Annotated in this window: 392 protein-coding genes, 5 tRNA genes, 4 pseudogenes and 1 riboswitch (2 of these 402 running past the window's edge); of the genes and pseudogenes, 217 read left to right on the top strand and 184 right to left on the bottom strand. The window is 59.9% G+C overall.

The genetic code is table 11. From position 1 onward, the window contains the following. The 4 genes in view from P3G59_RS00975 to P3G59_RS00990 are tightly spaced (at most 20 nt apart) and all read left to right on the top strand, a layout consistent with a single transcriptional unit that may run on beyond the window. A protein-coding gene (locus P3G59_RS00975; RefSeq protein WP_277760100.1) for a VWA domain-containing protein crosses the window boundary here: on the top strand, window positions 1–639 show its 3' end. Its footprint begins 1,041 nt before the window's first position; 639 of the gene's 1,680 nt are visible here — the last part of the coding sequence; its start codon lies off the left edge, out of view; its stop codon occupies window positions 637–639. Then, window positions 640–1,251, top strand: coding sequence for an RNA polymerase sigma factor (locus P3G59_RS00980; protein ID WP_277760101.1), 612 nt, complete (start codon window positions 640–642; stop codon window positions 1,249–1,251). Next, window positions 1,248–1,835 (top strand): hypothetical protein, encoded by a 588-nt coding sequence (locus P3G59_RS00985; protein WP_277760102.1) that lies wholly within the window; start codon window positions 1,248–1,250, stop codon window positions 1,833–1,835. The genes P3G59_RS00980 and P3G59_RS00985 overlap by 4 nt, the downstream gene beginning before the upstream one ends. 20 nt (window positions 1,836–1,855) lie before the next feature. After that, window positions 1,856–2,122 carry a hypothetical protein gene (locus P3G59_RS00990; RefSeq protein WP_277760103.1) on the top strand — a complete coding sequence of 89 codons (267 nt, stop codon included), beginning with the start codon at window positions 1,856–1,858 and terminating at the stop codon, window positions 2,120–2,122. A gap of 77 nt (window positions 2,123–2,199) precedes the next feature. On the opposite strand, the gene P3G59_RS00995 is transcribed toward P3G59_RS00990, so the two are convergent. Next, a tRNA-Arg gene (locus tag P3G59_RS00995) sits at window positions 2,200–2,276 on the bottom strand. A 442-nt stretch (window positions 2,277–2,718) separates the two neighbouring features. Here P3G59_RS00995 and gabD point away from each other — a divergent pair. The 3 genes from gabD to P3G59_RS01010 all read left to right on the top strand — a co-directional run bounded on the left by gabD (window position 2,719) and on the right by P3G59_RS01010 (window position 6,973). Then, window positions 2,719–4,161 (top strand): NADP-dependent succinate-semialdehyde dehydrogenase, encoded by a 1,443-nt coding sequence (gene gabD / locus P3G59_RS01000; RefSeq protein WP_093440380.1) that lies wholly within the window; start codon window positions 2,719–2,721, stop codon window positions 4,159–4,161. Between the two features lie 185 nt (window positions 4,162–4,346). Further along, the gene (gene gabT / locus P3G59_RS01005; RefSeq protein ID WP_007917687.1) at window positions 4,347–5,624 is read left to right on the top strand and encodes a 4-aminobutyrate--2-oxoglutarate transaminase; all 1,278 of its coding nucleotides are present in this window, start codon (window positions 4,347–4,349) and stop codon (window positions 5,622–5,624) included. Between the two features lie 137 nt (window positions 5,625–5,761). Then, window positions 5,762–6,973, top strand: a complete 1,212-nt coding sequence (locus tag P3G59_RS01010; protein WP_277760104.1) for a response regulator — start codon at window positions 5,762–5,764, stop codon at window positions 6,971–6,973. Window positions 6,974–7,108: 135 nt separating this feature from the next. On the opposite strand, the gene P3G59_RS01015 is transcribed toward P3G59_RS01010, so the two are convergent. Together P3G59_RS01015 and desA are read right to left on the bottom strand one after the other, a co-directional pair. Then, window positions 7,109–8,098, bottom strand: a complete 990-nt coding sequence (locus P3G59_RS01015) for a sensor domain-containing diguanylate cyclase (RefSeq protein ID WP_277760105.1) — start codon at window positions 8,096–8,098, stop codon at window positions 7,109–7,111. A gap of 234 nt (window positions 8,099–8,332) precedes the next feature. Next, window positions 8,333–9,517 carry a delta-9 fatty acid desaturase DesA gene (desA, locus tag P3G59_RS01020; protein WP_277760106.1) on the bottom strand — a complete coding sequence of 395 codons (1,185 nt, stop codon included), beginning with the start codon at window positions 9,515–9,517 and terminating at the stop codon, window positions 8,333–8,335. A gap of 146 nt (window positions 9,518–9,663) precedes the next feature. Between desA and dibA the strand changes: the two genes are divergently transcribed. The 6 genes from dibA to P3G59_RS01050 all read left to right on the top strand — a co-directional run bounded on the left by dibA (window position 9,664) and on the right by P3G59_RS01050 (window position 16,029). Next, window positions 9,664–11,583: a phosphodiesterase DibA gene (dibA, locus tag P3G59_RS01025; protein WP_277760107.1), complete on the top strand. Its 1,920-nt coding sequence runs from the start codon at window positions 9,664–9,666 to the stop codon at window positions 11,581–11,583. A 237-nt stretch (window positions 11,584–11,820) separates the two neighbouring features. After that, entirely contained in the window at window positions 11,821–12,003 is a 183-nt protein-coding gene (oscA, locus tag P3G59_RS01030) for a sulfur starvation response protein OscA (RefSeq protein ID WP_007917682.1), read from the top strand. 160 nt (window positions 12,004–12,163) lie between these two features. Then, complete coding sequence (locus P3G59_RS01035) at window positions 12,164–13,177, top strand: sulfate ABC transporter substrate-binding protein (RefSeq protein WP_277760108.1); 1,014 nt, start codon at window positions 12,164–12,166, stop codon at window positions 13,175–13,177. A gap of 154 nt (window positions 13,178–13,331) precedes the next feature. Next, window positions 13,332–14,150, top strand: coding sequence for a sulfate ABC transporter permease subunit CysT (gene cysT, locus P3G59_RS01040; RefSeq protein ID WP_277760109.1), 819 nt, complete (start codon window positions 13,332–13,334; stop codon window positions 14,148–14,150). A gap of 13 nt (window positions 14,151–14,163) precedes the next feature. Further along, window positions 14,164–15,036 (top strand): sulfate ABC transporter permease subunit CysW, encoded by an 873-nt coding sequence (gene cysW, locus P3G59_RS01045; RefSeq protein WP_277760110.1) that lies wholly within the window; start codon window positions 14,164–14,166, stop codon window positions 15,034–15,036. A 3-nt stretch (window positions 15,037–15,039) separates the two neighbouring features. Beyond that, window positions 15,040–16,029 carry a sulfate ABC transporter ATP-binding protein gene (locus tag P3G59_RS01050; RefSeq protein ID WP_122747893.1) on the top strand — a complete coding sequence of 330 codons (990 nt, stop codon included), beginning with the start codon at window positions 15,040–15,042 and terminating at the stop codon, window positions 16,027–16,029. 146 nt (window positions 16,030–16,175) lie between these two features. On the opposite strand, the gene P3G59_RS01055 is transcribed toward P3G59_RS01050, so the two are convergent. Next, the gene (locus P3G59_RS01055) at window positions 16,176–16,703 is read right to left on the bottom strand and encodes an Mpo1-like protein (protein WP_277760111.1); all 528 of its coding nucleotides are present in this window, start codon (window positions 16,701–16,703) and stop codon (window positions 16,176–16,178) included. A gap of 84 nt (window positions 16,704–16,787) precedes the next feature. On the opposite strand from P3G59_RS01055, the gene P3G59_RS01060 reads away from it, so the two are divergent. Further along, window positions 16,788–17,465, top strand: coding sequence for a Crp/Fnr family transcriptional regulator (locus P3G59_RS01060; protein ID WP_277760112.1), 678 nt, complete (start codon window positions 16,788–16,790; stop codon window positions 17,463–17,465). 20 nt (window positions 17,466–17,485) lie between these two features. Here P3G59_RS01060 and P3G59_RS01065 read toward each other — a convergent pair. The 3 genes and pseudogenes from P3G59_RS01065 to P3G59_RS01075 all read right to left on the bottom strand — a co-directional run. Beyond that, window positions 17,486–17,593: pseudogene (locus tag P3G59_RS01065) on the bottom strand (metal ABC transporter ATP-binding protein); the annotation flags it as partial. Next, complete coding sequence (gene uraH, locus P3G59_RS01070) at window positions 17,590–18,000, bottom strand: hydroxyisourate hydrolase (RefSeq protein ID WP_008080038.1); 411 nt, start codon at window positions 17,998–18,000, stop codon at window positions 17,590–17,592. The gene uraH and the pseudogene P3G59_RS01065, both read right to left, overlap by 4 nt. Before the next feature lie 12 nt (window positions 18,001–18,012). Further along, the gene (locus P3G59_RS01075; RefSeq protein WP_277760113.1) at window positions 18,013–18,498 is read right to left on the bottom strand and encodes a heme-binding protein; all 486 of its coding nucleotides are present in this window, start codon (window positions 18,496–18,498) and stop codon (window positions 18,013–18,015) included. 135 nt (window positions 18,499–18,633) lie between these two features. Between P3G59_RS01075 and P3G59_RS01080 the strand changes: the two genes are divergently transcribed. Together P3G59_RS01080 and P3G59_RS01085 are read left to right on the top strand one after the other, a co-directional pair. Continuing rightward, window positions 18,634–19,314, top strand: coding sequence for a heavy metal response regulator transcription factor (locus tag P3G59_RS01080; protein ID WP_277760114.1), 681 nt, complete (start codon window positions 18,634–18,636; stop codon window positions 19,312–19,314). Further along, the gene (locus tag P3G59_RS01085; RefSeq protein ID WP_277760115.1) at window positions 19,304–20,689 is read left to right on the top strand and encodes a heavy metal sensor histidine kinase; all 1,386 of its coding nucleotides are present in this window, start codon (window positions 19,304–19,306) and stop codon (window positions 20,687–20,689) included. Before P3G59_RS01080 ends, P3G59_RS01085 begins: the two co-directional genes overlap by 11 nt. 40 nt (window positions 20,690–20,729) lie before the next feature. Here P3G59_RS01085 and P3G59_RS01090 read toward each other — a convergent pair whose 3' ends face one another. Continuing rightward, complete coding sequence (locus tag P3G59_RS01090; protein WP_277760116.1) at window positions 20,730–21,734, bottom strand: AraC family transcriptional regulator ligand-binding domain-containing protein; 1,005 nt, start codon at window positions 21,732–21,734, stop codon at window positions 20,730–20,732. A gap of 100 nt (window positions 21,735–21,834) precedes the next feature. Here P3G59_RS01090 and P3G59_RS01095 point away from each other — a divergent pair, with 100 nt between their 5' ends. After that, on the top strand, window positions 21,835–22,905 hold the full coding sequence (locus tag P3G59_RS01095; RefSeq protein WP_277760117.1) for a fatty acid desaturase: 1,071 nt from the start codon (window positions 21,835–21,837) through the stop codon (window positions 22,903–22,905). A gap of 214 nt (window positions 22,906–23,119) precedes the next feature. On the opposite strand, the gene P3G59_RS01100 is transcribed toward P3G59_RS01095, so the two are convergent. From P3G59_RS01100 to P3G59_RS01110, 3 genes are read right to left on the bottom strand one after another with little or no spacing between them, the layout of a single operon-like run. Continuing rightward, window positions 23,120–24,730: an arylsulfatase gene (locus P3G59_RS01100; protein ID WP_277760118.1), complete on the bottom strand. Its 1,611-nt coding sequence runs from the start codon at window positions 24,728–24,730 to the stop codon at window positions 23,120–23,122. Between the two features lie 14 nt (window positions 24,731–24,744). Next, entirely contained in the window at window positions 24,745–25,560 is an 816-nt protein-coding gene (locus P3G59_RS01105; protein WP_277760119.1) for an ABC transporter ATP-binding protein, read from the bottom strand. Beyond that, on the bottom strand, window positions 25,557–27,155 hold the full coding sequence (locus tag P3G59_RS01110; RefSeq protein WP_277760120.1) for an ABC transporter permease: 1,599 nt from the start codon (window positions 27,153–27,155) through the stop codon (window positions 25,557–25,559). The genes P3G59_RS01105 and P3G59_RS01110 overlap by 4 nt, the downstream gene beginning before the upstream one ends. Before the next feature lie 381 nt (window positions 27,156–27,536). On the opposite strand from P3G59_RS01110, the gene P3G59_RS01115 reads away from it, so the two are divergent. Next, entirely contained in the window at window positions 27,537–28,550 is a 1,014-nt protein-coding gene (locus tag P3G59_RS01115) for an ABC transporter substrate-binding protein (protein ID WP_277760121.1), read from the top strand. Window positions 28,551–28,667: 117 nt separating this feature from the next. Here P3G59_RS01115 and P3G59_RS01120 read toward each other — a convergent pair whose 3' ends face one another. Further along, complete coding sequence (locus P3G59_RS01120; RefSeq protein WP_277760122.1) at window positions 28,668–29,588, bottom strand: LysR family transcriptional regulator; 921 nt, start codon at window positions 29,586–29,588, stop codon at window positions 28,668–28,670. Window positions 29,589–29,769: 181 nt separating this feature from the next. Here P3G59_RS01120 and P3G59_RS01125 point away from each other — a divergent pair, with 181 nt between their 5' ends. After that, window positions 29,770–30,678, top strand: coding sequence for a TauD/TfdA family dioxygenase (locus tag P3G59_RS01125; RefSeq protein WP_277760123.1), 909 nt, complete (start codon window positions 29,770–29,772; stop codon window positions 30,676–30,678). Window positions 30,679–30,890: 212 nt separating this feature from the next. On the opposite strand, the gene P3G59_RS01130 is transcribed toward P3G59_RS01125, so the two are convergent. Further along, window positions 30,891–32,507, bottom strand: coding sequence for an alkaline phosphatase family protein (locus P3G59_RS01130; RefSeq protein WP_277760124.1), 1,617 nt, complete (start codon window positions 32,505–32,507; stop codon window positions 30,891–30,893). Window positions 32,508–32,697: 190 nt separating this feature from the next. After that, a complete protein-coding gene (locus tag P3G59_RS01135; RefSeq protein WP_277760125.1) occupies window positions 32,698–33,642 on the bottom strand; it encodes a LysR family transcriptional regulator in 945 nt (314 codons plus the stop codon). Between the two features lie 165 nt (window positions 33,643–33,807). On the opposite strand from P3G59_RS01135, the gene P3G59_RS01140 reads away from it, so the two are divergent. Beyond that, window positions 33,808–36,168 (top strand): TonB-dependent receptor, encoded by a 2,361-nt coding sequence (locus P3G59_RS01140; RefSeq protein ID WP_277760126.1) that lies wholly within the window; start codon window positions 33,808–33,810, stop codon window positions 36,166–36,168. Window positions 36,169–36,191: 23 nt separating this feature from the next. Next, on the top strand, window positions 36,192–37,535 hold the full coding sequence (locus P3G59_RS01145; RefSeq protein WP_277760127.1) for an aryl-sulfate sulfotransferase: 1,344 nt from the start codon (window positions 36,192–36,194) through the stop codon (window positions 37,533–37,535). Between the two features lie 205 nt (window positions 37,536–37,740). Here P3G59_RS01145 and P3G59_RS01150 read toward each other — a convergent pair whose 3' ends face one another. Further along, window positions 37,741–38,055 (bottom strand): hypothetical protein, encoded by a 315-nt coding sequence (locus tag P3G59_RS01150; RefSeq protein ID WP_016985138.1) that lies wholly within the window; start codon window positions 38,053–38,055, stop codon window positions 37,741–37,743. A 354-nt stretch (window positions 38,056–38,409) separates the two neighbouring features. Between P3G59_RS01150 and P3G59_RS01155 the strand changes: the two genes are divergently transcribed. The 10 genes from P3G59_RS01155 (at window position 38,410) to P3G59_RS01200 (ending at window position 46,937) form a co-directional block, all read left to right on the top strand. Further along, window positions 38,410–39,219: an energy transducer TonB gene (locus P3G59_RS01155; protein WP_277760128.1), complete on the top strand. Its 810-nt coding sequence runs from the start codon at window positions 38,410–38,412 to the stop codon at window positions 39,217–39,219. A gap of 45 nt (window positions 39,220–39,264) precedes the next feature. Beyond that, window positions 39,265–39,990, top strand: coding sequence for a MotA/TolQ/ExbB proton channel family protein (locus P3G59_RS01160; protein WP_277760129.1), 726 nt, complete (start codon window positions 39,265–39,267; stop codon window positions 39,988–39,990). A gap of 1 nt (window position 39,991) precedes the next feature. Continuing rightward, window positions 39,992–40,393, top strand: coding sequence for a biopolymer transporter ExbD (locus tag P3G59_RS01165; RefSeq protein ID WP_003220570.1), 402 nt, complete (start codon window positions 39,992–39,994; stop codon window positions 40,391–40,393). A 383-nt stretch (window positions 40,394–40,776) separates the two neighbouring features. Further along, entirely contained in the window at window positions 40,777–41,358 is a 582-nt protein-coding gene (locus P3G59_RS01170; RefSeq protein WP_277760130.1) for an alpha/beta hydrolase, read from the top strand. Between the two features lie 53 nt (window positions 41,359–41,411). Then, window positions 41,412–42,344, top strand: coding sequence for a sigma 54-interacting transcriptional regulator (locus tag P3G59_RS01175; protein WP_277760131.1), 933 nt, complete (start codon window positions 41,412–41,414; stop codon window positions 42,342–42,344). Window positions 42,345–42,510: 166 nt separating this feature from the next. Further along, window positions 42,511–43,308 carry a MetQ/NlpA family ABC transporter substrate-binding protein gene (locus P3G59_RS01180; protein ID WP_277760132.1) on the top strand — a complete coding sequence of 266 codons (798 nt, stop codon included), beginning with the start codon at window positions 42,511–42,513 and terminating at the stop codon, window positions 43,306–43,308. 675 nt (window positions 43,309–43,983) lie between these two features. Next, complete coding sequence (locus P3G59_RS01185; protein WP_277760133.1) at window positions 43,984–44,649, top strand: amino acid ABC transporter permease; 666 nt, start codon at window positions 43,984–43,986, stop codon at window positions 44,647–44,649. Then, window positions 44,630–45,289 (top strand): amino acid ABC transporter permease, encoded by a 660-nt coding sequence (locus P3G59_RS01190; protein ID WP_277760134.1) that lies wholly within the window; start codon window positions 44,630–44,632, stop codon window positions 45,287–45,289. The genes P3G59_RS01185 and P3G59_RS01190 overlap by 20 nt, the downstream gene beginning before the upstream one ends. Then, complete coding sequence (locus P3G59_RS01195; protein WP_102899624.1) at window positions 45,286–46,068, top strand: amino acid ABC transporter ATP-binding protein; 783 nt, start codon at window positions 45,286–45,288, stop codon at window positions 46,066–46,068. Before P3G59_RS01190 ends, P3G59_RS01195 begins: the two co-directional genes overlap by 4 nt. Next, complete coding sequence (locus P3G59_RS01200) at window positions 46,065–46,937, top strand: transporter substrate-binding domain-containing protein (protein ID WP_277760135.1); 873 nt, start codon at window positions 46,065–46,067, stop codon at window positions 46,935–46,937. Before P3G59_RS01195 ends, P3G59_RS01200 begins: the two co-directional genes overlap by 4 nt. A gap of 122 nt (window positions 46,938–47,059) precedes the next feature. Here the strand turns inward: P3G59_RS01200 and P3G59_RS01205 are convergent, their stop codons facing one another. Continuing rightward, complete coding sequence (locus P3G59_RS01205; protein ID WP_277760137.1) at window positions 47,060–48,256, bottom strand: AAA family ATPase; 1,197 nt, start codon at window positions 48,254–48,256, stop codon at window positions 47,060–47,062. Window positions 48,257–48,457: 201 nt separating this feature from the next. Here P3G59_RS01205 and P3G59_RS01210 point away from each other — a divergent pair, with 201 nt between their 5' ends. From P3G59_RS01210 to P3G59_RS01225, 4 genes are all read left to right on the top strand, one after another. Further along, complete coding sequence (locus P3G59_RS01210; protein ID WP_277760138.1) at window positions 48,458–49,561, top strand: efflux RND transporter periplasmic adaptor subunit; 1,104 nt, start codon at window positions 48,458–48,460, stop codon at window positions 49,559–49,561. After that, a complete protein-coding gene (locus P3G59_RS01215; protein WP_277760139.1) occupies window positions 49,558–50,622 on the top strand; it encodes an efflux RND transporter periplasmic adaptor subunit in 1,065 nt (354 codons plus the stop codon). Before P3G59_RS01210 ends, P3G59_RS01215 begins: the two co-directional genes overlap by 4 nt. Continuing rightward, window positions 50,619–53,684 carry an efflux RND transporter permease subunit gene (locus tag P3G59_RS01220; RefSeq protein WP_277760140.1) on the top strand — a complete coding sequence of 1,022 codons (3,066 nt, stop codon included), beginning with the start codon at window positions 50,619–50,621 and terminating at the stop codon, window positions 53,682–53,684. Before P3G59_RS01215 ends, P3G59_RS01220 begins: the two co-directional genes overlap by 4 nt. Window positions 53,685–53,774: 90 nt before the next feature. Continuing rightward, window positions 53,775–56,027: a glycoside hydrolase gene (locus P3G59_RS01225; protein WP_277760141.1), complete on the top strand. Its 2,253-nt coding sequence runs from the start codon at window positions 53,775–53,777 to the stop codon at window positions 56,025–56,027. Between the two features lies 1 nt (window position 56,028). Here P3G59_RS01225 and P3G59_RS01230 read toward each other — a convergent pair whose 3' ends face one another. Then, window positions 56,029–56,655 (bottom strand): class I SAM-dependent methyltransferase, encoded by a 627-nt coding sequence (locus tag P3G59_RS01230; protein WP_277760142.1) that lies wholly within the window; start codon window positions 56,653–56,655, stop codon window positions 56,029–56,031. 233 nt (window positions 56,656–56,888) lie between these two features. Between P3G59_RS01230 and P3G59_RS01235 the strand changes: the two genes are divergently transcribed. Continuing rightward, the gene (locus tag P3G59_RS01235) at window positions 56,889–58,301 is read left to right on the top strand and encodes a hypothetical protein (RefSeq protein ID WP_277760143.1); all 1,413 of its coding nucleotides are present in this window, start codon (window positions 56,889–56,891) and stop codon (window positions 58,299–58,301) included. An 85-nt stretch (window positions 58,302–58,386) separates the two neighbouring features. On the opposite strand, the gene P3G59_RS01240 is transcribed toward P3G59_RS01235, so the two are convergent. The 11 genes from P3G59_RS01240 to P3G59_RS01290 form a co-directional block, all read right to left on the bottom strand. Then, window positions 58,387–59,031 (bottom strand): methionine ABC transporter permease, encoded by a 645-nt coding sequence (locus P3G59_RS01240; RefSeq protein ID WP_277760144.1) that lies wholly within the window; start codon window positions 59,029–59,031, stop codon window positions 58,387–58,389. Then, window positions 59,021–60,142, bottom strand: a complete 1,122-nt coding sequence (locus P3G59_RS01245) for an ATP-binding cassette domain-containing protein (protein WP_277760145.1) — start codon at window positions 60,140–60,142, stop codon at window positions 59,021–59,023. The genes P3G59_RS01240 and P3G59_RS01245 overlap by 11 nt, the downstream gene beginning before the upstream one ends. Window positions 60,143–60,144: 2 nt before the next feature. Further along, the gene (locus tag P3G59_RS01250; RefSeq protein ID WP_277760146.1) at window positions 60,145–60,954 is read right to left on the bottom strand and encodes a MetQ/NlpA family ABC transporter substrate-binding protein; all 810 of its coding nucleotides are present in this window, start codon (window positions 60,952–60,954) and stop codon (window positions 60,145–60,147) included. Window positions 60,955–61,115: 161 nt separating this feature from the next. Further along, window positions 61,116–62,474, bottom strand: coding sequence for an LLM class flavin-dependent oxidoreductase (locus P3G59_RS01255; RefSeq protein ID WP_277760147.1), 1,359 nt, complete (start codon window positions 62,472–62,474; stop codon window positions 61,116–61,118). Beyond that, window positions 62,474–63,667, bottom strand: coding sequence for an SfnB family sulfur acquisition oxidoreductase (locus P3G59_RS01260; protein ID WP_277760148.1), 1,194 nt, complete (start codon window positions 63,665–63,667; stop codon window positions 62,474–62,476). The genes P3G59_RS01255 and P3G59_RS01260 overlap by 1 nt, the downstream gene beginning before the upstream one ends. A gap of 23 nt (window positions 63,668–63,690) precedes the next feature. Further along, on the bottom strand, window positions 63,691–64,932 hold the full coding sequence (locus tag P3G59_RS01265; RefSeq protein ID WP_277760149.1) for an SfnB family sulfur acquisition oxidoreductase: 1,242 nt from the start codon (window positions 64,930–64,932) through the stop codon (window positions 63,691–63,693). Between the two features lie 268 nt (window positions 64,933–65,200). Then, window positions 65,201–65,965 (bottom strand): hypothetical protein, encoded by a 765-nt coding sequence (locus P3G59_RS01270; protein ID WP_277760150.1) that lies wholly within the window; start codon window positions 65,963–65,965, stop codon window positions 65,201–65,203. Window positions 65,966–66,437: 472 nt separating this feature from the next. Further along, window positions 66,438–67,187: an L-cystine ABC transporter ATP-binding protein TcyN gene (tcyN, locus tag P3G59_RS01275; protein WP_277760151.1), complete on the bottom strand. Its 750-nt coding sequence runs from the start codon at window positions 67,185–67,187 to the stop codon at window positions 66,438–66,440. A 2-nt stretch (window positions 67,188–67,189) separates the two neighbouring features. Further along, window positions 67,190–67,855: a cystine ABC transporter permease gene (gene tcyL / locus P3G59_RS01280; RefSeq protein ID WP_007918741.1), complete on the bottom strand. Its 666-nt coding sequence runs from the start codon at window positions 67,853–67,855 to the stop codon at window positions 67,190–67,192. Next, a complete protein-coding gene (gene tcyJ, locus P3G59_RS01285; protein WP_277760152.1) occupies window positions 67,855–68,655 on the bottom strand; it encodes a cystine ABC transporter substrate-binding protein in 801 nt (266 codons plus the stop codon). Before tcyJ ends, tcyL begins: the two co-directional genes overlap by 1 nt. Before the next feature lie 318 nt (window positions 68,656–68,973). Next, on the bottom strand, window positions 68,974–69,966 hold the full coding sequence (locus P3G59_RS01290; protein ID WP_277760153.1) for a D-cysteine desulfhydrase: 993 nt from the start codon (window positions 69,964–69,966) through the stop codon (window positions 68,974–68,976). Between the two features lie 190 nt (window positions 69,967–70,156). On the opposite strand from P3G59_RS01290, the gene epsC reads away from it, so the two are divergent. Together epsC and betT are read left to right on the top strand one after the other, a co-directional pair. After that, complete coding sequence (epsC, locus tag P3G59_RS01295; RefSeq protein ID WP_277760154.1) at window positions 70,157–71,083, top strand: serine O-acetyltransferase EpsC; 927 nt, start codon at window positions 70,157–70,159, stop codon at window positions 71,081–71,083. Window positions 71,084–71,550: 467 nt separating this feature from the next. After that, the gene (gene betT / locus P3G59_RS01300) at window positions 71,551–73,512 is read left to right on the top strand and encodes a choline transporter BetT (protein WP_277762103.1); all 1,962 of its coding nucleotides are present in this window, start codon (window positions 71,551–71,553) and stop codon (window positions 73,510–73,512) included. 24 nt (window positions 73,513–73,536) lie between these two features. Here betT and P3G59_RS01305 read toward each other — a convergent pair whose 3' ends face one another. Beyond that, window positions 73,537–73,797, bottom strand: a complete 261-nt coding sequence (locus P3G59_RS01305) for a hypothetical protein (RefSeq protein ID WP_034151866.1) — start codon at window positions 73,795–73,797, stop codon at window positions 73,537–73,539. 343 nt (window positions 73,798–74,140) lie between these two features. On the opposite strand from P3G59_RS01305, the gene P3G59_RS01310 reads away from it, so the two are divergent. Next, window positions 74,141–74,542: a type II toxin-antitoxin system HicB family antitoxin gene (locus P3G59_RS01310; protein WP_242489225.1), complete on the top strand. Its 402-nt coding sequence runs from the start codon at window positions 74,141–74,143 to the stop codon at window positions 74,540–74,542. Window positions 74,543–74,547: 5 nt separating this feature from the next. Here the strand turns inward: P3G59_RS01310 and P3G59_RS01315 are convergent, their stop codons facing one another. Beyond that, entirely contained in the window at window positions 74,548–75,585 is a 1,038-nt protein-coding gene (locus P3G59_RS01315; RefSeq protein WP_277760155.1) for a LacI family DNA-binding transcriptional regulator, read from the bottom strand. A gap of 205 nt (window positions 75,586–75,790) precedes the next feature. Here P3G59_RS01315 and P3G59_RS01320 point away from each other — a divergent pair, with 205 nt between their 5' ends. From P3G59_RS01320 to mgrA, 3 genes are read left to right on the top strand one after another with little or no spacing between them, the layout of a single operon-like run. Next, window positions 75,791–78,016, top strand: coding sequence for a TonB-dependent receptor (locus tag P3G59_RS01320; protein WP_277760156.1), 2,226 nt, complete (start codon window positions 75,791–75,793; stop codon window positions 78,014–78,016). Window positions 78,017–78,018: 2 nt separating this feature from the next. Then, window positions 78,019–79,338 carry an LLM class flavin-dependent oxidoreductase gene (locus tag P3G59_RS01325; protein WP_277760157.1) on the top strand — a complete coding sequence of 440 codons (1,320 nt, stop codon included), beginning with the start codon at window positions 78,019–78,021 and terminating at the stop codon, window positions 79,336–79,338. Window positions 79,339–79,378: 40 nt separating this feature from the next. Then, window positions 79,379–80,416 (top strand): L-glyceraldehyde 3-phosphate reductase, encoded by a 1,038-nt coding sequence (gene mgrA / locus P3G59_RS01330; RefSeq protein WP_277760158.1) that lies wholly within the window; start codon window positions 79,379–79,381, stop codon window positions 80,414–80,416. 209 nt (window positions 80,417–80,625) lie between these two features. Here mgrA and tauD read toward each other — a convergent pair whose 3' ends face one another. The 7 genes from tauD to P3G59_RS01365 all read right to left on the bottom strand — a co-directional run bounded on the left by tauD (window position 80,626) and on the right by P3G59_RS01365 (window position 89,483). Next, window positions 80,626–81,468 carry a taurine dioxygenase gene (gene tauD / locus P3G59_RS01335; RefSeq protein WP_277760159.1) on the bottom strand — a complete coding sequence of 281 codons (843 nt, stop codon included), beginning with the start codon at window positions 81,466–81,468 and terminating at the stop codon, window positions 80,626–80,628. A gap of 166 nt (window positions 81,469–81,634) precedes the next feature. Next, entirely contained in the window at window positions 81,635–82,474 is an 840-nt protein-coding gene (gene tauC / locus P3G59_RS01340) for a taurine ABC transporter permease TauC (RefSeq protein WP_277760160.1), read from the bottom strand. Continuing rightward, entirely contained in the window at window positions 82,471–83,265 is a 795-nt protein-coding gene (gene tauB / locus P3G59_RS01345) for a taurine ABC transporter ATP-binding subunit (protein ID WP_277760161.1), read from the bottom strand. Before tauB ends, tauC begins: the two co-directional genes overlap by 4 nt. 16 nt (window positions 83,266–83,281) lie before the next feature. Continuing rightward, window positions 83,282–84,259, bottom strand: a complete 978-nt coding sequence (gene tauA / locus P3G59_RS01350) for a taurine ABC transporter substrate-binding protein (RefSeq protein WP_277760162.1) — start codon at window positions 84,257–84,259, stop codon at window positions 83,282–83,284. A 662-nt stretch (window positions 84,260–84,921) separates the two neighbouring features. Beyond that, the gene (gene gshA / locus P3G59_RS01355) at window positions 84,922–86,505 is read right to left on the bottom strand and encodes a glutamate--cysteine ligase (protein WP_277760163.1); all 1,584 of its coding nucleotides are present in this window, start codon (window positions 86,503–86,505) and stop codon (window positions 84,922–84,924) included. Between the two features lie 270 nt (window positions 86,506–86,775). Further along, window positions 86,776–87,159 (bottom strand): PaaI family thioesterase, encoded by a 384-nt coding sequence (locus P3G59_RS01360; RefSeq protein WP_053116527.1) that lies wholly within the window; start codon window positions 87,157–87,159, stop codon window positions 86,776–86,778. Then, on the bottom strand, window positions 87,159–89,483 hold the full coding sequence (locus P3G59_RS01365) for a Tex family protein (protein ID WP_277760164.1): 2,325 nt from the start codon (window positions 89,481–89,483) through the stop codon (window positions 87,159–87,161). The genes P3G59_RS01360 and P3G59_RS01365 overlap by 1 nt, the downstream gene beginning before the upstream one ends. 358 nt (window positions 89,484–89,841) lie before the next feature. On the opposite strand from P3G59_RS01365, the gene ompR reads away from it, so the two are divergent. Together ompR and P3G59_RS01375 are read left to right on the top strand one after the other, a co-directional pair. Continuing rightward, window positions 89,842–90,582: a two-component system response regulator OmpR gene (ompR, locus tag P3G59_RS01370; RefSeq protein ID WP_007917928.1), complete on the top strand. Its 741-nt coding sequence runs from the start codon at window positions 89,842–89,844 to the stop codon at window positions 90,580–90,582. A 113-nt stretch (window positions 90,583–90,695) separates the two neighbouring features. After that, window positions 90,696–92,009 carry an ATP-binding protein gene (locus tag P3G59_RS01375; protein WP_007917930.1) on the top strand — a complete coding sequence of 438 codons (1,314 nt, stop codon included), beginning with the start codon at window positions 90,696–90,698 and terminating at the stop codon, window positions 92,007–92,009. Window positions 92,010–92,226: 217 nt separating this feature from the next. Here the strand turns inward: P3G59_RS01375 and rimK are convergent, their stop codons facing one another. Then, window positions 92,227–93,132, bottom strand: a complete 906-nt coding sequence (gene rimK, locus P3G59_RS01380; protein ID WP_007949201.1) for a 30S ribosomal protein S6--L-glutamate ligase — start codon at window positions 93,130–93,132, stop codon at window positions 92,227–92,229. Further along, window positions 93,129–93,590 (bottom strand): ATP-dependent zinc protease, encoded by a 462-nt coding sequence (locus P3G59_RS01385; RefSeq protein ID WP_171057267.1) that lies wholly within the window; start codon window positions 93,588–93,590, stop codon window positions 93,129–93,131. Before P3G59_RS01385 ends, rimK begins: the two co-directional genes overlap by 4 nt. 236 nt (window positions 93,591–93,826) lie before the next feature. On the opposite strand from P3G59_RS01385, the gene P3G59_RS01390 reads away from it, so the two are divergent. Continuing rightward, window positions 93,827–94,234, top strand: a complete 408-nt coding sequence (locus P3G59_RS01390) for a S4 domain-containing protein (protein WP_277760165.1) — start codon at window positions 93,827–93,829, stop codon at window positions 94,232–94,234. 121 nt (window positions 94,235–94,355) lie between these two features. Here P3G59_RS01390 and P3G59_RS01395 read toward each other — a convergent pair whose 3' ends face one another. Next, window positions 94,356–95,156, bottom strand: a complete 801-nt coding sequence (locus tag P3G59_RS01395; RefSeq protein WP_277760166.1) for a phosphatase PAP2 family protein — start codon at window positions 95,154–95,156, stop codon at window positions 94,356–94,358. A gap of 105 nt (window positions 95,157–95,261) precedes the next feature. On the opposite strand from P3G59_RS01395, the gene hslO reads away from it, so the two are divergent. The 3 genes and pseudogenes from hslO (at window position 95,262) to P3G59_RS01410 (ending at window position 99,250) form a co-directional block, all read left to right on the top strand. Beyond that, entirely contained in the window at window positions 95,262–96,164 is a 903-nt protein-coding gene (gene hslO, locus P3G59_RS01400; protein ID WP_277760167.1) for an Hsp33 family molecular chaperone HslO, read from the top strand. A gap of 181 nt (window positions 96,165–96,345) precedes the next feature. Next, on the top strand, window positions 96,346–97,887 hold the full coding sequence (locus P3G59_RS01405) for a phosphoenolpyruvate carboxykinase (protein WP_025110978.1): 1,542 nt from the start codon (window positions 96,346–96,348) through the stop codon (window positions 97,885–97,887). Between the two features lie 109 nt (window positions 97,888–97,996). Continuing rightward, window positions 97,997–99,250, top strand: a pseudogene (locus tag P3G59_RS01410) (IS3 family transposase). A gap of 325 nt (window positions 99,251–99,575) precedes the next feature. Here the strand turns inward: P3G59_RS01410 and P3G59_RS01415 are convergent. The 3 genes from P3G59_RS01415 to P3G59_RS01425 all read right to left on the bottom strand — a co-directional run bounded on the left by P3G59_RS01415 (window position 99,576) and on the right by P3G59_RS01425 (window position 101,269). Beyond that, complete coding sequence (locus P3G59_RS01415) at window positions 99,576–100,121, bottom strand: PBECR2 nuclease fold domain-containing protein (protein WP_277760168.1); 546 nt, start codon at window positions 100,119–100,121, stop codon at window positions 99,576–99,578. A 184-nt stretch (window positions 100,122–100,305) separates the two neighbouring features. Next, window positions 100,306–100,605 (bottom strand): hypothetical protein, encoded by a 300-nt coding sequence (locus tag P3G59_RS01420; RefSeq protein ID WP_277760169.1) that lies wholly within the window; start codon window positions 100,603–100,605, stop codon window positions 100,306–100,308. 439 nt (window positions 100,606–101,044) lie between these two features. Next, a complete protein-coding gene (locus P3G59_RS01425) occupies window positions 101,045–101,269 on the bottom strand; it encodes a hypothetical protein (protein WP_277762104.1) in 225 nt (74 codons plus the stop codon). 344 nt (window positions 101,270–101,613) lie between these two features. On the opposite strand from P3G59_RS01425, the gene P3G59_RS01430 reads away from it, so the two are divergent. The 4 genes from P3G59_RS01430 to P3G59_RS01445 all read left to right on the top strand — a co-directional run bounded on the left by P3G59_RS01430 (window position 101,614) and on the right by P3G59_RS01445 (window position 106,342). Next, complete coding sequence (locus P3G59_RS01430; RefSeq protein ID WP_277760170.1) at window positions 101,614–102,117, top strand: polysaccharide deacetylase; 504 nt, start codon at window positions 101,614–101,616, stop codon at window positions 102,115–102,117. Window positions 102,118–102,299: 182 nt separating this feature from the next. Next, entirely contained in the window at window positions 102,300–104,228 is a 1,929-nt protein-coding gene (locus P3G59_RS01435) for a RecQ family ATP-dependent DNA helicase (protein ID WP_277760171.1), read from the top strand. A gap of 224 nt (window positions 104,229–104,452) precedes the next feature. After that, the gene (locus P3G59_RS01440; RefSeq protein ID WP_277760172.1) at window positions 104,453–105,679 is read left to right on the top strand and encodes a 3-hydroxyacyl-CoA dehydrogenase; all 1,227 of its coding nucleotides are present in this window, start codon (window positions 104,453–104,455) and stop codon (window positions 105,677–105,679) included. A gap of 237 nt (window positions 105,680–105,916) precedes the next feature. Further along, window positions 105,917–106,342 carry a thioesterase family protein gene (locus P3G59_RS01445; protein ID WP_093429993.1) on the top strand — a complete coding sequence of 142 codons (426 nt, stop codon included), beginning with the start codon at window positions 105,917–105,919 and terminating at the stop codon, window positions 106,340–106,342. A gap of 53 nt (window positions 106,343–106,395) precedes the next feature. Here P3G59_RS01445 and P3G59_RS01450 read toward each other — a convergent pair whose 3' ends face one another. The 4 genes from P3G59_RS01450 to P3G59_RS01465 all read right to left on the bottom strand — a co-directional run bounded on the left by P3G59_RS01450 (window position 106,396) and on the right by P3G59_RS01465 (window position 111,404). Continuing rightward, a complete protein-coding gene (locus P3G59_RS01450) occupies window positions 106,396–106,893 on the bottom strand; it encodes a glycine zipper domain-containing protein (RefSeq protein WP_277760173.1) in 498 nt (165 codons plus the stop codon). Window positions 106,894–107,239: 346 nt separating this feature from the next. Continuing rightward, a complete protein-coding gene (locus P3G59_RS01455) occupies window positions 107,240–109,588 on the bottom strand; it encodes an FdhF/YdeP family oxidoreductase (RefSeq protein WP_277760174.1) in 2,349 nt (782 codons plus the stop codon). Then, window positions 109,585–110,424 carry a formate dehydrogenase accessory sulfurtransferase FdhD gene (gene fdhD, locus P3G59_RS01460; protein ID WP_277760175.1) on the bottom strand — a complete coding sequence of 280 codons (840 nt, stop codon included), beginning with the start codon at window positions 110,422–110,424 and terminating at the stop codon, window positions 109,585–109,587. The genes P3G59_RS01455 and fdhD overlap by 4 nt, the downstream gene beginning before the upstream one ends. Before the next feature lie 92 nt (window positions 110,425–110,516). Next, entirely contained in the window at window positions 110,517–111,404 is an 888-nt protein-coding gene (locus P3G59_RS01465; protein WP_277760176.1) for a LysR family transcriptional regulator, read from the bottom strand. Between the two features lie 140 nt (window positions 111,405–111,544). Here P3G59_RS01465 and lysM point away from each other — a divergent pair, with 140 nt between their 5' ends. After that, window positions 111,545–111,985, top strand: a complete 441-nt coding sequence (gene lysM, locus P3G59_RS01470; protein ID WP_064388966.1) for a peptidoglycan-binding protein LysM — start codon at window positions 111,545–111,547, stop codon at window positions 111,983–111,985. Window positions 111,986–112,081: 96 nt separating this feature from the next. Here lysM and yrfG read toward each other — a convergent pair whose 3' ends face one another. Next, window positions 112,082–112,744, bottom strand: coding sequence for a GMP/IMP nucleotidase (yrfG, locus tag P3G59_RS01475; protein ID WP_277760177.1), 663 nt, complete (start codon window positions 112,742–112,744; stop codon window positions 112,082–112,084). Between the two features lie 88 nt (window positions 112,745–112,832). Here yrfG and nudE point away from each other — a divergent pair, with 88 nt between their 5' ends. Beyond that, window positions 112,833–113,399: an ADP compounds hydrolase NudE gene (gene nudE / locus P3G59_RS01480; RefSeq protein ID WP_077570256.1), complete on the top strand. Its 567-nt coding sequence runs from the start codon at window positions 112,833–112,835 to the stop codon at window positions 113,397–113,399. A gap of 11 nt (window positions 113,400–113,410) precedes the next feature. Continuing rightward, complete coding sequence (gene cysQ, locus P3G59_RS01485; RefSeq protein ID WP_277760178.1) at window positions 113,411–114,238, top strand: 3'(2'),5'-bisphosphate nucleotidase CysQ; 828 nt, start codon at window positions 113,411–113,413, stop codon at window positions 114,236–114,238. A 219-nt stretch (window positions 114,239–114,457) separates the two neighbouring features. Here the strand turns inward: cysQ and P3G59_RS01490 are convergent, their stop codons facing one another. The 4 genes from P3G59_RS01490 to rfbC are packed head-to-tail and all read right to left on the bottom strand — an operon-like array spanning window position 114,458 to window position 118,688. Continuing rightward, complete coding sequence (locus P3G59_RS01490) at window positions 114,458–114,913, bottom strand: YiiD C-terminal domain-containing protein (RefSeq protein ID WP_277760179.1); 456 nt, start codon at window positions 114,911–114,913, stop codon at window positions 114,458–114,460. After that, window positions 114,910–116,295 carry a sigma-54 dependent transcriptional regulator gene (locus P3G59_RS01495; RefSeq protein ID WP_277760180.1) on the bottom strand — a complete coding sequence of 462 codons (1,386 nt, stop codon included), beginning with the start codon at window positions 116,293–116,295 and terminating at the stop codon, window positions 114,910–114,912. The genes P3G59_RS01490 and P3G59_RS01495 overlap by 4 nt, the downstream gene beginning before the upstream one ends. Continuing rightward, window positions 116,292–118,100 carry an ATP-binding protein gene (locus tag P3G59_RS01500; protein WP_277760181.1) on the bottom strand — a complete coding sequence of 603 codons (1,809 nt, stop codon included), beginning with the start codon at window positions 118,098–118,100 and terminating at the stop codon, window positions 116,292–116,294. Before P3G59_RS01500 ends, P3G59_RS01495 begins: the two co-directional genes overlap by 4 nt. A gap of 42 nt (window positions 118,101–118,142) precedes the next feature. Continuing rightward, a complete protein-coding gene (rfbC, locus tag P3G59_RS01505; protein ID WP_277760182.1) occupies window positions 118,143–118,688 on the bottom strand; it encodes a dTDP-4-dehydrorhamnose 3,5-epimerase in 546 nt (181 codons plus the stop codon). 165 nt (window positions 118,689–118,853) lie between these two features. On the opposite strand from rfbC, the gene P3G59_RS01510 reads away from it, so the two are divergent. From P3G59_RS01510 to P3G59_RS01525, 4 genes are all read left to right on the top strand, one after another. Next, window positions 118,854–121,766, top strand: coding sequence for an aminotransferase (locus P3G59_RS01510; protein WP_277760183.1), 2,913 nt, complete (start codon window positions 118,854–118,856; stop codon window positions 121,764–121,766). Window positions 121,767–122,049: 283 nt separating this feature from the next. Then, window positions 122,050–122,928, top strand: a complete 879-nt coding sequence (gene aguB, locus P3G59_RS01515; protein WP_034151905.1) for an N-carbamoylputrescine amidase — start codon at window positions 122,050–122,052, stop codon at window positions 122,926–122,928. Window positions 122,929–122,933: 5 nt separating this feature from the next. After that, window positions 122,934–124,040, top strand: coding sequence for an agmatine deiminase (gene aguA / locus P3G59_RS01520; protein ID WP_277760184.1), 1,107 nt, complete (start codon window positions 122,934–122,936; stop codon window positions 124,038–124,040). A gap of 246 nt (window positions 124,041–124,286) precedes the next feature. Further along, window positions 124,287–124,499, top strand: a complete 213-nt coding sequence (locus P3G59_RS01525) for a hypothetical protein (protein ID WP_034151907.1) — start codon at window positions 124,287–124,289, stop codon at window positions 124,497–124,499. 151 nt (window positions 124,500–124,650) lie between these two features. Here P3G59_RS01525 and P3G59_RS01530 read toward each other — a convergent pair whose 3' ends face one another. Next, on the bottom strand, window positions 124,651–126,744 hold the full coding sequence (locus tag P3G59_RS01530) for a TonB-dependent siderophore receptor (RefSeq protein WP_277760185.1): 2,094 nt from the start codon (window positions 126,742–126,744) through the stop codon (window positions 124,651–124,653). Between the two features lie 257 nt (window positions 126,745–127,001). Between P3G59_RS01530 and P3G59_RS01535 the strand changes: the two genes are divergently transcribed. The 6 genes from P3G59_RS01535 to P3G59_RS01560 all read left to right on the top strand — a co-directional run bounded on the left by P3G59_RS01535 (window position 127,002) and on the right by P3G59_RS01560 (window position 131,699). Continuing rightward, window positions 127,002–127,670, top strand: coding sequence for a DsbA family protein (locus P3G59_RS01535; protein WP_277760186.1), 669 nt, complete (start codon window positions 127,002–127,004; stop codon window positions 127,668–127,670). A 297-nt stretch (window positions 127,671–127,967) separates the two neighbouring features. Beyond that, the gene (locus P3G59_RS01540; RefSeq protein WP_277760187.1) at window positions 127,968–129,254 is read left to right on the top strand and encodes an OprD family porin; all 1,287 of its coding nucleotides are present in this window, start codon (window positions 127,968–127,970) and stop codon (window positions 129,252–129,254) included. A gap of 232 nt (window positions 129,255–129,486) precedes the next feature. Further along, a complete protein-coding gene (locus P3G59_RS01545) occupies window positions 129,487–130,233 on the top strand; it encodes a 2OG-Fe dioxygenase family protein (RefSeq protein WP_034151909.1) in 747 nt (248 codons plus the stop codon). Between the two features lie 79 nt (window positions 130,234–130,312). Continuing rightward, window positions 130,313–130,690, top strand: coding sequence for a GNAT family N-acetyltransferase (locus P3G59_RS01550; RefSeq protein WP_093107005.1), 378 nt, complete (start codon window positions 130,313–130,315; stop codon window positions 130,688–130,690). Then, window positions 130,687–131,403, top strand: coding sequence for an AzlC family ABC transporter permease (locus tag P3G59_RS01555; protein WP_007909125.1), 717 nt, complete (start codon window positions 130,687–130,689; stop codon window positions 131,401–131,403). The genes P3G59_RS01550 and P3G59_RS01555 overlap by 4 nt, the downstream gene beginning before the upstream one ends. Next, a complete protein-coding gene (locus P3G59_RS01560; protein WP_277760188.1) occupies window positions 131,382–131,699 on the top strand; it encodes an AzlD domain-containing protein in 318 nt (105 codons plus the stop codon). Before P3G59_RS01555 ends, P3G59_RS01560 begins: the two co-directional genes overlap by 22 nt. Here P3G59_RS01560 and P3G59_RS01565 read toward each other — a convergent pair. Next, window positions 131,616–132,542, bottom strand: a complete 927-nt coding sequence (locus P3G59_RS01565) for a LysR family transcriptional regulator (protein ID WP_277760189.1) — start codon at window positions 132,540–132,542, stop codon at window positions 131,616–131,618. The two genes, P3G59_RS01560 and P3G59_RS01565, sit on opposite strands and share 84 nt — an antisense overlap. A gap of 333 nt (window positions 132,543–132,875) precedes the next feature. Here P3G59_RS01565 and P3G59_RS01570 point away from each other — a divergent pair, with 333 nt between their 5' ends. Both P3G59_RS01570 and P3G59_RS01575 read left to right on the top strand, forming a co-directional pair. Beyond that, window positions 132,876–133,286, top strand: coding sequence for an MbcA/ParS/Xre antitoxin family protein (locus P3G59_RS01570; protein WP_007961687.1), 411 nt, complete (start codon window positions 132,876–132,878; stop codon window positions 133,284–133,286). Next, on the top strand, window positions 133,283–133,963 hold the full coding sequence (locus P3G59_RS01575; RefSeq protein WP_277760190.1) for an RES family NAD+ phosphorylase: 681 nt from the start codon (window positions 133,283–133,285) through the stop codon (window positions 133,961–133,963). Before P3G59_RS01570 ends, P3G59_RS01575 begins: the two co-directional genes overlap by 4 nt. Window positions 133,964–134,012: 49 nt before the next feature. On the opposite strand, the gene P3G59_RS01580 is transcribed toward P3G59_RS01575, so the two are convergent. Continuing rightward, the gene (locus tag P3G59_RS01580) at window positions 134,013–134,288 is read right to left on the bottom strand and encodes a DUF3077 domain-containing protein (protein ID WP_047290839.1); all 276 of its coding nucleotides are present in this window, start codon (window positions 134,286–134,288) and stop codon (window positions 134,013–134,015) included. A gap of 583 nt (window positions 134,289–134,871) precedes the next feature. On the opposite strand from P3G59_RS01580, the gene P3G59_RS01585 reads away from it, so the two are divergent. Then, window positions 134,872–135,105 (top strand): hypothetical protein, encoded by a 234-nt coding sequence (locus P3G59_RS01585; protein WP_277760191.1) that lies wholly within the window; start codon window positions 134,872–134,874, stop codon window positions 135,103–135,105. A 64-nt stretch (window positions 135,106–135,169) separates the two neighbouring features. Here the strand turns inward: P3G59_RS01585 and P3G59_RS01590 are convergent, their stop codons facing one another. The 7 genes from P3G59_RS01590 to P3G59_RS01620 all read right to left on the bottom strand — a co-directional run bounded on the left by P3G59_RS01590 (window position 135,170) and on the right by P3G59_RS01620 (window position 141,155). Further along, the gene (locus P3G59_RS01590) at window positions 135,170–136,159 is read right to left on the bottom strand and encodes an Abi family protein (protein ID WP_277760192.1); all 990 of its coding nucleotides are present in this window, start codon (window positions 136,157–136,159) and stop codon (window positions 135,170–135,172) included. 279 nt (window positions 136,160–136,438) lie between these two features. Beyond that, window positions 136,439–136,514: transfer RNA gene (locus tag P3G59_RS01595), tRNA-Thr, on the bottom strand. A 428-nt stretch (window positions 136,515–136,942) separates the two neighbouring features. Further along, a complete protein-coding gene (locus P3G59_RS01600; protein WP_277760193.1) occupies window positions 136,943–138,178 on the bottom strand; it encodes a methyltransferase in 1,236 nt (411 codons plus the stop codon). Continuing rightward, complete coding sequence (locus tag P3G59_RS01605) at window positions 138,159–138,848, bottom strand: ABC transporter permease (RefSeq protein WP_277760194.1); 690 nt, start codon at window positions 138,846–138,848, stop codon at window positions 138,159–138,161. The genes P3G59_RS01600 and P3G59_RS01605 overlap by 20 nt, the downstream gene beginning before the upstream one ends. Then, entirely contained in the window at window positions 138,848–139,540 is a 693-nt protein-coding gene (locus P3G59_RS01610; protein WP_277760195.1) for an ABC transporter permease, read from the bottom strand. The genes P3G59_RS01605 and P3G59_RS01610 overlap by 1 nt, the downstream gene beginning before the upstream one ends. A gap of 78 nt (window positions 139,541–139,618) precedes the next feature. Next, on the bottom strand, window positions 139,619–140,368 hold the full coding sequence (locus P3G59_RS01615) for an ABC transporter substrate-binding protein (protein WP_277760196.1): 750 nt from the start codon (window positions 140,366–140,368) through the stop codon (window positions 139,619–139,621). Window positions 140,369–140,381: 13 nt separating this feature from the next. After that, complete coding sequence (locus P3G59_RS01620) at window positions 140,382–141,155, bottom strand: ABC transporter ATP-binding protein (RefSeq protein WP_277760197.1); 774 nt, start codon at window positions 141,153–141,155, stop codon at window positions 140,382–140,384. A gap of 552 nt (window positions 141,156–141,707) precedes the next feature. Between P3G59_RS01620 and gabP the strand changes: the two genes are divergently transcribed. After that, on the top strand, window positions 141,708–143,099 hold the full coding sequence (gene gabP / locus P3G59_RS01625) for a GABA permease (RefSeq protein ID WP_277760198.1): 1,392 nt from the start codon (window positions 141,708–141,710) through the stop codon (window positions 143,097–143,099). A 69-nt stretch (window positions 143,100–143,168) separates the two neighbouring features. Here gabP and P3G59_RS01630 read toward each other — a convergent pair whose 3' ends face one another. The 3 genes from P3G59_RS01630 to P3G59_RS01640 are packed head-to-tail and all read right to left on the bottom strand — an operon-like array spanning window position 143,169 to window position 145,021. Continuing rightward, window positions 143,169–143,621, bottom strand: a complete 453-nt coding sequence (locus P3G59_RS01630) for a hypothetical protein (protein ID WP_277760199.1) — start codon at window positions 143,619–143,621, stop codon at window positions 143,169–143,171. A 6-nt stretch (window positions 143,622–143,627) separates the two neighbouring features. Next, complete coding sequence (locus tag P3G59_RS01635) at window positions 143,628–144,041, bottom strand: hypothetical protein (RefSeq protein WP_008080543.1); 414 nt, start codon at window positions 144,039–144,041, stop codon at window positions 143,628–143,630. Window positions 144,042–144,070: 29 nt separating this feature from the next. Beyond that, window positions 144,071–145,021: an alpha/beta fold hydrolase gene (locus tag P3G59_RS01640; RefSeq protein WP_277760200.1), complete on the bottom strand. Its 951-nt coding sequence runs from the start codon at window positions 145,019–145,021 to the stop codon at window positions 144,071–144,073. Between the two features lie 265 nt (window positions 145,022–145,286). On the opposite strand from P3G59_RS01640, the gene P3G59_RS01645 reads away from it, so the two are divergent. Both P3G59_RS01645 and P3G59_RS01650 read left to right on the top strand, forming a co-directional pair. Next, window positions 145,287–145,736 (top strand): carboxypeptidase regulatory-like domain-containing protein, encoded by a 450-nt coding sequence (locus P3G59_RS01645; protein WP_277760201.1) that lies wholly within the window; start codon window positions 145,287–145,289, stop codon window positions 145,734–145,736. Window positions 145,737–145,812: 76 nt separating this feature from the next. Continuing rightward, window positions 145,813–146,103 carry a YceK/YidQ family lipoprotein gene (locus P3G59_RS01650; RefSeq protein WP_277760202.1) on the top strand — a complete coding sequence of 97 codons (291 nt, stop codon included), beginning with the start codon at window positions 145,813–145,815 and terminating at the stop codon, window positions 146,101–146,103. Here P3G59_RS01650 and P3G59_RS01655 read toward each other — a convergent pair. From P3G59_RS01655 to P3G59_RS01695, 9 genes are all read right to left on the bottom strand, one after another. Then, the gene (locus tag P3G59_RS01655; RefSeq protein ID WP_277760203.1) at window positions 146,100–146,453 is read right to left on the bottom strand and encodes a hypothetical protein; all 354 of its coding nucleotides are present in this window, start codon (window positions 146,451–146,453) and stop codon (window positions 146,100–146,102) included. The two genes, P3G59_RS01650 and P3G59_RS01655, sit on opposite strands and share 4 nt — an antisense overlap. Continuing rightward, a complete protein-coding gene (locus P3G59_RS01660) occupies window positions 146,450–147,331 on the bottom strand; it encodes an alpha/beta hydrolase (RefSeq protein WP_277760204.1) in 882 nt (293 codons plus the stop codon). Before P3G59_RS01660 ends, P3G59_RS01655 begins: the two co-directional genes overlap by 4 nt. Next, window positions 147,328–148,119: a TSUP family transporter gene (locus P3G59_RS01665; protein WP_007909181.1), complete on the bottom strand. Its 792-nt coding sequence runs from the start codon at window positions 148,117–148,119 to the stop codon at window positions 147,328–147,330. The genes P3G59_RS01660 and P3G59_RS01665 overlap by 4 nt, the downstream gene beginning before the upstream one ends. A gap of 75 nt (window positions 148,120–148,194) precedes the next feature. Further along, a complete protein-coding gene (locus tag P3G59_RS01670) occupies window positions 148,195–149,274 on the bottom strand; it encodes a hypothetical protein (protein WP_277760205.1) in 1,080 nt (359 codons plus the stop codon). Window positions 149,275–149,853: 579 nt separating this feature from the next. Beyond that, window positions 149,854–149,929: transfer RNA gene (locus P3G59_RS01675), tRNA-Phe, on the bottom strand. A gap of 104 nt (window positions 149,930–150,033) precedes the next feature. Continuing rightward, on the bottom strand, window positions 150,034–150,306 hold the full coding sequence (locus tag P3G59_RS01680; protein ID WP_141127218.1) for an oxidative damage protection protein: 273 nt from the start codon (window positions 150,304–150,306) through the stop codon (window positions 150,034–150,036). Beyond that, complete coding sequence (mutY, locus tag P3G59_RS01685; protein ID WP_277760206.1) at window positions 150,303–151,370, bottom strand: A/G-specific adenine glycosylase; 1,068 nt, start codon at window positions 151,368–151,370, stop codon at window positions 150,303–150,305. The genes P3G59_RS01680 and mutY overlap by 4 nt, the downstream gene beginning before the upstream one ends. Then, window positions 151,367–153,592 carry an AsmA family protein gene (locus P3G59_RS01690; protein ID WP_277760207.1) on the bottom strand — a complete coding sequence of 742 codons (2,226 nt, stop codon included), beginning with the start codon at window positions 153,590–153,592 and terminating at the stop codon, window positions 151,367–151,369. Before P3G59_RS01690 ends, mutY begins: the two co-directional genes overlap by 4 nt. A 78-nt stretch (window positions 153,593–153,670) precedes the next feature. Further along, the gene (locus tag P3G59_RS01695) at window positions 153,671–154,075 is read right to left on the bottom strand and encodes an acetyl-CoA sensor PanZ family protein (RefSeq protein WP_277760208.1); all 405 of its coding nucleotides are present in this window, start codon (window positions 154,073–154,075) and stop codon (window positions 153,671–153,673) included. Between the two features lie 223 nt (window positions 154,076–154,298). Here P3G59_RS01695 and P3G59_RS01700 point away from each other — a divergent pair, with 223 nt between their 5' ends. The 7 genes from P3G59_RS01700 (at window position 154,299) to P3G59_RS01730 (ending at window position 160,165) form a co-directional block, all read left to right on the top strand. Then, the gene (locus P3G59_RS01700) at window positions 154,299–155,963 is read left to right on the top strand and encodes an OFA family MFS transporter (RefSeq protein ID WP_277760209.1); all 1,665 of its coding nucleotides are present in this window, start codon (window positions 154,299–154,301) and stop codon (window positions 155,961–155,963) included. A gap of 261 nt (window positions 155,964–156,224) precedes the next feature. Next, the gene (gene hisB, locus P3G59_RS01705; RefSeq protein ID WP_007909204.1) at window positions 156,225–156,818 is read left to right on the top strand and encodes an imidazoleglycerol-phosphate dehydratase HisB; all 594 of its coding nucleotides are present in this window, start codon (window positions 156,225–156,227) and stop codon (window positions 156,816–156,818) included. After that, on the top strand, window positions 156,818–157,456 hold the full coding sequence (gene hisH / locus P3G59_RS01710; protein ID WP_007909206.1) for an imidazole glycerol phosphate synthase subunit HisH: 639 nt from the start codon (window positions 156,818–156,820) through the stop codon (window positions 157,454–157,456). The genes hisB and hisH overlap by 1 nt, the downstream gene beginning before the upstream one ends. Further along, window positions 157,457–157,717 carry a DUF2164 domain-containing protein gene (locus P3G59_RS01715; protein ID WP_122609200.1) on the top strand — a complete coding sequence of 87 codons (261 nt, stop codon included), beginning with the start codon at window positions 157,457–157,459 and terminating at the stop codon, window positions 157,715–157,717. A gap of 101 nt (window positions 157,718–157,818) precedes the next feature. Then, a complete protein-coding gene (gene hisA, locus P3G59_RS01720; protein ID WP_064363356.1) occupies window positions 157,819–158,556 on the top strand; it encodes a 1-(5-phosphoribosyl)-5-[(5-phosphoribosylamino)methylideneamino]imidazole-4-carboxamide isomerase in 738 nt (245 codons plus the stop codon). Window positions 158,557–158,565: 9 nt separating this feature from the next. Continuing rightward, window positions 158,566–159,336, top strand: a complete 771-nt coding sequence (gene hisF / locus P3G59_RS01725; protein WP_007897430.1) for an imidazole glycerol phosphate synthase subunit HisF — start codon at window positions 158,566–158,568, stop codon at window positions 159,334–159,336. A gap of 73 nt (window positions 159,337–159,409) precedes the next feature. After that, window positions 159,410–160,165, top strand: coding sequence for an ABC transporter substrate-binding protein (locus tag P3G59_RS01730; RefSeq protein WP_277760210.1), 756 nt, complete (start codon window positions 159,410–159,412; stop codon window positions 160,163–160,165). On the opposite strand, the gene P3G59_RS01735 is transcribed toward P3G59_RS01730, so the two are convergent. The 5 genes from P3G59_RS01735 to gpmI all read right to left on the bottom strand — a co-directional run bounded on the left by P3G59_RS01735 (window position 160,146) and on the right by gpmI (window position 166,806). Beyond that, window positions 160,146–161,513, bottom strand: a complete 1,368-nt coding sequence (locus tag P3G59_RS01735) for a Vps62-related protein (protein ID WP_277760211.1) — start codon at window positions 161,511–161,513, stop codon at window positions 160,146–160,148. The genes P3G59_RS01730 and P3G59_RS01735 overlap by 20 nt on opposite strands. 116 nt (window positions 161,514–161,629) lie before the next feature. Beyond that, the gene (locus tag P3G59_RS01740; RefSeq protein ID WP_277760212.1) at window positions 161,630–162,406 is read right to left on the bottom strand and encodes a divergent polysaccharide deacetylase family protein; all 777 of its coding nucleotides are present in this window, start codon (window positions 162,404–162,406) and stop codon (window positions 161,630–161,632) included. Between the two features lie 2 nt (window positions 162,407–162,408). Continuing rightward, entirely contained in the window at window positions 162,409–163,728 is a 1,320-nt protein-coding gene (locus P3G59_RS01745; RefSeq protein ID WP_277760213.1) for a S41 family peptidase, read from the bottom strand. A 31-nt stretch (window positions 163,729–163,759) separates the two neighbouring features. Then, the gene (locus P3G59_RS01750; RefSeq protein WP_277760214.1) at window positions 163,760–165,046 is read right to left on the bottom strand and encodes a murein hydrolase activator EnvC; all 1,287 of its coding nucleotides are present in this window, start codon (window positions 165,044–165,046) and stop codon (window positions 163,760–163,762) included. Window positions 165,047–165,276: 230 nt separating this feature from the next. Further along, a complete protein-coding gene (gpmI, locus tag P3G59_RS01755; RefSeq protein WP_277760215.1) occupies window positions 165,277–166,806 on the bottom strand; it encodes a 2,3-bisphosphoglycerate-independent phosphoglycerate mutase in 1,530 nt (509 codons plus the stop codon). A gap of 153 nt (window positions 166,807–166,959) precedes the next feature. Between gpmI and P3G59_RS01760 the strand changes: the two genes are divergently transcribed. Genes P3G59_RS01760 through secB form a run of 3 tightly spaced genes read left to right on the top strand, consistent with a single transcriptional unit; the run spans window position 166,960 to window position 168,171 of the window. Continuing rightward, the gene (locus tag P3G59_RS01760; RefSeq protein WP_038359969.1) at window positions 166,960–167,373 is read left to right on the top strand and encodes a rhodanese-like domain-containing protein; all 414 of its coding nucleotides are present in this window, start codon (window positions 166,960–166,962) and stop codon (window positions 167,371–167,373) included. Between the two features lies 1 nt (window position 167,374). Beyond that, window positions 167,375–167,629, top strand: coding sequence for a glutaredoxin 3 (gene grxC / locus P3G59_RS01765; protein ID WP_008080561.1), 255 nt, complete (start codon window positions 167,375–167,377; stop codon window positions 167,627–167,629). Window positions 167,630–167,685: 56 nt separating this feature from the next. Then, complete coding sequence (gene secB, locus P3G59_RS01770) at window positions 167,686–168,171, top strand: protein-export chaperone SecB (RefSeq protein WP_007909233.1); 486 nt, start codon at window positions 167,686–167,688, stop codon at window positions 168,169–168,171. Between the two features lie 164 nt (window positions 168,172–168,335). On the opposite strand, the gene P3G59_RS01775 is transcribed toward secB, so the two are convergent. Further along, window positions 168,336–168,791, bottom strand: coding sequence for a tRNA (cytidine(34)-2'-O)-methyltransferase (locus P3G59_RS01775; RefSeq protein ID WP_277760216.1), 456 nt, complete (start codon window positions 168,789–168,791; stop codon window positions 168,336–168,338). Here P3G59_RS01775 and P3G59_RS01780 point away from each other — a divergent pair. Together P3G59_RS01780 and P3G59_RS01785 are read left to right on the top strand one after the other, a co-directional pair. Further along, complete coding sequence (locus P3G59_RS01780; protein ID WP_277760217.1) at window positions 168,790–169,230, top strand: hypothetical protein; 441 nt, start codon at window positions 168,790–168,792, stop codon at window positions 169,228–169,230. The genes P3G59_RS01775 and P3G59_RS01780 overlap by 2 nt on opposite strands. Window positions 169,231–169,419: 189 nt before the next feature. After that, complete coding sequence (locus tag P3G59_RS01785) at window positions 169,420–171,438, top strand: leucine-rich repeat domain-containing protein (RefSeq protein ID WP_277760218.1); 2,019 nt, start codon at window positions 169,420–169,422, stop codon at window positions 171,436–171,438. 636 nt (window positions 171,439–172,074) lie between these two features. Here P3G59_RS01785 and ntrC read toward each other — a convergent pair. From ntrC to glnA, 5 genes are all read right to left on the bottom strand, one after another. Further along, window positions 172,075–173,511 carry a nitrogen regulation protein NR(I) gene (gene ntrC / locus P3G59_RS01790; protein WP_007909238.1) on the bottom strand — a complete coding sequence of 479 codons (1,437 nt, stop codon included), beginning with the start codon at window positions 173,509–173,511 and terminating at the stop codon, window positions 172,075–172,077. Continuing rightward, a complete protein-coding gene (gene glnL, locus P3G59_RS01795) occupies window positions 173,508–174,593 on the bottom strand; it encodes a nitrogen regulation protein NR(II) (RefSeq protein WP_064117045.1) in 1,086 nt (361 codons plus the stop codon). The genes ntrC and glnL overlap by 4 nt, the downstream gene beginning before the upstream one ends. A gap of 231 nt (window positions 174,594–174,824) precedes the next feature. Next, entirely contained in the window at window positions 174,825–175,448 is a 624-nt protein-coding gene (locus tag P3G59_RS01800) for a DUF4124 domain-containing protein (protein ID WP_277760219.1), read from the bottom strand. Further along, entirely contained in the window at window positions 175,445–175,957 is a 513-nt protein-coding gene (locus P3G59_RS01805; protein ID WP_277760220.1) for a DUF4124 domain-containing protein, read from the bottom strand. Before P3G59_RS01805 ends, P3G59_RS01800 begins: the two co-directional genes overlap by 4 nt. Window positions 175,958–176,265: 308 nt before the next feature. After that, window positions 176,266–177,672, bottom strand: a complete 1,407-nt coding sequence (gene glnA, locus P3G59_RS01810; protein ID WP_007909254.1) for a type I glutamate--ammonia ligase — start codon at window positions 177,670–177,672, stop codon at window positions 176,266–176,268. Between the two features lie 329 nt (window positions 177,673–178,001). Between glnA and thiI the strand changes: the two genes are divergently transcribed. Both thiI and typA read left to right on the top strand, forming a co-directional pair. Beyond that, window positions 178,002–179,456, top strand: coding sequence for a tRNA uracil 4-sulfurtransferase ThiI (thiI, locus tag P3G59_RS01815; protein ID WP_277760221.1), 1,455 nt, complete (start codon window positions 178,002–178,004; stop codon window positions 179,454–179,456). Window positions 179,457–179,595: 139 nt separating this feature from the next. Next, the gene (gene typA / locus P3G59_RS01820) at window positions 179,596–181,416 is read left to right on the top strand and encodes a translational GTPase TypA (RefSeq protein WP_277760222.1); all 1,821 of its coding nucleotides are present in this window, start codon (window positions 179,596–179,598) and stop codon (window positions 181,414–181,416) included. Between the two features lie 278 nt (window positions 181,417–181,694). On the opposite strand, the gene P3G59_RS01825 is transcribed toward typA, so the two are convergent. Then, window positions 181,695–182,132, bottom strand: a complete 438-nt coding sequence (locus P3G59_RS01825; protein WP_007909261.1) for a YkgJ family cysteine cluster protein — start codon at window positions 182,130–182,132, stop codon at window positions 181,695–181,697. A 260-nt stretch (window positions 182,133–182,392) separates the two neighbouring features. Between P3G59_RS01825 and P3G59_RS01830 the strand changes: the two genes are divergently transcribed. The 4 genes from P3G59_RS01830 (at window position 182,393) to P3G59_RS01845 (ending at window position 191,308) form a co-directional block, all read left to right on the top strand. Then, the gene (locus tag P3G59_RS01830) at window positions 182,393–184,843 is read left to right on the top strand and encodes a glycogen/starch/alpha-glucan phosphorylase (protein ID WP_277760223.1); all 2,451 of its coding nucleotides are present in this window, start codon (window positions 182,393–182,395) and stop codon (window positions 184,841–184,843) included. A 167-nt stretch (window positions 184,844–185,010) separates the two neighbouring features. Further along, a complete protein-coding gene (locus P3G59_RS01835; RefSeq protein ID WP_277760224.1) occupies window positions 185,011–188,595 on the top strand; it encodes a DUF2339 domain-containing protein in 3,585 nt (1,194 codons plus the stop codon). After that, complete coding sequence (locus P3G59_RS01840) at window positions 188,592–189,956, top strand: DUF3999 domain-containing protein (protein WP_277760225.1); 1,365 nt, start codon at window positions 188,592–188,594, stop codon at window positions 189,954–189,956. The genes P3G59_RS01835 and P3G59_RS01840 overlap by 4 nt, the downstream gene beginning before the upstream one ends. Window positions 189,957–190,297: 341 nt before the next feature. After that, window positions 190,298–191,308, top strand: a complete 1,011-nt coding sequence (locus tag P3G59_RS01845) for a class 1 fructose-bisphosphatase (protein ID WP_007909265.1) — start codon at window positions 190,298–190,300, stop codon at window positions 191,306–191,308. 105 nt (window positions 191,309–191,413) lie between these two features. Here the strand turns inward: P3G59_RS01845 and P3G59_RS01850 are convergent, their stop codons facing one another. From P3G59_RS01850 to P3G59_RS01860, 3 genes are all read right to left on the bottom strand, one after another. Continuing rightward, a complete protein-coding gene (locus P3G59_RS01850) occupies window positions 191,414–191,746 on the bottom strand; it encodes a type II toxin-antitoxin system RelE/ParE family toxin (protein ID WP_277760226.1) in 333 nt (110 codons plus the stop codon). Continuing rightward, a complete protein-coding gene (locus P3G59_RS01855) occupies window positions 191,743–192,015 on the bottom strand; it encodes a type II toxin-antitoxin system Phd/YefM family antitoxin (RefSeq protein ID WP_277760227.1) in 273 nt (90 codons plus the stop codon). The genes P3G59_RS01850 and P3G59_RS01855 overlap by 4 nt, the downstream gene beginning before the upstream one ends. Before the next feature lie 119 nt (window positions 192,016–192,134). After that, the gene (locus P3G59_RS01860) at window positions 192,135–194,027 is read right to left on the bottom strand and encodes a methyl-accepting chemotaxis protein (RefSeq protein ID WP_277760228.1); all 1,893 of its coding nucleotides are present in this window, start codon (window positions 194,025–194,027) and stop codon (window positions 192,135–192,137) included. Window positions 194,028–194,308: 281 nt separating this feature from the next. Between P3G59_RS01860 and P3G59_RS01865 the strand changes: the two genes are divergently transcribed. Next, on the top strand, window positions 194,309–194,563 hold the full coding sequence (locus P3G59_RS01865) for a hypothetical protein (protein WP_003220802.1): 255 nt from the start codon (window positions 194,309–194,311) through the stop codon (window positions 194,561–194,563). A 30-nt stretch (window positions 194,564–194,593) separates the two neighbouring features. Further along, window positions 194,594–195,163: a lipocalin family protein gene (locus P3G59_RS01870; protein ID WP_277760229.1), complete on the top strand. Its 570-nt coding sequence runs from the start codon at window positions 194,594–194,596 to the stop codon at window positions 195,161–195,163. A 121-nt stretch (window positions 195,164–195,284) separates the two neighbouring features. On the opposite strand, the gene P3G59_RS01875 is transcribed toward P3G59_RS01870, so the two are convergent. Continuing rightward, entirely contained in the window at window positions 195,285–196,649 is a 1,365-nt protein-coding gene (locus P3G59_RS01875; RefSeq protein WP_277760230.1) for a formimidoylglutamate deiminase, read from the bottom strand. Between the two features lie 146 nt (window positions 196,650–196,795). On the opposite strand from P3G59_RS01875, the gene hutC reads away from it, so the two are divergent. The 18 genes from hutC (at window position 196,796) to P3G59_RS01965 (ending at window position 219,463) form a co-directional block, all read left to right on the top strand. Beyond that, complete coding sequence (hutC, locus tag P3G59_RS01880) at window positions 196,796–197,506, top strand: histidine utilization repressor (RefSeq protein ID WP_162130175.1); 711 nt, start codon at window positions 196,796–196,798, stop codon at window positions 197,504–197,506. Then, window positions 197,503–198,075: a HutD family protein gene (locus P3G59_RS01885; RefSeq protein WP_277760231.1), complete on the top strand. Its 573-nt coding sequence runs from the start codon at window positions 197,503–197,505 to the stop codon at window positions 198,073–198,075. The genes hutC and P3G59_RS01885 overlap by 4 nt, the downstream gene beginning before the upstream one ends. 449 nt (window positions 198,076–198,524) lie before the next feature. After that, window positions 198,525–200,207 carry a urocanate hydratase gene (gene hutU / locus P3G59_RS01890; RefSeq protein WP_277760232.1) on the top strand — a complete coding sequence of 561 codons (1,683 nt, stop codon included), beginning with the start codon at window positions 198,525–198,527 and terminating at the stop codon, window positions 200,205–200,207. 138 nt (window positions 200,208–200,345) lie between these two features. Further along, window positions 200,346–201,818, top strand: a complete 1,473-nt coding sequence (locus P3G59_RS01895) for a cytosine permease (RefSeq protein WP_277760233.1) — start codon at window positions 200,346–200,348, stop codon at window positions 201,816–201,818. A 70-nt stretch (window positions 201,819–201,888) separates the two neighbouring features. After that, window positions 201,889–202,857 carry an ABC transporter substrate-binding protein gene (locus P3G59_RS01900; RefSeq protein ID WP_277760234.1) on the top strand — a complete coding sequence of 323 codons (969 nt, stop codon included), beginning with the start codon at window positions 201,889–201,891 and terminating at the stop codon, window positions 202,855–202,857. 70 nt (window positions 202,858–202,927) lie between these two features. Further along, window positions 202,928–203,779, top strand: a complete 852-nt coding sequence (locus tag P3G59_RS01905) for a proline/glycine betaine ABC transporter permease (RefSeq protein WP_007949591.1) — start codon at window positions 202,928–202,930, stop codon at window positions 203,777–203,779. After that, window positions 203,776–204,606 carry a glycine betaine/L-proline ABC transporter ATP-binding protein gene (locus tag P3G59_RS01910; protein ID WP_007909304.1) on the top strand — a complete coding sequence of 277 codons (831 nt, stop codon included), beginning with the start codon at window positions 203,776–203,778 and terminating at the stop codon, window positions 204,604–204,606. The genes P3G59_RS01905 and P3G59_RS01910 overlap by 4 nt, the downstream gene beginning before the upstream one ends. Window positions 204,607–204,741: 135 nt before the next feature. Beyond that, on the top strand, window positions 204,742–206,265 hold the full coding sequence (gene hutH / locus P3G59_RS01915) for a histidine ammonia-lyase (protein ID WP_277760235.1): 1,524 nt from the start codon (window positions 204,742–204,744) through the stop codon (window positions 206,263–206,265). A 129-nt stretch (window positions 206,266–206,394) separates the two neighbouring features. Continuing rightward, on the top strand, window positions 206,395–207,927 hold the full coding sequence (gene hutH, locus P3G59_RS01920) for a histidine ammonia-lyase (RefSeq protein ID WP_277760236.1): 1,533 nt from the start codon (window positions 206,395–206,397) through the stop codon (window positions 207,925–207,927). 247 nt (window positions 207,928–208,174) lie between these two features. Next, window positions 208,175–209,380, top strand: coding sequence for an imidazolonepropionase (gene hutI, locus P3G59_RS01925; RefSeq protein WP_277760237.1), 1,206 nt, complete (start codon window positions 208,175–208,177; stop codon window positions 209,378–209,380). A gap of 10 nt (window positions 209,381–209,390) precedes the next feature. Then, the gene (hutG, locus tag P3G59_RS01930) at window positions 209,391–210,194 is read left to right on the top strand and encodes an N-formylglutamate deformylase (RefSeq protein ID WP_277760238.1); all 804 of its coding nucleotides are present in this window, start codon (window positions 209,391–209,393) and stop codon (window positions 210,192–210,194) included. Window positions 210,195–210,435: 241 nt separating this feature from the next. After that, window positions 210,436–211,407, top strand: coding sequence for a prolyl aminopeptidase (pip, locus tag P3G59_RS01935; RefSeq protein ID WP_064117068.1), 972 nt, complete (start codon window positions 210,436–210,438; stop codon window positions 211,405–211,407). Further along, window positions 211,404–211,841, top strand: a complete 438-nt coding sequence (gene dtd, locus P3G59_RS01940) for a D-aminoacyl-tRNA deacylase (RefSeq protein WP_277760239.1) — start codon at window positions 211,404–211,406, stop codon at window positions 211,839–211,841. Before pip ends, dtd begins: the two co-directional genes overlap by 4 nt. Window positions 211,842–212,147: 306 nt before the next feature. Beyond that, the gene (locus tag P3G59_RS01945) at window positions 212,148–213,929 is read left to right on the top strand and encodes a glucan biosynthesis protein G (protein ID WP_277760240.1); all 1,782 of its coding nucleotides are present in this window, start codon (window positions 212,148–212,150) and stop codon (window positions 213,927–213,929) included. Then, window positions 213,922–216,492 carry a glucans biosynthesis glucosyltransferase MdoH gene (gene mdoH, locus P3G59_RS01950; protein WP_277760241.1) on the top strand — a complete coding sequence of 857 codons (2,571 nt, stop codon included), beginning with the start codon at window positions 213,922–213,924 and terminating at the stop codon, window positions 216,490–216,492. The genes P3G59_RS01945 and mdoH overlap by 8 nt, the downstream gene beginning before the upstream one ends. A 358-nt stretch (window positions 216,493–216,850) precedes the next feature. Beyond that, a complete protein-coding gene (locus tag P3G59_RS01955; protein WP_007909335.1) occupies window positions 216,851–217,648 on the top strand; it encodes a transporter substrate-binding domain-containing protein in 798 nt (265 codons plus the stop codon). A gap of 128 nt (window positions 217,649–217,776) precedes the next feature. Next, the gene (locus P3G59_RS01960) at window positions 217,777–218,736 is read left to right on the top strand and encodes an amino acid ABC transporter permease (protein WP_277760242.1); all 960 of its coding nucleotides are present in this window, start codon (window positions 217,777–217,779) and stop codon (window positions 218,734–218,736) included. After that, window positions 218,729–219,463 carry an amino acid ABC transporter ATP-binding protein gene (locus P3G59_RS01965; RefSeq protein WP_095120739.1) on the top strand — a complete coding sequence of 245 codons (735 nt, stop codon included), beginning with the start codon at window positions 218,729–218,731 and terminating at the stop codon, window positions 219,461–219,463. Before P3G59_RS01960 ends, P3G59_RS01965 begins: the two co-directional genes overlap by 8 nt. 127 nt (window positions 219,464–219,590) lie before the next feature. Here the strand turns inward: P3G59_RS01965 and P3G59_RS01970 are convergent, their stop codons facing one another. The 10 genes from P3G59_RS01970 to ubiE form a co-directional block, all read right to left on the bottom strand. Beyond that, window positions 219,591–221,507: a methyl-accepting chemotaxis protein gene (locus P3G59_RS01970; protein ID WP_277760243.1), complete on the bottom strand. Its 1,917-nt coding sequence runs from the start codon at window positions 221,505–221,507 to the stop codon at window positions 219,591–219,593. A 218-nt stretch (window positions 221,508–221,725) separates the two neighbouring features. Next, the gene (locus P3G59_RS01975; protein WP_277760244.1) at window positions 221,726–222,433 is read right to left on the bottom strand and encodes a 16S rRNA (uracil(1498)-N(3))-methyltransferase; all 708 of its coding nucleotides are present in this window, start codon (window positions 222,431–222,433) and stop codon (window positions 221,726–221,728) included. Further along, entirely contained in the window at window positions 222,430–223,218 is a 789-nt protein-coding gene (tatC, locus tag P3G59_RS01980) for a twin-arginine translocase subunit TatC (RefSeq protein WP_277760245.1), read from the bottom strand. The genes P3G59_RS01975 and tatC overlap by 4 nt, the downstream gene beginning before the upstream one ends. Continuing rightward, the gene (tatB, locus tag P3G59_RS01985; RefSeq protein ID WP_277760246.1) at window positions 223,215–223,682 is read right to left on the bottom strand and encodes a Sec-independent protein translocase protein TatB; all 468 of its coding nucleotides are present in this window, start codon (window positions 223,680–223,682) and stop codon (window positions 223,215–223,217) included. Before tatB ends, tatC begins: the two co-directional genes overlap by 4 nt. Before the next feature lie 10 nt (window positions 223,683–223,692). Then, on the bottom strand, window positions 223,693–223,974 hold the full coding sequence (locus tag P3G59_RS01990) for a twin-arginine translocase TatA/TatE family subunit (protein WP_003220847.1): 282 nt from the start codon (window positions 223,972–223,974) through the stop codon (window positions 223,693–223,695). Between the two features lie 25 nt (window positions 223,975–223,999). Next, the gene (locus P3G59_RS01995) at window positions 224,000–224,332 is read right to left on the bottom strand and encodes a phosphoribosyl-ATP diphosphatase (RefSeq protein ID WP_007909355.1); all 333 of its coding nucleotides are present in this window, start codon (window positions 224,330–224,332) and stop codon (window positions 224,000–224,002) included. Next, window positions 224,325–224,726, bottom strand: coding sequence for a phosphoribosyl-AMP cyclohydrolase (gene hisI / locus P3G59_RS02000; RefSeq protein WP_277760247.1), 402 nt, complete (start codon window positions 224,724–224,726; stop codon window positions 224,325–224,327). The genes P3G59_RS01995 and hisI overlap by 8 nt, the downstream gene beginning before the upstream one ends. An 81-nt stretch (window positions 224,727–224,807) precedes the next feature. Continuing rightward, window positions 224,808–226,412: a ubiquinone biosynthesis regulatory protein kinase UbiB gene (gene ubiB / locus P3G59_RS02005; protein WP_277760248.1), complete on the bottom strand. Its 1,605-nt coding sequence runs from the start codon at window positions 226,410–226,412 to the stop codon at window positions 224,808–224,810. After that, on the bottom strand, window positions 226,409–227,032 hold the full coding sequence (locus P3G59_RS02010) for an SCP2 domain-containing protein (RefSeq protein WP_003220855.1): 624 nt from the start codon (window positions 227,030–227,032) through the stop codon (window positions 226,409–226,411). The genes ubiB and P3G59_RS02010 overlap by 4 nt, the downstream gene beginning before the upstream one ends. Beyond that, complete coding sequence (ubiE, locus tag P3G59_RS02015) at window positions 227,032–227,802, bottom strand: bifunctional demethylmenaquinone methyltransferase/2-methoxy-6-polyprenyl-1,4-benzoquinol methylase UbiE (RefSeq protein WP_277760249.1); 771 nt, start codon at window positions 227,800–227,802, stop codon at window positions 227,032–227,034. Before ubiE ends, P3G59_RS02010 begins: the two co-directional genes overlap by 1 nt. Before the next feature lie 154 nt (window positions 227,803–227,956). Here ubiE and P3G59_RS02020 point away from each other — a divergent pair, with 154 nt between their 5' ends. The 3 genes from P3G59_RS02020 to P3G59_RS02030 all read left to right on the top strand — a co-directional run bounded on the left by P3G59_RS02020 (window position 227,957) and on the right by P3G59_RS02030 (window position 229,752). Further along, window positions 227,957–228,232, top strand: a complete 276-nt coding sequence (locus P3G59_RS02020) for a polyhydroxyalkanoic acid system family protein (protein ID WP_277760250.1) — start codon at window positions 227,957–227,959, stop codon at window positions 228,230–228,232. 202 nt (window positions 228,233–228,434) lie between these two features. Then, window positions 228,435–228,857: a phasin family protein gene (locus tag P3G59_RS02025; RefSeq protein WP_277760251.1), complete on the top strand. Its 423-nt coding sequence runs from the start codon at window positions 228,435–228,437 to the stop codon at window positions 228,855–228,857. A gap of 10 nt (window positions 228,858–228,867) precedes the next feature. Continuing rightward, complete coding sequence (locus P3G59_RS02030) at window positions 228,868–229,752, top strand: phasin family protein (RefSeq protein ID WP_277760252.1); 885 nt, start codon at window positions 228,868–228,870, stop codon at window positions 229,750–229,752. Window positions 229,753–230,021: 269 nt separating this feature from the next. On the opposite strand, the gene P3G59_RS02035 is transcribed toward P3G59_RS02030, so the two are convergent. The 9 genes from P3G59_RS02035 to argS all read right to left on the bottom strand — a co-directional run bounded on the left by P3G59_RS02035 (window position 230,022) and on the right by argS (window position 240,544). Further along, complete coding sequence (locus P3G59_RS02035; RefSeq protein WP_277760253.1) at window positions 230,022–230,642, bottom strand: TetR/AcrR family transcriptional regulator; 621 nt, start codon at window positions 230,640–230,642, stop codon at window positions 230,022–230,024. A gap of 30 nt (window positions 230,643–230,672) precedes the next feature. After that, window positions 230,673–232,355, bottom strand: coding sequence for a class II poly(R)-hydroxyalkanoic acid synthase (gene phaC, locus P3G59_RS02040; RefSeq protein ID WP_277760254.1), 1,683 nt, complete (start codon window positions 232,353–232,355; stop codon window positions 230,673–230,675). Between the two features lie 139 nt (window positions 232,356–232,494). Next, on the bottom strand, window positions 232,495–233,349 hold the full coding sequence (gene phaZ / locus P3G59_RS02045) for a poly(3-hydroxyalkanoate) depolymerase (protein ID WP_007909378.1): 855 nt from the start codon (window positions 233,347–233,349) through the stop codon (window positions 232,495–232,497). A gap of 142 nt (window positions 233,350–233,491) precedes the next feature. Further along, entirely contained in the window at window positions 233,492–235,171 is a 1,680-nt protein-coding gene (gene phaC / locus P3G59_RS02050; RefSeq protein ID WP_277760255.1) for a class II poly(R)-hydroxyalkanoic acid synthase, read from the bottom strand. A 258-nt stretch (window positions 235,172–235,429) separates the two neighbouring features. Beyond that, window positions 235,430–235,807 carry a DUF971 domain-containing protein gene (locus P3G59_RS02055; protein ID WP_277760256.1) on the bottom strand — a complete coding sequence of 126 codons (378 nt, stop codon included), beginning with the start codon at window positions 235,805–235,807 and terminating at the stop codon, window positions 235,430–235,432. 126 nt (window positions 235,808–235,933) lie between these two features. Continuing rightward, on the bottom strand, window positions 235,934–237,271 hold the full coding sequence (gene hslU, locus P3G59_RS02060) for an ATP-dependent protease ATPase subunit HslU (protein WP_277760257.1): 1,338 nt from the start codon (window positions 237,269–237,271) through the stop codon (window positions 235,934–235,936). Window positions 237,272–237,326: 55 nt separating this feature from the next. Continuing rightward, window positions 237,327–237,857 carry an ATP-dependent protease subunit HslV gene (hslV, locus tag P3G59_RS02065; RefSeq protein WP_003186641.1) on the bottom strand — a complete coding sequence of 177 codons (531 nt, stop codon included), beginning with the start codon at window positions 237,855–237,857 and terminating at the stop codon, window positions 237,327–237,329. 232 nt (window positions 237,858–238,089) lie between these two features. Next, the gene (locus P3G59_RS02070) at window positions 238,090–238,806 is read right to left on the bottom strand and encodes an SPOR domain-containing protein (RefSeq protein ID WP_007909385.1); all 717 of its coding nucleotides are present in this window, start codon (window positions 238,804–238,806) and stop codon (window positions 238,090–238,092) included. Window position 238,807: 1 nt separating this feature from the next. After that, complete coding sequence (argS, locus tag P3G59_RS02075) at window positions 238,808–240,544, bottom strand: arginine--tRNA ligase (RefSeq protein ID WP_277760258.1); 1,737 nt, start codon at window positions 240,542–240,544, stop codon at window positions 238,808–238,810. Between argS and P3G59_RS02080 the strand changes: the two genes are divergently transcribed. Then, window positions 240,543–240,665 (top strand): hypothetical protein, encoded by a 123-nt coding sequence (locus tag P3G59_RS02080; RefSeq protein ID WP_256579857.1) that lies wholly within the window; start codon window positions 240,543–240,545, stop codon window positions 240,663–240,665. The genes argS and P3G59_RS02080 overlap by 2 nt on opposite strands. A 93-nt stretch (window positions 240,666–240,758) precedes the next feature. On the opposite strand, the gene P3G59_RS02085 is transcribed toward P3G59_RS02080, so the two are convergent. Continuing rightward, a complete protein-coding gene (locus P3G59_RS02085) occupies window positions 240,759–242,978 on the bottom strand; it encodes a primosomal protein N' (protein WP_277760259.1) in 2,220 nt (739 codons plus the stop codon). Between the two features lie 289 nt (window positions 242,979–243,267). On the opposite strand from P3G59_RS02085, the gene rpmE reads away from it, so the two are divergent. The 3 genes from rpmE (at window position 243,268) to P3G59_RS02100 (ending at window position 245,763) form a co-directional block, all read left to right on the top strand. Next, window positions 243,268–243,495 (top strand): 50S ribosomal protein L31, encoded by a 228-nt coding sequence (gene rpmE / locus P3G59_RS02090; RefSeq protein ID WP_007909403.1) that lies wholly within the window; start codon window positions 243,268–243,270, stop codon window positions 243,493–243,495. A gap of 14 nt (window positions 243,496–243,509) precedes the next feature. Further along, complete coding sequence (locus P3G59_RS02095) at window positions 243,510–244,310, top strand: thermonuclease family protein (protein WP_277760260.1); 801 nt, start codon at window positions 243,510–243,512, stop codon at window positions 244,308–244,310. Between the two features lie 184 nt (window positions 244,311–244,494). Next, window positions 244,495–245,763, top strand: a complete 1,269-nt coding sequence (locus tag P3G59_RS02100) for a malic enzyme-like NAD(P)-binding protein (RefSeq protein ID WP_038360054.1) — start codon at window positions 244,495–244,497, stop codon at window positions 245,761–245,763. 318 nt (window positions 245,764–246,081) lie between these two features. Here the strand turns inward: P3G59_RS02100 and P3G59_RS02105 are convergent, their stop codons facing one another. Next, the gene (locus P3G59_RS02105; protein WP_277760261.1) at window positions 246,082–248,529 is read right to left on the bottom strand and encodes a penicillin-binding protein 1A; all 2,448 of its coding nucleotides are present in this window, start codon (window positions 248,527–248,529) and stop codon (window positions 246,082–246,084) included. Window positions 248,530–248,745: 216 nt separating this feature from the next. On the opposite strand from P3G59_RS02105, the gene P3G59_RS02110 reads away from it, so the two are divergent. The 11 genes from P3G59_RS02110 to hemE all read left to right on the top strand — a co-directional run bounded on the left by P3G59_RS02110 (window position 248,746) and on the right by hemE (window position 264,560). After that, entirely contained in the window at window positions 248,746–249,810 is a 1,065-nt protein-coding gene (locus P3G59_RS02110; protein WP_277760262.1) for a pilus assembly protein PilM, read from the top strand. Continuing rightward, window positions 249,810–250,376: a PilN domain-containing protein gene (locus P3G59_RS02115; protein WP_277760263.1), complete on the top strand. Its 567-nt coding sequence runs from the start codon at window positions 249,810–249,812 to the stop codon at window positions 250,374–250,376. The genes P3G59_RS02110 and P3G59_RS02115 overlap by 1 nt, the downstream gene beginning before the upstream one ends. Beyond that, complete coding sequence (gene pilO / locus P3G59_RS02120; RefSeq protein ID WP_277760264.1) at window positions 250,373–250,996, top strand: type 4a pilus biogenesis protein PilO; 624 nt, start codon at window positions 250,373–250,375, stop codon at window positions 250,994–250,996. The genes P3G59_RS02115 and pilO overlap by 4 nt, the downstream gene beginning before the upstream one ends. Continuing rightward, the gene (locus P3G59_RS02125; protein ID WP_277760265.1) at window positions 250,993–251,520 is read left to right on the top strand and encodes a pilus assembly protein PilP; all 528 of its coding nucleotides are present in this window, start codon (window positions 250,993–250,995) and stop codon (window positions 251,518–251,520) included. The genes pilO and P3G59_RS02125 overlap by 4 nt, the downstream gene beginning before the upstream one ends. A 13-nt stretch (window positions 251,521–251,533) precedes the next feature. After that, the gene (gene pilQ / locus P3G59_RS02130; RefSeq protein ID WP_277760266.1) at window positions 251,534–253,615 is read left to right on the top strand and encodes a type IV pilus secretin PilQ; all 2,082 of its coding nucleotides are present in this window, start codon (window positions 251,534–251,536) and stop codon (window positions 253,613–253,615) included. 4 nt (window positions 253,616–253,619) lie between these two features. Next, complete coding sequence (aroK, locus tag P3G59_RS02135) at window positions 253,620–254,138, top strand: shikimate kinase AroK (RefSeq protein WP_277760267.1); 519 nt, start codon at window positions 253,620–253,622, stop codon at window positions 254,136–254,138. A 150-nt stretch (window positions 254,139–254,288) separates the two neighbouring features. Continuing rightward, window positions 254,289–255,389 (top strand): 3-dehydroquinate synthase, encoded by a 1,101-nt coding sequence (aroB, locus tag P3G59_RS02140; protein ID WP_277760268.1) that lies wholly within the window; start codon window positions 254,289–254,291, stop codon window positions 255,387–255,389. Window positions 255,390–255,399: 10 nt separating this feature from the next. Beyond that, a complete protein-coding gene (locus P3G59_RS02145; RefSeq protein ID WP_277760269.1) occupies window positions 255,400–256,992 on the top strand; it encodes an AAA family ATPase in 1,593 nt (530 codons plus the stop codon). A 350-nt stretch (window positions 256,993–257,342) separates the two neighbouring features. Beyond that, window positions 257,343–261,788: a glutamate synthase large subunit gene (gltB, locus tag P3G59_RS02150; RefSeq protein WP_277760270.1), complete on the top strand. Its 4,446-nt coding sequence runs from the start codon at window positions 257,343–257,345 to the stop codon at window positions 261,786–261,788. Window positions 261,789–261,821: 33 nt separating this feature from the next. Next, window positions 261,822–263,240, top strand: coding sequence for an FAD-dependent oxidoreductase (locus P3G59_RS02155; protein ID WP_007909438.1), 1,419 nt, complete (start codon window positions 261,822–261,824; stop codon window positions 263,238–263,240). Between the two features lie 252 nt (window positions 263,241–263,492). Beyond that, window positions 263,493–264,560: a uroporphyrinogen decarboxylase gene (gene hemE, locus P3G59_RS02160; RefSeq protein ID WP_277760271.1), complete on the top strand. Its 1,068-nt coding sequence runs from the start codon at window positions 263,493–263,495 to the stop codon at window positions 264,558–264,560. A 132-nt stretch (window positions 264,561–264,692) separates the two neighbouring features. On the opposite strand, the gene P3G59_RS02165 is transcribed toward hemE, so the two are convergent. After that, complete coding sequence (locus tag P3G59_RS02165) at window positions 264,693–265,967, bottom strand: MFS transporter (RefSeq protein WP_277760272.1); 1,275 nt, start codon at window positions 265,965–265,967, stop codon at window positions 264,693–264,695. Between the two features lie 118 nt (window positions 265,968–266,085). On the opposite strand from P3G59_RS02165, the gene P3G59_RS02170 reads away from it, so the two are divergent. Next, entirely contained in the window at window positions 266,086–266,982 is an 897-nt protein-coding gene (locus tag P3G59_RS02170) for a LysR family transcriptional regulator (RefSeq protein WP_277760273.1), read from the top strand. Between the two features lie 86 nt (window positions 266,983–267,068). On the opposite strand, the gene P3G59_RS02175 is transcribed toward P3G59_RS02170, so the two are convergent. Beyond that, window positions 267,069–267,506: an excinuclease gene (locus P3G59_RS02175; protein ID WP_277760274.1), complete on the bottom strand. Its 438-nt coding sequence runs from the start codon at window positions 267,504–267,506 to the stop codon at window positions 267,069–267,071. Between the two features lie 215 nt (window positions 267,507–267,721). On the opposite strand from P3G59_RS02175, the gene P3G59_RS02180 reads away from it, so the two are divergent. Then, complete coding sequence (locus P3G59_RS02180; protein WP_277760275.1) at window positions 267,722–268,105, top strand: type II toxin-antitoxin system PemK/MazF family toxin; 384 nt, start codon at window positions 267,722–267,724, stop codon at window positions 268,103–268,105. A gap of 213 nt (window positions 268,106–268,318) precedes the next feature. Here the strand turns inward: P3G59_RS02180 and P3G59_RS02185 are convergent, their stop codons facing one another. From P3G59_RS02185 to P3G59_RS02285, 21 genes are all read right to left on the bottom strand, one after another. Further along, window positions 268,319–269,122, bottom strand: a complete 804-nt coding sequence (locus P3G59_RS02185) for a hypothetical protein (protein ID WP_277760276.1) — start codon at window positions 269,120–269,122, stop codon at window positions 268,319–268,321. 25 nt (window positions 269,123–269,147) lie between these two features. Beyond that, the gene (locus P3G59_RS02190; protein ID WP_277760277.1) at window positions 269,148–270,374 is read right to left on the bottom strand and encodes a beta-ketoacyl-ACP synthase; all 1,227 of its coding nucleotides are present in this window, start codon (window positions 270,372–270,374) and stop codon (window positions 269,148–269,150) included. Further along, window positions 270,374–271,102 (bottom strand): 3-oxoacyl-ACP reductase FabG, encoded by a 729-nt coding sequence (gene fabG, locus P3G59_RS02195; protein WP_277760278.1) that lies wholly within the window; start codon window positions 271,100–271,102, stop codon window positions 270,374–270,376. The genes P3G59_RS02190 and fabG overlap by 1 nt, the downstream gene beginning before the upstream one ends. Continuing rightward, complete coding sequence (locus P3G59_RS02200) at window positions 271,095–271,559, bottom strand: hotdog family protein (RefSeq protein WP_277760279.1); 465 nt, start codon at window positions 271,557–271,559, stop codon at window positions 271,095–271,097. Before P3G59_RS02200 ends, fabG begins: the two co-directional genes overlap by 8 nt. Beyond that, a complete protein-coding gene (locus P3G59_RS02205; protein WP_277760280.1) occupies window positions 271,556–272,752 on the bottom strand; it encodes a beta-ketoacyl-[acyl-carrier-protein] synthase family protein in 1,197 nt (398 codons plus the stop codon). The genes P3G59_RS02200 and P3G59_RS02205 overlap by 4 nt, the downstream gene beginning before the upstream one ends. After that, window positions 272,749–273,231, bottom strand: coding sequence for a DUF3261 domain-containing protein (locus tag P3G59_RS02210; protein WP_347276966.1), 483 nt, complete (start codon window positions 273,229–273,231; stop codon window positions 272,749–272,751). The genes P3G59_RS02205 and P3G59_RS02210 overlap by 4 nt, the downstream gene beginning before the upstream one ends. Before the next feature lie 113 nt (window positions 273,232–273,344). Further along, on the bottom strand, window positions 273,345–274,070 hold the full coding sequence (locus tag P3G59_RS02215) for a class I SAM-dependent methyltransferase (RefSeq protein WP_277760282.1): 726 nt from the start codon (window positions 274,068–274,070) through the stop codon (window positions 273,345–273,347). Beyond that, a complete protein-coding gene (locus P3G59_RS02220; protein WP_277760283.1) occupies window positions 274,067–275,314 on the bottom strand; it encodes an NAD(P)/FAD-dependent oxidoreductase in 1,248 nt (415 codons plus the stop codon). The genes P3G59_RS02215 and P3G59_RS02220 overlap by 4 nt, the downstream gene beginning before the upstream one ends. After that, a complete protein-coding gene (locus P3G59_RS02225; protein ID WP_277760284.1) occupies window positions 275,301–276,464 on the bottom strand; it encodes a sodium:proton antiporter in 1,164 nt (387 codons plus the stop codon). Before P3G59_RS02225 ends, P3G59_RS02220 begins: the two co-directional genes overlap by 14 nt. Next, window positions 276,461–278,800, bottom strand: a complete 2,340-nt coding sequence (locus P3G59_RS02230; RefSeq protein ID WP_277760285.1) for an MMPL family transporter — start codon at window positions 278,798–278,800, stop codon at window positions 276,461–276,463. The genes P3G59_RS02225 and P3G59_RS02230 overlap by 4 nt, the downstream gene beginning before the upstream one ends. Next, complete coding sequence (locus tag P3G59_RS02235) at window positions 278,784–279,386, bottom strand: outer membrane lipoprotein carrier protein LolA (RefSeq protein WP_277760286.1); 603 nt, start codon at window positions 279,384–279,386, stop codon at window positions 278,784–278,786. Before P3G59_RS02235 ends, P3G59_RS02230 begins: the two co-directional genes overlap by 17 nt. Then, the gene (locus P3G59_RS02240; RefSeq protein ID WP_277760287.1) at window positions 279,383–279,808 is read right to left on the bottom strand and encodes an acyl-CoA thioesterase; all 426 of its coding nucleotides are present in this window, start codon (window positions 279,806–279,808) and stop codon (window positions 279,383–279,385) included. The genes P3G59_RS02235 and P3G59_RS02240 overlap by 4 nt, the downstream gene beginning before the upstream one ends. Continuing rightward, window positions 279,801–281,345, bottom strand: coding sequence for an aromatic amino acid ammonia-lyase (locus P3G59_RS02245; protein ID WP_277760288.1), 1,545 nt, complete (start codon window positions 281,343–281,345; stop codon window positions 279,801–279,803). The genes P3G59_RS02240 and P3G59_RS02245 overlap by 8 nt, the downstream gene beginning before the upstream one ends. Further along, a complete protein-coding gene (locus tag P3G59_RS02250; RefSeq protein WP_277760289.1) occupies window positions 281,326–282,273 on the bottom strand; it encodes a glycosyl transferase in 948 nt (315 codons plus the stop codon). The genes P3G59_RS02245 and P3G59_RS02250 overlap by 20 nt, the downstream gene beginning before the upstream one ends. Next, the gene (locus tag P3G59_RS02255; protein WP_277760290.1) at window positions 282,270–283,004 is read right to left on the bottom strand and encodes a glycosyltransferase family 2 protein; all 735 of its coding nucleotides are present in this window, start codon (window positions 283,002–283,004) and stop codon (window positions 282,270–282,272) included. The genes P3G59_RS02250 and P3G59_RS02255 overlap by 4 nt, the downstream gene beginning before the upstream one ends. Window positions 283,005–283,063: 59 nt before the next feature. Further along, a complete protein-coding gene (locus tag P3G59_RS02260) occupies window positions 283,064–284,743 on the bottom strand; it encodes an acyl-CoA synthetase family protein (RefSeq protein ID WP_277760291.1) in 1,680 nt (559 codons plus the stop codon). After that, the gene (locus P3G59_RS02265) at window positions 284,740–285,285 is read right to left on the bottom strand and encodes a hypothetical protein (protein WP_277760292.1); all 546 of its coding nucleotides are present in this window, start codon (window positions 285,283–285,285) and stop codon (window positions 284,740–284,742) included. The genes P3G59_RS02260 and P3G59_RS02265 overlap by 4 nt, the downstream gene beginning before the upstream one ends. Continuing rightward, window positions 285,282–285,536: an acyl carrier protein gene (locus P3G59_RS02270; RefSeq protein WP_007909503.1), complete on the bottom strand. Its 255-nt coding sequence runs from the start codon at window positions 285,534–285,536 to the stop codon at window positions 285,282–285,284. Before P3G59_RS02270 ends, P3G59_RS02265 begins: the two co-directional genes overlap by 4 nt. A gap of 9 nt (window positions 285,537–285,545) precedes the next feature. Further along, window positions 285,546–285,806, bottom strand: a complete 261-nt coding sequence (locus P3G59_RS02275) for a phosphopantetheine-binding protein (protein WP_016983882.1) — start codon at window positions 285,804–285,806, stop codon at window positions 285,546–285,548. Continuing rightward, on the bottom strand, window positions 285,787–286,596 hold the full coding sequence (locus P3G59_RS02280; RefSeq protein WP_277760293.1) for a lysophospholipid acyltransferase family protein: 810 nt from the start codon (window positions 286,594–286,596) through the stop codon (window positions 285,787–285,789). Before P3G59_RS02280 ends, P3G59_RS02275 begins: the two co-directional genes overlap by 20 nt. Beyond that, window positions 286,572–287,297, bottom strand: coding sequence for a beta-ketoacyl synthase chain length factor (locus P3G59_RS02285; protein WP_277760294.1), 726 nt, complete (start codon window positions 287,295–287,297; stop codon window positions 286,572–286,574). The genes P3G59_RS02280 and P3G59_RS02285 overlap by 25 nt, the downstream gene beginning before the upstream one ends. A 356-nt stretch (window positions 287,298–287,653) precedes the next feature. Here P3G59_RS02285 and P3G59_RS02290 point away from each other — a divergent pair, with 356 nt between their 5' ends. Beyond that, a complete protein-coding gene (locus P3G59_RS02290) occupies window positions 287,654–288,424 on the top strand; it encodes a ParA family protein (RefSeq protein ID WP_024011296.1) in 771 nt (256 codons plus the stop codon). 129 nt (window positions 288,425–288,553) lie between these two features. On the opposite strand, the gene trxC is transcribed toward P3G59_RS02290, so the two are convergent. The 5 genes from trxC to P3G59_RS02315 form a co-directional block, all read right to left on the bottom strand. Next, entirely contained in the window at window positions 288,554–288,988 is a 435-nt protein-coding gene (gene trxC / locus P3G59_RS02295) for a thioredoxin TrxC (RefSeq protein WP_277760295.1), read from the bottom strand. A gap of 80 nt (window positions 288,989–289,068) precedes the next feature. Next, window positions 289,069–290,532: a protein adenylyltransferase SelO gene (selO, locus tag P3G59_RS02300; RefSeq protein WP_277760296.1), complete on the bottom strand. Its 1,464-nt coding sequence runs from the start codon at window positions 290,530–290,532 to the stop codon at window positions 289,069–289,071. Between the two features lie 48 nt (window positions 290,533–290,580). Continuing rightward, the gene (mscK, locus tag P3G59_RS02305; protein ID WP_277760297.1) at window positions 290,581–293,934 is read right to left on the bottom strand and encodes a mechanosensitive channel MscK; all 3,354 of its coding nucleotides are present in this window, start codon (window positions 293,932–293,934) and stop codon (window positions 290,581–290,583) included. Window positions 293,935–293,968: 34 nt separating this feature from the next. After that, window positions 293,969–295,711 carry a potassium/proton antiporter gene (locus tag P3G59_RS02310; protein WP_277760298.1) on the bottom strand — a complete coding sequence of 581 codons (1,743 nt, stop codon included), beginning with the start codon at window positions 295,709–295,711 and terminating at the stop codon, window positions 293,969–293,971. Between the two features lie 362 nt (window positions 295,712–296,073). Further along, window positions 296,074–297,699, bottom strand: a complete 1,626-nt coding sequence (locus P3G59_RS02315) for a methyl-accepting chemotaxis protein (RefSeq protein ID WP_277760299.1) — start codon at window positions 297,697–297,699, stop codon at window positions 296,074–296,076. 279 nt (window positions 297,700–297,978) lie between these two features. Between P3G59_RS02315 and P3G59_RS02320 the strand changes: the two genes are divergently transcribed. From P3G59_RS02320 to P3G59_RS02335, 4 genes and pseudogenes are all read left to right on the top strand, one after another. Continuing rightward, a complete protein-coding gene (locus P3G59_RS02320) occupies window positions 297,979–298,209 on the top strand; it encodes a hypothetical protein (RefSeq protein ID WP_095187399.1) in 231 nt (76 codons plus the stop codon). Then, window positions 298,206–298,508, top strand: coding sequence for a cell division protein ZapA (locus P3G59_RS02325; protein ID WP_277760300.1), 303 nt, complete (start codon window positions 298,206–298,208; stop codon window positions 298,506–298,508). Before P3G59_RS02320 ends, P3G59_RS02325 begins: the two co-directional genes overlap by 4 nt. Window positions 298,509–298,607: 99 nt before the next feature. Continuing rightward, the gene (locus P3G59_RS02330; RefSeq protein WP_277760301.1) at window positions 298,608–300,545 is read left to right on the top strand and encodes a methyl-accepting chemotaxis protein; all 1,938 of its coding nucleotides are present in this window, start codon (window positions 298,608–298,610) and stop codon (window positions 300,543–300,545) included. Between the two features lie 263 nt (window positions 300,546–300,808). After that, window positions 300,809–302,021, top strand: a pseudogene (locus tag P3G59_RS02335) (IS481 family transposase). 10 nt (window positions 302,022–302,031) lie between these two features. Here the strand turns inward: P3G59_RS02335 and P3G59_RS02340 are convergent. Next, window positions 302,032–303,834 (bottom strand): acyl-CoA dehydrogenase, encoded by a 1,803-nt coding sequence (locus P3G59_RS02340; RefSeq protein WP_277760302.1) that lies wholly within the window; start codon window positions 303,832–303,834, stop codon window positions 302,032–302,034. Window positions 303,835–304,098: 264 nt separating this feature from the next. Then, the gene (putA, locus tag P3G59_RS02345; protein WP_277760303.1) at window positions 304,099–308,052 is read right to left on the bottom strand and encodes a trifunctional transcriptional regulator/proline dehydrogenase/L-glutamate gamma-semialdehyde dehydrogenase; all 3,954 of its coding nucleotides are present in this window, start codon (window positions 308,050–308,052) and stop codon (window positions 304,099–304,101) included. Window positions 308,053–308,509: 457 nt separating this feature from the next. On the opposite strand from putA, the gene putP reads away from it, so the two are divergent. Continuing rightward, a complete protein-coding gene (gene putP / locus P3G59_RS02350) occupies window positions 308,510–309,994 on the top strand; it encodes a sodium/proline symporter PutP (RefSeq protein WP_277760304.1) in 1,485 nt (494 codons plus the stop codon). A gap of 100 nt (window positions 309,995–310,094) precedes the next feature. On the opposite strand, the pseudogene P3G59_RS02355 reads toward putP, so the two are convergent. Then, window positions 310,095–310,181, bottom strand: a pseudogene (locus P3G59_RS02355) (metal ABC transporter ATP-binding protein); the annotation flags it as partial. Window positions 310,182–310,347: 166 nt separating this feature from the next. Between P3G59_RS02355 and P3G59_RS02360 the strand changes: the two are divergent. The 3 genes from P3G59_RS02360 (at window position 310,348) to P3G59_RS02370 (ending at window position 313,721) form a co-directional block, all read left to right on the top strand. Further along, window positions 310,348–312,363 carry a type VI secretion system tip protein VgrG gene (locus P3G59_RS02360; protein WP_277760305.1) on the top strand — a complete coding sequence of 672 codons (2,016 nt, stop codon included), beginning with the start codon at window positions 310,348–310,350 and terminating at the stop codon, window positions 312,361–312,363. After that, window positions 312,353–313,066 (top strand): DUF4123 domain-containing protein, encoded by a 714-nt coding sequence (locus P3G59_RS02365; protein ID WP_277760306.1) that lies wholly within the window; start codon window positions 312,353–312,355, stop codon window positions 313,064–313,066. Before P3G59_RS02360 ends, P3G59_RS02365 begins: the two co-directional genes overlap by 11 nt. Before the next feature lie 334 nt (window positions 313,067–313,400). Next, a complete protein-coding gene (locus tag P3G59_RS02370; RefSeq protein ID WP_277760307.1) occupies window positions 313,401–313,721 on the top strand; it encodes a hypothetical protein in 321 nt (106 codons plus the stop codon). A gap of 108 nt (window positions 313,722–313,829) precedes the next feature. Here the strand turns inward: P3G59_RS02370 and P3G59_RS02375 are convergent, their stop codons facing one another. After that, window positions 313,830–314,243 (bottom strand): hypothetical protein, encoded by a 414-nt coding sequence (locus P3G59_RS02375; protein ID WP_277760308.1) that lies wholly within the window; start codon window positions 314,241–314,243, stop codon window positions 313,830–313,832. An 800-nt stretch (window positions 314,244–315,043) separates the two neighbouring features. On the opposite strand from P3G59_RS02375, the gene rlmJ reads away from it, so the two are divergent. Then, window positions 315,044–315,883 (top strand): 23S rRNA (adenine(2030)-N(6))-methyltransferase RlmJ, encoded by an 840-nt coding sequence (rlmJ, locus tag P3G59_RS02380; protein ID WP_277760309.1) that lies wholly within the window; start codon window positions 315,044–315,046, stop codon window positions 315,881–315,883. Between the two features lie 124 nt (window positions 315,884–316,007). Here rlmJ and msrA read toward each other — a convergent pair whose 3' ends face one another. From msrA to aceE, 5 genes are all read right to left on the bottom strand, one after another. Next, on the bottom strand, window positions 316,008–316,673 hold the full coding sequence (msrA, locus tag P3G59_RS02385) for a peptide-methionine (S)-S-oxide reductase MsrA (RefSeq protein WP_277760310.1): 666 nt from the start codon (window positions 316,671–316,673) through the stop codon (window positions 316,008–316,010). Window positions 316,674–316,865: 192 nt separating this feature from the next. Then, complete coding sequence (locus P3G59_RS02390) at window positions 316,866–319,562, bottom strand: GGDEF and EAL domain-containing protein (protein WP_277760311.1); 2,697 nt, start codon at window positions 319,560–319,562, stop codon at window positions 316,866–316,868. A 252-nt stretch (window positions 319,563–319,814) separates the two neighbouring features. Continuing rightward, the gene (locus P3G59_RS02395) at window positions 319,815–321,212 is read right to left on the bottom strand and encodes an alkaline phosphatase D family protein (protein ID WP_277760312.1); all 1,398 of its coding nucleotides are present in this window, start codon (window positions 321,210–321,212) and stop codon (window positions 319,815–319,817) included. 278 nt (window positions 321,213–321,490) lie between these two features. Next, window positions 321,491–323,458 (bottom strand): dihydrolipoyllysine-residue acetyltransferase, encoded by a 1,968-nt coding sequence (aceF, locus tag P3G59_RS02400; protein ID WP_277760313.1) that lies wholly within the window; start codon window positions 323,456–323,458, stop codon window positions 321,491–321,493. 11 nt (window positions 323,459–323,469) lie between these two features. Then, window positions 323,470–326,115, bottom strand: coding sequence for a pyruvate dehydrogenase (acetyl-transferring), homodimeric type (gene aceE, locus P3G59_RS02405; protein ID WP_123448340.1), 2,646 nt, complete (start codon window positions 326,113–326,115; stop codon window positions 323,470–323,472). A 384-nt stretch (window positions 326,116–326,499) separates the two neighbouring features. On the opposite strand from aceE, the gene glnE reads away from it, so the two are divergent. The 12 genes from glnE (at window position 326,500) to P3G59_RS02465 (ending at window position 341,505) form a co-directional block, all read left to right on the top strand. Further along, window positions 326,500–329,439 (top strand): bifunctional [glutamate--ammonia ligase]-adenylyl-L-tyrosine phosphorylase/[glutamate--ammonia-ligase] adenylyltransferase, encoded by a 2,940-nt coding sequence (gene glnE / locus P3G59_RS02410; RefSeq protein ID WP_277760314.1) that lies wholly within the window; start codon window positions 326,500–326,502, stop codon window positions 329,437–329,439. 306 nt (window positions 329,440–329,745) lie between these two features. Continuing rightward, window positions 329,746–330,780, top strand: coding sequence for a lipopolysaccharide heptosyltransferase II (gene waaF / locus P3G59_RS02415; RefSeq protein ID WP_277760315.1), 1,035 nt, complete (start codon window positions 329,746–329,748; stop codon window positions 330,778–330,780). Between the two features lies 1 nt (window position 330,781). Continuing rightward, on the top strand, window positions 330,782–331,843 hold the full coding sequence (gene waaC, locus P3G59_RS02420) for a lipopolysaccharide heptosyltransferase I (RefSeq protein ID WP_277760316.1): 1,062 nt from the start codon (window positions 330,782–330,784) through the stop codon (window positions 331,841–331,843). Beyond that, on the top strand, window positions 331,843–332,964 hold the full coding sequence (locus tag P3G59_RS02425; RefSeq protein WP_277760317.1) for a glycosyltransferase family 4 protein: 1,122 nt from the start codon (window positions 331,843–331,845) through the stop codon (window positions 332,962–332,964). Before waaC ends, P3G59_RS02425 begins: the two co-directional genes overlap by 1 nt. After that, window positions 332,964–333,770, top strand: coding sequence for a lipopolysaccharide core heptose(I) kinase RfaP (rfaP, locus tag P3G59_RS02430; protein ID WP_277760318.1), 807 nt, complete (start codon window positions 332,964–332,966; stop codon window positions 333,768–333,770). Before P3G59_RS02425 ends, rfaP begins: the two co-directional genes overlap by 1 nt. Further along, window positions 333,770–334,504, top strand: a complete 735-nt coding sequence (locus tag P3G59_RS02435) for a lipopolysaccharide kinase InaA family protein (protein WP_277760319.1) — start codon at window positions 333,770–333,772, stop codon at window positions 334,502–334,504. Before rfaP ends, P3G59_RS02435 begins: the two co-directional genes overlap by 1 nt. After that, window positions 334,501–335,253, top strand: a complete 753-nt coding sequence (locus tag P3G59_RS02440) for a lipopolysaccharide kinase InaA family protein (RefSeq protein WP_277760320.1) — start codon at window positions 334,501–334,503, stop codon at window positions 335,251–335,253. The genes P3G59_RS02435 and P3G59_RS02440 overlap by 4 nt, the downstream gene beginning before the upstream one ends. Continuing rightward, entirely contained in the window at window positions 335,253–336,704 is a 1,452-nt protein-coding gene (locus P3G59_RS02445; protein WP_277760321.1) for a lipopolysaccharide kinase InaA family protein, read from the top strand. Before P3G59_RS02440 ends, P3G59_RS02445 begins: the two co-directional genes overlap by 1 nt. Before the next feature lie 124 nt (window positions 336,705–336,828). Next, window positions 336,829–337,164, top strand: a complete 336-nt coding sequence (locus P3G59_RS02450) for a YceK/YidQ family lipoprotein (RefSeq protein WP_277760322.1) — start codon at window positions 336,829–336,831, stop codon at window positions 337,162–337,164. Between the two features lie 171 nt (window positions 337,165–337,335). Continuing rightward, window positions 337,336–339,090: a carbamoyltransferase gene (locus tag P3G59_RS02455; protein WP_277760323.1), complete on the top strand. Its 1,755-nt coding sequence runs from the start codon at window positions 337,336–337,338 to the stop codon at window positions 339,088–339,090. Next, window positions 339,083–339,991 (top strand): glycosyltransferase family A protein, encoded by a 909-nt coding sequence (locus P3G59_RS02460; protein ID WP_277760324.1) that lies wholly within the window; start codon window positions 339,083–339,085, stop codon window positions 339,989–339,991. The genes P3G59_RS02455 and P3G59_RS02460 overlap by 8 nt, the downstream gene beginning before the upstream one ends. Window positions 339,992–340,065: 74 nt before the next feature. Beyond that, window positions 340,066–341,505, top strand: a complete 1,440-nt coding sequence (locus P3G59_RS02465; protein WP_277760325.1) for a hypothetical protein — start codon at window positions 340,066–340,068, stop codon at window positions 341,503–341,505. Between the two features lie 3 nt (window positions 341,506–341,508). On the opposite strand, the gene P3G59_RS02470 is transcribed toward P3G59_RS02465, so the two are convergent. After that, the gene (locus P3G59_RS02470) at window positions 341,509–342,162 is read right to left on the bottom strand and encodes a toluene tolerance protein (protein ID WP_277760326.1); all 654 of its coding nucleotides are present in this window, start codon (window positions 342,160–342,162) and stop codon (window positions 341,509–341,511) included. Between the two features lie 125 nt (window positions 342,163–342,287). Here P3G59_RS02470 and msbA point away from each other — a divergent pair, with 125 nt between their 5' ends. From msbA to P3G59_RS02505, 7 genes are all read left to right on the top strand, one after another. Beyond that, entirely contained in the window at window positions 342,288–344,114 is a 1,827-nt protein-coding gene (gene msbA, locus P3G59_RS02475) for a lipid A export permease/ATP-binding protein MsbA (protein WP_277760327.1), read from the top strand. Then, window positions 344,108–345,004 carry a GNAT family N-acetyltransferase gene (locus P3G59_RS02480; RefSeq protein WP_277760328.1) on the top strand — a complete coding sequence of 299 codons (897 nt, stop codon included), beginning with the start codon at window positions 344,108–344,110 and terminating at the stop codon, window positions 345,002–345,004. Before msbA ends, P3G59_RS02480 begins: the two co-directional genes overlap by 7 nt. Window positions 345,005–345,008: 4 nt before the next feature. Further along, a complete protein-coding gene (locus P3G59_RS02485) occupies window positions 345,009–346,409 on the top strand; it encodes a PIG-L family deacetylase (protein WP_277760329.1) in 1,401 nt (466 codons plus the stop codon). 64 nt (window positions 346,410–346,473) lie between these two features. Then, complete coding sequence (gene hldE / locus P3G59_RS02490; protein WP_007915721.1) at window positions 346,474–347,895, top strand: bifunctional D-glycero-beta-D-manno-heptose-7-phosphate kinase/D-glycero-beta-D-manno-heptose 1-phosphate adenylyltransferase HldE; 1,422 nt, start codon at window positions 346,474–346,476, stop codon at window positions 347,893–347,895. Window positions 347,896–348,025: 130 nt separating this feature from the next. Continuing rightward, entirely contained in the window at window positions 348,026–349,000 is a 975-nt protein-coding gene (locus P3G59_RS02495) for a glycosyltransferase (protein WP_277760330.1), read from the top strand. Next, window positions 349,001–349,708, top strand: a complete 708-nt coding sequence (locus tag P3G59_RS02500) for a hypothetical protein (protein ID WP_277760331.1) — start codon at window positions 349,001–349,003, stop codon at window positions 349,706–349,708. It begins immediately after the preceding gene. Window positions 349,709–349,766: 58 nt separating this feature from the next. Beyond that, entirely contained in the window at window positions 349,767–350,567 is an 801-nt protein-coding gene (locus P3G59_RS02505) for a hypothetical protein (protein WP_277760332.1), read from the top strand. 4 nt (window positions 350,568–350,571) lie between these two features. Here the strand turns inward: P3G59_RS02505 and P3G59_RS02510 are convergent, their stop codons facing one another. The 4 genes from P3G59_RS02510 to P3G59_RS02525 form a co-directional block, all read right to left on the bottom strand. Continuing rightward, window positions 350,572–351,534, bottom strand: coding sequence for a metal ABC transporter ATPase (locus tag P3G59_RS02510; RefSeq protein ID WP_277760333.1), 963 nt, complete (start codon window positions 351,532–351,534; stop codon window positions 350,572–350,574). 31 nt (window positions 351,535–351,565) lie between these two features. Then, window positions 351,566–352,378 (bottom strand): aldo/keto reductase, encoded by an 813-nt coding sequence (locus P3G59_RS02515; RefSeq protein ID WP_277760334.1) that lies wholly within the window; start codon window positions 352,376–352,378, stop codon window positions 351,566–351,568. Next, on the bottom strand, window positions 352,375–353,550 hold the full coding sequence (locus tag P3G59_RS02520) for an FAD-dependent oxidoreductase (RefSeq protein ID WP_277760335.1): 1,176 nt from the start codon (window positions 353,548–353,550) through the stop codon (window positions 352,375–352,377). Before P3G59_RS02520 ends, P3G59_RS02515 begins: the two co-directional genes overlap by 4 nt. A gap of 116 nt (window positions 353,551–353,666) precedes the next feature. Then, window positions 353,667–353,999, bottom strand: a complete 333-nt coding sequence (locus tag P3G59_RS02525; protein WP_277760336.1) for an SMR family transporter — start codon at window positions 353,997–353,999, stop codon at window positions 353,667–353,669. Between the two features lie 108 nt (window positions 354,000–354,107). On the opposite strand from P3G59_RS02525, the gene P3G59_RS02530 reads away from it, so the two are divergent. Beyond that, window positions 354,108–355,004: a LysR family transcriptional regulator gene (locus P3G59_RS02530; protein ID WP_277760337.1), complete on the top strand. Its 897-nt coding sequence runs from the start codon at window positions 354,108–354,110 to the stop codon at window positions 355,002–355,004. A gap of 11 nt (window positions 355,005–355,015) precedes the next feature. Then, window positions 355,016–356,290 (top strand): lipid IV(A) 3-deoxy-D-manno-octulosonic acid transferase, encoded by a 1,275-nt coding sequence (gene waaA / locus P3G59_RS02535; RefSeq protein WP_277760338.1) that lies wholly within the window; start codon window positions 355,016–355,018, stop codon window positions 356,288–356,290. A gap of 82 nt (window positions 356,291–356,372) precedes the next feature. On the opposite strand, the gene P3G59_RS02540 is transcribed toward waaA, so the two are convergent. Beyond that, window positions 356,373–357,806 carry a TolC family outer membrane protein gene (locus tag P3G59_RS02540; protein WP_277760339.1) on the bottom strand — a complete coding sequence of 478 codons (1,434 nt, stop codon included), beginning with the start codon at window positions 357,804–357,806 and terminating at the stop codon, window positions 356,373–356,375. A 206-nt stretch (window positions 357,807–358,012) separates the two neighbouring features. Further along, a riboswitch (TPP riboswitch) is annotated at window positions 358,013–358,118 on the top strand. A 146-nt stretch (window positions 358,119–358,264) separates the two neighbouring features. Between P3G59_RS02540 and thiC the strand changes: the two genes are divergently transcribed. After that, complete coding sequence (gene thiC / locus P3G59_RS02545) at window positions 358,265–360,154, top strand: phosphomethylpyrimidine synthase ThiC (protein ID WP_277760340.1); 1,890 nt, start codon at window positions 358,265–358,267, stop codon at window positions 360,152–360,154. 111 nt (window positions 360,155–360,265) lie between these two features. Continuing rightward, window positions 360,266–361,558 carry a putative hydroxymethylpyrimidine transporter CytX gene (gene cytX / locus P3G59_RS02550; protein ID WP_108224379.1) on the top strand — a complete coding sequence of 431 codons (1,293 nt, stop codon included), beginning with the start codon at window positions 360,266–360,268 and terminating at the stop codon, window positions 361,556–361,558. Here cytX and P3G59_RS02555 read toward each other — a convergent pair. Beyond that, on the bottom strand, window positions 361,527–362,273 hold the full coding sequence (locus P3G59_RS02555) for an RsiV family protein (protein WP_277760341.1): 747 nt from the start codon (window positions 362,271–362,273) through the stop codon (window positions 361,527–361,529). The two genes, cytX and P3G59_RS02555, sit on opposite strands and share 32 nt — an antisense overlap. Before the next feature lie 225 nt (window positions 362,274–362,498). Between P3G59_RS02555 and P3G59_RS02560 the strand changes: the two genes are divergently transcribed. The 9 genes from P3G59_RS02560 to P3G59_RS02600 all read left to right on the top strand — a co-directional run bounded on the left by P3G59_RS02560 (window position 362,499) and on the right by P3G59_RS02600 (window position 371,990). After that, window positions 362,499–363,116 (top strand): NUDIX domain-containing protein, encoded by a 618-nt coding sequence (locus P3G59_RS02560; protein ID WP_277760342.1) that lies wholly within the window; start codon window positions 362,499–362,501, stop codon window positions 363,114–363,116. Further along, entirely contained in the window at window positions 363,107–363,559 is a 453-nt protein-coding gene (locus P3G59_RS02565) for a DUF1249 domain-containing protein (protein WP_095113480.1), read from the top strand. Before P3G59_RS02560 ends, P3G59_RS02565 begins: the two co-directional genes overlap by 10 nt. Window positions 363,560–363,657: 98 nt before the next feature. Further along, the gene (cpdA, locus tag P3G59_RS02570; RefSeq protein ID WP_277760343.1) at window positions 363,658–364,473 is read left to right on the top strand and encodes a 3',5'-cyclic-AMP phosphodiesterase; all 816 of its coding nucleotides are present in this window, start codon (window positions 363,658–363,660) and stop codon (window positions 364,471–364,473) included. Between the two features lie 289 nt (window positions 364,474–364,762). Next, the gene (locus P3G59_RS02575) at window positions 364,763–365,371 is read left to right on the top strand and encodes a YqiA/YcfP family alpha/beta fold hydrolase (RefSeq protein WP_277760344.1); all 609 of its coding nucleotides are present in this window, start codon (window positions 364,763–364,765) and stop codon (window positions 365,369–365,371) included. Between the two features lie 41 nt (window positions 365,372–365,412). Then, window positions 365,413–367,320 (top strand): DNA topoisomerase IV subunit B, encoded by a 1,908-nt coding sequence (parE, locus tag P3G59_RS02580; RefSeq protein ID WP_277760345.1) that lies wholly within the window; start codon window positions 365,413–365,415, stop codon window positions 367,318–367,320. Further along, window positions 367,320–368,309 (top strand): esterase-like activity of phytase family protein, encoded by a 990-nt coding sequence (locus P3G59_RS02585; protein ID WP_277760346.1) that lies wholly within the window; start codon window positions 367,320–367,322, stop codon window positions 368,307–368,309. The genes parE and P3G59_RS02585 overlap by 1 nt, the downstream gene beginning before the upstream one ends. After that, window positions 368,306–368,830 carry a TIGR02281 family clan AA aspartic protease gene (locus tag P3G59_RS02590; protein ID WP_007915776.1) on the top strand — a complete coding sequence of 175 codons (525 nt, stop codon included), beginning with the start codon at window positions 368,306–368,308 and terminating at the stop codon, window positions 368,828–368,830. The genes P3G59_RS02585 and P3G59_RS02590 overlap by 4 nt, the downstream gene beginning before the upstream one ends. A gap of 7 nt (window positions 368,831–368,837) precedes the next feature. Next, window positions 368,838–371,102 carry a DNA topoisomerase IV subunit A gene (gene parC, locus P3G59_RS02595; protein ID WP_277760347.1) on the top strand — a complete coding sequence of 755 codons (2,265 nt, stop codon included), beginning with the start codon at window positions 368,838–368,840 and terminating at the stop codon, window positions 371,100–371,102. A 177-nt stretch (window positions 371,103–371,279) separates the two neighbouring features. After that, window positions 371,280–371,990: an ABC-type transport auxiliary lipoprotein family protein gene (locus tag P3G59_RS02600; protein ID WP_277760348.1), complete on the top strand. Its 711-nt coding sequence runs from the start codon at window positions 371,280–371,282 to the stop codon at window positions 371,988–371,990. 339 nt (window positions 371,991–372,329) lie between these two features. On the opposite strand, the gene P3G59_RS02605 is transcribed toward P3G59_RS02600, so the two are convergent. After that, window positions 372,330–373,835 carry an AhpA/YtjB family protein gene (locus P3G59_RS02605; protein ID WP_277760349.1) on the bottom strand — a complete coding sequence of 502 codons (1,506 nt, stop codon included), beginning with the start codon at window positions 373,833–373,835 and terminating at the stop codon, window positions 372,330–372,332. A 134-nt stretch (window positions 373,836–373,969) separates the two neighbouring features. Here P3G59_RS02605 and serB point away from each other — a divergent pair, with 134 nt between their 5' ends. Next, window positions 373,970–375,184 (top strand): phosphoserine phosphatase SerB, encoded by a 1,215-nt coding sequence (serB, locus tag P3G59_RS02610; protein WP_008079219.1) that lies wholly within the window; start codon window positions 373,970–373,972, stop codon window positions 375,182–375,184. Between the two features lie 90 nt (window positions 375,185–375,274). Here the strand turns inward: serB and P3G59_RS02615 are convergent, their stop codons facing one another. After that, window positions 375,275–377,029 carry a molecular chaperone gene (locus tag P3G59_RS02615; RefSeq protein WP_277760350.1) on the bottom strand — a complete coding sequence of 585 codons (1,755 nt, stop codon included), beginning with the start codon at window positions 377,027–377,029 and terminating at the stop codon, window positions 375,275–375,277. Between the two features lie 220 nt (window positions 377,030–377,249). On the opposite strand from P3G59_RS02615, the gene P3G59_RS02620 reads away from it, so the two are divergent. Further along, window positions 377,250–377,651 carry a lectin OAA gene (locus P3G59_RS02620; RefSeq protein WP_277760351.1) on the top strand — a complete coding sequence of 134 codons (402 nt, stop codon included), beginning with the start codon at window positions 377,250–377,252 and terminating at the stop codon, window positions 377,649–377,651. Between the two features lie 68 nt (window positions 377,652–377,719). Here the strand turns inward: P3G59_RS02620 and asd are convergent, their stop codons facing one another. From asd to P3G59_RS02635, 3 genes are read right to left on the bottom strand one after another with little or no spacing between them, the layout of a single operon-like run. After that, window positions 377,720–378,580, bottom strand: coding sequence for an archaetidylserine decarboxylase (asd, locus tag P3G59_RS02625; protein ID WP_277760352.1), 861 nt, complete (start codon window positions 378,578–378,580; stop codon window positions 377,720–377,722). Between the two features lie 18 nt (window positions 378,581–378,598). Beyond that, entirely contained in the window at window positions 378,599–379,414 is an 816-nt protein-coding gene (gene rhdA, locus P3G59_RS02630) for a thiosulfate sulfurtransferase (RefSeq protein ID WP_277760353.1), read from the bottom strand. A 42-nt stretch (window positions 379,415–379,456) separates the two neighbouring features. Further along, window positions 379,457–380,995 (bottom strand): HDOD domain-containing protein, encoded by a 1,539-nt coding sequence (locus tag P3G59_RS02635; RefSeq protein WP_277760354.1) that lies wholly within the window; start codon window positions 380,993–380,995, stop codon window positions 379,457–379,459. Between the two features lie 166 nt (window positions 380,996–381,161). Here P3G59_RS02635 and motA point away from each other — a divergent pair, with 166 nt between their 5' ends. Further along, window positions 381,162–382,013, top strand: coding sequence for a flagellar motor stator protein MotA (gene motA / locus P3G59_RS02640; protein ID WP_007952169.1), 852 nt, complete (start codon window positions 381,162–381,164; stop codon window positions 382,011–382,013). A 3-nt stretch (window positions 382,014–382,016) separates the two neighbouring features. Further along, the gene (motB, locus tag P3G59_RS02645; RefSeq protein ID WP_277760355.1) at window positions 382,017–383,084 is read left to right on the top strand and encodes a flagellar motor protein MotB; all 1,068 of its coding nucleotides are present in this window, start codon (window positions 382,017–382,019) and stop codon (window positions 383,082–383,084) included. Window positions 383,085–383,132: 48 nt separating this feature from the next. Here motB and rsgA read toward each other — a convergent pair whose 3' ends face one another. After that, a complete protein-coding gene (gene rsgA / locus P3G59_RS02650; protein WP_277760356.1) occupies window positions 383,133–384,164 on the bottom strand; it encodes a small ribosomal subunit biogenesis GTPase RsgA in 1,032 nt (343 codons plus the stop codon). A 107-nt stretch (window positions 384,165–384,271) separates the two neighbouring features. Between rsgA and orn the strand changes: the two genes are divergently transcribed. Both orn and P3G59_RS02660 read left to right on the top strand, forming a co-directional pair. Next, the gene (gene orn, locus P3G59_RS02655) at window positions 384,272–384,814 is read left to right on the top strand and encodes an oligoribonuclease (protein WP_277760357.1); all 543 of its coding nucleotides are present in this window, start codon (window positions 384,272–384,274) and stop codon (window positions 384,812–384,814) included. An 87-nt stretch (window positions 384,815–384,901) separates the two neighbouring features. After that, window positions 384,902–385,513, top strand: a complete 612-nt coding sequence (locus tag P3G59_RS02660; protein ID WP_064585699.1) for a trimeric intracellular cation channel family protein — start codon at window positions 384,902–384,904, stop codon at window positions 385,511–385,513. 104 nt (window positions 385,514–385,617) lie between these two features. Here P3G59_RS02660 and queG read toward each other — a convergent pair whose 3' ends face one another. Beyond that, entirely contained in the window at window positions 385,618–386,682 is a 1,065-nt protein-coding gene (gene queG, locus P3G59_RS02665) for a tRNA epoxyqueuosine(34) reductase QueG (protein WP_277760358.1), read from the bottom strand. Between the two features lie 63 nt (window positions 386,683–386,745). Here queG and P3G59_RS02670 point away from each other — a divergent pair, with 63 nt between their 5' ends. From P3G59_RS02670 to P3G59_RS02725, 12 genes are all read left to right on the top strand, one after another. Continuing rightward, window positions 386,746–388,245 (top strand): NAD(P)H-hydrate dehydratase, encoded by a 1,500-nt coding sequence (locus P3G59_RS02670; protein WP_277760359.1) that lies wholly within the window; start codon window positions 386,746–386,748, stop codon window positions 388,243–388,245. Then, window positions 388,233–388,703: a tRNA (adenosine(37)-N6)-threonylcarbamoyltransferase complex ATPase subunit type 1 TsaE gene (gene tsaE / locus P3G59_RS02675; protein WP_016985707.1), complete on the top strand. Its 471-nt coding sequence runs from the start codon at window positions 388,233–388,235 to the stop codon at window positions 388,701–388,703. Before P3G59_RS02670 ends, tsaE begins: the two co-directional genes overlap by 13 nt. Continuing rightward, window positions 388,704–390,134 carry an N-acetylmuramoyl-L-alanine amidase gene (locus P3G59_RS02680; RefSeq protein ID WP_277760360.1) on the top strand — a complete coding sequence of 477 codons (1,431 nt, stop codon included), beginning with the start codon at window positions 388,704–388,706 and terminating at the stop codon, window positions 390,132–390,134. It abuts the gene before it with no gap. 8 nt (window positions 390,135–390,142) lie between these two features. Further along, complete coding sequence (gene mutL, locus P3G59_RS02685) at window positions 390,143–392,044, top strand: DNA mismatch repair endonuclease MutL (RefSeq protein WP_277762105.1); 1,902 nt, start codon at window positions 390,143–390,145, stop codon at window positions 392,042–392,044. Next, entirely contained in the window at window positions 392,044–393,015 is a 972-nt protein-coding gene (miaA, locus tag P3G59_RS02690) for a tRNA (adenosine(37)-N6)-dimethylallyltransferase MiaA (protein ID WP_277760361.1), read from the top strand. Before mutL ends, miaA begins: the two co-directional genes overlap by 1 nt. Before the next feature lie 95 nt (window positions 393,016–393,110). Next, on the top strand, window positions 393,111–393,371 hold the full coding sequence (gene hfq, locus P3G59_RS02695) for an RNA chaperone Hfq (protein WP_007902656.1): 261 nt from the start codon (window positions 393,111–393,113) through the stop codon (window positions 393,369–393,371). A gap of 12 nt (window positions 393,372–393,383) precedes the next feature. Then, window positions 393,384–394,685, top strand: coding sequence for a ribosome rescue GTPase HflX (gene hflX / locus P3G59_RS02700; RefSeq protein WP_007915827.1), 1,302 nt, complete (start codon window positions 393,384–393,386; stop codon window positions 394,683–394,685). A gap of 96 nt (window positions 394,686–394,781) precedes the next feature. Further along, window positions 394,782–395,954: an FtsH protease activity modulator HflK gene (hflK, locus tag P3G59_RS02705; RefSeq protein ID WP_277760362.1), complete on the top strand. Its 1,173-nt coding sequence runs from the start codon at window positions 394,782–394,784 to the stop codon at window positions 395,952–395,954. Beyond that, entirely contained in the window at window positions 395,954–396,823 is an 870-nt protein-coding gene (gene hflC, locus P3G59_RS02710; protein WP_007950723.1) for a protease modulator HflC, read from the top strand. The genes hflK and hflC overlap by 1 nt, the downstream gene beginning before the upstream one ends. A 310-nt stretch (window positions 396,824–397,133) precedes the next feature. Continuing rightward, a complete protein-coding gene (locus tag P3G59_RS02715; protein WP_007915833.1) occupies window positions 397,134–398,321 on the top strand; it encodes an ATP phosphoribosyltransferase regulatory subunit in 1,188 nt (395 codons plus the stop codon). A 54-nt stretch (window positions 398,322–398,375) separates the two neighbouring features. Beyond that, window positions 398,376–399,665, top strand: coding sequence for an adenylosuccinate synthase (locus tag P3G59_RS02720; protein WP_007915835.1), 1,290 nt, complete (start codon window positions 398,376–398,378; stop codon window positions 399,663–399,665). Window positions 399,666–399,805: 140 nt separating this feature from the next. Next, the gene (locus tag P3G59_RS02725; RefSeq protein WP_277760363.1) at window positions 399,806–401,740 is read left to right on the top strand and encodes a methyl-accepting chemotaxis protein; all 1,935 of its coding nucleotides are present in this window, start codon (window positions 399,806–399,808) and stop codon (window positions 401,738–401,740) included. Between the two features lie 80 nt (window positions 401,741–401,820). Here P3G59_RS02725 and P3G59_RS02730 read toward each other — a convergent pair whose 3' ends face one another. The 4 genes from P3G59_RS02730 to P3G59_RS02745 all read right to left on the bottom strand — a co-directional run bounded on the left by P3G59_RS02730 (window position 401,821) and on the right by P3G59_RS02745 (window position 405,061). Continuing rightward, a complete protein-coding gene (locus P3G59_RS02730; protein ID WP_277760364.1) occupies window positions 401,821–403,386 on the bottom strand; it encodes an iron ABC transporter permease in 1,566 nt (521 codons plus the stop codon). After that, window positions 403,386–404,396 (bottom strand): extracellular solute-binding protein, encoded by a 1,011-nt coding sequence (locus P3G59_RS02735; RefSeq protein ID WP_277760365.1) that lies wholly within the window; start codon window positions 404,394–404,396, stop codon window positions 403,386–403,388. Before P3G59_RS02735 ends, P3G59_RS02730 begins: the two co-directional genes overlap by 1 nt. A gap of 311 nt (window positions 404,397–404,707) precedes the next feature. Continuing rightward, window positions 404,708–404,794: transfer RNA gene (locus P3G59_RS02740), tRNA-Leu, on the bottom strand. 180 nt (window positions 404,795–404,974) lie between these two features. Continuing rightward, window positions 404,975–405,061, bottom strand: a tRNA-Leu gene (locus tag P3G59_RS02745). Window positions 405,062–405,287: 226 nt separating this feature from the next. Between P3G59_RS02745 and rnr the strand changes: the two genes are divergently transcribed. Together rnr and rlmB are read left to right on the top strand one after the other, a co-directional pair. Continuing rightward, window positions 405,288–407,918 carry a ribonuclease R gene (gene rnr, locus P3G59_RS02750; protein WP_277760366.1) on the top strand — a complete coding sequence of 877 codons (2,631 nt, stop codon included), beginning with the start codon at window positions 405,288–405,290 and terminating at the stop codon, window positions 407,916–407,918. Beyond that, complete coding sequence (rlmB, locus tag P3G59_RS02755; protein ID WP_277760367.1) at window positions 407,915–408,679, top strand: 23S rRNA (guanosine(2251)-2'-O)-methyltransferase RlmB; 765 nt, start codon at window positions 407,915–407,917, stop codon at window positions 408,677–408,679. The genes rnr and rlmB overlap by 4 nt, the downstream gene beginning before the upstream one ends. Here the strand turns inward: rlmB and P3G59_RS02760 are convergent. Beyond that, window positions 408,640–408,909 (bottom strand): hypothetical protein, encoded by a 270-nt coding sequence (locus P3G59_RS02760; protein WP_277760368.1) that lies wholly within the window; start codon window positions 408,907–408,909, stop codon window positions 408,640–408,642. The two genes, rlmB and P3G59_RS02760, sit on opposite strands and share 40 nt — an antisense overlap. Before the next feature lie 64 nt (window positions 408,910–408,973). On the opposite strand from P3G59_RS02760, the gene rpsF reads away from it, so the two are divergent. The 5 genes from rpsF (at window position 408,974) to dnaB (ending at window position 412,565) form a co-directional block, all read left to right on the top strand. Then, a complete protein-coding gene (gene rpsF, locus P3G59_RS02765) occupies window positions 408,974–409,393 on the top strand; it encodes a 30S ribosomal protein S6 (protein WP_007915844.1) in 420 nt (139 codons plus the stop codon). A 29-nt stretch (window positions 409,394–409,422) separates the two neighbouring features. Then, window positions 409,423–409,653, top strand: a complete 231-nt coding sequence (rpsR, locus tag P3G59_RS02770; RefSeq protein WP_002551829.1) for a 30S ribosomal protein S18 — start codon at window positions 409,423–409,425, stop codon at window positions 409,651–409,653. A gap of 36 nt (window positions 409,654–409,689) precedes the next feature. Next, entirely contained in the window at window positions 409,690–410,583 is an 894-nt protein-coding gene (locus P3G59_RS02775) for a hypothetical protein (RefSeq protein ID WP_277760369.1), read from the top strand. An 18-nt stretch (window positions 410,584–410,601) separates the two neighbouring features. Continuing rightward, entirely contained in the window at window positions 410,602–411,048 is a 447-nt protein-coding gene (gene rplI, locus P3G59_RS02780) for a 50S ribosomal protein L9 (protein ID WP_008078307.1), read from the top strand. 119 nt (window positions 411,049–411,167) lie between these two features. Then, window positions 411,168–412,565, top strand: coding sequence for a replicative DNA helicase (gene dnaB / locus P3G59_RS02785; protein WP_277760370.1), 1,398 nt, complete (start codon window positions 411,168–411,170; stop codon window positions 412,563–412,565). 61 nt (window positions 412,566–412,626) lie between these two features. On the opposite strand, the gene P3G59_RS02790 is transcribed toward dnaB, so the two are convergent. After that, the gene (locus P3G59_RS02790; protein ID WP_277760371.1) at window positions 412,627–417,279 is read right to left on the bottom strand and encodes an NEL-type E3 ubiquitin ligase domain-containing protein; all 4,653 of its coding nucleotides are present in this window, start codon (window positions 417,277–417,279) and stop codon (window positions 412,627–412,629) included. Between the two features lie 131 nt (window positions 417,280–417,410). Then, window positions 417,411–420,011: a hypothetical protein gene (locus P3G59_RS02795; RefSeq protein WP_277760372.1), complete on the bottom strand. Its 2,601-nt coding sequence runs from the start codon at window positions 420,009–420,011 to the stop codon at window positions 417,411–417,413. A gap of 223 nt (window positions 420,012–420,234) precedes the next feature. On the opposite strand from P3G59_RS02795, the gene P3G59_RS02800 reads away from it, so the two are divergent. The 4 genes from P3G59_RS02800 (at window position 420,235) to P3G59_RS02815 (ending at window position 429,709) form a co-directional block, all read left to right on the top strand. Next, on the top strand, window positions 420,235–422,547 hold the full coding sequence (locus P3G59_RS02800) for a YgiQ family radical SAM protein (protein ID WP_277760373.1): 2,313 nt from the start codon (window positions 420,235–420,237) through the stop codon (window positions 422,545–422,547). Between the two features lie 421 nt (window positions 422,548–422,968). Continuing rightward, window positions 422,969–426,244, top strand: a complete 3,276-nt coding sequence (locus P3G59_RS02805) for a transglutaminase family protein (protein WP_277760374.1) — start codon at window positions 422,969–422,971, stop codon at window positions 426,242–426,244. A gap of 88 nt (window positions 426,245–426,332) precedes the next feature. Then, window positions 426,333–428,819: a circularly permuted type 2 ATP-grasp protein gene (locus P3G59_RS02810; RefSeq protein ID WP_277760375.1), complete on the top strand. Its 2,487-nt coding sequence runs from the start codon at window positions 426,333–426,335 to the stop codon at window positions 428,817–428,819. Then, window positions 428,819–429,709: a transglutaminase family protein gene (locus tag P3G59_RS02815; protein WP_277760376.1), complete on the top strand. Its 891-nt coding sequence runs from the start codon at window positions 428,819–428,821 to the stop codon at window positions 429,707–429,709. The genes P3G59_RS02810 and P3G59_RS02815 overlap by 1 nt, the downstream gene beginning before the upstream one ends. Window positions 429,710–429,918: 209 nt before the next feature. On the opposite strand, the gene P3G59_RS02820 is transcribed toward P3G59_RS02815, so the two are convergent. Together P3G59_RS02820 and P3G59_RS02825 are read right to left on the bottom strand one after the other, a co-directional pair. Next, window positions 429,919–430,107, bottom strand: coding sequence for a hypothetical protein (locus P3G59_RS02820; protein WP_095121840.1), 189 nt, complete (start codon window positions 430,105–430,107; stop codon window positions 429,919–429,921). Window positions 430,108–430,174: 67 nt separating this feature from the next. Next, window positions 430,175–430,762: a TIGR00730 family Rossman fold protein gene (locus P3G59_RS02825; RefSeq protein ID WP_277760377.1), complete on the bottom strand. Its 588-nt coding sequence runs from the start codon at window positions 430,760–430,762 to the stop codon at window positions 430,175–430,177. Window positions 430,763–431,102: 340 nt separating this feature from the next. On the opposite strand from P3G59_RS02825, the gene azu reads away from it, so the two are divergent. Continuing rightward, a complete protein-coding gene (azu, locus tag P3G59_RS02830) occupies window positions 431,103–431,549 on the top strand; it encodes an azurin (protein ID WP_277760378.1) in 447 nt (148 codons plus the stop codon). Between the two features lie 147 nt (window positions 431,550–431,696). Here the strand turns inward: azu and nadE are convergent, their stop codons facing one another. From nadE to P3G59_RS02845, 3 genes are all read right to left on the bottom strand, one after another. Then, window positions 431,697–432,524, bottom strand: coding sequence for an ammonia-dependent NAD(+) synthetase (nadE, locus tag P3G59_RS02835; RefSeq protein ID WP_277760379.1), 828 nt, complete (start codon window positions 432,522–432,524; stop codon window positions 431,697–431,699). Window positions 432,525–432,528: 4 nt separating this feature from the next. Then, window positions 432,529–433,752 carry a nicotinate phosphoribosyltransferase gene (gene pncB, locus P3G59_RS02840; protein WP_277760380.1) on the bottom strand — a complete coding sequence of 408 codons (1,224 nt, stop codon included), beginning with the start codon at window positions 433,750–433,752 and terminating at the stop codon, window positions 432,529–432,531. Between the two features lie 198 nt (window positions 433,753–433,950). Next, on the bottom strand, window positions 433,951–434,847 hold the full coding sequence (locus P3G59_RS02845) for a LysR substrate-binding domain-containing protein (RefSeq protein WP_277760381.1): 897 nt from the start codon (window positions 434,845–434,847) through the stop codon (window positions 433,951–433,953). Between the two features lie 163 nt (window positions 434,848–435,010). Here P3G59_RS02845 and P3G59_RS02850 point away from each other — a divergent pair, with 163 nt between their 5' ends. From P3G59_RS02850 to P3G59_RS02890, 9 genes are all read left to right on the top strand, one after another. Continuing rightward, on the top strand, window positions 435,011–436,501 hold the full coding sequence (locus tag P3G59_RS02850; RefSeq protein WP_099757852.1) for an aldehyde dehydrogenase family protein: 1,491 nt from the start codon (window positions 435,011–435,013) through the stop codon (window positions 436,499–436,501). A gap of 155 nt (window positions 436,502–436,656) precedes the next feature. Then, window positions 436,657–437,940, top strand: coding sequence for an FAD-binding oxidoreductase (locus P3G59_RS02855; RefSeq protein ID WP_277760382.1), 1,284 nt, complete (start codon window positions 436,657–436,659; stop codon window positions 437,938–437,940). Between the two features lie 368 nt (window positions 437,941–438,308). Next, window positions 438,309–439,442: an ABC transporter substrate-binding protein gene (locus tag P3G59_RS02860; protein ID WP_064117213.1), complete on the top strand. Its 1,134-nt coding sequence runs from the start codon at window positions 438,309–438,311 to the stop codon at window positions 439,440–439,442. A gap of 239 nt (window positions 439,443–439,681) precedes the next feature. Next, window positions 439,682–440,596: a branched-chain amino acid ABC transporter permease gene (locus tag P3G59_RS02865; protein ID WP_008078282.1), complete on the top strand. Its 915-nt coding sequence runs from the start codon at window positions 439,682–439,684 to the stop codon at window positions 440,594–440,596. 3 nt (window positions 440,597–440,599) lie between these two features. After that, window positions 440,600–441,901: a high-affinity branched-chain amino acid ABC transporter permease LivM gene (gene livM, locus P3G59_RS02870; RefSeq protein ID WP_277760383.1), complete on the top strand. Its 1,302-nt coding sequence runs from the start codon at window positions 440,600–440,602 to the stop codon at window positions 441,899–441,901. Then, window positions 441,898–442,770, top strand: a complete 873-nt coding sequence (locus P3G59_RS02875; RefSeq protein ID WP_034151617.1) for an ATP-binding cassette domain-containing protein — start codon at window positions 441,898–441,900, stop codon at window positions 442,768–442,770. Before livM ends, P3G59_RS02875 begins: the two co-directional genes overlap by 4 nt. Beyond that, window positions 442,767–443,483 carry an ABC transporter ATP-binding protein gene (locus P3G59_RS02880; protein ID WP_277760384.1) on the top strand — a complete coding sequence of 239 codons (717 nt, stop codon included), beginning with the start codon at window positions 442,767–442,769 and terminating at the stop codon, window positions 443,481–443,483. Before P3G59_RS02875 ends, P3G59_RS02880 begins: the two co-directional genes overlap by 4 nt. Window positions 443,484–444,323: 840 nt before the next feature. After that, the gene (locus tag P3G59_RS02885) at window positions 444,324–445,088 is read left to right on the top strand and encodes an SDR family oxidoreductase (RefSeq protein ID WP_277760385.1); all 765 of its coding nucleotides are present in this window, start codon (window positions 444,324–444,326) and stop codon (window positions 445,086–445,088) included. 175 nt (window positions 445,089–445,263) lie between these two features. Next, complete coding sequence (locus P3G59_RS02890) at window positions 445,264–446,169, top strand: cation diffusion facilitator family transporter (RefSeq protein ID WP_277760386.1); 906 nt, start codon at window positions 445,264–445,266, stop codon at window positions 446,167–446,169. A 123-nt stretch (window positions 446,170–446,292) separates the two neighbouring features. Here P3G59_RS02890 and P3G59_RS02895 read toward each other — a convergent pair whose 3' ends face one another. From P3G59_RS02895 to P3G59_RS02925, 7 genes are all read right to left on the bottom strand, one after another. After that, a complete protein-coding gene (locus P3G59_RS02895) occupies window positions 446,293–447,426 on the bottom strand; it encodes an AGE family epimerase/isomerase (RefSeq protein WP_277760387.1) in 1,134 nt (377 codons plus the stop codon). A gap of 181 nt (window positions 447,427–447,607) precedes the next feature. Beyond that, window positions 447,608–448,180, bottom strand: a complete 573-nt coding sequence (locus P3G59_RS02900; protein ID WP_277760388.1) for a HupE/UreJ family protein — start codon at window positions 448,178–448,180, stop codon at window positions 447,608–447,610. 27 nt (window positions 448,181–448,207) lie between these two features. Continuing rightward, complete coding sequence (ureG, locus tag P3G59_RS02905) at window positions 448,208–448,822, bottom strand: urease accessory protein UreG (RefSeq protein ID WP_077570691.1); 615 nt, start codon at window positions 448,820–448,822, stop codon at window positions 448,208–448,210. Window positions 448,823–448,833: 11 nt separating this feature from the next. Then, window positions 448,834–449,508: an urease accessory protein UreF gene (locus tag P3G59_RS02910; protein ID WP_277760389.1), complete on the bottom strand. Its 675-nt coding sequence runs from the start codon at window positions 449,506–449,508 to the stop codon at window positions 448,834–448,836. Next, window positions 449,505–450,005: an urease accessory protein UreE gene (ureE, locus tag P3G59_RS02915; RefSeq protein WP_008087160.1), complete on the bottom strand. Its 501-nt coding sequence runs from the start codon at window positions 450,003–450,005 to the stop codon at window positions 449,505–449,507. The genes P3G59_RS02910 and ureE overlap by 4 nt, the downstream gene beginning before the upstream one ends. 302 nt (window positions 450,006–450,307) lie before the next feature. Continuing rightward, entirely contained in the window at window positions 450,308–450,940 is a 633-nt protein-coding gene (locus P3G59_RS02920) for a TetR family transcriptional regulator (protein ID WP_277760390.1), read from the bottom strand. Window positions 450,941–451,094: 154 nt separating this feature from the next. After that, the gene (locus tag P3G59_RS02925; RefSeq protein WP_277760391.1) at window positions 451,095–451,562 is read right to left on the bottom strand and encodes a hypothetical protein; all 468 of its coding nucleotides are present in this window, start codon (window positions 451,560–451,562) and stop codon (window positions 451,095–451,097) included. A 385-nt stretch (window positions 451,563–451,947) separates the two neighbouring features. Between P3G59_RS02925 and P3G59_RS02930 the strand changes: the two genes are divergently transcribed. Further along, entirely contained in the window at window positions 451,948–454,023 is a 2,076-nt protein-coding gene (locus P3G59_RS02930; RefSeq protein ID WP_277760392.1) for an AsmA family protein, read from the top strand. Between the two features lie 215 nt (window positions 454,024–454,238). Here the strand turns inward: P3G59_RS02930 and P3G59_RS02935 are convergent, their stop codons facing one another. Both P3G59_RS02935 and P3G59_RS02940 read right to left on the bottom strand, forming a co-directional pair. Further along, window positions 454,239–454,772: a ferritin-like domain-containing protein gene (locus P3G59_RS02935; RefSeq protein WP_093430205.1), complete on the bottom strand. Its 534-nt coding sequence runs from the start codon at window positions 454,770–454,772 to the stop codon at window positions 454,239–454,241. Between the two features lie 98 nt (window positions 454,773–454,870). Continuing rightward, the gene (locus P3G59_RS02940) at window positions 454,871–455,818 is read right to left on the bottom strand and encodes a LysR substrate-binding domain-containing protein (RefSeq protein ID WP_277760393.1); all 948 of its coding nucleotides are present in this window, start codon (window positions 455,816–455,818) and stop codon (window positions 454,871–454,873) included. 109 nt (window positions 455,819–455,927) lie between these two features. Between P3G59_RS02940 and P3G59_RS02945 the strand changes: the two genes are divergently transcribed. The 3 genes from P3G59_RS02945 to P3G59_RS02955 all read left to right on the top strand — a co-directional run bounded on the left by P3G59_RS02945 (window position 455,928) and on the right by P3G59_RS02955 (window position 457,842). Beyond that, window positions 455,928–456,566: an NAD(P)H-dependent oxidoreductase gene (locus P3G59_RS02945; RefSeq protein WP_277760394.1), complete on the top strand. Its 639-nt coding sequence runs from the start codon at window positions 455,928–455,930 to the stop codon at window positions 456,564–456,566. Next, window positions 456,567–456,872, top strand: coding sequence for a multidrug efflux SMR transporter (locus tag P3G59_RS02950; protein ID WP_277760395.1), 306 nt, complete (start codon window positions 456,567–456,569; stop codon window positions 456,870–456,872). Window positions 456,873–456,963: 91 nt separating this feature from the next. Further along, window positions 456,964–457,842, top strand: a complete 879-nt coding sequence (locus P3G59_RS02955) for a triacylglycerol lipase (protein ID WP_277760396.1) — start codon at window positions 456,964–456,966, stop codon at window positions 457,840–457,842. A gap of 100 nt (window positions 457,843–457,942) precedes the next feature. On the opposite strand, the gene P3G59_RS02960 is transcribed toward P3G59_RS02955, so the two are convergent. Then, window positions 457,943–458,830, bottom strand: a complete 888-nt coding sequence (locus P3G59_RS02960; RefSeq protein WP_277760397.1) for a DMT family transporter — start codon at window positions 458,828–458,830, stop codon at window positions 457,943–457,945. A 96-nt stretch (window positions 458,831–458,926) separates the two neighbouring features. On the opposite strand from P3G59_RS02960, the gene P3G59_RS02965 reads away from it, so the two are divergent. The 3 genes from P3G59_RS02965 to P3G59_RS02975 all read left to right on the top strand — a co-directional run. Then, the gene (locus P3G59_RS02965; RefSeq protein WP_277760398.1) at window positions 458,927–459,721 is read left to right on the top strand and encodes a helix-turn-helix transcriptional regulator; all 795 of its coding nucleotides are present in this window, start codon (window positions 458,927–458,929) and stop codon (window positions 459,719–459,721) included. A gap of 63 nt (window positions 459,722–459,784) precedes the next feature. Further along, complete coding sequence (locus P3G59_RS02970) at window positions 459,785–460,090, top strand: PsiF family protein (protein WP_007950613.1); 306 nt, start codon at window positions 459,785–459,787, stop codon at window positions 460,088–460,090. Window positions 460,091–460,397: 307 nt separating this feature from the next. Further along, window positions 460,398–461,373: the 5' portion of an AI-2E family transporter gene (locus tag P3G59_RS02975; RefSeq protein WP_201230346.1), read on the top strand. The gene runs 38 nt beyond the window's last position; 976 of the gene's 1,014 nt are visible here — the first part of the coding sequence; the start codon lies at window positions 460,398–460,400; its stop codon lies off the right edge, out of view.

A 461,373-nucleotide genomic window follows, 5' to 3' on the forward strand; every position in this document is an offset into this window, starting at 1 on the left:
GCCTACATCGATAATCTGCGCGAGGCGCGCAAAGTGCTGGTGGATCAGTTGAGTTCGACGCTTGCCGTGGTGGCAAAAAACGTCAAATTGCAGGTGGAATTCAACCCGGCACAGGTCAGCGAATATCGTCTGCTTGGCTATGAAAACCGCGCGTTGAAGCGTGAGGATTTCAGCAATGACAAGGTCGATGCCGGCGAAATCGGCGCAGGACACACGGTGACCGCGCTGTACGAAATTGTTCCGGCAGGTGAGATGGGCTGGCTGGAGCCACTGCGTTACGCTAAGTCGGAGCCGGTTGTGTCCGGGAAGAGCGGAGAATTGGCGATGCTGCGAGTGCGTTATCAACAGCCTCAAGGTGGCAAAAGTGTGCTGATCGAGCGGCCGATCGCCAATCAGGTCGCACCTGCCAGCGAAGACCTGCGCTTTGCCGCCGCCGTTGCCGCGTTTTCTCAACAACTCAAGGACGGTCACTATACCGGCGACTTCAGCCTGAAAGACACTGAAGCTCTAGCCCGCAGCGCTCGTGGCGATGATCGCTTCGGCCTGCGTAACGAGTTCGTGCAACTGGTCGAGTTGGCGCAGAGCCTGCGCAGCTCAACCGCAGCGAACGTACAGCCCACTGAGCGACGGATTGAATAAGTGAGTCGTCTGAAAGGCTTCATCAGTCAGCTGTTTGCATCGGCAGACAGCTCAACCGCCAGTAGCGATGAATCGTTGCTGGCGCGTTATCGCGAGGGCGACGGCGCCGCGTTCGAGATCTTGTACGCGCGCCATCGCCAAGGCCTGTACCGGTTTTTGCTCGGCTTGAGCGGCAAACCGGAACTGGCCGACGAGATGTTTCAGGAGACCTGGCTGAGCCTGATCCGCAGCAGCAGTCAGCCACAAGGCCGGGCGACATTTCGTACGTGGCTGTTCCAGATTGCCCGCAATCGCCTGATCGATCACTGGCGCAAACACGGCGCCCGGCAACCGCTGCATGATAGCTATGACGAGCAACATCACGCGATCAGCGCTGAAACGCACGATCCCGAACAACTGCTCACGCTCAGCCGTGACACCCAGCGCCTGGAAACCGCCCTGCAAACCCTGCCCGCCGACCAGCGTGAAGTGTTCCTGCTGCGTGCCCACGGCGACCTCGACCTGGCGCAAATCGCCAGCCTCACCGAAGCACCGCTGGAAACCGTCAAAAGCCGCTTGCGCTACGCCCAGCAAAAACTGCGTCGGCTGCTGGCCGAGGAGGTACTGACATGAACGACGCCCGCCAGACACCCGAAGAACAAATGCTCAAGCACTACCGCGAGCAACAGCACGGCGAACCGCCGGCGCATCTCGATGCTTTCATTCTCACGGCAGCTCATCGCGCAGCGCCAACGATGCCAAGCCTGTGGCAACGCTGGCTCGACACCTGCCGCAAACCGCGCTGGCAAGTCGCGTTCGCCAGCCTCGTTGGCGTCGCCCTGATGTTGTCGCTGGTACAACGTGCGCCCGAACCGCAGGCGCAATTTGACTCCGTCCCGGCCGCCAAACCCGCGGCTCCAGTGGCCCGCAAACAAGCAACGGAAGCATTCGCCGCCCCCGCGGGCACTTTCTCCGGCGCCCCGCCGAGGGTGGACATGACCGCGCCGATGCAGAGCGAAGCCATCAATGTCGACGAAGCCAAACTCAGCAAACGCGCCGCCGCCCCGGCCAACGGCCTCGACGAACAACTGCGCGAAGTCCTGCGCCTGCGTGAAACCGGTCAATCACAAGCCGCCGACAGCCTGTTCAACAACCTGCACAAACGCTACCCGAACGCTGATCTCGACGCGCGACTCGAACAGTTGCAGAAAAAATGACCGCCTGATCCCCCAGCCATTTGGCATTGCCCCGCAAAAGCGCGCAATATCAGGACATTGCCAAGCCGCTGGAGGACAACGTGGCATCGAAAATTGACCGCATCGCCCAACTCCTCAATTGCCCAGAGAAGGGCGAAGAGATGCGGCGCGCGATTACTGAAGCACGTAAGGAGTTTCTGCTGAATCAGCCGGAAGAAGATGTCGTTGATGAAGACGAGGTTTTTGAGGAGGTTGAGGAAGAAGGGGACGACGATGATTACGATGAGTTTGACTGGACGACGGAGTAGCGTCGTTCCGACGTCTGTTCATCGAACACAAAAAAGCCCCGGACCATCACAGTCCGGGGCTTTCTCGTTTAAATCAATGGCGCACCAGGCGGGATTCGAACCCACGACCCCTGCCTTCGGAGGGCAGTACTCTATCCAGCTGAGCTACTGGTGCAGCGGGCGACATCATACCTAGGTCGGCTCGGGGCGTCCATGCTGGGTTTCGGCGCGGATTGTCAGCGCGCGTGTCGGTTGAAACCGCTGCATTCCATAAAGCGGTAACGTCCTGCAAAACCCTCGCTTGGCGCTTTGGCGAGGTTGATCTAAGGTTTTCCTGCGGCGGGGACTTTTGGCTCGTTGATCTGAAAAATTCCACAAACACGCCGTTTTTGTTCTTTTTTTCGAACGACCTATTGTCCTTTACCCCCTTTGATCCTACGATCCGTTTGAGATTTCAAACGCTCGTTGACCGGGCGTTGAAGCGCCGGTGTTTCGAATCGTGCACTGTTGATGCGCCACACCCGGTCACTGATTTCCCTGACGGCAGCCTTGCGAGGCGCCTTTCTACAATCATAATTTGCTCCGCGCAGGCCGCGGTGCTGTTAAGGAAAGCCGACATGCAGCTTAAAGACACCCTGTTGTTCCGCCAGCAAGCCTTCATTGATGGCGCTTGGGTCGATGCGGACAACGGTCAGACGATCAAGGTCAATAACCCGGCCACCGGTGAAATCCTCGGTACCGTGCCGAAAATGGGCGCCGCCGAAACCCGCCGTGCCATCGAAGCCGCTGACAAGGCGCTGCCGGCCTGGCGTGCACTGACCGCCAAAGAGCGTGCCGGCAAGCTGCGTCGCTGGTTCGAACTGATGATCGAGAACCAGGACGACCTCGCGCGCCTGATGACCCTCGAGCAGGGCAAGCCGCTGGCCGAAGCCAAGGGCGAAATCGTTTACGCCGCTTCGTTCATCGAGTGGTTCGCCGAAGAAGCCAAGCGCATCTACGGTGACGTGATTCCAGGTCACCAGCCAGACAAGCGTCTGATCGTGATCAAACAGCCAATCGGCGTGACCGCCGCGATCACCCCGTGGAACTTCCCGGCCGCGATGATCACCCGAAAAGCCGGCCCGGCCCTGGCCGCCGGTTGCACCATGGTGCTCAAGCCGGCTTCGCAAACGCCGTTTTCCGCTTTCGCCCTGGCCGAACTGGCTCAGCGTGCCGGTATTCCTGCGGGCGTGTTCAGCGTGGTGTCCGGCAGCGCCGGCGACATCGGCAGCGAGCTGACCAGCAACCCGATCGTGCGCAAGCTGTCCTTCACCGGTTCGACCGAAATCGGTCGTCAGCTGATGTCGGAATGCGCCAAGGACATCAAGAAAGTCTCGCTGGAACTGGGCGGCAACGCGCCGTTCATCGTGTTCGACGACGCGGACCTGGATAAGGCCGTCGAAGGCGCGATCATTTCCAAGTACCGCAACAACGGCCAGACCTGCGTCTGCGCCAACCGCCTGTACATTCAGGATTCGGTCTACGACGCGTTCGCCGAGAAACTGAAAGTGGCGGTGGCCAAACTGAAGATCGGCAACGGTCTGGAAGACGGCACTACCACCGGCCCGCTGATCGACGAAAAAGCCGTGGCGAAGGTGCAAGAACACATCGCTGACGCCGTGGCCAAAGGCGCCACCGTACTGGCGGGCGGTAAGCCAATGGAAGGCAACTTCTTCGAGCCGACCATCCTCACTAACGTGCCGAAAAATGCTGCTGTGGCCAAGGAAGAAACCTTCGGGCCGCTGGCGCCGCTGTTCCGCTTCAAAGACGAAGCCGAAGTGATCGCGATGTCCAACGACACCGAGTTCGGTCTGGCCTCGTACTTCTATGCTCGCGACCTGGGTCGGGTGTTCCGTGTGGCAGAAGCCCTGGAATACGGCATGGTCGGCGTCAACACCGGGCTGATCTCCAACGAAGTCGCGCCGTTCGGCGGCATCAAGGCCTCGGGCCTGGGCCGCGAAGGCTCCAAGTACGGCATCGAAGATTATCTGGAAATCAAATACCTCTGCCTGGGCATCTAAGCCGGGAAAGGGATCGCTGCAAACGCAAAGGGCACGAGAGCGCTGTCCCTTTGCGTCGTTTCAAACCGGAATTTTCTCTGCGGCCAGGAACGCCGTGGCAGTCGATCATCGCATGCTGCCACCGTCGATTTCTCCCGCTTAATCCTTGAACCACGCCGCCCGATGAGCGGCGAATGAGGACTGTAATGAGCAAGACTAACGCTGAACTGATGGCCCGTCGTACCGCAGCTGTTCCACGTGGTGTTGGCCAGATTCACCCGATCTTCGCCGAATCGGCCAAGAACGCTACCGTGACTGACGTTGAAGGTCGTGAGTTCATCGACTTCGCCGGCGGCATCGCTGTACTGAACACCGGCCATGTGCACCCGAAAATCATCGCTGCCGTGACCGAACAGCTGAACAAGCTGACGCACACCTGCTTTCAGGTGCTGGCTTACGAGCCGTACGTTGAGCTGTGCGAAAAAATCAACGCCAAGGTTCCAGGTGATTTCGCCAAGAAAACCCTGCTGGTCACCACCGGTTCCGAAGCCGTGGAAAACGCCGTGAAAATCGCCCGTGCCGCCACTGGCCGCGCTGGTGTGATCGCCTTCACCGGCGCCTACCACGGTCGCACCATGATGACTCTGGGCCTGACCGGTAAAGTCGTGCCTTACTCGGCCGGCATGGGCCTGATGCCAGGCGGCATCTTCCGCGCGCTGTACCCGAACGAACTGCACGGCGTGAGCATCGACGACTCGATCGCTTCCATCGAACGTATCTTCAAGAACGACGCCGAGCCGAAAGACATCGCCGCTATCATCATCGAGCCTGTACAGGGTGAAGGTGGTTTCTACGTCGCGCCGAAGGAATTCATGAAGCGTCTGCGCGCGCTGTGCGACCAGCACGGCATCCTGCTGATCGCTGACGAAGTACAGACCGGCGCTGGCCGTACCGGTACGTTCTTCGCCATGGAACAGATGGGCGTTGCTGCCGACCTGACTACCTTCGCCAAATCCATCGCTGGCGGCTTCCCGCTCGCCGGTGTGTGCGGCAAGGCCGAATACATGGACGCCATCGCTCCAGGCGGCCTGGGCGGTACCTACGCCGGCAGCCCGATCGCTTGCGCCGCTGCGCTGGCAGTGATGGAAGTGTTCGAAGAAGAACAACTGCTGGATCGCTGCAAGGCTGTCGGCGAGCGTCTGGTAACCGGCCTGAAGGCCATCCAGGCCAAGTACCCGGTGATCGGTGAAGTCCGTGCCCTGGGCGCAATGATCGCGGTCGAACTGTTCGAAAACGGCGACAGCCACAAGCCAAACGCGGCTGCTGTAGCATCGGTTGTGGCCAAGGCGCGCGACAAGGGTCTGATCCTGCTGTCCTGCGGCACCTACGGCAACGTTCTGCGCGTACTGGTTCCGCTGACCTCGCCGGACGAGCAACTGGACAAAGGTCTGGCGATCATCGAAGAGTGCTTCTCCGAGCTTTGATCACCCCGTGTGACCTGATCGACAAAAAACCCGCTTCGGCGGGTTTTTTTACGCCCTTTGAAACACATCGGGCGCTTTAGCGCTGTATCGAAAGGCCAGCATTGGCTAAGGTTCAGGCATTGCAAGGGAGCGCGTGCATGACTGCCGTTGAATTACCCGCTGTACCGCGAGTGCTGATTGCCGAGGCCGATCCGTGGTCTCGCGATTTGCTCAAACAAGTGTTGCTGAACGTGCGTTGCGATGCGCGGCTGGATCTGTGTGCCGATGGCCAGCAAGCCATGTCGATGCTTAGCGAAGTGCCGTATGACCTGGCTATCGTCGATTGGGAGCTGCCGGGAGTCGATGGATTGAATGTGCTGCGCAGCGTGCGTCAGCGCAAACGCAATCCGCCGCTGCCGTTCATTCTGATGAGCAGCCGCAACGACAGCGCCAGTGTGCGCGAAGCGATTCCGCTGGCGCCAACGGCGTATCTGACCAAACCACTGAACATGGAAAGCCTCACCGAACGTTTGCAGGGCTTGTTGCTCAATGCCGGCGAAGAGGTGTTCTGTGAGGTGCCGGCATTGGCACCGGGCATGACCTTGTCGGTGTTTCTCGAGCGGCGTCGGGAGCAGGCTGACGGTGCGCCGCTGATGACCGATGTGCAGGTGGCGGTGAAACGCAGCCTCAATCCCAATGGCCTCGATCTGAAGCTGCTGGAAGATGAGATCAAAACCGATCCACAAATCACTGCGGTGTTGATCGCTGCAGCCAACAGCGCCGCACAGCACCATGGCGCACCGGTGCAGACATTGGCTCAAGCCCTGCATCGCCTGGGCACCGGGCAGAGCATGAACCTGATTCTGGGGTTGGCGCTCAAGCGCAGTGCCAGGCTCAGTGATCCGTGCCTGGCGGATTACGCCGAGCGCTACTGGGGGCTGTCGCTGCACACCGCTGAATACGCGCGCACCCTGGCGCGCCTGCTCGATCTGGATCAGGAACGCTGTTACTGCGCGGGTATGCTCCATCGCCTGGGTGATCTGGCGTTGCTGCGTTGTTTGCAGGAGTGGCAGCAGGCCGGCGGTGCGCTGGATGAGCTGGAGGAGGTCGGCGAGGCGTTGGCTGAGTTTGGTGCGGCTTATGGTTCGGCGTTGCGTACCCGCTGGCGATTGCCGCTGGAGCTGCGTGAGCTGATTGCGTCGGTGTACCAGCTCGGCGGCGGGGTGTATTCGCGTGAGGCGCTGGTGATGAACATGGCGGCGCAGATGGCCCATCTGACTGAGCATGAAGGCGTTGAGGAGCTGGCTAAGAGCCGCACGGCGCGTTTGCTGAAGATCGGCTTGCCGGAATTGATGCGGATGCGTAAATAACCGGCGTACACAAACCCCTGTAGGAGTGAGCCTGCTCGCGATAGCCATCTGTCAGTTAATCAATTTGTCACTGACATACCGCTATCGCGAGCAGGCTCACTCCTACAATGGATATCTGTGTCGCTGAGATATGGTTCAGGCAGAAATGATGCGGTTCTTGCCCTGTCGCTTGGCCTCGTACATCGCCGCATCCGCACGGGCGAACAGGCTGTCGAGGCTTTCGTCCTCATCGGTGAGGCTGGTCAGCCCCTGGCTGACGGTAATGCCGAACGTCTGGCCGTCATGGCTGAAGCTCAAACGATGAATCTCCTGCTGCAGCCGCTCGGCCACTTGCATGGCCATGTCCGGTGCGCAGCCTGGAAACACCGCCGCGAACTCTTCCCCACCAATCCGTCCGAACAGATCCCCTCGACGCAACGACCCGCGCCCGCACTCGGCAATCCGCTGCAGCACGTTGTCGCCTTCCGGGTGACCGTAGGTGTCGTTGATCATCTTGAAATCATCGATGTCCAGCAGCAGAAAGGCCATTGGCGAACCCTGCAGGCGTGCCTCTTCGAACTCGCGGTTGGCGCATTCGAAAAAGTGGCGGCGATTGCTGCTTTGGGTCAGCACGTCGGTGGTTGCCAAACGGTGCAACTCGGTTTCCATCTGCTTCTTGTCGGTGATGTCCTCGGCGATGCCGACGATGATCACCGGTTGCCCCGGCTCGTCCTGACGGTTGATGAAGCACTTATCGCTGAGCCAGCGCACCTGACCGTCGGCGGCGATGATCCGGTATTCGCGATCTTCCACCGCGCCTCTGTGCAGGACTTCGGCGAGGCTGCGTTCGGCGTATTCCAGATCGTCGGGGTAGATGCTGTCGCGCCATTGGTTGTAGTCGGCGAGCAGCAGGCCGGCGGAGCGGCCGAAAATCCGTTCATAGGCGGGGCTGACATACAGCACCTGACGGGTTTCCCAGTTGAAGGCCCAGAGCACGGCGTTGACGCTGACCAATAAGGAGCTGAACAGCTGTTCGCGTTCGCTCAAACGGGCGACTTCGCCTTGGGCATGCATCAACGCCATGAGCGTTTGCGCGGCCTCGGGCCACTGCGGTAAGGATGAGTCTTTTTGGTTGTTATTGACCATCGGCACAGATCTCAAAGGCGTGCCGCAATTCGACAACGGCCACAGTACAGCCCGCCGGAATGGCGAAGTGTCTTTGAGATAGGGGATTTTTAGCGAAGTTCCCAGCGGGTGCGGGGTTCCGCCGGGCGGCTGCCAATGGTCAACCTGTAGGAGCTGCCGCAGGCTGCGATCTTTTGACTTTGTTTTAAAAAGAAAAGAGCAAAAGATCGCAGCCTGCGGCAGCTCCTACAAGGGTCAGGCGGCTGCAGGGCGCAGCGAGTAGGTTTTCAACTGGTCGGCGAACTCACGCAGGGAATGGATACCGCTGGCCTCGGCCTCGTGAATCCACTCTTTAATGGCGGCGAGCATGTCGTGGCCATTTGCGCTGGTCTTGACCCAGATCTGCTGCAGGGCCAGGCGTTTTTCGTAAATTACCTTCAGCGCCTGGCTGTGCTCGAGCATGGTCTGGATGCGCAAGTGGTGGCGATCTTCGAGCAGGCTGGTTTCCCGCGACAGCAGGCGTTTGGCCCGGTGGAACTGGTGGCGTACCGAATGATCGACCTTGGCCAGCTCTTGTTTGACCAGCGGGCCGATCACCAATTTGCGGTATTGAGCCATGATCTGGAAACGGTTGTTGAGGATGGCCATGGCGGTGTCCATGTCCAGATTGCCCTTGCCTTCGACACGGTGGGCGATCGGTGCGACACGCTGAACCTTGGCCAGGCGCAGGAAGCTGAAGACTTTGATCCACGCCCAGCCGAGGTCGAACTCCCACTTCTTGACCGACAGCTTGGCCGAGTTAGGGTAGGTGTGATGGTTGTTGTGCAGTTCTTCACCGCCGATCAGGATGCCCCATGGCACCAGATTGGTCGCTGCGTCGCGGCATTCGAAGTTGCGATAGCCGACGGCATGGCCCAGACCGTTGATGACGCCGGCAGCCCACACCGGGATCCACATCATCTGGATCGCCCAGATGGTGATGCCGATGGTGCCGAACAGCAGCAGGTCGATGACGCCCATGATTGCCACACCCAGCAGCGGGTAACGGCTGTAGAGATTACGCTCGATCCAGTCTTCCGGGCAGTTCTTGCCGTAGATGCGCAGGGTTTCCGGGTTCTGCGCTTCGGCACGATACAGCTCGGCGCCGGTGCGCAGCACGGTGGAAAGGCCTTTGATGACCGGGCTGTGCGGGTCGTCCTCGGTTTCGCACTTGGCGTGGTGTTTACGGTGGATGGCAGTCCACTCGCGGGTGTTCTGCGCCGTGGTCAGCCACAGCCAGAAACGGAAAAAGTGCTTCAGGCCGGCATTCAGCTCAAGCGAGCGATGGGCCGAGTAGCGATGCAGATAGACCGTGACGGCAACAATCGTCACGTGGGTCATCAGCAGGGTGACTGCGACCAGAGACCAGGCCGACAAGCCAAGAAAACCTTCGTACCACATAGGCTATAGGGCCCTCGATAAAGATAAAAACAGCCGTTGCATTATCACCAAGCACACAGATAAAACCAGTCGCCCTTTCAGATAAGAGTCGCTGGATGTTTCTTGACCTATAATTCCAACCTTTTTGTAGGGACATGGACAGCTGAATGCCTGCCACTTACCGCGATGCTTTGCGTGCAGCGCTGCTCTATCTCGTGCTTGCCGCTGCCTGGCTGCAAGGTACTGATCATTTATTAAACAATTTCTTCGATAACTCCGTCGATCTTGCCCGATGGCAACTGATCAACGGTTACGTCTTCGCGGCGTTCAGCGCCGGGCTGATTTTCCTGGCGCGGGCGCGATTGTGGGAGTTCCTCGGGATTGGCGCGCGTTTGCGTGAGCGCCACGTCGACCGCGAACGCCTGCGCCAGGCGGCAGCGGTGTTCGATTGCACCCGCGAAGGGGTGCTGGTGACCAACCATCACGGCCTGATCGTTCACGTCAATCGTGCGTTCATCGAGATCACCGGTTATCAGCGTGAAGAAGTCATTGGGCAACAGCCGAGCCTGTTCAAATCCGGCCATCATCCGCCAGGGTTCTATCAGGCGATGTTCGCCACCCTTGAGTCGCAGGGCGAATGGAGCGGCGAAATCTGGAATCGCCGAAAAAGCGGCGAGATTTATCCACAGTGGCAGACCATTCGGGTTATTCACGATGATCAGGGCCGGCTCAGCCATTACGTCGCGGTGTTTTCCGACATCAGCGCGATCAAGGATTCCGAGCATGAACTCAAACACCTCGCGCACCACGATCCGCTGACGGATCTGCCCAATCGGCTGCTGTTCAGCGATCGCGCCGAACAGGCACTGGCCTCGGCGCAAAACCACAAGCGCGGCTGTGCACTACTGATGCTGGATCTCGATCACTTCAAAATGATCAATGACAGCCTCGGGTATAACATCGGCGATCGCTTGCTCAAGGCTGTGGCAGCGCGTTTGCAGGCGCTGTTCGGTCCCGGTATTACACTGGCGCGTCTCGGTGGCGATGAGTTCGCCGTACTGGCGGAAAGTTGTCCACAGCCGGTGCAAGCGGCGGCGCTGGCGCAACGCATTCTCGACGCGCTCAAGGAGCCGTTCTGCATTGATGGTCATGAACTGTTCATCAACGCCAGTATCGGTATCAGCCTGTTCCCCAGCGACGCGTTGAGTGCCGATCAACTCCTGCGCAATGCCGATGCGGCGCTGTTCAAGGCCAAGAGCTGCGGTCGCAACGGTTACGCCTTGTACACCGAAGAACTCACCGCCCACGCCCAGCAACGGGTCGAAATCGCTTTCGAACTGCGCCGGGCGCTGGAGCAACAGGAATTACGGGTCTACTACCAACCCGTACATGACTTGAAGACCAGTCGCCTGATCGGTGTTGAAGCCTTGGTGCGCTGGCAGCATCCGCTACGGGGTCTGGTGTCTCCGGCCGAGTTCATTCCGATCGCTGAGCGCACCGGGTTGATCGCCGAGATCGACGCGTGGGTGATGCAGCAGGCGTGCCGGCAGATGTGCCAGTGGCAACAGGCCGGAATCGTGCTGTCATTTGTCGCGGTGAACGTGTCGTCGCGTTTGTTCGCCCGGCGTGAGCTTTACCAACAGGTCGCGCAGGTCCTGCATGACACCGGGCTGGATCCGGCGTATCTGGAGCTGGAAGTGACGGAAAGCGCGGTGATGGACGATCCGGAAGTGGCACTGGAGCAAATGCACCGATTGCGCGAGTTGGGCATTCGCCTGGCCATCGATGACTTTGGTACAGGCTATTCATCGTTGTTGCGGCTCAAGCGCTTGCCGGTGCAGAAACTGAAAATCGATCAGGGTTTCGTTGCCGGCTTGCCTTGGGATGAGGATGACGCGGCGATTGTCCGGGTAATCATCGCGCTCGCCCGGAGCATGGGCATGCAGGTGCATGCCGAGGGTATCGAACAGGTTGAGCAGGCGGCTTTTCTGTTGGGACAGGAATGTGATTTGGGGCAGGGCTACTGGTTTGGGCGGCCGGTTCCGGCGATGGAGATTGATTGGACGAGGGCACCGTTGATTGGCTGAGGCGGGGTCAAATTTGTTCCTGCGCGCAGCAAAGGCACGCTCCGCGTCGCCCCAAAATCGCGGCGCAGAGCGCCGCCGGCTGCATTCCCACGCAGAGCGTGGGAACGATCAGTTTTTCAGTTATATAAACATTCTTAAATAGTCTTTTTAAGAATATCCGCGCCTCTCTTATATTGCTCCTACGCCGAACGCAGTGCCGCCCACTGCCAGGCAAATCCCATTTAAAGGAGCAGCACCATGAGCGCATCCCTTCGCAGCGTTGACGGTCAGGACGAAAGCACCATCTTGCGTGAAATCCAGAGCGCCCTGCGCGATCTGCGTTTCGGCGCGGTGGAGATCACTGTGCACAACGCGCAAGTCGTGCAGATCGAACGCAAAGAGAAATTCCGTTTGCAGCAACCGGGCAAACAACCGGGCTGAGTTGAAGATCAAAAGATCGCAGCCTGCGGCAGCTCCTGCGGGGGATTGATGTAGGAGCTGCCGAAGGTTCGGGCCGCGATCGGACGATCTTTCGCCGGCACACCCGATTCCAGATATTCATAAGAAAAAGCCACCACCAAGAATTCCAGGAGCTTTCACCATGTCGTCGATTCGCCGTTACGCTTTGGCCGCCCTGGCCAGCGCAGTGTTTGCCGGTTCCGCGGTTGCCAAGGATTACGAACTGCTCAACGTGTCGTACGACCCGACACGCGAGCTGTATCAGGACTACAACGCTGAATTCATCAAGTTCTGGCAGAAAGATCACGCTGGCGACACTGTGAAAATCCAGCAATCCCACGGTGGTTCGGGCAAACAGGGCCGCGCGGTGATCGACGGTCTGCGCGCCGACGTCGTGACCCTGGCCCTGGCTGGTGACATCGACGAAATCGCCAAGCTCGGCAAGACCCTGCCCGCCGATTGGCAGAAGCGTCTGCCGGAAGCGAGCACGCCGTACACCTCGACCATCGTCTTCCTGGTGCGCAAGGGCAACCCGAAAGGCATCAAGGACTGGGGCGACCTGGTCAAGAACGACGTCTCGGTGATCACCCCGAACCCGAAAACCTCCGGCGGTGCCCGCTGGAACTTCCTCGCCGCGTGGGCCTATGGCCTGAAAGCCAACGGCGGCAGCGAAGAAAAAGCCAAGGAATATGTACAAACCCTGTTCAAGCATGTGCCAGTGCTGGACACCGGGGCGCGCGGTTCGACCATCACCTTCGTCAACAACGGTCAGGGTGACGTGTTGCTGGCCTGGGAGAACGAAGCGTTCCTGGCACTGAAAGAAGATGGCGGCGCCGACAAGTTCGACATCGTCGTACCTTCGCTGTCGATCCTTGCCGAGCCGCCAGTGGCCGTGGTCGACAAGAATGCCGAGAAAAAAGGTAATGAGCAGATCGCCGAAGCTTATCTCAAGCACCTGTACAGCCCGGCCGGTCAGGAGATCGCAGCGAAGAACTTCTACCGCCCGCGTGACAAGGACGTGGCTGCCAAGTACGCCCAGCAGTTCCCGAAACTGGACCTGGTGACCATCGACAAGGACTTCGGCGGCTGGAAAACCGCGCAGCCGAAATTCTTCAACGACGGTGGCGTGTTCGACCAGATTTATCAGGCGCAGTAATCTGACTCAAAGCGAGCCTGATGCTCAGGCACAAAACATGTGGGAGCGAGCCTGCTCGCGAAGGCGGTATTTCAGCGACAGGGATGTTGACTGATACTCCCTCTTCGCGAGCAGGCTCGCTCCCACACTGATGCGTTTTTAACCAAGGACTTTTATGTCGCGTCGTATCTCCCCCGTCATACCCGGCTTCGGGCTGACGCTGGGCTACACCTTGGTGTACCTCAGCCTGATTGTGCTTATCCCGCTGGCGGCGATGTTCGTCCACGCCGCCCAACTCACCTGGGATCAGTTCTGGGCGATCATTTCCGCGCCACGGGTGCTGGCGGCTTTGAAGCTGAGCTTCGGCACCGCGCTGTGTGCCGCGATCATCAACGGCATCATCGGCACGCTGCTGGCCTGGGTGCTGGTGCGCTACAGCTTCCCGGGGCGCAAGGTCATCGATGCGATGATCGACCTGCCGTTCGCCCTGCCGACGGCGGTGGCCGGTATCGCGCTGACGGCGCTGTACACACCGACCGGCCTGGTCGGGCAATTCGCCGCTGACCTCGGTTTCAAAATCGCCTATACCCCGCTGGGGATCACCTTGGCGCTGACCTTCGTCACGCTGCCGTTCGTGGTGCGCACCGTGCAGCCGGTACTGGCCGACATTCCCCGTGAAGTCGAAGAAGCCGCCGCGTGTCTCGGTGCGAAACCGTTGCAGGTGTTCCGCCACATCCTCGTTCCCGCCTTGCTGCCCGCCTGGCTGACCGGTTTTGCCCTGGCGTTCGCGCGGGGCGTCGGCGAGTACGGTTCGGTGATCTTCATCGCCGGCAACATGCCGATGAAAACCGAGATCCTGCCGCTGCTGATCATGGTCAAGCTCGACCAATACGATTACACCGGCGCGACTGCCATCGGCGTGTTGATGCTGGTGGTTTCCTTTGTCCTGTTGCTGCTGATCAACTTGCTGCAGCGGCGCATCGAAACCCCATAAGGAGGCGCGAACAATGTCCCAATCGTCTATTGCGGCCGCCTCTTCGGCCAACGCTGCACGCCGTGGCAGCGCCACTTCGCGCAGAATCCTGATCGGCCTTGGCTGGCTGATCTTTTTCCTGTTTCTGCTGCTGCCGTTGTTCATCGTGGTATCGCAGGGTTTGAAGAATGGCCTCGGTGCATTCTTCACCGCGATCTTTGAACCGGATGCGCTTTCAGCATTGAAACTCACCGTGTTCGCCGTGCTGATTTCGGTACCGCTCAACCTGGTGTTCGGCGTCAGCGCCGCGTGGTGCGTGAGCAAGTACTCGTTCCGTGGCAAGAGCATGCTGGTGACGCTGATCGACCTGCCGTTCTCGGTATCGCCGGTGATCGCCGGCCTGGTCTACGTGCTGATGTTTGGTGCCCAGGGCCTGTTCGGTCCGTGGCTGCAGGATCACGACATCCAGATCGTCTTCGCCCTGCCGGGCATCGTGCTGGCGACGATCTTCGTCACCGTGCCGTTCGTGGCCCGTGAGCTGATCCCGCTGATGCAGGAACAAGGCACGCAGGAAGAGGAAGCCGCGCGCCTGCTAGGCGCCAACGGCTGGCAGATGTTCTGGCATGTCACCGTGCCGAACATCAAGTGGGGCCTGATCTATGGCGTGGTGCTGTGTACCGCGCGGGCCATGGGTGAATTCGGTGCGGTGTCGGTGGTGTCCGGGCACATTCGCGGGGTGACCAACACCTTGCCGCTGCACGTCGAGATCCTCTACAACGAATACAACCACGTGGCCGCGTTCGCCGTGGCGAGCCTGTTGCTGATCCTGGCGCTCTTCATCCTGCTGGCCAAGCAGTGGAGCGAAAACCGTATCAACCGCCTGCGCGCCAGCGCCGCGGAGGAATAATTCATGTCGATCGAAGTGCGTAACGTCAGCAAGAATTTCAATGCGTTCAAGGCGCTGGACAACATCAGCCTGGACATCCACAGCGGTGAACTGGTCGCGCTGCTCGGCCCGTCAGGCTGCGGCAAGACCACGCTATTGCGGATTATCGCCGGTCTGGAAACCCCCGATCAGGGCAACATCGTGTTCCACGGCGAAGACGTCTCCGGTCACGACGTGCGTGATCGCAACGTCGGTTTTGTGTTCCAGCACTACGCGTTGTTCCGCCACATGACCGTGTTCGACAACGTCGCGTTCGGCCTGCGCATGAAACCGAAAAACCAGCGCCCGAGCGAAAGCCAGATCGCGACCAAGGTGCATGAACTGCTGAACATGGTGCAGCTGGATTGGCTGTCGGATCGTTATCCGGAGCAGTTGTCTGGTGGTCAGCGTCAACGTATCGCTCTGGCCCGTGCTTTGGCGGTGGAGCCAAAGGTTTTGCTGCTGGATGAGCCGTTCGGCGCCCTCGACGCCAAGGTGCGTAAAGAGCTGCGCCGTTGGCTGGCGCGCCTGCACGAAGACATCAACCTGACCTCGGTGTTCGTGACCCACGACCAGGAAGAAGCGATGGAAGTCGCTGACCGCATCGTGGTGATGAACAAGGGTGTGATCGAACAGATCGGCTCACCGGGCGACGTCTACGAGAACCCGGCCAGCGATTTTGTTTATCACTTCCTCGGCGATTCGAACCGCTTGCTGTTGAGCGATGACAATCACGTGCTGTTTCGCCCGCATGAAGTGTCGTTGTCCAGACACGAACTGGAAGATCACCATGCGGCTGAGGTGCGTGATATCCGGCCGTTGGGCGCGACCACGCGGGTGACGTTGAAGGTGGAAGGGCAGACGGATCTGATCGAGGCCGAAGTGGTCAAGGATCACGACAGCCTGATCGGCTTGGCCAAGGGTGAAACCCTGTTCTTCAAGCCGAAGGTCTGGCAGAAAGTCGCCAACCTTTAACTGATCATTCCCACGCTCTGCGTGGGAATGCATCCCGTGACGCTCCGGGTCACAGTGGACGCAGAGCGTCCAAGGCGGCGTTCCCACGCAGAGCGTGGGAACGAGCGGATGTAGGAGCTGCCGCAGGCTGCGACCTTTTAAGCGGCCTAAGCCGCCGCTTTGCGATTCGGATTGACCCGCACCACCCCCGCCCGCGCCTCGATCTGTTCTTTCAACTCATGCCGCATGCCGAGCATGAACGCCAGTTCGGCCACGACAAACAACGGCCCGACAATCAGCCCCGACACATCATCGACGAACGCCGGTTTGCGCCCCTCATAGTGATGACCGACAAACTGGATCACCCAGCCGACCACAAACATCGCCAGACCACTGCTCAACCAGACCAGGGTGCTTTGCTGTGCCAGCACATGCCCGGCCCATACAGATAAGCCCATCAGCACGGTCATCAGCACGCCCAACTTGATTTCCAGACGCAGATAAAACCACGCTGAGAGCAGCGCCACGATAACGGCTGGAGATATCCACAAGCCGCCCAGCGACCATTGCGGACGCGACAACAAAACTGCCACGGCCACCACAATCAGCGGAATGCCGATAAAGTGGCTGGCGATGTTGCGCGGATCGCGGTGGTAAGCGGCGTATTGACTGAGATGGTCGACGAGGCTTTTCATTGTTGTTCCTCCAGTAGGGTTGATCGCATCATCCCTCGGGATCAGGGTTCGCTCTGTCAGGCAGGCGACAATCCAGGAGTGTTTATGCAAATACGTTCGCGGCTGATGAGTGGCCAGTGGTTCAGTCATCTGCCGGTGTCCTTTCAGGATAGCCTGCTGGCGGCGGCCCGGGAGCGACGGCTGACGGCGGGGCAGCGCTTGTTTCAGCGCGGCGATGCGCCATGCGGCTTGTACGCGGTGCTCGATGGCGCGGTGCGCATCGGTGCGGTGAGCGAGCAGGGCAAAGAGGCGTTGTTGAGTCTGGTCGAGGCGCCGCACTGGTTCGGCGAAATCTGCCTGTTCGATGGCCAGCCGCGTACGCATGACGCTTACGCCGTCGGTCCGTGCACCTTACTCAATATCCCGCAGGCGGCGTTGCTGAAACTGCTCGATGAGCAGCCGGTGTATTGGCGGCATCTGGCGCTGCTGATGAGCCACAAACTGCGCCTGACGTTTATCAATCTGGAACAACTGAGCCTGCTGCCGGCCCCGGCGCGTCTGGCCCATCGTTTGCTGATGATCGCCGAAGGCTACGGCGAACTCAACGCGCCACGCCGAGTGCTGCAGTTGCCACAGGAGCAGTTGGCATCGATGCTGGCGCTGTCGCGGCAGACCACCAACCAGATTCTCAAGGATTTGCAGGGGCAGGGGATTATCGGCCTCGGATACGGCGAGATCGAAATCCTCGACGCCGCACGATTGCGCGCCCTGGCCACGATCTGATGAGCAACCGAGATCCCATGTGGGAGCGAGCTTGCTCGCGAAAGCGGTGGGTCATTCAACTGAGATTTTGACTGAACCGACGCCTTCGCGAGCAAGCTCGCTCCCACATTTGATCGTGTTGATTTCAGGAACCGCGATAGGTCGAGAAGCCGTACGGGCTGAGCAGCAGCGGGATGTGGTAATGCTGATCGGTCTGCTTCACTTCAAAAATCACCGGAATCTCCGGGAAGAACGTGTCGTGCTTGACCTTCTTGAAGTACTCGCCGGTTTTGAACACCACGCGGTATTCACCCGCTTCAAAAGGCTGCTTGGCCGGGAACAGTTCGGCAATCCGCCCTTGTTCATTGGTCGTGCCCTGAGCCAAAGGCTGCCAGTTCTCCCCGACATGTTTTTCCAGCGTCACGTTAATGCCTGGCGATGGCAGGCCGTTTTCCAGATTGAGCACGTGCACGCTCAATGGATTGCCAGCGGCCAGCGCCAGGCTTGAGAAAGCACTCAGGCCGAGCGCGGCGAAAGTCATGCGCAAAGTATTCATCGATGCATCTCCTTATTGGGAACGGATAGTGGCCAGGCCGGTTTTTTCGGCAGCCTTGATTGCACAGTTTTCGTCTTGCTCACCGCCGCCGGAGCCGGCCACGCCCATCGCACCGACCAGTTCATCAGCAGCGAACAGCGGAATCCCGCCGCCAAGTAGCAGCAATTCGTCGAGAGTGTTGAGGTTGGCGGTTTCCGGATTGCTGCGAGCGCGTTCGGCGAACAACCGGGTCGCGGTTTTGGTCGATAGCGCGGTGTACGCCTTGCGCTGGCTGGCGGCGGTGTTGTGTGGGCCGACGCCATCGCCGCGCAGGGTCACCAGCAGATTGCCGCCCCGGTCGAGCACCGACACCGTGCCGGTGCAATTGGCCATTGCCGTGTCGGCGAGCAGACGTGCAGTTTCAAGATCAAGGTCGGCATGGCGCGGCAGTTCTGTGCCTGCGAACACGCTGGCGCTGAGGCCAAAGGCCAGGCTGGCTACAAGGTATTTGACGGTCATGGACAGGCTCCAAAAGCGAAGGTCGTCACCTTAATCGCCGGTCTTCGTCAGAACCTCGTCAGTCTGATTACAAGTTTGTAATGGGCAACGCCGCCGAAGACGCCTAGCCTGTGTGCCTATCAATCGAGGTGTGCCATGCGTTTGCTGGTCGTAGAAGATGAAGCCAAAACCGCGAATTTCCTCGCCAAAGGCCTGGGCGAGTCGGGTTTTGCCGTAGACGTGGCGCTCAATGGCCTCGATGGGCGCTACTTTATCGAGCAACAGGAATATGACCTGATCATCCTCGATGTGATGCTGCCCGGCCTCAACGGTTGGCAATTGCTGCAGCTGATTCGCCAGCGCGGCGCCACGCCGGTGCTGTTCCTCACCGCCAAGGACGCCATTGAAGACCGCGTGCGCGGTCTCGAACTGGGCGCCGACGATTACTTGCTCAAACCCTTCGCTTTCGCCGAACTGCTCGCGCGCGTGCGCACCTTGCTGCGACGCGGGCCGATGCGCGAAGCTGAGTCGTACAACATCGCCGATCTGGAAATCGACGTCCTGCGCCGCCGCGTCAGCCGTGGTGGCCAGCGCATCGCGCTGACCAACAAAGAATTCGCCCTGCTGCACTTGCTCGCCAGCCGTCAGGGCGAAGTGCTGTCGCGCACGCTGATCGCCTCGCAGGTGTGGAACCTGAATTTCGACAGCGACACCAACATGGTCGAAGTCGCGGTACGCCGCTTGCGCGCGAAAGTCGATGACCCGTACATGCCGAAACTGATCCACACCGTGCGCGGCGTCGGTTATCAACTGGAAGCCCCTGACGATGCGCTCTAGGTCGATCGCCTGGCGCCTGGCGCTGGCGTTCGCACTGGTCTGCGCTTTGGTGCTGAGCGCGATTGGCGTGTTTCTCTACCGCTCGCTCGCCTCGGAAATCGCCTACCGCGACGACCTCGCCTTGCTCGGTCGGCTGGAGCAAGTGCGCGCGTTGCTCGCCGACAGCGACAGCCTCGACGCTTTGCAGGCACGGCCACGGCTGTATCAGAACATGCTCGGCAATCTCGACAGCCTGTTGCTGGTGCGTCGCGCCGATGGCTCCAGTGTGATTGCGATCAACCCGCGTCAGCGCGATCTGCCAACCCTCAACGCAATCCCCGGCGAACAAACGCCGCAGCGCCGTGACGTGCTGACGTGGCAAGCGCCGGATGGCGCCGAACTGGCGCTGTTATCCGGCGCGGCGCAAGGGCCGAACGGCGAGCCGCTGACGGTCATCGCCGGCAAGGTGCTGAGCGAGCGTGAGCAGATGCTCGGCAGCTATCGCCTGCGCTTGTACATGTCAGTTGGGCTGGGTGCGCTGCTCGCTTTTGCCCTGGGCTTGCTGTTACTGCGCCGGGGCCTGCAACCGTTGCGTCAGTTGAGCGAAGCGGTACGCGGCATCGATCTGCGCAGCCTCGATCAACGCCTGCCCGCCACCGGCACGCCCGCCGAACTGCTAGAGCCGGTGCAGGCGCTCAACGGCATGCTCGCGCGGCTGGACGACAGCGTGCAGCGTCTGTCGCAGTTCTCCGCCGACCTTGCCCATGAGATCCGCACGCCGCTGCACACTTTGTTGGCGAGTAACGGACAGGCGCTGAATCATCCGCGCAGTATCGAGGAATATCAGGAAGTGCTGGCCTCGAACATGGAAGAGTTCGAGCGACTCAAACGCATGGCGGAAAACCTGATGTTCCTTGCCCGCGCCGAGCAGGCCGAGCGCGCGCTCAATCTGCAAACACTGGATTTGCACTGCGTTGGCAGTGAACTGTGCGATTACTTTGAAGCCTTGGCCGATGACCGCGATCTGCGGCTGGACAATCAACTGCATGGCGAACTGCGTGCCGATCAGCAACTGCTGCAACGTGCCCTCGGCAATCTGCTGGCCAATGCCGTGCGCCACGCTGATTCCGAAACCGTGATCAGTTTGCATCGTCGCGACGAGGCGGGTTGGTGCTGGTTGCAGGTGCACAACCACGGCCCGGCGATTGCACCCGAGCATTTGGGCAAACTGTTTGATCGTTTCTATCGCGTCGATCCTTCCCGGGCGGAGCCGGGGGATTCGGGTGGGTTGGGGTTGGCGATCGTGCAGTCGATCATGCAGTTGCATGGGGGGCAGGTGCGGGTGAGTAGTGATGCTGACGGCACCGTTTTTGAACTGGGTTTTGCGTTGAATTAAAGGGCGCTATCGCGAGCAGATCAGACAAGCTGATTCTGTATCAGCGCAACCCATCGCGAAACTGCCCCGGCGTCATCCCCGTCCAGCGCTTGAACGCGCGGCTGAAACTGCTGGTGTCGGCAAAACCGAGCAAATAACTCACCTCACTCAACGAACACTGCGGATCGCGCAGGTGCAGCAACGCCAGATTCTCGCGGCTTTCGTTGAGCAATGTGTCAAAGCGGCAACCCTCATCTGCCAAATGCCGCTGCAAACTGCGCAAACTCAAGTGCAACGCCTGGGCAATCCGTTCTGCACTGGGCTCACCTTCCGGCAATTGTTCTTCAATCGCGTCGCGCACCTTGCGCTCCCAGGTCAGCGGTTTGAGCTGGGCCATCGTGCGTTTGAGCACCGCTTCGTTGTGTTCGGCGAGTTCCGGGTTGGCGTCGTCGAGGTGGCTGTCGAAGTCGGCGAGGGCGAATTCCAGGCGATCCTCGCTACAGCCGAAATGCACCGGGGCGCGGAAGACTTTGTGCCATTGGTGCGCATCGCTCGGTTCCGGGCGGCGCAGGTAAACGGCCAGCGGCGCGTAATCACGGCCGAGGCGATTGCGGCAGGTGCGCACGTAGATCGCGGTGAAGGCATCGATAGCTTCGAAGGCCGGCGCCGGATTGCCTGACGGAATTTTCAGGCGGAATTGATAGCGGTCGTCGCCACGACTCAGCTCCAGTTCCAGCGCGTCGCTGACCACCGGGTGATAGCGCACGATACGTTCGAACACCTCGCGCAAACTGCCGCTGGCGACCAGCGCGTAACCGAGGGCATGGAACGTGGTCGGGCTGACGAACCGCGACACGCGCAGACCAATCGCCGGGTCGCCGCTGACCTGTACGGCGATTTCCCACAGGCGCGTCGTGCCGGACAGCGGATAGCGCGCGTTGGGGTCGTCCATCAAATGGGGGTCGAGCCCGGCCTGCTGGCACAAGGCAATGCTGTCCAGCCCCAGCGCATCGAGTTGTTTGCGCAAGGCACGGGTCCAGCTGGCGAGGGAGGTCGGTTCCTTCATGCTGATTGGCGCTTCCGGTCAACAGGTTGGCGTTCTCGGCTACCGCAATTGAAGCGTTGGCGAGGCACGATGCGAACATCATAAACCCGAGGATGGAAGCATGGACGGTACTTCTGCAAGTCCCCCACGACACAATGCGGCCCAGCGATCAGCGCATATTCGCGAAGTAGTGCTGGCCAAAGGCGTCGAGCTGCGCGAGCGCTACCCGATTCTCAAGCATCAGGATGCGCTGGGCGCGGTGATTCTGGCCTTTGCCCTGATCGGGATGATCGGTTCGGCGACGCTGTATATCAGCGGCCATATGGCGTGGTGGGTGTGCCTGTTGCTCAATGCGTTTTTCGCGTCGCTGACCCATGAGCTGGAACACGACCTGATCCACAGCATGTACTTCCGCAAGCAGCGCGTGCCACACAACCTGATGATGGGCCTGGTGTGGCTGGCGCGGCCAAGCACGATCAACCCGTGGATTCGCCGGCATTTGCACCTCAATCACCACAAGGTCTCCGGCACTGAAACCGACATGGAAGAACGCGCGATCACCAACGGTGAGCCGTGGGGTTTTGCGCGCTTGCTGATGGTTGGCGACAACGTGATGTCGGCGTTCATCCGCATGCTGCGGGCCAAGACCTGGGCGCACAAGTTCAGCATCATCAAGCGCACGCTGAAGGTCTACGCGCCGCTGGCGCTGGTGCATTGGGGCGCGTGGTATGTGTTTCTCGGTTTTCATGCGGCCAACGGCATCGCTTACCTGATGGGCTCGCCGATTGAATGGTCAGCGACCACATTGTCGGTGATTCAGGTGATCGATATCGCCGCCGTGGTGATCATCGGCCCGAACGTGTTGCGCACCTTTTGCCTGCACTTCATCAGCTCGAACATGCATTACTACGGCGATGTCGAGCCGGGCAATGTGCTGCAGCAGTGCCAGGTGTTGAACCCTTGGTGGTTGTGGCCGTTGCAGGCGTTCTGCTTCAACTTTGGCAGCAGCCACGGGATTCATCATTTTGTCGTGAAGGAACCGTTTTACATTCGCCAGATGACCGTGCCGGTGGCGCATAAGGTGATGCGCGAGATGGGGGTTCGGTTTAATGATTTCGGCACGTTTGGGCGGGCGAACCGCTTTGTTCGTCGGGATGAAATCGCGGTTTCTGGTGAGGCGGTGGAGGCCTGACAAACTGCCCTCACCCTAACCCTCCCGAAACGTCGGACCGCCCATAGGGAGAGGGGACCGATTGGGGGATATTGGGGGAACTACGCCGACCTGAACGTTTTTCGTCGAATCCATAATCGACCCGATTTTTCAGGTCGATGTTGACGAAAGACACCTCGGTCAGTCCCCTCTCCCTTTGGGAGAGGGTTAGGGTGAGGGGCTTTTGATCTTGCCCTCAATCCGGCTGAAACGGCGACTCACTCAAAATCACCCCGGTCTCCTCGACATACTGCTGCCAATGCCCGATCAACGCGGCGAGCTTGTCCGGCTGACTCACCGCCAGATCATGAATCTCCCCCGGATCATTGCTCAAATCGTAGAGCTGCCAGGTCGCCGGCCCCACCGGCCCGGGGATCCACACAGCCTTCCACGACCCCTGCCGGATCGCCCGGCGCCCGAACAATTCCCACCCTGTCACCGTATGCTCGTCATGCACCTGCGCGGTCTCGCCAGACAAGAACCCCAACCACGATTTGCCACGCAACGGCGCTACCGGTTTACCGTGCCATAACTTGCCCGGATGGCGTACGCCAGCCAGATCGAGAATGGTCGGCGTGACGTCCATCACCGTGCCGAAGCCATGACTGATCTGCCCTTTGAGCGCCAATTGCGGATAGTGCAACAGCGCCGGCACGCGAATCCCGCCCTCGGTGGTGAACGCCTTGAACAGCCGTGACGGCGCGGTCGCCACTTGCGCCCAGTTCGGCCCGTACCAGACGTAGGAGTTGGCCCGGCCAATGTTGTCGAGGCTGTTGTCGTAATGCTGGCTGAGGTACGTCACCAGTTCCGGACCGAATTTGGGGAACGCTTCCAGCAGCGCGCCTTCGGCACCGTTGTCGGACATGAACAGGATGAACGTATTGTCGAGCTGCCCTTGCTGGCGCAGGTAATCGACGACCCGGCCGATGTTCCAGTCCATGCGCTCGACCATCGCCGCGTAGACCTCCATCGCCCGCGCGGAAATCTGTTTTTGTTCATCGCTCAACGCGTCCCACTGCTGGGTCAACTGAATCAGTGGATGCGGCTCGACGTCCGGTTCGATCAGGCCGAGGGCTTTGAGTTTTTCCAGGCGCTCGAGGCGCAATACTTCCGGACCCGCGTCGTATCGACCCCGGTATTTCTCGACGATGTCAGCGGGCGCCTGCAATGGCCAGTGCGGCGCGGAGAACGGTAGATAAGCGAAGAACGGCCGGGTCTGGTCACGCTCCTTGAGGTATTGCAGCAGCTTGTCGCCAAAGGCATCGGAGGAATAAAAATCCTTCGGCAATTGATCGAGAAACGTATCGTCTTCGATGTACAGCGCCGGGGTGGATTTCAGCAGGCCGGGGGTTTGCTCATCGTAGGTCGGCTCGAAACCGTAGTGGTTGGCCGCGCCGGGCAGCAGCGAAAACGAGCGCTCGAAACCTCGGGCATGGGGCGCCAGTTCGGCCTTCAAACCGAGGTGCCATTTACCACTCATCAACGTTTGATAACCGGCCTCGCGCAACAGCTCCGGCAGCGCCACCACGCGATCGTTGAGGTAGCCTTCATAACCCGGTTTGCCGATCAGATCCGGGGTCAGTGTTTCGGCCATGGTGCCGATGCCGGCGATGTGGTGGTCGGTGCCGGTCAGCAACATCGAGCGGGTCGGCGAGCAGGTCGGTGCAGTATGAAAATCGGTCAGGCGCAGGCCGTTGTTGGCCAGGGCATCGAGATGCGGTGTGGCGATTTCGCCGCCGAATGCACCGATGTCGGAGAAGCCCAGGTCGTCGGCCAGAATCACCAGAAAATTGGGACGTTGCGGCATCGCAAAACTCCTGTTCAGCAGGCAATGAACGTCAGCGGCAGATCACGGATCTGCACCGGTACGCTCGGTTGGTAATGGTCGTCACTGGTCAGCTCGTGCAGCAGCTCTTCACGCAACTGATGGAAGTCGAAACTGCTGCGCTGGCGCGGGTGCGGCAGGGCGATGTCGACCACTTGCTTGATTCGTCCCGGACGCGGCTCCATCACCACCACGCGGTCGGCGAGGAAGATTGCTTCTTCAACGTCATGGGTGACGAGGATCGTGGTGATTTTTGCCCGGTCGCGGATCGCCAGCAGCTCGTCCTGCATCTGCTGGCGGGTCAGTGCATCGAGCGCGCCGAAGGGTTCGTCGAGCAGCAGAATGCGCGGGCTGGCGACGAGGCCGCGCGCTATCGCCACACGCTGGGCCATGCCGCCGGAGAGCTGGTGCGGATAGGCGCGAGTGAAGTCGCGCAGGCCGACCAGATCGATGAAATCGTTGACCCGCTGTTGCTTTTGCGCAGCGCTCAGCGGCTCGTTGACCAGGCCCAGGCCGATGTTGTCGGCGACGGTCAGCCACGGGAATAAACGGTGTTCCTGAAAGACAATGCCGCGCTCGCCGCCGATGCCGCTGACGGCTTTGCCGTCCACGGTAATCTGCCCGCGAAACTGCGTATCGAGGCCGACCAGCAAGCGCAATAACGTCGATTTGCCGCAGCCGCTGGAACCGACAATGGCGACGAATTCGCCTTCGGCAATGTCCAGGTTGAATTCGCGAATCGCCTCCAGTTCGAAACCGTCGACGTCAAAGGATTTGCCTACATGGTTGAAGCTGACAATCGGTGCGTTCATGCGTGTCTCCAGCGGGTGGCGCGAATTTCCAGGCGTTGGCCAATGAGGTTGAGCAGGGCGCCGGTGAGGCCGACGAAAAGCATGCCGGCCATGATCAGGTCCATGCGCAGCAGTTGTTGTGCGCCGATCATCTGGCTGCCGATGCCGCCGTTGGACGGCATGAAATATTCAGCGCCGATGGTGCCGAGCCAGGCGTAGATCAGGCTCAGGCGCAGACCGGCGAAAATTCCCGGAGCGGCGCCCGGCAGCACCAGCCGGCGCAAACGCTGCCCGAGGCTCAGGCGCAGGACTTGTGCGGCTTCGTTGAGTTGTGGCGAAAGATTGGCGACGCTGCGTTGCGTCGCGATAAACAGTGGGAAGAACGCGGCAAGGGCGACAAATACCCACTTGGCCAATTCGCCGAGACCGAACCACGCGGTGAGCAGCGGCACCCAGGCGAAGATGGCGATCTGGCGGAGGGCGGCGAGGGTCGGGCCGAGCACGCGTTCGCTGGTGCGCGACAAGCCCAGCAGCAAGCCGAGGGCAAAACCGAGGCCGCCGCCCAACAGTAAACCGGCTAGGGTGCGGCCCAGGCTCAGGGCCATACCGCTGACCAACGTACCGTCGAGCACGCCGTCCCAGGCAGTGATCAACACGGCCAACGGGCTGACCAGAATGTTGTTGTCGACCCACTGCTGCTCGTTCGCCAATTGCCACACCGCCAGCAAACTCAGTGGCAGCAGCCACGGTTGCAGGCGCTGCCAGCCTTCATGACGCGGGCCGCGACGAATTTCGGCGGTAGCCGGATGCGGCCAGTGCACCAGTTTGCGGTCCAGCAGACCGATGCCGCGATCCATCGCCACACCGATCAAACCGATGACCACGATGCACACGAAGACGATATCGAGCATGAACAACTGCCGCGCCCAGACCATCAGGTAACCGATGCCTTCGCTGGAGGCGAGCAGCTCGACCGCCAGCAGCGATGTCCACCCAGCCGCCAGTGCCAGGCGTACGCCGGCCATGAACGCAGGAAGGGCGGCGGGTAATACCAGGCGACGGATCAGAAGGTGTGGCGGCAGACGTAGCACGGCGGCAGCCTCGCGCAGTTTTGGCTGTGCATCGCGTACGCCGACGAGGGTGTGCAGGGTCACCGGGACGACGATGGCTTTGATCAGCACCACCAGTTTCAGCACTTCGCCGATGCCGAAAAACACCATGAACAACGGAATCCACGCCAGCGTCGGCACCTGCGACAGACCGGCGAAAGTCGGGAAGACCAGACGTTCGAGACGGCGGCTGAAACCCAGCGCCGCACCGAGCACCGCACCGGCGGAAATCCCTGCGAGCAAGCCCCAGAACAAGCGTTGCAGGCTGATCCACAAGTGACTCCACAACTCGCCATGCGCCAGTTCGACGGCGCTGTTCCACACCAGCGACGGCGCGGGCAGGATCTGTTCGCTCATCCACTCGTTGCGTGCGGTCAGCCACCACAGGGTGAACAGGCTGAGGGGCAGCAGCCATGGCAACAGGCGCTGGTTCAGGCTTGTCCAGGTACGGCGGCTTTTCAGCGGCGGCGCGGGGAGTGGCAGACTGAGCAAGGATTGGCGGGCCATGGGTGACCTCCGTTGTCGGGTTGGCTCAAGATCAAAAGATCGCAGCCTTCGGCAGCTCCTGCTCGGAATTGCGTGGACCCAGTAGGAGCTGCCGAAGGCTGCGATCTTTAGCGGTATTAGCAACAAACAAAAGGTTATAAGTGATTGTGTAAAATGTATTTTTAGAGATAAGCAGCGCCATTTAAGGCTTCCAGCCCACGCGCATCCAATGCATTCGAAGAATATTTTCGATGCTGTTTATGCATACGCCGCTGCAAGCCCCGTCGCTGCTCGCTTAGCTTAAAAAGCTATAAAAATGTGCATTTATAGTATTTAAGCGAAGGTATGCATTCGGCCTACTTTCGGCTCCTCAACGCCCGTCGTGATCAAGGAGCTGCACCCATGAACCTCCCCTTCAAACGTGTTTTCAGTCTGTTTGCCGTTCCTGTGCTGGCGGGTCTGCTGGCGGTCACCGCCCAGGCCGATGAACTCAAGGAAATCAGGATCGCCGTGCCTGACCTGAGCGCGGGTACTCAGCACAGTGGCGGCGGTGTGGTCGATGTGTTGCGTGATCAGCAGATTTTTGAAAAAGCCTTCGCCGATCAGGGCATCAAGATTCAGTGGAATTTCTTCAAAGGTGCCGGGCCGGTGATCAATGAGGCGTTTGCCAACGGTCAAGTCGATCTGGCGTATCTGGGCGATCTGGCGGCGATCATCGGCAAGTCCAATGGCCTCGATACGCGCTTGCTCAGCGCCAGTGCGCGTGGGGTGAAGCAGTATCTGGGCGTGGTGCCGGGCTCCGGGATCAAGACCCTGCAGGATTTGAAGGGCAAGCGCGTGGCGATCTTTCGCGGCACTGCGACGCAACTGTCATTCGATGCAGCGCTGGCCAGTCAGGGTCTGAGCGAGAAGGATTTGAAGGTGATCAACCTCGACTTCACCGGCGCGACCGCCGCACTGGCGGCCAAACAGATCGATGCGTCGTGGGGCAGTTCCGGTTTGGCGGCGTTGCAGACCAAGGGGTTGGCCGAGTTGCCTTTGAACACCAAAGATCTGGGTGGCGCCGGCAGCGTGCAGTCGGTATTGGTCGGCACGGGCAAGTTTGTCGATGCACACCCGGAGGCGGTGGCGAAATTGCTCAAGGCGCAGCAACAGGCGGTGGAGTGGCTGACCGAGGACAGTAACAAGGCGGCCTACGTGCAGTTGGTCTCGGGGTTGGCGAGTTATCCACCGGTGATCCTCACCGAGGACCTCAAGGATCAGAAATTGAGCGAAGTGTTCCCGTCGACGCTGGATCCGGTGTTCCTGGGTAGCTTGCAAGACAAGGTTGATCTGGCGGCGCAGCAGAAGCTGATTCGCAAGCCGTTCAAGGTCAATGATTGGGTCGCGCCTGAGTTGGCAGCGGCCAAGCTCTAACGCACGCCGATCGTTCCCACGCTCTGCGTGGGAACGCCTCAATAAACGCTCCGCGTCCGCTTTGGGACGCCGAGCGTCCCGGGCTGCATTCCCACGCAGAGCGTGGGAACGATCCTCTTAAACGGCGACGCTGATTTCCTGCTTATCCACAGCCACCAGCGTCTCGATCATCGCCCTCGCCGCCGGGGACAAGCGAAACCCGGTACGACTGACAATCCCGCACCGCGCATTCATGCTCTCGAGGTTCTGCGGCAGATTGCGCCAGTGCAACAGCGCCAGTGAACCTTGGGCAATGTCCTCGTAGAACGCCTCCTCGGTACCGATACCAATGGCATTCGATTGCAGTACCACTTTGACCAGCGCCGGAAAATGCTCGGTCTCGATGGTTGGGGAAAAATCGATCCTGCCGCTCAGATTCGCCAGCAATTTGCGAATGCCCGGCGGTATCAGCGTGGTCGCCAGCGGGTAGTCGAACATGTCGTTGGTCGACAGGCTTTCCTTGGCTAGCAGCGGATGCCCCGGCCGGCAGAAAAACACCCCGCGTTTGGGCGTCAGCGCCTGGGTCTGGAAGTTCGGATCCGACTCGAAATGACGAATGTCGGCGATAAAGAATTCGATCTCTTCACGGCTCAGTGCGCGGCTGAGTTTTTCCCAGTTATCCACCTGAAAACAGGTGCGTACTTTCGGGTGCGCATTGATGAATTGCGCCACAGCATCGGGCACCAGTTTCACCGCCGGCGCCGGGCCGCAACCGAAGTGCACTTCACCGGCATCGAGCTTGGTCATCTGCGTCACTTCGGCACTGAGCAACGCCGCGCCCTGCACCAGGCTCAGGGCGTGCTGCAGCACCACCTGACCTTCAGGCGTGGGGCGCAAATCCTTGTTGCCGCGATCTACCAGCACGCAGCCGAACTCTTGCTCCAACCCTTGAATACTGCGGCTGAACGCCGGTTGAGTGATGCCCATTGCGTCTGCCGCACGGACAAAACTGCGGTGCTCGTTGAGGGCGATGAAGTAACGCAACTGGCGAAGATCCATATGCTTTTCCGGCATCCTAAAAATAGCTCGAAGGCATTTGCGACGAGGGTTGCTAGAGGTTTTAAATGCAAGCTCTTATTCCGTCAACGAAGCATGTGAATATCTATTAGATGTAAATGGAATATAGATAGAGCGTTGTTTCGCTGCCGTCCAACCGTAAACAGTCGATGAGGGTCTACCCATGAGCAATGCCGCACTCGCAGTAAAACCCGCTGTCCACGCGCTGGAAATCCATCCGGTGGCCGGTCGTATCGGCGCCGAGATCCGTGGCGTGCATTTGTCCGGTGAACTCGACGCCGCCACCGTCGAAGCCATTCAACAGGCGCTGGTTCAGTACAAAGTCGTGTTCTTTCGCGAGCAGACTCAGCTTGACGACCAGCGTCAGGAAGCGTTTGCCCATTTGCTCGGCGAACCGGTGGCGCACCCGACCGTGCCGTCACGCGAAGGCACGCGTTATCTGCTCGAACTGGACGGCGCTGAAGGTCAGCGCGCCAACTCCTGGCACACCGACGTGACCTTCGTCGACGCCTACCCGAAAGCCTCGATCCTGCGCTCGGTGGTGGCCCCGGCCTTCGGTGGCGACACGCTGTGGGCGAATACCGCGACGGCGTACAACGGCTTGCCGACCGAATTGCGAGAACTGGCCGACAAACTGGTCGCCGTGCACAGCAACGAATACGACTACGCCAGCGCGAAACCGGACGTCTCGGCAGAGAAGCTCGAACGCTATCGCAAGGTCTTCACCTCCACCGTTTACGAGACCGAGCACCCGGTGGTGCGCGTGCACCCGATCAGCGGCGAGAAGAGCTTGCTGCTGGGGCATTTCGTCAAACGCATCAAGGGCTATTCGCAGGCGGATTCGGCGCACCTGTTCGGGCTGTTGCAGAGCCATGTGATCCGCCAGGAAAACACCGTGCGCTGGCGCTGGAAGGCCGGTGATGTGGCGATCTGGGATAACCGCTCGACGCAGCATTACGCGATTGATGACTACGGGACTCAGGATCGGGTGGTGCGTCGGGTGACGTTGAAGGGTGAGGTGCCGGTTGGGGTTTCGGGGCAGCGTAGTCAGACCATCAAGGGTCGTGAGTAAGATCAAAAGCTACCCTCATCGGAACGCCGCCCGCCCAGCCCTCTCCCGGAGGGAGAGGGGGCCGCCGGAGGTGTCTTGCGTCATACATCGACCTGAAAGATTGAGGCGATTATGGATTCGGTGCTGCTCTTCCAGGTCGGCGTGTTTCTTCAATATCCCAAGGTAAGTCCCCTCTCCCTCTGGGAGAGGGTTAGGGTGAGGGGCTCTTCCCGCTACCAAACACCAATCTGAACAACCTTCTCACTCTCCGGCTCACCATAGCGAAACCGCTGCCCCCGCAAATCAATCTCCTGATGACTGATCGTGGTCCGCCGCTTCAACCCGCGCACCCACTCGAACAAATACCCCGCATGCTCCTCACGCACCGCCGCGAATTCCGGGTCATCCCCCAAATCACGCAGCTCCTGCGGATCATTCAGCAGATCAAACAACTGCGGCCCAAAGCCGTCGTACGCCAGGTATTTCCAGCGCTCGCTGCGCACCATGGTCATGCGGCAACGATCGATCGGCTGGCCTAAACGCTCCCGCGCCGGTGCCTGGAAGGCGTAGTCGTATTCGCTGATCGCATAGCGGCGCCAGCCCGGATTTTCTCCGTGCAGAAGCGGGATCAACGAACGCCCTTCAAGCCGATGCTCTGCACCCGGTAGTCCCAGTGCCTGAAGAAACGTTGGTAGCGCATCGATGGTTTCTGTCAGTCGATCATCGACGGTTCCCCGGGTGACATCTGCCGCCGCCCGAGGATCGCGCACGATCAACGGTACGCCCACCGCCTGCTCCAGCAAAAATTCCTTCTCACCCAGCCAGTGATCACCCAGAAAGTCCCCGTGATCGCTGGTGAACACGATCAACGTGTCATCCCAGCGGCCGTTGCTCTGCAAAAGATCGAACAGCCGCCCGAGCTGATCATCCACTTGCTTGATCAGGCCCATGTACGTAGGGATTACAGTCAATCGTACTGAGTCGCGGGAGAAGTTGAGGCTTTCCTCGTGCTGGCGAAAAGCAGTGTATACGGGGTGTTTACTGGCTTCGGAGGGCGTCGCGCGGACCGCTTCGAGAATCGATTTCGTACTGTACAAGGCGTGGTACGGCGCTGGTACGATGTAGGGCCAGTGCGGTTTGATAAAGGAAAGGTGTAAACACCACGATTTCTCGCCTTGCTCGGTGATGAAGTCGATGGCTCGATTTGTAGTGTAGACAGTCTCTGAGTGCTGCTCGGGAATTCGTGCTGGCAAATTCGAATGACGCATTTTCCAGCCGCTGAGGATTTCGCCGTTTTCGCCTTCGGCGGCGTTGGCCCAGTCGTGCCAGGGGTTTTTGCCGTCGAAACCGTGTTCGCGCAGGTAATGGGTATAGGGCGCGGATTCGCGTTTGTCGTCGAACAGCGGATCGTCGGGATAGATGCCGTCGTGGCGCATGTACGGTTCGAAGCCGACTTCGTTGAACACTTCGGCCTGTTCGCTTTCCGGGTTGATTGCCAGGCGCTGTAGCGCGTCGACATTTGCTGTGGCGTGGGTCTTGCCTACCAGGGCGGTGCGAATGCCGTGAGGACGCAGGTAATCGCCGATGGTCAGTTCTTCCAGCGGCAACGGCACGGCATTCCACGCCACCTGATGGCTGCTGACGTAGCGCCCGGTATAAGCCGACATCCGCGAGGGGCCGCAGATCGTGCCTTGGGTGTAGGCGCGGCTGAAGCGCACGCCGGCCGCAGCCAAGCGATCGATGTTTGGTGTGTGCAGATGCGGATGGCCGTAGCAGGACAGGTAATCGCGGCGCAGTTGATCGCACATGATGTACAGCACGTTGCGCACGGGGTTTGGCGGGGTGGGCATGGGGTTCACCGGTCAGAGGGACAGGCGAGGGTTTTCGCTTTCGCTGGGGGTGTTCGGCAAGTGCATTTGGGGAATGGGTTTTATGCAGGAAATGCATCGGTGCCTGCGCCGGCCCCTTCGCGAGCAAGCTCGCTCCCAGATTTAGACTGCGTTCCCCTGTGGGAGCGAGCTTGCTCGCGAAGAGGTCCGATCAGACGGCGAGATTCTGCAGCGAGCAAGTCTCCTCATCCTGCTGATCAATCGCTTTGATCTGCTCAATCATCGCCTCCGCCAACGGCGACAACCGATACCCCGCGCGGCTGACAATCCCATAACGCGTGTACAGCTCCTCCAGATCATCCGCCAACCCTTCAATCCGCAAACACACCAACTCCCCCTTGGCCTGATGCAGTGCATCCGAATACGCCCCGACAATCCCGATCGCCTCTGAACGCAGCACCACACTGAGCAAACTCGAGCTGTTTTCACACTCCACATTCGGCGTGAAATCCGGCCGCCCACTCAGGTCGACGATGACCTTGCGCAGGTTCGGCGGACGAATACTCACCGCTAGCGGATAGCTCATCAATTGCTCGGCGCTAACCCGATCAAGCCCGGCCAATGGATGCCCCGCGCGGCAACAAAAATGCCATTTACGCGGCCGCAACCGGTGTGTCAGGTAGTCCGGATCGGCTTCAAAGTGCCGAGTATCAGCGACAAAGAATTCAAACTCTTCGCTCAATAAGCGTTTGCTCAGACTCTGCCAGTCATCGACCTGAAACTGCACCCGTGCCTTGGGGTAGCGACCGATAAAACTGCCGATGGCACGAGGAATCAAACCCGCCGCCGGCGCCGGCCCACAACCGAAGCGCAATTCCCCGGCCTCCAGCCCGTTGAACTGGCTGATCTCGTTGGCCATCTGCTGCGCGCCACTGACCAGTCGCCGTGCGTGTTCGAGCAGCACCAGGCCCTGTTTGGTCGGCGGTAATTCCTTGCGTCCGCGATCAACCAACTGACAGCCGACGCTGTGTTCCAGCGCCTGAATGCTGCGGCTGAACGCCGACTGCGACAGGTTCACCGCCTGCGCGCCGGCGACGAAGCTGCGTTGTTCAGCCAAGGCAATGAAGTGACGAAGTTGGCGCAAGTCGATATGCATTTTTCACATAAAAAATATCCGGGAAATGCATTGGATATGCATTACGTCGACTCCTTATAAAGGCAATCTCTTATGCAGTAAATATTTGTAAATCCATAAATAAATAACTTAAAAGAATATGCAGCGCTGAAGATGTCTGTGTGTTTTTTGACCAGGAGCCGCGCCATGAGTCCGTTGAACCTTGCGTCACCCTTAACGCCACGACGGCTCAAACGCCTGCCTCTGGCCCTGTTGCTGGCAGGGAGCGCGAGCTGGACTCACGGTTACGCCGCTGAGTCTGAAACCCCGGCGCCGGTGCCGGCCGGCAAGCCTGCCGCCAACAGTTCGCAATTGGAAACCGTGACCGTCACCACCCGCCGTCGCGAAGAAAGTTCGCAAGACGTGCCGACGCCCATGAGTGTGGTCAGCGGACAGAATCTGGAAACACAGCGGGTCTACCGCATTCAGGATTTGCAGCAACTGGTGCCCAGCGTCAACGTCGCCTACATGCATGCACGGCAGTCCAGCGTGTCGATCCGTGGCCTCGGGAATAACCCGGCCAGCGATGGCCTGGAAGGCAGCGTCGGCTTGTACATCGACAACGTCTACCTGGGCCGTCCGGGGATGGCGGTGTTTGACTTGATGGACATCGAACAACTCGAAGTCTTGCGTGGGCCGCAGGGCACGCTGTTCGGCAAAAACACCACCGCCGGGGTGATCAACATCAGCACTCGCGCGCCGACCTTTACACCCGAACGCAGCATCGAAACCTCGGTTGGCGAGGATGGTTACTTCCAGACCAAGGGCACGATTTCCGGGCCGCTCAACGATCAACTGGCCGGACGCTTTTCGGCTTATCGCACCCGAAGCGACGGCGACATCAAGAACGAATACGACGGCCATGATTTGAATGGCGGCTCACGCGATGGCTTCCGCGCGCAACTGCTGTTCAAGCCCAATGAAGATTTCAATCTGCGCTGGATCGGTGACTACAACGAGGAGGATTCCAGCGCCGGCACCCGCGTGCTCTACAGCACTGGGCCGACCATCAATGGCGTCAATCTCTACCAATCCCGCGCCAACGCAGCCGGCGCAACATTGGTCAACGGTTCGCACCGCAAGGTCAATCTGGACAACGACCAGCACGTCACCGTGCATCAGGGCGGCACCTCGGTCGAAGCGAACTGGACGCTGCCGAGCGATTTCACGCTGACCTCGATCAGCTCCTATCGCTTCTGGAATTTCACCCCGCGCAACGACGACGGTCTCAACGTGCCGGCGAGTTACAACGCCGGGGTGTCGGTGGAAGACAAACAGTACTCGCAGGAATTTCGCCTGGCCTCGCCCAAGGGCGAGTTTTTCGATTACGTCGTTGGCGCCTACTACTTCGGCAACAATCTGGACAACAAATCCTTCGCCTATTACGGCCCGCAAGCCGACATCTGGAACGGCACGCCGGCCGGTGCGCTGGCCAACGTCACCAGCGTCGGCAACGGCCACATCAAGACCGACAGCTTTGCGCTGTTCGCCCAAGGCACCTGGCATCTCAGCGAACGTCTGGACTTCACCGCCGGAGTGCGCGGTACCTATGAAGAAAAAAGCGCCTGGGTCACGCGTAATGCGCCGGTCGGCGGTGCGACCGTCGCCGGTGCTGCCGCAACGGCGCGGCGCGGGCGTGCCGGTGCTTATGATTCCGGCGATTTGAATCAGTACAGCTCCAGTCCGTCCGGACTGCTCAACCTCAGTTACCGCATCACCGATGATGTTCTGGGCTACGCCACGTTGTCCCACGGCGAGAAATCCGGCGGGGTTAACCTTGCGGTCGGTTCCGCTCCGGTGGCCGGCGCCGATTCACTGCTGATCGGCACCGAGCGTGCGAACAACGCCGAACTCGGCTTCAAGAGCACGTTGTGGGACCACCGCCTGCAACTCAACGCCAACGTGTTCTGGACTCAGGTCAACGCTTACCAGACCAACGCCTATGACGCCGAAAATCGCGTGCAATACCTGACCAACGCCGGTTCCGTGCGTTCGCGCGGGGTCGAGTTCGAAAGCACGGTAATCCCGTTGCGCGGGCTGACCCTGAACATCAACGGCTCCTACAACGACGTCAGCTATCTCTCGTACAAAGATGCCCCGTGCCCGCCGGAAGTCAGTCAGGCGCCGGGCGCTCCGGCCTCTTGCGACCTCAGCGGGCATCAGGTGGTCGGCGCCTCGAAATGGATCGGCAACGCCAACGGCGAATACAAATGGAATCTGGATAACGGCTTCGAACCTTACGTCACCGCCAGCTATGCCTTCCGCTCGAAAGCGGTGGGCACGGTCGAGGATTCCGACTACGGGCAGATCCCGAGTTATGCGGTGGTCAACTTCTCCACCGGCCTGCGCGGCGACTTCAACCAGGGCCAGTGGGACGTGTCGCTGTGGCTGAAAAACGCTTTCGACAAAACCTACTACACGACCCTGTGGACGGGCGGCAACGGCGGCTATGAAGGCTTGCTCGGCACACCGCGGACCCTCGGCGTCACCGGTCGCTACGACTTCTGATTCGTCACTCAAGGAGCTGCATCATGTTGCGTATCAAAACGGCTTTGCCGGTGTTGCTGTCCGGCGCAGTGCTCAGTGCCGGCGCCTTCGCCGCGCCGAGTGTTTACCCGACCGGCGTCACCCGTTATGACCCGAACAAGGCATTCAACCAATACGTGATTTTCAGCGGCGCCGACAAACAGACGCACCTGATCGACATGAATGGTAACGAGGTGAAAACCTGGTCGCAGGCGGGTTTTCCCTCCGCAATCATCGACCCGCAACTGGTCGGCGGTGAACGCGGGCATGTGCTGCTGCAACTGAGTGAAAAGGACCCCGGCAAACTTGGATCGGCCGGCAATGGTCTGGGCAATCAGAGCGTCGGTGAGCTGGACTGGAATGGCAAAGTCGTCTGGCAGTGGGGCGACAAGGCCCCCGGTGGCGCGGCGCAGCAGCACCATGATCAGCGCCGTTTGAGCAACGGCAACACTGTGGTGCTGGCGAACAAGGTGCACAAGGTCAAAGGCTTCAAAGTGCCCGAGGTGATCGACGATGCGATCTATGAAGTCAGCCCCGACGGCGCGGTGAAATGGCAGTGGCTGGCGTCGGAGCATCTGAGTGAATTCGGCTTCACCGCCGAGCAGTTGAAACTGGTGCGTGCCAGCGAAAATCCGGACTACCTGCACATCAATAACCTCAGCCTGGTCGGGCCGAACAAGTGGTTCGATGCCGGTGACAAACGCTTCAATCCGGACAACCTGCTGATCGATTCACGCAACGCCAATTTCATCGCGATCATCGATAAGAACAGCGGCAAAGTGGTTTGGCGCCTTGGCCCGAATCTGCCGCTGATCAACCCGAAAACCGCGCAGAAACTGCCGCGTCCTGTGGATCAGTTTGTCGGTCAGCATGATGCACACATCATTCCGGCCGGATTGCCCGGAGCTGGCAACTTGCTGGTGTTCGATAACCAGGGTTCGGCGGGTTATCCGAACGTCACCCTCGGGCTGATTTCCGGTTCGCGGGTATTGGAAATCGACCCGGTGAAAAACGAAATCGTCTGGCAGTACAGCGCGGCGAATTCGAAGCAGCCGGGCTGGGCGTTCTATAGTTCGTTCATCAGCAGCGCGCGGCGTTTGCCCAATGGCAACACGCTGATCGATGAGGGCATGAACGGACGGTTTTTCCAAGTGACGACCAACGGTGAAAACGTCTGGGAATACGTCAGCCCCTATCTCGGCAAAGCGCCGGGCAGCGATGCGCTCAGCAACTGGGTGTATCGGGCGCTGCCTGTGAGTTATGACTGGGTGCCAGCGGGTACGCCGCGCTCGGAGACTGCGGTCAATGCACCGGTTGTTGGCGTGCAGCAAACCAACGCCAGTCGTTAGTTGAATTGGAATTAAGGCTCGAACGAACGGCAAAGTTATGGGCGGGTTGAATGTTGCTTATTGCAATTTTGTTAGTAAGCGACGTGGACAATGATTGAATGTCGTCAAGCGATAACAACGGGATAAAAAAGCCGCCACGCCTTTATCGAGCGTAGCGGCTTTTTTGTAGCATCGAGAAAATCGCTGCTGCGATACCGGCGTTTTATTAATTCCCGGTAATTAATACACACGTTTGCGCTTTGCAGCCTTTTGCGTGACTAAGCGTCACAAATTTGATTGCCGCCTCGGGTGTCGATGTAGCGACTGTCACAGCTGACTCTTTGTAGTCCTTGGTCTGAATACGTTCGCCCGGCAACACAACTTTGCGCCACTCGTTTTGAAATACATAAAGGGGGAAGCTGGTTTTGTTGCTGATCTCCAGTTGCGCAGGCAGTGTGATCTTCGTCGCGGCCGACGCCACCGATAAGGGCGCTAGTAGTAGCGCCATGTAAATCATTGTCCGTTTGGTTAATTGCATCATTACTCTTCCTGAGTCGATTTTAAAATGCGCTGACATCTAATGCGCCCACGGCATGTCAATCAACTCGATTGTTGTAAGCAGGAATGTATGGCTGCCCCATACCTTCAGCGAATACTTTTAATGCTTGAAAAGCATGGCGTTTCGGACGCTCGGCTGCGGCCCTTGATTGGCGTGGCTTTGCGAGAAATGATCGATTCTTATATATCCTAATGATCTATTCATAACTTAAAAGATTACTTTCGGAGATAAGCGTCAAGCCCAATGATTCACCCATCGATCCGCCGTGGGGGATTCAACAAACGGTTGATCGGCAGTTTTTGTAGAGAACGCAAAAAGACCGCAGGGAGTGAATCAATGGGCAATGTCCAGACCGCCGCCAGCGCAGAGGAATTGCTGTGGCGTCAGACGCCGGGTGGCGAGTTGGTCGATCTCGGCCGGCCGCATCGTGTGCCGTTGGCGCAGCTGCGTTTGCAGCGTGCGCCCAAGGGCATTCTGAGTCGGCGTGAAACTATTCTGCTTGGCGTGCTCGCGTTAGTGGTGCATGGCGCGGTGATCTACTGGATCAGCCAGAAGCCGACGCCGGTGCTGCCGATCGTGCCACCGGAAATTCCGCCGATGACCATCGAGTTCTCGCGCCCGGCACCGCCAGCGCCACCGGTTGTCGTGCCGCCGCCACCTGCGCCTGTGGTTGAGCCGCCGCCACCGGTGGAAGACGAGCTGGCGGTAAAACCGCCGCCGCCAAAACCGGTTCCGAAACCGAAACCGGTGGTTAAACAGGCACCCAAACCAGCACCGAAAGCGGTCGAGCAACCACCGGCGCCGCCACAACCGGCAGCCCCGGTTGCAGCGCCAGCGCCACCTGCTCCTCCCGCGCCGGCACCGGTCACCCCGGCATCAGCGAATGCTGCGTACCTGAAAAACCCGGCACCGGAATACCCGTCGCTGGCTCAGCGTCGCGGTTGGGAAGGCACGGTGTTGTTACGGGTGCACGTGTTGGCCAGCGGCAAACCCGGCGAGATTCAGATTGCAAAAAGCAGTGGTCGGCAACAGCTCGACGACGCGGCACTGAACGCCGTGAAACGTTGGAGTTTCGTCCCGGCCAAGCAGGGTAATGTCGCCCAGGACGGCTGGGTCAGCGTGCCCATCGATTTCAAGATTCATTAAACCGAAACCAAATTCGCGCGAAATGTTTACACGAGGGAATACATCATGACGTTACTGGCATCTCCACTGGAATCCATCGAAAGCGCGGTGATCTGGCTGCTGGTGGTTTTTTCCGTCGCCACCTGGGGGCTGGCATTGCTCAAGGCTGTGCAGTTCGGTCGTCTGAAGGCGCAGGATCGCCGTTTTCATAAACGTTTCTGGGCGGCGTCGAGTCTGGATTCAGCCGCTGAATTGAGCGAGACCCAACCCGGCGCTGCGGCCCGGGTGGCACAGGCCGGCTACGCGGCGATTCAGGTGGGCGAGGCGCCACAGGCCAATGATTTGAGCCAGGCGATCAACCATCAGGATCGACTGGAGCGCGCCCTGCGTCAGCAAATTGTCCGCGAACGCCGTTCGCTGGAAACAGGCCTGGCAGTGGTCGCCAGTATCGGCAGTACGTCGCCGTTCATTGGTTTGTTCGGCACGGTATGGGGAATCATGGAGGCGTTGAAAGGAATCAGCGCGGCTGGCTCGGCGAGCCTGGAAACGGTGGCCGGTCCGATCGGTGCAGCACTGGTCGCCACGGGTGTGGGGATCGCCGTCGCGGTGCCGGCGGTGCTGGTTTACAACTACTTTTTGCGTCGGTTGAAACTGACCGCGGCGGATCTGGATGACTTTGCCCACGACTTCTACAGCCTGGCGCAGAAGAGCTCCTTCCGCGTGTTGATTCACCCGAGTGCGCACAAGGTTGCAGCGCAGGGCAACGCGACAAAAGTGAAGGAGGCGTCCTGATATGGCCTTCTCCACGCAAGACAGTGACGAGGTGCTCAGCGAGATCAACGTGACACCGCTGGTGGACGTGATGCTGGTGCTGCTGGTGGTGTTTATCGTCACCGCGCCGCTGCTGACCAACGCGATCCCGATCAACCTGCCGAAGACCGAAGCGGTGGCGCCGGTTGAGCAGAAGGATCCGCTGGTGGTGAGCATCGACGGCGCCGGCAAGCTGTTTATCAATAAGGACGAGATTCAGCCGGACTTGCTGGAATTCAACCTTAAGTCGGCCAAAGCCAAGGACCCGGAAGTGCGCGTGCAATTGCAGGCGGATGACGGGGTGAACTACGGCGAAGTGGCGCGAGCGATGGCTTCGATCGAGCGGGCGGGGATTACCAAATTGTCGGTGATAACTGCGCGGTAACAGGATTTACGTTTTTCCGGGGCCGTCTCCTTGGCAGGGTGCGGCCCTTTTTTTATTTCTGGCATATGGAAAAGCCCCTCACCCTAGCCCTCCCGAAACGTCGGACCGCCCAGAGGGAGAGGGGACTGATAGGGTTGTTCTCACGAATTACGCCGACCTGAAAATACCCGGTCGAACTCCAAATCTGAAAACCACATAGATCGGCTCCCTTTTCCCCCTCGCCCCCTTGGGGGAGAGGGCTGGGGTGAGGGGGAAAAGATTTCAAGCCATGCACAAATCGCATATTCATTTCAGGTCTTAATAAATAGCTTCTTATTCCTTAACGAATATAAATCCCCTCCCTATACTCGTTCAGGAACAGACACGACGCAGGAGAGCTCCCCATGCGCAACGAATCAATCCGCTACCTGATTGTGCCGGGCTGGCAAGGATCGCCAGAAGATCATTGGCAAACCCACTGGCAGAACAGCCTGCCAAACAGTGCACGGGTCGAGCAGGCCGATTGGCTGACGCCGCGCCGGGAAGACTGGGTCGCGGCGCTGGCCGAGGCGATTGCCGCCGACAGCACGCCCGTTATCCTGATCGCCCATAGCCTCGGCTGCGTCACGGTTGCCCATTGGGCGGCCACTGCGCCGCTGCAATACCTGCGTCAGGTCCGCGGCGCCTTGCTGGTCGCGCCAGCGGATGTCGAGCGTCCGGCCTGCGCGCCCGCCCTGCGCAACTTTGCACCGATTCCAACGGATCTGCTGCCGTTCCCGAGCCAGGTGGTCAGCTCCGATAACGATGCTGCCGTCAGTGCGCCGCGAGCGCTCGAACTGGCGCGCAACTGGGGCGCCGAGGCGGGGATTCTCGCCGGTGCCGGGCACATCAACGTCAAATCCGGGCATCAGCGCTGGGAGCAGGGTTTTGCCTATCTCTATCGCCTGCAAAACCGCATGGAACACCACGCCCGCCGCCGCGCCTGATTTTATTTCTTTCAACGCCCCCGTCTCCCGGCGGTTTTGGGCGGGAGTCTGCCATGAGTTTCGAAACGTTCGGTCAGCCGTTGCTGACCTTTCCCGATGCAGAAAAAAGCCCCCTGAGCATTCGCGCCAAAGCGCTGGTGTTTGTCGATCCGCGCTCGCGTCAGTTGCGCGAAGAGCTTGAGCAATTGGCACCACGATCGGTCTCGGTGTTGATCCGCGGCGAGACCGGTACCGGCAAGGAACTGCTCGCCCGGCACATCCATCGCGCCAGTGATCGCAGTGGTCTGTTCGTCTCTGTCAATTGCGGCGCCATCAGCCCGACCTACGCCGATGCAGAACTGTTCGGCTATGCCGCCGGCACCTACAGCGGTTCGGCGAGCAGTCGCGCCGGATGGTTCGGTTCGGCCAATGGCGGCACCTTGTACCTGGATGAAATCGGCGACTTGCCGCTGCCGATCCAGATCAAACTGCTGGCGGCGCTGGAAAACCACGAAGTCACCCGTGTCGGTGCGCCTCAGCCGAGCCCGGTGGATGTGCGCCTGGTCGCGGCGACCAGCATCGATCTGGCGCAAGCAGTGGACGCGGGGAAATTCCACGAGCGGCTCTATCACTACTTGAGCGAAGGGCAACTGGAGCTGCCCGCCTTGCGCGCGCGCATCGGCGACATTCTTTCGCTGGCCGAATATTTCCTCGGCATTTATAGCCAGCGCCTCGACTTGCCCGTGCCGCTGATCAGCGAAGCCGCGCAACATGTGCTCGAACAACACAGCTGGCCGGGCAACACCCGCGAGCTGGAAAACGTCATTCACTTTGCCTTGCTGGTGAGTACCGGCGACGAGATTCTCCCGGAGCACCTGAATCTGCCTGAGGTGTCTGGGCCGCAGCTGCAGATCGAACGGCTGGTTGCACAAATCAACATCGGCGGCAGCGTAGATGAGCGTAAGGCATTGAAAGATTTGCTGATTCGGTTGAGTGAGGGTTTGTAACCGTTCTGTTCAACATGAACAAAATGGAATATGAAGCTGAATAAACGTTATTGTCCGGGAATAAAAAATCCCGGTATTGTCCGCCTCACGCCAGCGATATCACTTCACTGGCACACGTATTAATGCCGTCGTCGATGACGACCGTGATTTTCGATAAGGACACTGCATGAAAAAGGTTCTGTTGTTTACCGCATTGGCGGCTGCTCTGACTGCTTCCCTGGCCAATGCTGGCGAAAAACTGGTGGTTGCCGCAACGCCGGTACCGCACGCTGAAATTCTCGAGCTGATCAAACCGACCCTGGCCAAAGAAGGCGTGGATCTGGAAATCAAGGTGTTCACCGACTACGTTCAGCCGAACGTACAAGTGGGCGAGAAGCGTCTGGACGCCAACTACTTCCAGACCAAGCCGTACCTGGACAGCTTCAACGCCGGCAAATACAAGGACGACAAGTCCAAGTACCTGGTGACCGTGCAGGGCGTGCACGTTGAACCGTTCGGTGGCTACTCGAGCAAGTACAAGACCCTGGCTGAACTGCCGGACGGCGCCACCATCGCCATCCCGAACGAAGGCAGCAACAGCGGTCGTGCGCTGATCCTGCTGCAGAAGGCGGGCCTGATCGAATTGAAAGACCCGAAAAACGCTGTGGCAACGCCGAAAGACATCGCCAAGAACCCGCACAACTTCAAGTTCAAGGAACTGGAATCGGCCCTGCTGCCACGCGTTCTGAAGGAAGTTGATCTGGACATGATCAACACCAACTACGCGCTGGAAGCCAAGTTGAACCCGACCAAGGACGCCCTGCTGATCGAAGGTGCTGACTCGCCGTACGTGAACTTCCTGGTGGCCCGTGAGGACAACAAGAACAGCGACGCCATCAAGAAACTGGCCGCTGCCCTGACCAGCCCGGAAGTCAAAGCGTTCATCGAGAAGAAGTACAACGGCGCGGTATTGCCGGCGTTCTGATCTGACGCTTGAACCACCCCCTTCAAGGTGTGAAAACGCCGATGGCCAGTGATGGTCATCGGCGTTTTTGTGTGTGCGTTGGAAAAGCCCCTCACCCTAACCCTCCCGAAACGTCGGACCGCCCAAAGGGAGAGCGGACTTATAGGGGGATGCTGTAGAGGTACGCCGACGTGATATGGCTGTAGCGAATCCATAATCGACTAGGTCTGTCAGGTCGACGCATAACGCGATACTACTCGGTCAGCCCCCTCTCCCTAAGGTCGGTCCGACGTTTCGGGAGGGCTGGGGTGAGGGGCTTTTGATTTACGCTGTGGCTTTCAACGCCCGCCTCAACGCCACCAGCAATTTCAAAATCTCCTGCGGATCCAGCCGCTGCGGCACTTTTACGTCCATGTTCTCTTCCTTGTTATGGGTTTGGCCGGGGGAGTCTGGCCAAAAGCTGTTCATCCTTGGAGGGCTTTCGTGAAAAAAAGATCCGTCCTACAGCGCAAAGGAAAATAGCCTTCTTATTCCTTCCCGGCAAACCCACAGGATAGTTTTTTGGGTGATATCAATATGCTTTAAAGGTATTTAAATTCTTGTTTTTATACCTATAAAGTCGGTGCTTGCCGGACAGCCATCCGCTGTCCATGGACTGCACCACCGTCGCTTACCGAGCGGCGTCCAGGACGTTTCATGACTTTTGATTACGCATTTATCCTCAGCACCTTGCCGGCGTTTCTCAAAGCCGTGGGCGTGACGCTGCAGGTCGGATTCATCGCCATCGGCACCTCGCTGTTGGTGGCGCTGCTCAACGCGACGATTCTGGTGTTTCGCACGCCGTACCTGCAAAAACTGGTCGGCCTGTATGTGGAACTGGCGCGCAACACACCGCTGCTGATCCAGTTGTTCTTCGTTTACTTCGCTTTGCCGACGCTGGGGATCAAAGTCTCCGGCTTCACCGCCGCGATTATCACCATGACCTTCCTCGGCGGCGCCTACCTCACCGAAGTGCTGCGCGCCGGCGTCGATGCCGTGCCGCAGGCGCAACTGGAGTCGGGGCGCTCCATCGGCCTCTCTCACGGCCAACTATTGCGCTATGTGATCCTGCCGCAAGCGGGGATCCTCAGCCTGCCGTCGCTGTTCGCCAATTTCATTTTCCTGCTCAAGGAAACCACCGTGGTCTCGGCGGTGGCGGTGCCGGAAATTCTCTACACGACCAAAAGCTACATCGCGCTTTATTACAAAACCTACGAAATGCTCGCCGTGCTGACGCTGATCTGCGTGCTGTTGTTCTTGCCGTTGTCGCTGCTGCTCAGCCGTCTGGAAAGGAGGCTCCAGCATGGCCAGTTCGGGTCTTGAGTTGCTCTGGGTGTCGTTGCCGCAATTGGCCAGGGGCGCCGGGCAAACCTTGTCGATCTCGTTTCTGAGCATCGCCATCAGCACCGTCGGTGGCGTGCTCTACGGCGTGTTGCGCACGCTCAGTGTGACGTGGCTGAACGCGATCCTGCGGGTCTATCTGGAACTGTTCCGGGCGATCCCGGTGCTGGTCTGGCTGTACCTGCTGTTCTTCGGCCTGCCGATTTTCTTTGGTCTGAGCCCGCCGAGTTTCTGGTGCGCGGTGCTGGTGCTGTCGTTGTGGGGCGCCAGCGAAGTTGGCGAAGTGGCGCGCGGTGCACTGCATTCGTTGCCGCGCGGGCAGCGTGAAGCGGGGCTGTCGATCGGTCTGAACGCCGCGCAACTCTACGGTTACGTGCTGTTGCCGCAAGCGCTTAAACGCATGACGCCGCCGACCATCAATGTCTACACGCGGATCATCAAGACCAGCTCACTGGCGGTGCTGATCGGTGTGGTTGACGTGATCAAGGTCGGCCAGCAGATCATCGAGCGCACCTACGAATCGGTGCTGATCTACGGCGCGTTGTTCCTGTTTTTCTTTTTCATCTGCTACCCGCTTTCGGCCGCCTCGCGCGTGCTGGAGCGGCGCTGGACGCAAGCATGAGCGCATTGATCGAGTTTCACGGTTTCAACAAATTCTATGGCGAACAGCAGGTGCTTAACGGCATCGACCTGCAGGTGCAGAGCGGCGAAGTGATCGTCATACTCGGCCCCAGCGGTTGCGGCAAAAGCACTTTGCTGCGGTGCCTCAACGGTCTGGAAGAGGCCCACAGCGGCAGCCTGAAATTTCTCGGACGTGAGCTGCTGGACAAGGCCACCGACTGGCGCGAGATCCGTCAGCAGATCGGCATGGTGTTCCAGAGTTATCACCTGTTCCCGCACATGAGCGTGCTCGACAACCTGCTGCTCGGTCCGCTCAAAGTGCAGAAGCGCCAGCGCCGCGAAGCGCAGCAGCAAGCCGAAGCGTTGCTCGAACGCGTTGGCCTGGCGGACAAGCGCGATGCCTTCCCGCGTCAGCTCTCCGGTGGCCAGCAACAACGCATCGCTATCGTCCGCTCGCTGTGCATGAACCCGCGCGTGATGCTCTTCGATGAAGTCACCGCCGCCCTCGATCCGGAGATGGTCAAGGAAGTCTTGCAGGTCATTCAGGGCCTGGCCCGCGAAGGCATGACTCTGCTGATCGTCACCCACGAAATGGCCTTCGCCCGCGCGGTGGCCGACCGCATCGTGTTCATGGATGCCGGGCGCATCCTTGAACAGAACCCGCCCGAGATTTTCTTTACGAACCCGCAAACCGCACGCGCGCAGCAGTTTCTGGAGAAGTTCTCCTTCGTTGCAACACTGCCAAAAACGAATCCGACAAAGGAACTGGAACTGTTATGAAAACTGCCGCTTTTTTACTGCCCTTGCTCAGCCTTGCACTGCTTGCCGGTTGCAGCAAAACCGAAGAACCGCCAAAGCCGAAGGTTGCCAGCGAAAGCACCGCGCCGGCCGGTTATCTGGACAAGATCAAGGCCCGCGACAAACTGATCGTTGGCGTCTTTACGGATAAACCGCCATTCGGTTTTGTCGACGAAGCCGGGCGCTACGTCGGCTTCGACACCGACATCGGTCGACGTTTCGCCAAGGATCTGCTCGGCGATGAAAACAAGGTCGAGTTCGTGGCCGTCGAGCCGGCGAGCCGTATTCCGTTCCTGCAAAGCGACAAGGTCGACCTGATCCTTGCCAACATGACCGTGACCCCGGAGCGCAAGGAAGCGGTGGAATTCACCAACCCGAACCTCAAGGTTGCAGTGCAGGCGCTGGTGCCGCAGAGCAGCGCGGTGAAAAACCTTGATGACCTGGCGACCCGCACCACCATCGTCACTACCGGCACCACTGCCGATATTTGGCTGACCAAGAATCACCCGGACTGGAAACTGCTGAAATTCGAGAAAAACTCCGAGTCGCTGCAAGCCCTGGCCAATGGTCGTGGCGATGCTTATGCACAGGACAACCTGGTGCTGTTCAGCTGGGCCAAGCAGAACCCGGGCTATCGCGTGCTGGATGACAAATTGGGTGCAGAAGCACCGATTGCTCCGGCGGTGAAGAAGGGCAATATCGAGCTGCGTGACTGGGTGAATACCGAGCTGACCAAGCTGGGTGAGGAAAAGTATCTGCTCAAGCTGTATGACCAATACGTGCGCAAAGAGCTGAGCGATGACACCAAGCCTGAGAGCGTGATTGTTGAAGGCGGCAAGTGGCAGGGGTGATTGCCTGAACTGATCGTTCCCATGCTCCGCGTGGGAATGCCTCTGGGGACGCTCCGCGTCCAGTGACGCGGAGCGTCACGGGCTGCATTCCCACGCAGAGCGTGGGAACGATCAGTGGGCCGTCAGTCAGGCCAGTTCCACGCCGGCTCATCCAGCACCCGCTGCCCGACAATTCCGGTCTGCCCGAGGGTTTTCTCCAGCACGATGCAATTGCACTCCGGGTCTTCCTGCAACGCCGAAATCAACCGCCGCGCATGGGACACCACCCACACCTGACAGTCCTCCGAGGCCCGAATGATCAACCGCGCCAATGCCGGCAAAAGATCCGGGTGCAGGCTGGTTTCCGGTTCGTTGAGCACCATCAACGAGGGCGGCCGAGGCGTCAGCAAAGCTGCAATCAGCAGCAGATAACGCAACGTGCCGTCCGACAACTCGGCGGCGGACAGCGGTCGCAGCAACCCTTCCTGATAAAACTCGATAGCAAAGCGTCCACCGGCCAATGGCTCGATGTTCAGTCGCGCGCCGGGAAACGCATCGCTGACCGCCGTCTGCAAAGCCTCGGGATTGCCAATTTCAATGATGGTCTGCAAGGCCGCCGCCAGATCGCGACCATCGTGATGCAGCACCGGCGTGCGCGTGCCCAGTTGCGGCTGGCGCACTGGTGCATCGGCATCGCTGCGAAAGTGATCGTAGAAGCGCCAGCGGCGAATGAACTCGCGCATCTGGAAGACTTCCGGCGAATTGCGCAGGCTGCCGACCTGATCGAACAGGCTGTCGAAATTCGGTGTGTGTTGCGCCAGCACATCCCAGCTGCGCTCGGCGCGTGCGCGGATCATCGGACCGTCACGATCCACCAGCAGGCTGGCGGGACGGTAAAGTGCGCCGGCCCAGATGCATTCGCGCTTGATCTGCGGGTCGAGGCTGAAGCGCGAAGGGATCGGCCGCGAATGCTCGGGTAGCATGAAGTGCCCGTTGGAATCGGGCAGGCCGAGGCTGATCGAATAGCTGAAATCTTCCCCGGCAAACCCCAGGCGCAAACGCTTCACGCCTTGGCGCACGGTCGGCTCGATGGCTACTTCGCCGTTGCGCATGCGCCGGCTGATGGTCTCCGGCCCGGCCCAGAACGTCGAATCCAGCCCGCCCTCGCGGGCCAGCGCATTGACCACGCCGCCCTGCGCGGTCTCGGCCAGCAGGCGCAAGGCACGGTAGAGGTTGGACTTGCCACTGCCGTTGGGGCCGGTGATCAGGTTCAGCCGACCCAGCGGGATCACCAATTTATTGATCGAGCGGTAATTGGCCACCGCGAGGGTCTTGAGCATGAAATTCCTTCTCTTGAGGCGACCATTGTAGGAGCTGCCGCAGGCTGCGATCTTTTGATCTTGAGCTTTAAAAGCAAAGATCGCAGCCTGCGGCAGCTCCTACAGGGGAAATGTGCTGGTTCGCGCGAGCGAACGTTGAACCCTGTTCTAAGCTCACAGTCGTATCGTCACTTGCACGTTCGTACACAGGAAGGAGTCTGCATGGCGAGTCCCGGTTTGAAAACAGCGGTCGTGCTGAGTCTGCTCACTTTGGTGACCGCTTGCGGCGAGAAAAAAGCCCCCTCGGAGTACCTGCCACGGGTTTTTGTACAAGAGGTCAAACCCGCGGACTACGCGGCAGCCGTGACCCTCACCGGTGACGTGCAGGCGCGCGTGCAGACTGAGTTGTCGTTTCGCGTTGGCGGCAAGATCATCCAGCGTATGGTCGATGTCGGTGATCGCGTGACCGCCAGACAAGTACTGGCCAAACTCGACCCCAAGGATTTGCAGACCAACGTCGACTCCGCCCAGGCCCAAGTCGTCGCCGAACAGGCGCGGGTCACGCAGACTGCGGCGGCGTTCGTGCGCCAGCAAAAACTGTTGCCCAAGGGTTACACCAGTCAGAGCGAATATGATTCCGCGCAGGCGGCGTTGCGCAGCAGCCAGAGCGCGTTGAGCGCGGCGCAGGCGCAACTGGCCAATGCCAAGGATCAACTGAGTTACACCTCGTTGATTGCCGACGCCCCCGGGATCATCACCGAGCGCCAGGCCGAGGTCGGCCAAGTGGTGCAGGCCACGGCGCCGATGTTCAAACTGGCCCGTGACGGTGACCGCGACGCAGTCTTCAACGTGTACGAATCGCTGCTGGCCGAGCGGCCTACGGATAACAAAATCACCGTCAGCCTGCTCGACAATCCCAATATCAAAACCACCGGCACCGTGCGAGAAGTCACCCCGGCGGTGTCGGCGCAGTCCGGCACCGTGCAAGTCAAAGTCACCCTCGACAAACTGCCGCCGGGCATGCAGCTCGGCTCGGTGGTCAGCGCCACCGCCAAAGGCAGCGGCAAATCGGCGGTCGAGCTGCCATGGTCGGCGCTGACCAAAAACGTCAGCGACCCGGCCGTGTGGATGGTCGATGAGCAGGGGCTGGCGCAATTGCACAGCGTTACGGTCGGCCGTTACCTGACCGGCAAAGTGATCATCAGCGAAGGCCTCAAGGGCGGCGAAAAAGTCATCGTCGCTGGCGGGCAGTTATTGCACCCGGGCATGAAAGTCGAGATTGCCGAAAACACCTACAAAGACCTGCAACCGGGAGCTCAGCCATGAAGCCTCTATGGCTGTTAGCCGTTGCAGTGTCGTTGGTCGCGTGCTCGAAGAAAGAACCGCCGCTCGAGCCTGTGCGCCCTGTGCTGTCGATCAAGGTTCAGGCGCTGAACGAGGAAACCCTCGGGCGTTTCGCCGGCAGCATTCAGGCGCGCTACGAGAGCAACACCGGCTTCCGTGTCGGCGGGCGCATCGCCAGTCGTAACGTCGATGTCGGTACCGAGGTCGATAAAGGCACGTTGCTCGCCACCCTCGACCCTTCCGACCAGCAGAACCAATTACGCTCGGCCCAAGGCGATCTGGCCAAGGTTCAGGCGCAACTGATCAATGCCCAGGCCAATGCCCGGCGTCAGCAGGCCCTGTTTGATCGCGGGGTCGGCGCGCAGGCGCAACTGGACATCGCCACCACGGATCTGAAAACCACCCAGGCCTCGCTGGAGCAGGCGCGGGCGGCGGTCAACCAGAGCAAGGATCAACTTGGCTATACCGAGCTGCGCTCTGACCACAAAGCCGTGGTCACCGCGTGGAATGCCGAAGCCGGGCAAGTGGTCACCGCCGGCCAGCAGGTGGTGACGCTGGCACAACCGGACATCAAGGAAGCGGTGATCGATCTGCCCGACACCCTCGTTGACCAGATCCCCCGTGACGTGGTGTTTCTGGTCGCTGCGCAACTCGATCCGAGCATCAACACCACGGCGGTCATCCGCGAAATCGAACCGCAGGCACAAAGCGCGACGCGCACCCGGCGTGCGCGCCTGACCCTGGCGGATACGCCGCCGGGGTTTCGCCTCGGCACGGCGATCAGCGTGACCCTCAGTTCGGCGATCAAGCCACGGCTCGAATTGCCCGCGACAGCGTTGCAAGAGGTCGATGGCAAAACGCGGATCTGGGTGATCGACACCCCAAGCAAAACCGTCAACCCGCGCGACGTCAACGTCGTCAGCCGCAGCGACAGCACGGTGGTGCTGGCCGGAGGCGTGAAAAATGGCGAGCGCGTGGTCAGTGCCGGCGTCAACAGCCTCAAACCCGGACAATCCGTGAAACTTGACGAGGACAGTCAATGAAAGGCTCTTTCAACCTCTCCGAATGGGCCCTCAAGCATCAGTCGTTCGTCTGGTATCTGATGTTCGTTGCCCTGCTGATGGGCGTCTTTTCCTATTTCAATCTGGGCCGTGAAGAAGACCCGTCATTCACCATCAAGACCATGGTGATCCAGAGCAAATGGCCGGGCGCGACCCAGGAAGAAACCCTCAAGCAGGTCACCGACCGCATCGAGAAAAAACTCGAAGAACTCGACTCGCTCGACTACGTGAAAAGCTACACGCGCCCAGGCGAGTCGACGGTGTACGTGTACCTGCGCGACACCACCAGTGCCAAGGACATCCCGCAAATCTGGTATCAGGTGCGCAAGAAGATCGATGACATTCGTGGGCAGTTTCCCCAGGGGATTCAAGGGCCGGGATTCAACGATGAGTTCGGTGACGTCTACGGCTCGGTGTATGCGTTTACTGCCGACGGCCTGACCATGCGCCAGTTGCGCGATTACGTGGAACAGGCGCGGGCCGAGATCCGCAATGTGCCCGGTCTGGGCAAGATCGAGATGGTCGGCCAGCAGGACGAAGTGATTTACCTGAACTTCTCCACGCGCAAACTGGCGGCGCTGGGCATTGATCAGCGCCAAGTGGTGCAGAGCCTGCAATCGCAGAACGCGGTGACGCCGGCCGGGGTGATCGAGGCCGGGCCGGAGCGCATTTCCGTGCGCACCTCCGGGCAGTTCGCTTCGGAGAAGGATCTGGCCGAGGTCAATCTCAAACTCAATGACCGCTTCTATCGTCTGGCCGATATCGCCGACATCAGCCGTGGTTACGTCGACCCGGCCACCCCGGAGTTCCGCTTCGACGGCAAACCGGCCATCGGTCTGGCGATTGCCATGCAAAAGGGCGGCAACGTTCAGGAGTTCGGTAAAGCCCTGCATGCGCGTATCGACCAGCTCACCGCCGATCTGCCGGTAGGCGTCGGCGTGCACACGGTGTCCGATCAGGCCGTGGTGGTGGAAGAGGCCGTTGGCGGCTTCACCAGTGCCTTGTTCGAAGCGGTGATCATCGTCCTGGTGGTGAGCTTCATCAGCCTTGGCGTGCGCGCCGGTCTGGTGGTGGCGTGCTCGATTCCGCTGGTGCTGGCGATGGTGTTTGTGTTCATGGAATACAGCGGCATCACCATGCAGCGGATTTCCCTGGGTGCGCTGATCATCGCCCTCGGCCTGTTGGTCGACGACGCGATGATCACCGTGGAAATGATGGTCACGCGCCTGGAAATGGGCGAGACCCGGGAGCAGGCGGCGACGTTCGCCTACACCTCGACGGCGTTCCCGATGCTCACCGGTACGCTGGTGACCGTGGCCGGTTTCGTCCCTATCGGCCTCAACGCCAGTTCTGCCGGTGAGTACACCTTCACCCTGTTCGCGGTGATTGCGGTGGCGATGCTGGTGTCGTGGGTGGTGGCGGTGTTCTTTGCGCCGGTGATCGGCGTGCACATTCTCAGCGCCAACGTGAAACCCCATGCCGCCGAGCCCGGCCGCGTCGGTCGTGCGTTCAACCATGGTTTGTTGTGGTCGATGCGCAACCGCTGGTGGGCGATCGGCATTACGGTTGTGTGCTTTGTGCTGGCGGTGTTTTGCATGCGTTTTGTGCAGAACCAGTTCTTCCCGTCCTCGGATCGCCCGGAAATTCTGGTCGACCTCAACCTGCCGCAAAACGCCTCTATCGATGAAACCCGCAAGGCCGTCGACAAGCTTGAAGAATCGCTCAAGGGTGACCCGGACATCGTGCGCTGGAGCACTTACATCGGTCAGGGCGCGATCCGTTTCTACCTGCCTCTCGACCAACAATTGCAGAATCCGTACTACGCGCAACTGGTCATCGTCAGCAAAGACTTCGAGGCCCGCGAAGCGTTGAGCCAGCGTCTGCGTGAGCGTTTGCACAAAGATTTCGTCGGCATCGGCAGTTACGTGCAGGCGCTGGAAATGGGCCCGCCGGTGGGGCGCCCGATCCAGTACCGGGTCAGCGGCAAGGACATCGATCAGGTGCGCAAGCACGCCATCGACCTCGCCACCGAACTGGACAAGAACCCGCACATCGGCGAGATCATTTACGACTGGAACGAGCCGGGCAAAGTCCTGCGCATCGACATCGCCCAGGACAAGGCGCGCCAGCTCGGGCTGTCGTCCGAAGACGTGGCGAACCTGATGAACAGCATTGTCAGCGGCTCGCCGTTGACCCAGGTCGATGACGATATCTATCTGATCAACGTCGTCGGTCGCGCAGTGGATTCCGAACGCGGTACGCCGGAAACCCTGCAAAACCTGCAAATCGTCACGCCCGGCGGTACGTCGATTCCGCTGCTGGCGTTCGCTACCGTGCGTTATGAACTGGAGCAACCGCTGGTGTGGCGTCGCGACCGCTTGCCGACCATCACCATCAAGGCCTCGGTGCGCGACGAGATCCAGCCGACCGACCTGGTGAAACTGTTGAAGCCGTCCATCGATGCGTTCGCCGAAAAACTGCCGGTCGGCTACAAAGTCGCCACCGGCGGTACGGTCGAGGAGAGCGGCAAAGCCCAAGGGCCGATTGCCAAGGTGCTGCCGTTGATGTTGTTTCTGATGGCGACGTTCCTGATGATCCAGCTGCACAGTGTGCAGAAGATGTTCCTGGTGGCCAGTGTCGCGCCGCTGGGCCTGATCGGCGTGGTGCTGGCGCTGGTGCCGACCGGGACGCCGATGGGCTTCGTGGCGATCCTCGGGATTCTGGCGCTGATCGGCATCATCATCCGCAACTCGGTGATCCTCGTGACGCAGATCGATGAGTTCGAGCAGAAGGGCTACGCGCCGTGGGACGCGGTGGTGGAAGCCACCGAGCATCGACGCCGACCGATTCTGCTGACCGCCGCGGCAGCCAGCATGGGCATGATCCCGATTGCTCGCGAAGTGTTCTGGGGCCCGATGGCCTACGCGATGATCGGTGGGATCGTGATCGCGACGTTGCTGACGCTGCTGTTTCTGCCGGCGCTGTATGTGGCCTGGTACAAGATTCGCGAGCCGAAGAAAGACTCATCGTCAGCGAGCCACTGATTGCTCCCGTTACACCTTTGGGAACGGTCTGACTTACAACCCCGGTCGATTGCGTTACCGTCCTTCCTCCGTTTGGAGGAGGGACGCCCGATGTCGACTGTCGCTTGCTGGCTGCGCCAACTGCTGCTGATACTCGGCCTGGGCCTGTCGCCCTCTTCGCTGGCCGAGACATTTTTGCAGAATGCGCTGTGGCGGGTGCAGATCGACCCTGCGACCCTCGCAGTGCAAGTCACCGCGGCCAACGGCGCGACCGTGCAGGCCTCGGCAGGTGCTGCAGCACACAAGGTCAGTCACCTGATTCAGCGTGGCAGCCATCTCGAGTGGCAATGGGACGATGGCGCCTGGCGTCTCAGTGTTGATCTCGATCAGCGTGATCTGTCCTTCTCGATCAGCGCCCGTGAACCCGGCGAGCTTGAGTTCTTGCACCAGCCTGGCAGTGCCATGGGCAAAGGCCTGATCTGGCCCATGGCCGAAGGGCATTACGTGCCGCGTGGCGATCCGGTCTGGCGGGCGTTTCTGTTGCATCAGGGGCCGCTCAACAGCACCCAGGATCTGAGCCTGCCGCTGTGGGGTGTCGAGCACGACGGGTTCAGTCTCAACTGGTTGCTGAGCAATCCCTACAACAATCAACTGCTGTTCAGCGCTGATGGCGACACGCTGGCGTTGTCGGCGCGGCATCGATTTACCTCACTCACGCCTTCGACGCCGCTGACGTTCAGCCTGTTTCTGGGGGAAGCCGAACCGTTGGCGGGCGCCAAACGCTACCGGCAATGGCTGATCGATAAGGGCCGTTACGAAACCCTTGCCGGCAAGCTCGAGAAAACTCCGCAGGCCGCCAGGCTGCTGGGCGCCAGCCATGTCTACCTGTGGGGCAACGATCTGCTGGGGCAAAAAGACGTGCAAAACTGGCCGGCGCTGCTCGGCAAGTTGCGCGGCCAGAGCGCTCTGGTCAGTGCGCTGCGTGCTGGCATGGATCGTGAAGCCTCACAACTGTTGGCCAGCGAAACAGCGCTCAATCGCTACCAGCAAAGCGTTTTGTTGCGTGGCCTCAACCGTGCGCTGAACACTCAGGCGCGTAAAACCTGGCAAGCGCGCGCCGTGCCGGACGTACAGGCATTGGTCAACGGTTACGCAGCGCTGCGCAGGGAACTGGCTGAGCAGTTCGCCGGCGCCTTGACTGCCGACCCCGAGCGCTGGGGAGGCAGCTTGTCGCTCGACACGATTGAGCGCTTGCAGAACGCCGGGTTGTCACGCTTGTGGCTGGGGCTCGGTGAAGGCTGGGAGGGTGGACTCTGGCACCCGGAGGCGGGTCGCGCGGGCGTGAAGGCGGGGTATCTGCTCGCGCCATATGACTCTTACGAAACAGCGCTGAGCCGGGACGAGAACCCGGACTGGACCACCGCGCATCTGGGCGACAGGGCCTACGTCGAGTGCGCCATCGTGCTGGAAAACGGTGTGATGAAGAGTGGTTTTCAGCAGTCGGGACACTACACCGACCCACGTTGCGTACGTCCGTTGCTGGAAGAGCGGGTCAAGGCCATCAGCACCGCCAGCGGTTTCAACAGCTGGTTTCTCGATGCCTACGCCACGGGCATGTTGTTCGACAGCTATCGTCCCGCCCGACCGATGACCCAGGCGCAAAATGCCGAGGGTAATGTGGCGGCGTCACGCTGGATCAACGAAGTGCTGCAACTGCCCAGCGGCTCTGAAGACGGCAACGCTACGACGGCGCAAGGCGTGCTGTTCGCCCATGGCATGCAGACGCCCGTCATCGGCTGGGGCGACGTTGATATGAGCAAAAACGTAGATTCCGAATACTTCGTCGGCAAATGGTATCCGCCCGAGCAGCCGGCCGTGTTCTTCAAGCCTGTGCCGATGAAAGAGCCGTACCGGCGAATTCACTTTGATCCGGCCAGCCGTTTACCGTTGTACCAGGCGGTGTTTCACGGATCGCTGATCACCACCCATCACTGGCTGTACGACAGTCTCAAACTGAGCAATGTACGGGCGCAGAACGAACTGACTCAGTTGCTCTACAACGTGCCGCCGCTCTATCACCTGAGTGCGGCGACACTGGCGCAACGCCTGCCGTTGATTGCGCGTCAGGATGCGTTCTTCCGCCCGCTGCATGAGCGCCTGGCCACTCAGGCACTGACCGGTTTCAAGTGGCTGAGCGAGGATCGACGGGTGCAGCAGACGTCCTTTGCAGACGGCACCCGGCTGCTGGCCAATTTCGATCAGGCTGCGCGTGCAGTGCTCGGCCAGACGTTGCCCGGTGAGAGCATCACGGTACTGACGCCCGACGGGTCCGTCAGCCACTACCGGGTGCAAGCTTCGCCCTGACTCAGGCCTTGCGCCATACGCTGGCCAGCCAGGGCTGCTGCTCGCGGGGCAACCCTGCCGGGCGGAAGTAATGTTCCAGCTCGACAAACCCGGCGCGGGTGAGCAAACCGCGCCACGCCTCGAGATCGTGATACGAGCCATACCGCGGCCCGTTCCAGCCTTCGAGGTTATCCCCGCGCGGATTGGAGCTGAACAACACGCCGCCCGGTTTCAGCGTGTCGCGCAATTGCTGTAACACCCGTGGCAACTCCTGCAATGGCACATGAAACAGTACGGCGTTGGCGAAGATTCCGTCGAAGCGTTCGGCCGGCAACGCCAGTTTCAGGAAATCCTGGCACCACACCTCACAACCACTGTCCTCGCGCGCCATGCGCGCAAATTTTTCCGAGCCGTCGAGGCCGACCGCGCTGTGGCCCATGCGCGTGAACGTCTGCAGATCCCGTCCCGGCCCGCAGCCGAAATCAAGAATGGCGAAAGGCGCGTCGCCTCGAATGTGCCGCAACAGTGCGTCGATGTTCTGGCTGACATCGTGATCGCGCGTGCCTTCACGGAAGTCCTCGGCCACCGAGTTGTAGTGGCCGAGGGTGGTCGCGGTGATCTGTTCGAGGTCGCTGGGGGTCTGCTTCATGATCGCTTCGTGGCTGAAAGGAAGATCGGCTGACTATAAGCGCTTTCGAGCTTTGAAAGATCGCGCCTGGGGCAGTTCCAGTTGGGGGAAGCACAAAACTTCAACGCACGTGCAATACATATGTACCGCACCTCGCTGTGCGCTCCGCGCTGTAATGACGCCTGCGCGATAGACGACTATGGCGCGGTCTGCCCTGTTTTTTTTCGGGGGATTCACTCAAAAAAAGGATTTTCATGAGTATTGTCAGCAAACCTGGCGCCACCTCGCCGACTCAGCGCAATTCGGTGGATGCAACGCCAACCCGTAAAAGATCCGGCCATATGCCGTCCGGCGACGTGACGCCGCTGAAGATTTTCCGCCCCGACACGGATCCGGCGGCGGCCAGGGAGTCCCTTGCGCATGCTGATCCACCACCCCCCGCAATCACGACGACCGTGTTGCAATCCGCGCAGGTCTGGCCCATCCAGCCAATGGACAGATCCCTTGCGCGCTACAGCTTGAGAGCGCCGGCCAACCTGCCCGCAGCCAATGCTCTGGGCCTCAGGGTGTTCAAGAACCGAAACTATGTCGATATCGCGCCCGGCGAGATTGTTCTGGTTCGGGAAACCGGCACGGCCGGTGAGTACCGGGCGGCGCTGGTGTCTGAATCGGCGGCTTTGGGGCCGGTGCTTTTTTACGACGCGCGAAGCAAGAGCTGGACACTCGACCGGCCGCAGCCTCTGCCCGCGCCGGGCAAAGTCATTGATATCGACATTGATCAGCTCATTCGCGATGTCAGAAAGGAACATGCCGAAAAGCACCGGGTGCATACCGGTCACGAGGATTCGTTGGAGTACACCGCGGCGCAGGAGGGCACCCTGGTTGCGCGCGGTTTGACGCAGTTTCCGCCGGAACAGGCCGCAATCATTCGCTCGGAGTTGCAAGCGGTCGAAAAGATTTTCTCTGATGCGGGACATGCCATTGGCCAGAAGTACCAAGACTCCGACGCGGTTTATGAAAGTTTCTTTGGCGTTGATCACCACGCTGTTACGCAGCGATTCGCCGATTCAGTCGCTCGAGGCCAAGCCCTGTCCAGTGAGTATCAAGGGACCTGGGGAGGCGGGAAATTCGTTGGGGTTGATGCAGACAGCAACAGCGCGGCGTGGATGTACAAAAGAGATTTTCATGGCCGCTTCTTCATCAATCGCAAGTACATGCAGCGCGGGGTTTTGAGCATTTCGCTGGGCCATGAAATGTTGCACACCAACAGAATTGACCGGTTCCAGACCATTGGGCCGAACGCGGCGGATTATTTCTATCTGGACAGCCGACTGGGCCGTTTGCTGGATTGGGATTCGCTGGCTGATTACGACGTACCGGAGCGCGGTGTTTCTGAAGCAATCATGCGCGGCGGTTTGACGGTCGAGTATTTGAACGCCTTTACGAATGACCACGATAACTTCCTGTTCGGTGTCAGTGATTACCTCGGCATCGGCGATGATCTGCAGCTTCAGACGGCGGTTGATCTGTTCAATGCCAACCCGTCACTGCGAGCGAACCTGGCTGTCAACAACGCCGACAGCCTTGTTTACGCGGCAAAAAGCATGCAAGCGCTGCATCGCAGCAAAACAGAATACGCGTGGCTCGACAGCCTGATTGAGGATTGAGGCGGACGGCCCCGAACGAAAAGAATCGTAGCCTGGGCAATTTCCATACAGAAGCTCCCGCAGGCTGCGCTCCTTTGATTTGGCGTCAGCGTTTGTTCAAACCCCGCGCCAACCGATCGCCACCCAACTGAATGAGCGCCACCAACGCCACCAGCAACACAATCACGGTCAGCATGATCTGGCTGTCAAAACGTTGATAGCCGTAGCGATAAGCGATGTCGCCCAACCCGCCGGCACCAATCGCCCCGGCCATGGCCGAGGAGTTGATCATCGTCACCAGGGTGATGGTGAAGCCGCCGACAATGCCCGGCAACGCCTCCGGCAGCAGCACATGCCAGACAATGTGCCAACGCCGGCACCCCATGGCCTGCGCGGCTTCGATCAGGCCATGATCGACCTCGCGCAAACTGACCTCGGCAATCCGCGCAAAGAACGGCGTTGCAGCGATGGTCAACGGCACCACCGCCGCCCACACGCCGTAGGTGGTGCCGACAATCAACCGGGTGAACGGAATCAGCGCGACCATCAGAATCAGAAACGGGATCGAGCGGAACAGGTTCACGAACGCGCCCAGCGCACGGTTCAGCACCGGCGCCTCATAGATCCCGCCCTTGTCGCTGGTGACCAGAATCACTGCCATGGGAATCCCCACCAGCAACGCGATCAACGACGACACACCGACCATCAGAAACGTGTCGATAAAACCCTGCAACAAGCGATCAAACCACATAACCCAAGACCTCCACTCGTTGTGCCCACGGCGTGGCGCGGTCGCGCAATTGCTCGGCACTCAACGCGGAACCACTGACGGCGAGCAGCAATTGCCCCAGCGCATGGCCCTGAATCCGTTCCACGCCACCCTGGAGCAATTTCACTCGGCCACCGAGGGCGGCAAACAGCGCCGCCAGATCCGGCTCGTCACTGGCACTGCCTGTGAATTGCAAGCGCAGCACCACGGCGGCGTCGGAGGAGGGCGGTTGCGCGTGCAGGCGGCTGTGCAATTCTTCCGGCAACGCGTGCTGCAGGGGCGCGAGCAAGGTTTGGCTGACCTCATGCTGCGGGTTGCCGAACACTTCCCACACCGGGCCTTGCTCGACGATTTGCCCGTGTTCGAGCACCACCACGCGGTCGCAGATTTCCCGGATCACGGCCATCTCGTGAGTGATCAAAACGATGGTCAGGCCCAGACGCTGGTTGATCTCGCGCAGCAGGCCGAGGATCGACTGAGTGGTTTCTGGATCGAGCGCCGAGGTGGCCTCATCGCACAGCAGAATATCCGGGTCATGCACCAAGGCGCGGGCGATGCCGACGCGCTGTTTCTGTCCGCCGGAAAGCTGCGCCGGATAAGCCTTGTGCTTGGCTTGCAGGCCAACCAGTTCGAGCAGTTCGCGCACCTTTTGCTCGCGCTGATCTTTCGGTACACCGGCGACTTTCAGCGGCAGTTCGACGTTCTGCCAAACGGTCTTGGCCGACATCAGATTGAAGTGCTGAAAAATCATGCCGATGCGCCGGCGCAGGGCGACAAGACGGTCTTCATCGAACTCGCCGATATCGACCTGATCGATCAGCACCCGCCCCGACGTCGGTTGCTCCAGACGATTGATGGTGCGGATCAGCGACGACTTGCCGGCGCCGCTGCGGCCGATAATGCCGAACACTTCGCCGCGCTGGATCGCCAGATCGATGCCCTGCAAAGCCGCGACCGGGCCTTGGCGGCCGTGGTAGGTTTTGCCCAGGCCGATAAAACGTACATGGGCGCGATTCAGCTCGGGATGCAGCTCGGTTTTTTCAGCGGTGTGTGGCTCTGGAATTTCCAGTCGCCGTTGGATCGCGGCTGTCATGCTCAGCTTTCCCAACCGGCTTGATAGAGCTTGCCGTGGGCCTTATCCAATGCGGCGCGAACGACCGGCGAATGCTGGTAGATGTCGACGAATTTGATCAGGCGCGGGTCGCTTTTGCTTTTCGGCTGGATGACGAACTGGATCACGTATTCCTTGTGGTCGAGGCCGTCAAACAGCAGTGCGGAACCGGCATCGAAAGTCTTCGCCAGACGAATGTAGGCCGGGTAGCCCTGCACCAGATCGGCGTCGTCATAGGCGCGCACCAGTTGCACGGCTTCAACCTGGAGGATTTTGATTTTCTTCGGGTTGGCGACGATATCGTCTTCGGTAGCCTTGTAGCCAACGCCCGGTTTGAGCGTGATCAGACCAGCCTTGGCCAGCAGCTGCAAACCACGGCCACTGTTGATCGGGTCGTTGGCGATGGCGACGCTGGCGCCTTCTGGCAGCTCATCGAAGCTTTTGTATTTTTTCGAGTAGAGGCCGACGTTGTTGATGATCCCCGGGGCGAACGGCACCAGATCAAATCCCGAGGCGGCCTTGGCGTTTTCCAGGAACGGGATGTGCTGGAAGTAGTTCACGTCGATGTCGCTGGCGGCGAGGCTGACGTTCGGCGCGATCCAGTCGGTGAACTCCACCAGCTCGACTTTCAGGCCTTGTCTGGAGGCCTCTTCGACGGCAGCTTCCAGCGGGATGGCGAAGGCGGCGGTGGTGCCGATTTTCAGTGGCGCGTCGGCAGCGAAGACTGCCGAGCTGAACAGGCCGAGGGCCAGGGCCAGTGCTTTGACTGGGTGGGACAGGTGTTTTTTGGTCATGGTGGTTTTTCCAGTCAGTGCATTGATTTTCGGTGTCTACCATTGATCGTTCCCATGCTCCGCGTGGGAATGCCGCAATGGACGCTCTGCGTCCGCTGTTGGGACGCGGAACGTCCCGGCTGCATTCCCACGCAGAGCGTGGGAACGATCAGTAAAAAGGATTAGTGGCGATAGTGGGCGCCGGTGTGTTGCTCCGGTAGCTGCGCCTCACCGTGAAACAACTTCTCGCGCAAGCTGCCGGTGTCATACGCAGTCTTGTACGACCCGCGCCGCTGCAGCTCCGGAATCACCAGTTCAATGAAATCGACATAGCTTTCCGGCGTAACGATCCGAGTCAGGTTGAACCCGTCGAGGCCGGTTTCGGCGATCCACGATTCCAGCTCATCCGCCACTTGCTCCGGCGAGCCGACCACCGTGATGTAACGACCACCAAGGGCGTGCTGATCGAGCAATTTGCGCCGGGTCCAGTCGTTGTTCTGCAGGTTTTTGGTCGCCGATTGAATCGCGTTGCTCTTCACGTACTGGATCGGTTCGTCGATCTCGTACTGCGAAAAATCGATGCCGGTCGACGCGGAAAAATGCGCGACGCCGGCCTCGGCGCTGGCGTAGCTGAGATACTCGGCGTGCTTGGCCCAGGCGGCTTGTTCAGTTGCGCCGACAATCACGTTAAGGCCCATGAATACTTTGATGTCCTTAGGATTGCGCCCCGCTTCAACGGCGCTGGCCCGCACTTTGTCGACCTGAACCTTGGTCGATGGCTTGTTCTGACCGCTGATGAACACGCACTCGGCATGGCGCCCGGCGAAGAGCAAACCGCGATCGGAACTGCCCGCCTGAAACAGCACTGGCGTGCGCTGCGGCGACGGTTCGCAAAGGTGATAACCCTCGACCTGATAGAACTCGCCCTTGTGCTCGACCTTGTGCACTTTCTCCGGCTGCGCATAGATGCGCTGCTCACGGTCGTTGAGCACCGCGCCGTTCTCCCAACTGCCTTCCCAGAGTTTGTAGAGCACCTCCAGGTACTCGTCGGCCTGATCGTAGCGACGGTCATGTTCGACCTGTTCGCTCAGACCCATGGCTTTCGCCGCGCTGTCGAGATAGCCGGTGACAATGTTCCAGCCCACGCGACCACGGCTTAAATGATCGAGCGTCGACATGCGGCGGGCGAACAGATACGGCGGCTCGTAAGTGAGGTTGGCGGTGAGGCCGAAGCCGAGGTTTTTGGTCACGGCTGCCATGGCTGAAACCAGCAGCAACGGGTCGTTGACCGGCAACTGGATCGACTCCTTCAGCGGCACGTCGACCGAGTTCTGGTAGACGTCGTACACGCCGACGATGTCGGCGATGAACAAGCCGTCGAATAGCCCGCGTTCCAGCAATTGCGCCAGTTCCGTCCAGTATTCGAGGGTGTTGTAGCGCGTCGAGGTGTCGCGTGGATGCGTCCACAAGCCGTGGTTGATGTGGCCGATGCAGTTCATGTTGAACGCGTTGAGCAGGATCTTCTTTTTCGCCGCGCTCATCAGATCGTCCCTCGCAGTGGAGGGTTTTCATCGTTGAGGTAGTAGTTGCCCACCGCGTGATATTTCCAGCGCACCGGGTCGTGCAGGGTGTGCACGCGGGCGTTGCGCCAATGGCGGTCGAGGCCGTGTTCGATCAGGGTCGCCTGACTGCCAGCCAGTTCGAACAGCGTGCTGCCGGCGGCCAAAGAGATTTCAGTGCTGATCGCGCGTGCTTCGGCGACGGCAATCGAAGCGGCGGCGACGGTTTCTTCGCTGGTCTCGGCTTGCGCGGCGTCGAGGAATTCGCCAGCACGTTCAAGCAAGGCCTCCGTGGCGTGCAGACGAATGCTCAAGTGGCCGAAGCTTTTCAGGGTCAGTGGATCTTCGGTGGCTTTGTCGTTGCCGGAATCGATCCATGGGCGGGTTTTGCTGCGCACAAAATGCAGCGCGTCTTCATAAGCGGCGCGAGCAATACCGGTGTCGATGGCGGCGTGAAGGATCTGCGCCAACGGGCCGACCGTGGTCGGGCGTTCGAAGGCACTTTGAAACGGCAGCACGTCTTCGGCGGCAACGAATACGTCTTCGAACACCACCGAACCACTGCCCGTGGTGCGCTGGCCGAAACCGCTCCAATCGTCGATCACCGTCAGGCCTTTGCTGTCACGCGGGACGAACGCCAGTTGCTGTACGCCGTTTTCATCGACAACCGAAGTTGGAATGCGCTGCGCGTAGATCGCACCGGTTGAATAGAACTTGCGGCCGTTGATGCGATAACCATCGCCGTCGCGCTTGAGGCTGGTGACGCGGTCGTGGGCGGTCTTCGTGCCCAGTTCTGCCAAGGCATTACCAAAGCGTTGGCCGGCGAGCACTTCGGCGTACAACCGTTGTTTCTGCTGGTGACTGCCGTTAACCCGCAGGACTTCCAGCGCATAAAAGTGGTTCTGCGGAATCTGCCCCAGCGAGCCGTCCGCCTGAGCGATCAGGGCGATGACTTTGGCCAGGGTTACGTTGGACACGCCAGCGCCGCCGTATTCCTTCGGCACGCTGATGCCCCACAGGCCCGAGCGGGAAAACACGTCGAGTTCCGGCAGTGGCAGGCGACGTTCGCGGTCGCGGATGGCGCTGTCGCGTTTGAAATCTTCGGCCAGGTCGCTGGCGACGATCAGGGCTTGCTCATCGCTGGTGATGACCGCGACGTGATGGGATAGCGTCATGTTTTTCTCCAGATGTCTGGTCGTCAGATCCAGGAATGGCGAGCCGGTAAAGTGCCGTTGAGGCGATAGGCGCCGACCGCGTGATATTTCCAGCGCACCGGGTCGTGCAACGTGTGCACCCGAGCATTGCGCCAGTGGCGGTCGAGGTTGAATTCGGCGAGGGTCGCGCGGCTGCCGGCCAGTTCGAAGAGCTTCTCGCTGGCGAGTAAAGAAATTTCGGTGGTCAGCACTTTCGCTTCGGCCACGGCGATAGAAGCGCGGGCGGCGGACTCTGCAGTGAGCGGCGCGGCGTGCACCTGATCAAGTACTTTGCCGGCCTTGCGCAGCAGGGCTTCGGCGGCATGCAGTTCGATTTTCAATTTGCCGATGTCGGCGATCACGTAGAGATCATCGCTGGCGCGATCAACCTTGGCATCGATCCATGGCCGTGCACGGGTTTTGACGAACTCGATGGCGTCGTCGATAGCACCACGGGCAATGCCGGCGTCGATGGCCGCTTGAATCAGCTGCGACACGGCGCCTTGGGTGTTTGGGGTTTCGTTGATCTTCCAGTTGTCGACGACCAGGCTCGACTCGACACGTACGTTGTTCAGCAGAATCGTGCCGCTGGCGGTGGTGCGCTGACCGAAGCCTGACCAGTCATCAACGATGCGCAGGCCCGGCGTGCCACGACGGACGAAGGCCAGGACCTGCTTGCCATCATCGTTGAGAGCCTTGACCGCGACCCAGTGCGCAAACAGCGCGCCGGTGGAATAGAATTTCTGGCCATTGATCAGGTAATCGTCGCCTTCGGCGGTGATCCGCGCTTTCAATTCCAGGGTGTTTTTGGTGCCGCGCTCCGGGCCGGCATTGCCGATGCGCCAGCCTTCCAGGACGCTCTGGAACAGCTGCTTTTTCTGCGCTTCGGTGGCGCTGCCGAGCACCAGATTGATGATGCCGAACTGGTTTTGCGGGATCTGTCCCAGCGCCGGATCGGCGGCGGAAATGATCGCGAATACTTCGGCCAATGTGACGAACGAAACCTGCGGACCACCGTATTCACGCGGGATGGCAATGCTGCCCAGACCGCTGCGGGTGAATTGCTCGATTTCTGACCACGGCAACTTGCGCTGGCGGTCGCGTCTGGCAGCCTGCACGCGGGCGACTTGCGCCAGTTCATGGGCGGCCTTGATGGCTTGGGCGTCGTTGCGCAAGACCTGCGCGGGCAACAACAGTGGGGCGATGTCCAGATCCGACTGGACGTTTGCGTCTGCCAGACTGGACATCAGTGCCGCTCCTTGGCTGCACGCAATGCCCTGGCGATCTGCACTGGGGTGATTGTGTTCCGGACCATACTACCTACCTCACATCTCATGAAAAACGCCGCAAAAGTGCGGCGAACGAAAGAATGTCCGGTGGTCCGGTTCATATACCCTAAGCGTGTATAAATATTAAATAAACTAACTTTTAGGAATATGTATAGAAGGGGTGATGGTCGGGTTGGTTAAGAATTTTCGGATAAGGGGGCCGGGGCCCCTTCACCGCTGAAAACGATCAATCTTTACGCGATTCGGCAGCCATGAGTTTTGGCTTGAGGGGCACTTTCAGATAAGGGTTTGCACAACCGATCTTCAGCGTTCTTGGCGGCGCCCAGCGCGAGTTGTTGCCGACCCGATCGAGAATGCAATACGTCACGTCCAGCCGCAGATCTTCGCCTGCTTCATCAATCACCGAGGGAGGTACCCAGACTTGTATGGGCAGCCCGATGTCCGCGGCGGTGATTGGTGCCAGGTCCATGCGTACATCGCCCCAGCGTAAGGTTATGGCGTCGTCCTCGGCCATGTTCTGGTAAGGCTCGATGGTCAGCGGTACGCCGCGTTTGATCTGGTTTGGATTAACACCCTGACGGCGAATGACCTCGGGGATGGTCACAGGGGCCAGTTGCTGGTTTTCATCTGCGCTCAGCGCTGAAGGTTGTCCGCCGGGGCAGTCCAGTTTGACCTGCACCCGCGTCACCGCCGATAACGCCGGCCCCTGACCGACCTGCATCACCCGGTAGTGAATGCGCGTCGTGCCGTTGGCGATAAAGCTTTCCGGCACCCGCAGGCTGATTGCCGTGCCGACGTCATCCGCTGTCAGCATCCTGGAGGCGACATAGCATTTGTTCCAGAACAGTTCGATCAGGTCTCCGCTATCCATGTCGGGATAGGGTGGCACCTCGACCACCAGATGGGCGGCGGCGGCCAGATTGATGCCGGTTTTGTGCGCTGGCGCCACGGTCGGCGCTGCCAGTTCGGGGGTATGCGAAGTGCGGGTCATCGATTTCTCTCCTTGAAGCCTTGCAGCGAAGTCCGTTTCTGGAAGAACAAAAGGCGTGAATAAACCGGCAATAAAAACTTTGAACTTTTATTCAAGTTGAATACGGGTTGGTTGAACTAAGTGATGCCGGTTGTCGACTAGATAAGAGTGTGCGCGATGGGGTGTCAATAGACGATGTTAGTTAATCCGTGAATTACGAATTAATCAGAAGTTTCCTACGCTATCGTGGCCAAATGCCTAGGTGGTCAGGAGAAACAAGCCACGGAGTTCAGGGCTTTCTGCCGGTTTTTGCGCAAGTTTATTCAGGCGCTGGCGTGCGGAGGTCGAGCGGCGTCAAGGGGGGTATATCTGTTGCAAGACGTATGCGTGCAATGCTTCGGATATATTTTGAATGCGAGGGGTGTGGGGGCTTATGAAGTTTGCTGGAGGTAACTTCCTTCCATGGAAGTTGCCGGTGGTGCGGTAAAAGTTCTCAGGCGTGATTAAGAAACTTGCTGAGAAACTGTTTAGTGCGTTCTTCTTTCGGATTGGCAAACAATGCTTTGGCGTCGCCTTGTTCAACGATCACGCCTTTGTCGAAAAACACCACACGGTTGGCCACGTCGCGAGCAAAACCCATTTCGTGGGTGACGATCACCATGGTGCGTTTCTCTTCAGCCAGGCCACGAATGGTCGCCAGCACTTCGCCGACCAGTTCCGGGTCGAGAGCCGAAGTCGGTTCGTCGAACAGGATCACTTCCGGTTCCATCGCCAGCGCCCGGGCAATCGCCACGCGCTGTTGCTGACCGCCGGAGAGGCGACGAGGATAAGCATCTTCCTTGCCGGCGAGACCCACCTTGGCCATGAGTTTTTTGCCCAGGACAATGGCAGCGTCGCGCGGCATCTTCTTGACCACGATCGGGCCTTCGATGACGTTTTCCAAAGCGGTGCGATGGGGGAACAGGTTGAAGTTCTGGAACACGAAGCCCACGTGCTGGCGCAGGTTGCGCACCAGGTTTTGCTGCTGGTTCAGCGGGCGGCTGGTATCGATCTCGATATCGCCGACCTTGATCCGGCCGCTGGTGGGTTGTTCAAGGAAATTCAGGCAACGCAAAAATGTCGTTTTCCCCGAACCGCTGGGGCCGATGATCGCGACGACTTCGCCTTCCTTGACCTCGAGGTCGATGCCGTTGAGCACGACCTGACCCTTGAATTGCTTGGTCAGTTTTTCCACGACAATCATCGTCAGGACTCCTGGTCGTGCCGATTGACCCGCTCTTCCAACTTGTTCTGAAAGTGCGAAAGCACTGTGGCCAGAATCCAGTAGATCAGCGCGGCGGCAAGATACATGGTGAAGACTTCAAAAGTCCGGGCGGTAATCAATTGCGCCTGACGGAACAGCTCCGGCACCTGAATGGTGGCGGCCAGTGCCGTGTCCTTGACCAGCGAAATGAAGCTGTTGCCCAGCGGCGGCAACGCCGTGCGCATCGCCTGCGGGAGGATGGCCCGGCGCAGGGTTTGCGCGCGGGTCATGCCGATGCTCGCGGCGGCTTCCCACTGGCCACGTTCGATCGAACCGATCGCGGCGCGCAGAATTTCACAGGCGTAAGCGGCCATGTTCAGCGAGAAGCCGATCAGCGCCGCTGGCAGCGGATCCAGTTCGAGACCCAATTGCGGCAAGCCGTAATAGATCACGAACAGCTGCACCAGCAACGGCGTGCCGCGAAAGAACGACACGTAGATGCGCGCCAGCCAGCTCACCGATTTGAAGCGCGACAGGCGCATCAACGCCAGGCCGAAGCCCAGCAGCAAGCCGAAGAACATCCCGCCGAGGCTGAGGACTACCGTGTAGTACGCGCCCTTGAGCAAAAAGGGCGCGGAGTCCAGTGCGAGTTGAAAAGCCTCTTCCATTATTTGGTGACGTCAGCGTTGAAGTATTTCGTCGACAGCTTCGCCAGGGTGCCGTCGGCACGCAGTTCGTCGAGGGCCTTGTTCACGGCGGCCAGCAGTTCCGGTTCGCCTTTGCGCAGGGCAACACCGGCTTCCTGACGCGAGAACGCCTCACCGGCAGCGACGGTTTTCGGCGCTTTCTTGGCGTATTCGAGGGCGGCCAGACGGTCGATCAGGATGGCGTCGGTGCGACCATTGTTGAGGTCGGCGAACTTGGTCGGATCATCATCGTAGGTACGCACGTCAGCGCCCGGCACGTTGGCGCGGACCCATTGTTCGTAGTTGGTGCCCAGGCCTACGCCGACTTTCTTGCCGGACAGATCAGCGGCGGTCTTGATGTTCAGCGCGGCTTCTTTGCTCTTCAGCACCAGCGCCTGAATCCCGGAAACGGTGTACGGTTCGGAGAAGTCATACTTCTTTTTGCGCTCTTCGGAGATGGTCACCTGATTGACCACGACGTCCAGACGCTTGGATTCCAGCGCGGCGAGGATGCCGTCCCACTTGGTTGGCTGAATCTTGGCTTTGACGCCGAGTTTTTGCGCCAGCGCTTCAGAGAGTTCGACTTCGAAACCAGTCAGTTTGCCGTCGGCATCAACGAAGCTGAATGGAGGGTAAGTGCCTTCCAGGCCGACGTTGATAACGCCTTTGTCCTTGATCTGTTGCAGCTGCTCACCGGCTACTGCCTGGCTGATCAGACCGGCGCTCAGCGCCAGGCCCAGCGAACCCACCAGCAGATTGCGACGTAGTGCGGAAAAATTCATGACAAGCCCCTGTGTTTTCTTATGGAAGACGCTTAAGGAAAGTTGGCGAATTTGTGATTCGTGCGCCTGCGTTATCGTGCCCTAAAGCAGCTTATGCGTCTTGCGCGAAATTCGCCTGCGGCGAGACTATAAGATGTCTGCGTTAGACTTGAAAATACTTAATAATAGAAATGTTATTCTTTATTGGAATATAAGGATCGTTCCCACGCTCTGCGTGGGAATGCCTCCAGGGACGCTCCGCGTTCCAGCGTTCCAGCGTTCGAGCGGACGCGGAGCGTCCACGGCTGCATTCCCATGCAGAGCGTGGGAACGATCTCGCTACAGGAAATCCTTGTAGGCAAACAACGCCGGCGCGCCGCCGGTGTGCAGGAAGATGATCGGGCCTTCATCAAAGCGCTGACGACCAATGCCATCGAGCAACCCCGCCATCGCCTTGCCGGTGTATACCGGATCGAGCAACAGCGCTTCCTGACTCGCCAGCAACTTCACCGCCGCCAACGTTCCGGCGTTCGGCTCGCCATAACGCGGGCCGAAATATTCGTCCCACAACTCAACCTTGAAACTCGCTGGCAGCTCGACGCCGAGCAGCTGCGCCGTGCGTTCGGCGAGGCCCTGAACCTTCGGCCGCTGATCTTCTTCACTGCGCGAAACGGTCACGCCAATCACCGGCAATTGCGGCAACACTTCGCTCAACGCCAATGCCAGGCCACTGTGCGTCCCGGCGCTGCCCGAGGCCAACACCACGGCGGCGAAATCCAGCCCGGTGTCCTTGATCTGCTCGGCCAGTTCCAGCCCTGCGCGCACGTAACCCAACGCACCGAGCGCATTTGAGCCTCCGATCGGCACCAGATACGGCTTCTTGCCATTGCTGCGCAGACGCACGGCGAGGGCCGCCAGTTGTTCGTCAGCGTTGTCGAGGTTGGCGACGAGTTCGACCTTGGTGTCGAACAGATCCAGCAGCAAACGGTTGCCGTTGCCGGTGTAATTGCTGTCGTCGGTGCCCAGTGGGTTTTCCAGCAACGCCACACAGCCGAGACCGAGTTTGGCGGCCAGTGCAGCGGTCTGGCGAACGTGGTTCGATTGCAAGGCGCCTGCGGTGATCAGTGTGTCGGCGCCTTGCGCGAGAGCGTCGGCAGCGAGGTATTCGAGCTTGCGCAGCTTGTTGCCGCCCATGGCCAGTGGCGTCAGGTCATCGCGCTTGATGTACACCTCGCGGCCGAGCCAGGCGCAGAGGCGTTCGAGTTTTTCCAGCGGCGTCGGGTGGCCGAGCAGGTCGAGGCGGTTAAAGCGATCCAGCTGTTGTTTGATCATGAGTCCGTACTGGCGGAAGAAGATGAAGCGACTATAGGCACGCGCTTTTGCAGGGGCAACCGCGAATCGCTTATAGCCAAATGACCTGAGCCCAGCACTATCGGTTCTTAATTCGCCTTCGCGAGCATGCCGTAAAGTAGTCGCCGTTGACGCGGCCAGACAGTCCGGCCGCCCGTGAGGAGTCTTTACCGTGAGCGAGCGTTCCAGCCATTGGCAATTGCAGACCATCGTCAGTCAACTGCGCAGCGCGCGGGATCAGTGGCGGGCACAGAACGGCCGGGCGTCCGGCGAGCAGGGTGGGCGCGAGTTGCCATCGCGGGCGGCGATGGCGGAGATTCTCGAAGCACTGTGTGGGGCGTTGTTCCCGATGCGGCTGGGGCCGGTGGATCTGCGTGAAGAGAGTGAAGATTTCTACGTCGGCCACACCCTCGATGTGGCGTTGAATGCGCTGTTGGCGCAGACCCGACTGGAACTGCGTTACGTTGCCCGACACAGCGCGCAGGCCGACACTGAAGTCGAGGCCCGCGCCATTCAGATCGTGCAGGATTTTGCCTTGGCTTTACCGGGCCTGCGCGCGCTGCTCGACACCGATGTGCTGGCGGCCTATCACGGTGATCCGGCGGCGCGCAGCGTCGATGAAGTGCTGCTGTGCTATCCGGGGATTCTGGCGGTGATTCACCATCGTCTGGCGCACCATTTGTATCGTGCCGGGCTGCCGCTGCTGGCGCGGATCAGCGCGGAAATCGCCCACTCGGCGACCGGCATCGATATCCATCCGGGGGCGCAGATCGGTCGTAGCTTCTTTATCGATCACGGCACGGGTGTGGTGATCGGCGAGACCGCGATCATTGGTGAGCGCGTGCGGATTTATCAGGCAGTGACGTTGGGCGCCAAACGCTTCCCGGCAGATGAGGACGGGCAGTTGCAGAAAGGTCATCCGCGTCATCCGATTGTTGAGGATGATGTGGTGATTTACGCCGGGGCGACGATTCTCGGGCGTATCACCATTGGCAAAGGCTCGACCATTGGCGGCAATGTCTGGCTGACGCGCAGCGTGCCGGCCGGGTGCAATTTGACTCAGGCGAATTTGCAGCATGATGACGGCACGCAGAAATAGAGCTTTAGAAGCTTGACCCTCATCGGAACGCCGCCCGCCCAGCCCTCTCCCAGAGGGAGAGGGGGCCGATGAAGGTGTCTTGAGTCAAACATCGACCTGAAACACCAAGTCGATTATGGATTCGGTACAGCAGGATCACGTCGGCGTATCTCCCCAATATCCCCCAATCAGTCCCCTCTCCCTTTGGGAGAGGGCTAGGGTGAGGGCTATTGAACGAATACCCTCAAACCCGCGTCATACCCCTCCTTGAGCTAGCGTAGGAAAACTACCGCCTGGCCGTACGATTAGTCCTTGCGACCCCATCCATGTTTAACTTGAACGTTCATTCAAGTTAAACCGGTGGTTCGCTGCCCGCTCACAACAGGAGGCTTGCCTTTGCTGAGTCCGATCATTTCAGCCACGATTCAACCCCTTGAGGTGCACGTTTCATGAGTGCATCGTCCACCCCCGCCAGCGGTCTGGTACGCATGAATCCGCCGGTGTTCTACTTCGCCGCGACGGTCATTCTGCTGTTTGGTCTCGTTGTCATCGCCATGCCAGAACAGGCCGGCGCCTGGTTGCTGGAAGCGCAAAACTGGGCGGCCAACACGGTCGGCTGGTACTACATGCTCGCGATGACTCTGTATCTGGTCTTCGTGGTGGTCACCGCCTTATCCGGCTACGGCAAGATAAAACTCGGTGCCGACCACGACGAGCCCGAATTCAGTTACCTGTCCTGGGCCGGCATGCTATTCGCCGCCGGGATCAGCATTACGCTGTTCTTCTTCTGCGTTTCTGAACCGCTGACCCATATGCTCCAGCCGCCGCAAGGCGAGGCGGGCACTGCGGATGCGGCGCGTCAGGCCATGCAGATTCTGTTTCTGCACTGGGGCCTGCATGGTTGGGGCGTGTTCGCCTTCGTCGGTATGGCGCTGGCCTATTTCGCTTACCGCCACAACCTGCCGCTGGCCCTGCGCTCGGCGCTGTACCCGCTGATCGGCAAGCGCATCAACGGCCCCATCGGTTACGCGGTGGACGGCTTCGGCATCATCGCCACCGTGTTCGGTCTGGGGGCCGACATGGGTTTTGGGGTGCTTCACCTCAACTCGGGTCTCGATTACCTGTTCGGCATCGCGCACACCCAGTGGATTCAGGTCGGCCTGATCACGCTGATGATGGGCGCGGCGATCATCGTTGCCGTCTCCGGTGTGGATAAAGGCGTGCGCGTGATGTCCGACATCAACATGCTGCTGGCCTGTGCGTTGCTGTTGTTCGTGTTGTTCGCCGGGCCCACCCAGCACCTGCTCAACACCTTGATCCAGAACCTTGGCGACTACCTCGGCGCCTTGCCGATGAAGAGTTTCGACCTTTACGCCTACGACAAACCGAGCGACTGGCTCGGCGGCTGGACGGTGTTTTACTGGGCCTGGTGGATCGCATGGTCGCCGTTCGTGGGCCTGTTCATCGCGCGGATTTCCCGTGGCCGGACCATCCGTGAATTCGTCTTCGGCGTGCTGCTGATTCCGCTCGGTTTCACCCTCGCGTGGATGTCGATCTTCGGCAACAGCGCAATCGATCAGGTGCTCAACCACGGCATGAGCGCGCTGGGCATGTCGGCCCTCGACAACCCGTCGATGAGTATTTACCTGCTGCTGGAAACCTACCCATGGAGCAAAACCGTCATCGCCGTGACGGTGTTTATCAGCTTCGTGTTCTTCGTCACCTCTGCCGATTCCGGCACAGTGGTGCTCTCGACCCTGTCGGCCAAGGGCGGTAGCCCGGACGAAGACGGGCCGAAATGGTTGCGGGTGTTCTGGGGCGCGATGACGGCGCTGATCACCAGCGCGCTGTTGTTCTCCGGCAGCATCGATGCACTGAAATCGGCGGTGGTACTGACCTCGTTACCGTTCTCGCTGATTCTGTTGCTGATGATGTGGGGCCTGCACAAGGCGTTCTATCTGGAGTCGCAGAAGCAGATCGCGCAACTGCATTCGCTGGCGCCGGTGTCCGGAGCGCGACGTGGCACGGGTGGCTGGCGTCAGCGCCTGAGCCAGGCCGTGCACTTCCCGTCGCGAGACGAGGTGTACCGCTTCATGGACACCACCGTGCGCCCGGCGATCGAAGAAGTGACGGCGGTGTTCGTCGAAAAAGGCCTGAACGTGGTGACTCAGCCGGATCCGTCCCATGACAACGTCAGCCTGGAAATCGGCCATGGCGAGCAGCATCCGTTCATCTATCAAGTGCAGATGCGCGGCTACTTCACGCCGTCGTTTGCGCGTGGCGGGATGGGCTCGAAGCAGCTCAACAATCGTCGCTACTACCGCGCCGAAGTGCATTTGAGCGAGGGCAGTCAGGACTACGATCTGGTCGGCTACACCAAAGAGCAGATCATCAACGACATCCTCGACCAGTACGAACGGCATATGCAGTTCCTGCATCTGGTGCGTTGATTGGCAGTTGAGCGCCGGGACGTATTACGACTCGGCGCTCAGCACCATAAACAACACCATCGCCGCCATCGGCACGCCGAACACGGCACTGCCAATCGCTATTTCCGAACCCAGCGGTTGGCCGGCATGCACCACACCCACCGCGCCATTAATGACCGTCAATGCCAGCCACAGGGCGGCGAAGCCGTAGGCCATGGTCTGGCGGCTGAAGCCGATGCGCTCGCCGATGTAGAGCATCAGGGCGAGCAGGACCAGGCCGAAGAAAATGATGATGGCGGTGTGCATGGCGGGTTCTGCCTGGTGAAGGATTGCCTGAAGGATCGCTTTCGCGAGCAGGCTCGCTCCCACAATGGATCTCGGCTGGACATAAATTTTATGTACACAGGAAATCCCTGTGGGAGCGAGCCTGCTCGCGATACGGCCAACTCGGTGTCATTTAAAGCATAGCCAATCCAGCCAACTGCTCTGTAGCTGACCGTTGATTACCTTATGGCTGGCGTGTGACAGCGAGGCGTATAGCAGGGCTCACTCTCGATTACGATCAATTTCAAGATGTGTCGTTTGAATTATTGGCTGAGAGTTACACCTATAGTTGCCAACACTAAATGCCTTGATGAAAGGATTTCATATGAAATTCCCGGTCGTTCTGCACAAGGATGCCGACTCAGACTACGGAGTGATTATCCCGGATGTCCCGGGCTGCTTCTCCGCAGGTGCTACCGTCGCAGATGCTTTTGAAAACACTCAGGAAGCGTTGGCGCTTCACTATGAGGGGTTGGTCGCCGACGGGGCGCCGTTGCCTCAAGTACGGGACATTGATGCGCATCTTGATAACCCGGATTACGCCGGAGGAATCTGGGGTGTGGTCGATTTTGATATCACCCCTTATTTCGGCAAGTCAGTGCGTTTTAACGCCACGCTGCCTGAACAGTTGCTTGAGCGTATTGACCAGACAGTCCGACGTGACCAGCGCTATCGATCCCGCTCCGGTTTTCTCGCGGCGGCTGCCTTGCGCGAATTGTCGGTATAGCGACGTCAGGTGCTCTCGCGCTCGATGACTTTGCACTGCAGCAGATTCAAGCGCTGTACATCGACGGTCGGCAGCACGCCAAGGCTTTCCAGCACCCGTGTCGCGGCCAGTACACCGATCTCCAGCGCCGGTGGTTTGATCGTGCTCAGGCTCGGCAGGAGCATCTCGGCGAACGGGTAGTCGCCGAAGCCAAGCACGGCGCAGTCTTCGGGGATTTTCAAACCGGCGCGTTGCCCGGCGAGCAGGCCGCCGGCGGCGAGGTTGTCGTTGGCGAAGATGATCGCGTCGGGGCGCGGTGAGGCGTGCATCAGGGCGTCCATCGCCTGTTTTCCGGCCTCGAATGGCGCGCGATCGGCGTCGGGTGCGAACACCCAGGGTTCTAATCCAGATTCGCGCAGAGTCGCCGTGTAACCGTCGCGCCGCTCCAGTGCGCTGAGGTCACCCGGGGCACTGTTCTGCACGAAGGCGATACGTTGGTAGCCCTTTTCGAGTAGATATCTGGCGGCTGTTACACCCACTTCAAAATGCGAAAAACCAATCTGCATCGGCTCCCGCTCCGGCTGGTAATCCCACGTCTCGATCACCGGCACATCCGCCTCGGCAATCATCTTTTCCGTGCCCGTACTGTGGAAGTGACTGGTCAGCACCAGCGCCGCTGGCGACCAGCCAAGAAACGCGCGCACGGCGTTTTCTTCCTGCTCGGTACTGAAGTAGCTCGACGCCAGCAACAGCTGATAGCCATGGCGGCTGAGCGTGTCGCTGAAGCCTTGAATCGTGTTGGCGAAGATCGGCCCGGAGATGTTCGGGATCACCATGCCGACGATTTTCCCCCGAGACGAAGCCAGTCCGCCGGCCACCAGATTCGGCACGTAACCCAACTCCGCCACCACCGTCGCAATCCGCTCGCGGCGCTCGGGCGAAACCTGCTCGGGTTGATTGAAGTAGCGCGACACGGTAATCGCCGAAACCCCGGCCTCACGTGCCACGGCATTCAGGGTCACGCGTCCGGCGCCACGGCGTTTGCGGGGTTTTTCTTCGGTCATGGTTTGATCCCTGTTAAAAACCAAATCGCATATAAAAGTAATTTTTCAGTATTGGACGCTCTATGGGTGGCTTGCCAATACTGTCGATGGTAGCGCTAACAAAGCGCGCTGTCTGCTACTCGCTCGAGCGAATGCCCAAGACACCGATTCAGGCGCTGTCGTCGCAGAACGGCAGCGGTTAAGGGCCAATTTCGAGCGGGCAAACATGCACAACATTCCTGGGGCGAGACAAACACTGGCGCAGTCGATTCGCGCCGCCGGCTGGTTATTCACGGGGTTGGCGGCGTTGCCGTTGCCCAACGCATTCGCTGCCGAGAGCAGTGATCAGGAGCCGACTCTCAAATCCGTGACCGTCACTGCCACGCGCCGCGAAGAGTCGCTGCAAAAAGTGCCGGTGGCGGTCTCGGTGATCGACGGCGAACAGCTTGAGCGCGATAACCGCAACGGCGTGGCGAGCATCGTCCAGCAGGTGCCATCGCTGAACTTCCGCACTGGCGCTTCGAACAAGGACACCTCGTTGTTCGTGCGCGGCGTCGGTACGATTTCCACCTCGCCGGGCGTCGAGCCGACCGTGGCGACGGTGATCGATGGCGTGGTCTACGCGCGCCCCGGCCAATCCACTCTCGACTTGCTGGATCTGGAGCGCGTCGAGGTTTTACGCGGCCCGCAGGGCACGCTGTTCGGCAAGAACGCCTCGGCCGGCGTGCTCAACATCACCAGCAAGGCACCCACCGCCGAGACCCATGGCTACATCGATCAGTCGTACTACAGCGGCAACGAAAGCCGCAGCCGTTTCGGCATTGGCGGCAGCCTGATTCCGGACACGCTCAAAGGCTCGATCAGCACGCTGTTCGGCACCTACGACGGCAACGTCGACAACAAACACAACGGTCAGGAGGTCAACGGCTACAACCACCGCGGTGTACGCGGCAAACTCGAATTCACCCCGAATGACGACGTCACCTTCACCCTGATCGCCGATTACATGCAGTCCCACGACGACGGCCCCAACGGCGTGGTCAGCAAGTCGTTGACCCCGGCCTTTGCCAACGCGCTGAGCCCGGTCGATGCGAGCAGCCACAACCGCGACATCAACACCGACACCCGCAGCCACGTCGAGGACACCAACAAAGGCCTGTCCGGCCAGCTCGACTGGCAATTGGGCGATTACACCCTGACGTCGATCACCGCATGGCGCGGCTGGGACAACACTCAGTATCAGGACGGCGACCGTCTCGGCACGGTGACAGCAGCGTTCCCCGGCACGGCGGATAAAGGTGATCTGGCCTTCGATCAATATTCGCAAGAGCTGCGCCTGGCGTCTCCAAAGGGTGAATTCCTTGAATACGTCAGCGGCCTGTTCTACATGCACGGCAAGGACGACGAAACCTATCAGCGCACATTGACCACGACCACGCGCACCGACCGTGGCGTCGCCAATTACAGCACCACCAGCAACAGTTACGCAGTGTTTGGCGAAAGCACGCTGAATTTCACCTCGGACTTTCGCGGTATCGCCGGCCTGCGCTACACCCACGATGATCTGGAATACGATCACCGCCGCGTTTCGACTTCGGCGACCACCGTCAGCGGCATTCAGCCGGCCACCAGCAGCTCAGGTTCTGTCGACGAAGACGGCTGGTCCGGCCGCCTCGGTGTGCAGTACGACTTGAGCGATGCCGTCACTACGTATCTGACCTACTCGCGCGGCTACAAAGGCCCGGCCTACAACGTGTTCTTCAACATGCAGCCGCGTGATACCGAAGCGCTGAAACCGGAAACCTCCAACACTTGGGAAGCGGGGATCAAAGCGACGAGCTGGAACAATCGCCTGACCACTAATCTCGCGGTGTTTCACAGCGATTACGACAACTATCAGGCGAACTTCTTTGACACCGTCGCCGGTCAGGTCGTAACGCGCCTGATCAACGCCGGCAGCGTCAGCACCGAAGGCGTCGAACTCGACTACGCCTTGCAGGCGACCCAACAATTGAAGCTGTCCGGCGCACTGGCCTACACCCGCGCCCGCATCGACGAATTCGCCTGCCCGGCGGGCGCGGCGGCGTCGTGCAACGTCAACGGCAAACCGCTGCCGTTCAGTCCGGACTGGAAAAGCTACGTGCGCGCCGACTACACCATCCCGCTGGATAACGGCCTGGATATCGAACTCGGCACCGACTACAGCTGGCAAAGCGAAGTGCAGTACGACATCAGCCAGAACGTCGACACCAAACAGGGCGCGTACGGCATCTGGAACGCCAGCGTGGCTTTGGCTGATTACAACAATGGCTGGCGCGTCGCGCTGCTGGGCAAGAACCTCACCGACAAGTCCTATTCGCCATTGCTCGCCAGCGGCGGCAACTACATCTACCGCGCCGTGCCACGGGATGACGAGCGCTACTTCGGCGTGCAACTGCGCAAGGATTTCTGACGATGGGCAGACAGTTGAAACTCGGCGCGTTTCTCATGGCCACCGGGCACCATGTGGCAGCGTGGCGTCATCCTGATGTGCCGGCCAATGCGGGTCTGGATTTCGCTCATTACAAGCGGTTGGCGCAGATTGCCGAAGCGGCGAAATTCGACGCGCTGTTTGTCGCTGACAGTGTCGCTGCGCCGACCCAGAACATCGCCAGTCGCATGGCGCGCTCCGATCACTTTGAACCGCTGACGTTGCTCTCGGCGCTGAGTGCAGTGACCGAGCACATCGGTCTGATTGCCACGGCGACCACCAGTTACAACGAGCCGTATCACGTGGCGCGTAAATTCGCTTCGCTCGATCATCTGTCGGGTGGGCGCGCGGGGTGGAATCTGGTGACCTCGGACAATGCTGCCGAGGCGCTTAATTTCGGTCGTGACGAACATATCGGCCATGCCGAACGCTACAGCCGAGCGCGCGAATTTCATCAGGTAGTCACCGGGCTTTGGGACAGTTGGGAGGACGATGCGTTTGCGCGCGACAAGGCCAGTGGGGCGTATTACGACCCTTCGAAACTGCATGTGCTGGATCACGTCGGTGAACACTTCAGGGTCAAAGGTCCGCTGAACGTTGCGCGTTCGCCGCAGGGGCAACCGGTGATTGTCCAGGCCGGATCTTCCGAAACCGGTCGCGAACTGGCGGCGCAAACGGCTGAAGTGGTGTTCACCGCGCAAACTTCATTGGCCAGCGCCCAAGCGTTTTACGCTGACCTGAAAGGACGCTTGCCCAAGTTCGCACGCAGCGCTGATTCTCTGAAAATCATGCCCGGCGTTTTCGTGGTTGTCGGCGATACAGAAGCCCAGGCGCAGGAAAAATATGAAACGTTTCAGCAATTAGTCGAACCCGAGGTTGGCGTGGCCTTGCTTGGGCGTATGCTGGGCAACTTCGATTTGTCGAAGTACCCGCTGGACGGGCCGTTACCGGAGTTGCCGCTGACCGAAAGCGGTCAGCAGAGCCGGCAAAAATTGCTCACTGAGCTGGCAGGGCGGGAGAACCTGAGCCTCGCCGGACTCGGACGCAAGATTGCTGGCGGACGTGGGCATTACAGCCTGGTCGGTACGCCCGAGCAGATCGCTGATCGCTTGCAGGAATGGTTCGAACAGGGCGCGGCGGATGGCTTCAACGTGCTGGTGCCGCACTTGCCGGGCGGGCTCGAGGATTTCGCTAATGGCGTGGTCCCGGAACTGCAACGGCGTGGGTTGTTCAGAACTGAATACGAAGGCCGGACATTGCGCCAGAACCTGGGTCTCGCCCGACCCGACAACCGATTTGTGTAACACGCTCGACACCCATTCAAGACAGACAAGAGAGGATTCGATGACTTACACCGCTGCCGAAAACCGCTACGACTCCATCCCTTACCGCCGCGTCGGCCACAGCGGTCTGGTGCTGCCGGCGCTGTCGCTGGGCCTGTGGCACAACTTTGGCGACAGCACGCCGATCGACACCCAGCGCGCCTTGCTGCGCACCGCGTTCGATCTGGGAATCAATCACTTCGACCTGGCCAACAACTATGGCCCGCCGTACGGCAGCGCCGAGATCAATTTCGGCCGCCTGCTGCGTGAAGACTTCAAGCAGTACCGTGACGAACTGATCATCTCCAGCAAGGCCGGCTGGGATATGTGGCCCGGCCCATACGGCCAGGGCGGTGGTTCGCGCAAATACGTGCTGGCCAGCCTAGACCAGAGCCTGCAACGCCTCGGTCTGGACTATGTGGATATCTTCTATTCGCACCGCTTCGACCCGGACACCCCACTGGAAGAAACCGCCAGCGCCCTCGCCACAGCCGTGCAGCAGGGCAAGGCGTTGTACATCGGTATCTCGTCGTACTCGGGGGGGAAAACCCGCGAGATCGCGGCGCTGTTGAAAGAGTGGAAAGTGCCGCTGCTGATTCATCAGCCGGCGTACAACCTGCTCAATCGCTGGGTGGAAAAAGATCTGCTGGATACCACCGATGAACTGGGTACTGGCGTAATTGCCTTCACGCCGCTGGCGCAAGGCCTGCTCACTGACAAATACCTCAACGGTGTGCCGGCGGATGCACGGGTCAATCGTCCGGGCGGTGGTTCGCTGCAGGCTTCGCACCTGTCCGACGCCAACATCGCTCACGTGCGCGCATTGAACGAGATCGCCAAACGTCGAGGTCAGAGTCTTGCGCAATTGGCGCTGGCGTGGACGCTGCGCGATCCACGGGTGACTTCTGCGCTGATTGGTGCGAGCCGGCCGGAGCAGATTATCGAAAACGTCGGGGCGTTGAAGAATCTGAGTTTCAGTGCTGAAGAGTTGGCGGAGATTGACCGGTTTGCCCAAGAGGGCGGGATCAATCTTTGGGAGAAGCCTTCGACGGCGGAGTGATGAAGATTGGGTTGGGTCAGCAAGATCCAACCCCCTCACCCCAGCCCTCTCCCCCAAGGGGGCGAGGGGAAAGGGAGCCGATCTTCACGCTTTTCAAAACTTAAGTTCAACCAGATATTTCAGGTCGATGTAGTTGGTACAAACACCTCGGTCAGTCCCCTCTCCCTCTGGGAGAGGGTTAGGGTGAGGGGCTTTTGCTTTTAAAAGGACTAGCGGAAGAACGGCACATCCCCCAACACCGTAGCCCGCTGCATCACCCGCCGCGCAGGCCGGTAATCATCCACCGCGTAATGCTGGGTCACGCGGTTATCCCAGAACGCAATATCGTCCTGCTGCCAACGCCAGCGAATGGTGAATTCCGGCCGCGTTGCATGAGCAAACAGAAACTTCAGAATCGCCTCGCTCTCGGTTTCCGACAGCTCATTGATCTTCGACGTGAAGCCTTCGTTGACGAACAATGAACGCCGCCCGCTCACCGGATGGGTACGAATCACCGGGTGCGACAGCGGTGGATTCTTGCGCCGCGCCTCTTCCCACTGCGCCAGGGCTTCAGGCGTATTGCCGTAGCGTTCCAGCGGAAACGAGCGAGTGAAATCGTGGGTGGCGGTCAATCCTTCGAGCAAACCTTTCATCGGCGCCGACAGCGCTTCGTACGCAGCAATGCCGCTGGCCCACAAGGTGTCGCCACCAAATTCCGGCAACAGCTTTGCACTGAGTACGGCGCCCATCGCCGGGGTCGGCAGGAAGGTCACGTCGGTGTGCCAGATCGCATTGTCACGCACGTCGGTGACGGCGGTGTCGAGGATCAGCACTTCTGGTTGTTCGGGCACGTTCGGGTAGATCGGGTGAATGTGCAGGTCACCAAAGTACGCAGCAAAACGCGCCTGTTGCGGTGGTTCGATCGGCTGGTTACGGAAGAACAACACCTGATATTTGAGCAGCGCCTGCTCGATGGCGTCGCGGTGTTCCAGGCTCAGTGGCTGGCTGATGTCGACGCCGCTGATCTGTGCGCCGAGGGCCGAGCTTAATGGGGTGATGTTGAGGCTGCTCATGGTCTTTCTCTTCAATTCCGGATAACCACCTCACTGTAGGAGCTGCCGAAGGCTCGGGCCGCGATCGGACGATCTTTTGATCTTGTTTTTAAGAAGATCAAGATCAAAAGATCGTCCGATCGCGGCCCGAGCCTTCGGCAGCTCCTACAGGGGGATTCAAAAAGTTTTAGTGGGCCTGGCCGTGCCATGGCACCAGTTTGCGCTGCAGGGCGCGCAAGCCCATTTCCATGGCGAAGGCGATCAGGGCGATGACCAGAATCCCCAGCACCACCACATCGGTGACCAGGAACTGCGCGGCCGACTGCACCATGAAACCCAAGCCACTGGTGGCGGCGATCAATTCAGCCGCGACCAGCGTCGACCAACCGACCCCCAGACCAATGCGCACGCCAGTCAAAATGTCCGGCAGGGCGCTCGGCAAAATCACATGACGAATCAGCTGCAAACGCGTCGCACCCAACGACTGCGCCGCACGCAATTTCGCCGGATCAACGGTGCGCACGCCGGTGGCGGTAGCGATGGCAATCGGCGCAAAAATCGCCAGATAAATCAGCAGCACTTTCGACAACTCGCCGATGCCGCACCAGATCACGATCAGCGGCAGATAGGCCAGCGGAGGAATCGGCCGATAGAACTCGATCAGCGGATCGAGCACACCACGGGCGATGCGGTTGGCACCGATAGCAATGCCCACTGGCACAGCGGTCAAAATTGCACAACCGAGGCCCAGACCGATGCGGCTCAGGCTTGCGCCGAGGTGCTGCCACAACGTCGAATCCATGTAGCCGGTGGTCGCCAGCAACCAGCCCTTTTGCAGCACGGCGGACGGTGGCGGCAGGAACAGCGGTTCAATCAATCCAGTGGCCGTTACGGCCCACCAGATGGCCAACAAAGCAAACAGCGTCAGCAGGCTGATCCAGCGCGTACTGAGGCTGCGACGCAGCGGAATCGCCACCGAAGCGCTGACCGGTTTTACGGCCGCCGAAGAAACGTCGTAACTGCTCATGCGCGCTCCTGCCGTTGCCCGGCGCTGCGTTGCGAGAACACTTTGCTCAGCACGTGTTCGCGGGTTTCGATAAAACCCGGATCGGATTTGATCGCACGGGCGGATTCGCCAGCGGCGTAACGCTGACCGAAATCCAGATGCAGACGCTCAACGATCTGCCCCGGATTCGGCGCGAGCAGAATCAGGTCAGTGGCGAGGAACACCGCCTCTTCAATGTCGTGGGTAATCAGGAAAACCGGCTTGGCGGTGCGCTGCCAGACTTGCAGCAACAGCTCCTGCATCTGTTCGCGAGTGAAGGCGTCGAGGGCGCCGAAGGGTTCGTCCATCAGCAACACACGCGGGTCAGCGGCGAGGGCGCGGGCGAGGCCGACGCGCTGTTTCTGGCCACCGGACAGTTGCCAGATGCGGCGGCTTTCGAACCCGGAAAGATCGACCAGCGCGAGCATTTCACGGGCGATCTTTTCGCGTTTGTCCCTGGCGACACCGGCCAGCTCCAGACCGAATGCAACGTTGGCCAGCACGTCCTGCCAAGGCAGCAACGCGTCGTCCTGGAACACCACGCCACGTTCGGCGCTCGGGCCTTTGACGGGCACGCCGTCGAGGGTGATGCGCCCGGCGCTCGGTTCGACGAAACCGGCAATCAGGTTCAACAGCGAAGTCTTGCCACTGCCGGACGGGCCGAGGGCGACCAGCAATTGCTGAGGCCCCAGGGTCAGAGAAATATCCGCCAGCACCGGTGTCGGGCTGCCCGGGTACTGTGCGCTGATGCGCTCCAGTTGTAGCAAGGCCATCGCGGTTAACTCCCGATCAGTTGGTGATGTACTTGGCGCTGACGTACGGCGCGTAGTCCGGCAGAACGGCTTCGACCTTGCCTTGCTCCTTGAGGAACGCGGCGGTGTCGGTGATGGCTTTGGTGGTCGGCGCGCCGAGGGTGACGACCTGATCAGCGGCCAGCGGGTAGACGTTGCCTTGCAGCAGCAGCGGAATATCGCTGGCCTTGGCGCCGGAGAGTTTCACCAGTTTGTCGACGTTGGATTGGTCGGCGAGCCAGGCTTTCGGGTCTTTGCGGTAATCGGCGTAGGCGTCGAGCGTGACCTTGGCGAACGCGGTGACGATTTCCGGGTGCTTCTCGGCGAAGTCTTTGCGCACGATCCACGCATCGAAGGTTGGTGCGCCGAACTTGGCCAGCTCGCCGGAAGTGATCAGCACTTTGCCGTTTTCCTTGGCCACACCGAGTGCCGGATCCCAAACGTACGTGGCGTCGATATCACCGCGTTTCCACGCGGCGATGATCGCTGGCGGCGCAAGGTTGAGCACGGTGACTTTTGACGGGTCGATGTTCCAGTGCTTCAACGCGGCCAGCAGGCTGTAGTGACCGGTGGACACAAACGGCACGGCGACTTTCTTGCCGATCAGATCCTGCGGGGACTTGATGCCGGAACCGTCGCGGGCGACCAGGGCTTCGGCAGCGCCGATCTGGGTCGCGATGAGGAAGGTTTCGACCGGAACTTTGCGGGTGATCGCAGCGGTCAGCGGGCTCGAACCGAGGTAGCCAATCTGCACGTCACCGGACGCGATGGCGGCGATGATGTCGGCGCCGTTGTCGAACTTGCGCCAGGCGATATCGGCTTTGGTGGCTTTTTCGTAAGCGCCGTCGGCCTGGGCGACTTTCGCCGGGTCAACGGTGGTTTGGTAGGCGACGGTGAGGTCGGCGGCCTGCGCCAGGAAGCTTGCAGCGGCCAACGAGGCCACGGCCAGCAGGCGAAGCGGGAAATTCAGTTTCATTGAACAGCTCCATATCAGGCGACCGAACGTCGGCGTGAAAGGAGACTAAATGATCTAAGAATCAGTAAATAAATAACTTTTTCGAATGAGCTTATGAGCGGAAAAATCTAAGGAGGGGGTCAGATCGTTCCTACACTCTGCGTGGGAATGCAGCCGGTGACGCTCCGCGTCACCTGGACGCGGAGCGTCCCTTGAGGCGTTACCACGCGGAGCGTGGGAACGATCAGAATTGTGGATATTTCGGATCTTGCGTTCGACATTAGATCCTTGCCCCCTCACCCCAGCCCTCTCCCCCAAGGGGGCGAGGGGGGAAAGGGGGCCGATCTCTGTGCTTTTCAAGGCCTGAGTTCGGCGCGGTATTTCAGGTCGGCGTATTTCGCAGCAACAACTCGGTCAGTCGCCTCTCCCCCAGGGGGGCGAGGGGAAAGGGGGCCGATCTCTGTGCTTTTCAAGGCCTGAGTTCGGCGCGGTATTTCAGGTCGGCGTATTTCGCAGCAACAACTCGGTCAGTCGCCTCTCCCCCAGGGGGGCGAGGGGAAAGGGGGCCGATCTCTGTGCTGTTCAAGGCCAGAGTTCGGCGCGGTATTTCAGGTCGGCGTATTTCGCATCAACAACTCGGTCAGTCCCCTCTCCCTCTGGGAGAGGGCTAGGGTGAGGGGCTTTTAGTTACTGATCGCCAGAATACTCGCCTGATACGACCCGACAAACACGTCGAAATCACCGACTTCGTTCTGCTCCAGCTCAGCCTGCGCTGCCAGAGAAGTACGCGCCAACTCTTCAAACTTCGCCTGCTCATCCGCCGCCAACGGCTCACTACGGAAAAACTCGGCATGCGCCTGGCTCTGACGCAGCGAGAACTGCGCAAAGCTTTCCTTGTGCTCAGCCATCGCCGCCAGCACCTGCGCCGAAGGCGTCAGCGATGGGTCTCTAACCTTTGCCAACTGAGCATCCAGCGCCTTGCTGTGCGCGTCGCCGCCATGGCTTTGATCCAGCAACGCCGCCAGCGGGGAGATTTGCTCCAGCAGTTCTGCTGCCCAAGTCTTCATCTCGACCGGTTGACCGTCACGCTGCAATTGCAGGCCCGGACGACGACCTTCTTTAACCACGCTGAGGAAGTTCGATGTGGCATTGCCGCACGATGTGTTGGTCAGCAACGGACTGTCGTTCAGCGCGCAATACAGCAGGAACGCGTCGAGGAAACGCGACTCGGTCAGGTCGATGCCCATCGGCAGGAACGGGTTGATGTCCAGGCAACGCACTTCAACGTACTGAATACCCCGCGCCACCAGCGCCTGAATCGGCCGCTCGCCAGTGTAGGTCACACGTTTCGGGCGGATGTTGGAGTAGTACTCGTTTTCGATCTGCAGGATGTTGGTGTTGAGTTGCACCCACTCACCATCCTGGTGCGTGCCGACTTCAACGTACGGCGCGTACGGCGTGGCCACGGCTTTGCGCAGGCTGTCGGTGTAGCTCGACAGATCGTTGTAGCACGGCGTCAGGCCGGCCTGGGCGTTGCTCTGGTAACCGAGGTCGCTCATGCGCAGGCTGGTCGCGTACGGCAAATACAAGGTGTCCGGATCGAGTTGTTCCAGCTGATGCGAACGACCACGGAGGAAACCGGCGTCCAGCGCAGGTGACGCCCCGAACAGGTACATCAGCAGCCAGCTGTAGCGACGGAAATTACGGATCAGCGCGATGTAGGAGACCGACTGGAAATCGCGATCCGTGCCAACAAAACCTTCAGTCTGGCGCAGCAGCGGCCAGAGCTTTTCCGGCAGCGAGAAGTTGTAGTGAATCCCGGCAATGCACTGCATGGTCTTGCCGTACCGCAGGGCCAGGCCCTTGCGATAGACGTACTTGAGCTGACCGATGTTGGAGGTGCCGTAATAGGCGATCGGAATGTCTTCCTCGGCCGGCAACGGGCACGGCATCGATGGACTCCACAGGTACTCGCTGCCGAGTTTGCTGTAGGCAAAACGGTGAATCTTGTCCAGGCTCGCCAGTGTGTCGGCAGGATCCGGCAGGGCAGGCGTGATGAATTCCAGCAGCGACTCGGAGTAGTCGGTGGTGATTTGTTCGTTGGTCAGCGCGGAACCCAAGGCTTCGGGGTGCGGCGTTTGCGCCAGGCGACCTTCGCTGGTCACGCGCAGGCATTCACGTTCGATACCGTGCAGGCACTGCTCGAGCAGAGAGAGGTTAGCGCGCTCGCCGAGCAGAGCCAGGCGGCGGTTGAGAAGTTCGCTCAATTTGGATTCCTTCACGCGTCAGTCGCCCCAATATGGGGGTGGGCAGGACGGTCTACAAGGGTGAAGTTGAAACTGGCGTTTTCGCCTGGTTTTGTAGCGGCAGGCCATTTGCCGGTCAGTCAGAAACTGCACAATCCCTGTGGGAGCGAGCTTGCTCGCGAAGAGGGTTTATCAGCCAACATTTCGGTTGCCTGACACACCGCCTTCGCGAGCAAGCTCGCTCCCACAAGGTTCGTTGCGCCGAAATTAACTCAAATTGATGACCACAAGCTACAGGACAGCGAACGTGCCTTGCGCTTTTGCGACCAGTTTGTCGCCCTGCATCACGTCGGCTTCGACCACCAGAGTGCGGCGGCCCGGGTGGATGACCCGCGCCGTGCACATCACCTCGCCATCGGAAACGGCGCGGATATAGTTGATCTTGCACTCGATGGTCGCGCTCTGCTGATCGAAGCCATGAGTGCTGGAACAGGCCAGCCCCATGGCGATGTCGACCAGACTGAACAGCGCGCCACCGTGCAATTTGCCGCCGCGATTGCGCAGTTCGGGTTCCAGCACCAGGGCGACTTGCGCCACCCCGGTTTCCAGGCTGTGCAGGCGGCAGCCCAACAGCTTGAAAAACGCGCTCTCGACGAGCCCGGCCGGAATCTCCATCAGCGTTTCTTCAATTGCTTGGCGTTGGCGAACAGCGAGGCCATCGCATTGTTCACCGGCGCAGCGGTGGCGGTTTCCTTGCGTGGCGCGTTGTTCGACGGCTGGCGTTGCGCCGAGCCCGGACGCGAGCCACGGGCACCGTCGATTTTCTCGCCCGGGGTGTCGCCCATGCGCATCGACAGACCAACGCGTTTACGCGGGATGTCGACTTCCATGACCTTCACTTTCACCACGTCGCCGGCCTTCACCGCTTCGCGCGGATCCTTGATGAACTTCTCCGACAGTGCCGAAATGTGCACCAGACCGTCCTGATGCACGCCGATGTCGACGAAGGCACCGAACGCGGTCACGTTGGTCACCACGCCTTCGAGAATCATCCCCAGTTGCAGATCCTTGAGGTCTTCGACGCCTTCCTGGAACTCGGCAGTCTTGAACTCCGGACGCGGGTCGCGGCCCGGTTTTTCCAGCTCTTGCAGAATGTCAGTGACGGTTGGCAGACCGAAAGTCTCGTCGGTGAATTTCTTCGGATCCAGACGCTTGAGGAAACTCGCATCACCGATCAGCGAACGAATATCGCGGTCGGTTTCAGCGGCAATGCGCTGTACCAGCGGATAGGCTTCCGGGTGAACTGCCGAGGAATCCAGCGGGTTGTCGCCGTTCATGACGCGCAAGAAACCGGCCGCCTGTTCGAAGGTTTTTTCGCCCAGACGCGCGACCTTCTTCAGTGCTGCACGGGTTTTGAACGCGCCGTGCTCGTCGCGGTGAGCGACGATATTTTGCGCCAGCGTGGCGTTGAGGCCGGAGATCCGGGCCAGCAGCGCTACCGAAGCGGTGTTCACGTCAACGCCGACGGCGTTCACGCAATCCTCGACCACAGCATCCAGACCACGCGCCAGTTTCAACTGCGACACGTCGTGTTGGTATTGGCCGACACCGATGGATTTCGGATCGATTTTCACCAGCTCAGCCAGTGGATCCTGCAGGCGACGGGCGATGGACACGGCGCCACGGATCGACACGTCCAGATCCGGGAACTCCTTGGCCGCCAGTTCCGACGCCGAGTACACCGATGCACCCGCTTCGGAAACCATGACCTTGGTCATCTTCATCGCTGGGTATTTTTTGATCAGCTCGATTGCCAGTTTGTCGGTCTCACGGCTGGCGGTGCCGTTGCCGATAGCGATCAGGTCAACCGAGTGCTTGGCGCACAGGGCCGCCAGAATGGCGATGGTCTGATCCCATTTGTTGTGCGGCACGTGTGGGTAAACCGTGGCGTGATCCAGCAGTTTGCCAGTCGAGTCGACCACGGCCACTTTGCAACCGGTACGCAGGCCCGGGTCGAGACCCAGAGTCGCGCGCGGGCCGGCCGGGGCGGCCAATAGCAGGTCGTGCAGGTTGTGCGCAAAAACGTTGATCGCTTCGGTTTCGGCGCCGTCACGCAGTTCGCCGAGCAGGTCGGTTTCCAGATGCGTGTAGAGCTTGACCTTCCACGTCCAGCGCACCACCTCGCCGAGCCATTTGTCGGCCGGGCGGTTCTGGTTCTGGATGTTGAATTGCTGGCCGATCATGCCTTCGCACGGGTGCATGGTGCCCGGCAGCTCGTCGCCGACTTTCAGCGCAGAGCTGAGGATGCCTTCGTTGCGGCCACGGAAAATCGCCAGTGCGCGGTGCGACGGCATGCTTTTCAGTGGTTCGTCGTGTTCGAAGTAGTCGCGGAATTTGGCGCCTTCTTCTTCCTTGCCAGCGATGACGCGGGCACTGAGGGTCGCTTCCTGCTTGAGATAGTTACGCAGTTTTTCCAGCAGGCTGGCGTCTTCGGCGAAGCGTTCCATCAGGATGTACTTGGCGCCTTCCAGCGCTGCCTTCACATCGGCCACGCCTTTTTCGGCATCGACGAAACGTGCAGCTTCGGATTCCGGGGTCAGATTCGGGTCGTTGAACAGACCGTCCGCCAGGTCGCCGAGGCCGGCTTCCAGGGCGATCTGGCCCTTGGTGCGGCGCTTTTGCTTGTACGGCAGGTACAAGTCTTCGAGGCGGGTTTTGGTGTCGGCGAGTTTGATGTCGCGTTCGAGTGCAGGGGTGAGTTTGCCTTGCTCTTCGATGCTGGCGAGGATGCTGATGCGCCGTTCGTCGAGTTCTCGCAGGTAGCGCAGACGTTCTTCCAGATGACGCAACTGGGTGTCATCAAGGCTGCCGGTGACTTCTTTCCGGTAACGGGCGATGAAGGGAACGGTAGAGCCTTCATCGAGTAGCGCGACGGCCGCTTCGACCTGTTGTGGGCGTACACCGAGTTCCTCGGCAATGCGGCTGTTGATGCTGTCCATAAAACCACCTGACATATTGTGAAAGCAGGCTCGCAGGCACGGAAACAAAGGCCCGGAGTCTGGTTGAGCGGCTAGAAAATTGCCGCTGCCTGGGTCAAAAGGCAGCCCGTTGACCCGTGAAATCGAACAATTACTGCGCCGGGCAGGAAAAAAAGCCTGCCACCTGCGGTAACGATTCAGACGTTGCCTGGCACAAAACGCCGCGCATTATAACCAGCGTTCTGTCATTCGGGGGCGTTGCAGTCTGTAGGCATAAACCCCGGTTTTCTGGCAGTGAAGGAAAAATCTGCTAACAATGCACACGGTGCGTATAACGGCAGCTACGCCATAATGCGCGCCGAGCTAAAAGGAGCATCCAATGAGCAGCACTGCACAAACTGCTGAAGGCGAAAAAATTCTCATCGTTGACGACGATCCAGGGCTGAGCAGCCTGCTGGAACGTTTTTTCGTCAGCAAGGGCTACCGTGCCCGTACCGTACCGAACACCGAGCAGATGGATCGTCTGCTGTCGCGTGAAGTCTTCAATCTGGTCGTCCTCGACCTGATGCTGCCCGGCGAAGACGGTCTGACCGCTTGCCGCCGCCTGCGTGGCGCGAACAACCAGATTCCGATCATCATGCTCACCGCCAAGGGCGATGAGTTGAGCCGCATCAAGGGCCTGGAACTGGGCGCCGACGATTATCTGGCCAAGCCGTTCAACCCGGATGAGCTGATGGCCCGCGTCAAAGCCGTATTGCGTCGCCAGGCCACACCGGTACCAGGCGCACCGGGCAGTGAAGACGAAAACGTCACGTTCGGTGATTACGTATTGTCGCTGGCCACTCGCGAACTGAAACGCGGCGACGAAGTGCACATGCTCACCACCGGTGAGTTTGCGGTACTCAAGGCTCTGGTGATGAACGCGCGTCAGCCGCTGACTCGCGACAAATTGATGAACCTGGCCCGTGGTCGCGAGTGGGATGCCCTTGAGCGTTCCATCGATGTGCAGATTTCCCGTCTGCGCCGCATGATCGAGCCGGATCCGTCGAAGCCGCGCTACATCCAGACCGTCTGGGGCGTGGGCTACGTGTTTGTACCGGATGGCGCCGCCACCAAGTGATCGGCGATTTGTAGGAGCGGGTCTGCAGGTTTTGGTCGAACGGCCATGCCCGCAGACTCGCAATCCGCAATATGCGAGCATTGCTCGCTCCTGCAAGTGTGTAGCGGTTATAGATGAAAACCCCTGTCTGGTTCCCCCAAAGTTTTTTCTCCCGCACCCTCTGGCTGGTGCTCATCGTCGTGCTGTTTTCCAAGGCGCTGACCCTGGTTTATCTGTTGATGAACGAGGACGTGCTGGTGGATCGCCAATACAGCCACGGCGTCGCCCTGACGCTGCGAGCCTATTGGGCTGCCGATGAAGAAAACCGCGCGAAGATCGCTGATGCCGCCACCCTGATTCGGGTCGTGGGCGCCGGTGTGCCGGAAGGCGAACAGCACTGGCCGTACAGCGAAATCTACCAGCGGCAGATGCAGGCGGAGCTGGGTGCCGACACCGAAGTGCGCTTGCGCATGCATTCACCGCCAGCGTTGTGGGTGCGCGCACCGAGCCTGGGTGACGGCTGGTTGAAGGTGCCGTTGTATCCGCACCCGCTGCGCGGCCAGAAAATATGGAACGTGCTTGGCTGGTTCCTGGCGATTGGTTTGTTGTCGACGGCGTCTGCATGGATTTTCGTCAGCCAGCTCAATCAACCCTTGAAGCGTCTGGTCTATGCCGCCCGGCAGCTTGGTCAGGGTCGCAGCGTACGTCTGCCGATCAGCGATACGCCGAGCGAGATGACCGAGGTGTATCGCGCCTTCAACCAGATGGCCGAAGACGTCGAACAGGCCGGGCGCGAGCGCGAGTTGATGCTGGCCGGTGTGTCCCATGATTTGCGCACGCCGCTGACCCGGCTGCGGCTGTCGCTGGAGTTGATGGGCGATCGCAATGACCTGACCGATGACATGGTGCGCGACATCGAAGACATGGACGCGATTCTCGACCAGTTCCTCGCGTTCATCCGCGACGGTCGTGACGAGTCGGTGGAAGAAGTGGATTTGACCGATCTGGTGCGCGAGGTTGCGGCCCCGTACAACCAGAATGAAGAGAAAGTGCGTTTGCGTCTGGAGCCGATCCAGCCGTTTCCGCTGCGTCGGGTGTCGATGAAGCGCTTGCTGAACAACCTGATCGGTAACGCCTTGAACCATGCCGGCGGTCACGTTGAAGTCGCAGCTTACGTGTCCGGTGACGTCAGTGCGCCGTATGTGGTGCTGAGCGTGATGGACCGGGGCGCGGGGATTGATCCTTCGGAACTGGAGGCGATCTTCAACCCGTTTACCCGGGGGGATCGTGCCCGGGGCGGGAAGGGCACCGGGTTGGGGTTGGCGATTGTGAAGCGGATTGCTTCGATGCATGGCGGCAATGTTGAGCTGCGCAACCGGTCCGGTGGAGGCCTGGAAGCGCGTGTCAGGTTGCCGCTGGGGCTGATGCTTCCTCGGGATGCGGTGTAGATCAAAGACATCCTCGCCCCAGCCCTCCCGAAACGTCGGACCGCCCGGAGGAAGAGGGGGCAGACCGAGGTGTCTGGCGTTAGACATCGACCTGCAAAATCAGGTCGATTATGGATTCAGCGATGCTCGTTCAAGTCGGTGTACTTCTTCAATATCCCCCAATCAGTCCCCTCTCCCTTTGGGAGAGGGTTAGGGTGAGGGGCTCTTGCTCTTCGCTTTAGCCTTTCCCCTTGGTCCGGGTCATGTTCGGCCCGCCGTTCTTCTCAAGATGCTCGATGATGATCCCCGCCACGTTCTTGCCGGTGGTGGTCTCGATACCTTCCAGCCCCGGCGACGAGTTTACTTCCATCACCAGCGGCCCGTGATTGGAGCGCAGGATATCCACACCCGCCACCGCTAGGCCCATGACCTTCGCTGCACGCAACGCGGTCATGCGTTCTTCCGGGGTGATCTTGATCAGGCTGGCGCTGCCGCCGCGATGCAGATTGGAGCGGAATTCGCCCGGCTTGGCCTGACGCTTCATCGCCGCGATCACTTTGTCGCCGACCACGAAGCAACGAATATCCGCACCGCCGGCTTCCTTGATGTATTCCTGGACCATGATGTTCTGCTTCAGGCCCATGAAGGCTTCGATCACCGACTCTGCCGCCGTGGCGGTTTCGCACAGCACCACCCCGATGCCTTGGGTGCCCTCCAGAACTTTGATCACCAGCGGGGCGCCGTTGACCATGTCGATCAGGTCAGGAATATCGTCCGGCGAGTGGGCAAATCCGGTGACCGGCAAGCCGATACCGCGACGTGACAGCAGTTGCAGCGAACGCAGCTTGTCGCGCGAACGGGCGATGGCCACCGACTCGTTGAGCGGAAATACCCCCATCATTTCGAACTGGCGCAACACCGCGCAGCCGTAGAACGTCACCGATGCACCGATCCGCGGGATCACCGCATCGAAGCCTTCCAGCGGTTTGCCGCGATAGTGGATCTGCGGCTTGTGGCTGGCGATGTTCATGTAGGCGCGCAGGGTGTCGATCACTACCATTTCATGCCCGCGCTCGGTTCCGGCTTCGACCAGACGGCGGGTGGAATACAGACGCGGGTTCCGCGACAGCACAGCGATCTTCATGCAACACCTGTGGAGGAGGTAGATACCGGGAACACCGGCTTGTCTTGTACGTACTTGATGCCCGGATTGACCACCAACTGGCCATCGATCAGGGCTTTGGATCCGAGCAACAGGCGATAGCGCATGGACTTGCGGCAGGCGAGCGTGAACTCGACCGGCCAGACCCGATCACCGAGGGCCAGGGTGGTGCTGATGACGTAGCGCACCTGCGCATGGCCGTTGGAGCTTTTGATGGTTTTGCGTGTTACCAGGGGGGCTTCGCAGCGGCGGTGGCGCAACTGCACCACCGTGCCCAGGTGCGCAGTGAATCGCACCCACTTCTCGCCGTCGCGTTCGAACGGCTCGATGTCGGTGGCATGCAGGCTGGAGGTGCTGGCGCCGGTGTCGATTTTTGCTCGCAGGCCCGCAACTCCCAAATCCGGGAGCGCCACCCACTCGCGCAGACCGACAACGGTCAAATGGTCAAATGTCTTCAAAAAAATGCTCAACCGTGACAACCGCTTCGGCCCGCACGAGGCCGGATTCGCGGTATTCACGCAGAATAAGGGTTAAAAGGCGACAGATTTCTACAGCCCGGATTTCCGGCCCCTGAAGCAGGCGCCGAAACGCGCGCATTGTAATCCGGGACGCGGTCATTCATGACATGAGTGAAACGGTAGTACAGTTCATCAATATTTCAGAATGAGGAAATGCCATGGCACAAAAAAGCGAAGAGGACGACAAGGTCCGTCTCGACAAGTGGCTGTGGGCCGCGCGGTTCTACAAAACCCGCGCGCTGGCCAAAGCGGCGATCGAAAGTGGCAAGGTGCATTGTCGCGGCGAGCGCTGCAAGCCTGGCAAAGAGCCACGCATCGGCGATGAGTTCGAGATTCGTACCGGGTTTGAGGTGCGTACGGTGAAGGTCGAAGCATTGTCGATTGTGCGACGCGGCGCACCCGAAGCGCAGACGTTGTATGCGGAGACCGAGGCGAGTATTGCCAAACGTGAAGCGGCTGCGGTGATGCGCAAGGCGGGGGCGTTGGGCGTGAGCACCGATGGCAAACCGAGCAAGAAGCAGCGGCGGGATTTGTTCAAGTTTCGCGGCAGCAGCAACGACGAGTAAGCGCGTTGTTGATGCAGGCCTCTTCGCGAGCAGGCTCGCTCCCACAGGAGATTGCATTCCAATGTGGAAGCGAGCCTGCTCGCGAATCGAGGGCGCAGCCCTCGCCGAAGACAGTTCGGTATCAGGCGCTACGCACCACACTCATCCGCGAAACCAGTGGCAACTTGCCCAGCAACGCGAAGATCGGCGCCGTCACCTTCAGCCAGAAGTTCGAGGCGTGATACGCAAACGGCGTGTAGTAACCCCAGCCCAACGCCCATACCGCCAGCAATACGCCACCGATGTAATCGTCCTGACCCCAATGCGCACCGGCGACCAGGCGCGGCAGCATGAACAACAGCGCCAGGCCCCAGATCGTCACAAACTGGCCGGCCGTACGGCTGAACACGCCCATGAACAGCGCCCAGATCAACAACACTGAAGCGTGGTCACCGGGAAAGCTCTGGCTCGAGCGATCCTTCACTTCCCAGGTTTTTTCCAGATTCGGGAAGTAATCGCTGATGTGCACGGCACCCTCAAGCATCATCGACGGGCTGCTGTGCTGCCAATCCATATGGTCGGCGAACTTGGAAAACAGCGCGCGAATCACCACCATCAACAGCAGGATCGAAAGAAAACCGAAAAAAGCCCGGCGCACGTCAATCGCCTTGAACACCCAGTCGCCCTTGATCAGCAGCGTCAGCAGGATCAAGCCAACGACGATGTCGAACGGACGCATACTTGCAATTGCCCAGATGTGGAGCCATATCGGGTTGCTGGCCAGCGGTGCATTGAGTGAGCGAAACAGCCACTCGTCGAAAATCACACACAGCGAGTTGCCCGTAGGCCATAACCAGAAAGCCAGTAGCGCTAATGGCACTATGTTGCATAGAACCAGCCGGCCGAGGCTCCACCTTGATTGGAACAAACCCGGATTGTTCATAAAATGCCTCCCATGGCAGAGCAGTCGGCACCAAAAAGAGTGCCAAGAAGCGCAAATTTTCACGTCTTGTAACCATTTTGTCACCACATTCAGATACCCAAAATTATGACCGACCTACCGGATACCGATTTCACCCAACGTTTCATCTTTGATGACAGCGACACACGCGGCGAACTGGTTGCTCTTGAGCGCAGCTACGCCGAAGTCCTCGCCAAGCACCCGTACCCGGAACCGGTTGCGCAATTGCTGGGCGAACTGATGGCGGCCGCGTCGTTGCTGGTGGGCACCTTGAAGTTCGACGGCTTGCTGATTCTGCAGGCGCGTTCCGAAGGTCCGATCCCGATGCTGATGATCGAGTGCTCCAGCGAGCGCGAAATCCGTGGTCTGGCGCGTTATCACGCTGACCAGATTGCCGCGGACGCTACCCTCGCCGATCTGATGCCCAATGGCGTGCTGGCGTTGACCGTCGACCCGACTGTCGGCCAGCGCTATCAGGGCATCGTCGATCTCGACGGAGAAACCCTGTCCGATTGCTTCACCAACTATTTCGTCATGTCGCAACAGGTCGGCACCCGCTTCAAGCTGTTTGCCGACGGTCGTCGCGCTCGTGGCCTGCTGCTGCAGCAACTACCGGCAGACCGTCTGAAAGACGAAGAAGATCGCGCCGCCAGCTGGCAGCACATCACCGCGCTGGCCACTACCCTGACCGCCGATGAATTGCTCAGCCTGGACAACGAAACCGTACTGCATCGCCTCTACCACGAAGAGCAGGTTCGTCTGTTCGATGTGCAGAAACTGCGCTTCCGTTGCAGCTGCTCGCGGGAACGCTCCGGCAATGCGTTGGTCAGTCTCGGTCTGGAAGATGCGCAGCAATTGGTGGTCGAGCACGGTGGCAACATCGAGGTCGATTGCCAGTTCTGTAACGAGCGCTACCTGTTCGATGCCACGGATGTTGCTCAATTGTTCGCTGGCGCAGGCGTCGACACGCCGTCAGATACCCGGCACTAAAACGGTTCAGCGCAGGTAAATTCACTGCGTAACGACGGAATATCGCCGTTACGACGGGAGGACCCTACTCTTTTTGGGCTTTTCTGGCATAATCCGGCCCACTTTTTTCGCGGTAGTAGTGCACGACTTTCTACTACAAAACGTTTGGAGCACACTCGGCCACTGGCCGACGGGGAACCTCATGACGCAAGCCAATAACGCCGTGTACACCGATCTGAGTGTTGATGATCTGGTAAAAGAAGCCCTGAACCGCGGTGAGGGCGAGCTTGCCGATACCGGCGCTCTGGTTGTTCGCACTGGTCACCGCACCGGTCGTTCGCCTGTTGACCGTTTCATCGTTGAAGAGCCTTCCACCCAGGCCGCTATCGCCTGGGGCCCGATCAACCGCAAGTTCCCGGCCGACAAGTTCGATGCGCTGTGGGCTCGCGTAGAAGCCTTCAACAACGCGCAAGAGCACTTTGTGTCCCACGTGCATGTAGGCGCGGCGGAAGATCACTACCTGGCCGTGAAAATGACCACCCAGACTGCCTGGCAGAATCTGTTCGGTCGTTGCCTGTTCATCAACCCGGCCCAGTACAACCCGGCCGGTCGTGAAGAGTGGCAAGTACTTAACGTGGCCAACTTCGAGTGCGTGCCTGAGCGTGACGGCACCAACTCCGACGGTTGCGTGATCCTCAACTTCGCGCAGAAGAAAGTGCTGATCGCCGGCATGCGTTACGCCGGTGAAATGAAGAAAGCCATGTTCTCCGTGCAGAACTTCCTGCTGCCGGCCGCTGACGTGCTGCCAATGCACTGCGCTGCCAACATCGGCGAAGAAGGCGACGTGACCCTGTTCTTCGGTCTGTCGGGCACCGGTAAAACCACCCTGTCGGCCGACGAAAGCCGTTACCTGATCGGTGACGACGAACACGGCTGGGGCGAAGGCGTTGTCTTCAACATCGAAGGCGGCTGCTACGCCAAGTGCATCGACTTGTCCGAGAAGAACGAGCCGGTCATCTGGAAAGCCATCAAGCACGGCGCGGTGCTGGAAAACGTCGTGATCGACGACGCCAAGCACGCCGACTACGCCGATGTCAGCCTGACCCAGAACAGCCGCGCCGCGTACCCGCTGGAGCACGTTGCCAAACGTTCCGAGAAGAACCTCGGTGGCGAGCCAAACGCGGTGATCTTCCTGACCTGCGACCTGACCGGCGTACTGCCGCCCGTGTCGATCCTCAACGAAGAACAAGCGGCCTACCACTTCCTGTCCGGCTACACCGCACTGGTGGGCTCGACTGAAATGGGTTCGGGCAGCGGCATCAAGTCGACCTTCTCCACCTGCTTCGGCGCACCGTTCTTCCCGCGTCCGGCGGGCGAATACGCAGAACTGCTGATCAAGCGCATCCGCGGCTTCGGCTCCAAGGTTTACCTGGTCAACACCGGCTGGACCGGCGGCGGCTACGGCGTCGGCAAACGCTTCAACATCCCGACCACCCGCGCAGTGATCGCCGCGATCCAGAGCGGCGCACTGATCGGTGCGGCCACCGAGCACCTCGACACCATCAACCTCGACGTGCCACTGGCCGTACCGGGCGTTGAAACCAACCTGCTCAACCCACGCAACACCTGGGCTGACAAGGCTGCGTACGACGAGGCTGCGAAAGCACTGGCCGGTCTGTTCATCGAGAACTTCAAGAAGTTCGAAGTGAGCGACGCGATCAAGGCTGCGGGGCCTAAGTTGTAAGATTGGTTTGTTGTGAATGAAAAAGCCGCCCCTAGGGGCGGCTTTTTTGTGGGTAATGTCTCGTCCTGGATAAGGTTTACACCTTCTGGCTTTTTATCAGGAAGGTGCAATGGATACGGGCGCAAAACGTAGTCAGCGCGATTACACGCTGACTTTTAAATTGTCGGTTGTCGACCAAGTAGAAAAAGGCGAGTTGAGTTATAAAGAGGCTCAACGGCGTTATGGGATTCAGGGTCGATCGACGGTGTTGGTCTGGTTACGCAAGCATGGTCGACAAGATTGGAGCCAAGGCGCCTCCATTCGTACGCAGAGGACTCGACCGATGGACGAGCCAACTTTGCCTTTGACCCCCGAGCAGAGAATCAAAGAGCTTGAGGAGCAACTGGCACTAGCAAATCAGAAAGCCAAATTCTTTGAAGATGTGGTTGATGTCTTGAAGAATGACTACGGCGTATCCATTGTAAAAAAGCGGCCCGGCAAGTCGTTGCGCAAACCCAAACCCTGAGTGTCAGCAGGGCTTGCCAGTTTATGGGGATCAGTCGCCAAGCCTTTTACAAGCGTGATCGCGTCTATCGGGCGCGAGTCGATCAAGATCAGAAACTCATCAAGTTTGTGCAGGCAATCCGAGTGCGCCAACCCTGCATTGGCGCACGCAAGCTCCAGTCATTGATGCACGCGGAGCGTGAGAAACCTGAGTTGCATGTTGGCCGGGATCGCTTGTTTGAAGTGCTGCGCGAGCACCGGCAGTTGGTTCGCAGGAAACGGGCCTATCACAAGACGACCGACAGCCATCATCACTTTCGCTGCCATCCCAATCTGCTAAAGCCAGGTCCGCAGCAAGTCGTTGCAACCGGTCCGGAACAGGTCTGGGTGGCCGATATTACTTACCTGTCCACCCAGCGTGACGATCCGGTCTACCTGAGCCTGGTCACAGATGCCTTCTCAAGAAAAATTGTCGGTTATCACGTGCATGGCAGCCTGCATGCCGACTCGGTGGCCCAAGCCTTACGCATGGCGTTAAAGGCACGTCGAACACGTCAGAAACTGGTCCATCACTCGGATCGAGGAGTCCAGTACTGCTCGGCGCTGTATCAAAAGCTCCACGCCAAGCATGGCATCACGTGTTCGATGACGGATGGCTACGACTGCTACCAAAACGCCTTGGCAGAGCGGGTCAACGGCATCTTGAAAACAGAACTATTACTCCACCGGCCGACAGACTTGGCGCAAGCGGAGCAAATGGTGCGACAAGCGATCCTGATCTACAACCAGGAACGCCCGCACCTGTCCTTAAAATACAAAACGCCCGATGCGGTGCATCGGGCGTTGGGGTGAAACAGGTGTAAACCTATTTCAGGACTAGACATAACTTATCCTGAGGCAAAGGGTTGACTGCCATTATTCCCGCAGAAAAGGACATAAACTGCCAGAATACTTCCACTTATGCGCGGTGTATTTCCGCAATGGTACTCCCGATGCCTCAGCATTCAAGAGCATGAGCTCCTTGTAAAGTCAGTTCATTCATCATTCTGCATTGACGATGTGAGCAAAGACGAATAGCCTTGTTTCCGAGCGCGAAACCAGTTGCCTCCCAGCGGCAATAACTGGCGTAGGAACCCCGTCGATGGTTGGGACATCAGCGTAGGGTGAGACCTCCACACCCCTGCTTGAGGGTGTGTATATGAATATCAAGCTTCAAGTTCGAGGGCTACTGTCACCAGTAGCCCTTTTTCTTTGCCTTCAAAAAGTGAGTAGCGCTTGTACAACAAATCGCCATGGCGATGCTTGTTGAGCGATTTAGCGTCTGTGTGCATGTAGTTCCAGAGTACTTGGCCATGGACGATCACAACACTCACTAACATTTGCCTTTTTGACTCATACGCGCCGATGAAAGCCAATCGGTCAGTACCGTCGGTAAAGGCGACTTTCCATATTTCCAGCGGGCCTGTGAGCGTATCCAGGGCAAGCCTCACATAACGTTCCCGGGCATCCGTACGCTTTTCAACGATGTGATAAATACTGCTGCGCAGGATCGATACTTCGCCCAAAGGTGTCCCTACTGACAGGGACAGGATTGAAGGGTGATTAAATCCAAGGTGCTGGGCGGTAACTTCAATGGCGTCTTCATGGGATGTCGCAGCGATGACCTCCTCTATTGCCTGAGTACGCAGTTCGCGTGCGAGGGTGCGCAGGTCTGGTAATTTGCTTTCTACCCATGTGGGTTGCCCCTTCACTTCAGAAATCTTGGGTCGTAACGTGTCCGTGCTCAAATGTGCTGCTCAGATGTGTACGTTGGCTAGGCCACTGCAAGAGGAATTCCCTTCCGGATCTACTGCTCACGGCTCTTCCGATGTTTTTGCCTTTCGTTTTATTCAATCGCTCTCAGGGAATGCTTGAGAGCGATTCGATCCCTTGGCTTCAGGCCGGAGCTTTCCAATTGAGCATTCGCTGTTGCGCAACCTGCAGCAGGTCACAGCCATCCTGCGTCAGCAGATAGAGGGCGTGGGTGATGTGGGGGATGTCTTCGACGTCGGCTTGTTTGAAGTTGAGGCAGTAGAGGGTACGTAGCAGGTCGCTTGAAGCGCGCAGGCGCTGGACGGCGCATTCGAGGATGTCTTGCGGGTTGGCCTCGGTGTCGATGAGCAGAGGCTTGGTGTCGGTGAGGTTGGATTCGAGTGGGCGGTAGCGCTCGGTAGTGAATTGGTTCCATGTCTTCATTTTTTGATCCTCATATGCTTCAGGTGAAGCCACCACATCGTGACCAAGCGACAGGAGGCGACTGTGTTCGGGTTGGTCAACCGGTGAGGATCGTGCACATACCCGGCACACCCGAAGGTGTCCCAAACACAGTCACCATAAACTGCAGGCAAATGAGTGCCGGCAGCATACAGCGCATGCGTATACACGATCCAATCGGGTGACCAAGCCCGAGCCGCTGAATTGGCAGCGACAGCCACGACTATAGGTTCGCGCCCTCAAGTCGCGATAGGCGACAAAGAGTCTGGATGCGTAGGATCGGGACGAAGATTTCATCAGACATTCCCACCATTTTTTCATCGCTTTTAAACGTATCTGTTTATGCGTTAAAAAATTCAGCTGCCTCGTCGTCAGCGCTGTTGCGTAAAGCGCTCTGCTGTTTGCAGGCATCTAATCGGGCTCAGTTGTACGCCGATTGCGCTGGCCTCTGCTTGGCCACTTCAAGCAAGTCGCAACCATCCTGAACCAGTAAATAAAGCGCGTTAACGATGTTGGGAATGTCTTTCACATCAGCCTGTTTGAAACATAAGCAGTAGAGCGTTTCCAGCAAATCCCCGGCTGCGCGTAAACGCTGATCGGCGGCATTGATCAGGTCAGTCTGGCTGGAGTGGCTGTCGATAAGCAGTACCGGGTTTTCGCTGTAGGGGGGCGATAGCGGTTGATCATGGTGAGGCGTGTCCTGTTCGAAGGCGCTGGGGCGTGCCGGCGCAGTGTTTGCAGCCGCGCCGGCCACTATAGAAGGGCGTTTCTCTGTGGGACAAGACAGCCGTAATGGACAGCATTTGTAGGGGTTTTTCCGTGTTTTGAGGAAATGCCCTACGTGTTTTCGCAGCTTTTTCAGGCCAAAACCCTTAGGCGTAATAATTCCTACGTGATTGTCAGGCGATTCGCGGTAAACCGCTGTATCGTGCGCGCCAGAATCTGTAGGGCGTTTCCAAACGTCTGACACGCGCTTAAAGGGAATTAGGAATGCACTGGCTACGAATGGCCGCGATTTTATTGCTAGGGCTGAGCACCTGCCGTTTAACGATGGCCACTGACGTTGGCAATGCATGGGTGCTGGATCGTCTTGATCGCACTGATTGGCCGGAGGCGATCATCAGCCAGGCGAGCATGGACACGGCGTCGCGCGGTGAAGTCTTGATGTTCGCCAAAGCCCTGTTGGCCAGCGAAGCGCTGGATGAGGAAGGGCTTGAGCAGCGACTTGGTGTGCCCCACGTGCAACTGAAGTCGATTCGCCACGTTCGTGACGGGCTCTGGGAGGGGTTGTTGAGCACCTATCGCAACGCCAGTCAGAACTGTGATGAACAGCTGTTCTGCCCGCGTGTGCGCAGCGTCGCTGACCTGCGTCAGTTGGCGGCGGCGTTCACCGGCGACATCAGCCCCGCCCATGCGCTGTGGGCGAGCAAAAGCCAAAACATCCATGAGCAGATGCTGAATGAGCAACTGCGGGTGGCGGTGTTGCGCCCCTGATTTTTTAAGCTTGGTGGTGTGGCGGCTGGCCTCTTCGCGAGCAGGCTCGCTCCCACAGAGTCCCCCGGTGTTTGTGGCATCCGCTGTATCATTCCGAATCGATTTGGCCCCGACCTTTTCTCGACTCGCTGCGATCGCCCGCTAGGCTGTTGGCATGGCAGCAGTCAATGGAGTGACAGCGAATGCACAACACCCTGGAACAGGTTTTTGGTTTTCCACAGTTTCGACCCGGGCAAGAAACCGCGATCATCGCGGTGCTGGCCGGGCGCTCGGCGGCGGCGATTTTTCCCACCGGTTCCGGCAAGTCGATTTGTTATCAATTGCCGGCGCTGATGCTGCCGCACCTGACGTTGGTGGTCTCGCCGTTGCTGGCGTTGATGCAGGATCAACTGGCCTTTCTGCAACGTCACGGTATCTCGGCGGGCAGCATCGATTCGGCGCAGAGCCGCGATGATGCCAATGACGTGATGGCTCGCGCCCGTTCGGGTGAATTGAAGATTCTGATGATCTCGGTGGAGCGCTTGAAAAACGAGCGTTTTCGCAACTTTTTGCAGCAGGTACCGATCTCGTTACTAGTGGTCGACGAGGCGCACTGCATTTCGGAGTGGGGCCATAACTTCCGTCCCGATTATCTCAAGCTGCCGGACTACCAGCGCCAGTTCAATATCCCGCAGACCTTGCTGCTGACGGCGACGGCAACGCTGAAAGTCATCGCCGACATGCAGGCAAAATTTGCTATCGCCGCCGCCGATGTGGTGACCACCGGTTTCTATCGGCCCAACCTCAATCTGCTGGTGGAACCGGTACGCGGTCAGGACAAGCGGCGGCGTCTGGTGGAATGGATGGCCGCGCGGCCGGGGCAGCCGAGCATCGTCTACGTGACGCTGCAGAAAACCGCCGAGCACATCGCCGAACACCTTGAGCGCAATGGCATTCAGGCCGAGGCTTATCACGCTGGCCTGGCCCACGACAAACGCGAGGCGATTCAGAAACGCTTCATGGCCGGGCAGTCCAATTGCATCGTCGCGACGATCGCTTTCGGCATGGGCATCGACAAGAGCGACATCCGCAATGTGGTGCACTTCGACCTGCCAAAATCCATCGAAAACTACAGCCAGGAAATCGGTCGCGCAGGGCGTGACGGGCAGCCCTCGGACTGTCTGGTTCTGGCCAATCGTGACAGCCTCAACGTGCTGGAAAACTTCGTCTACGGTGATACGCCGGAGCGCGACGGCATTCGCTATGTACTCGATGAACTGAAGGCCTCGGCACCGGAAGGGCAGTGGGAGTTTCTGCTCGGGCCGCTGGCGGATCAGAGCAACATTCGCGCACTGCCGCTGAAGACATTGCTGGTGCAACTGGAACTGCGCGGCTTGATCGCGCCGCGCTACGCCTACTACGCCGAATACCGATTCAAATACCTGCTGGAACCCGAAGCGCTGCTTGAGCGCTTCGAAGGTGAACGCAGGGATTTCGTCGCTGCGATCATTCAGACCTCCGCGCGCGCGCGCACCTGGGCCACGGTGAATTTCGAGGCGATGTACTCGCAGTATTCGGCCGAGCGCAATCGAGTGGTGAAGGCGCTGGATTACTTTCAGGAAAAGGGCTGGGTCGAACTGGAAAGCAAGCAGATGACCGAGGTCTACAGCCTGCTGGATAGCGACTTTGACAGCGATGCCCTGAGCGCTGAGCTGCATGAGTATTTCACCCGGCATGAGCAGGCCGAAGTGGCGCGCATCCACGCGATGCTTGAAGTGTTCGCCAGCGAGCGCTGCCTGGGCTATCGCCTGGCCGAGTATTTCGGTGATCACAATGCGCCTGAGCAGTGCGGGCATTGCTCGGTGTGTCATGGCCAGGTTGCGCGGTTGCCGGCACCGCCGGAATTGCCAGTGCTTGTGGATAAAAATTTTGCGGCGTTGTGCGGCGATTTTATCCACAGGCATGAGCAGCACACCGGGATGATTCCAACGGCGGAGCGGCTGACGCGGTTTTTGTGCGGGATCAGCGTGCCGTTGTTCACCAAGCTCAAGGCGCGAGCGATTCCCGGGTTTGCGGCATTGGAAGAATATCCCTACGCCGAAGTCCGCAGCTGGATTCAAGAACACCTCTGAACCCTGTAGGAGCTGGCGCAGGCTGCGACCTTGTGACCCTGGTTTTTCAAGATCCAAAGCAAGATCAAAAGATCTCAGCCTGCGGCAGCTCCTACAGTTGCGGTATTCATTACGAGGGTTAAATCCATCCGCTGAATGTCGATCATCACGGTAATAAACTTCAAAAACCGTAGCGGGCTGACTATGGTTGAGGTCTGTCTTTGGATCGCCAACAAGAGAACAACATGAGCCAGACATCCTTCGATATTCAGCAGGCTGCGGTTATCGGTGCGGGCACCATGGGCCGGGGCATTGTCATGTGTCTGGCGAATGCCGGCGTGAACGTGCAGTGGGTGGATAACAATCCACAGATGCTTGAACAGGCCCTCGCCACCGTGGCCGAGACTTATGCTCACAACGTGCGGCAAGGCCGGATTGATCAGGCCGAGGCGGATGCACGTATCGCCCGGGTCAGTGCGGCGGCGGATTACGCGGCGATTCGCAACGTCGATCTGGTGATCGAAGCGGTGTACGAAAATCTTGAGCTGAAGCAAAAGATCTTCCGTGAGCTGGATGGCTTGCTCAAGCCTGAGGCATTGTTGGCGAGTAATACGTCAGCGCTGGACATTGATGCGATTGCTGCGGCGACGAGGCGTCCGGAGCAAGTGCTGGGTCTGCATTTTTTCAGCCCGGCGCACATCATGAAATTGCTGGAAATCGTTCGCGGTGCGCAGACTTCCGCGGTGGTGCTGGAAGCGGCGCTGGCGCTGGGCAAACGCATGGGCAAGGTCAGTGTGGTGTCGGGCAACTGCCACGGCTTTATCGGCAATCGCATGTTGCATCCGTATGTACTGGAGGCGCGCAAGATGTTGCTTGAAGGCGCTTATCCACAGCAGGTCGACGCGGCGCTGCAAGGTTTCGGTTTTGCCATGGGGCCGTTCCGCATGTACGACGTGGTCGGCATCGATCTGGAGTGGCGTGCGCGCGAATTGGCTGGCGAGGGTCAGGATGCGCCCGAGGTTCAGGTGGACAACCGCTTGTGCGAGATGGGCCGGTTTGGCCAGAAGTCCGGCAACGGTTATTACCATTACGAGCCGGGCAGTCGTCAGGCTGAGCACGATCCTGAGGTGGATACGCTGGTATTGCAGGTCAGCGAAGGGTTGGGCTTCCAGCGCCGCGAGATTGGTCCGGAGGAGATTCTGGAGCGCTGTCTGCTGGCACTGGTTAACGAAGGCGCGAAGATTTTGCAGGAGGGTATTGCCGAGTCTGCGCATGACATCGATCTGGTCTATCTGAATGGCTACGGCTTCCCGGCGGACAAGGGTGGGCCGATGGCCTGGGCGGATCAGCAGGGGCTGGCGGATATTCATCAGCGCTTGATGGCGCTGGAGACGCGGCAAGGCGATCAGTGGAAACCGGCTCGGTTAATTGGTGAGTTGGCGGCGCAGGAGAAGGGGTTTGCTCCGGTTTGAGGTTACAGCGAAAATCGATGTCCCCTCACCCCAGCCCTCTCCCACAGGAGAGGGGGCCGATTGGGGGATATTGGAGAAGTACATCGACTTGTACGAATTTTACTGAATCCATAATCGCTGCCGATCTTTCAGGTCGATGTATAACGCAACACACCTCGGTCAGTTCCCTCTCCCTCCGGGAGAGGACTAGGGTGAGGGCAAGCGGCCTCACTGAAAAACAGGAGAATCAGCCCAACCATGTCCACCCCTCAACGCACCGACTACCCTCACTTCCAGCCCATCACCACACGCTGGCACGACAACGACGCCTACGGTCACGTCAACAACGTCACCTACTACAGCTTCTTCGACACGGCGGTGAACACCTACCTGATTCAGGTCGGTGGTCTGGATATCCATGACGGCGAGGTGGTGGGGTTTGTGGTCAGTTCGGCGTGTGATTACTTCGCCTCGATCGCCTTTCCGGATCTGATCGAGATCGGTCTGCGGGTCGGCAAGTTGGGCAACAGTTCGGTGCAGTACGAATTGGCGGTGTTCAAGGTGGGTGAAAGCGAGGCCTGTGCGGCCGGGCGCTTCGTTCACGTATTCGTCGATAGGGCGAGTAATCAGCCAGTGCCGATTCCTGCCGAACTGCGGCAGGCACTGGAATACCTGGTGGTGTAAACGGCAAAAAAAATCGCAGCCCTCGGGCTGCGATTTTTGTTCAAGCCTTCGCCTCAACGATGGCGATAGTACTTGTGGTGCTTGCGGTGGCCATAGGCATGACCGCGACCACGGTGGTCGTCGCGGTAGTAGCGCCGATCATCATGACGACGGTCGTAACGACGACGGTCGTAACGACGATCGTCGTCATCGCTCTTGTTGCCCATGTAGTTACCCAGCGCGCCACCAGCGCCGCCGCCTGCTGCGGAGCCGATCAGGCTGCCGGTGGTGCCGCCCATGCTGCGGCCGACTACGTTACCGCCGGCTGCGCCCAGCGCACCACCGATGGCGGCTTCGCCACGGCTGCGTTTGTCGGCGCCGACCGCACTACCACCCGCGCCGCCCAGGGCCGCGCCGATGGTGGAACCTGTATTGCCGCCTAAAGACTGACCGACGACCGAGCCAAGAACCCCGCCCAATGCGCCGCCCACACCTGCTTCGGTGGTGCCGCCAGCAGACGCAAAGCCACTGACCAGGCCAAGGGACAACAAGAGAATCGAGGAGAACTTCATAGAGGAGCCTCAAAGGGATGACGGCGCCGATCCTGAGGCTGTGTAACAAGCGTGACAATCGAAATCCGACGAATAACACGACTTGTATACAATTGTGCAAGTTGCTGTTTTTTCAGCGGAACTTAACCGTTTTTTGCCGGTCTTTAGCTACTTCGGACAGGCCGCTTTTGTGAAAAAGCGGCCTTTTTTGTGGGCGTTTGAAAAGTGTTGAGTGCAGAGAAATCCGCTGAGTCGTCTACCGCTATCGCGAGCAGGCTCACTCCCACAGCGACCGCGTTTCTACAGATAGGACACGGTCAATTGTAGGAGTGAGCCTGCTCGCGATAGCAATAGTCCAGTCACCGCATCAAGCAGACTTGGCCATGATCAACCCAGTCTCACTCGCCGCCTCCAACCGAATCGCAATGAACTTCGACGTCGGCGTATGGCTGCCATCCCCGGTGCTTTCCAGCGGCACCAGCGGATTCACTTCCGGGTAATAAGCTGCCGCTTGTCCCGCCGGAATATCAAACGCCAGCAGCGTGAAGCCTTTAACGCGACGCTCGCGACCATCGTCCCATATCGAAACAATGTCTGCCTTCTGCCCCGGACGGAAGCCCAGGCGAATGATGTCGGCCTCGTTGGCGAACAGCACATCACGCTGGCCTTTGACCCCGCGATAACGGTCGTCGAGACCATAAATCGTGGTGTTGTACTGATCATGGGAGCGCATCGATTGCAGGATCAGGTCCGGCAGTTGCCCGGTGGCGCGGGTGCGTTCGTGCACCAAATCTTTGGGCAGCATGTTCGCGCGGAAATTGGCGCGGCCCGACGGCGTGTTCCACTTGCGCGCGCCAGCGCTGTTGCCGAGGTAGAAGCCGCCCGGGTTCTTGATCTTCTCGTTGAACTCCTTGAAGTTCGGGATGGTGTCGGCGATCAGTTCGCGGATGCGCCCGTAATCGGCCACCAGCCAGTTCCAGTCCACCGGTTTGCTGCCCAGTGTGGCGGCGGCGATGCCGGCGATGATCGATGGCTCCGAACGCATCTGGTTCGACAGCGGCTGCAACTGCCCGTTGGAGGCGTGGACCATGCTGAAGGAGTCTTCCACGGTGACCGCCTGCGGGCCTTCGGTCTGGATGTCGATGTCGGTCCGACCGAGGCACGGCAGGATCAGCGCATCTTTACCGTGCGCCAGGTGGCTGCGGTTGAGTTTGGTGCTGATCTGCACGGTCAGGTCGCAATTGCTCAGGGCTTCGAAGGTGCGTGGGCTGTCCGGTGTCGCCTGGGCGAAGTTACCGCCCAGACCGATAAAGACTTTGGCGCGACCCTCGGCCATCGCATGGATCGCCTCGACCACGTTGTGGCCGTTGTGACGCGGCACTTTGAACTGGAAGCGTCGCTCCAGCGAGTCAAGGAACGCCACCGGCGGACGCTCGTTGATACCCATCGTGCGGTCGCCCTGCACATTACTGTGGCCGCGCACCGGGCACAGGCCCGCGCCCGGCTTGCCGATGTTGCCGCGCAGCAGCATCAGGTTGGCGATTTCCTGGATGGTCGGCACCGAATGGCGATGCTGGGTGATGCCCATCGCCCAGCACATGATCACGTTCTTGCCTTTGGCGTACATGCGCGCGGCTTGCTCGATTTCGACGAGGGTCAGGCCGGATTGCTCGACGATCTGTTCCCACGGCGTGTCGTCGACGACCCCGAGGTACTCCAGCACGTTGGCGCTGTGGGCGTTGAGGAAGTCGTGATCGAACACGGCAGGTTCGCCCGCCTTCTGCGCATCGCGCTCCCACTGCAGAAGGAACTTGGCCATGCCGCGCAGCAGCGCCATGTCACCGCCGAGTGCCGGGCGGAAATACGCGGTGTTGGTCGGCTTGTCGCCGTTGGTGAGCATTTCGATCGGGTGCTGCGGATGCTGGAAACGCTCCAGACCACGTTCCTTCAACGGGTTGATGCACACCACCTGAGCGCCGCGTTTCACCGCTTCACGCAGGGGTTCGAGCATGCGTGGGTGGTTGGTGCCCGGGTTCTGGCCCCAGACGAAAATCGCATCGGCGTGCTCGAAGTCGTCAAAGGTCACGGTGCCTTTGCCGACGCCGACACTTTGCGCCAACGCTACGCCGCTGGCCTCGTGGCACATGTTCGAGCAGTCAGGGAAGTTATTGGTGCCGTAGGCGCGCACGAACAGCTGATACAGATAGGCCGCCTCGTTGCTGGCGCGACCCGAGGTGTAGAACTCGGCCAGATCCGGGCTCGGCAGGCTTTGCAGGTGCTTGGCGATCAGGGTGTAGGCGTCGTCCCAACTGATCGGCTTGTAACGATCGGTTTCGGCGTCGTAAGCCATCGGCTCGGTCAGACGGCCCTGATACTCCAGCCAGTAATCGCTCTGCTCCAGCAGCGAAGTGACGCTGTGCTTGGCGAAGAACCTGGCATCGACACGGCGCTTGGTTGCTTCCCAGTTCACCGCTTTGGCGCCGTTCTCGCAGAACTTGACCATGCCGCTTTCCGGCGAGTCGCCCCACGCACAACCCGGGCAGTCGAAGCCGCCGTTCTGGTTGGTCTTGAGCATCATGCGCAGGTTTTTCAGTGCGTTGTCGCTGGTCAACCAGGCCTGGGCCACACTGATCAGGGCACCCCAGCCGCCGGCGGCACCTTTGTAAGGCTTGTAGCGCGGGACAGGTTTCTGGTCGGCTTGATGATGTTGGCTCACGCTTGATTCTCCATCGCGGGGCTGTACACCCGCGGCGCACTTTTCTGCGGCAGGTGGATGAGATTGAGGTTGTGTCGACGGGCCCATTGCACGGCAAGGCCCGTGGGTGCGGACAGGCTGACCAAAGTCTGGATACCGGCGCGCAAGACTTTCTGGATCAGTTCGAGGCTGCAACGGCTGGTGACAATCGCCAGGCCGCCTTCTGTGGATATCTTTTGCCGGATCAGTCCGCCGATCAGCTTGTCGAGGGCGTTGTGCCGGCCGATGTCTTCGCGACCGAGCAGCAATTCGCCGCTGGCGTTCATGAACACCGCCGCGTGCACCGCACCGCAGTACTGGCCCAAAGGTTGAAATGCACTGATGCGCTGACGCAGACCGTCGAGCCATTCAATCGGCGGCAACGGCGCACCGGGCAGGACTTGCAGATCAGGTAACGCCTGCTCCACCGCTTCAACCCCGCACAATCCGCAACCGCTGGTGCCGGCCATTTGCCGGCGCTGCTGCTTGAGGTTCCAGAACGCGCGATTGGCGATGGTCACTTGCGCGTATTGCGCAGACCCGGCGCCTGTCAGTTGCAGGTCATAGATGTCGGTGGCATCGATGATGATGCCGCTGCCGAGGCTGAAGCCGACGATGAAATCTTCAAGGTCGGTCGGTGTCACCAGCATCACCGCTTGGCTGATGCCGTTATAGGCGATCGCCAACGCGACTTCCTCGGCCAGCGCGGTGCTGGCCGATTCCTTACGGGGTAAATCGCTGTAACTGTAGGTCTGGCTGGCGGCTGGCGCGGGCGTTTCGAGTGCAGGCGCCGCGCAGGCCGGGCGCTTGGCGTTCATGGCATCACCGACGGATTGATCAACGTTAAGACTAGGCGCGGCAAGTTGTCGCGTCTAATCGCTACTGTCGATCTATTGATAGATGCCGTCGATCAAGAGGCTGTTGGTGATTCTCGATACAGTGAGAAACAGGCTTCCGCCAGCGCGGAGCGTGGGGCGCCGCGACGCATGATCAGGCCCAGCGGGGCAACGGTCCGGGCGTCCTCGATTGGTTGCAGGCGCAGGTGATCGGTGAGTTTTTCCAGGCCACCGTCCAGCGGCATGATCGCGCAGCAAAAACCGCCGTGCACAGCTTGTAACAATTGATGCACGGCGTCGGTTTGCAGCAACGCTTGCGGGGTCAGGCCACGGCTGTGGAAGTTATGGTCGATGGACTGGCGAAAATGCATGCCGCTGGTGAGCATGCCCAACGGCAGTTCGATCAGCGATTGCCAGCTCAATGGGGCCTCGCCGAAGGTGAAGGTGCGCTGGTCGTAGAGCAGGCCCATGCGGGTTTCGTTGAAGGTCAGTGATTCGAAGCGTTCGTGGTCCAGACGATCAAGATAGGACACGCCGAGGTCTATGCGGTTGTTTGCCAGGTGTTCGAGGATCTGTTCGGAACTCAGCGCCGACATTTCGAAACGCAGATCCGGGTGTGCGGCATGCAGGCGTTGCATCAACGGCAGCGGATCGAAACTCGACAACGGCACCACGCCCAGTCGCAGCGTGCCGATCAGGTTGCCACGACACGCTGCCGCTTCCGCGTGCAAACCGTCATAGGCCGCCATCACCGAACGTGCCCAGGCCAGCACGCGCTCGCCCGGTGCGGTGAAGCCTTCGAAGCGCTGCCCTCGGTTGACCAGTGGCAGGTCGAGTTCTTCTTCGAGGCTGCGCAGACGCATCGACAGGGTGGGCTGGGTGATGTGGCAGCGCGCGGCGGCCTGGCCGAAGTGGCGGGTTTCGTCGAGGGCGATGAGGAATTTCAGTTGCTTGATGTCCATCTTCGCTCCGAAGCTTTGTTGGCGGGGTGGGCGATTCTACCGCTTGGGCAGAGACAGGGTCATTGGTCGGCTTGGAACCGGGTTTGTCCGGGGTGGTCTAGGCTTGGACGACTGAACCTTTATTCCATGGAGAGAACACGATGAGCCTTTTAAGTTTTGTGAAAGAAGCCGGTGAAAAGCTGCTCGATCTGCTGACCCCGGGCAATGCCAATGCCAGTGAGCAGTTGAAGGAACACATCAGCAAGGTCGGTCTGGGCAATCCGAATGTGCAGGCGACGGTGGATGGCGACAAAGTGACCGTCACCGGTGAAGTCGCGAGTCAGGAAGAGAAAGAGAAGATTCTGTTGGCAGTGGGCAACATTGCCGGCGTTGGCAGCGTGGATGATCAAATCACCGTGAGCGGGCCAGTTGTCACTGCCGCGCAATTTGTCGTGGTCAAGTCGGGTGACACCCTCAGCGCGATTTCACTGCGTGTGTACGGCGATGCCAACAAGTATCAGAAAATTTTCGACGCCAACAAGCCGATGCTCAAGGATGTGAACAAAATCTATCCAGGCCAGACACTGCGTATCCCTGAATAACCCGCAAGCCCTGTAGGGGCTGCCGCAGGCTGCGATCTTTTGATCTTTAAACTGCAAGATCAAAAGATCGCAGCCTGCGGCAGCTCCTACAGGGGATCAGAGGTTGGCGATCAGATTGCGGTAATCCTCGACGGCGGCAAACTCAGCTGTGTCCTTCGGCCCCTTGCGGCTGTCCGGCTCTTTCACCGCCAGCAAATGCGCCACACCAAAATCCCGCGCACTGCGCAGAATCGGCAAGGTATCGTCGATAAACAGACTGCGCGCCGGATCAAAGCCGATGTCCGCCTGCAAGGCATCCCAGAACTGCGGATTTTCCTTGGGATAACCGTAATCATGCGAGCTGATCAGCCGCTCGAAATAGGGCGCCAGTTCGACGCGTTCGAGCTTCAGCGACAGTGAGTCGCGGTGCGCGTTGGTGATCATGATCACCCGCTTGCCGGCGCGTTTGATCGCTTCCAGAAAGGTATCGGCATCCGGCCGCAAGGCAATCAGATGCGCAGTTTCCTGCTTCAATTCACGCACCGATAACTTCAGCTCGGCACTCCAGAAGTCCAGGCAATACCACTGCAACTGGCCGGCGTGGCGCTCGAACAGCGGCTGCAATTCCATCTCGGCCATGGCGCGGCTGACCCCGTGCAGTTCGGCGTAACGCTGGGGCAGGTGTTCCAGCCAGAAGTGATTGTCGAAGTGCAGATCCAGCAGCGTGCCGTCCATGTCCAGCAGAACGGTATCGATGTCGGACCACGGTAATGAAGGCATGGCAACGTCTCGAACGGTAGAAAGATATCCGACATAAACAATCGGGAAAGCCACGTTATAGTAGCGCGTTCACGCCAAGGAGCTTTGCATGCGCCAGAAACCCACCGTACTTGCCCGCGAGATCGTCGCCACCAGCCGTCTGTTTTGCGTCGAAGAACTCAAGCTGCGCTTTTCCAACGGCGTGGAACGCACTTACGAGCGTCTGGTCGGCAAAGGTGCGGGCTACGGCGCGGTGATGATCGTGGCGATGCTGGATGCTGAACACGCAGTGCTGGTCGAGGAATATTGCGGCGGTACCGATGAGTACGAACTGTCCTTGCCTAAAGGTTTGATCGAACCGGGCGAAGACGTATTGGCGGCAGCCGAGCGTGAACTCAAGGAAGAAGCCGGATTTGGCGCGCGACAACTGGAGCATCTGACCGAGCTGTCGCTGTCGCCCGGTTACATGAGCCAGAAGATTCAGGTCGTTCTGGCTACCGATTTGTACGAAGAACGGCTGGAGGGCGACGAGCCCGAGCCGATGCGCGTCGATAAGGTGAACCTGCGCGAATTGTCGTCGCTGGCGCTCAATCCGCAGTTTTCCGAGGGCCGCGCATTGGCAGCGCTGTACCTGACCCGTGACTTGCTGACCCAGCGCGGGTTCTTTCCAGCATGAGTGAGAGATCGATGAAGTTTGCCCACCCGTTGATGGCGCCGGTCGTAGAGCTGGCATTGCAGGCCGGCGAGGCGATTTTGCCGTTCTGGCGCGTTGGCGTTGAAGTCACCGCCAAGTCCGATGACTCGCCTGTGACGGCTGCGGATCTGGCCGCGCACCATCTGATCCTTGCCGGGCTGACGGCACTGGATCCGGACATTCCGGTGTTATCCGAAGAGGACGCCAACATCCCCCAAAGCGTGCGCGCCGGCTGGCAGCGCTGGTGGCTGGTGGATCCGCTGGACGGCACCAAAGAGTTCATCAGCGGCAGTGAAGAATTTACTGTCAATATCGCGCTCATCGAAAACGGTCGGGTGGTGTTTGGCGTGGTATCGATGCCGACCAACGGTCGTTATTACGTTGGCGGTGCCGGGCTTGGCGCTTGGCGTTGCGACAAGCGCGGCACGCCGGTTGCGATTCAGGTGCGCAATGTACCGGGGCCGGGCGAGGCGTTTACCGTGGTGGCCAGCCGTCGTCATTCGAGTCCCGAGCAGGAACGTTTGCTCGCCGGGTTGAGTGCGAGTCTGGGCGAGTTGCAATTGGCCAATATTGGCAGCTCGCTGAAATTCTGCCTGCTGGCTGAAGGCGCGGCGGATTGCTATCCGCGACTGGCGCCGACTTCGCAGTGGGACACGGCGGCGGCGCAGGGCGTGCTGGAAGGGGCGGGCGGTGAGGTGCTGGATTTACGCGGTGAAGCGTTCTGCTATCCGGCGCGGGAGTCGCTACTGAACGAGTTCTTTTTGGCGTTGCCGGCGAAGGCGGCCTGGCGTTCCAGATTGTTGGAGTTGGCCCGGGGTTAAGTGGGCTGATCGGCAATCGCCCTCACCCCAGCCCTCTACCCCAGGAGAGGGAGCCGATCGTGGGAGGTTGGAGAGTAGCGCCGACCTGGTCGAGCTTTGCTGAATCCATAATCGCTGCGATCTTTCAGGTCGATGTACAACGCAAGACACCTCGATCAGTCCCCTCTCCCTCTGGGAGAGGGTTAGGCGGGCGGCGTTCCGATGAGGGGCTCTTGATCTTCAACGGTGCAAAACGTACTGCCCGGTAAATGTCACGGCGTCTTCTTCGCTGCCCTGATTGACGATCTGCGTATTCAAAGCCAACCGCGCCCGCCCGTAACGCCGATACATCGCCAGAAACTTCTTCCACACCGCCGCATCCGGCGCCGGGCAAATCGCCACGGCATCTCCGGTGACGGGAAGCGGGTAACTGATCTGCCCCTCCTGAATCACAATGTGCCCGTCGGTGATGCCTTCTTCCTTCAAGCGCAAATGCAGCCAGCCCCACCCGGCCAGCACCGCGCCACAGTAAAGGCTGCCGCCGAACATGGTGCTCTTGTGATTGACGTTCGGCTCGAGTGGCAGATGCAGACTCAGTTGCTGTTCATGCCAGTCGAGCACCTTTAGGCCCATGTCTCGGGTCAGCGGGATGTCGTGATGCAAAACCGACTCAAGATAGGCGCTGTGGCTGATCATTCGTTCTCGTCCCCATGGCTGCTGTCGCCAAAATTGAGACCATGCTTGCGCAACTTGTCATGCAAGGTCTTGCGCGGAATACCCAAGGCTTCGGCGAGGCTGCGCACCGAACTGTGGGAGCGCGTCAGTTCGGCCGCGATCAACGACTTTTCAAAGTTTTCCACTTGCTCGCTGAGACCACCATTGATGACCTCGACCGTGGTGTTGCCGCTGCCTTCGGCCCCAGCGTTATCCAGCGCCAGTTCCAGGCCGAGGGCGAAACGTTCGGCGGCATTCTGCAGTTCGCGCACGTTGCCCGGCCAGGTGTGGCGCAGCAGCAAGGCACGTTGTGCCGGTTGCAATTCATGCGGCGGCAAACCATGGCGGGCGCTGGCTTCATCGGCGTAATGCTGGAACAGCACCAACGCATCTTCGCCACGTTCACGCAGTGGCGGAATGCGCAGTGGTGCGACATTGAGGCGGTAATACAAGTCGGCACGGAAGCGGCCTTGATCGGCGGCCTGACGCAGGTCTTCCTTGGTTGCGGCGATAACGCGGATGTCCAGCGGGATCAATTGATTGCCGCCCAGGCGCTCCACCACGCGCTCCTGCAGCATGCGCAACAACTTGACCTGCACGTCCATGCTCATGCTTTCGATTTCATCGAGAAACAGCGTGCCGCCATTGGCGAATTCGAACTTGCCGATCCGGCGCTTCTGCGCGCCGGTGAATGCGCCGGGTTCATGGCCGAACAGTTCGCTTTCCACCACCGACTCGGCCAGCGCGCCGGCGTTGATCGCCACGAACGGACCGTTACGGCGGCTCGACAAATCGTGCAGCGCGCGGGCGACGACTTCCTTGCCAGCGCCGGTTTCGCCGAGGATCAGCACGTCAGCCTTGGTCGCTGCAAGCGCGCCGATCTGTTCGCGCAGACGCAGCATCGGCGTCGAATGGCCAACCAGTCGCGCGCTCAGTTCATTTCGGTCGCTGAGGGCCAGGCGCAGACTGCGGTTGTCCAGCACCAGGCGACGCAGGGCGAGGGCGCGACGCACGCTGTCGAGCAGCGCATCGCTGGCGAAAGGTTTTTCGAGAAAGTCATAAGCGCCGGCACGCATGGCCTGCACCGCCAGCGGTACGTCGCCATGGCCGGTGATCAGCAGCACCGGCAGTTCCGGATCCTGCGCGTGCAATTCGCTGAGCAATTCCAGACCGTCCATACCCGGCATGCGAATGTCGCTCACCACCACGCCCGGCCAGTCACGTTCCAGCTGTGCCGCCAGCCCCTTGGCTTCGGACAGCGACAAGATTTTCAGACCGGCCAGATCCAGTGTCTGGCCGAGGGCCTGACGCAGGTGTGGATCGTCGTCGATCAACACCACCTGAATGCGATTGTCGATGGTCATGCACTTCGATCCTCGGACGGTTGCAGGCTGACCCCGGGTGCACCGGCGCGCAGCCGCAGGGTAATCAAGGCGCCACCTTGCTTGTGGTTGGCGAACGACAGTTCACCCCCGAAGGCGCGCATCAGCGTTTCACAAATGGCTAGCCCCAGCCCCAGACCCTGAGTGCGGGTCTTGGTGGTGTAAAAGGGCTCGCTGGCGCGGCCGAGGGCTTCCATGCAGAACCCCGGGCCGTTGTCGCGAATGTACAGATTGACGCCCTCGGTGGTGGATTCGGCACTCAGCCACAGTTTGCGCGGCGGGCCTTTTTCGGTGAGCGCGTCGAGGGCGTTGGCCAGCAGATTGCCGAGCACCTGGCGCAGGCGCGTTTCCCCGGCCTCGACCCACAGGGTGGCGGCCGGCAGATCGCGAATCAGCTCAACCTCCATGCTGCGGCGCCGTTTGGCGAGCAAGGCCAGCGCATCGTCGAGCGCCGGTTGCAGGGCAACGCTTTCCGGCGCGTGGCGATCGCGGCGGGCAAAAGCGCGCAGGTGGGCAATGATCGAGGCCATGCGCCCGGTCAGTTCGCTGATCAGTTTGAGGTTGCCGCGAGCGTCGTCGGTGCGCTGATGATCGAGCAGCACTTCGGCGTTTTCCGCGTAGCTGCGGATCGCTGCCAACGGCTGATTGAGTTCGTGGCTGATGCTCGCTGACATCGTCCCCAGCGCCGACAGTTTGCCGGCCTGGACCAGGTCATCCTGGGCACGCACCAGTTCCTGTTGGGCCTGTTCACGCTCCAGCACTTCTTCCTTCAAACGCCGGTTGAGGCCTTCGAGGTCGCTGGTGCGTTCCGCCACGCGGCCCTCCAGTTCGCGGCGTGCCTTGGCCTCGAACGCGATGCGCTCCAGATAATGCCGGCGACGCTGCATCAGCAGGCCGAGCAACAGCATGACCACCAGCAGCGTGGCGCCGCCGATGGCGACGACGGTACGCACCGGGCGATCAATCAGCGTACGCGGGGCAAGGATACTCACGCTCCAGCCGGTTTCGGCGATGTCGTGGGTCTGGATCAGCCACGCGCTGGGGCTGAGGTTCAATGGCCGCGGTTCACGGGTCGGGTAGGGCTGGATGGCGGTGATCGCTGAGCGTTCACTGTCGTTCAAATCGCGGGTCGAACGAAAGCGCCATTCCGGGCGCGAGGTGAGGATGACCACGCCATTGTGGTCGGTCACCAGCAGTTGTTCCGGGGTTTTGCCCCACAGGCTTTCGGTGTGGTCGAGGTCGACCTTGATCACCAGCACGCCGATGATTTTTTCGCCGTCGCGCACGGCGGCCGCGAAGAAGTAACCGCGCTTGGCAGACGTCGTGCCGAGGCCGAAGAAGCGTCCGAGGCGTCCGGCCATGGCTTCGCTGAAATACGGCCGGAACGAGAAATTGCGGCCGACAAAACTGTCGTGCTTGTCCCAGTTCGACGCTGCCAGGGTCTGGCCGCTGGTGTCCATCAGGTACATGACTTCGGCGCCGGTCTGCGCGGCAATGTTCTTCAGCAGGCGATTGGCATTGCCTTGGGTGACGCCGTCGTCCGGCGCGCCGAGTACCGCACGCAGCGCTGGCAGGTCGCCGAGGATTTGCGGCAACACTTCGTAGCGGTGCAGCGTGCCTAGCAGGTTGGCGACGTAGAGGTCGAGGGTCTGGCGGTTCTGCCCGGCCAGTTCGCTGCGGTAATAGCGCTCGGCGAGATGCTCCAGCGGCCACAGCAGCGGCGCCAGACACAGGGCCAGCAGGGCGAGGCTGCGCCAGCGGGGTCTGCGGGGAAGGGTTGGTTTCATGAGCCGGATGCGCCTGTAGGGACAGGCGCATTATGCCCGGCCTCAGGCGAAGACGTCAGCGTCCTTGAGCAGCGCGGCAGCCTGATCCTTGGCGGATAGCTTCGGCGCTTCGTCCAGTTGCCAGTCGATGCCCAGAGCGGGGTCATCCCAGCGAATGCTGCGCTCGGACGATGGATCGTAGTAGTTGGTGGTCTTGTAGAGGAATTCAGCGAACTCGCTCAGCACCACGAAGCCATGGGCAAAACCTTCCGGCACCCACAGTTGACGATGATTTTCGGCCGACAGACGCACCGCCACCGATTTACCGAAGTGCGGCGAGCTGCGGCGGATGTCCACGGCCACATCAAGTACTTCACCGACGGTCACGCGGACCAGTTTGCCTTGGGTATTTTCCAGTTGGTAATGCAGACCGCGTAACACGCCTTTTTGCGAGCGCGAGTGGTTGTCCTGAACGAATTGCGTGTCCAGACCGGTAGCGTCCTGAAACGCTTTGGCATTGAAGCTCTCGTAGAAAAAACCGCGCTCGTCACCAAACACCTTCGGTTCGATGATCAGGACACCGGGCAGGTCGGTGGTGATTACATTCATGGGGATTTCCATAGGCCAGTGTTAATGGCCGACATTCTTGCGCAAACGGCCGAAGGGCGCGAGTGCCGGAAGACAAATAGCCCGGACGCCTTTACGCGGAGGGGGTTGCGGATCCAGCCAAGCAATGGCGATATAGGCGCCTAATAAAATTTCAGGGGTCGTTTCATGCCGCTCGCCACGTTGATTCATCGCGCCAGTTTGCCCAGCCCGCAGGTGTCTGCCGAGCAGGCCCGGCAATGGCTGGCGGAGCATTACGGCCTCAGCGGCACGTTGCAGGCCCTTGGCAGTCAGCAGGATCTGAATTTTCGCGTCGACAGTCCGCGCGGGCGGTTCGTGTTGAAAATCTGCCGAGGCGATTACGCCCTGGTGGAACTGCAGGCTCAGCACGCCGGCCTCAAGTTTCTGGCCGAGCACTCGGCGGTGACGGTGCCGCGGGTGATAGCGGCCAATAGTGGCGAAGATCTGCTGTCACTGGAGGTCGGCGGCGAAGCCGTCCATGTACGCCTGCTGGATTACATCGAGGGCCAGCCGCTCACGCATCTCGATCATTTGGGGCGCGATGTGGTGGCGGGGTTTGGCCGGCTCTGCGGTGAGATGGACTTGGCGCTGGCCGGGTTCGACCATCCTGGCCTTGAGCGCACGTTGCAGTGGGATGCTCGCCACGCCAGCGCACTGATCAGCCATCTGCTGCCGGTGATCAAGGACGAGCGGCAACGCACATTGATCGCCGATGCCGCCGCTCAGGCCGAGCGCCGCTTGCAGCCGTTGCTGGCCAGGCTGCCCGTGCAGGCGATTCACATGGACATCACCGATGACAACGCTGTCTGGGCGCGCGATGCCCGGCGTCACTGGCAGTTGCAGGGCGTGATCGACTTTGGCGATCTGGTGCGTACGTGGCGCATCACCGATCTGTCGGTGACGTGTGCGGCGTTGCTGCATCACGCTGATGGTGATCCGTTTGTCATCTTGCCGGCGGTTCAGGCTTACCACGCGGTCAACCCGTTGCAACACGAAGAGTTGCAAGCGCTGTGGCCATTGATTGTCGCGCGCGCGGCGGTGCTGGTGCTCAGTGGCGAGCAGCAGGTCAGCATCGACCCGGCGAATACTTACAGCCGTGACAACCTTAGCCATGAGTGGGAAATATTCCGCGTGGCGACATCGGTGCCTCAGGCGTTGATGGAGGCGGCGATTCTGGCGGCGGTGGGACAGGCTTTGCCGGCGATTGAGAGTGAAGGTTTTGCGCCATTGTTGCCCGGTCTGGTCGGACGCGAATTTGCGCTGATCGATCTTGGCGTGCTCAGTCCGCATTTCGACGCTGGCAATTGGGAGCAGGAGGGTATCGATCAGCGACTGCTGACTGAAGCGGCTGCGGCGCATGGTTTGGCGGCGAGCCGTTATGGTCAGTACCGTTTGTCGCGCACTCGTCCCGACAGTGCCGCTGAACCGGACACCTTCCCGCTGCACGTGGAATTGCGCGTGCCCGATGGCACCGCCGTGGAGGCGCCGTTCGCTGGTGTCGTGCATCAGGCGGCAGACGGTGTGCTGCAACTGGATGGCCCGCAACTCAGCGTGCGGCTGTGGGGCGTGACACCTTCGCTGCACAGCGGTGCGGCGCTGGTCAAGGGGCAGGTGCTGGGCGCGGTCAGTGGCCCGTTGCGGGTGCAGTTGTGTCGGGGCGCGCAGCTCAATGCGCCGTTGTTTTGCACCCCGGCGCATGCAGCGGCTTGGCAGGCGCTGTGCCCATCGCCGGCCGCATTGTTAGGGCTGGCCTGCAATGCCGAGCCTGAGCTGGACGCGAAAACGTTGCTCGAACGCCGCGACGCCAGTTTCGCCCGCACCCAGAAACACTACTACGTCGATCCGCCACGCATCGAACGCGGCTGGCGTAATCACTTGATCGACATGCAGGGCCGCTCCTATCTGGACATGCTCAACAACGTTGCGGTGCTCGGTCATGGTCACCCGCGCATGGCGGCGGTCGCGGCGCGTCAGTGGTCGCTGCTCAACACCAACTCGCGCTTCAACTATGCGGCGGTGGCGGAGTTTTCCGAGCGCTTGCTGAAACTGGCGCCGGAAGGCATGGATCGGGTGTTTCTGGTCAACAGCGGCAGCGAGGCCAACGACCTGGCGATCCGTCTGGCGTGGGCCTACAGCGGCGGCCGCGACATGATCAGTGTGCTTGAGGCGTATCACGGCTGGACGGTCGGCGCCGATGCGGTATCGACCTCGATCGCCGACAACCCGAAAGCCCTGGAAAGCCGCCCGGACTGGGTGCATCCGGTGCCTGCGCCAAACACTTATCGCGGTGAATTCCGTGGCCTCGATTCGGCGCCGGATTACGTGCGCAGCGTTGAGCATCACCTGGCGAAGCTCGCCGAGCAGAAGCGCCAACTGGCCGGGTTTATCTGCGAGCCGGTGTATGGCAATGCCGGCGGCATCTCGCTGCCGCCGGGGTATCTGCAGCAGGTGTATAAGCGGGTGCGCGCGCAGGGCGGGGTGTGCATCGCCGACGAAGTGCAGGTCGGTTACGGGCGCATGGGCCACTTCTTCTGGGGTTTTGAAGAGCAGGGCGTGGTGCCGGACATCATTTGCATGGCCAAGGGCATGGGTAACGGCCAGCCGCTGGGGGCGGTGATCACTCGCCGGGAAATTGCCGAGGCGCTGGAGGCCGAGGGCTACTTCTTCTCGTCGGCGGGCGGCAGTCCGGTGAGCTGCCAGATCGGCATGGCGGTGCTCGATGTGATGGAAGAAGAAAAGCTCTGGGAGAACGCGCAAGTGGTCGGTGGCCACTTCAAGGCGCGGCTCGAAGCGCTGATCGATAAACATCCGCTGGTGGGCGCGGTGCACGGTTCCGGGTTTTATCTGGGGCTTGAGTTGATCCGCAATCGCGAAACGCTGGAGCCGGCGACCGAGGAGACCACTTTACTGTGCGATCGCTTGCGCGAGTTGGGGATTTTCATGCAGCCGACCGGGGATGACCTGAACATTCTCAAGATCAAACCGCCGATGGTGACGTCGCGCCAGAGTGTGGATTTCTTTGTCGACATGCTCGATCGGGTGCTCACCGAGGGCCTCTGACACTGATCCCGTGTAGGAGCTGCCGAAGGCTGCGATCTTTTGATCTGGCTTTTCAAGCGCAAAATCAAAAGATCGCAGCCTTCGGCAGCTCCTACATAAAGCAGATTTATATCGGTTATTTTTCAGTAACTTTTAGATGGAAGGTTAATTTGTAACTTCTAAAGCCGATATTTATCGGCTATAAAGTCGCCATTGCTCCGGCATGGCGATCTCATGTCCGGTGCGCGCGTTTTTCTTTTCGGCCGAATTTCCGGCCGTCAAAGCAACTGCCCGGAGATGATTCATGAGCCGTATCGTTACCGTCGCCGCCACTCAGATGGCCTGTTCGTGGGATCTGGAAGCCAACCTCGAAATCGCTGAAAGGCTGGTGCGCGAAGCCGCCGCCAAAGGCGCGCAGATCATCCTGATCCAGGAGCTGTTCGAGGCGCCGTACTTCTGCCAGAAGCCGAACCCGGACTACCTGCAACTGGCGACGACCGTGGAAGAAAACGTCGCCATCAAGCATTTCCAGAAAATCGCCAAAGAGCTGCAAGTCGTGCTGCCCATCAGCTTCTACGAACTGGCCGGCCGCGCACGCTTCAACAGCATCGCGATCATCGACGCCGACGGCAGCAACCTCGGGATTTATCGTAAAAGCCACATCCCGGATGGCCCGGGCTACCACGAGAAGTATTACTTCAACCCGGGCGACACCGGTTTCAAGGTGTGGAACACCCGCTACGCAAAAATCGGCGTGGGCATCTGCTGGGATCAGTGGTTCCCGGAAGCCGCGCGCAGCATGGCGCTGCAGGGTGCGGAAATTCTGTTTTACCCAACCGCGATCGGCAGCGAGCCGCACGACAAGACCATTTCGTCGCGCGATCACTGGCAGCGTGTGCAGCAGGGCCATGCCGGCGCCAACCTGATGCCGCTGATCGCCAGCAACCGCATCGGCAACGAAGAACAGGACGGCTACGACATCACGTTCTACGGCTCTTCCTTCATCGCCAACCAGTTCGGCGAAAAAGTGCAGGAGCTGAATAAAACCGAAGAAGGTATTCTTGTGCACACTTTCAACCTCGACGAGCTCGAACACATTCGCAGCGCGTGGGGTTCATTCCGTGACCGCCGTCCGAACCTGTACGGCGCGTTGAAAACCCTCGACGGTTCCCTGGAGTCCTGATCCCGATGACCACCTTGAAAAGTACCCCGCGCGCCGACGGCTTCTACATGCCGGCCGAGTGGGCTCCCCAAACTCAGACCTGGATGATCTGGCCAGAGCGCCCGGACAACTGGCGTCTTGGCGGCAAACCGGCGCAAGCCGCACACGCAGCAGTGGCCAAGGCCATCGCACGTTTCGAGCCGGTGACCGTGGCCGTGTCCGCCGGCCAATACGAAAACGCCCGCGCGCGTCTCGACGTGCCGAATATCCGCGTGGTCGAGATGTCCAGCGATGACGCCTGGGTGCGCGACAGCGGCCCGACTTTCGTCATCAACAACAGCGGCGAAGTGCGCGGTGTGAACTGGGATTTCAATGCCTGGGGCGGCTTCGACGGCGGTCTCTATTCGCCGTGGAATCGCGATTCGCAAGTCGGCGGCAAGATCCTCGAAATCGAGCGCAGTCCGCGCTATCGCACTGAAGGTTTTGTGCTGGAGGGTGGTTCGATTCACGTCGACGGCGAAGGTACGTTGATCACCACCGAAGAATGCCTGCTCAATCGCAATCGCAACCCGCACTTGGGCCGCGAAGAAATCGAAGCGGTGCTCAGCGCCAATCTGTCTGTGGATAAGATCATCTGGCTGCCGGACGGTTTGTTCAACGACGAAACCGACGGCCATGTGGATAACTTCTGCTGCTACGTGCGTCCGGGCGAAGTGTTGCTGGCGTGGACTGATGACCCGCAGGATCCGAACTACCCGCGCTGCCAGGCCGCGATGAACGTGCTGCAAAGCAGCACTGACGCAAAGGGCCGCCCATTCACGGTGCACAAGATGCCGATTCCGGGGCCGCTGTTCGCCACCGAAGAAGAGTGCGCCGGTGTTGATCCGGTGGACGGTACGCAGGAGCGTAATCCGTCCGTGCGTCTGGCCGGTTCCTACGTGAACTTCCTCATCGTCAATGGCGGCATCATCGCGCCGAGCTTCGACGATCCGATGGACGCGCCGGCAAAAGAGATTCTGCAGAAGCTGTTCCCGCAGCACGAAGTGGTGATGGTGCCGGGCCGCGAACTGTTACTGGGGGGCGGCAATATCCACTGCCTTACCCAACAGCAACCCGCACCGCACAAAGAGTGAGTTGAGTCGTAACAGCTTGAGTTGATTAATAAATCAGCCGGGCAATGATTAGCTCGCTACGCATGCACAGAAGCCCGCAGCCCGGTTGGATTGCGGGCTTCTTTGTATCCACTTGTCGACAACTCAGAAACATTGGCATAGCTCTTGTATTCATCACCCGTGCACTAGGGAGGGGGGAGAACTTCAACAGTTCTGTCATAAACCTTGGATAACGTAGCCGCTCACGAACGGGGAGAGAGCGCTGAAATGAACGCCGAAGTGAACGTAGTCAGCGAGCGGACGTTGCATCCCATGGCCGTTAACGGCGAATCGCTCCAGATTGTCGCGCACTGGTTGAAGTCCAATGGAACGCGTCAGATCAGGGAACCTGATCCGCGCCGGATGATGATCGAGCGTTACCCCGCTGACCTGTTCAGCGAGGCCGAACTGGACGCGTTGTGGGCTGTGATGGAAGGATAAGAAGAACAACAAGGATTGGTTCAAAGCGCTGCCGGGATGGCGGCGCTTTTTTATGCACGAAAGAAAAGATCGCAGCCTGCGGCAGCTCCTACAGGGAATCACACATTCCAATGTAGGAGCTGCCGCAGGCTGCGATCTTTTGATCTTGCCGTTAGAAGGAATAGGTGCCGGTCATCACGACGCTACGTGGCGCACCCGGTTGAATTTGATACTGGCTGGTCGCCGACGCGTAGTACTCGCGATCGGTGATGTTGTTCAGCGCCGTGCGCAAATCCCAATCCTTGAAACGGTAACCGACCAGCGCATCCCAACGGCCATAACCTGGCAACACCGTAGTGTTGGCGTTATCGGCGTAGCGCTGCCCCACCAGGGTCAGCCCGGTTTCACCGTACCAGCCCATTTCCGGTTTCCAGGTCAGAAACAGGCTGCCGTTATGCCTGGCGACGTTGTTGATGCGTTTGCCTTCCAGGCCGTTGTTGTCCTTCTCGATTTTCGCGTCCTGCATACCGATGCCACCACGCATGTACCAGTTGCCGACAATGTTGCCAGTGGCCGTCAACTCGATCCCGCGCGAACGTTGCAGGCCGGACATCACGGTCAGGGTCGGGTCGTTTGGATCGGTGGTACGGCGGTTGTAGAGTTCCAGGTCATAGATCGCCAGCGTGGTGCTGAGGCGATCGTCGAACCAGTCGCTCTTCACGCCGATCTCTTTTTGCTTGGTCAGCTCGGGACTGAGGTCGTTGGTGTTGCCGGCTGCGCCTGGAGTGATGCCGATCAAGCCGCCGCCCACTGGCGAAAACGTTTTGGACCATGAAGCGTAGAACGAATGGTTCTGCAGCGGCGTCCAGACCAGGCCCACGCGCGGGCTGGTGCTGTGGCTGTCACGGTCTTCGGAGAGGTTGCGCAGCTTGTTGGTCGACTCGATATCGAAGGTGTCGTAACGCAGACCGGCCAGCACTTGCCATTGCTCGTTCAGGCGCAGTTGATCCTGTACGTACACCGCGCGGCTTTCGACTTCGGTGTGGCTGCTGCTCGAGACCTGCATGCTGCCGGTGTGGCGCAGATCGCGATTGGGGTTGTACAGGTCGAGCGACGGCACCGGCTGTGCCCCCGGGGTTCTGCCCGTGGCGGCGTTGTACAGCGTCGGATCGCGGCGCTGACTGCCGATCTCGATGCCGGTCAGCAGACGATGTTCAAGGCCGAAGGTATCGAATCCGCCTTCCAGTTCAACGTTGTTATAGACGTTGCGAGTGGTCAGATCCTGCTGCCAGTGCTGGCGCGTGACCTTGTTGGTCGCCGGCGTGTAACCGGTGAGGTAGGTGTTGTCGAAATCGCTGTCGAGCTTGAACACGCCGAGGGTCTGGCGCAGTTGCCAGTTGTCATTGATTTCGTAAGTGAGTTTCGAGCGCAGCGATTGCGACTTGTCATCGATGAAGTCGTGATCGTTGCCGTAGGTCGTGTCCCGGCCGACATCCGCCGGACGCCCGTTGACGCCGGGGATGCCGCGATCCGGGGTGCGGTTGTAGCGGCTGTATTCGTATTGCACCAACCAGTTCAGGTCCGGCGTCAGTTGCCAGCTCATCGACGGTGCGAACAACTGGCGATTGCCGCTGACGCCATCACGGAAGCTGTTTTCATCCATGTTGCCCATGTTCAGGCGCAGGCTGATGTTTTCGCTCGGGTCAGTGCTGAGGTCGGCGTAAAGACTACGCAAATCTTCGCTGCCACCCTGGGCTTCAATGGTCGAGCGACGGCCGAACTCTGGCAGTTTGCTCACGCGGTTGACGATCCCGCCCTGACTGCCGCGACCGTACAGCACAGCGGCCGGGCCTTTGAGCACTTCGACGCGTTCGATGTTGTGCAGGTCGCGCTTGTATTGGCTGTCGTCGCGGATGCCGTCGAGATAGAAATCGTTACTGGCATCGAAGCCGCGAATGCGCAGGCTGTCGAAGCGAGTGTCGGCGCTGCTGCTGACGTTGGGCATGCCGCTCAAGGTGTCGCCGATATCGTTGGTGCCGTAGTTGGCGACGTTCGACGTTTTGATCGAATCAATGGCCTGCGGCACATAACGCACGGGCGTTGAGGTGCGGGTCGCGGTGCTGCTGAGCTTTACCCGTGGGTCATCGGCTTGCGCTTCGGCGCTGATCGCGGTGGCAGGTAATTCGGTCGCTGAGTAGGCAAAACCGCTGGACAGAAAAGCAGATAGCCCAAGGGTGACGGGCGTAAGACGGAACGGGGCAGGCATTGAACAGCGCATCCGAAAGGGTGGAAGAATTCGATCGCGCGAATGGTAATGCTTTGCATTTACTTCCGTTAATTATTCCTTATAAGTTCCCTTGTCTGATTGTTTCAATTTGTGTCCGTATCGACACAATCTGACCGATCGATCCATTCGACCGATTCACGAAACAGACTGAATGCCAATCCGGCGTTTTTCCGCAAGGGGTCGAGGACTAATCTGCCGCCATCGATTTTCCTGATTTTCTGCCGGAGTTTTCCCCCATGATTCTTCATTACATCTACGACCCTTTGTGTGGCTGGTGTTATGGCGCCAAGCCGCTGGTTGAAGCCGCACAACAGGTGCTGCCGGTGATCGCCCATGCTGGGGGCATGATGAGTGGCGCCAACCGCCAACCTGTTTCGCCGCAACTGCGCGATTACGTTATGCCCCACGATCGCCGCATTGCCGAGTACACCGGTCAGCCTTTTGGCGAGGCCTACTTCGAAGGGTTGCTGCGTGATCACTCGGCGGTGTTCGATTCAACGCCACCGATTGCTGCGGTCATGGCGGCCGAAGCCATCGACCGAGGCGGTTTGCGCATGCTGGGGCGGTTGCAGACGGCGCACTATGTGGAAGGGCGGCGCATTGCCGATTCAGCCGTGCTGTTGGAACTGGCGATGCAGATGGGCTATGCGCAGGAGGATTTCCACGTTGCGCTGGAGTCCGTTGATTGCGAGGGGCACATAAAGGCCAGCCGCCAGTTTCTGGCTCGATTGGCCGGTCAGGGCTTTCCAACAATGGCTCTGGAGCAGAACGGCAAATTCCAGTTGATCGACATCAGTCCCTCGCTGGGCAAGCCGCAGGCATTTGCCGATTGGTTGAAACAGGCAATCGTCCGCGATGAGCCAGGCGAAGTCTCTGCACTGTGTGCGATCGACGGCTGTGCGTGATACGCACGGGATTCACTGGCTGCGTGCATTTCCCAGCAAGCAGCCAGCGCAAAATTTACGTTTCTTAGACGATTTTTACCTATTTAAAGACGATTCTTGAAATTGACACATTGTTCAGGGCGCGGCTACGATTCGGCCCAACGCCTGTGGCCAACCGCCATGACTCAAAATAAGGAGCAGGCCCGCCATGACATTGTCGTGGGCGGGCCTTTTTGTTTCGGGGTGAATAATAGAGTGCAAAAGCGCCGTTTCCGCCGTTCGACACAGCGCGTTTCAACCCGTAATAAGGAAAACAAAATGTTGAACAAGCGAATCAGTCTGATCGCACTGGGGATGTTGAGTGCTACTCAGGCCATGGCTAACGACCAAGCCGAGTCCAAGGGTTTTGTAGAAGACAGCAGCCTCAAAGTGCTGCTGCGCAATGCCTACATCAATCGTGATTACAAAAACGGTAACGACGACAAATCCGAGTGGGGCCAAGCAGCCATCGGTACGTTCTCGTCCGGTTTCACCCAAGGCACCATCGGTGTCGGTGTTGACGCGTTCGGTCTGTACGCACTGAACCTGGAGCGCAGCGAAGATCGCAGCGGTGCCGGCGGCATCGACTTCTTCAAGCGTGGTGACAGCAATAAGCCAGCCAACGACCTGTCCAAGGGTGGCGCGGCAGTCAAATTCCGCCTGTCGAGCACCACGCTGACCTACGGTGATCAGATGCCGGCCCTGCCGGTGCTGAACTACGATAACTCGCGCCTGCTGCCAGAAAGCTACACCGGTACTTTGATCACTTCCAAAGAGATCAAAGGCCTGGAACTGAACGCCGGTCGTTTCACCGCGGAATCGCGCAAGAGCGCTGAAGGCCGTGACAGTGGTGGTCTGAAGTCGATCAATGTACTGGGCGGTAGCTACCAGTTCACCGAACACTTCAAGGGCGCGCTGTACGCATCCGACGTTGAAGACGTGCTGAAGAAGCAATACGTGAACGCCAACTATGTGTTGCCGTTCAACAAGGATCAGTCGCTGACCCTGGACTTCAACGGCTACCGCACCAAGCTGGACAACTCTTATGTCCGCGAAAGCGGTGCTACCGGTGACGACAACAAGATCTGGAGCCTGGCAGCGACGTTCGCCACTGGCCCGCACTCGTTTACCGTGGCGCATCAGCGTTCCACTGGCGACAGCAACCTGGGCTATGCCTACGGTGGCTACCAGAAAGAACAGGGTCGTGTCGGCGACGGTGGCAACACCATCTACCTGGCCAACTCCTACTGGTCCGACTTCAACGCCGAAGACGAACGCAGCTGGCAGCTGGGCTACGGCCTGGATTTCGGCGCCTTCGGTGTACCGGGTCTGAGCTACAACTTCGCTTACGTGCGTGGCGACAACATCACCACCTCCACCAGCGAAGGCGGCACCGAGCGCGAGATCTTCAACCAGTTCAAATACGTCGTGCAGTCTGGCCCGGCCAAAGATCTGAGCGTGAAATTGCGCAGCTCGATCCTGCGTGTTTCGCAGAAATCCAGCGAGTACAACGTCAGCGGTAACGAACTGCGTGTGTTCGTGGATTACCCGATCAACATCTTCTGATGCCTGATCAAGTGTAAGAAACATGAGAAAAACCCCGACTGGTTCGGGGTTTTTTTTCGACGGTTTTTCGATGAAAACCGGAAAAAACCCGTGTTTCTGTCATGTAAAAGTTGTTTTCAGGTCGCTGCAAATGCCGTTTCAAACAGGGCTTTAAATGCCTGAAATTCTTTCTCATGGACGCAAATTCTCCACCTAATAGATTAGGCCGCTCAACGCAGCGGAGAATTTGGTAATGATCGTTTTGAACAGAGAAGTGGGCGAATCGCTACGGCGCGACAAATATGTCAACGTCCAGGGTGGTGACTTCAATCTCTACGGTCATTTTGCCGACTTCGTCAGACTGACCAAAAGTTGGGAAAACATGGAGCCTGACAGTTACTACGGTCAGGCCGAAGCCGGCATGCGTTACCGTCGTTACAGCGACTTCGAGTACAACCCCAAGACTCGCGAACTGAAGCAACTCGAGCATCGCGCCTACGTGCAGTCGAAAGAGAACAACGCCTATGTCGGCGGCCTGGTACGGCACTTCCAGGACTTCTCCGATGAAGTGATTACTTCGCCGGTGATGCGCAGCCTGATCGACACCGATTTCGAAGTGTACAAAAGCGTGCTGCCGGAAGAGCTGCACGATGAAATCTGGCAGTGCCAGATCCATCAGATCCGCATCGAGATCAAACCCGGCAAACAACTGGAAATTACTCCGGAAGGCATTCACTGCGATGGCTATCCGTTCAGCGGCGTGCACTTCTGGGGCCGCAACAACGTTGAGGGGGCGGAGAGTCGTCTGTACGACATCCACGAGCATCAACTGGCGTCGACCACTTACCAGGAGATTCTCGACACTACTTACTTCCTCGACCGTGACATGCGCCACTACGTGACGCCTGCGCGCAACACGCACACCCATGCCATGGCGTACCGGCAGATTCTGGCGATTTCCTTCTCGCGGCCCGGGACCGCTTTCGACATTGTTCGCTAATCAGATCACCCCAATCGACGGCGTCGAGTGCTCGACGCCGGTGGTGCTGCGACGCGCCACGGCCAAGGATGCGCAGCGCATGGAGCGCTTCTTCCGGCAGTTCGACGAAGTGTCCTTCTGCGAATGGCAGGACGCCAAGTGCCTGCGCGGCGTGCTGATCCAGAAAACCACCACGGCCTATCTCGCCTTCGACATCGCCGGCGAAATCGTCGGCGCGGTGTTGGGCGGCATGCTCGGCAGTCGCGGCACCATCAATCATCTGGCCGTCAGCCCGCGCTATCGCAGCCAGGGCGTCGGTCAACGGCTGGTTGAAGCGGCGTCTTCCGATATGAAACGGGTCGGTGTGTTGCGGATGTTTCTGTTCGTCGACGATGCTAACCTCGCGGGCAAGCGTTTTTGGGCTGCCCAGGGTTTTTGCGAACCTCATGGCGAACGGACATTTGAGAGGGATCTATGAATGAAACGTCCGGCAGTGCGCCGCTGATGGCTGCCCATCAGCCATCGCGCACGTTTGCCGAAGCCAGCCCGGTCGTCGCCGGCTACTTCACGGTGTCATTCGTGTTCGGGCTGATGGCGGTCAACGCCGGGCTACCGATGTGGCTGCCGGTGGCGATGTGCTTGTTTGTGTATGCGGGTGCTTCGCAATTCGCCGCGCTGGCGCTGATCTCCAGCGGCGCGTCGCTGACCACCATTGTGCTGACCACGTTCCTGATCAACGCGCGGCACATGCTGATGTCGGTGTACATGGCCAAGGCCCTGCGTGCGCTCGGTTTGAGTCGCATGGAGCGCTGGGCTTACGCCGGTGGCCTGACTGACGAATCCTTCGCTTTCCACAGTGTGAAACTCGGTACCGGCGCGCCGGTCAACGTGCGCTATCTGATCGGCTTCAACCTGTTCTGTCACACCTCGTGGGTGCTCGGCGGTTTGCTCGGCGCGGTCTGCGCGCAATATGCCGCGCACCTGATCAAATATCAGCTCGACTACGCACTGACGGCGATGATGCTCTACGTGCTGGTGTCGCTGTGCAACACCCGCAACAAACTCATCGCGGCCGCCGCTGCCGTGCTGTGCATGGGCGCGCTGAGCCTGGTCGGCAGCTCGCCGTTCAATGTATTCATCGCCACGTTTGTGGGCTGCGGAGTGGGTGTATGCCTGACCAAACGTTCCTGATCCTGGCGGTGGCGCTGATGATGGCCGTGACCTTCCTGCCACGCGCGCTGCCACTGCAAGTCAACACCGAGCACTGGCCGCCGTTTATTGCGCGGGCGCTAGAGTACCTGCCGGTGGCGATCGTCGCTGCGATCAGCCTGACACCCTTGTTGATCAAGGATCAGCACATACAGCTCGATCGCCCGGAATTTTATGCCGCGATTCCGACGTTATTATGTGCGTATTTCAGCAAAAACCTCTTTCTCAGTGTGGCGGTTGGGACGGCTGCGTACATTGCGCTCGGCTCGTTCATGTAGTGGCAGATCAACCACGTCGTTGAGGGCCTGGCCCGACAGGTTCGGGTTGTTCACCGCCAGACGCACTTCGAGGAAATCCTCGAAACCGGGGAAAATCGTCAGGCCGTTCTTCTGCGCGGCCTCGCGAGAGACCATACCGACCGCGTCCATCTGTGTGATCAGCGACAGCGTCAGGGTTTCGCTGCAGGAGTAGACCATGCGCTGACCGTTCTCGTGATTACCCAGCCCGGCATCGAGAAAACGCAGGAAGCTGTGGGAATACGGACAATCTTCCGCAGGGCGCACCTGAAACTTGTTGCCCAGTAACGTCAGTGGATCGTTTTCCTGCCCGCAATGAGCACCGACCACCTGCACCTGCACCTCCGGCAGGACAATACTCGGCAAACCGGGACGCTGTGGCCCGATCAGCACCGCGAGGTCAAAGTCCTCATTCTTCAGCTTGCTGAGGTTTTCCATCGACTCGGCGTAGCTGAATTCCATCTGATAATCGGGAAACACCTCGATCAGGCGTCCGATCATTCGCCGGTTGAAGTCAGACGACAACGTGTTGTTCAACGCGACCTTCAATGTGCGCTGGCCCGGCACCTTGAGCGCCTCGACCTTTTCTTCCATCTGTCGCGTGGCAATCAGCACTTTGTCCATGTAGGGCGTCAGCTCGGTGCCTTGCGGCGTCAGCGTCAGACCCTTGTTGGAACGACGAAACAAGCGGAAACCGAACTGCTCTTCGACCTTGTTCAACTGCGCGGCCAAGGCCTGCACAGTCAGGCACGAATGCTCGGCTGCGGCCGACAACGAGCCGGTCTGCACGATGCGCATGAGGTTGCGTAAGGTTCTGCTATCCATGGGTAATGCCCTCTGAAGTGGGCTGGGTATTGTTGTTTACGAGACTGCCGGTCAGGCGCCATATGCTGGCTATATTCCTGTACCTGAGCATAGTTGTCGCGGGTTTAGTAGCGAATTGATGTCCCCGCCGATGGCTGGAGGCTGACACAGGATCGGGGTTTTTGGTGACTTGGGGGTGATGGGGGTCAAAAAATACGCACGGGAAATAACAATTTTCGGCGTTTTTAACATTCTTGTCTGGGGAACGATCCTGTTCGCTAGCGGATTAACAGAAAACAAATATCCGTATCTGTACTAGGCTTGCAAGCATGTCACTCAGCAATGGAGGCGGCCATGCCTACCTCATCCCCAGCCCTCACCCCGCGTGAGCAACTCGACGTCCCCGAAGCCGGGCGCGTTGCGTTGAAGTTCTTCTTCAACCTCATGGAACGCTGGGGCTGCAACGCCGAGCAGCAGCGCACTTTGCTGGGTGGCGTCGGCAACACCACGTTCTACAAGTACAAACACCTGCCGCCGAACATTCGTCTGCCACACGACACGCTGGAGCGTATCTCGTACCTGATGGGCATTCACAAGGCGTTGAGCATCATCTTCAGCAACAGTCGCGAGCGCGCCTACACGTGGGTCAGCAGTCCAAACACCGCTGCGCCATTCAATGGCCGAACGGCGCTGGATTACATGCTGGCGGGGAGGGTGGTCGACATCGCCGACGTGCGCCGCTACCTCGACGGGGTGCGCGGTTGAAAGCTCCGCCGCTGGCCGAGCCGCAATGGCCCAAGGCCTACCGGATCGTCAACAGCAGCTTCCCGCCGATTGCGCTGTTCGAGGATGTGCTTGACCCCGAAGACTTGGAAGTCGCCTACGCGCTGGAAGCGCTGACCAATGATCGCCTGATCGAACAGGCCGGCGTCCTCGCCCGGGTGCGTCCCGAAGATCGACTCTCCGGCCCCGGTTCCACCCCGGTGATGGCGGCGTTCACCCACATTGGCAAAAGCAGCCGCTTCACCGATGGCACCTTCGGCGTCTACTACGCCGCCAGCAGCCAGGCCGCCGCCATCGCCGAAACCTGCTATCACCAGGAACGTTTCCTCGCCGCCACCAATGAAGGGGATCTTGAGTTGACCATGCGTACCTACGTCAATCGCGTGGTTAGGCCGCTGCACGATGTTCGTCACGACTTTCCGGATTTGCATCAACCCGATCCAGATGCCTATGGCCCGTCCCAGGTGTTTGCCCGACAACTGCGCGAGTCTGAGTCCTGGGGCCTGCTTTACAACAGCGTCCGCCTGCCGGGCCATGAATGCGTTGCCGCGTTTCGCCCGCCAGCGGTGTCAATTCCGAAGCAGGGCAAGCATCTGCGCTATGTGTGGAGTGCGAGCCAGTGCAGGATTTCGTATGTGTTTGAGATTAGTCAGGTGTGAATCGCAAAAAGCCCTCGCATCAACGAGGGCTTCATGTGGGTGATTACATCTACGGCTTGTCCGGCGGCGCATCCATCACTTTCACGACATCATCGATCAACGCCTTGCTTAACTCCTGCAGATACTGGGAGGCGTAAGCGTGAAGGTCAGGATCGCGAGAGACTGTGGAATCTGCAGTCAGTAGCTTCGAGATGTGAAGCAAGTGTGAGGCGTGCGAGAGGGCGGCGATCACTGGAACACCACGATTGGTGCGGAACAGCGCTTGATTGGCCTGGAAGGAAAAGTGCGTGAGGCCTGGGGTTTTCAAATCGAGGTAGTGGGTCATTTCGCTTCACCTGCCGTGGTTAAGGAAGTGGAGTGAGGTGACTGGTGCCACTGCGAGGCGGATTACGGATGGATCATTGGCATTCATTTGCGAACTCCCTGTATCAAATGAGAGCCGCCATTTTCGTTCTCAGGCGAAAGGGTGGCAGCTATGCGCAGGCTGAGAAACCGGAGATACAGGAACCCGGCAGACCCGAAGGTCTCCCACGCACAGCCGCCATTACACGTGAATGCGGGCACAAAAAGGCGCCGGCATTCGTGGGGTGGGGCGCTGGTGCGCCTGCATCTTACGCGGGTTCTCAGGCCCGGTCGCTGAATTGGCAGCGACGAGCTGAACGGTAGCTTTGCGAGGGGCGAATGAGCAACGGTGGCTAATGGTAGCTTCTCGTTACAACAGATTTCACAGCGCTTAACGCCATGCATACCGTCGATCTTTACCCATAAGCGTTTATGGTTTTTTTATACGGCGTAGCCGTATGGTGCGCTTTTTGAAGGCTCGATTCGGTTGTACATTGCTTACATCAAGGCAAGGCTCGATAGCTTGCCTGTAACCTTTCTTAATAAATTGAAAGAAGAAATCAGCGATGGTCGATGAACTGGAGCAATTCCAGCAGGACTTGCTGGAATCTGTATGTCAGATGAAGGCCGGAAAGGCCGCGCGCTTAAGACAGGTGCCGCTCTCTATGGCAGCGGAAGCACGTGCCAAAGTGGGCGTTTCTCAAAGTGCGTTAAGGCTCGAGACATTCAGAGTTCTGCGGTTTTGTCTGAAATTATCCACCGTTGGCAATCTGTGGTTTACGCACCATATTTTGGCTTAGGCAAGCGTTTGCTCCTGACATTTCCCCGGGTGCAATGGCAAAAAAACAAGACTTCTGGCTTCCCTTACTCCAAACACCATTGCGATTGCCGTTTCCAGTCATCTGGAAATCCCATGAGTTTCAAATCACCCGGCTCCCTCTGGTCCATCATTTCAGCCAATTGAAATTTCCAATGGCTATCTGGACTGATCAAATCGGTTAGATACGCCAGCATCGTCAGAACTATATATAGCCGCTGCTTGGGCTGAGGCCGGTCATCAGGCGCATTCCGGATGACCCATTCTTTAGGTAAGGATGGTCGAATCGAGAGCTCTCGGTTCCATAGTCGTGAGTGGTGAGCGCAGCAGTTTCGAATGAAGGTCAGAGTGTGGAGCCAAGAGGCCAGTACTTCGAAGGGGAGATTGAATCTGCTCGCGATCGCTTTCTTGTCGACGCTTTTGCCTATGGCATTGAACAGGGTGGACACCGTTCCAAGGCTAAGTTCTTCCAGAACGGCCCACGCGGGCGGCAACTCGGGATGGGAATAGGTTGATCCGTAGAATCGAAAATAGTTATCGCGCATGCGATTTTCAATTCGCTGCTGCTGGACCTGATCTGCTCTGCTGCTCTTTTTTATACGGTCAATCTCACGTCCAAGTTTGTTGCGCTCCTTGCTCAGTTGATCGCGCAGGGGCCGCAATAAATCAGAATGTGAATATGACGAGGAGAAGATTGACGCCTCAGCTATCCAGTCAGGCCCGTACTTAGGGCACATGTGATTGCTGATAGTCGCTCGTATGGCGACTTCGACACGTTCGATAGCATCCATGGTAATGCGTCGCAACGAACAGTCGAAACGATAGATGTCGACGACTGCTTTTAGAGTGCTACCAGGCTTGAAGGTGTGTTCAGGGTTTGTTTCCTGGAAAGGGCGCATGTAGGGGCTCAGGCGAAACAGCGTGACCACTTCTAGGAAGCGCATGGCGCGGTCGTCGTTTGCGACTTGCAGGCCTCGTTGCTTTAGCAGTTCCAATTGCTGTTCTACGCTGAGAGCCGGCTTGTCGAATGGCCTCATGTAGTTTTCTCCGGGCAAAAAAAACCCGCACGATTTGAGCTTGCTGACTGGGTCAACCTAGGCTTGGCGGGTGTGTTGGGGTGCATTATAGGTAGGTGTAAGAGCCCGTCAATGTTGGGCTGATGTGAATTTGTAACGAGTCGAGGCGCGCGGGCAGAGTATGGTCTGCTGATTGAGAAGGCGTTGTTGGTTTTGTCGCAGCATTGCGGAAGCTCCTAGGGAGCTCCAAACGCTAGAAACAACAAAGCCCCTACATTTCTGCAGGGGCTTCGTTTTGTATGGTGCCGGCACCAGGAGTCGAACCCGGGACCTACTGATTACAAGTCAGTTGCTCTACCAACTGAGCTATACCGGCGTGTGGGCGACGATTATAGCGATTGGGAAGATCCTGTAAACCCCTGAATTCAGACTATTTTTGCATCGCGGCAAATTAGTCCCGGCGCAATGCGATAGGCAGCCCATATACCTCACGCGCAATAGCGAATTTGTGCACGACGTGCCGTAGAGTTTTGGGTTCCGCGAGGCCGCAATTATTCGCTCGGAGTGCCCATTATTCGGCGGTTATGTCGTTTTGATTGGCAGCTTATGCACAACTGAGAGGCGCGAGGAGTGGCTTAGGCGAGGTTTTGTGAACCCATTCTCATTTTGTTCGCAAATATCTGTTTTACAGGTTTTTTATTTATATAAACAAAAAATGACCAGTGTCGTTAAGGCGACGAAACAGGCGCAGATATTGGATCCACGGCAAATCCATCAACAGAGTTATCCACAGGCTGTAAGGTTTTAAGCGCGTTCGGCGAGCAACAGTAAATTACGCGGTGTAAGCGGAGTGTCGCAGAAGGTGCCGAGGCGTACGACGTAGCCCTGTTCGACGAGGAAAAGTGCCCGATCCAGATTCAGCCAAAGCTCCAGTGGTCGGCGGAACAATCCGCGAAGCAATTCCAGGTTGCGAACTTCGGCCAACCGTTGCCAACCGGCTGCTTCGAGTGCAGACCAATCTGGTGAGCCGATTGTGGATAACTCTTTCAGCGCAGCCAGATCGCAACAGTATTCAGCGAAGGGTTTTTCCAGCCAGGCGCTGGGCAGGGAGGGCGTTGGCAAGTATTCGTCGACGCCGCGCACTTGCCGTTGCAGCAGGTCAAAAGCCAGGCGACGGGCCATCGAGGTGTCGCGCTGGCGTCGGACGCGTGCACCAGCGGTGACGGTTTCGCTCATCGGCAGTGCCAGATCGTCCAGCGAGAGCTGTAGGAGTGATCTCGTTCCGGCCGAGGACAATGGCTGATATTCATTGCGACTGATGCGGTTGTAGCAGCAAGGCGCGATCGCCATTTGCTGGCATCCGGCAGCGCTGGCCAGTTGCATCAAGCGCACATGCAGATCGCCACAGGCGTGAAGGGCGACGGGCGTTTGTGTCGCGCTCAACACGGCAGAGGCGTTCTCTGCCAGTACATCCTGTTCCACGTGTACAGCGCGCAAGTGATGACGCTGACTCAACGCCTCACCGCTGGCGACCAAGAGAGGGTCGTATTCAACGCAAGTCAGTTGCTGCCCCGAGCCCAGCAAGCGCCGACCCAAGTGCCCTTTGCCCGAACACCAATCCAGCCAATGCGTCGGCTGAGTGGCAAAGGCCAAGCGACTGGCAAATGCCTCGATCTGCTGCCACTTGCGTCCCGGTACATCGACATTCAATCGATGCTCCGCAGCTTGCAGCGTATGCCCCGGCAACTCGCCAACCGCGCTCAGCTCAGCCGACAGCGCCGCCAATGAAGCAAACGGCTCCGGCGCACCAGCAAGATCAGCAGGTTGGTTATGAGCGTTTTCCGCCTCTTCCAGCGACCGCCCGCGTAGCCATAAGGCCAATTCCGGGTAGGACGCTTCCCAGGGAAGCTGCAGATGAGTGAACGGTCGGGGCTTCCACAACGCCTGATGCGTTGTCAGAAAAGTATCCAGCGCGGTGAAGCGGGCGAGTAAGTCCTCGCCCGTCAGCACGCAGGAAATATCAACGCCCTTGGCAGGCATCGACGCGCAACCATCGCTCCAGCTGTTTGAATGCCTGCACGAGAACAAACGACATCAGCAGGTAAATGACGCCTGCGGTGAAGAACATATCCACTGTCAGGTAGTTGCGGGCAATGATCGTACGGGTAATGCCGGTGAGTTCGAGCAAGGTCACCGTGCTCGCCAGAGAGCTGGCCTTGAGCATCAGAATGACTTCGTTGCTGTAGGCCGGCAGAGCGATGCGTGCGGCGCGCGGCAGGATGATATAGAACAATGCCTTGGCCTTGGACATGCCCAGTGCGCGTGCGGCTTCGATCTCGCCCGGCGGGATGGCTTGAATGGCGCCACGCAGGATCTCGGCGATATAAGCGGCGGTATGCAGGGTCATCGTGGCGACGGCGCACCAGAATGGATCTCGCAAGTACTGCCACATGAAACTGTCGCGTACGGCGTCGAACTGAGCCAGGCCGTAGTAGACCAGGAACAGTTGCACGAGCAGCGGAGTGCCCCGAAAGAAAAAGATGTAAGCGTAAGGAAATGCGCGAACAAACCAGAGCTTGGAGGAGCGCGCGATACCCAGAGGGATCGCCAGCAACAAACCGAGAATAACGGCGATGCCTACCAGTTCGAGTGTCAGGACGGCGCCCTGAAAGAACTTCGGCAGCCACTTATAGATGACTTCCCATTCCATTACGTCGTCCTCACGAAGCCACGAGCGGCGCGTTTTTCCAGGAAGTGCATGGTAGCCATCGCCAGTATGGTCAGGCCCAGATACATGACGGCTGCGACCAGATAGAAGGTGAATGGATGTTTGGCGAAGGTCACCGCGTTCTGCGCATTTCGCATGATTTCTTCCAGGCCGATCACCGACACCAGCGCGGTGTCTTTCATCAGGATCATGAACAGGTTGCCAAGGCCTGGCAGGGCGATACGCCACATCTGCGGCATGATCAAGCGGGTGAAGATCCGCCATTTCGACAGGCCCAGGGCCTGGCCGGCCTCACGGTGACCTTTCGGAATGGCCAGGATGGCGCCACGAAAGACTTCCGTGGCATAGGCGCCAAAGCACAGTCCGAGGGCGGTTACGCCGGCCACAAAGGGGCTTAGCGCCAGGTCTGGATTGCCAAAGTATTCGCCAATGGCATTCATCGTCTTGACGGTGCCGAGGTAGATCAGCAGAACCCAAAGCAGTTCCGGCACACCACGTACGATGGTCGAGTAGGTTTCGCCAAGCCATTGCAGCGGCTTGTACGGGGAAGTCTTGGCCAAGGCGCCGAGCAGGCCGAGCACCAGTCCCAGGCACAGGGCGGTGAGCGCCAGTTGGACGGTCATCAGCGCGCCGGCAGCGAGGGCCGGGCCGAATCCGTAGAGGTCGATAATCATGGAGTTCTGTTCAAATTGCGGCAGGCAAAGTCGGGAGCCGGCGCCGTCGAATCACGGCGCCAGTCCCACAGGTCAGGATCAGTAGATGCTGAACGGGAAGTACTTGTCGTTGATCTTCTTGTAGGTACCGTCGGCGACGATTTCCTTCAGAGCAGCGTTCAACTTCTCACGCAGTGGGTCACCTTTACGCACAGCGATGCCGATCTTGTCGCTTTCCACGACCGGGTCACCTTTGAACTCGTAGTTCTTGCCGGCGTCGGTTTTCAGCCAGTCATAGTTGGCGTATTTGTCGGCGAGGATCGCGTCGACACGACCGGAGGTCAGGTCGAGGTAGGCGTTTTCCTGAGTGTCATAGAGTTTGACGTTGAGATCGCTGCCGTAGGTGTCATCCAGCCAGGTACCGGCCAGGGTCGCACGCTGTGTCCCGATGGTCTTGCCTTTCAGCGAGTCCTTGTCCGTTTTGAAGTCGACGTTTTTCGGTGCGATGAACTGCAGCTTGTTCGAGTAGTAAGGGTCGGTGAAGTCGACCGCGCCTTTGCGCTCGTCGGTGATCGACAGCGAGGAGATCAGGAAGTCGAACTTCTTCGCGTTCAGGGCCGGAATGATGCCGTCCCAGTCGGAAGTGACCACGGTGCATTCGACTTTCATCTTCGCGCACAGGGCGTCGCCGATGTCTTTGTCGAAGCCGACCACGTTGCCGCTGGCGTCTTTATTGTTGAACGGCGGGTAAGCGGCTTCGATGCCCATCTTCAGGGTCTCGGCCATGGCACCGGCGCTGAACGCGAGGGTGACGGCGGCGGCCAGGAAGACCTTTTTAAAATTCTGCATGCATGTTGCTCCGTTAGCGGTTGCTGGACATGAATTGTTTGCAGCGCGCCGAAAGCGGGTTTTCGAACACCTGCTGAGGCGATCCTTGCTCTTCTATAAGGCCCTGATGAAGGAACACCACTTCGCTGGAGACCTGACGGGCGAAACCCATTTCGTGGGTCACGAGCAGCATGGTGCGGCCTTCTTCGGCCAGTGCGCGGATGACACTAAGTACTTCCTGAACCATTTCCGGGTCAAGCGCCGAGGTGGGCTCGTCGAACAGGATCACCTTCGGTTGCATCGCCAGCGTGCGGGCAATCGCCGCGCGCTGTTGCTGACCGCCGGACAATTGCGCCGGGTACGCGTGGCGCTTGTCGGCGATGCCGACCTTGGCCAGCAACGCTTCGGCGACTTCGATGGCTTCGGCCTTGCTCTGGCCGAGCACGCGACGCGGCGCCTCGATGATGTTGTCGAGGATGCTCATGTGCGGCCACAGATTAAAGTTTTGAAACACAAAACCAATCTCGGAGCGCAGGCGGTTGATCTGTTTGCCGTCGGCGGCAATCAGTTCGCCATTTTTGGCGGCCTTGAGCTTGAGTTCTTCACCGGCCACCAGGATCTGGCCCTGGTGCGGGTTTTCCAGCAGGTTGATGCAACGCAGGAACGTGGACTTGCCGGAACCGGAGGAACCGAGGATCGAGATCACATCGCCGTCGCGGGCGGTCAGCGAGATGCCTTTGAGCACCTCAAGCTGTCCGTAGCGTTTGTGCAAGTTGCGGATTTCAAGCGCGGGCGTGGCCTCAGCCATGTGCGTTCCTCATATATGTTGCGCTCCAGCTGTTGGATGGCCGTCCTGGCGAGGCGGCCAAGCTAGCATAGCGTTTCAATGGCAGCCAACAGCGCTACGAGCGGTTAACGGGTGGCATGTGGCAGGTTGTCGCATCGGCACAGCAGACTGTCGCCCCATCAACAACCGAACGGGTGTCTGATCGTGCAAACCCGTGGGTGTCGCGTAAAAAAAGGCGCGATGTTGCCAGCTTTGGCGGGGTGTTGGAAGCGCTATCCGGCCGAACGTTCCTGAATCGCCCTTTTATTGTGCATCCCACACTTTTTCAGTGTGTTTCTGGTGCGTGAACTCGTCTTGAAAGTGAGTCGCAGGGTAACGCTCTGGCGAATAGCCATTAATCTCAATGACTTGCGATGACTGTCCGGTCGCGCGGAAAACCGCAGCCCAGAAGACTTTGAAACATTTTGGCGCATTTATTGCGTGCAGAATCCGGAACGCCCCGTTGGTTTCTTTTTACGAGAAGGAAAACCAGACGGGCCGGACGCAATCGCTTTCCTTGCAAAGGTAGTTTCGATGAGCAGTACCCCAAGCTCCAATGGCCTCGAACAGGGGCTCAAACCGCGTCATGTGACCATGTTGTCGATCGCCGGTGTTATCGGCGCCGGTCTGTTCGTTGGCTCCGGCCACGCCATCGCTGCTGCCGGCCCTGCCGTGCTGCTGGCTTATGCTGCCGCCGGTACCCTGGTGGTATTGGTGATGCGCATGCTCGGCGAAATGGCTGTTGCCTCGCCGGATACCGGTTCGTTCTCGACTTACGCCGACCGTGCCATCGGGCACTGGGCCGGTTTCACCATCGGCTGGCTGTACTGGTGGTTCTGGGTGTTGGTGATTCCACTGGAAGCCAACGCCGCCGCCACCATCCTCCACGCATGGTTCCCGGGTGTCGGCATCTGGGCGTTCGCGCTGATCATCACCATGCTGCTGACCGTGACCAACCTGTTCAGTGTGAAGAATTACGGCGAGTTCGAATTCTGGTTTGCCCTGATCAAAGTGCTGGCGATCATCGGCTTCATCATCCTCGGTCTGGCAGCGATCTTCGGCTTCCTGCCGAACAGCCAGGTCAGCGGTGTGTCGCATCTGTTCGACAGCGGCGGCTTCCTGCCAAACGGCATGGGCGCGGTACTTGGCGCGATCCTGACCACCATGTTCTCCTTCATGGGTACCGAGATTGTGACCATCGCGGCCGCGGAATCGAAGAACCCGGGCAAACAAATCTCCAAGGCCACCAACTCGGTGATCTGGCGGATCGGTTTGTTCTACCTCGTGTCGATCTTCATCGTTGTGGCACTTGTGCCATGGAACGATCCTACGCTGGCCAACCTCGGTTCCTACCAGACTGTGCTTGAGCGTATGGGCATCCCGAACGCCAAGATGATCGTCGACATTGTGGTTCTGGTCGCGGTGACCAGTTGCCTGAACTCGGCGCTGTACACCTCGTCGCGCATGCTCTTCTCCCTCGGCAAGCGCGGTGACGCACCGGCCATGTCGACCCGCACCAACAAAAGCGGCACGCCTTACTGGGCGGTGATGCTGTCCACTGGCGCGGCATTCCTCTGCACCTTCGCCAACTACGTGGCCCCGGCTGCAGTGTTCGAATTCCTGCTGGCCAGCTCCGGTGCGATCGCACTGTTGGTGTATCTGGTGATCGCGTTTTCGCAACTGCGTATGCGTAAACAACGCATGGCACGCGGCGAGAAAATCGTCTTCAGCATGTGGCTGTTCCCGGGCCTGACCTACGCGGTGATCATCTTCATCGTCGCAGCCCTGACCATCATGCTGTTCCAGGAAGCGCATCGCGTGGAAATCCTCGCGACGGGCCTGCTGAGCCTGATGGTAGTGGCTGCCGGTCTGTTGGTGGCGCGCCGTCGCAAGCTGGAAAAACGTGGCGCGGTGGTGTTGAACTGATCCGTAACGCGTAATGCAAAACGGCCGCTGTCAGTGATGACTAGCGGCCGTTTTTGTTGGTGAGCGGGTTTATTCGCTCTTTTCTTCTTCGGTATTCACCGACTTGCCGTAAGTATCCAGCGCAATCCCGAAATCGGTGATGAACTGCGGCTCGCTCAGCCAGGCCTGGGCTTCTTCGATCGTTACGCCATCGGCCCACATGCGGTAGTCGATCAGCATGTCGGCGGCCAGGTGAGTGGCGGCCATGCCTTCGTTGTCGGCATTTTCCATGTCCAGCAGATCTGGATGATCAACGATGATGAACGCCAGTTCGCGCAGCAGGGTCAGCAGCATGTCGTTGCGGCTGATGGCTTCGGCGTCGCGCATTTTGCTGAACATCGCCAAGGTGTAGTCCGGGATCGGCTCGGCGAGGTGGCCGAGGTCTTCGTCCTGGTCCAGCGGCTTGCGGCCGACCATGCGGATTTGCTTGGCTTTGGCCTTGGCGCGTTTGGCGCGTTTCTGTTGCTTGTTCAGGGATGCCATGGGAACTCAGTTCTTCTGTTGGGTTTGTGCGGCGATCGCGTCGGACGCCGCTACATAGTCAGCCTGGAAGGCCGGGGATTCGATCCACGCCAGCGCGCCGGCCTCGTCGGTTTCCTGTGACCACTGGCGATACTCGATCAGCGCGGCGAGGATGAAATCCATCGCGCCTTCTTCGCCTTCCTGCTCATAGACCAGTTCCAGCAACGGGTCTTCGAGGAACGCGGTACACAGGGCTTGCTGGCTGATCTTCTCGGCGTCGATCATTTTTTTGAACAGCTCGGTCAGGTCCACCGATTCGAAGTCGATGCGGTCATCGTTGGGGTCCAGCTCGACCGGCGCTTCAGCGCGTTTGGTGCGGTTCTGCTTGGCCTTGGCTTTGGCCCGGGTGGCGCGTTTTTGCTGCTTGTTGGCGGAGGCCATGATGTGTTCCGTCGTGCGTTGAGAGGGGCTCAGCTGCGCGGGACTTGCCGCCCGGGTGTGTCGGGGGCCAGTGCGCCGGTTTGCAGCCAGGTCAGAGCGATGGGCCATAGTGTGGCTTGGTATGCGCTGCGAAAAAAGGCGAAATGTCCGACTTGTTGTTCGCCGATGTCCCGCGGCTCGATGCGCAGGTGGGTTTTTTTAGCGTTGTCGAAGTAGGCGAGCAGGCGTTCGATCGCCGCAATTGTGCCGTAAGGGTCGTCGCTGATGCTGATGGCCAAGGTCTGCGCGCGAACATCGGCGAAGGGCAGGGCGCCCTTATTTTTCATCAGCGCGCGACCGCTGGGGCGCTGTTCGTAACGCGCGGTAGGCGTGCTCCAGTCACGCACAACGCCTTTCGGCGTATCCTCCAGCCAACCGAGTCGCTTGCCGGGGAAGAAGCCGCAGAACAGCGTCAGCGACGGCATCACCACATGCCATTTGCCGAACATGCGCCAGCGGTGCTCGGTTGCATAATCGCGCCAGTAGGCGAACTGCGCGCCCACGGTGACCAGCCGTCGGATAACCCGCCCGGACTCGCCCAGCCCCGCCGCGCAACCGCCAAAACTGTGGCCGACCACGTCGATCGGCTGGCGAGGAAACTCACGTTGCGCGCGTTTGAGCATCGCTTCGAAATCCAATGCGCCCCAATCTGTCCACGAAGCATCCAAACCTTTGATCGACACGGAACGCGATTCGCCGATGCCGCGGTAATCGTAAGTCATCACGTCGAAATCGTTGGCGAACAGGTAAGCAGCGAAGCGCGAGTAGTGGCGGCAGCGAACAGATGTAGCAGCATTGATGATGACGACTGGGCGCTTGGCTTCGGGCAGGGAATGGCGCCAAGTAAAACCGCCCAGTACAAAGCCGTCGGCGGCTGACTCTTTGAAGGGAGCGCTGCCGATGGCTATGTCTGGCGAAAACGCGGTGCTGCATGAGTTCATGTGACTTGGCCTTGGCGAGCGAGGACGGGTCGAGAATGAACTCCAGAGAGGGGCCAACGCAATCATTTGGAACGTAGTGCGTTCCGAATCACTTAGTGAGGGCCATTTCAATATTCGTGACGCACTGCGTCACGAATTGGATAAATCACGACGCAGTCTCTTTCGCACCCACGTCAAGTTCAAATCATTCTAAAACGCGACCCTCCTTTGCCAAATCCAATAAAGAGTAATGGTTGGGTTCTACACGAACCCGGGAGTCGTGATCATGAAACGCGTTATTTCATTCATGCTGCCCATCGCCGCAGTCGTCGCATTGTTGTTTCCGGTGATGTTGCAGGCAGCCAGTCTTGAGCCCATCGACAGTGCGGGCGTGCAAGTTCAGCAGCAACAACAGAACGGCGTCGCTTATCTGGCCGGCGGGATCGGTGAGGATGAGGCCAAGGCTATTCAACAAAGCAGCGGTTACAACCTGCACATGACGTTCGCTGTAGGCGCGCAAGACGAGTACACCGCTGACGTCGACGTGATGATTCAAAAGTCGCCAGGGCAAACCGTACTGACGCTTAATAAAACCGGTCCACTGGTGTACGTACAACTTCCACCTGGCAAGTACACGGTGGTGGCTACTCGCAACGGCGAAACACGGCACGACGTGACAGATGTCGGCAGTGGCACGGCGCGCAATCTGGTGTTCCACTGGAATGACGCGGGATAGCGATGGATGTGATTGCAAGGCCGAGGCGCGGGTACAATCCCGCGCCTCATATTGTGTGATGTAAGGAAACGCGGGTTTGAAAGGGATTTTGCGTGCTGTTTGGGTCATCGGCCTGGTCTTGCAGTTGAGCGGCTGCGGAACGTTTATCGGGCGTTTGAATGACGGTTTGTCCGATGCTCAGTATTACCGAGGGGTTGATGGCAACCTTCATCTGTTGGGTGTGCGAGGGGGCGGCAGCGATGGCATGCCGGCGGCGATCGTCTGTTACATGATGATTGTCTGCCCGCTCATCACCGTCGTATCCCTGCCAGTGGACGCCGCTCTGGACACGGTTCTGCTGCCTGTCGATTACATCAATACGCTTTAGGTTTTCTTTGCGCGGCGTTTGCGCTTCGGTGTGCTCAAGGGCTCTTGTACCTTGCGATAAATCCACAGCCCGAACACGCCTGCCGCCAGTAGAAACACTGTGCCGACGCTCTGCCAGACAAACTCGAACCAAAACCGCCGAGGTTGCAGGGCCAGGGTGTAAGTGCTGCGCGGGCCACGATTGTTGGTGGTGATCGAGCCGCTGATCCAGCTGTCGATCAGCATCCAGATCGATGCGCCGATGGCGAAGGCAATCAGCACGGCAACGAGAACAGTCAGCCAGTAAGTCACCCGACTTGGCCGATAGGGCGGCGGATGGGGCAGAGGGACGCGGGTTTTCCTTTGATTCATGACGCTTGGGACCTGTTTCCGGCATTGATGAACTGCGCTATCTCCCTCGCCAATTGCACTGCGCGCGGCGGGTTTTCCCGGAGCCACGTTGATACCGCGTGGTCGCACCCCGGCAGCACGATTTTTCTGAATTGATTGGGGGCCAGACTCTTTTCAATGGCCTCGATGACCTCATAGGGAATGGCGCTATTGATCAAGCGCTCGCCCATTTGCTGCGTTCCGGCAGAGGTACCGGGAATCCCGCCAAACGCGGTTGATCGAAGGCCATCATATTCGCCGATCACCAGCAAGACCTTCCCGTCGAACGTGCGCAGGAAATCCAGCGATGGCGAATCGAGAAAACCGTTAGGCACCGAAATCGCGCTCTTGAAGGGTGACCCAAACGGTTGCTGCCAGGCCGCTTCCGCATACAGGGCAGGACAGAACAGCACGATGTGCCTGACTGAAGCGCGATGCGCTTGCGCTACCTTGAGCGCCAGTGCGCCCCCGAGGCTATGACCGATCACTGTGCTGAGTTCGGCGCCAAGATGATCGGCAAACTGTAAGGCCTCCTGAAGGTTCTGTGCCAGTGAAGTGTCTTCAAGGGCAACATCAGCGCCGGGACTGTGGCCGGAAAGATTGAAACTGAGGCTGGCAATGCCCAGCGCCTGCAACGGGTGCAGAATGGCGCTGAGTCGCGAATAGTCAGAGCGGGCGCCGTGAATGGCCAGCACCTGCGGCGTTGAAGTTTCTGCGGCGGAACCGGTTAATACGCGACCTTCCAGTTGGTAGCCGACGAAGGTTTGCGCAAAGAAAAACTCAGGGCCGGTTGGCGCCTCATCGAACTGCAACCGAGACTGAAGTCGAGACGCGCCGGTCAGCGCCAACCGATTGATCACAAGGCTGCCAGGGTGTGGAGGACTGCAACCCGCAATGGATTGGTCTCTACGCTCAACAGCTTGATCGCCAAGGCGCAGCAGACCACGATCAACATCGGTTTGATCAAGCGTGGGCCGACCCGGACAGCCGCTCTAGCGCCCAGTTGTGCGCCGAGGAAGGCTGCCAGTGCCATGGCAATCGCAATCGGCCAGATGATCACGCCTTTGGTGATGAAAACTGACAACGAACCCAGATTGCACGACGCGTTGGCCAGTTTGGTGAAGCTCATGGCCCGCATCATTCCAAGCCCGCAAAGCAGCACGAAACCGACGATAAAGAATGAACCTACACCCGGACCGAAGATACCGTCGTAAAAGCCCAGGATTGGCGCCACGGTGAACGAGAAGAGCAGAATGCCGATTCTCTTGCGACGATCTTCATTGGCCAGTTTCGGCGAGAGCGCAAAGTAGATCGCCACCAGAATAAGCATGACGGGCACGCACACTTCCAGATAGCGCTTATCAATAGAGCTGACCAACAGTGCCCCGCTGGCGCCACCCAGGAATGCGCAGATAACCAGGAAGCGCCCCTCGCGCCATTCAATCATGCCCTTGCGGGCAAAAGTGACCGTGGCCGAAATAGTGGCCGACGCGGCCTGAAACTTGTTTGTGGCAATCGCACTGATCGGGTCGACACCGGCCAGAAACAAGGCCGGCAAAGTAATCAAACCGCCACCTCCGGCAATCGCATCAAAAAAACCGGCGCAAAAAGCCACGAGCGCCAACATGCCAATTACATCCCAAGCCATTACATTTTCCCTTTTATAGTTATTGGCCAGCCATTTACATGACTGGCCATTCAACAGCTTTGCGTGCAGCGAACATCAGCCCTGTATCAATAGTGGATCGTCTGAAATGACAATCGGGGACGAGAACTTCGACAGGCCGAAGATGCGCACCAATACACGTCGATTGTCTTTGATGACATCACGACAGTGCAGGGCCCGGACGTTATTGATCACCATGGCCGATTCTTGCGTCAGTGTGTATTGAACCGGTGTTGCTTTACCCACGCTTTGACAAAGCGCGGAGTAAGCCTCTTTGACAAAGTCCGAGGCGTTGTCGTTGACCGAAAAACGGTACGAGTTGAATCGCGCGGCGAATCCGACGTTGTCATCGAACTCCAGAATCGAAACATTACGGCCATCCTCGCCCTTGCCACTGACGAAGGAGTCGCTGCGGGTGAACTGGAAGCTGCCTGTCGTCAGTGCGAGGCAGCCAGTGACGCCGATTTCGTCCAGCAGAGGTGGCAACGGAATGACCGAGGTCGGTTCCAGGCCTGGATTCCACAGCGCCGACAGGATCAACGACGATGGCGACGGCGAATGCCCGTCTTGCGCGTTCACAGCGCACCAGTACGGCGCTTCGGTGTGCGGGCCGAGCGCGAGACCGGAGTGGGAGCTGAGCTCTTTGATTTCCGGTTCATCATTGATTTTGGTCAGGCCGCCGCCCTTGAAGTTGGCGACGAGCCGGACCAGTTTGCCTTCGTTGTCCATGTCGTAGGCAAAGGCGCTGTTATCCACCAGCTTCAACAGAATCTGATTACGTGCTGCCAGACAAAGTACGTCGTGACGATGCTCCAGAGCGTTCAGGTCCGGCAGTTCATCCGGAGGGCTGGTGGCGCTGACTTTTTGCATGCCCTCAAAAATCAGCAGGGAAACCAGGCCGTCGGAGTAAGCACCGAGCAGTTCGCATTGATCCTTGGAAAACGAAAACTTCAACTCGGTCGCTGCCAGCGAGGCTTTGGACTTTGCGCCTGCGGCTTGTGGCCCGCCCATGGCTGCCAGTTCTTCAGAGAAGGTGTGCAGCAGCTTCGCTTGTTGCGTATCAAAACTGAAAGTTCTGACTTCCTGTTCAACTAAAGACTCAACGGTTTTATAAGTGTGTTGTAAGGCTTCGGTCATTGTTTACATCCCTGTCGTATCGGCTCCCTTTGTATTTTTTTGTGGGAGCTGTTGGCTGTTTCGATGATGCAATGCGTGCCGAGCGCACGCACAGATCCGGACGTGGGCGAGTTGATACAGGTCTGGTTTTTTCGGGAGGGCACAGGGCGCTGTGACGCGACAGTTCAAACAAATGTTGAATGCCGGGTCCGTGTTTGCTGTCGCTTGCCTGACAGTTGAAACAACAGCAGATGACCTGCGCTGAGGTCTTGTCCTCCATGACAACTTTATGAGGGGGCTTGGTTCTGCGAGCGATCCTGCTCGCAGACGCAACTCTCCTGCTGCCAGCAATAACCTCGGTAGTCTCGAGGGTTCCAGGGCGCGGAGTGCGTTATTTGGGTAATGCGTTAAATGCCGGTCATCAGGACTGAAGTACTCGGCGATTATTTTCGGCAGTCAGCAACAACCTGCCGAAAAAGCTGACGGAGCCTAACATCAAAATAATGGCTAACAAAAGCACTGGAAGAGGAGGTGGGGGTGGCTTATCAAATCGCAGGCATAAAAAAACCCTGAATCTTGCGATTCAGGGTTTTCGGTATTTGGTGCCCAGAGACGGAATCGAACCGCCGACACGGGGATTTTCAATCCCCTGCTCTACCGACTGAGCTATCTGGGCAACGGGGCGCATTAAAAGGGTTTTTCGGATTTACGTCAACGACTTTTTTAAAATTTCTTAAATTAATTCCGTCGCTTACGATCCGACCCCCGATTTTGCGGGGTTTACTCTGCAGGCGGAACGTAGCCTTCGGCCTGGGCGTATTCCTCGCCGGAGAAGTACTTGTCCATTTCGCCCTGAAGAAATTTGCGATCTTCGGCGTTCATCATGTTCAGACGCTTTTCGTTGATCAGCAGCGTCTGGTGTTTCTGCCAGTCGGCCCAGGCCTTGGCGGAGACGTGGTCGAAAATATCCTGCCCTTTGGCGCCCGGGTACGGTGGGCGCTCAAGGCCAGGCAGTTCTTCTTTGTACTTGCGGCACATTACGGTGCGGGTCATGGCGACTCTCCTGCATTCAAGACGGCGGCCGCGCGTTCGAGCAAGGTTTTGACCGGGGCGGCGAGGCCCAGGCGCGGCGGGGTGGCGAGGTTATACCAGAGCCAGTCGGCCTCGGCCACGTGATGGGCGGCCTCCTGTACCTGAACCAGCCAGGGTTCGATGGACAGCTGGAAATGGCTGAACGTGTGGACAAGGCTCGGCAGCGCCTGCTGCTCGCCCATGGTCAGCGAGTGCTGAGCGGCGAGATGTTGCAGGTCGTCGAGGTCATCGAGCTCTGGCAGGCTCCACAGGCCGCCCCACAAACCGCTCGAGGGGCGACGGTAAAGCAGAATCGCGCCTTCGCCGTTGGCGAGCATCGGCATCAGCGTGCGCTTCTGCGGGATGGCTTTGCGCGGCTTGGGAATCGGGTAGCGGGTTTCGAGGCCGAGCATGTGCGCTTCGCAACCACGCTCCAGCGGGCACAGCAGGCAACTCGGCTTGCTGCGCGTGCAGAGTGTAGCGCCGAGATCCATCATCGCCTGGGTGTAGGCGTTGACCCGATCGTGCGGCGTAAAGCGCTCGGCGTTGGCCCAGAGCTGTTTGGCGACTTTCGGCTCGCCGGGGTAACCCTCTTGCGCAGTAAAGCGCGCCAGCACGCGTTTGACGTTGCCGTCGAGGATCGGCGCGCGCAGGCCCATGCTGATGCTGGCAATGGCGCCGGCGGTGGACAGGCCAATGCCCGGCAAGTCCGTAAGCTTTTCGACGTCACGCGGAAACTCGCCGCCGTACTGGCTGACGACGATCTTCGCGGTTTTCTGCAAATTGCGCGCACGGGTGTAGTAACCGAGGCCCGTCCACAGGTGCAGCACTTCGTCTTCCGGCGCTTCGGCCAGCGCTTCGACGGTTGGCAGCGCGGCCATGAAACGGTCGAAGTAATTGAGCACGGTGCTGACCTGGGTCTGCTGCAACATGATCTCTGACACCCACACCCGATACGGGTTGATGTCCTGCTGCCAAGGTAAATCGTGGCGGCCGTGGCGGTCGAACCAATCCAGCACCGCCGTGGAAAACTGCTCCGCTCTCATCGCTTGAACAGCCCCTTCAATGCGTTTTTCAGTTCCGGGCTGACTTTGTCACCCAGTTTTTCGTCGATCTTTTCGCTGAGCTTGTCGCCGGCCAGTTTGGTCGCGACCTGACCGAGGCGATCATTGTCGACGCGGCAAGCCTTGGCGCCCAATTCCAGTGGGCCACGGCAGCGCAGCGGCCACTCGATGCCGACGAATTTTTCGCCGACCTGGCAGGCCGGATCCGGCATGGCGCTGGTGTCGCCTTCGACGATGATGCCGACGCGATAGTCCATGCCGAGCACACGCAGGTCGATATCGCCGTTACCGTTGACGGTCATGCCGGGGATGCGCACTTTCAGGTCCGGATTGCTGGCGACGCCGTTGCGCAAGGTCAGGTTGCCCTTGAGTTCCTGGAATGGCGTGTCCTTGCCGCGTGGCTCGCCGCTGAGGGTTTTGCGGTTGAGCGTGGCGATGCCTTTGCACAGTTGCTGCTCAAGGTTGGCGTTGAGCAGCACGCCGTTGTTGATCACAAAACTGGCGTTGCCGTTGAGCGTGTCGATCAGCGCCTGCTGGCTGTTGCCGCTGCCGGTCACGTTACTGGTGAGGGTCACCAGGCCTTTGACGGGCGGGTTCTTGCCTTGGCTTTCGAGGATTTTTTCTACAGGCACGCGATTGAGCCTGGTCTGCAGGTTCAGCACAGGCGCGCTTGGGCGTACATCGAGGGTGCCGTTGGCAGCGAAGCCGCCGTTGTACAACTCGCCGCTCAGGTTGGTCAGGGTCAGCAGGCCGCCCTGGCCGGTGGCTTTCAGTGCAGCGTTCTGGATCGGCAGTTTGTCGAGGGTCAACTGGCCGAAAGTCAGGTCGGCATCGACGTCGAGTTTGGCCAGGCGTTCAACCGGCAACAGACGCTCGGTACTCCAGGCGGTTTTGCTGGGTTTGTCCGGCAGCGGCGTGGAACCGGCACCGGCCATGGCATCGGCTTCGGTGCTGGCGACTTCGGCCTGCCGCACTTGCGTGGCGCTGTTGGCTTGCGCCGATTTCGGTGGCAGGTAGCGGTCGACGTTGAAGGTGTCGGCCTTGAGGATCGCCCGCAACGATTGCTTGGCGAAGTCTTCGACGGCGATGCGGCCACTGAAGCTGCTGTCGTCGAGTTTCAGATTTATGTTGTCGAAGGCGATGCTGGTTGGCGTGGCCTCCACGCGGCTGACCAACTCGACTTTGCTCAGGCTGCCTTCGGCCATGGCCGGGAGTTTATGGCCGATGCTGTCGACAAACTTCGCCAGATCGAACTGGGCGATGGAGAGGCCGCCAGTGATCTGCGGAGTTTTGTCGAGGTCGTTGGCTTTCAGTTCACCCAAAGCGCGCAGCTGATTGGCGGAGATCTTGATGCCGGTCCATTCGGCGACGTTCGCGGCTTTATCCAGCAACAATTGACCTTGTGCAGCGAAGGTCAAGGTCTTGCCTTGCAGCGGATCGCCAGCCAGTTCGCCGGAGAGCTTCATATCCTCGAACTTGTAGCGTTGCAGGGCGCGCTCGATGCGCAACTCGCCAGTGAGTTCGGTGCGCACGCGCAGAACCGGCTGGTTGGTGCCGAGGAAGGCAGTGGCTTTCACCGGGATATTGGTCGAGTCGTGAACGGGACCTGTGCTCAGCTGGATACTCTCGGCACTGAACTGCTTGCCGGTCTTCTCGTCGTTGTACTCAACGCGGGCGTTGTTGACGGTCAGGCTATCGATGTCGAGGCGGATCGGCTGCGGTGGTTTTTCCACGGCGGCAGTGGTTTCGCTGGCCGGTTGGCCTGCAGTAGCTGCTGGCGGCGTCGCTCCGGCCGGGGCGGGCACCTTGCCGATGTCTTCCCAGTTGCCGTGGCCGTCCTTGTCGCGGTTCAGGCGCAGGTTCAGGCCTTCGACGCGCACATCGCTCATTTGCACTTCACGGCGCAGCAGCGGCAGCACGCGCACGGACAGACCGAGCATCTGCAAGTCGGCAAACGGTTCGGCAGGTTTGACCAGGGTGGCGACGCTGGCTTCGTGCAATTCCAGGCCAAGCCACGGGAACAGGCTCCAGCCGATATCGCCATTGAGCGTCAGCTCGATGTGGGCCTTGTCGCGGGCTATCTGGCGGATCTCGTCTTTGTAGTCGTTGGGATCGAAGAGGTGGGTCAGGGCAAAACCTGCCGCCACAATGATCAGCAACAACCCGAGAAGTACCAGACCCAGGATTTTGCCGAACGCTTTCATGGGCGAGTCCTTGTAATTAGTCGAATTCGTAATTTAGCCGGGGAGTATAGCGCTGCAACTACCCGGTTCGCTGTGGCGTCATGTTGCCAGGACCTCCAGCGGTACCTGCAACCTGGTGGCCAGTGCCTGAGCCTCAAGATGCTCCGCAGGGGCCAGCAGACGCAGTTCGGCCCCCGCTTGCGACGCCATTTTCTGCGCTTGGTTCACCAGCCGTTCGGCTACTCCACGGCGACGGGTAACTTTTCGTACGCATAAATGGGACAAGTACCAAATGTCGTGGTGCCTTTGCACAAGTGCGGCCCCGAGCAGGCGATCGTTGAAGCGTCCGGCAATCAAAGTCCCGTCCGCGAGGGCGCGTTCGATCAGTTCGGCCTCCCCGGAAAATGGCGCGAACAGCCATTCTGGCGCATCGCGATAGATCTTCTGCAAATCCTGCTGATCATGATAACTGGCGTCTTTCAGGGCTTGGACAATGATCGGCATGGCGCTTTCCTGAGTGATACGAGAACGGATGACATAAAAAAGGTGATATCAGTTTGGTTTTTCTGTCACGTGCAAATGGTAACCTTCGCCCGTTCGTCCGTCCTTCTGCGACTTAACGTCGCGCCTTCAAGGAGCTTCACCTTAAAAAACGGTCATGCCTGCGTGCATAAGGCCGAGGGTGAACAGTGGCTGGCGAACCATACTAATAATTGGGGGATACACAATGAGCACGAGCATCACGGCGGACGGTCTCAAAGCCGATCAGGCCGCGTTCCTGTCCAAGGAACGCATCATCGCCAAGCCCGGTTTCAACCGCTGGCTGGTACCACCGGCCGCTCTGGCCATCCACCTGTGCATCGGCATGGCCTACGGCTTCTCGGTGTTCTGGTTGCCGCTGTCCAAGGCGCTGGGCGTTACCGCTCCGGTGGCTTGCGCACCGGACATGAGCTTCATCGCACAAGTGTTTTCGTCGCAATGTGACTGGCCGATCTCGATGCTCGGCTGGATCTACACGCTGTTCTTCATCTTCCTCGGCTGCTCGGCAGCGATCTGGGGTGGCTGGCTGGAACACGCCGGACCACGCAAGGCCGGTGTGGTATCGGCACTGTGCTGGTGCGGCGGTCTGCTGATCTCGGCGCTGGGTATTTATACCCACCAGATCTGGCTGATGTGGATCGGCTCCGGCGTGATCGGTGGTATCGGTCTCGGCCTGGGTTATATCTCGCCGGTCTCGACCCTGATCAAGTGGTTCCCGGACAAGCGCGGCATGGCCACCGGCATGGCAATCATGGGCTTCGGTGGCGGCGCGATGGTCGGTGCACCCTTGGCGACTGCGCTGATGAGCCACTTCGCTTCGCCGACCGGTGTTGGCGTCTGGCAGAGCTTTGTCGCCATGGCCGCGATCTACTTCGTGTTCATGATCGGTGGCGCTCTGGCCTACCGCGTGCCGCCAACCGGCTGGAAGCCTGAAGGCTGGACCGCTCCGGCGAAGAAAGCCGCGAACGCGATGATCACCCACCGTCATGTGCACGTGAATGTGGCGTGGAAAACCCCGCAATTCCGTCTGGTCTGGCTGGTGCTGTGCCTGAACGTCTCCGCCGGTATCGGCATCCTCGGCATGGCTTCGCCACTGCTGCAGGAAGTGTTCGGCGGCAAACTGCTGGGTGTTGATGTGCCGTTCGGTCAGCTCGACGCCGGGCAACTGGCTTCGATCGCCGCGATCGCTGCCGGCTTCACCGGTCTGCTGAGCCTGTTCAACATCGGTGGTCGCTTCTTCTGGGCTTCGTTCTCGGACTACCTGGGTCGCAAAAACACCTACTTCGTGTTCTTCGCCCTGGGTTTCGCGCTGTACGCGCTGATCCCGAACATGGGTCATCTGGGCAACGTTGCGCTGTTCGTAGCTGCGTTCTGCATCATCCTGTCGATGTACGGCGGTGGTTTTGCGACTGTTCCGGCTTATCTGGCTGACCTGTTCGGTACGCAAATGGTCGGCGCGATCCATGGTCGTCTGTTGACCGCCTGGGCTGCCGCTGGCGTGCTCGGCCCGGTGCTGGTGAACTACCTGCGTGAATACCAGCTGAGCATCGGCGTTGAACGCGCTGCCGCTTACGACATCACCTTGTACATCCTCGCCGGCCTGCTGGTGCTGGGTTTCCTGTGCAATCTGATGGTGCGTCCGGTGGCCGACAAGTACTTCATGTCCGACGCTGAACTGGCTGCCGAACAGGCGCTGGGCCACGACAAAGGTGCTGACGCCAGCACCGTTCTGGAGTGGAAAGCCGCGCCGGGCAGCAAGCCGCTGGCAATCGCCGCGTGGTTGGCGGTGGGCATTCCGTTGGCGTGGGGTGTGTGGGTGACCCTGCAGAAGACGGCGGTACTGTTTCACTAAGTAAAACGTAGTACCCCTGTAGGAGTGAGCCTGCTCGCGATAGCGGTCTGACAGTCACAGAAATGTTGACTGTGAGGCCCTCATCGCGAGCAGGCTCACTCCTACAGCTGTTTTGGGGGCCTGTAATGGCTTGTATGGACATGTCTACCCGCGACAGCCGGGCATTCTATCCGTCAGTCATCTCACCTCTCGTGTTTCTGTTTGCTTCCTGCGTGCCTATAATGGCTGCCTTTTTCGCCCAATGATTTTGCGGAGCTGGTGATGGCCGAACGTAAGGCGTCTGTCGAGCGCGACACTCTGGAAACCCAGATCAAAGCCTCGATCAACCTTGATGGCACCGGAAAGGCCCGATTCGATATCGGTGTTCCTTTTCTTGAGCACATGCTGGATCAGATCGCCCGTCACGGGTTGATCGACCTGGATATTGAATGCAAGGGCGATCTGCATATCGACGACCACCATACGGTGGAAGACGTCGGTATCACCCTCGGCCAGGCGTTTGCCAAAGCCATCGGCGATAAAAAAGGCATCCGTCGCTACGGCCACGCCTACGTGCCGCTCGATGAAGCGCTGTCGCGCGTCGTCATCGACTTCTCCGGTCGCCCAGGCCTGCAGATGCACGTGCCGTACACCCGCGCCACCGTCGGCGGTTTCGACGTTGACCTGTTCCAGGAATTCTTCCAGGGCTTCGTCAACCACGCGCTGGTCAGCCTGCACATCGACAACCTGCGTGGCACCAACACGCACCACCAGATCGAAACCGTGTTCAAGGCTTTCGGCCGCGCACTGCGCATGGCCGTCGAGCTGGACGAGCGCATGGCCGGGCAAATGCCATCGACCAAAGGCGTTCTGTAATGCAGACGGTTGCAGTAATCGATTACGGCATGGGCAACCTGCACTCGGTAGCCAAGGCTCTGGAGCACGTCGGCGCCGGTAAAGTGCTGATCACCAGCGATGCTGCGGTGATTCGCGAAGCTGACCGCGTGGTGTTCCCCGGTGTTGGCGCGATTCGCGATTGCATGGCGGAAATCCGTCGCCTCGGCTTCGATTCGCTGGTACGTGAAGTCAGCCAGGATCGTCCGTTTCTCGGTATCTGTGTCGGCATGCAAGCCTTGCTCGACACCAGCGAAGAGAACGACGGCGTCGACTGCATCGGCCTGTTCCCGGGCGCGGTGAAGTTTTTCGGCAAAGATTTGCATGAAGACGGCGAGCACCTGAAAGTCCCGCACATGGGCTGGAACGAGGTGAAGCAGAAGGTCAGCCACCCGCTGTGGCATGACATTCCGGACATGGCGCGTTTCTACTTCGTGCACAGCTACTACATTGCCGCCGCCAACGCGCGGCAGGTGGTGGGCGGCGGTCACTACGGTGTCGATTTCGCTGCAGCGCTAGCTGATGGCTCGCGTTTCGCCGTGCAGTTCCACCCGGAGAAAAGCCATACCCATGGCCTGCAATTGCTGCAGAACTTCGCCGCGTGGGACGGTCGCTGGTAAATGGCTGCCAAGAAATCCAGACCGCCGATCCTGACCCTCACTCCTGAACAGGAGAACGAGGCCAATCGCAAGATTCAGCGGTTCATGGAAGACCGTTTCGAACTGGACCTGGGTTCGTTCGAAGCGGCGGAAATTCTTGAGCTGTTTACTCGCGAAATTGCTCCGCACTATTACAACAGGGCGATTTTCGATGTGCAGACCCACCTCAAAGAGCGGTTTGAAAGCATCGAAAGCGACCTGTGGGCGCTCGAAAAAAATTAGGAGCAGCTGCAAGCCGCAAGCTTCAAGCTGCAAGAATTGGTACACCGCATGCTCGCAGCTTGTCGCTTGCAGCTTGCCGCTCTTTTGACGAAGGAAAAAGCATGCTGATTATTCCCGCTATCGATCTTAAAGACGGTGCCTGCGTACGTCTGCGCCAGGGCCGCATGGAAGATTCCACAGTGTTCTCCGATGACCCGGTGAGCATGGCTGCCAAGTGGGTGGAGGGCGGCTGCCGCCGTCTGCATCTGGTCGACCTGAACGGCGCTTTCGAAGGCCAACCGGTCAATGGCGAAGTGGTGACTGCCATCGCCAAGCGTTACCCGACCCTGCCGATCCAGATCGGCGGCGGCATTCGTTCGCTGGAAACCATCGAGCACTACGTCAAAGCTGGCGTGAGCTACGTGATCATCGGCACCAAAGCCGTTAAAGATCCTGCATTCGTCGCTGAAGCGTGCCGTGCGTTCCCGGGCAAAATCATCGTTGGCCTCGACGCCAAGGACGGTTTCGTCGCCACCGATGGCTGGGCTGAAATCAGCACTGTGCAGGTGATTGATCTGGCCAGGCAATTCGAAGCCGATGGTGTGTCTTCGATCGTTTATACCGACATCGCCAAAGACGGCATGATGCAGGGCTGCAACGTACCGTTCACCGCTGCGCTGGCCGCTGCGACGAAGATTCCGGTGATCGCTTCCGGTGGTATCCACAATCTGGGTGACATCAAGTCGCTGCTCGACGCCAAGGCACCGGGCATCATCGGCGCCATCACTGGCCGGGCGATTTACGAAGGCACCCTCGACGTCGCCGAAGCGCAAGCTTTCTGCGATTCGTACCAAGGCTGAGGACTGACCATGGCGCTGGCCAAACGCATCATCCCTTGCCTGGACGTGGACAACGGCCGGGTCGTCAAAGGTGTGAAGTTCGAAAACATCCGCGATGCCGGCGACCCGGTGGAAATTGCCCGTCGTTATGACGAGCAGGGTGCCGACGAGATTACCTTTCTCGACATCACCGCCAGCGTCGATGGCCGCGACACCACGCTGCATACCGTCGAGCGCATGGCCAGTCAGGTGTTCATCCCGCTGACCGTCGGCGGTGGCGTGCGCACCGTGCAGGACATTCGCAATTTGCTGAATGCCGGCGCGGACAAGGTCTCGATCAACACCGCAGCGGTGTTCAACCCGGAGTTTGTCGGCGAAGCCGCGCAGCATTTCGGCTCGCAGTGCATCGTTGTCGCCATCGACGCGAAGAAAGTTTCCGGCCCGGGCGAAACCCCACGTTGGGAAATCTTCACCCACGGCGGGCGCAAGCCGACCGGCCTCGACGCGGTCGAGTGGGCGAAGAAAATGGAAGGCCTCGGCGCTGGCGAGATCCTGCTGACCAGCATGGATCAGGACGGCATGAAAAACGGTTTCGACCTTGGCGTGACCCGCGCGATCAGCGATGCGCTGGGCATTCCGGTAATCGCATCCGGCGGTGTCGGCAACCTGCAGCACTTGGCCGACGGCATCCTCGAGGGCCACGCCAGCGCAGTGCTGGCGGCGAGTATTTTTCACTTCGGTGAATACACCGTGCAGGAAGCCAAGGCGTATATGGCTCATCGCGGGATTGTGATGCGCTAAACGGTACAGGCCAGTGGACAGCATGGCGTCCCCAAGGCACTCTTGGGCACGCCATGGATTCCGGTAGCCCGACATGATCAAACGCCTGCTTCTTGTTCTCGCCAGTGCCTCTGTGTTGCTGCTCAACACTGCCCGGGCCGAAACCGGTCCTGATACCGATCTGGTGCTGCTCACCGAAAACTTCCCGCCGTACAACATGGCGAAGAATGGCAAAAACTTCGCCCAAGGCGAGAACATCAACGGTATCGCCACTGACATCGTCCGTGAAATGTTCCAGCGTGCTGGCATCACTTACAGCCTGACTCTGCGTTTCCCTTGGGAGCGGGTGTACAAACTGGCGCTGGAAAATCCCGGTTACGGCGCGTTCGTGATGGCGCGTTTGCCGGATCGCGAAAAGCTCTTCAAGTGGGTCGGCCCGATCGGCCCTGACGACTGGATCCTGTTGGCCAAGGCTGACAGCAAGATCACCCTCGAAACCCTTGAGGACGCGCGCAAGTACAAGATCGGTGCGTACAAGGGCGATGCGATTGCCGAGACACTGGCCAAGCAGGGCCTGAAGCCAGTGGTCGTGCTGCGTGATCAGGACAACGCGAAGAAACTGGTCAGCGGTCAGATCGACCTGTGGGCAACTGGTGACCCTGCCGGCCGTTATCTGGCACGGCAGGATGGTGTTACCGGCCTCAAGACTGTGCTGCGCTTCAACAGCGCAGAACTGTATCTGGCCCTGAACAAGGACGTCTCCGACGAAGTCGTCGCCAGGCTTCAGGCCGCGCTCGATCAACTGCGCAAAGAAGGTGTGGTTGACGACATCATGGCGCGGTATCTGTAGCGCTTGGTGGTTCTGTCTGTACCTGTGCCGTATTGGCTGTCGTGATATCTATCGGGCTTTGCGCTGGTGGGGCTGTCTCCTCTGTGGGGAGGATTGCCGCACTGGGCGTCGGTGCCGTGTATTCACTGAAGTGCAGGGTGTTGGCATCCGTGTAACTGACGCTGTCGGTTACGGGCGAGCCGTCAGCGCGTAGCAGGGCGAATTCACTCTGCATCAGATACACCGCCATCCAGCTTTCTGCCGCGGTCACGGCTGCGATTTCAATGGGCGCCGTATTTAGCCACTCGTTGGAGTGGACGTCGCTTTGTGTGAAATCACTATTCAAACGCGCCGAAAACAGGAAAGGGCGGGCTACGTTGCTTTGCCATTGAGCACCGAACTCGACCGACGTAAGCGCGGTGAACGAGCGCAGGCGTTCTGGGGTTTGCGCCCGGGGCGCGGTCCAGCGAAATGTCTTCTTGTCGGCACTGCTGTTATGACAATGGCCGACAAGTTGGTAGTAGTCCGTTCGTTGCAGACGATAGAAAGGTGAATTGCGCGGTTGTTCTCGCGGGGACAGGCTTGGGTCTTTCACCGCGAACCAAGGCAACTGGACGGTCTGAGTGACTCTCTCGCACATTTGCTCAAACGGTGGAGTGACCCCGTCTAACACTGGCGCGGAGGGACGAGACTTGCCTTCGAGCGGTATCTGGGTACGCAGGGAATAGACGAGAAAATCGCTGGGCCTGGAGTAGCCTCCAATACCCACAAAAGTGCCGGGAGCCAGATTGATTTCATCCGACTGCGCCGAGGGCGGAACGGCGCTCCAGGTGCTGACGCTTTGTCGCGCGCCGCTGCCCCTGTCGCTCCACACCGGAACACTGAGGCCAGAGGCGATGACAAGATCGGCGCGGACACAGCGAACAGCGTTGGATGAGGGCTTTTCATGGCCGTTGGAGCAGACCGATCCCAATGCCACGTAGCCTTCAGGAGGAATGGGACGCCAGATCGCTCCATCTTTCTTCGATCTCGATCCGGAATCCTTCCAGATCAACTCGTAGTCGTCTGGGCGACGCAATGCTTTGCCTTTGGCGGGATCGGCACTGGGACCTTCAGCCTCGCAAACCACGGCCACTACATGGCGGCCGGTGATTTCGTCGTAGTCATCATTGACCACATCGCCCAATGGAAAATAACCCGGCAGCACGTCGGCTGTGGGAGTGGGGCGCCAGAAGGCAGCCGGTTTTGCGCGCGAACCGAGGGTATCCCAGATGCGCAGAAACTCCGTCGTGAAGTTGATCAGCAGGTTGTCGCGCCGGATGGGCGCCAATTGCCCGATTGGCAGTGTTGTGTCTTCATGAGTAGTCATTGTGTTTCCTGATAGTTGAAAGCGGCTCGGTGAGTCGCGACCTGTTGCAGGTCTCACTATCCGGATAGGACTCAGGCGTCTGGCGGTAACTATGTATTTACAGTCGTAGCAGGGTGTTACCGGTAAACGCCGTCCTTGCCATGGCCAGCCATGGCGCGATTGCTGCGCACGCTGATCATTTGCTTGATATCGATCCAGTCGATGCCTTGGGCCTTGAGTTTGGGCAATTCGCGCTCCAGCACCGCCAGCGTCTGCGGGTAGGGGTGGCCGATCATCACCGCCGAACCTTGCTTGCGGGCCAGGCTGATCGCGGTCTGCAACTGAGTGAAGATGGCTGCCTCGGTACGCTCGTCATCGAGAAATACATCCCGCGACACACTGGCCAGATCGATCTTCTGCGCCTGCTGCGCGGCGACGGTTTGCGCGCTGGTGCGGCTGTCGACGAAGAACTTGTGCCGGCGTTGCAGCTCAGCCATCAACCACGCCATCGCCAGCGGTTGCGCGGTCATGCGGCTGCCCATGTGGTTGTTGATGCCGGCGGTATAAGGCACCTTTTGGAACGCCGCGTTCAGGCGTTTTTCCAGCTCTTCGATGGGCAGTTCGGGGTGCCAGGCGTAAGGCCCTGTGGCCGGGTCCATCGGCATGTGCAGAATGACGATTTTGCCGGCGCGATGGGCTTCGCGGGCAAACTCGGTGGCGTGCGGGGTATCCGGCATGATTGCTGTGGTCACCGGGCCAGGCAGGGCCAGCACGCGGCGATCCCGGGGCAGGTTTTGCCCCAGGTCGTCGATGATCAGTGTCAGGTAGGCTTTGTGCGGCGTTGAGCTGGCAGGCTCTGCATGAGCAGCACCCGCCAGACAGCACAACAGAACGAAGACGAAACGCAGCGACATCCTCAACGGCCGGACGTGATGCTCAGCCCTTTGAGCAGGCTCAGGGCCTGGGCCAGTTGGTAATCGTCATCCTGCGGCATCGCTTTGGCCTTCGCGCCGGAACCGGTCGGTTTGTCGGCGCCGCCGTTGCCATTGCCCAGGTGACCTTGCAGGTCGGCTTCCTTGAAGTAGTCGCCATCGGCCTCGTTGGTGATCTTGGCCTTGCGCACTTCGATGTCCGGAACAATGCCTTGCGCCTGAATCGAACGGCCATTCGGCGTGAAGTACAGTGCCGTGGTGATTTTCAGCGCGCGGTCGTTGTTCAGCGGCAGCACGGTTTGTACCGAGCCTTTGCCGAAACTGGTGGTGCCCATGACCACGGCGCGTTTCTGATCCTGCAGGGCGCCGGCGACGATTTCCGACGCCGAGGCGCTGCCACCGTTGATCAGCACGACCATCGGCACCGCTTCGCTTTCGTCTTTGCCGGTGGCCGAGAAGCGCAGTTCGGAGTTGGCGATCCGGCCTTTGGTGTAGACGATCAGGCCTTTGGTGATGAAGTGGTCGACCACTTCCACCGCCGCCTGCAATACGCCGCCCGGGTTGTTGCGCAGGTCGAGAATGATGCCGTTGAGTTTCTTGCCGTTGTCCTTGCGCAGCTTGGCCAGGGCCTTGGAGACCTCTTCGCCGGTCTTGACCTGGAACTGGGTGATGCGGATATACGCATAGCCGGTTTCCAGCAATTGCGCCTTGACGCTTTTCACCTGAATCACCGCGCGGGCGAGGGTCACGTCGAACGGCGTGCCACCATCGCGTACCAGCGTCAGCGTGATTTTCTGGCCGATCTTGCCGCGCATTTTGTCGACAGCTTCGGTCATGGTCTGGCCGCGCGTTGGCTGGCCGTTGATCTTGACGATGAAGTCGCCGGCCTGGATGCCGGCCTTCGACGCCGGAGTGTCGTCGATTGGCGAGACGACTTTGATGAAACCGTCTTCGGCGCCGACTTCGATGCCCAGACCGCCGAATTCACCGCTGGTGCTTTCCTGCAGCTCGGTGAAATCTTCCGGGCCGAGGTAGGCCGAGTGCGGATCAAGGTTGCTGAGCATGCCCTTGATTGCGTTTTCGAGCAGGGTCTTGTCGTCCACCGGCTCGACGTAAGCGGCTTTGATCCGGTCCATGACCTCGGCAAAGGTGCGCAACTCTTCCAGCGGCAGTGGCGCCTTGGAGGTCGCGGCAGTGCCTGCCGGAGCGACGGCCGGGGCCGGTTGAGCGGCGAACGCCAAAGGCGCGCCGATCACCAGGGCGATCGTCAGGGCCAGCGAGGTAAGGCGGGACAAATGCAGCATGTCGAACGAACTCCTTAATAAGGCGGGGCGCTTATCCTTGCGCACGGCACCATTGTGCTGGATCACTCGGGTGACCCTGCTGACGAATTGCGAAATACAGCGCTGGTGTGTCCTGGCCGCCACTGTTACCGACAGTGGAGATGGACTCACCGGCTTTAACCACGTCACCGGCCGACTTGAGCAGTGTCTGGTTGTGACCGTAAAGACTCAGAAAACCGTTGCCGTGATCGAGGATCACCAGCAGCCCGGCGCCGCGCAGCCAGTCGGCGAACACCACGCGACCACCGTGTACGGCATGCACCTGGCTACCGGCGGAGGCGCTGATCATCACACCGTCCCACTTGGTGCGGGCGTCGTCGCCACGGGTTTCGCCGAAGCGTGCCAATAGTCGACCATCAACCGGCCAAGGAAGTTTTCCCCGGGTTGCAGCAAAAGGACCACCAAAGGTCTCACCGCTGCTGGAGACCAGCGCGCCGGGAGTGGATCTGGCGGGTTTTCGTGGGGCGTCGCTGTTTTCAGCCTGCGCCTCACGCAAGCGCTTTTTTTCCGCTTCCTGCTGGGCGATCAGCGCTTTCTGCCGCGCTTCTTCTGCCTCACGGGCCTGGCGGGCCAGGGTTTCTTCAATGGTTTTAAGGACTTTAGACAGGTCTGCCTGATCCTGCTCACGCGCGGCGAGTTTCTGATCGCGGGCCTTCACGTCGTCGTTGAGCTTGGCGAGGACTTGCTGGCGTTCCTTGCGAACATTTTCCAGTTCGTCGCGCTGGGTATCGAGGCTGCTTTTCTGTACCAGCAATTGGGCCTGCTGGGCGGCAATGTCCTTTTCGACATTGGCCAGCTGGCGCAGGGTTTCGTTGAAGTTTTTCAGCTGTTCCAGGCGGGCCTGGCTCAGGTAATCGTAATAGGTGAGGGTGCGGGCGAATTTCTCGGGATTCTGCTGGTTGAGCAGCAGCTTGAGGTATTCCTGTCGACCGTTCTGATAGGCCGCACGGGCCTGAATGGCGATCAGTCGCTGCTGTTCAGTGCGCGCGCTCTGAAGTTTTTTTTTCTCTGCATCGAGTCGCTGTAGCTCGGATTCGCTTTTCTGCAGTTCTTTCTGCAGCGCGTCGACCTGCTTCTGCAGCTTGCCCAGCTCGGTTTCAGTGCCCTTGAGCTCTTTCTGTACGCCGGACTTTTCTTCCTGGACTTTGCTCAGCAGCTTCTTCAGCTCGGCAATGTCCTGACGCGTGGCGTCCAACTGCTGTTGGGTTTGCGCGCGCTCGTCAGCGAAGGCCGGTTGGAGCAGGCAGGTCAGAGCGAGGGCGATCAGGACGCGGAGCATAGAGGCGGGCGGCACCAGGGTAAGGGACGGCCTAGTATGCCCGCCCGAGGCTGCAAAAAAAACGCCCAATTGGGGCTGTGTGATAACTGGCCTGAAAAACACCGCAAACCATTGTAGGAGTGAGCCTGCTCGCGATGGCTTACTGACATTCAACAGGGTAGTTGACTGTCAGATGGCTATCGCGAGCAGGCTTACTTCTACAGGGTATTGCGGTGTTCTGGCGATTCGGGTCAGACCAGAATCGAAGTACCGGTCATTTCCGCCGGTTTTTCCAGACCCAGCAGCTTCAACATGGTCGGCGCCACATCCGCCAGCACCCCGCCTTCACGCACTTTCAGGTCACGCTTGCCGACATAAATGAACGGCACCGGTTCAGTGGTGTGCGCGGTATGTGCCTGGCCAGTGGATTCATCGGCCATTTGCTCGACGTTGCCGTGGTCAGCGGTGATCAGCGCTTCGCCACCAACCTTCTCCAGTGCATCGACAATGCGACCGACGCAGGTATCGAGGCATTCCACTGCCTTCACGGCCGCGTCGAACACGCCGCTGTGGCCGACCATGTCGCCGTTGGCGTAGTTGACCACGATCACGTCGTAACGCTGGTTCTCGATAGCCTCGACGATGCGATCGGTCACCTCTGGCGCGCTCATTTCCGGCTGCAAGTCGTAAGTGGCGACTTTCGGCGACGGGATCAGGATGCGCTCTTCGCCCGGGAACGGTTCTTCACGACCGCCGGAGAAGAAAAAGGTCACGTGCGCGTATTTCTCGGTTTCAGCGATGCGCAGCTGGGTTTTGCCGTTCTTCGCCAGGTAATCGCCGAGGACGTTTTCCAGGCTGCCCGGAGCGAACGCCGATGGCGCAGGAATACTGGCGGCGTATTGGGTCAACATGACAAAACCGGCCAGTTGCGGCTGGCGTGCGCGCTCGAAGTCCTTGAAGTCGTCCTCGACGAACACGCGAGTCAGCTCGCGGGCGCGGTCGGCGCGGAAGTTCATGAACACCACCGCATCACCGTCTTCGACTTTCACCGGCTCACCGATGGACGTGGCTTTGACGAATTCGTCGCTCTCGCCACGGGCATAAGCGGCTTCAAGGCCTTCCTGCGCCGTTGCGGCGTTAAATTCGCTGCTGCCATCGACGATCAGGTTGTACGCCTGAGCCACGCGGTCCCAGCGGTTGTCACGGTCCATGGCGAAGTAGCGGCCGATGATGCTGGCGATGCGGCCCTTGCCGAGTGCCTGGAACGTCGCGTCGAGCAGTTCGATCGACGATGCCGCGCTTTTTGGCGGGGTGTCGCGGCCGTCAAGGAAAGCGTGCAGGTAGATTTTTTCGGCGCCGCGCTTGAAGGCCAGTTCGGCCATGGCGATCAGGTGATCCTGGTGGCTATGCACGCCGCCATCGGAGAGCAGACCCATGAAGTGCACGGCTTTGCCAGCGGCCACGGCTTTATCCACAGCGGCGCAGATGGTCGGGTTCTCGAAGAACTCGCCGTCGCGGATCGATTTGGTCACACGCGTGAAGTCCTGATACACCACGCGGCCGGCGCCAAGGTTCATGTGGCCGACTTCGGAGTTGCCCATCTGGCCGTCCGGCAGGCCGACATCCATGCCACTGCCAGAGATCAAGCCGTTGGGCACGGTGGCCCACAGGCGATCAAGGACAGGCTTCTTCGCCGCAAAAACGGCATTGGATTCAGGGCTGTCGCTGTGACCGAAGCCGTCGAGAATCATCAGGACCAAAGGTTTAGGCGTAGTCGTCATGGAATCCACTCGTGGCTAATAAAGAAGAGGGCGATGGAAAAGGGAGTTGGAGTTTAAAGCTAAGTTCCGACCGCGTCACCGCCGGACGGGGTTTGGCCGACCATAGTGGCTGTGTATACTGGCCGACATTTTAACGCCCTGGAACCTCCTTCGATGGTTGCTCACCTGATTGAATTTGCCACTAACCACTACATTCTTGTCGGTATCTTCGTCGTACTGCTGGCTCTGCTGCTGGCGCACACGATGCAGGGCGGCGGTAAAAGCCTGAGCACCGGCGAGCTGACCGCGCTGGTCAATAAAGATGCAGGCGTGGTGGTGGACATCCGTCCGGCCAAGGATTTCGCAGCCGGCCACATCGTTGGCGCGATCAACATTCCCCAGGACAAACTGGCTGCGCGTATCGCCGAGCTGGAAAAACACAAGGCCAAGACCATCATTCTGGTCGACGCCCTGGGCCAGACCGCCGGTACCCACGCCCGCGAACTGATGAAATCCGGCTTCACCGCCGCCAAGCTGTCCGGCGGGATTTCCAGCTGGAAAGGCGACAACCTGCCGCTGGTGAAGTGATATGAGCGAAGTCATCGTCTACTCCAGCGATTACTGCCCTTACTGCTCGCGCGCCAAGTACCTGCTCGAGAACAAAGGCGTGGCCTTCAAAGAGATCAAGGTCGATGGCAAGCCGCAGGTGCGCGCCGAAATGGCCCAGAAAGCGGGGCGCACGTCCGTGCCGCAGATCTGGATAGGCAGCAAGCACATCGGCGGTTGTGACGATTTGTATGCCCTGGAGCGCGCCGGCAAGCTCGACGCGCTGCTCAAGGCCTGAACGGCTGCACCCACGTACAGCACTCCCTAAAGAACCAAGATCAGAAAGGATCTGAGATGACTGACCAACAGAACACTGCAGCCAGCGAAGAAGAAACCGCACCGCAATTCTCCTTGCAGCGCATCTACGTACGCGACCTGTCCTTCGAAGCCCCGAAAAGCCCGGCGATCTTCCGCCAGCAGTGGGATCCGGCGGTCGCTCTGGACCTGAACACTCGTCAGAAAGCGCTGGAAGGTGATTTCTACGAAGTCGTGCTGACCCTGTCCGTCACCGTGAAAAACGGTGAAGAAGTCGCCTTCATCGCTGAAGTGCAACAGGCCGGTATCTTCCTGATCAAAAACCTGGATGCGGCTTCGATGAGCCACACCCTGGGTGCGTTCTGCCCGAACATCCTGTTCCCGTACGCGCGCGAAACCCTTGACAGCCTGGTGACCCGTGGTTCGTTCCCGGCACTGATGCTGGCTCCGGTGAACTTCGACGCCCTGTACGCGCAAGAGCTGCAGCGCATGCAGGAAAGCGGCGAGACGCCAACCGTTCAGTAAACGGTCTGAGCTACAACGAAAAAAGCGCCGTAAAGGCGCTTTTTTCTTGGCTGATCGTTCCCACGCTCTGCGTGGGAATGCAGCCCGTGACGCTCCGCGTCGCTGGACGCGGAGCGTCCCCAGAGGCATTCCCACACGGAGCGTGGGAACGATCAGGTGCGTAGTTATTTAAAGTCGTTCTGTCGCCAGGCTTCGTACACGGCGACCGCGACGGTGTTGGACAGGTTCAGGCTGCGGCAGCCTTCACGCATTGGCAGGCGCAGGCGTTGTTCCGGCGGCAGGGCGTCGAGCACCTCTGCCGGCAGGCCACGGCTTTCCGGGCCGAAAATGAACGCGTCACCGGGCACGAACGCGGCATCATGAAACGGCCGCGAGCCTTTGGTGGTGAACGCGAACAAGCGTGGGTTGCCCAGGCTTTCCAGGCAACTGGCGAGGTCCGCGTGTCGCTGTAGCGTGGCATATTCGTGGTAGTCGAGACCGGCGCGGCGCAGGCGCTTGTCGTCCATCTCGAAGCCCAGCGGTTCGATCAAATGCAGGTGGCAGCCGCTGTTGGCGCACAGCCTGATAACGTTGCCGGTATTCGGCGGAATTTCTGGTTGAAAAAGGATGACGTGAAACATGCACGGCTCCGAAGGTAAAGATGAGCGGCATTCTACGCCGCCTGTGGACAACCGTTCGAAACTATTCCCGCGGGTGATCGGTTCGCTGGCGATTGTCGGCGTGATGGTTGGCTTGATGATCGGCCGCCTGACCACGCCGGATCCGAGTGTGCTGCAGCAAGTCGAATTGACTGACGGCGGTCTGGTGGTCTGGTTCAACAACGAACCAAAGCTGCACGGCGAGGTGGTCGACGGTGCGGTGGCGCTGTTGTTTCAGGCTGAGGGCAAGTCACAGAAAGGCCAGCTCAAGCTCAACGGCAAGGACGTGAACTGGCGCACGCGAGTGAGCGATGGTGGTTTGTTGCTGACGGTATTGGCAGCGCGGCCCTTGCAGGGTGACTGGGCCGGCAGCGAGGTCGATGACCGCTGGCGGCTGGAGATCCGCTTGCAGATGAACTGATTGGAAGCTCTTTTTTCCACTACGCCGTCCCACATTTTTTGGCGTTGTTTCCTACTGCAACGGTCCGCCTTTCCGCTGTTCCCCCCCTCCTCAGCACGCTAAATTCCGTCCCTCAAAGTCGGCAGGATGCCGACGCCTGTCGTCCCCCGCGCAACTGCCTTGGGGCGACTTTCTCAAGGATGGAAAAACATGCCAGTAAAACCACCTACCGGTGGCAGTTCCCGTGTGAAAGTGGACGCTTCCACCAGTCCGACCCGACCGGCAGACGTGGACATTTCGCTTCCCGGTTCATCGGGCCGCAGAGGTGCCGGTTCAAGTATTTTTTCCGATAATCTGCAGTCGCGAGCCGGGGTTTCCGGTACTACAGACATTGATGCTGTTCATCCTGCTCCAGCTCCGGCCCTCGTCGTTCGAGCGATTTCCGTCGAAATCCAGCCTTTCGTACCCACGCAATCGCTGAACGACTATATAACTTCCCCCCAAAGGTTACTTCCTGCCGTCAACAGTGAAGGTTTGCGGATGATCAACGGGCGTCCATACGCTGATCTTTCGGAAGGCGGAGCTGAGCTTGTGCTTGTTGCAAGGGATCCAACGGGATTATATCGGGCGCGACGGCCAAGCCTGTTGGAGGCTGAAGGCCCGGTGCTGCTGCGCAATCCCGACAGCGGCCTTTGGTACGAGCGCGAGATCGTTGAGCCAACCACCAGAGCGCAGGTCAAAAAGTACCTTCCGCAAGCGACCGATGAGGACGCAGATGCGTTTATCACCCGGTTCGATGACAAGGATGTGGCAGATATGGAGCTCAAGCAGATTCAGCTTGGACTTCCTCAACTGGACTCCGCTCGCTTCAGCACTCCGTACCATCAAAACATCTCACATGACGGTCAGAGAGAAAGCGCGTTTGCCACATGGCGCACGCTAAGCCAATTTTATCAGTGGCACAGCCAACCTGATCAGCGGGTCTATAACAATGGGCGACTAGTGGGTTTCAAGCTGGATATCAATCTCACGCAGTGGCCAGTTGATAGGTTGCTGACTTTAAAATTCAAGTCAGTCGTTTCTCTTACTCTGAGAGGTAATGCACCGCTGAACCCAGAGGTGTTTTTTGCGCAATTTCCCGACATTGAAAGTCTGACGGTAACAAGCCAGGTCGTCACCAGAAGATCCACCGGGGCCTTTCAATATGAGCGGGTTTACTCAAGATTCGATATGGGTTCGCGCTTTGTCGAGCAATTAGCCAAGCTCCCCCGTTTACGCGAACTGAACCTGCAGGATTGTGACTTACATGATGATTTTTCGCTGAGGGACATGACCGGACTGCAGGTGTTGAGGCTTGGTAAAGTATACGCGGCAAGGCTGAATATTTATCCCGACGAGTTGCGCGCTCGGTTGTCTCTTCAACACCAGAGCGTTGAGTGGCTAACTTATCCTGACATCTCCGGGATGACCGAGTTGCGCGTGTTGGACCTGACAGGAGCCGGATTACACCGAATCCCTTTCGGGCTTAATGCCGGCAACGGGCCGTCGAGGCTGGAGGTATTGAGACTTGGCGACAACGCGCTTTCTGTTGGATCTTCACTTAAAGCAATGACTGCGTTGCAGGAGCTGGATCTTTCCAACACGGGGTTAGAAAGATTTCCGGAGGGCATCACCAATGAGATTCCCGGGAAAGTGTTGAATCTGGCGAACAATCGAATTACCTCGATCCCGGAATCCATCGAACTTAGAACGGGCTTCAATCTCAGCGGCAATCCCATCACCGACCCGGCTTCCCTGCGGCGTCTGATACATGCGCGCGTGTGGACAGGCAACGACATTTGGCTGGGAGCAGAAAGTACTGACCACTCGGTAGACCTGTGGCTGCGAAATCTGCCGTCAAATGTGTCGGCAAAGGAAGTCACTACGAGAAGGGAGCTGTGGGATGGCTTAAGCGTTGCTGACAACGACATATTGGACGGGATGCGGAAACTGACGCGTACGCCCGAATTTCATGTCGAGTATCCACTTGTGCAGGGGCGTGTCTGGCGGTTTCTCAGTCAATACGGCGAGGCAGACAGTCATGAGCGGAGTCGGCTGAGAGCGATTGTCAGAGATGAGCCGAGTCCCGGAAAAATGCTCGACAGGCTGGAAGCACTTATACAGGGGCAGGACCTGGGGCAGCAAAACCAGCCTCCGCATCATTTGCCCAAGCGACCGCGGCTGGAATAACGCTGAAATGGCGGGGATGTAAAAGCGGGAATCCCTGACCTGCCTGTATCAGGGTTCCCAAAACGGGGTGGACTTCGCGTGACGCGTCGGTCCGGTGTAAAGAGGGAACCCCCGGCCTGCCTGTACCAAGGATCCCAAAAGGGTGGGCGCATCGCGTTGTGCTGTGCGCCCGGTGTAAAGAGGGGAATCCCCGGCCTGCCTGTACCAAGGTCCCCGAAACGGGTGGTGAGTCGCATCACCTGTAAAGGTTATTGCAGGGGGCGTGCCAGGTTTTCATTTGTTGAAACAAAAAAGCTGATCAGAAACACGAAAGCCCCGGAATTCGGGGCTTTCGTGTTTTTGTATCGTCGGTTTTTCAGCGTTTTCAGAGGGGAGAGAGGCGATATGGCTGTGCGCGATCACGGGTCATTGTGCATTGATGCGGTGCACGCTGGCCCCTCACCCTAACCCTCTCCCATAGGGAGAGGGGACTGACCGAGTTGCCCGGTCAAATGACATCGACCTGAAATATCCCGCCGAACTCAGGTCTTGAAAATCACACAAATCGGCTCCCTTTCCCACTCTCCCCTTGGGGGAGAGGGCTGGGGTGAGGGGGATGGATCCTGAGTACACAACAACCCTAAAGCGAACAAACCGTTAACCCTCATCCCCCTCATCATCATCCCCACCATCGACCTTCATCCCCAATTCCTTGATCTTGCGCGTCAGGGTATTACGCCCCCAACCCAGCAAAACCGCCGCATCACGCCGACGTCCGGCCGTGTGCTTCAGCGCCGTCTCGATCATGATCCGCTCGAATGCCGGCACCGCACTGTCGAGCAGGCTCGACTGGCCACGCGCCAACGCCTGATCCGCCCACTGACGCAGCGCTTGTTCCCAGTTGGTCACCGGCGCCGAGTCTTGCGGCAGGTTCAGCAGTTCTGGCGGCAGGTCGCTGATGTGCACTTCGCGCCCGGACGCCATGACCGTGATCCAGCGGCACGTATTCTCCAACTGACGCACGTTGCCGCCCCACGGCAGGTTCTTCAGGTATTCCTCGGTCTCGCTCTTCAGCAGTTTCGGCTCGACCGCCAGCTCCTGCGCGGCGCGGCTGAGGAAGTGCTTGGCCAGGGTCGGGATGTCTTCGCGACGATCCGACAGGCGCGGAATATGGATGCGGATCACGTTGAGGCGATGGAACAAGTCCTCACGGAATTTGCCGGCGTGCACCAGGGTTTCCAGATTCTGGTGCGTCGCCGCGATGATGCGCACATCGACTTTGACCGGCACATGCCCGCCGACGCGATAGAACTCGCCATCGGCCAGAACCCGCAACAAACGGGTTTGCGTGTCCGCCGGCATGTCACCGATTTCATCGAGGAACAGTGTGCCGCCATCAGCCTGCTCAAAGCGGCCGCGACGCAGATTGGCGGCGCCGGTGAAGGCGCCTTTCTCATGGCCGAACAGCTCGGACTCCATCAGATCCTTGGGGATCGCCGCCATGTTCAGCGCAATGAACGGCGAAGCCGCGCGCGGGCTGTGGCGGTGCAGGGCGTGGGCGACCAGTTCTTTACCGGTGCCGGATTCGCCGTTGATCAGCACGGTAATGTTGGAGTGGCTCAAGCGGCCGATGGCGCGAAACACTTCCTGCATCGCCGGCGCTTCGCCGATGATTTCCGGGGTGCGGGTCAACGCCGGAACGACCTCCAGGCCTTGCTGTTCTTGCGCGTGTTGATTGGCGCGCTTGACCAGCGACACGGCTTCATCAACGTCGAACGGCTTCGGCAAATACTCGAACGCGCCGCCCTGATACGAGGCGACAGCGCTGTCCAGATCGGAGTGAGCGGTCATGATAATGACCGGCAACCGTGGGTGCTGCTCGCGAATCCGTGCCAACAAATCCAGACCGCTGGCACCGGGCATGCGAATGTCGGAAATGATCACGTCCGGCTGCTGACGGGCCAGGCGACTCATCACACCATCGGCGCTGTCGAAACTCTGGGTGGTCATGCCTTCCTGCTGCAAGGCTTTTTCCAGAACCCAACGGATAGAACGGTCGTCATCGACGATCCACACGGTTTCACTACGGCTCATGTCGATGTGGCTCCTTGTTCCAGTGGCAGAAAGATCGAAAAGGTGGTGTGGCCTGGATGGCTGTCACACTCGATCAGGCCCTGGTGCTGGCTGATGATGTTCTGGGTGATGGCCAGGCCGAGTCCAGTACCGTCCGGACGACCGCTGACCATGGGAAAGAAAATGGTTTCCTGCAGTTCCGCAGGGATGCCCGGGCCGTTGTCGATGATCTCGATCTTGGTCACCAGACGATGGCGGATGTGGCCGATGGTGAACTGGCGCATGGCGCGGGTGCGCAGGCTGATGCGGCCCAGGCGCAGCTCGTTCTGGCTGCTGATTGCCTGCATCGCGTTGCGCACGATGTTCAACACCGCCTGAATCATTTGCTCGCGGTCGATCAACACATCGGGAATGCTCGGGTCGTAATCGCGCACCAAGGTGATGCAGCCCTGGCTTTCTGCTTCGACCAGTTGGCAGACGCGCTCGAGCACTTCGTGGACGTTGCACATCGCCAGCGACGGCAGCTTGTTCGAGCCGAGCATGCGGTCGACCAGATTGCGCAGGCGATCGGCCTCTTCAATGATCACGTTGGTGTAATCGCGCAGGCTGTCTTCCGGCAGTTCGCGGGCCAGCAATTGCGCTGCGCCCCGGATGCCGCCGAGCGGATTCTTGATCTCGTGGGCGAGACCGCGCACCAGCATCTTGCTGGTTTCCTGCTTGGACAGTTGAGCTTCTTCCTTGGTGATCCGCAGCAAGCGGTCACGTGGATGAACCTCGAGCAGGAGCATGGTCGCGCCGTTGCTGAGAATCGGCGTCACCGCGTAATCCACGGTCAACGTCTGGCCGGTGAGGGCGGTGAGCATTGCTTCGCGTTTGGTAAACGGATGCGCCTGTTCCACCGCCTGGCGCAGGGAATTCAGCGCCTCGGTGGATTCGGTGAACAGCTCGCTGATGAACTGCCCATGGCTGCGCTGCCCGCTGATGGCGAGCAGCATCTCCGCCGCCGGGTTCATGTACTCAAGGCGCAATTCGGCATCAAGCAGGATGGTGGCGGTGGTCAGGTTGTCGAGCAGCAAACGATGAATTGCGTCACTTATAGTCATCAGAGCCTCTTTTGGGGGCGGAGCGTGCGCAAGAAGCAGGCGTCGTTAAACGGAAAATGCAAAAACCAAACCAAGGCTCCGAAAAGAAGCGTTCATCCCCTGAAACGGGCGTTTGACGCCCGGTTGCGCAGCAGACTGCCAGAGCTTGCGGGTACTTTCGAACCAAAATGGGTTGGAATATGAGTACGGTGCAGTCTGTTGCACCAATATAGTGCGCAAAGCTGAACGGCGTTAGAAGAAACGCAAGAAGGGGTTTTTCGGCTCAGGTGGTTTGTCTTTCAGAGGGCATTCCGGACGGACGCCGTAATCGTCCTTGGTGCAGGGTTTGACCTGGCGCTTTTGCGCGAGGGAGATACGCAGCATGTGGAACGGCTGATTGGCAGTGCGTTCGACAGTTCGTCCTTCGGCATCGAGGATTTCCACGGACAGGTTGTGGCTGCCACGGTCGATGTTGCTCAGTGGGAAGACCGGTGTCAGGCCGGGTTCTCCTGTGGCCTGACCATCGAGCAACAGCCGATAGCGATGACCCTGTTGCAGGCCCGGTTCGCTGGTGACGCTGACGATGATTTCGCCGGCGCTGCTGCGAATCGTCGCATCGGGTTCAGGCACCAGAATGCGCAGCATGTCGTAGTGGAACAGCGGCTGCTCCGGGGATTTTTTTGCCGTGCTGACCGGAGCTGCGACGGTGGGGTTGGCGGACATGCGATTGCTGGTGGCAATCGGCACCCGCTTGGCATTGCTGCGCGGTTGGTCGGTGTAGACGCGGTTGCCTTGGGCATCGATGTACGTGAAAACCTCGGCAGAGGCTTGCAGCGTTGTCAGTGCCAACGCAGCGATCAGCCACGTGCGGATCATGGCTTGTGCACTCGTTGCACGGTGAACGCCACGGGCGGGCTCTGCTGGATGATGGTCTGGCCGTCGATCACCTGGACGGCGAGACGATGTTCGCCGCGATCAATATTCACCAACTGCAGGATCGGCACGTTGCTCGGTTGGCCGTAGGGTTCGTCATCCAGGACCAGCCTCAATTGATGCGGCGGCTGCAAGCGCGGCTTGATCAGCACATTGACGGTGAAGGTGCCGTTGTTGGCGCGCAGGGCTTCTTCGGTGGGCAGGCCGGCGAGTTCCAGAATGTCATAGGCGTTGCGCGCAGGCTCACGGTTGTCGGCTTCAGGTGTTGGCGGTGCGCTGGGTGTTTGCGGCTCGACCCTGTTAAGCGGCGGCAACTCCAGCGGCTGCGCCTGCACGCCATCGGGCGAATGATCGCTGTAGACCGTATTGCCGTTGCCATCGGTGTACTTGTAGATCTGCGCGGCGGCGGGCAGGGCGATCAACAACAGGATGTAGAGAAGGGTGCGACTCATGAAAATCGACCGGGATTGAAAGCGATGGGGTGCAGCATAGGCCAGACGCGGCGGTTGGCCCAACCCGGTAAACATCTGGTAACGCCATCACCCTAACCCTCTCCCAGAGGGAGAGGGGATTGACCGGGTTGCTCTGACAAATTTTATCGACCTGAAATTGCCATGTGAACTCAGGTTCTGAAAAGCATGGAGATCAGTCCCCTCTCCCTCTGGGAGAGGGCTAGGGTGAGGGGCTTTTGATCTGCAATAAAAAAGGCCTCCCGAAGGAGGCCTCTTTCACTCACGCCGCATAGCGCAGCGCTACCGGATCAGCAGCTGTAGTACAGCTCATATTCCAGTGGGTGTACGAAGGTGCGAACCTTGATTTCTTCTTCCGATTTCAGCGCGATGTAAGCGTCGATGAAGTCGTCGGAGAATACGCCGCCCTTGGTCAGGAACGCGCGGCCCTTGTCCAGCTCTTCCAGGGCTTCTTTCAGGCTGCCGCAAACTTGCGGGATCTCTTTCGCCTCTTCAGGCGGCAGGTCATACAGGTTTTTGTCAGCCGCGTCGCCTGGGTGGATCTTGTTCTGGATACCGTCCAGGCCGGCCATCAGCAGTGCTGCGAAGGCCAGGTACGGGTTGGCAGCCGGATCCGGGAAGCGTGCTTCGATACGGCGGGCTTTCGGGCTCGACACGTAAGGAATACGGATCGAAGCGGAACGGTTGCGAGCCGAGTAGGCCAGCATCACCGGCGCTTCGAAGCCTGGTACCAGACGCTTGTAGGAGTTGGTCGCCGGGTTGGTGAAGCCGTTCAGGGCCTTACCGTGTTTGATGATGCCGCCGATAAAGTACAGAGCGGTATCGGACAGGCCGGCATAGCCTTCACCTGCGAAGGTGTTCTTGCCGTCTTTCCAGATCGACATGTGTACGTGCATGCCCGAACCGTTGTCGCCGTACAGTGGCTTCGGCATGAAGGTCGCGGTGCGGCCGTAAGCGTCAGCAACGTTGTGGACAACGTACTTCAGGGTTTGGGTTTCGTCGGCTTTCTTCACCAGGGTGTTGAACTTGACGCCGATTTCGTTCTGGCCGGCAGTTGCCACTTCGTGGTGGTGAACTTCGACGGTCAGGCCCATTTCTTCCAGTGCGTTGCACATGGAGGTACGGATTTCGTGGTCGTGGTCGAACGGTGGAACCGGGAAGTAGCCGCCTTTGACGCCTGGACGGTGACCTTTGTTGCCGCCTTCGATGTCCTGGTCGGACATCCACGAACCTTGCTCGGAGTAGATTTTGAACATCGAGCCGGAGATGTCCGACTTGAATTTCACCGAGTCAAAGATGAAGAACTCAGGCTCTGGACCGGCGAACACGGTGTCACCGATACCGGTGGCTTTCAGGTGTTCTTCGGCACGCTTGGCGATCGCACGTGGGTCGCGGTCGTAGCCTTGCATGCTCGAAGGTTCAATGATGTCGCACACCAGGATCAGGGTGGCGTCTTCGGTGAACGGGTCGAGAACGGCAGTTTCGTCAACCGGCATCAGGATCATGTCGGAGGCTTCGATGCCTTTCCAGCCAGCGATGGAGGAACCGTCGAACATTTTGCCGACTTCGAAGAAGTCTTCATCCAGCGCATCGCGAGCCGGCATGGTCACGTGGTGCTGAGTGCCTTTGGTGTCCGTGAAGCGCAGATCAATCCACTTGACGTCATGATCTTTGATGAGTTGAACCGTCTTCGACATATGTCCTCCGGGTGGCTTCGGGCTTAGTAATGGATGCCCTTAGAATTTGGGTGATGCCGGCGCGAATACTCTGCCAAGGCAACCTGCCTCACAAGGCAGCAAATTGCATGCCAGTGCCCCAGCATGGGTTTTTTGCCCCAATTTCACGCTTATTAAGGTGTAAAGCGCCTGAATGCGGAAAATCTCGCCCTCTAATGTAGCGCCTTGAATCAAAAATGACCCGTTTTGGTGCGCACAAAACCTTCTGCACATTAACTGGTTAAACCTTGAGCAATTTCCGCTATAATCCGCGCCCCCCTTTTTCGGCTGGCCGTTCGCGCGCTGTTTTCATGAAACTAATCGTAAAAGTCTTCCCCGAGATCACCATCAAAAGCCGACCTGTCCGGACGAAGTTCATCCGCCAGTTGGCCAAGAACATCCGCACCGTGCTCCGCGACCTGGACCCGGCCGTGGTGGTGAACGGCGTGTGGGACAATCTCGAGCTGGAAACCCGCGTTACCGACCCCAAAGCCTTGAAAGAGATGGGTGAGCGCCTGACCTGCATGCCGGGCATCGCGCACTTTCTGCAGATCGACGAGTACCCGCTGGGCGACTTTGACGACATCACCGAGAAGTGCAAACAGCACTACGGCGATGCGCTGGCCGGAAAGATTTTCTCGGTACGTTGCAAGCGCGCCGGCAAGCACACCTTCAGCTCGATGGACGTCGAAAAATACGTCGGCAGCAAGCTGCGCCGTGAGTGCGGTGCTGCCGGTATCGACCTGAAAGCGCCGGAAATCGAAGTTCGCATCGAAGTTCGCGACAAACGGTTGTTTGTTATCCACAGCCAGCACAACGGCATCGGCGGCTACCCGCTCGGCGCCCTCGAGCAGACGCTGGTATTGATGTCCGGCGGCTTTGACTCGACCGTTGCGGCCTACCAGATCATTCGTCGCGGCCTGATGACGCACTTCTGCTTCTTCAATCTGGGCGGTCGTGCCCATGAATTGGGCGTGATGGAAGTCGCGCATTTCATCTGGAAGAAGTACGGCAGCTCGCAACGCGTGCTATTTGTCAGTGTTCCGTTCGAAGAAGTGCTGGGCGAAATTCTCGGCAAAGTCGATAACAGTCATATGGGCGTCGTATTGAAGCGTATGATGTTGCGCGCGGCCTCCAACATCGCCGACCGCCTGCAGATCGAGGCGCTGGTCACTGGCGAGGCGATCTCCCAGGTGTCGAGCCAGACGCTGCCGAACCTGTCGGTGATCGACTGTGTGACCGACAAACTGGTCCTGCGTCCGCTGATCGTGGCGCACAAGCAGGACATCATCGACACGGCCAACGAGATCGGCACTGCCGATTTCGCCCGGCACATGCCGGAATACTGCGGCGTTATCTCGGTCAATCCGAAAACCGCCGCCAAACGCGGTCGCGTTGAACACGAAGAGAAAGAATTCGACATGGCAGTCCTCGAGCGTGCGCTCGAAAACGCCAAACTGGTGCCGATCGATCGGGTGATCGACGAATTGGGCCAGGACGTACAGATTGAAGAAGTCAGCGAAGCACTGGCCGGCCAGATCGTGATCGACATCCGTCACCCGGATGCCGCCGAGGATGAGCCGCTGGAACTCGCTGGCGTAGAAGTACAGACGATGCCGTTCTACGCAGTGAACGCTCGTTTCAAGGAGCTGGATCCGACTCGCCAGTACCTGCTGTATTGCGACAAAGGCGTGATGAGTCGCCTGCATGCTCACCATTTGCTCAGTGAGGGGCATGCCAATGTGCGCGTTTATCGACCGAGCTAAGTGCCCGGGGCTGTTTGCCTGTGGCCTGCGTCACCGGCCCCCCGACACCGCCGTCAAGCTGTAACGGCCATGCCGGACACTACTGCTAATCGCTGCCAAGACTTGTCAGCAAACCGAATCCTCTGATCGAGATACACAAGTGATCGAAAATCTACGCAACATCGCCATCATCGCCCACGTTGACCATGGTAAAACCACCCTGGTAGACAAACTCCTGCGTCAATCCGGCACTCTGGAGCGCAACGAGCTCAACGACGAGCGCGTGATGGACTCCAACGACCAGGAAAAAGAGCGCGGTATTACCATTCTGGCGAAAAACACCGCCATCAACTGGAACGGCTACCACATCAACATCGTGGACACCCCGGGCCACGCCGACTTCGGCGGCGAAGTTGAACGCGTAATGTCGATGGTTGACTCCGTTCTGCTGCTGGTTGACGCTCAAGACGGCCCTATGCCGCAAACCCGTTTCGTGACCAAGAAGGCTTTCGAAGCCGGCCTGCGTCCAATCGTGGTGATCAACAAGGTTGACCGTCCAGGCGCGCGTCCGGACTGGGTTCTGGACCAGATCTTCGACCTGTTCGACAACCTCGGTGCGACCGAAGAACAACTGGACTTCCAGGTTGTTTACGCCTCGGCCCTGAACGGCATTGCCGGTCTGGATCACACCGACATGGCTGAAGACATGACCCCGCTGTACCAAGCGGTAGTCGACCACGTTCCGCCTCCGGCCGTTGACCGTGACGGTCCGTTCCAGATGCAGATCTCCGCTCTGGACTACAACAGCTTCCTGGGTGTTATCGGTGTTGGCCGTATCGCTCGTGGTCGCGTCAAGCCGAACACCCCGGTTGTCGCTATCAGCGCCGACGGCAAGCGCCGCAACGGTCGTATCCTGAAGCTGATGGGTCACCACGGTCTGCACCGCATTGACGTTGAAGAAGCAGCGGCCGGCGACATCGTCTGCATCAGCGGCTTCGACGAGCTGTTCATCTCCGACACTCTGTGCGATATCAACACCGTCGAGGCGATGAAGCCGCTGACCGTTGACGAGCCAACCGTTTCCATGACCTTCCAGGTAAACGACTCGCCATTCTGCGGTAAAGAAGGCAAGTTCGTGACCTCGCGTAACATCAAGGATCGTCTGGACAAAGAGCTGCTGTACAACGTTGCACTGCGCGTTGAAGAAGGCGACTCGGCTGACAAGTTCAAGGTATCCGGCCGTGGTGAGCTGCACCTCTCGGTACTGATCGAAACCATGCGTCGCGAAGGCTTCGAGCTGGCCCTGGGCCGTCCTGAAGTGATCATCCGTGAAGTTGACGGCGTGAAGCAGGAACCGTTCGAAAACGTCACCATCGACATCCCTGAAGAATCGCAGGGCAAGGTCATGGAAGAGATGGGTCTGCGTAAGGGCGACCTGAGCAACATGGTGCCGGATGGCAAGGGCCGTGTTCGTCTGGAATACAACATCCCTGCTCGCGGTCTGATCGGTTTCCGTAACCAGTTCCTGACCCTGACCAACGGTGCTGGCATCCTGACCTCGATCTTCGACCGTTACGCTCCAGTGAAGTCGGGCCACATGTCCGGCCGTCAGAACGGCGTTCTGGTTTCGGTTGAAACCGGCAAGGCACTGACTTACTCGCTGGAAACCCTGCAGGCTCGTGGCAAGCTGTTCGTAGAACACGGCCAGGAGATCTACAACGGTCAAATCGTTGGTCAGAACAGCCGCGACAACGACCTGGGTGTAAACCCAACCAAAGGCAAGAAGCTCGACAACATGCGTGCTTCGGGTAAAGACGAAACCATCGCTCTGGTACCACCTGTTCGCTTCACTCTGGAACAGGCTCTGGAATACATCCAGGAAGACGAGCTGTGCGAAGTTACTCCTAAGTCCATCCGTCTTCGCAAGAAGATCCTGGACGAAAGCGAGCGTACCCGCGCTGCCAAGAAAGCCAAGGCGTAATTTAGCCCGAGCTTGAAAAAACGCCCCCGGTCGCGAGACCGGGGGCGTTTTTGTTTGTCTGGGGGAAAGCAGGTTGAGTCTTGAGGATCAAGAGCCCCTCACCCTAGCCCTCTCCCGGAGGGAGAGGGGACTGATCGAGTTGTTCTTTGGCTTTGCATCGACCTGAGTAATCGAGTCGACCTCAGGTTTGGAAGCGACAGAGATCGGCTCCCTCTCCCTCGGGAGAGGGCTGGGGTGAGGGGCTGGGATTTAACGGCTACCGAAGAACTCAGCGTCGTTCAGAAGCGCTCAATCGCGCGGAAATTCTGCTCGCGCACGACTTCCTTCGGCTTGTAGGCGCAATACCCCGGCCGCGGGCCGATCTTCGGGTGATTGCGGCAGGTATCCGGGCGCTTGTCATAAATGGTGCACAGGCGGCTCTTACGATCCAGGTAGTAGCAATCGTTGTTGCTCATGCGCTGGAGGGTGAAGATCCCCGACTTCTGATTGAAGCGCTCAACCAGGCCTTCCTTTTGCAGGCGCTTGGCGATGTTCTTCGGCGGATCGCCCAGCTCGAATTCGTCGACCACCCCGATGCGTACCAGATCCTTGATCTTCACCTCAACCGGCAGCGTGCAGCAGCTGGACACGCAGGAACCGCACATCGGGGCTGAATATTTCGCCCATGTATCGAGACGATCGATCTCGGCGGCGGCAATCAGGTTGGGCTTCATCATCGGGAGTTACCAGGTGTGTATGCATCAGGGCGCGCGATCATACCGGGACTGGTGGATTTTTGAACAACCTTTCGCCAGATTTTTTCTGCGTGCAGGCACATTGCCGGACAATTCGGCACGGCCCCTGCATTCATTAGCTCACTCGACAAGGTAATGCCGGGCTATCTCACAGTCTCGGGAAAAACTGCCGAACCAGAGCCGCTACCGTCGGTCAGACCGTCTAGGCTCAGACAATTCCCCGCTCGCTCGAGGTCCTATCGATGACTCAAGAACCACTAGTTCGCGAAGCAGAGGTGGCCGCATTCCGCGATGCCGTCCTGACCAAGCTCACCTATGCAGTGGGCAAAGACCCCGATCACGCGTTCGACCATGACTGGTTCGAAGCCATCGCCCTGGCAGCGCGTGATCACATGGTCGAACACTGGATGGACCACACCCGGCAGATCTATCGCAAAGGCCAGAAGCGGGTGTATTACCTCTCGCTGGAATTTCTTATCGGCCGCTTGCTCTACGACAGCCTGAGCAACCTTGGCCTGCTCGACGTTGCCCGTGAAGCGTTGACTGAGCTCGGTGTCGACCTGGAACGCATCCGTTTGCTGGAACCCGACGCGGCGCTTGGCAACGGCGGCCTCGGTCGTCTGGCCGCGTGCTTCATGGAAAGCATGTCGACCCTCGGCATCGCTGGCCACGGTTATGGCATTCGTTACGAGCACGGGTTGTTCCGCCAGGCCATCGTCGATGGCTGGCAGCAGGAGCAGACCGAACACTGGCTGGATTTCGGCAACCCATGGGAATTCGAACGGCCAGAAGTCGTCTACTCCATCGGCTTCGGCGGCAGCGTTGAAACCGTCACCGACGTCTCCGGCAAGTCCAAGCAAGTCTGGTCGCCGGCCGAAACCGTCCGCGCGATTGCTTACGACACGCCGGTGGTCGGCTGGCGCGGAGCGAGCGTCAACACCTTGCGGCTGTGGCGTGCACGGGCCATGGAAGATTTGCACCTTGAGCGTTTCAACGCCGGTGACCACCTCGGTGCCGTCGCCGAAGTGGCCCGTGCGGAGAGCATCTCCCGCGTGCTCTACCCGGCGGACAGCACTGAAGCAGGGCAAGAGCTGCGCCTGCGTCAGGAGTACTTCTTCGTCGCGGCCTCCTTGCAGGATCTGCTGCGTCGTCACCGCAACATGCACACCTCGGTGCTGACCTTGGGCGATCACGCGGCGATCCAGCTCAACGATACGCACCCTTCGATTGCCGTCGCCGAGCTGATGCGTCAACTCGTCGACGTCTACGACGTCGCGTGGGATGCCGCGTGGCAAGTGACTGTCGACACGCTGTCGTACACCAACCACACGCTGTTGCCGGAAGCGCTGGAGACCTGGCCGGTGGGTCTGATGGAACGCATGCTGCCACGGCACATGCAGATCATTTACCTGATCAATGCCCAGCACATCGATTCGCTGCGCGCCAAAGGCATTCACGATTTCGACGTGCTGCGTGCGGTGTCGCTGATCGAAGAAGACAACGGTCGTCGGGTACGCATGGGCAACCTCGCGTTCCTCGGTTCGCACAGCGTCAACGGCGTGTCCGGACTGCATACGCAGTTGATGCGCAAAACCGTGTTCGCCGAACTGCACAAGCTCTACCCGGAGCGGATCAACAATAAAACCAACGGCATCACCTTTCGCCGCTGGTTGTATCAGGCCAACTCCGAACTGACCTCGATGCTGGTCGATGCGCTGGGGCCGGATTTGCTGGATAACCCTGAAGAGCGACTGCTCGATCTCGAACCGTTCGCGGAAAAAAACGCGTTCCGCAAAGCCTTCGCCGAGCAACGTCTGCATAGCAAAAAAGCGCTGGCCTATCTGATTCACGAACGCTTGGGCATTGCGGTCAACCCGGCGGCGATGTTCGACGTGCAGGTCAAACGCATCCACGAATACAAACGCCAGTTGCTCAACCTGATGCACACCGTGGCGCTGTATCAAGCGATTCGCGCCGAGCCTGAAGTCGATTGGGTACCGCGAGTGAAGATCTTCGCCGGTAAAGCGGCGGCGAGTTATCACCAGGCCAAGCTGATCATCAAGCTGACCAACGACATCGCCCGCGTTGTGAACAACGACCCGACCGTGCGCGGCCTGCTGAAAGTGGTGTTTCTGCCCAACTACAACGTCAGCCTGGCAGAGAGCATCATTCCGGCGGCGGACTTGTCCGAGCAGATTTCCACTGCAGGCTTCGAGGCGTCAGGCACCAGTAACATGAAGTTCGGCCTCAACGGCGCGCTGACCATTGGCACGCTGGACGGCGCCAACGTGGAAATGTGCGAGCGCATCGGCGCCGAGCACATGTTTATTTTCGGCCTCAGCGCGCAGCAGGTGGAGGCGCGCAAACAGAACCACGAGTTCAGCGCGTTGCCGGACATTGCCGCGTCGCATCGCTTGAACGATGTGCTGCAAGCGATCCGCAGCGGGGTGTTCTCGCCGGACGATACTTCGCGCTATACCGGGTTGATCGACTCGCTGGTGGATTACGACCGCTTCCTGGTCTGTGCCGACTTCGATTCGTACTGGGAAGCGCAGAAACGCGTTGAAGCGCATTGGCACGACGCCAATAGCTGGTGGCGTTCAGCGGTGCTCAATACGGCGCGGATGGGCTGGTTCTCCTCAGACCGGACGATTCGCGAGTACGCCACGGATATCTGGAAAGCACTGGAGTAACTTTCAGTTCGGCTCGATATAATCGCGCGCCGGAAAAGATCGCAGCCTTCGGCAGCTCCTGCACAGGTGTTCGCATAACCCTGTAGGCGCTGCCGCAGGCTGCGATCTTTTTGGGTCAGGCTGCGCTAATCTTCCCGGATTGGCCTTTGCGCTTAGGGATATCGACCATGCAATGGATGTTCATGTTGATCGGGCTGGTGCTCGGCTGGCTGCTCGACGAGTCGTTCAGTGATGCGCTGTTGGGCGCGTTGCTGGGGCTGGTGATCGGGCAGACGCTGCGCATTGCGCGGCTTGGCTCGCAAGCGGCAGAGCAACAGCAGCAACTTGAGCAGGCGAAGGTCGCTTTGCAGGGTGTCGAGCAGCGGCTGTTTCTGCTGGAAGGCGCGCCCGTTCGTGCCGCGCCGCCACCGAGTGCAGCGCCTGTTGCCGAGCCAGTCGCAGAACCCGTCAAAACCGTCGAAGAAGCCCCCGCACCAGAGTTGGTCTGGGAGCTGCCAGCCGAACTCGAACCGATTTCCACTGCCGCCAGCGAAACCAGTCAACCGCTGCCCGCTGATGTGTGGCGCCTCGACGCCGTCACGCCCGAACCAGCAAAACCTGCCGAGCCCCGTGGCCCGAACCTGATCGAACGCGGCATCAGTGCTGCGCGTAACTGGCTGTTCGGCGGCAACACCGTGCTGCGCGTTGGCGTGGTGTTGTTGTTCTTCGGTCTGGCGTTCCTGCTGCGCTACGCCACCGAAGGCATGGTCGTGCCGATTGAGTTGCGTTACGCCGGTGTCGCGGCGGCCGCGTTGGCCTTGCTCGCGCTGGGCTGGTGGCTGCGGCGGCGCAACAGCAATTACGCGTTGATGCTGCAAGGCACCGGGATCGCGGTGCTGTACCTGACGGTGTTTGCGGCGATGCGTCTGCACCCGTTGCTCGATCCGTCCGCCGCGTTGGGATTGCTGGTCGCGGTGACGGTGTTCTCGGCGATTCTGGCGATCACTCAGGATGCTTTGGGGCTGGCGGCTGCGGCGGCATTGGGCGGTTTCGCCGCGCCGATCCTGACCTCGACCGGCGCCGGCAACCACGTCGCGCTGTTCAGTTATTTCGCACTGCTCAACGCCGGCATTCTCGCCATCGCCTGGTTCAAGGCCTGGCGTCTGCTGAACCTGATCGGCTTCGTCGGCACCTTCGGTATCGGTTTCGCCTGGGGCCTGCGCTCTTATGCGCCGGAGCTGTTGTGGAGCACCGAGCCATTCCTGATTCTGTTCTTTCTGATGTACCTCGCCATCGGTCTGTTGTTCGCTCGGCGCAAGTTGCTCGACATGCCAGATGCGCCGGCAGAGGGTGACCGTGATGCGTTACTGCACTGGTCTGCGCGCAAGGGCGATTACGTCGACGGCACGATGCTGTTCGGTCCGCCGATTATTGGCTTCGGTTTGCAGTTCGCGCTGGTACAGCATCTGGAATTTGCCGCAGCGTTCAGTGCGCTGGCACTAGGCATGATCTATATGGCGCTGGCCAAGGTATTGATGGGCGGCCGCGCGGTGCTGCTGGGTGAAACCTGTCTGGCGCTCGGAGTGATTTTCGCCAGTCTGGCCATTCCGCTGGGGCTGGATGCGCGCTGGACCTCGGCGGCATGGGCGGTGGAAGGGGCGGGGATTTTCTGGCTCGGTTTGCGTCAGCAGCGGCCGTTCGCCCGGGCGTTTGCCTTGTTGCTACAACTCGGCTCCGCTTTGGCGTTCCTCAGTCAGTTGCAGGTTGGCGAAAGCACTCTGCTCGACGGTGCTCCACTGGGCGCGCTGATGCTTGGCGTTGCCCTGCTGTTCAGCTTCTATCAATTGCGCAGGGCCGCACCGGATCAGGCCTCGCCTTGGGAGCGACAAGGTTTGCCGGTGTTGGCGTCTCTGGGCCTGACCTTCCTCTATCTGCTGGCGCCGTTGTTCTTCTTCGTCCAGACCACGGCAATCAGTTGGGCGCTGGCCGGGCTGGTGACATTGTTTGTCGGTCTGCGGATTCAGTCGCGCACGTTCCTGTTCAGCGCGTTTGCCGTGCAGTTGCTCGGCGGCGCGTTGTTCCTGTTGCGTCTGCGAGGTGCCGGCGAGGATTCGGCGGCGGTGTTCAACGCCGGTTGGAGTGGCTTGCTCAGTGCTTCGCTGATCGGTCTTGCCTTGATCGGCGGCATGCTGTTGGCGGCCCGCGATGAAATGGTGCGCGGTGATGTACGTCTGCTGCGCGGTTTGTCGGTGGTGCTGTTGGCCGGTCTGGTGCTGATCAATCTGGCGGTGTTGTTTGTCCTGCCATGGCAGACCGCGAGCGCGGTGTGGGCGGCCAGCGGTTTGCTGATTATCTGGTTGAGCCTGTACCTCAAGCAGCGCGTGAGTTTTGTTTTCGGTTTGTTGTTGCAGGTGATCGGTGGCGCGGCGTTTTTGCTGGCCGGTCCGGAGTTGCTCGGGCCGCTGTCCAGCGAAGGTTTGAAACCGTTGGCCCATGGCGGATTCTGGACGCCGCTGGTGCTGGGGCTGGCGGCGATGATCGGTGCCTGGCGTCTGCAACTGGGTAATCATGCCGCGGCATTCGATGCGTTGAGTTTGCAGCGCTTGTCCGAGGTATTGCTGGTGTGGGGCGCGGGTTGGTGGGCGCTGGCGTGGGTGAGTGAAGTGCTGCGGTTTGCGCCGATTCACCTGCAGGGCACCTTGTTGCTGCTGGTTGCCGCTGTGAGCGTGGCGCTGTGGACGCTGTTGTCGCTGCGCTTGAAATGGCCGGCGTTGGGCCTGCTCTGTACGTTGTTGATTCCGGCGTCCGCTCTTGTGCTGCTCGGCGCCTGGCATTCGCGTTATCACCCGGCGGCGGATTTCGGCTGGCTGGCGTGGGCGGCGGTGTTCGCCGTGCACTTCTTCAGCCTGCGGCGCCTGGCGCCGATGTTGCCTGCGCGCGCCTTGAGCACGGTGCATGTGCTCGGCTGTTGGTTGCTGATTGGCGTGTTGGCGCTGGAATTGCGTTACGGGCTGCTGCTGTTGTCCGAGCAATACAACGCCTGGCGTTGGCTGGGTTGGGCGATTCTGCCGAGCGTTTATCTGCTGCTGGCAGCGGCCCCGCGCTCCTGGCCGTGGCCGGTCGCAGCGTTTGCCCGCGAATACCGTTTGTACGCCGCTGCACCGCTGGCGGTGCTGATGCTCGCGTGGTTCTGGCTGGCCAATGGCGTCAGCGATGGCAACGCCGAACCGTTGCCGTATGTGCCGCTGCTTAACCCGCTGGAACTGGGTCTGTTGTTGGCTTTGTTTGGTGTTTACGTGTGGTCGCGCAGTGCGGTTTCGCAGCTGTCGATTCGTCAGGATTATGCCGAATACGCCACGCAACTGATCGCCGGGGTATCGCTGTTCGCCTTCTGCACCGCGCTGGTGACCCGCGCCGCGCACCATTGGGCCGGGATTCCGTTCGAGCTCGATCAACTGCTCGCCTCGATGCTGGTGCAAGCCGGTTTGTCGATCGTCTGGACGCTGATGGCGCTCGGATTGATGATCGGCGGGCATCTTCGCCATCGTCGCGAAGTGTGGTTGATCGGCGCGGCGCTGATTGCGCTGGTGGTGGCCAAACTGATTTTTGTCGAACTGAGCAACCGTGGCGGCCTCGCCCGGATCGTCTCGTTTATCGGCGTTGGCGTGTTGCTGCTGGTGGTTGGTTATTTCGCACCGCTACCGCCCAAACGCGTCGAAGCTGAGCCGGCGGCGGACAAACCGGCCCCGGACACCGAAGGAGTTGCATCTTGAGCCGCATGCTGAATCTGAGTTGGTTGGCGTTGGGCGTGGTGATGGCGGCCGGCGCTCAGGAAAAACCGGCTGACTTCGCCACGCAGGTGCCGCTGTCGGTCAGCGGCAACGGCCCGTGGTACCGCCTCGAATTGCCGTTGAACGTGCAATTGCAGGCGCGCCAGACCGATCTCAGTGATCTGCGTGTGTTCAATGCCGCCGGCGAACCGCAGGCTTACGCCTTGGCACGCGAATCGGCACAGACCCGCGACGACGGTCAGTTGCACGAGGTGAAGTGGTTCCCGCTGTACAACGCCGCCGACGCCAGCGAACGCGCGCCGAACGTGCGCGTGCAAGCGACCACCAACGGCACGCTGGTCGAAGTGCAACCGTCCAGCCAGTTGGAGGCGGGTGAAGAAGTGCTGCGTGGCTGGCTGCTGGATGCCAGCGCGATCAAGGCGCCGTTGCAGCAGTTGATCCTCGACTGGACCAGTGAGCGCGACGGCTTCCAGCGTTTCAGCATTGAGGCCAGCGATGACTTGCAGCACTGGCAGCCGTGGGGCGAAGGTCAGGTCGCACGACTGACTTTTTCCGATGAGCGTATCGAACAGCACGAGGTGACGTTGCCGGGGCAATCGGCGCGTTATGTGCGGTTGTTGTGGGAGTCGCCGAATTCGGCACCGACCCTGACCTCGGCGCAACTGAAAAGCAGCGATCCGCGCAACGTGCCGCTGCCGTTGGTCTGGTCGCAGGCATTAACCGGCAATAGCAGCAAGGCCGGAGAATACACCTGGCAATTGCCGATGGGGCTGAATGTTGAGCGGGTGCAGGTTGATCTGAAGCAGCCGAACAGCCTCGCGCCGGTGACGCTGGCCGGTCGTCGTGAAAGCAGTTTGCCGTGGCAGACCCTGAGCAGCGGCTTGCTCTATCGCCTGACCCAGAATGGTCAGGATGTTGTGCAGAACGAATTGCAGCTCTACGGACAGACTGTGCAGCAGTTGAAACTGAGCGTGGATGAGCGCGGCGGTGGGTTGGGTGAACAGGCGCCGAGTCTGAAATATGCGGTGCGGGCGACGCAGGTGATCTTCCTCGCACGCGGGGAGGGGCCGTACAGTCTGGCGCTGGGCAATCCAAATGTGAAAACGGCGAATCTGCCGTTGACGACGCTGATTCCGGATTTCAAAGCGCAGAAACTGGCGGCGCTGGGCAAGGCGTCGGTTCAGGGTGAGGCGGTTGTTACGCAGACTTCTACGGCTACTACGGCGGCGGTGGCCGAAACCAACTGGAAGAAGATTGGCTTGTGGGCAGTGTTGTTGCTGAGTGTGGTTTTCCTTGGGGCGATGGCGGCGAGTCTGCTGCGCAAGCCACCGACCAATTCCTGAGCATGGCTGGCGCTGCGCGCCATTCGCGAGCAGGCTCGCTCCCACAGTGGATCTTCAATGGACGCCAATTCAGCGGTCACCCCGATTCCCTGTGGGAGCGAGCCTGCTCGCGAAAGCGGCGTGTCAGCCAATACATATTCCGAACTGATCAATTAACCCCCAGCCACACCCGTCCGATTTCGGACTACGCTAAACCCGCTACCTGAACTCTCCCCCGACAATCACGTCTCATGCAGGCAATTACACCCCAACGCACGTTACCGGGCGTCTTCGCTCGCTACGTTTTCAGACTCCCTGTAAACTGCGCGGGTTTTTAGCCCCCCATTCCACCGGAGCCGTCCATGTCCCGCGTTACCCTGAGTCGCTATTTGATTGAGCAGACCCGCAGCAATAACACTCCTGCCGATCTGCGTTTCCTGATCGAAGTGGTCGCGCGTGCCTGCAAAGAAATCAGCCACGCCGTTTCCAAAGGCGCCCTGGGTGGTGTGCTGGGCAGCATGGGCACTGAAAACGTCCAGGGCGAAGTGCAGAAGAAGCTCGACGTGATCTCCAACGAGATCCTGCTCGAAGCCAACGAATGGGGCGGTCACCTGGCCGGCATGGCGTCCGAAGAAATGGACAATGCCTACCAGATCCCGGGCAAATACCCGAAAGGCGCGTACCTGCTGGTATTCGACCCACTGGACGGTTCGTCGAACATCGACATCAACGCCCCGGTCGGCACCATCTTCTCGGTACTGCGTTGCCCGAACGAATACCTGAGCCAGAACGAGCCGCTGAACGAGAAAGCGTTCCTGCAGCCAGGCACCCAGCAGGTTGCCGCCGGTTACGCGATCTACGGCCCGCAAACCATGCTGGTACTGACCTTGGGCGACGGCGTCAAAGGTTTCACCCTGGACCGCGAAATGGGCAGCTTCGTGCTGACCCACGAAGACATCACCATTCCTGAATCGACCCAGGAATTCGCCATCAACATGTCCAACCAGCGTCACTGGGAAGCCCCGGTACAACGCTACGTCGGCGAGCTGCTGGCCGGTGAAGAAGGTCCGTTGAAGAAAAACTACAACATGCGTTGGGTTGCGGCGATGGTTGCCGATGTACACCGCATCCTGACCCGTGGCGGTCTGTTCATGTACCCGCGCGACAGCCGTGAGCCTTCCAAGCCAGGCAAACTGCGTCTGATGTACGAAGCCAACCCGATGTCGTTCCTGGTGGAACAAGCGGGCGGCGCGTCCACCGACGGTCACCAGCGCATCCTCGACATCCAGCCGGAAGGCCTGCACCAGCGTGTAGCGGTGTTCCTCGGCTCGAAAGAAGAAGTCGCACGCGCTACGGCCTACCACAAGGAATAAACCATGACCGCGCCCTGGCAGCCGTTGGCGATCTAGTGAACGCGTCAGGGTTTCAGATGTGAAAGCAAAACCCCGAAGCGCGTGAGCGTTTCGGGGTTTTTTATTTCACGGGTTGCCTTGAAGCAATCGCTTCATCAACAGAGTCGGCAGGTTTTTGCGCGTGTCAGCAATGATATGGACGTAGACAGTCTGCTCTCGAACTTCATAAATAATGCGATTCAAGCCTGAGACGATTTGTCGATACTGACCAAGGTTCAGCCTTTCTATTTCTTCCGGAATGGAGCCTGAATAGGGCTGAGATGCCAGGCCACGAATAGCGACCTTCAGACTGGCATAGGTGCTATGCCAGGTTTGGGATGAGAACTGTTTAATGAGGTAGGTACGAAGATCTTTGAGGTCTGTTTCGGCGGATTGCAGAATGACGATCTTCAAACTCATTGAGGGTCGATCCTGTCCAGCTCTGCGAAAACGTCTTCGGCATCCCGGAACTTGCCTTCCTCGATCTCTCGATTGCCCATGGCCAGAAGCTTGAGCAGGGCCATGGTGTCTTCTTGCTCTTCAAAGCTTTTGACGTCCATGACGACGAGCTTCGCTTCGCCGTTTTGAGTGATGACCAAAGGTTCACGGCTTTCGGTGATTGTTTTGACGATTTCGGCTGCGTGACTTTTCAAATAACTGATGGGCTTGATCTGGGATGAAAGCTTCATTAGTCGAACCTTCAAAAATTGAATAGGACCGAGTTTAGTCTTAATTCAGTCCTGCGTCAGGCCGAGGTGACAAACGCGTGCCGTCGTCGCTAGATCAGGCGACGACGGCACCGAGCGCTTTAAATCCTGAAACTACCCACCAACTGCTTCAACCGCGCCGCCTGCTGCTCCAGATCCGAGCACGCCCGCAACGTCGCCTGCAAGTTCTCCACACCTTCCTGATTCAGCGTGTTGATCTCGTTGATATCGACATTGATCGACTCGACCACAGCGGTCTGCTCTTCGGTTGCGGTGGCCACCGACTGGTTCATCCCGTCGATCTCGCCGATACGCTGAGTCACGCTGCCCAGACGCTCACCGGCCTGGTTGGCAATGCCGACGCTGCTTTCGCTCTCGCGCTGGCTCTCGGTCATGATGCTGACCGCCTGACGTGCGCCGACTTGTAGCTCTTCGATCATTTTCTGCACTTGCTGCGCCGAATCCTGGGTGCGGTGCGCCAAGTTGCGCACTTCATCGGCAACCACAGCGAAACCACGCCCGGCCTCACCGGCACGCGCCGCTTCGATCGCGGCGTTGAGCGCGAGCAGGTTGGTCTGCTGGGAAATGCTGGTGATCACTTCGAGAATCTGGCCGATGTTCACCGTGTTGCTGTTCAGGGTTTCGATGTTGCCGCACGAATCGCTGATCTTCGCCGACAGCTGCTGCATGGCCTGGATGGTTTTATCCACCACCTGCTGACCGTCGACCGCGAGGCTGCGTGCATCGCTCGAATGCTGCGAGGCGAGGGCGGCGTTCTGGGCGATTTCCTGCGCGGCGGCGCCGAGCTGGTTGATCGCGGCGGCGACGCTGTTGGTGCGGGTGGCTTGCTGATCCGAGTTGTACATCGACGAATTCGACGCTGCGACCACGCGCAGGGCAACTTCGTTGACCTGGCCGGTGGCCGAAGACACTTCACGGATCGAGGTGTGGATACGCTCGACGAAGCGGTTGAACGAAGTGCCCAGCGCGCCGAATTCGTCGTTGCCGTGAATCACCAGACGTTTGGTCAGATCGCCTTCACCTTCGGCGATGTCGTGCATCGCGCGGCCCATGGTCAGCAACGGTTGCATCAGCACGCGGATCAGCATGCCGAGCAGGGCGATGATGATCACCACGGCAATGATCATGGCGATCAGCGCCGAGGTGCGGAATTCGCTGAGCATCGAGAACGCAGTGTCTTTATCGAGCACCAGCGCCACGTACCAGTCGGCCGATGGTACACCGTTGACGTGGGTGAAGGAGATCAACTGCGTCTTGCCGTTGAACTCGACTTCTTTCAGGCCCGGGCTGACTTTCGGCGCGCCGTTCGGGTAGGCCTCGGCGAGGGTCTTGAGTACCAGTTTGCTGTCCGGGTGGATCAGGATCTTGCCGTCGGCACTGACGATGAACGCGTGGCCATGGCCGCCGAAGTTCAGCGAGTTGATGATCGCGCTGACGCTGGTCAGGTCGATGTCGGCGCCGGCAACGCCGAGCATCTGGCCCTGACGCTGCACCGGGGTGGCGACGGTGATCACCAGTTTGCCCGAGGAGGCGGCGATGTACGGTTCGGTGACGATGGTCTGCTGCGCGCTGTTGGCCGCCTTGTACCAGCCGCGTGCGCGTGGATCGTAATCCGGTGCGCGGTTGCCGGCCGGCACCGAGAACATCACGCCGTCGGCGCCACCGAAGTAGCTGAGCTGGAAATTGCCGGTGTAGGCGGGCAGGTCGATGATGCGTTTCAGGCTGGCTGGCGCGTTGCCGTCGACCGCCACTTGCTGCGACAGCGATTGCAGCAATTGAATGCGGCTCTCCAGCCAGGTCTGGATGTTGCTGGTGGTCAGGCTGCCCAGTTCCTGCATCGAGGCTTCGGTGCTGCTGCTCAGGGCTTCGCGCTGTCGATAGTCGTTGAACAAAATGAAACAGGCGAACGCAACGGCCACCACGAGGGCGGCAGCCAACAAAATCTTGTGGCTGAATTTCATGTTTCTGGTCATCGAATGAGCTACCGCGAAGGGGCTGGTCAAGAAAGGGCGGCAATTTGCCACACTCGGGGGCTTTGCGCTGCTCTTATTTCGACCGCGGCGCGCCAAAGATTAGGCGTGTTTTGTGAAATGCGACGAAATGCTCAATAGCCCTACAAAGTGTCTGATTTATCGACAAAAGCCGGACGGGCGGGCTAATAAATAGCCGTCCGGCCACGGAACCAGATGAGGGTTTTCTCTTCTAAGCTTCTGGTTGGCACCATGCCATCCCCCCTCGTTCCAGGAGTTACACCATGTCGCTGCGATCTATCGCCCTTCTGACGTTTTGCGTGCTGCTGGCCGCATGCAGCAAGGTCAATCAGGAAAACTATTCGAAGCTCTCGGCCGGTATGGCCAAGGCCGAAGTCGAAACCCTGCTCGGCAAACCGACTGATTGCTCGGGCGCGCTCGGCATGTCCAGTTGCACCTGGGGCGACAAGAACAGCTTTATCAGCGTGCAGTACGCCGGTGACAAAGTGCTGATGTTTTCCGGCCAAGGCCTGAAGTAAACCGGGGCTTCGCGCCCACGGAGAAGAAAAATGAAGCGGTTATTGCTGATCCTTTTTGCCGGCCTGGTACTGGCCGGCTGCGCCACTTCCGGCGTCGACCCGTTGGCGCCGAAAACTGTCAACAGCGTCAATCTCAAGCGTTATCAGGGCACCTGGTACGAGCTGGCACGCTTGCCGATGTACTTCCAGCGCAATTGCGCGCAGTCCGAAGCCCATTACACCCTCAAGCCTGATGGCAATGTCGCGGTGCTCAATCGCTGCCTGACACCGCAGTGGCAGTGGGAAGAGGTCAAGGGCACGGCTTATCCACAGGTACCGGGCAAGACCGATAAGCTTTGGGTCGAATTCGATACCTGGTTCTCACGCCTGATTCCGGGTGTGGCGAAAGGCGAATACTGGGTGCTGTACGTCAGCGATGACTACAAGACCGCCATCGTCGGCGACCCGAGTCGCAAGTACATGTGGTTGCTGTCGCGCACGCCGACCGTTAACGGTGTGGTGCGTGAAGAGCTGCTGAGCAAGGCGCGTCAGCAGGGCTATGACACCACGCGATTGATCTGGCGGGCGTCGGATCGGCAGATGGCCAAGACTTCGAATTAAACATCGCCGCAAAATCGAAATGTGGGAGCGAGCCTGCTCGCGAAGAGGGCGTGTCAGTTAACGAAAATGTTGGCTGATACACCGCTTTCGCGAGCAGGCTCGCTCCCACATTGGTTATGCGTCAGCCCAGAAGTTCGCGCAGGACTTGGGTGAAGGCGCGATTGCTTTCTTCTTCTCCCGTATGCCGCCCATCGCGCACCACCCACTGGCCATTGACCAGCACATCGCGCACCTGACGATCGCCACCGGCAAATAGCCAGCGATTCAAAATCCCGTCACCGCTGGCTGTCGCCAGATACGGATCGTTGCCATCGAGCACAATCCAGTCGGCCCGCTTGCCGACTTCCAGCGCACCAATCGGCTGCCCCAACGCCTGAGCGCCACCGTCCAGCGCCGCGTCGTACAGCGTGCGGCCAACCATCGGCTGATCCGCGCCATACAAACGGTTACGTCGCTGATCGCGCAGACGCTGACCGTATTCCAGCCAACGCAATTCTTCCACCACGCTGAGCGAGACATGGCTGTCGGAACCGATGCCCATGCGCCCGCCCTGTGCGAGGAAATCCACCGCCGGGAAAATCCCGTCGCCAAGGTTCGCTTCAGTGGTCAGGCACAGGCCGGCGATGGCGCGACTCTTGGCCATCAACGTGACTTCTTCCGGGTTGGCGTGGGTGGCGTGGACCAGGCACCAGCGCTGATCGACCTCGGCATTTTCGTATAGCCATTGCAGCGGCCGCCGACCGCTCCAGCTCAGGCAGTCGTCGACTTCTTTTTGCTGTTCGGCGATGTGGATGTGAATCGGGCATTGTTTGTCGCTGGCCGCCAAGACTTCGCTGATCTGCTGCGGGGTCACCGCGCGCAACGAGTGGAAGCACAGGCCCAGTGATTGCGCCTTTTGCTGCGCCAACATTGGCTGCAAGCGTGACTGCAGATTCAGGTAGTTTTCGGTGCTGTTGATAAAGCGACGCTGGCCATCGTTGGGCGTCTGGCCGCCAAAACCGGAGTGGCTGTAGAGCACTGGCAGCAGGGTCAGACCGATGCCGCTGTCGCTCGCGGCCTGACTGATGCGCAACGCCAGTTCAGCCGGATCGGCGTAGGGCTGACCATTGTTGTCGTGGTGCACGTAGTGAAATTCAGCGACCGAGGTGTAACCGGCCTTGAGCATTTCGATGTACAGCTGACGGGCAATGACGCCGAGCTGATCCGGGCTGATTTTTCCGACGAGCCGATACATCAGATCGCGCCACGTCCAGAAACTGTCGTTCGGATTGCCGGCCACTTCAGCCAGACCTGCCATCGCTCGCTGGAAGGCATGGGAGTGCAAATTGGGCATGCCCGGCAGCAGCGGGCCGCGTAGCCGTTCAGCGCCATCTGCGATGGAATCGGCCTGGATTCGGGTCAGCACGCCCTCGGCGCTGACCTCAAGACGTACATTGTTGGCCCATCCGTTAGGCAGCAGCGCGCGTTCGGCAAAGAAGGCGGACATGGTTCAGCACCCCATCGTGTGTTATTTGTATATACATATACAGACGTTTGCCTGCCCGGTAAACTCCGGCAAGCTAGCCACTTTCATCCAAAGAACAGGGATCAACCGTGCCGACTCCGCCTCCAGTCTCCCCGTTGGCCGCGAACATGGGCGACAGTCCGGCGCCCTTGTACGCCCGCGTCAAACAGATGATCACTCAGCAGATCGACAGCGGAAACTGGCCGCCGCACTACCGCGTGCCGTCCGAGAGCGAGCTGGTCAACCAACTCGGTTTCAGCCGCATGACCATCAACCGCGCCTTGCGCGAGATGACCGCTGACGGTCTGTTGGTGCGCATGCAAGGTGTCGGCACGTTTGTCGCCGAACCGAAGAGCCAATCGGCGCTGTTCGAAGTGCATAACATCGCCGACGAAATTGCCTCCCGTGGCCATCGCCACACCTGCCAGGTGATCACCCTCGAAGAAGAGGCCGCCGGTTCCGAACGTGCGCTGGCGCTGGACATGCGCGAAGGGCAGAAGGTGTTCCACTCGCTGATCGTGCATTACGAAAACGACATTCCGGTGCAAATAGAAGACCGTTTCGTCAACGCGCTGGTCGCCCCGGAATACCTCAAGCAGGACTTCACTCTGCAGACGCCTTACGCCTATCTCAACCAGGTCGCGCCGCTGACTGAAGGCGAGCACGTGGTTGAAGCAATCCTCGCCGAATCGTCCGAGTGCAAGTTGCTGCAGATTGAAAAGGGCGAGCCTTGCTTGCTGATTCGTCGCCGCACGTGGTCGGGGCGTCAGCCGGTGACCGCTGCTCGTCTGATCCATCCCGGTTCTCGTCATCGTCTGGAAGGACGCTTTCATAAATGAGCAGTGAAGTGAAGGTTTTACGCGCTGAAGGTTATCCGCGCATGCCGTGGAAAAACGGCGGCGGCAGCACCGAGGAAATCACCCGTGATGCGGGTGCCGGTCTGGATGGTTTTGGCTGGCGTCTGTCGATTGCCGACATCGCCGAGTCGGGCGGTTTTTCAACCTTCGCCGGATACCAGCGGGTGATCACCGTGTTGCAGGGCGACGGCATGACCCTGTGTGTGGACGGTGACGATACTCGGCCATTGTTACCGCTCGACCCGTTTGCTTTCAGCGGCGAAAGTCAGGTGTCCTGCACACTGCTCGGTGGCGCGATTCGCGATTTCAACCTGATCTACGCGCCGCAGCGTTACAGCGCAAGGTTGCAGTGGCTGGACGGTGAACAGCAGTTCTTCAGCTCGGCGGGGACGGTGCTGGTGTTCAGTGTCAGTGAGCTGCTGCAAGTGCAGGTCGGTGACGCCGTTTCGCAACTCGGTCGCCATGATTGTCTGCAACTGGACGGTAACGCCGGACTGGTTGAAGTTTCCACCAATGCCGCTTGCTGTGTCATTGAGCTGACGGCGCGCTGATTCAAAAATCTTAAAAGATCGCAGCCTTCGGCAGCTCCTACAGGGTGTACATCAATCCCACTGTAGGAGTTGCCGAAGGCTGCGATCTTTTGCTTTTGAGATGTTCCCAACCCACGCACCAACTTGTTACCGAACGCCCCAGCGTGGCGCAAAACCACGCTTTCGTAACAACCCCCAACCCCCTCCATCAATACCCTCGAATTATTTCATCAACGCCAGAACCCTTGATTCAGGCGCTCTCCAACCCTGTCCGCGATTTTTCTTGAACACCCCTTCAGCAAGTTGGCCGCTTGATTGCATATGCTTGTATGTACAAGTAAAGACGTATGCGTATGAGTCGCTTGAGACTCTCCGCAGCGTCCACTGATTCGCTTGTCGCGCATCGAAGCGCACAGGCTGCTTGCCCACTGCCAGGGTTGGTTTGAATTGATCGCTGAGGAGTCTTTTTCGTGACTGACAATAAGCCTACAAAGTTTCGCAACGTTGAGATCCGCGCTGCCCGCGGCAACAAGCTGACCGCCAAGAGCTGGCTGACCGAAGCGCCTTTGCGCATGCTGATGAACAACCTCGATCCGGAAGTCGCCGAGAACCCGAAAGAGCTGGTGGTCTACGGTGGTATCGGTCGCGCCGCGCGTAACTGGGAGTGCTACGACAAAATCGTCGAGAGCCTGACCAACCTGAACGACGACGAGACCCTGCTGGTGCAATCCGGCAAGCCGGTCGGCGTGTTCAAGACCCACGCCAACGCCCCGCGTGTGCTGATCGCCAACTCCAACCTGGTGCCGCACTGGGCGAGCTGGGAGCACTTCAACGAACTCGACGCCAAAGGCCTGGCCATGTACGGCCAGATGACCGCCGGCAGCTGGATCTACATCGGCAGCCAGGGCATCGTTCAAGGCACCTACGAAACCTTCGTTGAAGCCGGTCGCCAGCACTACAACGACAACCTCAGCGGCAAGTGGGTATTGACCGCCGGTCTCGGTGGCATGGGCGGCGCACAACCTCTGGCGGCAACGCTGGCTGGCGCGTGCTCGCTGAACATCGAATGCCAACAAGTCAGCATCGATTTCCGCCTGAAAAGCCGTTACGTCGACGAGCAAGCCAAAGACCTCGACGACGCGCTGGCGCGCATCGACAAATACACCAAAGAAGGCAAAGCGATTTCCATCGCGCTGCTGGGTAACGCCGCAGAAATCCTTCCGGAACTGGTCAAGCGCGGCGTACGCCCGGACATGGTCACCGACCAGACCAGCGCCCACGACCCGCTTAACGGTTACCTGCCGGCCGGCTGGACCTGGGACGAATACCGCGCTCGCGCCAAGACCGAACCCGCCGCTGTGATCAAAGCCGCCAAGCAGTCGATGGCTGTGCACGTCAAAGCCATGCTGGAGTTCCAGAAGCAAGGCATTCCGACCTTTGACTACGGCAACAACATCCGTCAGATGGCCCAGGAAGAAGGTGTCGAAAACGCGTTCGACTTCCCGGGTTTCGTACCGGCCTATATCCGTCCGCTGTTCTGCCGTGGCATCGGCCCGTTCCGTTGGGCGGCGCTGTCGGGTGATCCGCAAGACATCTACAAAACCGACGCCAAGGTCAAAGAGCTGATCCCGGACGACGCGCACCTGCACAACTGGCTGGATATGGCCCGCGAGCGCATCAGCTTCCAGGGGCTGCCGGCGCGTATCTGCTGGGTTGGCCTGGGCCTGCGCGCCAAGCTCGGTCTGGCGTTCAACGAAATGGTGCGCAGCGGCGAGTTGTCGGCGCCGATCGTGATCGGTCGTGATCACCTCGACTCCGGCTCGGTTGCCAGTCCGAACCGCGAAACCGAATCGATGCAGGATGGTTCCGACGCTGTGTCCGACTGGCCGCTGCTCAACGCTCTGCTCAACACCGCGAGCGGCGCGACCTGGGTTTCCCTGCACCACGGCGGCGGCGTCGGTATGGGCTTCTCGCAGCACTCGGGCATGGTGATTGTCTGCGACGGCACTGACGAAGCGGCCGAGCGCATTGCGCGCGTGCTGCACAACGACCCGGCGACCGGCGTCATGCGTCATGCCGATGCCGGTTACCAGATCGCCATCGACTGCGCCAAGGAACAGGGCCTGAACCTGCCGATGATTACCGGCAAATAAACGCACAACCCTGTAGGAGCTGCCGCAGGCTGCGATCTTTTGATGTTGGTTTTTTAAGATCAAAAGATCGCAGCCTGCGCAAGCTCCTACAGAGATCCAACCAACTCACAACGAATAACAATCCACAGAGGTTGAATCATGGCTGTTAACACCGATCGTGCAGGTAACAAACCGTTGATCGAAAGGCGTTCGATCGACTACATCCCGGAAGCGGAAAGACACGGTCGTCTGTTTAGCCAGTTCACCCTGTGGATGGGTGCCAACCTGCAAATCACCGCAATTGTCACCGGGGCCTTGGCCGTGGTGCTGGGCGGTGATGTGTTCTGGTCGCTGATCGGCCTGTTGATCGGTCAATTGCTCGGCGGTGGCGTAATGGCTCTGCATGCTGCCCAAGGGCCTAAGCTCGGTCTGCCGCAGATGATCTCCAGTCGCGTGCAGTTTGGCGTTTATGGTGCGGCGATTCCGATTGTGCTGGTGTGCCTGATGTACCTGGGTTTCACCGCAACGGGCACGGTGCTTTCCGGCCAGGCGCTGGGCCAGTTGTTTGGCGTTAGCGATACCGTGGGTATCCTGCTGTTCGCCAGTGTCATTGTTGTGGTCACGGTGCTCGGTTATCGGGTGATCCACTGGATCGGCCGTGTCGCCAGCGTCATTGGCGTGATCGCTTTCGTTTATCTGTTCAGCCGTCTGATCAGTCAGGTAGACGTTGGTGCACTGTTGCAAATCCGTCACTTCAGCTGGAGCAGTTTCCTGCTCGCGGTATCGCTTGCCGCGTCGTGGCAGATCGCTTTCGGCCCTTACGTGGCTGACTATTCCCGTTACCTGCCGAGCAAGACCTCGGCGGTAAAAACCTTCTTCGCCGCCGGTGCCGGCTCTGTGGTTGGCGCACAAGTGGCGATGATCCTCGGCGTGTTCGCCGCGGCTTCCTCCAACGGCCAGTTCGCCGGTCACGAAGTCGCCTACATCGTCGGTCTGGGCGGCGCCGGTGCCACCGCTGCGCTGCTGTACTTCAGCATCGCGTTCGGCAAGGTGACCATCTCGACACTGAACTCCTACGGCAGCTTCATGTGCATCGCGACCATCATCAGTGGTTTCAAAGGCCACCTGACCGTCACCCGCATGCAGCGTCTGGTGTTTGTGCTGGTCATCGTTGGCGCGGCGACCCTGATCGCACTGCTCGGTCAGCACTCGTTCCTCGGTGCGTTCAAGTCTTTCATCCTGTTCCTGCTCGCGTTCTTCACACCGTGGAGCGCGATCAACCTGGTCGACTACTACTGCATCACCCGTGAGCGCTATGACGTGCCGGCGCTGGCCGATCCGAACGGTCGCTACGGTCGCTGGAACCTGCTCGGCATCAGCGTCTATGTGTTCGGCGTGCTGGTGCAGTTGCCGTTCATCTCCACCAAGTTCTATACCGGCCCGCTGGTGGCTGCCCTCGGTGATGTCGATATCTCCTGGATCATCGGCCTCGTGCTGCCGGCTGCCGTCTATTACGTGTGCGCAAAAAAATGGCACAGCGCGGTACCCGATCAACTGATTCTGCCGGTCGAGCAGAACAGCCATGCACAACCTGAAAAAAGCGGGGCCAGTCGCGTAGCGGCGCAGGCCTGATTGGACGTGGACAGGGCTGGATGCCTCTTGACTGCCGTAAGCCCAATTCATGATTAGGAGCGTCACGACAATGAAATCGAACAAGACCCTGCTGACCACACTGCTTTCCATGGGCCTGCTCGCCAGTGCCGGTGCCGTTCAGGCCGCCGGTTGGTGCGAATCGGGCAAACCGGTGAAATTTGCCGGGCTGAACTGGGAAAGCGGCATGCTGCTGACCGACGTCCTGCAAGTGGTGCTGGAGAAAGGCTACGACTGCAAAACCGACAGCCTGCCGGGCAACTCCATCACCATGGAAAACGCCCTGAGCAGCAACGATATTCAGGTGTTCGCCGAAGAGTGGGTCGGCCGTAGCGAGGTCTGGAACAAGGCCGAGAAGGCCGGCAAGGTCGTCGGCGTCGGCGCACCCGTGGTGGGCGCGGTGGAAGGCTGGTACGTGCCGCGCTACGTGATCGAAGGCGACGCCAAGCGCAAGCTCGAGCCGAAAGCGCCAGACCTGAAAAACATCGCTGACCTGGGCAAATACGCCGCTGTGTTCAAGGACGCCGAAGAGCCATCCAAGGGGCGTTTCTACAACTGCCCGGCCGGCTGGACCTGCGAGCTCGATAACAGCGAAATGCTGAAAAGCTACGGCCTGGAAAGCAGCTACACCAACTTCCGTCCGGGCACAGGCCCGGCGCTGGATGCGGCGGTGCTGTCGAGCTACAAGCGTGGTGAGCCGATCCTGTTCTACTACTGGTCGCCAACCCCGCTGATGGGGCAGGTCGATCTGGTCAAACTCGAAGAAAAACCGGGCGTCGACAAGTCTGTGAGCATCAAAGTCGGCCTGTCCAAGACCTTCCACGACGAGGCCCCGGAACTGGTCGCCGTGCTGGAAAAGGTCAACCTGCCGATCGACCTGTTGAACCAGAACCTGGGCCGCATGGCCAAGGAACGTATCGAGTCGCCAAAACTGGCGAAAATCTTCCTCAAGGAACATCCTGAGGTCTGGCACGCATGGGTGAGCGACGACGCAGCCAGGAAAATCGACGCGGCCTTGTAGGTTGAGTTTTGCCGACTGCTGGCAACAGCAGTCGGACGCTTGATCGCAACCCCTTGATTGAGAGTCTCTTATGTTTCCCGAAAGCTTTACCTTTTCCATCGCCGACTGGGTCAACGGTTGGGTCGATTCGCTGGTCACCAACTACGGTGATGTGTTCCGCCACATCTCTGACACCCTGCTCTGGGCCATCGTCAATCTCGAAGGTTTGCTGCGTGCGGCGCCGTGGTGGTTGATGCTGGCGATCGTCGGTGTGGTCGCCTGGCATGCCACGCGCAAAGTCGTGACCACGGCGGTCATCGTCGGTCTGCTGTTCCTCGTTGGCGCTGTCGGCCTGTGGGACAAACTCATGCAAACCCTGGCGCTGATGATGGTCGCGACGATCATTTCGGTGCTGATCGGCATCCCGCTGGGGATTCTCTCGGCGCGCAGCAATCGCCTGCGTTCGGTGCTGATGCCGCTGCTCGACATCATGCAAACCATGCCAAGTTTCGTGTACCTGATCCCGGTGCTGATGCTGTTCGGTCTGGGCAAGGTGCCGGCGATTTTCGCTACCGTTATCTATGCCGCGCCACCGCTGATTCGCCTGACCGATCTGGGCATTCGCCAGGTCGACGGCGAAGTGATGGAAGCGATCAACGCTTTCGGCGCCAACCGCTGGCAGCAACTGTTTGGCGTGCAACTGCCGCTGGCCCTGCCAAGCATCATGGCCGGGATCAACCAGACCACCATGATGGCCCTGTCGATGGTGGTGATCGCCTCGATGATCGGTGCCCGGGGCCTGGGTGAAGATGTGCTGGTGGGGATTCAGACCCTCAACGTCGGACGCGGTCTTGAGGCCGGTCTGGCGATCGTGATTCTCGCAGTGGTCATCGACCGCATTACTCAGGCGTACGGTCGGCCACGGCATGAGGTGAGCAAATGAGCAACGCAACCGTAAGCAAGATCGAAGTCAAAAACGTCTTCAAGATTTTCGGCAACCGCGCCAAGGATGCCTTGGCCATGGTCGGCCAGGGCAAGACCAAGGATCAGGTGCTGAGCGAAACCGGTTGCGTGGTCGGCGTTAACGACCTGTCGCTGAGCATCGGCACCGGCGAGATCTTCGTGATCATGGGCCTGTCCGGCTCGGGCAAATCGACGCTGGTACGTCACTTCAATCGCCTGATCGACCCGACCAGCGGCGCGATCCTGGTCGACGGCGTCGACATCCTGCAGTACGACATGGACGCCCTGCGCGAATTTCGCCGGCACAAGATCAGCATGGTGTTCCAGAGCTTCGGCCTGTTGCCGCACAAGACTGTGCTCGACAACGTCGCTTACGGCCTGAAAGTGCGTGGCGAGAGCAAGCAAATGTGCTCGGAACGCGCGCTGCACTGGATCAACACCGTGGGCCTGAAGGGCTACGAAAACAAATACCCGCACCAGCTCTCCGGCGGCATGCGCCAGCGTGTCGGCCTGGCCCGCGCCCTGGCGGCGGACACCGACATCATCCTGATGGATGAAGCCTTCAGCGCCCTCGATCCGCTGATCCGCGCCGAGATGCAGGACCAGTTGCTCGAGCTGCAGAAGACTCTGCACAAGACCATCGTCTTCATCACCCACGACCTCGATGAGGCCGTGCGTATTGGTAACCGCATTGCGATTCTCAAGGACGGCCGCCTGATTCAGGTCGGCACGCCAAGAGAGATCCTGCATTCGCCGGCCGATGAGTATGTCGACCGCTTCGTGCAGCGGCGGGCGGCGGTGGTTTAGGTAGATTTGTGCTGGTTGGGCTGGCCTCTTCGCGAGCAGGCTCGCTCCCACAGGGGGTACGCATTCCAAATGTGGGAGCGAGCCTGCTCGCGAAGGCGGCGGTAAAGCTGCATCAATGTTCGGATGAGGTTGAAGATGTCCCAGGCTGAAAAAATCGTTATCACAGGCGCCCCTCTGCGTTGGCAGGATGTGGTCGCTGTCGCCCGTCACGGCGCGCCTCTGGAACTGTCCAGCGACACCTGGGCGCGCATCGAAAACGCGCAAGGCATCGTCCAGCGCATCGTCGAAAGCGGCGAACGCGCCTATGGCGTCAACACCGGTCTGGGCGGTCTGTCCAACGTCTCGCTGCAAGACGAACAACTCAGCCAGCTGTCGCGCAACACCTTGCTCAGCCATGCCTGCGGCGTTGGCCCGGTGCTTGCCGACGAGCAGACCCGCGCGATCATCTGCGCGGCGATCCACAACTACAGCCACGGCAAATCCGGCATTCATCGCCGGGTCGTCGAAGCGCTGCTGGCGCTGCTCAATCGCGGCATCACCCCGCAAGTGCCGTCGCAGGGTTCGGTGGGCTACCTGACCCACATGGCGCACATCGGCATCACGCTGCTCGGTGTCGGCAATGTCAGCTATCGCGGGCAGATCACCTCTGCGCAACAGGCGCTGGCCGAAGAAGGTCTGCAACCGGTGCAACTCGGCGCGAAGGACGGCTTGTGCCTGGTCAACGGCACGCCGTGCATGACCGGTCTCAGCTGTCTGGCGATTGCCGATGCCACGCGACTGGTGCAATGGGCGGATGTCATTGGCGCCATGAGTTTCGAAGCGCAGCGCGGCCAGATCGATGCCTTCGACGCTGAAATCATCGCGTTGAAACCGCACCCCGGCATGCAACAGGTCGGCATCAATTTGCGCGCGCTGCTCGATGGCAGTGAAGTGATCGCGTCGAGCAAAGGCATTCGCACTCAGGATGCGCTGAGCATCCGTTCGATTCCGCAGGTGCACGGTGCCGCGCGGGATCAACTGGAGCATGCGATCAAACAAGTCGAGGCCGAGCTCAACGGTTGCACCGATAACCCGCTGCTGCTCGGCACACCGGACCACTTCCGGGTGATGTCGCAAGCCAACCCGCACGGCCAATCGGTGGCGATGGCGGCGGATTTGCTGGCGATTGCCATGGCCGAAATCGGCTCGATTGCCGAGCGTCGCCTCGATCGTCTGGTCAACCCGCACGTCAGCGGTCTGCCGGCGTTTCTGGTGGCCAATCCCGGGGTCAACTCGGGGATGATGATCGTCCAGTACGTCGCTGCGTCGCTGTGTGCGGAAAACCGCCAGTTGGCGCAACCGGCGGTGCTCGACAACTACATCACCTCGGGCCTGCAGGAAGACCACCTGAGCATGGGCACCAACGCCGCGCTGAAGCTGCATCGCGCTTTGGAAAACTGCACGCAGATCCTCGCCATCGAGTATCTGCTGGCGGCGCAGGCGTTTGAATTTCTCAAGGCGCAGCGCTTCGGCGCGGGCACCGATGTCGCCTGGCGACTGCTGCGCGAAAAAGTCCCGGCCTACGATCAGGATCGCTGGCTGGCGCCGGATATCGCCGCCGCTGCGAGCGTGTTGAAAGCGCCGAATCTGCCACACAACGTTTTACCGAATTTGCACTAACAACGACCCATACCAGCGTGCCAAGGCGCGGATCGTCCAAAAGACGAGAGGCGACGGATAACGGAATGCTCCGGAGCGACTGGTAGTTTCTCTTTATTCAAGAGACGAACTCACAAAAGGAGCACATTAATGACTGCGCTGAACCTGATTCCCGGCCAACTGAGCCTGGCCCAACTGCGTGACGTCTACCAGAACCCGGTCAAGCTGACTCTCGACAACAGCGCCTCGGCACAGATCGAAGCCAGCGTCGCTTGCGTTGAGCAGATCCTCGCCGAGAACCGTACCGCGTACGGCATCAACACCGGTTTCGGCCTGCTGGCCTCGACCCGAATCGCCAGTGAAGACCTGGAAAACCTCCAGCGTTCGCTGGTGCTGTCCCATGCCGCCGGTGTTGGCCAGCCGATCAGCGATGAGCTGGTGCGGTTGATCATGGTGCTCAAGGTCAACAGCCTCAGCCGTGGTTTTTCCGGCATTCGTCGCGTGGTCATCGATGCGCTGATTGCACTGATCAATGCTGAGGTTTATCCGCACATTCCGCTGAAAGGTTCGGTCGGCGCGTCGGGCGACCTCGCGCCGCTGGCGCACATGTCGCTGGTGCTGCTGGGCGAGGGCAAGGCGCGTTACAAGGGCGAGTGGATGGAAGCCACTGAAGCGCTGAAAGTCGCCGGTCTGACGCCGCTGACACTGGCGGCGAAAGAAGGTCTGGCGCTGCTCAACGGGACACAGGTGTCCACCGCGTTCGCGCTGCGTGGCCTGTTTGAAGGCGAAGACCTGTTTGCCGGTGCCTTGGCGCTGGGCGGTCTGACGGTTGAAGCGGTATTGGGTTCGCGTTCGCCATTCGACGCACGTATTCATGCCGCACGTGGTCAGAAAGGTCAGATCGACGCCGCCGCTGCTTACCGCGATCTGCTCGGTGAGCGCAGCGAAGTCTCTGACTCGCATCAGAACTGCGAAAAGGTCCAGGATCCGTACTCCTTGCGCTGCCAGCCGCAAGTCATGGGCGCCTGCCTGACCCAGTTTCGTCAGGCGGCTGAAGTGCTGGCCGTCGAAGCCAACGCAGTTTCCGATAACCCATTGGTCTTCGCCGCAGAAGGTGACGTGATTTCCGGCGGTAACTTTCATGCCGAACCGGTGGCCATGGCCGCCGACAACATGGCGCTGGCCATTGCAGAGATCGGCTCGCTGAGCGAACGCCGCATCTCGCTGATGATGGACAAGCACATGTCGCAGCTGCCGCCGTTCCTCGTCGCCAATGGCGGGGTGAACTCCGGTTTCATGATCGCTCAGGTGACCGCTGCTGCTTTGGCTAGCGAAAACAAAGCGCTGTCGCATCCACATTCGGTGGACAGCCTGCCGACCTCGGCCAACCAGGAAGACCACGTGTCGATGGCCCCGGCGGCCGGCAAGCGTCTGTGGGAAATGGCCGAAAACACCCGCGGGATTCTTGCGGTGGAATGGCTGGCGGCGGTGCAGGGCCTGGATCTGCGCAACGGTCTGAAGACCTCGGCGAAGCTGGAGCTGGCGCGGGCGATTTTGCGTAAGGAAGTGCCGTTTTACGAGAAAGACCGCTTCTTTGCGCCGGACATCAATGCAGCGACTGAGCTGTTGGCTTCGCGGTGCCTGACTGAGCTGGTTTCGGCGAAGTTGCTGCCTAGTTTGTAAGTGGGTTTTCAGGGGGATGTTTGTAGTTGCTGAAATCGATCCCCCTCACCCCAGCCCTCTCCCCCAAGGGGGGAGAGGGGGAAGGGAGCCGATCTTCATGTTTTTCAGAACCTGAGTTCGGCTCAGGAATTTCAGGTCGGTGGACCTCGACAGAACAACACGGTCAGTCCCCTCTCCCTCCGGGAGAGGGCTAGGGTGAGGGGCTTTTCAGGGCCACCCACCAAACCAACCCCAACGGAGGCCAACAGTGAAAACCCTCTGGCAACACTGCCACGTCGCAACCATGGCGCAGGGCGTCTACTCGATCATCGAAGACGCGGCCATCGTGACGTCCGGTGCGCTCATCGAGTGGATCGGCCCGCGCAATCAATTGCCCTCCGGCGAATACCCGGCGGTCAATGACCTGCAAGGCGCCTGGGTCACTCCCGGCCTGATCGATTGCCACACCCACACGGTGTTCGGCGGCAACCGCAGTGGCGAGTTTGAAAAACGCCTGCAAGGCGTCAGCTATGCAGAGATTGCGGCATCCGGTGGCGGCATCGCTAGCACCGTACGTGCCACTCGCGAGGCCACTGAAGACGAGCTGTTCGCCAGTGCCGCCAAACGCCTGAAAAGCCTGATGCGCGACGGCGTAACCACGGTCGAAATGAAGTCCGGTTACGGCCTCGATCTGACCAATGAACGCAAAATCCTCCGGGTCATCCGCCGTTTGGCCAAAGAACTGCCGATCAGCGTGCGCAGCACCTGTCTGGCCGCCCATGCGTTGCCGCCGGAATACAAGGATCGCGCCGACGATTACATCCATCTGATCTGCACAGAGATGCTTCCCGCGCTGGCTGCCGAAGGGCTGGTCGACGCCGTGGATGCGTTCTGCGAATACCTGGCGTTCTCGCCAGAGCAAGTCGAGCGCGTATTTATCGCCGCGCAAGAACTCGGTCTGCCGGTGAAGCTACACGCTGAACAACTGTCGTCGCTGCACGGCTCCAGCCTCGCTGCGCGCTACAAGGCGTTGTCCGCCGACCACCTGGAATTCATGGACGAGGCCGACGCCATCGCCATGGCCGAGTCCGACACCGTCGCGGTGCTGCTGCCGGGTGCGTTCTACTTCCTGCGTGAGACCCAGTTGCCGCCGATGGATGCCCTGCGCAAGCACAAGGTGAAAATCGCCATCGCCAGCGACCTCAACCCCGGCACCTCGCCGGCGCTGTCGTTGCGCCTGATGCTGAACATGGCCTGCACCTGCTTCCGCATGACCCCGGAAGAAGCTCTGGCCGGCGCGACCATTCACGCTGCACAAGCGCTGGGCATGGCCGCCACCCACGGTTCGCTGGAAGTCGGCAAGGTCGCGGATTTCGTTGCCTGGCACATTGATCGTCCGGCGGATCTGGCCTATTGGCTGGGTGGTGATCTGGACAAACGCGTCGTGCGTCACGGCGTCGAATCAAATCTGTAGGAGGGCGGTTGTGGATAAGGTTCTGAACTTCAAACAAGGTCGCGTGCCGTTGTTGATCAGCATGCCGCATGCCGGGGTGCGGTTGACCCCTGCGGTCGAGGCTGGACTGATCCCGGACGCGAAAAGCCTGCCGGACACTGACTGGCATATTCCGCAGCTGTACGACTTCGCTGAAGAGCTGGGCGCCAGCACCTTGGCCGCCGAGTATTCGCGATTCGTCATTGACCTCAATCGGCCGTCCGATGACAAACCGCTGTACGCCGGCGCCACCACCGGGCTCTACCCGGCAACGCTGTTCGATGGCATCCCTTTGTTCAAAGAAGGGCTGGAGCCGTCCAAGGATGAGCGCGCAACTTATCTGGAGCAGATCTGGACGCCGTATCACCGCACCTTGCAGGAAGAGTTGGCGCGGCTGAAGGCAGAATTCGGCTATGCATTGCTGTTCGATGCGCATTCGATCCGCTCGATCATCCCGCACCTGTTCGACGGCAAGTTGCCGGACTTCAACCTCGGCACCTTCAACGGCGCCAGTTGCGATCCACAACTGGCCACGCAACTCGAAGCGATCTGCGCGCGTCACGGCGATTACAGCCATGTGCTCAACGGGCGCTTCAAGGGCGGCCATATCACCCGTCATTACGGCCACCCGGCCCAGAACATCCACGCCGTGCAACTGGAACTCGGCCAGTGCACCTACATGGAAGAGTTTGAGCCGTTCCGCTATCGCGCCGACCTCGCCGAGCCGACGCAAGTGGTGCTCAAAGAATTGCTGCAAGGCTATCTGGCCTGGGGTGAAAAACACTACGGCGGCTGATCCCCCCTGTAGGAGCTGCCGAAGGCTGCGATCTTGATCGTTCCCACGCTCCACGTGGGAATGCAGCCCGTGACGCTCCGCGTCACTGGACGCGGAGCGTCCCAAGAGGCATTCCCACGCAGAGCGTGGGAACGATCAGGCCCCGGAGCATGCTCATTGACGTAAATCGGGTTTATGATGCCCAACGGCAGAATAATAGAAGTCCCCCCAGGGATGACCTCGACCCCTTACGGAGCGCGCAATGCAGACTTTGTTTCCGCAGATCAAACCTCACGCCCGGCACGATCTGGCTGTCGATGACACCCATACGCTGTACGTCGACGAAAGCGGTTCACCGGAGGGTTTGCCGGTTGTGTTCATTCATGGCGGCCCCGGCGCCGGTTGCGACGCGCAAAGTCGTCGCTATTTCGATCCGAACCTGTATCGCATTGTCACCTTCGACCAGCGCGGTTGCGGGCGCTCCACGCCGCACGCCAGCCTGGAAAACAACACCACCTGGGATCTGGTCGCCGACCTTGAGCGCATCCGCAAACACCTGGGCATCGACAAATGGGTGCTGTTCGGCGGCTCGTGGGGTTCGACCCTGGCGCTGGCCTACGCGCAAACCCACCCTGAGCGTGTTCACGGTCTGATCCTGCGCGGGATCTTTCTCTGCCGTCCGCAGGAAATCGAGTGGTTCTATCAGGCCGGCGCCAGCCGTCTGTTCCCCGATTACTGGCAGGACTACATCGCACCGATCCCGCTGGACGAGCGCGATGACCTGCTCAGTGCGTTCCACAAACGCCTGACCGGCAACGACCAGATTGCGCAGATGCACGCCGCCAAAGCCTGGTCGACCTGGGAGGGGCGCACCGCGACCCTGCGGCCGAACCCGCTGGTGGTCGATCGCTTCTCCGAGCCGCAGCGCGCGTTGTCGATTGCGCGGATCGAATGCCATTACTTCACCAATAACGCCTTCCTTGAGCCGAACCAGCTGATTCGCGACATGGGCAAGATCGCCCATCTGCCGGGCGTGATCATTCATGGTCGCTACGACGTGATCTGCCCGCTCGATAACGCTTGGGAATTGCATCAGGCCTGGCCGAACAGCGAGCTGCAGGTAATTCGCGATGCTGGCCATGCTGCTTCCGAGCCGGGCATCACCGATGCACTGGTGCGCGCAGCGAGCAACATGGCCCGGCGCCTGCTCGATCTGCCGCCCGAAGAAGCATGAAGGGGCTTTTACAGCGCGTACGCGGTGCGCGAGTTGAAGTGGCAGGCGAAGTAGTCGGCGCGGTAGATCACGGTTTGTTGGTGCTGGTAGCGGTCGAACCCGACGACTCGCGTACCAGCGCCGACAAACTTCTGCATAAGCTGCTTAACTATCGGGTATTCAGTGACGCGGAGGGCAAGATGAACTTGTCCCTCGCCGATGTTGGCGGTGGGTTGCTGCTGGTCTCTCAGTTCACCCTGGCCGCCGACACCAAGAGCGGGTTGCGCCCAAGCTTTTCCACCGCGGCGCCACCGGCTCTTGGCGAGGAGTTGTTCGACTATCTATTAGGCAAAGCGAAACAGGTGCATGGCACTGTGGCATCAGGTAGATTCGGCGCCGATATGCAGGTGCATTTGGTCAACGATGGCCCGGTTACCTTTTTGTTACAGACCTGAAAGCGCCAGAAACACCTTTTTAGGAAATTTCGACTGTTTTTAGGGTGTTTTCGCGATAAATACTTTGTTACCCCTGATGCGTTGTCACGCGGGCTACTAGATAATCGCGCGCTATGGGGATCAGCGTTCGCTGGTCCATTATTGACTTAGGTAGAGACTTGTCTGGATCCGCATGGGGAATCATTTTGCCCTGGCGGAGTCGGAACAATGCTCGCCAACCTGGCATATAGATAGCTGGCCGTTGGTTTTTTGATCTGTTTTCGGCGAGGGTTGCTCGTGATTGTTAGTCCCTGTAATGCAGCAAAAATGTCTGCCAAACGCATGCGAAGTGCCCTGGTAGCGGGTTCGGCGCTCCTGTGCCTGCTCAGCGCCGGTCAGCTTTGGGCGTTCAATCTTGACGATGTATCGACCAAGGCCAAAGAGCTGGCCGGGCAGAAATTCGAAGCCCCGCGCAGCAACCTGCCGAACGAATTCCGCGACATGAAGTTCGCGGACTATCAGAAAATCCGCTTCCTCACCGAAAAGGCTGAGTGGGCTGATCAGAAGACCCCGTTCAAGCTGTCCTTCTATCACCAGGGTATGCACTTCGATACACCGGTGAAAATCAACGAAATCACGGCGAACACCGTCGAAGAGATCAAATACGATCCTTCCCGTTTCGATTTCGGCGATCTGAAATTCGATCCCAAGGCCACCGAACAACTGGGTTATGCCGGTTTCCGTGTGCTGTACCCGATCAACAAGGCTGACAAGCAAGACGAAATCATGACCATGCTCGGCGCGAGTTACTTCCGCGTCGTCGGCAAGGGCCACACCTACGGCCTGTCGGCCCGTGGTCTGGCGATCGATACCGCGCTGCCGTCGGGCGAAGAATTCCCGCGTTTCCGCGAGTTCTGGATTCAACAGCCGAAGCCGGGCGACAAGCATCTGGTGATCTTCGCCCTGCTGGATTCGCCGCGGGCTACCGGTGCCTACCGTCTGATCCTGCGTCCGGGCAGCGACACCATTGTTGACGTCAAGGCGCAGGTGTTCCTGCGTGACAAGGTCGGCAAACTGGGCATCGCGCCGCTGACCAGCATGTTCCTGTTCGGCGCCAACCAGCCGTCGAAAGTCCTCAACTATCGTCGTGAACTGCACGACTCCAGTGGTCTGTCGATCCATGCTGGTAACGGCGAGTGGATCTGGCGTCCGCTGAACAACCCGAAACACCTGGCCGTGAGCAACTTCAGCGTCGAAAACCCGCGTGGTTTCGGTCTGCTGCAACGTGGCCGCGACTTCAGCCACTACGAAGACCTCGACGACCGCTACGACAAGCGCCCAAGTGCCTGGATCGAGCCGAAGGGCGAGTGGGGCAAGGGCACTGTTGATCTGGTGGAAATTCCGACCGCCGACGAAACCAACGACAACATCGTTGCGTTCTGGAGCCCGGAAACCATGCCGGAACCAGGCAAGCCGCTGGACTTCGCCTACCGCCTGCACTGGACCATGGACGAAGCGGCGATTCACGCGCCGGACAGCGCCTGGGTTTCGCAGACCCTGCGTTCGACCGGTGACGTCAAGCAATCGAACCTGATTCGTCAGCCGGACGGCAGCGTGGCCTATCTGGTCGATTTCGAAGGTCCATCGCTGGCCGCGCTGACGCCGGATGCCGACGTGCGCAGTCAGGTCAGTGTCGGCGACAACGCCGAGCTGGTTGAGAACAGCGTGCGTTACAACCCGGAAACCAAAGGCTGGCGCTTGACCCTGCGGATGAAGATCAAGGACGCGAGCAAGTCGACCGAGATGCGTGCCGCACTGGTTCAGCCTGTGGTCACTGCTGATCTGGCGAAATCGGTGCCGGCGTCCAACTCGTCCGTTGCCAAGGCCGACAAGGTTGCCGCCAAGCAACAAGAGAAACTCGACAAGGAAGCCAAGGCCGCCGAGGCCAAACAGGCCGACGCCAAGCCAGCCGCAGATGCCAAGGACAAGGCCAACAAAGACGCCAAGCAGCCAGCGGCTGCGGACGCGGCCCCAGCCACACCGGAATCGGCACCGACTGAAGAAGTCCTGACCGAGACCTGGAGCTATCAGTTGCCTGCCGATGAGTAACTCTCAAGTACAGCCGGAGACTCTGTCCGAGTATCTGGCGCATCTGCCGATGACCGACGAGCAGCGCGCGGAACTCGCGGGCTGCAAGTCGTTCAGCGAGCTGCATGAACGCCTGTCGTCTTCAACGTTTGACGCACCTGCCGAGGCCGCCCAGGCCTCGGTGGGCAAGCGCCTGATCCTGAGCACTGCCGAACAACTGGAAGAAGCGGAAATGCTGGTGCTCGATGCCAGCGGTCGCGTCAGCCTCAAGGCGACGCCGCCGATCCGTCGGACCAAAGTCGTGCCGGAGCCATGGCGCACCAATATTCTGGTGCGTGGCTGGCGCCGGCTGACCGGCCGCACCAACCCGCCGCAGCCGCCGAAGGACGAGAACGTCCTGCCGGCCGCGCGCTGGCGCACTGTCGGTTCGATCCGACGCTACATTCTGTTGCTGCTGATGCTCGGCCAGACCATTGTCGCCGGCTGGTACATGAAAGGCATCATGCCGTATCAGGGCTGGTCGTTCGTCGATCTCGACGAAGTCCTGCATCAACCGCTGCTGCAGACCGCCACGCAAGTGCTGCCGTATGCGCTGCAAACCAGCATCCTGATTCTGTTCGGGATTCTGTTCTGCTGGGTATCGGCCGGTTTCTGGACGGCGCTGATGGGCTTCCTCGAGTTGCTCACCGGTCACGATAAATACCGTATCTCCGGCAAAAGTGCCGGCAACGAGCCGATTGCCAAAGATGCCCGTACCGCGCTGGTGATGCCGATCTGCAACGAAGACGTACCGCGTGTATTCGCCGGTCTGCGGGCGACGTTCGAATCGGTCGCTGCCACCGGTGATCTGGATCGTTTCGATTTCTTCGTTCTCAGCGACAGTAACGACACCGATATCTGTGTCGCCGAGCAACAGGCCTGGCTGGATGTCTGCCGCGAAGCCAAAGGTTTCGGCAAGATCTTCTACCGTCGCCGTCGCCGTCGTGTGAAGCGCAAGAGCGGCAACCTCGACGACTTCTGCCGTCGTTGGGGCGGTGACTACAAGTACATGGTCGTGCTCGACGCCGACTCGGTCATGAGCGGCGAGTGCCTGACCAGTCTGGTGCGCTTGATGGAAGCCACGCCGGACGCCGGGATCATCCAGACCGCGCCGCGTGCGTCGGGCATGGACACCCTTTATGCGCGGATGCAGCAGTTTGCGACCCGCGTGTACGGCCCGCTGTTTACCGCCGGCCTGCACTTCTGGCAGTTGGGTGAATCCCACTACTGGGGTCACAACGCGATCATCCGCATGAAGCCTTTTATCGACCACTGCGCCCTGGCGCCGTTGCCGGGTAAAGGTGCGTTCTCCGGTGCGATCCTGTCTCACGACTTCGTTGAAGCCGCGCTGATGCGCCGTGCCGGTTGGGGCGTGTGGATTGCCTACGACCTGCCGGGCAGCTACGAAGAATTGCCGCCGAACCTGCTCGACGAACTCAAGCGTGACCGTCGCTGGTGCCACGGCAACCTGATGAACTTCCGTCTGTTCCTGGTCAAGGGCATGCACCCGGTGCACCGTGCGGTATTCCTCACCGGCGTGATGTCGTACCTGTCCGCGCCGTTGTGGTTCTTCTTCCTGGTGTTGTCGACCGCGCTGCTGGCGGTGAACACGCTGATGGAGCCGCAGTACTTCCTCGAACCGCGTCAGCTCTATCCGCTGTGGCCACAATGGCACCCGGACAAGGCGATCGCGCTGTTCTCGACAACCATCGTGCTGCTGTTCCTGCCGAAACTGTTGAGCATCATCCTGATCTGGGCCAAGGGCGCGAAAGAGTTCGGCGGCAAGTTCAAGGTGACCCTGTCGATGCTGCTGGAGATGCTGTTCTCCATGCTGCTGGCGCCGGTGCGGATGATTTTCCACACCCGGTTCGTACTGGCCGCGTTCCTTGGCTGGGCCGCGACGTGGAACTCGCCGCAACGTGACGACGACTCGACGCCCTGGAGCGAAGCGGTCAAACGCCACGGCCCGCAAACCCTGTTGGGGTTCTGCTGGGCGCTGCTGGTGATCTGGCTGAACCCGAGTTTCCTCTGGTGGCTGGTGCCGATCGTCGGTTCGCTGATGCTGTCGATTCCGGTGTCAGTGATCTCCAGCCGTGTCGGTCTGGGCCTGAAGTCCCGTGACGAGAGCCTGTTCCTCATCCCTGAGGAATACAATCCGCCGCAGGCGCTGCTGGCGACCGATCAGTACACCCACGAAAATCGTTACCATGCGTTGAACGACGGCTTCGTCCGCGCGGTGGTTGATCCTCAGCAGAACGCTTTGGCGTGCTCGCTGGCGACCTCCCGTCACGGTCAGGCCGAGCCGATCGAATGGTTGCGTCAGGAACGTGTACGTCATGCGCTCAAGGTTGGGCCTGCCGGGCTGAACAACCATGATCGCCTGCAACTGCTGAGCGATCCGGTAGCGCTGGCGCGTCTGCATGAGCAGGTCTGGGCCGAAGGTCACGCCGAGTGGCTGGATGCCTGGCGCGCGTCGGTGAAAGCCGATCCCCATGCGCCGTTGCTGCCGTTGCAACCGGTGACTTTGCAGGCTCAGCCGGCCTGATAAAGAAACCCCGCGATGTTGCGGGGTTTTTTTTGCCGGCTGAAAAGCCCCTCACCCTAACCCTCTCCCAGAGGGAGAGGGGACTGACCAAGTTGGATGTGCGAGTTACGCCGACCTGAGATATCGAGTCGAACTCGAGTTTTGAGCATTCCCCGATCTGCTCCCTTCCCCCTCGCCCCCTTGGGGGAGAGGGCTGGGGTGAGGGGGAGCGATCTTGATTGTTAAACAAATCGTCCATTAAACCTTGTGCAAAAAAACGAGTGCGTTAGCATCCGTCCCCGAATTGGCGCGCCCGGGCTTTTTGCCCATTTCTGTCGGTTTTTCGCGCCGCACACGCAATGGTTTTGGGGACTTGAAGATGAAGAAGTATCTGTCGATGCTGCTGGTCGGCGTCACGGCACTGGTTGCGGTCAACGCGGCGCAGGCTGGCGCGATCGATGACGCGGTCAAGCGCGGCACGTTGAAAGTCGGCATGGATCCGACCTACATGCCGTTCGAAATGACTAACAAGCGTGGCGAAATCATCGGTTTCGAAGTCGACATCCTCAAAGCCATGTCCAAGGCCATGGGCGTCAAGCTGGAACTGGTTTCCACCGGTTACGACGGCATCATCCCGGCGCTGATGACCGACAAGTTCGACATGATCGGCAGCGGCATGACCCTGACTCAGGAGCGCAACCTGCGCCTGAACTTCAGCGAACCGTTCATCGTGGTTGGCCAGACCCTGCTGATCCGCAAGGAGCTGGAAGGCACCATCAAGTCCTACAAAGACCTGAACACCGCCGACTACCGCATCACCTCCAAGCTCGGCACCACCGGCGAAATGGTCGCCAAGAAGCTGATCTCCAAAGCCAAGTACCACGGCTACGACAACGAGCAGGAAGCGGTGCTCGACGTGGTCAACGGCAAGGCTGATGCCTTCATCTACGACGCGCCGTACAACGTCGTCGCGGTGACCAAGGTCGGCGCCGGCAAACTGGTGTTCCTCGACAAGCCGTTCACCTATGAACCACTGGCGTTTGGTCTGAAGAAGGGTGATTACGACAGCATCAACTTCATCAACAACTTCCTGCACCAGATCCACGAAGACGGCACCTACGATCGCATCCATGACAAGTGGTTCAAGAGCACCGAGTGGCTCAAGGACATGGAATAAGCCCGGTCAGATAGACCGAGTCGCCCCTTCGCGAGCAAGCTCGCTCCCACAGAGGAATGCATTCCAATGTGGGAGCGAGCTTGCTCGCGAAGGGGCCCTCCAGAGCAACACAAAATCCGGAACCTGCAATGAAACAGAAAAAAGCCCAATGGCCCTGGCACGTCCTCACCGTGCTGGTGCTGGTCGGCCTGGCGGGCGCGTTGTATTACGCGACGTCGCTGATGTCCTACGAATGGCGCTGGAACCGTGTGCCGCAATACTTCGCCTATCAGGCCGAAGAAACCCAGCGTGCCACCGACATTTCCACCGTCACTGAGCTGGTGCGCAAGGGCGGCAGCGCGCAAGTCACCCTGCGCAATGACGCCGGTGACGAGCAGCAGCTGACGGTCGACGAAAACAGCCTGCAATTCGCTCAGGGCGACGATGTGGCCGAAGGCGATGTCGTGGGCGTCACTCGGCATTGGGCGGCAGGGCCGCTGTTGTGGGGGCTGTGGACGACGCTTTGGCTGTCAGTGGTCTCTGGTGTGCTCGGTCTGTTGATCGGTCTGGTCACCGGTCTGTGTCGTCTTTCCAACAACCCGACCCTGCGTGATCTCTCGACGATCTACGTCGAACTGGTACGCGGCACGCCGCTGCTGGTGCAGATTTTCATTTTCTACTTCTTCATCGGCACGGTGATGAACCTGTCCCGCGAGTTCGCCGGGATCGCCGCACTGTCGCTGTTCACCGGCGCCTACGTGGCCGAGATCATCCGTTCCGGCGTGCAATCGATTGCCCGTGGCCAGAACGAGGCGGCGCGCTCGCTCGGCTTGAGCGCGGGTCAGTCGATGCGTCACGTGGTGTTGCCGCAAGCGCTGAAACGCGTGCTGCCGCCGCTGGCCGGGCAGTTCATCAGTCTGGTCAAGGACACCTCGCTGGTGTCGGTGATTGCGATTACCGAGCTGCTCAAAAGCGGTCGTGAAGTCATCACCACCTCGTTTTCGCCGTTCGAAATTCTGTTCTGCGTTGCCGGCCTGTACCTGTTGATCAACCTGCCGCTGTCGAAAATCGCCAGCCGGCTTGAGCGGAGGCTCGCGCAAAGTGATTGAAGTCCGCGATCTGGTAAAAGTCTTCGATACCCGTGGCCAGGTGGTACGCGCGGTGGATAACGTCAGCACCACCGTCGCCAAGGGCGAAGTGCTGGTGGTCATCGGCCCGTCCGGTTCCGGTAAGTCGACCTTCCTGCGCTGCCTCAATGGCCTGGAAGAATTCGATTCCGGCTCGGTGAGCATCGATGGCCTGCAACTGGCCGACCCGAAAACCGACGTAAACGCCTACCGCCGCGAAGTCGGCATGGTCTTTCAGCACTTCAACCTGTTCCCGCACATGACCGTGCTGGAAAACCTCTGTCTGGCGCAGAAAGTCGTGCGCAAGCGCGGCAAGAAAGAGCGCGAGGCGAAGGCGATGGAGTTGCTGCAGAAGGTCGGTATTGCGCAGAAGGCCAATGAGTTTCCGTCACGCCTGTCCGGCGGTCAGCAACAGCGCGTGGCAATTGCCCGGGCGCTGGCGATGGAGCCGAAGGTCATGTTGTTCGATGAGCCCACCTCGGCGCTTGACCCGGAGATGGTCGGTGAGGTGCTGGACGTGATGAAAAACCTGGCCGTGGAAGGCATGACCATGGTTTGCGTGACTCATGAGATGGGCTTTGCCCGGGAAGTGGCGGATCGGGTGTTGTTCTTCGATCACGGCAAATTGCTCGAAGATGCGGCGCCGGCAGAGTTCTTTGATGCGCCGAAAGATCCGCGTGCCCAAGCCTTCCTGCGTCAGGTGTTGTAGTACCTGATCGTTCCCACGCTCCGCTTGGGAATGCCGCCCGGGACGCTCCGCGTCCCTTTGCATGCGCGACGCGGAGCGTCGCAAGATGCATTCCCACGCGGAGCGTGGGAACGATCAATCCTGCTACTTAGACCTTGAACCGGCCGACCAGCATCTGCAGATGCGTGCCCAGCCGCGCCAGCTCAACGCTGGACGCCGCGGTCTCTTCACTCGCCGCCGATGTCTGATCCGACACATCGCGCACATTCAGCACGCTACGGTTGATCTCTTCAGCCACCGCGCTCTGCTGCTCGGCCGCCGCGGCTATCTGCTGGTTCATCGCCTGAATCGCCGACACGGTGCGCGTAATGCTTTCCAGCGAACCGCCGGCACGACGGGTCAGCTCGACGCTGCTGTCGGTCAGGGTGCGGCTGTTGTCCATGATCGTTGCCACTTGCTGGGTGCCGTTTTGCAGGCCGACGATCAGCTCTTCGATCTCTTCGGTGGACTTCTGCGTACGCTGCGCGAGGCTGCGCACCTCATCGGCAACCACGGCAAAACCACGCCCGGCCTCACCGGCACGCGCCGCTTCGATGGCCGCGTTGAGGGCCAGCAGGTTGGTTTGCTGGGCTACCGACTTGATCACGTCGAGGACGCTGCCGATCTTGTCGCTTTCACGCTTCAGTTCGCCCATGGCCTCGGTGGAGTGGCCGACTTCAAGGGCCAGACGCTCGATCTGCGCGATCGCTTCGCCCACCACTTTGTCGCCTTCGCGGGCCTGTTGGTCAGCGGCAACGGCGGCTTCGGAAGCTTCCTCGGCGTTACGCGCGACTTCCTGCACGGTGGCGGCCATTTCGTTCATGGCGGTGGCGACCTGATCGGTCTCGATTTTCTGATTGTTGACCCCCGCACTGGTCTGCTCGGTCACCGCCGAGAGTTCTTCGGCAGCGCTGGCGATCTGGGTGACACCATCGCTGATCCCGCCCACCAGTTCACGCAGGCCTTGGGTCATGCTTTGCATCGAGCGTTGCAGTTGGCCGAGTTCGTCACGACGCAGGGACACGAGGTTGTGCGTCAGGTCGCCAGCAGCCACGCGCTCGGCGACTTTCAGGGTCTGGTTCAGCGGGATGATGATCTGCCGGGTGATCGCCCAAGCGGCCAGCAGACCGAACGCTACGGCCAGCAGAGTGGCGATGATCAGCATGTTCTTGGCGTGAGCGGCATCGGTGTCGCGCACCACGGTTTGCGATTCAGTGAGTTTCTTGCTGACATCAATGAGGATGTCGCCCTGAGTCGACATGCGCGCGGCGGCCTTGGCGTTGTTGACCTGCGAGTCGCGGAACTGCGCAACTGCCGCGCGATAGGCCTTGATCGAGTCGGTTGCCTGTTGCAGGTTGGCGATGTGCTGTTCCGGCAGTTTTGCCGGCAGGCTGTCGAGGTTTTTCAGGGCATTGTCGATGGCGTCGAGCGCCGGTTGCTCGGCTTCGGCCTTACCGCTGTAGGTGTAGCCGCGCACTTGGTAGCGGGCTTGCTGCAGCAGTTTGCTCAGCTCGATCACGCTGTTGAATTGCGCGACGCTGTCACCCGCCAGCATGGATTTTTCCACTTCCGCGACTTTCGCCACGGCATTGTCGGCACTGGCACCGAGCTTGCTGCGGGCGTCTTCACGCTGCACGGTAGCTTGGGTCATGTCGGCAAAAGCGCGCTTGTATTCGGCGACGGCGGCCAGTTGTTGATCGACCATGGCCGCGTCGGACGGCTGTTCAATCAGGCTGCGAGCGGTTTGCAGGCCGCTGTCGAGTTTGCCTAGCAGATCGGTGACGGTGCCTGGGCCTTGTTCGCCACGGCGCGCTTCGTAGTCCAGGCGCGCCAGGCGCAAGTCCTTGGTCAGTTCATTTAGGCTGGAGATAAAACCGAGCTTGTCACCACGGCTGATAATGCCGCTCATGCCGGTCCAGCCGGTGAAGGTGATCAACAGCGTCAGCAACAGCACCAGGCCGAAACCGATTCCCAGCTTGCGTTTGACGCTGACGTTCCCAAGATTCTCGGCTAACCAACGGTACATGCGACGACTCCCCTCGGACCACTAATTGGACTTATGGGGACTGTATCGGCCGGTTGATGGCAATCTGTAACACCATTTATCCGCCGGCCCCGCACGGATCAATGTAGGAGCTGCCGCAGGCTGCGATCTTTTGATGTTGTTTTTTAGAAGCAAAGTCAAAAGATCGTCCGATCGCGGCCCGAGCCTGCGGCAGCTCCTACAGGGGATTTATGTTGAACTTAGAAGAGGCGGGCGAGCAGGGCGGTGACGGCGGTTTCGACGCGCAGGATGCGTTCGCCGAGTTGCACCGGTTGCAGGCCGGACTTGGCCAGCAGGTCGATTTCGTAGGGGATCCAGCCGCCTTCCGGGCCGATGGCCAGGGTCACCGGTTCGCTCAATGCGCGGGGGCAGGGCGGATAGTTGCCGGGATGTCCAACGAGGCCGAGGGTGCCGTCGGTAATCGCCGGCAGCCGGTCTTCAACAAACGGCTTGAAGCGCTTCTCGATGATGATTTCCGGCAGCACGGTGTCGCGGGCCTGTTCGAGGCCGAGGATCAAATTCTCGCGAATCGCCTCAGGCTCCAGAAACGGCGTCTGCCAGAAGCTCTTCTCGACCCGATAGCTGTTGACCAGAATCACCTTCGACACGCCCATGGTCGCCACGGTCTGAAATACCCGCCGCAGCATCTTCGGGCGCGGCAGGGCCAGCAACAACGTCAGTGGCAATTTTGCCGGCGGTGGCTTGTCGAGAGTGACGCGCAGTTCAGCCTCACCCGCCTCCAGACGCAGCAACTCAGCCGAACCCATCAACCCGTTGATGCGCCCGACGCGCAGGCTGTCACCGACTTCCGAGCGGTGAACCTCCTGCATGTGGGTCAGGCGTCTATCACGCAGGACTACGCGGTCGGCCGCAATGAAATCGGCCTCTTCGAGCAACAGCAGGTTCATGCCTGGGTCGCTGGCGGCTGGTCGTTGTGATCGTCGGCGGTTTCGTCCGGACTTTCGCGTTTGCTGATCAGGCCACCGAACAGGATGCCGATTTCAAACAACATCCACATCGGCACGGCCAGCAGCGTCTGCGAGAAAATGTCCGGCGGCGTCAGGATCATGCCGACCACGAAGCAGCCGATGATCACGTACGGGCGGATCTTCTTCAGGTATTTGACGTCGACCACGCCGATCCACACCAGCAGCACCACGGCCACCGGGATCTCAAACGCCACGCCGAAGGCGAAGAACAGCGTCATGACGAAATCGAGGTAACTGGCGATGTCGGTCATCATTTCCACGCCGGCCGGGGTGGCAGCGGCGAAGAATTTGAAGATCAGCGGGAACACGAAGTAATAGGCGAACGCCATGCCGGTGTAGAACAACAGGATGCTGGAAACCAGCAACGGCACCGCAATGCGCTTTTCATGCTTGTACAGGCCCGGCGCGATAAAACCCCAGATCTGATGCAGGATCACCGGGATTGCGAGAAACAGCGAGACCATCATCGTCAGCTTCAGCGGCGTCAGGAACGGCGATGACACGTCGGTGGCGATCATCGTCGCGCCGACCGGCAGGTACTGGCGCAGCGGCGTCGAGACGAAGGTGTAGATCTGCTGGGTGAACGCAAACAGCCCGGCGAAGATGATGAAGATCGCCGCCACACAACGCAGCAGGCGGGTGCGCAGCTCGGTGAGGTGCGAAACCAGCGGCATGTGCTGGTCGTTTTCGGGGAGATCGCTCATGGGGCTCGCGGCGGCAGTGTAGGATCGTGAGGCGCAGGTGTGATCGGCGCGGCGTTTGGCGCAACGTGTTCAACCGAAGCTTCTGCGGCAACGGGCGTCGGTTCTGTCGGCGCTACAACGGCAGCAGGTGCTGGTGCTGGTGTTGGAGCAGGTGCAGCTGGCGCGTGAATCGTCTGCTGTCCGACATGTTCAACTTCAACCGGCGTCGGCTCTTGCTGAACCGGATTGAAAATCTTCCGCGCCTCTTGCTCCAGCGACAGAATGTGCTCGTTGTGCAGTTGCCGACGGATCTCGTCGGCACCGATTTCACGTTCAACTTCCTGTTTGATCGCGTTGAAGCTGCGCTTCAGCCGTCCGACCCACAGGCCAGCGGTGCGCGCAGCGCCCGGCAGACGCTCGGGGCCCAGCACCAGCAGGGCGACGAGGCCGACGAGCAGCAGTTCAGAGAAGCTGATACCAAACATTAGTCTGTGCTCACACGTCTTTGCGGATCGGCTCTTCGACTTTCTGCGCCTGCACGTCGATGGTGTGCGGCGGGTTGGCCTGAGCGGTGGCTTGCGGCTGTACCGGTGGCACCGGTTGCGCAGGCGTCACGGTTGGATCAGCGGCTGGTTTTTCATCGTCGTTCATGGCTTTGCGGAAGCCCTTGATCGACTCGCCAACGTCGGTGCCGAGGTTTTTCAGTTTTTTGGTGCCGAACACCAACACCACGACTACCAGAATGACGATCCAGTGTTTCCAGTCAAAAATGCCCATGTTGCTGTTCCTCTCTAAAAATTGTTCAGGCGGACGGACGCGAGGCTTTCTCGACGTGTCCGGACAGGCCGAAGCGGCGATCCAGTTCATCCAGCACAGCCTGTGGATGCTGCCCCAGTTGGGCGAGCATGACCATGCTGTGGAACCACAGGTCGGCGGTCTCGTAGATCACGTCACTGCAGTCGCCACTGATGGCGGCGTCCTTGGCGGCAATAATGGTTTCGACCGACTCTTCGCCGACTTTCTCCAGAATCTTGTTCAGGCCCTTGTGATACAGACTAGCTACATATGAGCTGTCGGCCGCTGCGCCTTTGCGCTCTTCGAGCACTTCGGCCAGACGAGTCAGGGTGTCACTCATGTTTGTGTCCTGCGCAATAGATAGCGTGCGGATCTTTCAGAACCGGATCGACTGTCTTCCAGTCGCCGTTTTCGAAGACACGGTAAAAGCAGCTTTGACGGCCGGTATGGCAAGCGATGTCGCCGATCTGTTCAACCATCAGGATGATCACGTCGGCGTCACAGTCCAGACGCATTTCATGCAAGGTCTGCACATGGCCGGACTCTTCGCCCTTGCGCCACAGCTTGCCACGGGAACGTGACCAGTAGATTGCACGGTTTTCCGCGGCGGCCAGTTCGAGCGCTTCGCGGTTCATCCAGGCCATCATCAGTACGCGTCCGGTCTTGTGATCCTGGGCAATCGCCGGCACCAGGCCGTCAGCGTCCCACTTGATCTCGTCCAGCCAGTTTTTCATCTTCGACTCCGACAGCGAACCCCACACTTCAATAGTCGGGTTCAGGCATTGAAACAGTGTGCCAGCCGATCACGAAACTGGCTATCGGCGAACGACCAGATACAAGCCCACGGCCACCATGATTCCGGCCGGCCAATGCCCCAGTTCATTCAGCGGGCCACCGATGGCGAGGATCACCCCGCCGGCCAGATGCGCGCAACCGAGCAGGCGCAGGAACCAGTCGTCCTTGCGTTTGTGCCACGGTGGCGGCGGGTCATAGGCGTGCGGCTGGGACATGCGTTCGAGCAGATCACGGGCCATGTTGGCCAGATGCGGCAGCTGTTCGAACTGGCTCTGCACGTTGCCGAGCAAGGCTTTCGGGCTGACGCGCTCGCGCATCCAGCGTTCGAGGAACGGCTGCGCGGTGTTCCACAGATCGAGGTCCGGGTACAACTGGCGGCCGAGGCCTTCGATGTTCAACAGGGTTTTTTGCAGCAGCACGAGCTGCGGCTGCACTTCCATGTTGAAACGCCGTGCGGTCTGGAACAGGCGCATCAGCACTTGGCCAAATGAAATATCTTTTAACGGTTTTTCGAAGATCGGCTCGCACACTGTACGGATCGCCGCTTCGAATTCGTTGAGCTTGGTTTCTGCCGGCACCCAGCCCGAATCGATGTGCAACTGCGCCACGCGACGGTAGTCACGCTTGAAGAAGGCGAACAGGTTGCGTGCCAGATAATCCTGGTCTTCCGGGGTCAGGCTGCCGACGATGCCGCAGTCGATCGCGATGTACTGCGGGCTCCACGGGTTGACGGTGCTGACGAAGATGTTTCCCGGGTGCATGTCGGCGTGGAAAAAGCTGTCGCGGAATACTTGAGTGAAGAAGATCTCCACGCCACGTTCGGCGAGCATTTTCATGTCGGTGCGCTGATCGGCGAGGGTCGCCAGGTCGGTGACCTGAATGCCGTAGATGCGCTCCATCACCAGCACTTTCGGCCGGCACCAATCCCAATAAACCTGCGGCACGTAGAGCAGCGGCGAACCTTCGAAGTTGCGCTTCAACTGGCTGGCGTTGGCCGCCTCGCGCAGCAGGTCGAGTTCGTCGTAGATGGTTTTTTCGTAGTCCTGGACCACGTCGACCGGGTGCAGCAGACGCGCGTCGGCAGACACTTTCTCGGCAGCGCGGGCAAGGATGAACAGCCACGCCAGATCCTGCGCGATGATCGGCTTCAGGCCCGGGCGAATGACCTTGACCACCACTTCTTCGCCGGTTTTCAGCTGCGCGGCATGCACCTGCGCCACCGAAGCCGAGGCCAGCGGTTCGACGTCGAAGCGGCTGAATACATCGCTGATCTTCTTGCCCAGCTGTTCTTCGATCAACTTGACCGACAGCTGCGAATCGAACGGCGGCACGCGATCTTGCAGGTGCATCAGCTCATCGGCGATGTCTTCCGGCAACAGGTCGCGGCGGGTCGAAAGTATTTGCCCGAACTTGATGAAAATCGGCCCCAGATCCTGCAACGCCAGGCGCAAACGTGCGCCCCGGCTCAGGTCCAGCGGCTTGCGCGGGAACCAGCGCCACGGCAGCACATAACGCAGCGCCAGGAGGAACCACGGCAACGGCAGATCGAACAGCAGGTCATCGAGGCGGTAGCGGATCACGACGCGCTGGATGCGCAACAGACGGCGGACGGCAAGCAGCTTCATGCGTTATCGCTTGGGTCGAGGGATCGGGAAAGGCGCTCGAAACGCGCCTCGAGACGTTCCAGATCAAGTTTGATCCGGTCCAGTTCGCTGAACCGCGCTTCGGCTTCGCGCTGCCCGACGAGGGTGCGCGATTCTTCGGCGAGGTATTCGGCGAGATTCTGGTTGAGGCTGGCAAATCCTTGTTGATACCAGCGTGCGCGGCTGCGCAGGTGGCCACCGATCAATTGCGTGGCGACCGGGCCGAGCCAGCGCGAGAGTTCGTACTCCCAGTCCAGCTCAAGGTCTTGCAGCACACCGGCCAGCTCCAGCAACACACCGCTGTCGCCATCGAGTTCGACTTCCGGGGCGTGCAACACCGCGGTCTTGTCTTTGCTCACGGCCAGTTTGACCAGGCTGGAGGCCGGCGCACGCAGGGTGCAGTCGACGCCAGTTTCCCAGTGCGAGGCCAGCATCAAGCCTTCGTCGCTCGGCAAAATGAACAGTTGCAGCGCCGGGCTGCGGCAGTCGACGGCAATCACCTTGCCGGTCAAATGCGCCAGTCGCGGCAGCGCCGTGCTGTCGAGACGCAGCACCCGGTTGAGGCCGAGTTCAACGCTGGCGAGCAGCCCGGTGAGCAACATCAGGGCTTGATGCCACGGTGCAGGGCGACGATGCCTGCGGTCATGTTGTGATAGGTCACGCGGTCGAAACCGGCGTCGACCATCATCGACTTCAGGGTTTCCTGATTCGGGTGCATGCGGATCGATTCGGCCAGGTAGCGATAGCTTTCCGAGTCATTGGTGATCAGCTTGCCCATCAGTGGCATGAAGGCGAACGAATAAGCGTCGTAGGCTTTCGACATCAGCGCGTTGGTCGGCTTGGAGAATTCCAGCACCAGCAGCCGACCGCCCGGCTTGAGCACGCGCAGCATCGAACGCAGGGCGTCTTCCTTGTGCGTCACGTTGCGCAGGCCGAAAGCGATGGTCACGCAGTCGAAATGGTTGTCCGGGAACGGCAGTTTTTCGGCGTCCGCCTGAACGAATTCGACGTTGCCGGCGACACCCAGATCGAGCAGGCGGTCACGGCCAACCTTGAGCATCGATTCGTTGATGTCGGCCAACACAACCTGACCGGTAGGGCCGACCAGATGCGAGAATTTCTTGGTCAGGTCACCGGTGCCGCCGGCGATGTCCAGCACGCGGTTACCAGCGCGCACGCCGGACAGTTCGATCGCGAATCGCTTCCACAGACGATGCATGCCGCCCGACAGAAGGTCGTTCATCAGGTCGTACTTGGCGGCTACCGAGTGGAAAACCTCAGCGACTTTTTCCGCTTTCTGGCTTTCCGGAACGTTTTTGAAGCCGAAGTGAGTGGTGGGTTCGGCATCGCTGCCTTTGCGCTGATCAGTCATATCGCTGTCACCAAAAGAGAATGCGCGACATTCTAATCCCCAAGCCATGCTTTGTCTTGGAATGGCTAAAGGTAAGATGGGCAACCCTCGGGACGATTTGCCGCAGCAGCGGTCAAGATCTACCGACACATCTTTTTAAATCAGGAGTCATGCAATGGCCAAAATCACTGTTGAGCGTGCCCACAGCCTGGGTAAGGAAGCCGCCCGCGAGAAGGCCGACAAGCTGGCGCAGAAACTCTCCGATCAATATGGCCTGGAGCCGCAATGGTCGGGCGATACCCTGAATCTCAAGCGCTCAGGTGTGAAAGGTGCGGTGCATGTGGCGGACGATTCGATCAAGGTCGACGTCGAACTGGGCATCATGATGTCGGCCATGAGCGGCATGATCAAAGCCGAGATCGAGAAAGCGCTCGACAAAGCTTTGCTCTGAACATCAAAGATCGCAGCCTTCGGCAGCGCCTACAGGAATGTGTACCTCTGTAGGAGCTGCCGAAGGCTGCGATCTTTTCATTCAGGCACCACCGATTCATGTCAGTTGTTAGGGTGCCGTTTCTAATTTTTCTGCCTACTTTGTGCCTGAGCCCGACACTTTCCCGGGCAGTTCCTCAAACCTTCTGCGCGTGAGGTGCACCATGGCCAAAGTTATTTTGAAGAAAAAAATCGACGCTTCGACTTCTACTCTGAGCGACGTCAAATCCTATGCCCGCAAGATCTGGCTGGCAGGCCTGGGTGCCTACGCCAAGGTCGGCCAAGAGGGCAGCGACTACTTTCAAGAGTTGATCAAGGCTGGTCAAACTGTTGAAAAGAAAGGCAAAAAAGCCGTTACCGAAAAACTCGAAGCGGCCAACGCCGAGATCGATGAAGCCAAGAGCGAAGTGAGTTCTTTCAAAGGTCGCGTCGAAGTTCAGCTCGACAAGGTCGAGAAGGCGTTCGACTCCCGTGTAGCAAGCGCCTTGAATCGTATCGGCATTCCGTCTAAACATGACGTTGAGACACTCTCTGCTAAGCTCGATGAGCTGACGGCATTGCTCGAACGCGTCGCGCGTAAATCTTAAGGAGAACGGGATGGCTGGTAAAAAGAACACCGATAAAGAAGGCAGCTCGTGGATCGGGAAAGTCGAAGACTACTCCCGCAAAATCTGGCTGGCTGGTTTAGGCGTGTACTCGAAGATCGACACTGACGGCAGCAAGCTCTTCGATACATTGGTCAAAGACGGCGAGAAAGCCGAGAAGCTCACCAAGTCCGCAGTCGGCAAAAAAGTCGATGCCGCCAAGGACTCTGCTTCTTCGGCCAAGTCGCGCATCAGCGGCGTGAAAGATCGCGCACTGGGCAAGTGGGACGAGCTGGAAGGGGCTTTCGACAAGCGCCTGAACAGCGCGATTTCGCGCCTCGGTGTACCGAGCCGCAATGAAGTCAAAGCGCTCAACAGCAAGGTCGATACGCTGACCAAACAGATCGAAAAACTCACCGGTCTGAAAGCCCAGCCTGTGGCGGCGAAAACCGCAGCAGCAAAACCGGCAGCGAAAACTGCGGCGGCCAAACCAGCGGCAAAATCCGCTGCCAAGCCACTGGCAAAAGCGGCGGCTAAACCCGCAGCAAAAGCAGCGGCCAAGCCTGCAGCAAAAACCGCAGCGGCCAAGCCAGCTGCCAAAGCTGCAGCCAAACCGGTTGCTGCCAAAGCCGCCGCCAAACCGGCAGCAAAACCTGCGGCCAAAACTGCAGCGAAACCAGCCGCCAAGCCTGCAGCCAAACCGGCTGCGGCGAAGAAACCTGCAGCGAAAAAACCGGCCGCACCGAAAGCCGCTACGCCGAAGCCAGCAGCACCTGCTGCAGCCAAACCTGCCACTTCGGCAGCTCCGGTAAGCGCGTCGAACTCCGCCGCCGCACCGACGCCTGCGGCTACCCCGACTGTTGCATCGACGCCGTCGACACCAACCAGTCAGTCCTGATTTTTCAGGGCAAAACAAAACGCCCGGCCTGTGAAGGTCGGGCGTTTTTTTGTGTATTTTAAAAGCAAACCCTCACCCCAGCCCTCTCCCAGAGGGAGAGGGGGCCGACCGAGTTGCCTTTCGTTATACATCGACCTGAAATAACCAGTCGATTATGGATTCAGCGATCAATTCCATATCGGCGTAATTCCTGAATATCCCCCAATCAGTCCCCTCTCCCTACGGGCGGTCCAACGTTTCGGGAGGGCTAGGGTGAGGGGCTCTTGATTTCAATCGTGGTCTTCGAGGTATTGCAGGGCCATCCGTTCGGTCGCCACTTTCACCGGCGGCAGCAAGTGCGGCGCCACCAGCATCATGATCTGATAAACCACCAACCTGACCTCGCCCTCACGATCCAGAATCCGCTGATAATCCAGCGAAAACAGCAAGGTCATGGTGATCTGCTCCACCAACTGCCCCAACGCCTGGGTATCACTGACCAATTGCCCCGCCGCCTTCAACCGCGCCAGTAACGACGCCAGTGTGCGCTTCAATGCATTGAGCAGATTGCGAATGCCCTTGGCCAGTTTCGGCAAGCGTCCGGCCAGGTTCGACAGGTCCTGAAACAGGAAGCGGTACTGCGCCAGCCGCTCGACGATCAAATGCAGAAACAGCCAGTAATCCTCTGGCGCGAGCTCCACATCGGAGGGGGGATCGAGCAGCGGTGCCAGTTCATGCTGAAAACGGTCGAACAACCCGAGAATCAGCGGTTCCTTGCCGTGGAAGTGGTAGTAGAGGTTGCCCGGGCTGATGCCCATTTCGTTGGCCACCTCCATGGTGGAGACGTTCGGCTCGCCCTTTTCGTTGAACAATTGCAAAGCACATTCGAGAATCCGGTCGCGGGTTTTCATCCAGTCTTCTTAGAAAAGTTCGGTTAAGCGTCAGCGCACACGCACGTAGGTACCGGGCGCGGCCTCCATCGGTGGATAGTTCGGGTTGCCGAGCGTGAACGAGGTTTCGTGCTGGGCGCCGGAACGCTGTTGAATCCATTCCAGCCACTGCGGCCACCAACTGCCGTCGACGTGTTTGCCGTCGTAATACCAGGCGCGCGGGTCACTGCTCATCTTGCCGTTTTCGACATACGCGGCTTTCGGGTTGCTCGGCGGGTTGAGAATGCTCTGCACATGGCCGCTGTTGGACAGCACGAAACGTCGCTCGCCACCCAGCAGCAGGGTCGAGCGGTACACCGCATCCCACGGCGTAATGTGGTCGTTCATGCCAGCGACGCTGAAGCTGTCGACGGTGACTTTTTGCAGGTCGATCGGCGTACCACACACTTCCAGTCCACCCGGATGGGTCAGCGGGTTGTGCTTGAAGAAGTCCAGCAAGTCGCCGTGAAACGCTGCGGGCAGGCGCGTGTTGTCGTTGTTCCAGTAGAGGATGTCGAAGGCCGGCGGCTCTTTACCCAACAGGTAGTTGTTGACGAAGTAGCTCCAGATCAGATCGTTGGGGCGCATCCAGGCGAAGACCTTGGCCATGTCGCGACCGTCGAGCACACCCTTTTGATACGAGCGGCGCTTGGCGGCTTCGAGGGTTTGCTCATCGGCAAACAGCGTGGCTGAGGTTTCGATTTCACTGTCGAGCAGGCTGACCAGATACGTCGCGCTGGAGACGCGGCGCAGCTGCCGCTTGGCCTGCAAATGCCCTTGCAGAGCGGCGATGGTCAGCCCGCCGGCGCAAGCGCCCATCAGGTTGACCTCGCGGGCGCCAGTGATCGCCCGGCAGATGTTCATCGCTTCTTCCACCGCTTCGACGTAGGTCGACAGGCCCCATTCGCGATGGCGCACATCCGGGTTGCGCCAACTGATCATGAAGGTCTGCAAGCCATTCTTCAGCGCGTACTGGACGAAGCTGTTGTGCGGGCTGAGGTCGAAAATGTAGTACTTGTTGATTTGCGGCGGCACCACCAACAATGGCTTGGCGTACTGCTTTTCACTCATCGGTTTGTACTGGATCAGCTCAAGCAGATCGTTGCGAAACACTACCGAGCCGGTGGTGGTAGCAACGGTTTTGCCGACCTCGAAAGCTTGTCGGGTCACCTGGCGTGGCAGGCCGTCGTTGTGCAGCAAGTCATCGAACAGATGACTGAGGCCGCGCACCAGACTGTGCCCGCCGGAGTTGAACAGCTCCTTCACCGCCAACGGGTTGAGCAAAGTGTTCGACGGCGCCACGGCGTCATTGAGCAGGGTGAAGGCGAAGTGCGCGCGGGCACGATCGTCCGGGCTCATGTTGCTTTCATCGATCCAGCTTTTGACCTGCTTTTGCCAGGCCAGATAGGCCTGCAGGCTGCGCCGGTAAAACGGATTGAGGCTCCACGCCGGGTCGGCGAAGCGGCTGTCGTTCGGGTTGGTCGGGTGCAGGGTTTCACCGAGCAGGACGCGGCCCAACTGGCCGCCGAGCTTCAAGGCGTGCCTCGCGCTGTGAATCGGGTTGCGCAGGCCATGGGCGGCGACGCTGCGCAAGGTCGAGATCAAATCCCGCCCACGCAGGCCGGTGATCGCACTTTGTGCGTTGATGAACACGGCGGGGCTGGGCACTACGCCCGTCGCTGGTTTGTCGCGCATGACTCAACACTCCTTCGTCTTCAGGTCAAAAACACACTCACCGAACCAGAACACCATAGACGCTGTTGCGGGTTGCTGCCTGCGCGGCGTCCTGCCGCGCACTCTTTGCCAAGGGCTTGCATAAAGCCTGCCGCCGGGGTTAACCGCCCAGCGGTGTCGGATGCGGGTGCATTACCGCGCGCTGACGCTCCTCCTGAAGAAACTTCATGATGATCGGCGCCACCGCTTCGGCACGGGTAATCAGGAACAGATGACCGTCGTCGATGATGTGCAGTTGCGCATTGGGAATGCGCCAGGCGAGCATGCGCATGTTGATCAGCGGGATCAGCGGATCGTCATCGCCGGCCAGCACCAGCGTCGGCTGATGGATCTTGTGCAGCCAGTGAATGCTGGTCCAGCCGAGGCCTGCAAACAGTTGCCAGTAGTAACCGAGCTTGCCCGCCGAACGCACTTTCGCCGCGTGGCTGGCGGCCAGCGTCGGGTCGCGACGAAACGAGCCGCCATAGATCAGCGGCGCGATGCGGATCACATGGGACGGCTGAATGTAGCGCCGGGGGCTGGCCATCATCCACAGCACTTTCGGCTTGCCCGGCACCATCACGGCACCGGCAGCGGTCGCCGCCAGCACCAGTTTCTTGCAGCGCTCGGGGTAGTCGTAGGCGAATTGCTGCGCGAGGGCGCCGCCCCACGACACGCCGATGACGTTGACTTGCCCATAGTCGAGGTAATCGAGCATGCGCGCGGTCAGCTTGGCCAGCCCGGGAAAGCGATACGGCCGGTTCGGCGTGGAGGAGCCGCCGACACCGGGCACGTCGAAAGCGATCACTTCCAGATCCGGGTCCAGCGCCGCGACAAACGGAAACACCAGCTCCAGGTTGGCGCCGATGCCGTTGAAAATCAGCAAGGGCGTCAAGTGAGGCTTGCCGGGGCGTACCGCCGTGCGGAGGGTCTGGCCATCCAGATCGACGGTACGGAATATGAACGGTTGCGGCATGCTTCAGGCCCTGTGGATTTCAAGTACACCCGATTCCCTGTGTAGGAGCTGCCGCAGGCTGCGATCTTTTGATCTTGATTTTAAAAACAGAATCAAAAGATCGCAGCCTGCGGCAGCTCCTACAGGGGAAGGGTGGTGTCAGTTACCGCTCGTGAACGTAAGTGCCCGGCGAGGCTTCACCCGCCGGATACGCTTTGTTGCCCAGTTTCAGCGGGGCCTTTTTCAGGTTGCCCGAACGCTCGGCTTGCCACGCCTGCCAGTACAGCCACCAGGAATCGGTGTGCTTGGTCGAGTTTTCCTGCCAGTCATCGGCATTGGCGGCCATTTCTTCGCCGGTCATGTAACGCGATTTCGGGTTGCCTGGCGGGTTCAGAATGCTTTGGATATGCCCGCTGCTCGACAGCACGAATTCGACCTTGCCACCAAACAGCTGCGCCGACTTGTAGCAGGACTTCCACGGTGTGATGTGGTCGTTGGTGCCGGCCAGCGAGAAGATGTCGGCCGTGACTTGCTTGAGATCAATCGGCGTGCCGCACACTTCTAGTGCATTGGGGCGGATCAGTGGGTTGTTTTTGAACATCTCGATCAGGTCGCCGTGGAACGCTGCCGGCAACCGGGTGGTGTCGTTGTTCCAGAACAGGATGTCGAATACCGGCGGCTCGTTGCCGAGCAGGTAATTATTGACCCAGTAATTCCAGATCAGGTCGTTGGGGCGCATCCACGCGAAGACCTTGGCCATGTCTTTGCCTTCGAGCACGCCGGCCTGGTACGAGTGGCGCTTGGCGGTCTCCAGGGTCTGCTCGTCGACGAATAGCGCGACGTCGCTGTCCAGCGTCGTGTCGAGCACGCTGACCAACAGCGTGAGGGCATTGACCTTGTTCTCGCCGATCGCCGCGTAGTGGCCGAGCAGGGCGGTGCAGGTGATGCCGCCGGAGCAGGCGCCGAGCATGTTGATGTCTTTGCTGCCGGTGATCGCGGTGACCACGTCGACCGCTTCTTTCAGCGCATCGATGTAGGTCGACAGGCCCCACTCGCGCTGCGCCTTGGTCGGGTTGCGCCAGCTGACGATGAACGTCTGCACGTTATTGCGCAGGCAGAAGCGCGCCAGACTCTTGTCCGGACTGAGGTCGAACACATAAAACTTGTTGATCTGCGGCGGAACGACGAGCAGTGGACGCTCGTGGACCTGCTCGGTGATCGGCTTGTACTGGATCAGCTCCAGCACATCGTTGCGGAATACCACCGCGCCTTCGGTGACGCCGAGGCTCTTGCCAACTTCGAACGCGCCCATGTTGACCTGGCTCGGCATGCCGCCGTTGTGTACCAGATCCTTGGCCAGATGCGAGAGGCCGTCGAGCAGGCTTTTGCCGCCGGTTTCGAAGAAGCGTTTGACCGCTGCCGGGTTGGCCGCCGTGTTGGTCGGGGCCATGGCTTCGGTCATCAGGTTGATGACGAAATGCCCACGGGCGATGTCTTTGGGTGACAGGCTGCTGTCATCGATCCAGGCGTGGAGTTCCTTGCGCCACGCCAGATAAGTTTGCAGATAACGTTTGTAGAGCGGGTTCTGGCTCCACGCCGGATCAGCGAAGCGACGGTCATCGCCGGCCGGTTGCAGTTCGGATTTACCAAACAACACGTTCTTCAGTTCGAGGCCGAAATGGGTGACGTGCTTGACGCTATGGATCGGTTGTTTAATGGCCTGTTTCAGCACCATACGAGCAGAGGCCAGCAGATCCTTTCCGCGTAGCCCAACGACGGGATTAAGCCCCAGGGTGTTTTCCGAGGCTTGGTACTTCAGGTCATCGTTATTCTTGTTACTCATCTACGACGCTCCATTGTCCTGAGACGAGTACCCGGTTTTCTGCTGTGCAGTTCCACAGCCAATGCCAGGTACTACTGCTCGGGTGACCGTTAATTCTGCATAGCTGCTTTACAGTCGTAGAGCACTGCAGGGAACTTGCCAGCTCCATTGGTTACCCGAGTTTAATTTTTTTCGCAAGCAGGCCGATCCTCGGCCACACAGCAGAGCATTCAAACAGATGAATTTAGAAAATGCCCTCTAATGAGCGCAAGGCTCGGGCTAGAGCATCAGCTTGACGATCGACTCGTTCGGGTCGCGGGTTTTTCCGGCGGCTTTGAGCTCGGCCAGATAATCGGCCCAGAGTGCGTCATGACGTCGCCCCAGTTCGTAGAGATAGTCCCAGGTGAACAGGCCGCTGTCGTGACCATCGTCGAAGGTCAGTTTCAGTGCGTAGTGACCGGCCGGTTCCAGTTTGCTCAGACCGACGTTGATCTTGCCGAATTGCAGGATCGGTTTGCCGTGGCCCTGGACCTCGGCGGAGGGAGAATGCACGCGCAGGAATTCGGCGGGCAGGGTGAATTCCTCGCCGGACGCGTAAGTGAGCGTCAGGGTTTTCGAGGCTTTGTGCAGTTTGATGTCGGTAGGAATAGTAGTCATTGCAGGTCATCCGACTAGATGGAACACCCTGTAGGAGCTGCCGAAGGCTGCGATCTTTTGATCTTGTCTTTTAAAAATCAAAGTCAAAAGATCGCAGCCTGCGGCAGCTCCTACAGGGAAGGTGACCTACAGGATATAACGGGACAGGTCTTCGTTCTGCGCCAATTCGCCGAGGTGACCGTTGACGTATTCCGCGTCGATCAGAATCGGCTTCTCATCGTGCGTGCTGGCCAGATCACCGGCGCTGAACGACACCTCTTCAAGCAGACGCTCGAGCAGCGTGTGCAGGCGACGGGCACCAATGTTCTCGGTCTTCTCGTTGACCTGCCAGGCGATCTCCGCCAGACGCTTGATGCCTTCGGGCTGGAACTGGATGTTCAGGCCTTCGGTTTTCAGCAGCGCGCAATATTGCTCGGTGAGCGAGGCATGCGGTTCGCTGAGGATACGTTCGAAGTCCGACGGGCTCAGCGCTTTGAGTTCAACGCGGATCGGCAGACGACCTTGCAGCTCAGGCACCAGGTCGCTCGGCTTGCTCAGGTGGAACGCGCCGGACGCGATGAACAGGATGTGGTCAGTCTTGACCATGCCCAGTTTGGTGTTGACGGTGCAGCCTTCGATCAGCGGCAGCAGGTCGCGCTGCACGCCTTCACGGGAGACATCGGCGCCGCCGACGTTGCCGCGCTTGGCGACTTTGTCGATCTCGTCGATGAACACGATACCGTGCTGTTCAACCGCTTCCAGCGCCTTGGCTTTCAGCTCTTCTTCGTTGACCAGACGCCCGGCTTCTTCGTCGCGCACCAGCTTGAGCGCTTCTTTGACCTTGAGCTTGCGCGCCTTCTTCTTGCCCTTGCCCATGTTGGCAAACAGCGATTGCAGCTGGTTGGTCATCTCTTCCATGCCGGGCGGCGTGGCGATTTCGATGCCGGCCACTTCGGCGACTTCGATCTCGATTTCCTTGTCATCCAGCTGACCTTCGCGCAGGCGCTTGCGGAACAGCTGACGGGTGTTGGAGTCGCTGCTAGGCGCTTCTTCATTGCTGAAGCCCATGCGCGCCGGCGGCAGCAGTGCGTCGAGGATACGATCCTCGGCAGCGTCTTCGGCACGGTGGCGCACGCGGGTCATTTCCTGCTCGCGCAGCATCTTGATCGCAGCGTCGGCCAGATCACGAATGATCGATTCGACGTCACGACCGACGTAGCCGACTTCGGTGAACTTGGTCGCTTCGACCTTGATGAACGGCGCGTTGGCCAGTTTCGCCAGGCGACGGGCGATCTCGGTTTTACCGACACCGGTCGGGCCGATCATCAGGATGTTCTTCGGGGTCACTTCAACACGCAGCTCTTCAGGCAGCTGCATGCGGCGCCAGCGGTTGCGCAAGGCAATCGCGACGGCGCGCTTGGCATCGTCCTGGCCGATGATGTGGCGGTTGAGTTCGTGGACGATTTCGCGGGGAGTCATGGACATAGTAGTTGGCGGTCCTCAAGCACAAACAAGCCGTGGCACGCTGGCCAAGACAGGCTTATTCGGCGAGATCCTGCTCCTCAATGGTCTGAGTGTGGTTGGTGAATACACAGATGTCGCCGGCGATGCCGAGAGCGGTTTCGACGATTTCGCGGGCCGACAGGTCGGTCTTTTTCAGCAGGGCGCTGGCCGCAGCCTGCGCATAGGCGCCGCCGGAACCCATGGCGATCAGGCCATCTTCGGGTTCGACCACGTCACCGTTGCCGGTGATGATCAGCGAGGCGTCTTTGTTGGCAACCGCGAGCATGGCTTCGAGGCGGCTCAGGGAGCGGTCGGTGCGCCATTCTTTGGCGAGTTCGACAGCGGCGCGTACCAGGTGGCCCTGGTGTTTTTCAAGCTGGCCTTCGAAACGTTCGAAGAGGGTAAAGGCGTCGGCGGTGGCACCGGCAAAACCGGCGATGACCTGGCCGTGGTACAGGCGACGAACTTTTTTCGCGTTGCCTTTCATCACGGTATTGCCGAGAGAAACCTGGCCGTCGCCGCCCATGACGACTTTGCCGTGACGGCGGACTGAAACGATGGTGGTCAAGGGAAGAGTCTCCACACAGCGGGGCGAAAGTGCCTTATGCCCATTCATATGGGGGTGCTGGAGAGGATTTCAACCGTAGCGCGGGAGAGGAGACGAGCGGCGTGTTGCACCTGATCGTCCCCACGCTCCGCGTGGGAATGCAGCCCGGGACGCTCCGCGTCCCTTAACCGCTGGGACGCTGAGCGTCCCTTGAGGCATTCCCACGCAGAGCGTGGGAACGATCGGCCGAGGGTCAGCGGCTCTGGCGTTGTTGTAACAACAGGTTGCTGAAGCCGGCACCGGCCAGTTGTTTCTGTGCCGTGGTCAGCTGTTCGCGGTTGCTGAACGGGCCGACCAACACGCGGTACCAGGTTTCATCCTTCACTGTGCCGGACTCAACCGCGACCGCCTGACCGAGCAGAATGATCTGCGCGCGGACCTTGTCGGCATCGGTTTCCTTGCGGAACGAGCCGGCCTGCAAGAAGAACTTGGTCACCGGCGCGGCTTTGCTCACCGGTGGCGCTGGCGGCGGGGTAATCCCGGCCAAGGCTGCCTGAGCGCGCGCGGTGTCGATCTTCGCCGCTTCTGCCGGTGTCACCGGCGTGGTCGGGATGGCCGGCACTTGTGGCGTCGGCAAGGTCTTCTCCGGCACGGCGTCCGGCGGCACGATCACTTCCGATTCCGGCAGCAGGGTGTAGAAGTCGTACTTCGGCTTCACCGGTTGCGTCGGGCTCGGCGGGGTCTTGTTGGCCTCGGCGATCTTCGACGCTTTCTGTTGTTGCGCCTGTTCGACTTTCTCGCGCTTGACCGTGTCGCTGCCCTTGCCCGGCTCGAGCTTCATCAGAAATACGATGAACGCGCCGACCGTCAGGCCGATGGCCATCCACAGCCAGCCCGGAATCGGTTGCTTCGCAGGAGCTTGGTAACGGCTGGCGCCACGCTTGGGTGCAGGTTTTTTCTTGGCAGCCAACTTACATACGCTCCAGAGTTTCCAGACCCAACAGCTCCAGGCCTTGCTTGAGGGTGCGACCGGTCAGCGCGGCCAGACGCAGACGGCTCTGCATTTGGGCCGGGGTCTTGGCGGCGAGGATCGGGCAGTTCTCGTAGAAGCTGGAGAACAGACCGGCAACGTCGTACAGGTAGGTGCAGAGAATGTGCGGCGTGCCTTTGTCGGACACGTTATTCAGCACTTCGCCGAATTGCGCCAGTTTCGCTGCCAACTCTTGCTCGTGCGCCGCTTCGAGAACGATCTGGCCATCGACTTCGCTGAAGTCCTTGCCCAGTTTGCGGAACACACCGGCGACACGGGTGTAGGCATACAGCAGGTACGGTGCGGTGTTGCCTTCGAAATTCAGCATCAGGTCGAAGTTGAAGCTGTAGTCGCTGGTGCGGTGCTTGGACAGGTCGGCGTATTTCACCGCGCCGATGCCGACGACTTTGGCGATGTTGCGCAGCTCGTCTTCAGCCAGCTCCGGGTTCTTTTCTTTGACCAGGCTGTAGGCACGTTCCTGGGCTTCGGTCAGCAGGTCGATCAACTTCACGGTGCCGCCGTCACGAGTCTTGAACGGACGGCCGTCGGCGCCGTTCATGGTGCCGAAGCCCATGTGTTCCATTTCCATTGGATGGGTGACGAACCCGGCCTTGCGCGCCACGGCAAACACTTGCTGGAAGTGCAGGGCCTGACGCTGGTCGACGAAGTACAGCGCGCGATCGGCTTTCAGCTTGCCGCTGCGGTAGCGCACGGCCGCCAGGTCCGTGGTGGCGTACAGGTAGCCGCCGTCAGCCTTGACGATGATCACCGGCAGCGGATCGCCGTCGGCGTTCTTGAACTCGTCGAGGAACACGCACTGGGCGCCGTTGCTCTCGACCAGCATGCCGGCGGCTTTCAGGTCGTTGACCACGTTGATCAGGTCGTCGTTGTAGGCGCTTTCGCCCATTACGTCGGCCATGGTCAGCTTGACGTTGAGCAGTTCGTAGATCTTCTGGCAGTGCGACAGCGAGATGTCCTTGAACTTGGTCCACAGCGCCAGGCACTCGGCATCACCGGCCTGCAACTTGACCACCAGGCCACGGGCGCGGTCGGCGAATTCTGCGGATTCGTCGAAACGTTGTTTGGCGGCGCGGTAGAAGTTTTCCAGATCGGACAGCTCGTCGCTGGTGATCGGGTTTTCCTGCAGATAGGCCATCAGCATGCCGAACTGAGTACCCCAGTCGCCGACGTGGTTCTGACGGATCACTTCGTCGCCGAGGAATTCGAGGACGCGGGCCACGCCGTCGCCAATGATGGTTGAACGCAAGTGGCCGACGTGCATCTCTTTGGCCAGGTTCGGTGCCGACAGGTCGACCACGGTGCGCTGCGCCGGGCCGGCCTTGCGTACGCCGACGTGGGCATCAGCCAGGGCGGCGTCGAGACGCGAGGCCAGCGCCTGGGTGTTCTGGAAGAAATTGATGAAGCCCGGGCCGGCGATTTCGGCCTTGGTGACGTTCTCGTCGGCCGGCAGCGCGGCGATGATTTTTTCCGCCAGATCGCGCGGCTTCATGCCTGCAGGCTTGGCCAACATCATCGCGATGTTGCTGGCGAAGTCGCCGTGAGTCTTGTCGCGGGCGTTCTCCACCTGGATCGCCGGCGACAGGCCTTCAGGCAACACACCTTCGTTGACGAGTTGGGTGAGGGCTTGTTGGATCAGCTGGCGAATGGTGTCTTTCATGGTCTTCTCTTTCGACCGCAAGCGCGGCGGGCGCATCGATGCGCGGGTGGAAAAACTGGGCATTATCCGTTGCGAAGACGGGCTTGCCAACCTTAGCAGGCAGCTTATGGATATGTGGTGACATTAAAGGCCAAAGATCGCAGCCTGCGGCAGTTCCTACACAGGATTCCGCGTTTTTCTGTAGGACCTGCCGATGGCTGCGATCTTTTGATCTTCAATATAAATCGACAGGGTCGACATCCAGCGACCAACGCACCGCGCGTCCGCTCGGCATCTGCTCCAGCACCAGCAACCAACTCGCCAGCAATCGGTGCAGCGGCGCTCGCGCCGTCGCCTGCAACAATAGTTGCGCGCGATAACGGCCGGCGCGGCGCTCCATCGGCGCCGGCACCGGCCCGAGCAATTCGATCCCGCTCAGATTCTGTTCAGCCAGCAAACGCTCGGCTTCGCTACACGCCTCATCGAGAAAACCTTCCGCCTGTCCGGGTTTGTGCGCTTCGGCACGCAACAACGCCAGGTGCGCAAACGGTGGCAACCCGGCGGCGCGGCGCTCGCTCAAGGCCTGTTCGGCGAAGGCGAAATACCCCTGTTCGGTGAGTTGCACCAATAAAGGATGGTCGGCGAGGTGTGTCTGGATGATCACCTTGCCCGGCTCTTCCGCCCGCCCGGCGCGCCCGGCTACCTGCACGATCAATTGCGCCATGCGCTCGCTGGCGCGGAAGTCGCCCGAGAACAAACCGCCATCGGCATCGAGGATCGACACCAGCGTCACGCGCGGAAAGTGATGCCCCTTGGCCAACATCTGCGTGCCGACGAGGATGCACGGCTGGCCCTTCTGAATCGTCGCGAACAGCTGATTCATCGCGTCTTTGCGCGACGTGCTGTCGCGGTCAACGCGCAGCACCGGATAGTCCGGAAACAGAATCGCCAGGCGTTCTTCGGCGCGCTCGGTGCCGGCGCCCACGGGCCGCAAGTCAACCTTGTTGCACTTCGGGCACTGGCGCGGGGTGCGCTCGACGTAACCGCAATGGTGACAGCGCAGTTCGCCGTAACGCTGGTGCACGGTCATTCGCGCATCGCAACGTGAACACTCGGACATCCAGCCGCAATCGTGGCAGAGCAGCGTTGGCGCAAAGCCGCGACGGTTGAGGAACACCAGCACCTGTTGGCCGTTGGCGAGGGTCTGGCCGATGGCTTGTTGCATCGGCCCGGAAATCCCACTGTCCAGTGGACGGCTTTTCACGTCCAGGCGCAGGAAACGAGGTTGTTTGGCGCCACCGGCGCGCTCGTTCAGGCGCAGCAGGCCATAACGACCGGTGTAGGCGTTGTGCAGGCTTTCCAGCGAGGGTGTCGCGGAGCCGAGCACGATCGGGATGTTTTCCTGGCGCGCGCGGACCAAGGCCAGATCGCGGGCGTGGTAGCGCAAACCTTCCTGCTGTTTATAAGAGCCGTCGTGCTCTTCGTCGATGATGATCAGCCCGGGATTCTTCATCGGCGTAAACAGCGCCGAGCGGGTGCCGATAATAATGTCGGCCTCGCCATCCCGGGCGGCGAGCCAGGCGTCGAGGCGCTCGCGGTCATTGACTGCCGAGTGCAGCAGGGCGATCCGCGCGTTGAAGCGCTGCTCAAAGCGCGCCAGGGTCTGCGGGCCGAGGTTGATCTCCGGGATCAGCACCAGCGCCTGTTTGCCGGCTTCGAGGGTTTCACGGATCAGTTGCAAATAGACTTCGGTCTTGCCGCTGCCGGTGACCCCGGCCAGCAGAAACGCGTGATAACTGTCGAAGCCGGCACGGATGGCCTCATAGGCGGCGCGCTGTTCGGCGTTGAGCGGCAATTCCGGCTGCGCGAGCCAGTGTTCGTGGCGCGCTCCTGGGGCATGCCGGCGGATTTCCACTTGCACCAGATTTTTCGCCAGCAACAGATCGAGGCTGTCCTTGCTCAGCATCAGTTTGCTCAGCAACTGATGGGCGACGCCGTGGGGATGCTGGGCCAGCGTCGTCAGTGCCTCACGCTGGCGCGGGGCGCGGGCGATGCGCGGGTCATCAAGGCTGGCGCCGGGGGTGATCGACCAGAAGCGCTCTTGACGAGCCTCGGCCAGCTCACCCTGACGCAGCAGGACTGGCAGCGCCCAGCTCAAGGTGTCGCCGAGGCTGTGCTGATAATACTGCGACGTCCACAGGCACAACTTGAACAGTGCCGGGGGTAGCGGCGCTGTGGCATCGAGCAGGGCCAGCGCCGGTTTGAGTTTCTCCACCGGCACTTCGCTGGTGTCCGTGACCTCGACCAGAATCCCGATCATCTCGCGCCGACCGAACGGCACCCGCAGGCGCATGCCCGGCTGCAATTGCTCACGCAGCACGCCGGCCGGGGCTCGGTAGTCGAACAGGCGGCGCAAGGGCGAAGGCAGGGCGAGGCGCAGAATGGCGTCGGGCACGCGGGGGGATCTCTATAAAACGCAAAATAAGGGGCGAGTGCAGATCAATTGTGGGAGCGAGCTTGCTCGCGAAGGCGGCGTGTCAGGCGCTAAAACATTGGCTGGCACAACGCATTCGCGAGCAAGCTCGCTCCCACAGTGGAGTGCGTTCAAGGCCGGGAGCCTAGCAGACGGTCGGTCTCGGTGACAGCTTGCGTGATTGAAAAGGTCTGGTAGAATCCGCGGCCTAATTACGTGCGGTATTCAACAATAGTGTTGGATGGCGGCACGCTAGCTGAGGAAAGACACCATGAAAGCTGATATCCACCCGAATTACCCAGTCATCGCTGTTACCTGCAGCTGTGGCAACAAGTTCGAAACCCGTTCGACTTTCGGCAAAGCTCTGCCAATCGACGTGTGCAACGAATGCCACCCGTTCTACACCGGTAAGCAGAAGACTCTGGACACCGGTGGTCGCGTTCAGAAGTTCGCAGACCGTTTCGGTGCTTTCGGCAAGAAACCTGCTGCTGCAGAGTAAGGTTGAAGGGCCCGGTGGGCTTTTCCTCATTGCTGAAAAAGGCGTCCCTTGCGGGCGCCTTTTTTGTGTCCGCGATTTGGCTGTCTGGCGCGCAAGCCTATTGCCCGGCGCCCACTGGATTGACCCGCGTCACGGTGCAGCGCGTGGTCGATGGCGACACCTTGCGTTTGAGCGACGGCCGCAGCGTGCGGATGATCGGCCTCAACACGCCTGAGCTGGGCAAGCAGGGCGGCAGCGATGAACCCTTCGCGGTGGCGGCACGCAAGCGCCTGCAAGTGCTGGTCGATGCCAGCGGCGGACGTGTCGGTTTGCGCGCCGGCAAGCAAGCCAAAGACCATTACGGGCGTACGCTTGCGCATATTTACAGCGCCAGCGGTGCCAACCTCGAAGCGCAGATGCTCGCCGATGGCCTCGGTTTCCAGGTCGCCGTTGCGCCGAATGTCGATCTGGTCGCCTGTCAGCAAGCCGCCGAACACAGTGCGCGAAAGGCCGGGCTGGGCCTCTGGCGGCAGTCTCCTGTACTTAAAGCGGAGCAGATCCAGCGCTCGGGCTTCGCCGTGGTCAGTGGGCGTGTGAGCAAGGTTCAGCGCAATCGCGGGGGAATCTGGATCGAGTTGCAGGACGCGCTTGTATTGCGCGTTGCACCCAATCTGGTCGGACAATTTGACAAAACCCGGTTGCAGGCGCTGCAAGGCAAGCAGATCGAGGCTCGCGGCTGGATCGTCGATCGCTCGCGGCGCGGCGGATTGCCATCCGGTCAGTCGCGTTGGCTGCTTCCGCTGACCGATCCATCAATGTTGCAAAGGCTGCGCTGACGAAAAAATTGTAGACATTTTTTCTGTCGATTGTGAACAGTCAAGCCCTTGTACGCCGTGGCTCTTGGCCCAAAGTCGTAGGGCAGGGCGCTTGACAGGGGTGACCGCTCAGTCTTGTGGGGACTTTGCGAGGCGCGTATCCTCGCTGACCAGTCTGTCCAACAGTAAAAAGCGGAATGCCAAAATGTCTGATCTGAAAACTGCCGCTCTCGAATATCATGCCAATCCTCGTCCAGGGAAGCTGAGTGTCGAGCTCACCAAGGCCACTGCTACCGCTCGCGACTTGTCGCTGGCCTACAGCCCCGGCGTAGCTGAACCAGTGCGTGAGATCGCTCGCGATCCTGAACTGGCCTACAAATACACCGGCAAGGGCAACCTGGTTGCAGTCATTTCCGATGGCACCGCGATTCTCGGTCTGGGCAACCTTGGCCCATTGGCTTCCAAGCCAGTGATGGAAGGTAAAGGCGTGCTGTTCAAGCGCTTCGCCGGCATCGACGTTTTCGACATCGAAGTTGACTCCGAAAGCCCGCAAGCTTTCATCGACACGGTAAAACGCATCTCCATCACCTTCGGTGGCATCAACCTGGAAGACATCAAGGCGCCAGAGTGCTTTGAGATCGAACGTGCGCTGATCGAGCAGTGCGACATTCCGGTATTCCACGATGACCAGCACGGCACCGCAATCGTCACCGCTGCGGGCATGATCAACGCCCTGGAAATCGCTGGCAAAACCCTGCCAGACGCCAAGATCGTCTGCCTGGGTGCCGGCGCTGCCGCCATCTCCTGCATGAAACTGCTGGTGAGCATGGGCGCACGCATCGAAAACATCTTCATGGTTGACCGTACCGGCGTGATCCACTCCGGCCGTGACGACCTGAACCAGTACAAAGCCGTATTCGCTCACGCGACCGACAAGCGCAGCCTGGCTGATGCACTGGCAGGCGCTGACGTGTTCGTTGGTCTGTCTGGCCCGAACCTGCTGAGCGCTGAAGGCCTGCTGTCGATGGCGGCCAACCCGATCGTGTTCGCCTGCTCGAACCCGGATCCGGAAATCTCCCCGGAACTGGCGCACGCTACCCGTAGCGACGTGATCATGGCCACCGGCCGTTCGGACTACCCGAACCAGGTCAACAACGTACTGGGCTTCCCGTTCATCTTCCGCGGTGCCCTGGACGTTCGCGCCAAGCGCATCAACGAAGAAATGAAAGTGGCTGCCGCCAACGCCCTGCGTGAACTGGCCAAGCTGCCTGTTCCACAGGACGTGTGCGATGCCTACGGTGGCGCTCCGCTGGAATTCGGCCGTGAGTACATCATTCCGAAGCCAATGGACAAGCGCCTGATCACCCTGATCTCCGACGCCGTGGCCAAGGCCGCGATCGAGACCGGTGTGGCCACCCTGCCGTATCCGAAGAACTACCCGCTGAAAAGCGTGGATGACGTGTTCAACGGCTAAGTCGTTGTAGCGCTTCAACCGAAAGCCCCGGCTCGTGAGAGTCGGGGCTTTTTATTGCCTGAAGATCAAGAGCCCCTCACCCTAGCCCTCTCCCAGAGGGAGAGGGGACCGATCGGGGGATGCTTGAGAGCTGCGCCGACCTGAACGCATTGTTTTGAATCCATAATCGACACAACTCTCTCAGGTCGGTGTAGGACGCCAGACAACTCGGTCAGTCCCCTCTCCCTCCGGGAGAGGGTTAGGGTGAGGGGCTCTTGATCTTCAGCCATAAAAAAGCCCCGCACTTCTCACGAAGGCGGGGCTTTTCAATACCGCGGATCAGAACAAATCGATCGGCGCCTGCTCATCCGCCGGCAGCGGGCTGCCCGGCGCAGTGCCGTTGCCCAGTTCATTCACTGACGGTGGCGTGTCTTCAGACTTGAACAGCTCGAAGTACGCGCCCGGCGTGCTCGGGGTCGCCGCACGGCCACTGACCGGGTCCACGCGCAAGCTCAGCAAACCCTCCGGCTCAGGCTGGACGTGCGGCGGCTTGTCCTTCAGCGCAGCCGACATGTAGTTCATCCAGATCGGCAGCGCCACCGTACCGCCGAACTCGCGACGACCGAGGCTTTCCGGCTGGTCGAAGCCAGTCCAGACCGTGGTCACGTAATCGGCGTTGTAACCGGAGAACCAGGCATCTTTCGATTCGTTGGTGGTACCGGTTTTACCGGCGATATCGCTGCGGCCCATGGCCAGTGCGCGACGGCCGGTGCCGAGCTTGATCACGTCCTGCAACATGCTGTTGAGGATGTACGTGGTGCGGCCGTCGACGATCCGCTCAGCCACGGCTGGCGCTTGCGGCACTGCCGCGTTGCCCGGTGCTTCACCGGCAACCGGTGTAGCGTTCACCGTAAACGAATCTGTGTGCGGCGCGGCGATACCGTCCGTCGCCGAACCACCCTGAGGCACCGTCGGCGGGTTGGCGACGAACAGCGTGTCGCCGTTGCGGCTTTCGATCTTGTCGATGATGTACGGCGTGATCTTGTAGCCACCGTTGGCGAACGTACTCCAACCGGTGGCAATCTCCATCGGCGTCAGCGTCGCGGTACCCAGCGCCAGCGAAAGGTTTGGCGGCAGATCCTGCTTGTTGAAGCCGAAACGGGTGATGTAGTCGATGGTCTTGCCCACGCCCATCGCCTGCAGCAAGCGGATCGATACGAGGTTGCGCGACTTGTACAGCGCCTCACGCAAGCGGATCGGGCCGAGGAAAGTGTTGGTGTCATTCTTCGGACGCCAGACCTTGTCCAGGTACTCGTCAACGAACACGATCGGTGCGTCGTTGACCAGCGTCGCAGCAGTGTAGCCGCTGTCCAGCGCAGCGCTGTAGACGAACGGCTTGAAGCTCGAACCCGGCTGACGCTTGGCCTGCATGGCGCGGTTGTAATTGCTCTGCTCGAAGGCGAAACCGCCGACCAGCGAGCGAATCGCACCGTTCTGCGGATCCAGCGACACCAGCGCACCTTGCGCCTGCGGGATCTGACTGAATTTCAGCGAATTGTCTTTCTGACGCTGCACGCGAACCAGATCACCGACCTGCGCCACATCCGACGGCTGGCGCGGATTGGCGCCCATGCTGTTGGTGTTGAGGAATGGTCGCGCCCATTTCATTGTGTCCCAGGCGACGTGTTCTTCGCCGGTGCGGGTCAGCACTTGCAGGCCGTTCTTGTCGACCTGGGTGACGATGGCCGGCTCGAGGCTGCTGATGGTGCGTTGTTTGGTCAGTTCGCTGGCCCAGGCTTCGCGGGTCTTGCCCGGCAGGCGCGACTCGGGGCCACGGTAGCCGTGACGCTGGTCGTAGGTCATCAGGCCTTCGTGCAGCGCGGTGTTAGCCATTTCCTGCAGGTTGCTCGGCACCGTGGTGGTGACACGGAAACCTTCGGTGTAAGCGTCGCTGCCATAGCGGCCGACCATTTCGGCGCGGGCCATCTCGGCGATGTACGGTGCGTTCACTTCCGGAGTCGGCACGTGATAGCTGGCGTTCAGCGGCTCGTTGATCGCGGCGGTGTAATCCGCCTCGCTGATCTTGCCGAGCTTGTACATGCGCCCGAGGATCCAGTCGCGACGTTCTTTGCTGCGCGCCGGGTTGGCCAGCGGATTGAAGCGCGACGGCGCTTTCGGCAGACCGGCGATCATCGCCATCTGCGCCAGGCTGACGTCACGGATCGACTTGCCGTAATACACCTGCGCGGCCGCTTCGATGCCATAGGCACGGTTGCCCAGATAGATCTTGTTCACGTACAGCTCAAGGATTTCATCCTTGGTCAGCTGTCGCTCAATCTGCAGGGCCAGAAGAATTTCGGTGGTTTTGCGCGAGAAGCTGCGTTCGCTGGTCAGGAAGAAGTTCTTCGCCACCTGCATGGTGATGGTGCTGCCGCCGGATTGAATGTGCCCGCTTTTGACCAGTTGGGTCGCGGCGCGCATCAGGCTGCTCGGATCGACGCCATAGTGGTTGGCGAAATTGTCGTCTTCAGCACTTAGTAACGCATTAATGAAATTGGGGGGAATGTCGGCGAAACGGATCGGAGTCCGGCGCATTTCGCCAAATTCTGCGATCAACTTGTTGTCGCTGGAATAGACCCGCAACGGAATCTGCAACTGAATGCTTCGCAGAGCCTCCACAGACGGCAAACCCGGACTAAGGTAAAGAAACGCGCCGCTGAGACCTAAAAGCAGTCCGCAGAAAACGGCGACGATGGACCAACCGAAAAATTTCAGCAGACGAATCAAGGCGTTTGGACATCCAGTGCAAAGAATGAATTTGGCGACGGGGTTCCGGCTACACACAGAACCATCCGCGCGGGCAGTAAAAAGCGGAAAAAAACGCTGGGCATTATAAGCACTTTTCTGCTGGGGGCGTCATTGGCGCTTCTGTCAAGACGGGGTGAAGGAACGCAATGCGTATTACAGAGTCCGTAACTCACGGAAAGTCATAGGGAATTGGTAGTGCTGGGACTCTTCAATAAAAAAACCAATACGTTACTGGGGATCGACATCAGCTCCACGTCAGTGAAGCTGCTGGAACTGAGCCGTCAGGGTGATCGCTACCGGGTCGAGGCGTACGCGGTAGAGCCATTGCCCGTCAACGCCGTGGTCGAAAAGAACATCGCCGAACTGGAAGGCGTCGGTCAGGCGCTGAGCCGTGTGCTGGTCAAGGCCCGTACCGGGCTCAAGAGCGTGGCGGTTGCGGTGGCCGGTTCCGCCGTGATCACCAAAGTCATCGAGATGGACGCCGGTCTTTCCGACGACGAGCTGGAAAACCAGCTGAAAATCGAAGCCGACCAGTACATTCCCTATCCGCTGGACGAAGTCGCCATCGATTTCGAAGTCCAGGGTGCATCGCCACGCAACCCCGAGCGGGTCAACGTGCTGCTGGCCGCCTGTCGCAAGGAAAACGTCGAAGTCCGCGAAGCAGCACTGGCTCTGGCCGGGCTGACCGCGCGCGTGGTCGATGTCGAGGCCTATGCGCTGGAGCGCTCGTTCGGCTTGCTCGCGACGCAACTGGCCGCCTCGCAGGAGCGCCTGACCGTCGCGGTGGTCGACATCGGTGCGACCATGACCACCCTCAGCGTCCTGCACAACGGCAAGATCATCTACACCCGCGAGCAATTGTTCGGCGGCCGGCAACTGACCGAGGAAATCCAGCGGCGTTATGGCCTGACCCTCGAACAGGCGGGGCTGGCGAAAAAACAGGGTGGCCTGCCCGATGATTACATCAGCGAAGTCCTGCAGCCGTTTCGTGAGGCGCTGGTACAGCAGGTGTCACGCTCGCTGCAATTCTTCTTCGCCTCCGGGCAATACAACGCGGTCGATCACATTCTGCTGGCCGGCGGCACGGCGTCAGTGCCTGGGCTGGATCGGCTGATCGAGCAGCGCCTGAGCACGCCGACACAAGTGGCCAACCCGTTTGCCAATATGGCCTTGAGCAGCAAGGTCAACGCCGGCGCGCTGGCAAGCGATGCGCCAGCGCTGATGATCGCCTGCGGGCTCGCGCTGAGGAGTTTCGACTGATGGCGCGGATCAACCTCCTGCCCTGGCGCGAAGAGCGTCGCGAAGAACGGCGCAAACGCTTTCTGCTGGCCTTGATCGGCGTGGTGGTCGGCTCGGTCGGTGCGGTGCTGATTGCCAATCAGATCATCAGCGCGGCCATTGAGCGGCAAGTGGCGCGCAACGACTACATCGGCAAGCAGATCGCCGTGGTCGACGAACGCATCAAGCAGATCAGCGAACTGAAGGCACGCCGTCAGCAACTGGTCGAACGCATGCGCATCATTCAGGACTTGCAAGGCAACCGGCAGATCAGCGGGCGAATCTTCGATCAGTTGGCGCGTACATTGCCGGACGGCGTGTATTTCACCGACGTGAAAATGGTCGGCAAAACCCTGTCGATCAGCGGTGCAGCAGAATCGAATAACCGGGTTTCCGAGTTGATGCGCAATCTGGATGCCTCTGACTGGTTCGACGCACCGAGCCTCAATGAGGTGAAGGCGACGACCGCAGGCCAGGTGGATCAGGCCAACACCTTTGAACTGACCGTCCGGCAGACCCAGCCCAAGACCTTGGAGGACGAGCAATGAAGCCGTCCAACTGGCTGGAAGGTCTGCGTGACATCGATTTCAACGACCTCGATACGAGCAACATCGGCTCGTGGCCGGCGGCAGTGAAAGCCATCGCCGGGGCGCTGTTGATGGTGCTGGTATTGGCGCTGGGCTATAACTTTTTCATCAGTGATATGGAAAACCAGTTGGAGGCCAAGCGCGAAGAAGAGGCCACGCTCAAGGAACAATTCGCGAGCAAGGCGCGCTTGTCAGCCAATCTTGAGCTGTACACCCAGCAAATGAAGGAGATGGAAAATACCTTCGGCGTGTTGCTGCGGCAATTGCCCAGTGACACTGAAGTGCCGGGCCTGCTCGAAGACATCACCCGCACCGGTCTGGGCAGTGGCCTGGAGTTCGAAGAGATCAAACTGCTGCCGGAGGTCACTCAGCAGTTTTACATCGAGCTACCTATCCAGATCACCGTCACCGGCGCCTATCACGACCTGGCCACTTTCGTCAGTGGCGTGGCCGGGCTGCCGCGCATTGTCACCTTGCATGATTTCGAACTGGCTCCCGCCAACAAAGAGGGCGGGCCGAAGCTGCGCATGAGCATCCTTGCCAAGACCTATCGCTATAACGACAAGGGGCTGCAGAAATGACCCCGATTCGTTACATCGCGTTGTCGATGACGCTGCTCGCGCTGAACGGTTGTGGTGGCAGCGATGACTTCAGCGATCTTGATGCCTACATGAATGAAGTACGCCTGCGCCCGGCAGGCAAGATTGAACCCGCCCCGACATTCCGGTCTTACCCCGTATTCACTTATAGCGCGGCCAATCTGCGCAGTCCGTTCTCGCGCCAGGTGCGGGTCGATCTGGCCGGACAGAAACACGGGGCACGCAACGTCACACCCGACCCCAACCGGGTCAAGCAATACCTCGAAGGTTTCAACATCGAGCAGTTCGAGATGGTCGGCACGATTGCCAATGCATCAGGCTCCTTCGCGTTGTTGCGCGGGGCTGGCGGCGTGCATCGGTTGAAGGTCGGCGATTATCTGGGGCGCAACGATGGGCGCATCGTCGCCATCAGCGCCACACAGGTCGATGTGGTCGAGATCGTGCCCGACGGCGAAGGCGCCTGGCTGGAGCGTCCGCGCACCATTCCTTTGAAAGAGCACTCATAGTGGAAGTCGAACAATGAACAGGATTTTCTCCACCCTCGGTTTTTCGCTATGGATAGCGCTGATGTCGCCGATGGTACTCGCGGCCAATCTGAAGACGCTGGACGTGGCGGCGTTGCCGGGTGATCGCGTCGAGCTGAAGTTGTCGTTCGACGGCCCGCCGCCGCAACCCAAGGGTTACACCACTGAATCACCGGCGCGGATTGCGCTGGATCTGCCCGGTGTCGCCAGTCAATTGGCCAGCAAGCAACTTGATCTGGGTAGCGGTAATGCGCGTACGGCCACCGTGGTCGAAGCCAAGGATCGGACGCGGCTGATCGTCAGCCTCACGCAACTGGCGCCTTACAGCACGCGGGTCGAGGGTAACAACCTTTTCGTAGTGGTCGGTCAAGGCGCACCGGCACCCGCGCCGCGTCCTGCCGCCGTGGCACCCCGTGCTGCCGCTAGCGTCGCTGCGCCCGCCAAGGCGTTTGTACCGAAAAACCGCGCGATTCGCGGTGTGGACTTCCAGCGCGGTACGGCGGGGGAAGGCAATGTCGTCATCGATCTGTCCGATCCGACTATCGCCCCGGATATTCAGGAGCATGACGGCAAGATCATCCTCAACTTCGCCCGCACCCAGTTGCCGGACAAGCTGCGGGTGCGCCTCGACGTCAAGGATTTCGCCACCCCGGTGCAGTTCGTCAATGCCGCAGTGACCGCTGATCGCACGGTTATTACCGTCGAGCCCAGCGGCACCTATGAGTACTCCACCTTCCAGACCGACAACAAACTGACCATCAGCATCCGTCCGATGACCGTCGATGACCTGCAAAAACGTAACGCTGATCGTCAGGCTTACGTCGGCGAAAAGCTCTCGCTGAACTTCCAGGACATCGACGTGCGCTCGGTGCTGCAACTGATCGCCGACTTCACCAACCTCAACCTGGTCGCCAGCGATACCGTGCAGGGTGGCATCACCTTGCGCCTGCAGAACGTGCCGTGGGATCAGGCGCTGGATCTGGTTTTGAAAACCAAGGGGCTGGATAAACGCAAGATCGGCAATGTACTGCTGGTTGCGCCGGCCGATGAAATTGCCGCCCGCGAGCGGCAGGAACTGGAGTCGCAGAAACAGATCGCCGAACTGGCGCCGTTGCGCCGCGAGCTGTTGCAAGTGAATTACGCCAAGGCGGCGGACATCGCCAAGCTCTTTCAGTCGGTGACCAGCGCCGAGGCGAAAATCGACGAACGTGGCTCGATCACGGTCGATGAGCGAACCAACAACATCATTGCCTACCAGACCCAGGATCGCCTCGACGAGCTGCGGCGGATCGTGGCGCAGCTGGATATTCCCGTGCGTCAGGTGATGATCGAGGCGCGGATTGTCGAGGCCAACGTCGATTACGACAAAAGCCTGGGCGTACGCTGGGGCGGGTCGATCCAGAACAAGGGCAACTGGAACACTTCGGGCGTCAGCAATGGCTCATCGACCACCATTGGTACACCGGGCAGCACCAGCACCAACTCGCCGTTCGTCGACATGGGTACCGTGGGCAACACTTCGGGGATCGGTATCGCCTTCATCACTGACAACGTCTTGCTGGATCTCGAGCTGACCGCGATGGAGAAGACCGGCAACGGCGAAATCGTCTCGCAGCCGAAGGTGGTCACCTCCGACAAGGAAACTGCGAAGATTCTCAAGGGCACCGAGATTCCGTACCAGGAAGCCAGCTCCAGCGGCGCGACGTCGGTGTCGTTCAAGGAGGCCTCGCTGTCGCTGGAAGTCACCCCGCAGATCACCCCGGACAACCGCATCATCATGGAGGTCAAGGTCACCAAGGACGAACCGGATTACCTGAACAAAGTGCAGGATGTGCCGCCGATCAAGAAAAACGAGGTCAACGCCAAGGTGCTGGTCAACGACGGCGAAACCATCGTGATTGGGGGCGTTTTCTCAAATACTCAAAGCAAGGTCGTAGATAAGGTGCCATTTCTTGGCGATGTGCCGTATCTTGGCCGCCTTTTCCGGCGTGATGTGGTTTCGGAGAAAAAATCCGAGCTGCTGGTATTTCTCACTCCGCGTATCATGAATAACCAGGCGATTGCTGTGAGTCGTTGATTCTGTGCGAAATTTGATTCTTGTAGGACCGATGGGTGCTGGCAAAAGCACCATCGGCCGGTTGCTGGCCAAAGAGCTGCGCCTGCCGTTCAAAGATTCCGACAAGGAAATTGAACTGCGCACGGGCGCCAATATCCCGTGGATCTTCGACAAGGAAGGCGAACCCGGCTTTCGTGACCGTGAGCAGGCGATGATCGCCGAGCTGTGCGCGTTCGATGGCGTGGTGTTGGCGACCGGCGGTGGCGCCGTCATGCGCGATGCCAATCGCAAGGCCCTGTTTGAGGGCGGGCGCGTGGTGTATCTGCATGCCTCCGTCGAGCAGCAGGTCGGACGTACGTCTCGCGACCGCAATCGGCCGTTGCTGCGTACTGCCAATCCGGAAAAAACCCTGCGCGACCTGCTCGCGATCCGCGATCCGCTGTATCGGGAAATCGCCGATCTGGTGGTGGAAACCGACGAACGGCCACCCCGCATGGTGGTGCTCGACATTCTCGATCGTCTGGCGCAGCTTCCACCCCGTTAAAGCATCGTTCGAAATGCGCTATCCTCGGCGTCCTGTCACAGCCCGCCGAGGTTGTGGCGGATGGCGTGCGAGCGGCGTCATACCCGCTACAGGCCGCAGAACCAATAATTCAGGGCAGGACGCCTGCTTCCATCTTCACTGTGGGGACACATGCAGACACTCAAGGTCGATCTAGGCGAGCGCAGCTACCCGATTCATATTGGCGAAGGTTTGTTGGATCAGCCTGAGTTGCTGGCGCCGCACATTCATGGGCGGCAGGTGGCAATCATCTCCAACGAGACCGTTGCGCCGCTCTATCTCGAGCGTCTGACCCGCAGCCTCGCGCAGTTCTCGGTGATCTCGGTGGTGTTGCCGGACGGCGAGGCCTTCAAGAACTGGGAAACCCTGCAACTGATCTTCGACGGTCTGCTGACCGCCCGTCATGACCGCCGCACTACCGTGATCGCCTTGGGCGGCGGTGTGATCGGCGACATGGCCGGTTTCGCCGCAGCCTGTTACCAGCGCGGCGTCGACTTCATCCAGATTCCTACCACCCTGCTGTCCCAGGTCGATTCGTCGGTGGGTGGCAAGACCGGTATCAACCATCCGCTGGGCAAGAACATGGTCGGCGCGTTTTATCAGCCGAACGTGGTGCTGATCGATACGGCGTCCCTGAAAACCCTGCCAGAGCGCGAACTGTCCGCCGGTCTGGCCGAAGTTATCAAGTACGGCCTGATCTGCGACGAACCGTTCCTGACCTGGCTCGAGGACAACGTCGATGCCCTGCGTTCACTGGACCAGAAGGCCCTGACCTATGCCATTGAGCGTTCTTGCGCAGCCAAGGCTGCGGTGGTCGGCGCCGATGAGAAGGAAACCGGCGTACGCGCGACACTCAACCTCGGCCACACCTTTGGCCACGCCATCGAGACCCACATGGGCTATGGTGTCTGGTTGCATGGGGAAGCGGTCGCAGCTGGCACCGTGATGGCGCTGGACATGTCTGCCCGTCTGGGCTGGATCAGTGACGCGGAACGTGATCGTGGCATTCGTCTGTTCCAGCGCGCCGGTCTGCCGGTGGTGCCACCGACTGAAATGACCGAGGCCGATTTTCTTCAACACATGGCAATCGACAAAAAAGTGATCGACGGTCGTCTGCGCCTGGTGCTGCTGCGCCGGATGGGCGAAGCGGTAGTGACCGACGATTATCCGAAAGAGGTTCTACAGGCCACGCTGGGAGCGGATTACCGCGCCCTGGCTCAGCTTAAAGGTTAATAAGATTCCGATGACTAGTTTGCATGCCGACGAGGCGTTCCTCGGCCATTTCCAGTTAAGTCACGATCCGTTCGCGCCACGCGTACCGGGCTTCAAGTTCTTCCCGGCCCAGCGCAAACCGGTGCTGGGTCAATTGCATCATCTGGCGCGTTACAGCCAGTTGCTGCTGGTGGTCACTGGCCCGCAAGGCAGCGGCAAGACGCTGCTGCGCCAGGCGCTGGTCGCCAGCACCAACAAGCAGTCGGTGCAGAGCGTGGTGGTTTCCGCCCGTGGCGCCGGTGATGCCGCTGGCGTGCTACGCCAAGTGGCGCAGGCGCTGAACGTCGCCCAGGCCGAAGTTGGCGCGATCCTGGATCAAGTGGTGCAACTCGCACTGACCGGCCAGGAAGTCTATCTGCTGGTGGACGACGCCGAGCAACTCGACGAGTCCGCCCTCGAAGCATTGATGGCGCTGGGCGCCGGCGCACCGGAAGGTCGCCCGCATGTGTTCCTGTTCGGTGAGTCGTCGCTGATCGCTCAACTGGAGGCTTTGCACCTCGAGGAAGAGCGTTTCCACGTCATCGAACTGCAGCCGTATACCGAAGAAGAGACCCGCGAGTATCTCGACCAACGGCTCGAAGGTGCCGGCCGGGGTGTCGAACTTTTCACCGCAGATCAGATCTCTGATATTCACGAAAGCGCCGAGGGTTGGCCGGGCAACATCAACCAGGTCGCTCGCGATGCTCTGATCGAAGTCATGATTGCCAGCCGCTCTGCGGTCAAGCGTCCAAGTATGGGGTTCAACATGCCGAAGAAACACGTATTGGCCATTTCCGCCGTCGTTGTGGTCGCGGTCGCTGCCGCCTGGCTGATGCCGGGTCGCAACAAGGCGCCGACCACCGGTGCACCGGCCAATGAGCAGGCACAGTTGCCATTGGGCCAGGGCGCAGCCAATGGCGGCGCGCCGAACGTCGAATTCGCCGGTAATACCCAGCCGATGCCGTTGCCGCTGGTCGGCAACTCGCAACCGGTCATGCGCGGTCCACTGGCCGAAGCTGCGGGTGGCATTACCGAAGGTGACGACGGCGTGCCACTCGAAGGTTCCAGCGCTACGCCGCCGACCGTAACCACCTCCGCACCGCCTGCGGGCGTTCCGGCCGGTCCTGCGCCGACGCCGGTTCCGTTGCCAGCCGCCAAGCCAACCCCGGCGCCGACGCAAATTGCCACCGCCAAGCCTGCTCCAGCCGCGCCAGTCGCCAAGCCGGCTCCAGCGCCAGCCAAGCCAGTCGCCGCTGCCAAACCGGCCGAGAAGCCGGTGACCGTTGCCAAAGCCGCCGGTGGCAGCTGGTACGCCGGTCAGCCGACCAGCAACTACGTGGTGCAGATCCTCGGCACCAGCTCCGAAGCGACCGCGCAAAACTTCGTCAAGGAGCAGGGCGGCGAGTACCGTTATTTCAAGAAAGTCCTCAACGGCAAACCGCTTTACGTGATCACCTACGGCAACTTCGCCAATCGTGATGCAGCCGTTTCTGCCATCAAGGCCTTGCCAGCGAAGGTTCAGGCTGGTAAACCTTGGCCTCGCACTGTCGCCAGCGTCCAACAGGAACTGGCAACAACTCGCTGAAGATTCGGCGGCCTTACCCAGGCCGCCTCTCCAAGCACCTCAAAATTTCTACGAGTGCGCGCCGCCCTTACGGGCCGCGTGCCTTGTGGTGTCTGCGTCACAGTAGTCTTTGAGTCGTTGCGGTCAAAATTAAAAAAGTTTTGACTAGCACAGCAGATCGCTTTAAACCTTTCACAAATGCGACATGAATTTGCGACATTTCGTCGTCAAATTTGTGAGCCTCTGTGTCGCTGTGTACAATGACCACCCTTTTGCCCCTGCTAAGTCGGCGTACGTTCGACGCGGGATGCAAGTGGTTGAATTGAAAAGAAATTTGCCTCGAAAAGAGGCAGCCTGGTGAGAAAGTGTCTATGAAAGCAGGTCTGTACCAACCAGATGAATTCAAGGATAACTGCGGTTTCGGCCTGATAGCCCATATGCAGGGCGAGCCCAGTCATACCCTTTTGCAAACGGCCATTGAGGCCCTGACCTGCATGACCCACCGCGGTGGGATTAATGCCGACGGCAAGACCGGTGACGGTTGCGGTCTGCTGATTCAAAAGCCTGATGCGTTCCTGCGCGCCATTGCCCAGGAAACCTTCAGCGTCGAGCTGCCCAAGCAATATGCGGTGGGCATGGTCTTCTTCAACCAGGACCCGGCCAAGGCCGAAGCCGCTCGCGAGAACATGAACCGCGAGATCCTCGCTGAAGGCCTGCAACTGATCGGCTGGCGTAAAGTGCCAATCGACACCAGCGTCCTCGGCCGCCTGGCCCTTGAGCGCCTGCCGCAAATCGAGCAGGTCTACATCGGCGGCGAAGGCCTGAGCGATCAGGACATGGCCGTGAAGCTGTTCAGTGCACGTCGTCGTTCGTCGGTGGCCAATGCCGTCGACTCCGATCATTACATCTGCAGCTTTTCGCACAAGACCATCATCTATAAAGGCCTGATGATGCCGGCCGACCTGGCCGCGTTTTATCCAGACTTGAGCGACGAGCGCCTGCAAACCGCGATCTGCGTGTTCCACCAGCGCTTCTCCACCAACACCTTGCCGAAATGGCCGCTGGCTCAGCCATTCCGCTTCCTCGCCCACAACGGCGAGATCAACACCATCACCGGTAACCGCAACTGGGCCCAGGCCCGTCGGACCAAGTTCACCAACGATCTGATGGATCTGGAAGAACTCGGCCCGCTGGTCAACCGTGTCGGCTCCGACTCCTCGAGCATGGACAACATGCTCGAACTGATGGTCACCGGCGGCATCGACCTGTTCCGTGGCGTGCGGATGATCATTCCGCCAGCGTGGCAGAACGTCGAAACCATGGACCCGGATCTGCGTGCGTTCTACGAGTACAACTCGATGCACATGGAGCCGTGGGACGGCCCGGCCGGCGTGGTCATGACCGACGGTCGCTACGCGGTGTGCCTGCTCGACCGTAACGGTCTGCGCCCGGCACGCTGGGTCACCACCACCAACGGTTTCATCACCCTCGCCTCGGAAATCGGCGTGTGGGACTACAAACCTGAAGACGTGATTGCCAAAGGCCGAGTCGGCCCGGGCCAGATCTTCGCCGTGGACACCGAAACCGGGCAGATCCTCGACACCGATGCGATCGACAACCGTCTGAAATCCCGTCATCCGTACAAGCAATGGCTGCGCAAGAATGCCCTGCGCATCCAGGCGACCATGGAAGACAACGACCACGGTTCGGCGTTCTACGACGTCGATCAGCTCAAGCAATACATGAAGATGTATCAGGTCACGTTCGAAGAACGCGATCAGGTGCTGCGTCCGCTTGGCGAGCAAGGCTACGAAGCCGTTGGCTCGATGGGCGACGACACGCCGATGGCCGTGCTGTCGCAGCGTGTGCGCACGCCGTACGACTATTTCCGTCAGCAGTTCGCGCAGGTCACCAACCCGCCGATTGACCCGCTGCGTGAAGCGATCGTGATGTCGCTGGAAATCTGCCTCGGTGCCGAGCGCAACATTTTCCAGGAATCGCCGGAACACGCTTCGCGCGTGATCCTCAGCTCGCCGGTCATTTCCCCGGCCAAGTGGCGCTCGCTGATGAACCTCGACCGCCCGGGTTTCGAGCGGCAGATCATCGACCTCAACTACGACGAAAGCGTCGGCCTGGAAGCGGCGATCCGCAACGTTGCCGATCAGGCTGAAGAAGCCGTGCGCGCCGGTCGTACCCAGATCGTCCTGAGCGACCGCCATATCGCTCCGGGCAAGCTGCCGATTCACGCCTCGCTGGCAACCGGTGCGGTGCACCACCGCCTGACCGAAAAAGGCCTGCGTTGCGATTCCAACATCCTCGTTGAAACCGCGACCGCCCGTGACCCGCATCACTTCGCGGTGCTGATCGGTTTCGGCGCCTCGGCGGTGTATCCGTTCCTGGCCTACGAAGTGCTGGGCGACCTGATCCGTACCGGTGAAGTACTGGGCGACCTCTACGAGGTGTTCAAGAACTACCGCAAGGGCATCACCAAAGGTCTGCTGAAGATCCTGTCGAAGATGGGCATCTCGACCATCGCCTCGTACCGTGGTGCGCAGTTGTTCGAAGCAATCGGCCTGTCCGAGGAAGTCTGCGACCTGAGCTTCCGTGGCGTGCCGAGCCGCATCAAGGGTGCGCGTTTCGTCGACATCGAAGCGGAACAGAAAGCACTCGCCACCGAAGCCTGGAGTCCGCGCAAGCCGATCCAGCAGGGCGGCCTGCTGAAGTTCGTCCACGGTGGCGAATATCACGCCTACAACCCGGACGTGGTCAACACTCTGCAAGCTGCTGTGCAGCAGGGCGACTACGCCAAGTTCAAGGAATACACCTCGCTGGTGGACAACCGTCCAGTGTCGATGATCCGCGACCTGTTCAAGGTCAAGACCCTCGACACACCGCTGGACATCAGTGAAATCGAGCCGTTGGAATCGGTACTCAAGCGCTTCGACTCCGCCGGTATCTCGCTGGGCGCCTTGTCGCCAGAAGCCCACGAAGCCCTGGCCGAAGCCATGAACCGCCTCGGTGCGCGTTCCAACTCCGGCGAAGGCGGTGAAGACCCGGCGCGCTACGGCACGATCAAGAGCTCGAAAATCAAGCAAGTTGCGACTGGCCGCTTCGGCGTTACTCCGGAATACCTGGTCAATGCCGAAGTGCTGCAGATCAAGGTCGCGCAAGGCGCCAAGCCGGGCGAGGGCGGGCAACTGCCGGGCGGTAAAGTGAACGGTTTGATCGCCAAGCTGCGTTATGCAGTGCCGGGCGTAACGCTGATTTCGCCACCGCCGCACCACGACATCTATTCAATCGAAGACTTGTCGCAGCTGATTTTCGACCTGAAGCAGGTCAACCCGAAGGCGCTGGTCTCGGTGAAACTCGTTGCTGAAGCAGGCGTCGGCACTATCGCCGCCGGTGTGGCCAAGGCCTACGCGGACTTGATCACCATCTCCGGTTACGACGGTGGTACCGGTGCTTCGCCGCTGACCTCGATCAAATACGCGGGCGCACCGTGGGAACTCGGCCTTGCCGAAACCCACCAGACCCTGCGCGGCAACGACCTGCGCGGCAAAGTCCGGGTGCAGACCGACGGCGGCCTGAAAACCGGCCTCGACGTGATCAAGGCGGCGATCCTCGGCGCCGAAAGCTTCGGCTTCGGTACGGCGCCGATGATCGCGCTGGGCTGCAAATACCTGCGCATCTGCCACCTGAACAACTGCGCCACCGGCGTTGCGACGCAGAACGAGAAGCTGCGCAAGGATCACTACATCGGTACCGTCGACATGGTGGTGAACTTCTTCACCTACGTCGCCGAAGAAACCCGTGAGTGGCTGGCCAAGCTCGGCGTGCGCTCCCTCGAAGAGCTGATCGGTCGCACCGATTTGCTGGAAATCCTCGAAGGCCAGACCGCCAAGCAACATCACCTGGACCTGACCCCGCTGCTGGGCAGCGATCACATCCCGGCGGACAAGCCTCAGTTCTGCGGCGTTGAGCGCAACCCGCCGTTCGACAAAGGCCTGCTGGCCGAGAAGATGGTCGAGATGGCCTCGTCGGCAATCAACGACCTCAGCGGCGCCGAGTTCGACCTGGACATCTGCAACTGCGACCGTTCGATCGGTGCGCGGATCTCCGGCGAAATCGCCCGCAAGCACGGCAACCAGGGCATGGCGAAAGCGCCGATCACCTTCCGCTTCAAAGGCACTGCCGGGCAGAGCTTCGGCGTGTGGAACGCCGGCGGTCTGAACATGTACCTCGAAGGCGACGCCAACGACTACGTCGGCAAAGGCATGACCGGTGGCAAGCTGACCATCGTGCCGCCGAAGGGCAGCGTTTACAAAACTCAGGAAAGCGCCATCATCGGCAACACCTGTCTGTATGGCGCCACGGGCGGCAAGCTGTTCGCCGCCGGCACCGCAGGCGAGCGTTTCGCCGTGCGTAACTCCGGTGCCCACACGGTTGTGGAAGGCACTGGCGATCACTGCTGCGAGTACATGACCGGTGGTTTCGTCTGCGTATTGGGCAAGACCGGTTACAACTTCGGCTCTGGCATGACCGGTGGTTTCGCCTACGTGCTCGACCAGGACAACACCTTCGTTGACCGGGTCAACCACGAACTGGTGGAAATCCAGCGGATCAGCGGCGAGGCGATGGAAGCCTATCGCAGCCACCTGCAAAACGTGCTGAACGAGTACGTCGCGGAAACCGACAGCGAGTGGGGTCGTGAACTCGCCGAAAACCTCGATGACTACCTGCGCCGTTTCTGGCTGGTCAAGCCTAAGGCTGCCAACCTGAAATCGTTGCTTTCCAGCACTCGTGCCAACCCGCAGTGATATGCGCCTGAAGAGTTTGATGAGGTTTTAACAATGGCTGAACGTCTGAATAACGACTTCCAGTTCATCGATGTCGGGCGCAAAGATCCGAAGAAGAAACTGTTGCGTCAACGCAAGAAAGAGTTCGTCGAAATCTACGAACCGTTCAAACCCCAGCAGTCGGCCGATCAGGCCCACCGCTGCCTGGGTTGCGGCAACCCGTATTGCGAATGGAAGTGCCCGGTGCACAACTTCATTCCCAATTGGCTCAAATTGGTCGCCGAAGGCAACATCCTTCAGGCCGCCGAGCTGTCGCACCAGACCAACACCTTGCCGGAAGTCTGCGGCCGGGTGTGCCCGCAGGACCGTCTGTGCGAGGGGGCGTGCACCCTTAACGACGGCTTCGGCGCGGTGACCATCGGTTCGGTCGAGAAATACATCACCGACACCGCGTTCGCCATGGGCTGGCGCCCGGACATGTCCAAGGTCAAACCGACTGGCAAGCGTGTCGCGATCATCGGCGCAGGCCCGGCGGGCCTGGGTTGTGCCGACGTGCTGGTACGTGGCGGCGTAACTCCGGTGGTGTTCGACAAGAACCCGGAAATCGGTGGTCTGCTGACCTTCGGCATCCCCGAGTTCAAGCTTGAGAAGACCGTGCTGAGCAATCGTCGCGAAGTTTTCACCGGCATGGGCATCGAGTTCCGCCTCAACACCGAAGTCGGCAAAGACGTGACCATGGAGCAACTGCTCGCCGAATACGATGCCGTGTTCATGGGCATGGGCACTTACACCTACATGAAGGGCGGTTTTGCCGGTGAGGATCTGCCGGGCGTTTATGATGCCCTCGACTTCCTGATCGCCAACGTCAACCGCAACCTGGGCTTTGAAAAGTCGCCGGAAGATTTCGTCGACATGAAAGGCAAGAAGGTCGTGGTTCTCGGCGGCGGCGACACGGCGATGGACTGCAACCGCACGTCGATCCGCCAAGGCGCCAAGTCGGTGACCTGCGCTTATCGTCGTGACGAAGCGAACATGCCCGGCTCGCGCAAAGAGGTGAAGAACGCCAAGGAAGAAGGCGTGAAATTCCTCTACAACCGCCAGCCGATCGCTATCGTCGGTGAGGACAAGGTCGAAGGCGTGAAGGTGGTCGAGACCCGTCTCGGCGAACCGGACGCCCGTGGCCGTCGCAGCCCCGAGCCGATCCCGGGTTCCGAAGAGATCATCCCGGCTGACGCCGTGGTCATCGCCTTCGGTTTCCGCCCGAGCCCGGCGCCGTGGTTCGAACAGTTCGAAATCCAGACCGACAGCCAGGGCCGCGTCGTTGCGCCTGAGCAAGGTCAGTACAAGCACCAGACCAGCAATCCGAAAATCTTTGCCGGTGGCGACATGGTGCGCGGTTCCGACCTGGTGGTGACGGCGATCTTCGAAGGCCGCAATGCCGCCGAAGGGATTCTGGATTACCTGGGCGTCTAACCCCGGCCCTGAGCCAAATGCAATAACCCTGTGGGAGCGAGCCTGCTCGCGAAAGCGGTCTGTCAACCAACTTCAATGTTGGATGTACCGGCCTCTTCGCGAGCAGGCTCGCTCCCACAGTTGTTTTTCAGTGTTGCCAATAGAGCATTTCCAACGCAATAAATTGACCCGATAGACAAAAGGCTGACCTGTATCCGTGCCTTTTGCGTCGCGCTCTGAGAAAATGCCCGCACTTTTTTTCCGGATGCCGACATGACTGCCCTGAAGAACGACCGTTTCCTCCGCGCCCTGCTCAAGCAACCCGTTGACGTCACCCCGGTGTGGATGATGCGCCAGGCCGGCCGCTACCTGCCGGAATACCGCGCCAGCCGTGCCCACGCCGGTGATTTCATGAGCCTGTGCATGAATCCGGAATTCGCCTGCGAAGTCACGATGCAACCGCTCGACCGCTATCCACAACTGGACGCGGCGATCCTGTTTTCCGACATCCTCACCATCCCCGATGCCATGGGCCAAGGCCTGTACTTCGAGACCGGTGAAGGTCCGCGCTTCAAGAAAGTCGTCAGCACCCTGGCCGATATCGAGGCCCTGCCGATCCCTGATCCACACAAAGACCTCGGCTATGTGATGGACGCGGTCAGCACCATCCGTCGCGAACTGAACGGTCGAGTGCCGCTGATCGGTTTCTCCGGCAGCCCGTGGACCCTGGCGACCTACATGGTTGAAGGCGGCTCGTCGAAAGACTTCCGCAAGACCAAAGCCATGCTCTACGACAACCCGCAAGCCATGCACCTGCTGCTGGATAAACTGGCGCAGTCGGTGACCTCTTATCTCAACGGCCAGATCATGGCCGGCGCGCAAGCGGTGCAGATCTTCGATACCTGGGGCGGCAACCTGTCGGCGGCGGCGTATCAAGAGTTCTCGCTGGCCTACATGAAGAAAATCGTCAGCGGCCTGATCCGCGAACACGACGGTCGCAAAGTGCCGGTGATCCTCTTCACCAAAAATGGCGGCCTGTGGCTGGAAAGCATCGCCGAGGCTGGCGCCGACGCCCTGGGCTTGGACTGGACCTGCGACATCGGCAACGCCCGCGCCCGTGTTGGCGACAAGGTCGCGCTGCAAGGCAACATGGACCCGACGGTGCTCTACGCCAAACCGGAAGCGATCCGCACTGAAGTGGGGCGCATTCTGGCCAGCTACGGCAAGGGCACCGGCCACGTGTTCAACCTCGGCCATGGCATCACCCCAGAGGTTGATCCGGAGCATGCCGGTGCGTTCCTGCGCGCGGTGCATGAGCTGTCGGCGCAGTATCACGAGTGATCGCCACAGCATAAAAAACGCCCGGCTTATGCCGGGCGTTTTTCAAGATCAAAAGATCGCAGCCTGCGGCAGCTCCTACATTGGGATTCGCGTTTCCCTGTAGGAGCTGCCGCAGGCTGCGATCTTTTGCTTTTAAGCTTTGACACCACCGAGAGGCGGCAACTTCGCCAGTTTCAACGCCACCAGCAGCGCCACTAGCAACAGCGCTCCAATGAACAGGCCAATCCCGTTCCACCCGCCCAGATGCCAGAACACCCCACCCGCCGTCCCGGCAATACTCGACCCCGCGTAATAACTGAACAGATACAACGACGACGCCTGGCCCTTGGCCTTGATCGCCCGCCGACCGATCCAGCTACTCGCCACCGAATGCGCGCCAAAGAAGCCAAAGGTGAAGATCAACATCCCCACGATCACGAGCAGCAGCGGTGTAAACATCGTCAACGCCAGGCCGGCAAACATCAGCGCAATGGTCGCCCACAGCACTTTGCGTCGGCCCAGCTTGTCCGCCAGCGAGCCAATCTTCGCCGAGCTGTAAATCCCCGACAGGTAAACCACCGACAACAACCCGACGAATACTTGATCAAGGTTGTACGGCGCCGCCAGCAAGCGATAGCCGATGTAGTTGAACAGCGTGACGAACGCGCCCATCAGCAAAAACGCTTCAAGAAACAGTAGCGGCAGACCGGCATCGCGAAAGTGCATGGTGAAACCGTCGAGCAAGCTGCGCGGGTGCAGTGAACGTGAGCGGAAGTTGCGCGACTCGGGAAGAATCTTCCAGAACACCGCTGCCGCAATCATCGCCAGACCGCCGATCACCAGCATCGCCGTGTGCCAACTGACGAAGTCGATCAGCACGCCGGTGATCAAGCGCCCGCTCATCCCGCCAATCGCATTGCCGCCGATGTACAAGCCCATCGCCAGACCGATGTGTTGCGGGTGGATCTCTTCGCTCAGATAGGTCATGGCCACCGCCGCCAGCCCACTCAGCGACAGCCCGATCAGCGCCCGCATGATCAGCACGCCGTGCCAGCTCGGCATCATCGCGCTGGCCATGGTGCACAGCGCTGCGGCGAACAGTGCAGCGACCATCACCGGTTTGCGCCCGACCCGATCGGAAATCGGTCCGGTGATCAGCAGGCCGATGGCGAGCATGCCGGTGGCCACCGAGAGGATCAGGCTGCTCTGCGCGGCGTTGATTCCATATTCGTGGGACAACAGCGGCATCATTGGCTGCACGCAATACAACAGGGCAAACGTCGCGAAACCGCCGCTGAACAGTGCCAGCACCGTGCGCATGAACATCGGTGTGCCTTTTTCGATGTAAATCTCTTGCAGTTCGGCGACGACATCGTCCGCCGCAGCGGGCGGGACTTCATGGGCTAGGGGCGCGACAGCAGTTTTCACTTCAGACCTCGGAGGGCACGGCCAGGCAGGCAATGAAAAAATCATATAGCTGGCTAATGTTTCTATCCAATATATTGTTCGACCTGTTTGATAGCTTTTACGACCTAATGGGGTTTCCATGGAATTGCGTCATCTGCGCTACTTCATTGCCGTCGCCGAAGAACTGCACTTCGGCCGCGCTGCACAGGTGCTGGGGATTTCTCAGCCGCCGCTGAGTCAGCAGATTCAGGCATTGGAGCAAGAGGTTGGCGCGCGACTGTTCGAGCGGACCAATCGTCGGGTCGAGCTGAGTGAGGCGGGGCGATTGTTTCTGCAGGAGGCGCGGCTGGTGCTGGCGCAGGTCGATAAAGCGTCGGACGTCGCCCGGCGTGCGCAACAGGGTGAATTGGGTGAGCTGAAGATTGGCTTCACCTCTTCGGCGCCGTTCAACTCGACGATTCCGCAGGCGATCTTTTCCTTCCGTCAGCGTTTTCCGGCGGTGCACCTCAACCTTCGCGAGATGAGTAGCACGCAAGTTGCCGAGGGCCTGGTGGATGAGTCGATCGAGGTGGGCATCATGCGCCCGCTGGGTTTGCCGGATTCGCTGAGTGTGGTTGAGTTGATGCGCGAGCCACTGGTCGCGGTGCTCGGTTCCAAGCATCCACTGGCGCAGGGGTCGGAGCAGGGCTTGTTCCTCTCGGCGCTGGCGCTGGAGCCGTTCGTGTTCTTTCCGCGCAGCTACGGCAGCGGGTTGTATGCGCAATTGCTGAGTCTGGCGCGCGATGCCGGGTTCAGCCCGCACTTCGCCCAGGAAGCGGGGGAGGCGATGACCATCATCGGTCTGGTCGCAGCGGGGCTGGGGGTTTCGGTACTGCCGGCGTCTTATCAGCGGATGCGTATCGACGGCGTGGTTTATCGACCGTTGCTGGATCCAGAGGCTGTTTCTGCGGTGTGGCTGGTGCAGCGCAAGGATCAGAAATCGCCGATGGCCAAGGCGTTTGTCGAGCTGCTCACACGCAAGGTCGAGTCCGCTTAAGGGATCGCAGCCTTCGGCAGCTCCTACAGGGAAAGGCGAATTTCATTGCAGGAGCTGTCGAAGGCTACGATCTTTTGATCTTGCCTTCAGGGCAACCGCACCAAATCGCCTCTCAACGCCACCCGCGTGACAAAAATCCCCGCCCGGCACTCGTACGTATTCAAATCCTTGCGCACATGCTGGTCGTAATAGCTGACGATATTGACCACCGCATTTGCCCCGACCCGCTTGGCATCGGCCTGCAACTTGATCAGATTCGATTGCAGCACCCACTCGCAGGAATCATGGTCGCTCTTGTTGAAACCGTTGGTTTTCAGATCACTGATGACATCGCGCTGCAACAACCGTTGAGTGCCCTGAGGCCCGTTCCCGGCCAGATAAAACTTCACACTGCCATCCAGCCGCCCGGCGCGAATCGCGTCCGAGAGTACGGTTTCGAACGGCATATACATGAGGTTGGTGGCGTGGCCGGCGCTGGGCAGTAGCGCGAAAAGTGCGGCGGCGATCAGGGCTTTCACTTGCATGGTCATCTCCTTGACGGTGAAAGAGAACCGCGAGTGCAGGGCCGATAGGCTCGCCGTTCCTACAGGCGTATTGATGACCTGCATGAGCGAGTGTAGATGCTGTGTGGCGAGTGTTCAGCTTGTGGAGCCGTATTCACCACATTTGCGGTTACGAACTGTTTTAGCGAGTGTTTCTTTTCTTGCGCAGAATCGGTTTCTTTAAGTGAGTGCCATGGATGCCACTTCGATACCAGCCCAAGGAAGGTAGTGTTCTGATCTGCGACTTCAGAGGTTATGAAGTACCTGAGATGGTCAAGGTCAGACCCGTTGTCGTAATACGCAAACACAGAACCAACAGTATGTTGGTGACGGTCGTACCGCTGAGTACCACTGCGCCGGATTACTTACTAGATCACCATTTCGAACTCTCCAGCCATCTTCAAGGCGCCAGCCCGATCTGTTGGGCGAAGTGCGATATGGTGGCCACTGTCAGCCTTTCCCGACTGGACCGGATCAAAAGCAGAGATCGTGAAGGAAGGCGCGTCTATCTGATCTCATACCTTGAAACAGAAGAGTTCTGCGCCGTTAAAGCTTCCGTCAGGCGGGCGCTTGGGCTGTAATGGCTACAGAAGTGGCGCAGTGAGGCCAAACGCCAGCCGTTGTCCGGATTGATGATTCAGGCAATACTGCGAGCGTTCCCGCAAGGGGCTTGTGAGACTCTGAGGATCCTGGGTGACCAGCCATCGCAGAGCCAGACAGGTAATCGGCGATGACAAGCCGACCTGTTTCTGAAAGGGCGCCGAATGGCGCCCTTTGTCGTTTCTACAATCCCATCAATCCACGTGCGCCAGATCCCCGCGCAACGCCACGCTCGAAACCACCATGCCGGCACGGCACTGGAATTTCTCGGTGTCTTTGTACAGGTCGCGCTGGTCGACGCTGGCGATGTTGATCACGGCGTTGGCGTCGGCTTTTTTCGCGGCGTTCTGCAGGGTGGCCAAAGCCGATTGCAGGGCCCAGAAGCAGGCGTCTTCGTCGGATTTGTTCGAGCCGTTGGTTTTGCGGCTGCTGCTGACGGTGTCGAGTTTGCGCACTTGTTTGGGCAGGGTTTCGCCGGCCAGGTAGAACTTCACGCTACCGTCGAGCAGGCCGGCGTCGGTGGCGCGTTTGACGCCCTCGCGAAAGCTCAGGTAGGTCGGCTCGTCGGCACCTTGCTTGACGATGCCCAGGTCGTTGACGAATTCGATGTCCGGGTTGATCGACAGTTCTTTGAGCACGTTGTCGCGCAGGCGGTTGACCCAGCGGTTGTAGTTGCCGTGGATCTTGCCGTCCTTGGCGTCGAGGCCGTAGCTGCTGCGGTAGTCGATTTCGAACGAGGTTGGGGTGAACGGAATATCGACTTCGGCGTGATGGCGACCGCGCACGGTGATCGCCGCTTTGATCATGCCCGGACGCACCGACTGCACGACCCATTGACGGTCGTTGAGTGCGGTGACGATCGCGCGGCTCATCTGTTGCTGGGTGAAACCGAGGTTGGGCGAGAACTCTTCCTTGGCGTTGTAAACCGGTTTGCTGGTGCAACCGCCGAGCACAAAAGCGAGTGCCAACAGAGCGGCGATGCGGTGAAACTGAGTCATTCCCTTCACTCCAAACGTGTTGCGGTCAGTGCCAGCGGCGGAAAATCAACGAGGTGTTGACGCCACCAAAAGCGAAATTGTTGTTCATCACATAGTCGTGATGCATCTGGCGGAATTCACCGCGCAGGTAATCGAGTTTGCCGCAGTGCGGATCGACCTCGTCGAGGTTGAACGTGTGCACGTACAGGTCGCGGTTCATCATCTCGATGCTGAACCACGACTCCAGCGCGCCGCAGGCGCCGAGGGTGTGGCCGAGGAAGCTTTTCTGCGAGCTGATCGGCATGCGTTCACCGAACAAACTGCTCGTCGCCAGTGTTTCGGCAATGTCGCCCTGTTCTGTAGCGGTGCCGTGACCATTTACATAGCCAATGGCATCCGGTGTCAGGCCGGCGTCTTCCAGCGCCAGTTCCATCGCACGGCGCATGGTCACTTGTTCCGGGCGTGTGGTGTGCTGGCCGTCGGCGTTGCTGCCGAAGCCGACGATCTCGGCATGGATGTGCGCACCGCGCGCGAGGGCGTGTTCCAGCTCTTCGAGGACCAGCATGCCGCCGCCTTCACCGATCACCAGACCGTCGCGGCCCTTGTCGTACGGGCGTGGGCTGGTCTGCGGCGCATCGTTTTTCAGGCTGGTGGCGTAGAGCGCGTCGAAGACCATGGCTTCGGTCGGGCACAGCTCTTCGGCGCCGCCGGCGAGCATCAACGGCAGGCGGCCGAACTTGATCGCCTCGTAGGCGTAACCGATGCCCTGACTGCCGCTGGTGCAGGCGCTGGACGTCGGGATCAGCCGCCCGGTCAGGCCAAAGAAGATGCTGATGTTGGCGGCGGTGGTGTGCGGCATCATCCGCACGTAGGAGTTGGCGTTGAGGCCTTCGGCGACCGAGTTGAGCAGCATGTTGCCGAACGCTTTGATCTCGTCGGTGCTGCCGGTAGACGAACCGCAAGCGACGCCCATGCGGCCATCCTTGATCGAAGGATCGCCGAGCAGGCCGGCGTCGGCGAGTGCCTGTTCCGCCGCACCCACCGCAAGACGCGACACCCGGCCCATGCTGCGCAGTTGCTTGCGGGTCCAGTGCGCAGGCACTTCAAAATCATCGATCGGCCCGGCCAGGCGGGTGTTGAGTTCGCTGAAACGATCCCACTCGTCCATCCGGCGGATGCCGCTGCGATTGGCCGCAAAGTTGCCGGCGATGGTGTCCCAGTCGCTGCCCAGCGAAGTGATGCCGGCCATGCCGGTGACGACGACGCGCTTCATCAGCACAAGCCTCCGTTGACTGCCAGGACCTGGCGGGTGATGTACGAGGCTTCCGCCGACATCAGGAAATTCACCGCACTGGCCACCTCTTCCGGGGTGCCCATGCGTTGCGCGGGAATCATCTTCATCAACTCATCCACCGGCACGTTTTCATCGAGCATGGCCGTGTCGATCAGGCCCGGCGCGACGCAGTTAACGGTGATTTTGCGCTTGCCCAGTTCGATCGCCAACGCCTTTGCCGCGCCGATCACGCCAGCCTTGGAGGCGCTGTAATTGACCTGGCCACGGTTGCCGATCAGCCCTGAGACCGAGGTGATGCAAACAATGCGACCGGCGGCGCGGCGGCGGATCATCGGCATCATCACCGGGTGCAGGACGTTGTAGAAACCGTCGAGGTTGGTGCGCAAGACCACGTCCCAATCATCGTCGCTCAGCGCTGGAAACGCGCCGTCGCGGGTCAGCCCGGCGTTCAGCACCACGCCGTAATAGGCGCCATGGGTTTCGACATCGGCTTCAAGAATGGTTTTGCAGGCTTCGCGGTCGGCGACATCGAATTGCAGGATCCGCGCCTTGCGCCCCAGTGCTTCGATCTCAGCCTGAACGGCTTGCGCTTCAGTCATGCCGCTGCGGCAATGCAAGACAATGTCATGTCCGGCCTGCGCGAGGCGCAAGGCGATGGCGCGGCCGATGCCACGGCTGGAGCCGGTGACCAGTACGGATTCAGTCATCGTTCGACTCCTTTGTCTGTTGCAGATATTGATTTACCCGAGGCGGACGGAAAACGTTCAGCCGCGCGCTGGCGTGGATGCCATCGCCATTGATATGGCATTCGAACACGCCCATGCCGTTATCATCTTCCAGCGAGCGCAGACCATGGATGCTCAACTGGCTACCGGCGGGGAAGGCTTCGACGTTGCACTCAAACTTGCGTGTGCCGAGCAGAAAACCCAGCTCCACCGGGTTGCCTTTCTGCCGTGCGTGGCAACCGGCAAATGCGGCGACGCTCTGCGCCATCAACTCCATGCCGACCCACGCCGGCAGGCTGCCGTCGGGCAGATTGAACAGGCCATCAGGCTTGACCGTGAGGCGGGTGAAAATCTGCTCATCGTCAAAGCTTGAGATGCTGTCGATCAGAATCATGTCGCCCGCGTGGGGCAGCAGTTCGGCGAGCGGCCAGGGCGTCATGGGGCGTCTCCGATAATCAGGCTGACGTTATTGCCGCCGAAGGCAAACGAGTTGCTCATCAGGTAGCGGGGTGCAATGGACGTCAGGCGCTCGCTTGCGGTCACCCAGTTCAGCGCTGGCAGCGCAGGATCGGGCTGAGCGTCCCAGACGTGAGGCGGCAAGGCGTGGCCGGGGTTTTCGGCGCTCAGGCTTAACCAGCAAAACGCCGCTTCCAGCGCACCGGCCGCACCGAGGGTGTGGCCGGTCATCGGTTTGGTCGACGAGCACGCCACGCCATCAGGGAACAACGCCGCGACCGCCAGACTCTCCATGGCGTCGTTGTGTTGGGTGGCGGTGCCGTGCAGGTTCAGGTAGTTGATCTGCGTTGCGTGCAGGTGCGCGCGGTTCAAGGCTTTCTGCATGGCTTGCAGCGCCCCGCGCCCCGTCGGCTCAGGGGCGGAAATATGATGCGCGTCGGAGCTGGCACCGGCGCCGAGCAAGGCAATGGCCGGGCCGTCACCGGGTTGCCTGCTCATGACGAACAGCACCGCCGCCTCACCGATGTTGATGCCGCTGCGGTTGGCCGAGAACGGATTGCAGCGTTCGTCGGACATTGCTTCGAGTGACGAGAAACCGTTGAGGGTCAGTTTGCACAGGCTGTCGACGCCGCCACACAGCACCGCGTCGCACAGGCCCAGATCGAGCAAACGCTGAGCGCTCATCAGTGCCCGGGCGCTGGAGGTGCACGCCGTGGAAATCACATAGGCCGGGCCGCTCAGTTGCAGCCAGTCGGCGAGGAAGTTGGCCGGCGCGCCGAGTTCCTGCTGACGGTAATCGTATTCGGCCGGGAACTGTTGCTCGCGAATATAGTGCGCCAGGCCACGGCTGGCCTCGTCGATGCCCGAGGTGCTGGTGCCGAGGACCACGCCGATGCGGTCACGGCCAAAGGTCCGGATTGCTTGATCGATGTCATCGCGAACCTGCAGCGCTGCCTCCAGCAACAGCTGATTATTGCGGCTGCGCTGATCGGCGAGCGCTGCCGGGATCGGCGTCAGTTCGCCCTCGACGGCGGCCACGGGCAACTCACGCTCCGCCACCCAGCCGGACTCGCGGCGCATGCCCGAGCAGTCGCCGGCAAACAGCTTGCGTGCGACTTCGGACTTGTCGCGGCCCAGCGCGCAAATGACGCCGAGGGCATTCAGGTAAGCGGTCATGGCGTCGGTTCACTCAGCGGAGTAACGCGATAGTGCGGGCCTTGGGGCAGGTTCAATTCGAAGCTCAACGGTTGTGAATAACGGATGTCCCAGCGCGCTGACAGAGCGCGTTGCTGACCCTGTTGCTGCGCGCCGGGGTAATTACGCTGCAACTCCTCGGACGGGGTCAGGGCGAACAGTAGCGCGGCAAACAATTCGCGGGCTTCCGGGTTCGGCGGCAGCAGACCATCGGCTTGCCAGTGGCCGTCGACCAGTTGCTGACGGGCCTGAGGAATACCCAGCGGATCCATCATCGACCAGCGAATGCCCGGGCCTTCACGCTGGATCACCAGCAGCCAGTCCTGGCGTTGCCCGGCTTGCTGGCGTTCGATGTGCATTTGCAACGGCAGCGGCAGCGTCGGATTGCCCGTCGGCAACGGCGCCTGGCTGGCGCAGGCACTCAACAGAAGCATCATGCCGACCACAAAAAGTCGCCACACCGCGGACACTGTAGGAGTGAGCCTGCTCGCGATGGCGGTGGCACATTCGAAAAACATGTCGGCTGACCCACCGCTATCGCGAGCGGGCTCACTCCTACAGGTTATGTACAACATCAGAGAACACCTTCAAGCGGCTTGCGCGCAACAACGTTGACCAACGTCTCTTCGCGCTGACCGAATGGTTTGGGTTTGAGTAAGCCAACCCGCTCCAGCAAGCCAAAATCCTTCGACCGGCTCCACCACAGATACGGGTACGAGACATTGCGTTCGCCAAACTCGAAACCCTGCCCGCGAATCATCTCCAGGTACTGCGCTGCACTCTTCTGCACATGCATCGGATGACGAAACAACCAGCGAATCACCCACGTATCAATGTAAGCCTCGGTGGACTCGGCGAACAGCAGATAGCCACCCGGTTTCAGCACCCGGTAAAACTCGGCCAAGGCCTTTTCCTGCTCGACCAGATGATGAAAGGTCTGGTGGCAGAACAGCAGGTCAACGCTGGCGTCCGGCACATTGAGCGTCGCGCAATCGCTGCCGATCAGTTCCACGGTCAGATTCAGACGCACCGCTTCTTCGCCACTCAACTCAAGGCTGTGCGGGTCGGCATCAACGCCGATCAAACGCTGTGGCGCAAAGGCCTGGCGCAGATGGCCGAAGGACTTGCCCTGACCGCAACCGGCATCCAGCAACACAGGATGTTCCGGCAGCGCTTCACTGAACAGCCCGCGCAAGTCATTGATCGCGACACGCAACACGTGGTGCTGCCAGGTGTGGCTGCGCAGGAACCAGAAACCAAAGCGGGTTTCCTCGACGTAGCTGTCGCTCAAGTAATTCATGGGGCGTCCTTTGCACAGAGTTCGGAAATCATCTTCAAGCGGCGGCGCGCTTCGCTGACGAACGGGTTGCGCTCATCCCAGGCATAACCGGCGAGGATCGAGCAGATCATCCGACGGATTTCCGCCTGACTGTCTTCATAAAAAATCACGTCTTGAAAAGTGCCGGCATACCAGCCCTCGACATAGCAGCGGAAGGTGTCGACGCCGCGCTTGAGCGGCTCGGCAAATTCGCTTTGCCAGTCGACCGTTTCACCTTGCAACTGCCGGTGCAGCACGGCGGCGGCCATGCTGGCCGAGCGCATGGCGATGGTCACGCCGGAGGAGAACACCGGGTCGAGAAATTCTGCCGCGTTGCCGAGCAGGGCGAAGCCCGGGCCGTGCAGGGTTTTCACATTGGCGGCGTAACCGCCGAGCGTACGCGCCGGCGTGTCCCACACGGCGTTGTCGAGCACGCCGGCAAGGCTCGGGGTTTCGGCGATGAAGCTGCGCAGGCAGGCATCCAGATCGCTGTTACGGCCCTTGAAATGTTCCTCGGCGGCGACCACCCCCACCGAGCAGCGTCCGTTGCTGAACGGGATCGTCCAGAACCAGATATCGCGATGTTCCGGATGCGTGGTGACGAGGATTTTCTCGCGGTCGAATGCCGGGTTGTCGATGTGATCTTCAACGTGGGTGAACACCGCCTGACGCACCGGGAAATTCGACGGTGCTTCCAGATCCAGCAGGCGTGACAGCACGCGGCCATAACCACTGGCATCGAGGACGAAATCCGCTTCGAGACGATATTCACTGCCGTCTTCGCGGCGCACATCCAGCTGCGGTTTCGCCCGGTCGAAATCGACGCTGACGATGGCATCGCCGTAGCGGATTTCCGCGCCTTGCAACGCCGCCTGATCGGCCAGCAGCTTGTCGAAGTCGGCGCGTTGCACCTGAAACGTGGTCGGCTTGCCGCCGGTAAAGGTGTCAGCGAAATCGAAGGCGCTGTAACGCTCACCCCAGGCGAATGCGGCACCAGTCTTGCGCTGGAATCCGGCGGCGTTGACGGCGTCGAGCATGCCAGCCTCTTCGACGAAATCCAGGCAATGGCTGAGCAGGCTTTCGCCGATCGAAAAGCGTGGGAAGTGCTGGCGCTCGATCACCAGTACATCGTGGCCCTTGCGCTTGAGCAGCGCAGCGGCGATGGCGCCGGACGGGCCGGCACCGATGATCACGACCTGACGGGATTCCATTTCAACGATTGGCACGTGAACTCCGGGGCAGGTGGGATTTGATATCCCGCGGTGCGCGATGCAGGCCGATGAGGGCCGGTAGCAGCGTCGCGATCAGGCCCATCAGCATCAGCGCAAAGTACAGCGCCGGTGTGATGAGTTGTTGTTGCAACAGCAAATTGAGAAAGACGATTTCACTCAGGCCGCGAATGTTCAGCAGCACGCTTTCGCGCCAACGGCTGGCGCCTTCGAACGAAGCGCCGGCCCAGCCGAGGCCGAGCCAGTTACCCAGCAGTTTACTGGCAATCGGCAACAGCAGCAGCGCCGCCCATTGCACCGCGCCGAGGCTGGCGAGGGCACTGTGCACGTCGATTTGCACAATGCCGAAGGTGAGAATCAAGGGTATTGCCAGCCCTGTCTGCAAACGGTTCATCCAGCGCGCCGGCAACGGCAGCACCAGCGGCACTTTCAGCGCGGCCATACACAGCAGATAGCCGATACCGAAGATCAGCGCGTTGAGTTTGTAATGCTCGGCCATCACCAGCAGCGCAAAGAACCCGAGGCTATAAGTCAGCGGTCGGCGCACAGCGAACAGATGCAGCAACAGCGGCACACACGCCAGGCCCAGCGGCAGCAACAGACTGCTCAGGTGCAGACTGCCTTGAGCGAGGCCGAACAGCGTCCAGCAGGTCAGATCAATCAGGATCGCGGTCTGCACCAACCGGCGGGTGGCGGCCGGCGGATAATCGATGTGCCGCAGATACAGGTACAGCACCGGGATCGCGGTAATCGCGAACACCAGACCGATGGCCAGCGAGTTGAGCCACGCTTGCGTCGGCAGCAGCCAACAGGCAGTGGCCAGGCCACAGGCGAATGGCACGGCGAAACTCGGCAGCGCAATTTTCACGCTTTGACGGTCCAGCTTCAGATCGATCACATCACTGAGAATGTGCCCGAGCAGCAGGGCAAAACTCAGGCTGTAGAGGTGCTTCAGCCACTCGGGGGCGATCAGTTGCGCGCCGCTGAGTTGCCAGCCCGGTTCGATCCAGAAATACATCAGCAGTGGCAAGCCGAAGCTCGCCAGCAGCAACTGGCTGACAATCGGAATCAGACCGAAGTGACGACCGATACGGGTGGCCACGGCGAACAATGCCAGGGCCAGCAGCCAGAATCCGACGACCATCATGTTCTCGACTCCGCAACGGCGGCCCGCTGTTCGTGGCGTCCGGCCCACGGCGCGAGCATGAAACTGAATGCCAGACCGAGGCTGACCGACAAGCCGAAATTGCTCACCGCCGGTGTGCTGGAAACCGCCAGCAGCCCGAACGACAGCCACGTTGTCAGCGCCGCCAACAGCGTGCCGAGCAGGCTCACCGCTGCGCCGCCCACTTGCTCACGCATGAGAATCGCGTAATCGACGCTGATCGCCGTCACCAGCAGCAGGCCGAACAGGCTGAACAAGGTCAGCGGCTGACCGAGCCAGCCAAGGCTGGCCAGACTGCACAGCGCGGCGAGCAGCGGCAATGCGACGATGCGCAGCGCACCACCGAAGCCGAACGGCACGATCAGCACCAGCACGATCAACACGCAGGATGCGAGCTTCAGTTCGGCCGCGCTGATCTGCGTCGCGGCAAATACTTGATTCAGCTCGCCGAGACGATCAACCAGCATCACGCCGGGCAAGTCCAGTGCCTGCACGCGCAACAGCGCCGGGTTATTCAGGCCTTGCAGGCTGGTCATTGCCGCTACGCCGTCTTCGGTCGCGCCGAGCCACAGCGTGCGATAAGGCTCGCCGAGCGGACCGGCCAGTGCGGCGTCGATGTCTTCGGCGGGAATGGTCTGCAACTGTTGCAGTTCGTTTTGCAGCGCGGCGGGTGGTACGCCGAGGTCAAGCAGTGGCTGCCAGTACTGCGGCAGTTTGTTCAGTGCTGCGCGAACCTGTTCCTGTTGGCTCGGCGGACTGACCAATTGATCGAGCGCCAGATAGCCTTGCAGTTTGTCGAGGTTGACCAGTTGTTGCAGGCGCTCGCTCAGCGCAGCCTGACGCTCCAGCAATTGCTGCTGATTGGCGGCACGCACCAGGAAGAACTGGCTGGTCGGTTGATAGCCGGTGATTCGCGCGATGGTTTGCGCTTCATCGGTCAGGTGTTGTGGTGCGCCGACCCACTGGCGGATGTCGTTTTTGCTTTGCAACTGCATCAGGCCGCCAGCGCAGAAGGCGATCAGTAACGCCAGCAGCACCGGCGTGCGCACGCGTTCGAGAAGTTTCTCGCGCAGATTGACCAAGCGTTCGGCCAACGTCAGCGGCCACTGCGCTGGGCGTAATTCGACGTTTTTCAGCAGCGCCGGCAGCAGGCACACCGCTGACAAATACGCGCCGAGCAGGCCGGCGGCCGAGAACACTGCGATCTGCGTCAACGCCGGAAATGGCGTCCAGGCCAGCGCCAGATAACCAATGGTGCTGGTGATCAGGCTCAGCGTCAGCCCCGACAGCGTCAGGCGCAAGGCCGGCCAACTGCGCCACGGTTTCAGGCTCCAGCTCTTCGACAGATAGTGCAGCGGGTAGTCCACCGCCACGCCGATCAGGCTGGAGCCGAGCACCAGTGTCATCACATGCATGTGGCCGAACAGCGCGACACACGCCACCGCCCCGAACAGCATGCCAACGAGCACCGGCACGAACGCCAGCAACACGCGCCAGCGACGGAAAGCGAGCAATAGCAGCAACAGAATGCCGACCGTTGCGCCGCCGCCGACCCAGGTCATCTCGCGAGTGGCTTGCTGCTGACCGTTGGCCGCGTACAGCAAGCCACTGGCGGCCAGCAGTTGCACGTCGGATTTCGCGGCCTGCTCGCGACTGTGTTGCAGCAGTGCGGCGACTTGCAGTGGCAGGTTCATGTCGAAGGCATTGCCAGTGGTGCGTGCGCGCAGCAGCACCCAGCTCTTGCCGTCGGCATCGGCGACCAACGCGCCGCTGCCGATGTCCAGTTGCACTGCGCCGTGCTTCGGCTGGCTATTCTGGATGCGCCCGGTCAGGCCCAGCCAGTCATCCTGGCTAGGCACCAAAGTGAAACCGTTGAATGGATCGAACAGGGCCTGTACGCGCTGCTGCATGAACACGTCGGGGTGTTCGATCAGCAGTTGCCGATCATCCGCCGAGAGCATCGCCAGTCGCCCTTGCAGCAGTTGCGTGCGCAGGGCCGGCAGATCCGCTTGCAGGTTCCACTGCACTTTTTCGAACAGGCCGCTGGCTTGCCATTGCTCGCCCAGCGTCTGTGCCATGGCCACGGCTTGCGGGCGATCGGCGTGGCCGACCAGTACCAGCATCTCGCGGTTGAGCGGCTCCTGCATGCGCTGTTCGGCGCGCTGTTCGAGGGCGTCAGGGTGGGTGCCGGGCACCAGCTCCATCAGGTTCGCCGACAGCGGCGCACCCTCGCGCCACTGCCAGCCGGCCAGCGCGACGACCGCCAGCAGCAGAATCAGGAACAGCCAGGGCAGCCTGCGTTCACTCGGCAAAGTCATGTTGCTCCGCGTCGCTCAACGGTTGATTGGCGTTGCTGTTCTGCATGCGCAGCACGGTGCTGTCGCCCTGGGTTTCCAGCAGCTCGATGGTCTGCACCAGCGCGCCGCCGTCGATGTTGATCTGTTTGAACACTTGCTTGAGCAGCAGCGAACGCGGGGTCAGCGTGAGTTTCCACTGTTGCGCGTCGCCATTCAGCGCCAGTTCGAAGTCGCGTTGCAGGCCGCTGCTGTCGCCTTGCAGCACGGCGAGGAACAAGCGGTTCTGCTCGGCTCCGGCACTCTTGTTCGGCAGCAATTGCCAGCCGTTATCGTCCCGGCGAGCGATGCCCTTGGCGCTGATGCGGTAGTCCTGCTGCAGCGGCGTTTTCAGCAGCCAGAGCAGGCCGTGGTTTTTCGCCAGAACAAAACTGCCCTTGCTGAGCAGCGGCTGGGGCAGGGCGCGCAGGTGTTTTTCCTGGATGAACTGGCCGTGGATCACATCCGGTTTCGCCAGTTGTTCGCTGAGTTGTTGCAGGTCGAAGGCGTTGGCCAGCGACGACACGGCCAGCAGCGCCAGCACGCCAAGGCTTCGGGAAAACAGGTTCATCGCAGCATCCTTTCCACGGCATCGGTGAAGACTTTCGGCGAAGCCAGCTGCATCTCGCGGCTGCTCACTTCGACGGCAACCTGCACCGAGCTGGCACGGGTCAGGCGTTCGCCGCTGTGCAGGTCGGTGATCAGATAATTGATCTTCAGACGGTTTTCCCACTCAACCAGGCTGGCGCGCACATTCAGGCGCTGGCCGAACACCGCACCACGCACATAGCGCAGTTGCAGGTCGATGACCGGCCAGGCGTAACCGGACTCGACCATGTGCGTGTAGTTGTGGCCGATCTTGTCCAGCAGCGCACACCGCGCGACTTCCAGGTATTTGACGTAATGGCCGTGCCAGACCACGTGCATGGTGTCGACGTCAAAAAACGGCACGAGGATTTCGGTGTCGGCGTGAAGTACTCCGGCGCTACGCATGCAGCCTCCAGTGTTGCGCGGCGATGCGTTGCAGGCACAGGCGCAGTTCGCCTTCCAGTGCACGGTCTTCGATGACCGGCGGGAAGTCTTTGGACAATTCTTCATGCATCGCAGCGAGCGATGGCGGCAGCGGTCGCGCGTCTTCAGCCTGGGCGCGCAGCCACACGCCTTGATTGGCGGCGAGCAGGGTGGCGGCGGCGACCTGTTCGGTCAGCTCCAGCACGCGAATCGCATCGCGAGCGGCGATGGTGCCCATGCTGACCTTGTCCTGGTTGTGGCACTCGGTGGAACGCGAGAACACGCTGGCCGGCATGGTGTTTTTCAGCGCTTCGGCGGTCCAGGCGCTGGTGCCGATCTGCACGGCTTTGAAGCCATGGTTGAGCATCGCGCGATCCGCCGGCGCGCCGGAGAGGTTGCTCGGCAGGCCGTGGTTATAGCGCTCATCGACCAGCAGCGCGAGTTGCCGGTCGAGCAGGTCGGCGACGTTGGCGACCAGATTCTTCAGGCTGTCCATGGCGAACGCGATATGCCCGCCGTAGAAGTGCCCGCCGTGCAATACGCGTTCGGCTTCGGCGTCGATGATCGGGTTGTCGTTGGCGCTGTTCAGTTCGGTTTCGATGAACGAGCGCAGCCAGTTCAGGCTGTCGGCCAACACGCCGAGCACGTGCGGCGCGCAACGCAGCGAATAGCGATCCTGCAAGCGATGCAGTGGCGCGGTCGGCGCGTCGATGGCCAGATCCTTGCGCAGCCACGCGGCGACCTGCATTTGCCCCGGGTGGGGTTTGGCGGCGAACAGACGTTCGTCGAAGTGCTCAGGGTTGCCTTGCAGAGCGACCACGTTGAGCGCGGTGATGCGCGTGGCCAGTTGCAACAGATAGTCGGCGCGGGCGAAGGCGAGGCAGGCCAGGCCGGTCATCACGGCGGTGCCGTTCATCAGCGCCAAGGCTTCTTTCGGGCGCAGCACCAGCGGTGTCCAGCCGAGTTCGCGATGCACATCGGCCGCCTGACGGCGCTCGCCACGGAACATCACTTCGCGCTCGCCGGACAGCGTTGCCGCGACGTAAGACAGCGGCGTCAGATCGCCGCTGGCGCCGACTGAACCTTCTTCCGGAATCAGCGGCAGAATGTCGTATTCGAGGAAGGCATGCAGCCGCTCCAGCAGCTCAACGCGCACTCCGGAAACGCCGTGGCACAGCGACTGCAAGCGCGCCGCCAGCACCGCGCGGGTGGCTTGCGCGTCGAGCAGTTTGCCCAGCCCGCAACCGTGGAAGGTGTAGAGGTGACGCGGCAACGCTTCAACGTGATGCAGCGGCACCGCGACCACGCAGGAATCACCGTAACCGGTGGTCACGCCGTAGATAACGCCTTCCTTGTCCAGCAGCGAATCGAGAAACCGCGCGCCTTTGGCGATGCGCTCGCGATAGTCGGCGTCGCTCTGCAACTGCACGGGCGCCTGACGGTTGGCGAGGGCCAGCACGTCTTCGATGCGCAGAGGGCGTTCGCCGAAGGTTACCGGCTCATGGGTTGGCGTCGTCATCGGTCTTCCAGAAAGGGTAAAAGTTGAACCATTGTTGCGGCGCTTCGAGGCAATAGTGACTCAGGCGCTGCGCATAGCGGGTGGCCCACTGATGAATGACCTGCTCGCGCTCGCGGCGTGTCCACGTCACGGCGTCGGCGAAGGGCTCGAGGGTCAGGCGATAGTGGCCGTCCGGCTGTTTCAGGCACATCAACAGATTGACCGGGCATTTCAGCAAACCGGCGAGCAGCCACGGGCCTTGCGGGAACGGCGCCGGATGACCGAGAAAGTCCACGGTCACACTGCGTCCGCCATGCAGCGGCACGCGGTCGCCGGCAATCGCCAGCCACTCGCCGCGCTCCAGGCGTTCGTGCAGTTGCAGCATGATCACCGGGTCGAGTTCGCTGACCTGAATCAGGCGCAGATTGGTCGCCCCGGCTTCACCTAGCAGACGGTTGAATTGCTCGGCGTGCTTGGTGTGCACCAGTACGTTCATGGTGACCTTTTCGCCGATCTCCGCCAGTGCGCGGCACACTTCAAGGTTGCCCAGGTGTGCGCCGACCAGCAGTTGCCCGCGACTGCCACGCAACTGATTGCGCAGCAGGGCCGGGTCAATGATTTCGATTTGTTCGATACGGATTTTGCCGTTCCACACGTCGAGCTTGTCGAGCATCGAATCGGCGAACGCCATGAATTGAGCGAACACCCGCCAATGCGTCGGGCGCAATGCGTCGCGCTGAGACCACTCTGCCAGGCGTTGTTGATATTGCCAGGCGCTGCGTCGCGCGGTGCGGCCGAACAGGAAAAAGTACAGGACGATGCCGTACAGCAATGGGCTGAGCAGGCGTCGGCCAAGGACCTTGGCGGCGAACGCGGTGAATTTCATCAGCAGAAAACTGCCGCGCTCCTCGCGATCAGCCCAGTGCTTCTTGTCGGCTTCGCCGGTCATGCGCGCCACCGCCGCCAGAGGATCACCGGAAAGCGCAGCAACATGCCGAGGAACAGCCGCGTGTGCATGCTGGAAATCAGCGCGTTGTCGTGGAACAGACGGAAGTGCGACACACCGTCCAGCGGGTAGTGCACGCTGGTTTGCAGCCAGCGCATCGGCTGATTGCGCCACGACAGGCGCACGAGAATGTCCGAGTCGAAATCCATGCGCTTGCCGACTTTCGCCGAGTCGATCACCGCCAGCGTCGGGACCAGCGGATAGACGCGAAAACCACACATCGAATCGCGGATCTGAAGTGACAGCGTGTTGATCCAGACCATGACGTGGGTCAGGTAGCGCGCGTACAGACGGCCTTTCGGCACACTCTCGTCGAACAGCGGATAACCGCAGATCATCGCCTCGGGGTGGGCGCGGGACTCGTCGACAAAGCGCGCTACATCGTGCAAGTCGTGCTGACCGTCGGCATCGACCTGTAACGCATGGCTGAAACCCAAGAGCGAGGCCTCGCGCAGGCCGGTCATCACGGCGCCGCCCTTGCCCTGATTGGCGGTGAGGCGTACCAAATGCACCTTGTCGCGTTCGGCCAGAGTGTCGAGCACCTTCGCGCAGGATTGGCTGCTGGCGTCATCCACCAGAATGCACGGCAGGCCTTGGGCGAGCAGGGCGTCGACCACGGTGGCAATCGCGGTTTCGTGGTTGTAAACCGGGATCACGGCGCAAGGGTTATGCATATCGACTATCCCGGTAAGAGTGAGCCTGCTTGCGATTGAGTGCGTAGCACTCACCAAGGTCAATCATGCTCAATACCCAAAAGAATCCGCCCACTGGAACAGGTCGCGGTGTCATTGCGATAAGCGAAATACAGTTTGCTGCGCTCAGGATCAAAGCGCAGGTGCAGCTGGATTTCATCACCGGGCCGCACTAGCTGCTGAAATTTCAACACTTCCATGCCGGCAAACGGACCGGTCAGGTTGAGCAATTGGCGCCCGAGATTCAGCGCCCATTCCACTTGCACCACGCCTGGCAATACCGGGGCTTTAGGGAAGTGGCCGCTGAAATAGGCCAGATCCGCTGGCACGCTGAGTTGCAGGCTCCATTCGCCAGCGGTTTCGACCTGCTCCAGCACTTGCGGTGCTTTCGGTCGCGGCGCCATCAACAACGCTTCGATATCGGCCTGCGGCAGCTTGCCTTGGCTGTTCAACGGCAATTGCCGCACCAGCCGCCAGCGCCGGGGCAAGGCCAGGGCTTCGCAGTGTTGGCGCAAGTGCTGGCGCAGGGTTTCAGTCAGGCTGCGGCGGCCGTGCTCACGCAAGGCAAACAGGCCGTCCTCGCTAAGCACCAGCAATGCACCGAGGGAAGCACGGTTTTCCTGGACCACGCCCAAGCGCGCTTCGGCGACCCACTCATGGGCGACCAAGGCCTGTTCCAGCATCGGCAGCGAGATGCGTTTTTCTTCAAGCTTGACGATGCGGTCCAGCCGTCCCAGCAACTGAAAACGACCGTCGGCGGCAATGCGTGCAGCATCGGCGGTGTGCTCGACATGGCCGGCGGGCAGATAAGGCGAAGTGATCAACAGCGCACCGTCGCTGTCCTGATTCAATTCAACACCGGCGAACGGTTGCCACAGTTGTTCACCCAGACGCCAGGCAATGCCGCCGGTTTCCGAGCTGCCGAGAATTTCTGTCGGCCACTGCTGCAACCGCTGTTGCAGACTCTGCGCGGCCTCAAGCGGCAACGCCCCACCGGAGGAAAACACTCGGCGCACGGCGCTCAGGGCAGGCCAGTCGAGGTTGTCGCCCATGCGTTTGAGCAGCGCCGGGCTGGCGACCCAGGCGAAGGCCGGATATTCGCGGCTGGCGCGCTGCATATCTTCCGGGAAGGCCAGTTGCTGCCGCACAAAAGTACGCCCGGCGCACAGCGGCCACAGCACACGAAACAGCAAACCGTAGATGTGTTGGGTGGCGACGCTGCCGATGATGCAGGCCTCACCGAGGTCTGCGCCCCACAGTTGCTCCAGCGCTTGGACTTCGTTGGCCAGTTGGCGCAGGGTCTTGTCGATGCGCTTGGGCTCGCCGCTGGAGCCGGACGTACACAGGCTCAGACGGCACTGGTCGAGATCCAGTTCGGCACCGGGCAACGGCGGCTGATTAAAGTCGCTCAGTTGCGCGTCATCGGCTTGATCCGTCAGCCACCGATCGACTTCAGCGGACCAGCGCTGGCGGGTTTGTGCTTGCAGATCCGAAGGCAGCAGCACACTGACGCCGGCACGCCAGGCGCCCAGCAAAGCGATGGCCAGTTCGGCGGCATCCTCAAGATGCACCGCCAGGCGCTTCACGCCCTGCGCTTGCAGACCCGCAGCAATGCTCAGCGCCTGTTCGCACAGGTGCGCGTGATCGAGCGCCGGTGCGTGGCTGATGGCCCGCGCCGGCACAGGCTTGAGCAACAGCTGCTCAAGTTTTATCCAGTTCATGTACGGCCTCTTACCCGTTGTCGTATCAGCCATTCAATGGCAAACATCAGGCCGATCAATCCATAGGAGATCAGGCCGGTGTACAACATCCACCAATTCAGCGGCGCCCAAAGGGTCAGGAGGGCGGCGCACAAACCGTTGCAGAAGAAAAACACGCTCCAGGCCACCGTGACCTTTCGCGTATAGCGAATCGCAATGTCCGGCAGCTCTGGCTCACGCAAGCGCGCCAAGCGCTCGACCATCGGCGGGCCGAATTTCAGGCTCAGGCTGAACAGCACCAGCATGAAAGCGCTGATCAGCACCGGATACCAGCGCAGCAACAGCGGGCTGTCGAACAGTGCCAGCAACAGGCAAAAGACGATTGCCACGCCAGCCATCCACAGGCTGCCGGGCTTGCGCTCGCCGGTCAGCGCCCGCGCCAGCCAGAGGCTGCCCAACAGCAGGCCGAACTGCCACGGAGCAAAATGCTCCATGCCGAAATACACCGCAAAGGGGTACAGCAGACCGGCCAGCAGCAGGCCGAGGCCGATCAGTCGGCTCATGCGGCCGGTTGAACCAGACGGTAGACCGCCTCGACCACGTCACCGACCGTGCGCACCGATTTGAATTCTTCGGCGGCAATTTTCTTGCCGGTCTGGCGCTTGATGTGATCGATCAGATCGACCGCGTCGATGCTGTCGATTTCCAGGTCCTGATACAGATTGGACTCCAGGCTCACACGAGCAGGATCCAGTTCGAACAACTCGACCAAGGCATCGCGCAGGGTGTTGAAAATATCGTCACGAGTTTGCATGGTCCGGTCTCAAGCTGCCTGTTTTGCCGTGACGAACGCCGCAAGGCTGGCCACGTTGGTGAAATGGTTACGGGTGTCTTTGGCGTCGGCGTCGATTTTGATGCCGTATTTCTTCTGGATGGCCAGGCCCAGTTCCAGCGCGTCGACGGAATCCAGGCCGAGGCCTTCGCCGAACAGCGTCTGCTCGTCGCCGATGTCGTCGACGCTGATGTCTTCGAGGCCAAGGGCATCGATGATCAGCAGTTTGATGTCACGATTCAGATCGCTCATCTTCGGCGAGCTCCTTAATGAAATAGTTGTGCAAATAATCGTTGAGCTTGCGCGAGGCCTGCGGTGCGGGCCCCTGCGCGGCGAAAGTCTGTGGGTCTATATCGGCCCCGACGCGAAAACTGAAGTGCACGCGGCGGCTGGGGATCCGATACCAGGGTTCGGCTTTGGTCAGTGTGGTCGGGCTGACCTTGATGACCACCGGCGTGAGGATTTTCGCACCGCGCAGGGCAATTGCCGCGGCGCCCCGATGGAAGGCTGGCGCCTGCCCCGGCTGGGTGCGGGTGCCTTCCGGGAAAATGATCAGGGTCTGGCCGTTTTGCAGGGATTGGGCGGCGGCATCAAGCATGTCCATGCTGCCGTCGTTGCTGATGTATTCAGTGCTGCGCAACGGGCCACGGGTGAAAGGATTTTCCCACAGGCTTTTCTTCACCACGCAATTGGCCTGGCGCACCAGACCGATCAGGAACACCACGTCGATCAGCGACGGATGGTTGGCAATGATCATCTGCCCCGGTCGGCCGAGACGCTCGGCCCCCTGAATGTCGTAGGTCAGCACACCGGTGCGGGCCATGAAGCGCACGAAAAACCAGAACAACCGGCTGACGGTCTGCCGCGCGCGCTGGCGATGCGCGAGGGCATCACCGGGCAGGCAGCCCAGCAGCGGAAAGACCAGCACGCGCAGGCACAGCCCGCCAATCCCGAAGAGAGCGAAGCTTGCGGCGGTGGACAGCAACCGCCAGTAATAGGCGTCGCGGTTTTTCTCGGTCACGGGTTGCGTTGCCAGGTCCATACACGATTTTTCCACGCATGTTGGCAAAGGGGTTGCTGGCCGAGCAGGGTGCGCAACAGATTGAGCGCGTGAGGCCAGTGCGCTTTTGACCGTGTTTCTGTGGTGCTGTTCAGGGTCAGCCGCCAGTCGGTACCGGGGGTGAGCAAAAGACCGAGTGCGTAGGGAAACGGCACATCATCGATCCACGCGGAATATGCTTCGGGCGGCTGCTCTTCGGTGATCACCAGCAGCACTGCCGGAGCGCCTTCGTTGAGCAGGGCTGCGGCTTCCAGCATGCCGTGTTCAAGGCCGTCGCCAGCAGCGGCGAGGGCGGTCATTTCGCTGCTTTCGCCGCGCATGATCGACCACAGGCCGATGATCGCGTTGTGCACCGACAGGCTGAACTGCGTCGGTGACAGTGGCTGTTCGTTGGCCAGATCGCTGAGGATCTCGTAGGTGCGCGGGGTTTCGCCGTGACGCGAAACAAACACCAGGGGCAGATTCTCCCGTCCGTCGGCGAGGGGCCAGCCAACGCTGAATGCCATACGCGCCAGGCGGCTGAGGCGGCGGCGCTGCATGGCCGGTAAAAACGATACATCGGGCGCGGCATCACTGCGCTGGAGCACGACCGGGTGTCGGCTCCAGGCCTGCCAGGCGTCCACGCTGTCGAGCCCGGGGGCCCACGCGCGCCATTGGGCGATGTTGAAGTTGATCACGGACATTCATCCCGCCCCTGCGGGCATTTGTTGACGCGTTGAGTGGCCAAAGCCGCAGCAGGCTTGACGTGGCGCAGGGCGCCGAGTGGCGCGCATTATCCCGGTGAGAGGAGTGTGTAGCAAATGCTGGTTACATTTTGCGCAACGAAATGTACCGAATGGTTCGCAAGAAAACTGTCACTTGGCCATTATCCAGATTATCGGCGGCTTGTCTGTCGGGCATCTCGGCGATCAATGGCGGTTTTTGCTCTAACCGTCCGTGGATTTTTGCCCCTGACTCTGTAGTCCACGTCCATGAAGGTAGCGAAGCGAGGTCGCGCGCATCTACACTCGGTCATTCTTTGATACACGGAGGTTTGGTCATGCGGCGCGTGGTGTTCAATCAGAAAGGTGGCGTAGGCAAGTCGAGCATTGCCTGCAATCTGGCGGCGGTCAGCGCCAGCGAGGGTTATCGCACGCTGTTGGTGGACCTCGATGCCCAGGCCAACTCCACCCAGTATCTGACCGGGCTGACCGGTGACGACATCCCGATGGGCATTGCCGACTTCTTCAAGCAGACGCTGTCGTCAGGGCCGTTCTCGAAGAAGAATCAGGCAGACATCTACGAAACCCCGTTCGACAACCTGCACATCATCACAGCCACCGCTGAACTGGCCGACTTGCAGCCCAAACTCGAGGCCAAGCACAAGATCAACAAGCTGCGAAAGTTGCTTGATGAACTGTCCGAGGATTACGACCGGATTTACCTCGATACGCCACCAGCGCTGAATTTCTATGCGGTATCGGCGCTGATTGCCGCTGATCGCGTGTTGATTCCCTTCGATTGCGACAGCTTCTCCCGTCAGGCCCTGTACGGCCTGATCGCGGAAATCGAAGAGCTGAAGGATGACCACAACGAAGGCCTGGAGGTCGAAGGCATCGTGGTCAACCAGTTCCAGGCGCGCGCCAGCCTGCCGCAGCAGATGCTCGATGAGCTGATTGCCGAAGGTTTGCCAGTGCTGCCGGTGTATCTGAGCAGTTCGGTGCGCATGCGTGAATCGCATCAGGCCAGCATGCCGCTGATCCACCTCGATCCGCGACACAAGCTGACCCAGCAGTTCGTCGAACTGCACAATCTGCTCGAAGATCACTGATCTCTTGAGCAACGCAGATCCCCTGTGGGAGCGAGCCTGCTCGCGAAGAGGCCAGTACATTCAACATCTGTGTTGACTGAACGGACGCCTTCGCGAGCAGGCTCGCTCCCACATTGGGTCCCTGGTGTGTCAGATCCCCTGGCTGCGCAGCCACGCCATCAGCTGCGGCAGCGGAAACGCACCACTCTGCCGTGCCACTTCTTTCCCGTTCTTGAACAGAATCAGGCTCGGAATCGAACGAATGCCCAACTGCGCCGACAACTGCTGATTCGCCTCGCTATCAAGCTTGGCCAAGCGGCACTTGCCCGCCAGCTGCGTTGCCGCCTGCTCGAACACCGGCGCAAACGACTTGCACGGCCCACACCAGTCCGCCCACACGTCCACCAGCAGCGGCAGATCCCCTTTGATCTGGCTGGCGTAATCGCCTTGCTTGAGTTCGAAGGGTTTGCTCGACAGCACTGCGGATTTGCAGCGTCCGCACTTGGGCTGGTCCGCCAGGCGCTCGGCGGGGATGCGGTTGAGGCCGTTGCAGGAGGGGCAGGGGATGAGGAGTGGGTTGGTCATATTCGGCTCGTTGGCGTTCAGCGGTTCGTACGACTTATCTGGAGCCGTACGAACTGTTTATCAAGATGAGGCGTTGGCACTCAGGAAGAACAACTGATCTCCAAATGCTTGCCCCACTCTGGCGGCCGCTCGGCGTAACCGTCCATCCCCGGCTGCTCCTCAAACGGTTTGCTCAGCACCGCATGCAGTCGGCGTACCTCTGAGTAATCCCCTTGCTCTGCCGCGTCGATAGCCTTTTGCGCCAGGTAATTGCGCAGGATGTACAGCGGATTGACCGCGTGCATGCGGGTACGGCGCTGTTCCTGATCGGCTTCGCCCTCGCGGGCAACCCGGTCGATGTAGCGTTCGGCCCAGGCATCGAAACCCTTGATGTCGACGAAGTCGTCACGCAGGCGGGCGACAGCCTGCTGAGGTGATTCCTCGCCGAGTCGACGGAAGAACAGCGTGTAGTCGACGCCGCTGTTCTGCATCAGTTGCAGCAAGTCTTCCAGCAGTTTCTGGTCGTCGTCTTCGGCCGTGGTGAAGCCGAAGCGCCGGCGCATCAGGTCGAGGTAGTGCGCCTGGAACAGTGGCAGGTACAAGCCGAGGGTTTCGCGCAGGGCTTCGACGCTGATGAACGGTGTCAGTGCCTGGGCCAGCGCACTGAGGTTCCACTGGCCCACCGGCACCTGATTGCTGAACGAGTAGCGGCCCTGATCATCCGAATGGTTGCAGATGAAATTGGCGTCGAAGTCGTCGAGAAAGGCAAACGGGCCGAAGTCGAAAGTGATGCCGAGGATCGACATGTTGTCAGTGTTCATCACGCCGTGGCAGAAGCCGTAGGCCTGCCACTTGGCAATCAGTTCGGCGTTGCGCTCGACGATCTCGCGGAACATCGCCAGATACGGTTCCGGTTGTTCCAGACATTCGGGGAAGTGCATCGCCAGCACGTGCTCGCCGAGTTGCTTCTGCTGCTCGGGGCGCTTGGTGTAGTAGAAATATTCGAAGTGGCCGAAGCGGATGTGGCTTGGCGCCAAACGCAGGACCATCGCCGCGCGCTCCTGCTTTTCGCGCCAGACCGGGGTGTCGGAGCCGATCACGCAGGCTGCCCGCGACGAAGGGATGTTCAATGCGTACAGCGCTTCGGAAGCGAGGAATTCGCGGATCGACGAACGCAACACTGCGCGACCGTCGCCCATGCGCGAAAACGGCGTCTGTCCGGCGCCCTTCAGGTGCAAATCCCAATGCTCGCCGGCAGTGTTGTAGACCTCCCCGAGCAGCAGCCCGCGACCATCGCCGAGTTGCGGCGTATACCCGCCGAACTGATGCCCGGAATAAACCATCGCCCGCGGCTCGGCATCGGCCCACAGCTTGTGGCCGCCAAACAGTTCGGCAAATTCGTGGGTTTCGGCGGTCGCCGGATCGAGATCGAGCAGGGCCAGGGCCGCCGGGCTCGCCACGACCAGACGCGGGTTGTCGATCGGCTCGGGCAGCACATGGGCGCAGAACGCGTCGCCCAGACGGGCAAAGCGATTGTCGAAGGTCAGTTCGTCGAGGGCTTTCAAGGGCCGGCTCCAGCAGAATGTCCGAGCATTCTGCTGGGATTAGACCGGTTAGTCGAGTTTGGCCGGCGGCGGCTCTTGCAGCGGTTTCTGATCGTCGGCAACCGGCACGATGGTTTTGGTTTCCGGCTCGATCGGCACCATCTTGTATTCCTGGCCATGGAGGTTCTTCAGGTACACCTCCATCTGGCGGAACGAGATGTTGATGTGCTGCTTCTTGAACTCGCGGTTGATGAAGCGGTTGACCTCATCGAGCACCGGGTTGCGGTCGCCAAGATCGCGCACGTGCATGCGCAACTCGTGGTCGAGGGTGCTTTCACCGAAGTTGAGGAAGTACACATGCGGCTCTGGCTCTTTCAGCACGCGCGGGTTTTCCCGGGCAGCCTTGAGCAGCAGTTCCTTGACCAGATCCAGATCCGAGCCGTAATCGACACCGAGTTTCAGCGTAACGCGGGTGATGGTGTCGGTCAGCGACCAGTTGATCAGTTGCCCGGTAATGAACGTCTTGTTCGGGACAATGATGTCCTTGCGGTCGAAGTCGGTGATGGTCGTGGCGCGGATGCGGATCTTGCTCACCGTGCCCGACAGGTTGCCGATGGTGATGGTGTCACCGATCCGCACCGGGCGTTCGAAGAGGATCATGATGCCGGAGATGAAGTTGGCGAAGATCTCCTGCATACCGAAACCGAGACCCACCGACAGCGCCGCCACCAGCCACTGCAACTTGTCCCAACTCACGCCAAGCGTTGACAGGGTCGAGACGAAGCCGACGCCGGCGATCACGTACGACAGCAGCGTCGTGGTTGCGTAGGCACTGCCCTGGGCCAGATTCAACTTGGACAGCACGAACACTTCGAGCAGGCCCGGCAAGTTGCGCGCGAGGGCGAAGGTGATGCCGATGATGATCAGCGCACCCAGCATGTCGCCGATACTGATCGGCACCATGCTCATGTTGGCACCGGTGCCGCTGGTGTATTCGTAGAGGGTGATGTTGTCGAGGTACGAGAACACCGAAATCAGGTCCGACCAGACCCAGTACAGCGCGGCGATGAAGCCGCCGAGCAGGGCCAGGCGGATCAGGCGCAGGGACTGTTCGTTGACCTTTTCGATGTCCAGCGTCGGTTCTTCGATCACCGCTTCGCCATCGCCGGCCTCTTTCGCTGCCTGACGTTTGGCCAGGGCGCGTTGATAGGCCAGGCGTCGCGCGGCAACGCTCAGGCCACGGACGAAAGTCGCTTCGATCACCAGCCAGAACATCAGCAGGTACAGGGTGTTGATCAGTCGGTCGCTGAGTTTCAGCGCGGTGTAGTAGTAGCCGAAGCACACGGCCACGAACAACGCGATCGGCAGCAGGGTGAACATCACGCCGACGGCTTTGCGGAACAGCGAGGTGTTCTCGTGGGCCGGGCTGCTGATCAGCAGACGGCTGAGCAGCCATGCCATCAAGGCATAGCAGGTCAGCACCACCGGCATGCCGAGCACGTCATCGGCCAGGGCGGCCGGTTGCAGTTCGGCCACGGCGACAATGGTCACCAGCGCCATCACCACCAGACCCAGTCGACGGATCCAGCCCTGAAGGAATTCGACCTGCGGCTTTTCCCAACGGAAGTGCAACTCCGCCACGCCTCCCGGCGCGAGAATCCGGTAAGCGGTGTAGAACACCAGCCACGCCTGACCCATTTGCAGCAGTGCTGCGCCCATATTGGCGTTCTGCCCGCGGGCGTCGATCTGCAACGCCAGACCGCACAGCGCCAGACCCAGCGCCACCGGCATTGCCAGCAGAATATTGATCAGAATCGCCTGCGGGGTGTGCCACTGGCTGTCGCGTTTGAAGTGGCCGATGTCCTGGTGAACCTTGTTCAGCCGTGCATACAGGTTCTTGCGTCGCCACAGCAGCGCGCCGATCAACAGTGCCAGCGGCAGGAACAACAACGGCCGCTGGGTCAGGCCATCGGTCAGTTCGCTCAGGCTGGAGGCCCATGGCAGGGTGTCGACCTGGCGCTTCAGGCGCTCCGGCACGCTGCGCATCCATTCCAGATCCAGCGGCTTGTTACTCGGAATCCAGAACATCTGCTCATCGAGGGTCGCGCGCAGGCTTTGCGCGGTGCTCAGCAGTTGTTTCTGATTGAGTTGCAGGGTGATCGACTCGTTGAGCATGGCGCTCAGTTCGCGGTTCAGCCGCTCCAGCAGATCGGCGCGGGTGTTGGCCAGATCCAGCAGGTTTTTGCGCAATTGCGGCGTGACCTGCTCCGGCGGCTGAGTGGCCAGCAGGGTGTCGACATAGGCGGCCGGATTACTCAGTTGCTCACGCTGCTGGCTGACGTCGAATTGCCACAGGCGAATGTCGGCGATCTGATCGGCCAGATCGCGGTCGACCTTGAGTCGTGGCAGCGCTTGCTTCTGCTTATAGAGAATTTTCGAGAGCAGCAGGCTGCCCTTGAGCACGCTGATCTGCTCGTCCAGCGCCGAATCGCTTTGGGTCAGGCTGTCGAGCTGTTGTTTGGTTTGCAGATTCTGCTGGGTGACTTCGTTGAGGCGGTCAGTGCTTTTGAGCAGGTAGTCGGAGAGCTTGAGGTTCGCCGTGCTTTCGATGGCCAGCAGACTGCTGCTACCGGCCTTCTGCGCTTCGATCGACTGCTGGGTAACGGTTTCCTGCGATTGCGCCAGACGCTTCTGGTTGATCAGGGTTTGCAGTTCCTGAATCTCGCGGTCGAGGCGGTCGGACTTTTCCGAGAGCAAGTCATGCTGAGCGTTGCCCAGATCCTGCAACTGACTGTTGCCAGCCAGCTCCTGACGACGCAGCGGGATCAGCGCATTCAGCGCCGCCAACTCGGCGTTCAACTGGTCGCGCTGCTCGGCGGTGACGGTTTTACCCGCGTCCTTGCCGGACTTGAGAATGTTGTTGATCTGCTGGATGCGCGTCTGGCTGGCGGAAATTTCCGCTTGCGCGCGTTCCGGACGGGTTTGCGCGGTGATGATCAGGCTGTTGGCGTCGGCCAAGGCCTTTTGCAGGTCACTTTGCTGAGTCGAGCGATCGGTGAGGATTTGCTCCAGCTGCGGAATCGATTCGCGGGGGAAACGCTGCGCCACCGGCACCACGGCGTTGGCCTTGAGGCGCGTCAGTTCGCGGGCGTTTTCGATAGTCTGCTTGGGCGCGGTGGCCAGTTGCTGCTTGAGATCGATCAGCTTCTGCTCGTAATCACGCTGATTGTTCAACTGATTGAGTGTGTTCTGCAGGACCGTTTGCAGGGCCTTTTTATCGGCGTCCGGCAGTTTGCTGTCGGCAAGCTTGTCGAGGCTGGCCTGCACGGCGTCAGTGGACGGTGGTTCGGCGGCGTACAGCGGGCCGACAGTAAGACTCAGGCCCAGCAGGGCCGCAGCGAAAAAGGAGCGCAGGGTAGGCATAGAGACCGGTCAAGCAAGTGAGAGTGGACGCAGTTTAGAGGAAGAGTCCGGGGCCCGGGCGACTTCCTTCGGGGAATCTGACGCCCACTTTGCCGATCTTGTTCCCGTCCATGACCGCAACGGTCCAGTGGGTGTTGTTCCATTCCACCTGGTCGCCGACGATGGGCGCGCCACCCACTTTGTGGGCAATGAAGGTGCCCAGGGTCATGTCCGGGTCGATGCCCTCGGCTGGCAATCCATAGAGTGCCGCAACCGCTTTAAGCTGGGCATCTCCTTCAAGCACGAAATCACCGAAGAAGCGCAGATCGAGGCCCCGTTGCGGCGCTTGGCTGAACAGTTTTCCGAGGGCGCCGAGGTTGTGTTCATGGCCGATAACACACAGCAAATCATCGACTTCCAGCACCGTACTACCCGACGGATGGAGCAATTGCTGGCCACGAAACAGGGCCGCGATACGTGTGCCTTCGGGCATTTTCAGTTCGCGCAGGGGTGAACCGATGCACCATTTCTCTGCACCGAGCTTGTAAACGAACAGCTCCCACTCGCTGGTGACGTGGACTTCCAGCGCCGCGCGGGAAATCGGCGCGGGCTCTGGCGGTACCGTGACCTTCAACAGTTTGGCCACCCACGGCAGGCTCGTGCCCTGCACCAGCAGCGACACCAGCACGATGAAGAAGGCGAGGTTGAAGTACAGCTGCGCATTCGGCAGGCCGGCCATCAGCGGGAACACCGCCAGAATGATCGGTACCGCGCCGCGCAGGCCAACCCAGGAAATAAAGGCTTTTTCGCGACCGTGGAAGGCCTTGAACGGCAGCAGGCCGACCATCACCGACAGCGGCCGCGCAAACAGAATCATCCACAACGCCAGACCGAGGGCGGGCAGGGCGATCGGCAGCAAATCGTGCGGCGTGACCAAAAGGCCCAGCACGAGGAACATGCCGATCTGCGCCAGCCATGCCATGCCATCGAGCATATGCAGAATGCCATGACGGCTGCGCACCGGGCGGTTACCGATGACCAGACCGCACAGATAAACGGCGAGGAAGCCGCTGCCATGCAAGGCGTTGGTCAGCGCGAACACCACCAGACCGCCGGCGATCACCAGAATCGGATACAGCCCCGCTGCGAGGTTAATGCGGTTGACCAGCTGCAACATCAGCCAGCCACCACCGAGGCCGATCACGCCTCCGATGCCGAACTCGCGGACCAGGTGCGTCAGCAGACTCCAGTGCAGACCGGTCTGGCCGCTGGCGAGCATGTCGATCAGGGTCACGGTGAGAAACACCGCCATCGGGTCGTTGCTGCCGGATTCGATTTCCAGGCTGGCAGTTACCCGCTCGTTCAGGCCTTTGCCGCCGAGCAGCGAGAACACCGCCGCAGCGTCCGTTGAGCCGACGATTGCGCCGATCAGCAGACCTTGAATCAGATTGAGGTCAAACAGCCATGCGGCCGCCATGCCGGTCAACCCGGTGGTGATCAACACCCCGACCGTGGCCAGCGATAACGCCGGCCATAGCGCCACGCGGAAACTCGACACCCGCGTGCGCAAGCCACCGTCGAGGAGGATCACTGCCAGTGCGAGGTTGCCGACCAGATAGGCCGTCGGGTAGTTATCGAAAATGATCCCGCCGCCATCGACCCCGGCGGCCATGCCGACCGCAAGAATAATGACCAGAATCGGAATGCCGAGACGGGAAGAGAGTGAGCTGACGAGAATGCTTGCGCCTACCAGCAACGCGCCGATCAAGAACAGGCTGTTGATGGTCGTCGCATTCAAAGGCAGTACTCCAGAAGCGTAAAGACGGGCACAAACTGACCATGCAGTCTGCGTGCCAGCGATTCTAACCTGTTGAAATGTGATGCTGTCAAAAAGCTTTTGCCGAACCCTGCCAGATCGTTCCCACGCTCTGTGTGGGAATGCCTCAATGGACGCTCTGCGTCCGCTTTGGGACGCGGAGCGTCCCGGGCTGCATTCCCACGCAGAGCGTGGGAACGATCAAATTGATCGAGGTGTTTGTGCGAGGTACGCCGACCTGAACGTCCGGAGTCGAACTCAGGTTTGAAAAGCACAGCGATCTGCTCCCTTTCCCCCCTCGCCCCCTTGGGGGAGAGGGCTGGGGTGAGGGGGGGCTTTTGATCTTAAAGGCTAAAGCGCCCAACCATGTTGTTCAGGTCCAGCGCCAATCGCGACAGCTCGTTACTCGCCGCACTGGTCTGATTCGCGCCGGTCGCCGATTGCACCGACAAATCACGAATATTCACCAGATTGCGATCCACTTCCCGCGCCACCTGCGCCTGCTCTTCGGCGGCGCTGGCGATCACCAGGTTGCGCTCGTTGATCTCGACGATGGCGGTGTTGATGGTGTCCAGCGACATGCCGGCACCACGGGCGATGTTCAGGGTCGACTCGGCACGTTCGGTACTGTTGCGCATCGAGTCCACGGCGTGTTCGGTGCCGCTCTGAATGCTGCCGATCATCCGCTCGATTTCGCTGGTCGACTGCTGAGTGCGATGCGCCAGGGCGCGCACTTCGTCCGCCACCACGGCAAAACCACGGCCAGCCTCACCGGCACGCGCCGCTTCAATCGCCGCGTTCAGTGCCAGCAGGTTGGTTTGATCGGCCAGACCACGGATCACGTCCAGCACCTTGCCGATGTCGCGGGATTCATTGGCCAGATCACCGATCAGACTCGCAGTGCTCTGCACATCGGCGCTCATGCGTTCGATGGCGCTGACGGTTTCCTGCACCAGATCACGACCGTCACCGGCCGAGGTGGTGGCGTTCTTCGAGGCTTCCGAAGTGCTCACCGCGTTGCGCGCGACTTCTTCCACAGCGCTGGTCATCTCGTTGACGGCAGTGGCCGCCTGTTCGATTTCGTTGTTCTGCTGAGTCAGGCCGCGCGCGCTTTCGTCGGTCACGCTGTTCAGTTCTTCCGCTGCCGAAGCCAACTGGGTGGCGGAGCCGGAAATACGCTGCAGGGTGTCGCGCAGCTTCGCTTGCATCTTCGCCATGGCCGAGAGCAGGCGCCCGGCTTCATCGGTGCCGTCAACATGGATCGGCTGAGTCAGGTTGCCCTCGGCAATGGTTTCCGCAGCGTCCAGTGCTTTGGAAATCGGCTTGGTGATGCTGACGGTCAGCAGCCAGGCGAAGAGAAGCGTCAGCCCGGTGGCGATCACCAACAACGTGACCACGAGGTTGAAAGACATCGAAAACTGATCGCTCGCGCCTTTATCCGTCTCGGCGATTTGTTGGGTGTTGATCTCCAGCAGGCGCGCCAGGGCTGTGTTCACCGCTTCCGAGTTGCTCAGCAAGTCCGAGTTGAGCATCTGCCGCAGTTCATCGATCTGATTGTTGCGCGACAGGGCTTTCATCCGGTCTTCGAGTTGACGGTACTGACCCAGGAGCTGCACGTACTGGTCATAGGCCGCACGCTCTTGCGGGCCATCGATCAGGGGTTCGTAGGCACGCTGGGCATCGGCGATCTGCCGATTGCGCAACTCGAACAGCTCGATGGTTTTTTGCTGCACGTCTGGTTCGCGGTTGATCAGCAAGCGGTACGACAGCACCCGCAGGCGCAGCGTCAGTTGAGTGAATTCATCGAGGGCCTTGATCGACGGCACGCTTTGAGTCGCGATGTCTTCGCCCGCTGCGCGGATTTTGCTCATCTGATTCAGCGCAAACACGCCGAGAATCAGCATCAGGCCGCCGATCAGGGCAAAGCCGGTAAACGCCCGTGGGGCGATGTTCATATTGCGAAGGGACATGGGGCGGATACCAAGAGAGGGCCGCATCCATGCGGGCGGAGACTGCTGTATGGATGACTTATCGGTCATACGACTAAAGTCTTGAGGCGGTGTGCGTATTTGTCGCAGAGGGTCCTGGGCGACGAAGTGCAGGAACCAGATCGGCAGATCACAGTCTTTTAAACTCGCGAGAAAGCTCGCCCGCCAGGAAAATCAAGGCCTTGCGCCGGTTAAACCCTGGCATCCGTGGTGACTTTTCTTTATCGTACGCGCCCTTTGAAAAACGCTTGGAAGATCAAAATGTTGGAAGCATCCCTCAGCCAATTGGAACAGCTCGTCAGCGACCTGGTGCAACAGAACCAGAGCCTTGCGCAAACCAACCAGACCCTGTCCACGGAACTGGCCCAGGCCAAGGATGAAAACGAAAGCCTGCAACTGAGCTTGATGGAACAGGAAGAAAAGCACGGCGCCACCGCAGCCCGCATTCAAGCCCTGGTTGATCGCGTCAACGCAGGTCCGGTCAGCGCATGAACCACCACACAGCAGGGGTAAAAGTCGTCTCCATTCTCGGGGAGGACTATTCGATCAAGGCACCGGCCGGGGAAGAACAGACCCTGCTGGACGCGGCAATGATGCTCAAGGCCGCTTTGGACGACACCAAAAGGAAATACCCGACGCTGATCGGCGACCGCCTGCTGGTGCTGGCGGCAATGAATCTCTGCTCGCAGCAGATTGAAATGAAGAAGAAGCACAAAGAAGAACTCGACCGTTACCAAGAGCAAGTCAGCGCCACGGTCGACACCATCGCCAAGACCATTAACCAGGGTTGATGGGGTTGCGCACAACCAAAGAATAGATTGTCGATTGGGTTGTATACAATCGGCACGGCTGTTGCATTGTTTCGGCCACTTATTCTTTGGGGGTGCTCCATGCAGTTGTGGCGACGCAGTATTCAATGGCAGCTGATTCTCAGCATGGGCACCGCCCTGCTGGTCAGCATTCTGATTGTGGTTGGCATTTATACCCTGGTGGTCAACCGCCTCGCCCAGAGCTATCTGGTCGAGCAAGCACTGCCGTCGAGCATCGAAGCGACGCGCAACGATATCGAACGGATCCTCATCCAGCCTTTGACTGCCGCGAAAGACATCGCCAGTAACACCATGGTCCGCGACTGGCTCGCCTCGGGTGAAGACAGCAGCAAAACCGCAGGCTTCGCGCAGTATCTGGAAGGCATCCGCGCCGAACACAAGGCCTTCACCGCTTTGATTATCGGCACTGAATCCAATCACTACATTACTGAAAAAGGCCTGGATCGCACCCTCAGTCGATCCAAACCGGCCGATGCATGGTTCTATTCCTTTCTCGACAGCGACCAGCCGCGCACCCTGAATATCGATAACGACGGCGCCACCGGAGAGTTGGCGCTGTTCATTGATTTGAAGGTCGAGCAGGCCGGCAAGGTGGTGGGTGTTGCCGGGCTGGGACTGAGCATGAAAGAACTGTCAGAGCTGATCCACAATTTCAGCTTTGGTGAGCGTGGCAAGGTCTATCTCGTGCGTTCCGACGGTTTGATCCAGGTGCATCCCGAAGCGCAGTTCAGTGGCAAACGCACCTTGGGCGAGCAGATTGGCGCCGACGCCGCGCAAGCGGTCATGGGTCAAAAAGTTGCCACTAATCGTTCATTTCAACGCGACGGCGAAGACTTTCTGGCTTTCAGCCTGCCCCTGCGCGATTTGGGCTGGACGTTGGTGGCCGAAGTGCCGCAGTCGCAGATCTACGCCGAAGCCCGCAAAGCGATGTGGATGAGCGGCGGTATCGGTCTGGCGGTGGCGCTGGTGTGCCTGGCACTGGTGGTGTGGCTGGCCCAAGGATTGGTGCGCCCGATTCGTCAGGTAACAGCGGCGCTGGTAGCGATTGGTAGCGGCGGTGGAGATTTGACCCATCGGTTAGATTCCAGCCGCGCCGATGAGCTGGGCGACCTCGCCCGGGGCTTCAACCGTTTCCTCGACAGTCAGCGCGGGATGATCGGCGAAGTGCTGAACACCAGCGAGCGTCTGCGCACGGCGGTAGGGCAGGTGGCGAAAGTGGTGGAGAACACCGCCGAACGCTCTGGCCGTCAGCAGGAAATGACTGACATGGTCGCGACTGCGGTTCACGAGATGGGCCTGACCGTGCAGGAAATCGCGCAGAACGCCGGCAATGCCGCGCTCGCTTCACAAACCGCACGGGATGAAGCGCTGCAGGCGCGGGAAGTGGTTGGCGGCTCGATCAAGCATATTGAAAGCATGTCCGATGAGATTGGCGTGGCGGCGGGTGCCGTTGGCGAGCTGGCACAGCAAGTGGCGTCGATCGATTCGGTGCTGGCAGTGATTCGCGGCGTGTCCGAGCAGACCAACCTGTTGGCGCTCAATGCCGCCATCGAAGCGGCTCGAGCCGGGGATATGGGGCGCGGCTTTGCGGTTGTCGCCGATGAAGTGCGCACCTTGGCGCGACGGACTCAGGCCTCTACTGACGAAATTCAGCAGATGATCGGCAGCCTCAAGCAAGGTGCGGAAAACGCCGTGTCGTCGATGCGTACCGGGCAAGCCGCAACCGGCACAGGCGTTGAGTCGAGCCAGCGTACCGGCGCATCGCTGACCGCGATTACCGGGCAGGTCGAGCGCATCAGTGACATGAACCATCAGGTGGCGACGGCGACGGAAGAACAGTCGGCAGTGACCGAGGAGATCAACCGTAACGTGCAGGGGATTTCTGATCTGGCGCGGGCGACGGCGGGGGAGGTTCGGGCTTGTCGAGAGGATTGTCAGATGTTGCAGAAGCTGGCGGATGATCTGGCGCGACAGATGGGCGGGTTCAAGTTGAGCTGAGGATCTGAAAAGCCCCTCACCCTAACCCTCTCCCGGAGGGAGAGGGGACTGAATGTGGAATGCTTGAGACGTACACCGACCTGAAAGTGCAGTACTGAATCCATAATCGACTCGGTTTCTCAGGTCAATGTATGGCGCAAGACACCTCGGTCGGCCCCCTCTCCCTCCGGGAGTGTATGTACCGGAGACATGGTGGACAGGTGTTCGGAGACATGGTGGACACTTTTTAATAGACACATTGCTCATCACCAAGGAGATGACCTGTGTCCTGGGAAGAGGTGTCCACCGTGCAGCTTCGTTCAGAGTTCGTGCATTTGGCTCGGCAAGAAGGAGCCAATGTCCGGCAGCTTTGCCGCCGATTCAATATCAGCCCAAGCACTGCCTACAAATGGCTCAACAGGTTTGAAACTTCAGGTGCAGAGGGCTTGATCGATCAGTCTCGACGACCGAAGACGTCACCCAAACGCTGCGCTGAAGAGGTTGAGCAGCAGATTCTGACCGTGAGTGAGGAATACGCGGCTTGGGGCGCTCGCAAGCTCAAACGTGTGCTGGAAGACAGCGGCGTAGTAATGCCTTCGGTCAGTACCGTGCATGCGGTTTTACAGCGTCATTCACGCGTTGATTCAAAGGCCGCTGAGATTAAACCGTTTATCCGCTTCGAGCATGAAGCGCCCAACGATCTTTGGCAGATGGACTTCAAGGGCCATATCAGCCTGGCTCAGGGACGTTGCCATCCGTTGACGATACTGGACGATCATTCGCGGTTTTCGCTGTGTATCGCGGCCTGCCTCGATGAGCGACGTGAAACCGTTCAGGAGCATCTAATCCGGGTCTTTCGGCGTCATGGTCTGCCTTTGCGCATGACGATGGACAACGGTTCACCCTGGGGTGACCAGACTGGCGTTTATACCGCGCTGGAGGTCTGGCTGATGAGTCAGGGCATCAAGGTCGGGCACTCTCGACCTTATCATCCGCAAACCCAAGGAAAGCTGGAACGCTTCCACCGCAGCCTGAAAAATGAAGTCCTGCGAGACCGACATTTTATTGATCTCAACGGTGCACAACGGGCGTTTGATATCTGGCGTGATATCTACAACCAGAAGCGTCCACATCAAGCGTTGGACATGCAGGTGCCTGCTACTCGCTACAGCAGCAGCCCACGGGAATATCAGGAGCAACCCGCGGCGCCGGAGTACGACGATGGGGATGTGGTCAGGAAGGTTCAGGTGAAGGGCGAGATCTACTGGCGGAACCGTGAATACACAGTCGGAAAAGCTTTTTACGGGAGGTCAGTAGCTATCCGGGAAACGACGGAAGATGGCATCCACGATGTCTACTGGAGTAGACATCGTATTGCCCGAATCGACTTGAACTTGCAGATCGTTACGGCAGGTAAGAAGATCTAAAACCGTCCACCATGTCTCCGAACATGTGTCCACCATGTCTCCGGTACATACAGGGAGAGGGCTGGGGTGAGGGTAGCGTTTTAGAACCACGCATCCTGCATCGCCAGGCACGTATCATCCCGCGCCTCCAGCAACGCCAGCTCATGGTGACAACCCGGTACTTCCCACGTCAGGAAATACCGCGCCGCCTGCAACTTGCCCTTATAGAAGTCAGCATCCGCCGAGTTGCCTTTCGCTAACCCTTCCTCCGCACGAATCGCCTGCTCCAGCCAGCGCCAGCCAATCACCGTGTGCCCGAACACCTTCAGGTACAGCGCCGAGTTCGCCAGGCTGCTGTTGATCTTCCCTTGCGCCAGATCGGTCAGCAGGCCAATGGTCACCGTTTGCAGGCGCGCCACCAGTTTTTCCAGTGGCTCCCGCAGTGCGGTCAGCGAATCGTACGCCGTAGCGCGTTCAGCGGTGGCGGCGATCAACCGGATCAACTGCTTCAGCCCGGCACCGCCGTTCTGCGCCAGTTTGCGCCCGAGCAAGTCCAGCGACTGAATGCCGTGGGTGCCCTCATGGATCGGGTTCAGGCGATTGTCGCGGTAATATTGCTCCACCGGATATTCACGGGTGTAGCCGTGGCCACCGAGAATCTGGATCGCCAGTTCGTTGGCCTTGAGACAGAACTCCGATGGCCAGGATTTGACGATCGGTGTCAGCAGGTCCAGCAATTCATGCGCCTGCTTGCGCTCGGCTTCGGATTCAAGCGTGGTGGTGTCGTCGAACAGGCGAGCGGCATACAAGCCGAGGTCAAATGCCCCTTCGACGTAGGATTTCTGCGTCAGCAGCATGCGTCTGACATCCGCGTGCTGAATGATCGCCACTGGCGCGGTGGTCGGATCCTTGCTGTCCGGCAGCCGCCCTTGCGGACGTTCACGGGCGTACTCCAGCGAGTACAGATAACCGGCATAACCGAGCATCACGGCGCCCATACCGACGCCGATCCGCGCTTCGTTCATCATCTGGAACATGTAACTCAAACCGCGATGCGGCTCGCCCACCAGATAGCCGACACACTCACCGTTATCGCCGAAGTTCAGCGCCGTGGAAGTGGTGCCGCGCCAGCCCATCTTGTGGAACAGCCCAGCCAGCAACACGTCATTGCGTTGGCCGAGGCTGCCGTCATCGTTGACCAGAAACTTCGGCACGATGAACAGCGAGATGCCTTTCACCCCGGGTGGCGCGTCCGGCAGCTTGGCCAGGACCATGTGCACAATGTTCTCCGAGAGCGGGTGGTCGCCGCCGGAAATGAAGATCTTGTTGCCCTTGAGGCGATAGGTGCCGTCGGGCGCAGGCTCGGCGCGTGTACGAATATCCGACAACGATGATCCAGCGTGGGGCTCGGTCAGGGCCATGGTGCCGAAGAAGCGGCCATCGATCATCGGTTGCAGGAAGCGCTGCTTTTGTTCTTCCGTGCCGAAGCTTTCGATCAGGTTCGCCGCGCCCATGGTCAGGAACGGGTACGAAGTCGAAGCCGCGTTGGCCGACTGGAAATGGGCGAAGCATGCTTGGGAAAGCAATGTCGGCAGTTGCATGCCGCCCGCTTCGAAACTGCGCGCGGCATTGAGGAATCCGGCCTCAAGGAAGGCATCCACCGCCGGTTTCACCTCGGGAATCAGAATCGCCTGACCGTCCTCGTAGCGCGGCTCGTTCTCGTCGCCCTTGCGATTGTGCGGTGCGAAGTACTTTTCGGCGATGTTGCGCGCGGTGCCGAGGGCGGCGTCGAAGGTCTCGCGGTTGTGCTCGGCAAAACGCTCACGCCGGGTCAGGCCTTCGGCATCGAGGACTTCATACAGCTCGAAAGCCAGATTGCGGGAACTGAGCAGCGTCTCGGACATGGCGGCCTACCTGAAATTGGGGTTGGGCCGAGTCTAGGCGTGCTGATAAAGGCTGAACAGGATGATTGATAAGCGTGATACAGAAGCAAAAGATCGCAGCCTTCGGCAGCTCCTACACCGATCCCTGTAGGAGCTGCCGAAGGCTGCGATCTTTTGATCTTTTGCAGGGAATTTCATTCCCGGCGACCGTTGCGGTCGCCTGGAGTTACAGCTTTTATTGATCGTTCCCACGCGGAGCGTGGGAACGATCAATCACGAGGGGAGTTAGCCGATGGTCATCAGGCTGGCATTACCACCCGCCGCTGCGGTGTTAACGCTCAACGCGCGCTCGATCACCAGGCGTTCCAGGGCAATGTTGGTCTCGCCCTGGGACAAGCCCTGAACCCCGACAATCGCGCCAGCACGCTTGGCAATTTGCTGGCAAACGCCGCGCAACTGGTCGGAATGACCGTGATGCAGAACCGCATCGAAAACCACGTCATCCTTGTTCCAGTCGGCAACCAGCTTGATCCGCGCCTGAACTTCCTTCGGCAGGCGTGCGAACAAGGCCTTGCTGAAGTCGGACTCCGGCCATACCGCCGAACCACCTACCGCCAGCACTGCTGCCAGTTGCGTCAACAGATCACCTTCAACCTCCGCCAGGCACAGTACGTGCTCGCGCGGCAGAATCGCGTAGCTGTTCTTCTCACCGGTCGGGCCAGCCAGTACGCGGGTGATACCGCTCTGCGATTGCGCCGCGTACTGCACGCACAGGGTGCTCAGGTCGGCGTATTTGTTGCTTTCAGCCCAGGCTTTCAGGGCGTTCAGCGGTTTGCTCATGGCGTCGCGCAAACGAACGTCCGGGGCGACAACGGCGTCACCGCGAGCGAAGGATTGTTCGATGGCGTCGGTAGGACGCGTCGCCAGCAAGCGGTACAGATAGAGCGGACCACCAGCCTTCGGACCCGTACCCGACAGGCCTTCGCCGCCGAACGGCTGCACGCCGACCACAGCACCAACGATGTTGCGGTTGACGTAGACGTTACCGGCGTTGACGTTGTCGATCACCTTGGCGATGGTCTCGTCGATGCGCGTGTGCACGCCCAGCGTCAGGCCATAACCGGAAGCGTTGATCTGGCCGATCAGTTGATCGATCTCTTTGCGCTTGTAGCGCACCACGTGCAGCACCGGGCCGAAGATCTCGCGTTGCAGTTCGTCGAAGCTTTCCAGTTCGATCAGGGTCGGCATGACGAAAGTGCCGCGTTTGACTTCTTCGGTGTCGGCAATCGCTACCTGGTACACATTACGACCTTTGTCGCGCATGCCCTGGATGTGCTTGTCGATGCCAGCCTTGGCTTCGGCGTCGATTACCGGGCCGATGTCCACGGACAGGCGCTCCGGGTTGCCGAGACGGCTTTCCGCCATAGCACCTTTGAGCATTTCGATGACACGGTCTGCAGAATCTTCCTGCAAGCACAGGACCCGCAGCGCCGAGCAACGCTGACCAGCGCTGTCGAAGGCCGAGGACACCACGTCGATCACCACTTGTTCGGTCAGTGCCGAGGAGTCGACGATCATTGCGTTCTGGCCACCGGTTTCGGCGATCAGCGGAATAGGACGGCCCTGGCTGTCGAGACGGCCAGCGATGTTGCGTTGCAACAGGCGCGCGACTTCGGTGGAACCGGTGAACATCACGCCTTTGACGCGCTCATCACCGACCAGACCGGCGCCGACGGTTTCACCGCGACCCGGCAGCAGTTGCAGCACGCCTTCCGGGATGCCGGCTTCGAGCAGCAAGCGCACGGCTTGAGCCGCCACCAGCGGCGTTTGCTCCGCTGGTTTGGCCAATACCGGGTTACCGGCAGCCAATGCGGCAGCGACTTGACCGCTGAAGATTGCCAGCGGGAAGTTCCACGGGCTGATGCACACCACTGGGCCCAGTGGGCGATGGGCGTCATTGCTGAAATCGTTGCGTGCCTGCACCGCGTAATAACGCAGGAAGTCGACGGCTTCGCGGACTTCGGCGATGGCGTTGGCGTAGGTCTTGCCGGCCTCGCGAGCCAACAGGCCCATCAGCGGCTGGATCTCGCCTTCCATCAAGTCAGCGGCACGTTCCAGAATCGCCGCTCGTTCGGCCGGCGGAGTGGCCTGCCAGATCGGTGCAGCGTTCAGCGCGCATTGAATGGCGTTGTCGACGTCTTCAACCGTAGCTTCTTGAACGTGGCCGACCACATCACGGTGATCTGCCGGGTTCAGCACTGGCGCCGGAGTTTCGGTGCTGGACGCGCAACCGAGCATCGGCGCGGCTTTCCAGTCGGTGTGGGCGGTGGCGAGCAACGCGCAGGACAGCGAGGCCAGACGATGTTCGTTGGCCATGTCGATGCCGGCGGAGTTGGCGCGCTCGGCGCCGTACAGGTCGCGCGGCAGCGGAATGCGCGGGTGCGGCAGGCCGAAACCACCTTCCACGGTCGCCATCTGCTCGATCTGCGCCACCGGATCGGCCACCAGTTCCTGAATTGAAATCGACTGGTCGGCGATGCGGTTGACGAACGAAGTGTTCGCGCCGTTTTCCAGCAGGCGACGTACGAGGTACGCCAGCAGGGTTTCGTGAGTGCCAACCGGTGCGTACACGCGGCACGGACGGTTCAGCTTGCCTTCGGAAACTTTGCCTACAACTTGTTCGTAGAGCGGTTCGCCCATGCCGTGCAGGCACTGGAACTCGTACTGGCCCGGGTAATAGTTCTGACCGGCGATGTGGTAAATGGCCGACAGCGTGTGGGCGTTGTGCGTGGCGAACTGCGGGTAGATGGCTTCCGGCACCGACAGCAGTTTGCGTGCGCAAGCGATGTAGGAAACGTCGGTGTACACCTTGCGGGTGTACACCGGATAGCCTTCCAGGCCTTCGACCTGGGCGCGTTTGATTTCGCTGTCCCAATACGCGCCTTTCACCAGACGGATCATCAGGCGATGACGGCTGCGACGGGCCAGATCGATCACGTAGTCGATCACGTACGGGCAACGCTTCTGGTAAGCCTGGATAACGAAACCGATGCCGTTCCAGCCGGTCAGTTGCGGCTCGAAGCACAGGCGCTCCAACAGATCCAGCGACAGTTCAAGACGGTCGGCTTCTTCGGCATCGATGTTCAGGCCGATGTCGTATTGCTTGGCCAGCAAGGTCAGCGACAGCAGGCGCGGGTACAGCTCGTCCATCACGCGCTCGTACTGCGCACGGCTGTAACGCGGGTGCAGTGCGGACAGTTTGATGGAGATGCCCGGGCCTTCGTAAATCCCACGGCCGTGGGAGGCTTTGCCGATCGAGTGGATGGCTTGTTCGTACGACGCCAGGTACTTCTGTGCGTCGTGCTCGGTCAGTGCCGCTTCACCGAGCATGTCGTAGGAATAGCGGAAGCCCTTGGCTTCGAACTTGCTCGCGTTGGCCAGCGCTTCGGCGATGGTTTCGCCGGTGACGAACTGTTCGCCCATCAGGCGCATGGCCATGTCGACGCCCTTGCGGATCATCGGCTCGCCGCTCTTGCCAATGATGCGGCTCAGCGAAGAAGTCAGGCCAGCTTCGTTGTGCGTCGAGACCAATTTGCCGGTCAGCAACAGGCCCCAGGTCGCGGCGTTGACGAACAGCGACGGGCTGTTGCCCAAGTGTGGGTGCCAGTTGCCGGTGCTGATCTTGTCGCGGATCAGTGCATCGCGAGTGCCCTTGTCCGGGATACGCAGCAGCGCTTCGGCCAGGCACATCAGCGCCACGCCTTCCTGGGACGACAGGGAAAATTCCTGCAGCAGGCCCTGAACAATGCCTGCACGACCGCCGGCACTTTTCTGGTTACGCAGTTTTTCCGCGATCGAGGCAGCAAGCTTGTTGGTGGCTTCAGCCATGGCGACCGGCAGGCGAGCCTGCTCGATCAGCATCGGCACCACTTCCGGCTCAGGGCGACGATAAGCGGCGGTGATCGAGGCGCGCAGTACAGATTGCGGGAGGATGCTTTCGGCGAATTCGAGGAAGCATTGGTGGGCGTGATCGGTATGCACCTCGCCCGCCTCATCGGCGTCCTTGGCGGTCAAACCGTTCAGCTCGGTCAGGGTTGCACCACCCTCGAGTTTTTCCAGGTAATTGAAAATTGCCTGCTTGATCAGCCAGTGTGGTGTGCGATCAATCGAGGTCGCGGCCGCCTTCAGGCGCTCGCGGGTCGGGTCATCGAGTTTGACCCCAAGGGTGGTGGTAGCCATATTTTTATCCTCATGGTTGCCACAGTTGCGTGGCATCAGCTGGCCGCAAGATTAGCCGTGCGCCGGAAGAGGTGCAACCGGGTGCAACCCTTTTTTTGTCGGAAAAATAAACGCTTCGTCAGGAATTATTTTCTGGTACGCAAGTGCCGCACTTGCTTGGTGCTTTTGCTTCTAGCAACGCGCTCTGACTGCGCTAAAAGGGAGCAAAAACCGCCTGTTTCTCGGAATATCCGACTGGGTGCAACTAATTCTCGCGAAACTGGTTGCACCTTTTTTGCTTTGTTGCATAGCATTCGCGCCCAAGGTGCAACCGGAGTAATCCGGTGTATCGGCTGGTGGCTTTCCTGGGGAAACATCAGTCCTAAATGCGCGGGATCCCGAATCGTCTGCCAAACGTCACCGTTTGCGCGTGGTTCATCACCGCTGCTACATAAAAACAAAGCCAGGGCGTAACTTAATGAGCGTAAGCAATCCAACACTGATCACGTTCGTGATCTACATCGCAGCAATGGTGCTGATCGGCTTCATGGCCTATCGCTCCACCAATAACCTTTCTGACTATATTCTTGGCGGCCGCAGCCTGGGCAGTGTCGTCACCGCGCTGTCTGCCGGTGCTTCCGACATGAGCGGCTGGTTGTTGATGGGCCTGCCGGGCGCCATCTACATGTCCGGTCTGTCCGAAAGCTGGATCGCCATCGGCCTGATCGTCGGCGCCTACCTGAACTGGCTGTTCGTCGCCGGCCGTCTGCGCGTGCAGACCGAGCACAACGGTGATGCCCTGACCCTGCCGGACTACTTCTCCAGCCGCTTTGAAGATAAAAGCGGCCTGCTGCGCATCATTTCGGCGATCGTGATCCTGGTGTTCTTCACCATTTATTGCGCCTCCGGCATCGTGGCTGGTGCCCGTCTGTTCGAAAGCACCTTCGGCATGTCCTACGAGACGGCGCTGTGGGCCGGCGCTGCGGCGACGATTGCCTACACGTTTGTTGGCGGTTTCCTCGCGGTGAGCTGGACTGACACCGTCCAGGCCACGCTGATGATCTTTGCATTGATCCTCACGCCGATCATCGTGCTGCTGGCCACCGGCGGCGTCGATACCACGTTCCTGGCCATCGAAGCGCAAGATCCAAGTAACTTCGACATGCTCAAAGGCACCACTTTCATCGGCATTATCTCGCTGATGGGCTGGGGTCTCGGTTACTTCGGTCAGCCGCACATCCTCGCGCGTTTCATGGCGGCGGATTCGGTGAAGTCGATCGCCAAGGCGCGTCGCATTTCCATGACCTGGATGATCCTGTGCCTGGGCGGCACCGTGGCCGTAGGCTTCTTCGGTATCGCCTACTTCTCGGCGCACCCGGAAGTTGCCGGTCCCGTGACCGAGAACCACGAGCGTGTGTTCATCGAGCTGGCCAAGATCCTCTTCAATCCATGGATTGCTGGCGTGCTGCTGTCGGCCATTCTGGCCGCTGTGATGAGTACTTTGAGCTGCCAGTTGCTGGTCTGCTCGAGCGCCCTGACCGAAGACTTCTACAAAACCTTCCTGCGTAAATCCGCTTCGCAGACCGAGCTGGTCTGGGTCGGCCGCGCCATGGTGCTGCTGGTTGCCCTGATCGCTATCGCGCTGGCTGCCAACCCGGAAAACCGCGTACTGGGCCTGGTGTCTTACGCCTGGGCCGGTTTCGGTGCTGCGTTCGGTCCGGTTGTGCTGATCTCGGTGGTCTGGAAAGGCATGACCCGCGACGGCGCACTGGCCGGTATTCTGGTCGGCGCGATCACTGTTGTGGCCTGGAAGCACTGGGAAGTGATGGGTCTGTATGAAATCATCCCGGGCTTCATCTTCGCCAGCATTGCCATCTACATCGTCAGCAAGATGGGCGAGCCGACCAGAGGCATGGTGCAGCGCTTCGAAGCGGCGGAAAAAGATTTCCACCTGAACAAGTGATTGTTCTGAGCTGAGGCTCACCCGAAAACGGCCCGTTTCCTACAGGAGACGGGCCTTTTTTTTGTGCCCATGATTTCTCGAATCCTGTGGAGATCCAATGTGGGAGCGAGCCTGCTCGCGAATGCGGTGTGTCAGGCAATGTTGATGTCGACTGACACTCCGTCTTCGCGAGCAGGCTCGCTCCCACAGGGTTCGGTGCTGGGTTTGGGGGATTTGTCTGTAGTTGAAGGCGCTGCTTTTTGCAGGGTTTTTCGTCAATGAAAGTAGGGCAAATCTGATTTTCTCGTCACCCATTCATCACCCCTTGCCCCTCATGCAGAATCGCCCGCCCTCACACTGCAGAGAGACATTGGATGTTCGCGCCTGCCAATCAACCGCGTTTCACGTTGACCCTCGAAGGCGCCCAACATGACCTCAAAGTCCTTGAGTTCACGGGCAAGGAAGCCATCAGCCAACCCTTTCGTTTCGAGCTGGAACTGGTCAGTGAGCGACCGGATCTGGACCTCGAAAGCCTGCTGCACTGTCAGGCGTTTCTGAGTTTTGATGCTCAGGGTTCCGGTATTCACGGTCAGATTTATCAGGTCGGGCAGGGCGACTCCGGGAAACGTCTGACGCGTTATCACTTAAGCCTTGTCCCACGTTTGACGTATCTGGGACAGCGCATCAATCAGCGGATTTTCCAGCATCAGAGCGTGCCGCAAATTGTTGCGCAGGTGCTTAAGGATCACGCGATCCTTCGTGATGCTTTCGCGTTTCGGTTAGGCAGCGAATACCCGGTTCGTGAGTATTGCGTGCAGTACGCCGAAAGCGACTTGGCGTTCATTCAGCGGCTGTGTGCCGAAGTCGGTATTCATTACCACTTTCAACACAGCCCCGACGCGCACGTACTGGTGTTCGGTGATGACCAGACGGTGTTTCCAAAACTGGCCACGCCGACCCTTTACCTGCCGGGCAGTGGCATGTCTGCCGGAGCCCCGGCGGTCAAGCGTTTCAACGTTCGCGTGGAAACCCGCACCAGCGTGGTTACCCGGCGCGACTACAACTTTGAAAAACCACGCCTGCAACTGCAAAGTCGTATCGACGGCGAGCAGCGCCCGGTGCTGGAGGACTATCACTTCCCCGGCCAATTCAATGATCGTGAAACCGGCAAGCATCTCGCCCAGCGGGCACTTGAGCGACATGTCGCCGATTACCGTCAGGCCGAGGGCGTCAGCGACGAATCCGCACTGGTTTGCGGACATTTCCTGCAACTGACCGAGCATCCGCGCCACGACTGGAATGATCTGTGGCTGTTGACGTCTGTTGAACACCACGGCCGTCAGCCGCAAGTGCTGGAAGAATCGGTGACCAGCGATGGGGAAGGATTCCAGGGTTACCGTAATACCTTTCTCGCCACGCCGTGGGATGTGTTCTTTCGGCCAGCCCTGGGACCGGAAAAGCCGCGCATGCTCGGCTATCAACCGGCGGTTGTCACCGGGCCGCAGGACAGCGAAATCCACTGCGACGAGTACGGCCGGGTCAAGGTGCAACTGGCCTGGGATCGCGACGGTGAATTGAATGAGCATTCCAGTTGCTGGCTGCGCGTTGCCTCTCTCTGGGCCCACGACCGTTACGGCAGTGTGCTGATTCCGCGCGTGGGCATGGAAGTGCTGGTCGGTTTCATCGATGCCGACGCCGACAAACCTTTGGTCGTGGGCTGCTTGCCCAATGCCGCGACGCCGGTGCCGCTGGATCTGCCAGCAGAAAAGACCCGCAGCATTTTCCGCAGCCAGAGCAGCCCCGGCGGTGGCGGCTACAACGAACTGCGCATCGAGGATCGCAAAGGCGCCGAGGAAATCTACCTGCGTGCCCAGCGCAACTGGACGCAGCATGTGTTGAATGATCAACAGGTGCAGGTCGACAACCAGCGCAGCATCGTCGTCACCGGGACTGCCCGGCATGAACTGAAGGCTGATGAGCAACACATCACCCACGGCCAGCGCCAGACCGAAGTGAAACAGGACGACCATCTGAGCGTCACCGGCAGCCGACACATCAAGGTGGCCAATCAGGTGACCAGTGCCAGTCAGCAGTTCCACGTCAGCGCCGGTCAGCAAGTGGTGATCGACGGTGGCGCGAGTGCGACGATTCAGGCCGGCGGGCAGTGGATCAACATCGGTCCCGGCGGCATTTTCAGCAGCGTGCCGATTGTCGTGGGCGGCGCACCGATGGCGGCGATGAGTGCCACCCCTGTGGCGCCGGGGTTACCGGCGAAATTGGCCGCCGCGCCAGCAGCCATGCTCACTGCGGCACAAATCATGAGTTTTAAAGGTGATGCGCCATTCTGCGAAGAGTGTGAGCGCTGCAAGGACGGTCTCTGTGCAGCCTGATTTGCTTTTGCCTGCCGATTGGTTGGCGCGGGAGCCGTTGAAAGCGTCCGAGCAATTGTTCGCGGTGTTCAGCAATGCCAGCGAGGCGAAGCCGCTTGAGGCCTGGCCAGACATGGCGAGTCCGGTCTGGGCCGAGACGATCTATGCCGAGTGGGACGCAGTGATGCCTTACGTGGGAATTGTCGCCGCCGACAGTGAGTTTCTGCATTGGGTCGCCACCACCGAGTCGCAGGATTGGGGTTGGCTCGCGGTGTCGTCGGCAAGCCTTGAGGAGGTGGTGGCGCACTTTCGCAGCCTGACCCAAGTGCTGATGCCGGGTGGCAAAGCGGTGTTTTTTCGTTTTTGGGACGGACGGTTTCTGTTGCCGATCCTGCAGGCCAGTGAGGTGGATGCGGCGCAATTGTTTCCGCTGATCGGGCGTTGTTTGATCAATGGGCAGGCGCTGAACATCGGCGGCAGGGCGCAGGTGTCGGGGCGGATATTTCCGTGGTGGCAGGTGCCGGCATCGCTGCTGACTCAGCAGGGCAATGACGTCCACACGGCTAATGTGTTGCAGTGGTTGGGCGAGGAATATCCGGCAGTCTTCGAGGCCTTTCCGAAGGCGGTTTTGCGTTGCAAGGTCAGGCGGTTTTTTCAGGTTTCAATGTCGGAAGAATCGTCGCAATCGGCGTTATTGGCGTTTTTGCTGGCAGAGTCAGAGTGAGTTTTCGGGGCGAAGGTCTCGGACGATTCCTTCGAGTTGCGGCGGTTTTCATGAACTGGTGGGCGGTGGGTTGCAGGGATAGTCTTTTCGTTGTCATTGCGAGAGCGGTGACAGGGTGTAGGAACCCTTGGAATTTACCGTGCACCAGCCCTGTTGTCTGATTGCGGCACCTAACGTGTGTCCGTAACATCTTTCGCGGCGGCTGTGCGCGGGAACGCTTCGGCGTAGCTGAGTTTTTGGCTGGTTCCTCAGTTTCCTACTCTCGCGTACGGCTGCCACCCAAACCTGTAGGAAGGTCATTGGTAGCCTCATTTAATCAGTTGAGGTGCAAAATATGACAACGTTTAAACCGGCTCCACCCTACGAAAAAATCACTCCCCATCCCGACAACCGCTTCATGGCCCTGACCGGCAATTGCAGCGACATGCCCACCCTGTTCATCGACACCCACGTGCCCCTCGACATTCTCATGGACGCCGCCAACCACCGCCTGCGCGCTGTGATCCAGGTGCTGGAAAACATGTGCATGCGCGGCTCGGTCGAATGCGACTCCGTCATCCTCAGCGACTTCGCCCGGCTCTGCGTGATTCCGTTGCGCGACGGCTGTGATGTGCTCGATGTCATCGGCAGACGCCTGCGCAGCATGCCCGCCTGAAAAAGATCAAAAGATCGCAGCCTGCGGCAGCCCCTACACGGGATTAACGGTTGCCCTGTAGGAGCTGCCGCAGGCTGCGATCTTTTGACGTTGATAGATATCAATACGTCAGTCGGAAATGTAAGCATCCTGAGTTTTGATAAAACTGTTGAATGCCTCTGAGTTGTAGACCTGCAGGCACCCAAGGAACACTACTTTTTCATTCGAGTATTTGCTGTTCGAAGGTGTCTGTTCGTAAGCCGCTAATACGTAGTGTCGGGTTTCTTCATAGGGATCGTGCAGCACCTGCAGCGTGTCTTCATTTTGCAGGATGGAATGCATGCCTTTGCCCATGAACGAATAGGCATTGGCGGACAGTGTTATGTCTTTTTCCAGCGCGGAGCTTTCGTTGAATGGCTTCAGAATGCACTGGCTCAGGCCATAGTTTTTTAGTGTCTGGCGTGCCTGTTCAATTTGTGTTTCGTCGGCAAGGGCGAGGTATGGGCTAAGAAGGCTGAGTAAACAGATGATCGGATATCGCATGAGTTTTTGACTTCCTGTCGTTCATGGTTAGCCAGTTTAACGCCCTAAAAGCAAAGCCCCTCACCCTAACCCTCTCCCAGAGGGAGAGGGGACTGACCGAGTTGTCTGGGTGATGTACGCCGACCTGCGACTGCGGTGGTGAAATTCGCTTGGCCAAGCCTGGATGGTGGTGTTCTTTCGGGGGGACTGACCGAGTTGTCTGGGTGATGTTCGCCGACTTGCGACTTCAGTAGTGAACTTCGCTTGGCCAAGTCTGGATGGTGGTGTTCTTCCGGGGGGACTGACCGAGTTGTCTGGGTGATGTTCGCCGACTTGCGACTTCAGTGGTGAACTTCGCTTGGCCAAGCCTGGATGGTGGTGTTCTTTCGGGGGAACTGACCGAGTTGTCTGGGTGATGTACGCCGACCTGCGACTTCGGTGGTGAATTTCGCTTGGCCAAGCCTGGATGGTGGTGTTCTTTCGGGGGGCTGACCGAGTTGTCTGGGTGATGTTCGCCGACCTGCGACTTCAGCGGTGAGCTTCGCTTGGCCAAGCCTGGATGGTGGTGTTTTTTTGGGGGGACTGACCGAGTTGTCTGGGTGATGTTCGCCGACCTGCGACTTCAGCGGTGAGCTTCGCTTGGCCAAGCCTGAGATCACGCTGATCTTTCAGGTCGACATGAGCCGCGAGATCACCACCGTCAGTCCCCTCTCCCTCCGGGAGAGGGCTAGGGTGAGGGAAAGGCTTTTGTCCGCTCAGCCGCCAACCCCTGACTTGCCGCCCGGTAAAAGGTAAACTTCGCGCCCTTCGCAGGAGCAGCCATGAATTATCGTCACGCCTTCCATGCCGGCAATCACGCCGATGTGTTCAAACACTTGACCTTGACCCGCCTCATCGCCCTGATGTCGCGCAAGGAGCAGCCGTTTGCCTATCTCGACACGCACGCCGGCATCGGTCTGTATGATTTGCAGGGCGATCAGGCCAATCGCACCGGCGAGTACCTGGAAGGCATCGCGCGCTTGTGGGATCAGCCGGATCTGCCGGCGCTGACCGCCGACTACATGAAGGTGCTGCGCGAGATGAACCCGGATGGGCAGTTGCGCTATTACCCGGGTTCGCCGGAACTGGCGCGGCGCCTGACCCGCCCGCAGGATCGGGTGATGCTCAATGAGAAGCACCCGGAAGACGGCGTGCTGCTCAAGGACAACATGGCCGGTGATCGTCGGGTCAAAGTTCACCTCGGCGAGGGCTGGCATGTTGCTCGGGCGATGCTGCCGGTGCAGGAGAAGCGCGCGGTGATGTTGATTGATCCGCCGTTCGAGCAGCTCGATGAAATGCAGCGTTGCGCGGCGTCGTTGAAAGAGGCGATTGGCCGGATGCGTCAAACCGTGGCGGCGATCTGGTATCCGGTGAAGGATCAGCGTGCGTTGCGTCGGTTCTATCAGGATCTGGCCGGTACCGGTGCACCGAAGTTGCTGCGCGTGGAGCTGCTGGTGCACCCGCTGGATACGCCGAACAGCCTGAATGGCTCGGGCATGGCGATTGCCAATCCGCCGTGGGGGCTGGAAGAGGAATTGCGTGAGCTGCTGCCGTGGTTGTCCAAGAAGCTTGGGCAGACCCAGGGTGGCTGGCAGATGGATTGGCTGATCGCCGAGAGCTGATCACTGAGCGATCGTTCCCACGCTCCGCGTGGGAATGCAGCCCGGGATGCTCCGCGTCCCAACAGCGGACGCAGAGCGTCCCTTGAGGCATTCCCACGCGGAGCGTGGGAACGATCCGACCGGGTCAGTTACCCGCCAGGCTCGCTGGCATGCACACGCCGGTGCCGCCAATCCCGCAATACCCTTCAGGGTTCTTCGCCAGATACTGCTGGTGATACGCCTCGGCGAAGTACACGGTTGGCGCCTGTTCGATCTCGGTGCTGATCTCGCCCAGACCGGCCTTCGACAGTTCGGCCTGATACACCGCTTTGCTCTTCAGCGCCACATCCAGATGCTCAGGCGAGGTCGCGTAGATCACCGAGCGGTACTGCGTGCCGATGTCGTTGCCCTGACGCATGCCCTGTGTCGGATTGTGCAATTCCCAGAACATCGCCAACAGCTCTTCGTAGCTGACTTTGGCCTTGTCATACACCACCAGCACGACTTCAGCGTGACCGGTCAGGCCCGAGCAGACTTCTTCGTAAGTCGGGTTCGGCGTAAAACCGCCGGCATAACCGACGACCGTGCTGACCACGCCTTCACGCTGCCAGAAGCGGCGCTCGGCGCCCCAGAAGCAGCCCAGACCGAAGATCGCAAAATCGACGTCCTGGAAAAACGGGCCAAGCAGCGGGGTTTCTTCGAAGACGAAGTGCTTTTCAGGCAGGGTCATCGCGGTTTCGCGGCCGGGCAGAGCTTGTTCTTTAGTCGGGAGCACGTTTTTGTTCACCAGAATTTCCGAGCGCAGAACCATGATCGTTCCTCTCAGTCAGGTTGAATGTAAAAAGTCAGACCGCCAGTGTGCCGAATGATGCCGAGTTAATCACTACCCAATGTAGGAGCTGCCGCAGGCTGCGATCTTTTGATCTTGTTTTTAAAAATCAGGATCAAAAGATCGCAGCCTTCGGCAGCTCCTACAGGGGCAATAGTGTTATTACGAGAGGGATCAGAGGCAGAGCGGGCCGCGCGGGTAGCGTTTGAGTGCCTGGATCAGTTCGCCGCCGGGGATTGGCCGGTCAAACAGGTAGCCCTGGCCGACGTCGCAACGGTGGCGGCGCAGGAACGCCAGTTGCTCGGCGGTCTCGATCCCTTCGGCCACGACCTTGAGTTTCAGGTTGTGCGCCATGGCGATCACCGCCGAGGTGATTTCCATGTCGTCCTGATTGTCGGGGATCTCATGGATGAAGCTGCGATCGATCTTGATGATGTCGATCGGAAATTTCTTCAAATAGCTCAGCGACGAATAACCGGTGCCGAAGTCGTCCATGGCCAGCGTCAGGCCCAGGCGCTTGAGCTGGTCGAGCTGCAAGTGCGTGTCTTCGGTGGCTTCCAGCAGCAGGCCTTCGGTCAGTTCCAGTTCGAGCAGATAGGCCGGCAGCGCTTCTTCCTTGAGGATGTTGGCGATGGAGGCGACCAGATCCGGATCGGAGAACTGCTTGGGCGACAGGTTGATCGCCACTTGCAGATTACCCATGCCGGCGGCGGTCAGTGCCTTGCTCATGCGGCAGGCCTGGCGCGCAATCCACTTGCCGATCGGAATGATCAGGCCAGTCTCTTCGGCGACGCTGATGAACTGGTCCGGGCGAATCATGCCGCGTTCCGGGTGGTTCCAGCGCAGCAGCGCTTCCATACCCAGCAGACGTCCGCTGCGCAGGCACAGCTTGGGCTGGTAGAACACGTCCAGCTCGTTCTGTGTCAGGGCGCGGCGCAGGTTGTTCTCGACGAACAGTTTGTAACTGGCCTCGGCGTTCAGTGCTTCAGTGAACACTTGCACCTGATGTTTGCCGTTTGCTTTGGCCTTGTGCAGCGCCAGACCCGCGTTGCGCATCAGGGTTTGCGGATCGCGACCGTGTAGCGGCGCGCACGCCAGGCCGACCGAACCGGTGACGCTGATCAACTGGTTGTCGACGAACATCGGCTTGTCGAGCGTCGCCAGCAATTGGTTGGCGATCTGCTGACCGGTCGCCAGGTCGGTGTCGTCGAGCAGCACGGCAAACTCGTTACTGGCGAACCGCGCGAGGCTGCCGCTCGGACTCAGGCTGTTGCGCAGACGCCGGGCCAGACTGATCAGCAGCTTGTCGCCCGTCTGGTGGCCGAGGCTATCGTTGATTCGCTTGAAGTTGTCGATGTCCACCAGCAGCAGGCTGATCGGCGTATCGCTATCGCGGGCGAACCGTTCGTCCAGATTGCGAATAAACGCAGGTCGGTTACCGAGGTTGGTCAGGTTGTCGGTGTACGCCAGGCGCTCGATGCGCTGTTGCGCGAGCTTGGTCTGGGTGATGTCTTCGTAGATGCCGATGTAGTGCGTCAGCTCGCGGTTGTCGCCGTAGACCTTGGAGATCGACAACTGGCCCCAGTACGGTTCGAGGTTTTTCCGGCGGCTCTTGAATTCGCCCTGCCAACTGTTGCTCTTGGCCAGCGCCGAGGGCGCGTCGAACAGCAGTTCGCTGAGGTTCTCCAGTGCCGGCAGCTCGGACAGGCGCTGGCCGTGGACTTCCTCGGTGGTGTACTGGGTGATCGCGGTGAAACTCGGGTTGACGTACTCGACCACACCGTCGCAGTTGACCAGCAAGAAGGCGTTGGCGCTTTGCTCGACCGCACGCTGGAACAGGTGCAGGGCGCTGGTGGCGGTGCGGCGGTTGTGGTTGTTGATGACTTGCGCGAACTGGTCGGCCAGTTCGCCGGCAAAGGCGATTTCGTCGGACTGCCAGGCGCGGGTGACGCCGGTCTGCTCCAGGCACAGCACGCCGACCACCTGGCCATCGACGCGAATGCTCGCATCAAGCATGGCGTTGACGTCGCGCGGGCGCAGGGCTTCGGCCATCTCACGGGTGCGCGGGTCGCGCATCGCGTTGTGTGCATCAATGGCGCGACTGCCATGCAGGGCATCCATGTAATCGGGGAAGCTGCTGATGTCGATCACGTCCGGGAGGATGTATTCCTGGGTCGCGCGGTGGTACGCCGAGATCGGCACCAGATGCTGGCCTTCGAGGTTCCACAGGCTGGCGCAGTCGATTTCGTAGATATCGCAGGCGCAGCGGGTGATCAGTTCGGCGGCTTCCTGCAGCGAGTTGTGCGTGCTGTAGCGCTGGCGTGCGAGCAGCAGAATCAAGTCCTGTTGGGCACGTACGCGTTCCAGGTGCTGCAGTTGTTCCTGCTGCGCCCGTTGGTTGAGTTCAAGGGCGATTTGCAGGCGCGAATTCTGCGTTTCGAGATCGACGGAGGGCGGCAGCGGCACTTCGTCGAAGACGTGATCGACCGCCAGCAGATAGCCGCGCAGCAGATGACGATTGTGTTGTTTGTAAGCTTCGCCCAGCTCAAGGATGTTCAGTGCACCGGCAGCCGTGTGCAGGGTGTAACGCACCAGGTAATGCGGGCTGACGGTTAGCTGTTGCTGGATCGCGTCGTGCAGCTGATAACGCGCTTCCGGTTCCATCAGGCTGGCGTAGGGTGAGCCGACCAGTGCGCAAAGCTCGACCGCCGGCTGACCGAACTGGCGTTCGCAGTTGGGATCGAGAAACAGCATGGCCCAACTGGCTTCATTCAAGCGCTCGAAACGCAGCATGCCGAGCCGCGAGGGCACAGGCAACTGCGTCACTACCTCGGCCGCCATACGGCTGGCGGCATCGGGTTGGCTCTTCATGAAGGGAACTCGCTTGGAAATATGCTGAACGCGCCGGGCTCTCGCCCTCTTTACTGTTGCCTGCGGCAAGGTTGCATCATTGCGGCACCGACTGACAAGAGACATGAAGGCCAAGTGCTATAAGAATATGTCGGCTGCGCTGAACATTTCTCCAGCGCGTCGTTGAAATGAGCAAACGTACGCAGCCTTGGCCAGTGTTTACGGGGGGAATGCGCCCTCTGTAGGCGCTGCCGAAGGCTGCGAGCTCAAGGCTTAGCGCAGCTTTATGGCGATCGACTGCAGCTGTTTGCCATCACGGTCGTGGTAATTGACCTGAATCTGCCCGGCCTCGACCACCAGATGAGCGAAATTGTCCTCACTCACCACTGTGCTGGTCAGTTCATGCCGATAATCGCCCGCCGCCGTGCGCATCAGCGGTTGATCCAGAATGAACGTGGACGCTTTGGCGTACGGCAGCAGTTTGCTGTTGAACAGCGGCGAGGACACCACGGTGTGGACTTCGAAGTCCGGGTCTTCGCTGTGGCTCAGGCGAGCGGTCAGCGAGCCATGGACGTCACCCGAAATGAACACGACATTCTTGATTCGCCGGGTGCGGATGGTTTCCAGCAAGCGCAGGCGCTGTTCGGGGAAGCCTTTCCAGGCGTCATCGCCGTGAAGTTTGCGATCCGGATAGAACATCACGCTGGTGACCACGAACTTGACCCGCGCCGTGCTGTTGCTCAGCCATTTGAGCAGGGCCTGTTCCTGTGCCTCGTCGAGGATGCGTCGATCATCGGCTGACAAGTGGCGGCGGGTGCGACTGTCGGTGACAAACCATTCGATATCGCCGTCGCTGAATTGATACCAGTAATGCTCAAGTGATGAGTGATCTATTTCACCGTTAGTTGTCAGTGGATGTACCGGACTGTGACTGACCTGATACAACTCATAAGCCGCCATGGCGTTACGGTATAAGTCAGTGTCGGACTTGCTCGCATTGGCCGGCCAGTTATCTTCGATTTCGTGATCATCGAGAATCATGTAAGTCGAAGTGCCGGACATCAGGCGTTGAATATTCGGTTGGGAAAACGCGGCACGGTACTTATTGAGGATATCTTCGTATTCGCGATCGGGTGCGATCAGATTCAAATCGTCGACGTAGACTTGGTCGCCGGTCATCATTACTGCGCTGATGGGCGGTTGTATGCCTTCGATTACCTGGTTGATGGACGCAAAGATCCGGTCGCCCAATTGCGGCAGCGAGGCGATACCGGCGGTCATGCGCAGGTAGCGGCAGGAACCGACGATATAGGCTCTGGGTTGCAGGGCTTTACTGGAGCGGGTGCGCAGACGATAGATCTCTCGTGGCCATTGCAGCGGCAGTTCGGCGACGCTGTCCGGCGTGTGTACCGGATTCATCGGGCTGAACCAGCCGGCCTGATATTCATATTCGGTGTCGTTGCTCAAGTTATTGAGGGCGAACACGTGCGACATATCGCGTAATTCGCTCAGATGCGCGAAGTTACCTTTTGACCATTGTTGTGTGCCGGCTGCGCGGTAACGTATTCCGGCAAATACCAATGCATTGTTCTGCCGGTTGCCTCGCATGAATATGCGCGCATGATGAGTTGTAACGTGGCCGACAATCGGGCCGATAGTTGGTTTTAACATGTCGAATCCATTCGAATGAATTTGAATAAACAGAGGTGTTGGTAAAGTTTGCTTAGTTGATTTTTCTGCGCCTAGGTTAGTTGTGTATTGAATAAAAAAGATCGGGGCCAAGTCGACCAGGGTTGTGGCCGAAAGCAGCACAGCTTGTGGGAAAAAGACGGGAAGGGAAATTCTTCAGGCAAAAAAAAGCCCCGCCAAACTGACGGGGTTGAGGTACGAGCGTGTGGCGCTCGAAAGGGTGCAGCAATCGGCCCTCCGTTGCCGGAGGACCGATCGAGTTACAGCAGGATCGTGCGAATGTCCGCCAGCAGGCTGCCCAGACGCTGGGTGAAGCGTGCGGCAGCGGCGCCGTTGATCACACGGTGATCGTAGGACAACGACAGCGGCAGCATCAGCTTCGGCTGGAAGGCTTTGCCGTCCCAGACTGGCTGGATGGTTGCCTTGGAAACACCGAGGATCGCCACTTCCGGCGCGTTGACGATCGGCGTGAAGCCGGTGCCGCCAATGTGGCCGAGGCTGGAAATGGTGAAGCAGGCGCCTTGCATGTCGTCAGCAGTAAGCTTCTTGTCGCGGGCCTTGGCGGCCAGCGCAGCGGCTTCGGCTGCCAGTTGCAACAGACTCTTCTGGTCGACGTTCTTGATGACCGGTACCAGCAGGCCATCCGGAGTGTCGACGGCGAAGCCGATGTTCACGTATTTCTTGCGGATGATCGCCTTGCCGCTTGGCGCCAGCGAACTGTTGAAGTCCGGCAGTTCCTTGAGCATGTGCGCGCACGACTTGAGCAGCAGCGGCAGGATGGTCAGCTTGACGCCAGCCTTCTCTGCAACGGCTTTCTGCGCCACGCGGAACGCTTCCAGCTCGGTGATATCAGCCGAATCGAACTGCGTCACGTGCGGAATGTTCAGCCAGCTGCGGTGCAGGCTCGACGCACCGATCTGCATCAGGCGAGTCATCGGCACTTCTTCGATTTCGCCGAAACGGCTGAAGTCGACGACCGGAATCGGCGGGATGCCCGCGCCACCGGTTGCGCCCGCTGCAGCGGCCGGTGCTTCCTTGGCCTTCTGCATCATCGCTTTGACGTAAGTCTGCACGTCTTCTTTCAAGATACGACCGTGCGGGCCGCTGGCGCCGACAGCGTTCAGCTCGACGCCGAACTCACGGGCCAGTTGACGCACGGCTGGGCCGGCGTGAACTTTCGCGCCCGGCTTGGCCGGTGCGGCGGCTGGAGCGGCAGCAGGTGCAGCGGCAGCCGGAGCAGCAGCGGCAGGTGCCGGAGCGCTCGGTGCAGCGGCGGCAGCTGGAGCCGGGGCAGCAGCAGGCGCCGCGCCTTTGACTTTCAGCTTGAGGATCAGGTCGCCGGTACCGACTTCGTCATCCAGCTTGATGGAAATGCTTTCCACCACGCCAGCGGCAGGCGATGGAATCTCCATGCTCGCCTTGTCGGACTCCAGGGTGATCAGCGACTGGTCGGCTTCAACGCTGTCGCCAGCCTTGACCAACACTTCGATGATCTTGGCTTTGCCAGCCGAACCGATGTCCGGAACGTGGATGTCCTGAACGCTGTCGGCAACCGGTGCAGCTGGAGCGGCTGCCGGAGCAGGCGCAGCGGCAGCGGCCGGTGCAGCAGCCTGAGCCGGAGCGGCAGCAGCAGGGGCCGCAGCACCCGCCACTTCCAGATCCAGAATCAGGTCGCCGGTGCCGACTTCGTCGTTGAGCTTGACGCTGATGGCTTTAACCACGCCAGCGGCAGGCGACGGGATTTCCATGCTCGCCTTGTCCGATTCGAGGGTGATCAGCGATTGATCAGCCTCGACCTTGTCGCCGACCTTGACCTGGATCTCGATGATCTGAGCCTTGCCCGAAGAACCGATGTCCGGCACGTGCACTTGCTGAACCGAAGCGGCAGCAGGTGCAGCAGCGGCGGCTGGCGCGGCAGCAGCAGGCGCGGCAGCCGGTTTGGCTTCAGCTTTTGCAGCAGGCGCGGCCGCCGGAGCAGGGGCCGCTTCAGCGGCACCCTCGACTTCCAGCTCAAGCAGTTCGTCGCCTTCTTTCAGGCGGTCGCCCAGCTTCACTTTCAGGCTCTTGATGACGCCGGCTTTCGGGGCCGGCACTTCCATGCTGGCCTTGTCCGATTCCAGGGTCAGGATGCTCTGGTCGGCTTCGATACGGTCGCCGACCTTCACAAACAGTTCAATTACTTCACCTTCACCGCTGCCGATGTCAGGTACGCGAATGAGTTCGCTCACAAAATGTCTCCTCAGCAGTCCAGTGGGTTGCGTTTTTCCGGGTCGATGCCGAACTTGACGATGGCCTCAGCCACGACTTTAGGTTCGATATCACCACGGTCAGCCAGTGCTTCCAGGGCTGCCAACACCACGAAATGACGGTCGACTTCGAAGAAATGACGCAGTTTCTTGCGGCTGTCGCTGCGGCCGAAACCGTCGGTGCCCAGGACTTTGAATTCCTTGGACGGTACCCACTGACGGATCTGCTCGGCGAACAGCTTCATGTAGTCGGTAGACGCGATAACCGGACCTTTACGGCCGTTCAGGCACTCTTCGACGTAGCTCAGCTTAGGCTTCTGGCCAGGCTTCAGACGGTTGCTGCGCTCTACAGCGAGGCCGTCGCGACGCAGTTCGTTGAAGCTGGTAACGCTCCACACGTCGGCGCCAACGTTGAACTCTTCACGCAGAATCTTCGCCGCTTCACGGACTTCACGCAGGATGGTGCCGGAGCCCATCAGTTGAACGTGGTGTGCCGCATCGCGGGTGTCTTCTTCGAGCAGGTACATGCCTTTCTTGATGCCTTCTTCGGCACCGGCCGGCATGGCTGGCTGCTGGTACGACTCGTTCATCACGGTGATGTAGTAGAAGATGTCCTGTTGCTCCTCGGTCATCTTCTTCATGCCGTCCTGAATGATCACCGCCAGCTCGTAGCCGTAGGTTGGATCGTAGGTGCGGCAGTTCGGGATGGTCGCGGCCAGCAGGTGGCTGTGACCGTCTTCGTGTTGCAGACCTTCACCGTTCAGGGTGGTACGGCCGGCGGTGCCGCCGATCAGGAAGCCACGGGTACGGCTGTCGCCGGCAGCCCAGGCCAGGTCGCCAATACGCTGGAAGCCGAACATCGAGTAGAAGATGTAGAACGGCAGCATCGGCTGGTTGTGGCTGGAGTACGAAGTACCGGCGGCGATGAACGAGCTCATGGCGCCTGCTTCGTTGATGCCTTCTTCAAGGATCTGACCTTTCTGGTCTTCCTTGTAGAACATCACTTGGTCTTTATCGACTGGCTCATAGAGCTGGCCAACGGAGGAGTAGATGCCGAGCTGACGGAACATGCCTTCCATACCGAAGGTACGGGCTTCGTCCGGGATGATTGGCACGATGCGCGGCCCGATTTCCTTGTCCTTGACCAGTTGCGCGAGGATCCGCACGAAGGCCATGGTGGTGGAAATTTCACGGTCGCCGGAACCGTCAAGGATGGCCTTGAGGGTGTCCAGATCCGGAGTCGGCACGCTGAAGCTTTGTGCGCGGCGCTGTGGCACGAAACCACCCAGGGCAGCACGACGCTCGCTGAGGTAGCGGGCTTCGGCGCTGTTTGGCTCTGGCTTGAAGAACGGCAGGTTCTCCAGCTCTTCGTCCTTGACCGGAATGTCGAAACGATCGCGGAACAACTTCAGGCTGTCGACATCGACTTTCTTGGTGTTGTGGGCAGTGTTTTTCGCTTCGCCGGCACCGGTGCCATAACCCTTGATGGTCTTGGCCAGGATGACGGTTGGTTGTTCTTTGTGGTTGACCGCTTCGTGGTAAGCCGCATAGACCTTGTACGGGTCGTGGCCGCCACGGTTGAGTTTCCAGATCTCGTCGTCGGACAGGTCAGCAACCATCGCCTTCAGTTCAGGCGTGTTGAAGAAGTGTTCACGCACGAACGCGCCGTCTTTGGCTTTGTAGTTCTGGTACTCGCCGTCGATGACCTCGTCCATGCGACGTTGCAGGATGCCGTCGACGTCTTTGGCCAGCAGTGGGTCCCAGAAACGGCCCCAGATGACTTTGGTCACGTTCCACTGAGCACCGCGGAACACGCCTTCGAGTTCCTGGATGATCTTGCCGTTGCCGCGAACCGGGCCGTCGAGGCGCTGCAGGTTGCAGTTGATGACGAAGATCAGGTTGTCCAGCTTCTCGCGGCCGGCCAGGGAAATAGCGCCCAGGGATTCCGGCTCGTCGCACTCGCCGTCGCCCAGGAAGCACCAGACTTTCTGTTTGCCCGGCTGAATGAAACCGCGGTGTTCCAGGTACTTCATGAAGCGTGCCTGGTAGATCGCCTGGATCGGACCCAGACCCATGGATACGGTCGGGAACTGCCAGAAGTCAGGCATCAGCCAAGGGTGCGGGTAGGACGACAGGCCCTGACCGTCGACTTCCTGGCGGAAGTTGTTCATCTGGTCTTCGGTGATGCGGCCTTCCATGAACGCGCGGGCGTAAACGCCTGGCGAGGTGTGGCCCTGGAAGTAGATCAGGTCGCCGCCGTGTTCGTCGGTCGGGGCCTGGAAGAAGTAGTTGAAGCCGATGTCATACAGGGTCGCACTGGAAGCGAAGCTGGAGATGTGACCACCCAGGTCAGAATCTTTCAGGTTCGTACGCATTACCATGGCCATCGCGTTCCAGCGTACCAGCGAGCGAATGCGGCGTTCCATGAACAGGTCGCCAGGCATGCGTGCTTCGTGGGTTACCGGGATGGTGTTGCGGTAAGGCGTGGTGATGGCGTAAGGGAGTTGCGAGCCGCTGCGGGTCGCGAGTTCACCCATACGGGTCATCAGATAGTGAGCACGGTCTTCGCCTTCTTTGTCGAGAACCGATTCCAGGGCGTCCAGCCATTCCTGGGTTTCGACGGGATCGAGGTCTTGCATGGCTTGCTCCAGGGCGGAAAGGCTTCCAGAATCGGTTGCCTGAGTTTGCGACTGGCCTTGTGGGCAGACGATTTAAAATTCTTGGATTGCCGATAGGTTGTTCCGGCGGCGTGTAGTTTTACTACAAATCTTCCGGCATTTCAGCCTTTCGAATGTATAGACGAGTAGTAAAACTACAGAAGAATGGCTTGTGGCCTCCGGCTGCGTTGTGAGAATAATCGTTAAGGTTGGTCTTTTGCCATCCGAAAAAGGTGAAACTTTGATGTTCGCTGCCAAAGAGAAAGAAATTTCAGCTATTTCTAACTTTTGTTCGACAGTCCTCCGGGTAGCGGCTTTTCACCAATCACTACAAGCGGCCATTTACACGCCGATCAAGGATAGACCATGACCCTGCCCGTGCTTGCCGAACTGCCCGCCATTCTCCTGCCGTTGGTCACTCGATCCGAGCAGTCGTTCCGTACGGCCGTCGCCACGCTGGAAGACGATCACGGCTTCGCGAGCTGGACGCCAGAGCGCTGGGCGCAGTTCGCTCGCGTCACCGCCGCCAGCGAGTTTGTCATTGAACAGAGCGTTCGTGACCCTTTGATGTTGCTTGCACTGGTGCAGTCCGGCGAACTCGACCGGGCTTTTGCGCCGGGTGAATTGTGTGCGCAGATTGCCGCCGCGGCGAACGCTGCCCAGAACGAAGATGAGCTCGGTCGCGCCCTGCGTCGTCAGCGCGCCCGCCATCAAGTACGGATCATCTGGCGCGACCTCACCCGTCAGGCCGATCTGGTGCAGACCTGCCGTGATCTCTCGGACATGGCCGACGCCACCATCGACCAGGCATATCAATGGTTGTACAGCCGCCATTGCGAACAATTCGGTACGCCGACCGGCCGCCGCAGCGGTGAGCCGCAGCAAATGGTCGTCCTCGGCATGGGCAAGCTCGGCGCCGTCGAGTTGAACCTGTCTTCGGACATCGACCTGATCTTCGCCTACCCCGAGGGCGGCGAAACGGTGGGCGTGAAGCGCTCGCTGGATAACCAGGAATTTTTCATACGTCTCGGCCAGCGCCTGATCAAGGCGCTGGATCCGATGACCGTCGACGGCTTTGTATTCCGTGTCGACATGCGCCTGCGCCCGTACGGCTCGTCCGGCGCGCTGGTGCTGAGCTTCAATGCGCTGGAGCAGTATTACCAGGATCAGGGCCGCGACTGGGAACGCTACGCGATGATCAAGGCGCGGGTGGTGGCCGGCGATCAGGTCGCGGGTGCGCAGTTGCTCGACATGCTGCGGCCGTTCGTTTACCGGCGTTATCTGGATTTCTCGGCGATCGAAGCGCTGCGCACCATGAAGCAACTGATCCAGCAGGAAGTGCGGCGCAAGGGCATGGCCGACAATATCAAGCTGGGCTCCGGCGGGATTCGTGAGGTCGAGTTTATCGCTCAGGCTTTTCAGTTGATCCACGGTGGCCGCGACTTGAGCTTGCAGCAGCGTCCTCTATTAAAGGTGTTGAGCACCCTGGAGGGGCAGGGTTATCTGCCGCCGGCAGTGATCAGCGAGTTGCGTGAGGGCTACGAATTTTTGCGCTACACCGAACACGCGATTCAGGCGATTGCCGACCGTCAGACACAGATGCTGCCGGATGGCGCGCAGGATCAGGCGCGCATTGCCTTCATGCTCGGTTTCACCGATTGGGATGCATTCCACGAGAAACTGATGTTCTGGCGTGGCCGCGTGGCCTGGCACTTCGCCCAGGTGATAGCCGATCCCGATGAGGATGAAGGCGCCGAAAGTGAAGTGGTGGTCGGCGGTGAGTGGCTGCCGCTGTGGGAAGAGGCGCAGGACGAAGAGGCCGCGTGCCGTCAGTTGGAAGAGGGTGGTTTTGCTGATGCGAGCAAAGCCCTGAAAGCGCTGGCCGGATTGCGCAGCAGCCCGCAACTGCGGGCGATGCAGCGGCTGGGGCGTGAGCGTCTCGATGCTTTTATTCCGCGTCTGCTCGCACAAGCCGTGGAGCACGCCAATCCGGATCTGGTGCTTGAGCGGGTGTTGCCTTTGGTGGAAGCAGTGGCCCGTCGTTCGGCGTATCTGGTCTTGCTGACGGAAAACCCCGGCGCCCTGCGACGCTTGCTGACGTTGTGCGCGGCGAGTCCGTGGATCGCTGAGCAGATCACGCGTTTCCCGCTGCTGCTGGATGAATTGCTTAACGAAGGTCGTTTGTTCAAGCCGCCATTGGCGCCGGAACTGGCCGCCGAGTTGCGCGAGCGGCTGACGCGGATCCCCGAGGACGATCTCGAACAACAAATGGAAGCCCTGCGCCATTTCAAACTGGCGCACCGCTTGCGCGTCGCAGCGTCGGAAATCGCCGGCAGCCTGCCGCTGATGAAAGTCAGCGATTACCTGACCTGGCTGGCCGAGGCGATTCTCGAGCAAGTGCTGGCCCTGGCCTGGCGCCAGACCGTGGCCAAATACGGCACGCCGCTGCGTACCGACGGCACGTTGTGCGATCCCGGCTTCATCATTGTCGGTTACGGCAAAGTCGGCGGTCTGGAATTGGGGCATGGTTCGGACCTGGATCTGGTGTTTATCCACGACGGCGATCCGCAGGCGGAAACCGACGGGCCGAAGTCGATTGATGGTGCGCAGTTCTTCACGCGCCTGGGGCAGCGGATCATTCACTTGCTGACGGCGCAGACCAACTCCGGTCAGCTCTATGAAGTGGACATGCGTCTGCGGCCGTCCGGTGCCTCGGGGCTGTTGGTCAGCTCGCTCGGTGCATTCGCCCGCTATCAGGAAAATGAAGCCTGGACGTGGGAACATCAGGCCCTGGTGCGCGCGCGGGTGCTGGTCGGCAGTCAGGATGTCGGACAGGCGTTCGAGAAAGTTCGTGCGCAGGTGTTGGGCAAATCCCGTGATCTGGCCAAGCTGCAACAGGAAGTCAGCGAGATGCGCGCGAAGATGCGCGACAACCTTGGCACCAAGAGCACCGCAGCCGGTACCGCAGCGAATGCCTTCGATGCCACGGCGCCGTTCGACCTCAAGCAGGACGCCGGAGGTATCGTCGATATTGAATTTATGGTGCAATACGCGGCCCTGGCGTGGTCGCACAGCCACCCGCCACTGCTGCGCTGGACCGATAACATCCGCATTCTGGAAGAGCTGGAACACGAAGGGCTGATGCCCGCCGAAGACGCCAGCCTGTTGCGCGAGGCCTATAAAGCCTACCGCTCCGCCGCCCACCGGCAGGCCTTGCAGAAGGACGCGGGGGTGATACCGGGCGACCAGTTTGCCGAAGAGCGGCGGCAGGTTTTGCGGATCTGGAAAGAGATGGGGCTAAGCTGAAAGCGGTTTATGCAGCACCCAATACCCTGTGGGAGCGAGCTTGCTCGTGAAGACGGAGTGTCAGATGACAGCGATGTCGGATGTGATGGCCCCTTCGCGAGCAAGCTCGCTCCCACAGTGGATCTACAGTGTCTGTAGATCTGCAGCAGGACAAAAAAACAATGTGGGAGCGAGCCTGCTCGCGATAGCGGAGTGACAGTCGACAGTCATGTTGAAGGTAATGACCCATCGCAAGCAGCGCCGCTCCCTCAGTGAATCTCGGGCGGGGAGGCGTAAATGCCTCCCCGGCTCGTTTTTGGAAGCCACATGAATATTTTGATCGTTGGGCCCAGTTGGGTCGGTGACATGGTGATGGCGCAGACACTGTTTCAGTGTCTCAAGCAGCGCCACCCGCAATGCGAAATCGACGTGCTGGCCCCCGAGTGGAGCCGGCCGATCCTTGAGCGCATGCCTGAAGTGCGCAAGGCCTTGAGCTTCCCGCTCGGCCACGGCGCGCTGGAGCTGGCGACCCGTCGACGCATCGGCAAATCCCTGCGTGGCCAGTACGATCAGGCGATCCTGTTGCCGAACTCGCTGAAGTCGGCGCTGGTGCCGTTCTTCGCCGGCATCCCGAAGCGCACCGGCTGGCGCGGCGAATTCCGCTACGGCCTGCTCAACGACGTGCGCACCCTCGACAAAGAGCGCTATCCGCTGATGATCGAGCGGTTCATGGCTTTGGCCTATGAGCCGAACGCCGAGCTGCCGAAGCCGTATCCGCGCCCAAGCCTGCAAATCGATCCGGTCACCCGCGAAGCGGCGCTGGCCAAGTTCGGCCTGAGCCTCGATCGCCCGGTGTTGGCGCTGTGCCCCGGTGCCGAGTTCGGCGAGTCCAAGCGCTGGCCGTCCGAGCACTACGCCAAAGTCGCCGAAGCGCGCATTCGCGAAGGCTGGCAGGTGTGGCTGTTCGGCTCGAAAAACGATCACTCGGTCGGCGAAGACATCCGCGCACGTTTGATCCCGGGCCTGCGTGAAGAATCGGTCAACCTCAGCGGTGGCACCTCACTGGCCGAAGCCATCGATCTGCTGTCCTGCGCCGACGCGGTGGTCTCCAACGATTCCGGCCTGATGCACGTTGCCGCTGCGCTGAACCGCCCCTTGGTCGCCGTCTACGGTTCGACCTCGCCGGGCTTTACCCCGCCGCTGGCCGAGCACGTCGAAGTGGTTCGTCTGGGTCTCGATTGCAGCCCGTGCTTTGACCGTACCTGCCGTTTCGGCCATTACAACTGCCTGCGCCAGCTGATGCCGGACGCGGTCAACGATGCCTTGCAGAAATTGCAGGGCGCTGTGGTCGAGGTTCATTAAGTTGCGGGTATTGCTGATCAAGACTTCATCGCTGGGCGACGTGATTCATGCGTTGCCGGCGCTGACCGACGCCGCCCGGGCCATTCCCGGGATCAAATTCGACTGGGTGGTGGAAGAAGGCTTCGCCGAGATTCCGACCTGGCACCCGGCCGTTGGCAAAGTGATTCCGGTGGCGATCCGCCGCTGGCGTAAAAACCTCTGGAAAACCATTACCAGCGGGGAGTGGAAACGCTTCAAGCAAAGCGTGCGCGCGAACAAATACGACTTGGTGATCGATGCTCAGGGGCTGCTGAAAAGCGCCTGGCTGACCCGTTACGTCAAAGCCCCGGTAGCCGGACTCGATAAAGGTTCGGCCCGTGAACCGATGGCCTCGCGTTTCTATGATCGCAAATTGGCCGTCGCCCGTGGTCAGCACGCCGTCGAGCGGGTGCGACAGTTGTTCGCCATCGCCCTCGGTTACGACCTGCCCAAAGGCCTGGGTGATTACGGCCTCAACGTCGAACGTCTGGTCGAGTTGCCGCGCAAAAATGCATTTGTAGTGTTCCTGCATGGCACCACCTGGGACACCAAGCACTGGCCGGAAGCCTATTGGCGTGAGCTGACCGAACGCGTCGGCTACCTCGGCGTCGGTGTGAAACTGCCGTGGGGCAACCCGCAGGAAAAGGCCCGCGCCGAACGCATCGCCGCCGGTTTCAAACACGCCGAAGTGCTGCCAAAACTCAATCTGGCCGGCGTCGGCAAAGTCCTCGCCGGCGCCCAGGCTTGCGTGGCGGTGGACACCGGTCTCGGCCACTTGGCCGCCGCACTGGACGTGCCGACCATTTCCCTGTTCGGCCCGACCAACCCGGGCCTGACCGGCGCTTACGGCAAGTTGCAGATTCACCTGGCCAGCGACTTCCCGTGCGCGCCGTGCCTGCAAAAGAAATGCACCTATCAACCGACCGCGCAGGATGCCCGTCAGTTTGACCTGAAGCGTGAGCAGCCTTTGTGCTTCACGCGTCTGAACCCCGAGCGTGTCGCCAGCCGACTGAGCACGTTGTTAATGGCTGAGGAGCTGCGCTGATGCAATTGGCATTCGTTCTGTACAAATATTTCCCGTTCGGTGGCTTGCAGCGCGACTTCATGCGCATCGCCCTCGAATGCCAGAAGCGCGGGCATCGGATTCGCGTCTACACGCTGATCTGGGAAGGCGACGTGCCGCCCGGTTTCGAAGTGCTGGTGGCGCCGGTCAAGGCGTTCTTCAATCACCGTCGCAACGAAAAGCTCAGCGCGTGGATGGAGGCGGACCTGGCCAAGCGCCCGGTCGATCGTCTGATCGGCTTCAACAAGATGCCGGGTCTGGACGTCTACTACGCCGCCGACGGCTGCTTCGAAGACAAGGCGCAGAACCTGCGCCATTCGCTGTACCGCCGCTGGGGCCGTTATCGCCACTTTGCCGAGTACGAGCGCGCGGTGTTCGCCAAAGACGCGAAGACCGAAGTGCTGATGATTTCCGAAGTGCAGCAGCCGCTGTTCATCAAGCATTACGACACGCCGCTTGAGCGCTTCCACTTGCTGCCACCGGGCATTGCTCAGGATCGTCGGCGTCCGGCGGATGCTGATGAAATCCGCGCCGGTTTCCGTGCCGAATTCAATCTCAAGGATGATGAACTGCTGCTGGTGCAGATCGGTTCCGGGTTCAAGACCAAAGGCGTCGACCGCAGCCTGAAAGCACTGGCCGCATTACCCTCCGAGCTGAAGAAGCGCACCCGGCTGTTTGTAATCGGTCAGGATGACCCCAAATTGTTCCAGATGCAGAGTGCAACGTTGGGTCTGGGCGATAACGTGACGTTTCTCAAGGGGCGCAGCGATATCCCGCGTTTCCTGCTCGGCGCCGATCTGTTGATCCACCCGGCGTATAACGAAAACACTGGTACCGTGTTGCTCGAAGCGCTGGTCGCCGGCTTGCCGGTGCTGGTCAGCGCGGTCTGCGGTTACGCCCATTACATCGCCGAGGCCGATGCCGGGCGAGTGCTGGATGAGCCGTTCGATCAGGCGCAGCTGACGCAATACCTGACCGACATGTTGAATGACGACGCTGCACGGGCGGCCTGGAGCCGCAATGGTCTGGCCTTCGCCGAGACGGCCGACCTCTACAGCATGCCGCAGCACGCGGCCGATGTGATTCTGGCGGAGCACGCTTAATGAAGTTGATGCTGGCTGAACCGTTCAAAAGCCTTTGGGCCGGGCGCGACCCGTTCGCCGAAGTCGAAGGCTTGCAGGGCGAGGTATACCGCGAGCTGGAAGCACGTCGGACACTGCGCACGGAAGTCGACGGCAACGGATTTTTCGTCAAGATTCACCGTGGCATCGGCTGGGGCGAAATCTTCAAGAACTTGCTGACGGCCAAGCTGCCGGTGCTCGGCGCGGGCCAGGAGTGGCAAGCCATTCAGCGTCTGCAGGAAGTCGGTGTGCCGACCATGACCGCCGTCGCGTACGGCGAGAAGGGCAGTAACCCGGCGGATCAGCACTCGTTCATCGTCACCGAAGAACTGGCGCCGACCATCAGCCTTGAAGACTTCAGCATCGACTGGGTCAAGCAGCCGCCCGAGCCGAAGCTCAAGCGCGCGCTGATCGCCGAAGTGGCACGCATGACCGGCATGATGCACCGCGCCGGCGTCAATCACCGCGACTGCTACATCTGCCACTTCCTGCTGCACACCGACAAACCGGTGACGCCGGGCGACTTCAAACTTTCGGTGATCGACCTGCACCGTGCCCAGACCCGCGCGAGAATCACCCAGCGCTGGCGCAACAAGGATCTGGCCGCGCTGTACTTTTCCGCGCTGGACATCGGCCTGACCCGCCGCGACAAGCTGCGCTTCCTCAAGGGCTATTTCCAGCAACCGCTGCGCCAGATCCTGGCGGAAGAAGCGCCGCTGCTGAACTGGCTCGAAGGCAAAGCCAACAAGCTCTATGCGCGTAAGCAGCGTTACGGGGATGCGCTCTGATGGCGGGTTGGACGCTTGAGTCGCAATACAGCGATCTCGCCGACGATTTCGGCAGCCTCGAAGCCGTTTTTGCGTTGCAGGGCGAACGCCTGACCCGCGACCCGCTGTCGGAAGTGATTCGTGTGCAGCGCAATGGCGTCAACTATTACGTGAAACGCTACGTCGGTGCTGGCAAAGGCTTGCGCCGTTACCTTGGCAAGCCGCGGGTGAAGATGGAATGGCAGAACCTCAAGCGCTTCGCCAAGTGGGGCATTCCCACCGCAGAGGTGGTGGCCTGGGGCTTGGAGCGACGCGGCGCGGCGTATGATCGCGGCGCCATGATCACTCGCGAATTGCCCAACACCGAAGACCTTTCGGCGCTCGCCGAGCGCAAGGATCCGAAACTCAAGGATCGCGCCTGGGTCGACGGCGTCAGCCGGCAACTGGCCGGCTATACCCGGACGATGCATGATCACCGATTTACCCATAACGATTTGAAATGGCGCAACCTGTTGATCGATGATCAGGCGCGCATATTTCTGATCGATTGCCCTAACGGCGAGTTCTGGCGCGGCTTCTGGCTCAAGTATCGGATCACCAAGGATCTGGCCTGTCTCGATAAACTCGCCAAATACCACCTGTCCAATACCCAACGCCTGCGCTTCTATAAGCAATACCGCCAGTGCGATCGGCTTGATAGCGCCGACAAGAAACGGATTCGGCACGTGGTGAGATTTTTCGAGGGACGTGAATGACTGATTTTCTCGCCGCTGAAGACCGTGCACTGCTTGAGCGCCATGGTCTCGGTACTTTCGACGCACTGTGGGCCAAACAGCTTGAAGCTGTGGACGAACCCAATACCGCCCGTGGCGGCTGGAGCAGCGTCTTCCGCCTGGACCTGGAAGGGCAGGGTTATTACCTCAAGCGCCAGAGCAATTACCTGACGCGCACCTTGCACGCGCCTTTCGGTGAGCCCAGTTTTGCCCGCGAGTTTCGCAATATCAGCCGCTATCGCAAGCTCGGTATCCCGGCGCTGCAAGCGGCGTTCTTCGGTGAGCGCAAGGTTGACGGCGAGGTTCGCGCGATCCTGCTGACCCGGGCACTCGATGGCTGGAGCGATCTGGAGTCGCTGTTGCAGCGTTGGGCGCAGCTCAGTGCCGCGCAGCATTCGGCGATTCTCAAGGCCTGCGGACTGCTCGCGCGGCATCTGCACGGTGTGCGCCAGGTGCACGGCTGCTTTTATCCCAAGCATATTTTTCTGCGAGCCACCGGTGACGGGTATCAGGCGCAATTGATCGACCTGGAAAAAACCCGTCCCTTGTTGTTCGGCATGCGTGACCGGATCAAGGACCTGGAACCGTTGCAACGCCGCGCGCCGGAATGGAACGAGGCACAACTGCGTGAATTGCTGGCGGCGTATCTCGATCAGTCGACCGATAGTTCGCTGCTCGACAGCTGGCTCGCCCGGCTGACCGCGCGCCGCAGTCACAAGGAGACGCGCTGATGCAATTGTCCGAGCTGGCCGGTGTCGGGCGAACTCCGCCACTGCCGCTGACCGTGACCCTGGCCGATGCTGCCGGGAGTGCGGATCTGCAGTTGCTCAGTTTGCTGCGGGTTCTGCCAGGGCAACGCTACGTCGGCGCCGGTGTCTGGCGTGGCCGTCCGGTGCTGGCCAAATTGCTGGTCGGTGGCAAGGCCGCACGGCATTTTCAGCGTGAACTGGAAGGGGTGCGCTTGCTAGCCGCGCAAGGCATGACGACACCCTTGCTGCTGGCCGACGGTTTGAAAAGCGACGAAGGTGGCTGGCTGCTGTTCGATTTCCTTGAAGGCGCCGAAAGCCTTGGCGATGCCTGGGCAACGGTCGAGTCGCTGCCGTTACTCGCGGATGAACAGTCGGCGGTATTGGCCGAGGCGTTGGGCGCCATTGGCCAATTGCACGGCAAAGGCCTCTGGCAGGAGGACCTGCACCTGGACAATCTGCTGCGTCACGGCGGTCAGTTGTACTGGATTGACGGTGCGGGCATTTGCACAGAAACCGCCGGTCAGCCGTTGTCGCGACAGAAAGTCCTGGAAAACCTCGGCGTATTTTTCGCTCAGCTACCCAAGGCGCTGGAGCCCTTCACCGAAGAGCTGCTGGTGTATTACCTGTTGAGCAACAGCGAGCACGCATTGCCGCTGGAAGCCTTGCAGAAGCAGATCGACAAAGTGCGTCGCTGGCGTCTGAAAGACTTTCTGATCAAGGTCGGTCGCGAATGCACGCTGTTCAGCGTGCAGCGTGGAGCGTTCGGTCTGCGCGCGATCCGCCGCGAAGAAGAGTCGGCCATGGTGCCGGTGCTGGATCAGGCCGATGCGCTGCTTGATCAGGGCCACCTGTACAAGACCGGTGGTGCGGCGAGTGTCGGCAAGGTTCAGGTGGGTTCGCGCACGCTGGTGATCAAACGCTACAACATCAAGGGGTTTGCGCATTGGCTCAAGCGTTTCTGGCGGCCGAGTCGGGCCTGGCATTCGTGGCGCGAAGGCAATCGCCTGGCGTTCCTCGGTATCGCTACGCCCAAGCCGCTGGCGGTACTGGAGAAGCGTTTTTTGTGGCTGCGCAGTCGTGCGTATCTGGTGACCGAATTCCTGCCCGGGCCGGACATCATCGAGCGCTTTGCGCCCTATGTTGAAAGTGGCGAAGCGCCGGAGGCGGAGCTGCAGGCGCTGGACCTGTTGTTCGCTCGACTGATTGACGAGCGCATCAGTCATGGTGACTTCAAGGGGCACAACCTGTTCTGGCAGCAGGATCGCTGGGCGCTGATCGACCTGGATTCGATGTGTCAGCACGGATCTGTCGGTAGCTTTGCACCGGCCTATGCCCGTGACCGTGCGCGATTCATGCGTAACTGGCCCGAAAGCAGCGCGCTGTATCAGGTTATTGATCAGCGTTTGCCCAAAGAAATTTCCACCGCAGGCTGAATCAAACTCTTACGGCCGTAGAGGACAAGATTTAGTGACTTGTCCTACAGCTTCTCCGGAAGCCATGAACTGTGCCCCGTTCAGCTCCGATGCTAATTTGCCCTTCGATCTTGGAGGACGAATCTTGACCATCAGACAAGCTGTAACGTTGGGCGCTCTTTCATCGGTTCTGGCCGGCTGTGGCAGCGTCATGACCGTATTGCAGGACGATGCCGACGTCGCCCGGGACATGCGCAAACAAAACACCTACTGCCAATCGATTCCGCGGATTTACAGCGGGCTGGCCTTCGATTTCTGCGTGCTGAACGCGCCCCCTGATCCCAGCGGATTTCTGGTGCCGTTCGTGTTGCTGGATCTGCCATTGTCCGGTGTATTCGATACAGTAGCGTTGCCCTATACGGTTTATCGTCAGGTCACCGACGGCAACCTTGGTATTTACTGGCGCAGGGGCGGTTATTGAGTCGCAGGGCAAGGTTTCTCCAAACCATTCACCCTGGGGCAATCGCGCAGGGTAATTCCCCTCTCGTTTACGCTATAATCCCGCCCTTTAGCTGTCACTCGCCTTGTGCGAGGGCACATCAATTTTCAAGGCGCATCGCGCCTGCACGCAGACTAAAGAGGCTAGACCCCTGTGGCATTGACGATTCTTGGCCTGTCCGGCGCCCTTAGCCATGATCCTTCAGCGGCCTTGTACATCGACGGCAAGCTCGTGGCGGCGGCTGAAGAAGAGCGCTTCGTACGCGATAAACATGCAAAGAACCGCATGCCTTACGAATCGGCGAAGTTCTGTCTCGAACAGGCTGGCATCAAGCCGTCCGATGTTGACGTGGTAGCGATTCCGTTCGCCCCGATCAGCATTTTCGGCAAGGCCCGCTGGCAGTACGCCAAGCGTTACTGGTACGCCCCGGACCGCGCGCTCGACGCGATCCTGATGGGCAACCGTCGCTACAAGCGCTATCGCAACAAGATCGTCTGGTGCCTGGAACAACTGGGCTTCGATCCGAAGAAAATCAAGATCGAACCGGTCGAACACCATCTGGCCCACGCTTCCAGCGCTTACCACTGCTCGGGTTTCAAAGAGAAAACCGCGATCCTCGGCATCGACGGCAAGGGCGAGTACGCCACGACCTTCTTCGGCTACGGCGAAAACGGCAAGATCCACAAGATCAAGGAATTCTTCGATCCGGATTCCCTGGGTGGCCTGTACGGCGCGATCACCGAGTTCCTCGGTTTCGATATGCTCGATGGTGAGTTCAAGGTCATGGGCATGGCGCCGTACGGCGATGCCAGCAAGTACGATTTCTCGCGCCTGGCTTCGTTCGAGAACGGCGAGCTGGTGATCAACACCGACTACGCCAACGTCATCGGCCTGCGTCGCTATAAAGAGAAGGGTAAGGGTTACTACTTCTCGCCGAAGCTGATCGAGTGGCTGGGTCCAAAGCGCGAAGGCGACATCGCCGACGAGCCGTACATCCACTACGCCGCCAGCATTCAAGCGCTGTTCGAAAAAATTGCGCTGCAGATGATCGACTACTACCTGGGCGACGTGCTCAAGGAAACCGGCAAACTGGCCTACGCCGGTGGCTGTGCGTTGAACGTCAAGCTCAACCAGAAAATCATCGCCCGCGACGACGTCAAGGAGCTGTTCGTGCAGCCTGCATCCGGCGATGCCGGCACCGCAGTCGGCGCAGCGGCCTATGTATCCAACGCCCGTGGCGTGCCGGTCGAGAAGATGGAACACGTCTACCTCGGCCCGTCGTACAGCAACGAAGACGTCATCGCAGCCTGCGCCCGTCACGAGAACAAGCCGACCTGGCGCAAGCTCGACAACATGCCGGAGCAGATCGCCAAGATCATGGTCGACGGCAACCCGGTGGCCTGGTTCCAGGGGCGCATGGAGTTTGGTCCGCGTGCCTTGGGGGGGCGCTCGATCATTGGTTGCCCAAGCGTGGCTGGCGTTGCTGACCGGATCAACCACCAGATCAAGTTCCGCGAGCGCTGGAGGCCTTTCTGCCCGTCGATGCTCGACACCGTTGCGCCACAGATGATCAAGATCGATCACCCGGCGCCGTTCATGACCTTCACCTTTGAAGTGGCGGAAGAGTGGAAGACCCGCGTGCCGGAAGTCGTCCATGAAGACGGCACTTCCCGTGCCCAGGTGCTCAAGCGCGAATACAATCCGCGCTACTACGACATGATGAAGGCGCTGGAAAACCTGACCGGTAACGGCGTATCACTGAACACCTCGCTCAACCGTCGTGGCGAACCGATGATCTGCTCGCCGACTGACGCCCTGAACATGTTTTTCGGTTCTGACCTGGAATACCTGATCATGGAAGATATTCTGGTCGTAAAAGCGGGTGTAAAAGGATACGAACTTGACTGAAACACTGATCAGCGTCGTCATTCCGGTTTACAACTATGCGCGAACGCTTCCACGTGCAGTGGAATCGGTCTTGGCGCAGTTGGATGAAGCGACCGCGGATCTGCTGGTCATCGACGACGGGTCGACGGACGATACGCCCCAGGTAGTCGAAAAACTCCTGCTCAAGCATGGCGGGCGCTTTCGCGCGTTGCGCAAAAGTAACGGCGGATTGTCGTCGGTGCGCAATCGAGGGCTGGAAGAGACAACCGGACGGTATCTGGTGTTTCTCGACTCTGACGACGAAATGGCCCCCGGGGCGTTGGCGGCGCTTTCACAGCACATCGCCAGTCACCCGCAAAGTCTGATGGTTATCGGCGCGCATTGGTCGGTATTCGCTGATGGACGACGCAGCCTGCAGGCAGCCAAGCCGCTGCCTGCGACGGCCCGCCAGCGCTTGCAGGGCTACCTGTTGAGCAAGACGGTATCCATTTCAAACGGTGCCTGCGCGATGCATCGCGATGTGTTTGTGTTGGGTAATTACCCGGAACATTTGCGCAACGTCGAGGACTTACCGGTGTTCGCCCAAGTGCTGGCGCGTTACCCCTGTACCGTTCTGGACATGCCACTGGCGCTGATCTACAAGCATGCGGACAGCATGCGCCATGATTTACGCCAAAGTCTTGCCGCCGGTACGGAGCAGGTGGTCAGCGAAGTGTTCTCCAGTCGGCGGATGCCCGAGGAAATGGCTGATTTGCGTCAGGCGTTTCTGGCGCAGCGCTGTCTGTCATTGTTTCGTGACTGTTATTCCCATGGCGAGTACAAACTGGCCAAGTCGTTCTATTTTCAGGCCTTGCGTGCGGACTGGCGGACGTTTTCGCGCTGGTCCTACACGCGCAAGGCGTTGCGGTTGCTGTTTCGGTAAACGGGTCGCGGAGACTGCGCGGGCCTTGTAACGGATGTCGGTGAGGTGGCTGGGTGAAAGGTACGGGCGGTAGCGTGGCAACTCGAGTCTCCAGAATCATCGACGAATACCCGGTTTGGCTGGCGTTTCTGGGCAGTGCGCTGTTATCGCTGATTGCGGTTCTGGGCACCGCGACAGTGGGGCGTGATGCCGCGCTGTATATTGATATTGCGCAACAGGTCACCGAGCACGGGCCTAATGTGGCCTGGGCCACTTTCGACTGGCCATGGTTTTCCTTTCTTCTGGCCGGTACGCATACCGTCCTGCATTTGCCGCTTGAGTTGAGCGCCTATCTTTGGTGCGCGCTGTTTTTTGCCGGCACCAGCGCGCTGATGGTGGACTGCGTACGACAACGGTCTGCGCCACTCGCCGGTTGGGCGTGTCTGGTGGTACTGGCAATGCCGGCGGTGAACGCCTTTCGCAATGACATCATCCGTGAGTGCGGCTTCTGGTTCTTCTGCACGTTGACGCTCTGGCTCGCGCTGCGCTGGCAAGCGCGTGGTGGCTGGCTGCGGGCGGCATTCATTCATGTGGCTATCGTCGCGGCAGCGTTGTTTCGGCTGGAGGCTTTGCTGCTGGTTCCGGCGTTGGCGCTGTGGCAGTTGCCCAACCTGTGGTCGTCGAACCGACGGATGCAATTCGTTCAACTTTCGCTGCTACCGGTTTTGGGGATGCTGGCCGTTTCGGTGTCAGGTGTGCTCCTGTCGGCGCGCGTGATGTTGTATCTGGACATGATCGCGCCACATAGCGTGTTTGCCGCATTCCAGATGCTGTGCGACCAGTTTGCCAATTCGCTGATCAACAAGTACTCCCAGGATGAAGCCGGCCGGATTGTGTTCTTCGGTATCCTGGCGACCATGACCATCAGTTTCGTCAAGTTGATGGGGCCTTTCGCCGTCCCTTTCATTCTGCGGCGCAACTGGGGAGTTCTAGGTGTCTACTGGCGCGACTATCGCCCCTTCGCCTGGGCGGCGCTGCTGTACCTGGTGGTGCTGGTGCTGTTTTTCATCAAGCAGCAGTTTATGAATACGCGCTACCTGAGCTTTCTGAACCTGTTGTTTGTGCCCGTGCTGGCGATGGGGCTGGCGGCGTTTGCCCGCGAATTCCCGCGTTGGGGCAAGTGGCTGGTGGTTGTGGCGCTGTTGGTGATGCTGTCGAACGTCATCTCCACCGGAGCCGGCAAGACTCACTACGTCGAGGCCGGCCGCTGGATGTCGGCCCATGTCGAGCCCGGGGCGAAGACCTATTTCGAGGATGGGCGAATCAGCTATTACGCCGGTCGAGGCTACGTGATGCCGGTGCTGACCGCAGAGGAAGCGATGTCGGCAGCTCATGCGGGCGACTATCAGTACTTCCTCATCGAGGCCAAAGGTGACGAGCCTTGGCTGAATGACTGGCTGGCGGCGCACAAGCTGCGCATCATCGAGCATTTCGCCAATCGCAAAGGGGCCACCGTGGTGGTCATCGGCCGCTAGGGTTTAGCCGAGCAGCGGACGCAGGCGCGAGATCAGCGGCGCTTGTCGGTGGCTCGGCAACGCCTGGCGATAGCCTTCGACAAACGTTTCGCCGGCATCCCGGCCGAGCAGCCATTGGCGGTCTTCCTTGTAGCGCAGCAAGTGAGCGAAGTTGCGCAGGCGTTTACTGTCACTGAGCGCGCGCTTCTGACAACGTAGATCGGCGATATCGATCAGTCCCAAGCGGTTGTCGGGGGTTTGCACGACGTTGCCGAAGTGCAGCGACCGAAAGTACACACCTTTTTCGTGCAGCAGGGCGAAGTACCCGCCCAGCTGGAATCTCAGTGTGTCAGCCTCTTCGTCAGTGCCTTGTAACTGACGCACTGTATTGCCTTCCAGCGGGCTGTAATACACACCGTCGCGCTCGATGCTCGGGATGCGATAGACCGCGATGACTTTCGGGCAGAGGATGCCACGCTGTTCGAGGGCTCGGGTGTTGTCGGCAAAGCGTTGTGCATAGGGGTAGAACAGCGCCGAACTGAGCAGCCGCTTGCGGCGGAACAGCTTGAGCATGCGTCCATCGGCCAATCTGAGCACCTTGTCGCCGGAACCGTCGGCCTCCAGTACGTGTGCACCTTTGCGCAGTGCCTCGTAAGTGCTGTGATCAATCGATTGCATATCGGGCTCCCCATCATTAGCGGGGTATCTTAACCGACTTGGTCGAAGGCTGGCTTGAAGTCATGTTTATCGGGGCAAAAACGCGTGTGATATCATCGGCGCCTCACTGAATTGCGCGGATCACCATGAGCAGTCCTGAACCGAAAGCCCAGTCCACGCTGGCGATCTATTTCCGCCTTTTGGCTTACGTGCGGCCTTATGCCGGCCTTTTCCTTCTCAGCATCGTCGGGTTTCTGATCTTCGCATCGACTCAACCGATGCTCGCTTACATCCTCAAATACTTTGTCGACGGTCTGGCCAATCCTGAAGCCAGCCTGTTCCCGGGCAACCCTTATCTGGGCAAGCTGCAGTTGCTCGAAACCGTGCCACTGATGATTGTCTTCATCGCACTGTGGCAGGGCGTGGGCTCGTACCTGGGCAACTTCTTCCTGGCGCGGGTTTCGCTGGGGCTGGTGCATGACCTGCGGGTGGTGCTGTTCAACAAATTGCTGGAGTTGCCCAATCGCTTCTTCGACAAGAACAATTCCGGCCATCTGATTTCCCGGATCACCTTCAACGTGACGATGGTCACCGGTGCCGCAACGGACGCGATCAAAGTCGTCATCCGTGAAGGCATGACCGTGATTTTCCTGTTCTGCACACTGTTGTGGATGAACTGGAAACTCACTTTGGTGATGGTCGCCATCCTGCCGTTGATCGGTTTGATGGTGAACAGCACCAGCAAGAAATTCCGCAAGCAAAGCAAGAAGATCCAGGTCTCGATGGGGAACGTCACGCACGTCGCCTCCGAAACCATTCATGGCTACCGTGTTGTGCGCAGCTTCGGCGGCGAGCAGTACGAAAAGGATCGCTTTCGCGATGCCAGCCAGAGCAACACCGACAAGCAGTTGACGATGACCAAGACCGGCGCGGTGTACACGCCGATGCTGCAACTGGTGACGTACAGCGCCATGGCCGTGGTTATGTTCCTCGTGCTGTATCTGCGCGGTGACGCTTCGCCGGGCGATCTGGTGGCGTACATCACCATGGCAGGCCTGTTGCCCAAGCCGATCCGTCAGTTGTCGGAAGTCAGCTCGACCATCCAGAAGGGTGTGGCCGGTGCCGAAAGTATTTTCGAGCAACTGGATGAGCCGGCGGAAGTGGATCGCGGCACGGTCGAGCAGGATCGTCTCGAAGGTCGTCTGGAAGTGCGCAACCTGAGCTTCCACTACCCCGACACCGACAAAGCGGTGCTCAACGACATCAGCTTTGTTGTCGAGCCGGGGCAAATGGTCGCGCTGGTTGGCCGCTCGGGCAGTGGCAAGTCGACCCTGGCCAGCCTGATTCCGCGCTTTTATCAGCACGATGATGCTCAGGGCCAGATTCTGCTCGATGGTGTGCAGGTGCAGGACTTCACCCTGCGCAGCCTGCGTCGGCAGATCGCATTGGTAACCCAGCAGGTCACTTTGTTCAACGATACGGTGACCAACAACATCGCCTACGGCGATCTGGCTGGCGCGCCGTTCGATGAGGTCAAGCGCGCGGCCACCGAGGCGTATGCCGATGAGTTCATCATCAAGATGCCGCAGGGCTACGAAACCATGGTCGGCGAAAACGGCGTCCTGCTGTCCGGTGGCCAGCGTCAGCGCATCGCCATTGCCCGGGCGCTGCTCAAGGATGCGCCGCTGCTGATTCTCGATGAGGCCACTTCTGCGCTGGATACCGAGTCGGAGCGGCATATTCAGGCTGCACTGGATCATGTGGTGAAAAACCGCACGACCCTGGTGATCGCTCACCGATTGAGCACTATTGAAAAGGCCGACCTGATTCTGGTCATGGACGAAGGTCGTATCGTCGAGCGCGGCTCTCATGCGCAATTGCTCGAGCAGAACGGTTATTACGCCCGTCTGCATGCCAAAGAGTTTGAAGAGGGTGACGAGCCACAGCCGGCACACGCGACCGACGTATGCTGACGATGTTTCGCAGCTTTCGTGAGCGTGGCTGGAGCGAAATCGACCGAGACAGCTACGCCCGCGCCTGGCGGCGTTTCGGCGGCAGCTTTGCCACGCATCCCGAAGTCGTCGAGCGTTTGTCGACATTTCTAGGCATCGAGTTGCGCTACCTGGGCTGGATCGTGGACGGTGATGTGCTGGCCGCCATTCCTTGCTGGGGCCGGCATGTCGCCTTGTCCAAGGAAGTGCTCAAGCGCGAAGGCAAGCGTGGATTGCTGGACATGGGCAATGCGGAAATCATTCTGCCGATTGCACCCGATGTCATCGTGCCGGTGCGTCAGCGCGTGGCGTATGTATCGCAGCTCAATGCCGAGCAGATCAGTACGTTAAAGCCGCAGCCTGAGGGTTTGGCCCTTGCCCGGTTGCCGGAAGAGTATTCGAAGAAGTTTCGCTATAACCAGCGTCGCGAGCAGCGTCTGCTGGAAGAGGCGGGCGGATCGCTGGTGCCGATGTCCGACTTAACGCCGCAGGAACAGGCCGCCGCTTACGGCGATCTGTTTCAGCGCCGCTGGGGGTTTGAGGTGCCGGGCAAGGCCGGGCTGGTTGAGGTCTTCACCTTGCTGCGCGAGTTCATGACCGGTTCGGTGGCGATGCTTGATTCGGCGCCCGTGGCCATTCAGGTGCTGTACCGCGTCGAGGCCCCGCAATGGGTGTCGCTGGAGTACATCAACGGTGGCGTTGACCCGCAGAGCCGCGAGTTCAGTCCCGGCAGTGTGCTGAGCTTCGTCAACACCCAAGAGGCCTGGGCGCACGCGCAAGCACTGGGCAAGCCTTTGCGCTATTCATTCGGTCGTGCCGACCGTGAGTACAAGGATCGCTGGTGCCACACGGTGCCGGTCTACAAGGTCTGAATTCATGAGCGCTCGCAAGCAACAGCTTCTCAAGGCCCATCGGCGCAACAAGCGTCTGTTCCTGATCGCCTTTCTGGTGGGGTTGTTGCTGATCGGAGGGCTGGTCGCGTGGTGGCTGGTGCCGGTGTTGCTGGTGCTGGCCTGGGTCGCACACGAGGCCTGGTTCGCCGATCATCTGTTCTATCGGCCTTCTGACGACTATCAATACAGCTTTCCAGCGCAAGCGGCCCGCCAGAGTGTGAGCCTTGAGGGCGGCCTGGTGTGCCTGAGCGAGCCGCTGGCGCAGGGCGAGACATTGCTGCTCGAACTTGAAGTGAAATCCACTTGGCTGGGGCGCTGGCTCGACCCCTATGTTGAAGTGGGCGACGATCGCCAGGACTTCGAGCGCGGGGTCAGCGGCCGGCGCTTCCTCAATCTTTCCGGGCAGGCCGCTGCGCTGGCGCAAGGTGCGCTGACGTTGCGCGGCCGCTATTGCGCGCCGAGTGCCACGGGCACGCTGTGGGTCATGGTCAACGCTGACTACGCCCGCCAGCGAGTGATGGTCATCGCTCCTCACGCCGATGATGCCGAGCTTGCGGCATTTGGTCTTTACAGCCGCTGCGAAGACGTCAGCATCGTCACGCTGACCCAGGGCGAGATCGAAGCTGAAGACTTTCAGCGTCTGGGTCTGGATCAAGCCGCAGCCGCGCGGTTGAAGGGGCGTTTGCGCAGTTGGGACAGCCTGGTGATTCCCCTGTGGGGCGCAGTGCCCGCCGAGCGTTGCGTGCAACTGGGTTATTACTGCCTGCAACTGCCCTCGATGGCCGCAGAACCGACCCAGGCGTTCGGCTCCCGGGAATCCCGGGAAAACGACATCCGCAGTGTGCGCCGGCACAACCCGTTGACCTTGCCAGCAGACGTCGATGGGCAGCCCACCTGGCAAAATCTGCTGGGCGACCTGACGGCACTGCTTGAGCACTATCGTCCAGAGGTGATTGTCACACCGCATCCTGAGCTCGATCCGCACAGCGATCATGTGGCGTCTACCCAGGCGCTGCTTGAGGCTATCGAGCGCAGTCACTGGAAACCGACAACCCTGCTGATGTACGCCAATCACCTGCACGACAACGATCGCTGGCCGATGGGGCCTGCCGGTGCCGGTATTGCGCTGCCGCCGGCCATCGAGCCATTGCCGGCTGACCGGCTGTGGAGTCCGCTGTTGTCAGCGGATGTGCAACTGGACAAAGCCATGGCACTGGCCATGGAACACGATCTGCAGGGCGGGCAAGTGTTCAAACGGCAATTGCGCCGCTGGATCCAGCAAGGCCTGGCGGGTCGTCGCTGGCCTGCAACAGGCAGTAACGAGTTTTTCCGCAAGGCTGTCCGGCGCCACGAATTGTTCTGGGTACGCGACCTTTCAGATTGAAGCGGACGGCGCTTTACCCTGTGTTAATATCGCGCCCCTGTTCATTTTGTATGTGGGTTGCTCCATGAAGTTGTCCATGCCGCGTTTCGATCAAGCCCCGGTCTTGGTAGTCGGCGATGTCATGCTCGACCGTTACTGGCATGGCGGAACCTCACGGATTTCCCCTGAGGCGCCGGTGCCGGTCGTTAAGGTCGAGCAGATCGAAGACCGTCCGGGCGGCGCCGCGAACGTTGCCTTGAACATTGCCGCGCTGGGTGCGCCGGCGTCCCTGGTCGGTGTGACCGGTGACGACGAAGCCGCCGACAGCCTGAGCAACAGTCTCAAAGGCGCGGGCGTACGTGCCCTGTTCCAGCGCATTGCGCATCAGCCAACCATCGTCAAGCTGCGGGTCATGAGCCGGCACCAGCAACTGCTGCGTATCGACTTTGAAGAGCCGTTCGCCACCGACGCTTTGGCGCTCGGTTCGCAGGTCGATGACCTGCTCGAAGGCATCAAGGTGCTGGTGCTCTCCGACTACGGCAAAGGTGCCCTGAAGAATCATCAGGCACTGATCCAGGCCGCCCGTGCGAAGAACATTCCGGTGCTGGCTGACCCGAAGGGCAAGGATTTCTCGATCTATCGCGGCGCGAGCCTGATCACCCCGAACCTCAGCGAATTCGAAGCCATCGTCGGCGGTTGTGTCGATGAGCATGAGCTGGTGAGCAAGGGGGCGGCGCTGATGCACGACCTCGAGCTCGGTGCATTGCTGGTGACACGCGGCGAACACGGCATGACCCTGCTGCGCCCGGACCAGCCGGCACTGCATTTGCCGGCTCGTGCCCGTGAGGTGTTCGACGTTACCGGTGCCGGTGACACGGTAATTTCTACCTTGGCCGCCGCGATTGCCGCCGGTGAAGACCTGCCCCACGCCGTCGCGCTGGCCAATCTGGCCGCCGGCATCGTGGTTGGCAAACTCGGTACGGCTGCCATCAGTGCCCCGGAACTGCGTCGCGCCATTCAGCGTGAAGAAGGTTCCGAGCGTGGTGTGTTGGGTCTGGAACAGTTGCTGCTCGCCGTGGCCGATGCCCGCGCGCACAACGAGAAGATCGTTTTCACCAACGGCTGCTTCGACATCCTGCACGCCGGGCATGTGACCTACCTGGAACAGGCGCGCGCGCAGGGCGATCGTCTGATTGTCGCGGTCAACGATGATGCTTCGGTCAGCCGCTTGAAAGGGCCGGGCCGACCGATCAACAGTGTTGACCGGCGCATGGCCGTTCTCGCCGGACTCGGCGCGGTGGACTGGGTGATCAGTTTCCCTGAGGGCACACCGGAAAACCTGCTGCGCGAGGTCAAGCCGGACGTGCTGGTCAAGGGCGGTGACTACGGAATTGATCAGGTGGTCGGCGCTGATATCGTCAGCGCTTATGGCGGCACCGTGAAGGTGTTGGGGCTTGTGGAAAACAGCTCGACAACTGCGATTGTCGAGAAGATTCGCAGTCGTTGATCAGATGAATTTTTACCGTTGTGTACTGCGTGTGAACGGATTTTGCCTTGGGGATTTTACCGTTTCCGTTGATGTAGGCAGCTTTGAATCCGATGCGCTTGCCTGCCTACGTCGCGTGGTCAATTAACTTATGAAAGTCATGCTCCTGGTGATGGACGAGCAGCGGGTCATTCTCGACCGGCTCTACGACATCGTGCAGCAGAACTGTGATGAATGTTTCATCTATCGCTTGAGCAAAAAGCAGCAGTTGAATCTGGGTTCGTTTCTCGCCTCGGTCGATTACCAGACCTTCGATCGCGTGGTGATTTTCTCCCGGGTCAAGCGCTTGGCCACGCAGTTGCAGGTGCTCAAATGCATACCCGGGCTGGTCTTTCTGGAGCACGATGCGTACCAGAACTACATGCCGGCGAGTAAGTACCGTGGCGTGTATTCCCGACTTTACAGCCGCCTGCCGAGCTGTCGGGCGCTGGTGTCCGGTGCCGTGGTCGCGCGCAAGATGCTGGCCGAAGGCATCGACACGGTGTTCGTCTCCAAAGGTTACGACGAGCAGATGCTGCACAACACCGGTGTTGAGCGGGACATTCCCGTTGGCTTTCTCGGCAGCCTGAAAAGTACCGAGTACGCCGAGCGCAAAGCCATGCTCGAATCGCTCTCCAGGCGCACCGGCATGCTGGTGACCCGCACCAAGTCAGGCGCGGAATACCTGCAAACGCTCAATCGCATCAGGATTTTCGTCAGCGCCGACATCGGCATGAACGAGTTCATGATCAAGAACTATGAGGCCATGGCTTGCGGCTGTGTGTTGCTGGCCTGGAGCCAGGGCGAAGAAGACCGCTTGCTCGGTTTTGAAGACATGCACAACACCGTGTTCTACCGCAGCGAAGAAGAGGCGGTGGAGAAGATCAAGCTGTTGCAGAGCGATCCGGAACTCGCGGAGCGCATTGCCCGCAACGGTCAGGAATTTGCGCAAAGCCGCTATTCCTTCGCCCGCGTCGGTCAGGCACTGGCCACGGAAATCCAGCGTGAGATGCGCCCATGGCAACCGCCTTCAGCGTTCACACGGTTCTGGGTAAAGCTGCGTTACGGGATGAAGGTGCCAGTCTGAATGAAGGATCAACAATCGTCGCAACCCGGCGAGTTCATGGCGCTGGATGCGCTGCCCGGTGGCGATCAGTCGGTTCTGGAGGCTTTGCCTGCTGAGCTTCTCGACTGCCTGGGCCGTGCGCCCCGGGTCGTGTTGATTGCCAACAATCCGGCCATCACGGCGGCAGATTTTCAGGCACTGAATATTGGCGTCGATGACGTCGTGGTCAGCTTCAATACCTGCATCAAGGCAGCGCTGCTCAACGAGCAAAGCGTCAATGTTTTCGTGCATGGCTACAACGCACCGGATGCGTATTTTTTTGGTCTGCCTTACGCGCCCCCGGTACAGCGGATGTTCGAACAGGCGAGTGAACGCTGTTTCAGCATGCTGGTGGGGTGTGCCGCACCGATGTGCCCACTGCCACGTGTGGCCATGTACTGGGATCGCATTCCATTGCCGCCGCTGTGGAACTACCCGGTCGACCGCCCCGGCGGCAAGCGCTACGTCGGGCCTTCAACCGGTTTCAACACGCTGGTGTTGTTCGACTGGTTGCGCGGCCTGGCCGGTTACGGCTACCAGCTCATGACCCTGGGTTTTTCCAACGAAGCAGGAAAACTCTGGGGTGGCCATGCCTGGGATTATGAGCGCAACTGGCTGCAGCAATCGGACATCATCGTGGTGCCGCTGCAACCCCGGCGCTGGTGGCAAAAGCTGTTTCGGCAAAAGTAAGCAACAACGTGTATCCGGTTGCCGGCAGGCCCGAACTACTTTCAAAAGGTGCTGTTGAGTGTTGAAAATTGCCGTAGCTTTTTTCGGGATCCCGAGAAATTCGCCGATCTGTTTCCCCTCCATCGAACAGAATGTTCTGGCACAGTTGCCTGCGGGCAGCGATGTGAAGTGCTTTTATCACTTGTACAAAATCGATGAGGTGCAGAACACACGGTCTGGCGAAAAAGGCGAGTTGTCGGCAGACAACTACCAGCCCTTCGAGTCGATGACCGGTGCACTGACTTCGACCGCAGGGGTGCTGGAGCGCTGGGATTTCGATCAGGTCAAAGCACAGGGCGACACCTGGGCCGATGACTATGCGTCGCTGCGCAATCTGATCTATCAGCTCAACTCGCTGCATACCGTGACCACGATGATCGAATCCTTCGATCCGGATTTCGTTGTGTTCGTGCGCCCGGACAATTTCTTTCACAACGCATTGCCTGGCTATGTCTTCGCTCACCCTGAGGCTCGCAGGCACAACGCTTATATACCGGACTGGCAGTGGTGGGGCGGGTTGAACGACCGCTTTGCGGTGTGTGGGCGCGATACTTATGTCGCGTATGGCAAGCGGATCGAGCGCATTTTCGAATTCTGCAAGGCGACAGGTCGCAAACTGCATTCCGAGCGCTTGCTCAAATATGCGCTACAGCAGGTCGATGCCAGGATCTGCACGTTGCCGACTCAGGCATCACGAGTGCGCATTACCGGCGCATTTGCCGAGGAGTCGTTCTCGCCCAAGCGCGGCATGGGCAAGCGCGAAAACCGCTACTTCCATTTCTTCGCCGCGTTGCGCACGTGGTGGGATCGCCGCCGCTAAACGGCTATTTGGCGGTTTTTTTGCCCAGCCCGACTAATCGCAGCGCCTTGATACTCAACTGCTTGAGCCCCTGACGCGGGGCTTTCGCCGGTTGCAGGCCTTGCTGCACCAGCCAGTCCTTCCAGCGTATTCGCTCCTCGCGCACGACCCAGCCGGTTTGTGTCGCAAAGCTCTCGGCCAGATACAGACCTCGGGTGCTGGCGGCAACGAGTTTGTCGCGCTTGAGCGTGTACAACTCGGCCAGTGGCGCGCCGTCCTTGAGTGGCATCAAGTACAGGTCGGGGCGCTTGCGGTCGAGTCGGGCGACCAGTTGATCACCCTCTAGACGCTCGTCGACGTGAAACAGACTCAGGGACTTGGCTTCCTTGGGGACATCCAGGCGCAAGTCGTAGATCAATTGCAGTGACGCGGTCGGCAGATGCACGTAAGCCCGTGGCCGTTCGAGCAATTGCAGGTTGGCGCAACGTATGGGGCGCGCCGAGCCGGACAACGGGGTCAGGCGAAACGGCAGGGCTTCGCGATAATGCAGGGCCGCTGAGTAGGGGGCTGGCAGCCAGGTGTCGTTGAAGCGCCCGCCGAGCCAGCCTTCCGGTGTCTCGAGCAAACACTCTTCGGCAATTTCCTGAATGGCCGTGTGTAGCGGGATATTCAGCTCATGAGCCGGCACGTAACCGGAAATCAATTTGAGCACGACGTCGCCACGATCCTGTCGGCGCTGGCGCACCAGCACCCAATAATCGCGATTCTGCCAATGCAGGGTCAGACGTACCGAAACGCCGAGATTGGCCAGCTCCAGCGAGAAACGCTCAGTGTCGGCCACGCTCACCGGTTTGCGCCGCTGCAAGGTCTGCGCGAAGTTCAGCGGCATGCCGACGCTCTGATAGGTCAGGCCTTCGGGGGTGGCTTCGACGAACAGCGGCAGGGTCTTGAAGTTGCTCGGGTTCTTTCTGATGAGCGTGCGCGGCATATCGGCTCCTGCTTAAGGCCGCGAGGCGGCGTCAGTGACCACGCAGGACCTGGGCGACGGTCGCAACGTTGTGGGCGAGGTGCAGCGGATTGATCGTGCCGACAATAGCACTGGCTACGCCAGGTTGCGCGAACAGCAATTCGAAGCTGGCGCGCACCGGATCGACGCCCGGGCTCAGGCAAACATGACCGCTGGCCAAGGCTTTTTTCACCAGAATGGCTTTGCCGTGGACAGCAGCATAGTCAATGACAGCTTTCTCGTTTTGTTCGTTCAGATTGTAGGTGACCATCGCGCAGTCGCCTTGCTCCAGTGCTTTCAAACCGCCCTCGACGGTTTTTCCGGAAAAGCCGAAGCCGCGAATCTTGCCTTCGGCCTTGAGCGCCGCGAGGGTGGCGTACACCTCTTCGTGCTCGAGAATTGCCATGTCGTTGCCGTCGGAATGCACCAACACCAGGTCGATAAAATCGCTTTCAAGACGTTGCAGGCTGCGTTCCACCGACATCCGTGTATGTGCTGCGCTGAAATCGTGGCGCGACAGACCATCGGCAAACTCTTCGCCGACCTTGCTGACGATTACCCAGTCCTGACGCTGGCCACGCAACAGCGGCCCGAGGCGCTCTTCGCTGCGGCCATAGGCCGGGGCGGTGTCGATCAGGTTGATGCCCAATTCCCGCGCCTGACGCAGCAGCATGCGCGCTTCGTCGTCGCCGGGAATCTGAAAACCGTTGGGGTATTTCACGCCTTGGTCACGGCCGAGTTTGACCGTGCCCAGACCCAGTGGCGAAACCATCAGGCCGGTGCTGCCCAGCGGTCGATGAAGGTCGTGCAGGTTGGCAATGGTCATGGCAGCAGTTGCTCCCAGGCGGGAACGCCCATGGGTGGTTTTGGCAGCGCCGGCAAAGGTTCGGCGGCTTGCGGCTGGATGCCGTCGCGCTCGAGAGAGGCGATGACCCGGTCAGCGAAGTCCGGTGCCAGCGCCAGTTTGGTTGGCCAGCCGACCAGCAAGCGGCCTTGTTCGGCGAGGAAGGCATTGTCCGGGCGCGTGAGGCCGGTTTGCAGCGGCTCGGCACGGTCGACCCGCAGGGTCGCCCATTGCGTGGTGCTCAGGTCGATCCACGGCAACAACTGTGCGATCTCTTTCTGCGCGGTGGCGATCTGCTCGGCCGGCTCGCGGTGCACGCCTTCGCTTTCGGCGATGTCGCCGCCCATGTACCAGACCCACTGACCGTCAGCGGCCGGGTGCGTGGTCACGGTGATCCGCGGTTTGCTGCCGCCGCCCAGGCAGTGGGCGTACAACGGTTTGAGGCCCGGGCCTTTGGCGATGATCATGTGCAGCGGCCGGCGTTGCATGGCCGGCTGGCTCAGGCCGAGGTCTTCAAGCAGTTGGGCGGTACCGGCGCCGGCGCTGAGGACGATGCGTTGCGCGCGAATCTCGCGGCCGTCGACTTTCAACCCGACCAGCACGCCCGCTTCCAGCAGCGGCTCGATGGTTTGCCCGGCGAGCAGGCCATCGCCGGCCAAATCGGCCAGACGCTGGATCAGGCTTGGCACATCCACGACGAGTTCGGCGAGGCGATAGACCTTGCCCTTGAAGCGCTTGTCTTGCAGCGCTGGCGGCAATTGATCGCCCTTGACCTGATCAACCCGGCCACGCACGGCTTTACTGGCGAAGAAACTGGTGAGGTTGCCGGCGAGGGTCCCCGGCGACCACAGGTAATGGGCCTCGGACAACAGGCGCACGCCGGACAGGTCCAGCTCGCCATTGCCGGCCAGCGCTTCACGCCAGCGGCGCGGCATGTCGGCAATGGCTTCCGAGGCACCGGTCAACGCGCCGTGCAGCGCGTACTTGGCGCCGCCGTGGATGATGCCCTGGGATTTAACGCTTTGCCCGCCGCCGAGGCTGGCGCTTTCCACCAGCACGGTCGAAAAACCCTGACGGCGCAGACGCGCGTTCAGCCAGAGGCCGGCGACACCAGCGCCGACAATCAGAACGTCGGTGGAAATAACGGATGGCATGCAGCGACCTCGGGGCTTAGAGAAGCCGCAAGTTTCAAGCTTCAAGCTTCAAGCTGCAACCCGGAGCTGGAAAATCAGCTCTGCTTGCAGCTCGGAGCTTGATGCTTGTCGCTGCTTTAATGGCCGGCCGTCTTGGAGAACAGCTGGATCACAACCACGCCGAGCACGATCAACGCCATCCCCAACATCGCCGGGATATCCAGCTTTTGTCCGTAGATGAACAGCGCCGCCACGCTGACCATCACAATGCCCATGCCGGCCCACACCGCATAGGCGACACCCACTGGCACCGAGCGCACCACCAGCGTCAGCATCCAGAATGCAATCGCGTAGCCGACGATCACCAGAATCAGCGGCAGGGGAGTGCTGAAGCCCTTGACCGCTTTCATCGAAACGGTGGCTATCACTTCGGCGCAGATGGCGATGGCCAGATAGACATAGGCGTTCATGTGTAAGTCCTCATATGAAACGTTGCTTGCTGAGGCGGCATTCTAGAGATTCGCCAGATGGGGTAAAGTCATTACCTATCTGTTTACAAGATGGGTTGTTGAGCCAGCATGCAATGGAATCTCGATCAGCTACGCGTATTTGTTGATGTCGCCGAACAGCGTTCGTTCTCTGCCGTAGCGCGCAAGCAGCGCAAGGCGCAGTCAGCCATCAGCAGCGCCATCGCCATGCTTGAAGACGATCTGGGCGTCAGCCTGTTCGAGCGTAGCAGCGGCCGCCAGCCGACGCTTACCGAAGCGGGAGAAGCGCTGCTCGAAGAAGCGCGAGAAGTCCTGCGCCAGTGCGAGCGTCTGAATGGCCGGGCGATGGCAATGATGCGTGGCCAGGAAGCGCAATTGCGCGTGGCCCAGGATGAGGCGATGCCCTATCAGGCGCTGGTGGAAAGTTTCGGTGAACTGGCCGAGCAATTCCCCAGCCTTGAAGTGCAACTGACCAGCGCCGCCCAAGGCGAAGTCGCGCGAAAACTGGTCGAGCGTCGCGCCGACCTCGGCCTGCTTTTCTATCACGATGAAATCCCCGAAGCCTTGGAGCGCCGCGTCCTCGGCAGCGTGGAAATGGTCACGGTATGTGGCATCAACCACCCGCTGGCAGCGCAGTCCTACGTGACCTGCCAACAATTGGCGCAACACCGACAGTTGCTGATGTCGACGCAAACCAGCGTCTATCCCGGCAACGAGCCGGCCAGCCCGCAGGTGTGGCGCGCCGACAGTTTCTACGTGATGTCCGAATGGCTGGTGCGCGATCTCGGCTGGGCCTGGTTGCCGCGCCACGTGGTGCAGTATTCGGCGTATCAGGGCTTGATGGTTGAACTCGACAGTGAATGGACGCCGCCGGCGCTGGTGGTTGAGCTGGTCTGGCGCCGCGACGAACCGCTCGGCCCGGCCGCGCGTTGGCTGGCCGAACGTTTTGCCGTGCACTTGCGGGCGATCGCCGGCAAAAGTCGATAAACTCCGCCGCCATGAATAGAACTCTCTACACCGCGCTGTTTTACCTGGGGCTGCCATTGGTGGCGATTCGGCTATGGCTACGGGCGCGCAAGGCGCCGGCGTATGCCAAACGGATTGGCGAACGTTTCTCCTGCGCGATGCCGGCGCTGCGGCCCGGCGGGATTTGGGTGCATGCGGTGTCGGTGGGCGAAAGCATCGCCGCCGCGCCGATGATTCGCGCCTTGCTGCAACGTTATCCACAGTTGCCGATCACCGTGACCTGCATGACCCCGACCGGATCGGAGCGGATTCAGGCGCTGTTCGCCAACGAGCCGCGCATCCAGCATTGTTATCTGCCCTATGACTTGCCGTGTGCGGCGGCGCGTTTTCTTGATCGCGTACAGCCAAAACTCGCAGTGATCATGGAGACCGAACTGTGGCCTAACCACATTCATCAGTGCGCCAGGCGTGGAATCCCGGTGGCGCTGGCCAACGGACGTTTGTCCGAGCGCTCGGCCCGCGGCTATGGCCGCTTCAGCAAGCTGACCGCGCCGATGCTGGCTGAGATGAGTCTGTTCGCCGTACAGACCGAAGCCGAAGCCCAGCGCTTCCGCGAACTGGGGGCACGCCCGGAGACGGTCGAGGTCACCGGTTCGATCAAGTTCGACCTGACTATTGATCCGCAACTGTTGCAACGCGCCAGTGAATTGCGCGGCCAGTGGCAGGCGCTGGAGCGTCCGGTATGGATCGCCGCCAGTACCCACGAAGGCGAGGACGAAGTGGTGCTCAGTGCCCATCGTCGTTTGCTGGCCAATCATCCGGATGCGCTGTTGATTCTGGTGCCGCGTCATCCCGAGCGTTTCAACTCGGTGTTCGAGCTGTGCCAACGGGAAGGCTTCGCCACGGTGCGACGCTCCACCGGGGTTAACGTCGATGCCCAGACTTCAGTGCTGCTCGGCGACACCATGGGCGAGTTGTTGTTTCTCTATGCCCTGGCGGACAGTGCGTTTGTCGGCGGCAGCCTGGTGGCCAACGGCGGACACAACCTGCTGGAGCCGGCAGCCTTGGCAAAACCGGTGATCAGCGGCCCGCACCTGTTCAACTTCCTCGACATCGCCGCGCAATTGCGTGAAGCCGGAGCGTTGGCCGAAGTGGATGATGCCGAAGGGCTGGCGGTGGAGGTGCAGCGCTTGTTCGAATTGCCGCGTGATGCGCAGCGTATGGCCGACGCCGGGCTGGCGGTGATGCGCCGCAATCAGGGCGCGTTGCAGCGCTTGCTGGATGGCTTGGGCCGACTGATCAAATAAAGCCAAAAGATCGCAGCCTGCGGCGGCTCCTGCATTGGAATACGTTCCCTGTAGGAGCTGCGGCACGCTGCGATCTTTTGATTTAAGGCCGAGCCTTGAGCTGCGCCTCGGCAGCCTTGGCCAGATCCGGCGGCAGAAAATCCCTGTCCGGGTTGTAGTCGGCTTTCAGATAACGCCGCAGATCTTCCAGATCACCCGGGTTCAGCGTTCCCGCCGCCTGCTTCAAACGCAGGTTGTCGAGGATGTAGTCATAGCGCGTGTTGTTGTAGTTGCGCACCGAGGTGTACAGCTGACGCTGTGCATCGAGCACGTCAACGATATTGCGCGTACCGACCTGATAACCGATTTCCGTCGCTTCGACAGCACTCTGGTTGGAGATGATCGACTGGCGGCGCGCCTGCACCTGCTCGACATCGGTGTTGACCGCGCGGTGCAGGTTGCGGGTGTTTTCGACGATCTGCCGACGCAGCGATTCGCGCTGTTGTTCGCTCTGATTCAGTTGTTCATACGACTGGCGCACTTGTGAACTGGTCAACCCGCCACTGTAGATCGGAATGTTCAGTTGCAGGCCCAGCGTGCTCTGTTCGACGTTGCCCCGGTACGGCGTGCCGAAGGCATTCGGGTTGGCAAAACCGAGGGCGTCGTTGTCGCCTTTTTCGTATTTGGCCACGGCGTCGAGGGTCGGCAGATGGCCGGCCTTGCGCTGCTTCAGGGTCTGTTCGGCCGAGCTGACGGCGAAGTTGCTGGCGAGCAGATTGAGGTTCTGTTTCGCCGCCGTATCGACCCAGGCCTTGGCGTCGTTTGGCGCCGGCGGCAGGATCGGCAGGGTGTGGACGATGCCCTGAATCGAGTTGTATTGGCGGTTGGTCAGAGTGATCAGCGCTTCAAACGCATCATCGACCTGGCGCTGCGCAACGATGCGGTTGGCCCGCGCGGTGTCATAGCTGGCTTGCGATTGCAGCACGTCGGTCTTGTCCGACAGGCCGACGTCGAAGCGCTCGTTGGACTGATCGAGTTGGCGCTTGAATGCGGCTTCTTCTGCCTTGGTCGAGGCCAGATTGTCCTGACTGCGCAGCACGTTGAAATAGCTTTCGGCCGATTGCAGGATCAGGTTCTGTTCGGTCGCCGACAGTTGCAATGCAGCCTGCTCGTTGACGTCCTTGGCTGCCTGGTACTGGAACCAGCGATCGGCGCGGAACAACGGTTGGGCGAGTGTCGCCTGATAGGAATGCGCGCTGCGATTGGCGATGGCCGAAGGCTGGTCGATCGACGTGCGCACGTCGGCGACTTCGGCGCCGCCGGACAGATTCGGCAGCAAACCGGCGCGGGCCTGTGGCACCACTTCTTTTTGTGCGCCGTACTGGGCGCGGGCGGCGGCCAGGTCGGCGTTGTTGTCGACCGCTTCCTGATAGACGCTGACCAGATCGGTTTTGCTCGACAAGGGCGCTTCTGCTGCCCAGGCCATTGCGTTGGACGCACAAGACACGGCAAGAGCCAGTGAAAGTTTGCGCAGCATGAGGCGATCCCTAGCATGAATATTATGGAAATAATGTGCGCGCCAAGGCTACGGCGCGGCCCCCGCAGCGTCAAGGCGCAACGGGGCTAGGCGAGTGTAGTTGTGCATTGCTGCGGCAACAATCCTGCAAGTCCTGCCAATTGCGCCATTCATCATGGTGTTTGCTGCGGTGTTGGCGTTCTTTGCCAGTTGTGTCTAGACTGGCCGGGTTCTTGTCGGGGTGCCTTGCTATGAGGCTGAGATCGAATAATTTCGGATCCCGTTGAACCTGATCAGGTTAGCGCCTGCGTAGGGAACAAGATTTCTCGTCACCCGGCGAGTCCTCTTGTGCTTCGTCCGGGAAATTGTTCGACAATCGAACGCTCGACGACGATGCACAGCACCGGTCCTGGTGCGTCCGTGCCTTTCAGGTTCTGCTCCGACAATCCACTGCCTGGATGCTGTCTGGAGAGCCCGTGATGACTACAAAATCAAAAAACGCGATCAACCTGAGTGACTCGGCCAAGGTCGACGAGCAATCGGTCAAGCCGTTCACCCGTTCGCAAAAAGTCTACGTTCAGGGCTCGCGCCCGGACATCCGCGTGCCGATGCGCGAAATCACTCTCGACGTGACCCCGACCGACTTCGGCGGCGAAATCAACGCGCCGGTGACCGTCTACGACACCTCGGGTCCGTACACCGATCCGAACGTGGTGATCGATGTGCGCAAAGGTCTGGGCGATGTGCGTTCGGCGTGGATCGACGACCGTGGCGACACCGAGCGTCTGCCAGGTCTGAGCTCGAACTTCGGCCAGGAACGCCTCGCCGACCCGGAACTGACCAAACTGCGTTTCGCCCACGTCAACAATCCGCGCCGGGCCAAGGCCGGGGCCAACGTCAGCCAGATGCACTACGCGCGTAAAGGCATCATCACCGCCGAGATGGAATACGTCGCCATCCGCGAAAACATGAAGCTGCAAGAGGCCCGCGCTGCCGGTCTGCTGACGCAGCAACACGCTGGCCACAGCTTCGGCGCGAGCATCCCGAAAGAAATCACCGCTGAGTTCGTCCGCGAAGAAATCGCCCGTGGTCGCGCGATCATTCCGGCCAACATCAACCACGTCGAACTGGAACCGATGATCATCGGCCGCAACTTCCTGGTGAAGATCAACGGCAACATCGGCAACAGCGCCCTGGGTTCGTCCATCGAAGAAGAAGTGGCGAAACTGACCTGGGGCATTCGCTGGGGTTCGGACACCGTGATGGACTTGTCCACCGGCAAGCACATTCACGAAACCCGCGAGTGGATCATCCGCAACTCGCCAGTGCCGATCGGTACCGTGCCGATTTATCAGGCGCTGGAAAAGGTCAATGGCGTCGCCGAAGACCTGACCTGGGAGTTGTTCCGCGACACGCTGATCGAGCAGGCCGAGCAGGGCGTCGATTACTTCACCATCCACGCCGGCGTGTTGTTGCGCTACGTGCCGCTGACCGCCAAACGCGTGACCGGCATCGTGTCCCGTGGCGGTTCGATCATGGCCAAGTGGTGCCTGGCGCACCACAAAGAGAACTTCCTCTACACCCACTTCGACGAAATCTGCGAAATCATGAAGGCCTATGACGTCAGCTTCTCGCTGGGCGATGGCCTGCGTCCGGGCTCGATTGCCGACGCCAACGATGAAGCGCAATTCGGCGAACTGGAGACCCTCGGCGAACTGACCAAGATCGCCTGGAAACACGACGTGCAGTGCATGATCGAAGGCCCGGGCCACGTGCCGATGCAGTTGATCAAAGAGAACATGGACAAGCAGCTGGAGTGCTGCGACGAGGCGCCGTTCTACACCCTCGGCCCACTGACCACCGATATCGCGCCGGGTTACGACCACATCACCTCGGGTATCGGTGCGGCGATGATCGGCTGGTTCGGATGCGCGATGCTCTGCTACGTGACGCCGAAGGAGCACTTGGGCCTGCCGAACAAGGATGACGTGAAGACCGGGATCATCACCTACAAGATCGCTGCCCACGCAGCGGACCTTGCGAAAGGCCATCCGGGCGCGCAGATTCGCGACAACGCCTTGAGCAAGGCGCGCTTCGAATTCCGTTGGGAAGACCAGTTCAACCTGGGACTTGATCCGGACACCGCCCGTTCGTATCACGATGAAACCCTGCCGAAGGATTCGGCGAAGGTCGCGCACTTCTGTTCGATGTGCGGGCCGAAATTCTGCTCGATGAAGATCACTCAGGAAGTCCGCGAATACGCGGCCAACCAGCGGATCGACGCGGTCGACGTGGACGTCGCCCAAGGCCTGGCGGAACAGGCCGAGCGGTTCAAGAAGGAAGGCAGTCAGCTGTACAAGAAAGTCTAGCCCCGAGCGGCAAGCTACAAGCGGCAAGATCAGAAGCAGTCCGCGCACTGCTTCTAACTTGTAGCTCGCAGCTTGCAGCTTTTTCTCTGCTTCTTTTTTGAGATAACACCCTTGAGCATTCAACCCAGCACTTATTCCCCCGACCTCGCCGTACCCGCCGACAAGCGTGTCTTCGGCGGTCGCGATCTGTTTTCCCTGTGGTTCTCCCTTGGCATCGGCCTGATGGTTCTGCAGACCGGCGCATTGCTCGCGCCAGGTTTGGGCCTGTCCGGTTCGCTGCTGGCGATTTTTCTCGGCACGCTGGTGGGCGTGCTGTTGCTGGCCGCTGTCGGTGTGATCGGCAGCGACACCGGCCTGTCGTCGATGGCCGCGCTGAAACTCAGCCTCGGTAGCAAAGGCGCGAGCCTGCCAGCGCTGCTCAATTTGCTGCAACTGATTGGTTGGGGCTCGTTCGAAATCATCGTCATGCGCGACGCTGCCAGCCTGCTCGGCACTCGTGCGTTCAGCGAAGGTTCATTGTGGTCGAACCCAATGTTGTGGACGTTGTTTTTCGGTGCTCTGGCCACCTTGCTCGCGGTCAGCGGGCCGCTGACTTTCGTGCGGCAGATCCTGCGCAAGTGGGGTATCTGGCTGTTATTGGCGGCGTGCCTCTGGCTGACCTGGAACCTGTTCGCCAAAGCCGATCTGGCTGATCTCTGGTCGCGTGCCGGGGACGGTTCGATGCCGTTCGCCGTGGGCTTCGACATTGCCATCGCGATGCCGCTGTCGTGGCTGCCGCTGATCGCCGACTACTCGCGTTTCGGCAAGCGGGCGAAGAATGTTTTCGGTGGCACCGCCGTCGGTTTCTTCATCGGCAATTTTTGGCTGATGAGCCTTGGCGTCGCTTACACCCTGGCCTTCGCGCCGAGCGGTGAAGTCAATGCGTTGCTGCTGGCACTGGCCGGCGCCGGACTGGGCATTCCGCTGTTGCTGATTCTGTTGGATGAGTCGGAAAACGCCTTCGCCGACATTCACTCGGCAGCGGTGTCCAGCGGGATTCTGTTGCGCCTGAAAGTCGAGCATCTGGCCTTGGCCATCGGCGTGATCTGCACGCTGATCGCACTGCTGGCGCCGTTGGCGCAGTACCAGAATTTCCTGCTGCTGATCGGTTCGGTGTTTGCGCCGCTCTTCGGCGTGGTGCTGGTCGATCACTTCATCCTGCGCAAGCGCAGCGCTCAAGTGGCGTCAGCCGCCTTGCGCTGGCCGGCGTTGTTGGCGTGGCTGGGTGGCGTGAGCACCTACCACTTGCTGGCGAATCTGTATCCGGATGTCGGCGCAACCCTGCCGGCGCTGGTCCTGGCAGGGCTGTTGCAGCTAGTGCTGGGCCGGGCCTTCAGTTACGGCCGGGAAACAGCTCAGGCTTGAGAATGCCGTTCAGACGCGGATAAGGAATCTTCAGTTCGACGTGGCCCAGCGCGTAAGGCGCAATGGTGGTCACGTCGTACTTGAGGATCACGCCGCCATAGGTCAGCGCCACGTTCGCGGTTTTCACGAACGGCCAGTTCGCCACGAACTCCGGCTCCTGATCGAGCTTGGTGCTGATCAACCAGCTGTTGTGCGCGACCTGCGCCGCTTTCCAGAACGCCTCTTCCTGACCCGGCACGAGCATGTCGGACAGGTTCAGCACCTTGTGCTGCTGGCGCGAATAGTTGATGAAACCGCGACCCGGGGTGCCGTGCGCACCGCCGGTGTCGAGGTAGCTCGACACCTCGATGATCACCAAGCCGTCATGCTGCTCGCGTACTTTCGCTTGCAGGTAGCTGCTGTTGCGCGGACCGGCGCTGGCCAGAAACTGATCGCGGTAGGCGGCCAGGGTTGGCGCCACCGGGGCGTTTTTCTCGGTGCGGGTCATTTGCAGCAGGCGTTTTTCGATGATGCCGTCCAGTGCCGGTTCGGCCGGGAAGCGCAGGGTGTCGATGTTCACCAGTGGGCAGTCAGGGTTGGAACAACCCGGTTTCAGTTGTTCCGAGGCATCGCGGGTGGTTTCCAGCGGCGTGCGGTAGTTGGGCTGGAACAGGCTGGCGCACGCCCCCAGAGTCAGGGCAATGGCGGCCACGGAGGCAATTTTGAAAAGCGACATGGGCGTCCTTTCGAAAGCAAGGGAAGGCAAAAAGATATCCGCTTCGACTCTCGCAGAAGCAGTCAGTTCGCCACTAAGCTAATTAGAGTGGGTTTCGCCTCCACCGTCCATCCCGCTGACGGTAAAGGGGCTGCATCAAACGGTGCGGGCGCGTTAGGATGGCGCGAAGTCGAGGTTGCCAATAACAGGAATCTCGTAATGGATTTGCAGTAGACGAGGATGCTCATGACCGATTTTGCCAACGCCATTCCGACCACCGTCGACGTCGTGCGCCGCGAACGTTGTTACGAGGGCTTTTACAAGCTCGACCGTTTGCACCTGCGTCATGAATTGTTCGCCGGCGGCATGAGCCGCGAGATCAACCGTGAAGTCTTTGTGCGCCACGATGCCGTGTGTGTGCTGCCTTACGATCCGCAGCGCGACGAGGTGGTGTTGATCGAGCAGTTCCGCGTCGGCGCCATGGGCAAGACCGACAATCCGTGGCTGGTCGAACTGGTCGCTGGTCTGATCGACAAGGCAGAAGTGCCGGAAGAAGTTGCTCGCCGCGAAGCGCAGGAGGAAGCTGGGCTGGACATCAAGGCCCTGTGGCCGATGACCCAATATTTCCCGTCGCCGGGCGGCAGCAACGAGTTCGTGCATTTGTATCTGGGGCGTTGCAGTACCGAAGGCGTAGGTGGCCTGCATGGCCTGGAAGAAGAGGCAGAAGATATCCGCGTCACGGTCTGGGCCTTTGAAGATGCCTTGCAGGCCGTCCGTGACGGACGCATTGCCAATGCGGCGAGCATCATCGCGTTGCAGTGGCTGGCGCTGAACCGCGCCGAAGTGAGGGGGTTATGGTCGTAAACAAGTTGCGCGATCGCTATCGAGTCGACCTCGCGGGGCTGCAAGCCGCCTGCGAGGCCAACTACGCGCGCCTGATGCGACTGCTACCGGACATGCGCAACGAGCCCGAGGCGCGGCGCATCGCCGTGACCCAGGGCGAGCAGATGCTCGGCGTGCTGGCCCTCGAAGTGTTGCAAACCTGCCCTTACACCACGACGTTGCAAGTGCGTCAGGAACACAGCCTGCCGTGGCTGCCGGTGCCGCAACTGGAAGTGCAGGTCTATCACGACGCGCGCATGGCCGAAGTGGTCAGCGCCGAGCATGCACGACGCTTTCGCGGCATCTATCCTTACCCGAACGCGGCGATGCATCAGCCAGATGAAAAGGCCCAGCTCAATCTGTTCCTGGGGGAATGGCTGAGTCATTGCCTGGCGTTGGGGCACGAGTACGAAGTCGTACGCTAGTTGTGAACTGCGTCCGGTTCGGCAGTTTCCTCTTTCAGTGATCCCCCAGCATAATTGCGGCACTATCGATTCCGTGCTTTTTGCCCTGGGAGAACGCCTTGCCGAGCGTATCCACGTTGACCTCCGCCGATTCGCCGCTGCTGGTGCAGTTGTCCGACAGCCATCTGTTCGCTGAAGCGCACGGCACGCTGCTGGGCATGAACACCCGTGAAAGCCTGCAAAAGGTCATCGAGTTGGTGCTGGGGCAGCAGCCGCAGATCGACCTGATGCTGGCCACCGGCGATATCTCGCAGGACGGCACGCTGGAGTCGTACCAGCAGTTTCGCCAGATGAGCGCGCAGATCAACGCGCCGGCGCGCTGGATTCCCGGCAATCACGACGAACCGATGATCATGGCCCAGGCCGCCGTGCAGAGCACGCTGCTGGAGCCTGTGGTGGATATCGGCAACTGGCGGGTGACCCTGCTGGATTCGGCAGTGCCGGGCTCGGTGCCGGGGTATCTTCAGGATGATCAATTGCAGCTGCTGGCGCGCTCGCTGAGCGAAGCGCCGGAGCGCCATCATCTGATTTGTTTTCACCATCACCCGGTGTCGATCGGTTGCGCGTGGATGGAGCCGATTGGTTTGCGCAATCCCGAGGCGTTTTTCGAGGTGCTGGATCGTTTTCCACAGGCCCGCGCGGTGTTGTGGGGGCATGTGCATCAGGAGATTGATCGCCAGCGCAATGGCGTGCGCTTGATGGCGTCGCCGTCGACCTGCATCCAGTTTGAACCGGGCAGTGAGGACTTCAAGGTCGGTGAGCAGGCGCCGGGGTATCGCTGGTTGCGGTTGTTGCCGGATGGGCGGCTGGAAACCGGCGTCGAACGCGTCACCGACTTCGCCTTCACTATCGATTACGGCTCTGACGGTTACTGATTGCCAATCAAAAACCCCTCACCCCAACCCTCTCCCGGAGGGAGAGGGGGCTGACCGAGGTGTCTGGCATTATCCATCGACCTGAAAGAATGTGTCGATTATGGATTCGCTGAAGCTCGCTCAAGTCGGTGTAGCTCTTGAATATCCCCCAATCAGTCCCCTCTACCTCTGGGAGAGGGCTAGGGTGAGGGCTGCCCCCGCTGAATGACCAATTTCTTGAAACCACCCCCAATCCGCTCTTCTCTCCCTGTAAACTCCGCAAACCCAAACCGACACCCAGGGAGCTCAAATGTCCGGTTCGATCCTCTATATCCACGGTTTCAACAGCGCTCCGGCCTCGAAAAAGGCCTGTCAGCTGGTCGCGGTGATGGAGCGGCTGGGTTTGAGCGAACACCTGCGGGTTCCAGCCCTGCATCACCACCCGCGCGAAGCCATCGGTCAGTTGGAACATGCGATTGCCGAACTGGGCAGCCCGCTGCTGGTGGGAAGCTCACTCGGCGGCTACTATGCGACTCACCTGGCCGAGCGCCATGGCCTGAAAGCCCTGCTGGTCAACCCGGCGGTCAGCCCGCACCGGATGTTCGACGGCTATCTGGGCACGCAGAAAAACCTGTATACCGATGAAACCTGGGAATTGACCCACGACCACGTAACGGCTCTGGCCGAACTGGAAGTGCCGGCACCCCAGGATGCACAGCGCTATCAGGTCTGGTTGCAGACCGGCGATGAAACACTGGATTATCGCCTCGCCCAGCAGTATTACCGCGCCTGCGCCCTGCGTATTCAGGCCGGCGGCGACCACAGTTTTCAGGGTTTCGCCGGGCAATTGCCGGCGTTGCTGAGTTTTGCCGGCATTGGCGCCGATGTGTATCAGGCAATCGATTTCACCGCATTGTGAAGTCTTGCCCCTATTTCATGAATGACTGACGACGAGACCCTATGGCCACTCCCAGCGCTAGCTCTTATAACGCCGACGCCATCGAAGTCCTCTCGGGCCTCGACCCGGTGCGCAAACGCCCCGGCATGTACACCGACACCAGTCGGCCGAACCACCTTGCCCAGGAAGTCATCGACAACAGCGTTGACGAAGCCCTGGCCGGTCACGCCAAATCGGTACAGGTCATCCTGCACGCCGACCACTCGCTGGAAGTCAGCGACGACGGTCGTGGCATGCCGGTCGACATTCACCCGGAAGAGGGCGTGTCGGGTGTTGAGCTGATCCTCACCAAGCTCCACGCGGGCGGCAAGTTTTCCAACAAGAACTACCAGTTCTCCGGCGGTCTGCACGGCGTGGGTATTTCCGTGGTCAACGCCTTGTCGACCGAAGTGCGCGTGCGCGTAAAGCGTGACGGTAACGAATACCAGATGACCTTCACCGACGGCTTCAAAGCCTCGGAGCTGGAAATCGTCGGCACCGTCGGTAAACGCAATACCGGCACCAGCGTGTACTTCGCGCCGGATCCGAAGTATTTCGATTCACCAAAATTCTCCATCAGCCGCCTCAAGCACGTCCTCAAGGCCAAGGCTGTTCTATGCCCGGGCTTGCTGGTCAGCTTTGAAGACAAAGGCACCGGCGAGAAAGTCGAGTGGCATTACGAAGACGGCCTGCGCTCGTATCTGGTCGACGCCGTCAGCGAATTCGAACGCCTGCCGGACGAGCCATTCTGCGGCGCCTTTGCCGGTAACAAAGAAGCCGTCGACTGGGCGCTGCTGTGGCTGCCGGAAGGTGGCGACGCGGTGCAGGAAAGCTACGTCAACCTGATCCCGACGGCGCAGGGCGGTACCCACGTCAACGGTTTGCGTCAGGGCCTGCTAGATGCGATGCGCGAGTTCTGCGAATTCCGCAGCCTGCTGCCACGCGGCGTGAAGCTGGCGCCGGAAGACGTCTGGGAACGAATCGCTTTCGTCCTGTCGATGAAAATGCAGGAACCGCAGTTCTCCGGCCAGACCAAAGAGCGTCTGTCGTCCCGTGAAGCGGCGGCGTTCGTTTCCGGTGTGGTCAAAGACGCTTTCAGCCTGTGGCTCAACGCTAACCCGGAAACCGGTCTGGCCCTGGCCGAACTGGCGATCAACAACGCCGGTCGCCGCCTCAAGGCGAGCAAAAAGGTCGAACGTAAACGCGTCACGCAGGGCCCCGCGTTGCCGGGCAAACTGGCCGACTGCGCCGGTCAGGACCCGATGCGTTCCGAACTGTTCCTGGTCGAAGGTGATTCCGCCGGCGGTTCCGCCAAGCAAGCGCGGGACAAGGAATTCCAGGCGATCCTGCCGTTGCGCGGCAAGATCCTCAACACCTGGGAAGTCGACGGTAGCGAAGTGCTCGCCAGCCAGGAAGTACACAACATTGCCGTGGCCATCGGTGTCGATCCGGGCGCGGCGGACATGAGCCAGTTGCGTTACGGCAAGATCTGCATCCTCGCCGACGCCGACTCCGACGGTCTGCACATTGCCACGCTGCTTTGCGCGTTGTTCGTCCAGCATTTCCGCCCGCTGGTGGATGCCGGTCACGTCTACGTGGCGATGCCGCCGCTGTACCGCATCGACTTGGGTAAAGAGATCTACTACGCCCTCGACGAAGCCGAGCGCGACGGCATTCTTGATCGTCTGGTCGCCGAGAAGAAACGCGGCAAACCACAGGTCACCCGATTCAAAGGTCTGGGTGAAATGAACCCGCCGCAGCTGCGCGAAACCACCATGGACCCGAACACCCGGCGCCTGGTGCAACTGACGCTGGGTGAAGATTTTGCCGAAACCTCGGAAATGATGGACATGCTGCTGGCGAAGAAACGCGCCGGTGACCGCAAGACCTGGCTCGAATCCAAAGGCAACCTCGCCGAGGTCCTGGCCTGATGCGGTTTGGCTGGGCCTTGGCGGGTGCCTTGCTGCTGAGTGCGATGACGGTATCGGCCGAGCCGTTACAGGAATTGCGCCTGCTCTCCGAGCATCCGGTCGACGGCATGCGCGGCGGCAATCTGTCGGGGCTGGCGCTGTGCGGCAATGAGTTGTGGACGGTGTCTGACCGCGATGACGACCAGATCTACCGGCTGAAAACCGCTGATCAGGTCTGGCAGGCGGAAACGCTGCACATTGACGTGCCGCCGGTGCCGGACAGCGGTTTGCCGTGGGGCTTGAGTTCGCGCACCTGGGCGGCGTCGTTCATCCGTGGCGGTGATCTGGATTTCGAGGGTATTACCTGCGACAGCGCCGGCAATCGCTACATCGTCAGCGAGGCCCATGCCGCCGTGTTGCAAGTGCCGCCACAAGGCCCGGCGTCGTGGCTGAAAATCTCACCGATGCTGGTGAAAGAAGCCCGGGCCAGTGGCATGTTGTTGCACTTCAATGCGCTGTTCGAAGGTCTGGCGATCAATCCGGCGGGCGATCAGTTATGGCTGGCGGCCGAGCGTGAGCGTCGTGGCTTGCTGAAGATCAAGCGCCAGCAAACGGTCTGGGATTGTGACGGTGCTTGCGTGCTGCTCAGCGAAGCCGGGGTCGAGATGCAGCCGCCGCAATTTCCCAAGGCCCGCGCCGTTTCGCGGGACTTCGCTGATCTCTCGCTGTTCAACGGCAAGCTGTTTACCCTTGAACGCAACGCCTTTCAGATTTGCCGCCGCGATGCGGTGACCGCCAAGGTCGAGCAATGCTGGTCGTATGCCGAAGATGCCTTGCAGCCACAGCGCCAGTACTCACAGGCCTACGGCCTGGCGGAAGCGCTGGTGGTGGATGCGCAGGGCGCCTGGATCGGTATCGACAATAATGATGGTGTCCGCAACGACGGCGAAAAGCGCCCGATCGTCTGGCGCTTTGCCGCGCCGGACGGCGGCTGGAGCGCCAAGCCGTGAGCCAGCAACCACCGGGCAAGCGCGCCGGGCGGGTGCTGATGATTCTGGCGTGGTGCGCGGCACTGTTTCTGGCCACGCGGTTTTTCGGCCAGTGGGAACAGCGCCAGCAGAATCCGAACGTGGTGGTCAGCTCGGAGCAGGGCGAAGGTTTTATCGAAGTGAAGCTGGCCGGCAACGCCCAAGGGCATTTTGTCGCCAGCGGTCAGATCAACGGCGAACCGGTGGAGTTCATGCTCGACACCGGCGCAACCGATGTAGCGATCCCGGCGGATCTGGCCAAGCGTTTGAAGCTGGAAGAAGGTTTCGGTGTGACCCTGAGCACGGCCAACGGCCTGAGCCAGGGTTATCGGACCAAAATCGACCGCCTGCAACTGGGCGACATCGTGCTGCGGGACGTCCGCGCACTGGTCGCGCCGGGGCTGCATGGCGATCAGGTGCTGCTCGGCATGAGCGCCCTGAACAAACTTGAATTTACTCAGCGCGGTGGCACCATGCTGCTGCGCCAGACAACGAACCGATGAGGCCTGCATGAGCAACCCCCTTGATCTCAGCCTGGACGGTGTAGAACGCCGCTCGCTGGCCGACTTCACCGAAAGTGCCTACCTCAACTACTCTATGTACGTGATCATGGACCGTGCCTTGCCGCATATCGGCGACGGTCTGAAACCGGTACAGCGTCGCATCATTTATGCGATGAGCGAGTTGGGCCTGGACGCCGATTCCAAGCACAAGAAGTCGGCGCGTACCGTCGGCGACGTGCTCGGTAAATTCCACCCGCACGGCGACTCGGCGTGCTACGAAGCGATGGTGCTGATGGCCCAGCCGTTCAGCTATCGCTACACGCTGGTCGACGGCCAGGGTAACTGGGGTGCGCCGGACGATCCGAAGTCCTTCGCCGCCATGCGTTACACCGAAGCGCGCCTGTCGCGTTATTCCGAAGTGCTGCTCAGCGAACTCGGCCAGGGCACTGCCGACTGGGGCCCGAACTTCGACGGCACCCTGCAGGAGCCGCTGGTGCTGCCGGCGCGCCTGCCGAACATTCTGCTCAACGGCACCACCGGCATCGCCGTGGGCATGGCCACTGACGTGCCGCCGCACAACCTGCGCGAAGTCGCGACTGCGTGCGTGCGTCTGCTCGATGAGCCGAAAGCCACGGTCGAACAGCTCTGCGAACACATTCAGGGCCCGGACTATCCGACCGAAGCGGAAATCATCACGCCGCGCGCCGACCTGCTGAAAATGTACGAAACCGGCAAGGGCTCGGTGCGCATGCGCGCCGTGTATCACGTCGAGGACGGCGACATCATCGTCACCGCGCTGCCGCACCAGGTCTCCGGCGCCAAAGTGTTGGAGCAGATCGCCGCGCTGATGCAGGCGAAACCGTCGAAAGCCCCGCAGATCGCTGACCTGCGCGACGAATCCGACCACGAAAACCCATGCCGCATCGTGATCATTCCGGTCAACAGCCGCGTCGATCACGACGCACTGATGCAGCACCTGTTCGCCAGCACCGAGCTGGAGTCGACCTACCGGGTCAACGTCAACATCATCGGTCTGGACGGCAAGCCGCAGCTGAAAAACCTGCGCGCGTTGCTGGTCGAGTGGCTGGAATTCCGCGTGCAGACCGTGCGTCGCCGCCTGCAATTCCGCCTCGACAAGGTCGAGCGTCGTCTGCACCTGTTGGACGGTTTGTTGATCGCTTACCTCAACCTCGATGAAGTGATTCACATCATCCGCACCGAGGAGCATCCGAAGGCCAAGCTGATCGAGCGCTTCGCCCTGAGCGAGATTCAGGCCGACTACATCCTCGACACCCGTCTGCGGCAGTTGGCGCGACTGGAAGAGATGAAACTGCGCGACGAGCAGGACGAGCTGCTCAAGGAACAAGCCAAGCTGCAAGCGCTGCTGGGCAGCGAAGCCAAGCTGAAGAAGCTGGTGCGTACCGAGCTGATCAAGGACGCCGAAACCTATGGCGATGACCGCCGTTCGCCAATCGTCGAGCGTACCGAAGCGAAAGCGTTGACCGAGCACGATCTGCTGCCGAACGAAAAAGTCACCGTGGTGTTGTCGGAAAAAGGCTGGATCCGTTCGGCCAAAGGTCACGAGATCGACGCCACCGGCCTGTCGTACAAGGCGGGCGATGGCTTCAAGACCTCGGCGGCGGGGCGTTCCAACCAGTCTGCCGTGGTGATTGACTCCACCGGCCGCAGCTATTCGGTTGCCGCCCATACGCTGCCGTCGGCGCGTGGCCAGGGTGAACCGTTGACGGGTCGTCTGACACCGCCACCGGGCGCGACCTTCGAATGCGTGTTGATGCCGGAAGATGACGCGTTGTACGTGATCGCTTCCGACGCCGGTTACGGTTTTGTGGTTAAAGGCGAAGACCTGCAAGCCAAGAACAAGGCCGGTAAAGCCCTGTTGAGTCTGCCGAACAACGCCAAAGTGATCGCGCCACGTCCGGTGGCCGATCGTGAACAGAACTGGCTGGCCTCGGTCACGACCGAAGGTCGCCTGCTGATCTTCAAAATCAGCGATCTGCCACAATTAGGGAAGGGCAAAGGCAACAAGATCATCGGTATTTCCGGTGAACGTGTGGCCAGTCGCGAAGAATATGTCACGGACATCGCCGTGCTTCCGGAAGGCGCCACGTTGGTGCTGCAGGCCGGAAAACGGACCCTGTCGCTGAAAGCCGACGACCTCGAACACTACAAAGGTGAGCGTGGCCGTCGCGGGAATAAACTCCCGAGGGGCTTCCAGCGGGTGGATGCGCTGCTCGTCGAAAACCTCAATTAAGCGCCCTAGAGCGCTCGATCTACGATTTAACGCGTAGATCGACGCTTTGGCGCTGGAGTCGGAACGCATATTCACGGATGATATGGCCTTTCCAAACGCCGGCGTGGCCGAGCGTTCTTCATATTTATTGAGTATTTTCACTGTGGTCAGCCTTGTGGCGGCCACCTGGACGGGATGATGACTGCTCTGCGCCCCCTTATTTTCCTGCTCGCCGGCGTTTTGGGCCTGGCGGGTTGCAGCGTTCACCAGCCGGTGTCGCTGTATCAACTGGACAGCGGAAGTCCGGTTCAGCCTGCGCAAAGCGCAGGCATGGCGGTTTTGTTAGGCCCGGTAGTGGTAGCCGATTACCTGCAACGCGAGACATTGCTGCAACGTCAACCGGACGGCAGTCTGCAAGCGGCGACCGACGGTCGTTGGGCGGGTAGCCTTTCGTCGGATATCGATCAGTTGTTGATGCGTCAGGTGGCGGGGCATCTGGACAGCCAGCGTGTGGTACTGGCGCCGGCAACCGGTGGGTTCACTCCGGATGTGCAGGTGTTGCTGACCATCACGCGTCTGGACTCGGGTGAAAAACAACCGGCGATTCTTGATGCGCAGTGGCGTCTGATCGACCGTCGTGGTCAGGTACGCGACAACCGCATCGTTCATCTGCAAGAGCTGCATGCCGGTAGTACGGCTTCGCAGGTGCAGGCGCAAGGGATTCTGTTGCAGCGTCTGGCCGAGCAACTGTCGGTGGCGCTCAAGCCGCTGGCCAATCAGCCACCTGTGGCCGAGGCACCGCGTAAGGCAGCACCGAAGCCGGCAGCGCCGGCGGCGGAAGCCGAGAAGCAGCCGAAGATTCCGATGGCATCACCGATTCGTACCGATATGGAAGTGTTCCGCTTCTAAGCCTGGTTTGAGTCAAGACAGAGCCCGCCTTGTGCGGGCTTTGTTGTGTCTGGGGGCGTGTAGAAGATCAAAAGCCCCTCATCGGAACGCCGCCCGCCTAACCCTCTCCCGGAGGGAGAGGGGACTGACCGAGGTGTCTTGCGTCATACGTCGACCTGAAAGATCCTGGCGATTATGGATTCAAAGCAAGGCGTTCAAGTCGGTGTAGCTCCAGAATATCCCCCAATCGGTCCCCTCTCCCTCTGGGAGAGGGCTAGGGTGAGGGGCTTTTCAGTCACCCACAAAAAGCCCGCAGACAATCACTCGTCTGCGGGCTTCTTGTTTAGCCGAACCTAGGACTTACGCCCGGCGCTCATGCATCCGCGCCAGTTGCCGTTCCAGCATCGACGGATAAGGCTCCATCAACCGCTCCACGCAGCAAGCCCCCTCAGGGCTGGCAATCGGGCGGATCCGTGCACGCTGGCGAATCAGCGCATCGTCACTGATCTTGCGCTCGACCAGCAGCAGGTTGCGGCTGTGTTGCGACAAGGCCAACGCATCCTGCGCCGAATCGGTCAGCAGCAGATCAATCTGGCTCAGGCCAAACAGCTCGTCACCCAAGGTCAGGCCCAACTGCAATTGCAGGGTGATGCCGCTGTCCGCGACTTCGATCTGCAACTGATGACCGAGCGCCCGCAGCAGTTCGCCGCAGCAGATCGCGTTGGTCAGGTAATCGTCGCCGCTGTCTTCGGTGTGGAACAGCATCAGTGTGCTGCCGTCGTTCAGGGTTTCGATTTCGCCCTGATACAGCGAAGCGGCCTGGTCGAGGCAGTCACGATAGCGCTCCTGCAACTCTTCCAGGCGTGCCCGTGGCAAGCGGCGCAGTTGTTCCTGCGAGCCCAGTTGCACGGCCAGCACGGCGGTGTGCTGCGGCACGCTTGGAGACGGTTGGCGTACGACGGGTTGGGGGGCGTCATTGAGCGACTCGTCGCGCAGGTCGGCGAAGGCGTCATCGTCATCATCATCTTCGACGGTGCTGACCAGATGCCGCGGCGCAGGCTTCTGCGCGGCCATCGGACGGGTTTCGTCGAAACTCGGATCACGCAAGTTGCGCACCTCGAATTCCGGCTCGTCTTCTTCGTCCTCGAATTCCGGCTCCGGTTCAGGTGCAGGCTCCGGCGCGTAGTTGGCGTGCAGCTGCCGCGCCAGATCGCCGATTTCATCCTGACGATCGATGCCCGGCGTGTGTTCGTCGATACGACGCAACCAGACGCGCAATTGCAGCAGCGGCGTCGACAGATAGCGCCCCATGCGCAGGCTCAGGGCCAGCGACAGCGCCAACAGGATACCGCTGAGAATGCCCATGCTTTGGAGGCTGATGGTCATTGGCTGCTGGAACTGATCCATGTCCAGGCTGATGCGCAGTTGCCCGGCGGTCACGTCCTGGAAGGTGATCTTGCTCTCGTACATGCCTTCTGCTTCGCCCAGCAGGCTGTGCTTGGGGCGCTGACCGGACTCGGCGAGGATACGGTTATCCACGCTATAGATCGCCGCGTGGGCCACCAGTTTGTTCTTGGTCAGGTTGTTGAGCAGCACATTGAGGCTGAGGATGTCGTTGGACACCAACAGCTCCGTGGCAGAGGTCGCGGTCTGCGTGGTCAGGCTTTCGCCCAGCGCATCGGCCTGCTGGTGCATGGCCTGCTTGAATTGCAAACCCATCACGCCGGCATAGATCACCAGGGCCAGAGCGACCAGGATCACGTTATGGCTGGCAATGCGCAATGCAATCGGTACACGGCGGTGGCGCAGTGCACGGAAGATCAGCAGGAAGAAGTTATCGGTTTTAACTGGCGTGGGCCGGTTCACTGAGCTCGGCTCTTTTGTCCGTGAAGTTGACGCGCAGTATAGCGACAGGCCCTAGACCGGCAAAGCGCTCGCGGTGCCCGATGGTCACTGAAAGTGGGTAGAATGCGGTTTTTTTCCAGTTGCGGGGGTGCGCGTTGCGCGAAATCGTCCTGATTAACATCACGGGAGTCGACCGTCCGGGTCTGACGGCAGCCATTACCGGTGTTCTGGCACAAGGTGGTGTGAACATTCTCGACATCGGTCAGGCGGTGATCCACGACACCCTGTCGTTCGGCATCCTGGTTGAAATTCCCGATTCCGAGCAGGGTAAATCCGTGCTCAAGGACATCCTGTTCAAGGGCTACGAGCTCGACCAGCAGGTGCGCTTCACCCCGGTGTCCGAAGAGGATTACCAGCAATGGGTGGGCAATCAGGGCAAGAAACGCCACATCGTCACCCTGTTGACCCGCAAAGTGACCGCCGGACAATTGCAGGCCGTCAGTTCGATCACCGCCAAATATGGCTTGAACATCGATCACATCGACCGTCTGTCGGGTCGCATGCCGCTGGACACGCCGGCCGACAAAGGCAAGGGCTGCATCGAGTTCTCCGTGCGTGGCGAAGCGGCCGATCCGCAGGCGTTGCGCGCTGAATTCCTCAGTGTCGCGCAGGAACTGAATGTCGACATCGCCTTTCAGGAAGATTCGCTGTTCCGTCGCAACCGTCGCCTGGCGGTATTCGACATGGACTCGACGCTGATTGAAGCTGAAGTCATCGACGAACTGGCCAAGGCTGCCGGCGTCGGCGAGCAGGTGTCCGAAATCACCGAGCGCGCCATGGCCGGCGAACTGGACTTCCGCGCCAGCTTCAAAGAACGCCTGGCCTTGCTCAAAGGCCTCGACGTCAGCGTACTCGACTCGATCGGCGCTTCGCTGCGCCTGACCGAGGGCGCCGAAACGCTGTTCGCCGAACTCAAGCGTCTGGGTTACAAGACCGCGATTCTGTCCGGCGGCTTCACCTATTTCGCCAAACAACTGCAGGCCAAGCTCGGCATCGACTACGTGTTCGCCAACGAGCTGGAAGTGGTCGACGGCAAGTGCACCGGCGTGGCGATCGAGCCGATTGTCGATGCCCAGCGCAAGGCTGATCTGCTCAAAGAGCTGGCGCACAAGGAAGGTTTGCGTCTGGAGCAGACCATCGCGGTCGGCGACGGCGCGAATGACCTGCCGATGCTGGCGATTGCCGGTTTGGGCGTGGCGTTCCGTGCCAAGCCGCTGGTCAAGCAGTCGGCGAAGCAGGCGATCTCGACTCTGGGGCTGGATGGCGTGCTGTATCTGCTGGGTTTCCGTGATCGCGACGGGCAGTTGTAATTAAAGATCAAAAGATCGCAGCCTTCGGCAGCTCCTACACAGGGATATGCATTTCCCGGTAGGCGCTGCCGAAGGCTGCGATCTTTTGTTTTAGAGCGATTTCCACAACGAATCAAAATCCTCCTCGCTCCCGCCATTTTTCGCGGCCTCCAGCGAGCGATAAGCGAACTGATTGAAACTGTGCGTACTTGCGACCCGGCGATCCAGTCCGGCACGGTGCTCTTCGCCCAGGGTGTTGATCATCACCTTGTTGCCTTCCTGAAACGGCAATCGCGGCGCCAGCAAGGTTGCCGGTAGATCGATCGCGCTGATCTCCGGTAACAATAATCCGCGCAAATACTGACTGTGATCATCCCGCGAACGCACCAGTTGCAAGCCGCAGGGCTGCGCGTGCGGTGCCAGCAGTTCAATGCCCATCTGCGTGCCGCCGCCGCGCACCTGGCGAATCCAGCGGATCACCGCAATGCTCCAGCCCAGACTGACACTGTCCTGAACCCCGAGCATCTCCCCGGCCTGTAATTCGGCGGGCACTTCACTTGGCCACGCCAGACAGTAACCGCCGGGGCTGTGATTGATCACCGGCAAGGCATGAGTCGGGTAATGCGGTGTGCTGTCGGTGCCGTTTTCATCCTCGAGCAAATGGTCGTACTGAATTTCCTCGTAGGGTAAAAACTCATCAGCCTTGCTCTGCGGTGCTGCGTCGAAGGCCTGGCTCCAACTGTCCTTTTCACCTTGGGCGACGGCGCTGCTGAAATTCGCCGAGCGCGCGCCGGGATGCTTGAGCAGTTCGCTGAAACTGCGCTCGCCACCGAGGTAGAAGTGCAGAGCGCTCATGCCGACGCACACAGTCAGATTGCCTTGGCCGACGGTGCGCTGAAAGCTGCGCTCGGCGGCGTGCCCCCAGCTTGCGTGCAGGTGTTGCAGGGTATCGAAGCTCAGTCCGGTCGGTACAGGCAGCGGCGTCGACGTGTTCTGATGCAGCAGATGCGCTTCGATGGCGTTCACCAGCGGCTGTGGATCGAAGCTGAGCAATCCGCGCTGTTGCTCGCTGCGAAACATGCTGCGGTAGCGTGGACCGGCATCCAGTTCCGCGCTGATCGCCAACAGGCCAGCGTCCGGGCTTGCGGGATGCAGCTTGAGCAACGCACTCCACGGCTCCAGCGCTTCAGCCAGACGGGCGATCTGGTTCTGCCGCAACTGATTGCAACGGGCGCTGCCGAGCAAAAGTGCGGCGATGTAAGTCTGTTCCAGGCTCAGCTCTGTCGTCAGGCTGGCCAGATCGTCGTGCACGCGGCGGTGTTGCAGTTGTAGTTCCGCGGCGCGGCGATACAGCTGATGCAGTTCGAACCACAGATGCTCCGGCGGCGAGCTATACAACTGCGTGGCGCGCAGCAGCTGTCCCTTGAGTGCATGGGCTGCCCGTTGCAGGGCCATGCTGACCAATGCTGCGCGATCCTTGCTGTACTTCGGCGCGATCCGAAGCACGATCTGTTTGTAGCCGATGGCCAGATGGCTTTGCAGTGCCTGACAGAGATTGCTGATCTTGCGCGAACGCGCGTCGAGCATGATCGCTTGATGCAGGAAGTGTCGCTCCAGATGCTGGCAGACGAAATACACCTCGGGTCGCAACAATTCCAGCAGGCTGAGGCGGTTGTCGCTGGGCGTGAGCAGTTGGTTGAGTTCGGCCATGGCTTGATAAAGCAGGCGGGCGGTTTCGCCGATGTTGGCTTTTGGCAGGCCGGCAATCCAACGCTTGAGGTCACGCGGGGTGGCTTCGCAAAAAGACAGGCGTGTTTGCGTCGGGGTCGGGGCGCTCAGGGAGGGTAGGGGGCGAGACTCACTCATGCCGTGACTGGCTCCGGCGGCGAAAGGGGCAATGCCCAAAACTCTAGCAGCTGTGGTCTGTTTCGTCGGATGGCGTCAGGCTTTTTGACCGCTGGTCTGCTGGCCGGATGCCAGTTCGTTAGCCCTACTAGTCTCTCAGGCGTGCGATCGGAAACGCACGGTTGCACGGCCTGCCGTCAATCTCGGGCAGGTCTCCCGAAACTTCAAGGAGATGAGTTTCATGTCTAAATATGCAGTGGCAAATCAATGGGGTGGCAGTTCGGCGCCGTGGCATCCGGGTGGAACCTGGGTACTGGGCGGGCGGGACAACCAGAATGTCGTCGCAATCGATATCAAGTCGCGCGATGACGGCAAAACCTTCACCGGCACCATGACCTACGCCGGGGAAGGTCCCATTGGCTTCAAAGCGCAACGCACTGGTCAGAACCAGTACAACGTCGAAAATCAGTGGGGTGGCAACGATGCCCCATGGCATCCGGGCGGCAAGTGGGTGATTGGCGGCCGGGACAATCAGAACGTTGTTGCGTTAAGCGTCACGTCCAGTGACGGAGGGAAAAACCTCAGTGGCACCAATACCTATGTCAACGAAGGCCCGATCGGCTTCCGTGGGCAGATAGAGTAACGGCACCACCGAGTCGTATCCGCCCTTTCGCAGACGTGCGAACGGGCGGATCAGTGGCTCGCAGCATTTCAGGCGTTTGGCAGCGCCAGGCCTTGGCCCATCTGCACTGGCGAACCTGCCGCCAGCTCTTGCGCCCATTTCACCTGATCCGGCCCGAACAGCACGATCGCGGTCGAACCCAGCTTGAAGCGACCCAGTTCGGCGCCTTTTTCCAGATGGATCGGCGCACGGGCGGCTTCGTCGTAGCGGAAGGTTTTCAGTTCGCGCTTCGGCGGGGTGACCAGACCGGCCCAGACGGTTTCGATCGAAGCGACGATCATCGCGCCCACCAGTACAACGGCCATCGGCCCGCGCTCGGTGTCGAAGATGCACGCCACACGCTCGTTGCGGGCGAACAGCTCCGGAACGTTTTCGGCCGTAGTCTGGTTGACCGAGAAGATGCGGCCCGGGATGTAGACCATCTCGCGCAGGGTGCCGGCGAGCGGCATGTGCACGCGGTGGTAATCCTTCGGCGACAGGTAGATGGTGGCGAAGTCGCCGCCCATGAACGGCGCCGCATTGGCCGCGTCACCGCCGAGCAGTTCCAGCACGCTGAAGCTGTGGCCCTTGGCCTGGAATACGCGACCGTGCTCGATCGGGCCGAGTTGGCTGACCGCACCGTCGGCCGGGCTGAGGATCGCGCCCGGAGTCTGGTCCAGTGGACGCGCGCCGTCTTTCAGGGCGCGGGTAAAGAAAGCGTTGAAGTGCTCGTAAGCGGTCAGGTCTTCGACCAGTGCTTGCGACATGTCCACCTGATAACGCTTGGCGAACCACTGGGTGAAGGCATTTTTGAACCAGCGCACGCGGCACTCGGCAACGCAGCCGGCCAGGCGCGACAGCAGGTGATGAGGCAGCAGGTACTGGCTGAGGATAAACAGACGCTCTTTCATTAGTTGTCCTTAAAAACCTTAAATCTCGACGGGCGTATCAGGGTGGTTACCCCATTCGCCCCAGGAACCGGCGTAGCCCTTGACCCGCGGATAACCGAGGGACTTGGCCACCAGATAAGTGAAGCCCGACCGGTGATGGGTCTGGCAGTGGGTAATGATTTCTTTGTCCGTGGTGATCCCGAGATCGTCGAGGATCTGCGGCATGTCCGTGCGAATGCGCAGCTGACGCGTCTTGTCCATGCCGGCGGTCCACTCGAAGTTGACCGCGCCGGGGATGTGCCCGGCCTTGGCGGCCAATACTTTCTCGCCGGAATACTCCAGCGGCCCGCGCGCATCCCAGATCGCCAGATCGGCAGCACCGAGACGGCTTTGCAGATATTCGCGCGTGGCAGTCGGCTCGTCGTGCAAGGTCAACGGCAGCGGGCCACCGACGGCTGCTGGCACCTGGATCGACATCGGCATGCCATCTGCCAGCCATGCCGGCAGACCACCGTCTATATAGTGGTACTTGTCGTGACCGATGACGTCGAGCAGCCAGATGAAGCGCCCGGCCCAGCCGCCGCCTTCGTCGTCATAGACCACATAGACCGCGTCTTTGCGATGGCCCAGTTCACCGAACAACGCCTCCAGATCGGCTTTGGCCGGCAGCAGGCCCGGCGCCGGCGGCTGGCCGAGCTGGGTGCGTTTTGGATCAACGAAGCGTGCGCCGGGAAGATGACCTTCGGCGTAGCGCGCAGGACTGGTCAGGTCCACCAGAATCAGGTTGCTGGCCTCCAGCCGAGGAAGCAAGTCGCTCGGTTCGATGACGAGCGGCAAGCCAGAGAAGTCAGACATGTGAGGTCTCCAGAGCACAAAGGGGGGAATTGTAGCGCAGCCTCATCGGCCACGGCTGCTAAAGCTGTGCAGGGCCTTTTCGATGCACTGCGCGGTTTTGCCAAAGGCTTGCACGGTGATGTCGGCGAACGGCCCGCCGCCCTGATCGGCGACGACGATCATGATCACTCGGCCGTTATTGACCAGCGAGCGCAGGAATAGATGCTCGCCGCGAAACAGCGTGCGCAGGCTCGCCGGCAGCAGCGCGGAAAACTGCGCGTTGTTGTCCGGGATAATCCGCACCTGCGCCTGTTGCGCCAGCAGCCGTTGCAGCACGCTGCTCTGGTTGACGACAAAATTCAGCGCCGCCGCTTCTTTCGGCAGGCCGGCGGTTTGATTCACGCGCAGATTGGACTGCGTGCGGTCGGCCATCAGGATCATCACCCGGCGCATGCCGCTGGCGACCAGCGCATCGCGAGCGGCGACGGTCAGGCTCATGGCATTGGTGAAGCGGCTCGGTTCGGCGAGCAGTTCGGCGCATTGCTTGCGCCACTGGCCCAGGTCTTCCGCGGTGGGCGCGGCGGCAGGCAACATGCCGGCCGGCAAACGACGGGTGCCCCACGGCCACAGCAACGAAACCGCCGGGTGCCACAAGTCCGGCATCGCATGCTGGCGCGCGCTGTTCGCCGCTTGCTGGTGCAACTGTTGTTGCACGTCATCCATGGAAATCTGCAGATAAAGGCTGGTCAGGTACTGCCAGCGTTCACTGTGCGGACTGTCCCAGGCCTGTTGCGCCGACAGCGCCAGACCATTGGCCAGCAGCACGGTATTGGCCGGCTGATTGAGCCAGCGGCGCAACGTCGGATCATCGTCGAGGCGGTTTTGCTGGCGCAGCGGATGTTCGCTGTCGCGGGCGATGCGCAGGACTTTGACCAGCTCGCGCTGTTCACTGAGCAGCAGTTTATAGCCCTGCTGCACCCAGATCGGCAGGTGCCAGGCCTGCACCAGCGCTTCAGCGATTTTCAGCAGGCGTACGCCGAACAATTGCTTTTCGACCACGCGCGCCGATTCGCCCTTGTGGATAACCCGCAATTCCCATTCTTCCAGCAATTGCGGATACGTCAGCGCCAACGGCCACAGCGGCGACAGAAACAGCAGGCTGCCCCAATGAATGTCCTGCCACAGCCGCGCCAGGCGACTGGCGAAAAAACCGTTGGCCTGTTGCGTCGCGTGCTGGCTGATCATCTGCAACTGGCGCAGGGCCTTGGGGATTTGCATCTGCGGTTCGGCGGGGAGGCGCGCCAGCAGCTCTTCGGTGCGGGCAAGGCCCAGACGATTGATCGCCACCTCAAGGTTTTCCGCTGGCGTGGCCATGGTGCCGTGGGTGTGACGATTCGCCTCACGGATGATGCTCAAGGCCAGCGCCGGGCTGTCCTGCATCAGGTCGGCGATGTCGCGCAACGAACTGCGATTGTCGCGGATCGCCCGGCAGACCTTGTCATGAGCCTCTTGCGGGACGGGCAGGCGGACGCTGTCGAGCAACTTGACCCAGCCGTCGAGCGTGGTCGGTTTGGCGTGTGGGACGTTCGTTTCATTAGCCATGTCTGGAGGGGATCTTCACTGACTGTAGACGCGCCCGGCATGGGCTAAATTGGCTTTTCGCCTGAACTGGCTATAGTCTGGCGCAGTTTTGCCGATAAGTAGAAGAAGAGATTTTTTAACTTCCGAATATGACCTTGAACCCGACTTAAGTAAGTACTTTCTACCTATGGCTAAAATTATCGGCATCATCGTCGTATTCGCGAGCGTGCTCGGCGGATACGTGCTCTCCCACGGCAAGATTGCCGCCCTGATCCAGCCCTTCGAGGTGATGATCATCGGTGGTGCTGCACTCGGTGCATTCCTGCAGGCCAACCCCGGCTACATGACGATGCACGTGCTCAAGAAATCCCTGAGCATGTTCAGTTCGCGCTTCAGCCACACTTTTTACCTGGAAGTGCTGGGCCTGATCTACGAGATCCTCAACAAGAGCCGCCGCGAAGGCATGATGGCCATCGAAGGCGACATCGAAGATGCCGCGGCGAGCCCGATCTTCGCCAAGTACCCGGCAGTGCTCAAAGACGAGCGCATGACTGCGTTCATCTGCGATTACCTGCGCATCATGTCGTCCGGCAACATGGCCCCGCACGAGCTGGAAGGCTTGTTCGACATGGAACTGTACAGCCTCAAGGAAGACCTCGAACACCCGTCCCACGCGGTGAACGGCATCGCCGACGCCATGCCCGGTTTCGGTATCGTTGCGGCGGTACTCGGTATCGTGGTGACCATGGCCTCGCTGGGTGAAGGCGACCAAAAGTCCATCGGTCTGCACGTTGGTGCGGCGTTGGTCGGTACCTTCTTCGGTATTCTCGCGGCGTACGGTTTCTTCGGCCCGTTGGCCCACTCGCTGGCCCACGATGCCAAGGAAGAGCTGAACGTCTATGAAGCCATCAAGGCTTCGTTGGTGGCTTCGGCTTCCGGCATGCCGCCGTCGCTAGCCGTCGAGTTCGGTCGCAAGGTGCTGTACCCGGCGCACCGTCCAAGCTTCGCCGAGCTGGAACAAGCGGTTCGCGGTCGCTAAGTCATGGAAAATAATCAGCCGATTATCATCAAGCGCGTCAAGCGCATAGCCGGCGGGCATCACGGCGGGGCGTGGAAAATCGCCTTCGCCGACTTCGCCACGGCGATGATGGCGTTCTTCCTGGTGTTGTGGCTGCTGTCCACCGCCACACCCGAGCAGAAGATCGCCATCGCCGGTTACTTCAAAGACCCGGTCGGCTTCTCCGAAAGCGGTACGCCGTACATCATCGACCTGGGTGGTACGCCGACCTTGGCGCCGGAAAACACCCTCAACCCGGAAGTGAAATCGCAACCGCAGCCTGACAAGGTCACGGTCGACACCGAGCAGGTTGAAGGCATGGCCGAGCAGGTCGAGAAGGAGCGTCTGGAACTGCTCCTGCAAGAACTGCAGAACAAGGTCGACGAGAACCCGCAGCTGCAGAAATTCAAGGATCAGATCCTTTTCGAGATCACGCCGAACGGCTTGCGCATTCAGATCATGGACGCCGAGAACCGGCCGATGTTCGACTCCGGTTCTGCACGCCTGAAGCCGTACTTCGAAGACATCCTGCTGGCCATGGCCGACACCATCAAAGCGGTGCCGAATAAGATCAGCATCAGCGGCCACACCGACGCCAAGCCGTACACCGGCACCGGCGATTTCGGTAACTGGGAGCTGTCGGCCAACCGTGCCAACGCCGCCCGTCGTGCGTTGGTCGCTGGTAGCTATCCGGATGCGCAAGTGGCGCGGGTGGTGGGTTATGCCTCGTCGGCGTTGTTCGACAAGGAAAACCCGTTCAACCCGGTCAACCGCCGCATCGACATCGTGGTGCTGACCAAAAAAGCCCAGGCGGCCATTGAAGGTGCGCAAGGTGCCGATCCGGCGAAACCGGCGGATCAAGGCCAGAACGGTGCTGCTCCGGCAACCCCGGTCGACCCGAATGCACTGCCGGCGGATCAGCAACCGGTGCCAGCGCACGAACTGCGCGAACGCCTGAACCTGTTCGATGACGCCGCACCGAAACCGGCCGAGCCGGGGAGTGCGGCGCCAGCGCCTGCTCCCCCAACCACTGTCCCCGCGCCGAAGCAGTGAAGCAAAAAAAAGCCGCGAGATGATCGCGGCTTTTTTCTGTCTGGCTGTTTAGTAGCCGTTTTCCGGCAAACTGGCGATGATCGAGCGGTAGCTGTTCATCCGCTGCTGCTGCACGCGGCCATCCTCGAGTGCCTTGAGCAACGCACAGCCCGGTTCACGATCATGCTTGCAGTCGCGGAAGCGGCACGTGCCCAGCAAGTCATCGAACTCGATGAAACCCGCTTCGACGTCGGCGCGGCTGACGTGACCGAGGCCGAATTCGCGGATACCCGGGGAGTCGATCAGCTCACCGCCACCGGGGAAGTGGAACAGGCGCGCGGTGGTCGTGGTGTGCGTGCCTTGCCCCGACAGCTCGGACAACGGTCCGACGCGGGTTTCCACCTCAGGCAGTAAGCTGTTGACCAGCGACGACTTGCCGACGCCGGACTGTCCGACGAAGACGCTGATGCGCCCGTCGAGTTGCTGTTGCAGTTGTTCCATGCCATTGCCGTGATGCGCCGAGACTTCCAGCACCGGATAACCCAGCGTGCGGTAAACCGCCAGCAGCGCATTGAGCGCTGGGGCGTTCTGCTCGTCGATCAGGTCGAATTTGTTCAGCAGCAACAGCGGGCGGATGCCGGCGTGTTCGGCGGCGACCAGGTAGCGGTCGATCAGGTTGGCATGCGGCTCGGGCAGTGGCGCGAAGACGATGACGATCATGTCGACGTTGGCCGCGACCGGTTTGAGCTGGCCACGGCTGTCCGGACGGCACAGTTCGGTGGTGCGCGGCAGTTGCGCGACGATCACCCCGATGCCCTGGTTGCCGGCACGCCAGACGACCGTGTCGCCGGTCACCAGCGCAGGCAGGTTGGCGCGCAAGTGGCAGCGGAACACCTGGCCGGCGTGATCGCCGTCAACAGCTTCGACCTCGACCTGCACACCGAAGTGGGCGATCACCAGGCCGGTCTGTTCCGGGCCCAGGTCACCACCTTCGAGCGCTTCGACAGCCGAGGACTCGCGTTTGGCGGCGCGTGCGGCGCGCTCGCCTTGAATCTTTTCGATGCGCCAGTTTTGACGACGATTGAGTTGGCGTTTGGCCATGGGTGTTCCGTCTGAAGAATGCAGCGATTAGGTAAAACGGCCGCGAGTTTAGCACGCCCGGGCACCGGCCTAGGCTAAACTGCGCAGCATTGCTTAGGAGCCGACATATGCCAAACCCGCAGAACCTGATCTGGATCGACCTGGAAATGACCGGTCTTGATCCGGATAACGACGTCATCATCGAAATGGCCACCATCGTCACCGACAGCGATCTCAACACGCTGGCCGAAGGCCCGGTAATCGCCATCCACCACAGCGACGAAGTCCTCGCGCGCATGGACGAGTGGAACACCCGCACCCACGGCAACTCCGGCCTGACCCAGCGTGTACGCGACAGCCGCATCAGCATGGCTGAAGCCGAAGCCGAAACCATCGCCTTCCTGGAAAAGTGGGTGCCAAAGGGCAAGTCGCCGATCTGCGGCAACAGTATCTGCCAGGATCGCCGCTTCCTTTACCGGCACATGAAAGCGCTGGAAAGCTATTTCCACTACCGTAACCTCGACGTCTCCACGCTCAAGGAACTGGCTGCGCGCTGGGCGCCGGATGTACGCGACAGCTTCAAGAAGGGCAGCACGCACCTGGCGCTGGACGACATCCGCGAATCGATCGCCGAGTTGCAGCACTACCGCAAGCATTTCATCAAGTTCTGATCAGGCGTGACTCAGCAGGGGGCTTGCCCCCTTTTGGTGCCGCCGCGAAATGGCTAGACTGCGCGCCTTCCTGCCAGGACCGCCACCATGTTGCTGATGCTTTATCTGATCGCCATCACCGCTGAAGCCATGACCGGCGCGCTGTCTGCCGGACGGCGCGGCATGGATTGGTTCGGCGTGGTGCTGATTGCCTGTGTCACGGCGTTGGGCGGCGGTTCGGTACGCGACGTGCTGCTCGGCCATTACCCGCTGACCTGGGTCAAACACCCGGAATACCTGGTGCTGACCTCGGCCGCCGCGATGCTCACCGTGTTCACCGCGCGCTGGATGCGGCACCTGCGTTCGCTGTTTCTGGTGCTCGATGCGGTTGGTCTGGTGGCATTCACCTTGATCGGCTGCATGACCGCTCTGGAAATGGGCCACGGCATGCTGGTGGCCTCGGTCAGCGGCGTGATCACCGGCGTATTCGGCGGCATCCTGCGCGACATCTTCTGCAACGACATCCCGCTGATCTTCCGCCGTGAGCTGTACGCCAGCGTCTCGTTCGCGGCGGCGTGGTGTTACATGCTCTGCCTGTACCTGAATGTGCCGAGCGAGCAGGCGATCCTGATTACCTTGTTCGGCGGCTTCCTGCTACGGCTGCTGGCGATTCGTTTCCACTGGGAAATGCCCAAGTTCGTCTATAACGATCAGCCCTGACGCGATTCCCTGAAGGCGCTGCCGCTGGCGGCGATCTTTTGACTTTGATTTTTAAAAGACGAGAGCAAAAGATCGCAGCCTTCGGCAGCTCCTACTTTGCGTGGTTACGCGAGGCCGTGTTGTTTCAACGCCCACTCGACATGTTCCCGCACCAGCTCTGACGGATAGTCGCGGCGCGCCTTCAAGGCTTCCAGTACCGGAATGCTCGACGGCGCATTGCCCAGGCCCACCGCCAGATTGCGCAACCAGCGCTCGTAGCCGGCACGGCGCAGCGGCGAGCCTTCGGTGCTGCTGAGAAACTTGTCCTCGTCCCACAAAAACAGCTCGGCCAGTTCGGCATTGTCGAGGTTGTGCCGTGGCTTGAAATCGCTTTCCCCGGAAGGCTTGGCGAAACGGTTCCACGGGCAGACGATCTGGCAGTCATCACAGCCGAACACGCGATTGCCGATCAGCGGGCGCAAATCTTCGGGAATGGCGCTTTTCAGTTCGATGGTCAGATAGGAGATGCAACGCCGCGCGTCCAGCACATACGGGCCGACGAAGGCATTGGTCGGGCAAATATCGAGGCACGCGGTACAGCGGCCGCAGTGCTCGGTGCTGTGTGGTTCGTCCACTGGCAATGGCAGATCGACGAACAGTTCGCTCAAGAAAAAATAACTCCCGGCCTTGCGGTTCAGCACCAAGGTGTTTTTACCGATCCAGCCCAGCCCCGCCTGTTCGGCGATGGCTTTTTCCAGTACCGGGGCACTGTCGACAAAGGCGCGGAAACCGAACGGGCCGATCTCGGCCTGAATCTTGTCGGCCAATTGCTGCACACGTTTACGGATCAATTTGTGGTAATCGCGGCCCAAGGCATAACGCGACACGTAGGCTTTTTCCGGTTGCGCCAGCATGTGCGCCATTTGTGTGTCGCCGGGCAGGTAGTCCATGCGCAGCGAGACCACGCGCAACGTGCCCGGCACCAGTTCTTCGGGGTGCGAGCGTTTGCTGCCGTGGGCGCCCATGTAGTCCATTTCGCCGTGGTAGCCGGCCTCGAGCCAGCGCGCCAGGTGCTGCTCGTGTTCGGCGAGATCAAGACCGCTGATGCCGACTTGCTGGAAGCCCAGCTCGCGGCCCCAATCCTTGATCGATTGGGCGAGGGCGGGCAGGTCTGTGGTGATGGCGGACATGAGGCGAGAGAAACCGGAGCTGAGGTGCGTATAATTCTGCCAGACATCGGAGCCCGAAGACGCATGCCGCACACGAAAGATGAATTACCCGACGCGCTGTATGGCGCCGCACAGGTGCGCGAACTCGATGCACGGCTGATCGCCGCCGGTACGCCGGGCTTCGAATTGATGCAGCGCGCGGCGCATGCGACCTGGCGAGCGCTGGTTCGGCAGTGGCCTTCGGCGACTGAACTGACGGTGCTGGCCGGGCAGGGTAACAATGCCGGTGACGGTTATCTGGTCGCGGCGATGGCGCAGCGGGCCGGCTGGTCGGTGCGCGTATTGGCAGTCGGCGATCCACAGCGCTTGCAGGGCGATGCGGCGTTGGCCCATGCCGAAGCGCTGGCGGAAGGTGTCGTGGTGCAAGGCTGGCAGCCTCAAAGTGAACTGCGCGGGGTCATTCTCGACGCATTGCTCGGCACGGGGCTGAGCGGGGAGGTGCGCGAGCCTTATGTCGGCGCGATCACGGCAATCAACGCCAGCGGTTTGCCGGTGACAGCCATCGATATCCCTTCTGGATTAAGCGCTGACACCGGGCACAGGCTCGGTGCCGCTGTGCGGGCCGATCTGACGGTGACCTTTATCGGGCTGAAAACCGGCCTGTTCACCGGCGACGCGGCGGATCACGTCGGCCAATTGGTATTTAACGATTTGCAGGCCAGCGCCGACATCTATCGTGACATTCCAGTCATCGCCCGACTGCTCAACACGGCTAATCTTCCGAGGTTGGCGGCGCGTGCACCGTCTTCGCACAAGGGCCGTTTTGGCCATGTGCTGCTGATCGGTGGCGATCACGGCTTCGGCGGGGCGATCCTGCTCAGTACCGAAACGGCATTGCGCAGCGGCGCGGGCATGGTTTCGCTGGCGACTCGTCCCGAACATGTGCCAGCGGCGCTGACCCGGGTACCGGAAGCCATGGCGCTTGGCACTTCATCGGCCAATCAGTTGATGGGCTTGCTGGAAAAAGTCTCGACGCTGGTTGTCGGTCCCGGACTCGGCCAGGCCAGTTGGGGACGCGCATTGTTGTCGGCGGCCGCCAACGCGGCCTTGCCGCAAGTGTGGGATGCCGACGCGCTGAACCTGCTGGCGAACGGTTTCGTTGAGTTGCCCAAGGATTGCGTGATCACCCCGCATCCGGGCGAAGCCGCGCGTTTGCTGGGAATCAGTACCGCCGAAGTGCAAGCGGATCGTCCGGCGGCGGCGCTGGCATTGAGCAAAAAATATACAGCAGTTGTCGTGTTGAAGGGCGCCGGCAGCCTGATCGCTCACCCCGATGGCCGTCTGGCGTTGTGTCACCAAGGCCATCCGGCCATGGCCACCGCCGGCCTTGGCGACGTGCTCGCCGGTTTGGCCGGTGCGCTGCTGGCGCAAGGCATGGACCGTTTCGACGCTGCGTGTCTGGCGGTCTGGCTGCACGCCAATGCCGGTCTGCAACAAGGAAAATTCGGCCGTGGGCTGGCGGCCAGTGATCTGATTCCAGCCATTCGTCAGTTGTTGGAGGAGCAAGCACCGTGTCTGAAGTAACCCTGTACCTGGCCGATGAACAGGCCATGAGCGACTTTGGCGCACGGATCGCCCGCGTGACCCAGGGCCATGGCCTGATTTTTCTCGAAGGCAACCTGGGCATGGGCAAAACCACCCTGTCGCGGGGCATCATTCGCGGCCTGGGCCATGTCGGAGCGGTAAAAAGTCCGACCTTCACCTTGGTCGAACCTTACGAAATTGGTGACATCCGCGCCTTCCACTTTGACCTGTATCGCCTGGTCGATCCGGAAGAACTGGAGTTTCTCGGCATCCGCGACTACTTCGAAGACGATGCCCTGTGTTTGATCGAGTGGCCCGATAAAGGTGCAGGCTTTTTGCCAAAGCCGGACCTGACCATTACCATTAGCCCGCAAGACAGCGGGCGTTCGCTGAAAATTTTATCCCAGGGCTCGCGTGGCGAGGCCTGGTGTGCCGCTTTGGCATTGGAATCCAATTAAATGATGGGGTTAGGTATGCGCTTTCGCGCGTTGGTGGCTGCCGCTGGACTGTTGTTGATGGCAGTAACCGTCAACGCTGTGGCCGATTCAAAGGTCAACAGCGTGCGCCTGTGGCGGGCGCCGGACAACACGCGACTGGTCTTCGACCTGAGTGGCCCGGTGCAGCACAGCGTGTTTACCCTGACCGCACCGGATCGCCTGGTGATCGACATCAACGGCGCCACCCTCGGTGCGCCGCTGAATGTGCAGACCGCGAACACGCCGATCACCGCGATGCGTTCGGCCCAGCGTACGCCGACCGATCTGCGGGTGGTCATCGACCTGAAGAAAGCCGTCACCCCGAAAAGCTTCTCGCTGGCGCCGAACGCGCAGTACGGCAACCGTCTGGTGGTCGACCTGTTCGATAATCCGGCCGACGCCGCGCCCCCGCCTGCACCAACGCCGCAGGTTGCGAACATACCGGCAGTGCCGGTGACCCCGACCGAACCGGCAATCAAGTTACCGCCAGCTCCGGCCGGCAAGCGCGACATTATTGTGGTGATCGACGCCGGTCACGGCGGCGAAGACCCGGGCGCGTCCGGCTCGCGCGGCCAGCGTGAGAAAGACGTGGTCCTGCAAATCGCCCGCGAACTGCAGCGTCAGGTCAACGGCATGAAAGGCTTCCGCGCCGAACTGACCCGTACCGGCGACTACTTCATCCCGTTGCGCGGCCGTACCGAAATTGCTCGCAAGAAAGGCGCCGACCTGTTCGTGTCGATTCACGCTGACGCCGCGCCATCTGCCGCCGCTTTCGGTGCATCGGTGTTTGCCCTGTCTGATCGCGGCGCGACATCGGAAACTGCCCGTTGGCTGGCCGACAGCGAAAACCGTTCCGACTTGATCGGTGGTGCCGGCAACGTCAGCCTCGACGACAAGGACCGCATGCTCGCCGGCGTGCTGCTCGACCTGTCGATGACTGCCTCGCTGACGTCCAGCCTCAATGTTGGCCAGAAAGTCCTGACCAATATCGGCCGCGTCACGCCGTTGCACAAACAGCGTGTGGAGCAGGCCGGGTTCATGGTGTTGAAGTCGCCGGACATCCCGTCGATCCTGGTCGAAACCGGATTTATCTCCAACGCCAACGAAGCGAACAAACTCTCGGCGTCGAGCCATCAGCAGGCGCTGGCGCGTTCGATCAGCAGCGGCGTGCGCCAGTTCTTCCAGCAGAACCCGCCACCGGGCACCTACATCGCCTGGCTGCGTGATTCCGGCAAGATTGCCCAAGGCCCGCGCGATCATCGCGTCGGTCCGGGCGAAACGCTGGCGATGATCGGCGTGCGCTATCAGGTGTCGCCAGCCACGTTACGTGCTGCCAACAACCTGAAAAGCGATGAGCTGAAAGTCGGTCAGCACTTGACCATTCCTGGCACCGAACTGGCGTCCAAAGAATGAACGAAGTGCTGAACGCCGCTGCTCGCATTGAACTGCTCAGCCCACGGCTGGCGAACCAGATCGCCGCCGGTGAGGTGGTCGAACGCCCGGCCTCGGTGATCAAGGAGTTGCTGGAAAACAGCCTCGACTCCGGTGCCAGGCGCATCGATGTCGACGTCGAGCAGGGTGGCGTCAAGCTGCTGCGGGTGCGCGACGACGGTAGCGGTATTTCCGCCGATGATCTGCCGCTGGCCCTGGCTCGTCACGCCACCAGCAAGATCCGCAACCTCGAAGACCTCGAACAGGTGATGAGCCTCGGTTTCCGTGGTGAGGCCCTGGCGTCGATCAGCTCCGTGGCGCGCTTGACCCTGACCTCGCGCACCCGTGGCGCCGACCAGGCCTGGCAAGTTGAAACTGAAGGTCGCGACATGGCGCCCCGGGTTCAGCCAGCGGCGCATCCGGTCGGCACCTCGGTGGAGGTTCGCGACCTGTTCTTCAATACCCCGGCGCGACGCAAATTCCTCAAAACCGAAAAAACCGAATTCGATCACCTGCAAGAAGTGATCAAGCGTCTGGCGCTGGCGCGTTTCGACGTGGCGTTCCATCTGCGTCACAACGGCAAGACCATTCTCAGCCTGCACGAGGCCCACGATGATGCGGCCCGCGCCCGGCGTGTGGCGGCGATCTGTGGTTCGGGATTCCTTGAGCAGGCGTTGCCGATCGAGATCGAGCGCAACGGCTTGCACCTGTGGGGCTGGGTCGGTTTGCCGACCTTCAACCGCAGTCAGGCGGATTTGCAGTATTTCTTTGTGAATGGCCGGGCGGTGCGCGACAAGCTCGTGGCCCACGCGGTGCGTCAAGCCTATCGCGATGTGCTGTTTAACGGCCGTCACCCGACCTTTGCACTGTTTTTCGAAGTCGATCCGGCGGCGGTCGACGTCAACGTGCACCCGACCAAGCACGAAGTGCGCTTCCGTGACGGGCGCATGGTGCACGACTTCCTTTATGGCACGTTGCACCGGGCGTTGGGTGATGTGCGCCCGGAAGATCAGCTTGCGGGTTCGGTGACCACAGCCGTCGTCCGTCCAACCGGGCTTGATGCCGGTGAGTTCGGCCCGCAGGGTGAAATGCGCCTGGCGGCCAATGCGCTGCTGGAGCAGCCGCAGGCGCAACCGGCATTCAACACCTCGTCGGGTGGCAGCGCTGGCGGGGCTTATCAATATCAATACACGCCGCGTCCGCAATCCGCCGTGCCGCCGGCCGCCGAGGCACAAGCGGCGTATCGCGAGTTTTTCGCGCCGCTGCCCGAGGCCAATGCCAACGCATTGCCGGCCGGTCAGGAAGACATTCCGCCGCTCGGTTACGCGCTTGCGCAGCTCAAAGGCATTTATATCCTGTCGGAGAACGCCCAAGGTCTGGTGCTGGTGGACATGCATGCCGCCCACGAACGGATCATGTATGAGCGTCTGAAAATCGCCATGGCCAGCGAAGGCCTGAGTGGCCAGCCGTTGCTGGTGCCGGAATCGTTAGCGGTCAGTCAGCGCGAGGCCGATTGTGCTGAAGAGCACGCGGCATGGTTCCAGCGTCTGGGCTTCGAATTGCAGCGTCTGGGCCCGGAAACCCTGGCGATCCGCCAGATTCCGGCCTTGTTGAAGCAAGCTGAAGCCAACCGTCTGGTCGGTGACGTGCTGTCGGATCTGATGGAATACGGCACCAGCGACCGGATTCAGGCCCACCTCAACGAACTGCTCGGCACCATGGCCTGCCACGGCGCGATTCGCGCCAATCGGCGCCTGGCCCTGCCGGAAATGAACGGCCTGCTGCGTGACATGGAAAACACCGAGCGCAGCGGTCAATGCAACCATGGCCGACCGACCTGGACCCAACTGGGCCTGGACGATCTGGACAAACTGTTCCTGCGCGGTCGTTGATGAGCCAGCTACCACCAGCGATTTTCCTGATGGGCCCGACCGCTGCGGGCAAGACCGATCTGGCTATCGAGCTGACCAAAGTGCTGCCGTGCGAGCTGATCAGCGTTGATTCGGCGCTGGTCTATCGTGGCATGGACATCGGCACCGCCAAGCCTTCGAAAGCGTTGTTGGCCGAGCATCCGCACCGTTTGATCGATATTCTTGATCCGGCCGAAGCATATTCCGCTGCGGATTTCCGTCGCGATGCCTTGCAGGCCATGGCTGAAATCACCGCACGCGGGAAAATTCCGCTGCTGGTGGGCGGCACAATGCTCTATTACAAGGCTTTGGTCGAAGGTCTGGCAGACATGCCGGCAGCCGATCCCGAAGTCCGCGCGCAGATCGAAGAAGAGGCCGCACGCCTCGGCTGGCAAGCGCTGCACGACCAATTGGCGGCCATCGATCCGGTATCCGCGGCGCGAATTCATCCGAACGATCCGCAACGCTTGAGTCGCGCACTGGAAGTTTATCGGGTCAGTGGTCAGAGCATGACCGCGCTGCGTCAGCAACAATCTGCGCAAAGTACTGAAGCAGCCGCTTCGGGACTGCAACAATTGCCCTATACTGTCGCGAACTTGGCCATTGCCCCGGCGAATCGTCAGGTACTGCACGAGCGCATTAAACAAAGATTCACAAATATGTTGGAACAGGGGTTCATCGACGAGGTCGTAGCCCTGCGTAAAAGAAGTGACCTGCATTCGGGGTTGCCGTCTATACGTGCGGTAGGCTACCGCCAAGTCTGGGACTACCTGGATGGCAAACTGACGCTGGCCGAAATGCAGGAGCGCGGCATCATCGCCACGCGCCAATTGGCCAAACGCCAGTTCACCTGGCTGCGCAGCTGGGAAGATATACACTGGCTGGACAGTCTTGATTGCGACAATCTGCCACGCGCCTTGAAATACCTTGGGACCATCTCCATATTGAGCTGAGTCCTTGCAATTGCCGTCTATCCTTGGGGGTGTGACGGCCAAAGCCATCTGAATTACCTATTTTTTATTATTGAATCCTTAAAGGAGTGCGGCACATGTCAAAAGGGCATTCGCTACAAGACCCTTACTTGAATACTTTACGTAAAGAGAAAGTTGGGGTTTCCATCTATCTGGTCAACGGTATCAAACTGCAAGGCACGATCGAGTCGTTCGACCAGTTCGTGATCCTGCTGAAAAACACCGTGAGCCAAATGGTTTACAAACACGCTATCTCGACAGTAGTGCCGGTTCGTCCAATTCGTCTGCCTAGCGCAACCGAATCCGAAGCAGGTGACGCTGAGCCAGGTAACGCCTGATAGGAGTCTCCTTTGTTCTTTGAGCGCCACGGTGGTGGTGAACGAGTGATCCTCGTTCACTTGGATGGACAGGACCCTGAGGCGCGCGAAGATCCGCAGGAGTTTCAGGAATTGGCTAATTCGGCCGGCGCCGAGACCGTTGCGTTTTTTAACGTGCCGCGTCATCGGCCAACCGCCAAATACCTGATCGGCAGCGGCAAGGTCGAGGAACTGCGCGACCTGGTCAAGGCTGAAGAAGCCGATCTGGTGATTTTCAATCACATCCTCACGCCCAGTCAGGAACGTAACCTCGAACGTGTTTTCGAGTGTCGCGTGATCGACCGTACCGGTCTGATTCTCGATATTTTCGCCCAGCGCGCCCGTACCCATGAAGGCAAGCTCCAGGTTGAACTGGCCCAGCTTGATCACATGAGCACCCGGCTGGTTCGCGGCTGGACTCACCTTGAGCGTCAGGGTGGCGGTATCGGTATGCGCGGTCCCGGTGAAACCCAACTGGAAACCGACCGCCGTTTGCTGCGGGTTCGCCTGCGTCAGATCAAAGGCCGACTGGAGAAGGTGCGCAGCCAGCGCGAGCAATCACGCCGTGGTCGTTCCCGTGCCGATATTCCGACCGTGTCTCTGGTGGGATATACCAACGCCGGTAAGTCCACGCTCTTCAACAACGTGACGAAATCCGATGTCTACGCGGCCGACCAATTGTTCGCCACGCTGGACCCGACCCTGCGTCGTCTGGAACTGGACGACCTGGGGCCGATTGTTCTGGCGGACACGGTGGGCTTCATTCGTCACTTGCCGCACAAGCTGGTCGAGGCATTTCGGTCTACCCTCGAAGAGTCGAGCAATTCCGATCTGCTGTTGCACGTGATCGATGCAGCCGAACCGGATCGCATGTTGCAGATCGAGCAGGTGATGGTGGTGCTGGGCGAGATTGGTGCCCAGGACTTGCCGATCCTCGAGGTCTATAACAAACTCGATTTGCTTGAAGGCGTTGAGCCACAAATCCAGCGCGACGAAAACGGCAAGCCCCAGCGGGTCTGGCTGTCGGCGCGTGATGGCAGTGGTCTGGAACTGCTTGAGCAAGCCATCGCCGAATTGCTTGGCAGTGATTTGTTCATCGGCACATTGCGCTTGCCGCAACGATTCGCGCGACTGCGTGCGCAGTTTTTCGAACTCGGTGCGGTGCAGAAAGAAGAACACGACGAAGAAGGCATCAGTTTGCTGGCCGTTCGTTTGCCCCGTGTCGAGTTGAATCGACTGGTAAGCCGCGAAGGATTGCAGCCGATGGAATTCATCGAGCAACACACTTTGCAATAAAAGCCTGACAAAGCGGTTGTGCCGCAACGGCAGGCATTCTGTAGCATTGGTCGGCGCGCCGTGGGTGCGTCTTTGCTTTATCAGATGGAGAGCGCTATGGCTTGGAATGAGCCGGGTGGCAACTCGAATAATCAGGATCCTTGGGGTGGCAAACGCCGCAATAACGGCGACCGCAAGGGGCCACCGGATCTCGACGAGGCCTTCCGAAAGCTGCAGGAAAGCCTGAACGGGTTGTTCGGTGGTGGTAAGAAACGTGGTGATGACGGCGGTGGTTCGGGCAAGAGCAGTGGCGGCTTCGGCGGTCTGCTCGGCATCGGCCTCGTCGTGCTGGCGGCTGTCTGGCTGTACAGCGCGGTTTACGTAGTGGACGAGCAGGAGCAAGCCGTGGTGCTGCGCTTCGGCAAGTACTACGAAACTGTCGGCCCGGGCCTGAACATCTACTTCCCGCCGATCGATAAGAAGTACATGGAAAACGTCACGCGTGAGCGTGCCTACACCAAGCAGGGCCAGATGCTGACCGAAGACGAGAACATCGTCGAAGTGCCGCTGACCGTGCAGTACAAAATCAGCAACCTGCAGGATTTCGTGCTGAACGTCGATCAGCCGGAAATCAGCCTGCAGCATGCGACCGACAGTGCCCTGCGCCACGTGGTGGGTTCCACCGCCATGGACCAGGTGCTGACCGAAGGTCGTGAATTGATGGCCAGCGAAATCAAGGAGCGTCTGCAACGTTTCCTCGATACCTATCGCACCGGTATCACCGTCACTCAGGTCAACGTACAGAGCGCAGCGGCACCGCGTGAAGTGCAGGAAGCCTTCGATGACGTGATCCGCGCCCGTGAAGACGAGCAGCGTTCGCGCAACCAGGCTGAAACCTACGCCAACGGCGTCGTGCCGGAGGCCCGTGGTCAGGCCCAGCGTATCCTCGAGGATGCCAACGGTTACCGCGACGAGACGGTCTCGCGCGCCAAGGGTGAAGCCGACCGCTTTACCAAACTGGTCGCCGAGTATCGCAAGGCACCTGAAGTGACCCGCCAGCGTCTGTACCTGGACACCATGCAGGAAGTCTTCAGCAGCACCAGCAAGGTACTCGTGACCGGCAACAAAAACGGCCAGAGCAACCTGCTTTACCTGCCGTTGGACAAAATGATTCAGAACAGTTCGGGCAGCAATGCACCGGTCACCGGTTCGGCTGCCGCCAGCAACAACACGGACGTCACACCGCATGTCACTGACCTGCCGCAGTCGCGCACAAGGGAGACCCGCTGATGAGCAATAAATCGCTGATCGCCCTTATTGTTGGCGTCGTTGTCGTGCTGGTGGGCTGGAACTGCTTCTACATCGTCGCTCAGACCGAGCGTGCGGTGCTGCTGCAATTCGGTCGTGTGGTTCAGGCCGATGTTCAGCCAGGCCTGCATGTGAAAGTGCCTTACGTTAACCAGGTGCGTAAATTCGACGCACGTCTGATGACGCTGGATGCACCGACACAGCGCTTCCTGACCCTGGAAAAGAAAGCCGTGATGGTTGATGCCTACGCCAAGTGGCGCGTGAAAGATGCCGAGCGCTTCTACACCGCAACTTCCGGTCTCAAGCAAATCGCCGACGAGCGTCTGTCCCGTCGTCTGGAATCCGGTCTGCGTGACCAGTTTGGTAAGCGCACCCTGCACGAAGTCGTGTCGGGTGAGCGTGACGCACTGATGGCTGACATCACTGCCTCGCTGAACAAGATGGCGGAAAAAGAGCTGGGTATCGAAGTTGTCGATGTCCGGGTCAAGGCCATCGATCTGCCGAAAGAAGTAAACCGCAGCGTGTTCGAGCGTATGAGCACCGAGCGTGAGCGTGAAGCTCGCGAGCACCGCGCCAAGGGTAACGAGCTGGCGGAAGGCATCCGTGCCGACGCCGATCGTCAGCGCCGCGTGTTGCTGGCTGAAGCCTATCGTGAATCCGAAGAGATTCGCGGTGACGGTGATGCCCAGGCCGCTGCGATCTACTCCAAGGCCTACGGCCAGGATCAGGAGTTCTACGGTTTCTACCGTAGCCTGCGTGCCTACCGTGAAAGCTTCGCGAACAAATCCGACGTCCTGGTCCTCGACCCAAGCAGCGACTTCTTCCGTTACCTGGAAAAGTCCAAGCCTTGATACGACGTTGACCTGAATCATTCCGCCCGGCGGCTAAAACCTCGGGCGGGGTGATCCTTTGGGAAAACGTGTGTATGATGCGGCAGCCGGGAAATTCCCGGCTTTTTTGCGTCTGCACGTTTGATTGCTGTTTTTTTGCAGGCATCGGGTGAATGGCCCGAGAGTATTTCGAGGAAAGTGATGGGCGAAGCCGGTAACAGGCCTTTCGCCGCGTCGTTCATGCGCGTGCGTTTTGAACGGATCGGTCATTTTCTGCTTCACTCAAGGCTCGCCCGCAGGCTGGCCGCCCGGATCAAAGGGGAATGGCGTAATGGCAACGGTAGACCGCTGGCTGCTGCCAGATGGCATCGAAGAAGTACTGCCACCGGAAGCGGCGCGCATTGAAGTCGCGCGTCGTCAGGTGTTGGATCTGTTCCAGAGCTGGGGTTACGAGTTTGTCGTGACTCCCCATATCGAGTACCTGGAATCCCTGCTGACCGGCGCGGGCCAGGACCTGGATCTGCGTACGTTCAAGGTCATCGACCCGCAGTCGGGCCGGCAGATGGGTTTCCGTGCCGACATCACGCCGCAAGTGGCGCGCATCGATGCGCACACCCTGCGTCGCGAAGGCCCGAGCCGTCTGTGCTATGCCGGGAGCGTGCTGCATGCTCAGCCGCGTGCCCTGTCGTCCTCGCGCAGCCCGATCCAGTTGGGCGCCGAGTTGTACGGCGATGCCAGCCCGAGCAGCGACGTTGAAGTGATCAGCCTGATGCTGGCCATGCTGCAACTGGCCGATGTGCCGGATGTGCACATGGACCTCGGTCATGTTGGTATCTACCGGGGTCTGGCGCGTGCCGCCGGTCTGTCCGGGGAAGTCGAGCAGCAGTTGTTCGACGCGTTGCAACGCAAGGCCATCGACGAGGTCATTACCTTGACTGAAGGCCTGCCGGCTGACCTGTCCGGCATGCTGCGCGCGCTGGTAGATCTGTGTGGCGGCCGTGAAGTGTTGAGCGCTGCCCGCGAACGTCTGGCCAATGCGCCGGCGCCGGTACTGGCGGCACTGGAAGATTTGCTGGCAATCGCCGAGCGTCTGTCGGCGCGCTTCCCGGAGCTGCCGCTGTACTTCGATCTGGGCGAGTTGCGTGGCTATCACTACCACACCGGTGTGGTGTTCGCGGTGTTCGTGCCGGGCGTTGGCCAGTCCATCGCTCAGGGCGGTCGCTACGACGACATCGGCGCGGATTTTGGTCGCGCGCGTCCGGCGACTGGCTTTTCCACCGATTTGAAAACCCTGGTGACCCTGGGGCGTGCTGAGATCGAGCTACCGTCTGGCGGTATCTGGATGCCTGACAGTACGGATGCGGCACTCTGGCAGCAGGTTTGCCAGTTGCGCAGTGAGGGTCAGCGTGTCGTTCAGGCGTTGCCTGGACAGCCTTTGGCCGCCGCCCGTGATGCGGACTGCGACCGGCAATTGATTCAGCAGAACGGGCTTTGGCAAGTATCGCCACTGGCTTCTTGAGTTTTCCTGCCGGCCATCGCCGGCACCAAGTTTGCGCGAATGAGGACAAGTGTTATGGGTAAGAATGTCGTAGTCCTGGGCACCCAATGGGGTGATGAGGGCAAAGGCAAGATCGTTGATCTGCTGACCGAACATGCTGCCGCCGTAGTGCGCTACCAAGGTGGCCACAACGCTGGCCACACGCTGGTGATCGACGGCGAAAAAACCGTCCTGCACCTGATCCCGTCGGGCGTGCTTCGTGAAGGCGTGCAGTGCCTGATCGGCAACGGCGTGGTGGTAGCACCTGACGCCCTGCTGCGCGAGATCACCAAGCTGGAAGAGAAAGGCGTACCGGTGCGCGAGCGTCTGCGTATCAGCCCGTCCTGCCCGCTGATCCTGTCCTTCCACGTGGCGCTGGACCAGGCCCGTGAAAAGGCCCGTGGCGAGCTGAAGATCGGTACCACCGGTCGCGGCATCGGCCCGGCTTACGAAGACAAGGTCGCTCGTCGTGGCCTGCGTGTTGGCGACCTGCTGAACATGCCGCGCTTCGAAGACAAGCTGCGTGAACTGGTGGATTACCACAACTTCATGCTGGTCGGTTACTACAAAGAGCCGGCCATCGAGTTCGAAAAGACTCTTGCCGAGTGCAAGGAATACGCTGAGCTGCTCAAGCCGTTGATGCTCGACGTGACTGCTGAGCTGCACGACCTGCGTCGCGCCGGCAAAGACATCATGTTCGAAGGCGCCCAGGGTTCGTTGCTCGACATCGACCACGGTACCTACCCGTACGTGACCAGCTCCAACACCACCGCTGGTGGCGTGGCGACCGGTTCCGGCGTTGGCCCGATGTTCCTGGACTACATCCTGGGTATCACCAAGGCTTACACCACTCGCGTCGGTTCGGGTCCATTCCCGACTGAGCTGTTCGACGACGTCGGTGCGCACCTGGCCAAGCAAGGTCACGAGTTCGGCGCGACCACCGGCCGTGCCCGTCGTTGCGGCTGGTTCGACGCCGTTATCCTGCGTCGCGCTATCGATGTGAACAGCATCTCGGGCATCTGCCTGACCAAACTGGACGTACTCGACGGTCTGGAAACCATCAACATCTGCGTTGGCTATAAAGATGCCGAAGGCAATGCTGTTGCTCCGACCGACGCTGACAGCTACGTAGGCCTGCAGCCTGTGTACGAAGAAGTGCCGGGCTGGACCGAATCGACCGTGGGCGCCAAAACCCTGGAAGAGCTGCCAGCTAACGCTCGCGCCTACATCAAACGCGTTGAAGAGCTGATCGGCGCGCCGATCGACATTATTTCGACGGGCCCGGACCGCAACGAAACCATCGTTCTGCGTCATCCGTTCGCTTGATAAGTCGTTGATGTAAAAACACAAAGGCCCCTTCATCGGGGCCTTTGTCGTTTATGCCTGTTGGACGGCATGACCTTTGCTGTGAATCTGTCTACAAGAGTGCCATCAAATTAATGGCGTCAGAAGTAGAGGGATTCACAGTGTCGGCCGTTCTCTCACTGTTACAAAGCCGTTTGTTGCGGCCCGTGTTCGTTACCCTTGGTATCGCCCTTTTGGTGCAGGTGTTGGTGGCGGTTGCCCTGACGCGGAGCACCGTCACCGCGCTGGAAGCTGATTTGGCGGTGCGCCTCGGCGCCGATAGCCAGAAACTCTCCGGTGAGCTGGAGCAGGCCGGGCGTGAAGTCACGTCGAGTCTCGATGCGTTGTCCGCCAGTACCCGTCAGCGGCTGACTGCTGGTTTGTCTTCGCGACTGAAAGACGAGCAGGCACAGTTGCGTGCGACGCTGGAAAAGGATCTAAAGGATTCGGCCAATGACATGGCGCAATTGCTCGCCTCCGTTGCGCCGCGTGCCATGTGGGACAGCGACGTTCCGACCCTGTCCGAGTTCGCCCGTCGCGCCCAGCGCAATCCCAACGTGCTGTTCGTGGTCTATGACGACGCCACCGGCCAGCACCTGACCCGTTATCTCAATCGCGAAAACCCGATCAACAAGGCCTTGCTGGAAAAAGGCCAGGGCGAGCGTGCGCTGGATAAAGTCCTGGATGCGGCGAAAAACGATCCGTCGGTTTACTACCTGGAGGCGTCGATCAATCCCAATGGTGTCGAAATCGGCAAGGTGCTGATGGGTGTTTCCACCGCGTCGGTGGAGACCGATCTGGCAGCGCTCGACAAGCGCTTCTCGGCATTGATCGCCAGCAGTGATCAGTTGGTCGGTGACAGCCTGAAGGGCGCTGCAGCAGACAGCGCCAAGGCCATGCAAACACGCTTGCAGTCGGCGCAGTCCACGGCTACCGAGATGAAAGCCAATACCGCCAATACCGTTCAAGAGGCGGCTGCGACCCTGCGCTGGCGGATCGGCATGGGCCTGGCGCTGGTCGGTTGCGCTGTGCTGCTGTTGCTGGCGGTCGTGCTCGGCCATCGCGTGGTCAATCGGCTGAAGATGCTCAATGCAGCGATGGATGATCTGGCAGCGGGCGAGGGCGATCTGACCAAGCGTGTGCAGATCAACAGCAAAGATGAGATCGGTGACATGGCTTCGGCGGTCAATCGCTTTGTGGATAAGTTGCAGCCGATCGTGCGTGAGGCGGGAGATGTCGCGCAGCGTACCGGCGTCGAGATTGGCGCGATGACCCTGCGCAATGCCGGTGCAGATGCGGCGGCGGGCATGCAGCGTGATGAAGTGGCGGAGAGTCTGCGCGCACTGTCGCAAATGGCGGATGAAGCGCAGTCGGAAAGCCATGCAATGCAAGCGGCGTTGAAGCAGGTTGTGGATATTCGCCAGGCCACTGATGAAAACACCCGCACCTCCGCCAAGGTCGGCAGCTTGATCGAGGCGTTGGCCGGACAAGTCGATACCGGGGCGAAAGTGATCGAGCGCCTGGCGCAGCAGAGCGAGCAAATTGAAGTGGTGTTGACGGTGATCCACGGGATCGCCGAGCAGACTAACCTGCTGGCCCTGAACGCTGCCATTGAAGCGGCGCGCGCTGGCGAAACCGGGCGTGGTTTTGCGGTGGTAGCGGACGAAGTTCGGGCGCTGGCCAGCAAGACACAAAGTTCTACCGGGGATATTCAGGCGCATATCGTCGCGTTGCAACAGGGTGCTCGTGAGGCGGTCGAGGCGATCGGTCAGGCCGGGCGTCAGGCCAGCGAAGGTTTGCTGGTGTTGCGTGACAGCGCGCGGTTGCAGCAGTCGGTACAAACGTCTGTCGAGCAGGTGCACGCGGCAATTGGTCTGGCAACCCAGGCAGCGGCGCATCAGGCGCAAGGTGCGCAGGCGGTCCGTGGGCGCGTCGAGACGATTCATGCGCAGGCCGAGAAAGCGGCGCAGGCGGTGGTGGAAACCACGGCCAGTGGCAAGGTGCTGGATGGTTTGGCGGCGCAGCTGAAGGCCAGTCTGGGGCAGTTCAGGGCTTAAGATCAAAAGATCGCAGCCTGCGGCAGCGCCTACAGGGAAGCGCGAAATCCCACGTAGGAGCTGCCGCAGGCTGCAATCTTTTAGCGGCTCAAATACATCCGGGTCGTCAGTAGATACACCGGCAATCCCGATACCACAATCAACAGCGCCGCATAAGGCGCCGCCGCCGCGAACTCGACATTCGCGGTATGCGCCCACACCTCGGTCGCCAAGGTATTGAGCCCGGTCGGACTCAGCAGCAAAGTCGCGGTCAGCTCCTTCATCGCATCCAGAAACACCAGCGCAAACGCCGCGCCCAGGGCCGGGAAGATAATCGGCAGCGTCACGCGGCAAAACGCCGTGAACGACGAAGCGCCGAGCGTCCGCGCAGCCTCTTCCAGTTGCGGCGCAGCCTTGTTCAGTGCTGTGCGAATCGGTGCCTGTGCCAGTGGCAAAAACAGCAGCGCATAAGCGATCAGCAGCAGCCCCGACGTCTGGTACAGCGCCGGCACGTAATGCAGGGCGAAATACACCAGCGTCAACGCGATGACCAGGCCTGGCAGCGCATGAAGTAGATACGGCAAGCGCTCGGCCCAGATCGCCAGTTGGCCTTTGTAGCGCACTACCAGCAATCCGACGGGCACTGCCAGCACCAGGCACAATGCCGCACCGCCAAGAGAAAGCGCCAAAGACGAGAGCAGGGCTTCAGTAATCGCCGCCACCGGGAATGCCGCCGACGAGCCGACTGCCAGCCAATACGCCAACATCCCCAGCGGAATTCCGCTGCCAACAACCGCCAGCATCAGGCAATACAACTGACCGACCGCTGCCCAACTTCCCAGTCGAACCTGTTCAGCCTGCCGCGCCGCGCCCTGTCCGGTACGCACATGTCGACCCTTGCCGCGTACGCGCAACTCCAGCCACAGCAGCACCAGACACAGCGCCAGCAGCACGGCCGACAGCATGGCTGCGTTGGCGTTGCTGAATTCCAGTTCGAACTGCTGGTAGATCGCGGTGGTGAAGGTTTGCAGGCCGATGATCGACAGCGCACCGAATTCCACCAGCATGTGCAAGGCAATCAACAGCGAGCCCGCCAATAGCGACGGCCAGAGCAGCGGCAGGGTGACGCGAAAAAACACCCCCCAGCGATTCTGCCCAAGCGTGCGGGCGGACTCTTCAAGGGAGGGATCAAGATTGCGCAGCGTCGCCGCCACTGGCAGGAAGATCAGTGGATACTTCGACAGGCTCATCACCAGAATCGCCCCGCCAAGGCCTTCGAACTGCGCGCTCAACGAGACCCAAGTGAAGCTACTGACAAACGCTGGCACGGCGAACGGCAGGCACAGAATCACACCCCACAGACGTCGTCCCGGCAAATTGCTGCGTTCCAGCAGCCAGGCCAGCGACAGGCCGATCACGCCGCAAGTGATCGTCACGCCAACCATCAATGCCAAGGTGTTGCGCAGCAGGCCGAATACATAGGGGCGCCACAATAAATGCAGCGCTTCGGCCCAACCGGCTTGCCAGGCTTTGAGTCCGACATAGGCGAGCGGCAACAGGCTCAGCACCACCAGCAACAAAACTGGTAATACCAGCCAGATCGATGGCCGCTTGCGCTTCGGTACGTAACCCCCGCGCGCGGCGGGGGCGGATAACGATGCGGTCATCAGTTCAAGCCAACTTCACGTTCCAGTTCCAGCGCTTCTTCGGCGTTGCCCAGATCGGCCGGTGTTACGTTCGGCGCTTCCAGTTCGCTGAACGGCTTGAGCCCGCGATCCGATTCCATGCCTTTGTGCAGCGGGTATTCGGCGGTGGTCTGGGTGATCACGCGCTGACCTTCTTCGCTGGCCATGTAGGCTAGAAATTGCTGGGCTTCTTTTGGATGTTTGCTGGATTTCAGCACGGCAGCGCTCGATACGGTGATCAAGCCACCGACGTCGCCACCGGTGAAGTAATGCAGTTTCGAATCCAGTTTGCCTTTCTCGCGTTGCAGGGCGAACCAGTAGTAGTTGTTCACCAGCACCGTAGCGACTTCGCCGTTTTCCACGGCTTTAAGGGCGACCATGTTGTTGCTGTAGGTCTTGCCGAACGCGCGCAGGCCGGTCAGCCATTCTTCGGCGGCATCGCGACCGTGCATCTTGATGATGGCCACGGCTTGTTCCTGGAAGGCGCCGCTGGTCGGTACGAAACCGACTTTGCCTTGCCACTGTGGATCGGAGAATTCCAACACCGATTTCGGCAGGTCTTTTTCATCGACCAGTTTCGGGTTGTAAGCGACTACGCGAACGCGCGCCGTCACGCCGATCCAGGTGCCGTCGCCAGCCACGTATTTTTCCGGAAGCACGGCCAGTGTGGCGTCATCGGTCTTGGCCAGCAGGCCCAGTTCGCCGAGATTGTTCAGCGGTGGCGACTCTTCGGTGTAGATCACGTCGGCGGGGGAGCGGTCGCCTTCTTCGATGATCTGGCTGGCGAGCTGATTGCTGCTGCCTTTGCGCACATTGACGTGAATGCCGGTCTTGGCTTCGAAGGCTTTGGCGATCGCGTCGCCTACTTCCTTGTGCTGGCCGTTGTAGAGAGTCAGGGAAACCGTATCGGCAGCCTGGGTGAGGGGAGTGGCGAGCGCCAGGCCGAGGAGGGTAAAGGTCAGGCCTCGGCGCAGGGTATTTCGAAACGTCATTCGCAGGGTTCCTCACTGTCGCATTGCAAAAACTTGCAACAATGATAAACGATATTGTTTCTCAAGTGCGCCTTGCGGGCCGGGGCAGGGTCTGGTACGGCGAATTGCGCTGCCTGTGTAGGAGCTACTGAAGGCTCGGGCCGCGTTCGGACGATCTTTTGACCCTGTTTTTTTCAGATCAAAAGATCGCAGCCTCGTTTCACTCGTCAGCTCCTACAGGTGAGGGGCGATAAATTTCTGGAAGCCAGAAACGCAAAAACCCGCTTTCGCGGGTTTCTGTGAAATTCAAGGCCGTAACCTTGAATTTGAATTGGTGCCCAGAAGAAGACTCGAACTTCCACGACCGTAAGGTCACCAGCACCTGAAGCTGGCGTGTCTACCAATTTCACCATCTGGGCAATCATCGCTAGCGTTGCCGCTGTTGATGTGGCGCACTATACGGAGCGCCTTTTGATCTGTAAACCCCTGATTTAATTTTAATAAATCAGTTTTAAGAAAACCCGGGCTTAGAATGCAAAAAACCCGCTTTCGCGGGTTTTGTGTGAGCCTTGAAACTGATCTAGTCTCAAGCTCGAAATTGGTGCCCAGAAGAAGACTCGAACTTCCACGACCGTAAGGTCACCAGCACCTGAAGCTGGCGTGTCTACCAATTTCACCATCTGGGCAGTATCGGCAACGCTTGTGCGTCGTCGATGGCGCGCACTATACGGAGCGTCTTTTTAACTGTAAACCCCTGTCAGCAAAAAACATGATTTTTTTTACCGGCGGTGTGCAAAACGGCTTTCCAGCGTCAATACAGGGCCTCTGTTGGGCCTTATAGAGTCGGAAATTTCCCGTTTCATGACGCCTATGCCAAACTAACCCGCATATAGACAAGGTGAAAACTCTCTAATGGCCGATTGGCAGTCCCTCGATCCCGAGGCCGCTCGTGAAGCGGAAAAATATGAAAACCCTATTCCTAGCCGCGAACTGATCCTGGCGCACCTCGCCGATCGGGGTTCGCCTGCTGCCCGCGAGCAACTGGTCGAAGAGTTTGGTCTGACCACAGAAGACCAGATCGAAGCCTTGCGCCGCCGTCTGCGCGCCATGGAGCGCGACGCTCAACTGATCTATACCCGCCGTGGTACGTACGCGCCGGTCGACAAGCTCGACCTGATCCTCGGCCGCATCAGCGGTCACCGTGACGGTTTCGGTTTCCTGGTGCCGGACGACGGCAGCGACGATCTGTTCATGAGCCCGGCGCAGATGCGTCTGGTGTTCGATGGCGACCGTGCGTTGGCCCGTGTTTCCGGTCTCGACCGTCGCGGTCGCCGCGAAGGCGTGATCGTTGAAGTGGTGTCCCGTGCCCACGAAACCATCGTCGGTCGCTACTTTGAAGAGGGCGGCATCGGCTTCGTCGTCGCGGACAACCCGAAGATCCAGCAGGAAGTGCTGGTTACGCCGGGCCGTAACGCCAACGCGCAGATCGGTCAGTTCGTCGAGGTGAAAATCACCCATTGGCCGACGCCGCGCTTCCAGCCGCAAGGCGATGTGGTCGAAGTGGTCGGCAACTACATGGCGCCGGGCATGGAAATCGATGTCGCTCTGCGCACCTACGACATTCCGCATGTCTGGCCTGAAGCCGTTCTGAAAGAAGCGGCCAAGCTCAAGCCTGAAGTCGAAGAAAAAGACAAAGAGAAGCGCGTCGATCTGCGCCATCTGCCGTTCGTCACCATTGACGGCGAAGATGCCCGCGACTTTGACGATGCTGTTTATTGCGAAGCCAAGCCGGGCAAGCTGCGCCTGTTCTCTGGCGGCTGGAAGTTGTACGTGGCGATTGCCGACGTTTCCAGCTACGTGAAAATCGGCTCGGCGCTGGACAACGAAGCGCAAGTGCGCGGCAACTCGGTGTACTTCCCCGAGCGCGTCGTGCCGATGCTGCCTGAGCAGCTGTCCAACGGCCTGTGCTCGCTGAACCCGCATGTCGATCGTCTGGCCATGGTTTGCGAGATGACCATCTCCAAGTCCGGCGAAATGACTGACTACTGCTTCTATGAAGCGGTGATCCATTCCCACGCTCGTCTGACTTACAACAAGGTCAGCGCGATGCTGGAAACGCCGAAAATCACCGAGGCGCGTCAGCTTCGCGGTGAGTACAACGATGTTCTGCCGCACCTCAAGCAGCTTTATGCGCTGTACAAGGTTCTACTGGCTGCCCGTCACGTCCGTGGCGCGATCGATTTCGAAACGCAGGAAACCCGAATCATCTTCGGTACCGAGCGCAAGATTGCCGAAATCCGCCCGACCACCCGTAACGATGCGCACAAGCTGATCGAGGAATGCATGCTGGCGGCCAACGTGGCCACCGCCGAGTTCCTCAAGAAGCACGAAATTCCTGCGTTGTACCGTGTCCACGACGGCCCGCCACCGGAACGTCTGGAAAAACTGCGCGCCTTCCTGGGCGAGCTCGGTCTGTCCCTGCATAAAGGCAAGGATGGCCCGTCGCCGAAGGACTATCAGGCACTGCTGGCAAGCATCAAGGATCGTCCGGATTTCCACCTGATCCAGACCGTGATGCTGCGCTCGCTGAGCCAGGCGGTGTACAGCGCTGACAACCAGGGCCACTTCGGCCTGAATTACGAAGCCTATACCCACTTCACTTCGCCGATCCGTCGTTACCCGGATTTGCTCACGCACCGCGCGATCCGCAGCGTGATCCATTCGAAACAGGACACCCCGCACGTTCGCCGTGCCGGTGCGATGACCATTCCGAAAGCGCGCATCTATCCGTACGACGAGGCGGCGCTGGAGCAACTCGGCGAGCAGTGCTCGATGAGCGAGCGCCGTGCCGACGAAGCGACCCGCGACGTAGTGAACTGGCTCAAGTGCGAGTTCATGAAGGATCGCGTGGGCGAATCGTTCCCGGGCGTGATCACCGCGGTGACCGGTTTTGGTTTGTTCGTCGAGCTGACCGATATTTACGTCGAAGGCCTGGTGCACGTCACTGCGCTGCCGGGCGACTACTACCACTTCGATCCTGTGCATCACCGCCTGGCGGGCGAGCGCACCGGTCGTAGCTTCCGTTTGGGCGATACCGTTGAAGTGCGCGTGATGCGCGTTGACCTCGACGAGCGCAAGATCGACTTCGAGATGGCTGAAAAAACCATCAGCGCGCCGATCGGTCGGAAAAAGCGTGGTGCTGAAACTGCCGCACCCGCCGCGAAGGAAAAAGCCGAAGCGGCTCCAGCGAAAACCGCTGGTCGTCGTCCGGCCAAAGAAAAGGCTGTCGAAGCCTATCGCCCAAGTGACGCCGTGGCGAAGAACGCCGAGCTGCGCAAAAGCCGTGAAATGAAGAAAGCTCTGCTTTCCGATGCCAAAAACGGTGGTAAAGCGGCGTCCGGGGGAAAGACCGGGCGGTCGGCGCCTGAAAAGGCCGCCGGCGGCAAGCCAGCCAAACCGAGCAAACACCGTAAGGGCCCGCCGAAAGCGGGTTCCGCTCCAGCCAAAAGTGGCGGGGCACGTAAACCGAAGGCGAAGTCATGAGTCAGTTGGAAAAAATCTACGGCGTTCACGCGGTAGAAGCGTTGCTGCGTCACCACCCGAAACGGGTCAAGCAGATCTGGCTGGCGGAAAGCCGTAACGATCCACGCGTGCAGACGCTGGTTGAGCTGGCCAACGAAAATCGTGTCCAGGTCGGTCAGGCCGAGCGCCGCGAAATGGACGCCTGGGTTGAAGGTGTGCACCAGGGCGTGGTCGCGGAAGTCAGTCCGAGCCAGGTCTGGGGCGAAGCGATGCTCGACGAGCTGCTTGATCGCACTGATGGCGCACCGTTGCTGCTAGTGCTTGACGGCGTGACCGATCCGCACAACCTCGGCGCTTGCCTGCGTTCGGCCGATGCGGCCGGTGCGCTGGCGGTGATCGTGCCGAAAGACAAGTCGGCAACCTTGACCCCGGTCGTACGTAAAGTGGCTTGTGGCGCGGCGGAAGTGATTCCGTTGGTTGCGGTGACTAACCTCGCCCGCACCCTGGAAAAACTTCAGCAACGCGGTCTGTGGATTGTCGGCACAGCAGGCGAAGCCGAGGTCAGCATTTACGACCAGGACCTGACGGGCCCGACCATTCTGATCATGGGCGCCGAAGGCAAAGGTATGCGTCGCCTGACCCGTGAACACTGCGACTATCTGGTGAAACTGCCGATGGCCGGTAGCGTCAGCAGCCTCAACGTTTCGGTCGCCACCGGCGTGTGCCTGTTCGAAGCCCAGCGTCAGCGCGGTGCCAAAGCCAAGGCTGCTGCCAAGAAATAAGCCTTTGCAGAAACTGTAGGAGCTGCCGAGTGAAACGAGGCTGCGATCTTTTGATCTTGTTTTGAAAAAATCAAAGTCAAAAGATCGCAGCCTTCGGCAGCTCCTACAGTTGTCTGTCGGTGGTTGTTCAAATAATCACCAATTGCCTTGCACCTCTTCTGTCCCTTCTCTACAATTGCGCCCCTTGCTGTGACGGCAGGCACGCATGTGCCCCGCGCCAGCAAGTCCATAAGTGTCATTCACTCCTTGTCTGACCGTTTTTGAGCGGCAGGCTACAACCCGTAAGGAGCATTCATGCGTCATTACGAAATCATCTTTTTGGTCCACCCGGATCAAAGCGAGCAAGTCGGCGGCATGGTTGAGCGTTACACCAAGCTGATCGAAGAAGACGGCGGCAAAATCCACCGTCTGGAAGATTGGGGCCGTCGTCAACTGGCCTACGCAATCAACAATGTTCACAAGGCTCACTACGTGATGCTGAACGTTGAGTGCACCGGCAAGGCCCTGGCCGAGCTGGAAGACAACTTCCGCTACAACGATGCAGTGATCCGTAACCTGGTCATCCGTCGCGACGAAGCCGTTACCGGCCAGTCCGAGATGCTCAAGGCTGAAGAAAACCGCAGTGAGCGCCGTGAGCGTCGCGATCGTCCTGAGCACGAAGGCGCTGAAAGCGCTGAAGGCGAAGAGAACGACAGCGATAACGCTGACGAGTAATCCACGGACCTTATTAAGGAGCCTATCAAATGGCACGTTTCTTCCGTCGTCGTAAATTCTGCCGTTTCACCGCTGAAGACGTGAAAGAGATCGATTACAAAGATCTCAACACTCTGAAAGCCTACGTATCCGAGACCGGCAAAATCGTTCCAAGCCGTATCACCGGTACCAAAGCTCGTTATCAGCGTCAGCTGGCCACCGCTATCAAGCGCGCCCGCTTCCTGGCCCTGCTGGCCTACACCGACAGCCACGGCCGCTGAGACCGGGCAGTCGACAAGTAGCAAAGGATTGAATGCATGCGTGCCTTAGCTGAGTTCATCATGCGAGGCCGTATGCAGGCCACTCTCGTGGTGGCCGGATGTGCAACATTGCCGTTGTTGTATTGGTTGGGTGCTGCCGCGGGGAGCCTTGTGCTGCTGCGGCGCGGACTGACGGACGCCCTGGGTGTTCTGTCTCTGGGGCTGCTGCCGGCGTTGATCTGGTGGCTGTATGCCGATGACCCCCGGGCACTTCTGGTGCTGCTGGGATCTTCGGGACTTGCGTTGGTTTTGCGCGCAAGTGAGTCCTGGGTTCGCACGCTGCTGGTCAGCGTAGTGATTGGAGTGGTGTTTTCGGTGGTGCTCGGGGCAGCGTTTGCGGCCCAGATCGAGATGCTCGCGCAGGCCTTGATAAAGGTCATGCCGGTGCTTCTCGGTGAGACCTACAAGCAATTGTCGGTCGATGAGCAAGCGCGTTTTGCGTCCCTGATTGCACCAGTCCTGACCGGACTGATTGCGGCGTTGTTGCAGATTGTCAGCGTGCTGAGCCTGATTGTCGGGCGGCATTGGCAGGCGTTGTTGTACAACCCGGGTGGTTTTGGTCGCGAGTTTCGCGCCATCCGGATCCCGCTGGGGCCGGCGATGTTGCTGCTGGCGTTGATGCTTCTGGGCCCGAATCTCGGTGCACAGATGGCCATGTTGACGCCGTTGTGCAGTGTACCGCTGGTGTTCGCCGGACTTGCCCTGATTCACGGGCTGGTCGGGCAAAAGCGACTGGCCGGTTTCTGGCTGGTGGGGTTGTACGTCACGCTGCTGTTGTTCATGCAGCTGATCTATCCGTTGCTCGTGGTCCTGGCCATTGTCGACAGCCTGATTGATTTTCGCGGTCGTCACGTGTCGAAAGACACCGACAGCGCGAACGGTGAAGGTTAAAAGTTAGAGGATTTTCACATGCAACTGATCCTTCTGGAAAAAGTCACCAACCTGGGCAACCTGGGTGACAAAGTAAACGTTAAGGCCGGTTACGGTCGTAACTACCTGCTGCCTTATGGCAAAGCTACCGCCGCGACCCCAGCGAACATCGCTGCGTTCGAAGAGCGTCGTGCCGAGCTGGAAAAAGCTGCTGCAGACCGTAAAGCATCGGCTGAAAGCCGTGCTGCCCAACTGGCCGAGCTGGAAGTGACCATCACTGCCACCGCTGGCGACGAAGGCAAGCTGTTCGGTTCGATCGGTACTCACGACATCGCTGACGCACTGACCGCCTCCGGCGTTGAAGTTGCGAAAAGCGAAGTTCGTCTGCCGAACGGCACCATCCGCAACGTGGGTGAATTCGACGTGGCTGTGCACCTGCACGCCGAAGTTGAAGCCACCGTACGCGTTGTCGTGGTAGCAGCTTAAGCAACACTGATCGGCTGGCGGCTTGTCCGTCAGACGGTTAACATCGGGCACGATCCTGTTTACAGGTCGTGCCCTTTGTCTTTCTGAATTCCCTGTTTTTCCAAACTACACAAGTGGCCATGAACGATATCTCCGCTCCCGAGCAATACGATCTGCAAACCGCTGCCCTGAAGGTGCCGCCGCACTCCATCGAGGCCGAACAGGCCGTACTCGGTGGTCTGATGCTGGACAACAACGCCTGGGAACGCGTGCTCGATCAAGTCTCCGACGGCGATTTCTATCGGCATGACCACCGTTTGATCTTCCGCGCAATCGCCAGACTGGCTGATCAGAACTCCCCGATCGACGTCGTGACCCTTGCCGAGCAATTGGACAAGGAAGGTCAGACCTCGCAAGTCGGCGGCCTCGGTTACCTCGGCGAGCTGGCGAAAAACACGCCATCCGTCGCCAACATCAAGGCCTATGCGCAGATCGTCCGCCAGCGCGCGACGTTGCGCCAACTGATCGGCATCAGCACCGAGATTGCCGACAGCGCCTTCAACCCGGAAGGGCGCACCGCCGAGGAGATCCTCGATGAAGCCGAGCGGCAGATCTTCGCGATTGCCGAGGCCCGGCCGAAAACCGGTGGCCCTGTCGGTGTGAATGACTTGCTGACCAAGGCCATCGACCGCATCGACACCTTGTTCAACACCGACAACGCCATCACCGGCCTGTCTACCGGTTACACCGACCTCGACGAGAAAACCAGCGGCCTGCAACCGGCCGACCTGATCATCGTCGCCGGTCGTCCGTCGATGGGTAAAACCACCTTCGCGATGAACCTGGTGGAAAACGCCGTACTGCGCAGCGAAAAGGCGGTGCTGGTGTATTCCCTCGAGATGCCAGGTGAATCGCTGGTCATGCGTATGCTCTCCTCGCTCGGCCGGATCGACCAGACCAAGGTGCGTTCCGGTCAGTTGGAGGATGACGACTGGCCGCGCCTGACCTCGGCGGTCAACCTGCTCAATGACCGCAAGCTGTTCATTGACGACACCGCCGGTATCAGCCCTTCGGAAATGCGTGCGCGTACCCGGCGTCTGGCGCGTGAGCACGGTGAGATCGGCCTGATCATGATCGACTACCTTCAGTTGATGCAGATTCCAGGTTCCGGCGGCGACAACCGAACCAACGAGATTTCGGAAATCTCGCGTTCCTTGAAAGCTCTGGCCAAGGAATTCAACTGCCCGGTGGTGGCGCTGTCCCAGCTCAACCGTTCCCTCGAGCAACGGCCGAACAAACGTCCGATCAACTCCGACCTCCGGGAATCCGGAGCGATCGAGCAGGACGCCGACGTGATCATGTTCGTGTACCGCGACGAGGTGTATCACCCGGAGACCGAGCATAAAGGCATCGCCGAAATCATCATCGGCAAGCAGCGGAACGGGCCGATCGGCTTTGTCCGCCTGGCCTTTATCGGTAAGTACACCCGCTTCGAAAACCTTGCGCCGGGCAGTTACAACTTCGACGACGACGAGTGACAGCTGGCCGAAACCATTGCGGCCAGCTGTCCCGTTTCAACGCGTTACCACTGCCTCCTCGTCAGTCGGGCACTGCTTGGTGCTCGCTCAGCTCCTGTCGGCTCAATGTTGCGATCAGTGCCTCTTCTTCGCTTGCAAGCGATTCTTGTAGCGCCTTGGATCGCGCTTCGTAATCGGCAAACGCAATCGTCTCGGCGGTATGCGCTTCGAAGAGCGCGGCCTGTTGTTCCTGGAACGGCTGACGCAGTGTTTCGAATTGCGCCTTGTATTTGTGGGTCAGGAACTCCTGCCAGAACTCCCGTGACACCAGTGCGTCGAATTGCGCCGGGGAGTTGTCCAGAGCGATCACGTGTTCGTACGCAGCATCCAGCTGCGCTTTTGACACACTGATCAGCCTATCGAAGAGCATTCGCTCAGGCTGTCCCGGCAGTTGCAGGCGGTCTTTCAGGCGATGGCGATAGAAAAGCCTGATTTCCACTTCTTCATGTACACGCGGCCGTGGAGCATCCGCTGCGACTTGGTTGCCCCTCGCTTCGATGAGGGCTGCCTCACGCTGCGCAATGTCCGCCGAGGCGATTATGTCGACCTCATGCAAGCGGAACAACGCTTTGGACAGCGCCGACAATTGTGGCCCTTGGGATTGATCCCGCGCCTGGGTACGCGCGTCGTGTGCCATTGCCCGGACTTCCAGATTGGTGAAGGTGAAGGCCGCCCGATCACAGCAGGCCGCTTCGGCCGCTCGATTGAACACTTCTTTGCGCAGGCGTTCGGACTCCGGGTTGTTTTCGGTGATGCTGTCGATCAGTTTCCACACCCGTCGTTGCAAGTCCTGATGGCCGATAGGCGAATCCAGCAAGCCTTCAATTGTATTGAACAGGGCATCCGAACCCGGCTGAGCGCGCAGTGTCTGCCATTGGCGTCCTCTGGCGGCCGTCTCCTTTGGTGTGAGCCCTGCAGTCCAGCGCGATACCTGATTATTCGTTGCTCTTGCGGGAATCGGGGGGACTTGGTTGCGTGCGGTGTCGACCAGATTTCTCATGCCGGTCAGCGGTGTCTCGGCCTCGATCAGGCGGTTTTCGTATTGAATCAGCCGGGTGCGGGTCGCCTCGGACAGTCGATTGCCGGTGATGTTGGTTACATTGTTGACGCGCACGGTGTGCGCCAGTCGGTCGTCGGGCGGCGCGATGACCGCATCCGGAATTTCCGTGATCCGGTTGTTGCTCAGGTTGACGGTGTCCAGAAGTGGCTGGTCGGCAAGGCCGGTCGGGAAAGTGTCGATACCGGTGTTGGCCAGATCGACCGAGCGCAGGTCGATGATCTGGCTGAAGTCCGGGGCGATCCCCAGTCGCGGGTTTTCATGCAGCCACAGTGCGCGCAGGGTGGTGCGCTCGGACAGGATGCGCGCACTGTCGGCCGTCAGGGAAATCTGGTTCTTCTGTAGAAACAGGCGGGTCAGACCATGCATTTCTCCAACGGCGGGCGGTAGTTCGCGTAGTTGATTGCGCGACAAATCCAGCCAGCGTACATGGCGGAATCGGGTCAGAAAGCCTTCCGGAGAAGTGCCCGGATCCATATTGCTCAATTTGAGCGAGCCGACATGACTGAAGTCCACATCGAGGTCCGGCAGGGTAGGCAGCCGCAAGTTGCTGAGATCCAGCTCAAGGCCGATGGGCGTCCGGTCATTGGCCCGTTTCTGCGGTGTTTCCTTCCTCCAGCATCTGTAGATCCTGGTACTGGCCTCCTCACGGTCGATACGGGTTAGCGCGTTGATTGCCACCTGATTGGCTCGAACATACCCCCCACGGTTGCCGCCTCCAGAATAAACCCAGGCGTCGAGTTGAGTCGTCAGCAGGTTGAATTCCTGTTCAAGGCTGTGGATTTTCGCCACTGCGGCGTCGCCCTCAAAGCTCCAGAGGTATTCCCAGCGTTCCCGGGGTTTCATTTCCGGGAATAGCCGCAGGTGGCGCTGCGCCGGTGAGTTATCGCTGTCGAACGTCATGTCCTGGACAGAGGCCAGTAGTTCGGGACGTACCCTATGCACGCGCCGCCAGAAGTTGTCGAAATTTCTCCAGTAATCGGGAGGAAAATCGTTGTTAGTGAGTGATGTGCCTATGTTGATCCGGGCGATCGTCAGCAACTGATCAGGCGCCGGATTGAGGAATTGCTGCGGAACTTCATTCAGGCGGTTATTGCGCAAATCAAGCAGTGACAGCTGTGTCTTGTCCTGCAGTCCAGTCGGCCAATGATCGATTCCCGTGTTGTTCAACATCAAATACTTCAGCCCGGACATGCGGCCGAAGTCGGGTGTCAGCGTCAGCTTCGGATTTTCAGAAAGATTGAGAGTATGCAGATGACTCAGGCCACTGAGCGTTGCAGCGCTTTGCTCGTCCAGCTCAATGCGGTTCATGCTCAGGTTGAGGTTAGTCAGATCTTCCATCGCGCCAATGTGCCCGGGTATCTTTTCAATTCCGGATCGCGTAATGGACAAATGCTTCAGATGGGGAAAGTTGGACAGGAATGTATCAGCATCGCCCGACCAGGTGACGGCGTCGAGAAAAAGCACTTTGACATGACTGAAATCCACAGAAATAGCCGGCAGTGGCCCGTTGATTGAAGGCAGCTTCAGCTCGCTCCCCGCCACCTGCAGCCAGCTGCTCTTAATGATGCTGGCGATACGCTGCGCCTGTATTTTCGCCGGGCTGACGACGTCGGACGAGCCGGGCTGACTTTGAGCGACGTAGGCAGCCAGTTGGCTCTCCAGTAAATCCAGTTCCTGAGAACGTTGGGCAATCCAGGCTGCTGCATCATCCCCCATTGCGATGAATAACTCCCTGGCCTCTTGGGCGTTTTTGGTTGGATACAGCCGCTGCACGCTGGCTACCTCGGGCATATCACTATCAATCCTGAACGCGCCGGGCAGGCTGTTATTACTCAGTTCCGGGTAATGGGCAGTCAAACGCTGCCAATACGCTTCGAACTTTCTCCAATAGGCAGCAGGGAATAGATTGCCTTCAATCAGTGTGACGTCATTGATCCGGGCCATCGTTTGCAGCTGATCAAGCGCAGGGGTGAGGTTGGCCTTCGGGACCGCCGTCAAGCGGTTGTTACGTAGATCCAGCAGCGTCAACTGCGCTTGATTGAGCAAACCGGCCGGCCACTGATCCAGTTGCGCGTTGCTCAGGTTCAGTGTCTTGAGTTCGGACATGCCGGCAAAGTCAGGTGTTTTACCTAGCGGATTCCCTGACAGATCCAGATACTGGAGCTTGCCCAGAGTGCTCAGTGTTGCCGCCGTTTGCTCATTGAGGGCAATACGGTTGGCACTCAGGTCCAGTTTGTTCAGATTGGCCATGTGCCCAATGGCGGCGGGCAGCGTATCCAGCTTCGACCCGGTGATGTGCAGCTCCGTCAGACCGGAGAAGTTGCTGAGGAACGTATTGGCGGAGTCTGTCCAGTTGGGCGATTTCAGCGTCAGTCCCCGGACATGGCTGAAATCCGCGGTCAACGCTGGCAGGGTTTTATCCCCAGTATCCAGCCGGAGTACGCCGATCTCCCGACGCCAGCAGCGCTTGATGCCAAGGGCAGCCTGATGCAGGTTGCCTGATGCTGTGCCCGGCGTCGAAGTGGCGGGGTTTTGGCTGATCCAGGTTTTCAGCTCGGTCTTGAGGGTTTTGTATTCGGTCTCGTAGCGAGCCAGGCCACCTTCGACATCATCCCCCAGGGATCTGATAAAAGCGTCGATGTCGCTCCCCGGAAAGAGTTTCCTGGCGCGTGATTCCGGGCTGCGCAGACGATTGAAGCGCAGCGACAGCCTGTCCCGCAGGCCGAGACGAGCAGGAGCACTGCTGCCATCGCTGCGCATCATTCCACCGGCGCCGCCGCCGGCGCCGCCGCCGGCGCCGCCGACGGTGGTGCCGACCCAGCCTTGCACGGCATCGAAAACAATCGGCTCCGACCTGCCTGGGCGCGTCGCGACATACAGGTTGGCGCTGTCACTGGCCACGGGGTCCTCGCTGCGCACGATGCGCATCACCGTCGCCAGCGGGGTCGAGGCGTCTGGATCCCGCAGGACCTGATAGGCGTGGTGTTCGATCACCACGTAGAGTTTGTCGTCGAACCGATGGAGGCCGTCGCTGCCGGGTTCTGCGTTGCTGAAGTCCAGCCTGGTGCGAAACGGCTCCAGACGGGTCTCGCTCAGCGTAAAAGTGATCGGTTCGAAATCTTCAAGCTTGTGCCACCGTCCGCTGTCCGTATCGCGCAACAGCAGCGGCCCCGAGGCGGTCAATTCGCTGGGCAGCCTGGCCCGGTGCAGGCCTGTTTCCGGGTCCGTGCCGAGCAGTACGACGCCGCCATCGGCCAGGTCGGCGTAGTGGCGCCCCTTGTGCACCCTCATGCCATCGGCGTTGGCGTCAGGTAACGTGGTTGGCGAGCTGAAGCGGAAAGGTTCCAGCGACTGAATGACCGCTGCCGGGGCGTCCAGGGTGGTCAGATTCCCGTTGGTTTCGTGCACCGTCAGCAATGGCGCTGCCGTGATGGCATCGAGGTCGGTTTCTCCCGGCGTTCGGCCCGGCCGTGTCGGGCGACCGTCAGGGCGCAAGGCGGGCATGTCGATGTCGAAGCGCGTCGGCATATCCAGGTGTGGCACGGGCGTGTCCAGGGTCGGGCGAGTGTGGACATCGACGGAGCTGTGGCCCCTCCTGGGTGGTGTCATTGGCATTGCTTTCTTCCTTGTAAGTACACCTGCCAGCGCCCGCGAATGGGTGCCGACAGGCGTTCGGCGTCATTGCCTGAATGGTTGCGATGTGGCGTAAAGCCCGGCGCTCGCGCATGGGCGGTGGTTGAGCAGGCTCAGGTCATCAGGTCGAATATTTTGGTCGCGGTCTTGCGATCGAACGATTGGCGCCAGATGGCGACATGCGGTAACCCGGCCTGTGCATCCCGACGCTGGGCTTCAAGGCCCCGTCCAGCCTGTTCAAGGGTTTTGAGGTGAGCCCCCTTCTCCGGCTTGAATTTCAACGGCTCTCTGTCGTGCCGGTCGTATTTGAAATGGGCTTCCCACAACGCGGCCTTTTCACCGGCACCGTCGTTGATCCGATAAACGTCCAGAAAGTACTTCTCATCGCCCTTGCCGAGCAGCTTGCGATTAACCGTTCTGGTCACCGTGACTTCGCCGTGATCGAGCAAATAGTTCAGACGCAGGATGTCCAGCACCTGCGGATTTTTGTACATCCGCACCAGCACGCTCTTGCCTGCCGCGGTCAGCGAGTCGCCTGCCGCTTGCAAGCGTGCGACCAGGCCCAGGATCTCGCTATCGCCAGGTGCATTTTGGTGATTTTTCAACAGTCTGGCCTGTTCGTGCAGCAGGTCGGCCTGCATGTCCAGATCTTCGATAATGTCCGTGGGATTGTCTTTTCGCGTTTCCCTGGCCTTGGCTTCGGCAAGCCATTCTCCGACCCCGGCGAGTAACCGGTTGGCGTCCTTGACGAGTTTTGGCCTCGGTGTGTCGGGAATGAGCGGACGAACGGGGCGCCACTCGCCTTGCCTGTTTTCATAACGCGGGGGTGCAGCGTTCGGCATCAAGGGGTTGGCAACCTTGAGCACCTCGCCATCCGGCGTGCTCTCCGTTTCGCCCACCAGCACCCGATCAGTACCGTGTTGCCGGGTACGGAACATTTTCTTCCGGGGCGGGGCGTCCACCTTATCCTCGTAGACGGGCTGCTGCGGTACAAAGTCGAAATCGATGCTCTGATCGAGGCTAGGCAATTCGGCACTCCGGTCGAACGATGCAAATATTTCGCTCAGCCTGTTGTCTATTCTCGTCTCGAAGGGCTCGACCAGGGCAATGATCTCCCGGATGTACTCAGCCTTGTCGGGAGCGGCGGTGGTCAGTTGAGCTTCGAACTGGCTCTTCTCCATGCGGATTTGCTCGACTGCCAACAGCAACACCAGGGGATTGTCCAATGCGCTCTGGTTTTTCAGATCTCGCGTAAACATGTCGATGGCCTGAAGCGACTGCATACCTATGTCCGGCGGGTTTACGGGGTCATCCGAATGCAGACGCAGATAGAACGACAATTTGCTGAAGTTGATGCGGTCTGCATCGGGCACCTGGGCGGTGATCTCGGCGAGCTCAGGGGCCGCGCCGGGAGACGCCTTTCTGACCTGATCCATCACCACCTGACGGTCGTCGAGAATCTTCAGTTTCTTGTTCAGGTGCGCGATGGTTTTCTTGCAGTTTTCAACGGTGGCCCCCGTGGTCTCAGGCCTGACCCGCAGATCCATGATTGCCATGAGTTTGTTGTAGTAATCGAGCCGTTCCATTTGAAAGGTATGCAGCTCCGACTTGTAAAGGCCACCAGACTTCAAGTGGATCAACCAGTCCTTGTCATCGATCAGCGATTTGACAAAGTCGGCCTGTCTCTTGATGTGCTTGAGGGCATGCACTTCAGCTTTGATCAACGCCCCGGTTCGCTGTGCGCTGTTCTCGGGCAACTTTTTGGCCTCGTCGTAGAGAACGCCGAACTGTTTATTTGACTCGCTCATGGCAATGTGAGCCTGATGTGTGGGTTGGTACCTTTGCATCAGCAGGGCTTTGGCGGCTTGCTCGTCGCGCCGCATGCCGCCCGCCAGCCCGACGACGATGGACACCCAGTCGTTCGCCTCGTTACGCGTAATGGCCAGGCTTTCACCGCTGCGGGTGGCGTGATAGCGATTTTCACCGTCGCTGGCCACGGGATCTGCGGATTTGACGATGCGCCATACCGGGTACGCCGGCGTTGATGCATCGACGTCATGTATCACCTGATACGCATGACGGTTGATGAGTGCATAGCGTTTGCCCTCGTGGGTATACAAGCCGTCGCTGGCGGGTTCGACCCCGCTGAAATCCAGCTCTGTGCGGAAGGCTTCCAGACGGCGATCTGTCAACGGGTGGGTGACCGGCTGGACGTCCACCAGCGTGTACCAGACTCCGCTGTCGGGGTCGCGCAGCAGCACCGGCCCGGAGGCAGTCAACTCGCTGGGTAGCCTGGCCCGGTGCAGTCCGGTATCCGGATCGGTGTCGAGCAGCGTAAGGCCGCCATCACCCAGGTCAACGTAGCGGCGCCCCCGGTGAATCCGAAAGCCATCGGCGTTTGCGTCCGGCAAGCCCGCTGTACTGCCGAGCCGGTATCGCTCCAGCGAAGGGTCGGGCGGTGGGAGGGTATCCGTGGGCACCCTTACCTCAACCACCTCGTGCACCGTTATCATCGGCGCGGGCGTGATTGCGTCGAGGTCGACGTCTGGGGGGGTTCTGCCAGGTGGCAACGGACGTATGACCTCCAGATCCGGCAAGCCAAAGTTGATCTTGGTCAATCTCCCTCTGCGGGACAGGTTGGCGTCCGACGTTTGATTCGGCCGAGGGTGAACATCAACAGTGGTGGTGCCCTTGACGGGCAGTTTTGGTGACATGTCTTCATCCTTGAAGGTTGTCTGGCGGCAATCGTGTCTGATTGCCTGATGGGTTAATGGTTTTCGCCGGTTTTCCGCTTGGGTCCTTGTGAAACAAACGTATTGCGCCGGGTTTTGCATCAAGCGCAGGTTAAAAGAGAAACCGACCATTGCCGTCGGAATTGGTCAAATTTTGTGCTATATTCCGCGCCCGCGATTTTTCATCTCAACACCGGTCGTCGACATGCAAGCAGCCAAGCCGTTATTTGACTATCCAAAATATTGGGCCGAATGTTTCGGGCCAGCGCCATTCCTGCCGATGAGCAGGGAGGAGATGGATCAGCTTGGCTGGGATTCCTGTGACATCATTATTGTTACCGGAGATGCCTACGTCGATCACCCGTCGTTCGGCATGGCGATCATTGGCCGGCTGCTGGAGTCTCAGGGCTTTCGCGTCGGGATCATTGCCCAGCCGAACTGGCAGTCCAAAGACGACTTCATGAAGCTCGGCGAGCCGAACCTGTTCTTCGGGGTTGCGGCCGGCAACATGGACTCGATGATCAACCGTTACACCGCCGACAGAAAAATCCGTTCCGACGACGCCTATACCCCGGGCGGCATGGCCGGCAAGCGTCCGGATCGCGCGAGCCTGGTCTACAGCCAGCGCTGCAAAGAGGCGTACAAACACGTGCCGATCGTGCTCGGCGGTATCGAAGCCTCGCTGCGCCGCATCGCTCACTACGACTACTGGCAGGATCGCGTGCGTAACTCGATCCTGATCGACGCCAGCGCCGACATCCTGCTGTACGGCAACGCCGAGCGGGCGATTGTCGAAGTGGCCCAGCGTCTGTCCTACGGTCACAAGATCGAAGACATTACCGACGTACGCGGCACCGCGTTCATTCGTCGCGACACGCCGAAAGACTGGTACGAAGTCGACTCGACGCGCATCGATCGTCCGGGCAAGGTCGACAAGATCATCAACCCGTACGTGAATACCCAGGATACCCAGGCCTGCGCCATCGAGCAGGAAAAAGGTCCGGTTGAAGATCCGCAGGAAGCCAAGGTCGTGCAGATCCTGGCCAGCCCGAAGATGACTCGCGACAAGACCGTTATCCGCCTGCCGTCGGTTGAAAAGGTCCGTGGCGACGCCGTTCTGTATGCCCACGCCAACCGCGTGCTGCACCTGGAAACCAACCCGGGCAACGCTCGCGCGCTGGTGCAGAAGCACGGCGAAGTCGACGTCTGGTTCAACCCGCCGCCGATTCCGATGACCACCGAAGAAATGGACTACGTGTTCGGCATGCCCTACGCGCGCGTTCCGCACCCGGCGTATGGCAAAGAGAAGATCCCGGCCTATGACATGATCCGTTTCTCGGTGAACATCATGCGTGGCTGCTTTGGTGGCTGTACTTTCTGTTCGATCACCGAGCACGAAGGCCGGATCATCCAGAACCGTTCCGAGGAGTCGATCATTCGCGAAATCGAAGAGATCCGCGACAAGGTGCCAGGCTTCACCGGCGTCATTTCCGACCTCGGCGGCCCGACCGCGAACATGTACCGCATCGCCTGCAAAACGCCGGAAATCGAATCCGCGTGCCGCAAGCCGTCCTGCGTGTTCCCGGGCATCTGCCCGAACCTGAACACCGACCACTCGTCGCTGATTCAGCTGTACCGCAGCGCCCGTGCGTTGCCGGGTGTGAAAAAGATCCTGATCGCCTCCGGCCTGCGTTACGACCTTGCGGTCGAGTCGCCGGAGTACGTCAAAGAGCTGGTGACCCACCACGTCGGCGGTTACCTGAAGATCGCCCCGGAACACACCGAGGAAGGTCCGCTCAACCAGATGATGAAACCGGGCATCGGCAGCTATGACAAGTTCAAGCGCATGTTCGAGAAGTACACCAAGGAAGCGGGCAAGGAGCAGTACCTGATTCCGTACTTCATCGCCGCCCACCCGGGCACCACCGACGAAGACATGATGAACCTCGCTCTGTGGCTCAAGGGCAACGGTTTCCGTGCCGACCAGGTGCAGGCGTTCTACCCGTCGCCGATGGCCACCGCCACCGCGATGTACCACTCGGGCAAGAACCCGCTGCGCAAGGTCACCTACAAGAGCGACGGCGTGACCATCGTCAAGAGCGAGGAGCAGCGTCGTCTGCACAAGGCGTTCTTGCGTTATCACGATCCGAAAGGCTGGCCGATGCTGCGTGAAGCGCTGCTGCGCATGGGCCGTGGCGATCTGATCGGCCCGGGCAAGGATCAGTTGATTCCGCTGCATCAGCCGGCCACCGACAGCTACCAGAGCGCCCGTCGCAAGAACTCGACGCCAGCCGGCAGCCATAAAGTGGCGAAGGAGGGCAAAGAGAAGACCACCAAAATTCTCACTCAGCACACCGGTTTGCCGCCGCGTGCCAGTGATGGCGGTAATCCTTGGGACAAGCGTGAGCAGGCCAAGGCAGCGGCGTTTGCCCGCAATCAGCAGGCAGCCAAAGAGCGTAAAGACGCCGCGAAAGGCAAAGGGCCGAAGCCGACCCGCAAGCCGGTCGTACCGCGCTAAACATTGCTGAGCTGAACAAAACGCCAACCTTCGGGTTGGCGTTTTGCGTTTCTGGAGTTGGATTTAAGTTGGCGGCAAGATCCATCCCCCTCACCCAAGCCCTCCCGAAACGTCGGACCGCCCCCAAGGGGGCGAGGGGGAAGGAAGCAGATCTCCATGCTTTTCACATCCTGAGTTCGACTCAGGACTTTCACGTCGGTGTAGCTCGCAAGAACAATGCGGTCAGTCCCCTCTCCCTCCGGGAGAGGGTTAGGGTGAGGGGCTCTTCGCAACATTTACGTGCAATCAGCCCAAACCATTTCCCCGCACCGCCCGATTTTGGTGCTGTACTGCCCTAAGCATTCCGGGAAAGCGCCCAAGCCTGTGCATGGCATAAGTCTTGCGCGCTTTCGAATACGCTTAGGCTCGCAGGAGGCACGCCGTGTCGATTCATGTCGCATTGCATCACGTCACGCATTACCGCTACGACCGCGCTGTCGAACTCGGTCCGCAGATCGTTCGTCTGCGTCCGGCCGCCCACAGCCGCACGCGGATTTTGTCGTATGCGCTGAAAGTCTCGCCCGAGCAGCATTTCATCAATTGGCAGCAAGACCCGCAGGGCAACTACCTCGCTCGATTGGTGTTCCCCGAGAAAACCAGTGAGCTGCGCATCGAAGTCGATCTGCTCGCCGAGATGGCGGTGTTCAACCCGTTCGACTTCTTCCTCGAGCCTTATGCCGAGAAAATCCCCTTCGCCTATGCGTCCGATGAGCGCAAGGAGCTGGCGCCGTACCTCGAAACCTTGCCACTGACGCCGAAATTCAAGGCCTATCTGGACGCCATCGACCGCACTCCGCTGCCGGCGGTGGACTTTCTCGTGGCGCTCAACCAGCGCTTGAGCGAAGACATCGGCTACCTGATCCGCATGGAGCCGGGCGTGCAAACCCCGGAATACACCCTTGAGCACGCCTCCGGTTCCTGCCGCGATTCGGCGTGGTTGCTGGTGCAATTGCTGCGCAACCTCGGATTGGCGGCGCGGTTTGTCTCCGGCTACTTGATTCAACTGACGGCAGACGTGAAAAGCCTTGATGGCCCGTCCGGTACCGAAGTCGATTTCACCGATCTGCACGCCTGGTGCGAGGTGTATTTGCCCGGCGCCGGCTGGATCGGCCTGGATGCCACCTCCGGGTTGTTTGCCGGCGAAGGGCATATCCCGTTGGCCTGCAGTCCCGATCCGTCCTCGGCGGCACCGATCAGTGGCTTGGTCGAGCCGTGCGAATGCGAGTTCAGCCATGAAATGTCGGTGGAACGGATCTGGGAGGCGCCGCGCGTCACCAAACCCTACACCGATGAGCAGTGGCTGGCGATTCAGGCGCTGGGCCGGCAGATCGATGCCGACCTGCTGGCGGATGACGTGCGCCTCACCATGGGCGGCGAGCCGACCTTCGTTTCCATCGACGACCCGGATGGCGCCGAGTGGAACACCGCCGCGCTGGGGCCGGCCAAGCGCAAGCTCTCCGCTGAACTGTTCCAGCGCATGCGCAAGCACTACGCCCCGCAGGGCCTGGTGCATTTCGGCCAAGGCAAGTGGTATCCCGGCGAGCAACTGCCGCGCTGGTCGCTCAATTGCTACTGGCGCCGCGACGGTGTGCCGATCTGGCACAACGATGCATTGATCGCCGACGAGCAACAGGATTACGGCGCCACGGGCGAATTGGCCGGGCGCTTTCTGGCCAGTGTCGCCGAGCGCCTGAAATTGCCTGCACGCTTTGTGTTCCCGGCCTACGAAGACAATTTCTATTACCTCTGGCGCGAGGGCACATTGCCCGGCAACGTCAGTGCTGAAGACTCGCGGCTGGAAGAACCGCTGGAGCGCGCCCGCCTGCGCAAAGTCTTCAGTCAGGGCCTGAACAAGGTGATCGGCCAGGTACTGCCGCTGGCGCGCACCGCCAAGGGCGATCAATGGCAGAGCGGGCGCTGGTACCTGCGCGATGAGCATTGCCGTTTGGTCCCGGGAGATTCGCCGCTGGGCTATCGCTTGCCGCTGGGTTCGCAGCCGTGGGTGAAGGCAGCCGAGTATCCGTTTATTCATCCACAGGATCCGAATCAGGACTTCGCCGCGTTGCCAGACACCGCGCAGCTCAACAGTCCGGGTCAAGCGGCGGCGCCTGACGAACGCGCGCCGAAAATCGACGAATCTGCCGACTGGCTGACCCGCACCGCATTCTGCGCCGAGGCGCGCGAGGGGCGTTTGTATCTGTTCATGCCGCCGCTGGAGCGGGTCGAGGATTATCTGGAGCTGGTCGCGGCCATCGAGGCCACCGCCGAAGAACTGCATTGTCCGGTGTTGCTGGAAGGCTACGAGCCGCCGAGCGATCCGCGCCTGAGCAACTTCCGCATCACCCCGGATCCGGGTGTTATCGAGGTCAACGTGCAGCCCTCGGCATCGTGGGACGAGTTGGTCGAGCGCACCGAGTTTCTTTATGAACAAGCGCGGCAAACCCGCCTGACCAGCGAAAAATTCATGATCGATGGGCGCCACACGGGCACCGGCGGCGGTAACCACTTTGTTCTCGGCGGGGCGACGCCGGCGGATTCACCGTTCCTGCGTCGTCCGGATCTGTTGCGCAGCCTGATCAGTTACTGGCACAACCATCCGTCACTGTCGTATCTGTTCTCGGGATTGTTCATCGGTCCGACGTCGCAGGCGCCGCGGGTCGATGAGGCGCGCAATGATGCGCTGTACGAACTGGAAATCGCTTTCGCGCAGATGCCCGAACCGGGCGAGGAATGCGCGCCGTGGCTGGTTGATCGACTGCTGCGCAATTTGCTGATCGACGTCACCGGCAACACTCACCGTGCCGAGTTCTGTATCGACAAACTGTATTCACCGGACGGCGCCACCGGGCGTCTTGGCCTGCTGGAACTGCGCGCCTTTGAAATGCCGCCCCATGCGCGCATGAGCCTGGCCCAACAGTTACTGTTGCGGGCGCTGGTTGCACGGTTCTGGCGCGAACCTTATGCGCCGCCGAAACTGGCGCGCTGGGGCACTGAATTGCACGACCGTTTCCTGCTGCCGCACTTTATCGAGCAGGATTTTGCCGACGTCATCGTCGAACTCAACAACGCCGGTTATCCGCTGCGGGCGCAATGGTTTGCCGCGCATCTGGAGTTCCGTTTCCCCAAGGTCGGCGATTACGCCGTCAATGGTATCGAACTGGAACTGCGTCAGGCGCTGGAACCCTGGCATGTCCTGGGCGAGGAGGGCGCGACGGGCGGTACGGTGCGTTACGTCGATTCATCGCTGGAGCGTTTGCAGGTAAAGGTCAAGGGTTTGCCGCCGCAGCGCTGTCTGCTGACCTGTAATGGCGTCGCGGTGCCGTTGCACCCGACCGGGCGTGTTGGCGAGTTTGTCGCGGGTGTGCGTTACCGCGCGTGGCAACCGGCCAACTGCTTGCAACCGACCATACCCGTGCATGCACCGCTGGTGTTCGACCTGCTCGACACCTGGATGGGCCGCTCGCTGGGCGGTTGTCAGTACCATGTCGCCCATCCGGGTGGACGCAATTACGAGACGCTGCCGGTCAATGCCAATGAAGCGGAGAGCCGGCGCATGGCGCGTTTTTTCCGCATCGGACACACGCCGGGGAAACTTCCTGTGCCGAACGTGGAAATCAGTGACGAGTTGCCGATGACAATCGATTTGCGACGTTTCTAAGTCCTGCGCGACACGCGGATTTTTCGTATATCCGCGCGTCATCTGCCTGCGTTAGTCTGACCGTTCCCTGCTGTCTGCCGAGCTTTCCATGCCTGACCTGCTAGACCGCTACCCGCTCACGGCGGGCACCTATCACGAACTGCTCGACGGCAGTGGAGCGGTGCGCCCGCATTGGCAACGGCTGTTCGACCAGTTGCAGCGCAGCACCCCGGCGCAACTGGTGCAGCGTCAGGCGTTGCTGGCGCGGCAGATTCAGGAAAACGGTGTCACCTATAACGTTTACGCCGATCCCAAGGGCGCTGATCGCCCGTGGGAGCTGGATCTGCTGCCCCACGTGATTGCGGCAGATGAATGGCAGCAGTTGTCGGCGGGCATCGCTCAGCGTGCACGTCTGCTCAATGCGGTGTTGGCTGATTTGTACGGGCCGCAGCGCTTGATCAGCGAAGGCCTGTTACCGGCTGAACTGGTGTTTGGTCACAACAATTTTCTCTGGCCTTGTCAGGGCATTGCAGCCCCGGAAGGCGCGTTTCTGCATCTGTATGCGGTGGATCTGGCGCGCACCCCGGATGGACGCTGGTGGGTGACCGCCGATCGTACTCAGGCGCCGTCGGGCGCCGGTTATGCCCTGGAAAACCGCACCATCGTGTCGCGCGCCTTTCCCGAGTTGTACCGGGACTTGAAGGTGCAGCATCTGGCCGGGTTCTTCCGTACCTTGCAGGAAACCCTCGCACGGCAAGCACCGTGTGACGATGACGCGCCGCTGGTGGTGTTGCTGACGCCGGGGCGTTTTAACGAAAGCTATTTTGAACATTTGTATCTGGCCCGCCAGCTCGGCTATCCCTTGGTGGAAGGCGGTGACCTGACGGTGCGCGACGCCACGGTCTACCTGAAAACCCTCAGCGGTCTGCGCCGGGTGCACGCGATCATGCGCCGCCTCGATGATGACTTCTGCGATCCGCTGGAGCTGCGCACGGACTCGGCGCTCGGGGTTCCCGGCCTGCTCGAAGCGGTGCGCCAGGGCCGGGTGCTGGTGGCTAACGCATTGGGCAGCGGTGTGCTGGAATCGCCGGGGTTGCTCGGCTTTTTACCGACGATCAATCAATACCTGTTCGGCGAAGAACTGATCCTGCCGTCGATTGCGACGTGGTGGTGCGGTGAGGCGCCAGTGCTGGCGCAAGCCCTGGAAAAACTGCCGGAATTGCTGATCAAACCCGCCTTTCCCTCACAAAGCTTCGCGCCGGTTTTCGGCCGTGATCTGAGTGAAAAACAGCGTCAGGCGCTCGCCGAGCGCATGCAGGCACGCCCTTATGCCTATGTTGCGCAAGAATTGGCTCAGCTGTCCCAGGCACCGATCTGGCAGGCTGAAAACGGTCAACTGCAACCACGGGCGATCGGCATGCGCATGTATGCGGTGGCCAGTCGCGACGGTTATCGCGTGCTGCCCGGAGGCCTGACCCGAGTGGCCGCCGAGGCCGATGCCGAAGTGGTGTCGATGCAGCGCGGCGGGGCCAGCAAGGACACGTGGGTGTTGGGCGATCGTCCGCCCAGCGGTGAACAGTGGAAGACTCAACGCAACGTCGGCGTCCACGATCTGGTGCGGCGCGACCCGTATCTACCCTCGCGGGTGGTGGAAAACCTGTTCTGGTTCGGTCGTTACTGCGAACGTTGCGACGACAGTGCGCGGCTGCTGCGGATCATGCTCGCGCGCTACGTCGACGGCGATGACCCGCAAGCGCTACAGGCAGCGGTCAATCTCGGCGAGCGACTGACGCTGTTACCGGATGAAGGTGAACTGCCGGAGCGCTTGCTCGCTGCGCTGCTCGGCGAAGACTGGTCGTTCAGTCTGCGCTCCAACCTGCAGCGCCTGCAGTGGGCGGCCTCGCAAGTGCGCGGCAAGCTCTCGCGGGAGAACTGGCAGGCGCTGGTCGAGTTGCAACGCGAGGCGATGGAGCTGGACACCGAAGAACCGGATTTCGGCGAGTTGCTGGATTTTCTCAACCGGCTGGTGATGTCGCTGGCGGCGTTATCCGGATTTGCCCTGGACGATATGACCCGCGACGAAGGCTGGCGCTTTCTGATGATCGGCCGGCGCATCGAGCGACTGCAGTTTCTCAGCAGCAGTCTGGCGGCATTTCTGCGCGGTGCGGGGGCGTTCGATCAGGCAGGGCTGGAATGGTTGCTGGAACTCGGCAACAGCAGCATCACTTACTGTTCACGCTATCTGGCGGTGGCGCAGTTGATCCCAGTGCTCGACCTGTTGCTGCTGGATGAGCAAAACCCGCACGCCGTGCTGTTCCAGTTGAAACTGGTGACCCGTACGTTGAAGCGTATGAATGATGACTTCGGTGCGCCTCGAGAGGCCGGGCTGCCGCGACTGGTTGAGCGTCTGACGCGGTTCGATCTCGGTTGCCTGGAGAACCCGCTGTTCGGCGAAGCCAGCGTTCGCGCGGCACTTGATGGTCTGGCGGATCTGTTGCAGGAAATCGCCGAGGCCAGCGGTCAGGTGTCGGATCGTCTGGCCTTGCGCCATTTCGCTCACGTCGATGATGTCAGCCAGCGCACGGTGTCCGTCTGATGAGCGCGCACTATCAGATCCTGCATGACACCTGTTATCACTACGACAGCCCGGTGTCGCTGGCGCAGCAACTGGCGCATCTGTGGCCTCGCGAGTGCACATGGCAACGCTGCACCGAGCAGCAATTGCTGATCAGCCCGACGCCAACCGCGCGGCGTGATGAACTGGATGTGTTCGGTAATCCCCTGACCCGTCTGGCGTTCGAGCGTCCCCATGATGAGCTGCAGGTCAATGCGCGGCTGACCATCGAGGTATTGCCGCGCCCTGCGCTGGATTTCAATCAGTCTCCGGCCTGGGAGCTGACCCGGGATGCGCTGACCTACAGCAGTCAGCCGCTGTCCGCCGATTTGCTGGAAGCCTGTCGCTACCGGTTCCAGTCGCCGTATGTGCATTTGAAACGCAGCTTCGTCGAGTTCTCGCAAAGCTGCTTTGCGCCGGGGCAGCCATTACTGCTCGGTGTACAGGCGCTGATGCAGAAGATTTTCAGTGAATTTACGTTCGATGCCGAAGCAACCCAAGTGGCGACGCCGCTGGTTGAGGTGCTGGAGCGGCGACGCGGGGTGTGTCAGGACTTTGCCCATCTGATGCTTGCCTGTGTGCGTTCCCGTGGGCTGGCGGCGCGTTATGTCAGTGGTTATCTGCTGACTCAGCCACCACCGGGGCAGCCGCGCTTGATCGGTGCCGATGCATCCCATGCCTGGGTGTCGGTGTTTTGCCCGGTGCTGGGCTGGGTTGATTTCGATCCGACCAACAACGTGCAGCCGGCGCTGGAGCACATTACGTTGGCGTGGGGGCGGGACTTTTCCGATGTGTCGCCGTTGCGCGGGGTGATACTCGGCGGCGGCAGTCATGATCCGGAAGTCCGCGTTACGGTAATGCCCCTGGATTAACGCAGCTCAAAAATGTGGGAGCGAGCCTGCTCGCGAAAGCTTTTTATCAGTAAATGATTTATCGACTGACACGACGCTTTCGCGAGCAGGCTCGCTCCCACAGGGAGTTTTGGGGTATTCAAAAAGAGGGGCTGTGAAGGCCAGCGGTGAAACCGCCAGCCCCGTCACAAATCCGCAGGGTCTGATTCGATGATCAAACCCGGTGGGGTTCAGGCGTCGGGCGCCTGATCTTTCGGTGTTTCAGTTGCATCAACATCATCTTCTGTTGCCACTTCACCCTCAGGGTTCAGTGCTGCTTCTTCAGCTGTTTGTTTCTTGCGCTGAAGCTTTTCCTCTTTCTTCTGTTCCTTTGCCAGGTCTCGTTGACGTTTGGCGAAGGAGTAATTGGGTTTGGCCATGGGCGTTCCTCTTGGTCGAAGGTGAGGTTGAGCGGCGCGTATTCTGCCCTGTATCGGTGCCCGGCGGTTAGCCGGGTTTTTGGTCGACCCATTTTGGCGTGACGGTCGGCTTCCAGTTGTCCAGGGCATCGAGCAGCGTTTGCGGCGATTCGCTCACTTGCAGCATGTCACGGTGTGGCGCGCGAACGAAGCCTTCGCCGACGATATGGTCAAGAAATGCGGTGAGTTTGCTATAGAAACCGTTCACTTCCAGCAGACCCAGTGGTTTGCCGTGGTAGCCGAGCTGGCCCCAGGTCCAGACTTCGAACAGCTCTTCCAGCGTGCCGAGGCCGCCGGGCAGGGCGATGAACGCATCGCTGAGCTCAGCCATGCGCGCCTTGCGTGCGTGCATGCCATCGACGACTTCCAGGCGTGTCAGGCTCTTGTGGCCGATTTCCTTGTCCATCAAGCTTTGCGGGATGATGCCGATCACTTCGCCGCCAGCGGCCAGTGCAGCGTCGGCAACAATGCCCATCAAACCCACGGCGCCACCGCCGTAGACCAGGGTCAACTTGCGTTCAGCCAAGGCCCGGCCAAGGGCGATGGCGGCTTCGGTGTAAGCCGGGACAGTGCCGGCGTTGGCACCGCAAAATACACAAACGGATTTCAGAGACATGCCTTCCTCCTGAGTCAATCCGTCACAGGGTAATGGCTGGCAAGCCTCGATCCAAGGCCTAAACTTCGCGTTCAGGCGATTCAAAGGTACCGCTGGCGCCACAGGCGTAAGCGGCGAGCAAGCTGCACAACAGACCGTTAAAGAACATGACAGGCACTCCGTCTCAGTAGATGCGCCGATCATAGGGCGGGCCGGGGATTCTGGCCGTTAGATTGTCTCGATGAGTGTCATAGCCTGAAAGTTGTATACAATTTTTGACTCAAGTCATAGGAACTTGCGAAGATTTCAGGCAGTCTTTCCATCATTCGTGTGTTTGTTAACCCTGCCTTGGAGATTCACCATGTTTTCCAAAGTTGTTGCGGTATCCCTGCTGGCGCTGGCCAGCAGCCAATTGATGGCTGCCGAGTGCAAAACCACCGTTGACTCCACCGATCAGATGTCCTTCAACACCAAGGAAATCGTGATCGACAAGAGCTGCAAGACCTTCACCGTTGAACTGACCCACTCCGGCAGCCTGCCGAAGAACGTCATGGGCCATAACCTGGTCGTCAGCAAAACCGCAGACATGCAGCCGATCGCCACTGACGGCCTCGCCGCTGGCATCGACAAGAACTACCTGAAAGACGGCGACGATCGCGTTATCGCCCATACCAAAATCATCGGTGCTGGCGAGAAAGATTCGGTGACCTTCGATGTATCGAAGCTGGCAGCGGGCACCGATTACGGCTTCTTCTGCTCGTTCCCGGGCCACATCTCGATGATGAAAGGCACGATTACTGTCAAGTAATTGAGTCAGGCATAAAAAAAGCGTCCCTCGGGACGCTTTTTTTATTTCTGTAGGAGCTGCCGCAGGCTGCGATCTCTTGATCTTCAAAGCCAGATCAAAAGATCGCAGCCTCGTTTCACTCGACAGCTCCTACAGCTCCTCCACAACTTATGGGGCAAACGGCATCACGCGTTTGTGATGGGTCTTGTTGTAGGTCGCGACGATGATGTCGAATGCTTCCTGACGCACCTGCTCGCCGTGCAGGAATGCATCGATCTCGGCATAGGTCACGCCATGGGACGCCTCGTCCGGTTTACCCGGCGACAGGTCTTCGAGATCCGCCGTCGGGACTTTCTCGACCAGCGACTCCGGCGCGCCAAAGCTGCGCGCAATCGCGCGAACCTGATTCTTCACCAGACCACTCAGCGGCGCCAGATCGCAGGCGCCGTCACCAAACTTGGTGAAGAAACCCATCACCGCTTCCGCCGCATGATCGGTGCCGATTACCAACCCGTGCGCCGCGCCGGCGATGGTGTACTGGGCGACCATGCGCATCCGCGCCTTGGTATTGCCGAGCACGAAGTCCACCGAAACCGCGTGTTTGCCTTCAAACGCCGCGACTTCGCTGGCCAGCGATTTCACCGCCGGGCCGATGTTGACCGTGTGGCGTTCGTCCGGGGCGATGAAGTCCACCGAAGCCTGGGCGTCGTGCTCGTCGAACTGGGTTTCGTATGGCAGGCGCACGGCGATGAATTTGTAGCTGTTGTCGCCGGTCTGGTCGCGCAGTTCACGCATCGCCCGCTGGGCCAAGAGGCCGGCGGTCAGCGAGTCGACGCCGCCGCTGATGCCCAGCACCAGCGTTTTGAGCCCGGAATTGACCAGGCAATCCTGAATAAAGGCAATGCGCCGGGCGACTTCGGCCTGCAGTGCCTGATAATCGGCGAACGGTGGTTGCACCTTGAGCTGCTGCGCAATCTCACGCTGTACGGCTTGCATGAATTCACTCCTTGCTAGATAGACGGGAATCGGCAGGAACCTGGAACACGTGTCGCAAGTAGGCGACGAAATTCGGGTCTTTGCAGTGGGACTTGCCTGGCTCGTCGGAGATCTTCGCCACCGGCTGGCCGTTGCAGGCAGTCATTTTAAGCACGATGCTCATGGGTTCGACACCCGGAATGTCACAGGTGAGGTTGGTGCCGATACCGAAGCTGACGTTGATCCGACCGTGCAGCGCGCGGAATATTTCCAGCGACTTGGGCAGGGTCAGGCTGTCGGAGAACACCAGGGTCTTGCTCATCGGGTCGATGCCGAGCTTGTGGTAATGCGCGATGCATTTTTCGCCCCACACCACAGGATCGCCGGAGTCATGGCGCAGGCCGTCGAACAGCTTGGCGAAGAACAGATCGAAATCGCCGAGGAATGCATCGGTGGTGATGCAGTCGGTCAGCGCGATCCCCAGCAGTCCACGGTATTCGCGAACCCAGCAATCAAGCGCGGCGATCTGGCTGTCGATCAGCCGTGGACCGAGTTGCTGGTGCGCCATGATCCACTCGTGGGCCATGGTGCCCAGCGGTTTCATGTCCAGTTCTCGCGACAGATGCACGTTACTGGTGCCGACAAAACGTCCGGGGAAGTCATGTTTGAGTACGTTCACCACTTCTGCCTGAACGCCGAACGAAAACCGCCGACGGGTGCCGAAATCGGCGACCTGCAGCTGCGATAACTCGTCGGCCGAGGCATTGGCGGTCAGCCAGTCGAACTTGCGATAGAGCTGCTCGCGCGCCTGTTCCAGCACGGTTTCACGATAGCGGTAGCGGTTACGCACTTCGCTGACGATCGCCAACAATGGCACTTCATAGAGAATCACATGCAGCCACGGCCCGCGCAGACGGATGAACAGCTCACCGTTTTCGATGCCGGTATGCACGTAGCGCAGGTTGAAGCGGAACAGACCGAGGAAGCGCAGGAAATCCGGTTTGAGGAAGCTGATGCGCTCCAGAAAACTCAGTTGATCGGCGCTCAGGCTCAGCTCGGCCAGACGCTCTATCTGATAGCGGATCTCGGCCAGATACGGGCGCAGATCCTCGCTATTACGGCAACGAAACTCCCATTCGACTTCGACGTTGGGGTAGTTGTGCAGCACCGCCTGCATCATCGTCAGTTTGTAGAAGTCGGTGTCGAGCAGGTTCTGCACGATGCGATCGGCAAACACGCTCTCGCTCATAACGGGGTCTCCAGGTGCGCCGCGCGCTGGCGCGGTCTAAATCAATGGCGCTAGTGGCGCATATCAGCGGCAGGTATTGCCAGCAATTTCTGCTGGGCTTCTGTAGGAGCTGCCGCAGGCTGCGATCTTTTGATGTTGGTTTTCAAGATCAAAAGATCGCAGCCTCGTTGCTCTCGTCAGCTCCTACGGGGAGATCGGTCAGGGGTTATCAATCTGTTCGAGCATCCATTTCACAAAATCCCGCACCTTCGGTACTTCCGCCACATGCTCCGGGTACGCCAGGTAATAGGCGTCGGAACTGGGCATGGCATGCTGCCAAGGAATGACCAGTTTGCCGTCGACCAATTCCTCTTCCACCAGAAACCGTGGCAACAACGCCACACCGCAGCCAACCTGCGCGGCACGGATGCACATATAAAAGGTTTCGAAACGCGGCCCGTGGTAGCTGTGCTCGGTCTGGTAACCCTGACTGTCGAACCAGTCGTGCCACGCTTGCGGGCGCGAGGCATTTTGCAGCAGCACCAGATCAGTGAGTTGCGTCGGGTCAGTCAACGGTGTGTCCGGCAGGCTGCCCGGCGCGCACACTGGCACCAACTCTTCGCCGAACAGCTTCAGGCATTCAGTGCCGGGCCGTGAGCCCTGACCAAAATAGAACGCCAGGTCACTGCGCCCTTGCAGCAGGTCATCCGCTTCCTGCTCGTTGCACAAGTCCAGATGAATCGATGGATGGCGCAGCCGCCAGCCTTTCAGGCGCGGAACCAGCCAACGCGCGCCGAAGGTCGATGGCGTAGATACGCGCAGGACTTCAGTTTCGCCGCCGTAGGAACGCAGGTAATGCGTCGACATTTCAACTTGCGTGAGGATTTTTCGTACTTCAACCAAGTACAAATCCCCGGCCGGGGTCATCTGCAAGCGCCGCCGCACGCGGCGAAACAACAAGTGTTGCAGCAACTCTTCAAGCTGCGCGACCTGTTTGCTCACCGCGCTCTGGGTCAGGTTCAGCTCCTCGGCGGCGCGGGTGAAGCTCAGGTGCCGGGTCACGGCCTCGAAGCACTGCAACGCGGTGATCGAGGGCAAGTGGCGTTTGTTCAGCATGGCCGATCCTTTTCTTGTCTTTCTATGCCCAGCATGAATAAACGGAATGATATCTCGCGTAAAGGTCGTTTGTTGCCTCGCCATTGTGACGCTACAACTAAAGGCCTGCCCGGTCGCGAAAAAGCGCCCGCACACATTCAGTTTTTCGCTTGAGGAGTGACCCATGGTTGCCGCATTGCTTGATCGTCTTGGTGTGAACCCGGCCCTGTACCAGAACGGCAAAGTGCCGGTGCATTCGCCCATCGACGGCAGCCGCATCGCCGCCGTGAACTGGGAAGGCCCGGCCGAAGTCGAGCAGCACATCAGTCGCGCAGATCATGCGTTCGAGCAATGGCGCAAGGTGCCAGCTCCGCGTCGTGGTGAGTTGGTGCGTCAATTCGGTGAAGTGTTGCGCGAATACAAGGCTGATCTCGGCGAGCTGGTTTCCTGGGAGGCGGGCAAGATCACTCAGGAAGGTCTGGGTGAAGTGCAGGAAATGATCGATATCTGCGATTTCGCCGTCGGCCTGTCCCGCCAGCTGTACGGTTTGACCATCGCTTCTGAGCGTCCGGGCCACCACATGCGTGAAACCTGGCATCCGCTGGGCGTGGTCGGCGTGATCAGCGCGTTCAACTTCCCGGTGGCGGTGTGGGCGTGGAATACCACGCTGGCACTGGTCTGCGGAAACCCGGTGGTGTGGAAACCATCTGAGAAAACCCCGCTGACCGCGTTGGCCTGCCAGGCGCTGTTTGATCGTGTGGTGAAGAATTTCAGCGATGCGCCGGCAAATCTTTGCCAAGTGATTATCGGTGGCCGCGATGCGGGTGAAGCGCTGGTCGATGACCCGCGTGTTGCCCTGATCAGCGCCACCGGCAGCACGCGCATGGGCCGCGAAGTGGCGCCGAAAGTCGCCGCACGTTTCGCCCGCAGCATTCTGGAACTGGGCGGCAACAACGCGATGATCCTCGGCCCGAGCGCCGATCTCGACATGGCGGTGCGCGCGATTCTGTTCAGCGCCGTCGGCACTGCCGGCCAGCGCTGCACCACCCTGCGTCGACTGATCGCCCATGAGTCGGTCAAAGAAGAAATCGTAACTCGCCTGAAAGCCGCGTACTCGAAAGTACGCATCGGCAACCCGCTGGAAGGCAATCTGGTCGGTCCGCTGATCGACAAGCACAGCTTCGAAAACATGCAGGATGCGCTGGAGCAGGCGTTGAGCGAGGGTGGCCGGGTGTTCGGCGGCAAGCGCCAGCTGGAAGATCAGTTCCCCAACGCCTACTACGTTTCGCCAGCGATTGTGGAAATGCCCGAGCAGAGTGATGTGGTGTGCAGCGAAACCTTCGCGCCGATTCTCTACGTGGTCGGTTACAGCGACTTCCAGGAAGCGCTACGCCTGAACAACGCCGTGCCGCAAGGTCTGTCCTCGTGCATCTTCACCACTGACGTGCGTGAAGCCGAGCAGTTCATGTCGGCGGTTGGCAGCGACTGTGGCATCGCCAACGTCAACATCGGCCCGAGTGGTGCAGAGATCGGTGGCGCGTTTGGTGGCGAGAAAGAGACCGGTGGCGGTCGTGAGTCCGGTTCGGACGCCTGGCGCGCGTACATGCGCCGGCAGACCAACACCGTGAACTACTCGCTCGAGTTGCCGCTGGCGCAGGGCATCACCTTCGACTGAGTGCTCCCGTCAAATGGAGATCCCCTGTGGGAGCGAGCCTGCTCGCGAATACGGTGGGTCAGTCGACATTGATGTTGGCTGATATACCGCTTTCGCGAGCAGGCTCGCTCCCACAGGGTATGCAGTGTTTGTTAGGTTTCTGTTGGAGTCTGGCAATGCCGTTACGCGAAGAATGTCTGTGGGAAAAGCTTACGCCGCAAAGGCCGGATAACACCGCGCTCAGGGGCGAAGTCAAAGTCGATGTCTGCGTGATCGGCGCCGGGTTCACCGGGCTGTCCGCTGCGCTGCATCTGTTGGAAAAAGGCAAAAGCGTCTGCGTGCTGGAAGCTCATCGCGCCGGTCACGGCGGCTCCGGGCGCAACGTCGGGCTGGTCAACGCCGGCATGTGGATTCCACCGGACGAGATCGAAGCCGGGTTTGGCGAAGCGGTCGGCAGTCAACTCAACCGCATGCTCGGGGCGGCGCCAGCGCTGGTCTTCAGCCTTGTGGATAAATACAACATTGATTGTCAGTTGCGCCGCGAAGGTACGCTGCACATGGCGCACAACGCCAAGGGCGAGGCGGATCTGCGCAGTCGCGAGCAGCAATGGAAGCGCCGTGGTGCGCCAGTCGAACTGCTGACCGGCAAGGCCTGCGAGCAAGCCACCGGCACGCAAAAAATCGCCGCTGCGTTGCTCGATCGTCGCGCCGGCACGCTCAACCCAATGGCTTATGTCACCGGGTTGGCCAACGCAGTGAGCGGACTCGGCGGGCAAATGTTCGATCATTCCCCCGTCACTCACCTTGAGCGTCAGGGCTCGAACTGGTCAGTGCAGACCGAGCACGGTTCAGTATTGGCCGAACAAGTGGTCATCGCCTCCAACGCCTACACCGAAGGCGACTGGACCGAACTCAAGCGCAACTTCTTCCCCGGTTATTACTACCAGGTCGCCTCGGTGCCGTTGACCGAAGACGCTGCACGGGAAATTCTTCCGGGCGGGCAGGGCTCGTGGGATACGCGGCAGGTGTTGAGCAGCATCCGCCGTGACAAAGAAGGGCGGTTATTGCTCGGCAGCCTGGGCAACGGCAATCAGAAACCGGCCTGGTTTCTCAAGGCCTGGGCCGATCGCGTGCAGCAGCATTATTTCCCCAGGCTGAAACCCGTCGAGTGGGAATGCACCTGGACCGGGCGTATCGCTTTTACCCCTGATCACCTCATGCGCCTGTTCGAACCGGCGCCAGGGCTGGTGGCCGTCACCGGCTACAACGGCCGTGGCGTCACCACCGGGACTGTGGTCGGCAAAGCCTTCGCCGATTACCTGTGTCACGGCGATCCTCAAACTTTGCCGATTCCCTTCGCACCGATGCAGCCCCTGGCCGGCGTGGGCTTGCGCAGTTGCCTGTACGAGGCCGGGTTCTCGCTGTATCACGCGGGCCAGTGCCTGCGCATCGTCATTTGAGTGTTGAAATATGTTGCCGGACGCGGCGCTTTTTCACGTAGCGACTAGCCTGTAATGGTGCGGGTTGTAGCAGTCCCGCACCAGCAGTGTGCAGTTCGGTGACGCGGGCTGTTACAGGCTGGTTGCACGTCGTTTGGCGCCGCGGTTGCAATGATGGCGCGTGCGGGTTGCGCCTGAAAAAATAAATGGTTTCACCTTCCGCGGTTTAGACGGTTGCACGCCCAATGAAAATGGGAACGAAACAGTCGAAATAACAAGAAAGCAGCGACTTTTTGAAGAATAAAAAACCGATGGCACGGCCCTTGCTCAGAGCATTCAGTGAAGTGAAGTCGCAGTGCCAACTAAAAAAAACCTTGGAGCACCACCTCATGTCCCAGACGTTTTACAAGAAAGGCTTTCTGGCCCTCGCAGTGGCTACTGCGTTGGGTGTTTCTGCGTTTGCTCAAGCTGATGTGAAAATCGGTGTAGCGGGTCCAATGACTGGCGCCAACGCGGCATTTGGCGAGCAGTACATGAAGGGTGCACAGGCGGCGGCTGACGCAGTCAACGCGGCAGGCGGCGTCAACGGGGAGAAAATCGTTCTGGTCAAGGGCGATGACGCCTGCGAACCGAAGCAGGCCGTGACGGTCGCCAAGGACCTGGTCAACCAGAAAGTCGCTGGCGTGGTCGGTCACTTCTGCTCTTCTTCCACCATTCCAGCCTCGGAAATCTACGACGAAGCCGGTGTGATCGCGATCACCCCAGGTTCGACCAACCCGCAAGTGACCGAGCGCGGCCTCAGCGCCATGTTCCGTATGTGCGGGCGTGACGATCAGCAGGGCATCGTCGCCGGCGATTACATCGTCGACGTGCTCAAAGGCAAAAAGGTTGCCGTGCTGCATGACAAGGACACCTACGGCCAGGGCCTGGCGGATGCCACCAAGGCTCAGCTTGAGAAGCGCGGCGTGAAGCCAGTGCTGTACGAAGGTCTGACCCGTGGCGAGAAAGACTTCAGCGCCGTGGTGACCAAAATCCGCGCCGCCGGTGCCGACGTCGTCTACTTCGGCGGCCTGCACCCGGAAGCCGGTCCGCTGGTCAAACAACTGCGTACCGAAGGCCTGAAAGACGTGAAGTTCATGTCTGACGACGGCATCGTGACCGACGAACTGGTCACCACGGCTGGCGGCCCGCAATACGTCGACGGCGTGCTGATGACCTTCGGCGCCGACCCGCGTCTGCTGCCGGAAAGTAAAACCGTCGTCGATGCCTTCCGCAAGGCCGGTACCGAGCCTGAAGGCTACACCCTGTACGCCTACGCTTCGGTGCAGACCCTGGCGGCCGCCTTCAATGGCGCCAAATCCAACAGTGGCGAGAAAGCCGCCGAGTGGCTTAAAGCCAATCCGGTGAAAACCGTCATGGGCGAGAAAGCCTGGGATAAGAAGGGCGACCTGAAAGTCTCCGACTACGTGGTGTACCAGTGGGACGCGACTGGCAAATATCACCAGCTGGAAAAACAGAAGTAAGGGCTGACGCGATCAGTTGATCCCACCAATCCAATGTGGGAGCGAGCCTGCTCGCGAGGACGGAATGACTGCCAACACATGTGTTGAATGATCGACCGCTTTCGCGAGCAGGCTCGCTCCCACAGGGACGGTGTGGGATGGGCTGATCGTGGCTGACATTGCTCCGACGTAAATCTGTATTTTTCCTAGAAGAACCGCACATCACAGGTGTGCAGGTTCTCACTGCGTGAGATTGCGTTATGGATGGTATTTTCCTGCAGCAACTGGTCAACGGCCTGACCCTCGGGTCGGTCTATGGCCTGATCGCCATCGGCTACACAATGGTCTACGGCATCATCGGCATGATCAACTTCGCCCACGGCGAGGTTTACATGATTTCTGCTTACCTGGCGGCAATCAGTCTGGCTCTGCTGGCGTACTTCGGTATTGAATCCTTCCCGCTGCTGATGCTCGGCACGCTGATCTTCACCATCGTCGTTACGGCGGTGTATGGCTGGGTCATTGAACGAGTCGCTTACAAACCCCTGCGCAACTCCACCCGACTGGCACCGCTGATCAGCGCCATCGGTATCTCCCTGATTCTGCAAAACTATGCCCAGATCAGCCAGGGCGCCCGTCAACAGGGTGTTCCGACGCTGCTGACCGGCGCCTGGCGCGTCGACATCGGTACCGGCTTCGTTCAGCTCACTTACACCAAGATCTTCATCCTGGTGGCCGCGTTCGTCGGCATGGGTCTGCTGACCTACGTGATCAAGTACACCAAGCTCGGCCGCATGTGCCGCGCCACTCAGCAAGACCGCAAAATGGCCTCGATTCTGGGGATCAACACCGACCGCGTCATCTCCTACGTGTTCATCATCGGTGCAGCCATGGCGGCATTGGCCGGCGTGCTGATTACCATGAACTACGGCACGTTCGACTTCTACGCCGGTTTCGTCATCGGCATTAAAGCCTTCACCGCTGCGGTACTCGGCGGGATTGGTTCGCTGCCGGGTGCGATGCTGGGCGGGATCATTCTCGGCATCTCCGAGTCGCTGTTCTCCGGCCTGGTCAACTCCGACTACAAAGACGTGTTCAGCTTCTCGCTGCTCGTACTTGTTCTGGTCTTCCGGCCGCAGGGCCTGTTGGGCCGTCCTCTTGTGTCGAAGGTGTAAGCGATGTCTTCAACCACTCAAAAAAGCATTGATATCAAAAAAAGCCTGGTTGAGGCGATTCTGGCCGGCCTGATTGCCCTGATTGTTTTCGGGCCGATTGTCGGCGTCGTACTCGAGGGTTACAGCTTCAATCTCGAGCCGACCCGCGTGGCGTGGCTTATCGGCATTGTCATGATCGGTCGCTTCGCCCTCAGCCTGTTCCTGCAAACGCCCAAGGGCCTGAAGATTCTCGATGGATTCGAGAGCACCGGTTCCGGTGTGCATGTGTTGCCGGCCGATCACAAATCACGTCTGCGCTGGATCATCCCGCTGTTGATTGTGCTGGCCGTCATCGTGCCGTTTGTCTCCAACTCCTATCTGCTGGGCGTGGTCATCCTCGGGTTGATCTATGTGCTGCTGGGGCTGGGATTGAACATCGTGGTCGGTCTGGCCGGCCTGCTCGACCTCGGTTACGTGGCGTTCTACGCCATCGGCGCCTACGGTCTGGCGCTCGGGTATCAATACCTCGGCCTGGGTTTCTGGACGGTGCTGCCGCTGGCGGCGATCACCGCAGGCCTAGCCGGTTGCATCCTCGGTTTCCCGGTGTTGCGCCTGCATGGCGACTATCTGGCAATCGTGACGCTGGGCTTCGGTGAAATCATTCGCCTGATCCTCAACAACTGGTTGTCGCTGACGGGCGGCCCGAACGGCATGCCGGCGCCGCTGCCGACGTTCTTCGGTCTGGAGTTCGGCAAACGGGCGAAGGATGGCGGGGTGCCGTTCCACGAGTTCTTCGGCATCGCCTACAACCCGGACGTGAAGTACTACTTCATCTACGCGGTGCTGTTCCTCGTGGTGTTGGCCGTGCTGTACATCAAGCATCGTCTGGTGAAAATGCCGGTCGGCCGCGCTTGGGAAGCTCTGCGTGAAGATGAAATCGCCTGCCGCTCGATGGGCCTCAACCACGTGCTGGTCAAGCTCTCGGCGTTCACTATCGGTGCATCGACGGCCGGTCTGGCCGGGGTGTTTTTCGCCACCTACCAGGGTTTCGTCAACCCGACCTCGTTCACTTTCTTCGAATCGGCGTTGATCCTCGCCATCGTCGTGCTCGGCGGCATGGGCTCGACCATCGGCGTGGTGATCGCCGCGTTCGTGTTGACCGTCGCCCCGGAATTGCTGCGCGGCTTCGCCGAATATCGCGTGCTGCTGTTCGGCATCCTGATGGTGTTGATGATGATCTGGCGACCACGCGGGCTGATCCGCATCAGCCGTACCGGGGTCACTCCACGCAAAGGTGCCATTCACTATGAGAGGACTGCGCCATGAGTGAAGTCGTACTCTCTGTTGAAAAACTGATGATGCATTTCGGTGGTATCAAGGCGTTGAGCGATGTCAGCCTGAAGGTCAAACGCAACTCGATCTTCGCCCTGATCGGCCCCAACGGCGCCGGCAAGACCACGGTGTTCAACTGCCTGACCGGGTTCTACAAAGCCTCCGGCGGCAAGATCGAACTCAACGTGCGCGGCCAGCAGACCAACGTCATCCAGTTACTGGGCGAGTCGTTCAAACCGACCGACTTCGTTTCGCCGAAATCTTTCCTCAGCCGTCTGTATTACAAGATGTTCGGCGGCACGCATTTGGTGAACCGTGCAGGCCTGGCGCGGACATTCCAGAACATTCGCCTGTTCAAGGAAATGTCGGTGCTGGAAAACCTGTTGGTGGCGCAGCACATGTGGGTCAACCGCAACATGCTCGCCGGTATTCTCAACACCAAGGGCTACCGCAAGGCGGAGAGCGACGCGCTGGACGTCGCGTTCTACTGGCTGGAAGTGGTTGATCTGGTCGACTGCGCCAACCGGCTCGCCGGTGAACTCTCGTATGGCCAGCAGCGCCGTCTGGAGATCGCCCGGGCCATGTGCACACGGCCGCAGATCATCTGCCTCGACGAGCCGGCCGCCGGCCTCAACCCTCAGGAAACCGAAGCGCTGAGCGCGATGATCCGTCTGCTGCGCGACGAGCATGATCTGACCGTGGTGCTGATCGAACACGACATGGGCATGGTAATGAGCATTTCCGACCACATCGTGGTACTGGACCACGGCATCGTCATCGCTGAGGGCGGGCCTGAAGCGATCCGTAACGATCCGAAGGTGATTGCCGCCTATCTGGGCGCCGACGAAGAGGAGCTGGTATGACCCAACCGATCCTCGAACTCAAAGACCTCGACGTGTTCTACGGACCGATCCAGGCGCTCAAGGGTGTTTCGCTGCAGATCAACGAGGGGGAAACCGTCAGCCTGATCGGCTCCAACGGCGCCGGCAAATCGACGCTGCTGATGTCGATCTTCGGCCAGCCACGGGCGGCGGGCGGGCAGATCCTTTATCAAGGCGTCGACATCACCCACAAGTCCTCGCACTACATCGCCTCCAACGGCATTGCGCAGTCGCCGGAAGGCCGGCGGGTGTTCCCCGACATGACCGTCGAGGAGAACCTGCTGATGGGCACCATCCCGATTGGCGACAAGTACGCCAAGGAGGACATGCAGCGCATGTTCGAACTGTTTCCACGGCTGGAGGAGCGGCGCACGCAACGGGCGATGACCATGTCCGGCGGTGAGCAGCAAATGCTCGCCATTGCCCGGGCGTTGATGAGCCGGCCGAAGTTGTTGTTGCTCGACGAGCCGAGCCTCGGGTTGGCGCCGATTGTGGTGAAGCAGATCTTCACAACCCTGCGCGAACTGGCAAAAACCGGCATGACGATTTTCCTCGTCGAGCAGAACGCCAACCATGCGCTGAAGCTGTCTGATCGCGCGTATGTGATGGTCAACGGCGAGATTCGCCTGACGGGGACGGGTAAAGAGCTGCTGGTGAACGAGGAGGTGCGTAACGCTTATCTGGGCGGGCACTGATTGTTCCTGCGTTATGCACAGCCCCGGCGACCCAGTCCCGGGGCTTTTTTACATCTAAAACCCGCCACAACTCCCCTGTAGGAGCTGCCGAAGGCTGCGATCTTTTGATCCTGCTTATAAAGACCAAAAGATCGCAGCCTTCGGCAGCTCCTACAGTGAATCACGCCCGAAGATCAAGTCGATTCCAGAATTGTGGAAAACAAATTCCCCAAGCTGCCAAAGCGCGACATATAGACGCTGCAAATGGCTGTTTTTCCACAGTTTTGACTTGTCCCCGGTTACTGTGGAGCCGGCTGTGAATAACGTGGGTGTATCTGGCTGCAGGCCATGTAAACCGTGGCCTGCAAGTGTGTGGTTGTTTTTTGATCAGACGTTTTTGCTGGAGTGGAAGGCGTCGTTGTCAACCTTTTTCTGGGCATCGTCTTGCAGGTAAATTCCTGGCGAAAGACCTGTGGATAAGTCTGTGATTAAACTCTGGAAAGACTGCGCTGAGGGCCGTAATTACTGGCCTCGCGCAATCACTGTGCTGACCGATCTGTCGTGCAAAATGCCATGTCCCGCACACCTGCCACTTCAGGGTCAAGCAAAAAACTTTCTATTTCGCCCGCAAAGCCTTGTGTGGCGCGGCTTTGCGCGTTTGCAGTTGCCCCCGGAAACTGTGGAAGGGACTGTGGATAACATGCGTGCACATGGCTACAGGCCACGCTGGCTATGGCGTTGGCGGTGTTGGTTGTTTTTTGCACACTTTGTGGGTGTTGCCCGTGCGTGCAGGGCCGGGCATGCTGCTGGCTGATTTTCTATTCCAAGGGCTGCCCCGGCGGCCGAAGCAAGGAGAACACGATGTCCAACACCCTGTTTATCACCGGCGCGACGTCCGGATTTGGTGAAGCCTGCGCCCGTCGTTTTGCCGAGGCTGGCTGGAAACTGGTGCTGACCGGCCGTCGTGAAGAACGCCTCAACGCGCTGTGCGCCGAATTGGCGAAACAGACCGAAGTGCACGGCCTGGTGCTCGACGTCCGTGATCGCAAGGCGATGGAGGAGGCGATTGCCAATCTGCCGCCGTCGTTCGCCAAGCTGCGTGGCCTGATCAACAATGCAGGTCTGGCGCTGGGCGTGGACCCGGCGCCGAAATGCGATCTGGACGATTGGGACACCATGGTCGACACCAACGTCAAAGGCCTGATGTACGCCACGCGCCTGCTGCTGCCGCGCCTGATCGCTCATGGCCGCGGCGCGGGTATCGTCAACCTTGGCTCCATCGCGGGCAACTATCCGTATCCGGGCAGTCATGTGTATGGCGCGACCAAAGCGTTCGTTAAACAGTTCTCGCTGAACCTGCGCTGCGACTTGCAGGGCACTGGCGTGCGGGTCAGCAACATTGAGCCGGGGTTGTGCGAAAGCGAGTTCTCGCTGGTGCGTTTTGCTGGCGATCAGGAGCGTTACAACGCGACTTACGCCGGTGCCGAGCCGATTCAGCCGCAGGACATCGCCGAAACGATTTTCTGGGTGATGAATGCACCGGCGCACATCAATATCAACAGCCTCGAGTTGATGCCGGTGAGCCAGACCTGGGCCGGGTTTGCGATCGAGCGTAACAAGGCTTAAGACCGGGTTGAGGCCATTCGCGAGCAGGCTCGCTCCCACATAGGAATGCATTGCAAAGTGGGAGCGAGCCTGCTCGCGAAGGGGGCAAATCGGCCAAAACAGGGCGATAAGGTAAACTCCCCTCGCAATAACCCAGCCGCACCCCGCGGTTTTCAAGGTTTTTCGAGGAGTCAAAGTGAGTAACCGAGGTGAGCAGGCACTGCTCAAACAATCGACCATTCTGATGTTGGCCGTGGCGATTGCCGGGATCGTCACCGGTTTTGTTTCAGGTTCCCAATCCATCCTGTTTGATGGTTTTTTCTCGTTGATCGCAACGTTCATCAAAGTCCTGATGCTGATCACCGCCAAGCTGATCGCCAAGCAAAGCAACCACCGTTTCCAGTTCGGTTTCTGGCACCTGGAGCCGATGGTGCTATTGATCGAAGGCAGTTTCCTGATGTTGATTGCGATCTACGCGTTTCTCAACGGCGTGTTTGGCATCATCAACGGGGGCCGTGACATCGAGTTGGGGCTTGTGATCATTTATGCGGCGGTGTTTACCGTGGTCGAATTCGCCTACTTCTTCTACGTCCGCCATCGTAACCGCAAGCTCAAATCCAGCCTGATCCAGTTCGACAACATCAGTTGGCTGGTGGACGCGATGCTGTCCGTGGGCCTGTTGATAAGTTTTCTCGCAGCGCTGCTGCTCAAGTCCCAGGGTTATGGCCAGTGGGCGGTGTATGTCGACCCGCTGATCCTGATCGTGCTGGCGCTGACCATGTTGCCGCCGGCGTTCAAGATCCTTGGCCCGGCGCTGCGCGATGTCTTGGGGATCGCGCCGGATACGCTGGATGAGCAGGTGCGTCAGGTGATGGAAGCGGCGAAAACCGAGCACGGTTTCGATGACTACGTGTCCTATGTGCAGAAGCACGGACGGGCGCGGTTTATCGAGATTCATGTGGTGTTGCCGGCCGATTATGCGCTGAGCAATGTCGGACAGCTGGATGCGTGGCGCGAAGAGATTTCCGCGAAGCTGGGCAAGCCGGATGCGGCGCGCTGGTTGACGATCAGCTTCACGGGCGACAAGAAGTGGATCGCCTGACGACCGCGTAACGGCCATTCGCGAGCAAGCTCGCTCCCACATTGGAAGTGCGCCGAACACACTATTTGTGAACGGCACAAATCAACTGTGGGAGCGAGCTTGCTCGCGAAAGCGATCTATAAGTCAGCGAAGATATTCAGCCAGCCCGTGGTAGCAAGTCGCCAAGTGATACGGCGTCGTCGAAGGCATGTCCTTGCGGCTGACTTCGCCTTGTTCATCACGACACTCATGCCAGCCCCCGGCATGCAGAAAGCGCTGCTGCAACGCCTGCAACTGGCGCAGCACTACCGCTTCACAGCCCTGACGCAAGGTCAGCGCGCGCAGATATTCCGCCTGGGCCCAGATCCGTTGGGTCGAGTCTCGCGGGCGTCCATCCGTTTCCAGATCGAGCATCGCGCGCACGGCGCCGGATGACTGCACCACGCCGAATTGCTCGGTGAACGCAAACGCCCGGTCCAGCGCCCCATGCAGTTTCGAGCCACGCAGCAGCGCCGATGACTGCAGCAGAAAATACCATTCGAACTGATGCCCCGGCTCATACCAGTTATTCACAGCTCCGAGCGGTTTCTCCATCAACACGCCATGCTGCGGATCGACGAAGTGCTTGTGCATGGCTGTGCATAACTCCAGCAGTGCTTTCTGCGTCTGGGCATCTTCGCGCACGGCAAGGGTGGCGAGAAATGCTTCAGCCAAGTGCATCAGCGGGTTTTGCAGTGGGCCGGTTTGCAGGGTGATCCAGTTGCGCTCCAGGCAGGCTTCGTACAAACCATCACCGGTCGCAAAGCGCCGGCCAATGATTTCCAGCGCTGCATTCAACGTCGACTCCGCCAATGGATCAGCGGACTTTTCCCAGTAATGCGCGCAGGCAAACAGGATGAACGCGTGGGTGTAGAGATCCTTGCGCTGATCCAGCGGCTTGCCCTGCGCATCGATGCTGTAGAACCAGCCACCGTGCTCGGCATCATGAAAGTGCCGTTGCAAGGAGCGGAACAGCGCCGCTGCGCGCACATCAGCGTTATCCACAACCCCGATCAGGCTGGAGAACAGATACAACTGCCGTGCGCAGGCCATCGCTCGATAACGTTGTGGTGGCAGTGGTTGGTGCGTGGCGTCCAGCGCCTCATAGGGCAACGCCATGTCGGCGTTCCAGCCCGGGCCTTGCCAGAGCGGCACGATCACGTTGACGAAGTGCTGCTGCACAGCGCCGAACAGGGCGGTCAATTCGGGCAGGGAGGTGGAGCGGGAAGCGTGGGGCATGGGCGGACGTCGTCACGGCTGGGGCGATTGCGCGACATGGTAGCAGAGAGACCGGCCTGAGCGATGTGGTGTCTGTCAGACCGCCTTCGCGAGCAGGCTCGCTCCCACAGGTTCTGTGTACGCCACAAATCCAATGTGGGAGCGAGCCTGCTCGCGAAGAGGCCAGTTCAGACAATAAAAACTAGCCTGCCAGCAGCCAAGCGCCTGTGACTGCCGAAGCAGCACCTGCAAGACGCACCAACGGTGCCGCCGCCTGAGGCAGGAAACGCACCACGCTATAACCCGCCGCATGCAGTGCAGCCGTCGCGACGACGAAACCCGCCGCATATGCCCACGGACTGCTCATGTCCGGCAGCTCCAGCCCATGCGCCACACCGTGGAACAACGCAAAAACCGCCGTCGCTACCACCGCCATGACCAACGGCGGCCGCACCGCCAGCGCTACCGCCAGACCCAACGCCAGCACCGACGCGGCAATCCCGCTTTCCAGCGCCGGCAATTCCAGCCCTTCAAAGCCGAGCATGCCGCCAATCAGCATGGTGCCGACAAACGTGCAGGGCAGCGCCCAGCGCGCGGCGCCTTGTTGCTGGGCGGCCCACAGACCGACTGCCACCATCGCCAGCAAATGGTCGAGGCCGCCGATCGGGTGGCTGATGCCGGCGATCAGACCGCTGTCGCCATGCCCCGGGTGAGCGAAGGCCAATGCCGGCGTCAGCAGCAGCGCCACGGCGCCAAGAATACGTTTGAGTGTCATGGATAAGCTTCCTTGTTGAGCAGTGAATCAGGCTGCGGTCAGCAGGCCCTGGCGTTCGATGAAGGCGATGATTTGCTCAAGGCCCTGACCGGTTTTCTGGTTGCTGAAGACGAACGGTTTGCCGTTGCGCATGCGTTGTGTGTCGCTATCCATCATCTCCAGCGAGGCGCCAACCAGCGGCGCCAGGTCGATCTTGTTGATCACCAGCAGATCGGATTTGCAGATCCCCGGCCCGCCCTTGCGCGGCAGCTTGTCGCCGGCCGAGACGTCGATCACGTAGATAGTCAGGTCGGACAGTTCCGGGCTGAACGTCGCCGAGAGGTTGTCACCACCGGACTCCACCAGAATCAGATCCAGCCCCGGAAAGCGCCGGTTCAGTTGATCGACCGCTTCCAGGTTGATCGAGGCGTCTTCGCGGATCGCCGTGTGCGGGCAGCCACCGGTTTCCACGCCGATGATCCGCTCCGGTGCGAGGGCTTCGTTGCGCACGAGAAAATCAGCGTCTTCGCGGGTGTAGATGTCGTTGGTGACCACGGCGAGGTTGTAGCGCTCGCGCAGCGCCAGGCACAGGGCCAGGGTCAGCGCAGTTTTGCCGGAACCGACCGGGCCGCCGATGCCGACGCGCAGAGGTTGAGTGTTCATGGTTGTTTCTCCTAAGAGCGAAAGAGCCGGCTGTACTGGCGCTCATGGGCCATGCACGCCAGGGACAGGCCGAACGCAGCGCTGCCCATGTGGTCGGGATTGATTCGGCTGGCGTCCTGCTGCGCTTGTTGCAGCAGCGGCAGCAGTTCGCTGGTCAGGCGCTGGGCGGCTTGCTGGCCCAGCGGCAGGGTTTTCATCAGCACCGCGAGCTGGTTCTCCAGCCAGCTCCACAGCCATGCGGCGAGGGCGTCTTGCGGGCTGATGCTCCAGGCGCGGGCGGCCAGCGCCCAGCACAGGGCCAGATGCGGTTCAGGGCATTGATCGAGAAAGGTGCGGGCGGGCGCGTCGAGTTCCGGCAAACCATTAAGCAATTGCTGCAACGAATAGCCCATCTGCCGGCTCTCCAGATGCAACTCGCGAGTTTCGCGGCTGGCGCGGTGGCTTTCGCACAGAATCTGCAGCTCGGCCCATTGTTCATCGGCAGCGGCCTGGCAGTGCGCGAGCAGCAGCGGCGCTTCAAAGCGGGCGAGGTTGAGCAGCAACTGATCGCTGATCCAGCGGCGCGCACTGTCGGGATTGTTCACGCGGCCATTATCCACCGCCATTTCCAGGCCTTGCGAATAGCTGTAGCCGCCAATCGGCAATTGCGGACTGGCCAGGCGCAGCAGCGCCCAGGCCGGATTCACAGGCGTACGCCGAACTGATGGAGTTTCGGCGCGTAGTTGAAGTCTTCGTCGCCGTGGCGGGAATGGTGATGGCCGCCGCCGTAGGCACCGTGTTCCGGCTGGAAAGGTGCTTCAATGGCTTCGACCTGCGCGCCGAGTTGTTCGAGCATGGCCTTGAGCACGTAATCGTCGAGCAGACGCAGCCAGCCATCACCGACTTGCAGGGCGACGTGGCGGTTACCCAAGTGATAAGCCGCGCGGGTCAGTTCGAAGGCGTTGGCGCAGGTGACGTGCAGCAATTGCTCGGGGCGGGCGCAGACGCGGACGATGCGGCCGTCTTCAGCCTGCAGGCACTCGCCGTCATACAGCGGCGGCTGACCGCGCTCCAAAAACAACCCGACGTCTTCGCCCTCGGCACTGAAACAGCGCAAACGGCTTTTGCTCCGCGCTTCGAAGGTCAGGTGCAACTCGGCGGCCCAGACGGGTTGAGGGTCGATTCTGCGGTGAATCACCAGCATCGGAAAACTTCCAGCTATGGACAATGATTGGGTTAGAGCAAGGGGCTTGCCAATCGGACGAGATGTAGGAAATCCCTGTCGGAGCGTAGTGGATGTTTCAAGATGTTGCGGGAATATGGAATGTTTTGGTGCGTGAAGATTTTTTAATGCACCAAATGGAGGCTGTGACGCTGAGCCAAATGTGGGAGCGAGCTTGCTCGCGAATGCGGTGGGTCAGCGATATGGATGCTGGCTGACACGACGCCTTCGCGAGCAAGCTCGCTCCCACAGGGAACTGGTGCGTATCAGTAATGGAAGGGGAGTTACTCGGTACTGCCCAGCCCTTGCCAGTGCTTGAGGCCAATAAAGATGAAGCGCAGCTGCTGGGTGATTTTCGCCTGTGGCGTCAGATGTTCGGGCAAGGCTTCGGCGGGCGGATCGATGATGTCCGGCAGGGTGGCAAACACCGATTTGACGATCAGGTCAGCCATGACACTCAAGCCAGCGGTATCCAGATGCTGAAGCTTGGGCATCATGGTCAGGTCGGCAGCGAGGTCGGAGCTGATGTTTTCGCGCAAGCGTCCGATCGCCTGACGCACCGGCAGCGAACCGCCGTACTGCTCGCGCGCAAGAAACAGGAATTGCGAGCGATTGGCGCTGACCACGTCGAGGAATATCCGCACCGAGGCATCGATGATGCCGCCCATGACGAATTCGTTGTGACGCACCAAACGGATGGTTTCGCGAAAGGTCTGGCCAACTTCACTGACCAATACCAGGCCCAGCTCATCCATATCGGCAAAATGCCGGTAGAAACCGGTGGGTACGATCCCGGCGGTTTTGGTCACTTCGCGCAGGCTCAGGCTGCCGAATCCTCGGCCGCTTTCCATCAGGTGGCGGGCAGCGTCCATCAAGGCGTTGCGGGTCTGTTGCTTCTGTTCGGCGCGGGGCAGCATCGCAGGGTGTGTTCTTTGGCAGGACAAGCGCCGCACTCTAGCAAATCGGCTTTGTCGGCGTCGAACGGGAGGACATGCAGCAGAAGATTTCACCGGCCAGAAAAGTCAAAAGCCCAATCCGGTGATTGGGCTTTTTTTCGCGGCCGCCATGGGCTTAGCTCAAGGCACTGTTGCGTTCGATTACGCGGTCACCACCACCTTCGGCAAGGGTTTGACCTTGTGGAGTACGGTCGCCGCCGTCAGAAGCGAGGGTTTGACCTTGTGGAGTACGGTCGCCGCCGTCGGAAGCGAGGGTTTGACCTTGTGGGGTACGGTCGCCGCCGTCAGCTGCAAGGGTCTGGCCTTGTGGAGTGCGTTCGCTACCGTCAGACGCCAGAGTTTGACCTTGTGGAGTCTTGTCGTAGCCGTCTTGAACCAGACCTTTCTCTTCCAGGCGATCACGGCCGCCTTCAGCCAGGGTCTGGCCTTGTGGAGTACGGTCCGAGCCATCGGCTGCTACGGTTTGGCTGAATACCGAGTGGCTGGATTTCACTTGCGGGGTAGCCTGGTCGGCAGCGGGCAGGGCAAAAGCAGTGCTGGCTAGCATCGACAGGGTAAGGCTGAGCAGTAATTGGCGTTTCATGATGGGTTGCTCCTTGGGAGGGCGATAAAGTGGGTACGAGGGCAATGCTACTCTCGATAAGTCGATATAAAAGTTCATAAACGCAATGGTAATAATCAACAGAATTGATTGTTCTGCCGGAAGGCTCTAGATCGCGGCTTTCCGGGCGACGGTTTTGCACCGGGGTGGGTATTTCCGACTCACTCGCGCCTCGCAAAAGTGCGGGTCGCGGTAACACTGTTCGACTGTTCGGTCAGATTTCGCGCGACTTTTTGCGCGGTAATCGACCTTTCGATTAAACCTGCGGCTGGTTTGCCAGTCGTAGATTTCATGAGGGCCGCTTTGGCCCGCCGTTTCAGCCGTACGCCGCAGTCTTTGCGTGCGGTCGTGATCAGGAGCTTTGTGCATGACGCGCACTGGAAAAATCTTCAGCTGGACCTTCGCCATCCTCGTGCTGCTACTGGCCGTGCTGGTACTGATCATCGTGTTCTTCGACTGGAACCGGATCAAACCGCCGCTCAACGCCAAAGTCTCGGAAGAGCTGCACCGACCGTTTGCCATCAATGGCAACCTCGCAGTGATCTGGCAGCGCGAGCCGGACGAGGGCGGTTGGCGGGCGTGGGTGCCTTGGCCGCACGTGGTTGCCGAGGATTTGAGCCTGGGCAACCCGGACTGGTCGAAGAAACCGCAGATGGTCACGCTCAAGCGCGTTGAACTGCGTATTTCGCCGCTGGCGCTGCTGGCGCAACGCGTGGTGATTCCGCGCATCGACCTGACCGAACCCAATGCCGAGTTGCAGCGTCTGGCCGATGGTCGCGCCAACTGGACCTTCAAGTTCGATCCGAAAGATCCGAATGCCGAGCCATCGAACTGGGTGGTCGACATTGGCGCCATCGGTTTTGACAAGGGCCACGTCACGCTCGATGACCAGACCCTCAAGACCAACCTCGATGTCTTGATCGATCCATTGGGCAAGCCAATCCCCTACAGCGACATCGTCGGTGACAAAGCGGCGAAAACTGCGCAGGACAAGGGCGGTGCGCCGCAGGATTATGCATTTGCCTTGAAGGTCAAAGGCCAATATCACGGCCAGAACCTCACCGGCCAGGGCAAGATCGGCGGGTTGCTTGCCTTGCAGGACGCGAGCAAGCCGTTTCCATTGCAGGCGCAGGCGAAGATTGGCGACACCAGCATCGAACTGGCTGGCACGCTGACTGATCCGCTGAATCTCGGCGCCCTCGATCTGCGCCTGAAACTGGCCGGGGCCAGTCTTGGCAATCTTTATCCACTGACCGGAGTGACTCTGCCGGACACACCGCCGTATTCCACCGACGGCCACCTGATCGCCAAGCTGCATGACGAGGCCGGGGCGAAATTCACCTATGAGCAGTTCAACGGCAAGATCGGCAGCAGTGATATCCATGGCGACCTGACTTACGTCGCCAGCCAGCCACGGCCGAAACTCAGCGGCGCGTTGCTCTCCAATCAACTGTTGTTCGCTGACCTCGCACCGCTGATCGGTGCCGACTCCAATGACAAGCAAAAGGCGCGCGGCGGCGAAAGCAAGCAGCCGGCCGATAAAGTGCTGCCGGTCGAAGAGTTCAAGACTGATCGCTGGCGTGCGATGGACGCCGACGTCGAGTTCACCGGCAAGCGCATCGTCCATAGCGAGAAACTGCCGTTCAACGACCTCTATACCCACCTGAAACTCAACGACGGTGAACTCAGCCTGGAACCACTGCGCTTCGGCGTCGCGGGCGGCAACCTTGATGCCCAGATTCGCCTCAACGGCCGCACCGAACCGCTGGAAGGCCGGGCGAAACTGACGGCGCGCAGGTTCAAGCTCAAGGAGCTGTTCCCGACCTTCGAACCGATGAAGACCAGTTTCGGTGAGCTCAACGGCGACGCCGATATCACTGGGCGCGGTAACTCGGTGGCCAAGTTGCTGGGCGGCGCCAACGGCAAATTGAAGCTGTTGATCAACGACGGCGCGATCAGCCGCGAGCTGATGGAACTGGCCGGGCTTAACGTCGGTAACTATGTAGTCGGCAAGATCTTTGGCGACAAGGAAGTGAAGATCAACTGCGCAGCGGCGGACTTCGATATCAAAACCGGTCTGGCCACCACGCAGCTGTTTGTCTTCGATACCGAGAACGCGATCATCTATATCGACGGCACGGCGAACATGGCCACCGAGCAACTGGATCTGACCGTCACCCCGGAATCCAAGGGCTGGCGTTTGATTTCCCTGCGTTCGCCGCTGTATGTGCGCGGCAAGTTCATCAAGCCGGATGCCGGCGTGAAGGCCGTGCCGTTGATGTTGCGCGGGGCGGGGATGGTTGCGCTGGGTGTGATCGCTGCGCCGGCGGCGGGGCTGTTGGCGCTGGTGGCGCCGAGTGGCGGTGAGCCGAATCAGTGTGCACCGTTGCTGGAACAGATGAAGGCGGGCAAGGCGCCTGTCACCGTAAAACCGACTAAATAAAGAGCCAGATCAAAAGATCGCAGCCTGCGGCAGCGCCTACACGGGAAATGCGTTCTCATGTAGGAGCTGCCGAAGGCTGCGATCTTTCCTGATCGTTCCCACGCTCTGCGTGGGAATGCCTCAACGGACGCTCTGCGTTCGGCATTAAAAAAGGCACGCGGAGCGTGCCGGGCTGCATTCCCACGCGGAGCGTGGGAACGATCAGTCGTCAGGGCTTAGAGGTCGTTCAGGATGTCCGCCATGTCATCGGCATGCTCTTCTTCCTGCGCCAGAATATCTTCGAAGATACGCCGCGTAGTCGGGTCCTTCTCGCCGATGTACTGGATGATCTCGCGGTAGCTGTCGATGGCGATCCGCTCGGCAACGAGGTCTTCGTAGACCATCTCTTTGAGGGTGTTGCCTGCTACGTATTGCGCGTGGGACATCTTCGACAGCATGTCGGGGTTGAATTCAGGCTCGCCGCCCAATTGCACGATGCGCTCGGCCAGACGGTCGGCGTGCTGGGCTTCCTGGGTGGCGTGTTCGAGAAACTCTTCGGCGGCCACATGGGCTTTGACGCCATTGGCCATGAAGTAGTGGCGCTTGTAGCGCAACACGCAGACCAATTCAGTGGCCAGCGATTCATTGAGCAAGCGCAGCACCTCTTCACGGTCGGCGCTGTAGCCTTCGGTGACGGCGCCGTTCTCGACGTGTTGGCGCGCACGTTCGCGCAAGGTTTGAACATCTGACAGATGCAGGTCGTCGCTCATTTCGATCTCCTGGAGGCTAATCCGATTGTCGCCACGTTCTGCGGACGCGGTCGCTACCTAAGCTGTGAGTCATGAGCGTTGCAAAAAGTTTTATCGGTTTACGCAACCCCTGCAGGAGCTGCCGAAGGCTGCGATCTTGGCGTCAGCCCGGACAAAACTGCCTCCTCGCGCAACCAGGCAAAAAACGCCCGCACTGGCGGATGGCGCTCGCGCCCCGGCACACACAACGCGCTGTAGCCTGCGCCATCGACCTGAACGTGGCCCATGAACGGCACCAGCAAACCACTGGCAACACTCTCCGACACCAGAATATTGCTCGCCAGCACCAGCCCTTGCCCGGCGATCGCCGCTTGCAGGGCGTAGTGCTCTTCATCGTATTCGCGGATGGCCGGCTGCGGGTGTAACCAGTTTTCGCCAGCCTTCGTGCACCACGCCTCCCAGCCATGGGCGTAAAGCTTCGAGTTGTGCCAGCGCACGCTGATCAACGTCGGTGTGCGCCGCGCGGCCAGCGCCACTTGCTCGGGCGAGCCGTAAACGCCGAACGATTCATCGAACAGGCACAGGCCATACAGGTTGGGGTAATCGTCGAGGCTGTAGCGCAAAACCAGATCGACACTGGCGTCCTGGTGCAGATCGATGACGTCGCAGTGGGTGTCGAGGCGCACGTTGATGTTCGGATGCTGCGCATAAAAGCGGCCAAGGCGCGGCACCAGCCATAACGCCGCGAATGCCGCGGTGGTCGACAGCGTCAGGGTGCTGCCGCTGCGTTGCGGACGCAGGGTGTCGACGCTTTGCGCCACCTCCAGCAGGGCGCCGTGCAGGCTGCGAAACAGGCGCTCGCCGCCCTCGGTCAGGCGCACCTGGCGTGGCAGGCGTTCAAACAACGCGACACCGAGCCAGTCTTCCAGTGAACGGATCTGGTGGGAAATCGCGGTCGGCGTGACCGACAGCTCCTCGGCGGCGGCCTTGAAACTGAGCAATCGTGAGGCCGATTCAAAGGCGCGCAGGGCGGTCAAGGGCAGCGAGGCGAACATTGAGAACTCCATGGATGAAATGGATTCATCCCGACTGATTTTTGCTCATTTGAGAACAAGCAGTGACGAGCTGCAAGCTGCGAGCCACAAGCAGTTTGATTCTAGTCCGGAGGATTTACAGATGAGCAGAATTCTTGCGATTCATTCCAGCCCACGTGGCGACCGTTCCCACTCGCGGCGTCTGGCGGAAGTTTTTCTCAGTGCCTGGCAGGTGCGTCATCCGCAGGCGCAGGTGACTCGGCGTGAAGTCGGTCGAGCGCTGATTCCGGCCGTCAATGAAGCCTTTGTCGCCGCCGCGTTTTATCCACAGCCTGAAGCACGTCCATTGTTCATGCAGGCCGATCTGGCCCTGAGCGATCAACTGGTCGGCGAGTTGTTCGACCACGACCTGCTGCTGATTTCCACACCGATGTACAACTTCAGCGTGCCCAGCGGCCTCAAGGCCTGGGTCGATCAGATCGTGCGCCTTGGCCTGACCTTTGATCACACGCTGGACAACGGCGTCGCCCAATACACGCCGCTATTGCAGGGCAAGAAGGCGCTGATCGTGACCAGTCGCGGTGGTTTCGGCTTCGGTCCGGGTGGCGAGCTGGAAGCCTTGAACCACGCCGATCCATGGCTGCGCACGGCGCTGGGTTTCGTCGGTATCAACGACGTCACCGTGGTCGCCGCCGAGGGTGAAGAATCCGCCGAGCGCACCTTCGCGGTGTCGCTGGCCGAGGCTGAGCAGCGTTTGCTCGACCTGGCCCGGACGTTCTAAATGGCTTGGTTATGTTTGCTGATCGCCGCCGGGTTCGAAGTGACCTTCGCCATGGGCATGAAGTACGCCGAAGGCTTTACCCGGCTGTGGCCATCGTTGATCACCGTGGTCGCGGCGATCGGCGGGATTTACTTTCTGACCCTGGCGATGCGCGAGCTGCCAGTGAGCATTGCGTACCCGATCTGGACGGCCATCGGCTCACTTGGCACGGTGTTCCTCGGGTTTGCGTTGCTCGGCGAGAGCCTGACGCTGGTCAAACTGCTCTCAGTGGGACTGATTGTGGCGGGGGTGGTGGGCCTGAAGTAGGCTGGTTGTTGAGTTGTCATCATCAGGGAGGATGTTTGGCGGGCGTTTTGCACGTCTGGCATCCACTCACCGACCACAAGGATGTTTGCCCATGTCGACGCGTTATCCATTGGTGCTGGTGCCGGGCATGCTCGGTTTTATCCGGCTGGTGCTCTATCCGTATTGGTACGGAATCATCAAGGCGTTGCGTCGTGGTGGTGCGACGGTGATTGCCGTGCAGGTGTCGCCGCTGCATTCCACAGAAGTGCGTGGAGAGCAGTTGCTGGCGCAGATCGATGAAATTTTGCGTGAGACCGGCGCGCAGAAGGTCAACCTGTTCGGCCACAGCCAGGGTTCGCTGACGGCACGCTATGCGGCAGCGAAACGGCCGGATCTGGTGGCCTCGGTAACGTCGGTGGCCGGACCCAATCACGGTTCGGAGCTGGCCGACTATCTGCAGCGACACTACCCGGCCGACAGCGCCAAGGGGCGCCTTCTTGAGGCGTTGCTGCGCTTTGTCGGGTGGCTGATGGCGTTATTGGAAACCGGCTATCACGGGCCGAAACTGCCGGTGGATATCCACGCTTCGCACCAATCGCTGACCACCGAAGGCGTGGCGCTGTTCAACCAGCGTTATCCACAGGGCTTGCCTGAAACCTGGGGCGGACACGGGCCGGAGGAGGTCAATGGCGTGCGCTATTACTCGTGGTCGGGGACGTTGCAGCCGGGCAAGACCGATCGTGGCGGCAATCTGTTCGACGGGACCAATCGCAGCTGTCGCTTGTTTGCGAAAACCTTCGTGCGTGAGCCGGGGCAGTGCGACGGCATGGTCGGGCGCTACAGCTCGCATCTGGGCACGGTGATTGGCGACGACTATCCGCTGGATCACTTCGACATCGTCAATCAGTCGCTGGGCCTGGTCGGTAAGGGTGCAGATCCGGTGCGGCTGTTTGTCGAGCATGCGGCGCGGCTTGAGGCTGCGGGCCTTTAGGATCAAAAGATCGCAGCCTGCGGCAGGTTCGGTGGCGGACACAAATTTTGTGAGCGCCCCAAACCCATGCAGGAGCTGCCGCAGGCTGCGATCTTTTCCATCAGGCAACGCTGATCCGGCGGCCCAACACGGTGGTCCAGCGTTCGGACAGAATCACCCCGCCCAAGGTCAGCAACCCACCGACCAAGTGATACATCGCCAACTGCTCTTTCAGCACTACCGCCGCAATCAGCGCGGTAATCAACGGCAGCAAATTGAAGAACAATGTCGTCCGGCTCGGCCCCAGACGCTGCACCGCCTGCATCCACGCCAGCGGTGCGAGCATCGACGCCAACAGGCACGCATACAACACCAGCGGAATGTTCTGCAGGGTCAGCCCGGTCTTCGGCGAAGCGGCATACAGCGGAAACAACACGACAATCGCCACCAGCACCTGCAAATACAGCAACACCAGCGGCGGCAGGCGCAACTGCCATTTCTTTAACAGCGTGCTGTAGATCGCATAGGCCAAAGTCGCGATCAGCATCATCGCATCACCCATGTTCAGCCCGTGTTGCAGTAACGCACCGAGGCTGCCGGACGACACCACCACCAGCACACCGGCAAACGACAAGACTGCACCGACCAGCGCGCCGGCCGTCAGGCGCTGGCCGAGGCTGATGATCGCCATGGCCAGCGACATCAATGGCATCAGCGACAGAATGATGCCCATGTTGGTCGCGGTGGTCAGGGTCGCGGCGAAGTAGGCGAGGCTTTGATACACCGCCATGCCGAGTACGCCGAGGATGAAGATCTTGCCCAGGTTCGGACGGATCTGCGGCCAGTGTGCGATCACCGCTTTGAGCATGAAAGGAGTGAACAGCAAACCGGCGAGCAGCCAGCGGTAGAAACCGATCTCGGCGGGGAAAATCGCCCCGACCGCCAGTTTGTTGATCACGGTATTGCCGGCCCAGATAAAAATCGCCAGCAGCGGAAAAGCGTATTGCATGCGTTGAAACCAGTACGTTGATGAAACGCAATTATCCCTTGTCTGGATGCAGGCCTATACTTCGAACCGGACAAACTGCCTCTGAAACCGGACAGCATGAACAGTAAACACATCGATCTGCTGGATTTCAGCGAACTGCCGTCGACGGTGTACTTCCGTTACGCCGATTTCAACGCCCACGAATTCGCCGCGCCGCATCGCCATCCGTGGGGCACGCTGGAGTATGCGGCCCATGGCGTGTTGCACATGGATGTCGACGGCAGCCGCTTCATGTCGCCGCCGCAATACGCGGTGTGGGTGCCGCCGCAGGTCGAGCACAGTTTCTATAGCCATCAACCGGTCAACTATCGCGCGGTGTGTCTGGACCCCAAGGTCTGTGCCGATTTGCCCCGTCGTGCCTGCACGTTGGCGATCAGCGATATTCTTAAGGCGATTCTCAAGGACTTTGCCGCCCGCGATGTGAAAATTCCCGAACTCGACGCCGATCAGCGATTGGCGCAGGTATTGGTCGATCAACTGCAACAGGCGCCGGTGCACGAATGTTATCTGCCCTATGCGAGCAGTCCGGGTTTGCTGTCGATTCTCGAAACCTTGCAGGCGCAACCGGGTAACAATCAGCCATTGGCGCATTGGGCGCTGCAGGTGCATGTCAGCGAACGCACGCTGGCCCGGCAATTCGTCCGCGAACTGGGCATGAGTTTCGGCGAGTGGCGCCAGCGTCTGCGCTATCTCGCGGCAATCGAGGCGCTGGAGACTTCGCGCAGCGTGCAGGAAATCGCCTTCGATCTCGGTTACAGCAGCGGCTCGGCATTCATCGCCATGTTCGCGCGGCAGGCCGGGTGCACGCCGGAGCAGTATCGCCGTAGCCATCTGGAAGGCAGGAAGGTGTAACAAGATTTGGCTACACTCCAGCAGAGGCCGCCCCCATCGGAGCGGCGACAAGGAGAAAACTCCATGAAGATGTTGCGTGTGCCTTTGTTGATGATTGGTTTGCTCCTGTGTTCCCAGGGTTTCGCCGCCACGGCGCAACAGAACAAGATGACCACCTGCAATGCCGATGCGACCGCCAAGAGTCTGAAAGGCGATGAGCGCAAAACCTTCATGAGCACCTGCCTCAAGGCAGCGCCAGCGGCCAACGATGCCAAGGCCCTGACCCCGCAGCAGGAAAAAATGAAAACCTGCAACGCCGACGCGAAAACCAAAGCCCTGACCGGCGATGCGCGCAAGACGTTCATGAGTGATTGCCTGAAGAAAAAATAACGCGGGTTTGTGGGTAGACCGGGATTGATGTGGTCGCCTCGAGGCCTGCCCTCACCCTAACCCTCTCCCAAAGGGAGAGGGGACTGACCGCGTTGTCTCAATACATTCTTCGACCTGAACTATCCGGTCGATTATGGATTCAATACAGCACTCTCAGGTCGCCCGATTTTCCGAACATCCCCCAATCGGTCCCCTCTCCCTCTGGGAGAGGGCTAGGGTGAGGGCTCAAAGCACCGCATATTTCTAGTGCTCGCCCCGGATCGCTGGCAGACTGCCAATCCTTTTACGCCGTTCGTTTTGAGGCTGTATGCCAACGTTTTCTGAGCGTCATGTAGTGTTCTGGGTCAGTTGCATCATCATTTTCGGCGGTCTGCTGTTGGTGCTGCCGCTGCGCTTGTTGCCGAGCCTGCTGGCCGGGCTGCTGGTGTTCGAACTGGTCAACATGCTCACCCCGCAACTGCAACGGCTGATCGAAGGGCGGCGCGCGCGTTGGCTGGCGGTGGCGTTGCTGGGTACGTTAGTGGTGAGTGTGCTGGCATTGATCTTTGCCGGGGCGATCAGTTTCCTCCTGCACGAGGCGGAAAATCCTGGTGCCTCGCTGGACAAATTCATGGGCGTGGTCGATCGCGCACGCGGTCAGTTGCCGCCGTTCATCGACGCTTATCTACCGGCCAGTGCCGGAGAATTCCGCGTAGCAATCGGCGAATGGCTGAGCAAGCATCTCTCTGAGTTGCAACTAGTCGGCAAGGATGCGGCGCACATGTTCGTGACGCTGCTGATCGGCATGGTGCTCGGTGCGATCATCGCCCTGCAGCGCGTGCCGGATGTCACCAAGCGCAAACCGCTGGCGGCGGCGCTGTTCGACCGTCTGCACCTGCTGGTTCAAGCGTTTCGCAATATCGTTTTCGCGCAGATCAAGATCGCCCTGCTCAACACCTTCTTCACCGGGATCTTCCTCGCGGTGATCCTGCCGATGTTCGGCGTGAAGCTGCCGTTGACCAAAACCCTGATCGTCCTGACCTTCCTGCTCGGTTTGCTGCCGGTCATCGGTAATCTGATTTCCAACACGCTGATCACCATCGTCGGCCTGTCGCTGTCGATCTGGGTGGCGGTGGCGGCTCTGGGTTATCTGATCGTTATCCACAAGCTCGAATACTTCCTCAACGCGCGCATTGTCGGCGGGCAGATCAGTGCCAAGTCGTGGGAGTTGCTGTTGGCGATGCTGGTGTTCGAGGCCGCGTTCGGCCTGCCGGGGGTGGTGGCGGGGCCGATTTATTACGCGT

It is taken from the genome of Pseudomonas sp. A34-9 (genome assembly GCF_029543085.1).
Lineage (GTDB): Bacteria > Pseudomonadota > Gammaproteobacteria > Pseudomonadales > Pseudomonadaceae > Aquipseudomonas.

Bases quoted from the DNA above. Each gene is read 5' to 3' on its own strand.
- P3G59_RS00985 (WP_277760102.1), top strand. From the start codon at position 1,248: ATGAACGACGCCCGCCAGACACCCGAAGAACAAATGCTCAAGCACTAC.
- gabD (WP_093440380.1), top strand. From the start codon at position 2,719: ATGCAGCTTAAAGACACCCTGTTGTTCCGCCAGCAAGCCTTCATTGAT.
- gabT (WP_007917687.1), top strand. From the start codon at position 4,347: ATGAGCAAGACTAACGCTGAACTGATGGCCCGTCGTACCGCAGCTGTT.
- P3G59_RS01010 (WP_277760104.1), top strand. From the start codon at position 5,762: ATGACTGCCGTTGAATTACCCGCTGTACCGCGAGTGCTGATTGCCGAG.
- P3G59_RS01015 (WP_277760105.1), bottom strand. From the start codon at position 8,098: ATGGTCAATAACAACCAAAAAGACTCATCCTTACCGCAGTGGCCCGAG.
- desA (WP_277760106.1), bottom strand. From the start codon at position 9,517: ATGTGGTACGAAGGTTTTCTTGGCTTGTCGGCCTGGTCTCTGGTCGCA.
- dibA (WP_277760107.1), top strand. From the start codon at position 9,664: ATGCCTGCCACTTACCGCGATGCTTTGCGTGCAGCGCTGCTCTATCTC.
- oscA (WP_007917682.1), top strand. From the start codon at position 11,821: ATGAGCGCATCCCTTCGCAGCGTTGACGGTCAGGACGAAAGCACCATC.
- P3G59_RS01035 (WP_277760108.1), top strand. From the start codon at position 12,164: ATGTCGTCGATTCGCCGTTACGCTTTGGCCGCCCTGGCCAGCGCAGTG.
- cysT (WP_277760109.1), top strand. From the start codon at position 13,332: ATGTCGCGTCGTATCTCCCCCGTCATACCCGGCTTCGGGCTGACGCTG.
- cysW (WP_277760110.1), top strand. From the start codon at position 14,164: ATGTCCCAATCGTCTATTGCGGCCGCCTCTTCGGCCAACGCTGCACGC.
- P3G59_RS01050 (WP_122747893.1), top strand. From the start codon at position 15,040: ATGTCGATCGAAGTGCGTAACGTCAGCAAGAATTTCAATGCGTTCAAG.
- P3G59_RS01055 (WP_277760111.1), bottom strand. From the start codon at position 16,703: ATGAAAAGCCTCGTCGACCATCTCAGTCAATACGCCGCTTACCACCGC.
- P3G59_RS01060 (WP_277760112.1), top strand. From the start codon at position 16,788: ATGCAAATACGTTCGCGGCTGATGAGTGGCCAGTGGTTCAGTCATCTG.
- uraH (WP_008080038.1), bottom strand. From the start codon at position 18,000: ATGAATACTTTGCGCATGACTTTCGCCGCGCTCGGCCTGAGTGCTTTC.
- P3G59_RS01075 (WP_277760113.1), bottom strand. From the start codon at position 18,498: ATGACCGTCAAATACCTTGTAGCCAGCCTGGCCTTTGGCCTCAGCGCC.
- P3G59_RS01080 (WP_277760114.1), top strand. From the start codon at position 18,634: ATGCGTTTGCTGGTCGTAGAAGATGAAGCCAAAACCGCGAATTTCCTC.
- P3G59_RS01085 (WP_277760115.1), top strand. From the start codon at position 19,304: ATGCGCTCTAGGTCGATCGCCTGGCGCCTGGCGCTGGCGTTCGCACTG.
- P3G59_RS01090 (WP_277760116.1), bottom strand. From the start codon at position 21,734: ATGAAGGAACCGACCTCCCTCGCCAGCTGGACCCGTGCCTTGCGCAAA.
- P3G59_RS01095 (WP_277760117.1), top strand. From the start codon at position 21,835: ATGGACGGTACTTCTGCAAGTCCCCCACGACACAATGCGGCCCAGCGA.
- P3G59_RS01100 (WP_277760118.1), bottom strand. From the start codon at position 24,730: ATGCCGCAACGTCCCAATTTTCTGGTGATTCTGGCCGACGACCTGGGC.
- P3G59_RS01105 (WP_277760119.1), bottom strand. From the start codon at position 25,560: ATGAACGCACCGATTGTCAGCTTCAACCATGTAGGCAAATCCTTTGAC.
- P3G59_RS01110 (WP_277760120.1), bottom strand. From the start codon at position 27,155: ATGGCCCGCCAATCCTTGCTCAGTCTGCCACTCCCCGCGCCGCCGCTG.
- P3G59_RS01115 (WP_277760121.1), top strand. From the start codon at position 27,537: ATGAACCTCCCCTTCAAACGTGTTTTCAGTCTGTTTGCCGTTCCTGTG.
- P3G59_RS01120 (WP_277760122.1), bottom strand. From the start codon at position 29,588: ATGGATCTTCGCCAGTTGCGTTACTTCATCGCCCTCAACGAGCACCGC.
- P3G59_RS01125 (WP_277760123.1), top strand. From the start codon at position 29,770: ATGAGCAATGCCGCACTCGCAGTAAAACCCGCTGTCCACGCGCTGGAA.
- P3G59_RS01130 (WP_277760124.1), bottom strand. From the start codon at position 32,507: ATGCCCACCCCGCCAAACCCCGTGCGCAACGTGCTGTACATCATGTGC.
- P3G59_RS01135 (WP_277760125.1), bottom strand. From the start codon at position 33,642: ATGCATATCGACTTGCGCCAACTTCGTCACTTCATTGCCTTGGCTGAA.
- P3G59_RS01140 (WP_277760126.1), top strand. From the start codon at position 33,808: ATGAGTCCGTTGAACCTTGCGTCACCCTTAACGCCACGACGGCTCAAA.
- P3G59_RS01145 (WP_277760127.1), top strand. From the start codon at position 36,192: ATGTTGCGTATCAAAACGGCTTTGCCGGTGTTGCTGTCCGGCGCAGTG.
- P3G59_RS01150 (WP_016985138.1), bottom strand. From the start codon at position 38,055: ATGATGCAATTAACCAAACGGACAATGATTTACATGGCGCTACTACTA.
- P3G59_RS01155 (WP_277760128.1), top strand. From the start codon at position 38,410: ATGGGCAATGTCCAGACCGCCGCCAGCGCAGAGGAATTGCTGTGGCGT.
- P3G59_RS01160 (WP_277760129.1), top strand. From the start codon at position 39,265: ATGACGTTACTGGCATCTCCACTGGAATCCATCGAAAGCGCGGTGATC.
- P3G59_RS01165 (WP_003220570.1), top strand. From the start codon at position 39,992: ATGGCCTTCTCCACGCAAGACAGTGACGAGGTGCTCAGCGAGATCAAC.
- P3G59_RS01170 (WP_277760130.1), top strand. From the start codon at position 40,777: ATGCGCAACGAATCAATCCGCTACCTGATTGTGCCGGGCTGGCAAGGA.
- P3G59_RS01175 (WP_277760131.1), top strand. From the start codon at position 41,412: ATGAGTTTCGAAACGTTCGGTCAGCCGTTGCTGACCTTTCCCGATGCA.
- P3G59_RS01180 (WP_277760132.1), top strand. From the start codon at position 42,511: ATGAAAAAGGTTCTGTTGTTTACCGCATTGGCGGCTGCTCTGACTGCT.
- P3G59_RS01185 (WP_277760133.1), top strand. From the start codon at position 43,984: ATGACTTTTGATTACGCATTTATCCTCAGCACCTTGCCGGCGTTTCTC.
- P3G59_RS01190 (WP_277760134.1), top strand. From the start codon at position 44,630: ATGGCCAGTTCGGGTCTTGAGTTGCTCTGGGTGTCGTTGCCGCAATTG.
- P3G59_RS01195 (WP_102899624.1), top strand. From the start codon at position 45,286: ATGAGCGCATTGATCGAGTTTCACGGTTTCAACAAATTCTATGGCGAA.
- P3G59_RS01200 (WP_277760135.1), top strand. From the start codon at position 46,065: ATGAAAACTGCCGCTTTTTTACTGCCCTTGCTCAGCCTTGCACTGCTT.
- P3G59_RS01205 (WP_277760137.1), bottom strand. From the start codon at position 48,256: ATGCTCAAGACCCTCGCGGTGGCCAATTACCGCTCGATCAATAAATTG.
- P3G59_RS01210 (WP_277760138.1), top strand. From the start codon at position 48,458: ATGGCGAGTCCCGGTTTGAAAACAGCGGTCGTGCTGAGTCTGCTCACT.
- P3G59_RS01215 (WP_277760139.1), top strand. From the start codon at position 49,558: ATGAAGCCTCTATGGCTGTTAGCCGTTGCAGTGTCGTTGGTCGCGTGC.
- P3G59_RS01220 (WP_277760140.1), top strand. From the start codon at position 50,619: ATGAAAGGCTCTTTCAACCTCTCCGAATGGGCCCTCAAGCATCAGTCG.
- P3G59_RS01225 (WP_277760141.1), top strand. From the start codon at position 53,775: ATGTCGACTGTCGCTTGCTGGCTGCGCCAACTGCTGCTGATACTCGGC.
- P3G59_RS01230 (WP_277760142.1), bottom strand. From the start codon at position 56,655: ATGAAGCAGACCCCCAGCGACCTCGAACAGATCACCGCGACCACCCTC.
- P3G59_RS01235 (WP_277760143.1), top strand. From the start codon at position 56,889: ATGAGTATTGTCAGCAAACCTGGCGCCACCTCGCCGACTCAGCGCAAT.
- P3G59_RS01240 (WP_277760144.1), bottom strand. From the start codon at position 59,031: ATGTGGTTTGATCGCTTGTTGCAGGGTTTTATCGACACGTTTCTGATG.
- P3G59_RS01245 (WP_277760145.1), bottom strand. From the start codon at position 60,142: ATGACAGCCGCGATCCAACGGCGACTGGAAATTCCAGAGCCACACACC.
- P3G59_RS01250 (WP_277760146.1), bottom strand. From the start codon at position 60,954: ATGACCAAAAAACACCTGTCCCACCCAGTCAAAGCACTGGCCCTGGCC.
- P3G59_RS01255 (WP_277760147.1), bottom strand. From the start codon at position 62,474: ATGAGCGCGGCGAAAAAGAAGATCCTGCTCAACGCGTTCAACATGAAC.
- P3G59_RS01260 (WP_277760148.1), bottom strand. From the start codon at position 63,667: ATGACGCTATCCCATCACGTCGCGGTCATCACCAGCGATGAGCAAGCC.
- P3G59_RS01265 (WP_277760149.1), bottom strand. From the start codon at position 64,932: ATGTCCAGTCTGGCAGACGCAAACGTCCAGTCGGATCTGGACATCGCC.
- P3G59_RS01270 (WP_277760150.1), bottom strand. From the start codon at position 65,965: ATGACCCGCACTTCGCATACCCCCGAACTGGCAGCGCCGACCGTGGCG.
- tcyN (WP_277760151.1), bottom strand. From the start codon at position 67,187: ATGATTGTCGTGGAAAAACTGACCAAGCAATTCAAGGGTCAGGTCGTG.
- tcyL (WP_007918741.1), bottom strand. From the start codon at position 67,855: ATGGAAGAGGCTTTTCAACTCGCACTGGACTCCGCGCCCTTTTTGCTC.
- tcyJ (WP_277760152.1), bottom strand. From the start codon at position 68,655: ATGAATTTTTCCGCACTACGTCGCAATCTGCTGGTGGGTTCGCTGGGC.
- P3G59_RS01290 (WP_277760153.1), bottom strand. From the start codon at position 69,966: ATGATCAAACAACAGCTGGATCGCTTTAACCGCCTCGACCTGCTCGGC.
- betT (WP_277762103.1), top strand. From the start codon at position 71,551: ATGAATCCGCCGGTGTTCTACTTCGCCGCGACGGTCATTCTGCTGTTT.
- P3G59_RS01305 (WP_034151866.1), bottom strand. From the start codon at position 73,797: ATGCACACCGCCATCATCATTTTCTTCGGCCTGGTCCTGCTCGCCCTG.
- P3G59_RS01310 (WP_242489225.1), top strand. From the start codon at position 74,141: ATGAAATTCCCGGTCGTTCTGCACAAGGATGCCGACTCAGACTACGGA.
- P3G59_RS01315 (WP_277760155.1), bottom strand. From the start codon at position 75,585: ATGACCGAAGAAAAACCCCGCAAACGCCGTGGCGCCGGACGCGTGACC.
- P3G59_RS01320 (WP_277760156.1), top strand. From the start codon at position 75,791: ATGCACAACATTCCTGGGGCGAGACAAACACTGGCGCAGTCGATTCGC.
- P3G59_RS01325 (WP_277760157.1), top strand. From the start codon at position 78,019: ATGGGCAGACAGTTGAAACTCGGCGCGTTTCTCATGGCCACCGGGCAC.
- mgrA (WP_277760158.1), top strand. From the start codon at position 79,379: ATGACTTACACCGCTGCCGAAAACCGCTACGACTCCATCCCTTACCGC.
- tauD (WP_277760159.1), bottom strand. From the start codon at position 81,468: ATGAGCAGCCTCAACATCACCCCATTAAGCTCGGCCCTCGGCGCACAG.
- tauC (WP_277760160.1), bottom strand. From the start codon at position 82,474: ATGAGCAGTTACGACGTTTCTTCGGCGGCCGTAAAACCGGTCAGCGCT.
- tauB (WP_277760161.1), bottom strand. From the start codon at position 83,265: ATGGCCTTGCTACAACTGGAGCGCATCAGCGCACAGTACCCGGGCAGC.
- tauA (WP_277760162.1), bottom strand. From the start codon at position 84,259: ATGAAACTGAATTTCCCGCTTCGCCTGCTGGCCGTGGCCTCGTTGGCC.
- P3G59_RS01360 (WP_053116527.1), bottom strand. From the start codon at position 87,159: ATGGAGATTCCGGCCGGGCTCGTCGAGAGCGCGTTTTTCAAGCTGTTG.
- P3G59_RS01365 (WP_277760164.1), bottom strand. From the start codon at position 89,483: ATGGACAGCATCAACAGCCGCATTGCCGAGGAACTCGGTGTACGCCCA.
- ompR (WP_007917928.1), top strand. From the start codon at position 89,842: ATGAGCAGCACTGCACAAACTGCTGAAGGCGAAAAAATTCTCATCGTT.
- P3G59_RS01375 (WP_007917930.1), top strand. From the start codon at position 90,696: ATGAAAACCCCTGTCTGGTTCCCCCAAAGTTTTTTCTCCCGCACCCTC.
- rimK (WP_007949201.1), bottom strand. From the start codon at position 93,132: ATGAAGATCGCTGTGCTGTCGCGGAACCCGCGTCTGTATTCCACCCGC.
- P3G59_RS01390 (WP_277760165.1), top strand. From the start codon at position 93,827: ATGGCACAAAAAAGCGAAGAGGACGACAAGGTCCGTCTCGACAAGTGG.
- P3G59_RS01395 (WP_277760166.1), bottom strand. From the start codon at position 95,156: ATGAACAATCCGGGTTTGTTCCAATCAAGGTGGAGCCTCGGCCGGCTG.
- hslO (WP_277760167.1), top strand. From the start codon at position 95,262: ATGACCGACCTACCGGATACCGATTTCACCCAACGTTTCATCTTTGAT.
- P3G59_RS01405 (WP_025110978.1), top strand. From the start codon at position 96,346: ATGACGCAAGCCAATAACGCCGTGTACACCGATCTGAGTGTTGATGAT.
- P3G59_RS01420 (WP_277760169.1), bottom strand. From the start codon at position 100,605: ATGAAGACATGGAACCAATTCACTACCGAGCGCTACCGCCCACTCGAA.
- P3G59_RS01430 (WP_277760170.1), top strand. From the start codon at position 101,614: ATGCACTGGCTACGAATGGCCGCGATTTTATTGCTAGGGCTGAGCACC.
- P3G59_RS01435 (WP_277760171.1), top strand. From the start codon at position 102,300: ATGCACAACACCCTGGAACAGGTTTTTGGTTTTCCACAGTTTCGACCC.
- P3G59_RS01440 (WP_277760172.1), top strand. From the start codon at position 104,453: ATGAGCCAGACATCCTTCGATATTCAGCAGGCTGCGGTTATCGGTGCG.
- P3G59_RS01445 (WP_093429993.1), top strand. From the start codon at position 105,917: ATGTCCACCCCTCAACGCACCGACTACCCTCACTTCCAGCCCATCACC.
- P3G59_RS01450 (WP_277760173.1), bottom strand. From the start codon at position 106,893: ATGAAGTTCTCCTCGATTCTCTTGTTGTCCCTTGGCCTGGTCAGTGGC.
- fdhD (WP_277760175.1), bottom strand. From the start codon at position 110,424: ATGAACGCCAAGCGCCCGGCCTGCGCGGCGCCTGCACTCGAAACGCCC.
- P3G59_RS01465 (WP_277760176.1), bottom strand. From the start codon at position 111,404: ATGGACATCAAGCAACTGAAATTCCTCATCGCCCTCGACGAAACCCGC.
- lysM (WP_064388966.1), top strand. From the start codon at position 111,545: ATGAGCCTTTTAAGTTTTGTGAAAGAAGCCGGTGAAAAGCTGCTCGAT.
- yrfG (WP_277760177.1), bottom strand. From the start codon at position 112,744: ATGCCTTCATTACCGTGGTCCGACATCGATACCGTTCTGCTGGACATG.
- nudE (WP_077570256.1), top strand. From the start codon at position 112,833: ATGCGCCAGAAACCCACCGTACTTGCCCGCGAGATCGTCGCCACCAGC.
- cysQ (WP_277760178.1), top strand. From the start codon at position 113,411: ATGAAGTTTGCCCACCCGTTGATGGCGCCGGTCGTAGAGCTGGCATTG.
- P3G59_RS01490 (WP_277760179.1), bottom strand. From the start codon at position 114,913: ATGATCAGCCACAGCGCCTATCTTGAGTCGGTTTTGCATCACGACATC.
- P3G59_RS01495 (WP_277760180.1), bottom strand. From the start codon at position 116,295: ATGACCATCGACAATCGCATTCAGGTGGTGTTGATCGACGACGATCCA.
- P3G59_RS01500 (WP_277760181.1), bottom strand. From the start codon at position 118,100: ATGAAACCAACCCTTCCCCGCAGACCCCGCTGGCGCAGCCTCGCCCTG.
- rfbC (WP_277760182.1), bottom strand. From the start codon at position 118,688: ATGAATGTAATCACCACCGACCTGCCCGGTGTCCTGATCATCGAACCG.
- P3G59_RS01510 (WP_277760183.1), top strand. From the start codon at position 118,854: ATGCCGCTCGCCACGTTGATTCATCGCGCCAGTTTGCCCAGCCCGCAG.
- aguB (WP_034151905.1), top strand. From the start codon at position 122,050: ATGAGCCGTATCGTTACCGTCGCCGCCACTCAGATGGCCTGTTCGTGG.
- aguA (WP_277760184.1), top strand. From the start codon at position 122,934: ATGACCACCTTGAAAAGTACCCCGCGCGCCGACGGCTTCTACATGCCG.
- P3G59_RS01525 (WP_034151907.1), top strand. From the start codon at position 124,287: ATGAACGCCGAAGTGAACGTAGTCAGCGAGCGGACGTTGCATCCCATG.
- P3G59_RS01530 (WP_277760185.1), bottom strand. From the start codon at position 126,744: ATGCCTGCCCCGTTCCGTCTTACGCCCGTCACCCTTGGGCTATCTGCT.
- P3G59_RS01535 (WP_277760186.1), top strand. From the start codon at position 127,002: ATGATTCTTCATTACATCTACGACCCTTTGTGTGGCTGGTGTTATGGC.
- P3G59_RS01540 (WP_277760187.1), top strand. From the start codon at position 127,968: ATGTTGAACAAGCGAATCAGTCTGATCGCACTGGGGATGTTGAGTGCT.
- P3G59_RS01545 (WP_034151909.1), top strand. From the start codon at position 129,487: ATGATCGTTTTGAACAGAGAAGTGGGCGAATCGCTACGGCGCGACAAA.
- P3G59_RS01550 (WP_093107005.1), top strand. From the start codon at position 130,313: ATGGAGCGCTTCTTCCGGCAGTTCGACGAAGTGTCCTTCTGCGAATGG.
- P3G59_RS01555 (WP_007909125.1), top strand. From the start codon at position 130,687: ATGAATGAAACGTCCGGCAGTGCGCCGCTGATGGCTGCCCATCAGCCA.
- P3G59_RS01560 (WP_277760188.1), top strand. From the start codon at position 131,382: ATGCCTGACCAAACGTTCCTGATCCTGGCGGTGGCGCTGATGATGGCC.
- P3G59_RS01565 (WP_277760189.1), bottom strand. From the start codon at position 132,542: ATGGATAGCAGAACCTTACGCAACCTCATGCGCATCGTGCAGACCGGC.
- P3G59_RS01570 (WP_007961687.1), top strand. From the start codon at position 132,876: ATGCCTACCTCATCCCCAGCCCTCACCCCGCGTGAGCAACTCGACGTC.
- P3G59_RS01580 (WP_047290839.1), bottom strand. From the start codon at position 134,288: ATGACCCACTACCTCGATTTGAAAACCCCAGGCCTCACGCACTTTTCC.
- P3G59_RS01585 (WP_277760191.1), top strand. From the start codon at position 134,872: ATGGTCGATGAACTGGAGCAATTCCAGCAGGACTTGCTGGAATCTGTA.
- P3G59_RS01590 (WP_277760192.1), bottom strand. From the start codon at position 136,159: ATGAGGCCATTCGACAAGCCGGCTCTCAGCGTAGAACAGCAATTGGAA.
- P3G59_RS01600 (WP_277760193.1), bottom strand. From the start codon at position 138,178: ATGCCTGCCAAGGGCGTTGATATTTCCTGCGTGCTGACGGGCGAGGAC.
- P3G59_RS01605 (WP_277760194.1), bottom strand. From the start codon at position 138,848: ATGGAATGGGAAGTCATCTATAAGTGGCTGCCGAAGTTCTTTCAGGGC.
- P3G59_RS01610 (WP_277760195.1), bottom strand. From the start codon at position 139,540: ATGATTATCGACCTCTACGGATTCGGCCCGGCCCTCGCTGCCGGCGCG.
- P3G59_RS01615 (WP_277760196.1), bottom strand. From the start codon at position 140,368: ATGCAGAATTTTAAAAAGGTCTTCCTGGCCGCCGCCGTCACCCTCGCG.
- P3G59_RS01620 (WP_277760197.1), bottom strand. From the start codon at position 141,155: ATGGCTGAGGCCACGCCCGCGCTTGAAATCCGCAACTTGCACAAACGC.
- gabP (WP_277760198.1), top strand. From the start codon at position 141,708: ATGAGCAGTACCCCAAGCTCCAATGGCCTCGAACAGGGGCTCAAACCG.
- P3G59_RS01630 (WP_277760199.1), bottom strand. From the start codon at position 143,621: ATGGCATCCCTGAACAAGCAACAGAAACGCGCCAAACGCGCCAAGGCC.
- P3G59_RS01635 (WP_008080543.1), bottom strand. From the start codon at position 144,041: ATGGCCTCCGCCAACAAGCAGCAAAAACGCGCCACCCGGGCCAAAGCC.
- P3G59_RS01640 (WP_277760200.1), bottom strand. From the start codon at position 145,021: ATGAACTCATGCAGCACCGCGTTTTCGCCAGACATAGCCATCGGCAGC.
- P3G59_RS01645 (WP_277760201.1), top strand. From the start codon at position 145,287: ATGAAACGCGTTATTTCATTCATGCTGCCCATCGCCGCAGTCGTCGCA.
- P3G59_RS01655 (WP_277760203.1), bottom strand. From the start codon at position 146,453: ATGAATCAAAGGAAAACCCGCGTCCCTCTGCCCCATCCGCCGCCCTAT.
- P3G59_RS01665 (WP_007909181.1), bottom strand. From the start codon at position 148,119: ATGGCTTGGGATGTAATTGGCATGTTGGCGCTCGTGGCTTTTTGCGCC.
- P3G59_RS01670 (WP_277760205.1), bottom strand. From the start codon at position 149,274: ATGACCGAAGCCTTACAACACACTTATAAAACCGTTGAGTCTTTAGTT.
- P3G59_RS01680 (WP_141127218.1), bottom strand. From the start codon at position 150,306: ATGACCCGCACCGTAATGTGCCGCAAGTACAAAGAAGAACTGCCTGGC.
- mutY (WP_277760206.1), bottom strand. From the start codon at position 151,370: ATGAGAGCGGAGCAGTTTTCCACGGCGGTGCTGGATTGGTTCGACCGC.
- P3G59_RS01690 (WP_277760207.1), bottom strand. From the start codon at position 153,592: ATGAAAGCGTTCGGCAAAATCCTGGGTCTGGTACTTCTCGGGTTGTTG.
- P3G59_RS01695 (WP_277760208.1), bottom strand. From the start codon at position 154,075: ATGCCGATCATTGTCCAAGCCCTGAAAGACGCCAGTTATCATGATCAG.
- P3G59_RS01700 (WP_277760209.1), top strand. From the start codon at position 154,299: ATGAGCACGAGCATCACGGCGGACGGTCTCAAAGCCGATCAGGCCGCG.
- hisB (WP_007909204.1), top strand. From the start codon at position 156,225: ATGGCCGAACGTAAGGCGTCTGTCGAGCGCGACACTCTGGAAACCCAG.
- hisH (WP_007909206.1), top strand. From the start codon at position 156,818: ATGCAGACGGTTGCAGTAATCGATTACGGCATGGGCAACCTGCACTCG.
- P3G59_RS01715 (WP_122609200.1), top strand. From the start codon at position 157,457: ATGGCTGCCAAGAAATCCAGACCGCCGATCCTGACCCTCACTCCTGAA.
- hisA (WP_064363356.1), top strand. From the start codon at position 157,819: ATGCTGATTATTCCCGCTATCGATCTTAAAGACGGTGCCTGCGTACGT.
- hisF (WP_007897430.1), top strand. From the start codon at position 158,566: ATGGCGCTGGCCAAACGCATCATCCCTTGCCTGGACGTGGACAACGGC.
- P3G59_RS01730 (WP_277760210.1), top strand. From the start codon at position 159,410: ATGATCAAACGCCTGCTTCTTGTTCTCGCCAGTGCCTCTGTGTTGCTG.
- P3G59_RS01735 (WP_277760211.1), bottom strand. From the start codon at position 161,513: ATGACTACTCATGAAGACACAACACTGCCAATCGGGCAATTGGCGCCC.
- P3G59_RS01740 (WP_277760212.1), bottom strand. From the start codon at position 162,406: ATGTCGCTGCGTTTCGTCTTCGTTCTGTTGTGCTGTCTGGCGGGTGCT.
- P3G59_RS01745 (WP_277760213.1), bottom strand. From the start codon at position 163,728: ATGCTGCATTTGTCCCGCCTTACCTCGCTGGCCCTGACGATCGCCCTG.
- P3G59_RS01750 (WP_277760214.1), bottom strand. From the start codon at position 165,046: ATGCTCCGCGTCCTGATCGCCCTCGCTCTGACCTGCCTGCTCCAACCG.
- gpmI (WP_277760215.1), bottom strand. From the start codon at position 166,806: ATGACGACTACGCCTAAACCTTTGGTCCTGATGATTCTCGACGGCTTC.
- P3G59_RS01760 (WP_038359969.1), top strand. From the start codon at position 166,960: ATGGTTGCTCACCTGATTGAATTTGCCACTAACCACTACATTCTTGTC.
- grxC (WP_008080561.1), top strand. From the start codon at position 167,375: ATGAGCGAAGTCATCGTCTACTCCAGCGATTACTGCCCTTACTGCTCG.
- secB (WP_007909233.1), top strand. From the start codon at position 167,686: ATGACTGACCAACAGAACACTGCAGCCAGCGAAGAAGAAACCGCACCG.
- P3G59_RS01780 (WP_277760217.1), top strand. From the start codon at position 168,790: ATGCACGGCTCCGAAGGTAAAGATGAGCGGCATTCTACGCCGCCTGTG.
- P3G59_RS01775 (WP_277760216.1), bottom strand. From the start codon at position 168,791: ATGTTTCACGTCATCCTTTTTCAACCAGAAATTCCGCCGAATACCGGC.
- P3G59_RS01785 (WP_277760218.1), top strand. From the start codon at position 169,420: ATGCCAGTAAAACCACCTACCGGTGGCAGTTCCCGTGTGAAAGTGGAC.
- ntrC (WP_007909238.1), bottom strand. From the start codon at position 173,511: ATGAGCCGTAGTGAAACCGTGTGGATCGTCGATGACGACCGTTCTATC.
- glnL (WP_064117045.1), bottom strand. From the start codon at position 174,593: ATGACTATAAGTGACGCAATTCATCGTTTGCTGCTCGACAACCTGACC.
- P3G59_RS01800 (WP_277760219.1), bottom strand. From the start codon at position 175,448: ATGATCCGCACGTGGCTGATCGCTGCGTTGGCACTGACAACGCTGCAA.
- P3G59_RS01805 (WP_277760220.1), bottom strand. From the start codon at position 175,957: ATGAGTCGCACCCTTCTCTACATCCTGTTGTTGATCGCCCTGCCCGCC.
- glnA (WP_007909254.1), bottom strand. From the start codon at position 177,672: ATGTCGAAGACGGTTCAACTCATCAAAGATCATGACGTCAAGTGGATT.
- thiI (WP_277760221.1), top strand. From the start codon at position 178,002: ATGAAACTAATCGTAAAAGTCTTCCCCGAGATCACCATCAAAAGCCGA.
- P3G59_RS01825 (WP_007909261.1), bottom strand. From the start codon at position 182,132: ATGATGAAGCCCAACCTGATTGCCGCCGCCGAGATCGATCGTCTCGAT.
- P3G59_RS01830 (WP_277760223.1), top strand. From the start codon at position 182,393: ATGACTCAAGAACCACTAGTTCGCGAAGCAGAGGTGGCCGCATTCCGC.
- P3G59_RS01835 (WP_277760224.1), top strand. From the start codon at position 185,011: ATGCAATGGATGTTCATGTTGATCGGGCTGGTGCTCGGCTGGCTGCTC.
- P3G59_RS01845 (WP_007909265.1), top strand. From the start codon at position 190,298: ATGTCCCGCGTTACCCTGAGTCGCTATTTGATTGAGCAGACCCGCAGC.
- P3G59_RS01850 (WP_277760226.1), bottom strand. From the start codon at position 191,746: ATGAGTTTGAAGATCGTCATTCTGCAATCCGCCGAAACAGACCTCAAA.
- P3G59_RS01855 (WP_277760227.1), bottom strand. From the start codon at position 192,015: ATGAAGCTTTCATCCCAGATCAAGCCCATCAGTTATTTGAAAAGTCAC.
- P3G59_RS01860 (WP_277760228.1), bottom strand. From the start codon at position 194,027: ATGACCAGAAACATGAAATTCAGCCACAAGATTTTGTTGGCTGCCGCC.
- P3G59_RS01865 (WP_003220802.1), top strand. From the start codon at position 194,309: ATGTCGCTGCGATCTATCGCCCTTCTGACGTTTTGCGTGCTGCTGGCC.
- P3G59_RS01870 (WP_277760229.1), top strand. From the start codon at position 194,594: ATGAAGCGGTTATTGCTGATCCTTTTTGCCGGCCTGGTACTGGCCGGC.
- P3G59_RS01875 (WP_277760230.1), bottom strand. From the start codon at position 196,649: ATGTCCGCCTTCTTTGCCGAACGCGCGCTGCTGCCTAACGGATGGGCC.
- hutC (WP_162130175.1), top strand. From the start codon at position 196,796: ATGGGCGACAGTCCGGCGCCCTTGTACGCCCGCGTCAAACAGATGATC.
- P3G59_RS01885 (WP_277760231.1), top strand. From the start codon at position 197,503: ATGAGCAGTGAAGTGAAGGTTTTACGCGCTGAAGGTTATCCGCGCATG.
- P3G59_RS01895 (WP_277760233.1), top strand. From the start codon at position 200,346: ATGGCTGTTAACACCGATCGTGCAGGTAACAAACCGTTGATCGAAAGG.
- P3G59_RS01900 (WP_277760234.1), top strand. From the start codon at position 201,889: ATGAAATCGAACAAGACCCTGCTGACCACACTGCTTTCCATGGGCCTG.
- P3G59_RS01905 (WP_007949591.1), top strand. From the start codon at position 202,928: ATGTTTCCCGAAAGCTTTACCTTTTCCATCGCCGACTGGGTCAACGGT.
- P3G59_RS01910 (WP_007909304.1), top strand. From the start codon at position 203,776: ATGAGCAACGCAACCGTAAGCAAGATCGAAGTCAAAAACGTCTTCAAG.
- hutH (WP_277760235.1), top strand. From the start codon at position 204,742: ATGTCCCAGGCTGAAAAAATCGTTATCACAGGCGCCCCTCTGCGTTGG.
- hutH (WP_277760236.1), top strand. From the start codon at position 206,395: ATGACTGCGCTGAACCTGATTCCCGGCCAACTGAGCCTGGCCCAACTG.
- pip (WP_064117068.1), top strand. From the start codon at position 210,436: ATGCAGACTTTGTTTCCGCAGATCAAACCTCACGCCCGGCACGATCTG.
- dtd (WP_277760239.1), top strand. From the start codon at position 211,404: ATGAAGGGGCTTTTACAGCGCGTACGCGGTGCGCGAGTTGAAGTGGCA.
- P3G59_RS01945 (WP_277760240.1), top strand. From the start codon at position 212,148: ATGTCTGCCAAACGCATGCGAAGTGCCCTGGTAGCGGGTTCGGCGCTC.
- mdoH (WP_277760241.1), top strand. From the start codon at position 213,922: ATGAGTAACTCTCAAGTACAGCCGGAGACTCTGTCCGAGTATCTGGCG.
- P3G59_RS01955 (WP_007909335.1), top strand. From the start codon at position 216,851: ATGAAGAAGTATCTGTCGATGCTGCTGGTCGGCGTCACGGCACTGGTT.
- P3G59_RS01960 (WP_277760242.1), top strand. From the start codon at position 217,777: ATGAAACAGAAAAAAGCCCAATGGCCCTGGCACGTCCTCACCGTGCTG.
- P3G59_RS01970 (WP_277760243.1), bottom strand. From the start codon at position 221,507: ATGTACCGTTGGTTAGCCGAGAATCTTGGGAACGTCAGCGTCAAACGC.
- P3G59_RS01975 (WP_277760244.1), bottom strand. From the start codon at position 222,433: ATGAACCTGCTGTTGCTCGAAGAGGCCGATTTCATTGCGGCCGACCGC.
- tatC (WP_277760245.1), bottom strand. From the start codon at position 223,218: ATGAGCGATCTCCCCGAAAACGACCAGCACATGCCGCTGGTTTCGCAC.
- tatB (WP_277760246.1), bottom strand. From the start codon at position 223,682: ATGTTTGGTATCAGCTTCTCTGAACTGCTGCTCGTCGGCCTCGTCGCC.
- P3G59_RS01990 (WP_003220847.1), bottom strand. From the start codon at position 223,974: ATGGGCATTTTTGACTGGAAACACTGGATCGTCATTCTGGTAGTCGTG.
- P3G59_RS01995 (WP_007909355.1), bottom strand. From the start codon at position 224,332: ATGAGTGACACCCTGACTCGTCTGGCCGAAGTGCTCGAAGAGCGCAAA.
- hisI (WP_277760247.1), bottom strand. From the start codon at position 224,726: ATGAAAAACTGGCTGGACGAGATCAAGTGGGACGCTGACGGCCTGGTG.
- ubiB (WP_277760248.1), bottom strand. From the start codon at position 226,412: ATGAAGCTGCTTGCCGTCCGCCGTCTGTTGCGCATCCAGCGCGTCGTG.
- P3G59_RS02010 (WP_003220855.1), bottom strand. From the start codon at position 227,032: ATGTTGCTCACCGGGCTGCTCGCCAGCGTTGAACTCGGCCTCAACCGG.
- ubiE (WP_277760249.1), bottom strand. From the start codon at position 227,802: ATGACTGATCAGCGCAAAGGCAGCGATGCCGAACCCACCACTCACTTC.
- P3G59_RS02020 (WP_277760250.1), top strand. From the start codon at position 227,957: ATGGCCAAAATCACTGTTGAGCGTGCCCACAGCCTGGGTAAGGAAGCC.
- P3G59_RS02025 (WP_277760251.1), top strand. From the start codon at position 228,435: ATGGCCAAAGTTATTTTGAAGAAAAAAATCGACGCTTCGACTTCTACT.
- P3G59_RS02030 (WP_277760252.1), top strand. From the start codon at position 228,868: ATGGCTGGTAAAAAGAACACCGATAAAGAAGGCAGCTCGTGGATCGGG.
- P3G59_RS02035 (WP_277760253.1), bottom strand. From the start codon at position 230,642: ATGAAAACCCGCGACCGGATTCTCGAATGTGCTTTGCAATTGTTCAAC.
- phaC (WP_277760254.1), bottom strand. From the start codon at position 232,355: ATGCGCGACAAACCAGCGACGGGCGTAGTGCCCAGCCCCGCCGTGTTC.
- phaZ (WP_007909378.1), bottom strand. From the start codon at position 233,349: ATGCCGCAACCGTTCATATTCCGTACCGTCGATCTGGATGGCCAGACC.
- phaC (WP_277760255.1), bottom strand. From the start codon at position 235,171: ATGAGTAACAAGAATAACGATGACCTGAAGTACCAAGCCTCGGAAAAC.
- P3G59_RS02055 (WP_277760256.1), bottom strand. From the start codon at position 235,807: ATGACTACTATTCCTACCGACATCAAACTGCACAAAGCCTCGAAAACC.
- hslU (WP_277760257.1), bottom strand. From the start codon at position 237,271: ATGTCCATGACTCCCCGCGAAATCGTCCACGAACTCAACCGCCACATC.
- P3G59_RS02080 (WP_256579857.1), top strand. From the start codon at position 240,543: ATGGTCTTCTCTTTCGACCGCAAGCGCGGCGGGCGCATCGATGCGCGG.
- argS (WP_277760258.1), bottom strand. From the start codon at position 240,544: ATGAAAGACACCATTCGCCAGCTGATCCAACAAGCCCTCACCCAACTC.
- rpmE (WP_007909403.1), top strand. From the start codon at position 243,268: ATGAAAGCTGATATCCACCCGAATTACCCAGTCATCGCTGTTACCTGC.
- P3G59_RS02100 (WP_038360054.1), top strand. From the start codon at position 244,495: ATGTCTGATCTGAAAACTGCCGCTCTCGAATATCATGCCAATCCTCGT.
- P3G59_RS02115 (WP_277760263.1), top strand. From the start codon at position 249,810: ATGGCGCGGATCAACCTCCTGCCCTGGCGCGAAGAGCGTCGCGAAGAA.
- pilO (WP_277760264.1), top strand. From the start codon at position 250,373: ATGAAGCCGTCCAACTGGCTGGAAGGTCTGCGTGACATCGATTTCAAC.
- P3G59_RS02125 (WP_277760265.1), top strand. From the start codon at position 250,993: ATGACCCCGATTCGTTACATCGCGTTGTCGATGACGCTGCTCGCGCTG.
- pilQ (WP_277760266.1), top strand. From the start codon at position 251,534: ATGAACAGGATTTTCTCCACCCTCGGTTTTTCGCTATGGATAGCGCTG.
- aroB (WP_277760268.1), top strand. From the start codon at position 254,289: ATGCAGACACTCAAGGTCGATCTAGGCGAGCGCAGCTACCCGATTCAT.
- P3G59_RS02145 (WP_277760269.1), top strand. From the start codon at position 255,400: ATGACTAGTTTGCATGCCGACGAGGCGTTCCTCGGCCATTTCCAGTTA.
- gltB (WP_277760270.1), top strand. From the start codon at position 257,343: ATGAAAGCAGGTCTGTACCAACCAGATGAATTCAAGGATAACTGCGGT.
- P3G59_RS02155 (WP_007909438.1), top strand. From the start codon at position 261,822: ATGGCTGAACGTCTGAATAACGACTTCCAGTTCATCGATGTCGGGCGC.
- hemE (WP_277760271.1), top strand. From the start codon at position 263,493: ATGACTGCCCTGAAGAACGACCGTTTCCTCCGCGCCCTGCTCAAGCAA.
- P3G59_RS02170 (WP_277760273.1), top strand. From the start codon at position 266,086: ATGGAATTGCGTCATCTGCGCTACTTCATTGCCGTCGCCGAAGAACTG.
- P3G59_RS02175 (WP_277760274.1), bottom strand. From the start codon at position 267,506: ATGCAAGTGAAAGCCCTGATCGCCGCCGCACTTTTCGCGCTACTGCCC.
- P3G59_RS02180 (WP_277760275.1), top strand. From the start codon at position 267,722: ATGCCACTTCGATACCAGCCCAAGGAAGGTAGTGTTCTGATCTGCGAC.
- P3G59_RS02185 (WP_277760276.1), bottom strand. From the start codon at position 269,122: ATGACTCAGTTTCACCGCATCGCCGCTCTGTTGGCACTCGCTTTTGTG.
- P3G59_RS02190 (WP_277760277.1), bottom strand. From the start codon at position 270,374: ATGAAGCGCGTCGTCGTCACCGGCATGGCCGGCATCACTTCGCTGGGC.
- fabG (WP_277760278.1), bottom strand. From the start codon at position 271,102: ATGACTGAATCCGTACTGGTCACCGGCTCCAGCCGTGGCATCGGCCGC.
- P3G59_RS02200 (WP_277760279.1), bottom strand. From the start codon at position 271,559: ATGACGCCCTGGCCGCTCGCCGAACTGCTGCCCCACGCGGGCGACATG.
- P3G59_RS02205 (WP_277760280.1), bottom strand. From the start codon at position 272,752: ATGACCGCTTACCTGAATGCCCTCGGCGTCATTTGCGCGCTGGGCCGC.
- P3G59_RS02215 (WP_277760282.1), bottom strand. From the start codon at position 274,070: ATGAATTACTTGAGCGACAGCTACGTCGAGGAAACCCGCTTTGGTTTC.
- P3G59_RS02225 (WP_277760284.1), bottom strand. From the start codon at position 276,464: ATGATGGTCGTCGGATTCTGGCTGCTGGCCCTGGCATTGTTCGCCGTG.
- P3G59_RS02230 (WP_277760285.1), bottom strand. From the start codon at position 278,800: ATGACTTTGCCGAGTGAACGCAGGCTGCCCTGGCTGTTCCTGATTCTG.
- P3G59_RS02235 (WP_277760286.1), bottom strand. From the start codon at position 279,386: ATGAACCTGTTTTCCCGAAGCCTTGGCGTGCTGGCGCTGCTGGCCGTG.
- P3G59_RS02240 (WP_277760287.1), bottom strand. From the start codon at position 279,808: ATGCGTAGCGCCGGAGTACTTCACGCCGACACCGAAATCCTCGTGCCG.
- P3G59_RS02245 (WP_277760288.1), bottom strand. From the start codon at position 281,345: ATGACGACGCCAACCCATGAGCCGGTAACCTTCGGCGAACGCCCTCTG.
- P3G59_RS02250 (WP_277760289.1), bottom strand. From the start codon at position 282,273: ATGACCGGCGAAGCCGACAAGAAGCACTGGGCTGATCGCGAGGAGCGC.
- P3G59_RS02255 (WP_277760290.1), bottom strand. From the start codon at position 283,004: ATGCATAACCCTTGCGCCGTGATCCCGGTTTACAACCACGAAACCGCG.
- P3G59_RS02260 (WP_277760291.1), bottom strand. From the start codon at position 284,743: ATGAACTGGATAAAACTTGAGCAGCTGTTGCTCAAGCCTGTGCCGGCG.
- P3G59_RS02265 (WP_277760292.1), bottom strand. From the start codon at position 285,285: ATGAGCCGACTGATCGGCCTCGGCCTGCTGCTGGCCGGTCTGCTGTAC.
- P3G59_RS02270 (WP_007909503.1), bottom strand. From the start codon at position 285,536: ATGCAAACTCGTGACGATATTTTCAACACCCTGCGCGATGCCTTGGTC.
- P3G59_RS02275 (WP_016983882.1), bottom strand. From the start codon at position 285,806: ATGAGCGATCTGAATCGTGACATCAAACTGCTGATCATCGATGCCCTT.
- P3G59_RS02280 (WP_277760293.1), bottom strand. From the start codon at position 286,596: ATGGACCTGGCAACGCAACCCGTGACCGAGAAAAACCGCGACGCCTAT.
- P3G59_RS02285 (WP_277760294.1), bottom strand. From the start codon at position 287,297: ATGTCCGTGATCAACTTCAACATCGCCCAATGGCGCGCGTGGGCCCCC.
- P3G59_RS02290 (WP_024011296.1), top strand. From the start codon at position 287,654: ATGCGGCGCGTGGTGTTCAATCAGAAAGGTGGCGTAGGCAAGTCGAGC.
- trxC (WP_277760295.1), bottom strand. From the start codon at position 288,988: ATGACCAACCCACTCCTCATCCCCTGCCCCTCCTGCAACGGCCTCAAC.
- mscK (WP_277760297.1), bottom strand. From the start codon at position 293,934: ATGCCTACCCTGCGCTCCTTTTTCGCTGCGGCCCTGCTGGGCCTGAGT.
- P3G59_RS02315 (WP_277760299.1), bottom strand. From the start codon at position 297,699: ATGTCCCTTCGCAATATGAACATCGCCCCACGGGCGTTTACCGGCTTT.
- P3G59_RS02320 (WP_095187399.1), top strand. From the start codon at position 297,979: ATGTTGGAAGCATCCCTCAGCCAATTGGAACAGCTCGTCAGCGACCTG.
- P3G59_RS02325 (WP_277760300.1), top strand. From the start codon at position 298,206: ATGAACCACCACACAGCAGGGGTAAAAGTCGTCTCCATTCTCGGGGAG.
- P3G59_RS02330 (WP_277760301.1), top strand. From the start codon at position 298,608: ATGCAGTTGTGGCGACGCAGTATTCAATGGCAGCTGATTCTCAGCATG.
- P3G59_RS02340 (WP_277760302.1), bottom strand. From the start codon at position 303,834: ATGTCCGAGACGCTGCTCAGTTCCCGCAATCTGGCTTTCGAGCTGTAT.
- putA (WP_277760303.1), bottom strand. From the start codon at position 308,052: ATGGCTACCACCACCCTTGGGGTCAAACTCGATGACCCGACCCGCGAG.
- putP (WP_277760304.1), top strand. From the start codon at position 308,510: ATGAGCGTAAGCAATCCAACACTGATCACGTTCGTGATCTACATCGCA.
- P3G59_RS02360 (WP_277760305.1), top strand. From the start codon at position 310,348: ATGTTCGCGCCTGCCAATCAACCGCGTTTCACGTTGACCCTCGAAGGC.
- P3G59_RS02370 (WP_277760307.1), top strand. From the start codon at position 313,401: ATGACAACGTTTAAACCGGCTCCACCCTACGAAAAAATCACTCCCCAT.
- P3G59_RS02375 (WP_277760308.1), bottom strand. From the start codon at position 314,243: ATGCGATATCCGATCATCTGTTTACTCAGCCTTCTTAGCCCATACCTC.
- rlmJ (WP_277760309.1), top strand. From the start codon at position 315,044: ATGAATTATCGTCACGCCTTCCATGCCGGCAATCACGCCGATGTGTTC.
- msrA (WP_277760310.1), bottom strand. From the start codon at position 316,673: ATGGTTCTGCGCTCGGAAATTCTGGTGAACAAAAACGTGCTCCCGACT.
- P3G59_RS02390 (WP_277760311.1), bottom strand. From the start codon at position 319,562: ATGAAGAGCCAACCCGATGCCGCCAGCCGTATGGCGGCCGAGGTAGTG.
- P3G59_RS02395 (WP_277760312.1), bottom strand. From the start codon at position 321,212: ATGTTAAAACCAACTATCGGCCCGATTGTCGGCCACGTTACAACTCAT.
- aceE (WP_123448340.1), bottom strand. From the start codon at position 326,115: ATGCAAGACCTCGATCCCGTCGAAACCCAGGAATGGCTGGACGCCCTG.
- glnE (WP_277760314.1), top strand. From the start codon at position 326,500: ATGACCCTGCCCGTGCTTGCCGAACTGCCCGCCATTCTCCTGCCGTTG.
- waaF (WP_277760315.1), top strand. From the start codon at position 329,746: ATGAATATTTTGATCGTTGGGCCCAGTTGGGTCGGTGACATGGTGATG.
- P3G59_RS02425 (WP_277760317.1), top strand. From the start codon at position 331,843: ATGCAATTGGCATTCGTTCTGTACAAATATTTCCCGTTCGGTGGCTTG.
- rfaP (WP_277760318.1), top strand. From the start codon at position 332,964: ATGAAGTTGATGCTGGCTGAACCGTTCAAAAGCCTTTGGGCCGGGCGC.
- P3G59_RS02435 (WP_277760319.1), top strand. From the start codon at position 333,770: ATGGCGGGTTGGACGCTTGAGTCGCAATACAGCGATCTCGCCGACGAT.
- P3G59_RS02440 (WP_277760320.1), top strand. From the start codon at position 334,501: ATGACTGATTTTCTCGCCGCTGAAGACCGTGCACTGCTTGAGCGCCAT.
- P3G59_RS02445 (WP_277760321.1), top strand. From the start codon at position 335,253: ATGCAATTGTCCGAGCTGGCCGGTGTCGGGCGAACTCCGCCACTGCCG.
- P3G59_RS02470 (WP_277760326.1), bottom strand. From the start codon at position 342,162: ATGCAATCGATTGATCACAGCACTTACGAGGCACTGCGCAAAGGTGCA.
- msbA (WP_277760327.1), top strand. From the start codon at position 342,288: ATGAGCAGTCCTGAACCGAAAGCCCAGTCCACGCTGGCGATCTATTTC.
- P3G59_RS02480 (WP_277760328.1), top strand. From the start codon at position 344,108: ATGCTGACGATGTTTCGCAGCTTTCGTGAGCGTGGCTGGAGCGAAATC.
- P3G59_RS02485 (WP_277760329.1), top strand. From the start codon at position 345,009: ATGAGCGCTCGCAAGCAACAGCTTCTCAAGGCCCATCGGCGCAACAAG.
- hldE (WP_007915721.1), top strand. From the start codon at position 346,474: ATGAAGTTGTCCATGCCGCGTTTCGATCAAGCCCCGGTCTTGGTAGTC.
- P3G59_RS02495 (WP_277760330.1), top strand. From the start codon at position 348,026: ATGAAAGTCATGCTCCTGGTGATGGACGAGCAGCGGGTCATTCTCGAC.
- P3G59_RS02500 (WP_277760331.1), top strand. From the start codon at position 349,001: ATGAAGGATCAACAATCGTCGCAACCCGGCGAGTTCATGGCGCTGGAT.
- P3G59_RS02510 (WP_277760333.1), bottom strand. From the start codon at position 351,534: ATGCCGCGCACGCTCATCAGAAAGAACCCGAGCAACTTCAAGACCCTG.
- P3G59_RS02515 (WP_277760334.1), bottom strand. From the start codon at position 352,378: ATGACCATTGCCAACCTGCACGACCTTCATCGACCGCTGGGCAGCACC.
- P3G59_RS02520 (WP_277760335.1), bottom strand. From the start codon at position 353,550: ATGCCATCCGTTATTTCCACCGACGTTCTGATTGTCGGCGCTGGTGTC.
- P3G59_RS02525 (WP_277760336.1), bottom strand. From the start codon at position 353,999: ATGAACGCCTATGTCTATCTGGCCATCGCCATCTGCGCCGAAGTGATA.
- P3G59_RS02530 (WP_277760337.1), top strand. From the start codon at position 354,108: ATGCAATGGAATCTCGATCAGCTACGCGTATTTGTTGATGTCGCCGAA.
- waaA (WP_277760338.1), top strand. From the start codon at position 355,016: ATGAATAGAACTCTCTACACCGCGCTGTTTTACCTGGGGCTGCCATTG.
- P3G59_RS02540 (WP_277760339.1), bottom strand. From the start codon at position 357,806: ATGCTGCGCAAACTTTCACTGGCTCTTGCCGTGTCTTGTGCGTCCAAC.
- thiC (WP_277760340.1), top strand. From the start codon at position 358,265: ATGACTACAAAATCAAAAAACGCGATCAACCTGAGTGACTCGGCCAAG.
- P3G59_RS02555 (WP_277760341.1), bottom strand. From the start codon at position 362,273: ATGTCGCTTTTCAAAATTGCCTCCGTGGCCGCCATTGCCCTGACTCTG.
- P3G59_RS02560 (WP_277760342.1), top strand. From the start codon at position 362,499: ATGACCGATTTTGCCAACGCCATTCCGACCACCGTCGACGTCGTGCGC.
- P3G59_RS02565 (WP_095113480.1), top strand. From the start codon at position 363,107: ATGGTCGTAAACAAGTTGCGCGATCGCTATCGAGTCGACCTCGCGGGG.
- P3G59_RS02575 (WP_277760344.1), top strand. From the start codon at position 364,763: ATGTCCGGTTCGATCCTCTATATCCACGGTTTCAACAGCGCTCCGGCC.
- parE (WP_277760345.1), top strand. From the start codon at position 365,413: ATGGCCACTCCCAGCGCTAGCTCTTATAACGCCGACGCCATCGAAGTC.
- P3G59_RS02585 (WP_277760346.1), top strand. From the start codon at position 367,320: ATGCGGTTTGGCTGGGCCTTGGCGGGTGCCTTGCTGCTGAGTGCGATG.
- parC (WP_277760347.1), top strand. From the start codon at position 368,838: ATGAGCAACCCCCTTGATCTCAGCCTGGACGGTGTAGAACGCCGCTCG.
- P3G59_RS02600 (WP_277760348.1), top strand. From the start codon at position 371,280: ATGACTGCTCTGCGCCCCCTTATTTTCCTGCTCGCCGGCGTTTTGGGC.
- P3G59_RS02615 (WP_277760350.1), bottom strand. From the start codon at position 377,029: ATGAGTGAGTCTCGCCCCCTACCCTCCCTGAGCGCCCCGACCCCGACG.
- P3G59_RS02620 (WP_277760351.1), top strand. From the start codon at position 377,250: ATGTCTAAATATGCAGTGGCAAATCAATGGGGTGGCAGTTCGGCGCCG.
- asd (WP_277760352.1), bottom strand. From the start codon at position 378,580: ATGAAAGAGCGTCTGTTTATCCTCAGCCAGTACCTGCTGCCTCATCAC.
- rhdA (WP_277760353.1), bottom strand. From the start codon at position 379,414: ATGTCTGACTTCTCTGGCTTGCCGCTCGTCATCGAACCGAGCGACTTG.
- P3G59_RS02635 (WP_277760354.1), bottom strand. From the start codon at position 380,995: ATGGCTAATGAAACGAACGTCCCACACGCCAAACCGACCACGCTCGAC.
- motA (WP_007952169.1), top strand. From the start codon at position 381,162: ATGGCTAAAATTATCGGCATCATCGTCGTATTCGCGAGCGTGCTCGGC.
- motB (WP_277760355.1), top strand. From the start codon at position 382,017: ATGGAAAATAATCAGCCGATTATCATCAAGCGCGTCAAGCGCATAGCC.
- rsgA (WP_277760356.1), bottom strand. From the start codon at position 384,164: ATGGCCAAACGCCAACTCAATCGTCGTCAAAACTGGCGCATCGAAAAG.
- orn (WP_277760357.1), top strand. From the start codon at position 384,272: ATGCCAAACCCGCAGAACCTGATCTGGATCGACCTGGAAATGACCGGT.
- P3G59_RS02660 (WP_064585699.1), top strand. From the start codon at position 384,902: ATGTTGCTGATGCTTTATCTGATCGCCATCACCGCTGAAGCCATGACC.
- queG (WP_277760358.1), bottom strand. From the start codon at position 386,682: ATGTCCGCCATCACCACAGACCTGCCCGCCCTCGCCCAATCGATCAAG.
- P3G59_RS02670 (WP_277760359.1), top strand. From the start codon at position 386,746: ATGCCGCACACGAAAGATGAATTACCCGACGCGCTGTATGGCGCCGCA.
- P3G59_RS02680 (WP_277760360.1), top strand. From the start codon at position 388,704: ATGATGGGGTTAGGTATGCGCTTTCGCGCGTTGGTGGCTGCCGCTGGA.
- miaA (WP_277760361.1), top strand. From the start codon at position 392,044: ATGAGCCAGCTACCACCAGCGATTTTCCTGATGGGCCCGACCGCTGCG.
- hfq (WP_007902656.1), top strand. From the start codon at position 393,111: ATGTCAAAAGGGCATTCGCTACAAGACCCTTACTTGAATACTTTACGT.
- hflK (WP_277760362.1), top strand. From the start codon at position 394,782: ATGGCTTGGAATGAGCCGGGTGGCAACTCGAATAATCAGGATCCTTGG.
- hflC (WP_007950723.1), top strand. From the start codon at position 395,954: ATGAGCAATAAATCGCTGATCGCCCTTATTGTTGGCGTCGTTGTCGTG.
- P3G59_RS02715 (WP_007915833.1), top strand. From the start codon at position 397,134: ATGGCAACGGTAGACCGCTGGCTGCTGCCAGATGGCATCGAAGAAGTA.
- P3G59_RS02720 (WP_007915835.1), top strand. From the start codon at position 398,376: ATGGGTAAGAATGTCGTAGTCCTGGGCACCCAATGGGGTGATGAGGGC.
- P3G59_RS02730 (WP_277760364.1), bottom strand. From the start codon at position 403,386: ATGACCGCATCGTTATCCGCCCCCGCCGCGCGCGGGGGTTACGTACCG.
- P3G59_RS02735 (WP_277760365.1), bottom strand. From the start codon at position 404,396: ATGACGTTTCGAAATACCCTGCGCCGAGGCCTGACCTTTACCCTCCTC.
- rnr (WP_277760366.1), top strand. From the start codon at position 405,288: ATGGCCGATTGGCAGTCCCTCGATCCCGAGGCCGCTCGTGAAGCGGAA.
- rlmB (WP_277760367.1), top strand. From the start codon at position 407,915: ATGAGTCAGTTGGAAAAAATCTACGGCGTTCACGCGGTAGAAGCGTTG.
- P3G59_RS02760 (WP_277760368.1), bottom strand. From the start codon at position 408,909: ATGGACTTGCTGGCGCGGGGCACATGCGTGCCTGCCGTCACAGCAAGG.
- rpsF (WP_007915844.1), top strand. From the start codon at position 408,974: ATGCGTCATTACGAAATCATCTTTTTGGTCCACCCGGATCAAAGCGAG.
- rpsR (WP_002551829.1), top strand. From the start codon at position 409,423: ATGGCACGTTTCTTCCGTCGTCGTAAATTCTGCCGTTTCACCGCTGAA.
- P3G59_RS02775 (WP_277760369.1), top strand. From the start codon at position 409,690: ATGCGTGCCTTAGCTGAGTTCATCATGCGAGGCCGTATGCAGGCCACT.
- rplI (WP_008078307.1), top strand. From the start codon at position 410,602: ATGCAACTGATCCTTCTGGAAAAAGTCACCAACCTGGGCAACCTGGGT.
- dnaB (WP_277760370.1), top strand. From the start codon at position 411,168: ATGAACGATATCTCCGCTCCCGAGCAATACGATCTGCAAACCGCTGCC.
- P3G59_RS02790 (WP_277760371.1), bottom strand. From the start codon at position 417,279: ATGCCAATGACACCACCCAGGAGGGGCCACAGCTCCGTCGATGTCCAC.
- P3G59_RS02795 (WP_277760372.1), bottom strand. From the start codon at position 420,011: ATGTCACCAAAACTGCCCGTCAAGGGCACCACCACTGTTGATGTTCAC.
- P3G59_RS02800 (WP_277760373.1), top strand. From the start codon at position 420,235: ATGCAAGCAGCCAAGCCGTTATTTGACTATCCAAAATATTGGGCCGAA.
- P3G59_RS02810 (WP_277760375.1), top strand. From the start codon at position 426,333: ATGCCTGACCTGCTAGACCGCTACCCGCTCACGGCGGGCACCTATCAC.
- P3G59_RS02815 (WP_277760376.1), top strand. From the start codon at position 428,819: ATGAGCGCGCACTATCAGATCCTGCATGACACCTGTTATCACTACGAC.
- P3G59_RS02820 (WP_095121840.1), bottom strand. From the start codon at position 430,107: ATGGCCAAACCCAATTACTCCTTCGCCAAACGTCAACGAGACCTGGCA.
- P3G59_RS02825 (WP_277760377.1), bottom strand. From the start codon at position 430,762: ATGTCTCTGAAATCCGTTTGTGTATTTTGCGGTGCCAACGCCGGCACT.
- azu (WP_277760378.1), top strand. From the start codon at position 431,103: ATGTTTTCCAAAGTTGTTGCGGTATCCCTGCTGGCGCTGGCCAGCAGC.
- nadE (WP_277760379.1), bottom strand. From the start codon at position 432,524: ATGCAAGCCGTACAGCGTGAGATTGCGCAGCAGCTCAAGGTGCAACCA.
- pncB (WP_277760380.1), bottom strand. From the start codon at position 433,752: ATGAGCGAGAGCGTGTTTGCCGATCGCATCGTGCAGAACCTGCTCGAC.
- P3G59_RS02845 (WP_277760381.1), bottom strand. From the start codon at position 434,847: ATGCTGAACAAACGCCACTTGCCCTCGATCACCGCGTTGCAGTGCTTC.
- P3G59_RS02850 (WP_099757852.1), top strand. From the start codon at position 435,011: ATGGTTGCCGCATTGCTTGATCGTCTTGGTGTGAACCCGGCCCTGTAC.
- P3G59_RS02855 (WP_277760382.1), top strand. From the start codon at position 436,657: ATGCCGTTACGCGAAGAATGTCTGTGGGAAAAGCTTACGCCGCAAAGG.
- P3G59_RS02860 (WP_064117213.1), top strand. From the start codon at position 438,309: ATGTCCCAGACGTTTTACAAGAAAGGCTTTCTGGCCCTCGCAGTGGCT.
- P3G59_RS02865 (WP_008078282.1), top strand. From the start codon at position 439,682: ATGGATGGTATTTTCCTGCAGCAACTGGTCAACGGCCTGACCCTCGGG.
- livM (WP_277760383.1), top strand. From the start codon at position 440,600: ATGTCTTCAACCACTCAAAAAAGCATTGATATCAAAAAAAGCCTGGTT.
- P3G59_RS02875 (WP_034151617.1), top strand. From the start codon at position 441,898: ATGAGTGAAGTCGTACTCTCTGTTGAAAAACTGATGATGCATTTCGGT.
- P3G59_RS02880 (WP_277760384.1), top strand. From the start codon at position 442,767: ATGACCCAACCGATCCTCGAACTCAAAGACCTCGACGTGTTCTACGGA.
- P3G59_RS02885 (WP_277760385.1), top strand. From the start codon at position 444,324: ATGTCCAACACCCTGTTTATCACCGGCGCGACGTCCGGATTTGGTGAA.
- P3G59_RS02895 (WP_277760387.1), bottom strand. From the start codon at position 447,426: ATGCCCCACGCTTCCCGCTCCACCTCCCTGCCCGAATTGACCGCCCTG.
- P3G59_RS02900 (WP_277760388.1), bottom strand. From the start codon at position 448,180: ATGACACTCAAACGTATTCTTGGCGCCGTGGCGCTGCTGCTGACGCCG.
- ureG (WP_077570691.1), bottom strand. From the start codon at position 448,822: ATGAACACTCAACCTCTGCGCGTCGGCATCGGCGGCCCGGTCGGTTCC.
- ureE (WP_008087160.1), bottom strand. From the start codon at position 450,005: ATGCTGGTGATTCACCGCAGAATCGACCCTCAACCCGTCTGGGCCGCC.
- P3G59_RS02920 (WP_277760390.1), bottom strand. From the start codon at position 450,940: ATGCTGCCCCGCGCCGAACAGAAGCAACAGACCCGCAACGCCTTGATG.
- P3G59_RS02925 (WP_277760391.1), bottom strand. From the start codon at position 451,562: ATGAAACGCCAATTACTGCTCAGCCTTACCCTGTCGATGCTAGCCAGC.
- P3G59_RS02930 (WP_277760392.1), top strand. From the start codon at position 451,948: ATGACGCGCACTGGAAAAATCTTCAGCTGGACCTTCGCCATCCTCGTG.
- P3G59_RS02935 (WP_093430205.1), bottom strand. From the start codon at position 454,772: ATGAGCGACGACCTGCATCTGTCAGATGTTCAAACCTTGCGCGAACGT.
- P3G59_RS02940 (WP_277760393.1), bottom strand. From the start codon at position 455,818: ATGGAGTTCTCAATGTTCGCCTCGCTGCCCTTGACCGCCCTGCGCGCC.
- P3G59_RS02945 (WP_277760394.1), top strand. From the start codon at position 455,928: ATGAGCAGAATTCTTGCGATTCATTCCAGCCCACGTGGCGACCGTTCC.
- P3G59_RS02950 (WP_277760395.1), top strand. From the start codon at position 456,567: ATGGCTTGGTTATGTTTGCTGATCGCCGCCGGGTTCGAAGTGACCTTC.
- P3G59_RS02955 (WP_277760396.1), top strand. From the start codon at position 456,964: ATGTCGACGCGTTATCCATTGGTGCTGGTGCCGGGCATGCTCGGTTTT.
- P3G59_RS02960 (WP_277760397.1), bottom strand. From the start codon at position 458,830: ATGCAATACGCTTTTCCGCTGCTGGCGATTTTTATCTGGGCCGGCAAT.
- P3G59_RS02965 (WP_277760398.1), top strand. From the start codon at position 458,927: ATGAACAGTAAACACATCGATCTGCTGGATTTCAGCGAACTGCCGTCG.
- P3G59_RS02970 (WP_007950613.1), top strand. From the start codon at position 459,785: ATGAAGATGTTGCGTGTGCCTTTGTTGATGATTGGTTTGCTCCTGTGT.